The following is a 418,278-nucleotide window of genomic DNA, read 5'->3' as shown; positions in this document are numbered from 1 at the left end:
TGTACCCCGAAGGGCCTTACCGCTCGACTTGCATGTGTTAAGCACGCCGCCAGCGTTCGTCCTGAGCCAGGATCAAACTCTCCGTTGAAGACTCACAATCAACAGGGACCAAACCCTGCCAATCAGTCAAAGACAAAAAGAGTCAAATCACCAGCAAAAAAACTCAAACTAGCAAAAACTCTGCCGGCACGCCCCAGACGGAAGAAATGAGACGCACCCAGCACACCCACACCACCACCACACCCACCCCTACACAAGAGGCCGGCACGACAACGATGCGGGCACCAAAAAATTTGGCACTGACATTCATCGACACACTGTTGAGTTCTCAAAGAACACGCACACACCAGAACCACCAACACCACCGTCAGCAGCCCCGAGGCAACCGTTCCAGTCTACCTTCACCGCGACACAGGCGCAAACCGGGTCCCGGACAAGGAATTCCAGAGATTTGGAGTACCACCATACATACTGATGGACTCCGAACTACTGTCAGGCACTCCGTACAACCTCGTGCCATCCGCCCTCAGGCGGAAGTCGGCGTCCGTGTCGCTCTGACCCGAACAAAACTACGCTCACCCCACGCCCAAAACCAAATCGGCAGGTCACGGTTGGCGTTCGTTCGGATTCCCGTGGTCAGATCCGGTGAGCCGGAGGTGATCCCAGCCCTCGAGGTCACATCGTGGTTGTGATGCCGAACTCATCGATCATCAGCATGGCCTATCAGCAGAGTCGGTGCCTACCCTCTCGATCTGGGCACCGAGATTCTGGAGGATCTCGACGAAATACGGGTAGCCACGGTCGATGTGGAAGACGTCATGCACTTCCGTGACACCCTCGGCAACGAGACCGGCCAGCACGAGGCCCGCGCCGGCGCGGATGTCCGACGACCAGACTGGCGCACTCGACAACTGCGCGATCCCACGGATAACCGCGTGATGGCCATCCGTTCTGGCATCCGCGCCCAGCCGAATCATCTCCTCGACGAATCGGAACCGTGCCTCGAAGACGTTCTCTGTGATCATCGACGTCCCCTCAGCCACTGCAGCCAGCCCGATCGCCATCGGCTGCAGATCGGTCGGAAATCCGGGATACGGCAGCGTCGCGAAATTCACGGCCGTCGGCCGGGCTTTCTGAACCACGCGGAAACCATCGGACTCGACGGTGACCGTGGCTCCCGCCACCCGTAGCTTGTCTAGAACCAGGCCAAGATGATTCGGGCTGATTCCGCGGACGGTGATATCGCCACACGTCATCGATGCGGCAATCCCCCACGTCGCCGCGACGATGCGGTCACCGATGACACGGTGTGTGGTCGGCTGGAGCTTTGCGACACCCTGAATCGTCAGCGTCGACGACCCCGCCCCCTGGATCTTCGCTCCCATCTCGACGAGCATGTTGCACAGGTCGACGATTTCGGGCTCGCGAGCTGCGTTGTCGATCACCGTCTCACCGTTGGCCAGTACCGCAGCCATCAGGATGTTCTCGGTCGCGCCTACAGACGGAAAGGCCAGGCGGATGTTCGCTCCGTGCAGATCATCCGCCTGAGCCACCACACAACCGTGTTCGATCGTGCTGTGCGCACCGAGCAACCTGAGACCCGACTGGTGCATGTCGAGTGGCCTCGAACCGATGGCATCACCACCGGGCAGCGCAACGACAGCACGCCGGCAACGAGCAACGAGAGGGCCGAGGACGCACACGGACGCGCGGAACTGGCGGACTGCCGCGAAATCGGCATGATGTTTGGGCTCAGCGGGGGTGGTGATTCGGACGTTCGAGTCGTCGAGTTCCACCTCGCATCCGAGTCCACGCAGGACGTCGGCCATGAGTGGGACGTCGAGAATGTCCGGGCAGTTGGTGACAGTTGTGGTGCCCTCCGCCAGTAGCGCAGCCGCCATCAGCTTGAGAACGCTGTTCTTCGCGCCCCCGACAGACACTTCACCTTCGAGGCGGCTACCGCCAGTAACAAGGAAGCGTTCGCTCACGGAACATAGCCTAGAGCCACGAAAGCCGGCCCGGGTGGCCGGTACCGTAACGTTATGGCCGTACACCTCACCAAGATCTACACGCGGACGGGCGACGACGGAACCACTGGGCTCAGTGACTTCTCTCGCGTTTCGAAGAACGATCCGCGTCTGATCGCTTACGCCGACTGCGACGAGGCCAACGCATCGATCGGAGTAGCAATCGCGCTGGGCAACCCGCCGGAGGAGATTCGGTCGATCCTCCAGCAGATCCAGAATGACCTGTTCGACGCAGGGGCCGACCTTTCCACACCTGTGGTGGACGAGCCGAAACATCCGCCGCTCAGGATCACCGACGAATATGTCGACCGCCTCGAAGCCTGGTGCGATGAGCTGAACGAGCGCCTCGAGCCACTGCACTCGTTCATACTCCCGGGCGGCACCCCCTTGGGAGCCCTGCTGCACGTTGCGCGAACGGTCACGAGGCGGGCTGAACGATCCGCGTGGGCTGCCATCGACGCAAGCCCGGAGAATACGAGCGTTCTTCCGGCGAAATATCTCAACCGGCTGTCCGACTTGCTGTTCATCGTGAGCAGACTTGCCAATCCCGAAGGTGACGTGCTCTGGAAGCCCGGAGCAGGGCAATCCTGATCAGACCTGATCAGGCGCGCCGGCCGCGGACCCAACGGCCCGACGGACGTGACTCGACCCACGACAGGAACGCTGTGAGCGCGCCGACGTCCAATGCGATCTCGTATGCCCTTTCCCGGTCCCTGACCGAGAGGATGACGATTTCGTCGGACATGATGTCGAATTCGGAGCCTTCGGGGCTACGACGACCTTCGACTTCTACGCCCTGGCGCTCGATGCGCGAATCAGGGCCGGGACGCAAGCTCGACAACTTGAAGAAGACGAGGGAACTCTCGCCGTAGCGGATGACGCCGTGGCGCCACCCAATCCCCGCTGCGGCAGGTACCGCACGGAGGATGGCCGCGGTACCCCCGCGGCGCATGACTGCAAGCCGATACAGGAGAACCGCGACGAAGGCTGTGGCCAGCACAACCAGAATGATCAACACCGTCATTCCGATTGCCACTGGTCGCCAGCTCCGTCGCGGTCTCTCGCGTCTTCCTAGGCGCGCTCTACAGCACGGATTCGCCCCTTGGCGATGGCAATCGCCTCGAGATCGTCTCCACCCGCGTCGAGCGTGGCCCTGGCCGCAGCCACATCGATATCCTCGGCCAAGTCGGCGGACTCGGCAAGGATCGTGACAGTCTTCGCGGTCACGGACAGGAACCCCCCGTGCACAGCTGCGACGATACGTTCGCCGTCGGTCGTCGTGACCGAGACCACGCCGCCCTCGACCAACTCACCGAGAACCGGCTCATGCCCAGGCATGACACCAATCTCGCCCTCGGTTGTCTGCGCGCTGACGAGAGTCGCCGAACCAGACCACAACCGTCGCTCCACAGCGACGAGTTCCACGGTCATCTCAGCCATCGTCGACTACTTCCCAGTGATCTTCTTGGCTGCAGCCTCGACGTCGTCGAGACCACCGCAGCTGTTGAATGCCTGCTCGGGCAGGTGATCGAACTCACCCTTGCAGACGCGGTCGAACGCCTCGATGGTATCGCGGAGCGGCACCACGGAACCGGGCTGGCTGGTGAACTTCTCTGCGACGATGAAGTTCTGGCCGAGGAACTTCTGCAGACGACGGGCTCGGCCGACGAGGACCTTGTCCTCTTCCTGCAGCTCGTCCATACCGAGAATGGCAATGATGTCCTGCAGTTCCTTGTACTTCTGCAGAATCCGCTTGACCTCGTTGGCGACCCGGAAGTGCTCGGCACCGACGATGCCGGGCTCGAGGATGCGGGAGGTCGAACTCAGCGGATCCACAGCGGGGTAGATACCCATCTGCGAGATCGGGCGTGAGAGCTCGGTGGTCGCATCGAGGTGCGCGAACGTAGTGGCCGGCGCCGGGTCGGTGTAGTCGTCGGCGGGCACGTAGATCGCCTGCAGCGAGGTGATGGAGCGTCCGCGCGTCGAGGTGATGCGCTCCTGCAGCTCACCCATCTCGTCAGCCAGGGTCGGCTGGTACCCCACGGCGGATGGCATACGACCGAGAAGGGTCGACACCTCTGAACCCGCCTGGGTGAAACGGAAGATGTTGTCGATGAACAGCAGCACGTCCTGGCCCTGCACATCGCGGAAGTACTCCGCCATGGTCAGCGCGGACAGGGCGACACGCATACGCGTTCCCGGCGGCTCGTCCATCTGACCGAAGACGAGGGCGGTGTCCTGAAGGACGCCCATCTCTTCCATCTCGAGATGGAGGTCGGTGCCCTCACGGGTACGCTCACCGACGCCCGCGAACACCGAGGTTCCGGAGAACTCACGGGCGATACGGGTGATCATCTCCTGGATCAGAACGGTCTTGCCGACGCCGGCACCACCGAACAGACCGATCTTTCCACCCTTGACGTACGGGGTGAGGAGGTCGATGACCTTGATGCCGGTCTCGAGGATCTCGGTCTTACCCTCGAGCTGGTCGAAGGCCGGCGGCTTACGGTGGATGCCCCATTGCTCGCCGTCACGACCGGTGCCGGGAGCGTCGAGGCAATCGCCCAGGGCGTTGAACACGTGGCCCTTGACGACGTCACCGACAGGAACGGAGATCGGCTTGCCCGTGTCGGACACAGAGGTGCCGCGGACGAGACCATCCGTCGGCTGCATCGAGATGGTGCGCACCAGGTTGTCGCCGAGGTGCTGTGCGACCTCGAGGGTCAGCTTCTTCGCGACCGAGGGAAGCGTGACCTCGGCGTGCAAGGCGTTGAAGAGTTCAGGAATCGCACCACGCGGGAATTCAACGTCCACGACGGGACCGATGACCCGCACGACGCGGCCGGCGACGGACGAATCCGGGCCTACCCCGTTGTTTTCGGTTACTGCTGCGGTCATTGCTTAGTCACTTCCTGCGCTCGAGGCAAGCGCATTCGCGCCGCCGACGATCTCGCTGATTTCCTGGGTGATCTGGGCCTGGCGAGCCTGGTTTGCCTGACGGCTCAACGTGTTCACCAGCTCGTTTGCGTTGTCCGTCGCGGCCTTCATGGCGGTGCGGCGGGCAGCCGACTCCGACGCCGCGGCATCGAGCAGCGAGGAGTAGATGCGGGTACTGATGTACTTCGGCAGCAGGGTACCGAGCAACTTGTCAGGTTCCGGCTCGAAGTTGTATCCGGCGACCGGTTCCGATCCGCCATCTCCGTGACCATTGGTCAACATGTCGTCACCGAGTTCGACGTGCTCCTCGGCAACCATCACCTCGAGCGGAGCCATCCGGCGAACCTCGGGAGTCTGGGTCAGCATCGACACGAAACGGGTGTAGACGATGTGCAGTTCGTCGACGCCTTCGATCGTTCCTACACCGTTCGGCGCGGGAACCTCGGAACCCGATCCGGCCATGAACAGCTCGACGAGGTGCCTGCTGGCCTTGGCAGCGTCGGCGTAGGCCGGATCCTGTGAGAACCCGGTCCATGCACCTCCCAGACTGCGACCGCGGAACGTGTAGTACCCCAGCCCCTTGGACCCGAGCACGTAGACGACCGGATCCTTGCCCTCGCTGCGCAGCAGCTGCAACAACTCCTCAGCCTCCTTGAGGATGTTGGAGTTGTATCCGCCGCACATACCGCGGTCACTGGTGACTACCAGGACCGCGGCGCGCTTGGGATTGGGGCGCTCGTTGAGCAGCGGGTGGTCCAGCGAAGCCGACGCACTTGCCAGCTCGCTGAGAACCTTGGTGATCTCCTCTGCGTAGGGCTTCGACGCGGCAACCCTGGCCTGCGCCTTGGTGATCCGCGATGTCGCGATCAGCTCTTGCGCTTTGGTGATCTTCTTGGTCGAGTTGACCGACTTGATGCGCGATCGGAGCTCGAGAATGCTGGCCATCGATCGATCACTCTCCCTTCATGTTTCGCAGCGTCATCGGCCTTCCGCTCACTTGCTGACGGTGGTGCGCTTGACGGTGACCTGCTCCTGGCCCACCTCGGCCGCATCCAGAGCTTCAGCCTCGGCCTCGTTCACCACCCGGCTTCCGTCGGAGGCGATGAAGCCCTCCTTGAACTTGTCGGCCGCCTTCTTCAGCGTCGTGGCGTTCTCCTCGTCGAGAGCCTTACCGCCCGCGATGCTCTCGTAGACCGACGACGCGTTGCGGCGCAGGTCCTCGATCAGATCCGACTCGAAACGACGGATGTCTCCGACCGGGACGCTGTCGAAGGCTCCTTCGCCTGCGAGGTAGATCGACACGATCTGGTCTTCGACGGGGATCGGGCTGTACTGGTCCTGCTTGAGCAACTCGACGAGGCGGGCACCGCGCTCGAGCTGAGCCTTGGAGGCAGGATCGAGGTCCGAAGCGAAGGCCGAGAAGGCCTCGAGTTCACGGAACTGAGCAAGCTCGAGACGCAGCGAGCCGGACACCTTCTTCATGCCCTTCGTCTGCGCGGCACCACCGACTCGGGAGACCGAGATACCGACGTTGATCGCCGGACGGACGCCCTTGTTGAACAGGTCGGACTCGAGGAACACCTGACCGTCGGTGATGGAGATGACGTTGGTCGGGATGTATGCAGAGACGTCATTGGCCTTGGTCTCGATGATCGGCAGCGCGGTCAGCGAGCCACCACCGAGCGCGTCGGACAGCTTGGCCGAACGCTCGAGCAGGCGCGAGTGCAGGTAGAAGACGTCACCGGGGTATGCCTCGCGTCCCGGCGGGCGACGCAGCAGCAACGAGATCGCACGGTAGGCCTCGGCCTGCTTCGTGAGGTCGTCGAAGACCACGAGGACGTGGTTGCCCTGGTACATCCAGTGCTGGCCGATTGCAGAACCGGTGTATGGTGCGAGCCACTTGAAGCCGGCCGAGTCGGAGGCGGGAGCTGCAACGATGGTGGTGTACTCCATCGCGCCCTGCTCCTCGAGCGCAGCCTTGACGCCCGCAATGGTGGAACCCTTCTGACCGATCGCGACGTAGATGCAGCGCACCTGCTGCTTCTTGTCGCCGGTCTCCCAGTTCGCCTTCTGGTTCAGGATCGCGTCGATGCAGACGGCCGTCTTGCCGGTCTTACGGTCACCGATGACGAGCTGACGCTGGCCACGACCGATCGGGGTCATCGCGTCGATCGCCTTGATGCCGGTCTGAAGCGGCTCCTCGACGGGCTGACGCTCGAGCACCGAAGCAGCCTGGAGTTCGAGTGCGCGGGTCTCGTTGCTCTCGATGTCGCCCAGGCCGTCGATCGGCTGCCCGAGGGGGTTCACGACGCGGCCGAGGAAGCCGTCGCCCACGGGCACCGACAGGACGTCGCCGGTGCGCTTGACTTCCTGGCCTTCTTCGATGTTCTCGAAGTCACCCAGGATGACGGCACCGATGTCGGTGGCGTCCAGGTTCAGAGCGACGCCCAGAACCCCGCCGGGGAACTCCAGCAGTTCGTTGGCCATCGCCGAAGGCAGGCCACTGACGTGTGCGATGCCGTCGCTGGTGTCGGTCACAACGCCGACCTCTTCGCGGGAGGCCTCCGGGGAGTAGCTCGCGGTGTAGTTGTCGATCGCGCTACGGATCTCGTCGGAGGAGATCGTCAGCTCCGCCATGTTTTTCCTGCTCTCGGTGTCTGGTCTTCGAAAAGATCTGGGGATTTGTGAACGGACTGAGGACTACGTGAGGGACTTCCGCAGCGCCGCGAGGCGTCCCGCAGCACTGCCGTCGATCACCTCGTCGCCCACCCGGACGACCAAGCCGCTGAGGAGTTCGGGATCGACCTCCACGTGAACCGTCACCGGCTTCCCGTAGGTACGGGTCAAGGTGGCGGCCAGCCGATCCGACTGCTCTGCAGTCAGAGCGGAAGCACTCCGTACCTTGGCGACAACGGTTTCCCGCTGTGCCGCGGCAAGATTTGCCAATTCGTCGAAGGCATCCGCGGGAGCTGACTTCAATCGTCCCACGGCCTGGTTTGCCAGCGCCTCGGTGACAGCGGTGACCTTGCCGTACAACAACTTGGAGAGCAGGTCGCGCTTGCTCTTCGCGGGTACGGAACGATCGGACAGAGCCTGCTCGAGGTTCGCGTTTCCGGCGACGATGCGGCCGAGACGGAACAGCTCATCTTCGACCGCGTCGAGCTGGTTCTGGTCGGAAGCCGCCTTCAGGAGCGACTCCCTCCCTAGAAGCACCAGCGAGTTGAGCAGGTCGGAGGTGGACGACCAGTCCTGGCCCGCAGCCACCTTCAGCACGGCGAGGGTCGCGGAAGATACCTTGCCGTCGAATACCTGCTCGGCCAGACTCTCGCGAGCGGTTCCGGTCGTCGAGTTGTCTGACAGTGCGCTGCGGAGAGTGCGCTGATCGTCCAGGGTCTCGACAACCGAGAACAGCTCTGCTCCGGTCTGAGCCGCGGCCGCTAGGCCTGCTCCGGCAGAGACAGATCCCAAGGCCGTCGACAACGCAGCACGGGTCTGCGTCAAGGCCTCACGGCTCGCTGCGTACATGGTGCTCACTTCCCTGCTACGGAGTTTGCGCCGATGGTGTCGAGCTCGTTCAGGAATCGGTCGACCGTGGCGGCCCGCTTCACTTCATCAGCGAGAGACTCGCCGATGACCTTTTCAGCAAGGTCGACTGCGGTGCGGCCGAGGTCGCCACGCAGTTCAGTGACGATCTGCTGACGCTGGGCGACCAGTTGGCTGTGGCCGGCGGCCACGATGCGGTCGCTTTCTTCCTGAGCCTGCGCCTTCATCTCATCGATGATCTGCTGCCCCTGGGCGCGTGCGTCCTCACGGATCTGCGCGGCCTCGGTACGAGCTTCGGCGAGTTGGGCACGGTACTGCTCGAGCGCCGCCTTGGCTTCGGCCTGCGCCTCTTCAGCCCTCTTGATGCCGCCGTCGATCTGCTCAGTGCGCTCGGCAAGAACCTTCTGGAACATCGGAAGGACGTACTTCCAGAAGACCAAGCCGACCACGACCAAGGCGACGATCGACCAGGTGATGTCATACGTCGCGGGCAGGAGCGGATTCTGTTCCTCCCCGGCGGCTGCGAGCAATGCGATGGTGGTTGGCATGTTGTCTTCTTAGAAGATGAAGCCGGCGACGAGGCCGATCAGCGCGAGGGCTTCGGTGAAGGCGATACCGAGGAACATCGTGGTACGAACCTGTCCGGCCATCTCGGGCTGGCGGACCATACCCTCGATCGCCTTACCCACGACGATGCCCACGCCGATGCCGGGTCCGATCGCGGCGAGGCCGTAGCCGATGGCTCCGTAGCCGCTTGCCGTGGTGGTGGTCTCGATCGTTTCCTGTGCCAGGTACGCGAGGCTCATTGTGTTCCGTTCCCTTTCTGTTGACCTCTGCCGAATTCGGCTGGAGGCTCAAATCTTGGTGTAGCGGGTCGTGAAAGTTTCGTGGTTCTAGTGCGAATCCGCGTGCAATGCAAGGTCGATGTACACCGACGTGAGCAGCGCGAACACGTAGGCCTGTAGGAAGATCACCAGCAGCTCGAAGAAGGTGAACCCGATGCTGGCGGCAAGAGATGCCACACCGAACACTGACTGGAAGCCGCCCGTGGTGAAGAAGAAGAACTGCGTGGCACTGAAGAACAGCACAAGCAAGATGTGTCCGGCGAGCAAATTGGCCATGAGTCGGACCATGAGGGTGAACGGTCGGAGGATGAAGGTCGAGATGAACTCGATCGGTATCAGCAAGAAGTGCAGAGGCAACGGCACGCCGGGGACGACGATGCTGCTCTTCACGTACTTGAAGAATCCGAACTTCTTGATGCCCACGTAGTTGAACGTGATGTATGCAAGGGCCGCGAGCACGAGCGGCATACCGATTCGCCCGTTGGGCGAGATGTTCAGGAAAGGAATGATCCCTGCGAAGTTGCTTGCCAACACGAGGAAGAAGATCGTCGTGATGATCGGCAGGAAGCGCTTGCCCTGCTCCTTGCCGAGGATCTCTTCGGCGATGTGGATCCGAACGAAATCGAGCGCGTACTCGGCAACATTCTGGACACCAGTCGGAACGAGCTTCGGGCTCCGCATCGCGATGACGAAGAAGAGCGCGACCAGCCCCGACATCAGGAGACGGATCAGCACCAAGCGGTCGAGTTCGAAGGCGGTACCCTCGAACAACACTGCGGGCGGGTAGAAATCCACGAGTGACGGCGGTTGATATTCCTCCGCGGCCATGAAGGTGACGCTCAGCGTTCTCTCCCGTAGTCGGTCCGCAACCTGTTGGCTGCGGTTCGATCGGACATTGACGATCCAAACAAGTCGACAAGCGCGACTCGCTGATTCGTCAGCTGCTGCGGACTGAGTTAGCCCGGCGTCTGTCGGTGTCGGCGACTCTCGTCGACTCGGCGGCCGTACAACTGCGGCCACCTACGAGGTGCAATACCCACGAGTAACTTACTCGCGGCATAATTGTCCTCGCTTGGCCCAGACCTTATCAAGTCGCCTACGACATTGCGTAGACGGGGTCCGGGTCGATTCGAAATTACTACCTTTCGTAGTACTACTTGTTTCCACCTCCAGGCGGATCGGCGACTTCCTGTGCGCTCGGCTCGACGTAGGGAACCTTCGAATTCAACACTCCGTACGTTTCCGAACCCAGCACGATCACCAAAGAAAACACGATGACCAGCACCAATGCTATGTCGTTGTAGAAGTCGAGCGGCTTGAGGATCGCCAAGACCGTGATCGCGAGGATCATCTTCAGCAACCAAGTGCCGAGTAGCACCGCTCCGGCGGTGACCGCCGGCAGCTTCGCGGTGAACAGCACGCCCAGAGCCGTGCACAGAATGAACCCACCCCCGACCGCGGCGCCGAGCAGCGCACCGTAGAGACCGGGCGTACCCGCGACGAGCGCCGCTATGAGGGAACCGACAGCTGCCAACGCAAGCAGACCTAAAAACCCATACCGGACAGCCGCCCTCAACGCAGCGGTCTGATCAGGTGTGGAAGCGGGAGTGAAAGTCACGGTTGCCAAGGGTAGTGGATCGCCACATGGCTGCAACAAACCGCAGATCAGCCGTGATGATCCTGCTGCTGCCCGCGGATCGACGGCACAGCAGTGACGACGAGCGCGAAGACCAGGCCTCCCGCCAACAGAAGCACGACAACACGGCGGTCGAACAAGGCTGATCCAACTGCGCCGAAGGCCAGGACGCCGACCCACAAGTAGATCAACAGCACGACACGGCGGTGTGAATGCCCGATCTGAAGAAGCCGATGATGCAGGTGCATCTTGTCGGGGCTGAACGGGCTCACACCAGCACGGGTACGCCGGACGATCGCGAGCAGCAGATCGAGGATTGGAATGAACATCACAGCACCGACCAGCAGCAGAGGCGAGAGCAGACCCAGAAGATCACGGGTGCCGTATGCGGTGAGCGGGATGCGCCCCGAAGCGCTTGTGGAGATAGCCGCAAGCATGAGACCGATCAGCATCGAGCCGGAGTCGCCCATGAAGATCCTGGCCGGTTGAAAATTGTGGGGAAGGAACCCGAGGCATGCGCCCGCGAGCGCCGCAGCCATGAGCGCAGGCGGATACGCACTGACATCACCGCCCTGGTCGTAGAGAAGTCCGACCGAGAACATGCAGATCGCGAGTGAAGCAATCAGGCCGAGACCAGCGGCGAGCCCGTCGAGTCCGTCGACGAAGTTCATGGCGTTGATCATCACGACCGCAACGGCCACGGTGACCAGCCCTGCCTGGAGTTGGTCGAGGATGACGGTGACGTCCCCGAACGGCATGTAGATGATGAACCAGCTGACCCCCATCACGACGAGGATGCCCGCCGCGGTGACCTGGCCGACGAACTTGGTGAGCGCATCGAGACCCCACCGATCGTCGACTACCCCGACCAGCACGATCACCAGGCCCGAGACCAGCGCCGCGGGGATGTCGGAGGTGAACTCGAACCCCCTGGCAAGGGCGGGAAGTTGATGCGCGAACAGCAGGGCGACCAGTATGCCCAGATATATTCCGACACCCCCGAGGCGAGGCGTGGGCTGGACATGAACGTCCCGCTCACGCGGAATGGCGACCGCCCCGAACCGAATCGCGAACAATCGCACCGCTCCAGTGGCCAGATATGTCACCACTGCGGCAGTGAACAGAACGAGAAGGAGTTCGCGTAGTGGAACCCCTGCTCCCCCTCCTGCTTGAGCCAGCACCACACCGGCCGAATCGGCCGCGTTCACTGTGTGGACAAACTCTCCGCCGTCACTCCGAGCACGTCGGCGATATCGCCAGAGGACACAGCGCCCTCACGAAGGATCCGGGGAGCCTCGCCGGTCAGGTCGACGATCGTCGATGCCTGCGCATGCTGTGCCGGTCCGCCGTCCAGATACACGCTCACCGACCTGCGTAGTTGCTCACGAGCCTCGTCGACAGTGGTGGCGGGTGGTTGACCGGAGACGTTGGCGCTCGACACCGCCAGGGGCCCGACTTCTCGCAGCAATTCGAGCGCGACCGGGTGCAGTGGCATGCGCAACATCACCGAGCCTTGCGTATCACCGAGATCCCACGCAAGCGAAGGCGCTTGCTCCACAACAAGACTCAGGCCACCCGGCCAGAACGCCCTGATGAGATCGCGGGTCTGCGATCGAACGCTGTAGACAAGACCGTCGACGGTCTTCCACGAGCCCACGAGTACTGGGACCGGCATGTCGCGCCCACGCCCCTTGGCCTGCAACAAAGAGGCGACGGCCGCACCATCGAAGGCGTCGGCACCGATCCCGTACAGCGTGTCCGTAGGTAGAACGACGAGTCGTCCAGCCTTCAACGCACTCTTGGCCGCACTCATTCCAGCGGCACGGGTATCTGGGCTGCCACAGTCGTAGACGGTACTCACCCGCTCATTCTTTCACCCTCGGAGCGGAGCTCCGCACGCTGTGCCTCGATAGCTGTCGCGATACGGCGAGCAACCACGAACCGCGGCTTCCCGGCGAGGTCCGGATGTTCGGCGACATCGCCGAACACACGGCGAGATTCGAACAGGGCCGCCACGGCGGCGCCGTTGGAGTCGTCGTGCTCGATCCCGACCGCCCCACCTATGCGCAACCAACGTGCAACATTCGAGATCATCGGCTTGATCACGGACAGGCCGTCCGGGCCGGCGAACAGTGCGCTGTGGGGGTCGTGCTCGGCGACCTCAGGTTCGAGTTCGGCGCCCTCCGGTATGTACGGCGGGTTCGCAACGATCAGGTCCACGCAGCCCTCGAGCCCCGCCAGCAGTGTGCGATCGGTTACATCGCCCTGATACAACCGGATCGGCGTGTCGCCGGCTTGTTCCCGGGCGCCTGCGTTTCGCCGCGCCCAGCTGAGGGCATTCGGTTCGAGTTCGACGGCGTGCACAACGGCGTCCGGGCGCGCATTGGCGATCGCGAGCGCGAGCGCGCCGGATCCGGTGCAGAGATCCAGGACCACGGGCGGGCGCTGATCGCAACCCGCGAGCGATGCCAGCGCCCAACCCAACAGCAGTTCCGTCTCGGGTCGTGGCACGAAGACACCGGGCCCGACCTCCACATCGATGTCACCCATAGCGGCTGTACCAAGGATGTACTGCAAAGGTATCCGTTTGGCGCGCTGGTTCACCATCTTCTCGTAGGCGTCGATCATCGACTCGTCGACGAGCGGTACCAAGCCCAGTCGCGTGCGCTCCACACCCAGTAGGTGTGCCGCGAGCAGTTCGGCATCAGCGCGAGCGCTACGCACTCCGGCCTCTTCGAGGTGCCGGGTTGCGTCGATCAAAGCCAGACGAAGTGGAAGGCGACTCACAGGTACAGCCTGCCATGCACACATCAACCGGATGCGCCGGTCCCTGCTGTTCCGGGGGTTGAACCCGCCGCTGAGCCGCCCCACACGTTTCGATCCAGCGCAGATCTCTACTCGGCCGCAAGCCTCGCTTCGCGGTCCGACTTTCCGAGCGCGTCGAGCAGCGCGTCCAAGTCACCGTCCAGGACCGCGTCGAGATTGTGCGATTTGAACCCGATTCGGTGATCGGTGATGCGGTTCTCCGGGAAGTTGTAGGTGCGAATACGTTCGGAACGGTCGACGGTGCGCACCTGACTCTGTCGCCCAGCCGCGGCCTCGGCCTCCGCTGCCTCCTCTGCCGCGGCCTGCAATCGAGCGGCGAGCACATGCATGGCACGAGCCTTATTCTGCAGCTGTGACCGTTCGTTCTGGCAAGTCACCACGATGCCGGTCGGCAAGTGCGTGATCCGGACGGCGGAATCTGTGGTGTTGACCCCCTGACCGCCCTTGCCCGACGACCGGTAGACGTCGATGCGCAGATCCGCTTCATCGATCTGCACCTCAGCAGCCTCTTCCGGCTCTGGATAGATGAGGACGCCCGCAGCCGACGTATGGACACGTCCCTGCGACTCCGTAACGGGTACACGCTGTACGCGATGAACGCCGCCCTCGAACTTCAGGCGCGCCCAGACACCGTCCCTCACATCGCCCTTCGACTTGATCGAGAGTGTCGCCTCCTTGTATCCACCGAGATCGGAGATCGTCGCGTCGAGAATCTCGACGCGCCACCCGTGACGCTCGGCGTAGCGCAAGTACATTCGCGCGAGATCCGATGCGAACAGTGCGGATTCCTCACCGCCCTCACCCGACTTCACCTCGAGCACCACGTCGTCGCCATCGTGAGGGTCTCGCGGGGCGAGAAGGTCGGTGAGCGTCTTGTCCAATTCCTCGACCGTCGCCTCAAGTTCCGGCACCTCGCCTGCGAAGCTGGAATCATCTGCTGCCAACTCACGCGCGGCGTCGAGATCCTCCCGCGCCGACTCCAGCTTGGTAATCGTCGCCATGATGGGCGCCAACTCGGCGAATCGCTTGCCGACCTTGCGTGCCGTTGATGCGTCATCGTGCAGAGATGGGTCGGCCAGCTGCTGCTCCAGGCCTGCGTATTCAGCCAGGATGTCGTCGATGGCCGAAGGCTGGGTGGCCCCTGCCATTGTTCACTCCTCTCTGCGTTCTCTCGGGGTGGGCACAAAAAAGCCGACGCCCGACCTGCAATTATCGCAGGACAGGCGTCGGCGGAACAGCTAGGACTTCTTGGCTTCCTTGGCTGCGCCCTTGCCGGCTCGCTTTCCGTAGCGGGCCTCGAAGCGAGCGACGCGTCCACCGGTGTCCAGAATCTTCTGCTTGCCCGTGTAGAACGGGTGGCACTGCGAGCAGACCTCGACGTTGATACGTCCAGTCTCCTTGGTGCTGTAGGTCTCGAAAGTGTTTCCGCAACCACAGACCACGGTGGTGGCCACGTAATTGGGATGAATGCCTGACTTCATGGTGTCCCTTTCAAATGGTCGCCGGGTCGCCTTCGCCGCTCGAAGACGTGAACCGGAACCGGACTCGGCCGCCCAGTATGCCAGATTGCGAGCCTCTGACCCCAGTGGGCATGCGTCCTGCAGTGCGATCAACGCGGTCTTCTCGAACTTTGTTCCACAGTCGTTCTTCCTGGGGAAACAACGAAGCCCGGCGATGATCGTCGCCGGGCTTCGTTCGGGTTGATGTCAGTCGCCGATCGCACCCGGAGCAGTCTTCGATACCTGCATGAGGAATTCGAGGTTGCTCTTGCTCTGCTTGAGTCGGTCGATCAGTAGATCGATTGCCTGGTGCGAATCGAGGCCTGAGAGCACACGCCTGAGCTTGTGTATCACGGCAGCCTCATCCGGGCCGAGTAGCAACTCGTCCTTTCGTGTACCCGACGGGTTGACATCCACGGCCGGGAACACTCGGCGCTCCGCGATCTTGCGGTCAAGCTTGAGTTCGGCGTTGCCGGTGCCCTTGAACTCCTCGAAGATCACGGTATCGCCGGTTGATCCGGTCTCGACCATCGCTGTCGCGATGATAGTGAGCGAACCACCGTTCTCGATATTGCGCGCAGCGCCGAGGAATCGCTTCGGCGGGTAGAGCGCAGTCGAGTCGACACCACCGGAGAGGATTCGCCCCGATGCAGGCGAGGCATTGTTGTACGCACGGCCGAGTCGGGTGATCGAGTCCAGCAGGACTACGACGTCTCTGCCCGTTTCCACCAGACGCTTCGCACGCTCGATCGCCAACTCGGCAACCGAGGTGTGGTCGCCCGGCGGGCGGTCGAAGGTCGAGGAAATGACCTCGCCCTTCACCGAGCGCTGCATGTCGGTGACCTCTTCTGGGCGCTCGTCGACCAGCACGACCATGAGATAGCACTCTGGGTTGTTGGTCGAGATCGCATTGGCGATGGCCTGCAGCACGCTGGTCTTGCCTGCCTTCGGCGGGCTTACGATCAGCGCTCGCTGTCCCTTGCCGATCGGCATCACCAGGTCGATGACACGAGTCGTCAGGACGTTCGGCGTCGTTTCGAGACGCAATCGCTGGTTAGGGTAGAGCGGGGTGAGCTTGCCGAACTCGGGGCGATTCTTGGCCGCTTCGACGTCGCCGCCGTTGACTGTGTCGATCCGAACCAGCGGGTTGAACTTCTGCCGCTGATTACCCTGCTCGCCCTCACGCCCGATGCGAACGACGCCGGTGATCGCATCGCCTCGGCGAAGACCGTTCTTGCGGATCAGGTTCATCGACACGTAGACGTCGTTGGGCCCGGCCAAGTAGCCGGAGGTACGCACGAAGGCGTAGTTGTCGAGAACATCGAGGATGCCGGCGACGGGCTGAAGGACATCGTCCTCCCGGATCTCGGTCTCGCGGGCATCCCCGCCATCGCCGCGGTCGCGACCACGACGACGCTCACGGAATCGACGTCCGCGACGACTGCGGCCACCTTCCTCGTCGTCACCCGGACGGTTGTCGTTGCTACGCGGGCCGCCATTTCCCTGGCCACGGTCCCCGCGGTTGTCACCACGGTCGCCACGGTTGTCGCCGCGCTCGCGTCGGCCGCGTTCGCCGCGTTGCTCGCCGGAGCCGTCCTGCTTGCCGGACTTCTCGGCAGAATCCTGACGATCGTCGGCCTGCTTACCCTCGGTCTGCGGGGCCGCGGAAACGGTTTGCGGGGCAGCATCCTGGACGCTGCTTCCCTGATCCCCTTGGTCCGGTGCACCGGCGCGACGTGAAGACCCGCGACGCTGACGCCCACGGCGACCGCCCTCTGGGGCTTCGGTGACCGCGGTGTCGGTGACTGCGGTGTCAGCGGCCGCGGTGTCGACCACCGTCGACCCAGCCGCCTTCTGCGACACCACCCCGTCGGTGGGCGCAGTCGAGGTCGCAGCGTCCGGAGTCACCGCAATTTGGGTCTGCGTGGACTGTTCGCGCTTCGCGCGCGTCGCCCGGCCACGGGTTGTCGGCTCGGGTGAGGCAACAGAACCACCCTGCCGTTCTTTGATTGCGGCGATCAGGTCGCCCTTGCGCATCCCCGAGATGCCCTTGATACCCAGCTCGCCCGCAATGGCGCGAAGTTCGGTCAACACCATTCCGGACAGGCCCGAGCCTCGGCGGGTCTCGGCGCGCATTGTCGAGGCCGCGACTGCACCGGTTTCGTGTGCGGTCGACGGCGCCTGTGAAGTGTCCCCTGCCTGTGCGCCAACGGTATCCACCGAAGAGGCGTTCACAGGAGCGGCGATGAGGTCCGTATCGGTCACGGAGGTCCTTTCCTTCCCTCACTTGCACTGCGCAGAGTAGAGGGTTCGTCCCGCAATTCGGGTCATGTACCGAATTCGGATGTGCCGTACGTAGTTGCGTGCGAAGAACTGCCGGCTTGCCCGCCATCACACCACCTTGAAACAGGCATGTGCTCGAAATCCCTACACAACTGATAGTGCGGAAGATCATGCCAGAACTCGTCAACCCCGATTATCTGGAGTATTTGTCCTGGTAGAGCACCGGCGTCTGAAGCGCACGATGTACGGACAATGCCCAGAATAGCTGGCAACGACCGCAGGAGCAAGAGAGAGTCCGACGGCGTGTCAGGTGATCTCGACTCCGCCCGCGACGTCGAGTTCGAGAAGTTGCAACTCGTCGGCTTCGGCGAGCGCTCGAAGATCGACAGGGAATGGCTCGGTAGTCAGTGCAAGCACAGTCGGCCCCGCTCCCGACACAGCTGCGGCAATTCCCGCGTCTCTCAGAATCGAAATCCACTTGGTCGTCAGAGGAAGAGCCGGAGCGCGCTGCGGCTGATGCAGCCTGTCCTCGGTGGCCGCCACCAATAGGTCCGGACGCCCTGTGAGCGCAACCACAGCCAAAGCTCCACGGCTGATGTTGAATGCAGCATCACGGTGCGGAACCATCTCGGGCAACAGCCCTCGGGTGTGAGCGGTTGACGAACGCACCCCCGGTACCAGTGCGACCACGCGGATCGCTGGGTGCACTTTCAGTGGCACCGCTTGGTACACGCGGCGGGCTGCCTTCGGGGCGTCGCCGGCTGACCCCGCCTCTGGCTCACTGGTCCAAGACACGACGGCACCCCCGAGCACACTCGCCGAGGCGTTGTCCGGGTGCCCTTCGAACTCAGATGCCAGTTGCACCAGTTGATCGAGCGACAACCCGTTGTCGGGGTCAAGCTTCGCGGCTAGGCCGCTGGCCGCAGCCAATCCTCCGACGACGGCAGAAGCCGAAGAACCCAGGCCCCGAGAATGAGGGATCGTGTTGCGGCACAACACATCCAGACCTTCTGCCCAGACACCTGCCGATTCCAGGCCCCGCTCGATCGCGCGAACCACTAGGTGAGACGGGCCCGATGGAACATCGTCTGCACCTTCCCCCTCGACCCGAATGTTCAGTCCCGCACCCGTCGTAGTGACCGTGATCTCATCGTATAGCGACAGCGCGATACCGAGCGTGTCGAAGCCTGGGCCGAGGTTCGCACTCGACGCGGGAACGCGCGCGGTCACGGTGAGCCCTGCGGGGAGAGTCTGTGTCATGGCGGCCGTCTGATTCTGCGGTGCGGTCGCCACCACTACGCCAGCTCGAGGGCGGAGGCGACAGCGACGGGATCGACCGGAATCGGTTGCACCTCAGGCATCCCAGACAATGCAGTGTCCGGGTCCTTGAGGCCATTGCCGGTGACCGTGCACACGACGGTGAGCCCCGAATCCAACCAACCCTCCTTGCGAGCGGCGAGCAGACCCGCGACGCTCGCGGCCGAAGCGGGTTCGACGAATACACCTTCGGTCCTGGCAATCAGACGGTATGCCTCGAGGATCTCTTCGTCGGTCGCGGCGCGGAAGGCGCCGTGTGACTCTTCCTTCGCACTGATCGCGCCGTTCCAGGATGCGGGCGAACCGATCCGTATCGCAGTCGCGATCGTCTCCGGATCCCGCACCGGTGCGCCGTGGACCAGGGGCGCGGCGCCGGCGGCCTGTACGCCGAGCATGCGGGGCTTCACGCCGACAAGTCCATCCGCGTAATACTCGGAATACCCGCGCCAGTACGCGGTGATGTTGCCTGCGTTGCCGACCGGAAGCGCATGCACGTCGGGAGCTTTACCGAGCGCATCGCAGATCTCGAACGCTGCAGTCTTCTGGCCCTCGATACGAACCGGGTTGACCGAGTTCACGAGTCCGATCGTCGGGAACTCCGCAGTAGTCTTGCGCGCCAGTTCGAGGCAGTCGTCGAAGTTGCCCTGCACCTGGATGATCCGCGCGCCGTGTATAACGGCCTGCGCGAGCTTGCCCATCGCGATCTTGCCCTGCGGCACCAGGACGGCACAGGTCATCTTCGCCTTGGCAGCATATGCGGCAGCGGATGCAGACGTGTTGCCCGTGGACGCGCACAGCACGGCCTGCTGACCGCGGGCCAACGCGTCGGTGACGGCCATCGTCATGCCCCGGTCCTTGAACGAACCTGTGGGATTGAGCCCCTCAACCTTGAGGTAGACCTCACACCCGGTGACTTCCGAGAGATGCTCGGCCGGTAGTAGTGGGGTGCCGCCCTCGCGTAGAGTGACCGTCTTCCAGTTGGGTCCGATGGCGAGTCGGTCTCGGTAGGCCTCGATCAGTCCCGGCCAGGGGGCGTGAACGGGATTACAGGTGCCGGTCATTGTTCGGTGCCTTCCAGTCGCAGAACGCTGGTCACAGCGGTAACGAATTCTTTTTTACTCAGTGCCGCAACAGTTTCCGACAATGCGGAATCCTTGGCGAGATGCGTGACGACGACGAGGCGGGCACAGTCGCCCGCGCCTTCCTGCCGCACGGTGGAGATACTCACGCCGTGCTGAGAGAATTCGGCGGCTACGGCCGCCAGAACACCCGCCTTGTCGGTCACCTGCATGCTGACGAAGTAGCGCGTAGGGATGTCGCCGATTGGCGCGATCTTCAGCTTAGCGTACTTCGATTCGCGCGGTCCGCGACCGCCGTTCACCTTGTTGCGTGCCGCCATCACCAGATCGCCCATCACAGCCGACGCGGTGGGAGCGCCGCCTGCACCCTGTCCGTAGAACATCAAGCGTCCCGCGTTCTCGGCCTCGACGACGACAGCATTGAATGCGCCGTTCACAGACGCCAACGGATGACTCAGTGGCACAAGAGCCGGGTAGACCCGGGCGGAAATCCGCTCCTCGCCTTCATCTGTGGTGATCCGCTCGCAGACGGACAGCAGTTTGATCGTGCAACCCAGCGCCCGGGCCGATGTCAGGTCCTCCGCGGTGATCTTGGAGATCCCTTCCCGATATACGTCCGCAGCCGTTACCCGGGTGTGGAAGGCGATGGACGCGAGAATGGCGGCCTTGGACGCGGCGTCATAGCCCTCTACGTCGGCCGTCGGATCGGCCTCGGCGTAGCCCAGTCGTCCGGCCTCTTCGAGTGTCGCGGCGTAGTCCGCGCCGGTCTCGTCCATCGCCGACAGAATGAAATTGGTGGTTCCGTTGACGATTCCGGCGACCTGGTCCACCCGGTCGCCGGCAAGCGACTGAAAGAGCGGACGTATTACGGGGATTGCGCCCGCCACCGCAGCCTCGAAGTACAGATCGACGCTGTGCATCTCCGCGGCCTCGGCCAGTTCTCCGGTGTGCTCCGAGAGCAAAGCCTTGTTCGCGGTCACGACGGACTTGCCTGAGTTCAGCGCCGAAAGGATCAGCTTGCGTGGCAATTCCGTGCCACCGATCACCTCGACGACAATGTCTACATCATCGCGGGCCACGAGGGCTGCCGCGTCGGTGGTCTGCAGCTCCTCCGGGATTCCACGGTCGGCTCCGGGCCGGCGAACAGCTACACCGCGCAATTCCAGCGGCGCACCGACACGAGCCTCGAGGTCTCGGCTGTGCTCCTGCAGGATGCGCACCACCTCGCTCCCCACGTTGCCGAGGCCGAGGACGGCCACACCGATAGCGGAATGCGCCGATTCACTCGTCACTCCTGTACCTCCAAGCTCAGCAGGTCTTCCACGGTTTCCCTCCGGAGGATCACGCGCGAGCGTCCGTCGCGCACAGCCACCACGGCAGGGCGGGCGAGCATGTTGTATCTGCTCGACATCGAATAGCAGTATGCACCGGTGGCAGCTACGGCCAGAACATCTCCAGCGTCGATGTCCTCGGGCATCCAGGTGTCGCGGACCACGATGTCGCCCGACTCGCAGTGCTTCCCCACCACCCGGGACACCACAGGTTCGGCGTTGCTGATCCGGGAGACGAGTTTGGCCTCGTATTCCGCCTGGTACAGGGCAGTGCGGATATTGTCGCTCATGCCGCCGTCCACACTGATGTACCGGCGGGACAGGGAGCTACCGACCGTGACATCCTTGATCGTCCCGACCTCGTACAGCGTAACCGTTCCGGGTCCGGCGATCGCACGACCCGGTTCGACGGCCAGCGTCGGCTCGGGGAGACCCGCCAAGGCGGACTCGTTGCGAACGATGTCACCGAGCTTGTCGGCGAGTTGATCGATCGGCGGCGGGTCGTCGGTAGGAACGTAAGAGATTCCCAGGCCGCCGCCGAGGTCGACTATCGAGATCTGGGCTGTCTTGTCCACACCGAACTCCGCGACGATGTGTCCCAGCAGCCCGATGACGCGGTGCGCTGCCACCTCGAATCCGTCGACGTCGAATATCTGGGACCCGATGTGACTGTGCAGGCCCACCAATCTCAGGTTGTCGGCTGCAAACACTCGCCGAACCGCGTCGATCGCCGTTCCATCCGAAATCGAGAACCCGAACTTCTGGTCCTCGTGAGCCGTGGAGATGAACTCGTGGGTGTGCGCCTCCACACCTACCGTCACCCGGATCAGTACGTCTTGGACTACGCCGGCTTCTCCGGCCACCCTGTCGAGTCGGTCGATCTCCATCGCGGAGTCGAGCACGATGTGCCCGACACCGGCCGACACCGCAGCCGTCAGTTCGGCGACCGATTTATTGTTGCCGTGCATCGCAATTCGCTCAGACGGGAATCCTGCATGCAAGGCAACCGCCAATTCACCGCCTGAGGCGACGTCCAGCGACAAGCCCTCGTCCGCAACCCAACGGGCGATCTCACCGCACAGGAAAGCCTTGGACGCATAGTGCACTCTGGCCGTCGGCCCGAACGCGCGCGCCATGTCGCGGCAACGGGACCGAAAATCGTCTTCGTCCACCACGAACAGTGGGGTGCCGTACTTCTCGACGAGATCTGTCACCGGAACCCCGGCCAGACTCACGACACCGTCAGCGCCACGGTACGCGTTCCGAGGCCACACCTGTGGGGACAGCGCGGCGAATGCTTCCGGATCGGTGGGTCGCTCGGGCAGTCCGGGAGCATGTTGATGCTCGGCGTGCTTGGGGCCCGCTGGGTGCGCGTTCACATCTGTTCCGGTGCGTTGACGCCGAGCAGTGCGAGACCGTTGGCCAGAACCTGACGAGACGCCATGCACAGCGCCAGTCGTGCGGTGTGGATCGGCGCCGGGTCTTCGTCACCCTGAGGCAAGATGCGGCGGCCCGCACCGTAGAAGCGGTGGTACGCCCCTGCGAGTTCCTCGAGATACCTCGCAACGCGATGAGGCTCACGCAGATTCGCCGCACTGGACAGCACTCGGGTGTATTCACCGAGCGTGCGGATGAGGTCACCTTCCTGAGGCGAGACCAGAAGTGACAGGTCCGGGTTGTCTGCGGAGATCCCGAGGTCGGCTGCGTTGCGTGCGATCGAGGCGAGGCGGGCGTGCGCGTACTGGACGTAATAGACAGGATTTTCGTTACCGGTGCTCGTCCACAGTTCGAGGTCGATGTCGATGCTCGAATCCACCGACGACCGGATCAACGCGTAGCGCGCCGCGTCGACACCGATCGCCTCGACGAGGTCGTCGAGCGTGATGACGGTGCCTGCACGCTTGCTCATCTTCACGGGTACGCCGTCGCGGACCAGGTTCACCATCTGCCCGATCAAGACCTCGACGGTATCCGGGTCGTCACCGAACGCCGCGGCGGCAGCCTTGAGTCGGCCGATGTAGCCGTGATGGTCCGCACCGAGCATGTAGATGCACAGGTCGAATCCCCTGGAGCGCTTGTCCTGGAAGTAAGCGATGTCACCTGCGATGTACGCGGCATGGCCGTCCCGCTTGATGACGACCCGATCCTTGTCGTCGCCGAAGTCGCTGCTCCTGAGCCACCAAGCGCTGTCCTCCTGATAGAGGTTCCCGGAGGACTTCAGCTCCTCGACTGCCTTTTCGACAGCGCCGGACTCGAACAGTGAGTTCTCGTGGAAGTACACGTCGAAGTCGACACCGAACTCGTGCAAAGTGCGCTTGATGTGGGCGAACATCAGATCGACACCGATCGACCGGAATACCTCTTGCTGGTCGGTGGTGGGAAGTTCCAACGCATCGGGGCGTTGGCGCAGCACCTCGGAGGCTATGTCGGCGATGTACGCACCCGCGTATCCATCCGTTGGTACGGGTTCACCCTTGGCTGCCGCGATCAAGGACCGGGAGAACCGGTCGATCTGCGCACCGTGATCGTTGAAGTAGTACTCGCGCGTAACAGCTGCGCCCTGGGTGGTCAGAATCCGGCCGAGCGCATCGCCGACGGCCGCCCAACGCGTTCCACCGAGGTGGATGGGCCCGGTCGGGTTGGCGGAAACGAACTCGAGGTTGATCTTCTTCTCTGCGAGTGTGTCGCCCCGACCGAACTGTTCACCCTCCGTCAGGATCTTGGCGACGATCGCGCCCTGCGCGTCGGCGCCCAGTCGGATATTGAGAAACCCGGGGCCTGCGATTTCTGCGCTGTCGATGCCGTCGACTGCAGTCAGAGCCTCGGCGAGCCACGTCGCCAGCTCACGAGGATTCGCACCGACCTTCTTGGCCACCTGCATAGCGATGTTGGTGGCGTAATCGCCGTGCTCAGGGTTCCGCGGCCGCTCGACCGTGAGCTTTTGGGGAAGTACGGACGCGTCGAGTCCGCGATCGGCGAGCACGGCCGCGGCGGTTCCGCGGAGCAGTTCGGCAAGGTCGGCTGGAGTCACAGGTATCTATCCTATGGCTAACGCGTATCGAGCTGTGATCTGCCTTCCGGCAACTTCTGCAGTGAGCAACGCGACCATCCACAAGCGTGACCGAGCCACTGCCCCTGGTTACGCTCGGACAGGAAAAGTATAGTGGCGCCTCCACGAGAGTCGGTCCTAGGCTTCCGGCTACCGGGGGAAAGCACCGTAACCCACCACCGAAAGATCACAATCCATGCCAAGCGGTTCGGAAAGTCGCGGTCCCGACAAGAAGTCGGGGAAGAAGTCGGCCAAGGCCATCAAGGCCGCTCAGAAGAAGAGCAGCGGCACCAAGGCCTCGGGAGGCGGAGCGAATATCAAGGGTGCTCCCCGACACATTCCCTGGCTGACGATCGGCGCCGGAGGAGCTGTCGTCGCCCTCGTCGCCGTCCTCGCCGTAAACCTCGTGCCCAAGTATCAGGCCAATGTGGAGGCTTCCCGGTATGAGCCGAGCGCCGAGAATCCGGACCCCTCGGTCGATATCGACGGCGTGATCACGGTCGATTACCCGGCGGGCATCCACGTCCAGCCGACACAACGCGTCGCATACGATCAGTCGCCTCCGTTCGGTGGCCCGCACGATGGCGTCTGGGCCACGTGCACGGGAACGGTCTACCCGGATGCGATCCGCTCCGAGAACGCCGTGCACTCGCTCGAGCACGGCGCCGTATGGGTCACCTACAACCCGGACGATGTATCCGGCGATCAGGTGCGAACCCTCGAGGACAAGGTCGACGGTAGAACATTCACGATGCTGTCGCCGTACCCCGGCCTCGACAGCCCCGTTTCACTGCAGTCGTGGGGCCACCAACTCAAGTTGGACAGCGTCGACGACCCGCGCATCGACCAGTTCATCACGGCGCTGCGGATCAACCCGAACACCTACCCCGAGGTTGGTGCGACCTGCTCGTCAATTCCGGGCTCTGGTTTCGACCCCGACAACCCGCCTCCGTTCGATCCGAGCCCGCCCGGCCCGGACGCGGTGCCCATGAATGGCGGTGACATCACCCCGGACCAGTCCGAACTCGGCGGAATGCAGCTTCCGCCCGGATTCGAGCAGACCCCCGACGTCGAGCAGGCGCCCGGCTTGCAGCTTCCGCCTGAGCCGTTGCAGGCGCCGACCGAAGGCAGCAATGGCTGACTCCACCGACCCCGAACGCGCAACCGAAACCGAACCCGCGGACGACGACACCCCCTCCCGGCCCAGCCAACGCAAAGCGCTCATGGTCATCGGGGTGATCGGCGCCGTCGTCGTCGCCTTCGCCATCGGCTTCTTGGTACGCCCGTCGAGCGAGGGCGGCACAGCGGTTCCCCAAGCTGGGTCCGTCGACGTCGGGTTCGCTCAAGACATGAGCGAGCATCACAGCCAGGCCGTGGAGATGTCGGCGATCGCGCTGACGGACGCCACCGACCCAGCTGTCCGCAGCCTCGCGTACGACATTCTCACCACTCAGCAGAACCAACTCGGACAGATGCAGGGCTGGCTCGAGCTGTGGAACCAGCCGCTGCTGCCTTCCGGCGGGTACATGGGATGGATGCAGTCGCAGAACTCAGACGGTCACGGTATGGATTCCGGCGAAGGCGCACACACCGGTTCGATGGCGAGAATGCCGGGCATGGCGACGTCGGAGGATATGGCGGCCTTGCGTCAGGCCACCGGCCCCTCAGTGGACGTCCTGTTCCTCCAGCTGATGCTGCGCCACCATGAGGGTGGGCTACCGATGATGGAGTACGCGGCCGAGCACGCCTCGGAAGATGTGGTCAAGAGCCTCGCCCAGAAGATGGTCAATACTCAGGAGAGCGAGTCCAGGTTGATCACGAACATGATCACCGAGAAGGGATCGAGTCCCCTCCCGATGAACTGACCACCCGCCTCAAGACCACGTCCAGTCGCGCACCTCGGGCATGTCCTCGAGGTGCGCGACTGTGTATTCGCCGTGCCGCTCGAGTTGGTTGAGGCAGAAGTCGGCGAGTTCGACGGCGCCCGCCGGTTCTGTTCGCGCCCGCCGGATTGCTTCCAATGCCAAGTGGTAGCGGCTCATCCTGTTGAGCACGACCATGTCGAACGGCGTGGTGGTGGCGCCCTGCTCGCTGAAGCCGCGAACGTGGAACCGCTCCGGATCGGGACGTCCATGGATCAGTTCATGGACGGCACGCGAGTACCCGTGAAACGCGAAGACTACGTCGGTGCCTTCGGTGAACAGGTCGAGGAACTTCCGTTCGGTGAATCCGTGCGGATGCTCGGTGGGCGTGAGCAGCCCCATCAGATCCACGACGTTGACCACCCTCGTGACCAGATCCGGCGTGTATTCACGAAGCAACTGGGCAGCCGCAAGGATCTCCTGAGTCGGAACATCTCCCGCCGCGGCAAGCACGACATCCGGTCCGGTGTCGGCACCCGACTCGGTACCCGCCCATTCCCATACCGAGGCCCCGGCCGCGCAATGTGAATGCGCCTGGTCGAGCGTCAGGTACTGCAGATGCGGTTGCTTGTCGACGACGATGAGGTTGACATGGTCGGTACTGCGCAGGCAGTGGTCGGAAATCGAGAGCAACGTGTTCGAATCGGGTGGCAACCAAATCCGGACGACATCCGGCGCAAGCGGTATGACGGAGTCGATCATGCCCGGTCCCTGATGGCTGAAGCCGTTGTGGTCGTTGCGCCAGCACGTGCTGGTCAACAGAACGTTCAGCGACGCCACCGGTGACCGCCACGGTAGGTCGATCGCATGCTGGATCCACTTCGTGTGTTGGATGAGCATGGACACACTCACCATCGCGAAGGCTTCGTAGCTGGCGAAGATCCCGTGTCGCCCCGACAGCAGGTACCCCTCGAGCCATCCCTCGCACAGGTGCTCGCTGAGGACTTCCATCACCCGCCCTTCCGCCGACAGTCCGTCGTCGTATTCGGTAATGGGTAGCTGCCAGCAGCGCTCGGTCACCTCGAATACGGCGCCCAGTCGGTTGCTCGACGTCTCGTCGGGGCAGAACAGCCGGAAAAATCCCCCGCCGTCGGGTGTGGTGGTTTCGGTATAGAGGTCGCGGAGCAGTTCGCCGAGCACGCGAGTCGTCTCGTGCATCGTGGCGCCCGGTTTCTCGATCGGGAGCGAGTACTTCTCGAGCGGCGGTATGGGTAGGTCTTCTCTCAGGCGTCCTCCGTTTGCATATGGGGACGAACCCATCCGCTTGTCGCCCTGCGGCGCCAGATCCTCGAGGTCCGCGACGAGCGTGCCGTTCACGTCGAACGAATCTTCCGGAGCGTACGAACGCATCCACTGTTCGAGTTGGTGAAGGTGGGCCTCGTTCTCCCGGACTCCGGACAACGGAACCTGATGAGCGCGGTGCGTTCCCTCGATGAGCACGCCGTCGACAATGTGCGGACCGGTCCAGCCCTTCGGTGTCCGCAGCACGATCGCAGGCCACCTCGCGGCGCCGCGTTGGCCGGCGTGCGCATCACGCTGATGTCGTCTCGCCCGGGCCTCCTGCTGCATTTCGGTGATCGTTGTGTGCGCATCGCGCAGGGCCCGATAGAGTGCGCGGAAAACCGTGCGCGGGTCGTCGCCCGCCACGACGGTAGGCGCCCATCCCTGCCCACTGAGGAATCCCTCGATGTCGGCGTCGCTGCTGCGGCCGTAGACCGTGGGACCTGCGATCTTGGCACCGTTGACGTGCAAGATCGGCAATACCGCACCGTCGCGTTCGGGATTGAGGAACGCAGGTAGTTTCCACGAGGCACTGAGCGGTCCCGTCTCGGCCTCGCCATCACCGATGACGCACGCTACCAACAGATTCGGATGGTCGAATGCCGCTCCGGCGGCGTGCGCGAGGGCATAACCCAACTCACCTCCTTCGTGGATGCTGCCCGGTGTCTGCACGCTGACGTGACTCGGAATTCCGCCAGGCGTCGAGAACTGTCTGCACAGTCGGTGAATTCCGGCAGCGTCGCGGGACACCGCGGGATACACCTCCGAATAGGTTCCCTCCAGGTACGTGGCAGCAACGAGAGCGGGTCCGCCGTGACCGGGCCCGGTCACGAAGAGACAATCGGTGTCCGTCCGGCGGATCAGACGGTTGAGGAGCGAGTAGACCATCGACAGCCCCGGACTCGTCCCCCAGTGTCCGAGAAGCCGGGGTTTGATGTGTTCTGGGCGCAATGGCTCACGCAGAAGCGTGTTGTCCCGCAGGTAGATCTGCGCAACGGTGAGGTAGTTGGCCGCCGACCACCACCGCAGATCCAGATCAAGATCTCCATCGGCGTACTGCTCGCCCAGGCGATCCGAGCCGCCACTCAGTGAATCGACCATTCTCGACCCCTCCCGAGGGTTCCCGAGTGTCTCTGCTCCTACGACACTAGGCCCGCGCGCGGCCTCATGAGGATCGAGCCGACGTAACCCGGGACCGATTTGGTCCGTACCGCCACACATACGCTACGATTAGCCAGCCCAATCGGTACACCGGTTTCTCCGGTGCGCCCCCGTAGCTCAGGGGATAGAGCGTTCGCCTCCGGAGCGAAAGGCCGCAGGTTCGAATCCTGCCGGGGGCACCACGGAAACCGCGTCGCATTTCGCATCGCGGCCCTTCTTTCTGGTGTTGCCAGTTTCCCGACTGATCTCCTCTTGTCTCGCCCGAGATCTGCAGCAGTGTCGGCAGGCGCCGGCCAGATCGATTCTGACGCTGAACCCGGTCAGTCTCGGAGTCATCGCGCTCGAGCGACACAGACAGCGACGCCTGCCGATCCACCCCCTGCGCATCATTCCTTGACACGGCCAGAAGAACGGATGACACCCGTGTCCCCCGATCAGGGGACACCAGCGTCAACAAACCAAGGCCCCTGTCGCGTCGACGACACCGGAGAACGACATGCTCCACTGCCCGGCGACCTCACCGATACGCATGAGCAGATATCGGTGAGTTGATAGGGAGTGTTGCACTAGTCTTTAACAGCGAAGAGCCTGATCAGACCAGACACGAGGAGAGGGAATGGTCGAGATCGAGTGCTTGTGGGAGTGCAATGACGGACTTGGCGAAACTCCGATATGGGTTGCCGAGGAGTCGTCGCTTTATTGGGCCGACCACGTCGGACCACTAGTCGATCTCAACGGTCCACGAAAGCCCTCGATTCGCCGGCTGAACTTGACCACCGGCGAACGGACGGTGTGGCCGATGCCGGAACAGGTCGGTTCGTTCGGGTTCCGCGAACAAGGCGGCTTGATCGGGGGCTCGAATTCGGGATTCTGTGCGATCGACTTGGAGAGTGGCACCTTCGAGCGCATTTTCGACCCCGAACCAGACAGGCCGTTCAATCGTCTCAACGACGGCAAGATTGATCGCCGCGGGCGGTACTGGTGCGGAAGCATGGACGGCAAGCTCAGCGACGAGTCGTCGTACCTTTACCGCTTCGACGCTGATCACTCGTGCCGAAGGGTTGCCGAGGACTTCAGCTTCATCTGCAGCAACGGCATCGCATTCGATCCCGAGGACACGCGAATGTACTTCGGCGACACCAAGGGCGGCATGATCTACGTGTTCGACTTCGACATCGACGAGGGCCACATCCAGAATCGTCGGCCGTTCTTCTCTGTTGCAGACTACGCACCCGCACCTGCGATCGTGGACGGTGCCACGGTCGACGTCGAGGGCTATTACTGGTTCGCTCTCAACCTCGGCGGAAAGATCCTCCGAGTGGCCCCAGACGGACGCCTGGACCGAGAAATCGAGATGCCGGTCCGCACGCCCACATGCGTGGCGTTCGGCGGCGATGGCTTCGAAACACTCTTCGTCACCTCGCAGCAGTCCTTCGCAACCCCTGAGGAATTGAAGCAGCACCCGCAACCCGGCAGCGTATTCGCAGTTCACGGCCTGGGAGTGCGCGGTCTTCCCGAACCCAGATTCGCTGGCTAGAGGACCAATTCCCCAAGGTCAAGTCGAATTTCCCTGCGGCGCAGCCGACCACTGATTGATCGGGCCCTGGAACTGTTGGTCTCGTGCTGCCAATCGGACGCCAGTTGCGCGGTGTTGCGTCGACGGGGTGATAGACGTTTGTATAAAAGCCTTTCTCCCCTTGCGGTTTGACCGAATCCGACATCCAGCAGCTCCGGAGCACGGCAGCGCTCCGGAGCTGAGCTCGGAGCGTTCTTGGCTATCGGGCGCCCATCAAGTGTTCGAGTGCAAGCTGGTTCAACCTCACGAAACCGAAGCCTTTTCCGCCGAAGTACGACTGCGCGTCGAAGTCCTCGTATGCACTGCGGTCAGCGATGAGGTCGCTGTACGTTTCGCCTTCTCCCAAGGTGGGCGTCGACAGCTCGGCAACTCTCGCGGCTGACATGGCCTCGATGACCTCCGGGTCGGACCGAAAAGCTTCAGTCCGCTGTTTGAGTAACAGGTACATCCGCATATTGAAGGCGGCCGATTCCCAAACACCGGTCATGTCTTCGGTCCGGCTCGGCTTGTAGTCGAAATTCTTGACGCCCGTGTAGCACGGTCCGCCGAGCGGACCACCGTGTTCGAGAAGGTCGACCAAGGAGAAGGCATTCGCGATGTCCCCATGCCCGAAGACAAGATCCTGATCGAACTTGATGCCCCGCTGTCCATTCAGATCTACATGGAAGAGCTTGCCATGGTCGAGGGCCTGTGCGACCCCGTGCATGTAGTTCAACCCGGCCATCTGTTCGTGTCCGGTCTCCGGATTGACCCCGAACAAATCAGGCCGCTCGAGAGTGTCGATGAAGGCTAACGCGTGTCCGACCGTAGGGAGCAGAATGTCTCCCCGCGGCTCGTTGGGCTTGGGCTCGATCGCGAAGCGAAGCTGGTAGCCATTGTCGACGGCATAATCGGCCATCAGGTTGGCCGCTTCACGATACCGTTGGAGCGCCGCAAGAACGTCTTTCGCGGAGTCGTACTCGCTCCCCTCCCTACCGCCCCACATGACATACACCGGTGTCCCGAGTTCTGCCGCCAGATCGATGTTGCGGAACACCTTACGCAAGGCGAATCGGCGGACCGCGCGATCATTGCTGGTAAATCCCCCATCCTTGAACACAGGGTGGCTGAACAGGTTCGTCGTGAGCATCGATGCAACAACTCCCGTCGACGCCAAGGCTTCACGTAAACGCTCAACCGCACGGAGCCGTTCAGATTCAGCGCATCCGAAGGGGAACAGGTCCTCCTCATGGAAGCTCACTCCATATACACCGAGTTCGGCAAGCCGTTCGATTGCCTCAACCACGTCGACTGGAGACCGGGTGGGGGATCCGAACATGTCGCGCGCTGTCCAACCCACCGTCCACAACCCGATAGAGAATTTGTCCTCCCGCCGGGGGGTCAAGGCCCGCATTTCCTCTGTTGACGGCAATGTTGTCGCTATCGACACGGTGAACCTCCTTGAACATCGGGGCGATGTCGCCCTGCTTTGATCGCGATCCTGTCGATCAGGTCCCAATTCTCGGGTTTGATACCTGTTCTTCGGGGCTGGGACGCTCCGGCCCCAAGCGATCTTTACTCTGCCCGATGCGTCTCTGTGATCTCTGTCCCCCGATTGGCCCAAAAACAGAGGACACCGCTGTCCCCCGATTGGGGGACGCAACTCGATGGCGATTGGGGGACGCAACTCGATGGCAAATAGCTGAGATCACAGGCGAAGAGAAGAGCGGACGAGGCCTGCCGAGACCAGCGACGCGGGCAGGAGATATTGCTCGGATTCTCGAGCGGCGAAGAGCGTGTCGGGGAGCTCTGGCGAAGCTGTGTTATTCACAAGCCTCGGCTTCTCCACGCCGACATCGACTCGGTTTCTATCTCACTCCGAATCCGGCGTCGATCGGAAATTCGATTCCTGTGATGTAGCGCGCTCGGTCGGAGACCAGGAACTCGACGACGGCACTGACATCCTCGGGTTCGAGCCGCGATACGTCCATGAGGTTCAACAGGTCGTACTGACTTGGCACGCCTTGCTCAATGACCCTTTGGGCAGCGTCGTTGTTGAGCATCACGGTATCGACGCTGATGGGTTCGACAGCGTTGACACGGATACCCAATGGGCTGAGCTGCAGCGCGTAGCTGCGCATCAATCCGATGACGCCATGCTTGCTCGCAGCATAGGCGCGTGCCGCGGTCGAGAAGTCCAACATCTTGGCCGACCTGCTGTTATTCGATCCGGTGACCACGATGGACCCACCGTCACCGTGCGCCAGGATGTGAGGAACGGTGGCCTCGAAGGTATTCCACACACCCGTCAGGTTGACGGCAATCGTGTCGTCGAAGACCTGCCTGGGTGCGCAGTCGATGGGTTCCCACGAGATCACACCGGCATTTGCAACGACGATATCGAGTCGGCCCAGCTCGGCGACAGCGTCCCCGACCGCGGCAACCATCGCCGCACCGTCTCGGACGTCCGCGATCTTGGTGACACACCTACGCCCGGTCGCCTGCACCTCGCCGGCGGTGTCCTTCAAGTCCGCCTCACTGGCAAGCGGATAGGGCACGCTCGCGAGATCAGCGCAGATGTCGATGACGATCACGTCCGCGCCGGCCCTGGCGAGCGCAATTGCGTGGCTTCTGCCCTGCCCGCGAGCGCCACCTGTGATGAGTGCGACCTTGCCTTCGAGAGTGCTCATTTACTTGCTTCCTTTGTCCTAGAGTGTCGCCTGGATAAGCCCATCGGCAGGGCGACCCGGCTCCTACCTCACGCCGAATCCGGCGTCGACCGGAAATTCGATTCCTGTGATGTAGCGCGCTCGGTCGGAGACCAGGAACTCGACGACGGCACTGACATCCTCGGGTTCGAGCCGCCACACATCCATGAGGTTCAACAGGTCGTACTGACGCGGCGCCTCCCCCTCGAGGACTCTTTGCGCAGCCTCGTTGTTGACCATCAGTGTGTTGACACCCATGGGTTCGACAGCGTTGACACGGATACCCAATGGGCTGAGCTGCAGCGCGTAGCTGCGCATCAACCCGATGACGCCGTGCTTGCTCGCGGTATACGCGCGGGTCGCGGTCGACAAATCCATCATCTTGCCCGACGTACTGTTTATCGATCCGGTGACCACGATGGATCCACCGTCACCGTGCGCCAAGATGTGAGGAACCGTGGCCTCGAAGGTATTCCACACACCCGTCAGGTTGACGGCAATGATGTCGTCGAAGACCTGCCTGGGTGCGCAGTCGATGGGTTCCCACGACGTCACACCGGCATTTGCAACGACGATATCGAGTCGGCCCAGCTCGGCGACGGCGTCCCCGACCGCGGAGACCATCGCCGCACCGTCTCGGACGTCCGCGATCTTGGTGACACACCTACGCCCGGTCGCCTGCACCTCGTCGGCGGTGTCCTTCAAGTCCGCCTCACTGGCAAGCGGATAGTTCGCGATCGCCAGATTTGCGCAGATGTCGATGACGATCACGTCCGCGCCGGCCCTGGCGAGCGCAATGGCGTGGCTTCTGCCCTGCCCGCGAGCACCACCCGTGATGAGTGCGACTTTGCCTTCGAGCGTGCTCATCAACCTGCGTCCTTCGTCCTCGAGTGCCGCCTGGGTTACTCCAACTGCAGGTCGGTCGAGGTTTCGTCTCTCTGGCCTCGGTTGAGGTCGGGCCGGCGAGTGCAGTGCAGTGCAGTGCGACATCACTATTTCGTTGGCCTCACATGTGAGTGCTGTGGCATGGCTCACACGTAGCTGCCGAGTCTAACCAGGTTTCGACCGCCTGGCAGCCTCGGAGTTGGACCCAGCCACCTCTGACAGACCGGGCAGGCACTCCCGTTCCGCGCACCACGTGACCTCCGAACCCGCACACCGTCTGACATCTGGGTGTGGAGTTCTCCGGCGGCGAGTCTTCGGCGAGTTCGCCGATCCCCGTGGCGCTCCAGGCCTCCTTCGAGACACGAAAGAGCTGACCGCCACGGGTCGGATTCGACTGCACTAAAGCACGTTTCGAGTCAGGTACGGTCTCAACTGAACGAGTGTCTCGGCGTACAGGCGAAACTGCGGCCAGTCGTCGTGCCCTCTGGTATCCGTTACGCCACCGCCATCGATCTTCGCCGCGACAGCTGCGCGATTCGTGGCGTTGCTCAGCGTGTCCCCGAGATCCCGCCGTCCACTGGGATAACCGTGCCGGTGAGGTAGGCCCCCGCACGCGAGGAAAGGAAGATCGCGGTACCCGCCACGTCCTCCGGTGTGCCTACACGACCGAGCGGAACCGAACCCTCAACCGCTTTCCTGCTCTCCGGATCATCGAGGAAGTAGGACATCATCTTGCTCGGAAAAGGGCCGGGTGCAATGGCATTGACGGTGACACACTGCGGAGCCAGTGTCGCAGCCATCTTGCGGGTGAGCATGTGGACCGCTGCCTTACTTGCCCCGTAAGAGAAGTTGTCGGTGGCCGACACCACGATGCCCTCGACCGAACCGATGTTGATGACCCGGGCGGGGTCACCGTCGGTCGCCGCCGCGCGCAGTCGCGGCAGCAACTTCTGCGTCACCGAGAACACACCCTTGACGTTGATGTCGAAAATCTTGTCGAACCCCGAGTCGGGGAACTCGTCGATCGGAGCGCCCCACGTCGCGCCCGCATTGTTCACGAGCACGTTCAACTGCGGGGTCACCTCCTTCACCTGGGCAACGAGACTGTCTACTCCCTCCGCCGTCGAGAGATTCGCGGGATGGGCGAGGCACGTCCCCGGACCCACGGCAGTCAATTCCTCGGCTGCGACCGCGCAGGCATCCGCCTTGCGTGACGAGATGATCACGGTCGCGCCCGCCCGCACGAAACCTTCCGCGATCATCCGCCCGATGCCTCGAGAACCCCCGGTGACGACGACGGTCTTGCCAGTGACGTCGAACAACGGCCCAGAATTCACGGAGCCCGCCTCAGGGCTGGAACACGACGCGACCGACAGTGCTGCCGTCACCTAGACGGCCGAGTCCCTCGGCTACATCCGCAAGCGAGAGTCGCTCACTGATGAGCGGCTTGATCGCACCGGATTCTGCAAGCCGGGTCAGTTCCTCGTGACAGTCGGCGATCGCCTGTCGGTTGTATGCGTTGTACAGACCCCAGTGAAGCCCGATGATCGAATAGTTCTTGATCAACGCGTGGTTGAGCCCCGGCGTCGGAATAGTGCCGCCCGCGAAGCCGATGATCAGGATCCGTCCCTCGAAAGCGATGCATTTGGTGGACTTCGTGTAGGCATCGCCGCCGACCGGGTCGTAGACGACGTCAGCCCCGCGGCCGTCGGTGAACTCCTTGACCAGTGGTACGAAATCATCGGTGTGCCGGTCGATCACGAGGTCGGCCCCGAGCTTGCGACAATACTCGACCTTCTCGGGACCTCCGACGACGCCGATTACCTTGGCTCCTGCGGCCTTGCCCAGTTGCACTGCGGCGCTACCGACTCCACCCGCGGCAGCGTGCACGAGCAGCGTCTCGCCCGGCTTCAGCTGTGTTCGTCTGTGCAGAGCGAACCAACTCGTCTGGTACCCGATGGTGAGTGCGGACGCCTCGGCATCATCGAGCGCGGCTGGAGCTGCGAACGCGTTGGACTCGCTCATCACGGCCATCTCCGCGAAGCCGCCTGCAGGCAGATTCGGTCCCCCGACCACCCGGTCGCCGACTGCGAAGCGGGTCACGCCGTCACCGACGGCCAGAACCTGACCGCACAACTCGACTCCGGGTGTGAACGGCAGCGGAGGCTTGACCTGATACTCGCCCCGGCACATGAGGACGTCCGGGAAATTCGCAGGCACGGCAAGGACCTTCACCACAAGCTCGCCCGGACCGGGAGTTGGGTCCTGAATTTCCTCGAGCCGAAGCGCGGTGCGTGGTTGACCGAGTTCGTTGATGCGCCAGGCCTTCATCTTTTTCTCCTCGATGTAAGTGCTCGGGTTGAAGTATGTGCTCGGGGGCGTTGGTGCCGACGATCGATCATGCAGGCAGGTCGATCAGGGTGGCCAGATGCGCCCGGTGGCGGTAGGGGGTCCCGAACGCCAGCTGGTCGCTCTTCGCCCTCTTGAGGTACAGGTGCGCGGGATATTCCCATGTCATACCGATCCCCGCGTGCAGCTGGATGCACTCCTCGGCGGCGTGAACGGCGACATCGCTGCAGTATGCCTGTGCCAGCGCGGCTGCGATCTCTGCATCCGAGTCACCTCGGGCGTAGGCGTCCGCGGCGTATCTGGCCGCCGCCGTGGCCGAAGTCACCTCGAGCCAGATATCAGCGATACGGTGCTTGATGGCCTGGAACGAACCGACCGCGCGGCCGAACTGCTTGCGTTCCTTGACATAAGCGAGCGTCGTCTCGAAGCACCATTGCGCGAGTCCGAGTTGTTCGGACGCGAGAAGTGCTGCACCTGCGCCGAGAGCGGCACGCACCGCCTCGTCCGCCGTGCCGCCGTCGGCACCAGTGGACGCCGTGCCGCCGTCGACACGGGTGGACGCCGCGCCGTCGAACACCACATCCGACAGCGGTCGGGTCATGTCCAGCGAGAGGACCTGCGTCACGCTGACGCCGGCTGCGCCTGCGCTGACGGTATGGAGTTCGAGTCCTTCGGGTCCCTCGACAGGGACGACCAGGATGTCAGCCTCCGGTACGCCCGCGACGCTGGTGACGGTCCCGACCAACGTGTTCGCCTCCCGACGGACCCTGGGGGCGAATCGCCCCGGCGGGGTCGCGAGTCCGACCGCGAGGGCAGCCGTGGTGGCACCCTCGGCGAGCGCGCCGACCGTCTGCTCGTCTCCCGCCTCCAGCAGCGCAACGGTGGCAAGTACGGCGCTGGACAGGTACGGAACGGGCGCCACAGCGCGCCCGACTTCCTCCATCACCACGGCGGCCTCACGCGCACTGGCTCCTGCGCCTCCGAGCGACTCGGGTACGAGTAGACCAGCAAGTCCGAGGTCGACGGCTAGAGACTTCCATATCCCGGTGAAGTCAACCGATTCCTGGTCGTACGCTTCTGCTACCAGCTCTGGTGGACAGCGATCGGCGAGCAGTCGGCGGACGCTTTCGCGCAGCGCATCTTCGGTGTCTGAGTACAGCAGGTCTGCGGTGCTCATCGAGGCAAGTCCTTCCACGCGATGTTCTTGTCGACGCGGTGCTCCGGGGGAAGTCCGAGAACGCGTTCTGCAATGACGTTGCGCAGGATCTCCGACGTTCCGCCCTCGATCGAGTTGCCCTTCGCGCGCAGGTATCGGTATCCGGGTTCGCGTCCGGTGAAGTCGACCTTGTCGGGTCGGCGCATGGACCAGTCGTCGTACCGCAGTCCCGCCTCTCCGTTCAGTTCGATCTCGAAGCCCGAGATGGTCTGCGCCAGCCGGGCAAAAGCCAGCTTCATGGCAGATCCCTCCGGGCCTGGATGGCCGGCCTCCAGTTGTTGCCGCAGGCGTTCACCGGTCAATCGGGCGACCTCCGCCTCGACCCACAAATGGAGCAAGTCGTCGTGCATCGCATCATCACGCAGTTCCGGGCATTCCCGCCACGTTCGAGCGACCACTCCGATCATGCCGCTTTCGCGAGCAGCAGCGGCACCACCGATTGCCACCCGCTCGCTGTTGAGGGTTGCGGTAGCCACTTGCCACCCCTGCCCCTCGTCGCCGAGCCGATTCGCATCGGGAATGCGCACATCGGTCAGGAAGACTTCATTGAACTCGGCTTCACCGGTGATCTGGCGCAGCGGCCGAACATCGATGCCGGCATCGCTCATGTCGCATAAGAAGTAGGTGAGCCCGGCGTGCTTGGGCACAGATGGATCCGTCCGAGCCACCAGAATGGCCATCTGCGCGTTTTGCGCCCCCGACGTCCACACCTTCTGCCCGTTGACGATCCAGTCGTCACCGTCTCGAACCGCACGCGTCGCGACGGCAGCGAGATCGGAGCCCGCCCCCGGCTCGCTGAACAGTTGGCAGTAGATGTGCTCACCGGTGTATATGGGGCGCAGGTACTTCGTCCGCTGCTCCGCGGTCCCGAAGGCGGCAATGGTTGGCGCGGCCATGCCCAGCCCGATTCCGTTACGGTCCTTGGCAGGTCCGGGCGCACCCGCCGCCGCCAGTTCGGCGTCGACGCGCGCCTGGAAGCTTCGCGGAAGACCGAGACCTCCCAGGCCTGGCTGGAAGTGGACCCAGGCCAGACCGGCGTCGAATCGGGCGCCGAGGAACTGTGTGGCATCGGAGAGGTCGTTCTGCTCGAGAAGAGCAGCGACGCGCTCGCTCAGGTCTCGTGCAATTGTCTGTTCGTCCGTGGTCATGAGCGTTATCAGTCCTTTGGTCCACCGGCCACGTAGATGACTTGCCCGGACACGAACCCCGCACCCTCACTGGAAAGGAACGAAGCTGTGGCAGCAATGTCCTCTGGCTGCCCGACGCGATTGACCGGGATCTGCGCGGCGGCTGCTTTCTTGAAGTCCTCGAAGCCGACGCCCAATCGTTCGGCGGTGGCAACAGTCATCTCGGTCTCGATGAAACCCGGAGCGATGGCGTTGGCCGTCACACCGAACTTGCCCAACTCCAACGCCAACGTCTTGGTGAAACCCTGCATACCGGCCTTGGCAGCGGCGTAGTTGACCTGCCCGCGGTTGCCGAGCGCAGACGTGCTCGACAGGTTGACGATGCGACCGAACTTGGCTTCCACCATGTGCTGCTGCACGGCCCGCGACATCAGGAATGCGCCGCGCAGGTGCACGTTCATCACGGCGTCCCAGTCATCGACGGTCATCTTGAACAACAAGTTGTCGCGGGTGATTCCCGCGTTGTTGATCAAGATCGTCGGGGCTCCCAGTTCGTTCACGACGCGCTCGACGGCTGCCGTGACAGACGCCTCGTCGGCCACATTCGCACCAACCGCCAGCGCCCTGCCACCGGCGGACGTGATCGCGTCGACCGTTGCACCGCAAGCAGACTCGTCGAGGTCGAGCACGGCGACGGCGTTGCCGTCGGCGGCCAGTTTCTTCGCCACCGCGGCGCCGATTCCGCGGGCCGCTCCGGTGACGATTGCTGTTCTGGTCATGTGGCCCTCCTGGGCAGATTGTGTTGTCAGATTCCGGCTTGGGCGGCAACCTCGCACGCCTTGGCCACGATTTCGTCGATACGGTCGGCAGTCGGCGTTCCTGCCGCCGCCCGATTTTGCGGTTCGTCCCGCGCTCTACGCATGACGCCCTCGGCAATGACCGCGACCTTCCACAGTCCGAGGGCATACCAGAACCCTAGTGCCCTCGGGTCGCGCCCGGTGGCGTCGAGATACACCGCGGCGATCTCATCGCGACTGGGGAAGCCGTCGAGTGTGGACGCAGGGAAATCGCCGCCGGTCTTCTCGCCCGATGCGGGCCAGTATGCAAGTAGGCTGCCGACGTCGGCGAGTGGATCGCCCAGAGTGCACAGTTCCCAGTCCAGCGCCGCAGTCACCTCGCCCGTGTCGGTAGAGGTGATCACATTCCTCAGGTGGAAGTCGCCGTGCACCAGGGTGAGTTCCCGTTGCTCAGGCGCTGAGGCGCCGAGTCGCCGCGTCAGGTCGTCGAGCGCCGGCAGGTCGCGGGTCTTCGACTTCTCCCATTGTCCTGACCATCGCTTGAGCTGACGCTGGGCATACGATTTGTGGCTGGCCAGATCGACCAGTCCCGTCCGATCGAGATCGACGGCATGAATCTTCACCAGGGTGCGCGGCAGCGACAGGCCGATCGCCCTGCGACGCTCCGGTGTCAGCGACTCTGCGATGGACATTCGATCCACCACCTGACCGTCGACGAACTCCATCAGCAGGAGGGGGACGTCGGTCACCGCCGGATCATCGGTGAGTCCGAACACCCGTGGTGTCGGAACTGCCGTGTCCTCGAGCGCGGACAGGACCCGGGCCTCCCTTGCCACGTCATGCGCCGACGCAAGCAGGTGCCCGAGCGGCGGGCGCCTGAGCACCCACCTGTTGCCGGCCTGATCCTGCACGAGATAAGTGAGGTTGGACTGACCGAGGCCGATCCGGTCGAAGGTCAGCGTTCCCGTGTAGTCGACGCCGAGGGTGCCGATCCATCGGCTCACCGCGTCGGTGTCGAGGCCGACGATGTCGAGGCTAGACACCGAGCCCCGCTCCTTGCCTGAACGAGTGCACGTCGCCGAGCAGTTGACCACCGTCGATCGTCATCGTCTCACCGGTGACCCAACTCGCGGCGTCGGACACGAGGAACGCAACCGCGGCAGCGACGTCCTCGGGTTCCCCGATGCGTCCCAATGCGGTCGCTCCCGCCACGGCCTGCTCATGTTCGCGCCACAGTGCTTCGGCGAGCCTGGTCCGCACGACACCCGGTGCGACGGCATTGACACGCACCTTCGGCGAGAGTTCCATCGCCAGTTGCCTCGTCACATGGATGAGCGCGGCCTTGGATGCGTTGTACAGACCGATGTGCGCCTCATGGGCCATGCCGCCGATGGACGCGGTGTTGACCACTGCGCCGCCATGCTCGCCCATCCAGGCCCGGGTCGCCAACCCCGTCCACAGCACCGGGGCCCACAGGTTCACGTCGAAGACTTTGGCGAATCGCGCATGGTCCTGATCGATCAGAGGGCCGTACGCGGGGTTGGTTCCCGCGTTGTTGACCAGGATGTCCAGGCTGCCGAAGCGTTCGAGTGTGGTGTCGATGCACCGTCGGGCGGCGTCTTCGTCGACCGCGTGGGCGCCGACTCCGATCGCCGCACCCCCGACCTGACCTGCCGCGGCCTCGGCGGATTCCTGGGAACGGGAGGTGAGTACGACGTTGCCACCGGCTGCGGCGATCGCGTGCGCGACGGCCAGGCCGATACCCCGAGAGGCACCGGTGACGATCGCAGTACGACCGCTGAGGTCGAGTCCGGCCATGTCAGCGCACCGCAGCCTTGTGTCCGTTGGCCGATGCGCTGGCAGCTGTGTCACGATACTTCCGCAGCTCCTGCTTGGCGATGGCTCGCTTGTGGACCTCGTCGGGACCGTCCGCCAACCTCAGCGTCCGCATGTGCGCATAGGCCATTGCAAGCGGGAAGTCGTCGGTCACTCCCGCCCCGCCGTGCACCTGGATGGCACGATCGATAATCTTCAGCGCGATGTTCGGCGCCGCCACCTTGATGGCCGCGATCTCCGTGCGCGCCTCCTTGTTTCCCACCGTATCCATCAGATACGCCGCCTTCAGCGTCAGCAACCGGATCATCTCGATCTCGATCCGCGCCTCCGCGATCCAATCCTGGATGTTGGCGTTCTCGCTGATCGGCTTGCCGAACGTCACTCGTGACGTTGCGCGCCGGCACAGCAACTCCAATACCCGTTCGGCCATCCCGATCGCTCGCATGCAGTGGTGGATACGGCCGGGGCCCAACCGTGCCTGGGAGATTGCGAATCCCTCGCCCTCACCCTTCAACACGTCCTTCACAGGCACCCGCACATCAGCGAAGTCGATCTCGGCGTGGCCCTCGCGGTCCTGGTAACCGAATACCGGAAGGCCTCGCATCACCGTTACGCCCGGCGCATCGATTGGAACGACCATCATCGACTGCTGCCGATGCACAGGCGCCGACGGATCGGTCTTACCCATGACGATCATGACCTTGCAGTTCTTGTGCAACGCGTTGGACGCGAACCATTTCCGGCCGTTGAGCACGTACTCGTCACCGTCTCGGACCATGGACAGTTCCACGTTCGTGGCATCCGAACTCGCCACCGCAGGCTCGGTCATCGCGAACGCCGATGCCATCGTCCCTTCGAGCAGCGGCTTCAGATACTTCTCCTTGTGCTCCTCGGTGCCGAACAGTTCGAGTACCTCCATGTTGCCCGTGTCGGGGGCGTTGCAGTTGCAAGCCTCCGACGCGATGAAGCTGCGGCCCATGATCTCCGCCAGCGGTGCGTACTCGAGATTCGTAAGTCCTGGCCCGGAATCGGGATGCGGGTGGAAGAGATTCCACAAACCACGACGACGGGCCTCCGCCTTGAGATCCTCGATGATCGGCGGATGGAAGTGCGGATCACCCGACTCGCGCATCTGCTCCTCGTACACAGCCTCGGCTGGATACACGTGCTTGTCCATGAAGTCCAGCAGATCGGTCTGGTACTGCAGCGCGCGGTCCGAGATGTCGAACAGGGACATGGAAACTCCTGACTGGTAGGGGAAACTCTGGTGTGCGATCGTCGGGGTGGCTCTGTCCACCATCGGTGAAGTAGACACTGCGAAATGTCTGCAGCATCAGGCTTTCCGCTCGCTCCGAGGATGCGGCGCAAGTGGCCATGGAGATTGGCGAGCACTGGATCGAGCGATCCGCAATGATCAAGTCATCCGACTCGCCCGTCACACGTGTCCCAGCAGGGCACCCTGGTAGCGGCGCATCCCCCGAATCCATCGGTCGTAGTCGGCCCCCTTCTGCTGATACATCGCGAGGACGCTCTCGTGCGGAAGTATCAGGAAGGTTTCCCGGTCCACGGCATCGAGCACGACGTCGGCAACCTGTGCGGGTTGGAGCACCTCCCCAGCCGACGTGACCGCCTGCGTTGCTGCCACACCACGCGGGTCGCCCGAATCGCGACCCGCGTACAGCATCGCGGTGTCCACTCCCATGGGGCACAGGCAGCTCACGCCGACCCCCTGGTCGCCGTAAGTGACCGACAACCACTCCGCGAACCCGACGGCCGCGTGCTTTGTCACCGAGTACGTGGCGGAGCCGATCTGAGTGAGCAGACCCGCAGCGGACGCCGTGGCGACGAAGTAGCCCTCACCACGCTCGATCCACTTCGGCACCAACTGCTGCGCCGCCCGAATGTGGGCACGAAGATTGACGTCGAGAACATGATCCCAATCGGCGTCGCTCGCCTCCAGGCCGAGCGCACCACCGACACCCGCGTTGGCGAAGTACAGGGCGACCGGCCCGAACTCGGCCTCCGCGCGCTCGATGATGTGCCGAATGTGATCGGAATTCGCGACATCGGCACCTTCGGCGAGGGCGGACCCCGGGTGCCGCGCGTTGATTCCAGCAGCAACTGCTGCGGCAGCGTTTGCGTCGATATCAGCGACCATCACCTTGGCACCCTGTGCAGCGAGGCCTTCCGCGATAGCGCCACCGATACCACCGCCTCCCCCAGTCACGATTGCGACCTTTTGTGCAACTTTCACGGGGTTTCCTCTCCCTCACAGAGCATTGTGATCATCGTCTCCCATTTGTATAGTTGAATCCGTCGTCAAGTTCAAGTGCCCGGATCGTATGACCGGTAGCACAATTCAACGCCACACCCATGCCGCACACCACCGGAGCAAAGGGAGACAGATGATCGACACCACCGCACTGCCCGTCCGCCCGTCGAGTGCCGACGAATTGACCGAATTGATCGGCAAGGAGTTGGGACCCACCGAGTGGCACGATGTCACCCAAGAACGAATCAACGATTTTGCCGATGCCACCGGCGACCACCAATGGATCCACGTCGATCCCGAACGGGCGGCCGCCAGCCCCCTCGGCGGGACTATTGCGCACGGGTTGTACAGCCTGTCTCTCGGACCGGCCCTGTCTTCACGACTGCTGCGGTTCGACGGCTTCGCACAGGTTCTGAACTACGGCTACAACAAGGTGCGGTTCCCCGCTCCTGTGCCGGTCGGTTCCCGGATTCGGATGCGCGCAACCGTGCTGTCCGCCGAGCAGGTCAGCGGCGGAATCCAGGTGACGACGAAGCAGGTCGTCGAGCGCGAAGGATCCGACAAGCCGGTGGTCGTCTCCGAGTCCGTCGCACGTGTTGTCGAGGCAGGCCCCACATCCGCGAGTTGAGACCGACCCGCCAACGATTGACCCGCACGCGCGGATGATCCAAGATCACAGTCGACTCGGAGGTTGAAGCATGCCAAATGTGATCGACCCGGTGCGCCGTCACTCGGACACCACTCCCGACAACATTGCACTTCGGGGCTCGGACAGCGCCCTGACCTACCGACAGCTGCTCACCGCGGCCGTCCGCTACGCCGGCGCCCTCGCCGATGCTGGCCTCTGCGCCGGTGACCGGGTCCTCCTCGCCGCGCCTTCGGTTCCCGAGTTCGTAATCGCATACATGGGAATCCAGGCTGCGGGCTGCGTCGCGGTCCCGGTGAACACGATGTCCACCGGACCCGAGACGGAGTACGTCCTCACCGATGCCGGCGTCTCGCTTGCCATCGTCTGGCACGAACTCGGACCTGCGGTCGGTGATGCCGCCACAGCACTGGACATCCCTGTTTGGGCACTGACTCGGGACGCCCCGACCGCGGGCAATGCGCCGGGAGCTGTTTCCAACCGAGAACTTGGCGATACCGCCGCCATCCTCTACACGTCCGGTACGACCGGACGGCCGAAAGGTGCGGAGCTCACCGTAGGAAACCTGTTGTCGGGCGGCGAGATCGGGATCGAGTGCAGTCGCGGCTCTAACCAGGACCGAACCGGCACCGGACTTCCCCTCTTCCACGTGTTCGGCCAGGCTTCGGTCATGATGGCCACGTTCACCGGCGGCGGGTCGTTATCGCTGCTCGCCCGCTTCGATCCGACAGCGATGCTCGACATGCTGCGACGTGATCGTCTCACGATCATGGCCGGCGTGCCGACGATGTGGAATGCGATGCTGCATGCCGCGGACGGCGCGGACTCGCAGGACTTTGCGAGCCTGCGCATCGCAATCTCCGGGGGCGCGTCCTTGCCCGGCAAGGTGGCGCGCGAGTTCGAATCGCGATTCGGCTGCACGATCCTCGAGGGGTACGGGCTCACCGAAACCACCGCCTTCGGCACGTTCGACGACATCGACCACGGTGGCAAGATCGGCTACACGGGACGCGCTGTACCACGCACAGAGGTCGCCGTAATGGACCACGACGGTCTCATCTGCCCGCCCGGCACCGTCGGTGAGGTGTTCGTGAGGGGTGCGACCGTTATGAAGGGCTACTGGAACCGGCCGTCCGACACCGCCGAGGTCCTGTCGGCGGACGGTTGGTTGCGTACCGGGGACCTCGGTGAGACCGACGCGGACGGAAACCTGCGCATCGTCGACCGAGTGAAGGATCTCATCATCCGCGGCGGCTACAACGTGTACCCGAGCGAAGTCGAAGAAGTCCTCTACGCGCACCCCAAGATCGTCGAGGCCGCGGTGGTCGGCGTGCCGGACGACTACTACGGAGAAGAGGTAGCCGCCGTGGTGGCCACCGTCCCCGGCGCGGAATTCGACAGCGCCGAATTGGTCAGCTGGGCGCGGGAAAAGCTGTCCGCGTACAAGGTTCCCCGGATCGTGTCGATCGTCGACACCCTACCGAAGGGATCCACGGGCAAGATCCTCAAACGCTCGATCGACAGGGCGGCACTGCGCAGAGACACGCTGCCCACCGAAGTACCCGAGAGGTGAACACATTGGCATCCACAAACAGCCAGGTCCGACTGTCCAAGCGTCCGATTGGACGACCCGACGACTCCACCTGGGAAATCACGTCCGAACCGATACCCCAACCCTCGGCCGGCGAGTTCATCGTGCAAGTTGACTACGTGTCGCTCGACCCCGCGATGCGTGGATGGCTCAACGACGTGAAGTCGTATGTACGGCCGGTCCAGATCGGCGAGGTCATGCGCACACACGCCGTCGGCCGGGTGATCACGTCGGAGAACGCAGCATTCCCCGTCGGTACGCTCGTCACCGGACCCTTCGGGGTGCAGGAATTCGCTCTGTCCGACGGCCGCGACGTAGTCGTCGCGGACGATTCGCTGGCACCTGCACCAACATGGCTCGGCGCGCTTGGATTTCCGGGCATGACAGCGTATTTCGGTCTCACCGACGTGGGCAAGCTCGAGAAGGGCGACACCGTGCTCATCTCGGGTGCAGCGGGAGCGGTCGGGAGCATCGCCGGGCAGATCGCGAAGCTGAAGGGCGCTAGGGTCATCGGTATCGCCGGCGGCCGAGAGAAGTGCGCCTGGCTCACAAACGAACTGGGTTTCGACGCCGCGATCGACTACAAGTCCGAATCAGTCGTCAAGGCCCTACATGCCGCTGCACCGGACGGCATAGACCTCTACTTCGACAACGTCGGCGGCGAAATCCTCGACGCTGCTCTCGCTCACCTTCGCAAGAACGCGAGGGTCGCGCTGTGCGGTGCGATCTCTGGTTACAACGCCACCGACCCGCAACCCGGCCCATCGCGATATCTCTCACTGCTGGTCAACCGGGCTTCTATGACGGGGTTCATCGTCTTCGATTACCTCGACCGGTTCCCGGAGGGCATGGCTGCGATGTCGGACTGGATTCGAACCGGTGCGATCGTCACGCGGGAGCAGGTTGAGACCGGAGGAGTCGAGGCATTCGGCCGCACGCTCACGATGCTGTTCGACGGTGCCAACACCGGAAAGTTGGTGCTGAAGATCAGCGATCGATAACCATGAACAGTGAGAACTGGTGTGCCCTGCGGCAGTCAGTTGCGCGCGCGGTGTCGAAGGATAGGAGAACTCTTGTCTGTGAGCGCGTCAGAATTCCGGTCGCGCCGACGGAGGTTTTTCCCTGACGTCGCAATATTGGTAGTCACCCTGGTTGCCGCTGCTCTTCTCGTTGTGGCGTCGTGGAATCTGTGGCCCGCGGGCGAGAATGTCCCGATCGCAATCGGCGCCGCCGTAATGGTGCTGATCGGGGCCGGAGGGGCATGGCTGACGTTGTCCGTGCTGGCGAGTTCCTGGCACCGCCGATGGACGTGGTGGTTCATCGCCTACCCGACGGTGGTGGCCGTGGCAGTAATAGCCTCGCTGACCGGTCGTCCAACGTTCGAGCAGTCCAGATCGGGCTTCGAAGAGGTTGCTCAGTATCTACTCTCCGAACCCGGGCGGACGCACCTCACCGACCTGAGAATCGGTCGTCTCGACATCAAGTATGCCTACGCCACTCATGCCGGTGAGGTCTACTTCCACGATGCGCGAAATGGGCCGCTGGCACGATCGAACCCGGGGTGGGTCTACTCTCCCAACGGTTCGCCTCCCGGGTTCAGCAGGTTGGGAATGAAGAACATCGGCAGCAACTGGTATCGGTTCACGAATGTGACGGTCGACTGATGCATGCCCCGCCTACGCGGACAAGCGAAGGCGGGGCGGCATCCGGATCTGCCATCCATACGCGTCAGTGCAGGTGCGCGCCCGGAACTGCGGTGGGATCGTTGCGGACCTCGGCGGGGTTGGTCTCACGAAGCTTCCATGCGCTCAGGAGCGTGACGAGCCCCATCAGTGCGATGAAGATCGAAACGGGGACGGTGCTTCCCGTCTCGGCGATCAGCGCGGTCATGATGAACGGAGTACCACCGCTAACCGTGACCGCCGCGAGCTGGTACGACATCGACGCCCCCGAATACCGGACGTTTGGTGCGAACAGCTCGCCGATATACGCGGCAACCGGCCCGTATGTCATGGACTGGAAAATGCTACCGACGGTCACGGCGACAAAGAACAGCACGATATTGGTGGTATTGACCAACATGAAGTACGGGAACGCCCACAACACGATGGCGGCCGCGCCGATCAGGATCATGGGCCGGCGCCCGATCTTGTCGGAGATGTGCCCGGACCACAGCACCACCCCGATGGTGAGCCCGGCGCTGAGCAGGGAGACTGCGAGCATGTCGTTGCGACTCATGCCCAGTTCCTCTGTGCCGTAGGCGAGCACACCGGCGATGGAGATGTAGAACAGTGCGTTGGTGGCCGCCAGCAACCCGCATGCAAGCAGAATCGTGCGCCAGTGGTTCCTGATCGCCTGTGCCAGAGGCGCGTTGACAACGGCCTCCGCCTTCTTCTTCGCCTCTTCCTGGAGTTCACGGAACTCAGGGGTGTCCTCGACCTTGTTGTGGATGTAGAGCACGATCGGGAACAGGAGCGCGCTCGCCAAGAAGGGGACTCGCCAGCCCCAGCTGAGGAAGGCCTCGTTCGACAGTGCCCCGGTGGCACCGAGTAGCACCGCATTCCCGAGCACGACGCCGAACGGCACACCCATTTGCCCGAATGTCCCGGAGAACCCACGGCGCTTCGGACCTGACGACTCGGTAAGCAAGAGGACGATTCCGCCCCACTGGCCGCCGCAGGCGAGACCTTGAACGAACCGGAGGAGGACCAGGATGATCGGCGCAGCAACGCCGATCGTTGCCGCACCAGGAAGCAAGCCGATGAGGAACGTCGCGAGACCCATGGCCAGGAGGCTGACGACCACGGCCGGCTTGCGGCCGTACTTGTCGCCGTAATGCCCCGCCACGATTCCGCCGATCGGTCGGGCGACGAAGCCCGCCCAGAACGTGCTGAACGAGAGAAGGGTGGCCATGAGCGGCGATTGCTCGGGAAAGAAGACTTGGGGAAAGACGAGGGCAGCGGCGGTGCCGTAGAGGAAGAAGTCGTACCACTCGATCGAGCTACCGAAGAGTCCCGCTGCCAGGAGTTTTCGATGCCTGCGCTTGCGTTGCGCTTCCGCGTCGGTGCCCGGCTGCACCGCAGATGTAGTCATCCGATCACTCCTCGAGTAGGTCTACGTACGGACTTGCACGACGTTTTAGAACCTGACGCCAACTTCAACTCAGTGAATGTTCGACCAGTGTGTTCGAACGGCGATGTGATGTCAATAACAATGTCGGAATTCGGGAGTTTGAGACGAATCGTGAAATCTTCCCCGCGCCAACGAAACTCGCCTACTGACGAGTAATGCCCGTACGCTGGCGAAGTTCGCCGAACATACCGGGAGTTATGTACGCTCCCGACGTCTATCGGCCTCGGGCGCGGTCCGGAATCCGCAGTGCGTTGGTCCACATGCGTGCCAGACCGGCGGCCAGCTGATCCATCGTGACCGAATCCTGTTCGGTCACCGGTCCGATGAAGTAGCCGTAGGCCACCCTTCCGACCATCGCGGACAACGCTTTCGACGTCAGCATCGGGTCCAGAGACGCGTCTGCGAGACCACGGGCCTGTAGGTCGGCGATCGACCGCGCGTTACGACGGAAGAACTCCTCGTCCCGTTGGCGGGTCAGCTCACGGAAGTCAGGGTCGACGTGCGCAACCTGCTCCAGCACGGCCAGCAGTCGCGCGTTCCGGTGGCACGCATGCAGGTAGGCACGAATACTCGCCTCCACGACCGCGTGAACGTCACCCTCGTCCGCCACCCGCTCCATACCCGGGTGCAGAAGATCGTTCTGCGTCATCTCGGCGACGGCCGCAAATACTTCCTTCTTGTTGGGGAAGTATGTGTAGAACGAACCGGTAGAGAGTCCGGCCTCCTTACTGATGTCGACGAGGCGTGCATCGAGATAGCCCACGCGCTCGAAAACCACGCGGGCTGCCGCGACGAGTCGGTCACGGGTGCGCACACCCCGTGCTGTAGCCGGCGCCGGATGCGCGGTTCGCGGGCTCGCCATGTCAGTGAACGTCAACCTTCTCGAAGTATCTTCGAGGCGCCTCCACCAGCATTTCGGTGATCATCTTCTCGGTCACACCTCGCTCTCTGACGTAGGGAAGCACGTCGTTCTCGATGTGGAGGTAGTGCCACTGCGGCAGTGCCGCCATCACGTTGGGATCGATCCAGTCGATATAGCAGGAGGCGTCCTGAGACAACACCATCTGACCGGCGAATCCTCGACGGCACATCTCGATGAGCGTCTCGGCGCGCGCTTCGAACGTCGTGTCGAGGTTGATCCCGAACCTGTCCATCCCGAGGATGAAACCAGCCTCGGCCAGTTTGGTCAGATGCTCCACGTCGGTGCTGTCGCCGCTGTGCCCGAGCACGATCCGGTCAGGTCGCACCCCTTCTTCGTCGCACATCACACGCTTGACGTGCAGGCCTGTCTCACTGCCGGGATGGGTGTGAACGGTGATCGGTATCCCGGTACGCAAGTGTGCCGCCGCGATCGCCCGCATCACCCGCTCGACCCCCGGCGTCGCCCCTTTCTCGTCGATCGCGCACTTCAACAACCCCGCGCGAACACCCGTGTCGGCGATTCCCTCCTCGATGTCTTTCACGAACATGTCGACCATGGGGTCGGGAACCTTCGCGCCGACCACGGCGTCGAGCGCAGGACCTCGATAGTGAAAGAAGAAGGGCACATCGTCAAAGGTGTACAGCCCGGTTGCCGCAACGATATTCAATTCAGGTAGCTGTTCGGCGACCTTCTGAATGCGCGGAATGTAGCGGCCGAGACCGACCACGGTCGGGTCGATGATTGTTCGGACACCTTGCTCGGAGAGCGCCCGCAACTTCGCCACCGCGTCCGAGACCCGCTCCTCCTCGCTCCCCCACTCGTCCGGATAATTCTGTTGCACGTCCGGCGTCAGCACGAACACGTGCTCATGCATGTAGGTGCGTCCGAGTTCCGCACTGTCGATCGGACCGCGGACAGTGTTGATCTGGGTCATGAAGGCTTGCCCTCTCCGGGTGTGACTGTCGTCATAATCCTCGGGTAAGGGTAGGGCCAACTTGAAATTGACGTCAACATTTAGCCGGAGTGTCGTCAGGATTCCATCGAGCCTCGGACGCAGCGCCTCAGTTCGCTGCCTGTTGCCGCATCCACCTGTGGAACTTGATCGAACGCAGTGTCTCTCTGACTATTCCCCACCCATTACGGACCGGATCGGAGCCATGTCGAAGTAGTCGCGCCAATTCGTGATCTTCCCGTCGGTGATCTCGAATACGCCGACGACCGGCAGTTCGACGACCTTCTCACCCAGATTCAATACGTCTATCCGTTCATTCATCACCACACCGCTCGACTGCTCGGCGTCGGTACCCAACCCGCCGCCGGCGACCTGCCGCAGCACCCGAAAGTCGATACCGCCGAACGCCGAGATGAACCCTGTGATGAACTCACGGATCGCCTCACGACCTGCGACTGGATCCATCGGAATATTGTGATACACGGCATCTTCCGCGAAATACTCCGCGATCTTCGCCGGATCCGGCTCGGCCCACTCGGCACAGAATTGGGTGATCAGTTGATCCGGTGTCATCAGCTCTCCTTGTCGCTAGCGGCAGACGGTTCGATGATGGCCATGACAGACTCGATCTCCCCCGCCGGAATCATGAAATGCTCCGTGATCCGAACCGACGTGACGTCGCTCGGCGTCGACCCGAGATCGAGCAGGAATCGGGCCACCACGTTCTCGCCCCATTCATGGAACGAGAGTTCACGCACGGCCTGAATGGCCTGGTACTGCGGACCGTTCTCGAGTTCGTCCCGAATGAACTGCCCTGACTCACCAGTACGCCTGCCGTTCTCAACCCGCCACGCATTCTCGGCGAGACGCACCTTGGTTGCGTCGTGGCTCACGAGCGCATCGATGTATGCGCGGGCCATCGCGACGCGCCCCGTGTCGGCCGCGTCGCCGGCGTGCTCGGCAATAGCCTCGAGCAGGGGCTCCGCCAACTCGGGTCGGCAGATCAGAAGATCAGGGAGATAGGGGTGTGATTCGTTGTAGCTCATGGGACTTCCATCAATTCGCGAACAGTGGAGTCCAGCAGCCGTGGCAACACCCACCGGCGCCGCCGAGTCCCATTCCCACTGTCCACCGGAATGGACGTAGGCATCGACGTCGCCGCGCAGCACGGCCATCGCCTTCGCGCCTGCCGAACCCATGGTCGAGACCTCGGCCCCGACCGCGGTCGCGACGGCGCCGATGAAGTCGGGCGGTCTACTCTCGCTCACCACGATGCGCGGACGCGCAGGAATCGCCGCGGCATGCACGGCGTGAGAGTCGTCATCGCTGGCGTAGACGGCACCCAACGCGGGTTGCGCGACCGCAGCGGCGGTGATGCCGCGACCGCGTTCCCACAGCGCAATGTGTACCGCCCAGTCCGAGCGCCCCGGTATCGCGTATTCCCTCGAACCGTCGAGGGGGTCGATGATCCACACTCGCGAACTCTCCAGCCGTGCGCGGTCATCGGTGGACTCCTCGGAAAGGATCGCATCGTCGGGACGTTCCGCGAAAAGTTTGCCGAGAATGTATGCGTCGGCGGCGACGTCGCCACGCCTACCGAGCTCACGCGCATCGGATCCCAGCCCTGCGTCCCGGATATCCAGAAGCAGGGCTCCGGCACCGGACGCGATGTCGGCAGCGAGTCGTGCATCAGAAGTCACGTCTCAAACAATTCCATAATTTTCGCGGCCTGTTCGGTCGGCGTGCCGTCCTCAGGCCGAAGCACCAGTTCAGCGTTGTCAGGGGCCTCGTACGGGTCGTCCACCCCGGTGAACCCGGTGATCTCGCCCGCTCGGGCTTTTGCGTACATTCCTTTGGGATCCCGCGCCTCGCACTGCTCCAGTGGCGTGTCGACGAACACCTCGAGGAATTCGAGACCCGCGGCGCGATGCTCTTCCCGCACGCGATCCCGGTCCGCACGGTACGGGCTGATCAGCGACGCGATTGCGGTCACGCCGGAGTCTGCAAGTAGTTGCGCAACCGCGCCGACTCGTCGCACGTTCTCCGCGCGGTCCTCCGCGCCGAACCCCAGGTCCGAGTTGAGACCGTGCCTCAGATTGTCTCCATCGAGACGGTAGGCGGGTACACCGGATGCGACCAAGCGCCGCTCGAGTTCCACCGCGACCGTCGATTTTCCCGAGGCGGAAAGCCCGGTCAACCAGACCGTGCGCCCACGGGTGGCCCGCTCCTCCCGCGTTATCGCCGCGGTGTGCCACACCACCTTGGACTGAGAGAGCGTCGGTCCAGTAATCATGCCGGCAGCAACCGTATTGTGCGTCGACTCGTCGACGAGAATGAAACTGCCGGTCGCGTGATTGCGGCGGTACGGGTCGAACATCAACGGTTGAGACGTCTTCAGCTGGATTCGCCCGATCTCGTTGAGTGAGAGCGACCGCGCTGTCTCGTCGCGGTGCAGCGTGTTGACGTCGAGTCGGTAGTCCAGTCGGACCACGGACGCCTTGGTAGCGCGAGTGGTGTGCAGCAGCGTATAGCGGGCATCCGGCTTCAACGAGGACCGTTCACTGAACCAGCAGACCATCGCGTCGAGCTCCTGCCCGACAAGTGGACGGTTGTTGGGGCGGCACAGCATGTCCCCGCGACTGACGTCCACATGATCAGACAGTTGCACGGCCACCGCAGACGGTGCGAAAGCCTCGCTCAGGGCCGTGCCGCCAGGTCCCCAAATAGCGCTGATGGTGGAGGTGAATCCCGACGGCAACACCACCACCTCGTCGCCCGGCTTGAACACACCACTGGCGACTGTGCCTGCGTACCCGCGGAAGTCGTGCAGCGCGGGATCGCTCTGCTTCCCGGGACGGACCACATACTGAACAGGGATCCGGGCATCGATGAGATTGCGATCGGATGCCACATGCACCTGTTCGAGGTAGTGCAGCAGTGATGCACCCTCGTACCAGGGCATGTTGACCGTCCGCTGCGCTATGTTGTCGCCGCGTAGTGCCGATACCGGGATGAACGTCAGGTCGTGAACCTCCAGCTTGATCGCGAATTGCCTGAACTCCTCCTTGATCTCCTCGAACCGCTCCTCGGACCACCCGACGAGGTCCATCTTGTTGACACACAGCACGAGGTGGGGAATTCCGAGAAGGCTGGCGATGAAAGCGTGGCGCCGAGTCTGTTCGAGGATTCCCTTGCGGGCGTCGACGAGAATCAACGCCAAGTCCGCTGTCGAGGCGCCGGTCACCATGTTCCGCGTGTACTGCTCATGCCCTGGCGTGTCCGCGATGATGAACTTGCGATTCGGAGTTGCGAAGTAGCGGTGGGCAACGTCGATCGTGATGCCCTGTTCGCGCTCTGCACGCAGGCCGTCGGTGAGCAGAGCAAGGTCGGCGTGTTCGTCTCCACGTTCACGGCTCGTACGCTCCACGGCCGCGAGTTGGTCCTCGAAGATCGCCTTCGAGTCGTAGAGCAAGCGGCCGATGAGTGTGGACTTGCCGTCGTCGACGCTGCCCGCTGTCGCGACGCGCAGTAGCTGCGGCATCAGAAGTAGCCTTCCTTCTTGCGGTCTTCCATACCGGCCTCGGAGATCCGGTCGTCAGCGCGTGTGGCGCCGCGTTCGGTCAGCCTGCTAGCCGCTACCTCCGTTACTACGGCCTCTGCGCTCTCTGCTGACGATTCGACGCACCCCGTGCAGGTGGCATCGCCGACTGTCCGGAACCGTACGAGCGCTTCGTAGGGCTCATCCCCGGGAAGCAGCGTGAGAAACCGAGTGTGTGCCAACAGCATCCCGTCGCGCGGCACAACCTGCCGGCGGTGCGCGTAATACAACGAGGGCAATTCGATTCGCTCCTCGCTGATGTACTGCCAGACGTCGAGTTCGGTCCAGTTCGACAGTGGGAACACCCTGATGTGCTCACCCTTGCGATGCCGGCCGTTGTACAGGCTCCACAGTTCGGGTCGTTGGGCCCGCGGCTCCCACTGCCCGTCTGCATCTCGAAAGCTGAAGACCCTCTCCTTGGCCCTGGCCTTCTCCTCGTCACGTCGGGCGCCGCCGAAGACTGCGTCGAACTTGTTGTCCCTGATGCTCCGTAACAGCGCCGTGGTCTGAAGTCTGTTGCGACTGGCGTGCGGCCCCGTCTCTTCGCTTACTCGGCCTGCGTCGATGTCGTCTTGGACACTCGACACGATCAGCCGTAGGCCGAGGCGTTCAACTGTGCGGTCACGGAACTCGATGACCTCGTCGAAGTTGTGACCGGTATCGACGTGCATGACCGCGAACGGAAGCGGCGAGGGCCAGAACGCCTTTGCCGCGACGTGCAACATCACCACCGAGTCCTTGCCACCGGAGAACAGCAGTACCGGACGCTCGAACGTGGCGGCCACCTCACGGAAGATGTGAACGGCTTCAGCCTCGAGCGCGCCGAGGTGAGACAACTCGTACAGGGGCGGTGTAGTCGATGTACTCATAGGCGACTCCTCGGTGCGAGTGTCATACCGGCTAGTGGTCCATATTTGGACCCCTTCGGTCGAAAATGATTACGCTTCCGAGAATAGAACGTGTTTCAGATTTTGGTCAATGCCTATTTCGTCAACGAGGCCTGCGCCCACCCACCTCTGCCGTGATCGCATCTGCCGCCGCCGCGAGCGCCTTACCTCTGCGTGCGATTTCGGCGGAGCCGAGTTCAGCACCGACATACAAGGTCAGAACCATCGCCTGATGTCCGTCGGCGTCGTATGTCGGTGCGGCAATGAGACTGACCGGATGCGGCTCCGCCGAATCCGCATGTTCCGCATCCAGGTACACACGCTCCCCCAGACTGGAAACCATCTCACCGAGCAGTGCACGCAATTCCGGCGGCAGGTGATGCGCCGCCACCCCAGCCATGAGCGTGTGCAACTGCTGCCCGACTGGAGTGAGGGTTTCCACGAGGTATCCCCTGCGAGAGCATTGGTCCACGACTTTGCGCAAGCGCTCCCGGTCGAGGCGAACCGGCAGGGTCGGTTCCCTCCGCAGCCATGATTGCAGCGCATCGTCGCCGTCCCACAGCACATACATCAGCCCGACAGGCGGTGCAAACGGATACATCTCGCCGACCTTGACGGCGGTGCGCACGCCGGGTGGACTGGTCAGTTCGAGTACGGCGATTCGGTCGCCGACCACAGCCGACGCCGTGCACGTGGTTGTGAATTCGTCGGTCAGCGCAGCAAGATGCGCGTGCGCGACAGACCCGGCAGCGAAGCCCTGTTGAGCCGCGCGACCTGCCGCGATCAGCGCAGGTCCCAGCCCATAAGACTTCGTGGCCGGATCGCGGACGAGATAGCCTCCGCGTACGAGTTCGGTCAGGATTCCCAGACATGTCGGTTTGCTGATATCGAGATGCCGGGCCAGCTCCGACAATCCGAATCGGTCTTCCTTGCGCGCCACCAGAAAATCGAGCACCTGCACGACGCGTTCAGTGGGCGGCGAACGGCGCCCTCGAACCTTGTCCGCCCTCTCGTCGTCGTGCCCCATTGACCACTCCTTAGAACGCGTTCTATTGTCAGTTCCACTACCGTTTCTACCATGTAGGTACATATTTGTACCACCCATCGTGAGGAGCACGGCGTGCTGACCGACTCATTTGCCGACGCCATGGCCGAGGCCGAGAAACTGATCGAAAGCGCACCCCACATCCGCACCGAACAGGACCTACTCGAGGGCTACCAGTACCTCGCCGGTGGCGTACTCGCCACCACGCACGCGGCCTGGGCCACCGAACGGTCGCACCCTACGTTCATCTCGGGCACCGGACCGTACATGAAGATGGGCCTCGACAACCCCGACACTCTGTATTTCGGCGCGAGGATCAACGACGACATCGAGTACGTCGTGACTGGGGTTCGAGGCACTACCGCGGATCTGAGCTTTCAGGTCCTCAGCGGAAACTACACGGCCGCAGAAGTTCCCGGCAGCGTCTCGGCGTTCGATGACCGCGCGATCGACATCGCGCCCGACGGATCCTTCGAGGTCCGGTTCGGCCCCGACCAGAAACCGGGCCTTCGCAATTACTTCACGCTCGCGCCGGGTTCGTCACAGCTGGTGGTCCGCGAGGTGTACAGCGACTGGAGCCAGCGACGCGGCACTATCCGGATCGCTCGCGCCGACACCGCGGGTACGGCTCCCGACCCACTGACCCGCGAGTCGGTCGAGAAACGCTACACACGTGCGGGCAGGGCTCTCGTCTCGAGGGTGAAGACCTGGCTCAAGTTCCCGGAATGGTTCTACCTGAACCTTCCGGTGAATACTATGACCGAACCGCGACTGACACCCGGGGGGCTGGCCACACAATACTCGTCTGTCGGGCACTACGAACTCTCCGAAGACGAGGCCATCGTCATCACCGTTCCGAAAGCGGACGTGCCCTACCAGGGATTTCAGCTGGGCAGCATGTGGTACATCTCCCTCGACTACATCAACCACCAGACTTCGCTGAACGTTTCACAGTCACAGGTAGATCCCGACGGCAACATCCGACTCGTCGTCAGCGAGCGAAATCCGGGCATTGCCAACTGGATCGAAACGGTGGGCCACCTCCGCGGCTACCTTCAGTTCCGCTGGCAACGGACCTCCCGTGAACTGACTCCCGACGACGGTCCCCATATCGAGGTTGTGCCGTTCGACGAAATCCGCAGTAATTTGCCCTATTTCGATACCAACAAGATTTCATCGCAGGACTTCGCCGTACGTATCGCCGCACGTCAGGCCGCGATAGCAGACCGGATGCTGGGGTGACCACGATGACCGCATCGAATCTGTTGCAGGACAAAGTGGTCGTCATATCCGGTGTCGGGCCTGCCTTGGGGACTACGCTCGCCGTCCGCTGCGCCGGCGCCGGAGCCGACGTGGTGCTGGCTGCCCGCACCGCCCCACGGCTGGAGAAGGTAGCCAAGGATGTCGTCGCCCTGGGCCGACGGGCGGTGACGGTGCCGACCGATATCACCGACCGAACTTCGGCGGAGAACCTTGTGTCCGCAGCCGTCGACGCTTACGGCAAGGTAGATGTGTTGATCAACAACGCGTTCTCGGTGCCGTCGATGAAACCGCTGGCCCGGACCGATTTCGACCACATCCGTAGCAGTTTCGAACTGACAGTGCTCGGGGCGTTGCGCCTCACACAGTTGTTCACGCCAGTCCTCGCCGAGACGGCGGGCGCCGTGGTGAACATCAACTCGATGGTGTTGAGGCACTCCCAGGAACGGTACGGTAGCTACAAGATCGCCAAGTCGGCCCTCCTCGCCATGTCCCAGTCGCTCGCGACAGAGCTGGGACCGCAAGGGATCCGCGTCAATTCCGTTGCTCCCGGGTATATCTGGGGCGACACGCTGAAACAGTATTTCGCCCACCAGGCCGAGAAGTACGGCACCACCGTGGATCAGATCTACGAGTACACCGCCGCGAACACCGACCTGAAACGCCTACCCGAGACAGACGAGATCGCGGACGCGGTGATCTTCCTCGCCTCGCCGATGGCGACTGCGATCACCGGTCAGTGTCTCGATGTCAACTGCGGCGAATTCCACCACTAGCGATCGGAAAGCGTAAACCATGAGCGAACGCACCACCGTCGGCACCGTCGACGATCTCCACGCGTCGGCGACCCGACTGTCGGGACTGGACGACTTCGGCACCGATGACTACACCGAGGCTCTGGGCGTCTTGCTCGACTCCTATCGCCGCGACGAGCAATTGACACCGCTCGGCAGCAAAGTGTCCCGAGTCTTTCTCCGCGGTGCTCTGGTAGCACGCCTGCTCAGCGAAGCGGCGTGGAAGCGCAACCCCGAGTACGCAGACGTACAGGTCGAGCGGCCGATCTTCGTCACCGGACTTCCCCGCACCGGAACCACAGCTCTGCACCGACTGCTCACCGCAGACCCGTCGAATCAGGGTCTCGAGATGTGGTTGACCGAGATGCCCCAACCACGGCCACCGCGCGAGAGCTGGGCATCGAATCCCGTGTTCCAGAAGATCGAGGAGGGTTTCGGCCGGCACCACGTCGAGCGACCCGAGTTCATGGGTGTGCACTACATGTCGGCAAGTGAGGTAGAGGAATGCTGGCAGTTGCTGCGGCAGACATTCAAGTCGATCTCGTACGAATGCCTTGCCCATCTGCCCACATACTCGGCGTGGCTCGAGCGACAAGACTGGACCAATGCCTACCAGAGGCACAAGAAGAATCTCCAACTGATCGGGCTTCCCGATCAGGACCGTCGCTGGGTTCTCAAGAACCCCAGTCACCTGTTCGCGCTCGACGAACTGCTGGCGGTGTATCCGGATGCGCTGATCATCCAGACCCACCGTCCACCGCGCACCGTTGTCCCGTCCGTATGCAGCCTCGCGGAACAGGCGACAAGCGGCTGGTCGGAGAAGTTCCGGGGTAGCGTCATCGGCGAGAGCCAACTCGAACTGTGGGCCCGAGGACTCGACAAATTCACCGAGGCTCGCGCCCGCCACGACCCCGCCCAGTTCATCGACGTCGACTACCACGATTTCGTGGCCGATCCACTCGGCACCGTCGAAGGGGTCTACAAGCACTTCGGTCTCGATTTGAGTGCGCAGGCCCAGGCCAAGATGGAGGCGATGCACGCCGAAAGCCGCAGCGGTGACCGTCGGCCCTCACACAAATACACGCTCGAGGAGTTCGGACTGACTGCCGAGCAGGTGGACGAGAGGTTTGCAGGCTACGAGTTCAGCACGTCGATGTGACAGCAGCCGAAGGCCGAAGACACCTCGTAATTCGCATCAGGGCCGGTCGCGCAGGTGGTTGCCGACTAGTTCGTCGAGCCGCTCGGCCGCCTCGTCCGGAATCCAGTGGCTGACACCGCGGAACACTTCGTAGGTGTACGGAGCATCCACGAATCGCGACGTCAGTATGGGCCCCACCGGTCCGATGGCGACGTCACCGTCGCTCCACACGAACAGAGTCGGTACCCGCACTTTCTTGGAGACCGATCCGAATATGGCGAAAGGTAGTGCGCGGTACCAATTCAGCGCACCTCGCGCCCGAGCGTAGTCGCGCATCGGCTCCAGGTCGCGTTTCGCGGCGGCCGCCGAATGACCGCTTGCACGCAGTTTCCGGTATACGACACCGTCTTCCGCCATCAGCCGCTCCGGAATCCACGGTACTTGGAAGGCGAACATGTACCAGGATTTCACGATCTGACTGCTGGTCAGGAGCGCCCGCACGAATGCTCCCGGATGCGGCACCGAGAGCGCCGTCAGTGTACGTACCCGGTCGGGCGAGGCTGCCGCCACCTCCCACGCCACGACCGCACCCCAATCGTGCCCCACGAGATGCACAGGACCGAGCCCTGCCTGGTCGATGAGAGCCACGATGTCTTGCTGCAGCTCCGAGATGCGGTAGGCCCACCTGGGCCGTGGCCGCGCCCCCGGAGAGTAGCCCCGTTGGTCCGGAGCGAGCGTACGAAAGCCACGTCGGTGCAGCAAGGGCGCCAACGCGTTCCACGACCGCGAATCCTGTGGAAATCCGTGCAAGAGAACCACTGGGACTCCGTCGATCGGCCCGTCATCGCGAACATCGAAGGTCATTCCGTCTCGAGTGACCGTGCTGACCCGCTCATACCCTGCCACTGTCCCATGATTACATGGCCGAACGGTAAGGCGGGTGACGCCACTCGCACGTCCCACGTGGGATGATCGAGACATGCCACCACCGTCACCACTTCATCTCGACCCCATCGAAGAGGCCCATCGGCAGTGGACGAAACATGGCTGGGGTGACGTCGCGGACGGCATGGCCGCGGTGACCTCAGTGATGCGAGCGCAGCAGATCATGATGGCCCGCGTAGAAGAGGTGCTCAAGCCCTCGGGGCTGACGTTCGCGAGGTACGAGCTCCTGACGCTGCTCACCTTCACCCGCACCGGCGCCTTGCCGATGGCGAAGGCCAGCGCACGCCTTCAGGTCCACCCCACCAGCGTCACGAACGCCGTCGATCGTCTAGAGGCTGCGAATCTCGTTCGACGCATTCCACATCCGAGCGACCGTCGGGCCACCCTCATCGAAATCACCGATGAGGGAAGGAAACTTGCCCTCGAATCCACCGAGAGACTGAACGCTCAGGTGTTCTCACAGCCTGGAGTCTCCGGCGACAAGTTGGAGCAACTCGTCACCATCCTCGCCGAACTACGACGCGAAGCAGGAGATTTCGACACCGGGGACACACCCGGTAGGTGGTGAAGCACGGTCATCGCCCCGCACCTGAGAGCGGTGCGGGGCTATCGATGTAGTGGTCTAGCGGTGTTTGAACACCGGCGAACGCTTCTCGACGAACGCTGCCATGCCTTCCTTCTGGTCCTCTGTCGCGAAGGCCGAATGGAACACCCGCCGTTCGAACCGGACCCCCTCGGACAGGGTGGTCTCGAACGCCCGGTTGACGGCCTCCTTCGCCATCATGGCGACGGGAAGCGACATTTCGGCGACGGTCGTCGCGGTCTTCAGCGCCTCCTCGAGCAGATCCGCGGCAGGCACGATACGGGACACGAGCCCGGCTCGTTCAGCCTCCTCGGCGTCCATGTTCCGCCCGGTCAGACACAGTTCCATAGCCTTGGCCTTGCCCACCGCGCGTGTGAGACGCTGCGAACCGCCGATACCCGGGATGACACCGAGCTTGATCTCGGGCTGACCGAACTTGGCGGTGTCCGCAGCGAGGAGGATGTCGCACATCATTGCCAGCTCACATCCGCCACCGAGGGCATACCCTGCGACCGCGGCGATCGTCGGTTTGCGAGCGGCTGCCAGCCGGTCCCACGCCGCGAAGAAGTCTTCGAGATAGACGTCCATGTATGACTTCGGCTGCATCTCCTTGATGTCGGCGCCCGCTGCGAACGCGCGGTCGGAACCGGTGATGACGATGGCGCCGATCTCGGTGTCACCCTCTAGTTCGTCCACCGCTGCCACGACCTCGCGCATCAGCTCGGAGTTCAACGCATTCAGCGCTTTCGGGCGGTTGAGGGTGATCACACCCACGCGCCCCTTGCGCTCTAACAGGATGGTCTCGAAGTCGGTCACTGGTCTGCCTCGGTCTTTCGGCTGGAACGTTCGCGGACGTCTTTGATGATGGCCGAGAAGTCTTGCCCACCGCCACCGGCCGCGTTAAAGCTGCTGTAGAGCTCTGCAGCACGCAGCCCTAGATCCGCTTCGACACCGTTCGCACGCAGTGCATTCGCGGCGAGACCGAGATCCTTGTCCATCAAACTGGCCGCGAAACCCGGCTCGTAATCCCTGTTGGCCGGGCTCGTCGGAACGGGCCCAGGCACGGGGCAGTTGGCGACAAGGGCCCAGCACTGTCCCGATGCGTTGGACGCGACGTCGAACAGTGCCTGGTTACTCAGCCCAAGTTTCTCACCGAGGACGAATGCCTCGCTGACCGCGATCATCGAGACACCGAGAATCATGTTGTTGCAAATCTTCGCAGCCTGCCCGTTGCCAGGACTACCGCAGTGGACGACCTTCTTCCCCATCACGTCCAGAATCGGCTCGGCGGCGGTGAAGTCCTGCTCGGAACCTCCGACCATGAATGCGAGGGTTCCTGCCGTGGCGCCGACGACGCCACCCGAGACCGGTGCGTCCACCGCACGGTGGCCGGCCTCGACGGCCTGCTGGTGCGCTGTGCGAGCGTCAGCGACGTCGATAGTGGAGCAATCGATGAACAATGTGCCGGGCTTCGCGGCGGGCAGGATCTGCTCGTACAGGCTGAGAACGTGTTGCCCGCTCGGCAGCATCGTGATCACGACATCAGACCCACCGACCGCAGCTTCCGCTGACTCGACGACGGATACACCCGCTTTCCCGGCCTGTTCGAGCGCGGCAGGAACCGGATCGAAGCCGACGACGTTGTGACCCGCGTTCACGAGGTTGGACGCCATGGGGCCGCCCATGTGGCCGAGCCCCAGAAAACCGACAGAAATGCTCATAGAGGTCCCTCCTGGACGTTTGTGGCTGGTGATCAGTGCTGTGGCTGTGGTGCCGTGAGTCCGAGCTCGAGCGCGCCGAGGGGCTCGAAGAACGAATCGACCCGATCGCTGTCCACCTCTTCGATCGTGGCAGGCGACCATTGCGGATTGCGGTCTTTTTCGACCACCTGTGCCCGGATTCCCTCGACCAGGTCGTGGGATCGCAAGCACGCGACGGAGACGCGGAATTCCTCGTTCAGTACTTCCTCGATGCTGCCCGCGGCCCTGGCACGGCGTAACGAGCGCAACGCGACCGCACATGCGGTCGGCGACTTCGAAAGCACTTGCTCAGCTGCTTTCTTCGCTTCCGGAACACCGCTGCCACGCAACCGGGAGACGATGTCGGCGAGAGAGTCGGTCGAGTACGCGGCGTCGATCCAGCTCCGTTGCGCCAGCAGGTCCGAGACCGGAGCCGGTTCGGAGAAGATGGTGAGCGCCTCGTCCACCGACACCGTCGACAGCTTCTCGATGAAGTCGTCGATTTTCGCGGAGGGGACGAAATGGTCGGCGAATCCACATGCGATCGCGTCGCCCGCGCTGAGCCGTGCGGTCGTCAGCGCGATATGAGTACCCAGTTCGCCCGGCGTACGGGCGAGCAAGTACGTCCCCCCGACGTCTGGAACGAAGCCTATGCCGGTCTCGGGCATGCCGATCATAGAACGCTCAGTGACGACGCGGACGCTGCCGTGCGCGGAGACACCGACCCCGCCGCCCATCACGATGCCGTCCATGATCGCCACGTACGGCTTGCGGTAGCGCGCGATGGCGGCGTTGAGGATGTACTCGTCACGCCAGAATTCACGCGAGCCCGTGCCGCCTTCCTTGGCGTCGTGATAGATCGAGACGATATCGCCGCCCGCGCACAGCCCCCGCTCGCCTGCACCGGTGAGCACTACCACGCGTACGTCTTCGTCGTCTGACCACTCGGCCAGGGCCGCGGCGATCTGTCGCACCATGGCGTGGTTCAGCGCGTTGATGGCCTTGGGTCGATTGAGGATGATCCGGCCGAGTCCGCCTGTCTTTCGGATCAGAACATCAGGCGAACCCGTACCTGTGTCAGTCATGGCGCTCCTTGCTTTCCCTGTACCGCTCGCCCGACAACGCTCCGGGCGATGATCACCCGCATGATCTCGTTACTGCCCTCGAGAATCTGGTGGACGCGGAGGTCGCGGACGATCTTCTCGATTCCGTACTCCGCAAGATAGCCGTAACCGCCGTGCAGTTGCAGGGCCTTGTTCGCGACGTCGAATCCGGTATCCGTGGCGAATCGCTTGGCCATCGCACAGAGCTCGACGACATCGGGAGCTTCCTCGTCCAGTGCCGCCGCAGCCCGCCACAGCAAGGTGCGCGCCGCCTCCAACTCGGTGCGCATGTCAGCGATCTGGAACTGCAGTGCCTGCGAGTCGATCAGCGGCGCACCGAACGCGCTGCGATCTGCGAGGTAGGCGACCGCCTTGTCGAAGGCGGCCTGCGCGCCACCGACGGAGCATGCGGCGATGTTGAGCCGACCGCCGTTCAGGCCGGACATGGCAATCCGGAACCCGTCACCCTCGGAGCCCAGCAGATTCGCGACCGGAACTCGAACGTCCTCGAAGATCACCTGTCGGGTGGGCTGAGCATTCCAGCCCATCTTCGCCTCGTTGGCCCCGAACGACAGGCCCCGCGAGTCCTTGGGCACGATGAACGCCGAGATGCCCTTCGGGCCGCTGCCTCCGGAACGCGCCATCACCACATACACGTCGGACGTGCCCGCACCGGAGATGAACTGCTTGACCCCGTTGAGCACGAAAACGTCGCCGTCGCGCACCGCCCGGGTGCTCAGTGCCGCCGCGTCCGAGCCGGCACCTGGCTCGGTGAGGCAGTAGCTGCCGAGTTGGTCCATCGCGCACAGCCCAGGGACCCAGGTGCGTCTCTGTTCGTCGGTGCCGAACTTGTCGATCATCCAGGCGACCATGTTGTGGATGGAGATGTACGCGGCGATGGACGGGCAGCCCGAGGCGAGCTGCTCGAAGATCCGGGCGGCGTCGACCCGAGTCAGCCCCGACCCGCCCACGTCCTCACGGATGTAGATGCCGCCCATCCCGAGAGACGCCGCCTTGCGAAGGACGTCCACCGGGAAGTGCTTGGTCTGATCCCATTCCACGGCGTGGGGCGCTAGATGTTCGGCCGCGAAGTCACGGGCCGTGTCGCGAATCGCCCGCTCGTCGTCGGTCAAGGTGAACATATCGGTCCGCTCAGTTCATCGTGGGGATGACGAAGTGGTCGGCCTGCTCCTTCTTGCCGGAAGGCCAGCGCTGCGTCACGGTCTTCGTCTTCGTGTAGAAGCGGAAGGAGTCGGGGCCGTGCTGGTTGAGATCGCCGAATCCGGAGCGCTTCCAGCCGCCGAAAGTGTGGTACGCAATCGGCACCGGGATCGGGACGTTGACACCGACCATGCCCACGTTCACGCGGTTGGTGAAGTCCCGCGCGGTGTCGCCATCACTGGTGAAGATCGCGACACCGTTGCCGTACTCGTGCTCGGTCGGCAGACGCAGTGCCTCCTCGTAGTCCGCAGCGCGAGCCACCAGCAGCACCGGCCCGAAGATCTCTTCCTTGTAGATGCGCATGTCGGTGGTGACCTTGTCGAACAGCGTCGCGCCGACGAAGAATCCATTCTCGTGGCCTTCGAGACTGAAGCCGCGACCGTCTACGACTGCCTCTGCGCCCTCGTCGAGGCCGATCTGGATGTAGTTGTTCACCCGGTCGACACCGTCCTTACCGACAAGCGGACCGAAGTCGACTCCCTCTTCGTCACTACGTCCGATCCGCAGGTTGGCCACGCGCTCACGGAGCTTGGCGACGAGCGCGTCGGCGGTCTCCTCGCCGACCGGAACGGCGACGGAGATCGCCATGCAACGCTCTCCTGCGGAGCCGTAGCCGGCGCCGACGAGTGCGTCCGCAACCTCGTCGAGGTTGGCGTCGGGCATCACGATCGCGTGGTTCTTGGCGCCACCGAAGCACTGAGCCCGCTTGCCGTGGGCGGCCGCGGTCTCGTAGATGTACTGCGCGATCGGGGTCGACCCGACGAAGCCGACAGCCTTGATGCGGTCGTCGGTGAGTAGTACATCGACAACCTCTTTGTCGCCGTTGACCACGTTGAATACCCCAGCGGGCAGCCCGGCTTCGAGGAACAGTTCGGCAAGTCGCAACGGCACCGACGGGTCGCGCTCGGACGGCTTGAGAATGAACGCATTGCCGGCGGCGAGCGCGGGGCCCGCCTTCCAGAGTGGAATCATGGCAGGGAAATTGAACGGCGTGATGCCCGCTACGACGCCGAGTGGCTGACGCATGGAGTAAACGTCGATGCCGTCTCCGGCGGATTCGGTGTATTCGCCCTTCAGGAGGTGCGGGGCACCGAGCGCGAACTCGATGACCTCGAGGCCGCGCTGGACGTCGCCCTTGGCGTCGGGGATGGTCTTGCCGTGCTCGGAGGACAGCAGCCGCGCCAGCGACTCCATTTCCCCCTGCGCGAGCTGGAGGAACTTCATCAGCACGCGGGCGCGTTTCTGCGGGTTGAACGCAGCCCACTCCCGCTGAGCATCCACCGCGTTCGCGATAGCCGCCTCCGCCTCGGCCTTGTTCGCGAGAGGCACGCGCGCCTGCACCCCACCGGAGTTGGGGTCGTAGACGTCGCCGAACTTGTTCGAGACACCGGGGACACGCTTGCCGCCGACAAAGTGTGATAGCTCTTGAACCATTGTGCGGACCCGTTTCTTGCTCGATGAATCTGGGAGTACCCAATATGTCGACCATCCTATAGTTGGATGTCCATGCATGTCTAGGCTGATGACCGAGTCCCGCCGCCCAAACGCGATGGACGAAAATCTAGACTTCCAGCGCCCGGGCCGCCGCCCGGGCGAGCGCTTCGTCGATCGTGTCGTATCCGCCGGAACCGCCGCCCGGACCGCCGCTGTCGGCCACGTTGCGGCGGGCAGAGAGGTGTACGGCGTCCACGCCGGTGCCCGCGACGGCAGCGATGTCCTCGACGCGAATCCCGCCCCCGGCCATCACCTGGATTCGACCGCAGGCGTGAGCGACCATGCCGGACAGAGCTTGGACGCCATCGATGCACCGCGGTGCTCCACCCGAGGTCAGAACACGGGTGACGCCCAATCCGACGAGCGCATCGAGCGCCGCCGCCCGATAGTTGACGACATCCATCGCGCGATGGAACGTCACCTCGACGACAGATCGGTCCACGTTGTCGAGCAAGCGGGCCATGGTCTCGCTGTCTACGGACCCGAAGGAAGTGAGCGCGCCGAGCACAACGCCGGAGGCGCCCGCACCCACCGCAGCCCGGACGTCCCGGGCCATTACCGCGATCTCGTCGGCATCGTAGACGAATCCGCCAGGCCTACACCGCACCAGCGGGTGAACATCGATTCCTTGCTCGGCAACGGCTTCGATCATGCCAATGCTCGGGGTCAACCCACCGGTCGCGCCGAGTGCGGCGCACAACTCCACCCGCGCCGCGCCGGCGCGCCGGGCAATCCTGGCGCCCGCCGCATCCTGCACCGCCAACTCGAGTACGGGCATCGGTCAGAAAGCTTGCCAGGGAGGCTTGTTATCCAAGGCGTAGCGGTAGTAGTCGACGAGTTGCAACCTAGTCGCCGCGGCCTCGTCGATCACTACCGTCACGTGCTGGTGCAACTGGATCACCGAAGCCGGGCAGAATGCGCTCAGCGGCCCTTCAGCGGCTGCGGCAATCGCCTCTGCCTTGCCTTCACCGAACGCGATCATCACCAGGTGCCGAGCTTCCCCGATAGTGCCCAATCCCTGAGTGATCACGTGATGCGGGACATCGTCGACTGTGTCGAAGAAACGCGCATTGTCGAGCCTGGTCTGCTCGGTGAGCGTCTTGACGCGAGTGCGCGAATTCAGCGAGGAGCCTGGCTCGTTGAATCCGATGTGGCCGTCGGATCCGATACCGAGAAGCTGCACGTCGATACCGCCCGCCTCCCTGATCGCCGCGTCGAAACGCGCCCCTTCGGCCGCGATGTCCGCAGCCTCCCCGTCTGGACTCAGTACCCGTTCAGGATCGAGATTCACGTGGTCGACGAACTCTGATCGAATCACCGAAAAGTACGATTGGTCATGGCTTTTCGGAAGTCCGACGTATTCGTCGAGCAAGAACGCCCGCGCATTCGAAAAGTCCAGTCCGGACTCGCGGTGCCGACGTGCAAGTTCCCTGTAGCTACCGAGCGGGGAAGACCCTGTCGCAAGACCAAGCGTCGTCGGACCTCCGCACACATAGCCCTCGACGATGTCCGCGACAGTCGAACTGACGTCCGCCTGCGTCGGACGGATCACGAATTCCATGCGACTCCTTCCTCCCCCACAGGCATACCGTCGACGATTACGCCACAGGGCCGAAGTTGCTGATCAGTTACGACGATATCGGCACGCTGGTTTGGCATCAGGGTGCCACGCTCGAACTCCAGTCCGAGAAGCCTGGCCGGGATCCTGCTTGCAGAAGCGACGGCGACACCGAGGTCGACACCACTGTCGAGGACCGTCGAGCGGACGACGTCCAACAGCCGCGCTGTGCTGGCCGCGATGGCCCCTTCCGAACCGTCGACGGTCGTGAGCCTCGCCACCCCCTGCGAGACCACCACATCCAAGGGCCCGAGCTGATAGTCGCCGTCTTCCATCCCGGCGGCCACCATGGCGTCACTGACCAGGACGATCTGGTCCGGATCGACCGTGTCGAATACCATCGACACAGTCTCAGGTGCGAGATGTGTTCCATCGGCGATCAATTCGACGATGATGTCTCCGCGCCCGGCCGCCGCCAAGCACGCACCCGCCGCACCCGGGGCCCGGTGGTGCAGCGGCGGCATCCCGTTGAACAGATGCGTGGCTATCAGCGGATGGCCGGCCGCATCGGCGATCCGAGCGGACGTCGTGGCGGCATCGGCGTCAGTGTGACCGAGGCTCGGCATCACGCCACGGCGGCGCATCGCGGCCAGCAGTTCGCCGAAGTGCGCGGTCTCCGGCGCAAGCGTCATCGACCGGACCGTGCCTCGCGCCGCGTCGCAGACCCTTTCGAACAGGTCGGGATCGCCAGGCACGATCGCGTCGGGATCCTGCGCACCGCACCGGGCACGCGAGATGAACGGTCCTTCCAAGTGAATTCCCAGAAGTTCGCCGGATTCGACCAGTCCGGCGAGAACCTCCGCTTGACGGAGCAGTACCGGCTCTCTCGCCGAGACGAGGCTGCCGAGCAGTCCAGTAGTCCCCTGCTCACGATGGTGGTGAACAGCGCGCCGAGCTCCAGCAGCGTCGGAACTGGAAAATTCGGTACCGCCACCGCCGTGGCAGTGTAGGTCGATCAACCCCGGAAGCAGAACCGAGGAAGTCGGCTGCGGCAACGGACTATCCCCACGGTACTGATCGGCGGCGCCGACCCAGGCAATTCGATCACGCTTGGTGACGACTACTGCGTCGTCGATTGTTCCGTCCCCGACTACAGCCTTACCCCGCAGGATCATCGCTGCCCACCTGCCGAAATAGTTGCACTGGTCACTTCTCGGCCTGCTCGACGTCGAGATCAGTCGCCGAAGATTCGATTTCCGCTTCGTCCTCACGGCCGGGGGTGCGCAGGTTCCACTTCTTGATGACGAAGCTGAACAGCAGGAAGTAGATCGCCGCGTACCCGAGCCCGATCGGGATCAGCATCCAGGCGTTGGTGGCCTTACCGAAGTTCAGGAGGTAGTCGATCAAGCCGGCCGAGAACGTGAAACCGTCATGGATTCCCAATGCATTGACCAGCGCCATCGATGTGCCCGTGAGGAATGCGTGGATCAGGTACAGCGGCCAGGCCACGAACATGAACGCGAATTCGAGAGGCTCGGTGATGCCGGTGAGGAACGCGGTCAGCGCCGTGGAGAGCATGACGCCGCCCACCACCTTCTTCTGCGATGGCTTGGCGGACCGCCAGATCGCCAGGGCGGCAGCGGGAAGCGCGAACATCATGATCGGGAAGAATCCGGTCATGAAGACGCCTGCGCTCGGGTCGCCGGCGAAGAACCGGTTGAGGTCGCCGCGTACCAGGTCGCCGTTCGCGTTGTGATAGTCGCCGACGAGAAACCACACCGTGGAATTCAGAATGTGATGCAGTCCCGTCGAAAGGAGCAACCGGTTGACCATACCGTAGATGCCGCCACCGACTACCGAGTTCTCCGCGACGGTCTCACCCACCCATGTCAGTCCCGAATTGAACGCCGGATACAAGAACGCCATCAGGACGCCGACGGCGAGACCAGTGACGGCGGTGAGAATGGGAACCAGCCTGCGTCCGTTGAAGAATCCGAGATATTCGGGCAGTTTGGTGCGGTAGAAGCGTTGCCACAGAACCGCCGACAGCAGACCCATCACGATGCCACCGAGAACGCCGTAGTCGATCAACGCCTGATCGCCGTTCGGGTCGGTCTGGCCTGCGAGGACCACCGGCGACATCGCCTCGAACACGCCGTTGACGACCATGTACCCGACCACCGCGGCGAGGGCCGTCGAACCGTCGGCTTTCTTGGCCCACCCGATGGCGATTCCGACCGCAAAAATCAAGGGCAGCCAGGTGAACACTGACTGCCCCGCTGCTGAGATGATGGTCGCGGCAGTTTGCAGGGGAGCGAAACGGCCGAGAAGATCGTCTTGACCAAGTCTGAGCAGAATGCCCGCCGCGGGAAGCACGGCGATGGGCAGCATCAGGCTACGGCCCAGACGCTGGAACCCAGCGAACACAGTCGATTCTTTCTTCGGGCTCTTCTCCTCCGGCGCGACTTCCGTGACCGTCATATCGACCTTCTCTGTGCTTCGAATCGCCGAATCGGCGTCTTGACTATTCCTCTGTTCGGCCACGCATACCGTGGCCCCCGGAACACTGTTGTGCATCACCCCTTCAAGGGGTACTGTCCGGTCATAACCAGTTGTCAGTTTGACCAGGTGAACGCTGGATGTCAACAAGGAATTGTGACCTGGCTTACCACCTTGGCCGATTGATCCACAGTACGAACACGAACGACTACGGAGAACACATGTCCAAAGCGAGTGCAATCATCAGCGGCCTCGGGGGTCCCGACAACATCCGCGAGGTCGAGGCCTGCATAACCCGACTGCGAACCGAGGTCAAGGACGGTTCCAAGGTCGACGAGGCTGCGCTCAAAGCCGCCGGGGCCCACGGCGTACTCAAGACAGGCAGCGTAGTCCAGGTCGTCGTCGGTCCCGAGGCGGAAGCGATCGCCGACGACATCGAGGATGCTCTGTGAGGCTTTCCGTGCGCGCCCCACTGCCAGGGCGGGTGCTTGCACTTGCCGATGTGCCCGACCCTGTATTCGCCGGTCAGTTGGTGGGGGCAGGCGTCGCGATCGAGCCCGAACGTAACCGCGGTGCCCTCGAGGTGCGCGCGCCGATCTCGGGCAAGCTCCTCAAACTGCACCCGCACGCGTTCGTGATTCTGGGCGCCGCAGGGGGCGGAGTGCTGGTCCACCTGGGGATCGACACGGTGAAGTTGAAGGGCGAAGGCTTCACCCTGCTGGCACAAGAAGGAGACGAGGTCGATACAGGCGATCCTGTCGTGCGGTTCGACCCGAACGAGATCGACAACGCCGGGTACCCTGCCATCTCTCCCGTTGTCGTCATGGATTCCAAACCGAACTCGGTAGCCACCAACATGATTGACGCCGAGGTATCTACTGGGGACGGCCTGTTCGAGTGGCCCGCGTAGAAGCACGACAGAGCCAGCGGCTCAACCGCCGCGCGGATCTCGCTCCTGCGCCTGAACTTCCATCTGCACTTGATAGCGGTCGGACCGATACCAACTGCGAGTGTGCTCGACAGTGGTTGAGCCGCTGAAGGAGACCCGGTCGAAAAACAATACCGGGGCGCCCTTCTTGATACCGAGCAACGTCGCAATCTCCGAATTCGCGCCGTCGGCACTGACAGTTTGCTCCGCTCGGTCGATCGGCATCCCGTAACGCTCCGCGGTGGCACTATAGATCGACCCGGTCAGATCGAGGTCCACCAGTCCTGGAAATGCTGTGGCGTTGAACCATCCGTCGTCGACGCTCACCGGCTCACCGTCCGCCAGTCGCAGCCGCTTGATATGGTAGGCAACAGCTTTGGGTGCCAGACCCAACGCCTTCGCGGTGACCTCGGGCGCCACTCTCTCCTCCCTCAGGAGCACCACCGTCGTCGGTGTGTGGCCCTGCGCCCGCATCTCCTCGGTGAACGACGCGAGGTGGAGCTTCGACTGCACGCGGCGACGCGCAACGAAGGTGCCCTTGCCACGTACCCGGACAAGATATCCCTCGTTGACGAGTTGACCGATGGCTTCACGAACGGTGATCCGGCTGACGCCGTAGTCGTTCATCAATTTTCGCTCACTGGTCATCAGATCGCCGTGTTGTAACTCCTTGGTGCACTTGTGTAGCAAGATTGCCCGGAGTTGCTCGTGTTTCGGAACCACGCTGTCGCGTAGATGTACTGGCATCATTGCGCTGCTCCAGCTCTCTCGGCGGTGGACCCACAGAACCTCGATCAAAGATCCCGTCCGGTCCGATCCAGTTATGAGAATACTCTGGTGCGGAGTTCAGGCCCATCCGGGACGCCAAGAAGGGGCCCAAGTAAAGGGATTTCAAGCGCAGGGAAAAAGTGCGGCGGCGGTGGCGGCGACCGCCCACTGCTGGGTGAACCGCTCGTAGATCTCGTCGAGCGCGGGCCGCAGAGGCTCGATCTGGCGGGTCACGAGCGCATCGTCATCGATCGCAGCGACAGGGTGCCAATAGACCCCGTCTGCGGTGACGGTGACCTCCGGTACGAGTGTTTCGGTTGTGATGATCAGGCCTTTGGCCGCGGCGCCCCGGCGCGCTATGGGCCTGATCAGTTGGTCGTCACGGTCGACTCCGAGGTGATCGCAGAATTCGTGCAGTTCAGCGATCGTCCCGGGCCGGGGCGAGGCGATCGTGGCCGCGATACGGACGCGGAAACCCAGTTCTCTTGCCAATCGGATACCCGCGACCGCTTTGGCCCAGCTTCCGGCCCCGCGATGCGAGTCGTGGAGGTCGGGGGTGGCGGAATCGAGGCTGATCTGTAGGGCCAGACCCTGCCGGGGCATCGACTCCAGCGACCGCAGTCCTCGCCCTTTGAACACCATTGCGTTGGTCAATACCGTTGTCGGCAGTGTCTGCGTGCAGGTGCGGACGATCTCCCCGATGTCGGGAAGGAGGAACGGTTCGCCCCCGGTCAGGTAGATCTCCCCAACCCCCCAGTCGGCGGCTTCTGCGACCAGCCGCGCGATCCGATCCAAGCCCAGTTCGCGGCGCGGTGCCCGCGGAGACGAAGCGACACAGCAGTAGTCACACGCGAGGTTGCAGTGGAAGTTCGTATAGAGCCAGAGCCGTGCGCCCGGCATCCGGTCTGGACCCAATGCGTCACGCGGATCGGGTGCGTGTCCGCGCCGAACGACAAGCATCCCGATATCACGGGCGTCGACGTCCTCTCGAACGATGGTGTTTCCGCTGCGGGCACACCACCTTCTGGCCAATACGAGATCCTCGCCGGACCTGATTGCAACCTCTCCAGTTCCCCCGTCGGGGAGTCCCGTCATCAGTCGCATCAGGTCCAGGATCACCATCGCGAATCCACACCCTGTTTCTCGACGGCCGCGAACAGGCTCTTGTATCCGTCCAGGTGCGGCCTCACCCAGTGGTGCAGCCCCTCGAGTTCGAGAATCTTGCGATGCTCCGGGATATCCCAATCCATTTCGAGGAGCAGATCCACCCAGGGCGTATATCGCGCGGCGGGCAAGGTGTCCATGGCGGTGAACATGCAGTGGCAGTACTCGGGTGTACGCCAGACCACTTCGAGTGCATCGGGCATCAACTCTTCTCTGCCCATTGCGTTCCAGGTCGAGATTCCGATCGCCGCGACGTCCGCATCGCCGGCCAGAACTGCGCCAATCGCGTCGAGTTCACTGCGGCCGGTGTCGCCGTGTTTGCCGATGTCGCTGTCGAATCGCTTGACGGACAGCTCGTCGGTCGGGACTCCCGACTGAGCAAGATAGTGAAGAGGCAAGATCGCCGCATGGGCTGAATCTGCCGATCCCAAGGCCAAACGCCTCCCCGCGAAGTCCGGCGGTCCAGCGATGGCACTGCCGGGCGGAGCCACGAATACAGTGCTGAAGGTTGTGTCGGTATCACGTTGCGCGAGCGGTATGCAGCGGCCCCCGGTTTGCATGACCGTGCGCACATAAGCGAGGTTGGTGTTCCAGGCAATATCGATATGCCCGGCGATGAGTTCTTCGACCTGGCGACCGTAGTTGGAGTAGAGAACGAAGTCCATCTCGGCGTCGGAGCCACGGAAGTAGTCGCGGATTCCCTCCCAGATCGGCACCATGTTGGGGCTGTACGCGACGGCGCCGACAATCAATGGTCTGGTCATTACGCTCCCCCTCAAAATAGGGGCAGGCCGGATACGGCCTTGCCGTAGAAGTCGTAGAGCACATCTGCGGTGGGGGCCATCACCGATCCTGCTCGGGCGTCGCGGAATGCTCGCTCTATCGGCAAGTGTTTGGAGAATGCGGCACCTCCGCACACCCTCATGGCGGTATCGGTGATCTCCAGTGCCGCATCGTTGGCCGATGCCTTCACTGCGAGCACATTCAGCATCGTCGTCTCATCCGGGTCACTCACGCTGCGCGCCGCGTGCGCCAGGAAAGCTCGCTGCGCGGCGAGGCTGATACCCATGCGCGCAATTTGTGCCCGAATGGTGGGCAACGCCGAGAGTGCTTCGTCCTGATGCTCGAGCCTTGCGCTACTGACGTGAGAGATCGCGGCGGCGTTCGCGGCTGACGAAAGGCCTAGCGAGACGGCGGCATTGCCGAGGTTGAACCAAGGAAGCCCAGTATTCATCATCAGCTCGAACCCGGCGCCTTCATCTCCCAGTCTGTGGGCAACCGGGATCGACGAGTCGATCCTCATGGGTGACGACGCGTTGCCTCGCAACCCCAGCCCTTTCCACGGGCCTGCCACCGTCATTCCCGCCGCGCCTTTCGCCATCGCAAACAGGTCGACCTCCCCCGCTGTCTTGGAGGTCGAACCCATCGAGACCAAATAGACATCGGCAAAGCCGGCGGAGGTGACCCAACTCTTGTCAGCCTGCACCGAGACGGTGCCACCATTCATGGAAGCGGACGAGACCGGCGCCCAGAAATGCGAGCGGGAGCCCTTCTCACTGAACGCCACCGTGCCCAGCAAAGCCCCCTTCGCCATCCCGGCAAGTAGATCGGGCATCCCCGGAGGCGGCGCATCGGCGAAGGTGACTGCGGCGACGGTATGCATCAGGTAGACCATCGCAGTCGATCCGCAGACCGATGCCAGCTCACCTACGACTTCGGTGAACTCCGCCGGGCCGCAACCCAGGCCGCCGACTTCCTCCGGCAACACCAGCCCCAACAATCCGCTGCCACGAAGTGCCTCCACGGCCTCTGCCGGAAATACTCCCTCGATATCCACCCGCTCAGCATTCTGGCGAGCAATCGCGGTGACCTGACCAAGTGCTTCGTGTGGAATCATCCGGTCCTCGATTCGGGGTGTGATTCGGGTTGACTATCACCGGGCACAGCCTGCGTAGCTTCAGGCCCCTCCCGGGTGCATGATTTTCGAAGCAGCTCCGGCGACCCGGTGGGGTCGCCGGAGTAGCCGTCCCGTCGCAACACTGACCAACGCGGCGCACAGGAACACGGCGGCGGTGGTATTCGTGCCGCCCAGCCACACATCTGTGCGGCTGGACTGGAGGTAGATGCTTACAGCGGCGAGCACCGCCAGAGCGGCGCCGGCGTAGGCGAGTTCGCGGCTGCCCCTGATTGCTCCCGCGAGGGCGAACGCCGCAACCACGAGCACGGCGATCGCGCCTGCGAGGTTGTAGTTGCCGAGTCCCACTTGCAGATCTTCGGTTCCGACCAGCCCCCCGACTGATGCCCACCTACCGGTCTGGAAGGACGCGATCAAGGCGGCGACACCGAGGAGCGCAAGCACGATCCCCCAGGTCCGAAGCAAGGACGCTGCGGCGTGGGGCCCGTCCCCCCTTCGGGTCTGCGCTCGTACGGCATCCACCGCGAAATACCGAGTCGACCACGTACACAGCAGGACTATGTGGATACCGATCATCATGAAGTAGCTCCACGGCCACTCGCCCGGCGCTTCTGCGACAGAGAGGCCGATAGCCAGTGACTGCCCGATTCCGAGCAACGCGGCGATCCGGACGAATGTTCCGGTGAGCAGCAGGACGGCCAACACCGTCTCCAGCACCAGTGTCAGCCACCCGAATAGCAGGAAATTCGGCAGTACCAGATGCTCGACCACCCAACTGAACGGCGGGAATACCGGATGATCGACAGCTGCGCTCGTGAATTCGTACAAGCCGCTATTGCTGTTTCTGCCGAAATCGGGCGGATTTTTCCACACCACGTTGTACAACCACATCAACCCCGCCAGGACTCGTAGCATTGTCAGCGCTGCCCCGGACACCCGCGGTGAGGGTTCCCCCTCCGAGAGCAACAAGCCGAGTCGGGGGAGTCGTCGGTTGCTTCTCACATTTAGAAGTCTGCCCGCCCGCTGACTCCGGCGTCCACCGATCGTTCGACTCGTCGAGAATCTGCGTCTTACGGCGGATACCTTCAACACTCCGAATCCCCATTCTTGATGCGCGGATGGGGACTTACACCCGTAGAATTGGGCAAAACGGTCGCGTTGTCCGCCTGGAAGTGTCGGCTATTCGGCGGACCAGCTGCTCGAGCGCGACGAACCGCGGGAGGTGAGCATGCAGCCGTCCGAGCGGGTGCGCCCACTGTCCCGGCGGATGATTGCCTTGATCACGACGATCCTGGTCTTCGTCGCCCTGCTTCTGATCGGTCCTCGCCTGGTCGGGGTCTATACCGACTGGCTGTGGTTCGGTGAGGTCGGCTACCGCAGAGTGTGGGGAACCGTCCTCGTCACCCGGTTGGTCCTGTTCATCGTGGTGACCCTACTGGTCGGCGCCGTGATCTTCGGCGCGCTGACAGCGGCGTACCGCTCCCGCCCACTCTTTGCGTCGTCCGCCGCAGCAAGAGATCCGATCGAGCAGTACCGGACCCTGGTGATGAGCCGCCCGCGATTGTTCGGTATCGGCCTCCCGCTGCTGCTCGCCCTGCCCTTCGGCCTGAGCGCACAGGCGAACTGGGACACTGTGCAACTCTTTCTCCGTGGTGGCAGCTTCGGAACGGTGGACGCGGAGTTCGGTCACGACATCGGCTTCTATGTCTTCGATCTGCCGCTGTACCGCCTGATCCTGACCTGGCTGTTCGTCGCTGTCTTTCTGGCCTTCGTGATCAGCCTGTTGACGCACTACCTCTTCGGCGCGATACGACTGTCGCAACGGGCCAAGAGCAGCGGCATAGAGGTGACACGCTCGGCACGGATTCAGCTCGCCGTCCTCGCGGGTACGTTCATCGTGCTCAAGGCGGTCGCATATTGGTTGGATCGGTACGCGTTGCTGTGGAGCGCCAGAAAAGAGCCCACCTTCACCGGTGCCGGGTACACCGATATCAACGCCGTGCTGCCGTCCCGGCTGATTCTGTTTTCGATCGCCATTATCTGTGCGATAGCGTTCTTCGCGGCGACCGTCGTGCGAGATCTGCGGATCCCCGCTATGGCGGCTGCCTTGCTGGTTTTGTCCTCGATCCTCGTCGGAGGAATCTTCCCGGCCCTGATAGAGCAGTTCTCGGTGCGCCCGAACGCCGCCGACCGCGAGAGCCCCTACATCGAACGCAATATCGACGCGACCCGCCAGGCCTACGCGATCGGGCCTGATCGTGTCGAGTATCAGGCCTACCCAGGGGTGGGCACGACGCCGCCTCGAGATCTGCCAGCCGATATCACCACCATCGCGAACGCCCGGTTACTCGACCCGAACGTGCTTTCGCCCACCTTCACCCAACAGCAACAGCTGAAGAACTTCTATGGGTTCACCGAGACGCTGGACATAGACCGCTACACGATCAACGGAGAAGTCGGCGACTATATCGTCGCCGCTCGTGAGTTGTCCCCGAACAGTCTCAGTGGCAACCAGACTCAGTGGGTCAACCGACACACCGTCTACACACACGGCAACGGGTTCGTCGCGGCACCTGCGAACCGGGTCAATGCCGCCGTTCGCGACGAGGTCGGCGAGAGCGCCAGCAGCGACAGCGGATACCCCATCTACACCGTCAGCGACATCGCTTCCCAGGGCACCGACCGACAATTGATCCCGGTCGACCAGCCCCGCATCTACTTCGGCGAGGTGATCTCCCAGGCGAGCCCGGACTATGCCATCGTCGGAGCGAAGGAGGGTGAGGCGCCGCGCGAATACGACACCGACACAACCAAATACACCTACACCGGTGCTGGTGGGTCTCCCGTGGGAAGTTTGTTCAACCGACTTGCGTTCGCAGCCAAGTACACGGAGCGGAACATCCTCTTCTCCGGCGCTATCGGGCCCGATTCGAAGATCATCTTCAACCGCGACCCGAGAACCCGTGTCGAACTCGTCGCGCCCTGGCTGACAACCGATGCCGACCCCTATCCTGCGGTCGTCGACGGACGGATCATCTGGATCGTCGATGCATACACCACCCTCGATCACTACCCCTACTCTCAGCCCGGCACCCTGACCGAACCCGTCGTCACAGCCCCCGGCGTACCCCCTCAGATCGAGGAAGTCTCGTACGTCCGCAACTCGGTCAAGGCCACCGTCGACGCCTACGACGGCACCATCACCCTTTACCAGGTCGACGAGAACGATCCGGTACTGACGGCTTGGATGAAGATCTTCCCCGGGACGGTGCAGCCTCCGGAGTCGGTCTCCGACGAGCTTCGAGCGCACTTCCGCTACCCACAGGACCTCTTCCGGATCCAGCGTGAGCGCCTCGCGAAGTACCACGTCGACGACCCGCGGGAGTTCTTCACCAACAACGCGTTCTGGTCGGTGCCCAGCAACCCCACCGCCGACACCAATGGGCAACAACCGCCGTACTACGTCCTCGTGGGTGACCAGGAGACCGCCGAACCGTCGTTCCGGCTCGCCAGCGCGATGGTCGGGTTCAACCGCGAATTCCTGTCCGCATACATCTCGGCACGGTCGGACCCCGAAGGCTACGGGCAGATCGAGATCCTGCAATTGCCGACAGACACCCAAACCCAGGGCCCCCAGCAGACTCAGAACTCGATGATCTCCGATACCCGGGTAGCGTCCGAGCGAACCCTGCTCGAACGGTCGAACCGCATCCATTACGGCAACCTGCTGACCTTGCCGATCGCCGATGGTGGCGTTCTCTACGTCGAGCCCCTCTTCACCGAGCGCCTGACCAGTTCCGCTGCCGGATCGACGTTCCCGCAGCTGTCCCGCGTCCTGGTCAGCTACAGAGACCCGGGCACCGGCGGTGTCCTCGTCGGGTACGCGCCCACACTCGCGGAGGCGCTCGACCAAGTGTTCGGGATCGGAACCGGCGTCGCGGCGACTGCGCCAGGAGGCGACGCGGCCACTGCACCGCCATCCGAGACGCTGCCGGCGCCGCAGGAAATAACTCCTGCACCGCCGGGAGTACCGGTGCCCGAAGAGCTCACCGCTGCTGTACTCGAACTCAACGATGCTCTTGCCAACTTGCGCGAGGCTCAGCGCACCGGCGGGTTCACCTCCTACGGCACTGCACTCGACCGCCTGCAGCAGGCCATCGACGCATACCTCGACGCGGGCGGAAGTTTCAATTGACAACCCTGCCGAGCCATCAATGAGAAGGTGTCGTGAAGTACTCCACCGTGGATTTCCATTTCGACCCGATGTGCCCATTCGCGTACAACACGTCGCTGTGGATGCGCGAGGTCCGTAAGCAGCTTGGCGTGACCGTCAACTGGCGCTTCTTCAGCCTCGAGGAAATCAACCGTCAGGACGGCAAGAAACATCCTTGGGAGCGCGATTGGTCCTACGGATGGTCACTGATGCGGATCGGGGTACTGCTGCGTCGACAGGACATGGCCCTGCTGGATCGTTGGTACGCCGCAATCGGTCACGAACTACACACCAAGGGCGGAAAACCCCACGACCGCGAAGTCGCACGGCGGCTTCTGGGTGAGATCGGCGTCGGCGCCGAACTTCTCGACCGTGCGCTCGCCGACCCGAGCACGCACGACGAGATCGAGGCCGACCACCAGCGGGTCACAGCAGCCGGCGGCTACGGGGTCCCGACATTGTTCTTCGGCGATCAGTGCCTGTTCGGACCGGTTTTGGTGAACCCACCGACAGGCAAGGATGCGCTGACTTTGTGGGACGTAGTCACCGGGATGGCACAGTTGCCACACGTGTACGAGCTGCAAAGACCGAAGTCACCCGCAGACCTCGAGACGATCGGTACCCACCTGCGCCCCTATCTGAACGGACGCGATTGGGTCAGCATCAACCGTGGCGAAGTTGTCGATCTCGACAGACATCTTCGGGGACAGTCGAATTGACGTATTTGTGTGGTTCTCGGTTCCAGCCGAGGCCAGGGCGTCAAGCTTGCGCGCCCACAATCCGCGGGGCGGATGCTGCCGCAAAGCGGCGCCGCCGGCACGGTTGGCCATCGCAGCCCCGCCGAGATTCGCACCTGGAGCCATACGCGAAAGTCGTTAACCTACCGCCGAGTAGACGCTGGCGAGACCATGAGATCCCATCTGCTCGGCGCACCTCGAGAACCGCTCGATCCCCGCGCGCCACCGCTCGATCCCAGCACCAGATGAGCCCAGCACCAGATGAGCCAGGAACTTGCGCCGAGGGACTCGTCCAGCCGAATTGGTGAGCCCTTCGCGGTCCAAATGACGGTCATCGAACCGGAGCTGAGCAACGAATTGGGTGCCAGAAAGCCCGCTCAACCTGTGTAAACAACATTCGTCAACATGAATATGTGGAAACCGCCACATTTGCGTGTACCGTCGGATACCATCCGCAGCTCTAGTCCCACTGCGATCTGCGGACGGAAAGGGTGTAGGTGTCCACGCCGGGAATCCGGCAGGTTCACTGAACAACGAATTCGAAGATCGGAGTTACAGATGGAAGGCTTTGACCAGGGCGGCGACGGTTCAATTAACATGGGAGCCATCATTGGCGCGCTGATTGGGTTCCTCATCGGGGGTAGCATCGGCGGCTAGCTTCCAATAAGCCACCACATAGCTTGGTCGCGCGGTGACGCGCTGCGACCGAGCACCAGACTTCGAAGGTCTCCTGCTGTGGGTAACGGGGGTGCTCAGACACCCACTCACAGTCAGGAGATTTTCGCCGTCTGCTCCGATGCTCCGCCGCTGCGAATGCTCGCATCGGGAAATCCCAACCGAACGTCCAATCCTCGACTACGCTCCGCGGAAGAACCAAGAACAAGATGGCGGCTGTCTGCGCCGGAACTCACCGGCCCTGCTGCCATACATGATTTCGGCGATCGGAGGGAAGCAGATGATCGAGTTCTCGCCCGTTCTCTTGGAGATTCTCCAGGCACTCCCGTCGTTGTTGGGCAATTGGGAGACCGGCTCGTTGAATTCTTGAGCTGCAGGCACAGTGGGCTGCCCGGGCGCCCTCACGAGCCTTTACTGGCCGCACCGCCACGATCATCAGCATCGGTGACTCTATCGCCATGAGCGATGTCGTCGTCCGCTTTGTTCGTCGAACTACCGGTTTGGTTGTGGCGCAACGCCCGATCCACGGCTGGCACATGGATTCTCTGTGATAGATGCTGGAGAGTAAAGGAGCTGCGGCATCGAAGACTCGGGAGTCGGCCATGAGCATCCTGATCCAGGTTCTCGAACAGGGCTACTCGCTCACCACTCCGTGGGAGCAACGCAAGTACGCTTTTGTCGACGCAGCCCACATTGTGACCATCCGACTCGACGGCCAGTCCGGTGTATGGCTCGACGGCATGAAGCACGGTGAGTCGCATCGACTGGCGGTGAGTCCAGTGCCCAGCGAAGCAATATTCTTCCTTCTGCGCACCCTCGATGTGATCGCAGAATGTCGACAGAACGGCGGTTCCTGGCTGATCGGCCACGACGGCGCGCATCTGTCTTCCATCGCAGCAGTGCGCCTACCCTTCTCGTGACGTGTCGGTGGGCGTGTTCATACTCCTGCCGGAGGGGTGACGACTCGTCGATCGCGGGGGGCGAATGAGAAGACTGTGTGCGGCCGCGCCTGGGATGACCCTGGTTGGGATAACGGCTGGGATAGCACTGTCGATCACCGGCTGCGGTGTGTCGATTCTCGACCTGGCCGGCCCGGGACCGGCCCCGAACAGTCCCACTCGCGCGCAGGTCGAGGAGTTGCTCGGGCGCGTGCAGACGGTTGCGTCCCGTCCACATCCGGGCGGCTATCAGCGCGGGTGTTCGGGCAAGGAATTGTGTGTGTTCGGGCCGGCCTGGACCGACGACCAGGACGCGGCGGGTGGGCACGACGGCTGCGACACCCGAAACAACGTTCTCGCGATCGATCTGCGCTCGGTGACGTTTCGTGAAGGAACTCACGACTGTGTAGTGCTCAGTGGAATCCTGGCCGATCCGTACTCCGGCGAGATCGTCACGTTCGACCGCAGCGCCGCGAGAGAAGTCCAGATCGACCACGTGTACCCCTTGGCGGCGGCCTGGGACATGGGCGCGTCGATGTGGCCGCGAGAGCAGCGAGTCCGATTCGCCAACGACGTCGTCTTCAATCTGCTTGCTGTCAACGGGGCCGACAACCAGGACAAGGGAGATCAGACCCCGCAGGACTGGCTGCCGCCGAATCCGGCGTATCACTGCTTCTACGCGGGCAAATATCTCACCGTCGCGGTCGAATACCGACTTCCCGTGACGCAGGCGGATCGTGAAACTCTCGCAGAGGTGGCGCGGCGCTGCCCGTGAGCGGTTCAGGACACCGTGAGCGTGCGGGTATCCCACCCGGTGGCGCCATCGGGGACCGGCGAGGTAAGTTCCTCCACCTGCACGTTGCCGTCGAGGTCGGTGGCCCGCACCTGCAGGGTGTGCCTGCCGGGTGTCGCATCCCAGTCCCAGGTCCACTGCCGCCACGTGTCGATGCTGTACTCCGGTGCGAGCGTTGCCGTGTGCCAATCGCCGTTGTCGACGCGCACCTCGACCTTGCCGATCCCGCGGTGCTGCGCCCATGCGGTGCCCGCGACGAGGACACGTCCGGCTTCGGGTAACGCCGAGGGTGCCGGAACATCGATCCGTGAGGCGGTCTTGATCGGACCCTGCGCAGACCAGCCCCGTTGCGTCCAGTAGGCCTGGGCCTTGTCGAACCGCGTCAGCTCCCAATCGACTACCCACTTCGTGGCCGACACGTACCCGTACAGCCCCGGGACTACCTGCCGCACCGGATAGCCATGTTCGAAGGGCAATGGCCGCCCGTTCATCGCCACCGCCAGGATCGCGTCCCGCCCGTCCTGCAATACCTGCACCGGAGTGCCCGCGGTAAAGCCGTCGCTGCTCTTGGAGAGCAACATGTCGGCGTCTGGCTGCACACCGACCTCGGCGAGAAGGTCTGCAATCGGGTATCCGATCCACGTCGCATTGCCTGCGAGGTCACCACCGACCGGGTTCGATACGCAGGTCAGCGTGATCACCCGTTCGACAGGTGTCCGAGCGATCAGATCCTCAAACGTCAGGGTCAGCTCCCTATCCACCATGCCGTGGATTCGTAGCTGCCACTCGTCCGTTGTCAGGCGCGGAACCCGCAGCGCGGTGTCGATGCGGTAGAAGTCCTCGTTCGATGTGATGAAGGGCGTGGCACCCGGCACGGCGATGTCGGTGCCAGGCGCGATCGGTCTCGCCCTGTCTGTTACGGCGGGAATGACGAAGTCACGGCGATTCTCCACCGCCCCGGCGATCTGCCGCCCCAGGTACCGTCCAGTGGCCCCCGCCGCGGCCGCCACTGCCGCCGCGGCGGCTGCGAACAGAAGGAAACTCCGCCGCGGCATCCGCGAATCCGTTGCACCCGCATCTTCCGGCACCTGAGCGGTGGATATGAGGACGCGCAGGACGACGATCCCTGCAACGAGACCCACCAAGGTCGGTACCGCAAAACTCCAGGTGGCTTCCGGGCGCTGAATCGCGGAGTAGACGCCCACCCCACCGAGGACGGCGAGAATCGCACTGCCGTACGGCGCCCGCGGCTGCTCCACGATGCCCGCCACCGCCGCAATCAGCACGATCAGGATCGCCATACCGATGAACAGCGCAGGTTTGTCGTTGGTGCCGAAGGTGTCGATCGCAAATTCGCGCAACCACTCGGGACTGCGGTCCACGGTGGTCGATCCGACCGCGTAGAAGGGCGAAGAGTTCGGATCGACAAGCGCGGCGATCAGTTCGCCCACTCCGAGCACGACACCGGCCGCAACGACTCCAGCGAGAGCACGGTAAAACCAGTGCCCTCGTCTTCGATGCGCGTGGGGGGTCTCTTGCCGGTCACCGATCGTGGTGCTCACCGCAGCATTGCTCCTTTGCTGTCGACACTGTGTATTCGCAGCAGGGAGTGAGCGCGTATCGAAGCCCCCTACTAGCATTTGCCAGATGAACCAGCTGGACAAAGACACTACGCTCTGCATCTCACTGTCCGGTCGACCGAGCAATATCGGCACACGCTTTCACAACTATCTGTACGCGGAGCTGGGTCTGAATTTCGTCTACAAGGCCTTCACCACGAGCGACCTTCCAGCCGCGGTCGGGGGTATCCGCGCCCTCGGGATACGCGGCACCGGAGTCTCCATGCCGTTCAAGGAACAAATCATCGAGCTTGTGGACGTGATGCACGAATCGGCGTCGGTGATCGACTCGGTCAACACAGTTGTCAACGAGGACGGAGTATTGCACGCGTACAACACCGACTATCAGGCCGTAGCGAATCTGCTACGCGACAACAGGTTGCCGCACTCGCACTCCGTCGCAGTCGCCGGCAGCGGCGGCATGGCGAAGGCAGTGGTCGCCGCCGTGCGCGATTACGGTTTCACCGACGTCATCGTCGTCGCCCGCAACGAGAGCACGGGCCGCGCCCTGGCGAATCGATACGGATTCGAGTGGCAACCCGAACTCGGTTCGGCACGGCCGGGCCTGCTGATCAACGCCACGCCCATCGGCATGGCGGGCGGCCCGCAGGCCGAAGAGGTGGCCTTCCAGCCCGACGCGATCGATGCGGCGGAGGCCGTTTTCGACGTGGTCGCGGTCCCCGCGGCCACACCGCTGATCCGGGCTGCGGCCGAGCGCCGAAAAATCATCATCACAGGCGCCGAGGTCGTCGCCTTGCAGGCGGCGGAGCAGTTCGTCCTCTACACCGGCGTTCGCCCAACTCCCGAAGAGGTTCGAAGGGCCTCAGAGTATTCACGACGGTGAGATAGGCGCCGTCGCTTTCGGGGTTGCGGAGTTCAGTCGATCTCGACACGCAGCAAAGTCGCCATCCGTTCGTCGAATGCCACGAACAGGACGCGAGGAATCCCGGACTCCGCCTTGCGGACAGCACCGACCGCCTGACTGACGGCATCGTCTGCGGGCCAGCCGTACACCCCGGATGAGATGACCGGGAAGGCGACCGAGCGCGCGCCGAGGTCGGACGCCACCGCCAAGCTGCTGGTGTAGGCGCTGCGTAGAGTTGCCGACCGGTCCTCCGAAGCGGAATACCTCGGGCCGACCGTATGGATCACCCACCGGGCGGGTAGTCGGCCCGCCGTCGTCGCCACCGCCTGCCCCGCAGGCAGACCGTCCCGCAGTGTCGTGGCCCTCAGGCGCCTGCATTCTGCGAGGATTTCGGGTCCACCGACCCGATGTATGGCTCCGTCTACACCCCCACCGCCGAGCAGCCCGGAATTTGCGGCGTTGACAACCGCGTCGACCTCGACCTGAGTGATGTCCGCCTGCACTACCTCGATGGTGGTCATCTCCCGATTATCGCCGCAGTATCGCTCTCACGAACGGTAGCGAGCGCTCGTACTAGGGTCGAGGCGGTGAATGACGATGACGCTTCCGCTCTGCCGACCGCCGCAGACTTTCCTGTCCTCTGGCCGGTGCCGACTCGCTGGGAAGACAACGACCACTACGGCCACGTCAACAACGTCACCTATTACTCGTACTTCGACACCGCCGTCAACGCCTGGCTGATCGACAGCACAGGCACCGACATCCGGAATCTGCCCGCGATCGGGGTGGTCGCCGAGACGTCCTGCAAGTTCATCAGCGAGTTGACCTTCCCGGATCGATTGCGGGTGGGGTTGTCCATCGAAAAGCTCGGAACTCGGAGCATTGTCTACGCTCTCGCGATATTCCGGGAGAACGACGACGCACTCGAACTCGCCGCCCTGGGCCGTTTCGTTCACGTGTACGTCGACGCGAGGACCAGGAAAGCAGTGTCCATTCCCAGTGAGATACGAAGCGCTGCAACAAGACTGGCTTCGCGTGACACCCACTGACAATTCGGTACCACCCCGAAGTCAGCGCAGGCCCTCGGCCTCCGCGGTTGATACGGCGCGGCCGATGATCCCGTCAACCAACATGGTGGTGGGCACACCGCTTCCAGCCTTGTTCCGTGGATCGTCGATCACACGGCGCAACACACCTTCGGCTATGATCGCCAATTTCCACAGCGCTAGAACGTGCCAGTAGCCCACGTGCGTCACGTCGCGCTTGGTGTCGTGGACATACGCCTCTACCAGCTCCGCACGCGAGGGGAATCCTTCGAGAGTGGAGGTTGGGAACGGCCCTGCGAACTCGTCACCTGCTTCGGGCCAGTACGCCAGTAGGGCACCGACATCGGCAAGCGGATCCCCTAAGGTGCACAACTCCCAGTCGACCACCGCGACAATTTCGCCTTCTTCCGGAGAGGTGATCACATTGCTCAGATGGAAGTCACCATGCACCAACGACAATTCGGTCTGTTCAGGCATATTGCGCTCGAGAATGTTCGCCAGTTCCACGACCGCCGGAACGTCGCGCGTACGCGACTTCTCCCACTGATCGGCCCATCGCTTCAACTGCCGTGCTGCATAGGGCTTGTGACTGGCCAGGTCGACCAGACCCGCGTCGGCAAGATCGACCGCGTGGATCTTCGCGAGAGTTCTGGGCATCGAAAGACCCACAGCTCGCCTCTGCTCGGGTGTCAACGCCTCCGCTGCGCCGACACTGTCCAGCACCACCCCGTCGACGTAGCTCATCAGCACGAGCGGCGCATCGGTCACCTCCGGATCCTCGGTCAGGCCAAGAATCTTCGGAACCGGAACACCAGTGCCCTGTAGCGAGGACAGAATTCGATGTTCGCGAACTACGTCGTGTGCCGACGCGAGCAGATGTCCGAGCGGAGGCCGTCGCAGCACCCACCGTCCCCCACCCGAATCGCTGACCCCGTACGTGAGATTCGATTGACCGTTACCGATCCTCTCGAAACTCAGCGGCGCGATCGCTCCCACACCGAGTCCGGTAATCCACGCAGAAACGGCATCTTCATTCAGCCCCACAACATTCACGGCCTAGATGCTAGCCTCTCGCGACCCCGACGCTGAGTTGAATTGATCCGCCGCAACGGTTGTTCGGGTCCGGCAGCAGGCAGGGCGCGACGAGCCGGGAGGTGGGCAGTGGTTACTGCCTGGTCATCCTGTCGAGCAACGGCGCCATCCGCGGTCCGACGAGTTCGCGCATCACCAGCGCCATGTTGGTGCGTTCGACACCGGGAATCTTGAGGATCTGATCCGCGAGCCGATACAGGTCGTCGGCATCTCGGGCCACTACCCGCACAGACAGGTCGGCTTCGCCGGTGATACCCGATACCTCTACAACCTCGGGAATTCCGGCGAGCGCATCAACCACGTCGTCGAGTTGGTGCTGGTCCACACGGGTGGCCACGTAGGCGGCGAGCGGATAGCCGAGTGCCCTCGGGTCGATCAAGCGGTCGAACGAGCCGAGGGCACCTGCCGCTTCCCATCTCGACAACCTTGCCTGGACCGTGTTGCGGGACAGTCCGAGACGCTGCGCCAACTCCACGCCCGTCGCACGAGGATTCTCGGACAGCTGCAGTAACAACTTGGCATCGGTCGCGTCTAAATTGGTCATAAATCGCAGTATGACACCTTTCGGGGGGCCAATGTTGAGCATTCTGCTCGATTCCAAGTGCACCACTTGCGCATTTCGCGTTCTCGTGGATGCTGTGAAGTAGGACATACGCCGCATTTGTCCCGACCGCAGCGCACGTCTCTCCCGCGGACCCACAAGGTTCCCGGGCCCGGCAACGTGAGGTGAATCCGATGGTCGACAACATTGCCTATCCGGTCCAGCTCATCCAGCCTGACGGCCGGCGGGTTCTGATGCCCGATTACGCCGACCTGGTTCGCGACATAGGACCGCAGCAATTACGCGGCCTCTACGAGGATCTCGTGGTCACCCGCCGGATGGACGTCGAGGCAGTCGCTCTGCAGAGGCAGGGTGAAATGGGATTGTGGGCGCCCATGCTCGGTCAGGAAGCTGCGCAAGTCGGTTCGGCCCATGCACTCCGGCCCGACGACTACGCGTTCATCAGCTATCGCGAGCATGCGGTCGCCTACTGCCGGGGCGTCGATCCGGGCGTGATGGCCCTGATGTGGCGCGGGTGCGCCCATTCAGCCTGGGATCCACGCGATTTCAATCTCACCAATCCCGCGATCGTCGTGGGGTCCCAAGCCTTGCACGCCACGGGATACGCGATCGGCGCCCATCTCGACGGAGCGGAGATCGCGACCATCGCCTACTTCGGCGATGGTGCCACCAGCCAGGGCGACGTTGCCGAGGCCCTCGGATTCTCGATGAGCTACAACGCGCCAGTGGTGTTCTTCTGCCAGAACAATCAGTGGGCAATCAGCGTACCCGTGGGCCTCCAGAGCCCGGCGCCGATCGCGCAGCGCGCCGCCGGATACGGCATGCCTTCAATCCGGGTGGACGGCAACGACGTTCTCGCCGTCCTCGCAGTGACCCGCAAGGCCACCCAGCGTGCCCGGGACGGCGAGGGACCCACGTTCGTCGAGGCCATCACCTACCGCATGGGCCCCCACACCACGTCGGACGATCCCACACGCTACCGGTCCGCAGCGGAAACCGAGGCATGGAAAGCGCGCGACCCGATCGACCGGGTTCGACGGTTGCTCGACAGGGATGGACTACTCGACGAAGCGTTCGTCGCACATGTACAGGCCGCGTCTGACGACGTCGCCAAGCGGTTGCGCTCAGGAACGATCGGCGCGCCCGATCCAGCACCACTCGATCTGTTCGACAACGTCTACTCCGCCGATCACCCGCTCATAAATGAGGAGCGGGAGCAGTACGCTAAATATCTGGCAGGCTTTGCCGGCACGCAGGAGGCTGTGTCATGACCACCACCATGTCGTTGGGTGCAGCGCTCAACGCCGGACTCAGACGCGCTCTCGAGAACGACGGGAAGGTCGTGATCATGGGAGAGGACGTCGGGCGCCTCGGTGGGGTCTTTCGAGTCACCGACACGCTTCAGAAGGACTTCGGCGACAACCGCGTGATCGACACACCACTCGCCGAATCAGGGATCGTCGGCACGGCATTCGGCATGGCATTGCGCGGCTATCGGCCTGTCTGTGAGATTCAGTTCGACGGCTTCGTGTATCCCGCGTTCGACCAGATCGTGGCGCAGGTGGCCAAGATCCATTACCGCACCCAGGGACGAGTCACGGTGCCCCTCACGATCCGAATTCCCTACGGCGGCGGCATCGGGGCCGTCGAGCATCACTCCGAATCGCCGGAGGCGTACTTCGCGCACACCGCCGGACTGCGCGTCGTGAGCCCCAGCAACCCGGAAGATGCGTTCCATATGATCCAGCAGTCCGTCGCGGCGGACGACCCCGTTGTGTTCTTCGAACCCAAACGGTGCTACTGGGACAAGGCCGAGTTCGACCCGGACGCTCAACCGGAACTTCCCCTGCACCGGGCGCGGGTGGTCCACGAAGGAACCGAGGCCACCATCGTGGCGTACGGCTCCGTCGTATCGACAGCATTGTCGGCCGCGAAAATCTCAGCAGAAGAAGGACATTCGCTCGAGGTGATAGACCTGCGTTCGCTCTCTCCGATCGACTTCGACACGATCGAGGAATCGGTCCGCAAGACCGGCAGGCTCGTCGTAGCACACGAAGCACCCACATTTCTCGGTCTCGGCGCGGAGATCGCCGCCCGTGTCACCGAGCGGTGCTTCTATCAACTCGACGCACCGGTTCTGCGAGTCGGTGGTTTCTACGTCCCCTATCCCCCGGCCAGGCTGGAACTACACCACATTCCCGACGCCGACCGCCTTCTGGATGCCGTCGATCGCAGCTTGGCGGCCTGACCACGATCGTCCGACGAGAGGAAGCGCCCGTGGCACAGGAATTCCGCCTTCCGGATCTCGGCGAAGGACTGACGGAGGCGGAACTTGTCTCCTGGGCCGTCGAGGTCGGCCAGACAGTCGAACTCAACCAGATCCTCGGAGAGGTCGAGACGGCAAAAGCGTTGGTCGAGTTGCCGTCGCCATATTCAGGGGTCGTGGAGGAACTGCTCGTTCCGGTCGGCAGCACGGTGCCGGTGGGAACGCCGATCATCCGCATCGAGCCAGACCCGGGGGCAGAAGAACCTCCAGCAGACAAATCCGTCCTAGTGGGGTACGGGCCCGTGGCGCCGGCTGCGAGCAAGCGCGCCCGGCGCAGAGCAGTCCAGCCTCCCGAATCGGACACAGCGCCTTCGGACACAGCGCCGTCGGACGCAACCCCCTCGAAGACTCGTCCTGACGCATCCCCGGCAGCCCGTATCGCAGCGCGTGAACTCGGGGTCGATCTTTCCGCCGTCACCGGAACCGGGCCGTCCGGGGCGGTCACCAAGGACGATGTGCACACGTACGCCCAATCACCCAGGCGCGCACCGATGTCGTCGTCGGAACGCGAAACCCGAACCCCGATTCGCAGTGTTCGGAAGCAAACTGCCGCTGCGGTGGTCCGCAGCGCGTTCACCGCCCCTCACGTCACCGAATTCGTGACCGTCGACGTCACGAGATCGGTGAAACTGCTGAGACGCCTGCGGAAACTTCCCGAGTTCGAGGGGCTGTCCGTGACGGCGCTCAGCCTCGTTTCGAAGGCGATGATCGTGGCTCTGCGTGAGAACCCGAGCCTCAACGCCTCCTGGGACGAGGAGAACCAGGAAATCGTCACCAAGCACTACATCAATCTTGGGATCGCTGTCGCGACACCTCGCGGTCTCATGGTCCCCAATGTAAAGGACGCTCAATCACTGAGCCTGCTCGAGCTGTGCCGTGCAATCACCGACCTGACCGCAGCGGCGCGAAGCGGCAAGACCGAGCCCGCACACCTCACCGGAGGAACGGTGTCGATCACCAATGTCGGGGTGTTCGGCGTCGATACCGGCACCCCGATCCTCAATCCCGGTGAATCTGCGATCGTGTGCCTGGGAAGCATCACCAGACGACCGTGGGTCCACAGAGACGAACTGGCGATGCGATGGGTGACCACCCTGAGCGTGTCATTCGATCATCGGGTGGTCGACGGAGAGCAGGGGTCGAGGTTCCTGTCGTCCCTGGCCTCGATGCTGCGCAATCCTGCGGCGCTGCTCGCACACCTCTGACACTCGGTACGTTTGATCTGGTGAGTAATTCCCCAGCCAGAACAGTCACCAAGCGGGCAGATGTGAGCGAATCGCTTCGACGTGCCCGGGTGGCGACATTCACGCTCTTCGGGACCTGCGGGTTCCTGTTCGGCATGTGGGTGGTGCACATCCCGGCTATCGAAGCCCAGACCGGGATCGACCATGCGACCCTCGGCACCCTGCTCTTAGTGCTGGGTGTCGGCGCGATCGGTGGCATGCAACTGTCTGTTCCGCTCGCGGACCGAGTCGGCAGTGGGCGCACTGCGATAATCGCGGGACTGGCTCTGTCGATCACAACGATTGGACCGGGGCTTGCGACCGGGGCATGGCAACTCGGGTTCGCCCTCATCGTGTTCGGCTTCACCATGGGCGCGATGGACGTCTCGATGAACTCGCACGCAGTCGATGTCGAAAAGCGTTACGGGCGGCCCATCATGGCGGCGTTCCACGCCCTGTTCTCGGTAGGCGGCGCCGCGGGAGCGCTTCTCGGGGCATCGACACTGGCCGCAGGATGGGCGCCCGCGACGGCGCTTCTCGCTGCAGGCGTCATCGGTATCGTCACGGTCACCGCGATCTCACGATGGGTGTTGCGCGACCCTGTACGCCGACCTGACGAGTCCGCTACCGCCGAGAAGGCGCCACGACGACTGTCCATACGAGTCCTCGTACTCGGGGGCATCGCGTTTGCCCTCATGCTGTCCGAGGGTGTCGCGAACGACTGGAGCGCGCTGCAAGTCAAGGAGCATCTCGGGACACCGGATTCTGTCGCCGCCCTCGCGTTCGGCGCCTTCTCGGTGATGATGACGATCGGCCGGCTCACCGCAGACCGTGTGAGCGGCGCTTTCGGGCCCGTCGCCGTGATCCGCTACGGGATGCTGATTGCCGCCACGGGAATCCTGCTCGTTCTGATCTCAGGGCAACTCGCGCTCACGATCGTCGGCTGGGCCCTGTTCGGCTTGGGATTGTCGGGCAGCCTCCCACAGATCTTCACCGCAGCAGGCAACCTAGGCTCCAGCTCGGCGAGCGCCAACCTGTCCCGGGTGGTCACAATCGGATACATCGGATTTCTTTCGGGACCGGCCATAATGGGCTGGATCAGCCAAGTGATCCCCCTCACAGCTGCGATGACGGTCCCACTGGTGTGCGCCCTCGTCGTCGCTGCTTGTTCGGGTGCTGTGCGGCGCACGCCGATCACCGTTCACCGAACTCACAGCTCTCTCTCCTGATTCGTTCAGGACTGGTTGTCACACTGGGCTCCGTGATCGATTCCACCAATCCGCTCCGACGCAGCGTCTATCGCCTGGCCGTCGCCGCGGCAGGCGTGGTGGCGCTGCTTTCGCTCTACCTCGTCAACCCCGAACTGCCGACGCTGACGCTCCCGGAAATTTTCAGACCCGTCGCCGAACCGGTGGTCGAAGCCGTCAACGTGACCTCTGTGCTGGCGGCGACCACGATCGTCGCGATCGTCGCAGCGATGCGCAAACTTCCGTACGGAATGGCCGCGGCCTTGATGCTGTGCATCGGCTCGAATATCACGGGCGCAGGCATCAGGGAGTGGGCATCGGATACCTCCGCGACGTTGCTGCCGAACGGGCACGTGGTCGCAATCATCGCTCTCTGGGGCGCAGCGCTTCTCGTGACCGCGCCGCGATTCCAGCCGGTGCTCGTGGGTCTCGGATTCGTCGTGGTCGTCGCGGTCGCCGGCGCCGTGGCTCTCGTCGATCCGATCAGCGTCCCCGGGATCGTCGCAAGCCTTCTCGTAGGCGCAATCTGGTGGGCGCTGGCCTCAGCTGTGATGTTGTATTCGCCCGCCGCTGCCGAACGCGAAAGGCAACGGCCCGACACCGCGGCCATCGCCTTCTCGCGCTACAACGGCAATAACCGACCCTGATCGCCCGGCGGTGAACCAGTGCCGCCGCCGGCGACCAAGTCCGGGAACTACAGCGCTTTCAGTTCCTCGGTTACCTCAGTGACCATTTTCTTGGCGTCGCCGAAGAGCATCGAGGTGTCGTCGGCGAAGAACAGTGGGTTCTCGATCCCTGCGAAGCCGGAGTTCATCGACCGCTTGAGCACGATCACCGACTTCGACTGATCCACATTCAGGATCGGCATACCGTGAATCGGACTGGACGGATCATTTCGTGCTGCGGGGTTGGTGACGTCGTTCGCTCCGATCACCAGGGTGACGTCGGTGCGGGCGAACTCGTCGTTGATTTCGTCCATCTCCTTCATTGCGTCGTACTCGACGTCGGCCTCGGCGAGGAGCACGTTCATGTGTCCTGGCATCCGACCGGCGACCGGGTGGATGGCGTACTTGACCTCGACGCCCTTGGATTCGAGCAGCTTCGCCATGTCCTTCACCGCGTGCTGGGCCTGCGCAACGGCCAATCCATACCCTGGGACCACGATCACCTGATTCGCGTATGCCATCTGGATCGCCGCGTCCGCCGCCGATGTGGATTTCGCCGTCTTGGCGGTCCCGTCTCCGATTGCCGCGGCTGCGCCGCCGCCGAATCCACCGGCCACGATCGCCGGAATGGACCGGTTCATGGCCTTCGCCATCAGGTTCGTCAGGATCGAACCCGACGCACCTACGATCATTCCGGCCACGATCATCGCCTGGTTGTTCAAGGCCAGACCCGCCGCTGCGGCGGACAAGCCGGTGAGGGCGTTGAGCAGTGAGATGACGACTGGCATGTCGGCGCCACCGATCGGCAGAACCACCATCAACCCGAGCGTCGCCGCGAGGACCAGCACACCAACGATCCACCACTGACTCGTAGCTTGGGTGGGTTCGATGGCCTTGATTCCTATGACCACTGCCAACACCACCGCCCCGATCAACAGCACGGCATTCAGTGGTTGCTGGAACTTCCCTATACCGATCGGCCGACCGGGCAGAGTTTCCTGCAGTTTCAAGAACGCGATCACCGATCCCCAGAACGAGACCGACCCGACTATCGCCGCGAACAGGGAGGCGATCACGATGTGCACCGTCGGCATCTCCCCGTGCGAGAAGGCGGTGAACCCGTCCGAATCCAGGAACTCTGCATAAGCGATCAGGGCTACGGTGCCACCCCCGACCCCGTTGAACAGAGCGACCAACTGCGGCATCGCCGTCATCTTCGTCCGCAACGCGGGTGGCACGCCCAACACCACACCGATCACCAAGCCGGTCACGATCAGGACCCAGTTGGAAGTGTCTCGGATCGAGATCAGGGTGGCGACGACGGCGACGATCATGCCCGCCGCCGCAATCTGATTGCCCCGTACCGCGGTCTTCGGGCCAGTCAGACCCATCAAACCGTAGATGAACATCGCGAAAGCGATGATGTAGAGGATGTCGACCAGGTACCCCATTACTTCTCCCCCGTCTTGTCGACGGCATCAGCGCGTGCGGCGGGCTTGGACTTGAACATCCCCAACATCCGGTCGGTGACCACGAAGCCGCCGACCACGTTGACCGTTCCGAACACCAGCGCCACGAACAAGATCACCTGCAGACCCCATGAGGGGTTGTCGACCTTCCCAAGCACCACAAGGGCACCAAGCACGACGATGCCGTGGATGGCGTTCGTGCCCGACATCAACGGGGTGTGCAACGTGTTCGGGACCTTGGAGATCACCGCGAAACCAACGAACCCTGACAGCACCAGGATCGCGATATTGGCCAACAGTTCGGTATACATCAGGACACCGCCTCCTCACGGGTGACGCACGAGGCGGCAAGCACCTCGTCCGAGAAGTCTGGGGCCAACTGGCCTTCGACCAACATCAGCTCCAACAGGGCCGAGACGTTTCTGGCATACAGCTCCGACGAGTGCTCAGGCATCGTCGAAGGCAGGTTCAACGGTGAGCAGATCGTGACCCCGTGCTTCACCACCGTCTGGCCGGGCTCGGTCAACTCGCAGTTGCCGCCGGTCTCCCCGGCCAGGTCGACCACCACCGATCCCGGCTTCATACCTTCGACTGCCGCGGCCGTCACCAGTCGAGGCGCAGGACGACCCGGCACGAGTGCAGTCGTGATGACCACGTCGAACCTCTTGATCCCATCCTCGAGCGCTTCCTGCTGGCGCGCCCGTTCGTCCTCGGAGAGCTCACGGGCGTACCCACCCTCGCCGGCCGCATCGATCCCCAGATCGAGCCACTGGGCGCCCACTGACCTGACTTGATCGGCCACCTCTGGGCGCACGTCGTATCCGGTGGCCCTGGCGCCGAGCCGCTTGGCCGTCGCCAGAGCCTGCAACCCGGCCACACCGACTCCGAGCACCAGCACTGTGGCGGGTTTGACGGTGCCTGCGGCGGTAGTGAGCATCGGGAAGAAGCGGGTCGACTCGGACGCGGCCAGCAACACCGACTTGTACCCCGAAACGTTCGCCTGCGAAGACAGCGCATCCATGACCTGCGCGCGAGAGATACGTGGGATCGCCTCCACCGCGAATGCCTGTACACCCGCCGACTTCAACGCTGCCAGCTGGTTGTCCTTGCCGCGGGGGTCCAAGAATCCGATCAGCGTCTGCCCCCGTTGCAACCTTGCCACCTCGGCGTCCGACGGCGGCGCCACCTTCACGAGCACGTCCGCCGACCACGGATCGGCGATCTTGGCCCCCGCTGCGACGTAGAGGTCGTCGGGAATCAGGGCGCCGAGACCGGCTCCCGGCTCGACCACCACCTCCACACCCTTACCGATCAGGGCGGCCACGGTCTTCGGCACCAAGGCCACCCGACGCTCACCCTCGTTCGACTCGCGCGGGACGCCGACCGTCGGACGCGGCTGTGCCGTGCTCTGCGATGTATCCATTTATCGACTTCCTGCGGTAGATGGTCTGCGTGCCGCTTCGAGCGGCAACCAACCGATATTGAGCGGCATGTGTCCCTCACCACGATTGAATTTGAGCTGATGATAGCCAAACGGAAACTACGACCTGCGGACGCCATGAGCCTGCAGGCGAGCGTCCGAGTCGAGCGCGAACTGCGGCACCTGCCCGCAAATCTCTCCATTTGTGAGCACGGTCACAATATGATTCGTCGTAGTCTGGCGGTAGACACCCGCACCGGGAGCGGAGGTTGATCGTGAGCACGCCGAAAGAACAGAGCATGCCGGGCACAACCGAGACACCGTCTGTCGTTGTCGAGCGCGTCTACGACCACCCGACCGAAGGCGACGGGTTGCGCCTGTTCGTCGACCGCTTGTGGCCGCGTGGGCTGCGTAGGGATGCCTTTCATTTCGACGACTGGGCCAAGGATCTCGCGCCATCGACTGAACTGCGTCATTGGTATTCGCACGACGTTGCAGCCTTCAGCGAGTTCCGGGAGCGGTATGTACACGAGTTGGAGTCACCGACCGGCCGGAAGGCCGTCTCACGGGTACAGGAACTCGCCCGAGGACGGCCGATCGTTCTCCTGACCGCAACCAAGGACCTCAGACACAGCCATGCCGAAGTCCTGGGTGAGTACCTGCGGAATCAATCGTGAGCGAAGACCGCACTGTCCATTGGTGCACCAATTCTGTGTGCACCAACACTGATCGTCCCGATTGTCGATGATCAACCGGTGTTCGAATATCTCTCTCTCAATTGGTGCTTGACGAGCTTTCCGGTGGCCGTGCGCGGCAGGTCGTCGGAGAAGTCGATCGTGCGCGGTGCCTTGTAGTGGCTCACCCGATCGCGAACGTAGTCGAGCAGTTCTCGGGCCAACGCATCCGACGGCATGGCCCCGTCAACGAGTTGCACCACCGCCTTGACCTGTTCGCCCATCTCCTCATCGGGCACGCCGATCACAGCGACATCGAACACCTTGGGATGCATGATGAGCACGTTCTCGGATTCCTGCGGGTAGATGTTCACTCCACCCGAGATGATCATGAACGCCGCACGGTCGGTCAGAAACAGAAAGCGATCGGAGTCGAGGTAGCCGATGTCGCCGCTCGTGGTCCACGCCGGATGGCGGGGGTGCGTCGCGGCCTCGGTCTTCACCGGGTCGTTGTGATATTCGAACGACCGCTCCTCCTGCTCCCAGTAGATGGTTCCGATTTCACCGGCGGGCAGATCGTTTCCACTGTCGTCGCAAATGTGGACGACGCCCATGACTCCGTCGCGGCCCACCGATCCCGGCTTTGCGAGCGACTCGGCGCTGTCGATGAACGTGGCACCCGCTCCTTCGGTGGAGGCATAGTATTCGTAGATCACCGGACCCCACCACTCGATCATCAACCGTTTCACCTCGGGCGGGCACGGTGCCGCCGCATGAATTGCCACCCTCTGGCTCGACAGATCGAATTTTGCGCGAACAGCCTTCGGCAGCTTGAGCATCCGCACGAACATCGTCGGCACCCACTGGCTGTGAGTCACGCGGTATCGCTCGATCAACCGCAGCGATTCCTCGGCGTCGAATCGGTCCATCAAGATTATCGTTCCGCCGGTGGAGTTGATTACGCTGCAAAATCGCAGCGGCGCCGCGTGATACAGCGGCGCGGGGCACAGATAGATCGTGTCCGAGTCGAATCCGAAGATCGCGACGAACGCCGCGGCGGACTCATCCATCGCGGCATCCACTTCAACATCAGGCAGAGCGAGTTCGACGCCCTTGGGCCGTCCCGTAGTGCCCGAGGAGTACAACATGTCCTGACCGCGGGGTTGCGAATCGAGCGGTTCGTCAGACTGCCCGGCGAGAGCTTCTTCGTAACTGTCGAATTCGGGAAGTTCACCGCCATACGCGAGGCGATGCCGAACTCGGGGAATCCGGCTTGGATCGCGCGGAACGGCATGCTTGACGTCCGCCGAGACGATCAGAACCTGCGCTCCGCAGTCGTCCACGATGTACCCCGCCTCCTCGGGGGTGAGGTGCCAGTTGACCATCGTGACGTACAGCCCGGATCGCAGCGCTGCCCAATACACTTCGAAGACGCGGACGTCGTTGCTCGACACCAGCGCCAAGTGGTCTCCCACCTTCAGTCCGAGCGAGCGAAGGTACCGAGCGAGGCGGGTGGAACGTTGGTCCAATTCCCGGTAAGTGATCTGTTCCCCCGTCGAGGGGCGGATGACAGCCGGCTTGTCGGGGGTGGCCGCAACGAAGTTTCCCGGGAACATTCGCGCTCCTCTTGCCGAGGGAGATTCTCCCCATCGGTCTACCACACCGAGTCGGCATCCGGTGGTCACCACGCCCACCATCGCCACGACCCTCCGCCCATGGTGGAAAACTCACTTCGCTCCGGACACGGGGTCTTACAGTTGACTAAAAAATGAGAGGCACACACTGTGAACACCTTGCAGAAGGAACCGATCCTCGAAGCATTGTTCGAAGGATGGGAGGCGCTCGATCAAGTGCTGTCGCCGTTGACCGGCGACGCGTGGTTCACACCCACACCCCTGCCGGGATGGACCGTCCACGACGTCGTCGCACATCTCATCGGCACCGAATCTCTTCTCGAGGGGATTCCGGCGCCGCATACGAGCATCGACGTCCGTAGCCTCGGCCACGTCCGCAACGAGATGGGCGCCTTCAACGAACAGTGGGTCGAAGGACTGCGGGGCTGCGCGGGCTGGGAGATGCTCGAGAAGTTCCGTGAGATAACCGCCCGCAGACGGGTGGAGTTGGCCAGGATGACGGACGAGATGCTCGCTGCCGAAACCACCACACCGGTCGGTCCAGCGCCCTACCTCCGCTTCATGCGCATCCGCGTGTTCGACTGCTGGATGCATGAACTCGACATCCGCGACGCGCTGGGAGTACCTGGCGAAGAGGGCGATCGCCGGGCAAACATTGCGTTCATGGAGATCGGCGATGCCGTCGGGTATCTGGTCGGCAAACGCGGCAAGGCGCCAGACGGATCCAGGATCACACTGGAGCTGACGGGACCACTCGCACGAGACATTCACGTCGTCGTCGACGGCAGGGCGAGGGTGGTCGACGAGTTGCCTGCCGAGGCGACCACCACGATCACCCTTGATTCACGACTGTTCACACGGCTGGCAGGTGGCAGGACCACGGCGGTGGAGCACCCCGACGACATCAGGCTCACCGGCGACACAACCACCGGAAAGAGGATCGTCGACAACCTCGCCTTCACGATCTGACCGCTGTGCGCCTGTTCCTCTCGTCATACCGCTTCGGTGCCGACCCCGCACCCTTGATGTCGCTGGTCGGCAAGACCGGGCGCGTCGGTGTGATTGCCGCCGCCGCGGATGCCTGGCCACGTGTGGCAAGAGCATCTGCGGTCGTCAGCGACGTGATGCCGCTGACGCGCCTGGGCTTCACCGTTGAAGAGGCGGACCTGCGTGACTACATCGACAGCGACGGGCAACCGGATGTCAATGCCCTCGAGGAGCGACTGAGCGGGTTCGACATGCTGTGGGTGCGAGGCGGGAACACATTCGTATTGCGCGCACAGATGGCAAGGAGTGGTGCCGACCAGGTGATCCGGAATCTGTTGCGGAACGACTCGCTGGTGTACGCCGGGTACAGCGCGGGTGCGTGCGTCATGGCCCCGACGCTGCACGGCCTCGATTGCTGCGATGACCCAGCGGAAGTCGTCACGACCTGTGGCATGGACCCACTCTGGGACGGCCTGGGCGTGTTGAGCTTCTCGATCGTCCCCCACTATCCGCCGGCGGGGGGTCCGGGTGCCGAAGATTCCGTGCCGTTGGAGGACGCAGCGGAAGTTCGGCGCACAGTCGACGCATTGAGGCGCGCAGGCATCGAATACCGGACACTCACGGACGATCAGGCAATCATCGTGAACGGAGATCGAACTGAACTCGTGTGACGATGGCGAGTGCTGAGGCGGAGCTACCTTCAGCTGATACCCGTGCCGGCTGCCGACGGGGAGACCTCTTCGAGCGCGGCCCATATGACCTCGCATCGCCTGGCGGTCACTTCATCCGCATCGGCGAGCAGCGCGTCGAAGAGAGTCCTGGGATTCATGCGCCAGGTCTGGTGAATGGACCGAATTTCACTATTCGTGAACAACCCCGACCCGGCGAGTGCCGAAATCCACTCGTCGAACTCTCCTTGGTGGATCTGTTCGATGGAGCTGTAATCGACTCCATCATCCAAGAACTCGTATGAGAACATCGCGGAGATGAAACCGTTGGGATCTCGGTCGGCGGTATTCATTGGCACAGTCCTTCCAGGGCGGTACGGCGAAACCCGGGCCCACCTATGACTGACCAATAGATTTTGGTGGGAATCTCCGTTCGGGTGGGTATTCATAGCCGATGTCTGTCTGACGATCCAAGACGCTAACCCGCGAGAGTGGGTTCTCGTGTTGCCTCGTCGATACAATCCGGTAACAGAGTTTCAGATGTGACTTGTGTTACAACTGAAAGCTCACATCACGCTGTTTCAGCAGACGCCGCTGCCTGCACTTTTGCGTCGATCCCCCGAGCGCATTGCCCGTCGGCAATCGTCCTATGAAGCACCTTGCCGATCCCACATCATGAGATTTTCTAAGGTTAGTCGACCTCACGTTCACCGGTAGCTCGGCCTGTTCGGGGACGCACCCGATTGTGGGCTACCTTTTGGATACATCAGTATCGCCATCCAGGGGAGTCATGATGACCGTCACCGACGACACACTCGCGGCACTCGCCACCACCCTTCCTCAGGGTTGTCTGGTTACCGATCCGGATCTCCTGGTGTCGTACAGTCAGGACTGGGCACGAGACCCCGATGCGGTAACTCCCATTGCGGTCGCTCGCCCAACCACCACCGAAGAGGTCCAGGCGGTGATGCGGTGGGCCACCGAACATCGGGTTCCGGTCATTCCCCGTGGAGCGGGTTCCGGGCTCAGCGGCGGTGCGTCGGCCGTTGCGGGCAGCATCGTGATCAGCACCGAGCGCATGCGCCGGATAGAAGTTGACCCAGCCACTCGCATCGCTGTCGTCGAACCGGGCCTACTCAACGCGGAGGTCAAGGCTGCGGCGGCAGAGCACGGACTCTGGTATCCGCCGGATCCGTCCTCGTTCGAAATGTGCTCGATCGGCGGCAACGTCGCAACCAATGCCGGCGGGCTGTGTTGCGTCAAGTACGGCGTCACCACCGACTACGTACTCGCGCTGCGGGTCGTCCTCGCAGACGGAACGGCCGTGCGACTCGGTGGCCCGCGGCTCAAGGATGTAGCCGGCCTGTCGCTGACCAAACTGTTCATCGGCAGCGAAGGAACCCTCGGCATCGTCACCGAGGCGACGCTGAGGCTGATTCCCGCCCAGCCGCCGTCAAGCACTCTCGTTGCGTCGTTCTCCTCTGTCCAGTCCGCCGCAGATGCGGTTCTGGCGATTACGCGTACGCTGCGACCCTCGATGCTCGAGTTCATGGACCGCGCATCGATCGGCGCCGTCGAGGATGCCCTTCGGATGGGCCTCGACCGCAGTGTCGAGGCGATGATCATCGCACGATCGGATGCACCCGGAGCAATTGCGGCCGAAGAGATTTCCGTCATGGCCGAGGCATGTGAGACCAACGGGGCCTCCGAGGTCTTCACCACCGACGATCCCGATGAGGGCGAAGCCTTCGCTGCAGCAAGAAGATATGCGATCCCTGCTGTAGAGAAGCTGGGCAGCCTACTCCTCGAGGACGTCGGCGTCCCACTCCCGAAATTGCCCGATTTGGTTGAGGGAATCGCCGCCATCTCTCGCGAGCGTGACGTGATGGTCGCCGTGATTGCACACGCCGGCGACGGAAACACCCACCCGCTGATCGTCTTCGATCCCGACGATGCTCAGATGACCGAACGTGCCCATCTCGTATTCGCCGAGATCATGGACCTCGCGATCTCGCTCGGCGGCACGATCACGGGCGAGCACGGCGTCGGACGGCTGAAGAAGCCCTGGCTGCCCGATCAGGTTGGTCCGGACGTCATGGAATTGACACAGCGGGTCAAGAATGCGCTCGACCCGTTGGGGATCCTCAACCCCGGAGCGGTCCTGTAATAGTTACCAGAGCGATGACCAGAACGGGGAAATATCTCGGGGGCGGTACGTATGCGCACCTTCCCGAGGGTCGCTTAACAGTTCCCTCGTGGCGGCACCAGCAGGCCAACGCTCTTGCCACACTGCGGAATCAGCCCGTCACGAGGTGCTCGCTGAGATGCGCGAGATCTACACCGCCGAACAAGTTTAGAACGAAGGTCACCAATGGCCCCGGCGTACGACCCGCCGGCCCGGCATGGCCTACTCATCGCGAACCCGATGTCGGATCGAGCAAAACAAAGGTCGCCCAAGTCGGACACAGCTAGCATGCGGACAATGAGACGCCCCGTTGATCTCATTCTCCCGCCGATCGAAAACGGCCGAGTTCCCTACTACCGCCTGGTGTTGCGCGGGTGCTCGCAGCTTTGCTTCCAGACAAACGAGCTGACTGCGCTGTTCTTCTTGGCCGCAGTCCTGGTGGAATCGCCCCTTGCGGCCGCCTACCTGTTGATCGCCGCGATCATCGCTCCCGGTGGGCGCATGTTGCTGGGCGAAAGGGGTGACGCTCTCGCGGCCGGGTTCGCGGGCCTCAATCCTTGCCTGATCGCACTCGCGCTGCCCACATTCTTCCGAACCGACTGGACGAATCTCGGGATGTGGGTCGTGCTGCTCATTTGCATCGCGATCGCGGTCGTGATGGTGCACCTCTTCGTCAGGATCTTCCCGTTTCCAATCCTGGTATTGCCGTTCTTGATCATCCTGTGGACGCTCTCCGCCCTCACGCCGTATCTCGAGTTTCTCGAACCGGTCACTTTCGACGATTCCCAGTCGACGGTGTTCACTCCCGTCGTCGCGGTGTTGTCCAGCTTGGGCGAAGCAGTACTTTCCCCGAACATCTGGTCGGGTTTGCTGTTTCTCGTCGGCGTCCTGTTGAGCAACTGGCGGCACGCAGTGGTTGCCTTGGTCGGGGCAAGCATCGGCACCACGGTCTCGTACTACTACCGGGATGTCGACCCGACGAGCGTCGACCTCGGCCTTTATGGATTCAACGGGGTACTGGCGGCAGTTGGTGTGTATGTACTTTGTGGAAGTCAGCTCAGGTTGGCCATATTGGCTGCTCTCGTCGCCACGATCATCATGCCGGCGTTCACCAGCCTGAGTGTCCCGGCGGCGTCAGCCCCATTCGTGTTTGCGGTTTGGCTGGTGCTCGCCCTCGGCTGGATAGAGACGAGGTGGTTGACTCCCGCTGAAGGAGTTGCATCGGCCGCTGAGATCGCGAAAACGGGCGCCGACCCTGACGTCGATGGGCAGAATCAAGTAGGAGATCAAAACCCCTGAGCTGCTGACGAGCCGAACCCGGCTAGCCAAAGGACCATCTTCGCCGGCTACCGGAATGCGGCGTTCTAGATGGGTAAGGATGTCACCCGTAGACATACGAGGAGCGACCGTGAACTCTCAAGATTTTGTCAAGCCAAGCATTGATGAAATTCTCCAGAAGGTTCATGATCACCCGAAACGCAGGGAAGCCACGCACCAAGCCAATGCCGAGACCATCAAACGTATGAAGCAGGCCAATCCCACTCTGATCGGAATCGGTAAGGCCGAAGAGCACATACCGGGAATGCGCGACAACTTGATCCTCCATGCGGGACCTCCAATTACATGGAATAACGCATCTGGCCCGTTGAAGGGTGCGATTATCGGCGGTTTGCTGTTCGAAGGGATGGCAAAAAACAAAGAAGAAGCCGCCGAGATGATGAAGGACGGGGAAGTGGATTTGGAGCCCTGCCACGATCATGGCGCGGTAGGGCCGATGGCTGGAATCATTACGCATTCCATGTCGGTCTATATCGTTGAAGACCAATCGTCAGGGCGAAGAACGTATTCAAATATCAGCGATGATCTGGGTGATTATCTTGGAAGCTCGGTTCGATTCGGCGTCTTCGAGAAACCCGCTGTCGATCATCTTCACTGGATAGAGAACACGCTGGCTCCCGCGCTTGGCCAGGCTATCGAGGAAGTCGGACATATCGATCTCCTCCCCATCATCGGTAGAAGCTTGCTGATGGGAGACGATTGCCACGTCACCATGGATGCTGCAACTCCTCTTTTCTTGAGAGAGTTGATGCCTGGATTGATCAAGGCATGCGGAAATCAAGAAACGCTGACAAGTATTGTGAACTTGATCTACAACGATAGTTTGTTCGCCCTGAACCCCATTATGGCGACCTGTAAAGCGATCGCTACCGCGGGCAGCAGCGTCGAACACAGCAGCATCGTGACTACAATGGCACGCAACGGTACCGAGTTCGGCATCAAAGTTTCGGGCTTGGGAGATCAGTGGTTCACCGGGCTCGCAGAAGTTGGTCACGGCCAGTTGATGCCAGGGCTGTCGCCATCGGACGTCAATCGCGATATGGGTGACAGTGCTATTACCGAGACTCTGGGCCTTGGAGGTACCGTTAAATCGATATCTGGTTCAAGTCAGGATGCGAGAAACATCACGTTACAAATGTATGGCATCGCCCAAGCGGAAAGTGATGCTTTCAGAGTCCCTTCATTGGATGGGCGTGGCTCACCGATGGGTTTCGACATACTGAAGATCGTCGAAAAGAATATTCGGCCATCAATCAATTCCGGACTTGCCCACAAGCACATGAATCATCCGTCGGCTGGTGTTGGATCCCTCCACCCCCCGATGGAGGCGTTTGTCGATGCAGCAATTGCGTTCAGTGATCTGGAAATTTAGAAAACAGCCTTGCCTCGATAAATGATCGAAAGAGTGGTGAGACGTACTGCTGGTGGCTCCAACCTCGAGACAATGATCCCTTGTCGAGCAGACAGGTAATCTACGGGTGACGGCGTGCGGCGCGATACCGCATACAGGCAACGAAAGTAAGGAGCGGTCCGGTGGCGACGACGGTGGAGCATCACGTAGCGGAGTCTCGGTTCGAGATCTTCGTCGACGGCCAGCTGGCGGGCTACGCCGACTACGCCGAGCGTGGCCGCGTCCGCGACTTCAACCACACCGTCACGTACCCGCAGTTCCGTGGGCAAGGTCTTGCCGCCGAGGTTGTGAAGGCCGCCCTTGACGACACGAAAGCCCTCGGGTTCTCAGTGGTGCCCTCATGCTGGTATGTCGCCAAGTACATCTCCGAGAATCCGAGCTACGCGGAGCTCGTCTGATCCGGTAGCCAGGGCCTAACTTTGCGGTCGAGAGCATCGTTGCCGCACGTCCGCGCAGTGAGGGCTTTTTCCGCTTGCACCCTGCCCAGTGCTAGGGTCGGCTTGTTCTGACACGGGGTGCTCCGCACGGGCGGGGCTGAGAACACACCCGGAAACCTGCTCAGGTAATGCTGACGAAGGGATGTCAACATCGTGACCGACTCTGCCCATGTTGCCGCCGCTGGCGAGCACACCCGATTCACCGACCACTTGTGGGACCGGATCAAGGTGCTGCGCGATGCGATCGACGAACTCGAGTTTCTGCGCCGGCTCGGCGACGGAACCCTGCCGTTGGACGCATTTCGCACCTACATAGAACAGGACTTTCTATATCTCACGGGGTACGCGAAAGCTCTTTCGTTGGTGGCAGCCCACGCTCCGGACCCGGACACGGCCGGCTTCTGGGCCGGCTCCGCGGCCACGGCCGCAACCGTGGAAGCCTCGCTCCACAAGAACCTGCTGACCAGCGGTCAACTGCCCGAGTCCGACACTCAACCGCAGCATTCGCAGGCATGCCTCGGGTATGTCTCGTACCTGACCGCGGTCGCCGCCACCGAGCCGTATCCTGTGGCCGCCGCTGCAATGCTGCCGTGCTTCTGGATCTACGCCGACGTAGGACGACGGCTCGCAAGAAGTGCACGAGAAGTGCTGTCGGCTGATCCGTCTCATCCCTATGCACAGTGGGTGACCACTTACGACGCCGAGGAATTCCAGGCCGCCGTCGCTACCGCACGAGAGATGGTGGACGCCGCGGCGGCCACCGCAACCGGCCCTCAACGAGAAGCGATGGTGGATGCGTTCGTGATCGCCAGCCGGTACGAGCTCATGTTCTGGGATACCGTCGTGAACAAGCAGGAATGGCCCGCATCGTGACACTGTTTTCTGGCAAGAAGTTCTCCATGGGCACGGTGCTTTCGGCGCGCAAACGCACCGCGGCGGTAGCCGTCGTCCTCGTGTCTGCACTCGCGTTCCTCACCGGTTGCGCGAGTAACACGCAGTCGGGCAATACCATCCGGTTCGCGCTCGACTGGACGCCGAATACCAACCACACCGGCCTGTTCGTCGCCCTCCAAGAGGGCTATTTCCAGGACGCTGGACTCGACGTACAGGTTCTGCCGTACAACGACACCTCGCCGGACACCCTCGTCGACTCGGGGAACGCCGAGTTCGGGGTGAGTTTCCAGAGTTCGTTCACGTTCTCGCGGGCCTCGGGTGCACAGATAAAGTCGGTGCTCGCTCCACTACAGCACTGGGCAACCGGAATCGCGGTGAAGGCGGACCGCACCGACATCACCCGTCCCCGGGATCTGGACGGCAAGATCTACGCCGGTTTCGCAGATCCGGACGGCGAGGCGACGTTGCGGCAGATCATCCGTAACGACGGGGGCACTGGGGAATTCACTACCGTCACCCTCGGCACGTCCGCTTACGAGGCAGTCTATTCAGGTGACGCCGATTTCACCGTGTCCTTCTTCGCGTGGGAAGGCATCGAAGCCGAGCACCGGGGAACTCCGATGCAGTACTTCCATTACACGGACTACGGTTTCCCCGATGCCTACGCCCTCGTCATCGAGGGCAACGAACAATGGATGGCCGATCATCCCGATCAGGCCCGCCAGTTCGTTCAGGCTCTGCAGCGCGGGTACCAGTACGCCGCCGATCACCCGGCCCGTGCCGCACAGATGCTGATCGAAGCCAACCCGGGCGCCTTCACGGACGAGCCGCTGGTGGTGGAGAGTCAGGAAATGCTGTCCCGCGAGTACATGAAGGACAGTTCTGGGAGAGTCGGAACTCAGACGGCCGAGAAATGGTCGGGATACTCCGGCTTCCTGTTCCAGAACGGCCTGCTCACAGGTCCCGACGGGACGCCACTGACCACTGAACCCGACTGGTCGACGTACTTCACCAATGAGTACCTCGCTGAGCCCTGACAAGGGTCCACAGACTGGTTCTCGCGCGCGTCCCGAAAAGGGCCACGGCACGGCGACCCCAGGCACCCCCTCGCTTCTGCGCCGGGGGCTGCCTGCGGTCGTGGTCGTGGCCCTGTTCGTCGGCGCATGGCAGCTGTACGTCATGGTCAGCGGTATCCGACCTCAAGTACTGCCGTCACCTCTGCGCGTCGTACAGCAAGGCTGGCGGGCACGCGATGCGATTGCAACCCACGCCGCGTCGACGTTGCAGGTGACAATCATCGGCTTCGCGGTTTCCCTGCTGTGCGCTTGGGCGCTCGCTGTGCTCGTCGACTTCTCACCGTGGCTGCGGCGCGCGTTCGTGCCCCTCTTCGTGGTGTCCCAGACGCTGCCGATCATCGCGATCGCACCGCTGATGATCATCTGGTTCGGATTCGGTCTACTGCCGAAGATCCTCGTGATCGCCCTCGCGACGTTCTTCCCGATGACAATCGGTTTGATCGAGGGATTCGCCGCCGCGGACAGAGAAGCCAGTGCCCTGCTGCGCAGTATGGGGGCATCCCGTTGGCAAGAGTTCCGCTACGTGCGGCTGCCGTCGGCGATTCCGCGCTTCTTCACCGCGCTACGGATCGGGATCACCTATGCGGTCGTAGGCGCCGTATTCTCCGAATACGTCGGTGCCACGTCCGGTCTCGGCATCTACATGGCGACGCAGAAGAACTCGTTCCGAACCGATCTCGTGCTGGCCGCAGTTCTCGTTACCGCCGTCATCAGTGTCTGCCTCTACTTGCTCACCTTCGTTGTCGAGCGCGCCGTCGCACCCTGGATCAGCGAGGAACGGAGCCGTCACCAATGACGGATCAGAAGACGGAGAGGGTCGCTTTGACCGACGATGCCCGCGTCGAACTGGTCGGCCTCACCAAGGCCTTCCCCGTCCGCGGTGGAGCCAGACCTGTCCTCGACAACATCTGCCTCACAGTCGAACGTGGTGAGTTCGTGTCGGTGATCGGCCCCAGTGGGTGCGGGAAGAGCACGGCCTTCTCCATGCTCGCAGGTCTCGACCAACCGGATTCCGGCACCGTCACGATCGGCGGCGAAGTTGTGCGCCCTGCGGGCAGCGGTGCGGCAAAATGCGCGTATATGCCGCAGAAGGACCTGCTGTTCCCGTGGCGAACCGTCCTCGACAACACGACCCTCGGCCTCGAGGTTCAGGGTGTACCCCGAAACCGCGCGCGCGACAAGGCCCAGGAACTGTTCCCCGTGTTCGGTCTCAGCGGGTTCGAGGACGCCCGACCGAGGCAACTGTCCGGCGGGATGCGGCAGCGCGCCGCGATGCTGCGGACCGTGGTTCAGGAGCGCCCGGTGCTACTTCTCGACGAACCCTTCGGCGCCCTGGACTCATTGACGCGCACCGAGATGCAAACATGGCTGCAACAGGTGTGGCAGCGCTACAGGTGGACCGTCCTGATGATCACCCACGACATCCGCGAGGCCGTCTACCTGTCGGACCGAGTGGTCGTGCTCTCGGCGCGGCCCGCTACCGTCCGGCGCGAGGTAAAGATCGATCTGCCCCGTCCCCGCGAGCTGTCCGTGATGACCGCGCCCGAATTCGTGGACATCGAACACGACCTTCTGGAGGTCCTCCACGAGGAGTCGAGACGTGCCCTGGCAGAGCAGGAGTCGGGCAGGCCCTGAACTACGCTCCGACGGGTACGAGCAACGACTCCTCGAGCTCAGCCAATGCCACTTCGAGATGATGCAGGATTCTCTGAAGGCTCGGCACCGAGCGGCGGCACCCGACGATACCGAAGTCGAGGTTGTCACCGTTGCTGGTGAGAGTGATGTTCAGCGCCTGCCCATCGAGTACCACCGAGGCGGGATAGATGCCGTCCAGCCTGGAACCGTTCCAGTACATCGTCTTTCTCGGCCCAGGGACGTTGGAGATGATCACGTTGAACGGCGGTGGAGTGAACTGGACGAAACCTGGCACCGGAGACAAGGCTATCGCCGATACGTTGACTGCCGACCAGGCCATCGCCTGCAGCGGAGTAAGGCTGCCGAACAGTTCCTTTCCCTGGGCCATCGATGCGCAGATCGCAGATAGTCGTTCGGCCGGATCGTCGACGTCGGTTGCCAAATTGCACAACGTCGCACCGATTGCGTTGCCGCCGGCATCGGAATCGTGCTCCTCGTGCAACGACACCGGGACCATCCCGATCAGAGGTTCATCCGGCAGGGCATTCTGCTCGTCGAGGTAGCCCCGGAGTGCGCCCGCGCACATGGCCATCACCACATCATTGATGCTCGCCCCGGCAGCCCTCCGCACTGCGTCGATCCGCTCGAGTGGCCAGGATTGCGCAGCGAACCGGCGTGCTCCGCCGATCGGGACATTGAGGATGGTCCGCGGCGCCTCGTAAGGAAACCGCATGTCGTGCCGGCGCATCGCGGTGCGTGCGATTCGGACCGCGGCAGGTGCAAGACCGGCCACGTCACCAACCGTTCGACGGATCTCGTCCCACACCGACTGGGAGTCGGGAACGCCGCCGTTGCGCGACGAGACCGGCAGGTTCCACGGCGGCGGAGCATTGCGCACGCCCGGATCGTCCGAGAGCGTCCGCATCAGCAGTCGCAATCCGGATACCCCGTCCATCAGCGAGTGGTGGAACTTGGTGAAGACGGCGAACCGGCCGTCCTCGAGACCTTCGATCAGATGCATCTCCCACAGCGGGCGGTGCCGGTCGAGCAGGGTGCCATGAAGTCGCGATGCAAGGGTCAGCAACTCCCGAACCCGGTACGGGGACGGGAGCGCCGAATGCCGCACGTGGTACTCGAGGTCCACTTCCGACTCGGCCGCCCACCAGAGGTTTCCGAGACTCCCGACCGGGCTCGCCGGCATCTTCCGGAACATGGGGTCGACGTCTGTGTACGACAGCATCGTCTCGTACATCGTCTTCACATAGTCGGGGTCGGCATCCTCGGGCGGAGTGAACAATTCGAGCGATCCGACATGCATAGGATGCTCCCGCGATTCGCCGAGAAGAAATATCGAATCGGTAACCGGCATGAGTCCCACCTGGACGTTCACCCCCGCCTTCGTCATCAACCCTTTGCGACTTTTGTCGGGATGCTACATCGGGTGTAACGCCCGTGCGACTCAACTCCGATATTCATAGACAAGGCACCAAGAGATGAGTACCGGCGCTTTAGACGCCATGGGTGGCGAGGTCGGAAGGAGGGCACGAAATGTGCACTGCAACTCACGACTTCTGCCTGGCACCGGTTCCAGTGACCCGGCGGGAGTTCGCCGGAGCGAGCCCGCAGTCGCGGGCCCTCGCACACACACTCCGTCGCACGATCAGGCCGTTCCTCGACAAGTGGGCGCGTTACCCGGATTTGCCGTGGCCCACGGGAGTCGTCGACCTGTTCGGGTACTCACTCGGCCCGGTTCGCGGAACCCAGCGCAGGCCGATCCGGCTGCCGCACTGCCACGCCGAGTGGATCCGACCACCCGGAGAGGTGGCCGACCGGGCCATCCTCTACCTCCACGGCGGCGCGTTCCTATGCTGTGGAATCAACTCCCATCGGCAGATGGTGTCCCGCATCGCGGCGGCATCGCAAGCGTCGACGCTGAATGTTGCGTATCGCATGATCCCACAGAACCCGATCCGCGCAGCGGTCGAAGACGGTGTAGACGGCTACAAATGGCTGCTGTCGCAGGGGTACACCGCTGATCGCATCGTCATCGCCGGGGACTCGGCGGGCGGCTTCCTCACCTTCATGGTGACCCTCGAAGCCGTGCATCAGGGCCTGCCCCGTCCCGCCGCAAATGTCGCGCTGTCTCCATTGACCGATCTCGATCCTGCCCACAAACTGGCCCACCCCAACGCCGACCTGTGTGCCGTCTTCCCCCGGCGCGCTGTCGGAGCACTGACGACACTGATCGAACGGGCCGACACCAGAGGAGGGCACGGCCCTTCCTCCTCGCCTGTGGACGGCCTCCTCGCACCGATGCCGCCCGCGCTCATCCAGACCGGCTCTCAGGAAATGGTCTACGTCGACGCGGAACTGATGTCGGAGCGGCTTTCCCTTGCGGGCGTTCCGTGCGAGCTTCAGGTGTGGGAACGGCAGGTGCACGTCTTCCAGGCAGCTGCGGGATTACTTCCCGAAGGCACCCGCGCCATCCGCGAGATCTGCGAGTTCATCCGCAAGGCCACCGACACACCCGGAAGGCCGACTTCAGCTCACCCTCCCGTACTGGGCGGAGCGGGCTGACATCGAGGCCGGAGTTGTCGGTGAATCGGCCTCCGGCGGTGGCCGTGCTGGGTGTCTCCATGGTGGGAACGGCGTTGGCGCTGAGTGCGCAATGCCCGGAACTGGTTTCGAGTGCAAACAGGGCAAAGCTCCTCGACCGACGGCGAGCGAGCGCCCCCCGGGCCAACACACCGGGAAGAGACATACAGCACCCGAGTCCCGCGACCCTTATGGTTGATGCACTCAGGGGGCGAGCGACCACTCGCCACTCGACGGTTTCCACGGTGGAAGCCGGGGGATTCGTCGTCACGCCTTGCGGCGCAACTTCGGGGGAGGTCGAAGAGCATGTCTAGTACAAACGCAACGTCTGAGCACCCTTCCCTCCGCACGGCTACATCCAAGGGGTTCTCGGGCGGTATCCGATGAACGACAGGACCATAGCGATCGGAGCGCTCGCGGTTGCCACCTTCTCGACAGTGTTCGGGCTGACGATCGGCGTCGCGGGGGGTGCATTCGGCAGCCCCGGCCCGCCGGTCTTGCCACCACCGATCACCTCGAAGGGCCTTCAGTCCGCCGTCTCACACACCTCGGAAACAACCACATCGCAGGTGGTCATCCCACCGACCCCCACCTGGCGGATGGCGGACCTCGAAACCGAGCGGGCGATCCCGAGCACCAGGAAACCTGTCTCGAGCACCAACACTCCTCCGCACACACTCAGGTCGACACCCCCCGTCGCCACCGAGCTTCCGGTCACCACCGGAACCAGCACGCCCGCAATCACCACAACGCGTCCGGTGATCACCATTCCGCCTCTGACTACGCGGCCGACGAGCTGAATCGCCTCATTTGGCCCGTCTTCCAACCAACTGTGCGATCACGACTGCAACTATGAGCAACTCGACGAGTCCGGTGAATACGACGCCCGCGACTCGCAGGTCGGTGAAATCGGTCAGAACGCCGACGCCGATGGCGGGAACAGCCAGCATCACGTAGATCCCGGCGAACAGCGCAGACGACACGCCCCCACGCAGGTCCTGTTCGACCTGCTCGACGGTTGTCGCAACTGCTGCGTTGAAGCACAACCCGCCAGCGAGGCCGAGTACCACCGAAGAAGCCAGCATTGGCGCGAACGCCGTTTCCACCAGCGCGAGTGCGAGCAGAGCCGCGGAAATCATCAGTCCGATACACCCGACCAGAAGCGCGCTCGCGGCCGGAATCCGGCGCGCTACCAGCTGACCGATGGCCATGAAGAGAAACGCCAGGCCCACCAGCAGACCGGGCAGCGTGTGGCTCATCAATCCCAGGAACTCGGCCACGAACAGGGCCGATACGGCGGTGAGCACTCCTGACACCGAGAACGCGGCTCCGGCCGCGAGGACTGCCAAGACGAAGGCACCGCGAATCGCCGATGGAACCTGCAAACGAATCGGGCGGATCCGCCACGCCGGAGGGGTTTGAGGAGCGGGCACGAAAATCCACAACCCCACGAGAGCCAATAGCGCGAGCACGAGGTTCAACAGATAGGGAATCATCAACGGACTCGATGTCACGTCCGCGAGCACCCCCGCGGTCAACGTTCCCAGACCTAGGCCACCGGCATTGACTGCAACCGCCAGCATTCCGCCCACTGCCTTCTGCGCGGGTGGGAACAAGTCGATTATCGCGGCGGTCCCGGCACCGATCATGAGCCCCGCGGACAGACCGGAGATCACACGCGCCAGGACGAAGATCGGCAGCGTCGACAAGATCAGGAACAGTGCTGCGCTGAGCACCGCCAGCGCGACCGCGACCATCAGTACGGGCCGACGGCCAACGAAGTCGGACAGTCGGCCGAACATGACCAGCGCAACAACGACTCCGACCGCATACACGGCGAACAAGATCGTCACCGTCAGCGCGCTGAAAGACATCTCGTGCGCGTAGATCGAATAGAGCGGGGTCGGAAGCGTCGTTCCCATCATCGTGGCGAGGAACGCGAACGCCGCGGCAAAAATAGCGAGTGCAGGCGGTCGACTGGGGGATCCGCGCAGCGCCTCGGACGCTGCGGGCGAGAGCGAGGACACGGTAGCAAGCCTTCCGAAGACAGGGCTGGTTAGAAGAACTAGGGGCTGGTGAGAAACACGGGTCATGAGTCGCGGAGCAGGACAACTAGTCGACGCGAGCAGCGCCGTGCGCTCACCTGAGCGCGGCACCGGCGATGCCGATCCTCGTACAGACCGGCCTGCAACCTGTGACTCCGCTGGGTTCTAGGATTCAACCCGCGACCATGAGCGTCCGAGTACGGGGGGTTGGGGATGAACCGGGAGAACTTCCAATCGAGCGATTGGGACCATCGCGCGATCAAGAGCGCGGTCGACTCCTTGGCGCCTGCGGAATCCGAAACGGTAGCGGCGAGGTGGGACCACATCGGACACCGTTTCCAGGAATCGATCACTACCTTTCACGATGAGATCCGATCCGCGATCGACGACGGGTGGCGCGGAACGACCGCTGCTGCAGTGGGGTCTGCAATAGACGAGTACACCTCTCGAGCCCGGCAGGTCGGCGATCAGTTCTCCGATGTCGGGGGCGCTCTGCGCCATGCGATGTCCGGCGCCGAGGCGGTACGCGGTGCGGTTGTTCCACCGATCGACCACACCACGGACTGGACCCGGGTTCTGCCCTGGAACTGGACTGGTGAAGCCGATGCTGACGCCGCCGAGCAGAATGCGAAGGCCGCCATGGAAACGCTGTACACACCGGCGTACCAAGGGGCGAGCGAGCACCTACCAGTGTTGCAATCCACATTCCCCAATAATGCCGACCGCGGCCTCGACGCCGCCGCGACGAACGCCGCTGCGGCCCCTCAGCCAGTGGGTTTCGATGTCGGCCCGAACGGAACCTTCGGCGTTCCCGATGACCGACAATTGGCCGGGAACGAGGAGAGCCGGGAATCATCCAGTGAGCGCGGACACGACGACGGTCCTCGTCGTGAGAGCCCGGACGAGGGCATACGTTCCTCGGCGCCGGATTCGATTGCGAACGCTGCCCTTGCCGGAGCTGTTGGCGGCGGTATAGCGAAGTACGCGCAGCACGTCGTCGCATCCCACCGATCCCCACCTGCGAGTCCGCCCCCGCCGAAGGACCACGTTGATGGCGACGACGCCGAAGAAGAACCCCCGACCTTCCTCGAAGATATCGACGAGGGCAGCGAACTGGTCGGAAGACTCCCTCTGGTCGCGCCCTCGGTGATCGGCAAATAGATATGGGCCACTGGGGATTGACGGGGCCGCAGTTCTCGGCACTGTGGGCGCGGACCGGCCAAGACCGGATTCCGTATCCGTTTCGAGTCACCAGCACACTGCACACTGCCGCCGAATACGAAGCCGAGCAGCACCGCATCCGCGCCGACTTCTCCGGGCCTCGGCACGATCTTCTGGACTCGGCACTGCTGGTACTCGCCGTACCCGACGTACGTATCGAGATCTCTGGTTCACGAGGCACGGACGGCCAGGCTCCGATTCGCATGATGGGCGCCGTCGCCCGCGGTCACGGGGTCGCAGCAGTGCAGAACCCGGACTCGGCGGTCGTGATCCGGAGTTGCGAACCGTACGACGTCGCCAGACAGCTGATCGCGCAACTCCCCGACGTAGAAGCAGGCTCTGCCCAGGGCATCGTGTTCGCGCGTCATGAGGATGCGACCACCGGACACGCCCGACTGGCAACCCGAATCCTCAGCAGGCCGGCGACTGGTCAGGGCATTGTGACGGTGACCCGCGGTACCCGTCACCGCCCGAAACCTGTAGGCGGACTCGCGTGGCGTGATATCGAGGATGACGGCCGCTACCTCGTGTGGGGCGATACGAACGTGGCGGTGGAACCGGGCACGTCGTGGGATCTGCTGAGTGCGGTCAACCGGCTGACCGGACCGATTGCGGCCGGACACCCCGTCTGAACACGCGCCGTCCTCAGCCACGGTAACGGTGATCGCCGTTACCGTGTAGAGCGAACTAGGTGACTCGTTGCCGACCTGGACGGAGCAGACATGCAAGACTTCGACCTGGATTCGAGCGTGAACCGCGATTGGGCCGACTTCCAGAGGCGTCTCGCGGACTATCTGGCCGCAATGAAAGACGAGGACCTCCTGGTGCTCGAATCGGGTTTGGAAGAACTCGACGAATCCGAGGGGCGAAGGCCCTGCATCCAATTCCTCGTTTGGGACGGTGACACGGTTCGCTGTGAAGTTCCGGCGAACCACCAGCTGCATCCCACCCGTCGACTGTCCGATGCCGAGCAGACCTACCTGACAGAACTCGGCTGGAATCGGCCCACAGACGGCGCAGTCGAGGAATTCGACGACGGGTCGCCGGCGTTCTACGTCGACAAGAAACTCGCATGGTCCGATCAACTGGCAGCGATGGCGGTCGCGGCGTTCCGTGACATTTGGGGGGTGGCCCACCCGTCGTTCCTGAAAACCGAAGCAGCCCTGTCCGATCCTGCGCCCGCATTCGATCCGATCGCAGTGCGTCCGCCGCTCGTCGAGAATATCGACCCCACTTCAGCCGTCGTGCCGCGTGACGTCGAGCATCTTCAGGAATTGATCACCCTTGCGCTCGTGCCACTACTCGGTGTTCTTCCCGAACGCGACCCTGACGGTGACGTACCGATCCGGATGAGTAACACCATACTGTTCGTCGGACCGGTCGCCGACTCCGTCGACGTGCAACTGTTCGCGCCGTTGGTACACAACATCAGCGACCGAACTCGGGCCGCCGAGGTCACCGCCGACCTGAATCGGACGTGGTCACGGATCAAGTTCATTTTGGTTGACGATCGGTTGTCGGCGTTTGTCGAGGTGCCGGGCAACCCGTTCGTTCCGCAGCACCTGACCGACAACTGCAGTCTGTTCTCCGACTTTCTCGAGACCGTCGACGACGAGTTCTCCAAGCGATTCGGCGGGAAACTCTCGTTCTATCGAAGCAACACCGCTGACGAGCAACCCGCCGCCGACATCCTCGTGAGCGATGCGGATCTGCCCGAGGAACTTCTCATCCTGTTCCATCTCGACACAGGATCTGCAGGCGATCTCGATCCAACCGCCGTCGCCGACGTCTGCGGTCACGACCGCCATCGGATCCTCGCACTGCTCGACACCTGCACCGACCGAGTTGCTCGTCTTCGTGACACAGATGACCCGACCGCAAAGCACTGGGAACGGCTGGCGCACGTCCTGCGCAACGCCCTCCGTGGCATCGTATCGCCGCCTCGGACTTCCAGTCCTGAACCCAAACCGCGGCCCGAGCGGTCCGAGCAGTTGGGAATGTCCAGCAATCCCGAGGAGCGGACGCGATTCGACGACCCGTCCTAGCAACACACCTTTCAGTCGTTCGACCACTCGAACTCGAAGGCGATGCAGTTGGTGTCGGCGTAGCCGTAGTGGAGACCCTCGACCTCGATCTCGAACGATCCGACGCCACACTCTCCCTTCCTCAGGATGGGTCCTTCGGGCAACACGATCTGCACCTGGTGGTCCTCCCCGGTCACCGGATCCTTCAAGGAATCACCAGTCGCTCGACCAAATCCTTCGGCTGTCATCGTTGCCTTCACGCCGGTGCCCTCGAAGCTGATTGGCGCCCTTGCCCGGCCGATTACCTCATAAGTCCCGGCGAGAAAGGTCCACGGGGCACCGCCGAATGCGCCGGTGATGATCTGGTGCAGGGTATCGACCTGCTCCTCCGTGGCGTCTGGGTCGACAATCAACACCGTCTTGCCACCCCCCTCATGGATGGCGCGCGGGAAATCGAGAACCACGACGCTCTTCACGCCGGTGAGGTTGACGTCTCCACACGAACCCTGCCGTATGTCCAAGCAGAGCAAGTTCTGGCAGCTGCCATCTGCTGAGCTCGGGAACCCCGAGAAATAGCAGGTGCAACCTGGCACGCAATTACAGAACTCATAAGCGTGACCCTTCAGGGCCCACCTGGTGCGTTGTTCGGTTGTCGACATTTTCGAGCCTCTCTTTCACACAATGTTCCCGATGAGAGCCGGGTGCAGCAGCAGAGCAGCGCCGAGAACGAGGAGTCCGGCCGCAGCCGTCTTGGCCAGCACCTCTCCGAATGGAGCCGTCTTCTCGAGCAGGATCAGGACCGCAAGTGCGATCATCCACCCCAGCGACATGGTGCCCAAGGCAACCAACAGTGCCATCAACATCCAGCAGCACCCGAGGCAGTAGATCCCGTGTCTGCCACCGGCCAGCGCAGCCCCGGTGGGCCGGTTTAGGTTCCGGCCGTGGTGGAGAAAGAAGGACAGCGGCGAACGACAGTGACGCAGGCACAGCGACTTGAGCGGCGTCAGCTGATAGACCGCGGCACCGATCGCGACAGCGCCTGCGAACCGGGCCGCCCACGGACTCGCTTCAGCCAACGGCCCACTCAGGCGCCGCCACAGGAAGTACGCCGGAATGCCCACCGCACTCCACACCACCAAATAACCCCCGACGAAGACCGCAGCGGGTGCTGCGGCTCCCCGAGCAGCTGCCAGGGCGTACAAGCGGACCACCGGCAGGATGGCCGGCAGCATCATCGCCCCCATCATGGCGACCCACGCAATGAGAAAGGCTGCGAACGACATCGCGGCCATCGTGGAGGATCCCGTGCGCCCCGCACCGACGAAGGTCCACCACCATCCGAGTGCTGCGACGACCAGCAGCGAGTAGGGAAGCCACAGGCCCTGCGACAACCGGGCACCACCTTTGAATCCGCTCGGCTCGGACATCTGTCGCTGGGGCATTCCCTCAGTGTCCGCTGACATATCATGCGACGCCAGCCCGGTAGCCGCTGCTCGAGCGCGGTCGACCCTGGGGTGCCTGCAGAACTATCTGCCCTTGGTTCGCCGGTGCACGATGAAGAGAAGCCACAACGCAGGTGCGCCGACGACGGCGAGGATCGTCGCAACAACCCGCAAAGCGACGAAACCCTCGCCGAAGGGTGCCACTATCAGGACGATCGTGCACAGGACCGCGCCGAGCAATCGCCAATGCGCGCCGAGCAATGCCGTAGCCAGTGCTCCCATGCTTCGGGCCAGGACGCGCGCCGGCGACACCGGCTTCGACGGCAGGGCCACGGGTGGTGGTGCGTCCGAAGCAACGGCTGAATCCCTCACTGCGGAAACCAGTTCCGGTGCGTGGGCACCGACTGGACAGGTCTCGCCGTCCGGCTCGGTTCGAAACAGGGCCATCCCCACCTCGTCTGCGTACGCGACGGCCTCGTCGGTATATCCGGAACCTGAGAAATACAGTAGTTTCGTCCCGTGACTGGTTCCGCGGGCACCGTACAGACTCTGGAGGTTCGACCGCCCGGCGCTGTCCCCTCGCCATTTCACCTGAGCGTAGGCACTCGACGAATGAACGTCGATACCGCCCTCCGCCCCACCGAGAAGCACTGTCGCGTCACCGTATCCGAGCCTCTGCATCTGCTTGGCCGCGTTGGATTCCGCGTCAGCCGCCGTGCGAATGCGTGTCATGCCTTACTCCCCAGGAAATCGAACAAGTCCCTCACTCGAAGGTACCTACAGATCCTGAGTAGTCGACTTCCCAGACAGTGCACCCGAGCCCGCACGCCAGGCCGCGAGGAACCTGTGAAGTTCATTTCCGGCCATGATCTGCGCAGCAAGTGAGTCCGCGCTTACTCCCCTACGTCCGCAGACTGCGCGGGATCGAGCAACTGGGCAAGATGCATCGACAGCCTGGCGGGCTCGAGTTGCCGCACCTGCATCTGGCAGCTGAACCCGTCGGTCAACACGACCGCGTCGGCCGGACTCTCGCGCAACGCTGGGGCCAGCGCCTGCTCCGCGACCCGCATACTGATGTCGTAGTGGTCGGTCTCGAATCCGAAATTTCCTGCAACACCGCAGCATCCGGTCGCCTCACGCACTCGGTGCACTCCTATGGCCTGCAATACCCGCCGCTGGGTGGCCGCATCGAACACGGCGTACTCGTGGCAATGGGTCTGTAGCGTTACATCCCCCGGCAACCGCCCGCTCGGGGACCACCCTGCCTCCGCCTGTTCGAGCACCGCTACAGCGAAGCTCCGCACCCGTGAGGCGACGCGACGCGCGGAGTCGGTGTGCACGAGTTCGGGCAGATCCTTCCGGAATGCCGCAGCGCAACTCGGCTCGAGTACGACGATTGGGCGATCGCTACCGTCGTCTAGACGTTCGACCGCCCTGGTGAGTGTCTTGCGAGCCTGCTTCAGTTGACCGGTGGAGATCCACGTCAGTCCGCAGCAGACGTCGCTGCGGCACTGGGAACTGAGCCCCGCATCGGCGAGCACCCGCTTCGCCGCCCCGATCACCTCTGGCCGGAATCCGCGAGTGAACGTGTCCGCGAGTAACACGACGTCCGCGTTTCGGCTGATCGAATCCCCGATCTGCTGTCGGATTCGCCTGCGGGACGCAAACTCCGGCATCGATCGGTGCGAGGTCAGGCCCGCAAGCTTGGCCGCGACGGTCGCCGACCTGCCGACCGCCAGCCTGTTCACCACGGGAGCGCATCGCTGCGCGATCCGCAACCACACCGGCAACCAGCCGAGGGAGTAATGCGACAGTGGACGCATCCGGCCACGGTAGTGATGGTCGAGGAACTCGGACTTGTAGGTCGCCATGTCCACACCAACCGGGCAATCGGTGGAACACGCCTTGCATGACAGGCAGAGGTCCAGCGATTCCTTCACGTCCTCCGACCGCCATCCGTCGGCGACGGTCGGTGAGTTGCGGACCATTTCCTGCAGCGCACGTGCCCGGCCGCGGGTCGAGTCCTTCTCGTCGCCGGTCGCCCTGAAGCTGGGGCACATCACCCCACCCGTCGACGCTCGGCACCGGCCGACCCCGATACAGCCCTGCACGGCATGCACGAAGGGGGATACCGGCACGTCGGTAGCGAGGTTGAAGTCGAAGCTTGTCTGCCAGGACCGCGAATCGACTCCCTCGAGCGCGAGATTGCCCAACAGCGGTTCCGGATCGACCACGCTACCCGGGTTCAGGACGGCCGCCGGATCCCAAATCCGCTTGAACCGGGCGAACGCCGCCATCATCCTGGGGCTGTACATGATAGGCAGCAACGAGGACCGTGCGCGGCCGTCACCGTGCTCGCCCGACATCGAACCACCGAACCGTACGCACAGTTCGGCGGCCCGGTGGATGAATCGCGACATGATGTCGCGGCCATCTTCGGTGCGCTGATCGAAGTTGATTCGGATGTGCATGCACCCGGCGCCGAAGTGCCCGTACATCACGCCGTTGAGATCGAAGTCCTCGAGCAGCGCCTTGATTTCCACGAGGTAGTCGGCCATCTTGTCGGGCGCAACCGCAGAATCCTCCCAGCCTGTCCAGGATTCGCCGCCATCGACCAAGCGCGCGGACAACCCCGCACCGTCCTCGCGCACCCGCCACAACGACGCACGCTCGTCCGGGTCCGAGACCACACGCGCGTCGACGAGCCTGCCCGCGTCTTGCAGTTTCGACACCAGTTCGGCCCCGCGCAGCGCGACCTCCGTCGGATTCTCACCGTCGAGGTCGACGTACAGCCAGGCCTCGCCTTCGGGCAACCCCGTCACCGAGTCGACGCCGCGCCTGTGTCGCATGGTGTCGACGATCGTCGAGTCGATGCCCTCGATGGCCGCGGGCGAGTACCCCAGAATCATCACGTTGTCCCGCGCGGCGTCCACCAGGTCGCGGTATCCAAGGCACAGCAGCATCGCCGAAGGAGGCACAGGTACCAGCGCAACGGTGGCGGCCACGACCACCGCGCACGTTCCCTCACTTCCCACCAGAGACCGCGCCACATCGAAGCCGTTCTCGGGCAAGAGACTAGCGAGGTTGTATCCGGACACCTGTCGGGGGATACGGCCCAGTTCGAGCCGAAAGTCCCCGAGATGCTCGCGAGCCAGTTCATCGAGCTCGGCCGTTATCCGAGCGGCCTCCGCGAACGCCGGAGCGTCGTCCGGATCGGTGCCACGCAAGCCTTCGCGGGTCGCGGTCAGGCGGTGCCCGCCCGCAGTCACGAGATCGAGGGCGACAACGTGTCCGGACGTGCGACCGTAGCGCACCGAGTGGTTGCCGCAGGCGTCGTTGCCGATCGCGCCACCGACTGTTGCACGAGACTTGCTCGACGGGTCCGGTGCGAACGTGAAGGCGCCGTCCGTCGCCAGTTGCACGGCCCTCTGCAGCTCTGTCAGCACGATGCCCGGTTCGACGACGGCTGTGCGGGCGGACGCGTCTACGGAATACACCCGGTTCATATGGCGGGAAAAATCGAGCACCACTCCCCTGCCTATGGCGTTGCCGGCAAGAGATGTACCGCCACCGCGGCTGGTGACCGGAATACCCCGGTCTCTGCAGGCGCGAACGATATCGACTACTTCACCGGGTGTGCGGGGAAAGGCCACCGCCAGCGGTGGCACACGATAGTTGGACGCATCGAAGGCGTATTCCGCTCGCCGCCGTGAATCCGTGTCGAGATCGATACCCCGCGCAGAAAGTTCGGAGCTCAGCGGCGTGAACGAACTCGGCCCCGTCAATTCAGCCACCCGGTGCCGCTCACGTATCCGGCGACAGGTGCTTCGTGCATCAGGGCGGGTGCGGCCATGCCTCCATCGTCGAACCGGCAAAAGGGACTGTCAACATTCACCACGCCCGGTCATCGGGTATGCGAACTCGGCCGCTGGCAGCTTCCCGAAGGTGCGATCATGGATGGGGCACGTTTTGCACCGCGACCGACACCTTGGAGTAGTCGATGTCCACAGCACTCACGCATGCAGCCGCAGCCCAGCAGAGCGCGGAGAACGGGCACATTTCGATCGAACCCGGCCACAAACGCATCCGGGTCTTCTTCGGCGGTCAGGCCGTCGCGGACACGACCCGCGCCGTGTACCTGTTCGAGAAGAATCTCGTGCCGGTCTACTACATCCCACGCACCGACGTGAACTTCGACGTCCTTTATCCCGTCGACGCCACCACGACCTGCCCGTGGAAAGGGAAAGCGCGGTATTGGGACCTTCGGGTCGGCGACCGATCCGCCCCACAATCTGTCTGGGGGTACGACGAACCTCCCGCCAACTCCCTCGACCTCAGCTCATACGTCGCCTTTCAATGGAACAAGATGGATGCCTGGTATGAGGAGGATCAGCAGGTGTTCGTCCACGCGCGCGATCCGTACGTCCGCGTCGACGTCCTGGAATCCTCGCGACACGTGGAGGTATACATCGGCGACACCCTGGTGGCCGACACAGTTCGTCCACGCCTGCTGTTCGAAACCTCGTTGCCGGTGCGCTACTACATTCCCCGCATCGACGTCCGGTCCGAGTTCTTCACCAAGTCCGACACCAGGACTTCCTGCCCGTACAAGGGAAATGCGTCGCACCTGTCCTTCACGGGGCGAGGCGACGGCGAGCCTGTGAAGGACGCAGCGTGGTACTACCCCTTCACCACTGCGGAAGCCTCGGGCATCGACGACCACCTGTCGTTCTACCCCGATCGGGTGCGGATTGTCGTCGACGGCAAGGTGGTGGAGAATTGAATTCGGAAGAGTCACTACCTGGACTCCGCTCGAAGTTTCGAACAGCCCTGAACTGGGCATTTGATGACCATGAGTAGTACAGACGGCCCCGGCGACACGCTGAGTCCCAGCGAAAGTTTGGACTCCGACGACGTACGCAACAACGATGGCGACGACGTAGTCGACCCACCGGATGGGTGGATCGAAGCCGACAGGTTCGGCACCACCGCAAGGGAAGGGCGAGAAGGAGAGTCGCTCGACGCGAGGCTGTCCGAGGAGGAACCCGACGTTGCGTGCGAGGAACGATTGGATGTTCCAATCGCCAACCTGTCCGACGACGAACTCTCTACTGACGTAGATCGAGTCATCGACGGTGACGAGGTCGAGATTCCGGTGTTCGGTACGAAGCACGCTCATGTAGTGGAGGGCGTCATCGTCGAAGACTCACGCACCGACCGAGGCCAGATCGACGGGGCCGCGGAGGATGGCGATTCGTTCTTCACCGTCCTGGACTGAAGCTTCGACAACAGCAGGAGGCCATTGCCGGAGCGAGTCCACGACGGGACTCACCCCGATCGTGAGATCGTAGTTGAGATTCCAGTAATTCGACGGGGAGCCTGCCATGAGCATCGACCACATCGTTCCCGCACTGGACCCCGAGGCCGCGGCTGGGCTGCGCGCCGCCCTCGCCGGGTCCCCGGCCGTCACAGTCGATGGTGCGGAACTCCCCCCGCCTGCGAACAAGGCTGTTCTCGAACTGCTTGCACTTCTCGGTGAAGGCCAGAGCGTGGCGCTCGGCTCGGTCGCTGCATTGCTTACCACTTCACAGGCTGCGGAAATCCTCGGCGTCTCTGACACCTACGTACGTCGGCTGGCCAACTCGAAGGTGCTGCCCATACAGATGCGCGGCACACACCGCCGTTTCCGGCTCTCCGACGTGATGAACTACCGCGACCGGACGACGCCGTGACGCCGAGTTTCGACTGGTACCGCCAGATATCTCTGCTCGAGAATCCTTCGACGACAACTCAGTTTCGTGTGCGATGCGGGGCACGCTCCTCAGTACCGGAGGGCGGAATCATCGCCGCCAGATTGGCCTGGGCTTCGAATTGTGCGCGCTCGTCGTCGGCGCCTTCCGCACCAACCGCTTTCTGCCCAGCGGCGAGGAACGGACGAACCAGGTCGAGAGGCAACGGGAAGACGACGGTGGAATTGTTCTCCCCGCCCATTGCGCTGAGGGTCTGCAGGTAGCGCAATTGCAGGGTGGTCGGGTTGCGGCTGATGACTTCAGCAGCTTCCGCGAGCCTGGTCGAGGCCTGGAACTCGGCTTCCGCATTGATGATCTGGGCGCGCCGCTCGCGTTCGGCCTCTGCCTGCCGCGCTATCGCCCGTTGCATGTTGGCAGGGATCTCGACGTCCTTGATCTCGACAGTGGTGACCTTGACCCCCCACGGTTCGGTCTGCTGATCGATCACTTTTTGCAGGTCTTCATTGAGGCGTTCCCGCTCGGACAGCAGTGCGTCGAGATCCGCTTTACCGAGGATCGACCTCAATGTGGTCTGGGCAATCTGCGATGTCGCGGCACGGAAGTCTTGGACTTCGACAATCGCCCGATCTGCGTCTACCACCCTGAAGTAGGCGACAGCGGTGACCTTGACCGGCACGTTGTCGTTGGTGATCACTTCCTGAACGGGAATTCTCAAGGTGACTGTCCGCAGGCTGACCCGTTCCATCCGGTCGATCGCGGGGATCAACAGAACGAGCCCTGGACCCTTCAACTCGACGAGTCGGCCCAATCGGAACACGACGGCTCGTTCATACTCTCGAAGAACCCGAATTGCGCTGCCCGCCAACATGAAAAGGAGCGTGATTACGACAAGTGAGATAACGAGGATGGTAGTCATTGCGGTAGCTCCCAAGGCTCTCGTCGACGCACCGTGAGAGTCAGGCCACGGATCTGCTCGACGACGACGGCATCACCCACTGCAGGCGTCTCGTCATCGCCGAACTGCGTTTGGGCCTTCCACAGGCTTCCGGCGGCCTCGACCTGACCCTGTCGACCCGCCCAGTTGCGAACGGTAGCGTCGGACCCGATCAGAGATTGCAGTCCTGTGCGCACAGGGGCGTGCCGGGCGATCAATGCCTTTCTCCCGCTCACGGCCGCAAGACCCACACCGACCAGCGCAACTCCGGCGGCCGCTGGGATCGCAATCATCTGCGCCGTGTCGCTGGACGTGATGAGCAGCCATACGCCGGCGGCGACGAACAGCGCCCCGATCCCTGCGAGCAGACCCGCAGTCGGTACGTGTGCTTCGACGACAATCAACAGCACACCTAATACCAGGGCCAGCACGCCCAACTCGATCATCTCGCATCACCCACGATCCAGCTCCGCGAGGACTCGTGCAGCATCACATCGCCTCTTCACGATCGAGTCCTCAATTCAACGGTAAGCGAGTAGCCAGGCTCTCGCCACCAGCAATTCCCTGGTAAGCCGATGCTGTGTAATCCGAGTTGGACCCGGGTCGGACGCAGTGCGCGGCTGGTCCGGCTTCGCGAGTTCAGGCGTGGTCATTCGGGCATGACGAAGCTGGATCGCGGCGTTCTCGGTGACGCACCGACCATGCAGCCGTCGGCGATCTCTCGGCATAGTTCGTGACGTACGGTTTTCTTTGCGGTTCCACCGCATCGCACTCGTTGGAGCGATCGCGAATCCTCGACGCCGGCCGGTCGAGGTCTGGGCTCGCGTGTCACGCCATCTCGAGGAGCCGCGACGACGGGCGTGCGCTACTCGCTGCCCACAAGTACGGATCGACAAGCGTTACTCGGCAGCAACCGCGTTAACTTGAGAGGCCGGAAGGCGCGACAACATACCACCTAATCCACCCTTTACCCGCAGAAGGGTAGAACATTTGCCGAAGTCGGAAGCGGCAGCTGAACGTGCAAAATTTCACTCTGTCACCAAATATGCTCGAGTACTTACCCTTTCACGCCAGTAGAAGCAGTTCCTCTCATGCCGCCTGCGGCGCCCTTACCGGTTTGACCGCGCTTGAGTGATACGGTCTGTCAGCCCCAACCGTTCGCGAGAGCCGCCGTAGGGCCGACTTACCGGTCGCACAGGGCCGATCACATGAGGATTCTGATGGAAAACGAAAGCAATGGCCGCCAGGCCGGATCGATTACGAGCGATCTCGTCCATGGCGAGCCATCTCCGCCCAAGGGCTCGTCAGACAAACCCAAACGCTCGTCAGACAAATCTGGGCCACCGGTTTCGGTGAACTGGCCGGTCTTCATCGGCTCCAGCGTCGGCATCGTCGGCATCATTCTGTGGGCGTGGATCAATCAGGACAACGCGGAATCCGTAATCGGCTCGGCGGTGTCCTGGGTTGCCGGCAACCTGGGCTGGTTCTACATCCTGCTAGTCACTGTGGTGCTTGGATTCGTCGCCTGGGCGGCTATGTCGAGCGTGGGCAAAGTCAAGCTCGGACCCGACCACTCCAAACCTGTTTTCGGCCTGTTCTCCTGGACAGCAATGCTCTTTGCCGCCGGAATCGGCATCGACCTGATGTTCTTCTCGGTTGCCGAACCGGTCACGCAGTACCTCGAGCCGCCCACCGGAGACGGCGGGACCAACGAGGCGGCACGGCAGGCCCTGGTGTGGACGCTGTTCCACTACGGCATCATCGGATGGGGCCTGTACGCCCTGATGGGGCTGGCTCTGGGCTACTTCGCCTACCGCCACAACCTCCCGTTGAGCATCCGTTCGGCCCTCTACCCGATCTTCGGTAAGCGGATCAACGGCGCGCTGGGCAACTTCGTGGACATCGCCGCACTGCTCGGTGCCATCTTCGGGCTCGCCACCAGCCTCGGGATCGGCGTTGCTCAGCTCAACGTCGGACTGAACGGTTTGATCGGGCTGCCTGAGGGGACACCTGCACAAGCGGGACTGATCGCGGTTGCGGTGATCATTGCAACTCTGTCGGCCGTGTCCGGCGTGAATCGCGGTGTGCGGCGGCTCTCGGAGATCAGTGTGATCGTGGCCATCGGCCTGCTGGTGTACGTTCTCGTGGCCGGATCCACATCGTTCCTGTTCGACGGCATGGTGCAGAACATGGGCGACTTCGCGAGCCGCTTCCCCGGCATGACGCTCGATACGTTCGCCTACGACTCGCAAGAGGCCTGGCTCTCGGCGTGGACGCTGTTCTTCTGGGCTTGGTGGATTGCCTGGGCACCCTTCGTCGGTCTGTTCCTCGCCCGCATCTCCCGTGGCCGAACCATCCGTCAGTTCGTGGTCGGCACACTGACCATCCCGTTCCTGTTCATCCTGGTCTACATCTCGATCTTCGGAAACAGTGCCATCGACATCGTTCGCGGTGGCGACAGCGAGTTCGGGGCGACCGCCATGGCATCCCCCGAGCGGGCGTTCTACTCGCTGCTCGAGCAGTACCCGGGAGCCCCGATCCTCGCGGCGATCGCCACGTTCACCGGTCTCCTGTTCTATGTCACCAGCGCCGACTCGGGCGCACTGGTAATGGCTCGATTCAGCTCCCGAAACCAGGACAACGAATCCGATGGCCCCGCATGGGTGCGAATCTTCTGGGCCTGCGCCACCGGCGTGTTGACCCTGGTGGCACTCATGATCGGCGGTATCACCACCCTGCAGAACGCCACGATCATCATGGGCCTGCCGTTCGCGGTCGTTATCATGTTCATCATGCTCGGCCTGTTCAAAGCGCTTCAGGTGGAAAAGAACTGGGCAGAGTCTCTGCGGAAGTCGCTGCCGAACGCGCTGTCCAGCCGTAGCGCAGGCGGCACCACTCTGCACTGGCGCCAGCGCGTCGAGCGGTCTATGCGCTTCCCCGGCGCCGACGCCACGGAGCGCTACGCAACGACAGTCGTCGGACCAGCCCTTGCCGAGGTCGCGGCCGAACTCCGAAGTCAGGGAGCTGACGCTTCGGTGGGCGAGCAAGTGGTCGAATCTTGCGGAATCCACTCCTACCACCTCAATGTCCTGTTCGAGGGTGAGCGTTCGTTCCACTACCAGGTCTATCCCACCGAACACCAGACACCCAGCTACGGTCAGGGCGCACAGAAACTGGACAAGTACTTCCGCCTCGAGGTGTTCTCGGCTGACGGCAGTAATGGGTTCGACGTGTTCGGGTTCACCAAGGAACAGCTCATCAGCAACGTTCTCGACCACTACGAGCGGCAACTCGAGTTCCTGCACCGCAGCCATGGCACAGACTCCACGGCTGTCGACAACGATCCGGTCATCGACTGGTCGCACGACTTCGAGGCCCTCGATATCGGTGACCTCACCAATGGAGAACGGGGCGCCGACGAGGCGCGGTTCGAATTGGAGCCCAAGTGACCGCTCGCACCCTGTTCATCAACGGCACCTGGCAAGCTGCGACGGACGGAGGCGTCCGGGACATCGAGTGCCCCGCCACGCGTGAGCTTGTCGGGACGGTCAGCGAGGCCACCCGCGTCGACACCGAGAAGGCCATCGCTGCGGCGCGCACCGCGTTCGACGACGGCCGGTGGTCGAGCGTGCCCGCGGCCGAACGCGGTGCCTTCCTGCTTCGGGTCGCACAGCGGTTGCGCGAACGCAAGGCGGAGTTCGCGCGCGCCGAATCCCTCGACACTGGGAAGCGGCTCGTCGAGTCCGAGATCGACATGGACGACATCACGGCATGCTTCGAGTACTTCGGCCGTGTGGCGGCACAGGATGCGGGGCGACTCGTCGACGCAGGCAGCGACACCGTCGTCAGCCGCATCCAGTACGAACCGGTCGGCGTATGCGGGATGATCACCCCCTGGAACTATCCGCTGCTCCAGGCTGCGTGGAAGATCGGGCCCGCTCTGGCCGCGGGCTGCACGTTCGTGCTCAAACCGGCCGAGCTCACCCCGCACACCTCGATCCTCATGATGGAGGTGCTCGACGAGCTCGGTCTGCCCGCGGGCGTCGCCAACCTCGTCACCGGCACCGGCCCCGATGCAGGTACTCCGCTGAGCGAGCACCCGGACGTCGACCTGGTCTCGTTCACCGGTGGACTCGTGACCGGCAAGGTCGTGGCCGCCGCCGCGGCTGCGACCGTGAAGAAGGTGGCGCTCGAACTCGGTGGCAAGAACCCGAACGTGATCTTCGCCGACGCCGACTTCGACGCCGCTGTCGACAACGCCCTCAACGGCGCGTTCGTGCACTCGGGGCAAGTGTGCTCCGCGGGTGCCCGGATCGTTGTGCAGGAGTCGATCGCAGAGAAGTTCACCGATGCGCTCGTCGCTCGTGCGCAGCAAATCCGGATCGGTGGTCCGTTCGATGATCGGGCCGAAACCGGCCCGCTCATCTCGGCGGCGCACCGCGACAAGGTCGACGCGTACGTGAAGGCCGGTGTCGCCGAGGGTGCGCGGGTTCGCTGCGGCGGCGCATTTGCCACCGGTATCTCCGGAGACACCGATCTCGATGCCGGCTACTACTACCTGCCGACCGTGCTCGATCAGGTACGCAGCGGGATGTCCGTCGTCGTCGACGAAGCCTTCGGACCCGTCGTCACGATCGAGACGTTCACGGACGAGGACGATGCCGTGCGGATCGGCAACGACACTCACTACGGCCTGGCTGGGGCGGTGTGGACTCAGGATGCCGGGCGAGCGCAGCGGGTGGCCAACCGGCTACGCCACGGCACCATCTGGATCAACGACTTCCACCCCTACCTGCCGCAAGCCGAGTGGGGCGGGTTCGGCCAGTCCGGTGTGGGCCGCGAACTCGGTCCCACCGGCCTCGACGAGTACCGTGAGGCCAAGCACATCTACCAGAACATCGCGCCCGCCGTCACGGGCTGGTTCGAGAACGCATCTCAGCAGGAGAACCGATGAACGAATCGGCCGCCGGCAGTACCTTCGACTATGTCGTGATCGGCGGCGGATCTGCGGGTTCCGCCGTTGCGGCGCGACTGTCGGAGGATCCCGCCGTCAAGGTCGCACTGATCGAGGCAGGCCCGGACGATCGGAACATCCCCGAGGTGCTGCAACTCGACCGGTGGATGGAATTGCTCGAATCCGGTTACGACTGGGACTATCCGGTGGAGCCGCAGGAGAACGGCAACTCCTTCCTGCGTCACGCTCGTGCCAAGGTGATGGGCGGATGCTCCTCGCACAATTCGTGCATCGCCTTCTGGCCTCCCGCCGAAGACCTGAACGAGTGGGAGTCGGAGCACGGCGCCACGGGTTGGAACAAGGAGGCGATGTGGCCGATTCTGAAGCGCCTCGAGACCAACGAGGATGCAGGTCCGGACGCGCCACATCACGGCGACAGCGGACCCGTGCATCTGATGAACGTCCCGCCCGCCGATCCTTGCGGAGTGGCATTGCTCGAGGCATGCGAGCAGGACGGCATCCCCACCGAGCGGTTCAACACCGGCAAAACCGTCGTCAACGGGGCCAACTTCCTGCAGATCAACCGGCGCGCCGACGGCACCCGTGCGTCGTCTTCGGTCTCCTACATCCACCCGATCACCGAGCGGGACAACTTCACCCTGCTGACGGGTCTACGTGCCACCCGACTCGTGTTCGACGGCACCCGATGCGTCGGAGTCGAGGTGGTGGACAACCAGTTCGGTAGGGCCAAGCTCATCCGGGCGACAGGCGAGGTGGTGCTGTCAGCCGGCGCCATCGACTCACCGAAGCTGCTGATGCTCTCCGGCATCGGTCCCACCGTGCATCTACGCGAGAACGGCATCGACGTCCTCGTGGACTCCCCAGGTGTGGGTGCCAATCTGCAAGATCACCCTGAGGGAGTCATCTCGTGGGAGGCCTTGCAGCCCATGGTCGAATCCTCCACTCAATGGTGGGAGATCGGTGTTTTCACCGCCGTGGACGAGGGCCTGGACCGGCCCGACCTGATGATGCACTACGGGTCGGTGCCGTTCGACATGCACACGGTGCGGCAGGGCTACCCCACAGCCGAGAACGTCTTCTGCCTTACCCCCAACATCACGCACGCGCGTTCTCGTGGCACGGTGCGCCTGCGGTCGCGGGACTTCAGGGACAAGCCGCGCGTCGACCCCCGGTATTTCACCGACCCGGAGGGCTACGACATGCGGATCATGATTGCTGGGATCCGGCGTGCCCGTGAGATCGTCGCCAAGCCGGCGATGAGCGCGTGGGCGGGCAAGGAGCTGTTCCCCGGAAAGGATGTGCAGTCCGACGAGGAACTCGCCGACTACATCCGCCACACTCACAACACCGTCTATCACCCCGTCGGCACCGTCAGGATGGGCCCTGCCGATGACAACATGTCGCCCCTCGACCCGCAACTGCGCGTCAAGGGTGTACAGGGATTGCGCGTTGCCGACGCCTCGGTGTTTCCCGAACACACCACCGTGAACCCGAACATCACCGTAATGATGATCGGCGAGCGGTGCGCGGACCTGATCAAAGCCGACCGAGGCTGAGCGTTCCCGCCGTTGCGGGTCGGGCGAGGTAGGCGACGGTCGAGACCACTTCTCGGCCAGTCCCCGCCCCGCCCGCTACTGCCCGACGACTGCCACACTTGTGCAGTCGTCGGGCTTTTCGGTATTCAGGGTCGGATTGTCTTTCACCGCACTTGGCGGGACGCGTATACCGACTACCGTGGCTCCCTGCCCTGTGCAACGGTGCAGGGAGCCACGGGTAGAGCGACCACAATGAGCCGCCCCTTCGCACCGAGATGATGGTCCGGGCAGGCCCGGACCATCATGCTCGTGCGGCGACGGTTTCAGGAAGTGATGTTGATCGGTCCTGGCGTCCACAGCCCGGACCGGGTCACGGTACTGGTGTGGATCTGTGCCGGTTCGGCCGTGCGGTCGATTGGGACGAACTGTTCGATCGACCCCCAGTCCCGATCCCAGTCATAGGCCAGGTATGAGGGGATGGTCCTCGCGCCGAGCAGCAACTGAGTCCAGCCGAGCGGCCCTCCACCGTAGTGGTCCTGCCAGAGGCCTGTTACGACTGCGAGCGGGCGGTCCGGAGAGATCCGGTATTCGGGAACCTCGGACACCCCGTTGGCGTGAAGCATCTGGTCCTGGCACGGGAAGTTCAGTCCCACCGCCCAATCGAGCAGCACCGGGGTGTCGTGACCCAGCACGTCCTGAAGCGTTTGGGTTTGTGGAACGCGCGGAGCCGTGAATGCCAGCCACTGTTCGGGGCGAACATCGTTGTCGGCAGCAACGATACGGACCACATCCGCCTCGGCCGGCAACTGTTCGAGTGGAACTCGCAGGTTCCGCCACGAGGGGGTCGGTCCGATGTCGATCGGCACCGCCGAACCCAGCACGGTCACTGTGCCGTCGGAGTTCGAGATTCCGTATTCGAGAATCAGACTCTGTCCGTAAGTTTCGATGCCGTCGGGGTTCACGGAACGAATCCGCCCGGCCGCCGAGATCGAGACGATGTCTCCGCGTGAACCGACCGAATCGGGATCGGGAAGCCGGTACCAGTCCGTGGTTACCGTCGCGATCCCGTCTGCGCCGAGACTACCCAGTACCGGAGTGGTTCCTGGATCGAGCCCGAACGGCAGGGCCACTGTACTGCCGTTGATTCCCTCGCCGCCGAATCCCCCGCCGGTTCCAGCGGTGCCACCGGAGGTGTTCTGGTCCGCGTTGGTGCGATCGACGGTGTTCGCGGTTCCAGAGGCGACGTCCTCGGTGTCCGGCGTGAGGTCCTGGGCGACACCGTTCGGGTGGAACCCGACGACTCCACCCGCGGCAAGGGCCGCGCCGATGTCTCCGGAGAGCGGCTGCAGCATGGAGGCATTGGGGTCGGTCTCGAGGAGAACATCATTGGCCAGGCCGCAGGGTGCCCCTGCGAGTGCGTCGATGTTGGACCTGGCCACGGAGTACGCCGGGTACTGCGAGACAGCCCCCTTGGCGAGCGACAGCACCTCGAACGCAACCATCAGCGCCGCGGCGAGTGTCAACGGCGGAATGGACCACAATCGTGAGGGAGTGTCGGTGCGTGTCGAGGCGTTCGGATGGATGTGGAACCAGGCCGCAACGCCCAGGAGCAGCACCGCAACAGCGAGAAGCGCAACCGCGAAGCCGTTGCCACCAATCGACGGCGGCTTGTCGAACCAGGGCACGCCGTAGCTCGAGACATACCACCAGCCGTTGCGGCCCGCGAAGGAGATCGCGAGCACGGACATCACGGCTGCCGCGAACAACGCGCGGTTTCGCCGGGACCGCAACACCGCCGGGGCCACAGCGACCGATGCCGCGATCGCGACTGCCGCTGCCAGACCGGCGTAGATACCGAAGTGGTGGGTCCACTTCGTTGGCGCGAACATCATCAGCACCATCGCGCCGATGGTGACACCGACAATCCTGCGGGTCGGCCCCACCGATGCGCCCGGAATCCGACCCCGTCGAAGCAATGCCACGATCACCGTCAGCAGACACAGCACCATCGTGAACACCGCGAACCGGCGTGCGAGAGAGCCGTCGGTGCTGTCCTGGAACAGCCACTGATAGCGCATGTACTCGTCGAACCAAGCAACGTTGGGTCCAATCGCGTGCACGCGCTGCATCTCCTGCACCGCTGCAAACGTCTGATCCGCGAACACCGCCACGAGCACGACAAGACCGGCCGACACCAACGGCAGCAGCAGCGCCGCGTATCCGACGGAGCGGGCACGGTCGGCGACGATCCGCGCGATCGGGCGGGCGCCGGAGATCAGCGCAGCAAAGCAGATGATGCCCGACGGTCCCGCTGTGACCGTGAAGGCTGCGATCACGATCGCTGCAGCCGCAGGCAGCAATCGCCGTGTCGCGATGGCACGTTCGACCGAGCACCACGTCAGCAGCACGCCCGCCGCGACGACCGGTTCCGGCCGCAACCCGTTGTTGAACGGCAGCCAGAACGCCAGAAACACGAGGGCACCGGTCCACAACGGTAGTGACGAGCGCCGGGCCGCCACCCCGAGCCTCGGGGCGACCTCTCGACTCAGAAGCCACCACGTGAGGATTCCGGCGAGAAGTGCAGGCACACGCACCCATACGCTCGCCGTCGACAGTTGTGTCATCCACGCGAGGACGTCGTAGAACGGCGTTCCGAAGGGTGCCTCGGGGACGCCGAACCAACGGAAGTAGTTCGCCATGTAGCCCGACTCGCCTGCGGCTCGCGCCATACCGAGCTGGTAGCCGTCGTCGGCGGTGTTCGCGCCGATGATGTGCCACACACCGAGGACGCCGATCACCACGGCGTCGATACGTGTGAACGACCACCAGGACGAGGGAAGAAGCCTGCGCGAGCGCCGGCCATCAGTGGCATCGAAGCGGTGCAGCGACCACAATGCGAGGGTGGTGGCCAGTACCGCGAGCACCATTGCTGCCAACTTCACCGCCGTCGGCGACGTCGTGAACCGCGTATCGAGTGTTGCGTCGACCCGCAGACCATCTGGCGCAACGCCGTCGAGGTCCGAGAAGACCCCGACCATCTGCGGGCGCAGATCACCGTCGAAGACCTGCTCCGTGTCGCCACCGCTGCTGCCTGTGACTGCGACAACAGTTCGGGCCGGAGTCGAAGAAATCGACACCGCACAGTCCGGACCAGACAGAGACTCGACGGGCGCAGACAGCAGAATCGTGTTCCGGGCAACCACCTCGAGCCGATCGTCGCCGTCACCCCCGATCACCCGGGCGGACAACGCCCATCGGTCCGGATCCGCCGCACCGATGGGGACAGTCGACACCATCACCCCGCCGCCCGCTGCTGCCAGTTCCCCGACGGCCGCGCATGGAATGCTGATGTCGAGATCGGTCGGCGTGTACGACACCAATGGCGCCGTGACATCCGTGACCAAACCGTTCTCAGGCCACGAAACCCTGGCCTCGGTCTGCTGCACCGGCAGGAACGGGATCGCGATCGCAGCCAGGATCCCGACAACCGCGCTGACCACCGCGACCAGACGCCCTCTCGTGAAGTGAGTCCCTCCTCGGAGGGATTTCCTCCCGGCTCGTTCACCATTAGGAGTTGGCATCGGCAGACCTGCCGACGTTCTCATGTCTGTCACGGCACGAGAGCATATCTGTACTCGCACCGATCCCTGGAAGTCCTGACTCGGCAAATAGTGATAGTGATAGCTCACGATCCGTCTCGATGATCAATGGGTGCCTGCAAGCCGGCCCTGGGGGGTCGAGATCGAGGATCGGCTGTGCTTCGGTGGGTGTGATTCGATACCGCTGGCCACAACGGACTGCGGTGCTGGTCAGCGCGTGCTGAAGCGATGGCGCGAGAGGACTGGGTGGTGCGGTCGATACCGGCACAGGCCTCCGAGATTCGGTGACCTCCAACACATCGTGACCGAGCACCGGCGCATGTAAGCAGGTTCACAAAGTTGAGGAAGTGAAACAGCCAACACGAGGCCTGACTGGCCGTGGCAAAGCGGGGTCCAAATCCGCCCTTACCTCGGGGCCGCTGTGCCGCTCAGTCCAAAGGGGTGCGGTCGTCGACCCACGTGATGCGATCGAATCCGTAGGCTCGGCAAGCCTGCTGAACAGAGCCGTCGATCGGACACATTTCGGCACGCAGTACGAACTCGCCGCGCACGTTGTACAGAGACATCACGACACCGATGCTCCCCGAGGGCATCCGGTCCAGCGGAATTTCGATCCGCGCATTCGCAAAGGTCGTCACGACCAGCGTGCCGCCCCAGGGAACCTCGTTGCCCGCATCCGAGTACCCATAGATCACGAGCCGATCCAACTCTCGACACTGCCGCAGATCGACGGCGAACTTTCCTCGACCGTCGTTCAGTCCGGCTATCACCGGCGCCAAGGAGTTCAGGGGTGCCGCCATCCTGCCGGAGGTGGGCGCGAGAGTGGACGAAACACCTGACCTGAGCGTATAGGCGCACCCGAACTGCAGGTCTCCCACAGCGTCTGTGCACGCTGCCTCGACAGTGAGCGAGCCCACGCCGCTCTGCAACCGTGTCAGTGTGACGGTCGGCGCGTCCGGGGTCAGGATGGTCCGGTCTGCAGAGTTGGCCCGCCGGGCGGGGCGAATCGAGGACGGAACGTCGTCGGCAACAGCTGGAGTCGCCGCGCTGTCGATGGATAGGTCGAGTTCCGCATCCCCGGGGGTCGACAGATCCAATAGGTTGCTCGAGCCTGTGGACGGCTCGACCGTGGAACGGGCGTCGGCCGGCGAACTGTCGTTGACGGGGCGCGGAAGGTCGACGGATGGTTCGGCTTTCGGCCGCGCACGTCGCCGGAGGAACACCAGGTCGGGACGACCGGGTGCGTTGGTCGGATCGGCGAAGCTCATACGTCGCCCCTCACAGAGGGATTCCGTAGTCTTGTGCGATTCCTAGGATTCCATTGTCGTAGCCCTGGCCGATTACCTTGAACTTCCAACCGTTCTTGTATCGATACACTTCGCCCAGCGCCATTGCCGTTTCGTTCGAGAGCAACGGAGCGAAATCTTCCGAACGCACGAGTTCAGCGTTTCCGGCTAGGTTGAGAACTCGCAACTCGCACTTCCGTAGCTGACCGAGGGCGCGGCGCCGGGCCGTGCCTTCATTGAGGTAGAGCACGACTACGAGCCGTACCACGCTGTCAGGAACTGCTGACAAATCGATTTCAACCTGCTCCTGATCACCCCCGAGGGCTTGCTCGAGCTGCACGGCAGACAACTCCGGGGAGCTCAGTTGGTTGAAGAAGACGAAGTGATCTCCGGACAGCGCCTTCCCGTCTGCGCCGCACAGAATCGTCGCCATCACGAGATTGTCGTCGAGAGGTGACTCGCCTCCCGCATCCCAACCGACACCCAGAACCAACCCTTTCAGATCTGGTATCTCCCTGGTGAGCTCGACATTCGCTCCCCTACGCATGACGCTCGTCATAGATCAAGGTCCGATCTGGTGAACTTTGTACGGAGGAAGTTGCCCTGCGTCGTCAGGGCGTCAACATCGTGAGATCTGGTTGCGGCAAGGATGTCCGTGGCAGCGCCCCACAGCGACTCGACCTGCTCGAGTAGGAGTTGCTGAGGGGTGTGCCCGGACCGTCCGACGCTAACCGCAGTCTGGTCGTCGAGCGCGAGGTAACTACGAAGAGTCGTAGGCAGGTAATCGGTCGTCATCGCTCGGACCGAAATGGCGGCGTGAATGTCCAAGGGACGGGCTTCGGAGGTAGCGATGATCTCCCGAAGTGTGTCGGTTACACAGCGTGCCGCGACAACCGCCTCGTTCGGGAGCCGTCCAGCGTTCAGGTTGATGAACGAGACGAGTTCATACAGGCCCCGAAACAATGCTTCGGGACTGTCCTCGTCTTCTACGAGTGCACCGAGAGGGGGTGAACCATCCGGCTCACCCTGATTCCTCCGAAACCACGACAGCATTCGTCAGTAGCCGATCTGTCCTGCCGCGTCCGCCGTACCACGCTGCATCCGCTCGAGGTAGGGCTTTGCCCGCTCTATCTGACCTTCGAGCGCAGTCACGGTCTCTGCCATGGAATCGACGGCCTGGGCACGGAAGGTGTCGACCGCATCCATGGTCTGGAAAACGTTGTCGAACGCCGCCTGGAGTTTCTGGACGTCGATCATGCTGCTGGCTGCCTGCTGGTTGATCTCCGCTCCCTGCATCCGCAGCTGATTCGAGGTCGACTCGATCAAATTGGACGTAGTGGTGTTGAGCGCGCTGATCTGATCGAGCACCAGTTTCTGGCGGGACAGTGCCTGAGCGACGATGATCGCAGTACGAAGTGCGGTGATCGTGGTCGTCTGTGCGCGATCCACACCCTTGATCAGCTCGAGGTTGTTGCGCCGCACAAGGTCCAAAGCCATGTAGCCCTGCACGTTGACAGTCATTTGCGTCATGAGATCTTGACGACGCTGACGGATCGCGAACAATGCGTCGGAACGCAGCGTGTTCGCATTCTCGGTACTTCCCGATGCCTCGAGCTCGGCGACCTTCTGTTCGACAGCGTTCTCCAGAGCCTCGGCAAGCTGGTTGTACTCGGTCAGTTTGGCCATCATGTTCCACATGTTGGCCTTCTCCGTCTCGATGCTGGCGTTGTCCTTGCGCAGCTCGTCCTGGCCGGAGTCCAGGGCCTTGATAATCGAGTTCAGGTGCGACTGCGAGGACTGATACCGGGCAAAGTACCGGTCTATCTTGTTGCCGCCGGGAAGGAACTTGAGAAGCTTCTTTGCGCCACTGAGCTCCGCGCGCCCCGGGTCGAGTTCGGTGACTGTGTTGCGCAAATCGAGAAGAGTATTGCTCACGCGGGTCTGGGCATCATCACCCGTTCGGCCCTTCGCGGCTCGCACACCCGCCGCTGGACGTTCGAGAATGCGGTTCGCCACACCTGCGGAAGCGCGCATCTCGTTGTTGCCCATCGTGGTGATCGAGTCGATCTTCTTGGCGAAGTCCGGGGATCGCATGTCCATCGCGACGAGCTCATTGGCGAATGCGGTTGCCTTGGTTCGCAACTCGACCTGCTTGCCGTCGTCGAGTGCGATCGCGCCCGCAGCCTCTTCCTGCTTGACGACCACGACTGGGGCGGGAGGTGTCAGAACGAGAGCGTTGCCGGCCGAAGCAGCCGGAGCTGCAGGCGCCGAGGTGGAACCGAGGTCGAGGTCGGACATTGATTGACTCCTTGCAGGTGATTTCGTGCGATCAAAGGCGCGGGAACGGCAGTCGGCGACGAGGGGCAGTCGATCGCGCAGAACCGCCCACCGAGGCTACAAGAGGGCCACGATTGCCGGTACCAGTTCTTTGAAGGTACGTCCGCTAGCGGGAGCACCGATAGCCGTCATCGACCAACCCTCGCCATCCCGAGACACCTTCGCCATGATCTGCGCGTTGTGGCGGCCTGATCCGGTCAACGTGTACCGCGCGATCTCCGTCTCCGATGACTCGTCGATCAACCGGCAGAAGGCGTTCTCGATCTGCGAGAAGTCCTGACCTGTAAAGGAATTGACGGTGAACACAATCGTCGAGATCGTGGGGTGGACGCGCTGCAGGTCAACTCTGATCGACTCGTCGTCGCCCTCACCTGCGCCGGTGAGATTGTCTCCTGTGTGCAGGACGGATTTGTCGTGGCTCTTCAGTTGCCGGAACCACACCTGATCAACGAGATTGCCTGCGGCATCGAACAGCAACGCAGAAGCATCCAAGTCGATCGACTGGTTCTTCATACCGCCGAAGAGACCCTTCTTCTTAACGGCATCCCAGCCGAGACCCATCCGCACCTGAGTCAGAGTGGAACCGCTGGGCTTGGTCAAGGAAACCCGCTGCCCCTTGCTCAAATTCACGCTCACGTGATCAATTCTCCTTAGTGTTGATTCGAATACGTGCGCTTACGAAGGCGGCTTCTCCAGGTCGAAAAAGGTGCCTACTCAAGCAACGTTGACGCCGAAGTCACGGGCAAGTCCGGCGAGCCCGGTCTCGTACCCTTGGCCGACAGCCCTGAACTTCCAGTCACCTCCGTGCCGGTAGAGCTCACCGAACAACATCGCGGTCTCCGTCGATGCGTCCTCGGAGAGGTCGAACCTCGTGATCTCGGCATTGTCAGCCTGGTTCACCACGCGAATGTAGGCGTTGCTGACCTGACCGAAGGACTGGTGCCGCTCGCGAGCTTCGTAGATCGAGACGGTGATAACGATCCTCTCCACATCAACCGGCACCGACACCAGGTCGACCTTGATGGACTCGTCGTCGCCGTCACCGTCGCCGGTGAGGTTGTCCCCCGTGTGCTCGACGGTGCCGTCTGGGCTCACCAGGTTGCCGTAGAAGACGAAGTGCTGATCGGAGAGTACCTTCCCCGACTTGTTCAGAAGCAGCGCGCTCGCATCCAGGTCGAAGTCAGCCCCACTCGTGGTGCGAGCATCCCAACCGAGGCCGACGAGCACCGCCTTCAGCCCCGGGGCTTCTTTGGTCAAAGAGACATTTCCGCCCTTTGCCAGGGTGACTCCCATGCTCTTCCTCCAGTTCGTTGTGGCAAACGCGCTTTGTCAGGAAAATTTCTGCGGTCTCTGCAAGTGCGGTAAGGAACAATAGCTTGCCTGCAGTCGGAAAGTAGTGTGGTGATCTCGAAGACACGACACCGTCACTTCACGCAGAATCACAGCCGCTGTCGACCTCAGTGCAGCCTCACTTCCCCCGATACCTCGAACGATGCCGCCCAAAATACACCCAAGCCCGGACACGAACACTCTGGCCCTGGTGCCGGCCCGCTTTCGAAGACTTCGATCAAACCAATCAGGCCATGGGCCCTGCTGTTCCGGCGACTCGGGCCCGGGGTATCGAATTCCGCAACGAACAGACAGTATGAAGTAGAAAGGGACAATACGGAGAAAACCGAAACGATTTGTTCATCCACGCTACGAGGTAGGCACATGAACGATGCGGCGCCCATCGGCGACGGGATCTTCCAGATTCCGGTCCCGATCACGAACAACCCCCTCGGTCACACGCTCGTGTACGCGATGGAATCGCCCGGCGGTTTGATACTCGTCGACGCCGGCTGGGACGACGACAACGCATGGAGGGGTCTGACCTCCGGACTCGAAGCCATAGGGCACTCGGTGAAGGATGTAGAAGGCGTGGTGCTCACCCACTTCCACCCCGACCACACGGGTCTGTGCGGCCGCGTGCGGGAGGCGTCGGGTGCGTGGATCGCAATGCACGAGTCCGATCACGAGTTGTTCGCGCAGATATCGACCAGCTATGGAGCCGAGTGGATGGACTCTCACAAGGCCAACATGATGCGCGCAGGCGCAGGGCCCACAGACCTCGGAACATTCGACACCATCGCAGGCATGAGCCCGCCCGTCGGTCCGGACTCCGCACCCGATCGTGTCTTGGTCGACAACGAGCTCATCGCTCTCACGGGCCGCAACCTGCGAGCTGTCTATACGCCCGGGCACACTCCCGGCCACGTCTGCTTCTACCTGGAAGATGCGGATGTCATGTTCACCGGCGATCACATCCTGCAGAAGACGACACCCCACGTCGGCAACTTCGTCTACCCACTCGAGGAGCGTGACGCCCTCGCCGAATTCATCGACTCACTCCGTCGCGTTCAGACCATGACTATCACGCGAGGACTGGGCGCCCACGGTATTCCCATCGACGACGTCGCGAGCCGGGCCGATGAATTGATCGAACATCACGAAGAACGCCTCGAACACTTACACGGGGTTTTCGGCGACGATCAGCTCACGGTGTGGCAGGTTGCCGAGCGCATGAAGTGGTACAAGCCGTGGGCCGACATCTCTCCGGTGGGTAAGGGCCTGGCACTCTCCGAGGCGGCAGCCCACCTCAGGCACCTTGTTGCGCGGGACCTCGTCGCGCAGGTGCCGAACTCCGAACCAGCAGCCTTCGCCCGCCGCTGACCGACGACGGCACCGGTTTCGCCACGCGCCGTCACTCATGTGGGCGGCGTCATCTCCAACCGGGCGCCGTCACTCATGCGGGCGGTGTCATCTCCAACCGCACACCGAGGAGTCGCACTTCTCGCCCGTGATCGAGCCGATCGACCAAGGCGGCCGCACTGTCGGCGATCACGTCAGCGTCGAATGTCGGCTCTGGTATCGGCATACTCGTCGTGTGCGTATCGAACGGGGCATAGCGCACTTTCACCGATACTCGCACTGCCGGACGGTTCTCGGCGACGATGTCCTCCCGGACACGAGCTGCCAGGCGGCGGATCTGCGCAGTGATCGACGTCCAATCCACAAGATTTCGTTGAAATGTGGTCTCACGACTGTGCGACCTGGCGACCCAGGGGTCGGCCGATACCGGTGAATGATCTATGCCACGGCCGATTCTGGCGTACCACGGGCCCATGTTCGGTCCGAGCACCGCGGCTAACTCCCCGTCCGAAGCGTCTGCCAGCTGTTGGACGGTGAAAATTCCAAGAGCAGCAAGTTTTTTCGAGGTCTTTTTTCCGATTCCCCACAGCGCGTCAGTGCTACGCTCCCCCATGACGGCGAACCAGTTCTCTTCAGTGAGCCGATAGACACCCTGGGGCTTGCCGAAATCGGTCGCAATCTTGGCGCGTAACTTGTTGTCACCTACTCCCACCGAGCAGTGGAGCCCGGTCGCGTCCAAGACCGCGTTCTGGACGCGACCGGCGAACGCTTCCGGGTCAGCGGTCTCGACGTCGAGAAATGCTTCGTCCCAGCCAATTACCTCGACCACTACGTCCAACGTCCGCAGGGCATCCATCACAACCCCGGACACCTCACTGTAGGTTTCGGCGTCGACGGGGAGGAAAACGGCGTCCGGGATCCGGCGGGCTGCGGTTCGCAGCGGCATCCCCGAACCGACACCGAACTCGCGAGCCTCGTACGACGCCGTCGAAACCACACCCCGCTCGGTTGGGTCTCCACGACCGCCCACCACAACGGGGCGTCCCTTCAGGTCAGGGTTGCGCAGGACCTCGACTGCGGCAATGAACTGATCGAGATCGACATGCAGCACCCACCGACGACGAGCCTGAGCGCTCATGATCTCAGTATGCGCAATCCGCAGAAGGCATATGCCCAATCAAGGAATCAACCCGCTAGTAGGGATTGACCACCCCTCCGCCGTCATCACTCTCCGGTGACTCATCCTGATTCACTGGCGGTGGAAAGTCAGTGTTGGGACTGTCGCAATCTTCCAGCTGACTGAATGGATTGACACCGAATCCAGGCACGTAGTCCCCCCAGAGATCGTCACATTCTTCCCGGTCGGCGCCTGGCGAATCGTGGGGCTCCTGAGTCAGGTAGACCTGCCCACTCACTGGCATGGCGGTGTCGAGAGTATCGCCCCAGGCAACACCTGACGCCCCCAATCCGAGCCCGGTGACACATGCCGCCACTGCAGCCAATCTCCTGCCCGTTCTCATGACAGCCTCCCTCGATTCCTCGCCTATAGATGCGGTACCCAAATCCACGGCAATCAATCCTCGCGGAGGCTGATTTCTCCAGACGTCAACGACCCGTCGACGTGGGCGTTGCGAAGGCTCGGTCGCGACCCCGTCGAAGATGTTGCCCCGAGAAGGAAACGGATGCGGCTGCCGATGCCGGTGGCAGTTACGGCACTACGACCTCCGGAATCTGATCAGCAGGTCCACGCATACCGGAACTGTTGTGCCACTTCGTCTACCGGCTTGTCACTGTATTCGGCGTATTCGTAACCCTTGACCGCGAGGAGAGCCTCCATGATCAGAGGACCGAACAGTTCGTGCGCGAGGACTGACGATCGAATCGCCGCGAGCACGTCCGACGGTGAGGTCGGGAGCAGTTCGACCGCTGCCTCCCCGGCCAGATCGGACGGGTTGACCGACACCTCGCTCGGGAGAGGTAGTTGGTCAACGATTCCCGCGTGGGCCGCGCCGAGGATGGCGGCACTGCTCAGATACGGGTTTGCGGACGGATCGATCGGCTTGACCTCGAGGCTTGCGCCGTGAGGGTTCCCGGCGGTGTCCGCACACAACCGCACGGCCGCTTCGCGATTCTCCAGGCCCCAACAGCGAAACGCGCCCGCCCACATTCCGGGCCCCAATCGCAGGTGCGACAATGCCGATCCAGCCATGACCGCAACGAACTCCGGCAAAGCACTCACGATCCCGGCGATGGCGGATTCGCCCGAAGGCGTCAACCCGTGCGGACCCGATCCGCCCGACAGGATCGGCATACCCTGCCGCACGAAGGACACGTGTTGATGGGCGCCGTTGCCGAAACCGCCTGCGATCGGCATGGGTGAGAAGGATGCTCGCAGCCCGTTGGCTCGGGCAGCGCGGCTGATCAACGCACGTGCGAGAACCACGTTATCGGCAGCACCGACGGGATCAGCGGGCGCGAAGGACACCTCGAACTGATTGAGTCCGCCCTCGCCGTGGATCTGTTCGATCGGCAGTTCAGCGGTGGAAGCTGCGGTGAGCAGACATTCGATGAACTCTTCCTGCGCGAGAACGGCATTCAATCCATAGGCCGACCATTCCTCCCTGGTTGCCGCGTCGAAGAGCATGAACTCGACCTCATGTCCGACCAGCGCTTTCAGACCCACCGCGGACAATCGTGCAGTCGCCCTCTTCAGCGCACCGCGGGTGCACGCGAGCGACGGTGTCCCGTCCTGCGCGGTCATGCACGCCGGCGCCCAGTACGTTCCGCCACCCAGATTCCTCACGTCCTCACGGTCGATCCGCAGGCGCAGATCGCTGATCACCGAGAAGGTCGGGGTGATCGCAATATGGTTGTCGGGGCAGAACACACTCCAACTCGGTGATGCACCGGCACCGGCTTCGACGAAGGTTGTCATCCTCGACATCGGGAACATTTTTGCCCGGGATACTCCACCGAAATCGACGATCGAGCCGACGATGCGATCCGTAGGACCGAAGCCGCCACCTTCGCTCTGCATAACGGACTCGTCACGGTCGGGACCCTCGAGAGAACCACCCATTGCACTGCCTTACTTGTTCGGCGCACTCCGGCTGACGCAGGTTGACACAACGAGCGTAGCCGTGAGCCGGACGCGGCGTTCGATTTAGCGGTGCTTCATCAGTCGATATGCCGACATCGACTCCGCGTTTCTATGGCATCGCAGCCTGCGGCGGACGAGAATCAGTGTTGAACACCACAAGAGTTCAGTCCTCGATGGCGTCGCAGTCCGTCTACTCGAAGCGAGCGGAGTTATCCACAGTGAACACTTCAGAATCGAGCACTCCAGAGCCCGGGGCCACCTCCCCCACGCCAGATGCAGTCTCGCCGCACCCGGATATCGATGCAGCCCTCGCCGACCTCCGGAGAGGTGAAAAGGCCTGGGCAGCTCTTTCGCTGGCAGACCGCGTGCAACTGCTCGACAAGGTGCGCGAGCTCGCCGTGCAATACGCCACCGACTGGGTGGATGCCGCAGTCGCGATCAAAGGCCTGGACCCGAAGTCTCCACTGGTCGGAGAGGAATGGATGTCCGGCCCCTATCCCGTTGCCGCTGCCTCGGCGGTGTTGTCGGCGAGCCTGGCGAAACTCGACGCCGGAACAAGTCCGCTCGACGGTGCCACATTCGGCACCGCACCCGGCGGCCGCACCAAAGTGAAGATCTTGCCGATGGACATCTTCGACCGGTTGCTCCTGAGCGGATTCAGTGCAGAAGTCTGGCTGCAGAAGGGAATCGATCGTGCGACCGTGCAGCGCGACGCGGGACTTGCCCAACGTGACCCCTCACGAACGCAGGGTGTCGGTGTGGTCTTGGGCGCCGGAAACATCACCTCGATAGCCCCGCTCGACACCCTGTACGAATTGATTGCGCACAATCGTGTCGTCGCGCTCAAACTCAATCCGATCACCGACCCGCTCCTGCCCGTTCTGCAACGCGTCCTGGAACCGCTGATTTCGATCGACGCCGTCCGGATATTGACTGGCGGTGCAGACGTCGGGACGTATCTTGTAAACCACGGGCTCGTCGACCACGTGCACATGACCGGCAGCGCGCTCACCCACGACGCGATCGTGTTCGGCACCGGCGATGAAGGTGCACGCCGCAAGGCGGCGAACGAACCGATTCTCGGCAAGCCCATCTCCAGCGAACTCGGCGGTGTGTCTCCCACCATCGTGCTGCCGGGAAAATGGAGCAGCGCCGACATCAAGTTCCAGGCCGAGCACGTTGCCACTCAGCGTTTGCACAATGGCGGCTACAACTGCGTCGCGTCACAGGCCGTGGTCGTCTCGTCCGAATGGCAGCAGCGCGACGAGTTCGTGTCAGCTCTGCGCGACGCTCTCGACCGAGCCCCTGACCGCTCCCCGTACTACCCCGGCAGCGATTCCCGTGTAGCCGACGCCTCCGAGAAGTTCCCCTCGGCGGCGCACCTGGGCAAGAACGGCGGACGGGTACTGGTAACGGACTTGAAACTCGACGAGTACACACCACTGCTACAGATGGAGTACTTCGCCCCGGTGCTGGGCGTGATCGACCTTCCGTACGAGGGCATCGAGTTCGCGACCCGCGCCGCGACGCTGGTGAACGACGACTTCGCCGGCACCCTCGGAGTCAACATCATCGCGGCGCCGCACACCATCAAATCGATGGGGTCGGAGTTCGATTCGGTGCTCGAAAGCCTGCAGTACGGGACCATCGCGGTCAACGCTTGGACCGGCGTCGGGTACCTCACCCCAAGCGCGACCTGGGGAGCCTTCCCTGGGCACACTCTGAACGACGTCCAGAGCGGGATCGGAGTGGTGCACAACGCACTGCTCATCGACCGCCCCGAACGCACCATCGTGCACGGTCCCTTCCGGCCATCGCCTCGCTCGATTCTCAGTGGCGAGATGTCCATCTCCCCGAAGCCGCCATGGTTCGTCGACAACCGTTCCGCCGCCACGACCGGACGCCTGCTTACAGGATTTGCCGGTGCCCCCTCGTGGACGCGGCTACCGGCAATCTTCGCATCCGCCCTACGCGGATGATCGTGTCCGCACTTCCCTCTCTCACCCCAGCGAACCGGAGACAAGACATGAACCAAGAACTGCCCGTAGCCGACTATGTGATCGTGGGGTCGGGTTCGGCGGGAGCCGTACTGGCCGATCGCCTCAGCGCCGACTCCGGCAGCTCGGTCGTGGTCCTCGAAGCCGGCCCGGAAGACAAGAACAAGTTCGCGCACATACCCGCAGCATTCGCGAAACTCTTTCGCAGCGAATTGGATTGGGACTATCTGACGGAACCGCAACCTGGATTGGGTGGGCGTGAGATCTACTGGCCGCGCGGCAAGATGCTCGGTGGCTCGTCATCGATGAACGCGATGATGTGGGTACGCGGGTTCGCGGCCGACTACGACGAATGGGCCGAACTCACCGACCAATCGTGGTCGTTCAAGGAGGTTGTCAAGTACTTCCGCCGTATCGAGAACGTGCAGGACGCATCCGATCCGGACAGCGGAACCGCCGGGCCGATCTTGGTCTCACACCAACGGAGTCCCCGCGCGCTCACCAAGGATTTCCTGGAAGCTGCCCGGGAGGCCGGCCACACGGTCGAGAGCCCGAACAGAAGCAGGCCCGAGGGCTTCTCACAGACAATGGTCACCCAGAAGCGTGGTGCCCGCTGGAGCACCGCCGATGCCTACCTCAGACCGGCACTCACGCGCAAGAACCTCACCGTATTGACCGGCGCGCAAGCCACCCGGGTCCTCCTCGAAGGTACAGCGGCCATCGGCGTCGAATACGAGAAAGACGGCATTCGACAGTCTGTGCGAGCCGCGAGGGAAGTGATACTCGCGGGCGGGGCGATCAACACGCCGCAATTGCTCATGCTCTCCGGAATCGGAGACGAGAAGCAACTGCGCAAGCATGGCATCGCAGCGCGATGCCACGCGCCCGGAGTCGGAAAGAACCTTCTCGATCACCTGGTGTCGTTCCTGGGATACAGCGTCGAGTCGGATTCGCTGTTCGCGGCGGAGAAGCTCCCACAACTGGTCAACTACCTCACCCGCCGCCGCGGCATGCTCACCTCGAATGTGGGTGAGGCGTATGGCTTCGTGAACAGCCGGGACGGTCTGGCCCTACCGGACCTGGAGATGATATTCGGTCCAGCACCGTTCTTCGACCAAGCACTCATTCCTGCTACGTGCCACGGCGTGGTGATCGGGGCCATCCTCCTGAAGCCCCACAGCCACGGCGAGATCTCTCTGCGGTCCGCCGATCCCCTCGACAAGCCGATCATCGATCCCCGCTACCTCAGCGACAACGACGGCATCGACCGCAGGGCCATGCTCTCCGGCCTCCAGCAGTGCGACGAGTTGGCATCGGCACCCGCACTCAAGTCGAAGCTGGGCAGAATAATTCGTCCAGCGGTGTCGCCCGGGACACCGCCCGAAGAGGTGCTCGCTCGGGCGCTCGAGGAGAACGCCCACACGCTCTACCATCCAGCAGGCACCTGCCGGATGGGCAACGACACCGCCAGCGTAGTCACACCGGAACTCAGGGTGCGGGGCGTCGACAAGCTACGAATTGCGGACGCGTCGATCATGCCCACCCTCATCCGCGGACACACGCACGCGCCGTCAGTGCTCATAGGCGAGCGGGCGTCAGATCTCATCCGAAACTCGTAGAGCGCTGCTGATACCGACGCGCCGCGTAGTGCCGCGTCGAATCTATCGGTGCCTCCTTCACGGGCTGTCCCGTCTTCGAAGCGTAGAAACCGTTCCGTTTGCTTCGACGAGTTCCACGTCTCCGGCGCTAGCGCCTGGTTCTACTCCTGCATAACAGGCTGATAACGACTGTGACACGCGACGGTCACCTTGCCCACTGGGATGCCCATCCCTAGGCTATAGGGAACGTCTCCGCTCAGGACGTGAACTGACTGGTCAGACCACAAAATAGTAAAAGTAGGTATACCTTTAGGTAATTCGGCCGTTACCGATGGCTTACATTTCACGGAAGCTCTGTTATGTGTCTGTGATCCAAGAGATAGAACCCGAGATCTTCGAGAATGCTCACATCGAGGAGGTGCCTGCCCTCAGCGTCGCTGGGCAAGGTCAACCCGTCGTCTTCCTGCATGGATGGGGAGTCACCCCTCGGGTATACAACCGAAGCCTCTCACTGCTCGCGCGGCAGGGGCATCGCATCATCACGCCGACGCTCCCCGGCTTCGGTGGGACGCCGGATCACCCCCCGGAGGCGCGCTCACTCGCGGGGTACGCTGCCTGGCTCGGACGATACCTCGACGAGGAAGGCATCGACGAGCCAGTGACACTGGTCGGCCACTCGTTCGGCGGCGGCATCGCCATTCAGGCCGCACACGACCTCGGGGACCGGGTCGCTCGGCTCGTTCTCGTCAACTCCGTCGGCGGCGGACAGTGGTCTCCAGACGGCTGGGGAGTCCATCCCATCGACGACAGGCCCCTATGGGACTGGGGCGCTTCGGCGCTCGGCGAGGCGCTCCCGCTCCGGATGATCGCCCATACAACAGCATCGCTCGTCAATGGGTTCATACCGAACGTGCTGCGCGACCCTGGTGCGACATGGCGCACGGCGCACCTCGCCAGACGCGCAGACTTGCGCCGCGAACTCCGCGAACTTTCGGATCGAGGACTACCAGTGACCCTGCTGTGGGGTCGCGGAGACCGCGTGATTCCCGCCGCCAGCTTCCATTCGATCAGGAGAGCTCTCCGTAATCCTCGAGTGCTGATGGTGAAGGGTGGACACGGATGGCTGATACACGATTCGGCAACCTTCGCAGACTCCATGAGCAAGGCACTCGGCACCGATTCAGCGGTTGCCACACGCAAGCACTGGTCAACCGCGACGACACCGACTTTGTCTACCGCTGGATAGATTTGATCTCGAGGAACTCCTCGACTCCGAGCACCCCCGCCTCACGGCCGACACCGGACTGCTTGTATCCGCCGAATGGCGCGTTGATGTTGAAAGCTCCTCCGTTCACCTCGACCTGTCCAGCCCGCAACTGTCGCGCCACGCGGTCAGCACGCTCCTGGTCACCAGACCAGACTCCGGCGGCGAGACCGTATACGGTTCCGTTCGCGATCCTGACGGCATCGTCCTCGTCCTGGTACCCCATGATCGACAGGACAGGGCCGAAGATCTCCTCCTTGGCGATCGTCATGTCCTCGGTGACTCCGGCGAATACGGTGGGCCCGACGAAGTAGCCGGAGTCTTGACCCGTCTCACGACCGTCGAGCACTGCGCGTGCGCCGTCGGCAATGCCCTGCTCGATGTAGTTTCGGACCTTCTTGAACTGATTCGAGTTCACCAGAGGTCCGAGCATCGAAGAGGCGGATGTCGGATCGCCAACGGAATAGTTCCCCGCCACCTCGGCTGCGATTGCGGCAGCTTCCTGGACCTTGTCGGAAGGGACGAGCATCCTGGTCAGCGCCGAACACGTCTGACCGGAGTTCATGAAGCACTTGGCCACTCCGTCGGTGACGGCCTTCGTCAGGTCTGCGTCGTCGAGAATGACGTTCGCCGACTTGCCGCCCAGTTCGAGCGCTACCTTCTTGATCGTCTCAGCGGCCACCACCGCGACTCGCTTGCCTGCGCGGGTGGAACCGGTGAAAGAAACCATGTCGATGTCCGGATGCCCTGCGATGGCCTCGCCCACGACGGGTCCGTACCCACTGATGAGGTTGAACACGCCCGCAGGCAAACCGATTTCGTCGAAGACGTCCGCGAGCGCGTAAGTGATGAGTGGTGCCACCTCTGTCGGTTTGAGCACCACTGTGCAACCCGCTGCAAGCGCTCCTCCCACCTTGAGCACCACCTGGTGGAGCGGAAAATTCCATGGTGTGATCGCACCGACTACGCCTATCGGCTCACGCACGATCTGCGAGTTGCCCAGTTCGTGAGCGTCGAAGTCGTAGGTGGCAGCGATTTCGGCAAACGAAGCCAGATTCGCAGCCGGCATCCCGATCTGGATCTGCTTCGCGAAGCCGAGGGGCATACCCATATCTCGTGAAACCAGCGCGGTGAGGTCCTCGACGCGGCCGTTTATGGTGGTCGCCGCCTTGGCGAGGTACTCGCCGCGCTCCTTGCCACTGAGCGTCGACCATGAGGGGAAGGCGGCCCGCGCAGCCGCGGCAGCCCGATCGACATCCTCGGGGGTTCCCTCTGCGACTCGAGCGATCACCTCCTCGGTGGCCGGATTCAGCACGTCGATACGGCCAGTCCCCTGCGAATCGATCCACGACCCGCCGACGTAGATTTTGGTCCGGTCCAATACTCCGCTCATCGGTCAGCCTCCATGAGAGCATCGATCATCCCCACCCGACGTGAGCCTATACCCGAATCAGGCGGAGGAAGCCGACATGCACAAGCGAACACCTGCACATGCCCTTGTCTCGGTATTCGGAATCATCGCTCTACTAACAGTATCCGCGTGTGGGTCGCCGGAGGACACCACAACTTCCGAGACCTCGCCGAGCAACGCAACCGCGACGACATCGCCGGGGGCAGGCACAGCTCTACCGGCGCCGGAAACCCAGCCTCCGTCGCCGGGAACGCCGGCTACGCAGACCGACCGCTGCTTCGTCGACGAATTGGAGGTGACGGTCGGCCAGGTCGAAGGGGCTGCCGGATCGCAGGAGATTCCAATCGTATTCACCAACACGGGTGACCGCACGTGCGTGCTCGACGGGTATCCCGGAGTCTCCTATGTGGCAACACCTAACGGTGAGCAGGTGGGTGCCGCCGCCATCCGCGGTGGTGAATCGGGCAGTCCAGTGACGGTATCGCCGAGTACAGCCGTAACAGCCCTCGTGCGCGCCACTGTAGTTCAGAACTATCCGGCCGAGATATGTGAGCCCACCCCCGTAGCCGGATTCCGGGTGTACCCGCCGAACGACACCGGATCGGTGTTCGTCCCCTACCCCACCACCGGCTGCTCTCAGACAGGCAATGACATCGACCAGCTCGCCGTGCAACCTGTGACGGGGTGACACTTGCGGCGGATCCGGGAGTTACGAAGACGTCTGGGTGGGTATTCCCATGCAATCGGGTACCCAACCAGGGTCGGATGCCGGAGGGCCGGGGCATGTTCGAGATCGTCCGTGAAGCACATCGCGAGGTTCGACACCGCCGCGGACCGCGGCGCCGCCATCGAACTCCGACCCGCGCTGAACGCCGGTTCCGGATCCTGATGCACTTCATATGAGCACACTTCACGCAAGAGCGTGCATCGGGCCACGCCCCCAACGCGGTTGCACTACCGATCGCCGAAGAAGGACGCGGCGAAATTCGTGACAGGACTTCCGCCCGTCAAGTGTGAAGTCGGGACTGCACGCTTCGCGCCCAGTCCCGACTGAGCGCGAGGTAACGGTCCCGCGCCGAAGCGAACAGGCGGACACTGTCGGATCCCGGCCAGTCGTCAGGGAGCATTCCAGCGGGTAAGCCAGGATCGATATACGGGATGATGCGCCACTCATCGAGCAGTGGGACGAAGCGGACGAAGGCATCGCGCGGCGAGACGTTCTCCACGGCGCGAAGTCTCCCTTCATGGTTTTCGAGGAATTCTCGGTGACGAGCAGCGAGCCCCTCGAGATCCCACCATCGTGCCGCCGCGCCAGCCATCGAGTCGGGCACGAACACGGACGTGGATACGAACGTCGTCACGAAATCCGACAGTCCCAGGGCGTCGACGATGTCCCCTACCTCGCGCGCCAGGTACTCAGGGGCGATCCATAGTCCCGGCGATACGGTTCCACACCCAATCCAGCCGAGCCTCCTGCGTAGCTGGTGCCTGGCAGCCCGTTGCGACTCCGGGATGGTAAACGAAATCAGCCGCCACGGATCGCCCTCACTCATCTGACGGAAGGCGAAGATCCGCGGATCTCCGCGGGCGAACATACTCTCGGCCTGTTCCGTCACCTCGTACACGCCTCGCCCATCATGCACACGCGGACTGAGCACGCCCTTCTTCTTCAGACGTGCCACGGCGATGCGCGTCGATTCGGGAGGGATACCGACAGCCTGCATCAGTTCGACGAAGTCGGCGATTGCCACCGACCCGCCGAAGTCGCGCACGTATGCGCCGAGGACGGTTCGAATCAACGACGTCGCGCTGCCGGGTCGAGAATCGAAATCGTCGAGTATCGCGCCCGCGCGTTCAGTTGGTGAGTTCGTCACGGATCACACCAATCCCGACACACACCTCGCGAAAGCTCGTACTCAGCGGGCTGAGACCGAGACGCAACCCCTGAGGTGCCCGAAAGTCTGGAATGACACCCTTGTCCCGCAGCCTCTCGACCATCGATTCGAACCGAGGGTGATCGATGATGATGTGGCCGCCCCGCTCGGCAGAATCTTGCGGCGATCCGATCTCGACACCGAGTGGTACCAGCAACTCTCGTACGAGTTCGAGCGCATACTCGGTCAGCGCGATGGACTTGGCCCGAACTGCCGCCATCCCGACCTCTGCGATGAGCGCCAGGGTGTCCTGCAGAGCGATCATGCCGAGAATCGACGGCGTCCCGCTGATGACACGGCGCATGCCCTGCGCCGGCTCGTAGCCCTGCGCCATGCCGAACGGATCGTCGCTCCCCATCCAGCCCCAGATCGGCTGCACGAAGTCGCGCTGATGCTCGGCACGCACATAGGCGAACGCTGGGGATCCGGGGCCACCGTTCAAGTACTTGTAGGTGCACCCGACTGCCAGGTCGATACCCCACGAGTCGAGTTCGAGTGGAACCGAACCCACGGAGTGGCACAGGTCGAGCAGTAGTAGCGCACCTGCCTCATGCGTCTCGCGAGCCACAGAGGCCGCATCCAGCAGGTAACCGGAGCGGTAGGAGACGTGACTGAGAACGACGAGCGCAGTCCGGTCGGAGACCACAGCCAGCAGATCGTCCACACTGACGCCGCTGCGGCGATCGGACTCGATCCACCGAAGTGCAAACCCGAGCTCAGCGGCAATTGACTCGAGTACATACCGGTCCGTCGGAAAGTTGTCCCGGTCCACGACGATCTCGGACCGGCCCGGCCTCAGAGCAAGAGCGCCTCGCGCGAGCTTGTAGAGCAAGACCGTCGTCGAATCACCGATGGTGGTCTGCCCGGCCGCAGCACCGAGCGTCGTGGCCGCAAGGGTGTCACCGATCGTGATCGGCAGTTCGAACCACCCCTCGTCCCATCCTCGAATGAGCCGACCCCCCCACTCTCGGGTAACGAAGGAGTTGATCCGCTCGGCGCTCGCCTTGGTGGGGCGTCCGAGCGAGTTTCCGTCGAGATAGGCCAAGACCGACGGATCGTCCGCACCGATGAACAGATCCCGATAGGCGTGGAGTGGATCGGAAGCGTCGAGAGCGTCGGCCCTGGTCAGCAGGGTGCTTGAATTCGTCATCATCGTCCGATTTCGGTACGAACTGCCAGCAGCTCGGGGAAGAACGTGAGCTCGAGGGCCTTCTGCAGGAATCTCACTCCGCTCGATCCACCCGTCCCGGACTTCATGCCGATAGTGCGTAGCACCGTGCGCATGTGACGGAAGCGCCAGAGTTGAAAGTTCTCCTCGAGGTCGACGAACTCTTCGAAGGTCTCGTAGACCTTCCAATGCTCGCGATTGTTTTCATAGATATCGGTGATGAGTGGCAACAGGTCCTCGTTGATCGTGTACGCGACGCTCACGTCGCGATCGAGCACGGACCTCGGTACGTCGTATCCCATCCGCGCCAGGCACCGCCAGAGCGCGTCGTACAAGGTCGGTTCCTCCAGCAGCCGGGAAAGCAGATCATGTGGAGCGCGATCGGATTCGAAGACCGTCAGCATTTCCGCGTTCTTGTTGCCGAGCACAAACTCCACGGCCCGATACTGATACGACTGGAATCCGGACGAATTGCCCAGGAAATGACGAAACTCCGAGTACTCGGTCGGTGTCAACGTGGCCAGCACCGACCACTGCTCGGTGAGCGTCTTCTGAATATGCTTCACTCTTGCCACACACTTGAGTGCCCTGCCGATGTCGTCGTCGTCGAAAGCAGTTCTGGCGGCAAGTGTTTCGTGCAGAACCAACTTCAGCCAGAGTTCGGTGGTCTGGTGCTGGACGATGAACAACAACTCGTCGTGATGTTCCGGCCGACTCACCGGTTTCTGCGCGCTCAACAGCGTGTCCAGGTCAAGGTACGAGGCATAGCTCATCCGGGACTGGAAATCGGTGACTATGTCTTTCTCGAAGGCTCTGGTGTTGGCATGAACGCTCATGATGATCCTCGTTGCCGGTGTTCGGGTGCCCCGCCTCGAGCTAGATATTACATTCTACTGGCGGTCGCTACGAATACGTTATCAATGACGAAGTACCGTGCAGGTATGAACGAACCGTCCCGCTCCCTCGACGTCGTCTTCGCGCCCGGGTCCGTTGCACACCCTGGAACCGCGACGGAACTGCTGAACAGAGCACTCGATCGGCGCGGATTGACTGCAGAGTTGACGTTTGCCGCGAACACGACCGAGTTCGACACCGCCGTTGCGACGGCAGCGGAGCGGGGCGAGTTCATCGTCAGCCCAGGAATCGAAAACACCTTTGCCGCTCCCGCGTGCGGAGTGATCCGCGTCGATTTCGGAGACCGCGCAGCTGACCGTTCCGATCACACCCGAGTGCATATTCGCGGCCGGGGACTCGCCGGTCTTCGCTTCGCGATCGACAGTTGGTATCACCATCGCTTTCATCCCGGGAAAATCGTCCAATACGGACGCCACTGGGATCAGCGTGCCGAACTACGGGTACCCGACGGCGAAGGCCCCTTTCCAGTGGCCTTGCTGATCCACGGGGGTTACTGGCGACCGCTTTGGGAATTCGACCTAATGGACGCGCTGGCGGTCGATCTGACGACTCGCGGCTACCTCACATGGAACGTCGAGTATCGCCGAGGCGGCGACAATGCTTGGGCTGCAATGACATCCGACGTTTCCGATGCCTTGCAGTCCCTGGCGTCCGTACCGGAGGCGGACACCGGGCGTATCGCCGTCCTCGGACACTCCGCGGGCGGACAACTCGGCCTCCGCGCCGCGGCGGACGCCGTCGCCGACACGCATCCCGCAACGGTTCGACCAGCCCTCGCCGTAAGTCTCGCTGGAGTACTGAACCTTCGACTCGCGGACGAACGCCGGCTCGGGCGAGGCGCCGTGTCGAACGCACTCGGTTGCCATTGGGCCGACGACCGCACCACGTACGAGCGGTCCTCACCGATCGACCGACTGCCGCTCGGCATCCCGCAGCTCGTGGCATGCGGCACCGAGGACGAGCCGGACCTGCTGGAGATCAGCAGGGAATTCGCCACCGCCTCCGCGCGAACCACCGATCACGTCCGATTGATCGACAAACCCGGTGATCACTACTCAGTCATCGATCCGACCAGCGAGATCTGGCGAACTATCGTCGATGCAATCGATGCGAGCCTCGAGTAGACCGCCCGCACGCGAACTGGAAACGAAATCGCTTCGCAATAACGATCGTCCAGCCTCAGCAATATCCCAGACACTTCGCGAGGAGACCCAGATCACACAACGCTGCTACCATCGTCTACAGGCAGGATTGAGGCCACAAGGCGATACCGCGAGTGGTATGCACTGTTCTGCCCCACCCCCAAAGTGAGGTAGCAAATGAAGACCCGACGGTTAGTTCTCAGCGTCATCGGAGGCGCCGCGATCTCGATGGTCGCAGTGCCGGTGGCGCAGGCGGACACGAACTTCGATTTCCTTCCCCCTGAAATTGCCAACATTCTTCCGGCCGAGTGGACGGATGCCCTGAACATGACACCGCCGCCTGCCGGGCCTGAAGTCGCCCCCGGCGTGGAGCACCAGGTTCAGGAATTCAACCCGGGTCCCATCGGGCCTCAGGACTATCGGCCAGGTCCCACCGCGCCTGAAAGCCATGTCCCACCGGAACCCGGACCCCATCAGATGGGCCCAGGATTCCTGGCACCCGAAATCGGGCCTCAGGGATTCTTCGGTGGACCCTTCGGTGAGTTCGGACCCTTCGGTGAGTTCGGTGGACCCTTCGGTGAGTTCGGTGGGCCCTTCGGTGTCGGACCCTTCGGTTTCGGATTCTTCTGACCGTTGCTTCGTGTCTGCAGGGCAGGTCTGACGCCAGGACTGCCCAGGCGCTCGGGTGCTTTACCGATCAAAGCGCCCGGGCGCTTTAGCAATCAAAGTAGCTAGTTGCTTCAGCAATCAAAGTAGGTGCCCGGGGTCTGATCCCGGCACCCTCGGCGTATGTGACGCTTCCATTCCTCGTGCTCCCTCGAGTGGGTAACGAGTGGGGTGCGTTCGGAGTCGAAAAGCAGCCCCACTCTGTGCCATTCGAATCCATTTGGATTTCGCTGTTTACATTCGAGCTCAACGCGGTTCGGATGCAACGTGATTCGGACTCAACTCGCGGTGAATAGCTACATCACGAGAGGGAACTACGTCGAAGTTGCCTGATACCATCGCGTGTACGCAGAACCGAAGTCGCAAAGTGATGCCGTGAGTGGCATTTTCGAGGTTCTGCAGAGTCCAGAACGAGGTAAAGATGAAGGCTCGACGGCTAGTTCTCAGCGTCCTCGGATGTACCGCGATTTCAGTGGTCGCAATGCCGGCGGCGCAAGCTTCCACCAACTTCAATGCACTTCCACGAGTCGGCGACCCTGTCTCGACCGGGTCTGCAGATCCCCTGATCCCGTTTCTTCCCCCCGGTCCCGAAGGATACTTCCCCGGACCCGGCCCCGAGTACGGACCCCAAGGTTTCTTCCCCGGCCCTGGCCCTGGCCCTGGTCCCGAGTTCGGACCCCAAGGATTCTTCCCTGGTCCTGGTCCCGAGTTCGGACCCCCAGAGTTCTTCCCCGGCCCCCACCTCGGGCCCGGGCCCGAACAGTTCCATCCCGGACCCCAATTCGGACCTGGGCCTCAGGAGTTCCATCCCGGTCCGCACCTCGGACCCCAGGAGTTCCATCCCGGTCCGCACGTCGGACCCCAAGGGGTACGTCCCGGACCAGCGCCCGGGCAACAAGGATTCCACCTCGGGCCGCGCCATGCTCCGGCCCCCCATGTCGGTTTCTAGATTGATCGACAGCTGGTCGGTTTGTGCCGAAGGGGCGAGCTCGAAGGTCGAAGTATTCCTTGATTCCCTTGCCGCGCAACATTATCGACTAGGTCACTCTTCAGGACTTGTCCAGCACGAGCAGAGTCGGGTCGGGCAGGTACAAAAACTGCTTGCGGGATGACACAAGCAGCGCCTACACGCAAGGTCAACGACCAGGACGCGCCTGGGTGAGATGCGGAGCCCAGCCGTGCGTGGGCCACTTGCTCAGTCCGACCTGCGCCGAAGCAATCCGCTTGTTCACGAACTGGGCTTCCAATTCGGGGTCGGACTCGCCGGCGAAGCGCCACAGCACGGCTTCCCCCGGCTGCGAAACCGAGAACCAGGAATTGGCCCGATACGCGGCGCGAATGATGTTGTCCGCGAACACGATCACCGGGATATCTTCGGTATTGCGAACCGCGGTGCCTGCGGCCCACGGACCACGAGAGAGCTCGTATACCTCCTCCGATGTCACTCCGCGGCGAGATGTCGCCGGCACCTCGAGCACCACACAGGGCGTCGGCAGATTCGGAGCTGGCTCGGCTTCGTACTGCAATATCAGGTCGTCTATGGGAACCACCCGATACTCTCCGGTAGCGTCGGAAACGTTGGTGAGCGCCTGGCCCTCCAGGAGTCCCAGCACCCCGACCAGTCCGTGTTTCGCCGCGTCCGCCGCACCGTCCGATTCGGTGATCCGGTGCGCGACAACGTAGTGCTCCACCTCATGGCCTGAGTCGTAAATCTGCCGGATGCGGTCGATAGTCGCCGCCCTCACCTCGGCGCTGTCGAGTTCAGGGTCCACGAGCGTCTGCCGGTGCTCGTTCTCCGCCAGCGCCTCCCACACGTACCCGTATATCCGGTTGCCCTGCCCAATGCCGACATAGAACACAGACCTGTTGCGTGGATCGACGAGAGCGTACACATAGGTGCCGAGTTCCTTCCCGACTCTGCTCGAAAAGGGCAGCGGTGCGTGGCGGGTCTGATACACCTCCCGAAGTATCAACCGCAAAGCGGCAAGTTTCAGAGCAACGGGGACACCGCCCTCGATGTCGTCGAACAGAGCCGTCGCTGCGCCCTGGACCGAAGAGAAGGTGTGACCGATGTGTTTCTCCAGCGATTTCGTGACCGCTGCGAACTGCGCGATCCGAACCAGTGGATCCGGTGAGGCATTGTCCAGGTCGTTGGACGCGAGAAAGGTCTGGACCTCGGCATTGTCTAGCCAGCGGGATGTGATGTCGATCGGAATCGTCCAGACGGTAGCCATGTCACTACAGTAGGGGAACGGTGGGCCGACATGGTCCCATCGATCCGCGTCGGCTGTGTCCGGATCGCATCTACACGCGAGGTGCGATCTACGCTCGAAGTCCGCGGATTGACGATGTCTCAGAATCCCGAGAAACGAAGAGGTAAAAGATTTGACTACCCGCAAGACGACGGTAGCCGCGGTGGCGATTGCCGCAGCTCTGACGCTGGCCGCATGTGGTTCCAACGAGTCGCCCGAGGCGAGTCCGACCACGACCACCACCACGACGACCGAGACCGCGGCCGCGATCGCACTGCCTACCGCCGCCGAACTCAACGCCCTGTTGGAGAAGGGTCTCGATCCCGCAACTCCGCTCGACGAGAAGATTGCCATGGTGCAGGGCTCGGAGCAGGACCCCAACCTCTTCGATCAGGTCGCCGCTGCCGCACAGCAGGCGGGGGCCACGGTGCAGGTGCTCGATCCCGTGATCGACAACGGCAACGGCGAAGCGACCGCACAGCTGCAGCTGACGATCAACGACCAAACGATAGATTCGCAAGCCGTATTCGTGCCCGGACCCAACGGGACGTGGCAGCTGTCGACACAGACGGCGTGCCAAATTGTGGACGTTGCGCAGCTGACCTCACCTGCCTGCCCGCCGGCTTCCTGATTCGACGTCAAGAGCAGGCCCCTGATCGCGGCCAACTCACCTGAATCCGGTCCCGGGGAGTGCTCGACTCCCCGTGTCGGCCGGCAGTTCGACGGTGTGGTTGGTCGCGGCAGAGCCTGAACCGAAGGGACGCGACGCCTAGCGCGCGTGCAAGTGCGCGGATGGCGCATGCCCGATACCGTCCTCAAGGTTCGCCGTTTGATCGCGATATGAGTTCGGAGATGTCCCCGTACAGAACGGACTGATAGGTGAGCATCAACTCTTCGGCCCCGTCGAACTGATCCCCCACGTGATGGGTGTTCTGTGCGGACAGTTCGCGTGAACCGGAGCGTGCGATCAGGTCGTCTATGCGGCCGTCGAGGCTCGACGCCTTGTTGGCCGCCAGCAAGGATCGCAGTTGCACCTCGGCGTGCGAGAGCAGGTCACCGATCCGCGCCAGCGCAGCAACCCGCTCGACCAACTGGTCCCACACCGGTGTCAGCGCGCTCTGCCGCGCGCGGATCTGTTTGCGTCCACCATCGGAGTGGGTGGCGCGCAGTGCCTCGTCGAGTTCGAGCCTGATCCCGCGTAGGGCTACCGTGTCGAGGGCGATCTGTGTCAGCTCTTCGGCAAGATCGAGTTGGTTTCGCTGCACCTCGAAGTGATCCGAGTGCCACAAGTGCGAAGAATCGATCCTGTCGAACAGCATCCCGGCCAGGTATAGCAACGTGTCGTAGCCATCGGCGAACTTGTCATCGCCCGGTGCGACGCCACGCCCCACGGCATCGGCCGCCCGGCGTCCTACCGCTGCCATCGGCGTGTGCTCCGCGGCTTGGCTCAACCGTCTCGCGGCGGCCCCGCGCGCGAGGTCCCCCACACGCTCGAGAACGGCCTCGCTGATCGGAGCCGGTGTCCTTTGCAGCGCCGCGAACAGTGCCTCGCGTTGTTCCAGATCGAGGTGAACGCCCAGCCGCCGATCCCGGCGCATCGCCCAAACACCGTTCCCGTAGTGCGCCGTCGAAGTCACCACCGCAGATCGATAAGACTGCAGTTTCCGGCCCAGTTCGTTGGCCCGGTACTTGTACAGCAACTGCGCAGGCCGAAACCTCTGAGTTCCGATACGTTCGACGGCTTGGCTGTATTCGTCGGTGAGCAGACGTAATGCTCCGAATCCCCCGATCGACGGGATGCTCCGGCCTGCCCGGCGCCGGTTGGTGAGCACCTGTCGGGTGGGAGAATCGAGGTGTCCCGCGGCAATGAGGACGGCTGCCTTGTCCGACAGGGGCGCATGGGTACCTGTGATCGTGGCGCGTTCGCACCAGTGACGGACCTCCACCGAAATACGGGCGCGATGCTCCTCGTACCGGGCGCTCTCCGACATCGAACCTCCTGGCAGTTCGCTGATAACTACTGTCCCAGAATTCCACCTACGGCGCAGGCCTCACCAATTCATGGGGTTGCGCCGCCTCGCTCGCATCCCTGGAAGCCGACTGTCATCGGGGCTCCGCCCCTACCCTTGATGACATGCGCATAGGAGTACACGTCCGTCAGGACGAGGATCCGATCGGATACGGCGAGAGCCTCGGCGCCGATGTCGTCCAGATGTTTCTCACCGACCCGCAACAGTGGAACAAGCCGCAGGCGCATCCTCGTAGCGAGGAGATACGCAACAGCCCCATCGACGTCGTCGTGCACTCGTCGTACGTGATCAACGTCGCGAGCCTCAACAATCGGCTCAGGATTCCCTCGCGCAACGCCGTGGCTCAACAAGCGCGGGCCGCCGCCGACATCGGCGCATTCGGGCTGGTCGTCCACGGCGGACATGTCCGCGATGGCGAGGACGTGAACGAGGGAATCAACAACTGGCGCAAACTCTTCGATCGCCAGGCCGACCAAGGCGGATTCCCCGTCCCGATCTTCGTCGAGAACACCGCCGGCGGCGATTTCGCGATGACACGACGCTTCGACTCCGTCGATCGACTCTGGCAGCAGATCGGCGATCTCGGCGCTGGATTCTGCCTCGACACCTGCCATGCTTGGGCGGGCGGAGAGGATTTGGTGGGGGTTGTCGAACGCATCAAGGCCATCACCGGCCGCATCGACCTGGTGCACCTGAACAACTCCCGAGACGACTTCGGCTCGGCGCGCGACCGGCACGCGAACCTCACCAGCGGGACCATCGACCCCGAACTGCTCGTGGAGGTCGCGCGAACCGCCGATGCGCCCGTAATCCTCGAGACCCCGGAAGAAGGTCTCACCGAAGACCTCGCGTACCTGCGCGACTCCATCGGCAGATGACAACGCGATCGGAAGCTCCCTCGAATTCGGCCACACTCTTACTGCCAGGGCCACTGGGTACGGTGGGTTGACAGGCCCAATGAGGAGAAGACTGGTGCAACGCACACTTCCAGCCGCAGCAATCGCCGTCATGACCGCGCTGTCGTTGGTCGCGTGTAGCAACTCCGATTCGGGTCCTGCCATCGACCAGGTACGCGCATCTGGGGTGCTGCGAGTCGGTACCGAAGGCACCTACACTCCGTTCAGCTACCAGGGCGCAGATGGTCAACTGACTGGCTATGACGTCGACGTAGTGCGTGCGATCGGAGACAAGCTCGGCGTCTCCGTCGAGTTCACACAGAGTCCCTGGGACTCGCTCTTCGCGGGTCTGGAGGCGGGACGATTCGACCTCGTGGCCAATCAGGTGGCAGTCAGCGACGAACGTATCCAGCGTTACGACCTGTCGACGCCGTACACATTCTCCGAGGGAGTCATCATCACCCGCGCTGACGACACCTCGATCACGTCCGTTGCCGATCTCGACGGCAAGACCGCAGCACAGGCGCCGGCGTGCAATTGGGCTCAGGTCGCGAGAGACGCGGGAGCCAACGTCGAAACCGTCTCCGGCTTCGTGCAGGCGATCATGCTGCTCAAGAACGGCAGAGTGGACGCCACCGTCAACGACAATCTCGCGATCGACGAATACGAGAATCGGACCGGAGACGCGAGCTTGAGGATGGCCGCTTACACAGGGGACACGAGCGAGCAGGCCTTCGCCGCCAGCAAGGGCAGCGGGTTGGTTCCGGACATCGACCAGGCGCTCGACGAACTGCGGGCCGACGGAATACTCGCCCAGATTTCGGAGAAGTACTTCGGCTCCGACGTCTCGTCACCAACTGACTGAGGTCGATCACCAGCTCCGGCCGATCTCGCCACGCCGCGGCACGCGAGTGCGGGTGCATCGAGAGATCGATTTCCCGCGCGACCTCCCGGACTCCTGTCGCTACAACCGTCGAGTACGGTGGGCTGATCTGCCTAATGAGGAGGAGACAGGTGCAACGCACACTTCCAGCCGCAGCAATCGCCGTCATGACCGCGCTGTCGTTGGTCGCGTGTAGCAACTCCGATTCGGGTCCTGCCATCGACCAGGTACGCGCATCTGGGGTGCTGCGAGTCGGCACCGAAGGCACCTACACTCCGTTCAGCTACCAGGGCGCAGATGGTCAACTGACTGGCTATGACGTCGACGTCGCCCGTGCGGTCGGAGACAAACTCGGCGTCTCCGTCGAGTTCACACAGAGTCCCTGGGACTCGCTCTTCGCGGGCCTGGAGGCGGGACGATACGACCTGGTGGCCAACCAGGTGACTGTCAACCCCGAACGTGCCGAGAGGTACGACCTGTCGACGCCGTACACAGTTTCCGAGGGAGTCATCGTCACCCGAGCGGACGACACCTCCATATCGTCCATTGCCGATCTCGACGGCAAGACCACAGCGCAATCGGCGACGAGCAACTGGGCCCAGGTCGCGAGAAACGCGGGAGCCAATGTCGAATCCGTGGAAGGTTTCGTGCAGGCCATCACGCTCCTGAAGGACGGCCGAGTGGATGCCACTGTCAACGACAACCTCGCTGTCGGCGAGTACGAAAAGCAGACCGGAGACACAGGTGTGAGGGTGGTCGCGGACACCGGCGACACGAGCGAGCAGGCTTTCGCCGCCAGCAAGGGCAGCGGGTTGATTCCTGACGTCGACCAGGCACTCGAAGAACTGCGGGCCGACGGAACACTCGCCCAGATTTCGGAGAAGTACTTCGGCACCGACGTCTCGTCGCCCCGTACAGGCAACTGAGCCGGTTCGCGCGTGAACGACGCAACCGTCCAGTTGATCCTGGACAACCTGTGGCCGATGCTGAAGGCCGCGGTCACGATGACGATCCCGCTGACGATCATCAGCTTCGTTTTCGGACTCGCCATCGCGCTGCTGGTGGCGCTGGCGCGAATTTCGTCGATCAGGCCGTTGTCTGTGCTGGCCCGCTTCTACATCTCGATAATCCGTGGCACCCCGTTGCTGGTGCAGTTGTTCATCGTGTTCTACGCACTGCCTCAGTTCGGCGTGACACTCGACCCCTTCCCCGCGGCGGTGATCGCCTTCAGCCTCAACGTGGGCGGGTACGCGGCCGAGGTGATCCGGTCGGCGATTCTCTCGATCCCCAAAGGGCAGTGGGAAGCGGCACAGACCATCGGCATGGGCTACGCCACCACACTGCAGCGGATCGTGTTGCCGCAGGCGGCGCGGGTCGCCGTCCCACCGCTGTCCAACACACTGATCTCGCTGTTGAAGGACACCTCGCTGGCATCGACGATCCTGGTCACCGAACTCCTTCGCGTCGCCCAACTCGCGGCAGCACCGACATTCGACTTCTTCGCCCTTTACGGCGTCGCCGCACTGTATTACTGGGTGATATGCATCTTCTTGTCGGCTGTCCAAGGCCGGCTCGAAGCCCGACTCGACAGGTACGTCGCACGATGACTGACACTGCTCCCCTACTCCAAGTCTCAGGCGTCGAAAAGTCTTTCGGCGACCATCGCATCCTCCGTGACATCAACTTCGACGTCGCGCAGGGAACAGTTTTGGCTGTCATCGGGCCTTCCGGGTCCGGCAAGACCACGCTGCTGCGGACCCTGAACGCGCTCGATACGGCGGACAGCGGCGTGATCTCCATCGGCGACGAGTCGGTCGACTTCGGCGCCCCGGTAAACAGGTCGGCGCTCACACGGTTCCGTGCGCAGAGCGGGATGGTATTTCAGGCTCACAACCTGTTTCCGCACAAGACGGCGATCCAGAACGTCATGGAAGGGCCTGTCGTCGTCCAGAAGCGGCCCAAGGACGAGGCTCGTGCCGACGCGATGAAGTTGCTGACGCACGTCGGCCTGGAGAAGAAGGCGGACCTGTATCCGTATCAACTGTCGGGTGGGCAGCAACAAAGGGTCGGGATCGCCCGAGCGCTCGCCCTGAGACCGAAACTGATGTTGTTCGACGAACCCACGTCCGCGCTCGACCCCGAACTGGTCGGTGAGGTGCTGGGCGCAATCAGAGACCTCGCGAACGAGGGCTGGACGATGGTGATCGTCACACACGAAATCCGGTTCGCACAGCAGGTGGCCGATGAGGTCCTGTTCATAGACCACGGTGTGATACTCGAACGAGGCGCGCCGAAAGACATCCTGGCCAATCCGACAGAACCACGCTTGCGGCAGTTCCTGCACCGGATCCTCGACCCACTCTGACGCTCCTCGGGTGGCCGAGGCCCGAAAGCGCTGTCGTCAGCGGACGACCTTTTCCATCAACAGGACGCTCGGCCAGTCCACCTCGAAGTCCCGGCGACCTACCCGGAAGAATCCCTGCTGCTCGTAGTAGTCACGCAGCCGTACATTGGTCTCCACACACTCGAGCCGAACGACGGACGCATTCTCGGCGCGGGCCTGATCATCGACCAGCCGAAGCAGCTGTGCACCGAGTCCGGCACTGGCATGCTTGCGGTCTGTCATTATTCGAGCCACGTACGTGGCCGGGACCCCGTCCTCGATCCAGACCTCAGGATCGGATCGCAGCACCCGCAGCGCACCCACCACGATTCCCGCGAACAGCGCGACCTGCCATTGTCCGAGTTCGATCTGCTCGCGCACGTCGGCGAGTGACACATCGCCCCTGGCAGGCGGATCAATTTCCCTCGCCCGGAGCCAATCTTCTGCATCCCAGTGCATCTGAACGATGTCTTCAGCCTGATCGAGCACTGCGCGTTCCACGGTCACCGCCATGCAGCCACAGTAGCCATCGCTCGACGGAAACAAACCCCCGACCGCTGCTCATATCGCCATTGAGGGTTCGGCCGAGATTACAATTTGCAGGACGAAGCGATTGCATCAGCACGTTGGATCGGCGGTATTCGATGAAGCTGTTTCATGCGGTAGTCCTGACGACAGTCTTCACGTTCACCGCGCTCTTCTCCGTACACCCGCCTGTTTCTGCCGCCCAGCCGCTCGGACCCGATTCCATTCTGCCGTCCCCCATTTCGGGGGACGACTTCTTTTCTTGGCCGCCGAACGTAGCGGACTACGAGGCAGGCGAGATCATTCGCCGGCGGGAGGTGACAACCCGCGCGTTCCCGGACACGCTGGTGGGGCACCGGGCCTACCAGATCATGGTCAGATCCAACGATTCCAAGGACAGGCCAGTCCCGGTGACTGCGACCTTGCTCGTCCCGACCGAAGCGTGGACGGGGCCGGGACCTCGCCCAGTGGTCGACTACAACATGGCAATCGATTCCCTGGGTGCAACCTGCACCCCGTCTTACAGATTGGTACACGACTACCAGACTCTCGACCTCGATACACCGCCTATGCTGCCGTTGTTCCTGGCGAAGAATTACGCGGTACTGGTCCCCGACCACCAGGGCCCGAGGATGGCCTACAGCGCGGGGCGCATGGCCGGGCATGCCGTACTCGACAGCATTCGCGGCATGAAGAATCTGCCCGAACTGGGCCTGTCGGAGAGCCCTGTCGTCGCCACCGGCTACAGCGGCGGTGCGATCGCCACAGGGTGGGCAGCACAGCTTCAACCGTCGTATGCCCCCGACGTCGAGCTGGCCGGGGTCGCAGCGGGCGGGGTGCCTGCCGATTTCGCGTTGTTGCGGAAGACCATGAACGGTCAGCTCGGTTCAGGGCTGTATCTGGCTGCGATACTCGGGCTCGCCCGCGAGTATCCCGAAATGCTGACGCTGGCGAATCCGTTGGGTGTGCTCCTTGCGACGTCGCCACTCAAGGACCAGTGCAACCTCGCACTCGACTTCGCCGGCCTCGCCATGCTCCCCGTCGAACTGCTCGCGTCCCAGCCCGACCCGTTCGACACCCCGACGGGCCGTGCGGTCGTCGCCGAAAACAGGATGGGTGCATTGACCCCGGAGGCCCCGGTACTGCTCTACCAGGGATCTGCCAAGGTGTTCTTGGGTGACGAGTTCATTCCCGAGGAAGGGGTGATCACCCTGCAGCGGGAGTGGTGTGCCGGTGGAGCCGATGTCACCTATGCCCCCCAGATCGGCGAACACTTGACCGCGGGGTGGTTTGCATTGCCCCAGGTGACACAGTGGATCGACGACCGCCTCGCTGGTGTTCCCGTAACCCCTGGATGTCGCTGACCGCCGCCGGGCCCCATGAGGCAGCGTCGTCAACCATGTACATGTGGTAGCAACAGAATGGCCTGGCCTGTACCGACGCGTTCCTCGTCGAGCCACTCCGCGGTCTGCTCTCGAGCCCGGTTGATCATTTCGTCGGCGCTTCCGAAGTCGGCGGGACTCGTGTCCAGCGGGCACAGCGGCGGTACGACCCGGATGTCAGCGACCTTCTCGTACCGTTCGACATCGAGTGCAAGGCGCTGATTGACCGCAAGAGTCACGCCCAGCAACCCCATACCCAGTGCACTACTCGGAACCTCCGATAACGTGCAGGCATACCCGGTGGGTAGGACCCACACCGTGGTGGCGCCCAGTTCGATTGCGTGCGAGATGGGGGTGTTGTTGACGACACCGCCATCCATCAGCGTCCGACCGGCGATTACCACGGGTGGGAGAATTCCCGGAAGCGCCGCGCTAGCGGTGACGGCATCGACCGCAGGTCCCGCCGAAAGGCGGACGTCCCTGCCTGTCAGCACGTCGGTCGCAACGACGTGGAGTGGGATGGGCGCGTCCTCCATCCGTTCGAAGCGCAGATGCTTCTCCAGCAAGCGCCGGATGGCATGATTGGACACCAGATGGTTTCCGATGCCGACGAAGCCGGTGAAACCGGTGAACAACGTGGTCGGGAACACCGAACTGCGCTTCAAGCCGCGCCACAGATCTGCCAGTTCGGAAATGTCCGCCTCGGTCGATCCCCCTGCAAGCCAAGCGCCGTTGAGCGCGCCGACCGAGGTCCCGACAATGATGTCGGGCCGAATTCCGCGTTCGATCAGGGTCTGCAACATGCCGACCTCGATAGCGCCGAGGCTCGCTCCGCCAGACAGAACGAAAGCTGTGGTCATGTCGCCACGGTAACCCGTCAGCCCAGGCGGTAGAGGCTCTCGATGTCATCGGCGAACCGTTCGGCCACCACATCACGCTTGATCTTCAGCGTCGCGGTCAGGTCTCCGTCTGCCTCGGTGAGGTCCCGGTCGAGGATCGCAAATCGCCTGATCGATATGGCCTGAGAAGCGTTCGCATCGTCGACGACTTCCTGCAGATCCGCGCGTAGGTCCTCATCATCGCGCAGGTCCGTCACCGGAACAGTTGACGGTTTGCCGCGTACCGACTTCCAATCCTCGAATGCCTGTGGGTCGACGGTCAGCAGGGCCCCGACGAACGGCCTGCCGTCCCCGACCACCACCGCCTGTGAAATCAGCGGATGAGATCGTAACCGGTCTTCGACAGGTCCGGGCGAAACACTCTCGCCACCTGCGGTGACCAAGAGATCCTTCTTGCGGCCCGTGACGGTGAGGTACCCCTCGTTGTCCAAACTGCCGAGATCACCGGTACGAAACCAACCGTCGTCGAATGCTTCCTCGGTGGCCTTGTCGTTGCGCCAGTACCCGCGGAAGACGACGCCTCCGCGCAGTTCGATCTCCCCGTCCTCAGCGATCCGCACACTATTGCCGCCGAGAGGCTTGCCGACGGTCCCGACCTTCTGCGCACCCGGGACATTCACGCAATGCAGGCCGGTGGATTCGGTGAGCCCGTAGCCCTCGTAGACAGGAAGCGCGATACCGCGAAAGAAGTGAGCGAGACTGGGCACGAGTGCACCGCCGCCGGAAAGCCCCCACCAGGGGTCGCCACCGAAGGATGCGCGAAGTTTCGAGTAGACGAGCACGTCTGCAAGCGCACGTTCGAACCGGAGGCGCGGCGACGGACCCTCGTCGTCCGTGGCTTCGCTGTATGCAATCGCTGTGTGCTCGGCAAATGAGTAGATCCGCTTCCGCAGGCGTCCACCCGACGTCGCTTTGCGCAGGTTACCTTCACGTACCTTCTCGAACACGTGGGGAACACCGGGGATCATGTGGGGCCGGAACCGTTCGAACTCGCCGTTGATCATGTCGAAGTCGCGCAGATGTACTTGTGTCGCACCGGACTCGAACAACGCGAGCGACACGGCACGCACAAGGCTGTGTGCGAGCGGAAGGAACATCAGCACGCGGTTTCCGGGCCTGGCAGCGTTACCGATCGGAGAAGCGAGGAGAGCCCGTACCTCCGAAAGGAAGTTGCGGTGGGTGAGGACGCAACCCTTCGGCCGTCCGGTCGTCCCCGATGTGTACACCAGCGATGCCAGATTGTCTGCGGTCATCGCCAGCACGCGGTCGTACACCTCGGAGTCGTCGATCGACCTGCCGTCCTTGATGAGCGTGCCCACCGCGTCGGCATCGATGGCAAGGATCCGCTTCACTGTGTAAGGAACGCCGTTGCTCTCGAAACTCGACACATGGTCAGCGGTCTCCATCAGTGCAGTCATGGCACCCGAATCCTCTACTATCCAACGGATCTGGTCGCGTGATGAGGACTCGTGAATCGGAACGGACACCGCGCCCGCCGCCCAGATCGAATAGTCGAGCAACGACCACTCGAACCGCGTCGATGACAAGAGAGCTACCCGGTCACCAGGACGGACACCATTGGCAATCAGGCCCTTTGCAACTCCGGTGACGAGCGCTGCGAAATCCTCCGCTCTTACATCGACCCAGCCCGCAGACTCGTTGCGGCAGTACATCACCCGATCCGGAGTTCTCTCGGCGTGCGCAAACACCTCCAGCACCGCATTCTCGTGGTCCACGACAGTGAACGTCGCCGCATTGGTGTACTCACGCACGGCCATCGCCTCCGATGCCGTCGCCTCCCATGCTGTCATCGCCGAGGGCGGTTGCGCCCAGTCGGAACTCACGGAGCTGACGAGCGAAGGCATCGATGTCGCTGTCCGACCACGAGTTCAGCCGAGTGCGCACTTCTTCTATTCGGTGTGCTTCGGCACTTGCCAACACCGCGACTCCCCATTCGGTAAGGGTCAGCGGATGCCCACTGCGCAGCGGGCCCTTCTCGGCGTGTACCCACCCTTCGTCCAAACAGCCCCGAAGCTGGCGCGACACGGTGGAGCGGTGCACGCCGAAGGCGTCGGAAATCTGTGTGGCCCTGCACCCCGGATTGCGGGCGACGAAGGACAGCAGCGAATGTTGAGCGAAGGTCGGCGATCCTGCGGTCCGGGAATCATTGGTAACGAGTTCCCTTATGAGGCGCACGAGTTCGTCATGAACGGCCACCACCCCAGATGCAAAGACATCCACCGCCTCCACCTCTGTGTGTTCAGAATCGCACTCGACCAACCTGACCTCGACCACCTGTATCCCCCCTCCTACGTGGTCACATTCTGGTCGTCACGTTCCCGTCGTCACATTCACCAAGCCCCGCCTATCCTGCTACCACTACCCACGCAGCACCCCTCATCCACGAAAACCACACGGTCACAATTGGAGAACAGTTTCACTTGACTCGGCTGACAGCGTGGATAGGGCTCGGATAGACCTTTCGGTATGCCGCTTCTCGCCTACGATTGGTGACCTCGAAACCACTGGTAGTTTAAGCTGGAAGAAGCCGTAAAAGAGCGAGAACCGAGGTAACAGCGATGGCGAACGCCGCCGATACCGCCCGTGCGAACGAACTGGTAGACGATGTCAGCACGACCATTGTGCGCCGAATCCTCGCAGGTTGCGATGCGGAGTTCGCTGATTGGATTCAGACCGGTCTCGGACTCGCCAGGTTGTTCCCTGGATTCCTCGGTGGTGGATGGCTGAAGGAAAGCAGCGCGTCCGATGTATGTGTGATCCTACTCAAATTCGAAACTCAAGCTGCGCTGGACAACTGGCTGACATCTTCGCTTCGGGCCGGGTGGCTGAGGACCGGCCGAAATATCGCTGTTGACGCACCGGCCGAGCAAGTGTCGAATATCAAGCGCGTATTCGGACGACTCGACTCCGACTTCCGCACCGACGATCAGCCCAAGTCTCCTGGGATCGACGCACCGGACGGCATTCCCTCCCCGAGATAGGTCTCATAGAAGGGTCGCCATGCCGGCGACTTTTCACCGCTGTGCCCAAAGGCGGCAGATCCGTCGAGGTGCCGGTCCAGGTTGGTAAGACACACACTCCATCCCGCGGCGTTGCGAGCTGCGGTGTTGCGAACCTCGAGCACATTGACGAGAGTGAGCGCGCAACCCTCCGCGGTTGGTTCGACCTCGAAGTGGATCTCGTCGCCGCTCCATGTGAACGCGAGGGTGCGCGGAGCGCTGTACACCAGGACGATTCCCGTCTCAGGATCCGCATCCGAGTCAGGGAAGAACTCGATGTCTCCACCCACGTACGGGTCGATCCGAACGGCCGATGGGAACCAACGCACCAGCTCGTCCGGCTCGGACACTGCCTTCCACAACCTCTGCTTGGAGTATGGATACGCACACCGAAACCGCACGGCTGGACGACCCTTGAACTCGAAGTACCTTCCACGGATCATCGGCCCTCCTCGAGGTGGTTCGTCACGTCAGCTTGACACGAGAGACCCCCACATTCAGGGATGTTCGCGGAGATTCGGTGCGCCATACCGGAGTTGTGAGGTACGACCAGCGGTTCACGTCAGGGAGACCTCACCTTCAGGAGGGAACCTGGTCGTTCAGGTTGCCCTGGGCCGTCAACGACGGGTTCTGACAGGCGTCCGCGTCAACATCTTTGGGATTGCCGACCGTTCAAGGAGAACCCTGAGCTGAGACGTCACGGCTCAGCCGACGGCCACACGTTGCGGTTCCGCTACCGTCATCGGGCGGTCACGGTGCAGTTCCGGATGTGCGTCGGCACGGATCCTGAGCAGGACGAGGCCGGATACCGACGCGACGATCAACGAAGCGACGGTCCAATGGACGTGCAGCTCAGAGATTCCCACTCCCGCACCGATGAGCCCGACGATGAGCAGGCTCCACACGATCGCTTTGACTGGATTGGACCTCATAGCAGTGCTCCTCCACCGAAATGACGCACATTCCTCGTGAGTTCGAAGACAGTATTGCGCGCCGAACGTTAGCTGCGTCACGTCCGAGCTCCCGACACGACACGTCGAAACCGCTCTATCCGATACCAATCCGAGATCAACAGCCCTCGGGTGCTTCTCGCCCTTCCTCTGTCGAGAGGCACCCGGCAGCTTCTTCGATGCCTGGTCTCTAGTTGATTCTCACCGTCCCCTGCGACACCTCCGACGCAAGCATCCTCAAGTGGTCGTCGGAACCCCCCAGAGTGTGCTCGATAGCGGTCAACCTGCTCAGATAGTGCCCGACGGGATACTCGGCAGTCATGCCAATCCCTCCATGCATCTGGATCGCCTCTTGCCCGATCGCGCGTCCGGAACGACCGATCTGCAGCTTTGCGCGGGATGCGATCGCCGGGTCCACGGTCCCGTCGGCCAGCGACATCGTCGCGTAAAGGCTCATGCTGCGGGCCAACTCCAGCAGCACGTACATGTCGGCGGCTCGATGAGTGAGGGCCTGGAACTTTGCGATGGGGACTCCGAACTGCTTGCGAGTCTCGAGGTACTCGGTCGTCAGTCGTAGTGCCTCCTCCATGGCGCCGACTGCCTCTGCGCACAGAGCGGCTTGCGCTCGCACATTGGAGGCCTCGATCACAGTCGACGCATCGCCTCCCTCACCGAGTTGCTCGGCGGGGGTGTTCGAGAGTTCGATCTGCGCGGCACGCAGCCCGTCATGGGTTGCATACGCGGTTCGGGTGAGCCCGGATGCATCACCATCGACGAGGAACAGACCGACACCACCCGTGGGCAGAGCCGCCGATACGACCAGGGCGTTCGCGCTGCCGCCCTGCGGCACGGGGTTCTTGATTCCCGTCAGCGTCCAGGAGTTGTCCTGCCAGGTTGCCTTCGTGGCCACTCGGGTAGACGGCCAGCGCACACCGGGATCCCGGTCGGCGAAAGCGAGCAGGAAGCTGCCATTCGACACATTGGGGAGAATTCGGCGCCGCTGATTCTCGTTGCCCGCAGCAGCGATCAAACCACCCGGCACGAAAACCGCGTCGAGGACGGGTTCGGGCGCGAGGCGGCGACCGATCTCTGTCATCACCGTTGCGACCTCGACGGGTCCGGCACCCATTCCGCCGTCTTCTTCGGCAAAGCTGAGCCCCAGCAAGCCCACCTCAGCGAGCTGCTTCCACACCTGCGGGCTCCAGCCCTGCTCGGTGGCCGTTACAGCATTCCGCTTCTCTGTGTCGTAATTGCGCCCCAGCAGTTCGCGGGTCGTGTCGCGCAGCATCGCTTGTTCATCGGTCAGTTCGAAGTCCATGTCACGCCTCACAGTCCGAGGATCGAGGATGCGATGATGCTGCGCTGCACTTCGCTCGATCCGCTGTAGATGGAAACCTTGCGGTAGTTCAAGTACGTAGGTGCGGTCCGCTGAGCCCACAGCGGTGAGGAGATCGCATCACCAGCTCCGACAGGTAGGGAGTCCGGTCCCGCCACGTCGGCGAGCAATTCGAGTGTGGCCTGCTGCAGTTCCGACCCACGCAGCTTCAACAACGACGACGCCGGGTTCGGCTTGCCGTCGGCCGAACTCGCGACGACGCGCAACTGGGTGAGCTCGAGCGCAATGATCTCGTTCTCGAGTTCAGCAATCCGCGCAGCAAACAGCGGGTCATCGAGGAGGGTGCCGCCTCCGACCGAGATCTCTGCGGCTCGGTCTTTCGCCTGCGCGAGTCGAACTTTGGAGAATCCGAGGCGCGTGACGCCGGTGCGTTCGTTGCCGAGTAGAAACTTGGCGTAGCTCCAACCCTGATTCTCCTCGCCGACAAGGTTCTCTGCGGGCACACGCACGTCCTCGAAGAAGACCTCGTTGACCTCGTAACCACCGTCGATCAGCTTGATTGGACGCACCGTGACGCCAGGCGTCTTCAGATCCACCAGGATGAAGGAGATACCAGCCTGCCGCTTGGGTGCGTCTGGGTTGGTACGGACGAGGCAGAAGATCCAGTCCGCGTGCTGCGCCAGGGTAGTCCAGGTCTTCTGGCCGTTGATCACGTAGTCGTCACCATCGCGGACGGCGCGGGTCTTCAACGAGGCGAGGTCGGAACCAGCCTCCGGCTCGGAAAAGCCTTGACACCACCAGATGTCGAGATTGGCCGTCGGTGGAAGAAACTTCTCTTTCTGCTCCTGCGAACCGAATTCGGCGATGACGGGTCCGACCATACCCACATTGAATGCGAGTGGTTCGGGGACCGACGCGAGCTGCAACTCGTCGAGCCAAATATGCTGCTGCACCGGCGTCCAGTCCCTGCCACCCCATTCCACCGGCCAGTGCGGCGTCGCCAGCCCATGCGCATTGAGGATGCGCTGGGTCTCGGTGAAGCTCTCCTTACCGACTTGTTCGCCGCGTGCGTAGCGCTCTCGGATGTCCTTCGGGATCTGCGTGGTGAAGAACTCTCGCATCTCGGCGCGGAACGCCAGCTCCTCGTCGGTCAAGGCCAGATTCATCGGAATCCCTTCGCACTCGAGGTCAGATTCATGTTCTGATCCAGACCGTACCCCGACCACCGCCGATTCACCACGGTATCCCCGGCAGCGGTTGCTTCGGTGAACGGCCAGCCTCCCGAAGGGTGGCCACGGTCGCCGACACAGACGACATGTGCTGCCATGGTCAGCCCTGCTCAGGCCAGTTCGGACAAGCAGTGAAGGGTGCCCGGGAAACGCACAGACCGTCCGCCATCATTAGTGTGGAACACACGGCAGGCAACTCGAAGGGGATCGACGATGACCAGCGATTCAGGCGCACGCAGCCGTGTGCAGTTCGGTGCCGGAACACCCGGACTCATCGGTTCCGAAGGCCGGACCATCATCGCGGACGCCGTGGTCGCCAAGATCGCGGGAATCGCGACACGTGAGATCAATGGCGTCTACGACGTAGGGGGTGGTACCGCTCGTGCCGTCGGCGCCCTGCGTGATCGGATCCCAGGCGCCCGCGTCAATCACGCCCAAGGCGTGGCAGTCGAGGTCGGTGAGAAGCAGGCCGCCATCGACATCGGCATCGTCGCCGAGTACGGCGTCGCTCTTCACGAGTTGGCGGTCGGTATCCGCCGCAACGTGATTACCGCTGTCGAGCGTATGACCGGGCTCGAGGTAACCGAAGTGAACATCACCGTCTTCGACGTCGTGCTGTTCGAAGAATCCGATTCCGCGTCCGAACTCGATACCAGACCGAGGGTGCAATGACCGGTGCACTGTCGCCGCAAATCGACGGCGAAGACATCTCCGAACGCATCGCGGCCGCCGTTCTCGCCACTCACGGAGTTGCGGCGATGCACGGGGGTACGTTCGGCGACATAGCCACCTATCTGCCGGGTCGGCGCGTCACCGGTGTCGTCATCGGCCCTACCTCCTGCGCGGTCCACCTTGCGGCGCGCTACCCGGCGAACGTCGTCGATACTGCCGAGAGAGTGCGAGCCGCAGTGGAACCGCTGGTAACCGTCCCCGTCGACGTCACCATCGAAGATCTCTTGACAGAGACAGGACAAGCCCTATGAACAGCACAACCACCGGTCTGATCGTCGGACTGCTCCTGGCAATCGCGGGGATACTCGGCGGATTCAGCGGCTTCGTTTTCGCGGTCCTCCTCGGCGCTGTGGGTATGGCCGTTGGCGCACATCGCGACGGCCATTTCGACCTCGGTGCAATCCTGCGGAGCCGCGGCCGTGGATGAGCCCTCCACCGCCGGTCCCGTCGCCCAACCACACGACAACACGGCTATCGACGAGACCGATTCGCGCGGCAAAGTGGTCATCAAGGAACGCGCCGTGATCAAGATTGCCACCGCCGCAGCGCTCCAGGTACCTGGGATCGTCAAGCAATCGGGGGGACTGTCCCGATTCACCGGACGAGACCTTCCCCGAGTCGACGTCTCGACGAGCGCGGACGCCGTTGCCATAAACCTCTACGTCGCGGTGAGATGGCCGTGCCGTCTCGATGTCCTCAATCGCCGATTGCGCACAGAGGTGAGCCAACAGGTCGAGCAGATGACCGGGATGCCGGTATGCGAACTCAACATCGTGGTCGCTGGAACAGAAACTGCTGCAGCCGAGGAACTTTCACCCGAGGCCCTCTACCCGGAGCAAGTCGATTCGGCATCGGCACCCACCCGGGCGGTACCTCTCCGGCCACGCACCCCGCGCGCCGCGCCCGCCGCAGTGCCCGCCGCCGTCATCGTGGCCGTGACCGCCCTCGGCCTCGCCATCGTCGCGGGGCGTGAACTTCTCATCATGCGCGGCACTCTGGGCAACGCACCCTGGGTTCGCAACACTGCCGAGTGGCTGGGACGCCTGCACTGGTCCACCTGGATACTCCCCGTAGCAATTTGCTCGGTCGTCGTGGGGATCGTGTTCATCGCCGTGGCCCTCAAACCCCGGCCTCGGACCCACCTGCCACTGAAAATCGGAGAGGCTCCGACCGTGTGGCTGCGGCCCACGGACCTGGCTCGCAATTCGAGCAGCCACGCCAACGACGTTCCCGGCGTGGTGTCGGCGCACACGACGGTTGACCGCAAGCACGTCACTGTGCGTGTGGTGCACAACGAGGCAGCATCCGCCGAAGATGTCACCACAGCTGTTCGCGAGTCCGTCGAGCCGACGTTGTCCCTGCTCGGTGTTTCGCCCGAACTGCGAGTGCAGGTGAAGAAATGACGCATCGCGCCGCAGCCGTCAATCGAATTATCGTCCTCGCCGTCGGACTCGCACTAGTCGGATTCGGCGTCTATGCAATCGCGTGGGACGTGAGAGTGCCGATCGTGCGCGAATGGGTGTCGCGATACGACCGCGAGCTGATTACGGCACTGCCCCAACAGGATTGGTGGGGGTGGGCACTTGCTGCCACGGTGATCGTAGGACTGGTGTTCGGGGGGTTCCTGCTTGCCGTGGACCTGACTCGGCGACGCACCTCCCCCGTAGCGGTGCCGGATCCGGAGTCGGGCACGTACGTGACCGTCGACCTCGATTCCATCGCCAACGGAGTGTCCAGCGAACTCGCCGAGTATCCCGGCGTCCGGCAAACGCGGGCGCGAGCCGTCATCGAACGTGGGCTCCCGACCTTGCTCATAGTCGTGACCGCCGACCCGACCATCGATATCGCCGACTTCACCCGCACATCGGAAGACATCGCGTCGTGGGTGGAATCGACCATCGGCGGCGAGCAGGTCGCCACCCAGGTTCTGCTTCACCTCGACCGTGCTGAGAATCCGGCAACGCACGACGAACCCTGAACTCGAACCTTCACTCTCGTGCAAATACCGATGGCGCCCAACCCCGCGGGGTTGGGCGCCATCGGTATTTCGTGCTGACGATCACATAGGCGGTGCCTACTTGATGATCTTCGTGACCTTGCCGGCGCCGACCGTGCGGCCACCTTCGCGGATCGCGAACCGTAGACCCTCGTCCATGGCGACCGGCTGGATCAGCTTGACGGACATCTCGGTGTTGTCACCGGGCATGACCATCTCGGTACCCTCGGGCAGCGACACAACGCCCGTCACGTCCGTGGTGCGGAAGTAGAACTGCGGACGGTAGTTGTTGAAGAACGGCGTGTGGCGGCCACCCTCGTCCTTGGACAGGATGTACGCCTGGCCCTCGAACTCGGTGTGCGGGGTGGTGGTGCCGGGCTTGACGACAACCTGGCCACGCTCGACGTCCTCGCGCTTGATACCACGAACGAGCAGACCGACGTTGTCACCAGCCTGACCCGAGTCGAGGAGCTTGCGGAACATCTCGATACCCGTGACAGTGGTCTTCGTCTTGTCCTCACGGATACCGACGATCTCCACCTCCTCGTTCACGTTGATGACACCGCGCTCGATACGACCGGTGACGACCGTGCCACGGCCGGTGATCGTGAAGACGTCCTCGACGGGCATGAGGAACGGCTTCTCGGTCTCGCGGACCGGGTCCGGGATCGACTCGTCGACGGCGGCCATGAGCTCGAGGATGCTCTTGCTCCACTCCGGGTCGCCCTCGAGTGCCTTCAGGCCCGAGACGCGGACGATCGGGGCTTCCTCGTCGAATTCCTGACCGGCGAGGAGTTCACGGACCTCCATCTCGACGAGTTCGAGGATTTCCTCGTCGTCGACCATGTCAGCCTTGTTCAGCGCCACGAGGATGTACGGGACACCGACCTGGCGAGCGAGCAGCACGTGCTCGCGCGTCTGCGGCATCGGGCCGTCGGTGGCGGCGACCACGAGGATGGCGCCGTCCATCTGCGCCGCACCGGTGATCATGTTCTTGATGTAGTCGGCGTGACCGGGAGCGTCGACGTGAGCGTAGTGACGCTTCTCGGTCTGGTACTCAACATGCGAGATGTTGATCGTGATACCGCGAGCCTTCTCCTCAGGAGCCTTGTCGATCTCGTCGAAGGCCGAGGCCTCGTTGAGATCGGGGTATGCCTCATGCAGAACCTTGGTGATGGCCGCGGTCAGCGTGGTCTTGCCGTGGTCGACGTGACCGATGGTGCCGATGTTCACGTGCGGCTTCGTCCGCTCGAACTTCGCCTTCGCCACTTTTGTCCTCCTGGACTGATTGATGCTTGCGGTATGCAGCAGTGCGGTTGTAGTTACTTCGATCGTGCTTCGGCCGGCTGGAACCGAGGTTACTCGCCGGTCGCCTTGGCGATGATTTCCTTCGAGACGTTCGAGGGAACCTCTGCGTAGGAATCGAACACCATGGAGAAGTTCGCCCGGCCCTGGGTCTTCGACCGCAGATCACCGATGTAACCGAACATCTCCGAGAGCGGAACCAGCGCCTTCACGACACGGGCACCACTGCGTTCCTCCATGGCCTGAATCTGGCCACGGCGGGAGTTCAGGTCGCCGATCACGTCACCCATGTACTCCTCGGGTGTAATGACCTCGACAGCCATCATCGGCTCGAGGATGACCGGGCCTGCCTTGCGGGCGGCCTCCTTGAGCGCCTGAGAGCCGGCAACCTTGAAGGCCATTTCTGACGAGTCGACGTCGTGGTATGCACCGTCGAGCAGCGTCAACTTCATGTTCACCAGCGGGTAGCCGGCGAGAACGCCGTACTGCATGGCGTCCTGCGCGCCTGCATCCACGGATGGGATGTACTCACGCGGAATGCGGCCACCGGTGACCTTGTTCTCGAACTCGTAGGTGGCGCCGTCCTCGCCCACGAAGGGCTCGAGAGCGATGATCACCTTGGCGAACTGGCCCGAACCACCGGTCTGCTTCTTGTGGGTGAACTCGTGCTTATCGACCGTCTTGGTGATGGTCTCACGGTACGCGACCTGCGGCTTACCGACGTTGGCCTCGACCTTGAACTCACGGCGCATGCGGTCGACGAGGATGTCGAGGTGGAGCTCACCCATGCCGCCGATGACCGTTTGGCCGGTCTCGTCGTCGAGTTCGACCGAGAAGGTCGGGTCCTCTTCGGCGAGCTTCTGGATCGCAGTTCCCAGCTTCTCCTGGTCAGACTTCGTCTTGGGCTCGATCGACACCTGGATGACCGGGTCCGGGAAGCTCATGGACTCGAGAACGATCGGGTTGTTCTGATCGCACAGGGTGTCACCGGTCGTGGTGTCCTTCAGGCCGATCATCGCGTAGATGTGGCCGGCCACGGCTTCGTCGACCGGGTTCTCCTTGTTGGCGTGCATCTGGAAGAGCTTTCCGATGCGCTCCTTCTTCCCCTTGGTCGCATTCATGACCTGGGCGCCGGGCTCGATCCGGCCCGAGTACACGCGGACGAAGGTCAGCTTGCCGAAGAACGGGTGCGCAGCGATCTTGAACGCCAGTGCCGAGAACGGCTCGTCCTTGCTCGGCGTGCGCGTGAGGACTTCGTCCTCCTTGTTGAGTGCGTGACCCTCGACGTTGCCGATGTCCAGTGGGTTCGGCAGGTAGTCGATGACCGCGTCGAGCATCGGCTGAACGCCCTTGTTCTTGAACGCGGAACCGCAGAGAACCGGGTAGAGCTCGGAGGCGACCGTCATCTTGCGGATGGCGCCCTTGATCTCCTCGACGGTGAGTTCCTCACCGGCGAAGTACTTCTCCATGAGCTTCTCGTCGGACTCGGCGACCGTCTCGAGCAGCTTCTCCCGGTACTCGGCAGCCCTGTCCGCAAGATCGGCCGGAATCTCCTCGATGGTGGGCTCGGCACCGATCGCGACCGTGCCGCGCCAGGTGATGGCCTTCATCTCGACCAGGTCGACCACGCCGTCGAAGTCGTCCTCGGCGCCGATCGGCAACTGCAGGACGAGCGGTTTCGCGCCGAGACGATCGATGATCGTCTGAACCGTGAAGTAGAAGTCCGCGCCCATCTTGTCCATCTTGTTGACGAAACAGATGCGCGGAACGTCGTACTTGGCGGCCTGACGCCACACCTGTTCCGACTGGGGCTCAACGCCCTCTTTGCCGTCGAACACGGCAACAGCGCCGTCGAGAACACGGAGCGAACGCTCCACCTCGACGGTGAAGTCGACGTGCCCAGGGGTGTCGATGATGTTGATCTGGTTGTTGTTCCAGAAGCAGGTCACCGCGGCAGAGGTGATCGTGATGCCGCGTTCCTTCTCCTGTTCCATCCAGTCCGTCGTCGACGCGCCGTCGTGCGTCTCACCGATCTTGTAGTTGACACCGGTGTAGTACAGGATCCGCTCGGTGGTCGTCGTCTTGCCGGCGTCGATGTGCGCCATGATGCCGATGTTGCGGACCTTGTTCAGGTCGGTCAGCACTTCCTGTGCCACAGGATTCTTCCCCGCTCGTAGCTCGTGTATCGGGTGTCGGCCTCCCCGGAGTTCACCAGCGGGGCCATTGTCTCGAGTTGTATAGATCAGCCGGCTTCCCCAGTAGGGGCCCGGCGCAACGACAACGTCGGAGCAGCCGTCAAGGGCGACTGCTCCGACGTGAAGTCACCAGCGGTAGTGGGCGAATGCCCTGTTGGCCTCTGCCATCTTGTGAGTGTCCTCGCGGCGCTTCACAGCGGCACCGAGGCCGTTGCTCGCGTCGAGGAGCTCGTTGGCGAGACGCTCGACCATCGTCTTCTCACGACGTGCGCGCGAGAAGGTGACCAGCCAGCGCAAGGCCAGTGTGGTGGAGCGACCGGGGCGAACCTCGACCGGCACCTGGTAGGTGGCGCCACCGACACGACGGCTACGCACCTCGAGAGCGGGCTTGACGTTGTCCAGCGCGCGCTTGAGCGTGACGACCGGGTCGGTGCCCGTCTTCTCGCGTGCCATCTCGAGGGCTTGGTACACGATTCGCTCAGCGGTGGACTTCTTGCCATCCAGCAAGATCTTGTTGACCAGCTGGGTCACCAAGGGTGAACCGTAAACCGGGTCGTTGATGAGGGGGCGCTTCGGAGCGGGGCCCTTACGTGGCATCAGCTCTTCTCCTTCTTGGCGCCGTAGCGGCTGCGTGCCTGCTTGCGGCCCTTGACACCCTGGGTGTCGAGCGAGCCGCGGATGATCTTGTACCGAACACCGGGGAGGTCCTTCACACGACCACCTCGGACGAGCACCATCGAGTGCTCCTGCAGGTTGTGGCCCTCACCAGGGATGTAGGCGGTGACCTCTACGGAGCTCGTCAGACGCACACGCGCGACCTTACGAAGCGCGGAGTTCGGCTTCTTCGGGGTGGTGGTGTACACACGGGTACACACGCCACGACGCTGTGGACTGCCCTTCAGGGCTGCCGTCTTGACCTTGGCGGTCTTGTCGCGGCGGCCCTTTCGGACCAGCTGATTGATGGTTGGCATTTACCGGCTTTCCTCGTATTGAATTGAACAGACTGCTCTGGACGAGCAACCTTGGCTGTTCTGAAATTAGGGATCTAGCAGTTGGGACAAGAGAGCTGCTGCCCCTCACCCGTACCCCGTGTACCCGAGGTCGGGTGTGTCGCATACCCCCACACAGGCAGCCAAATGCCCGTTCTATACAGAGGATCTGTACGAACGCGCGCTCGGCAATACCATGCTAGGCACACAGATCGGCCCGGGCAGGCCGGACACGACCCCCAACAATACCTGTCGGCGCGCTGGAAGGTCAAAGTGACCCGAGGGTTGCTGCGTGGCGAACTGCGAGCCCCTGATCATGGCGAACATCTGCATACGAGACTCCAGGCATACCGGGACCTGATGTTCCAAATGCACCCGGCCCAGTGCCCGTTTCGTCGTTCACGTAGTGGCCCACCACGAGTTCGGACTTAGCCGGAGGCGGGAGCCAAGTTCTATGGTTGCTGCTATGCCCTCCCCTGTCCCGCGGAGAGGGGAGGAAGCGTGACCGACCATCGGTAGTGGAGCCGCATATCGCGATTCACTCGGCCCTCTGCCACAGGCGACGTCCCGGTCCGTGCCCGAGCAGCAAGAAAGAAGGCCCACGATGACCTCTACACCCGAAGACCCTGCGGAGACTCGGGACGAACGGTTCGCCCGGGGATTGAAAATCGTCGCTTCCCTCCACGGCGAACGTGGCCAGAAAAACCTCGAATCACTCGCCGAAGCCTCACCCGAACTCAGCCACCAGATAACGGCATGGGCATACGGCGACATCTACGGTCGGCCCGGACTATCACTCCGGGATCGACAACTATTGACCGTCGGTATGCTGACCGCCCTCGGCGGCTGCGAATCGCTACTGACCGTCCACATCAACGCGGCGCTCAACATCGGACTGAAACCTGAAGAAATCCTCGAAGCACTCCTGCACTCGGCCGTCTACTGCGGAATGCCGAAGGCAATGAACGCCACCTTCGTCGCCAAGGACGTCTTCACGGATCGCGGAATCCTTCCGATGGAGCAATAGTCCCCCTTCCGGCACACCCTGGGATGGCCGGGAGGAGAGCTTCTTGTTCGGCAGCTCGGGAAATTCGGGGCATCGTGATGATCGGTTTTACTGGTTCGACTCAATCATCCGCGCGCGAACAATGAAACCGACTTGAGCCACAAAGAGAATCCCTGGGAATACGTACAACCACGGTTGTGCTCCTGCCATGAAAAGTAGAAATACACACGCTGCCAACAGCCAAAATTCCGACAAGTAGCCAAGTGGTCCAGTCTTGGTCTTACGCATGACCTCCCCCTTCTGTTCTCTCGAGCACGCTACCCACGATCTCAGCGACAAGAACCGCCACTTCGTGCGCGAAGTCAGGACCGGCCACTTCGACATAGTCGCGGTCAGCCATCGTCGCCCCACAATCCCTAGCTGACTTGCCGATCTGTTCGGTCAGCCGAATCGCGCAGTGCGGCGACGCCCTTTCAGGTGAGCACGATCGGTGCGATCGAAGGCACTAGATGCTCCGGTTGACCGTCATGTTTGCGAGAGTCGACGCCGCATCACACGGATCCATCGCCCCGTTCTTGAACTGCACCCACCAACCCACGACCCCACCGGATGGTGATCCGACGGTCACACCACATGAGCCGGGGTCCTCCGGGGGCCGCATCACCACAGACCTGCGCCCCTGGACGGTCGACGACTCGACCGCATAGCCCAACTTCTCGCCCGTCGACTGCTCGGTATCCAGCGACCCCGTCTCGAACCAGTTGAACGTCACCTTCCCCGGTCCGTCCGCGCCGATCGTGTCCCACCGACAAATCGCGCCGAAAAAGCCACGTGAAATTGCCAGGGCGCCGACGGTTTGCGCGATCTGATCTTCCGAGACCGCATTGCATTCCTCGAGCAGTGCGGTGAACTCCCCGTTGTCACCGGACGAGAATGCTCCCTCGGCGCGGGGGGTGCCCTCGATGGTCGAACTGCACCCGGCAATCAACCCGGCTGCGGCCGTCGCGCTGACTATCTGCGCGGCACGCCGCATCCGGCGACTGGTCACATTCATGCTCATACCGCCCTCGAGACACTGAGTTCCGCAAGATCACGAGCCACCGTGCAGGGGTCGGCAGTCGGCTGCGCGTTCGCATACATCACCGACCAGTGGATGAAGTCCCCACCGAACTCGACTCCGAGTTCACACAGGATCCCTTCCGACGATGCCATGAATCCGGGGTGGCCCTGCACGTCGATTTCTGTGGCAGGTCTGCCGATCAACTCGGATCCGGCGCGTTCTCGGCCGATAGGACTGCCGCGGTACCACGAGAACGTCACGCTCGGCCCACCCGGTCCCGTCACGTCCCATTCGCAGCCGACCGAATTGCGCGTCACATCGACGAAGGATGGCATCCCGAATGCCGCCGCCACCTCCTCGTCAGTGACGGAGCCGCACAGTCCGAAGAACGGCCCCGGATCGGTCACCTGCCGTGGCGCGGCGGTGGCGACAGTACTCGAATCGTCTCCCTCATTCGCACAGCCGACCAGGACCGCCGAGACGGCGACCAGGACGAGCGCTCCCCATTTTCGGCCCATAGTCGGTGACTCTACCGATCGCCTTGCTCGGCGCCCGACACGTCATGCGTGGTCCGGTCGCTCTACCGACTCACCGGACCGCGGCTCTGCCTCATCACCGCCCCGCGGCTCTGCCTCATCACCGCACCGCGGTGGTGCCGACTCACCGCACCGCGGTGGTGCCTCATCACCGCGGTGCGCCAGGGCGGCGTCCAACTGCGCCGACCAGTTGCGTACGACCTCGGCCCGCCGCTTGGAATCGTCCGTGAGTACGTCCGCGAGACCCAGTCCGCGAGCGAGATCGAGGGTTGCCTGCATCAGGCGGTGCGCAACCGGATCCGAGTCGTCGAAACCCAGGTGTTCGACGGCGGTGCGATGTGCGATCCTGCCGAACCGTTCCTCGAGGGGCACGATTCGTGCCCGAAGTTCTGGGTCCGCGGCGGCTGCCGTCCACACCTGCAAGGCGGCCTTGAACAGGGTTCCCGTGTAGTAGTCGACAAGCCTCGAGACCACTGCCTCCGTCCGGCCCGGTCCGGTCGGAAGGTCAGTGGCCTCGCGTCGCGCCTGTTCCATCCGAGCTTCGAACATGACCTCGAGGGCGGCCGTGAAGAGGTCTTCACGGGTTGGGAAGTGGTGCTGTGCCGCGCCGCGGGACACACCGGCTCGCTGCGCCACGAGACTCACGGTCGTGGCGCCCCAACCCAGTTCGGCGAGGCAATCGATGGTTTCCTCGAGCAAGTGTCGACGCGTGACCCGGCTGCGGTCCTGCTTCGGTTCGCTGGTCATCGTTCACCTTCCCGCTGGTCGCGACTCACCGGCTTGCGTGGGTCGAGTCCGGGGACTTTTCAACCATGTGCTGCACCGGGTGCCCATCGCGGCGGCCGCTTCTGCAGAAATGCCGTCATGCCTTCCCCTGCCTCCTCGGACTCGAAGAGCCTCGCCGACTGTGCAATCAACGCCTCGGTGTACCGGTCGAAATCGGCGAGCGTGGCGCGGGTGGTCAACGTCTTCGACTCGGCCAGCCCCTGCGGCGACGCTTGCCTGAACTGATCGAGCAACTCCTCGACCGTGACATTCGGATCCTGGGCGGCAGCAGTGATCAGTCCGATGGCCTCCGCTTCGTCGGCACCGAACTTCTCCCCCGTTAGGAAGTACCGACTCGCGGCTCGAGAATCGATTCGTGGCAGGACGGTGAGCGAGATGATCGACGCCGCGAGTCCGAGTCGCACCTCGGTGAGGGCGAAGGTGCTTCGCGGCCCGGCGACAGCAAGGTCACACGCTCCGACAAGCCCCATACCGCCGGCCCGGACGTGTCCGTCGATCTTCCCGATCACCGGCTTCGGCAACTCGACGATGGCGCGCAACAACTCCGCCATCTCCTTGGTCCGCGAGCCGACGTCTCCCGAGGTCTCGCTGAGGTCAGCCCCGGCGCAGAACGTACCCCCGGTATGGCTCAGAACGACGGCACGGACGTCCGGGTCCGCGGCCGCAGCACGCAGACCCTCGTGGAGCTCGCTGACCAGCCGGCCCGAAATGGCGTTCCGGTTGTGCGGAGAGTCGAGTGTGAGAGTCGCGAATCCGCGCTCCACCTCGTACCTTACGTAGCGGTCCGAGGTCACATTCGTGTCCGCTCCGGTGTCGGTCATGGATTCCTCCCTGCTCGTTTCGACTTGCTCAGTACGACTTCGGCAAGCCCAGCGAATGCTGGGAAACGAAGTTCAGGACCATCTCGCGGCTCACCGGAGCGACGCGGCCGATTCGTGCAGCCCCGAGCATGGCAGCGAGCCCATACTCCTTGGTGAGACCGGCACCACCGTGCGTCTGGATCGCCTGGTCGAGTGCCTTGATGCTGGCCTCCGCGGCCGCATACTTGGCCATGTTCGCAGCCTCGGCGGCACCGAAGTCGTCGCCGCTGTCATAGAGCACGGCGGCCTTCTGCATCATCAGCTTGGCGAGTTCCAGTTCGATCTTGGCCTGTGCCAGAGGGTGGGAGATCCCTTGGTGGGCGCCGATGGGGTCCTTCCAGACCGTACGTTGCTTGGCGAAGTCGACCGCGGCGTCGAGGGCATAGCGACCGACGCCGATTGCCATCGCCGTGGCAAGGATGCGCTCGGGGTTGAGCCCGGAGAACAGCTGCATCAGCGCCGCGTCCGCCTCTCCCACCAATGCGTCCGCGGGGAGCCGGACGTTGTCGAGAAACAGCATGAACTGGTGGTCGGGTTCGACGATGTCCATCTCCACCGGCGTCTTCACGAAGTTCTCGGCGTCGGTGGGGACGATGAACAGCGCCGGCTTCAGCTTCCCGGTCTTCGAGTCCTCGGTCCGGGCGACGATCAGCACGGCGTCGGCCTGGTCGACACCCGAGATGAAGACCTTGTTCCCTGTCAGCAGCCAGTCCTCGCCATCACGTCGCGCAGTGGTCGTGATCTGGTGCGAGTTGGAGCCGGCATCGGCCTCGGTGATGCCGAAGGCCATGATCTTCGAACCGTCGGCGAGACCGGTCAGCCACTTCTGCTTCTGGTCTTCGGTGCCGTACTTGCCGATGATGGTGCCGCAGATGGCAGGAGACACGACCACCAGCAGCAGGCCCGCACCGTGGGCGGCGAGCTCCTCCTGGACCAGGGCGAGTTCGTAGATGCCCGCACCACCTCCGCCGTACTCCTCGGGCAGGTTGACCCCGAGGAACCCGAGCTTGCCTGCCTCGTTCCACAGTTCGGTCAACGGCTCTCCGCGTCGCGCCTTCGGTAGAACGTAGTCGATGTAGTTGAAGCGCTCCCCGAGCCGGGACACCGAGGCCCGGAGTTCCTTTTGCTCTTCGGTCTCGATGAAACTCATGACTCTCCCTCATATTCTGCTGCGTCGACGGTGGACGCTTCTACTACAGCCAATACCGTTCCCAGGTCGACCTGCTGGCCTGCGACGACCGCCAGTTCGCTGACGATGCCTGCGGTCGGCGCCTTGATCGTGTGTTCCATCTTCATTGCCTCGAGCCAGACGATCGGCTGCCCCGCAATGACAGAGTCGCCGACCGCCGCGCCCAGCCGAATCACCGAGCCCGGCATCGGCGCCAGCAGCGATCCTTCGGCCACTACTTCGCTGGGGTCGGTGAACCGCGGCGCCGCATGCAGGCTCACCGGCCCGAGCGCGGAGTCCACGAATACGTCGTCCCCGTACCGGGCCACCTCGAACGAGCGCCGCAGGCCGCCGGCCTCGAGCACGACGTGCCGTGACGTGGCCGACTCGAGTGTGACGTTCTCGAACCCGTCGGCGCTCAGCCCGGATCGGGTGAGCAGGTATCGGATCTCGATGTCTCCGCTGCTTCCGTTGAAGCTCTTGGTCTGCGGAGCGGACGCCAAATTCCGCCACCCGCCGGGCACCGATCTGTTGACCGCGGCGGCGTCTCGGTTGTGCGCGGCGTCGGCAAGTGCGGCGGCAAGCGCCGAGAGTCGTTCCGTCTCGGATGACGCCAGAGGTCGCGACAGCACTTCCAGCGAGTGGGTGTCGAAGAAGGCCGTGTCGGTGTCACCGGCGAGGAAAGCCGGATGACGGAGCACGTTTACCAGCAGGTCCCGGTTGGTGCGCAAACCGTGAATCTTGGCGCGACTCAACGCTGCGGCGAGCCGGGTGGCCGCCTGCGTGCGGGTGGGTGCAAACGAGATGACCTTGGCGAGCATCGGGTCATAGTGCACACCGACCGTCGAACCGTCGACCACTCCGGAATCGAGCCGGATTCCCGCCGTGCGCAGGACGTCGAACTCGGCGTAGTCGCCGGGAAGTTCGATGCGGTGAACAGGCCCGCTCTGCGGCTGCCAGTTCTGTGCCGGATCCTCGGCATACAACCGGACTTCGATGGAGTGACCCGACACGGCAGTCGATTCGGCGGCGAGAGCCTGTCCCGACGCCACCTGCAGTTGCAGGTCCACGAGGTCTAGTCCCGTGGTGCATTCGGTGACCGGATGCTCGACCTGCAACCGTGTGTTCATTTCGAGGAAGTAGAAGTCGCCTGCCTCGTCCGCCAGGAACTCGACCGTACCGGCACCTTCGTAGTCGATGGCCTTTGCTGCGAGCCTGGCAGCTTCGAAGAGCCTGTCCCGCATGCCCGGACGAGCCTCGACCAACGGTGACGGCGCTTCTTCGACCACCTTCTGGTGACGACGCTGAATCGAGCACTCCCGCTCCCCCACCGCCCAGACCGCTCCGTGCCGGTCCGCCATGATCTGGACCTCGATGTGCCTACCCGTTTCGAGGAATCGCTCACAGAAGACGGTCGGATCACCGAAAGCCGACTGGGCTTCGCGACGTGCTGCTTCCAGCTGCTCCGGCAAGTCCGCGAGTGCACGAACCACGCGCATACCGCGACCGCCGCCCCCCGCGGACGCCTTCACGAGAACCGGCAGATCGGCCTCGGTAACCGATGCGGGGTCGAGCTCAGCCAGTACCGGAACACCGGCAACGGACATCAGCTTCTTCGACTCCACCTTGGAGCCCATCGTCTCGATGGCGGCAGGCGGCGGACCGATCCACGTCAGTCCTGCCTCGATTACCGCACTTGCGAACTCCGCATTCTCCGAGAGAAACCCGTAGCCGGGGTGGATGGCATCCGCGCCGGCGCGCAACGCCGCCTCGATGACGAGGTCGCCGCGAAGATACGTGTCGGCGGGGCTGCTGCCTTTCAGTCGGACCGAGACATCCGCTTCCGAGACGTGCGGGCTCTGTGCGTCGGGGTCCGAGTACACGGCGACGGTACCGATACCTACACGTCGGCAGGTGGCGAAGATGCGACGCGCAATCTCGCCGCGGTTGGCGACCAGCACGGAATGGATCGTGCTCGGGGCGAGTGGAGTGGTTGGGGTAGTCAACACAGTCCTCACATCCGGAAGACGCCGAAGTTCTCGGCGCCCTTGATCGGGGCGTTGGCAATAGCCGACAGGCACATTCCCACCACCGTTCGGGTATCTCGCGGATCGATCACGCCGTCGTCGTATAGCCTGCCGGACAGGAACATCGGCACCGACTCGGCTTCGATTTGGTTCTCGATCATCGCCCGCATGCCTGCGTCGGCCTCCTCGTCGAAGGCCTGCCCACGAGCCTCGGCCGCGGCACGACTGACGATGGAGATCACCCCGGCAAGCTGCGCGCCACCCATCACCGCGGACTTGGAACTGGGCCAGGCGAACAGGAACCGCGGGTCGAATGCGCGCCCACACATGCCGTAGTGCCCGGCCCCATACGAAGCGCCGAGCAGGATCGAGATGTGTGGGACCTTCGAGTTGGACACAGCATTGATCATCATCGATCCGTGTTTGATCATGCCGCGCTCCTCGTACTCCTTGCCCACCATGTATCCGGTGGTGTTGTGCAGGAACAGAAGTGGCGTGTTCGACCGGTTCGCGAGCTGGATGAACTGGGTGGCCTTCTGAGACTCCTCACTGAACAGCACACCGCGGGCATTGGCAAGAATGCCAACCGGGTAGCCGTGCAGCTCGGCCCAACCCGTCACCAGTGAGGAACCGTACATTTGCTTGAACTCGTCGAAATCGGAGCCGTCGACGATGCGGGCGATCACCTCGCGCGGATCGAACGGGATCTTCAGGTCGGCAGGAACGATGCCGAGCAACTCCTCCGGGTTCTCGAGCGGTTCGATCACCTCGGCGCGAGGGGCCGGACCCTGCTTCTTCCAGCCCAGCCTCTTGACGATGTTGCGCCCGATTCGGATTGCGTCCTGCTCGTCGACGGCCAGGTAGTCGGCGAGACCGGACTTGCGCGCATGCATCTCGGCACCACCGAGGGTCTCGTCGTCGGACTCCTCACCGGTGGCCATCTTCACCAAAGGCGGCCCGGCTAGAAAGACTTTGGACCGTTCCTTGACCATGACGACGTGATCGGACATCCCGGGGATGTAGGCGCCGCCGGCCGTAGAATTGCCGAACACCAGCGCGATCGTGGGGATGCCTTCCGCTGACAGCTGGGTGAGGTCGCGGAACATACGGCCCCCTGGGATGAACACCTCCTTCTGCGTCGGAAGGTCGGCGCCCCCCGACTCCACGAGGGAGATGACAGGCAGCCGATTCTGCCGGGCGATATCGTTGGCGCGGAATCCCTTCCGCAGTGTCCACGGGTTGCTGGTTCCGCCGCGGACAGTGGGATCGTTGGCGACGATCAGACACTCGACGCCCTCCACCACACCGATTCCGACGACGGTACTGCCGCCCACGGGGAAGTCGCTCCCCCATGCCGCGAGCGGGCACAGTTCCAGAAACGGCGAGTCGGGGTCGAGCAGCAGCTCTATCCGCTCCCGCGCGAGAAGTTTCCCACGCTTCTTGTGCCGCTCCGTGTACTTCTCCCCGCCTCCTGCGAGCACCTTGACGTGCTCGGCCTCGATCTCGGCAAGCTTGCCGATCATGGCCTCCGCAGCCTCTGCATACTCCGCAGAATTCGTGTCGAGCGCTGACTTCAGCGTCGTCATGACTGATACCCCAATCTCTTGGCTGCGAGCCCGGTGAGGATCTCGGTGGTCCCGCCCCCGATACCCAGGATCCGCATGTCGCGGTACTGGCGTTCTACTTCGCTCTCGGACATGTAACCCAGCCCGCCGTGCAACTGGACCGCCTGGTTGGCGACCCACTCTCCCGCCTCCACCGCGGTGTTCTTCGCGAAGCACACCTCAGCGATGAAGTCCTCGTTCGACGTCAACGACCGCTCCACGAGCGCGCGCGTGTACACCCGTGCAACGTCGACCTTGCGCGCCATCTCCGTGACGGTGTTCTGTACCGATTGCCTGCTGATCAGCGGACGGCCGAAGGTCTCCCGGTCCCGAACCCACCGCAGGGTGAGGTCGAGGCACCGCTGCGCGCTCGAATACGCCTGAGCGGCGAGCGCGATCCGCTCGGTGAGGAACGCCTGAGCGATCTGCGCGAAACCGCTGTTCTCGGCACCGACCAGGTTCGCGACCGGGACCCGCGCGTCCGCGAAGGACAACTCGGCGGTGTCGGAGGCGCGCCACCCCATCTTGTCGAGTTTGCGGGCCACCTCGAATCCCGGCGTTCCCTTCTCGATCACGAGCAGGGAGACTCCCGACGCCCCCGGCCCGCCCGTTCGCACGGCAGCGACCACGAAATCAGCCCGGACGGCAGAAGTGATGAAAGTCTTCGAACCGTTCACGATGAAGTGGTCGCCATCGCGCACCGCGGTGGTCCGGAGGTGGCCGACATCGGAACCGCCGCCCGGTTCGGTGATGGCCAGCGACCCGATGAGTTCCCCACGGAGGGTGGGACGCACCCACTTCTCGATCTGGTCCGGATCCCCAGCGGCCACTAGATGTGGCAGCGCGATGCCAGCCGTGAAGAGCGATGCGAACGCACCACCGGATGCCCCGGCCTGATGGAACTCCTCGCAGATCAGGATGGTATCGACCAGGTCACCGCCCCCGCCGCCGACGGACTCCGGAAATCCTGCACCCAGCAGTCCGAGTTCGGCGGCCTCACGGTGCAGCGATCGGGGTAGTTCACCGCTGCGCTCCCACTCGTCGAGGTGCGGCAGTATTTTCCGTTCGACGAAGGCGCGCACAGTCTTGCGCAGCTGGTGTCGCTCCGGCGTATCCCACACGCTCACAGGACTTTCCCTTCGACAAGCCTGTCCGGGATGTCGAGATGGCGCGATCGAAGCCACTCGCCGAGCCCCTTGGCCTGCGGGTCGAACCGCGCCTGGGACGCCACACCCTCGCCCAGGATTCCCTCGATGACGAAGTTGACGGCGCGCAACTTCGGCAGCACGTACCGCGTGACAGCAAGGTCGGCGGCTTCCGGGAGGAGCCGCTTCAACTCGTCGACGGTCAGCGCGTGCACGAGCCAGCGCCACTCCTCGTCAGTACGCACCCACACCCCAACGTTTGCGTTGCCGCCCTTGTCGCCGCTGCGGGCGCCGACGACCGTCCCCAGCGGTACGCGGGTCGTCGGTCCCGTATCCAGCGGCGTCGGCAGGTCGGGTTCGGCGACCTCCTCCAGGTCGCGGACCCGAGCTGTCGGCTCGACGTTCACGCGCGTACCGTCCGGCAGCACCGCGACGTGCGGAACCTGCTTGGCATCAACGTAACCCGGAGTGAAGACCCCGTATGGCACACCCTCGCCGGGTGGCGCTGTCAGAGTGAATCCAGGATAGCTCGCAAGAGCGAGTTCTACCGCGACCGCAGAGAATCCTCGCCCCACCAACTTCGGGTCGGGATCTCGAACGGTGCAGCGTAGCAACGCGCTCGCCGCCTCTTCGGTGGCGGCGTCCGGGTGGTCGGTGCGTGCGAGTGACCAGTCGAGTTCGGCCGGTCGGGCACGAAGCCCGCCCTCGAACTGACGCTGCACCAGTGCCGCCTTGTCCTCGATGTCAAGCCCGGTGAGCACGAACACCGCCTCGTTCCGGAACCCGGCCAGGCTGTTCAACGACACCTTGACTTGCGGGGGCGGCGCCTCGCCGGCAACGCCGCTGATACGCACCCGGTCGGAGCCCACCTGCGTCAATTCGGCGGTGTCGATTCGGGCGGTCACGTCCGGCCCGGCGTAACGACCGCCGGCCACTTCGTACAGCAACTGCGCGGTGACCGTGCCGACGGTGACCGCTCCGCCGGTGTCCGCATGCTTGGTGATCACCGAGGACCCATCGGCCTCGATCTCCGCGATCGGGAAACCGGGCCGGTAGAGATCGGCGATCTCGGTGAAGAACGCGTAGTTGCCACCTGTGGCCTGGGTTCCGCACTCGATGACGTGGCCTGCAACCACCGCCCCGGCGAGCTTGTTGAAATCGTCTCGCTGCCAGCCGAAGTGGGCAGCTGCCGGACCGACGATCACCGAGGCGTCGGTGACCCGTCCAGTCACCACGACATCGGCTCCCGCGTTCAGGCACTCGACGATGCCCCATGCTCCGAGGTACGCGTTTGCCGTCAGCGGTTTACCGAGTTCGAGCTCGGCTGCACGGGCGACCAGGTCGTCCCCCTCGACGTGGGCGATCTTCGCCGACAGCCCGAGTCTGTCGTTCACCGTCCGCAGGGCCTCTGCCAGTCCGGCGGGGTTGAGTCCCCCGGCGTTGGCGACGATGCGGACACCCTTGTCCAGCGCAAGCCCCAGGCAGTCCTCTGCCTGACGGAGAAACGTCTTGGCGTATCCGAGGCCGGGATCCTTCATCCGGTCGCGGCCGAGTATCAACATGGTCAGTTCGGCGAGGTAGTCGCCCGTCAGATAATCGAGTTCGCCGCCCTCGAGCATCTCACGCATAGCTGACAGCCGGTCACCGTAGAAACCGGAGCAGTTGCCGATCCGTACCGTCATCGCGTTCCCGCTTCTCGGCCGGAGCCGGACGGGCCTGCGAAGGCTTGCGCGATGCCGAGCCAGGTATCAGCGTCCGCTCCGGTGGCGATCAGGTCGAGGTCCTGACGATGGGCGCGCTGGGTGACGAGCAGGCAGAAGTGCTCCGCCGATCCGGTCACCGTCTGCGCAGCATCTTCCGGACCCCAGACCCACGACGACACCCCGTCATTGGCGGTGAGCTCGACCCGGAATTCCTCGGTGGGCGTTGTCAGACCGTTCACCACGAAGGAAAAGTCGCGGGTGCGCACGCCGAGATGTGCGATGTTCCTCAACCGCTCCGTCGGTTTCCGCGACACCGACAAGGCGTCGGCGATGTCCTGACCGTGGGCCCATGTCTCCATCAATCGGGCGGTTGCCATCGATGCCGCCTTCATCGGTGGGCCGTACCAGAGAATCTTCTGCCCGGGAGACACGGTGATGAGGGCGTCGGCAAGACGCGCCCTGGTCGTACGCCAATCCGCCAGCAGTTCCGCGGGTGGCCGCTGGGCGTGCTCTTCGGCGCCGGCGTCGACGAAGCCCTCCGGGTTCGCTGCAGCAACCGTCAATTGTTCGGTAAAACCGTCGGGGTTCGTGATCGCGAGCAGCGCGGCTTCATCCGTCCACAGCAAGTGCCCGATCTGGTGGGCGATGGTCCAGCCCTCGGCTGGTGTCGGCTGGGCCCAGAGAGAATCGGGGATGTCTGCTACCAGCGCATCCAGCGACTCACCCTCGGCACGCATGTCATCAATGAACCTCTGCAGTTCGACCATGAGACAAGCATCACGCCCCTGAGACAAAAAAGCAAGCACGATTGATTGTTATTTGATGCATTTCCGGCAAAGAGCTGTCAGTCTGTTTCGCATGATCCGACAGTTTCTGACCCAGGCCGCGCTCAACCCACTGCCATCCCCGCTGGCCCTGGCCTCCCGACTCCTACCCGAAACCGGCCACACCATTGCCGGGAAGAGGATTCTCGTGACCGGTGGATCCTCAGGCGTCGGTGAAGCTGCCGCGCGCCGTCTCGCATCACTCGGCGCGGAAGTGATCCTCGTCGCACGCGGCGCAGAAGGCCTCGAGTCGGTTCGCGACGACATTCTCGAATCCGGTGGCAACGCGCACGCTGTCCCGTGCGACCTCACTGACCCCGAATCTGTCGATGCCCTGGTGTCGAAGGTGCTCGGCGAAATCGGTCCCGTGGACGTTCTCGTCAACAACGCGGGTCGCTCCATCCGGCGTACGGTCGAGGACTCTCTGGACCGCTTCCATGACTTCGAACGAACGATGTCCATCAACTACTTCGGCTCGACACGACTGACACTTGCATTTCTACCGTCGATGATCGACCGAGGCGAGGGACACATCATCAACGTCGCGACGTGGGGCGTGCCAGCAGGCGTCATGCCCAAGTTCGCCGCCTATCACGCGTCGAAGGCTGCGGTCGGCGCGTTCGGGCGGAGCCTCGGCTCGGAGCTGCAGCAGCACGGAATCGCGGTCACTACCCTCGACTTCCCACTGGTACGGACTCCGATGATCGCGCCCACTGCCGACTACGACGCCATGCCCGCGCTGACTCCCGAACAGGCGGCGGAGTGGTTCGTCACGGCCGTCCGGACCCGACCGACCGAGCTCCTTCCCACCTATGCGGAGGTACTCCGCGTTCTCGGTATGTTCGCACCGTCCACCACCGACGCATTGGTACGGCGCAGTGGCATCTGAGAAGTGACAGACTGGGACGGTCTCGAACTCGCGCCCCAGGGAGCCGTCCATGTCCGACGCCGTGCTCATCGTCGGCCGCGATGACGACGCCATCGCCTGGACGGTCGACCGGTCGGAGACAAGCCGATGACTACGGCAAGCCGCGCACCGGAGGCCGCGCAATCGCGCAGTCAGATCGTTCCGGTCGTCTCGGTCCTCGGATCGGTACTGTCCGTACAGTTCGGCGCAGCCTTTGCCAGCACTCTGTTCAGTGCGGTCGGCGCGGGAGGCGCGGTGTTTCTGCGCCTCACCGTTGCCGCACTCATCCTCGGCCTACTGGTACGACCTCGGTGGTGGCGGTGGTGGCGTTCGCATCGACAGGGAATACTCGCGCTCGGTGTGGCCCTCGCCGTGATGAACTCGGCGTTCTACGAGGCCGTTGCGCGGCTGCCGCTTGGAACCGCCGTCACGATCGAATTCATGGGCCCACTCACTCTTGCCGCCCTGCTTTCGCGGAGACTGCGGGACGGTGTGTGGGTGCTGGCGGCGCTTGCCGGCGTGGTTCTGCTTGGCCTACGCGAGAATTCGAGCGCCGAATCCCTCGACCTCGTCGGTGTGGCGTTCGCGCTGACAGCCGGGGCCGCGTGGGCCGGATACATCATCGCCGGCTCCAATCTCGCCAGACGGGTTCCCAGCGCGGATGGCCTCACGGGAGCGAGCATCGTCGCGGCAGTCCTGATGATTCCGCTGGGCGTGGTGTCGGGCGGCTCCGAACTCTTCGATCCCCGAGTCCTGGCCGTCGGGGCGGGAGTGGCCCTGCTTTCGTCGGTAATCCCCTACTCACTCGAGTTGCGAGCGTTGAAGGTGATGAGCAAGAAGGTGTTCTCGGTTCTCATTGCCCTGGAACCAGCGGCTGCGACACTGGCCGGTGTGATCGTGCTCGGGCAAGTACTCGGCCTGCAATCGCTGGCCGCGATCGCACTCGTCGTCGTGGCGGGAGTCGGATCGGTGCTGAGTAGTAGGTAGCGACGGCGATGAACAACCGAACCTCGCGGCCTAGTGCCCCAGGCTCAAGAGGCAACTCGCGAATCGGAAGGGACCTGCGACGGTCGAGGGTGTTGCTTGTGATTCCTGCGGCCGTTCAGCATCCACCCAGCATCGAGTTCCCTGGTGCCGCGGCGATGCCGCCGAATCGTGAACGAGGTGATCGGCAACTGCTCGACTGCACGGGCATCGGCACGTAGGTCACCGGCGATCCCCTGTTCGAGCACCGAATACGCGGTGCGGTTGATCGAGTACACCGCCAGCCTGAGGGCGTCGAGTGCCGTAGGTCTCGGACCGAACTCGGCAAGAGTGTGACCGCCGTCCACGGCGGTTTCGACCACCGCGTAGAAGTGCCAGTCTTCGCCCGAATCGCCAGTCATGATTAGCCTCACTCGAGGTTCTTCTGTGAGATGTGACACAAACAGTAGCGTGAGGTGACGACAGGTCTCGGGCGGCGCGCCGCTCGATCGACAACTTCGTTTCGGAATGACCTACTCCCAGATGGCCACCACGGCCCGGACGTCCGCACTTGGCCGGACCGGACCAAAGCCGGCGAATGTCGGTGCTCAGTCTTGAATCTGAGAGTGAATCCAGGCGACTTGATTGTCGATGCGTGCGGCGGTGTCGAACTGGTCGTGCGGGCACGGCGGGCCCCCGCTTTCCACGCCGACCAAGACGCCCTCGGAAAGACTCGTCGGAACGAAGTAGGGGGCGCCGGAGTCGAACAGACACGCGCTCGTGGTCCGCAGCGGCAACAGGCCGGTCACACTGATGGTCGTATCCGTAACTTCGCCGATGCGGAATCCGCCGAGTCGCACATTTGGCGCCGGCATCGGATCGACCGAAGTGTGCGCACCCCACCCGTCAATGGCAACCACGTCCCCGACCACGGGAGGACCAGCTGGAAGTGAAATCGGCGCTACGTCGAAGACCGGCTCCGACAGCTTCGCCAAGGCGACATCGTTAACCGACGACTGACGGACGTCGACGACGTCGAGAGTGTGACCGTTGCCGAACAATTGGGAGGATCCGGTGTCGTGCAGTCGGGTCTTCCCGACATGAGCAACCACCTCGTACCGTGGCGGCCCGTCGACCGGGATGCCTGTCCCGTCGTGAAAGCAGTGTCCCGCAGAGATGATCCATTCAGGGGCTACGAGAGCGCCCGAGCATGCACTGTCGCGAGTTCCGCCATCAGGTGTCGGGATTCCGGTGGCTGTGAGCTGGGTATTGAATCCGAATGTGCCAGGGGGTGCATCGATACCGTTCGCAACCGCTCCGGCGGGGCCTGCCACGCTGATCGGCAACCCGAGAAGAAGTGCGGAAAATACCACCGCCGCGAGCCGGTGCACGCCAAAGGACGGTACCGAACGGATCGACCCCGGGCAATGGTCGAATCTGCGAATCATCCGTCGCGGCAAACCGCGGACCGAAGCGTCTCGGCGAAACCGTCGTGTATCCCCGTCGGCCACTCGAAGGCCGGCCTGTTACCTCACGCGACAGCTCGCCGTCCGATCTCGAACAGCTCTTGCGGATCGTCGATCCCCTTGAGCCGATGACTTCCCATGGACTCGCCCCAGAACTTGTCCAGGTCGAGTTCGTCGTAGAAATCTCCGGTCACGATGACCTCGCGCGCCCGTGCTACCGCGACGATCCGGCTGGCCATGTTGACAGGCCTGCCGAACCAGTCGCCCGCGCTCGGCACCGCAGTTCCCCACGCGATCCCCGCGCGTAGCGGCGGTGGCCCCTCCTTGCGGGCCTCGTCGACCAGATCCAACGCCGCATATGCGAGTGCTGACGCATCCGACGACACCATCATCACGGCATCCCCGATTGTCTTGACCAGGCGCACAGGCGAACTGACCACATCGGTGGCGAGCCTGTCGAGCCGCTCGGCAACCCTGCCGAGGTCGGCGGGTGGCACCTGCTCACCGAGCACCGTGAAGCCCACGAGGTCGGCAAAGCACACGCCCACTTCCTGGGCCCCGTGCATATGAAGATCGGAGTCGCGAGCGATCCCGACAGCATCGGACCGCAGCTGTTGCCGCAGGCTGGTCGCAAGGATGCGCGCAAGAATCTGCGACTCGAAGTCGGCGAATCTGCGCACCTCCATTGCGAAGCGCAGCGCAACCTCGGGATGGTCCCGCGCCTCCTCGAGGCGATCCTGCAGCAACGCGTCCGCAGCATCGGCGACCGACCAGATGTTGCGGCCCAGCACCCGGGCCGCCGCGAACAGCCCGCTCTCGTCGAGACCCAATTCTCGGTACTGCTCGAGACCGCGTGCGAGCTCGAGGTCGTTATCGCTGTAGTAGGCATCGTCTTTGGAGACTCCGCGCCCGATCGCCCGGAACCATTGCCGGACATCCTCGACACTCACACCGGTCTTCTGCGATACCTCCTCGAGGCTGTAGCTGCCCTTGGGCGCCAACGCGTGTTCGAGGAGGTGGTGCGCAAGGCGATTGTCCTTGGTAGCCACTTGCAACTGGTCGATCGACATGCCTTCTGCGACCAGAGCATCGAGAACACCGGCCCGGGCCGACCGGTCCGAGCCGCTGAGCCCGTCGAGCAGGCCTGCCCCTTCGAAGACCTGGAAGCTGTCGGGCCTCGGGCCCGGGCGTCGGAGCGAGCGTGGCGACGGCGACACGAGTCGACCCGGTCGTGGAGTTACCCAGGTTCTCGATCGCGGACGGTGCACGAACTCATCATCTCAGGATCGCCGAGGCCGCTCCAGGCTATCGCGAGAACTCCTTGCTGCCACGACAACGACAGAACTATATTCTGTACATGCCGATTCAGAGTCTGTTACTCGACGCTGCGGAGGACCACTTCGCGAAGCGCGGCGTGCTGGAGACCCGACTTGCCGACATCCGCGAGGAGGTCGGCGTGAGCGTCGGCGGTGTCTACCACCATTTCCCCGGCAAGAAAGAGTTGTATGCCCAGGTGTGGTTGCGTGCCATCGGCGATTACCACGACATGTTCCTGGCGGTTCTCGCCGAATGCCCGGGTGCCAGGGAAGGTGTCGAGGGCGTAGTCACCTCGCATCTGGAATGGGTGTCACACAACCGCGATCGAGCGACCATCCTCGCATCGCCCCGACCGCCCGGCATCGACGAGCGGGCTGCTGAAGGCAACGCCGTCTTCTTCCGCACCGTCATGTCGTGGTGGCGGACGCACGAACACTACGGGGCGGTCCGGTGCCTCGACTTCGACGTGCTCAACGCGCTGTGGCTGGGTCCGGCGCAGGAGTACTCGCGACACTGGCTGGCCGGATCCACAACCACCGACCCCACTTCCGTCGCACCCGAACTTTCTCGGGCGGCCTGGAACTCCCTACGCACCCAGGAGTGAACCTATGACAGTCGACGACGCCGCATTGACCGCCGACGGTGCACGGGCCGTGCTGGCCGCCCAGCCGTTCAGCATGCTCGTCGGTGTGCGCATGACCCAGTTCGGAGATGGCCGCGCGAGTCTGGAGATACCTGTGCGAGACGAACTGCGACAGCAGAACGGGTTCGTACACGGCGGCGTCCTCTCCTACGCCGCGGACAACGCACTCACTTTCGCAGCCGGGACCATGCTCGGCTCGAACATCATGACGGCCGGCTTCACGATCACGTATCTGCGCCCCGCGGACGGGGTTGTGTTGAGGGCCGATGCGCGGGCCGACGGCGCCACCCGACGACAGGCGCTGTGCCGCTGCGACATCTACGCCGTACAGGAGAACGGCCAGGAGGTGCTGTGTGCCGCCGCGCAGGGCACCGCAACGGCACGGCGGTGATGACAAGCGTTGGGCGGCTGTCAGCCGCCCAACGCCTTGGAGAGCACGGAACCATCAGTGCATCACGGCTGTCGGTGCGCCCTCGGCCTCTAGGTTCGGGTTCACCGACTTCTTCCGTGGCAACAGCATGGCGGGGATGAGCGTCAGCAAAATCAGGACCGTCGCCACGACGAACGTGTTGCCAAAGGAGTCAGCCAACTCCGCGAATCCGTTCGCCAACACATCCGGCGGCGTCTGCGATGCGATCTGCGCCGCTTCCGGTGAATCCCCACGCGACGCAGCCGCCAGTCCAGCCGATTCGTGACTCAGGATCTGATTCGTCAGAACAACCGACATCACCGCGGTACCGATCGAGCCCGAGGTCTGCTGCACGATGTTCATCAGCGACGAACCGCGCGCCACCTGTTCATGGGAAAGCGTCACGATCGCGGCGGTCATCAGGGGCATCATCGTGCAGCCCATGCCCATACCCATCACGAACAGTGCACCCATCAGCAACCACGTCGGGGAATCCGCAGCCACCTGAGTAAAGACACTCAGTCCGACGAAGATCAACGGCAACCCGGTCAGCACGATCTTGCCCGCACCCATCCTGTCGACGAGCCGCCCGGCGATCGGCATGGTCAGCATCGCGCCGATACCCTGCGGCGCCATCACAAGACCAGCGGCAAGAGTCGTGTGACCACCCACTTGGATGAAGTAACTCGGGAACAATAGTCCGGCACCCATGAACGCGACGACGAACATCGAAGTGGTGACAACCGCGACCGTCAGCTGTCGATTCTTGAACAGGTGCAGGTCGATCAGCGGATGATTCTTGTTCAGCGCGTGGAACACGAACGCGACGATCAGCGCGAGTCCGATCGCACCTGGCACCAGCACCCGCGCGGACGCGACGGTCCCGACCTCGGGGATGGACGACACACCGAAGAGGAACAGAGCCAGACCGGGCGAGAGCAACAGCATTCCGAGGAAGTCGAACGACTCCGAAGGCGATGGCCGGTCGGACGGCAGAATCACGAAAGCGGCAGCCAGGGCGACAACACCGATGGGCAGATTGATCAGGAAGATCCAGTGCCAGCTGGCTGCTTCGATCAACCAGCCGCCGAGGATGGGGCCACCGATTGGACCGAGCAGCATCGGAATGCCGAGCACCGCCATGACCCGACCCACCCGGTCTGGGCCCGCAGCTCTCGTCATGATCGTCATACCGAGGGGCATCAGCATGCCGCCGCCGAATCCCTGAAGCACCCGGAAGCCGATCAGAGAGGTGATGTCCCACGCCATGCTGCACGCCACGGAACCGACGACGAACAGCACCAACGCCACCATGTAGAGACGCTTGGTCCCGAAACGGTCGGCCGCCCACCCGGTCACCGGGATGACAGTGGCGAGCGCAAGGGTGTACCCGGTCATCGTCCACGCGACGGTGGCGTAGGTGCTGTCGAAGTCTTGCGCAAACGTCGTGAGGGCGACACTGACCACTGTCACGTCGAGGATCGACATGATGGCGCCGAGCACCACCACAGACGCGATCTTGAGGACCGTGCCATCCAGTTTGTCGGACGCCGCAGGCGCGGCCTTCGGCAATGTCATCCGCAATTCTCCTGGTTGAGTTCTCGCAGGGCATCCTCGGCGAGGATCGGTTGTAGTGCTTCTCTCAGTAGAGACCGGTCGGTTTCCGTAGTCGGAAACGCGAACTTCCCCAACTGATCACGCTTGCATTCGACGCGCCGAGTGGCGCGCCGCAGCCACCGAGAGTCGCAACATTTCCGCGACCTCGTTGATCGGAATTCGAAGAACAGATCAGCAGTCTTGTCAGGCACCCACAAGTACTAGCGCTCACGCAACTATCGTCTAGGGGCAACTATGCCGCAACCGAATTCGCGGTGATCCAGGACACCCGGCCCCGGGTCACCGCGAACAACTCGTGCCACCCTGCGGCAGTTGCTGCCGCTGCACAAGGCACCGCGACGTCAGCCACCGACTTCAGCGTGGTGTTCGAGCAATGATGAATCGCGTTGGGCGGTCTCCTGGCCGCCCAACGCATTGGTGAGCACGGAAAAATCAGTGCACCATGACGGGCCGAGCGCCTTCAGCCTCGACGTCCGGGTTCTCTGATTTCTTGCGCGGTAGCAGGAACGCAGGGATGAAGGTCAGCAGTACCAAGACCGCCGCGAGAACGAATGTGTTACCGAAGGCGTCGGCGAGTTGCGAGAACGCATTGGCCAGCACCGGCGGCGGCGTCTGCGCGACGATCTGCGCAGCCTCGGGCGTACCGGCGCGCGACGCGACTGCGAGTCCAGCGGTTCCTTGACTCGTGATCTGATTCGTCAGCACAACCGACATCACGGCGGCCCCGATCGAGGTCCCGGTCTGCTGCACGATGTTCATCAGCGTCGAACCGCGCGCCACCTTCTCATGGGAGAGCGTCACGAGTGCCGCCGTCATCAGCGGCATCAGCGTGCATCCCATTCCCAATCCCATCACGAACAGCGCACCCATGAGCAACCACGTCGACGTATCAGCTGCCACCTGAGTGAATACACCCAGTCCGATGAGGGTCAACGGCAACCCGGTCAGCACGATCTTGCCCGGACCGATCTTGTCGACGAGCCACCCGGCGACCGGCATGGTCAGCATCGCTCCGATACCCTGCGGCGCCATCAATAGGCCGGCGCCTAGTGTGTTGTGCCCACCCACTTGGATGAAGTAACTCGGGAACAACAGTCCGGCACCCATGTACGCGACGACGAACATCATCGTGGTGATCACTGCGATGGTCAGCCGCCGATCCTTGAACAGGTACAGGTCGATCAGCGGATGGTCCTTGTTCAGCGCGTGGACTACGAACGCGACAATCAGCGTGAGCCCGATCGCACCTGATACCAGCACCCGGGCCGAGGCCACGGTTCCGACATCCGGGATCGACGACACGCCGAACAGGAATGTCGCCAAACCTGGTGAGAGCAGCAGCATTCCGAGGAAGTCGAACGATTCCGAAGGCGATGGCTCGTCGGGCTTCAGAATGAAGTAGGCGGCGGCCATGGCGACAAGGCCAATGGGCGGGTTGATCAGGAAGATCCAGTGCCAGCTCGCGACCTCGATCAACCAGCCGCCGAGGATGGGGCCACAGACGGGACCGAGCAGCAGTGGGACGCCGAGCACTGCCATGACCCGACCCACCCGCTCGGGGCCCGCAGCCCTGGTCAGGATCGTCATACCGAGGGGCATCAGCATTCCGCCGCCAAGCCCCTGAAGAACGCGGAAGCCGATCAGTGAGGTGATGTCCCACGCCATGCTGCACGCCAGGGACCCGAGGACGAACAGCGCCAACGCCGTCATGTAGAGGCGCTTGGTTCCGAAGCGGTCGGCCGCCCACCCGGTCACCGGAATGACGGCCCCGAGCGCGAGCGTATACGCGGTCATCGTCCACGCGACGGTGGCATATGTACTGTTGAATTCTTGCGTGAACGTCGTGAGCGCGACACTGACCACAGTCACGTCGAGGATCGACATTGTCGCACCGAGTACCACGACGGACGCGATCTTGAGGACCGTGCCGTCCAGTTTGTCAGGCGCTCCAGGCGCCCCCTTCGGCGATGTCATAGCCCTTCTCCTGGTTTAGTTCTCGCAGAGCATTGGCGGCGAGGACAGGTTTCAGCGCCTCTATCAGTCGAGATCGGTCGCTCTCCGGAATCAGCGACGCGAAACGACGCAACTGTTCACGCCTGTATTCGATGTGCCGGGTGGCTGCCGCGTGACCTGCAGCGGATAACGACACCCGCTTGACGCGCCGGTCATGCTCATCCTCCCGGCGGACAACCAGGCCGAGCTTGACGAGTTGATCGATGTTTCGACCCGCTGCAGCCACCGACAGCCCCAGGTTTTCCGCAACCTCGTTGATAGGAAGCGGTTCGCCGCGATGAGCCAACGCGAAGAGGATCCGCACCTGCGAAAAGGTGAGATCCAGTTCGAAGAGGTTGTCCATCAACTCCCCCTCGTTCATCACCTGAGTGAAGAAGTCGTTGAACAATTCGAAGAGAAGATCAGCAGTGGTGTCAGACACACTTCAAATGCTAGCGCTCTCGCAACTATTCGCCAAGTGCAACCATTGACAAAGCGCAACTATTGTGCAAGCAAATTATCCACGTCCGAGCCACAACACCCGATGAAACGGGACTGACCTGGCGAGGTCAGCGAGCGAAGAAGTGCCTACGTTTGCGCGCGATGGACACCATCTCGGATCGGTTCGTGACCTTGATCCTCGGCCGTCCGGAGCCTGCCGCGCGCGCCCTCTCCGAGGCGTCGATCGCGCGCCAGCCCGCGAAACCGATCCGCTCTGGTTGTCGCCGCTCGATCAGTTTCCTCACGTCCTTGCGCGCGCCAACCGTTTGCGGGAACCTCCCGGCCGCGAAATCGGCAAGCAGAGTCGACACAGTCTCCTTTGCGCACGCCTTGTTCGTCCCGATGACACCACTGGGACCACGCTTGATCCACCCGGCCACGTACACCCGGTCGCAGACACGGCCCCGCTCGTTGGGGATCACGCCATGCTGCTCGTCGAACGCGACCCCGTCGACCGGATTGCCCCGGCACCCGATAGAACGGAACACGAGGGAGGTATCGAGTGCCCCCTCGCCGCCCATCGGTTTCGCCGATGACAGTTTCGCGGACACCAGACCCGACTCGTCAGTCGCTAGTTCGTTGCGTCCGTACTGCAAGGCCTCGGCCTTGGTGGAACCCACGACCGCGAGCGGCGATGTCAGGTAGCGGAACACTATGCGCTTGCGGCCGGGGCGCGGTTCACACCCCGCGAACTCCTGAACGAGCCGGATCTTCATCGCGGTCGCCGGATCGGCTGACCAGGCCTGATCGCGACCGCGGAGTCCGAGGTCGCCGCTATCGATCACAACGTCCACGTTCGCGAGATAACCGAGTGCCAGGAATTCCGGGCTCGAGTATGCGGCCTGCGCGCAACCGCGGCGACCTAGGATCACGACCTCCTCGATGTTGCTGTGCCGCAGCGCAGCGAGAGCGTGATCAGCGATGTCAGTCCGCTCCAGATCCTCGATCTTCATCGTCAGGATGCGGGCCACATCGAGCGCCACGTTGCCGTTGCCGACGATGACCGCACGGTTCCCGGAAAGGTCGAACGAGTGCCGCACGTAGTCGGGATGGCCGTTGTACCAGGCAACGAAATCCGTCGCAGAGTGGACGCCGGGTAGGTCTTCACCAGGAATTCCCAAGCGGCGGTCACCGGACGCGCCAACGGCGTATATGACGGCGTGATAGTTCTCCAGCAACTCATCGTGAGTGATGTGCTTGCCGACCTCGACGTTGAGGTGAAATTCGAAGTTGGGCCTGTCGAGCCTCCACTCGAACATCCGCGCCACTTCTCTGGTTTCGGGATGGTCGGGGGCAACGCCCGCACGTACCAGTCCGAACGGTGTGGGCAGCTTCTCGAACATCTCGACCTCTACGTCCGACCGCTCCAGCAGTTCCGCGGCCGCGTAGCAGGCGGCTGGACCCGCGCCGACCACGGCCACGCGCAACGTACCCAGATCGCGGCGCGGAGGAGCCTCCGGTGTCAGTGGGATCCAGCCGTCGGGCATCGGATTCGTCTTGTAGTAGTCGGCATTGATGTCCTTGTAGCGGGTCAGGGAACCGAACAGCTCGTCCTCGGGGAAGATCGCCCCCACCGGGCAGACATCGACGCAAGCGCCACAGTCGATGCAGGTCTCTGGGTCTATGTACAACAGCTCGGTCCGTGCGAACTCCCGCTCGCCCGGTGTCGGGTGGATGCAGTTCACGGGACATGCGGAGACACAACTCGCGTCGTTACAACAGGCCTGGGTAATGACGTATGCCATTGCGTTCCCTCACGCGATCCAAAGCACAGGACTAATTTATGTTACATCTCGTAACACGTATAAACGTTACCGAGAACTGCTCACACGAACAAGCATCGTTGCATGATGGGAGAATCTGGACTACGTCCCGAGCAGAAGGAACAACATCTTGGCACTCGACCGACCACTCGCAGTTCCACCTTCACGCGGTAGATTCTTCGACGCGTCCTGGCCCGTCCGAACAGGCGATATCGACGCTGCAAAGCGGCTGCGCCTCGACGGGATCGCGCGCTATCTACAAGATGTCGGGCTGGACAACCTCGAGGCGGCACAAGCCGCCGACAGCCACCCGCTGTGGATCGTCCGGCGCACAGTCATCGATATCGTTCGGCCGGCCATATGGCCCGAGCGGGTGCACCTCCGGCGCTGGTGCTCGGCGTTGTCGACGCGCTGGACGAACATGCGGGTGCAGATCAAGGGCGAATCGGGCGCCCTGATCGAGACCGAGGGCTTCTGGATCCACATCAGCGCGGACACCGGAATGCCCACAAGGATCGACGACAAATTCATCGAAAGCCTCGGTGAATCCGCCGACGAACACAGACTCAAGTGGAAGCGCTGGCTCGTCGAGAACGCGCCGGCCACCGACGAGCAAGATGTCGAAGAATGCGAATTCGTGTTGCGCCGCACCGACATCGACCCATTCGACCATGTCAACAACGCGGTCTATTGGCAGGCCGTCGAGGAGTTACTCGCAGACCACGAGCATCCCGGTGGCGGCCGACTTGTCGACAACCCCCATCGCGCGGTACTCGAGTACCTTGCTCCCATCGTCTCGACCGACAAGATCATCCTGCGTTTCCGCCGGGATGACACATCGCTGACCGTTTGGTTCCTCGTCGACGATGCCCTGCGTGCATTGGCCCACGTCGGACCACTGAGCACGCCACCAACAGCATCTCCAAGCTCGGCGAAGCCGACGAGCTGAGCTCGAACCGAGACGAGAGAGGTCACGCGAGATTGCGTCGACCCGCCTCTATCGTTCTCTTACACCCGCTTCACCGCCGAGCCCTGAGGGATCGGAGGAGTCGTGCGGGTGCACGTCGCGTGATCTGCACCGCGCCAGTTGTGCGACGAGGCCTGGCGCACAGCTCTCCTCCGCAGTTCGGGCACAGGTTGTCCATCTCGGCTGTGCAGGCACTGCAGAACGTGCATTCGTAGCTGCAGATCGACGCGTCGGAATCGTTTTGCAGAGGCGCCCCGCACGCCTCACACTTCGTTTTCATGGTCAACATTTGAGCCCCCTGGAAGGAGTCGGTCAGAACTTCTCAGGAACACTAGTCGCTGTCTGGATCGAGGAGATCGCATTCCCTGGCTTCTCGAGCCATTGAACGTGTCCACCGTCCCCCGGGACACAGACGACACTTCCACGCGCGCGCGGGAGTTTCGCTATGAGCGCCTCCGCTGTAGAAGCAGGCGCCAGTGAATCATCGTCGAAAACGATTGCCACGAATGGCCGGTCGAACTTGTTGAAATCGGTTGATTCGCCCTGGACACCCCGGAGTCTCTCAAAATTGCCCGTCCAGGCGAGGCGAGCCCAGTCTCGAGTGAGGTGCTTCGACTGTCGGCCGCCTATCCCGATCCGGTCACCAGGCCAGTAACCAACAGCAGCCGATACCAGTACCGGCCCGGTGGTTCCAAGTAGGGGACGCCATGCATCGAGTAGTGGGTAGCTGCGAAAGTACGGTGTTCCTCCTGCTACGGATACAATTCCTTCGGCGTCGACGAGGCCGTTCGTTGCGGCCGAAAGCGTAGTCAGTTGGGCACCAAGGCTATGGCCACCAACCCATGTCGGCACTCCTGGTTGCGCGGCCGCCGCGAGCGCAGCGGGAATATCTATAGTGGCTATCTCCGAATAGCCGAATCGGCTGCTGCGATCGATGTTCGAGCTGCCGTCTTGACCGCGGTATTCGACTGTGATGCAGGTGATCCCGACGTCGGCCAGACCGGCCGCAAGCCTGCGGTAGTGCCGGATCTTGACACCCATCGCCGGAAAGAAGACCAGACGAGTGTGTTCGTTCTCTGCACGAAACCATTCCGAGGACAGTTTCCCATCCGGAGTCTCTATGAATTGTTGCTGACCATTTTGGTCCATCAGCGTGCCACCGTTTCTTCTGCAATCGTGGGTACGGAAGTCATCCGAGCATGATGTCCTGTCACGAAACGATGAATTCCATTATGCTGCAATACTTTACCGTCATCGAGCCTCCGATCACGATGGACGGTCGGATCATTGTCGCACAGCGCCCAACCGTTCGGTCAGTTTCTCGGCATTTGGTTGCGGCGATCGTTGATCGGGTGACGACAAGACTTGTCCGCTCAACTGAGGGTGCGCTACTCGAGATTGTCGAGACCTCATCGAGTCTGCCGACGACGAACTCCGAAATACTCTTCAGTGCAGAGTATTTGGAAATATCTGCCGACTATGGTGGGCTGGTGCCGCATTCGAGGGTCTGGCCTGGGTCCACCAGACAGGGCGGCGGGGCGGAATCCGCGTCGACTCGCGAGCACGAGACAATTGATCTAGCGTCAACCCATGCCCGAGAACGCCCCGGCACCTGACCGCACCCTGATCCTCATGCGCCACGGCAAGTCGGGATATCCGACAGGGGCTGCGGATCACGAGCGCCCACTGACTTCGCGTGGGTGGAGGGAGGCTGGATTGGCCGGCGAATGGCTACGGTCGACTCACCCACCGATCGACACGGTGTTGTGTTCAACCGCTCGCCGCACTCGCGAAACACTGGAGGCAACGAGGATCGACGCCCCTACCCGATTCGCCGATGAACTGTACGGCGCCGACCCGGAGCGGGTTCTGGAGCAGATCGTGCAGATCGAGCCTGCGGTACGTACTCTGCTGGTCGTTGGCCACGCTCCGGGTATGCCATTGGCTGCATTGGATCTGACCGATGACTTCGACGGCGAGGCGGCTCGTCTGATACGCGAGAAGTTCCCGACCTCGGCACTCGCCGTGCTTGCGGTACCGTGCGGCTGGGACGAACTCACCTCGCGTGCGGCATCACTGACGACATTTCACGTTCCGAGGTAGCGCCTCAGAACAACTTTCGCCCGGCCACCGCGACGACCGCGAGCACTACCGCCAGCGAAAGTGCCCACCCGAACCCGAGCAGCCACCACACCACGCCGAACACGACCAGCGCCGGTGCCGCCGTGATGAGTGCGATCGTGGGACTCTCCCGCACCACCTCGAGCGCCGACTCAGCCTTGACTCGATCGATCTTCTTCTTGTCCGACATCCTCGTCTCCGTTCTGCAAATCAGGCATACCGGTCAGATGTAGTCGAGACTAGTCGCGATTGACCACTTGGGGCCGAACCTCGATTGCATATCGCGAGAGCCGACACCTCTCGGACGAGTGTCCGGACAACTGTGCAGCAAGAATATTGGCCCCACCCCCGAAGAGAATGGGGTGGGGCCAATATTTCGTCGTGCGCGCGGCTGGCGAGCCTCGAATCTCGTCAACCGAGCGCAGAGCGCTTACCGGTAATCGTTGCTGAACCCGTAGTCGTCCAGCGGCACTGCGGCACCGGTGCCCTGGCCGAAGCCGTCCGGGCTGTAGTACTGATCTTCGTAGGAGGGAACCGCGTAAGCGGCGGCACGGGCCTCCTCGGTCGGCTGAACCTGAATGTTGCGGTAGCGGTTGATGCCGGTACCAGCAGGGATCAGCTTTCCGATGATCACGTTCTCCTTGAGACCGATCAGCTTGTCGGAGCGGCAGTTGATAGCCGCATCGGTCAGCACACGAGTGGTCTCCTGGAAGGAGGCCGCGGACAGCCACGAGTCTGTCGCCAGCGATGCCTTGGTGATACCCATCAACACCGGACGTCCGGCTGCGGGCTCGCCGCCCTCGGCAACGACACGACGGTTGGCAGCTTCGAAGTCCGCGCGCTCGGTCAGCGAACCGGGCAGGAACTCCGTGGCACCGGAGTCGATGATCGTCACGCGACGCAACATCTGACGCACGATGACCTCGATGTGCTTGTCGTGGATCGACACACCCTGGCTCCGGTACACCTCCTGAACCTCGTTGACCAGGTGAATCTGTACCTGGCGGGGGCCCATGACACGCAGCACCTCATGCGGATCGGCAGCACCTTCCATGAGCTGCTGACCGACCTCCACGTGGTCACCGTCGGCCAGCAGGCGCTCGGTGCCGTCTTCGTGCTTGAAGACACGCAGACGCTGACGCTTCGAGAGCTTGTCGTAGACAACCTCCTCGCCACCGTCGTCCGGGACGATGGTGATCTTGTAGAAGCGATCGCCGTCCTCGAGTTGCACGCGACCGGTGACATCTGCGATCGGGGCCTTGCCCTTGGGTACGCGAGCCTCGAACAGTTCCTGGACACGCGGCAGACCACCTGTGATGTCGTCTCCGGCGACACCACCCTGGTGGAACGTACGCATGGTCAGCTGGGTACCGGGCTCACCGATGGACTGCGCGGCCACGATACCAACGGCCTCACCGATGTCGACGAGCTTGCCGGTGGCCATCGAACGGCCGTAGCAGGTGGCACAGACGCCGGTGCCGGTGGTGCAAGTGAGCACCGAGCGGACCTTGACCTGCGTGATGCCCGCTTCGAGCAGCGCGTCGATAGCCGGGTCACCCAGGTCGTGTCCGCGCTCGACGATGACGTTGCCGTCGGCGTCGACCGCTTCGGCCGCAAGGGTGCGGGCGTACGTGCTCGTCTCCACGTGGGGATCGCGGATCATCGAGCCATCGGCCTGCTTCTCGGCGATCGTGGTGACGATGCCGCGCTCGGTTCCACAATCCACCTCGCGGACGATGACGTCCTGTGAGACGTCCACCAGACGACGGGTCAGGTAACCGGAGTCGGCGGTGCGCAGCGCGGTATCGGCCAGACCCTTACGTGCACCGTGCGTATTGATGAAGTACTCGAGAACGGTCAGGCCTTCCTTGAAGGAGGACTTGATCGGACGCGGGATGAACTCACCCTTCGGGTTGGTCACCAAGCCCTTCATGCCGGCGAGTGAACGAACCTGAGTCATGTTGCCGGCGGCGCCGGACTTCACGATCATCGGGATCGGGTTCTCTTCGGGGAAGTGTGCCTCCATCACCCTGCCGACCTCGTCGGTGGCTTCGGACCAGATCTTGACCAAAGCACTGTTGCGCTCCGCCTTGTTCAAAGCACCACGCTGGTACTTCTTCTCGATCTGGTCGGCCTGCTGCTCGAACGACTCCATGATGTCGGCCTTCTCCGGCGGCACAAGCACGTCGGAGATCGAGACCGTGACACCCGAACGCGTCGCCCAGTAGAAACCGGCGTCCTTCAGCTTGTCGACCGTCTGTGCGACCACGATCATGGGGTAGCGCTCGGCGAGATCGTTGATGATCGTAGCCTGCCGCTTCTTGGGCATCTGCTCGTTGACGAACGGGTAGTCGACCGGGAGCAGCTCATTGAAGAGCACGCGGCCCAGCGTCGTCTCCGCCGTCCAACCGTCGCCGTGGTTCCAGCCCTCGGGGAAGAGCTCAGCCTCGAGGTCACGGGGCGGGCGCTGCCTCGTCAGACGCACCTTGATCCTCGCCTGCACGGCCAGCTTGCCGAGATCGACGGCCATCTGGGCCTCGGCCGGCGAAGAGTACACACCCTGCTCGGCCTCGTCTTTGGTCGATGCCGAGAGTTCGCCGACGGCGCCTTCGTCCAACCGAGTCAGGTGGTACAGACCGGTCACCATGTCCAGACGGGGCATGGCCAGCGGTCGACCCGAGGCGGGCGAGAGGATGTTGTTCGACGACAGCATCAGGATGCGGGCCTCAGCCTGCGCCTCCGCGGACAGCGGAAGGTGTACGGCCATCTGGTCACCGTCGAAGTCGGCGTTGAACGCCTCACACACCAGCGGGTGCAGCTGGATGGCCTTGCCCTCGACCAGCTGCGGCTCGAACGCCTGGATACCCAGTCGGTGCAGCGTCGGTGCGCGGTTCAGCAGCACGGGGTGCTCACCGATGACCTCTTCGAGGACGTCCCACACCTGTGCGCGCTGACGTTCCACCATGCGCTTGGCCGACTTGATGTTCTGTGCGTGGTTCAGGTCCACCAAGCGCTTCATCACGAAGGGCTTGAACAGTTCGAGCGCCATCAGCTTCGGCAGACCGCACTGGTGAAGCTTCAATTGCGGACCGACGACGATGACGGAACGTCCCGAGTAGTCGACGCGCTTGCCGAGCAGGTTCTGACGGAATCGACCCTGCTTGCCCTTGAGCAGGTCGCTCAGGGACTTCAGCGGACGGTTACCGGGACCGGTGACCGGGCGACCACGCCGGCCGTTGTCGAACAGCGCGTCTACCGACTCCTGCAGCATCCGCTTCTCGTTGTTGACGATGATCTCGGGGGCACCGAGGTCGATCAGTCTCTTGAGTCGGTTGTTGCGGTTGATCACTCGGCGGTACAGGTCGTTCAGGTCGGAAGTGGCAAAGCGGCCACCGTCGAGCTGAACCATCGGACGCAGCTCCGGCGGGATCACCGGCACCGCGTTCAGAACCATGCCCATCGGCGAGTTCTGGTTGGCCTGGAAAGCCGCGACCACCTTGAGCCGCTTCAGCGCGCGGAGCTTCTTCTGGCCCTTGCCGTTGCGGATGGTCTCGCGCAGGCTTTCGGCCTCGGCATCGATGTCGAAGTTCTCGATGAGCTTCTGGATCGACTCGGCGCCCATGGCACCGGTGAAGTACTCGCCGTAGCGGTCGACCAGCTCGCGGTAGAGCTGTTCGTCGACGATGAGCTGCTTGACGCTCAGCTTGGTGAACGTATTCCAGATCTCCTCGAGACGATCCAGCTCGCGCTGAGCACGGTCCCGGATCTGACGCATCTCACGCTCGCCGCCGTCCTTGACCTTGCGGCGGACATCGGACTTGGCTCCTTCGGCCTCCAGCTCGGCGACGTCGGCTTCGAGCTTCTGCGCGCGCGCCTCGAGGTCGGCGTCTCGCTGATCGGTGATGGTCTTCTTCTCTACCTCCATCTCGGCCTCGAGCGTGGAGAGCTCGTTGTGACGCAGTTCCTCGTCGACGCCGACGATGACGTACGAGGCGAAGTAGATGATCTTCTCGAGATCCTTCGGCGCCAGGTCGAGGAGGTAGCCGAGACGGCTGGGCACACCCTTGAAGTACCAGATGTGCGTCACAGGGGCAGCCAGTTCGATGTGGCCCATACGCTCACGTCGAACCTTCGCGCGGGTCACCTCGACACCGCAGCGTTCACAGATGATGCCCTTGAAGCGGACGCGCTTGTACTTTCCGCAGTAGCACTCCCAGTCCCGGGTGGGACCGAAGATCTTCTCGCAGAAAAGGCCGTCCTTCTCGGGCTTGAGCGTGCGGTAGTTGATGGTCTCTGGCTTCTTGACCTCACCGTAGGACCAGTTGCGGATGTCCTCTGCGCTGGCCAGGCCAATGCGAAGCTCATCGAAGAAGTTGACGTCGAGCACGTAACTTCCTTTCCCCAGAGGGATTGTGGATCAGCGGTGGCCGCCGATTCCTGACTGCCAATTCCAAATGTGGACTACGCCCCCGGGCCGTGATCTCCACGGCCCGGGGACCGAAAACTAGTTCGCGAGGTCGTCGACCGTCGCCGCTTCGTTCCTGGACAAGTTGATGCCCAGGTTCGCTGCCGCCCGTTCCAGGTCCTCATCGTCGGCGTCGGCCATCGCGATGGCGGCGCCGTCCGAGGACAGCACCTCCACGTTGAGGCAAAGCGACTGAAGCTCCTTCAGGAGCACCTTGAACGACTCGGGAATGCCCGGCTCGGGGATGTTCTCGCCCTTGACGATGGCTTCGTACACCTTGACTCGACCCACCACGTCGTCCGACTTGATGGTGAGCAACTCCTGCAGCGTGTAAGCCGCGCCGTAGGCCTGCATCGCCCAGCACTCCATCTCACCGAAGCGCTGACCACCGAACTGGGCCTTACCACCGAGTGGTTGCTGGGTGATCATCGAGTACGGGCCGGTCGAGCGAGCGTGGATCTTGTCGTCGACCAAGTGATGCAGCTTGATGATGTACATGTAGCCGATCGACACCGGGTACGGGAACGGCTCGCCGGAACGGCCGTCGAACAACGTGGCCTTTCCGTCGGGCGCCACCATGACCTCGCCGTCGCGGTTGGGCAGCGTCGAACCAAGGAGGCCGATGAGTTCGTCTTCCTTGGCACCGTCGAACACCGGGGTGGCGATGTTGGAACCGGCGGGAGCCGCCAGCATCTCCTCCGGCAGGCTTTCGGCCCAATCGGGGCGTGAACCGTCAGTTGCGACCGATACATTCCAGCCGGACTTGCCGATCCACCCCAGGTGAGTCTCGAGAACCTGACCGATGTTCATACGACGCGGCACACCGTGGGTGTTCAGAATGATGTCGACCGGGGTGCCGTCGGGAAGGAACGGCATGTCCTCCTGGGGAAGGATCTTGCCGATGACACCCTTGTTGCCGTGACGGCCGGCGAGCTTGTCGCCGTCCTGGATCTTCCTCTTCTGTGCCACGTAGACGCGGACCAGCTCGTTGACTCCGGGGGGCAGATCGTCATCGTCCTCGCGCGAAAACACGCGAATACCGATGACCTTGCCGGTCTCACCGTGTGGAACCTTCAGCGACGTGTCGCGAACTTCGCGAGCCTTCTCACCGAAGATGGCGCGCAGCAGTCGCTCCTCCGGGGTCAGCTCGGTCTCGCCCTTCGGTGTGACCTTTCCGACCAGCACATCGCCGTCACGAACTTCCGCACCGATACGGATGATGCCGCGCTCGTCGAGATCGGCGAGAACTTCGTCCGAGACGTTCGGGATGTCGCGAGTGATCTCTTCGGCGCCGAGTTTGGTGTCGCGAGCATCGATCTCGTGCTCCTCGATGTGAATCGAGGTCAAGACATCCTCTTCCACGAGGCGCTGCGACAAGATGATCGCGTCCTCGTAGTTGTGGCCTTCCCACGGCATGATCGCGACGAGAAGGTTCTTGCCGAGTGCCATCTCACCGTTGTCGGTGCAGGGGCCGTCCGCGAGAACCTGTCCGACCTCGACGCGCTGGCCCTCGTCCACGATCGGACGCTGGTTGGCGCAGGTCCCCTGGTTGGAACGTGCGAACTTGCGCATCCGGTAGGTCCTGCGGCTTCCGTCGTCGGCCATGACCGTGACGTAGTCGGCGGAGACCTCCTCCACGACACCGGTCTTGTCGTTGACGACGACGTCGCCCGCGTCGACGGCCGCACGCAGCTCCATACCGGTACCGACCAAAGGTGCCTCACTGCGAACGAGCGGCACCGCCTGACGCTGCATGTTCGCGCCCATCAATGCGCGGTTGGCGTCGTCATGCTCGAGGAACGGGATCATCGCGGTCGCGACGGACACCATCTGGCGAGGAGAGACATCCATGTAGTCGATGTCCGCGGACGAGACGTACTCGACCTCACCACCCTTACGACGGACGAGGATCTTCTCATCGGTGAAGTGACCGGCGGCATCGATCACGGAGTTGGCCTGCGCGACGACGTGCCGGTCCTCCTCATCCGCAGTCAGGTAGTCGACCTGATCGGTGACCTGGCCGTCGACGACCTTGCGGTATGGGGTCTCGATGAAACCGAACGGGTTGACCCGCGCGTACACCGACAGTGAACCGATCAGACCGATGTTCGGACCCTCTGGGGTCTCGATCGGGCACATCCGACCGTAGTGCGAGGGGTGCACGTCGCGGACCTCGAGACCGGCGCGCTCACGGGACAGACCACCCGGACCGAGGGCGGACAAACGACGCTTGTGCGTCAGCCCCGACAGCGGGTTGTTCTGGTCCATGAACTGCGACAGCTGGGAGGTTCCGAAGAACTCCTTGATCGCGGCTACTACGGGCCGAATGTTGATCAGCGTCTGCGGGGTGATTGCCTCGACATCCTGAGTGGTCATGCGCTCACGTACCACTCGCTCCATACGGGACAGGCCGACCCGGATCTGGTTCTGGATGAGCTCACCCACCGTGCGCAGACGACGGTTTCCGAAGTGGTCGATGTCGTCGACCTCGACGGGTACGGTGACGCCGCCAGGAGCGGTCATCTCGCTGTCACCGGCGTGCAAACGCACCAGGTACTCGATGGTGGCGACGATGTCTTCCTCGGTGAGGGTCGACGCGACGATCGGCTGCCCGGTGTTGAGGCCGAGCTTCTTGTTGATCTTGTAGCGGCCGACGCGAGCCAGATCGTAGCGCTTGTCCTTGAAGAACAGGTTCTCCAGGAGCGTCTGCGCGCTCTCCTTTGTCGGCGGCTCGCCCGGACGCAGCTTGCGGTAGATGTCGAGCAGAGCCTCGTCGGTCCCTGACGCGTTGTCCTTCTCGAGGGTGGCCATGAGGATCTCCGAGAAACCGAAACGCTCGGTGATCTGCTCGGTGGTCCAACCCAGAGCCTTCAACAGCACGGTAACCGGCTGACGACGCTTGCGATCGATGCGGACACCAACGGTATCGCGCTTGTCGACGTCGAACTCGAGCCACGCACCGCGGCCCGGGATGACCTTGACGCTGTGCAGGGTCTTTTCAGTGCCTTTGTCGATCGTCTCGTCGAAGTAGACACCAGGGGAACGCACCAGCTGCGAGACCACGACACGCTCGGTGCCGTTGATGATGAACGTGCCCTTGTCGGTCATCATCGGGAAATCTCCCATGAAGACCGTCTGGCTCTTGATTTCACCAGTGTTGTTGTTGATGAACTCGGCGGTGACGAACAACGGGGCCGCGTAGGTCATGTCCTTGTCTTTGCACTCGTCCACCGAGGCCTTGACCTCGTCGAAGCGCGGGTCCGAGAAGGACAGGGACATAGAGCCGGAGAAATCCTCGATCGGAGAAAGTTCCGCGAGAATGTCCTCCAGGCCACCTGTGACGGTGTTGTCGCCGCGTGCCTCGGCGCGTTCGCGCCAGCTCTGCGCACCGATCAACCACTCGAAAGAATCAGTTTGTACATCGAGGAGCCCGGGGACTTCGAGGGGTTCACGAATCTTCGCAAAGGAAACCCTCTTCGGGGCTCCGGGGATTCCGGAAACTGCCTTGGTCTGGCTAGAGACTGCCAAGATGCGTCCTTCCAGCACCTCACGCGGGCCGCTCTTGCTGTTGCGACCGCCGCTGTATCTGCTTCGAATTTCGCCGCTTACAACCCGAACGAAACTCGCCACAGTTGCTGAAGAGTGATTCCTTTGCAGCGTTGCGGACGAGAGGTGGACAGGAGGCAGCCAGCGCAACGTCCAAAAGTACACCCAAACTCAACAAATGTCGAGTCGGGTCCCCAAACAGCACCCAGTGGGGTGCGCGGCCACATCAATGCACGTGGGCACGCAATAGAGTGACGGGTGATCAACGCGGCGTCAAGCGTTAGGGCGCATGTCGTGTGTTTTCACTGTGATCACGCACCTTCCCGGTCCCCTGTCACAGCCGCTGGCTTCGGCGAGCGACCTGCACACCCGATCGCCTCCCCCACCCAGGCCTGCCCGTCACCGACATACCTATGTTCCTGCACGCTCGCGCCCACGACGGCTCCGACTAGTCAATTCCATTGCAAGAGTGTGCAAATCACGACTCATCCGCCCTCTGTCGGGCGTGCGCCGATACCCGTCATCCACGCGTTGGACGTCCCCTGGCGTCCAGCGGCCGCGCAGCCTTCAGCCTGCGCGTCAGCCGACTAGCCCTCGCTGTCGGAAATATAGGACAGCAACCACTTGCCGTCGATCTTCTCCATCTTGATCGAGAGCGGGGTGGCCGCACTGCCGATTGCCACCGAGTCTCCAGTCGCGCTTACGTTCATGTGGGCGAGAAGTTCGGCCCGGTCGCCGTCGAGCACCGTGACGCCTATGTCTGTGACCATCGCCTCAGTGGCCGTCTTCGTCTGGATTGCAGCTTCTTTCGTGATGTCAGCAGTCGAGTCGAACTCCTCGCGTCTGGCGTCGTCAAGATACTGTCGAGCGTTGTCGAAGTCTTGGTCGATGGTCTCGTAGTTGTAGGTGTACAGCGCCTCGATCGCCTCGGTGCCCGCTCTGGTCACCTCCGCGGTCGCGCCTTGGTCAACCCACGCGGTGTTAGCGATGTTCGCCCCCGGCCTGAACGCCGCCACCACAGCGAACACGCCCAACACAACCGCAGCAGCGCCGAGAATCCCTACGACCGTCCATGCGATCTTGTTGTTCCCGCTCGACTCCCCGACCTCGATGGTGGGTGGAGGCTGGTTCGTACCGATCTCCGGCTGAGTGTTCGTGGCCTCGATCTCGCCTGGCGACGCCGTCTCGGTCGACACCGGCTTCTCGGGCGACGCCGGCTTCTCGGTCGAGACCGGCTTCTCGGTCGAGACCGTTTTCGCTTCAGCAGCCTTTTCCGCCGGATCCGGCTCGTTTGTGCTATCCGGCTCCTTTGCCGGATCAGCCGGCTTTGCAGACGCCGCCGAACCCCCCGTGTTCGGCGTTGCCCTACGTGTTCCCGCAACGCGGGGACGCCGGCCCCTCGCAGCGCTGCCCGGCACGTTCTTACGGGGCTTGGGAGGCATAATTCACCGCTTTCTCACTACATGACTCGCCGACGGGTCACCGGAGCACATCAGGTCTACTGGCCGCCGGTATCGCTATCGGGTGCCGGTGTCAGATCGGTGGGGGCGGGAGCCACTGGGATCCGACCCTCCTCTAGCGGAATCCGTCCACCAACCGGCTCGACCGATGACGCCTTCCAAACCCCGTCAACGTCCTCGACACCCAGTCGCATCGTCACCTTGGCCCTGGTGAACCGGTCCGGCCACGTTGTCGTGACCGCCACAACGACCAGCGCTTTCGCCGTGCGATCGTCTGTGTTCAGTTCGGTCAAGGTGCCCTGAATCAATTCGGCCCTGCTCGACGCCCCCGACTGACGCATCTGGTCCGTGAGCCCGTCGATCGTTGCCTGAAGATCCTGGTTCATCTTCTCGCCTGTGATCGAGGACTTCATGTTGTCGAAGGACCCCAAGATGTCCGCAGAATCCACCGTATTGAGGTTGATTGCTGCCTGTTGGGCACCGGTCAAGGCCGAGTCCCGCGCGTCCGCGATCGGTTTGTCCACGAACAGCGCGCGTGCCCACCCGTAGCCGAACCATCCGGCTGCGACGACAGCGATCACCACCAGCGCAGTCACCACGCCGAACATTGCATTGAGAGTTGTGTTCTTCCCCGGAGCAGATTGTGCTGACTCCGGGTCGGTGGCAGTTCGCGTCACGCCAATACCCTACTTATCGTTTTCTTCTACTCACGCCCGGTGGAGACCGATGCTACTTGGGGGTAACGCCGAGGAGCGGTGCGAGTTGCGTAGCGATGGGGTTCAGGTTGAGGGTGTCGGGCATGGCCTTCGGCTTGTAGTCCCATGGCTGAATCGTTTCCGGATCGGCGAACACGATTCGGTCTGCACTACGCACGCCAGTCACACTGCCCTGGGGCACATCGCAACTTGCCTCGGTGTTGAAGGGGAAGTCCTGCTGGGTGTCGTCGAAGTCCGGGTCCTGCCGCTTCATCTCGGCCAGGATCTCGTAGGTCCCTTCGTAGCCGATGGTGCACGAAGGTGGATTGTTGGTTTCCAAGACGATGCCTTGGTGCACCGTTCCATCCCCCGGTGCCACGGTTCCCGCGGACGCGGCGATGGCCGGCAGGAATATCAGGATGGGACGGAGAGCGATTGCCCGTGGACCCAGTTCTTCTGCCAGTGCGGCAAGGTTCGTCAAGTCGGTGGTGAGGTTCGGACCGGTCTCATCCACCAGCCTTCCAAGCTCGTCGCTCGCCGGAATTCCCTGGTCGATGATCGAGCGGATGTCGGGGTCACTGGTCCGGAGCTGTGCTGCAACGGCGTCCAGGTCCGAGCTGAACTGCACGATCGCCGACGACTGATCGGTCTGCGTCGCTAGCACCGTCTCACTATCTCTGATCAGGGACAACGTCTGCGGGAGTACGTCGAGCCCATCCTGCGACAAGGCCGAGAGCGAGTCCGCCAACGTCTGCAGATCGTCACCCCTTCCGTCGAAAGCCGCTCCCAGTTCGGTGACGACTGTGCGCAGCGGATCGATCGGCACTGACTTGACCAGGGTGTCGGTAGCCAACAGCAGCTCCTCCACGGCAACAGGTGTAGTGGTGTCGTCCTGGTCGATCACCGAGCCATTGCGGAGGAAGGGGCCTTCATCGCTGTCAGGCTGGAGGTCTACGTACTGCTCTCCGATCGCGGACCGGTTGGCGACCACCGCCTTGGCCGACGCCGGAATCTCCGACCAACTGTTGGAGATCTTCAGCTGAACGTTGACACCGGTCGAGGTGAGCGATAGCTCGCCCACGCGACCGACCGGAACACCGCGATACGTGACCTCGGCGTTGGTGAAGATTCCGCCCGAGTCCTTGAACTGCGCGTTCACGTCGTACTCACCGAACCCGAGCAAGTTGTCGAGTCGGACATACTTGGCTCCGACGTAGACCAACCCGAGCACCGCCACGACGGCGAACGCGACGAGCTGGATCCTGACCACTCGCGACCTCATTGCCCACCTCCGATTCCGAACTGTTCGAGCAGTCCTGTGAGCGGATTCTGCGGAGACTCCGACTCGCCTGCTGGGATGTCATCCTCGCCGTCCGCGGGTGCCGCTTCGGGAAGATTCGGGTCCGACACAGGCGTCGGGGCGGGAATCGTCGGCAGAATCGGAAGTAGCGACACGGTTGGCCAACCTGGTTTCGGGCCATTGCCGTTGTAGTACGGGTTCGACGGGTCGACGATCGGCTTCGGTTCGCCGAACTTCGGTGGAACGTACACCGGGTCGCCCTGACCGACTCCGAGGGCGCTCAGCGCGTTGCCGATCTGAAGATCGATCGACAGGAACAGGTTCACCGATCCGCCGAGCGCGAGCTTCTCGATACCGTCCGGGAATGGGAGCGTCGGTATGAATGCGAGTGAATTCGGCAGGTCGTCGCCCGATTCGGCGAGTGCCCTCAACGTCGGACGGAGGGCAAGGAGGTCGGCGATCAGATCATCCTTCGACCGATTGATCACGTCGGTCCCGACTGCGCCGAGCTGGTCCAACTGCACGAGCAGCTGGGTGAGCTGCGGACGCTGTTCGTTGAGTACGTCGGCCGCAATCGGAAGCTCGTCGAGGATGAGCCCGATCTTCTCGTTCTGTTCATCGACTCGCGTGGTCAGCGTCCCGAGACCGTCGAGGGCGCGCGTGATGTCGTCGCGCTGCTGGTTCAGACCGTCTATGAGGGTGTTCGCCTGTTCGAGCAATCCCCGCACTCGATCCTCACGCCCGTCGAGGGCGGCGCTGAGTTCGTGCACGATCGGCTGCAGCTGGCCCACACCGCCACCGTTGAGAAGCAACGACAGCGCACCGAATACCTGCTCGATCTCGGTGGCCTGCCGGGTTCGGTCCAGATCGATCCTGTCGCCGTCCTCCAGTCGCTCGGGATCCTTGTCACCTGGTGGTTCGGACAGCTGCACGAACTTCTCGCCGAGCAGGCTGGTCTGATCTATTGCAGCGATCGTATTGGCCGCAAGATCGACCGAAGAGTCGATAACGACCTCGACGTCGGCCGTCCACCCATCTGGTGCCACCTTGATCGATTCGACCCGGCCCACAGGAACCCCATCGACCTTTACAGCCGACTGCGGCACGAGGTCCAGAACATCTTCGAACTGGATCGTCAGATGCATGGGATTGCTGCCGATTTCAGGCCCTCCCGGCAGAGGAATTCCGTAGATCCCCTCGGACGAGCAGGAACTCACTGCGACAGCCAATGCACAAGCACCGGCTCCAAAAATTATCGGCCGCTTCACTGGCCCTCACCACCCAGCACACCTTCTAGTCGCGGCGACACGACACCTGGCACCGTGCCGGGCGTGACCATCCGCTGGATGTTCTCCCCACTCATGATTCCGAACGGAAGCACAAGCGACGGAGACGATGTCGCTCCCTTGATATCCGAGGCGATAGTCATGCAGTTGTCGATCAGAGGCTGCATCTGCCGTCCGAGTTGCTCGAACTGCGGATCGCCGGGCTTGAGCTGGCCTAGGTCGATCAGCTTGCACAAGAGGGCGGCAGGATTCTCCAGATCCGGCAATGCCACACGCGAGGCCAGGGTTCCTGACTCCGCATCGTACGAGTTGGCCAGGTTACTGATGGCCAGCGGAAGCATGGTCAGCGAGTTGACCAGAGCCGTTCGGTTGTCTGCGAGCGTTTGCGTCACCGGAACCAAGTCGTCCACATTCTTCGCAACTATCTCCCTGTTGTCCGCCACGAACCTCGCCACGTCACCGAGCGCAATCGCCAGTTGGTGGAGGGCAACACCGAGGTTCTCCCGCTCCCCCGCCAAGAAACCCGTGAGATCCGAGAGCTGCGAATTGAATTCGCGAACTTGCTGGTCGTTGGCCGCCAGCGCACCCACGAACACCTCGAGGTTCTTGACGGTGTCGAACAGGTCGCCGCGACCCTCGTTCAGCGTACGGGCTGCGTCTGAAAGGTTGCTTATGCTCTCTCCCAGCGCCTCTCCGTTTCCGTCGAGGTTTGCGGCGCCGGTCTCGATGAACTGCGACAGCGCCCCGTCCTTGTTCGCGCCGTTCGGGCCCAGAGCGTTCGAGAGCTGATCGATGCTCTCGTACAGCTGGTCCACCTCGACGGGAGTAGCCGTGTTCCCACGCTCGATGATCGTGCCGCTCTCCATCTTCGCCCCTCCCGTGTAGACGGGCGTGAGCTGAATGTAGCGGTCGGACACCACGGATGGAGTGATCTGGGCAGCCTTCGCGTCTGCGGGAATGTCCACTCCGCGATCGACCCGCATCTCGACCTTCACCTGTTCGCCCTGCGGTTCGACGCTGTCGACAGACCCGACCTTCACGCCCAAGACACGAACATCGGAGCCCTGATAGATGCCCACCGACTTGTCGAAGTAAGCGGTGATCTTCGTGGTGCCTGCTCGGGCGAACAGCCACCACACTCCGCCCGTGATCACCAGCGCTGCGACAACGATGCCGGCGATGAGCGCGATCAAGCGGCGGCGTCCACCGCGAGCTGCTGCGTTCAGGACGTCTATCATCAGTTACCTTCCAACCGACGGCTGGGTTCACGCGTGCCGGAAAAATCAGGTATCGACGGCGGCAAGACATTCACAACGGCCTGATCGAACCAGCGGCCGTTGCCGACCACGTTGGTGTAAAGGCGAATGAACGGCTCGTACAGTTGGGTTGCCCGGGCCAGGTTCTCGTCGTTTTCCTTGAGGATCTCGACAACGCCATTGAGCTGTTCGAGCGCGGGGCCGAAGGCCTCCTCATTCTCACGAACCAGTTCGGTCAATTGCACTGACAGCCTTTGCGTTCCGGTCAACAATTGCGAAATCGCCTGCTGGCGGTAGTTCAGCTCGGCCAGCAGCGGTCCGGCGTCACCGATCAATCGGTTGAACTCGGCATTGCGGTCCGCGAGGATCGTCGTGGTCTGGCTGGTCGCTTCGAACAACTTCCGCAGTTCCTGGTCGCGACTCGCGATCGTCTGTGACAGCCTGCTCACGCCGTCCAGCGATGCCCGGAACTCAGCAGGTGTCCCCTCGAAGGCCTGAGACAGCGTCGTCAAGCTCTCCGCGAGCTGATCGGAGTCGATGTCGCCAACTGTCTCAGCGGTCGCCGAGAAAGCCTCGATCACGTCGTACGGAGAAGTGGTGCGCTCCAAGGGGATCACATCGCGTGGATTCAACGTCTTCGAACCACGCGGCTCGAGGGCTAGATATTTCTGGCCGAGAACCGTTTTGATCTGAATCGAGGCCGACGTCTCGTTGCCGACCCACGCATCCGACACCTTGAATGCCACATCGACGCGGTCACCGTCGAGTTCTACCGAAGTGACCTTTCCGACCTTGACACCAGCGATCCGGACCTCATTGTTGGGCTTGAGACCCGCTGCCTCTTTGAACTGGGCATGGTACGTCGATCCGGCGCCGACGATCGGCAACGAGTCGAGGAAGAAGGCCGAGACCGTGACCAACAGCACTACGAGAATGCCGAGGGCTCCAGCCACCGCCGGGCTGCGACGTCTGCTCATCGTGATTGCAACTCCTGTAGCCCTTCTTGAGTGCACCGTTTCGCCGAGTTCGTGTAAATCGGCTCATTGATGGTGGGCAGGCCGGTGGGCAAGTTCAACTGGGGCGCGGTACCTGGCCCTGCGACGATGTCGATCCCACAGAGGTAGAACTGGAACCAGGATCCGTAACTCGCTACCCGACCCAGCTTTTCGAGCTTGACCGGGAGCGTCCCGAGGACACCGTTGAGCGTTTCAGAGTTGCGATTCAGCGTGGTGGCCAACGTGTTCAGCGACGAGATGGATTCGGTGATCGAGGGCCTGGTCGGTTCGAGTAGATCGGCCGTCGCGTCGGTAAGTCCCGCGAGAGAGGTCACCGCCGATCCGACCGTATCCCGCTCGGCTGCCAACCCCGTGACGAGTTGCTGAGTGTTGACGATCAGCGAATCGAGTTCATCGTCACGTTGATTCACCGTGGCCAGCACGTTGTTGAGGTTGTCGATCACCGTACCGATCACCTGATCTCTGTCGGCGATCGTATTGGTGAGGCTTGCCGTGTTCCTGACGAGATCCTCTATCGTTCCCGCCTCACCTTGGAACACCTGGATGATCTGGTAGGACAGCTTGTTCACGTCGTCTGCGCTGAGGGTCTGGAACAGGGGCCGGAATCCATCGAACAATGTGGTGAGGTTGACGGCCGGATTCGTCCGCTCGATCGGAATGGTGTCGCCACCAGTCAATCGCACATCCTGCGGGCCCTCGCCTTGTTCGAGTGCGATGTAGCGCTGCCCCACGAGATTCCGGAACCGGATGGTTGCGGTGGTGCCGGCCGGAAGCCAGTCTCGTTCCGCCACCGTGAACTCGACCTTCGCTTCACGCTCGTTGTGGATCGCGATGTTCTCTACCTGACCCACTCGCACACCGGCGATTCGGACCTCATCTCCCTCGTTCAGCGAGGTGACATCCGAGAAGATCGCGTTGAACTTGGTACCGCCCCCACCGCCTAGGTTGGCAATGGTGGCCGCGAGCAGACCTGTCGCCAAGATGGTGACCACAGCGAAGACGATCAGCTTGGTCAGTGGCGCTGCCAGGCTCTTCACTTGAAGCTCACCTCGGTCCCCCTCATGGCCGGCGCACCGACGAGCGTCGTCCAACTCGGCACGTCCTCAGGCGCGATACCGCCGGCCTCGCCGTAGACAACGTCCAACGTGTCCTGTTCCATCTTCGAACCTGCGTAACTGGCCGGCGTGACCTCGGCTCCGTACCCCGGGACCTGGTCGGGGACACCGGCGGGCGGAGGCAAGAACTCTATGCTCGACGGGCCCGGATTACGGGAAGGAACCTGGTAGGCGCCGTCGTTGTACGAAGACCCGCCTGGATACTGCGGGAAGTGTCCGCCGGGTGCTGTCACATCGTCATAGCAGGCGGGTCCACGGTCGTCGAGCAGCCGTGGCTCATCCTGGTTGGGCAGGTATCGACCCTTCGGGTTGACGAACTGAATGGTGGCCCGTGCGCCCGGATACGGATCGTCGAGACGCAGCAATTCGAGAGCGGTTGGTGCAGTCTTCGCGAATCCTGCGAAAGCACAACCGAAGGTCGGTGAGTAGCGACCGAGAAGTTGCAGTGCCTCGCGTGAATCTGCAGCGAAACCGACGATCGAATCCGCGTTGGTCCGCAGGAGATCCGCGGTGCTCGTCGAGGTACCGGTCAGCGAAGCGAGCAGTGTGGAGACCTCGTTCTGCTTCTCCACGACGGTATTTCCGGTAATTCGCAGGTTGTCGAGCGCGTCGACCAGATCGGGCGCAGCCTCGGAGTACGTCTGCGAGAAGTCCGCCAGGCCGCGCAGATCCGCTTGGATTGCCGGAAGTTCGGTGTTCAGTCCACTGAAGATCTCTTCGAGACGGTCGATCGACAAACCGAGTTCGGTGCCGCGCCCGCTCAGGCCCTGGGCGAGGGCGCCCAGTGTATTCGCCAAATCGTCCGGCGGAATCGCCTGGAGTAGCGGAAGCAGATTGTCGAGAACTTCGCCGATCTCGATAGCGTTCCCGCTCTTGTCCTGATGCAGCGTGTCACCGGATTGGATCGAGGGAGCGCCGATCTCCTCCGGAAGGATGAGCGACACGTAGCGCTCACCGAACAATGTCTTGGGCAGCAGGCGCGCCGTCGAACCGACCGGGATCAACTCCGCCTTGTCCGGCTGTATGGCCAGAGACAGGGTGACCGCACCTTCGCTGGCTGACGTCGATCGGACCTCACCGACGATCAGACCGCGGACCTTGACGTCTGCGTTGGAGGGAAGGGAATTTCCGGCGGAGTCGGTGAGGAGATCGACCTCGACGACCTTGGTGAACGACTTGTTGTATATACCGATGGTGACGGTCAGGAACAGCGCGAGAACCAGAAAGAACACCAGTCCCAGCACTCTTTTGCGCACAACTGACACGGTGTTGCTCATCCGGCCACCCTCACTGTGGTAGTCGTGCCCCAGAGGGCGAGACTCACGAAGAAGTCGAGAAGGGCGATGGTGATGATCGCCGTACGGACCGCCCTACCGACGGCCACACCCACTCCAGCGGGACCGCCGGACGCGTGGTAGCCGTAGTAGCAGTGGACCAGGATCAACACGAAGGCGAAGATCAGCACCTTCACGAAGGAGTAGAGGACGTCTTGCGGTGGTAGGAACAGGTTGAAGTAGTGGTCGTACGACCCTGTCGACTGACCGTTGAACACCGTGGCGATGGTGCGGGATGCGAGATAGGCAGCCAGCAGGCCCACGATGTAGAGCGGGATGACGGCGACAAACCCCGCAATCATGCGAGTAGTGACGAGGAACGGCACGCTCGGCACCGCCATGACCTCCAGGGCGTCGATCTCTTCCGAGATCCGCATGGCACCGAGCTGAGCGGTGAACCCACAGCCGACAGTTGCCGAGAGCGCCAGCGCCGCAACGACCGGAGCGAGCTCACGAGTGTTGACGTACGCGGACAGGAAGCCGGTGAGGACCGAACTGCCCAACTGTTCGAGCGCCGCGAAGCCCTGCAGTCCGACAACGACGCCCGTGAAGCCGGACATCATCGCGACGACTCCGATGGTGCCACCGATGACGGCGAGGGCGCCCGTGCCGAACGTGACTTCCGCGAGCAGTCGGAGCACTTCCTTGCGGAAGTGCACGAGTGTGTGGGGAAGCCAGGCGATTGCCCTGGCGTAGAAGGACATCTGGTCGCCGGCCTGATCGAGCGCATTCAGCGGTGCACGACCGACTCGTCGTGCGGTCATCAGAGTCCGGTCACCGCGGCCCTTTGCGACTGTCATCGGGTCACGATCCCTTCGCCGGAACGATCTGGAGGTACACCATGGTCAGAATCAGGTTCGCGAAGAACAGCAACAAGAAGGTGATGACCACCGACTGGTTGACCGCTTCGCCGACGCCTTTCGGCCCGCCCTTCGGGTGGAGTCCCTTGTACGCAGCAATCACGCCCGCAATGAGACCGAAGACAGCGGCCTTCAACTCACCGACCCAGAGGTCGGGAAGTTGCGCGAACGCCGAGAAGGAGGCGAGGTACGCACCGGGGTTACCGCCCTGGAGGACGACGTTGAAGAAGTAGCCGCCGACGATACCGACCACGGACACAAGGCCGTTGAGTAGAACCGCGACGAGAACCATGGCCAGCACCCGAGGGACGACGAGTCGCTGAATCGGGTTGATACCGAGAACTTCCATGGCGTCGATCTCTTCGCGGATCGTCCGCGCACCGAGATCCGCGGTGACCGCTGAACCGGCCGCACCCGCCACGAGCAGTGCAGTCACCATCGGTGCGCCCTGCTGGATGACGGCGAGCACGCTGGCCGCTCCCGTAAATGATTCTGCACCAAGCTGTTTGATCAGCGATCCGGTCTGCAGTGACACCACTGCACCGAAGGGAACTGCGACCAGCGCTGTCGGCAGAATCGTGACACTCGCGATGAACCAGGCCTGTTCGATGAACTCACGGAACTGGAACGGCCGCTTGAACGCGTTGCGCACGACCTCGATGAAAAGTTCGACTATGTTGCCGGCCTGCGTCAGCGCGCCGTCGACCGGCCGCAAGACCGAGTTGCGGGTAAGAGCCATCCTTTGTGCCTAACCTTGCCCGCTAGTGGTGTTTTCGTACCCTTCGCCCTGATATACAGGGATGACCTGCGTCTCGTCCTGGCTGTAGGCATAGTCGTCGACGCTGGGAGTCTCGTCGAGGCTTTCCTGGATAGCGATCTGTGCACTCTCGGGCAATGTGTGCATGATGTGCCGCACTCGTTCCTGCCTGCGGGCGACAGCCTGACGGAACGGCATCCCGGGGGTCGCCCTCATCTGCGGGACGATTCCCTCGATGTCGTCCACGCCACCAGCGTGATGCCCGGCGTCGACCAGCGCCTGCTCGTGCGCCATCTGCGCCTCGTCCTTCTCCTCCGACATTCCGATCGGCCCGATCATCGTGCCGTTGAGGAACTGCTTGACCACCGGCTCCTCACTGGTGAGCAGCACCTCTCGCGGCCCGAACATCACCAGCTGCCGGCGAAAAAGCATGCCGATGTTGTCCGGCACCGTGCGCGCCAGGTTGATGTTGTGTGAAACGATCAGGATCGTCGCGTCGATCTCGGCGTTGATGTCGATCAGCGTCTGGCTGATGTAGGTGGTGCGCACCGGGTCCAGGCCGGAGTCCGGCTCGTCGACGAGAATGATCTGCGGATCAAGGACCAGCGCACGGGCAAGGCCTGCACGCTTGCGCATTCCACCGGAGATCTCGCCGGGCAGTTTCTCCTCCGCCCCGAGAAGGCCGACGAGTTCCATCTTCTCCATGACGATCTTGCGGATCTCGGACTCGGACTTCTTCGTGTGCTCCCGCAACGGGAATGCCACGTTGTCGAACAGGTTCATCGATCCGAACAGGGCACCGTCTTGGAACAGCACACCGAACAGCTTCCGGATTTCGTACAGTTCCTTGGTCGAGCACTCCAGGATGTTGGTGCCATCGATCACGATCGATCCCTGCTCCGGACGAAGCAGACCGATCAGCGACTTCAAAAATACCGACTTGCCCGTGCCCGACGGACCCAGCAATGCACTTACCTCGCCTGCGGGGAGAGTCAACGTGACGTCTTGCCAGATCCTCTGCGAGCCGAAGGACTTGGTCAGTCCCTCTACGGCTACTTCGACTCCCACCGATACCTCCGCGACGTCCGACGAACACACTCCATATGGGCCGGGTCACCCTATCGCATCGAAGTGCCATCTGTAACGGGGCATACTACTCATGGGTAAGGAAGGATGCCAATCTCCCGCTCGTCCCCCTAGCCCACGTATAAGCTGTTCTGTTGCTGTGGATCTGCCGCCCGTGCGCACCCCGGCTCGGAGTGCGTTGACGAAGCAGGTTCGAGAGCACAGACGACAACGGGGCCACCCCCCACGAATGGGGAATGGCCCTCGTCGTCTGCGCTCAGGGCGACGCGGAAGCGCTCGTCTTACTTGACGGAGATCTTCGCGCCTGCGGCCTCGAGCTTTTCCTTGGCGGCATCGGCAGCGGCCTTGTCGACCTTCTCCAGGATGGGCTTCGGAGCACCCTCGACGAGGTCCTTGGCTTCCTTCAGGCCGAGGCCGGAAACGACCTCACGGACGACCTTGATGACCTGGATCTTCTTGTCACCGGCCGACTCGATGATGACGTCGAACTCGTCCTGCTCGTCAGCAGCTTCGGCTCCGGCTGCAGCCGGAGCGCCACCCGCAGCCGCAACCGCAACCGGGGCGGCAGCGGTGACCTCGAAGGTCTCCTCGAATGCCTTCACGAACTCCGAGAGCTCGAGGAGGGTGAGCTCCTTGAACTGGTCCAACAACTCTTCGGTGCTGAGCTTCGCCATTGTGGCGGTCCTTCCTGTAAGTCCCATGTCGCTGATCCGCGACCGGGTGGGGGTTTAGCAGTGATGCGCGGGTGCGGATCAGCTTTCGGCTGCGGCCTCGCCAGAAGCGTCTGCAGCCTTCTTTTCCTGCAACGCAGCGGCCAGGCGGGCCACCTGCGACGCGGGAGCGTTGAACAGGCCTGCGGCCTTTGCCAAGTTGCCCTTCATCGCGCCGGCAAGCTTGGCCAACAGAACCTCGCGGGACTCGAGGTCCGCGATCTTGTTGACCTCGTCCACGGACAGCGCAGCGCCATCCATGTACCCGCCCTTGATGATGAGAGACTTGTTGTCCTTGGCGAAGTTCTTCAAGGCCTTCGCAGCATCGACGGGCTCGCCCTTGATGAATGCAATGGCGGTCGGACCGACGAAAAGGTCATCAAGGCCCTCGACGCCCGCCTCTGCGGCGGCACGCTTGACCAGGGTGTTCTTGGCGACGGAGTAGGTGGCACCTTCTCCGAGAGCGCGTCGCAGCGTCGTGATGTTGCCCACCGTCAGACCACGGTATTCCGTGATCACGGCAGCGGTCGAACCCTTGAACTGCTCGGTGATTTCCGCGACCGCGGAAACCTTCTCAGGCTTTGCCATACTTCGCCTCCTCTCATGACTGTCGTTGTTCCACCTCGGAACCGCCGCGCACTTCCGGGAGATTCCGGAGCGCCCGAGCCACGACATACGAAACGCCCCGGTGCAGGCACACGGGGCGTGAGGAAGCGATACGATCGCGGCGCGAAACCACAACCGAAGAGCATCCCCCTACCTCGTCCTCCTGCGTGGGCCGCCGAGCATTCCCGGACTTTCAATCGCACCCTTGCCAGGTGCAATCACCAACGGTCTTCGGTAGAACATGATTTGGGGTGGAGTTCACAATCTGCATTGGACTCCGCAGTGCAGCCTACGGCATTGCGGGTGCCGCCGCCAACTGGACCCCCGTCACCCACGGATCCGACCTCGTGCCGACCACCGCACAAGCGTCATCTGGTCCCACCGAGCGCTGACTTGCAGGCGCTCAAAAAAATTCGGCCGGTACGAGATTCTCGTACCGGCCGAATTCTGCGAACTCCTGTGGAAGCCCTTAAGCTTCAGCGTCCTCGAGAAGGTTGCGCGTACGGTTCGGGTCCACCGGGATGCCCGGTCCGGTGGTCGTCGATACCGTGACCTTCTTGACGTAGCGGCCCTTCGCGGAGGACGGCTTCGCACGCAGGATCTCATCCAACGCGGCGCCGTAGTTCTCCACCAACTTGGTGTCGTCGAACGAGGCCTTGCCGATCACGAAGTGCAGGTTGGCCTGCTTGTCGACGCGGAAGTTGATCTTGCCGCCCTTGATGTCGGCGACAGCCTTCGAGACATCCGCCGTCACCGTGCCGGTCTTCGGGTTCGGCATCAGGCCACGCGGTCCGAGAACACGGGCGATGCGACCGACCTTGGCCATCTGATCCGGCGTTGCGATCGCAGCGTCGAACTCGACCCATCCACCCTGGATTCGCTCGATGAGTTCCTCGGCACCGACTGCGTCGGCTCCAGCTGCCTCCGCCTCGGCAGCCTTCTCGCCGACGGCGAACACGATGACGCGGGCGGTCTTACCGGTGCCATGCGGCAGGTTGACGGTGCCACGGACCATCTGGTCCGCCTTGCGGGGGTCGACGCCCAGGCGGACGGCAACCTCCACGGTCGCATCCATCTTGCTCGACGACGTCTCCTTCGCCAGCTTCGCAGCCTGCAGTGGGCTGTAGAGCTTGGTGGCGTCAACCTTCTCAGCGGCGGCCAGATACGCCTTGCTGCGCTTTGCCATTATCTTCTGTCCTAACTTCTCACCACGATGTGTCTTCTACCGCGGTGGTGAATGGTTCAGTAGTGGTCCGGGCCTGGCAGACCCTCCCACGCTTTCTTCGACTACCGTGCCGACGTCAGGTCGGACGACTCAGCCGTCGACCGTGATGCCCATCGAGCGCGCGGTGCCTGCGATGATCTTGGCGGCCTGCTCGATGTCGTTGGCGTTGAGGTCTTCCTGCTTGGTCTTCGCGATTTCGCGTACCTGGTCCATCGTCACCGATGCAACCTTGGTCTTGTGCGGCTCACCGGAACCCTTCTGCACGCCTGCAGCCTTGAGTAGCAGCTTGGCAGCGGGAGGGGTCTTCAGCTTGAAATCGAAGGTCCGGTCTTCATAGACCGAGATCTCGACCGGCACCACATTGCCGCGCTGAGACTCGGTCGCCGCGTTGTAGGCCTTGCAGAACTCCATGATGTTCACGCCATGCTGACCAAGCGCAGGACCCACGGGCGGCGCAGGATTTGCCTGACCGGCCTGGATTTGAAGCTTGATGAGCCCGGCGAGCTTCTTCTTCTTGGGGGGCATCTCGGTTTCCTAATTCTTGCTGGGTGTGTTCTTGCTACTGCAATGCAAGTGTGTAAGTGCTAGATCTTCGCGACCTGCGTGAAAGACAACTCGACCGGGGTCTCGCGGCCGAAGATCGAAACGAGGACCTTGAGCTTCTGCTGTTCGGCATTGACCTCGCTGATACTGGCGGGAAGCGTCGCGAACGGGCCATCCATGACGGTGACCGACTCGCCGACTTCGAACTCGACCTCGATGAGTGGCTTCGCGGCAGTCTCTGCACCGGGCTCTGCCGCCGCAGCTGCCGGGGCGGTGACCGGCTTCTTCTGCTCCTGCTGCGGGAGCAGGAATTTCACCACCTCATCGAGCGACAGCGGAGACGGGCGCGAAGTGGCGCCGACGAATCCGGTGACACCGGGTGTGTTGCGCACAGCTCCCCAGGACTCGTCGTTCAGCTCCATACGGACGAGGATGTAGCCCGGCAGAACCTTCCGGTTGACCTGCTTGCGCTGTCCACCCTTGATCTCGGTGACCTCTTCGGTGGGAACTTCCACCTGGAAGATGTAGTCACCCACGTCGAGGTTCTGAACACGGGTCTCGAGGTTGGTCTTGACTTTGTTCTCGTAGCCGGCATAGGAGTGGATGACGTACCAGTCGCCCTCGGCCCTGCGCAGCGCGGCCTTGAACTCGGCAACCGGATCCTCTTCGGCTGCGGTATCCGCGGCGTCGATGCCCTCCTCGGCAGCCTCCACATCCACGTCGGCTGCCGCCTCGGCAGAAACACGCTCTTCGGCCGAGGCCTCATTCGTGTCGTACTCGGGGGTGCTCACTGGGGCACTCGCTTCCTCTCGTCACTCACCATACTTCTGCTCCGCCGAAGCGGATTCCGTCAACCGAACAACCAGGTGACGCCCCTGATGACCGCGATATCCAGCACTCCGATCAACGTCACCATGAACACCAGGAATACCAGAACGACGCTGGTGTAGGTGATCATCTGCTTGCGATTGGGCCAGATGACCTTGCGGAGTTCCGCAATGACCTCGCGGAAGAACCGGCGTAGGCGCTTGAAGATATTGTCCCTGCGCGGCTTGTCGGCGCGGTCCTTCCTCGCGGGCTTGACCTTGGTATCCGGTTTCGGGCGTTCCGGAGACTTCACGGAACCCGCAGCGACCTCGACACCTGCCGACGAACGACGCCCCTGACGCTTCCCAGTGGGCTTGCCCGAGGGAGTGTCGGAACGCGTGGTAGCGCTGGCCTCGGTGCTTTCGGCACCATCTTGGCGCGTCGACCCTGATGTGTCGCCGTCGCGCGTGGTGCGCTCCTTGCTCACGTCGTTCCTCTCAGTCGCTGACATCCGGGAGCAGGGGCGACAGGACTTGAACCTGCAACCTGCGGTTTTGGAGACCGCTGCTCTGCCAGTTGAGCTACGCCCCTTTGGTCGGGTGACCTGATTACCGTCTAACGGTGAACCAGCTCCGTACCGACCTCTCTGCGATCACATAACACGCGCGCTACCCATGCCGGCCAAACATCACCGTAGGGCAGCGCGCAGCGCTCAGTAATCCCAGAAATCTCAGTGTACTTCAAAGCCCCGGAACTAACCCAATCCGCCCGGGCTGTCAGGCCAGACGGACCGTTGCGGTAGCACGACCGAAGATCTTCTTTCCCTCGGAGCGCGCCACGATCGCGACTACTGCTGTCTTGCTTTCCTCGTCGAGTGATTTCACCTTGCCGGTGAACTCCACTGCGGCGGCCTTGTGAGCCTCCACGAACACTGGGCTCGTGAATCGAACGTTGTACTCGGCCACTGCACCGGGATCGCCCAGCCAGGACGAGACGAATCCGCCTCCCAAGCCCATGGTGAGCATCCCGTGCGCGACGACATTGGGCAGGCCGGCCAGCTTGGCGACCTCGTCACTCCAATGAATCGGATTCGGATCACCGGACACGCCGGCGTAGTGAACCAAGTTCCCTCGCGTCAGGGTAACCACCCGTTCGGGAAGCTCGTCACCCACATTGACCTCTGCGAACTTACGAAGCGACATGCATCATCACATCCTTGACAGCGTGGGCGATGTTCTCGTCGACCTCACCGCCGGTTCGACCGACCAGCGTGGTCCACGAGGTCAGGACGAGATCATCGTTCTGATCCGTGATGACGTTCTTGGTGACGATGATGTCGCTGCCCGCGACCTGCCGGAACGAGTCGAGGTAGACGTCACAGAAGAGTCGGTCGCCTGCCGTGATCGGCTTGTGGAACACGAACCGCTGGTCGGTCTGCATGATCTGGCTCAGGTCGTACCCGGTAACGATCTCCTCGAAGAGGCGACGCTGCGCGATGGCACCCACGATCGAGACGAAGGTGAGCGGTGCGACGAGGCCGTCGTACCCGAGGCCCCTCGCTGCGTCCTCGTCGTAGTGCGCGGGGTGGGTGTCCTGCACCGCACGCGCGTATTCACGGACCTTCTCGCGACCCACCTCGTAGAAGTCCTCTACGCGGTAGTGATGGCCAACCATCGCCGACGCGTGCGCGGCCGGATCCAAGGGCTCGTCGGCCTCCGACACTGTCCACGCCGGCTCGGTCGTCACATCGATATCGGTCACGCGATACAGTCCCTTCCAACCTGGAACGCCCGTCCGCTCAGGGAGCCTCTAGAACTCCTTCACGAACGCTGTCCTGCCTTGATCTCGTTACTTCGACTCTCGGTGCGACTGGTGAGTTCCGCAGTTCGGGCAGAACTTCTTGATCTCCAGGCGATCGGGGTCGTTGCGCCGGTTCTTCTTTGTGATGTAGTTACGATGCTTGCATACCTCGCAGGCCAAAGTGATCTTTGGCCGAACATCGGTCGAGGAGGCCACGGGATGCCTTCTTTCGGGTGTATCTGATTACGATCAATCAGGTTGGGTCGTGCCTATTGTGTAGCGGTGACCGGACTTGAACCGGCGACGCAACGATTATGAGTCGTTTGCTCTACCAACTGAGCTACACCGCCTCGGTGTCGAGTGTCGCGCACAACGCGTCCCACTTCAATCCAGCGAGCCCCCTAACGGAATCGAACCGTTGACCTTTTCCTTACCATGGAAACGCTCTGCCGACTGAGCTAAGGGGGCGTGCTTCGCTCGCACATCATTGCGCGTTCGAAGACTTGAAGAGATTACACAGAAGACGCTTCCAGAACCAAATTGCCTGTTCAGTGACTTCCAGCATCGTCTGGCCCAGTTTCGTCACAACCCTCGGTCGGGACGATCGCGGCCCAGACAACCGAGCCCCGGGGAGCTTTCGCTCCCCGGGGCTCGGTTGGTGGCAGGTGTAGGATTCGAACCTACGTAGGCTTACGCCGACGGATTTACAGTCCGCTCCCATTGGCCGCTCGGGCAACCTGCCTGGTTACAGTTCGGAGCAAAACCCGCTCCTGGCTGCGGATGGAAGAATACAACGAACCGCCCCCACTTTTGCAAACCGGGTGGATACAGACGGTTACAACCCGATACCGTCGAAGCGGCTGAGCGAGATTTACGGAAAAGCCCTGCCGGACTCTCGGTGGGGAAACACGAGACGAACACCTGGAGTGTGAAGTGGCTGATTCTTCCTTCGACGTGGTGAGCAAGGTTGACCGTCAAGAGGTCGACAATGCGCTGCATCAGGCCGGCAAGGAACTGTCGACTCGATACGACTTCCGCAACACGGGAGCATCGATCGAATGGTCTGGCGAGGAAACCATCACTCTGACAGCTGACAGCGAGGAGCGACTGGTCGCCGCGCTCGAGGTCTTCAAGGAAAAGTTGATTCGGCGCGACATCTCGCTCAAGGCATTCGACGCCGGCGAGCCGGCACAGTCCGGAAAGATCTACAAACTGTCCGGCAGCCTCGTCCAAGGCATCACGACAGAGAACGCCAAGAAGATCTCCAAGAAGATCCGCGACGAAGGCCCCAAAGGGGTGAAGGCACAGATCCAGGGTGACGAGCTGCGTGTGAGCAGCAAGAAACGCGACGACCTGCAGGCTGTCATTTCGCTGTTGAAAGGTGAGGACTTCGGGATCGCCCTGCAGTTCGTAAACTACCGCTGATGTGCGATTCGTTGGTCAGCGCACGTTTGCTGACCAACGAAGTCGACTTTCCTGCGTGAACGCGCCGGCCCGTCGACCGTTCGCTAGGGCTGCACAGCTGTCTACATTCCCGCCATCCGTTCGAGACGCTGAATCCGCTCGGCCATCGGCGGGTGGGTGGAGAACATCCGGCTCATCCTCTCGCCCGTACGGAACGGGTTCGCAATCATCAGATGCGACTGCGCGGCGAGCTGAGGCTCGGGAGGCAAGGGAGCGGCCTGGGTGCCCTGTTCGAGTTTCCGGAGGGCGGAGGCAAGCGCCAGGGGGTCACCCGTGAGCTCGGCGCCCGACTGGTCGGCCTGAAACTCGCGCGACCTCGACACCGCAAGTTTCACGATCGTCGCGGCGATCGGACCCAGCAGCGACACCAGCAGCAGCACTAGCGGATTTGCGCCCTGCCCCCCGCCTCGTCCACCGAAGATGTTCGCGAAGATCGCGAAGTTCGCAAGACCGGAGACGACAGCGGCCATCGCACCGGCCACCGAGGAAATGAGGATGTCGCGGTTGTAGACGTGGGACAGCTCGTGCCCGAGCACAGCTCTCAGCTCTCGCTCGTTGAGGATCTGCAGGATGCCGCTGGTGCAACAGACTGCGGCATGGCGCGGATTGCGACCTGTCGCGAACGCGTTGGGCGCACTCGTCGGACTGATGTAGAGCCTCGGCATGGGTTGGTGTGCCGTAGTGGCCAACTCCCGGACGATCCGGTACATGGCGGGCGCCTGCACCTCGGTGACCGGCTGAGCACGCATGGCCTTGAGCGCAAGCTTGTCGCTGTTGAAGTACACGTACGCGTTCATCCCCACCGCGAACACGATCGCGAACAGCAGGATGGTCGGGTTGTTGAACAAGGAGCCGATGAACACGATCAGCGCCGACATGCCGACCAGCAGAACCAGAGTCTTCATCCCGTTTGCGTAGTGCACGTCTCACCTTCCTATCGCCGTCACCCGATCTCGATCGTTCCATATTTCGGGATCATGATGATTTAACGAAGCAAGGTGGTCGCACGGTTCCCGCACTGACCACGAACCCGGGCTATGACATGTCCAGCCCGACCGTACGGCTCAGCCGACGCGCTCGATCGTGTAGTCGACGAGCTTGGACAGTGCGTCGTTGGCAGGCCCCTCGGGAAGTGCGGCGAGCTGCGCACGTGCCGAGGCCCCGAACTCCCTCAGCTTCGCCTTCGCGGCAGACATCCCAGGTGAGCGCTGAAGCAGTGCCAACGCCTCCGCGACGTCCTCGTCATCGGCGATGGGACCGTCGAGAAGTACCCTCAGTCGATCCGCGTCGGGGCCCTCTTCACGCAGTGCGTAAAGAACGGGAAGCGTATGGACGCCCTCCCTCAGATCGGTTCCGGGTGTCTTACCGGACTGTGCCGACACCGACGAGATGTCGATGATGTCATCGGAGATCTGGAACGCCGTGCCGACTGCATCGCCCAGTCGTTCGAGCCGCTGGACATGCTCCGCGTCCGCACCGGAGAACGTGCCACCGAATCGTCCACAAGCCGCGATCAGCGACCCCGTTTTCTCCCAGACGGTCTTCAGGTAGTGGTCGACCGGGTCCTGGTCGTCACGAAGCCCGATCGTCTCGCGCATCTGGCCAGTAACGAGCTCGGCGAACGTCTCGGCGATGATCTGAACCGCAGCGGGTCCCAGCGTCGAGACCAGCCTTGAGGCGTGTGCGAACAGGTAGTCGCCCGCGAGTATCGCGACGCTGTTGCCCCATCTCGAGTTCGCGCTGACCACACCACGCCGCATCGAAGCTTCGTCCATGACATCGTCGTGGTAGAGAGTTGCCAGATGGACCAACTCCACGACGGTGGCTGCCGTGACGACCGAGGGGTCGGAGCCGTTGGGTCCAAGTTGCGCTGTGAGCACCGTGAACAGTGGGCGGAATCGCTTGCCTCCGGCCCTCGCTAGATGCAATGCGGCTTCCGTCAGGAAATCCTCTCCGTCTGAAAGCTCACTGACCAGCAGTTCCTCAACTTGCTCCAGCCTTCCGCGGACGGTGGCGGCAAGCTGCGGGTCGCCGAGATCGATCCCGGCGACCGTAGTCTCTACTACAGCGTCGGCAGCAGTATGTGCTGCGCCCTCGGTGCTCACGTTCTCAGTACTCATTCCTGTCGTCAGGGACGGCTCGACCCGGCGCCATCGTTGACGGCTCGGGTACCACGCTAGTGAACTTAGCGGTAGCACCTCTCGCCGGGATCGCCAAGGTACAGATGCTTGGCTCACCGCGGTGTGGAGGACGGTCCGAAGTGGTCGCCCAGCGAGGCCTGAGAAGATGTGGACGTGCTAGCAGAAAAGCAATCGCCTGCCGGTCCCCCGCCCCCCGCCGCCACCGATGTCCTCGTCATCGGAGCCGGCCCGGCGGGTTCTTCAGCGGCGTCCTGGATCGCTCGCACAGGCCGCGACGTAGTCCTCGTCGACGCCGCTGTGTTCCCACGGGACAAGACGTGCGGCGACGGACTCACACCGCGTGCGGTCGCGGAACTCGATCTTCTCGGTCTCGGCGACTGGGTGCGGTCGAAAGGAACCAACCGGGGACTTCGGCTCAGCGGCTTCGGCCACGAACTCGAACTCGAGTGGCCAGGCAAGTCCTTCCCCTCAGTCGGCAGCGCGGTGCCACGCACCGAACTCGACGACAAGCTCCGAGCTAATGCGGTCACCAGCGGCGCCGTGATGGTGCAAGGTGCCAAAGCGGTCGGAGTCGAATGGGCAGGCGACCGCGTGTCGGCTGTCACCCTCGAGACCACCCACGGCACCTCCGAGATCTCGTGCCGAACCCTGGTCATCGCGGACGGCGTCCGATCCACTCTCGGCAAGCAACTGGGTCGTCAGTGGCATCGGAGTACCGCCTACGGCGTCGCCGCCCGTGCCTACATCGCGACCGACCGCAGCGCGGACCCGTGGATCACTTCACACCTCGAACTTCGTGACAGCGCAGGCACACTGCAGTCTGGGTACGGCTGGGTCTTCCCTCTGGGAACCGGCGAGGTCAACATCGGCGTCGGCACTCTGGCCACCGCCAAACGGCCCGCTGGGACCGCACTGCGGCCGCTGCTCGATCTCTACACTGCGCAACGGCGCGACGAGTGGAATTGGAACGGCGAACTGAGGGCCGTAGCGTCCGCCCTACTACCGATGGGCGGAGCGGTTTCACGTATCGCGGGCCCGAACTGGGCGATCATCGGCGACGCCGCCGCCTGCGTGAATCCGTTGAACGGAGAGGGCATCGACTACGGACTCGAGGGTGGTCGTCTTGTGGCTGAGGTCGTGGATGCTGACGATCTGACGCAAATATGGCCCGCAATTCTCCGCGAGCACTACGGCCGCGCGTTCTCCGTGGCCCGGCGACTCGCTGGACTGCTGACCACTCCACGGATTCTGCCTGCCTCTGGTCCGGCGGCAATGCGGTCACGTGCGCTGATGACCGTCGCGGTTCGAGTCATGGGCAACCTTGTCACCGAGGAGGACAGCGACCTCACCGCCCGCGCATGGCGGGCGTCGGGCCTGGTTTCGCAAAGATTTGATTCGCGACCGCTCTTCGGCTGAAGTTCAACGAGTGGCACGGTGAAGAGCCACGATGCCGCCAGTGAGGTTGCGCCACTGCACGTTCCGCCATCCTGCCGCCTCGATGCGTTTGGCGAGTTCCGGCTGAGTCGGCCAGGCGCGGATGGACTCTGCGAGATACACGTAGGCGTCGGGATTACTGCTGACGGCGCGGGCGACCTTCGGCAGTGCTTTCATCAGGTACTCCATGTAAACCGTTCGGAACGGGCCGAGTACCGGCGTCGAGAATTCACTCACGACGAGACGACCACCTGGCTTGGTGACCCGGGCGATCTCACGGAGTCCGGCGTCGAAGTCGGAGACATTGCGCAGCCCGAAGGAAATCGTTGCGGCATCGAAGACTGCGTCGGTGTAGGGCAGATGCATCGCGTCACCCGCGACCATCGGGACCCGACGATGGATTCCCTGCTGCAGCATCCCCTTGGAGAAGTCGGTGGCCACACACCACGCACCCGACCTTCCGAGTTCAACGGTCGACACCCCGGTACCCGCCGCGAGGTCGAGGACCCGTTCCCCGGGCTTCAACTGCAGAGCGGACCGTGTCGCCCTGCGCCAGCTACGATCCTGCCCGAACGACAGAATCGTGTTGGTGAGGTCATATCGCTTCGCGACGGCGTCGAACATCGATGCGACCTGATGTGGATCCTTCTCGAGCGACGCCCGCGAACCGTGTGTAGTTGCCACAGCCGAAACGCTACCAACCGCGTCTGCTACCGGTATCGGCACCGCGAGCCATGTGCGAACTACGAAGACTCACAGCGAGGTAGGCGTTGAAGGCGCTGCCGAATTCTCGCGCCGCCTGAGATACCAAATCACCGGACCGGCTATCAGCCACGTCACGACGATCACCGACCCTGCCGGGACGATGGCCACTCTCGCGTCGCGCCCCGCCACCCGGACCAGGTCGGGGTCACTGCGCGCATACTCGACCTCGATCCGCTGGCCCACGGTCAGGTTGGTCGGGTAGAGCACGCCGAGCTGAGGATTGTGCGTCACACCGTCGGGCGTCACGAAAATGATCGCCGAGCGCAAAGATCCCGCCGACAGCACCTCGGCTGTAGCCACACCCTTGTCGGAGTCGATCGTGTGGTCGTTTCGCCATGCGGCCAGCACTAGGAGAACCGCCAGGATAGATATTCCGGTCGCGGTTACCAGCACGCCCAACCGGACGCGGGCGACCATCTGTGCGTTCACAAGCGCGCCCGCACCGAGGCATGCAACTCGCGCAGCCCTGAGCGGTCGGTTCTCACCTCGAGCACTCGGATTCCATTACCGGGAACTTCCGCCACGCTCAGCCGATCGGAGAGTTCACCGACGTCGACCAGGTGGTGTTCCACGCGGTAGGAGGCACACAGCGCTGCAAGGTCCATGCCGTGGGGGGTGCCGAAGACCCGATCGAAGACACTCGAATATTGGGGATCACCCTGTTCGAGCAGCCCGAAGATACCGCCGCCGTCGTCGTTGGCCACCACGATTGTCAGGTCCGAGGGTCGTGGTTCGTCCGGCCCGATGAGCAATCCAGAGGCGTCGTGCAGGAACGTGAGGTCTCCGAGCAGTGCCACGGTGCGCCCATCCCGGTACGCGAGCGCAGCACCGACGGCCGCCGACACCGAGCCGTCGATGCCGGCCACCCCCCGATTGGACAGAACCCGGATCCGTGGCGCCGGGTAGCTGACGAGCGCAGCATCGCGCACCGGATTGGACGCCCCGAGTAGAAGCTGGTCACCATCGGAAAGGGCGTCCATCACCGCGGCCGCCACGTGCAACCCGGTCGCATTCCGGTGAGTGGCCAGCTGCTCGCGCACTGCCTTGTCGGTGTGCTCGGTGAGCGTGCGGCACCGGTTGATCCAAGCGATGTCGGGTTCGCCGGTCACCACAGCGCGGGTACCGGTGGCCAGGACGTTGCCGGACACATCCGGCCAGCGCGGACCTGTGGTGAGCGCGTAGACGTCAACTCTCGGATCGGCGAGGACCTTCGATACGGAACGGTGCAGTGTGGGGCGTCCGGTGACGATGGCCTGGCGCGGGTTGAGCTGCGGCAATGCCATCGGGTGCACCCCGAAGCCGTGAAGCGGCGCCGTCGGTTCCGCGACGGTAGGGAGTCCGGCGAGTTCAGGTCGCAGGGCGGACCCGTGCCCTGAGATCACAATGGTGTCAGCACTGATGTCGATATCCAGTGGAACGTCGAGCGTGGCGTTTTGGGTAGTGGTCCAAGCGGCGCCTCCCGGTCGACCCTCCGGGATCGGTCCCTGCTCATGGAGGTCGGGGACGAGTGGTTCCCGCAGCGGGATGTCGAACTGAACTGGACCGGCGTTGCCCGACCGCGTGCCCCGAGCCGCAGCGAGAACCCTGCACACCGCCGATCGCCACTGACTGTTCTGGCCGAGGTCGCTTTCGGCTAACCCCAAGCTGATCGCGGCGCGTACCTGACCGCCGAACAATCCGAACTGCTCTATGGTCTGGTTGGCGCCCGTTCCCAGCATCTCGTAGGGACGATTCGCACTGATCACCACCAGCGGCACGCGCGCGTAATTGGCCTCGAAGACCGCAGGACCGAGGTTGGCCACCGCAGTGCCCGACGTCATGACGATCGGGACAGGCCTGCCACTCGAAACGGACAGGCCCACGGCAAGGAATCCGGCGGTGCGCTCGTCGATGCGCACGTGTAGCCGCAACCGGCCGTCGGCATCGGCTGCTTGAAGCGCGAATCCGAGCGGAGCATTCCGCGAACCCGGACAGAGGACGGCGTCCCGCACTCCCCCACGGACCAGTTCATCGACGACTGTGGTGGCTTGTGCGGTGGAAGGGTTCACAACCACGAGTTTGCCAGATCCACAAAACCTGCCCGCCTCCCGGAAAGGCTCGTACGGTGACCCGACCCAATGGGTTCGCAGCCGCGCCGCGAACGCTGCACCATGAATCCATGCGTACCGTCTTCGACCCCGCCGAACTCACACCACCTCGTATGCACCAGGTCCTGACCGCCTCGGTGGTGCCGCGGCCGATTGCCTGGGTCTCCACGGTCTCGGAGAGCGGCGTGGCAAATCTGGCGCCCTACAGCTTCTTCTCGGTCTCCAGCGTCACCCCACCCGTGGTCCAATTCACATCGGTCACCCGCAAGGACAGTCTCCGAAACATCGAGGCCACTCGGGAATTCGTCATCAACCTCGCTAGCGAACCACTGATGCCGGTGATCAACTCCAGTTCCGCCAACTACGACGGCGACGTCGACGAGTTCGCCGAACTGGGCATCGAGACCGAACCCAGCGAGCACGTACGGCCCTCCCGAGTCGCCGGATCGCCGGTCGCGATCGAATGCAAGCTGAGGAAGGTGTTACCGGTCGGCGACTCGTTCGTCGTAATGGGCAATGTGATTATCGTCGCTGTAGCAGCCGAGGCGGTCGCCGACGACGGACTGCCGGACTTCGCAAAATTAGCCCCGCTCAGCAGGCTCGGCCGCAACGAGTGGGGGCTGCCCCCACGCGTTGTCACGGTGGACAGACCCGATTGACGAGACAATTGGTTAGGCTTGCCTGATAAACGGCACCCAACGGGGGATAACCAACGTCATGGCTCAGCGCGGCAAGTTCGTCAAACCTCAGCACCGCCGGATCTCGTCCGCGCAAGTCGTTGCAGGCAAGAAGATCAGCCCCAACTTCGTCCGGGTCACCATCGCGGGAGATGAACTCAGCTCTGTGAGCCCCATGGGTTTCGACCAATGGTTCCGGATGTTCGTCCCCCAGCAGGGTCAGAAGAAACTGCGGCTACCGACCAACGCAAGTGGATTCTGGTACGCCAAGTACAAGCTGATGCCCAAGGACGTCCGGCCCGTCGTGCGCAATTACACGATCCGCGAATTTCGCGCGGCCGGATCAGGACTGTTCGGTGGTACCACCGAGATCGATATCGACTTCACCTCGCACGGTGATCTCGGACCTGCATCCGCTTGGGCAAGTTCGGCGACCGCCGGGGACGAAGTGGCGATCCTCGACGAGGGGCTGATCTACAACCCCACACCCGGCGCCGAATGGCAGCTGCTCGTCGGCGACGAGAGTGCGCTCCCCGCGATCGTCGGGATCTTGAATTCGGCTCCTCCCGACCTGCGCGCCGAGGTATTCGTCGAGATTGCCGATGCAGATGATGCACAGCACGTACCGGTGGGCGACAAGGTGAACATCCACTGGCTCGTCCGCGAGGACACAACTGCCCGCCCGGGAGCACTTGCTCTGCGCACGGTCATGGAGGCCGAGTTGCCGGCAGGCCCGTCATACGCGTTCGTCGCCGGAGAGAGCCAACTGGCCACCTCGCTGCGACGCCATCTCGTCGGCGACCGCGGTTTACCCAAGTCCGACATTGCGTTCACGGGCTATTGGCGCCACGGTCACGCCTCCTATTGAAAACCCGAGCTACACCGTTACATCCGTGAGCTGGCGGATACCCGTTGGCCGGCGAGTGCGCCACCGCGCACTCGCCCGCTCACAGCAAACCTCAGCCGACGTGCTTCTGAACGAGGACTCCCAGACGCGGAAGTGCCTCGATCACATTCTTCTTCGCAGACGGACGCAGCGTGGAGTACACCTTCTTGATCGCCGTGCGCTCGCTGTTCTCGATGCGCTCGTCGGTGACGCCGAGCAAGGAGTCTGCGACCTCGTCGCCACGCGCGACCAGGTACTCGGAGAATGCACTCTCACCACTGGCTGCGAACGCCTGCCAGTACGGCTCGAGCTTGGTAACGAATTCCGGCAGAAGGCCCTCGATTGCGGCTGGCACGATGGTCGGTCCCAACTTCTTGACCGTGGCGTACCCGCCCTTCAGTGCCAACCCCGAGGCGCCCGACTTGTCCGAGACCTCTTCGTCGATCAGAGTCTGCACGTCCGCGATCACCGCGGGGATGCGCGACTCGTCGAGCAGGGTTTCGTTCAGAGCTGCAACCACTTTCAATGCCTCCGTGTTATCTGAGCGATAAGGTTCGGCCAGACACTATACGTAAAACAGACCGTCGCGATTATCGAGCAGGCCGTGACACCGACGCGCACGTTCCATCCACCAGCGCGAAGTCTCTGTCGAGGTGGTGAGCGCCTCGATGCGTGCTGTGTCGGGTATCACCGCGCGGACGGCGAGCTCGCCGTTGACAGGTTCACGCGGCAGAGCCACATCCGACTCGAACAGCCCCCCTGTGCCCAGCCCGCAGGCGAACTGCAGGTCGGGAAGAGCCGCGGCCGCCGCCACACCCGCAGCAATACCCACAGCAGTGTCCAGAGCACTCGATACGACCACCGGGACCCCGTACGTGGACAACTGTTCCGCCAATGACAGCAGCCTCCTCATGCCACCGAGAGGGGCGACCTTGACGACCGCTATGTCGGCTCCTCCTGCGCGAACGACCTTCAGAGGATCGTCCGCCCGGCGAATGCTCTCGTCAGCAGCCACGCGCACTCCGGGCACCCTCCTGCGCACCTCCACCAATTCGGGGACGCTCACGCATGGTTGCTCCGCATATTCGAGCGGGCCGTCCGCTGAGAGGACGCGCAACGCCGTCTCCGCCTCGTCCACCGACCACCCCCCGTTGGCGTCGATGCGCACGTTCGGGATCAGCTCCCGGACAGCAGCCACCCGAGCGAGATCGTCATCCAGGGTCTGCCCACGTTCGGCTACTTTCACTTTCGCCGTGCGCGCGCCGGGAAACTGCTCGAGAACTCCGGGCACCGCCGCGGCCTCGACCGCGGGAACGGTTGCGTTGATCGGCACCCGAGCCCGGACCGCAGGCGGCGGTCCGAGCCAGGCGTCCTCTATCGCGGACTGCAACCAGTGCGCGGCTTCCTCGTCCGTGTACTCGGGGAAGGGCGAGAACTCGCCCCAACCGGCGGGCCCGCGGAGCAGCAATGCCTCTCGGGTCGTGATCCCCCGAAACCGCACGCGCATGGGCAGACTCACCACGACGGCGTCGGCCAGGACTTCTTCCACCGCAGGCAGTGACATCACGACGTCAGGGCTGTCCCGGCAGCAGCTCGAGCATCAGGGCCTCGCAGTCTGCGAGCAGGGTGTCGCCGTCTGTCAGCCGCGCGGTGATGTACGTCTTTCGTCCCTCGACATGATCCACGCTGCCCTCCACGGTCAGCTGCTTGTCGAGCGGGGTGATCGCACGGTAGTTCACATGCAGGTAGGCGGTCCGGCTGATCGGTCGGCCGTACGCATGGAGGATCATTCCCATCAGGTCATCGAACAGCAGGGGCAGCGTGCCGCCGTGCGCCGCACCGTTGCCGCCGAGGTGGAAGCGCCGGAAAACACCCGTGCTACGGACGCCGTCCGGACCGAACTTCTCCACCGTCCACGGGAGCATGAGCAGGCTGCCGCGCCCGGGGAGCTCGATCGACCGCCCTGCAGGCGATACGCCCTCGGGCGCGACGTGGCGCCCGAGGAGTTCACCGAGTGCTTCGACCTGGTCGACCGCTTGCGCCAGCACATCTCCGGGTGCATTGATCGACACCGCGAGATCCTGCAGGGTGCGCATTCCCTCGACGAATCGCGCCCAAGTGGGATCAGGCGTTGCGGCCTCGAACTTGGGGAATCCGCCGTGATGTTCGTAGTCGTCGTCGCGCTGTGGCGCGGAATTCACCCGGTTCGCCGCGTCGGCGGTCTGTTCGCTCATACCTGCACGGTAAACGGGGACTGAACATAAGCGCGCGTGGGCACCCGCTGACACCAACCGATAATCTCGACGCCGTGACCTTCAACCCGCAGCACTGGCGACCGGTTCCCGGCTTCGAGAACCTGACCGACATCACCTACCATCGGCACGTTGACCAGGGCATCGTCCGTGTGGCGTTCGACCGTCCCGATGTGCGCAACGCCTTCCGCCCGCACACCGTCGACGAGCTGTACCGCGCGCTCGACCACGCCCGCATGACATCCGATGTGGGCGCCGTGCTTCTCACCGGAAACGGCCCGAGCTCAAAGGATGGCGGCTGGGCCTTCTGCTCCGGCGGCGACCAGCGCATCCGTGGCCGTAGCGGATATCAATACACCGAACACGATGCGACCACCGGCCGCGCCGGCGAGACCTCGGACACGATCGACAAAGCACGCGCCGGGCGGCTCCACATCCTCGAGGTTCAACGACTGATCCGGTTCATGCCGAAGGTCGTCATCTGCCTCGTCAACGGCTGGGCCGCAGGCGGTGGTCACAGCCTGCACGTTGTGTGCGATCTCACGCTCGCCAGCCGCGAACACGCCCGTTTCAAGCAGACCGACGCCGACGTCGGCAGCTTCGACGGCGGCTACGGCAGTGCATACCTCGCAAAAATGGTGGGGCAGAAGTTCGCCCGCGAAATCTTCTTCCTCGGCGAGACCTACACCGCCGAAGAGATGCACCAGATGGGCGCGGTCAACAAGGTCGTCGACCACTCCGAACTCGAAGACGTCGCGATCGAATGGGCCACCAAGATCAACGGCAAGTCCCCCCAGGCACAACGCATGCTCAAATACGCCTTCAACCTGCAGGACGACGGACTCGTCGGCCAGCAACTGTTCGCGGGCGAAGCAACACGCATGGCCTACATGACCGACGAAGCCGTCGAAGGCCGCGACTCCTTCCTGGAAAAGCGCGCCCCGGACTGGACTCCCTACCCCTGGTACTTTTGACCTCTCTCCGCTCGGGCATCCCTTCGTCGGCATCCCTCCAAAGGCGTTCGAGCCTCGCGGCGCTGCCGCCGCAGCCGGTTGGCGGCAGTCACGCGCCCTCCCCCAGCGTCCCGAAAGTCAATGCCACGTCCCACGGCGTCACCCCCCAAGTGCTGATCGCCGACGCAACGAAGGCCCCCACCACCGACAGCGACGAGGCGTCGGCGGGTGACGACACCGTCGCCCCTGGCTGATCACGTGGTGCTTCGGGCCAGATACTTGTGCCACGCGGGACCGGAGCCGCCTCGAGCAGGGACACCGGGCCAGCACCCTGATCGAGGACAGCGAACAGACAGTACGGCTCGCTCGGCGCGTTCCAGCCGCCCAACTCCGCCACATAGAACTCGCCTCGCTCGGCGGCTGAGACCGCCGCCGCTGTGAGGAATTGTTCAAGGTCTGTCCACGGGTTCGTTTCAGGCCTGACCGGCTCACCGAGCTGCACGATGTTCGCCTGCACTTGCGCCGACTCCCCCGACCCCGATACGAAGCGGCCCTGTACCAGCAGCGTGCCGGTGTCCCGGTTCAGCAACAAGGCCTCGCGAAAGCGGTTGTCTGGCATCGGGGTACGACCGACAAGTCCACGGCCGAGTACTCCACCGAGCCGGTCGGGGTCCTCGACACTCCACAGCATGCTCTCGGTCTCGGTCCAGGTACGGACCAGCCCACCCGACACCGGACTGATCATTGCCGGCACCATCGTCGACTCCGGCCCCACGCCGCGCAGGTACTCGTCGGTCGTCATTCCTCGTCCTCCCGCTCACCGCGCCGAAACCCACCGGCGGTTCCCGCGATGCGGGTAACAGATCAACCTATCGCAACCGACTACACACCCGCCCCAACGGCACCACTACCCCCACCAACTGCTCACGCCCCTCGGCCGATAGCGCCGAACCAGGCCGCCCGATCGACAACCTCCAGAGCTATTGCGATGCCCCGCAGTCATGTAGCCGACGCTGCGACACTCGTGTGGCCTCAGTCACTGCGGGCATAATTGCGCAAGTGCCCCCCTCCGGCCGCCACGCTGCTTCGAAAGGCCCGTCGGCGATATTCGTTCCGCCGGCGGGCTCCCCGGGCAAGCAGGTGACCGGTTCCGTCTCCGCCCCGCCCGAACAGGGATTCCGGCCCGACATAGAGGGGCTGCGGGCCGTCGCGGTGCTCGCCGTCGTCCTATTCCACGCGGGTGTACCCGGCACCGGCGGCGGATTCGTCGGTGTCGACGTCTTCTTCGTCGTCTCGGGATTCCTCATCACCGGGCTGCTCTGGCGGGACGTGAAGACCACCGGCACCGTCCGCGTGGCCCGCTTCTACGGCGCGCGGGCCCGCCGATTGCTGCCTGCCGGGACCCTCGTGCTGGTCGTCACCGCGATCGGTTCGGCGCTGCTGCTGCCACCGTTGCAGGCGCGCGAAGCGATCGGCGACGGCATCGCGAGCGCGCTGTACGTCGGGAACTACCGGTTCGCGCTGCACGGCACCGACTACCTGGCGGCAGATGCACCGCCGTCGCCGTTCCAGCACTACTGGTCACTCGGCGTGGAGGAGCAGTTCTACCTGCTGTGGCCTGCACTGATCGTGGGCACGGCCTGGCTGATCCGTCGCCGGCGTGCGCCCGACGACGTCGGGGCACCACAGCCCGTCATGCCTTACGTGCTGGTCTTGACGTTGGTTGCGGTGGGGTCGTTCGCAGTGTCGCTGTCGTGGACTCACACGCTGCCGCCGTGGGCGTTCTTCACGCTGCCGTCGCGGGCGTGGGAGTTGGCCGCCGGTGGACTGATTGCGCTCACTGTTCCCCTCTGGCGCAGACTGCCGGTGCTTCCTGCCGTCGTCGCGGGCTGGACGGGGCTGGCCCTGATCGTCGTAGCTTGCTTGCGACTCGGTGAGGCGACGCCCTATCCCGGCACGGCGGCCTTGCTACCTGTGGTGGGTACCATGCTGGTGATCGTCGCCGGGTGCGCGGCCCCGCAACTCGGCGTCAGCCGCGGGCTATCCCAGTCCACGATGGGCGCAGTCGGGCGCCTGTCCTACTCCTGGTACCTGTGGCACTGGCCGCTGCTGATCCTGACGCCGGCACTCGTCGGTCGCGACCTCGGACTACCCGGTCGCCTGACCGCTGTCGCGGTGGCTGCAGTGCTCGCCGCGCTCACGCTGCACCTGGTGGAGAACCCCGTCCGGTTCACCCCTGTGCTGCGCAACTTCGCGACCCGCAGTCTCGCTGTCGGCGGCGCCGCCACCGCTCTCGCCGTGTGCGCCTGCCTTGTTCTACTCACGGTGCGACCGGTCCCGGTCGGCCAAGGGCAGGCAGCTACGGCGCTGAGGGTCACCGCCCCTACACAACCCGCCGCGCCCACCGTCGATCCATACGAGGCCGCAGTGCAGGAACTGACCGCGCAGGTGCAGACCGCGGTCGCGGCCTCGGTCGGGCTGCGTGCCGTTCCATCGAATCTCTCCCCGCCACTGGCTGACGCATCCTCGAGTACGCCCAACGTGTTCGTCAACGGATGTGTGCGCTCGTGGCTCGAGGTCGGGCAAGGCGAATGCGCGTCGGGTGACACTGCCTCGCCAACCACGGTGGCCCTGGTCGGCGACTCGCACGCGGCGATGTGGAACCCGGCATTCGAGCAGATCGCCGAACAGCGGCACTGGCGGCTCGAGACCCTGGGCAAGGTCACCTGCCCGCTGCTGGACCTGCCGCTGACCAGCCCCTACCTCGGCCGCGAATACACCGAGTGCGAGCAGTGGCGCGGCGAGGTCGTCGCCCGGTTGCAGGCCGAACGGCCCAAAATGATCGTGCTGAGCATGTCGCGCCGCTACGGCGGCGACTTCGGCTTCACCATGTACGGTCCCGAATGGCTCGAAAGCCTGACCCGCATGGTGGCGCAGCTACGCGCTACTGGGGCGGACGTGCTGGTCCTCGGTCCGGTGCCGGATCCGCACTCCACTGTGCCGACGTGTCTGTCCACGCACCTCGACGACGCCATGGCGTGTTCGCCGGAGCGTACAGAGGCGATGAACGCCTCGGGCATTGCCGCCGAGGCGGCGGCCACCGCGGCCGGAGGCGGACGTTACGCCGATCTCACCGACCTGTTCTGCACGGCAGACCGTTGCCCGGTGATCATTGGCAGCGACCTTGTGTTCCGTGACGACAATCACCTCACTATCCAATACGCGAGAGCGCTCTCCCCCGTCATGGCCGCGTTGGTCGACCGCGCCCTCGACGACGGGTGAGCAGCGGGGACCTCGAGAGTCGACCCGGACGCCACTGACCACCATCACCAACCCCGACGGACCCGACTCATGTCGGTGCAAGCCCGTGCAAGCTCGACGCAAGGCCGATGCGAGTCCGATGCAAGCGGCCCCCTTCATCGTGAGGTCATGAACCTCAACACCTCACCCCCGGCAATCGAAGCCGTCGGGCTCGTCAAGACCTTCGGTGGGCAGCGCGCGGTGGACGGCGTGAGCCTCACTGTGCCGACCGGATCGGTGTACGGCGTGCTCGGCCCCAACGGCGCCGGCAAGACCACGACCGTGCGCATGCTCGCAACATTGCTGCGTCCCGATGGCGGCGAGGCCCGCATCTTCGGCCGAGACGTCGTCCGCGAGGCGGCAGCCGTCCGGTCCCTTGTCGGCCTCGCCGGACAGTACGCATCAGTCGACGAGGAACTCACCGCCACGGAAAATCTGGTCATCTTCTCGCGTCTTCTGGGCCTGGGTCGCGGCGCCGCCAAAGCTAAAGCCACCGAGCTCCTCGAGGAGTTCGGACTGACAGAGGCTGCGTCCAAGCCGCTCAAGGACTTCTCCGGCGGCATGCGCCGGCGTCTCGACCTCGCGGCCAGCCTCATCGCCCGTCCGCCGCTGCTGTTCCTCGACGAGCCGACCACCGGGCTCGATCCGAGGACACGCGCACAGATGTGGGACACCATCCGACAACTCGTCGCGGAAGGCTCGACCGTGCTGCTCACGACGCAGTACCTCGACGAGGCCGATCAGCTCGCCGACCGAATCGCCGTCATAGACCGCGGTCGGGTGATCGCGGACGGTACCGCCGACGAGTTGAAGGCTTCGGTGGGAGCATCGGCGCTACAACTGACCCTGGCGGACCGTGACCTGATCGAGCAGGCCCGGACCGTCATCTCCAGCGCTCTGGGCCTCGAAGCCGCCGTCACCCCCGAATCGGGCCGAATCACCGCACCACTGTCGGATCCGTCGATCGCGGCGGATCTACTTCTACAACTGCGGGATCGGTCGATCGCCGTCGACGAGATCACCGTCTCCAGGCCGAGCCTCGACGAAGTCTTCCTCACCATCACCGGGCACGACACCGCAGAGTCCGAACGGAGCATCGCATGACCACCACACTCACCTCGCCAGCCAGAACGACTGCAACGCCGACCATCGAGGCCGTCGACCGAATCAGCCTCCAGGCCGCGATCGCCCACAGTTTCACGATGGCCTACCGCGGCATCCTCAAGATCAAACACAATCCCCAGCAGTTGTTCGATGTAGTGCTCTCGCCGATCATCTTCACCGCCATGTTCACGTACATCTTCGGTGGTGCGATCTCCGGAGACGTGCAGTCGTATTTGCCGATCATCATCCCGGGCATTCTGGTGCAGACGGTGATCACGGCATCGATCGTGACCGGCACGCAGTTGCGCGACGACATGGACAAGGGGGTGTTCGACCGGTTCAAGTCACTGCCGATCGCCCGAATCGCCCCGCTGTCAGGAGCATTGATCGCCGACGTCGTCCGCTATCTGATCGCGACGACAATCACCATCATCATCGGTCTTGCCATGGGCTACCGTCCAGGCGGCGGGGTCGTCGGCGTGGTGTCCGCAGCACTGCTGATCATGGTGTGCGCGTTCGCGATCAGCTGGATCTTCGCTTTCTTGGGTGTGATTATGAACAAAGCCACTGCCGTGCAGGGCCTCTCGATGTTGACCCTCTTTCCGCTGGTGTTCATGTCCAACGCGTTCGTCCCGGCGGACACGATGCCAGGATGGGTGCAGGCCTTCGTCAACATCAATCCCGTGTCGCAGTTGGTCACCGCCGTCCGCGAACTCGCGAACGACGGGCACTTCGGCATCAACACAGTGTGGGCCCTGCTGGGCGCGGCCGTGATCGTCGGGATCATGGCGCCGTTGACCGTGCGGACCTTCATGCGCAAGGCCTGACGGTTCACGAGCCCAGTGCGGCTAGGATGTCGAGGATCTCGTAGTACGCGGCAGCGCGGGGCGTCCCCTCCACGGACGCCAGCGCTGTCGCGACGTCCGCGTCACCGAGGACCGTCCGCGCCCGAGTCAGGTGCCGGTCCAGGCGCATCGACGGACAGTCCTGCCGGGCAGCCACTCTCGTGGCAAGTGCGAGCAGGCGCAGTCCCCGGTCAGGATCACGACCGGCGATGTCGACCGTGCCGACGGCGCACGCCACTGCACCCACCAGTGTGAGATCGGGAAAGCCTCCCGGTCCGAGGCGTGCAACGGCAACGGACGGCAGGCGGTCCGCCAGATCTGCGATCGACTCGATCCGTCCGGCGAGGGCATGCGCGTCGACAGCCGCTACCGCCACCATGATCTCGTAGAGGTCGACGCCCAGTGATACCTCCAGATTGCCGGCACACGCTGCGGCACGCCGGTACTCGGCCAGGCCCTGGTCCACGAGCCCGGCTGCGAGATCCGCCTCCGCGGTTCCCATCGCGAGCGACGCCTGGTTATGTGGATCGTCGGCACGCGCAAGCCCGCCGCGATGCGCCGGGCGGAGCCGCTCGAGTTCCGAACGCGCCTGGTCCATCTGCCCATCGCCGACCATCGCAGCCACCAAGAATCCCCGCACTTGCAGGTTCTCGTCGTAGAGATGCAGCTTCCACAGCCCCTCGGCGGAGCGCCGGTAGTAGGCGATGGCCTCCGCGTACCGCCCAGACTGAGCGCAAACGCTGCCCAGATGTTGGCTCAGCAGCGCGTGATCCCACGAGTCGGGTTCCTCCGTAAGCGCGAGCGCACGCTTCGCGTCCGATTCGGAGCCGTACAGGTCGCCGTTATTCTGCCGGAGACTGGCTCTTGCTATCAGCGCCAGGATGCGCGCGTCCGGATCGTCCGAGCGGACTGCGGTCGCGAGCAATCGCGACACTCCCCGGCCCGTCGCCGGGGTGAGCACCAGCGACGCCGCGATCCGCAGTCGTTCGGAAATGTCTTGTCGCGCAGCGAGAAGGCGTCGCAGTCGGGTCCGTGCGATGGCTACCGGGCGGACGTTTCCGTCCGTGGTCACATGCACGGCGGCCAGCACGTAGCTGATGGCGAGGTGGTCGCCCGGGACCTCGTCGGGTGAGAGGGCCGATCCGTCGAGGTCCAGCAGCCTCGGCGCCCAAGTAGACACCTCGGAGTGGGCGCCGCAGGCGGCCCACACGCCACCGAGCACCGGGAATACCGTCAACGCGGTCCGGACCTGCTTCTCGGCCAGCGCATGTCGGAGAACGGCACGGAGATTCTCGTGCTCGGCCCGGACACAGTGGGCGACCGAGGTCTGTTTGCCTGCAAGGAAATCACGCACAACCTTCTGGGAAAGCTGTTCGGCCCACCGCGCCGTCCTGCGCCGAACTTCTTCGGCCTCCGACGCGTTCGTACCGGCGAGCAACTGCTCTTCACCGAACTCGCGAACGGTCTCGAGCATGTGGTACCGCAGGCCGAACGAGTCGGTCCCGGAGGCCGGTTCGACAACCGACAGCATCGAGTGGTTCGCCAGCCCCTCGAGTGCGTCGGCCGCGTCCTCGACGCCGCCCCACTGCGCGACCGTGGTGGCGGCGTCCAGGGTGAACCCGGAGGGGAAGCGGCACAGTCGGCGCAGCGCGGCGCGTTCCGACTCCTCCAGCAGGTTCCAACTCCACTCGATGACGGCGTGCAAGTTGCGGTGCCGTGCCGGAGACGTGCGGTCACCCGAACGCAGCAGCGCGAAGCGGTCCACGAGGCGGGCGTTGATCTCCTCGACGCTCATCGTGCGAACCCGCGCGGCGGCCAACTCGATCGCAAGCGGCAGCCCGTCCAGCGTCCGGCACAGCTGCGTCACCTCCGACGGATCGAGCCGCGCCGACGGCCGGACCGCGAGCGCACGTGACCGGAACAACTCGGCCGCCGGGGACTTCTCGTCACCGATCGCCAACGGTGGCAACGGATACACCGCCTCGGCGGTGATCGACATCGGGGAGCGACTGGTGGCGAGCACGGTGAGTTGGTCGCTCGCCCCGATCAGGTCGGACACGACCTCGGCGACATCGTCGACAAGGTGCTCGCAGTTGTCGAGCACCAACAGCGACGGCCCGGTCGACAGTGCGTCGCGCAGCCGTTGCCGAGCGTCATGGATGTGCGCGCGTGTCAATGCGCCTGGCCTGAGGTCGCTCTCGCTGAGGCCGAGAGTGCCGCTGATGGCGGCAACCAGGTCCTCGCCGCTGCGTACCGAAGCCAGTTCGACGAGTGCGACCGGCATCTGCTCGGCCACATGGGCACCGAGCGCATGGGCCACCCGGGTCTTGCCGGTACCACCCGGCCCCAACACCGTGACAACGCGCGAACGCTCGAGCAGACTCTCGAGCGCCTCCAGATCTTCCGTGCGGCCGAGCAGTCGGTTCGGCGCAGCACGCAGTCCGATCACGTTCGGCAAGGTTGCACGCTCGGATACGCGTATTGCACTCACGTCATCCACGTCATCGCGGACGGCGCGGATTGCAGGCTCGACGCCACCGCGCAGGATCGCCGCGTTGAGGTCGACGAGCCGCGCCGACGGGTCGGCCCCGAGTCGATCGGCCAGCCGGTCCCGAAGACCCGCGAACACCTCCAGCGCCTCGTTTGATCGACCACTACCGTGCAGGCACTCCATCAGTACGGCGTGCGAGCCCTCGTCCAACCGCGCAGCCTCCGCGGCGGCGCGGGCCTTCGGTAGGGCTCGCTCGAACTCCCCCAGGGCCAGCAGGGCGGTGAGTTCCGTTGCAGCGAGCGCGTCGCGGTACGAAGCGGCCTCCCGAGCCAGATCGCGCGCAAGGTCACCGTCGGGCAGGTCCGCCCCCGGTTCGCCGCGCCACAGCGCGCCTGCCAGTTGCACGGTCTCGACGGCGCCGAGATGGTCGCCGTCCGCATGTTGCTCGCCCGCCTCCCGGGCGAGTTGTCGTGCCCGCGCTAGATCGACCTGTTCGGCTGAAAGGGTGAGTCGGTAGCCCGCGGGCCCGGCGTCGAGGACGCCGTCCGGCAGCACCGTACGCAACCGTGAGACCTGGGTGTGCAGGGCATTCGCCGGCGACTTGGGCGGAGCGTCGCCCCACACGTCCTCGACGAGGGCCGCGACACTACGCCTGCGTCCCGGTTGTCGCGCCAGCGCGACCAGGAGACTCCGGGCCCGGGCTCCGGCCAGTGGCACCAGTGCGCCGTCCCTGCGGGTGGCGACATCGCCCAGCACTGCCACCTCGACAGGCAACCGTGCCTGCCCAGGGATGTCGTGGATTCTCGTCACGGGCTGCACAGGCGGCCAGCCTATTGGACGATCCGAACACGCGGCCAAGGAATGTCGGTATGAGTCACAAGATCGAGGCATCACCTCTGTGTCACAGTGGATCGAGACTGCCCGACCGCACACCCTCCGGAGTGGTGGAAAGCTCTTCTCGCACTGCCCCTGTCGGCCCGACAACTCATCGCAAGCGAAGCAACTGCATGGCGTAACCGACCGCCGAATCGAAAGGCCGCAACTGCTTGTTCGAGAGGCACGAGCCCGACTCGAAGCCATCTACTGACGCTATCTGCGAACAAGCCGGAACCGGCGAGTCAACCACCCTCACCTGGACCGACGGCATGACTCGGGCGTGATCGAGATGCGCCCTTGCTTCACGACACTAACGGATCTACCTTGGTCAAGTGGCTCCGATTGTGGTGCGAGTCACACTCCGAGATTGCTCCGCAAGGAGTCCCTGTTCCAGCCAGGTTCGGCAAGAGGTACACGATGTCAACTACCTCAGATGGAAACCCCGATGGGCGCAAAGTCGATGACCCCAGCTTGAAGCTGGTCGAACGGTCGGAATTCGCTCCGCCGACCGAGATGCCCAAACCCAGGGTGATCGTCGCGTTCGGGTTCGCGCAGTTCGCGCTCTTCGTTGCCCTGCTCGGGCCGCCGACCGTCAGTATCGCGATCAAACTGACCGCTGTTGTCGGGTCCGACAACGCACCACAGGCAGCCGGGTTGGTCCTCGGCGTCGGTGCGATTGCGGCATTGGTCGCCGGTCCCATTTTCGGCTATCTGTCCGACCGAACAACCGGACCTTGGGGACGCCGTCGGCCGTGGATGGTAGGCGGCAGCGTCGGACTCGCACTGTGCCTGCTCGTCATGGCGATCAGCGACAGCGTTCCGGTCCTGATTGCCAGCTGGTTCGTGGCACAGCTCGTCGCAAACGCGGCGTTGTCGGCCTACTTGGCCACCATCGCTGATCAGATCCCTACCCACCGTCACGCAAGCATGTCCGCGTTGGTGAACGTCACCCAGCAGGCAGGGATCCTCGTGGCCGTCTACGCCGTCAGTTTCCTATCTGGGAACATGCTTGCAATCTTCATGGTTCCAGCCGTCATCGGCGTCATCGGCATGGTCCTGTACTCGCTCGTACTGCCGGACAAACCACTGCTGGTAAGGCCCCCTTCGCGGGGCGCTCGCGAGTGGCTCTCGCTGATTTGGGTTAATCCGCGTGAACACCCGGACTTCGCCTGGGCGTTCCTCTCACGATTCCTGTTCTTCATCGGCCTGTTCCTGTTCACCTCGTTCCGGCTGTTCTGGATGCAAGACCGCATCGGCCTCGACACTGATTCCGCCGCCGCGGTCGTAGCCACCGGGGTACTCATCTACACCGTGATCCTGATGATCACGGGGCAGATTGCCGGGATGGTCTCCGATCGGATCAAGCGGCGCAAGCCCCTGGTCTTCATCTCGGTCGCGATGTCCGCGATCGGCTTCGGGCTGCTTGCCACCGTCGACTCCGTAGCCGGCTTCTACTGGGTCGAGGCACTCCTCGGGATCGGGTACGGGATCTACTTCGGCGCCGACCTCGCCCTGGTCATCGAGGTACTGCCTGATCCCGAAAATATCGCAAAAGACCTCGGGATCTTCAACATCGCCAACGCCGCTCCCCAATCACTTGCGCCGTTGTTCGGGGCAATATTGCTCACCATCGGAGCAGGGGGACAGAACTACACGCTGCTCTACATCGCCAGCGCTGTCGTAGCACTGCTCGGAGCCATCGCCATTCTCCCGGTGAAGAAAGTGCGGTAGAGCTTCGAGACACGAAGTACGGACTCGCCCGACCACCCACCCGAACGCGATCGCACCAGTCTTTGCGATCCGATGCAGCCGTGTCGTCACTCGACTCGATGGCATGCTGGAAAGCTCTTCTGGCACTACTCCAGTCGGCCGACAACTCGTCGCAAGCAAAGCAACAGCATGGCGTAACCGAACGCCCCTTATCTGGGCCCACGGTAGGACTCGATCCGGGTCGAAATGCGCTCTTGCTTCCCCACACTAACGGATCTACCTTGGGTCAAGTGATGCCGATCGCGGCGCGAGTCACGTTCAGGCATGTTCGTTACGAATTGGTGGTCTGACCGAATTCGGCAAGAGGAACTGTCAATGGCAACTACGTCTGACAGCACCCCCGACAGGGGCGACGGCCCGAATGTGAAGTTGGAGAAACACTCGGACCTCGATCTGCCGACCAAGATGCCCAAGCCCTGGGTAATCGTCGCGTTCGCATTCGCGCAGTTCGCGCTCTTCGTGGCCCTACTCGGACCGCCGACCGTGAGCATCGCGATCAAACTGACTGCTGTGGTCGGGTCCGACAACGCACCACAGGCAGCGGGTTTGGTCCTCGGCGTCGGTGCGATTGCGGCACTGGTCGCGGCTCCGGTTTTCGGCTACCTGTCCGACCGCACCACCGGTCCCTGGGGACGCCGTAGACCATGGATGGTTGGCGGCAGCGTCGGACTCGCCCTGTGTCTGCTCGTCATAGCGGTCAGCGACAGCATTCCGGTCCTGCTCGCCGGCTGGTTCGCAGCACAAATCTGCGCGAATGCAGCCTACGCGGCCTACTTGGCCACCATCGCCGATCAGATTCCTACCCATCGCCACGCCAGCATCGCCGCCTTGGTGAACGTCATGCAGCAGGCGGGCATCCTGGCCGCGGTCTACGCCGTGAGTTTCCTCTCGGAGAGCATGTTTGCAATCTTCATGGTTCCAGCGGTCATCGGCGTCATCGGCATGGTCGTGTACGCGCTCGTACTGCCGGACAAGCCGCTGCTCGTCAAGCCCCCTTCACGGCGCGGTCGCGAGTGGCTTTCCATGATGTGGGTGAGCCCGCGCGAGCACCCGGACTTTGCGTGGGTGTTCCTCTCACGCCTCCTGTTCTTCATCGGCATGTTCATGTTCATCTCGTTCCGGCTGTTCTGGATGCAGGACCGCATCGGCCTCGACACCGACTCCGCCGCCGCGGCCGTGGCCACCGGGGTGCTCATCTACACCGTGATCCTGATGATCATCGGGCAGATTGCCGGGGTGGTCTCCGATCGAATCAAACGGCGCAAGCCCCTGATCTTGATCTCGGTCGTAATTTCCGCCGTCAGCTTCCTGTTGCTTGCCGGCGTCGACTCCGTATCCGGCTTCTACGTGACGCAAGCGATCCTCGGGATCGGCTACGGGGTCTACTTCGGCGCCGACCTCGCTCTAGCGATCGAGGTGCTTCCTGATCCCGACAATCCCGCAAAGGATCTCGGGATCTTCAACATCGCCAACGCCGCTCCCCAATCGCTTGCGCCGTTGTTCGGGGCAATGCTGCTCGCCGTCGGAGCAGGGGGACAGAACTACACGCTGCTCTACATCGTCAGCGCTGCCGTAGCAGTGCTCGGAGCTTTGGCAATCCTGCCGGTGAAGAAGGTGAGATAAGACCCTATCCATCCACGGGGGACTGCGCTGAATTGGCAACGCGGAGAGGAGTTCTGATGTCAACAGATTCTGGTGACATCCCGCGAGGAATCACAGAGGAGAAACCCCCACCAGGGGGTCCGGTGCTCGCTCCCCCGACGGAGATGCCCTCGGTTCCGGTGCTGGCGGCCTTCGGGTTCGCACAGTTCGCGCTGTTCTTGGCGCTGCTCGGACCGGTGATGGTGAGCATGGGCATCAAGCTGATCGACCTGGTCGGCGAAGACGACGCACCGCAGGCTACGGGATTGGTGCTCGGTGTCGGAGCCATCGCCGCGATTGTCGCCAATCCCGTTTTCGGATACATCTCGGACCGCACCCCTGGGCCGTGGGGACGACGCCGACCATGGATGGTAATAGGAATCGTAGGCCTGGCCATAGCTCTGCTCGCCATCGCACTCGCCAACAGCGTCTTCGTTCTCGTGATCGGCTGGTTCGTGGCGCAGATTTTCGCGAACGCATCCTTTTCGGCTTACCTGGCGACCATCGCCGATCAGATCCCATCCCGCCGCCACGCCAGTATCTCCGGATACACGAACATCACGCAGAACCTGGGAATCCTCGCCTCGACCTACGTCGCCAGCCTGCTGGAAACGAACATGCTGGCGTTGTTCATGGTGCCGGCCGTCATCGGTGTGGTCGGAATGGGTACCTACGCGATCCTGCTCCCGGACAAGCCGCTGCTGGTCAAGCCACCGCGGGTGGGCGCTCGCGCGCTGATCCATATGTTCTGGGTGAACCCGCGCAAGCACCCGGACTTCGCGTGGGTGTTGCTCTCGCGCCTGCTATTCCTCATCGGCCTCTACATGTTCACCACATTCAGGCTGTTCTGGATGCAAGACCGCGTCGGCCTCGACCTGAGCGCCGCCACCAGCGCCGTGGCGACCGGAGTCACCATCTACACGGTCTGCCTCCTGGGGACAACCCTGTTCGCAGGCATGATCGCCGACAAATTGAATCGTCGTAAGGCGCCGGTGTTCATCTCGACCGTGATCTCCGGCTTCGGCACCCTCTTCTTGATCGGTATCACCTCCGTTGGGGGCTTCTACATAGTCGAAGCGATCCTCGGCGTCGGCTACGGGATCTACTACTCCAGTGATTTCGCCCTCGTGCTTGCCGTACTACCCGACCCGGACAACCCCGCGAAGGATCTCGGGGTATTCAACATCGCAAACGCAGTTCCGCAATCACTCGCGCCGCTGATCGGCGCGATAATGCTCGATATCGGGAGCAGCGGACAGAACTACGCCATGCTGCTCGGCGTCGCCGCGGTGATGGTGTTCTTGGGTGCGATGGCAATCGTTCCCATCAAATCGGTGCGCTGAACAACCTCCGAATCATCGGGGCGACGAAGGAGAAAACCGTGAACAGTCCCAGTTCCCACCCGAGGGTCACCGACTCGGAAATATCTCGGCACGCAAAGATGATCGCGTCCCTCGATCTTCGGTCGAAAGTCCGGCTACTCACCGGTGCAACGACATTCACCGCCGCCGCAGAGGACTCGATCGGACTCGGCGAGCTTCGCCTGTCCGACGGCCCGACGGGTGTTCGAGGGCTCGACTCCAGCGGGGTACGTCAGGTGACGCTCCTTCCGAACGCAACGGTACTGGCCTCGAGCTGGGACACCGAAGTGTTGTACGACACCGGTCGGCTTCTCGCCGAAGAGGCGCTCGCCCAACGGATTCACGTGGTGCTAGGGCCGACGATCAACCTCCACCGCTCCCCCCTGGGGGGCCGCCTCTTCGAGGCGTTTTCGGAAGATCCACTGCTAACTGGCAATCTCGCGACAGCCTACGTCCGTGGAATGCAGGACTCCGGTGTCGGCGCATGCCTCAAGCACCTGATAGCCAACGAGTCCGAGACCGAACGCTATTCCATGAACAGCGTCGTCGACGAGGCCACGCTCCGCGAGTTGTACCTGACCCCATTCGAGATCGCGGTCGCAGAAGCCGGTCCCTGGTCGATCATGGCTGCCTACAACAACGTCAACGGCGTTGCCGCCACCGAACAAGTGCACGTCAACATCGAAATCGTCAAGGATGAATGGAATTTCAACGGCCTGATCATGTCCGATTGGTTTGCCACCAAGACGGCCGCGCCCGCCGCAAACGGGGGTCTGGATCTGGTCATGCCCGGCCCCGACGGCCCTTGGGGAGAAGCTCTGGTCGCCGCTGTGGAGGCGGGAGAGGTTCCGACGTCGGTGATCGACGATCACATCAATCGCCTCTTGGTGCTGGCCGAACGTGTCGGTGCGCTCGGCGAGCAGCGACAGTACCCCACAGATCTGCCGACACCGACGTCACTCGTGCGCAAGGAGCAAATGATTCGACTCGCCACCGCAGGCATGACTGTCCTGAGCAATCGCGACCGCATCCTTCCGCTGCAACAAACTCAGTCCGTTGCGCTGATCGGCAGGCACGCCGTCGACACAATATGTATGGGGGGCGGTTCCTCGGAGGTCAACCCGCCTCACCAAGTCAGTATCGCCGAGGGAATGGCTGCATTGCCCGGCGCCTCAGTCACCGTCGTCGACGGCGTCGCAGTGCGCACCCGTCCTGCCCCGCTGCGGCGGGGTGTTCTGCTCGACCCGGATACCCGTGAACCAGGGGTTCATTTCGTATTGCGGTCCGCAGATGGTGCGGTGATCGAGGAACGTCGCTCCGCCTCCGCGGTCACCACCGTCGGCTGGGACGACGACCTCGATGCTGAAGTTGCCGCGATCGAGTTCCGGGGTGTGACTACCCTGGATGGGCCAGTCGATGTAGGCGGAGTCGGTGTCGGTGACTGGACGGTCAACGTTGGTGACGACACATTCGAATACACTGTGGGCCAGCCATCGTCCGGCGCCGAGACCAACAGGCCGGGTCCGTCGATGGACGAGATTCTCGGTGGAGCCTTGCAGCAACCACTGTTCTGGCGCGACACCAAGGTGGTCACCCCGGGTACCGAGATCAACGGTGTCGTCCGAAGGCCCATGAGCCCGGGCAGGTTCGCCGTGACAATGGCTCCCGCACAACGCAACAGCGATGAAGCCATCGCCGAGGCGGTGTCGGCGGCGACCGAAGCCGACACCGCAGTGGTCGTGGTCGGCACCACGGATGAAGTGGAGACCGAGGCTTTCGACAAGTCGACGCTGCACCTATCGGGTGATCAGGACGCGATGGTCCGAGCGGTTGCCTCCGCCGCCCGGAGGACGGTTGTGGTGGTCAATGGGGCGACGCCGGTAATCATGCCCTGGCGTGACGAGGTGGACGCCATCCTGTGGGTCGGGTTGCCAGGTCAGGAAGCCGGCCACGCGGTCGCGGCGGCCCTGTACGGCACCATCGAGCCGACCGGTCGACTGGTCACCACGTTTCCTGCCGAAGACGGGCAGTGTCCAGCCTGGTCGGTGACGCCGACCAACGGCGACCTGCAGTACACCGAAGGGGTCTTCATCGGGTATCGCGGGCATCATGCCGGTCGTGCCCCGGAGCCGAGTTTCTGGTTCGGCCACGGCCTGGGCTACTCCTCCTGGGAATACCGGGATGCTCGCTTGACCGGGGAATCGAGTGTGCACGTGAACATTGCCAACGTCGGAGAACGGGAAAGCCGAGAGGTTGTCCAGTTGTACTTCGACCCCGTCGAAACGGATCAACCGGTGCGACTCGTCGGCTGGCACGGCGTGACAGTTCAGCCCGGATCCACCGCGGATGTGGAGGTGTCAGCCGATCCGCGGATGCTTCGGCGGTGGGATACGTCCTCGTCATGTTGGGCGTCCCTGTCAGGTCGCGGCCAGTTCATCCTCGCCCGCGGTCTCGGAGATGTCCGTGCCACGCTCGACGCCGTGCCGGCACACGCCTGAGTCCTTTCGCGGTCGAGCGCCTCACCCACGGCCATTCTCGGCTTGAATGGCCGACAGCGCCGACAATGCCTCCTCGGCGTCGAATCCCGCGGCCACGACGGCGGTGAGGTAGTCCCTGGCTAGCCGCTCCAGCAAATCGGGTGATGGTGGTGAGGCAGCCTTTGGTCGCGTTCTGGCGACCCGAGTCCCTTTGCCGCGTCGCGACTCCACCCACCCTTCTTGCTCCAGGTCACGATACGCGCGTGCGACAGTGCCAATCGCAACGTCGAGGTCTTTCGCAAGTTGCCTCAACGAAGGAAGTTTGTCCCCCGGCGAGACCTTGCCGGACGTGATGAGCGCGGCAATCTGCCGACGTATCTGCTCGTACGGGGGCAGCAGATCGTCGGAACGTACGACGACTCGTGGACTATTCATCGCGACACAATTGGCTGTGGCACAACAAAACGGACGATGGCCCACAGGCCGAGAACACCGCCGTAGATAGCCATTCCCATCGCCAGGATCCCGGCCATCTTCCAGCCCCAGTTCGAGTCACCAACACTCGAAACCGCATTTGCTGCTTTGTGTAGAGACATCCCTGCAACGAAGGCCCCAAATGCCGAAATCGCTGCAGCACATGCTACTCCGCGAGTCGCGATTCGGCGCCGAAGCGCCATGTCGTAGACCCCGGTATCGACTGCACCCCATCGCTGGGCTCCTTTTACACATGCCAGAGCGAGGATCAGAACCAAAGCGATCGCAAACATCAAAGGGACGGAGTAGAAGGATCCGGGATAGGGCGAGAACGTGCGGCCAGTGTCTCCATGTGAGATCGAGAACGCGCGCATCTGGTCGCTGGAGGGGTCCACCGACGCCGTGAGCGTCGTCATGATCAGCCCGCCGACGGCAAGTAGCAACCCAGCCATGACGGCAACGGCGAAGCGCGGTGGCACCACAGTCCTCAGCGATCGAGATACAAGACTTGCCTCGCGAACGGACGAATCGCGGTTGACTCGATCAATACTCATGGCGCCTAGAGCCAGCCCGATCGCCAGACATGTGATCACACCGGGCACCAGCGTCACGAGCCCACGCCCAAAGTCGCTCCATCGCAGCAGAGCAAATCCGACGGGGAACGCAAGGATGACACCCGCCAGAAGCAACAGCACACTGCGGCGACGCGCGTTCCTCGCGGAGGCCGGCATGTGTGAGCGCCGCGCGGCCACTACGTCACTGAACCCCGCCTGAATCAGCACAAGTGCCGCAACAACCGAGAACAAGACGAACAGCGGAGACACCGCCATGCATTCCTCCAAGTACTACTGTGTCAGATACTTGATACGGTAGTACATGCGCCCAATGCCCTTGGGAGCCACTTTTCGGGCGTGCACCGAACCAGCGTTCGGTCGATGGTTTTGCTGCACACGAGCTGCACACCCACGGACACGTCCCCCTGTCCAGACGAGTTCGTCATCTCGGCAAGTGATCGGCACGGGGTCCCCGATTCGGGCAGACTGACCCACATGAGTACCGACCGCGAGGTCCCCGCCCCACAGCATCGTCGCCCTCGAGGAGTGAGCGATGACACCGTCGCCGCGCTCGGCAAGGTTTCCGAAGCCCTCGAAACCGTCGAACGTGCCCGCGGGCACCTCTACTCCTTCCACCAATTGATCGGCCACGCCGATCGACAACTCGGTGAAGCCGCCGACGCCTTGCACGAGGCGGGTCACGCGCACCTTGCCTACCGACTGCGCACAGAAATGGTGGGTCGCAACGTCCTGAGCGGCCGGTGGACCTTCCAGATCGTGGAGGAATTCGACGACAACTACTGGTCGCCGCTGCGGGAACACGAGCAAACGATCCGCGGCGAACTGGCAGAAGGGCGGCGACACCTATTCGAGGCGCAGATGAAAGAAGAGCGACGCACACACGGCCGGGCGGGACACGAGGCTCGCCCGAGTGAGGGAGAGTGACGGGTGGAGATCCTCAGCAGCAGGACGCTTCTTCGACCCCGGGACTACGCGACGACGCTGGGCTTCTATCGTGACGTCCTCGGCCTCGCCACCGCCCGTGAATACCCCGGGGGAACAGTGTTTTTCGCGGGTCAGGGCCTCATCGAAATCACAGCGCACGGAGGTACCGGTGCGTCGTCGTCATTCGACGGGGCTCTGTGGCTACAGGTTCGCGATCTCACAGCCGCGCAGACCGAACTGGTTCTGGCCGGTGTCAAGATCGACCGCGAAGCCCGCCAGGAACCGTGGGGGCTGCACGAGATGTGGATCAGGGACCCGGACGGAATCCCGATCGTACTGGTGCAGATTCCCGAAGATCACCCCCTTCGCCGCGACTTGCGGCCGACGAGTGAAGGCTGACCCGAAGCAGTTGGGATCATTGGGATACTTCTGCTGATGACGAATCAACTCACCACCCTCCCGGTACCGTCCGGGCCCGAGGTCGTCGGTCTCTTGCCGCAGCTGGCTTCGATCCTCGAGGGGGCCGAACCGGCTGTACTCCCGGTGCCCGCTGCAGACAAGCGCGAGACCCTACGCCTCACGAGCGCATTGCGCCCAGGTGACCCGATCGACGACGACGTCGCTCTCGTGGTCTCGACATCCGGCACGACCGGCGTGCCGAAGGGGGCCATGCTCACCGCGGCCGCGCTCCGCGCCAGCGGTGAGGCCACCCACACGAGGCTGGGTGGACCCGGATCCTGGCTGCTGACCCTCCCGGCCCACCACATCGCCGGGATGCAGGTGCTGATGCGCAGCGTCCTCGCGGGATCCGAACCGGTGGTGATCGACGTAGCCGGGGGCTTCGATCCCTGTGAAGTTCCGGAGGCCGTCGACTCGATGAGCGGCCGACGGCGATATACCTCGCTGGTCCCCACACAGCTGATCAAAGCACTCGACCACCCCGACGCGGTGACGGCGCTGGCTTCCCTCGATGCCGTACTCCTCGGTGGGGCGGCCACCCCGGCCCTGGTACTGCAACGGGCCGTCGACGCAGGCATCCGCATCGTCCGCACCTACGGGATGAGTGAGACGTGCGGCGGGTGCGTGTACGACGGCGTACCACTCGAGGGCATCCGGGTACGAATCGACCTGGACAGCCGCGTGCTTCTGGGCGGACCCATGCTCGCGTCCGGCTACCGCGGCCTCCCCGACCACCCGGCATTCGCCGAACCAGGATGGTTCCGCACCGACGACGCCGGAGTCGTCACAGACGGTGTGCTCACCATCTGCGGCAGACTGGACGAGGCCATCTCCACCGGTGGTCTCACTGTCGTCCCGCAGGTGGTCGAAGCTGCTCTGGTCGCGCACCCCGCTGTGCGCGAGTGCGCAGTGATCGGGCTGCCCGACGATCGATTGGGCCGACGCGTCACCGCGATCGTCGTTGCCGAGCCTGGCACCGAGCCGACCCTCAACGATCTCCGCTCGTTCGTCGAACGCACCCTCGACCCCACCGCCGCACCACGCGAGCTACACCTTGTCGATTCCTTTCCTCTCCGCGGCCCGGGCAAGGTGAACCGGCGCGCTCTGGAGGCCAGATTCGGCTGACCGATCCAAGGCCGACCATTTGAACGCCGACGAGTCCGGTGTGGATGGGTGCTGGTTTCCGCGCAATGCAAAGATCGGTGCATGGCCACAGTTGCTCAATGGATCGAAGGCGCTCGTCCGCGCACCCTCCCGAACGCGATCGCCCCTGTGCTCGTCGGTACCGGCGCCGCGGCGGCGCTCGGCGGCGCGGTGTGGTGGAAGGCAGTACTGGCACTGGTGGTCTCCCTCGCGTTGATCGTTGGCGTCAATTTCGCCAATGACTACTCGGACGGAATCCGCGGCACCGACGACGACCGGGTGGGACCGTTACGACTCGTCGGGTCGAAGCTGGCCGAGCCTTCTGCCGTGAAGTTCGCGGCCGGTGCCTGCTTCTCGATCGCCGCGGTGGCAGGTCTCGTACTCGCAGTCACCACCGCCTGGTGGCTCGTTCTCATCGGAGCGCTGTGCATCGCGGGCGCATGGTTCTACACGGGCGGACCCAAACCCTACGGATACAGTGGCTTCGGTGAAGTCGCCGTTTTCGTGTTCTTCGGCCTCGTCGCCGTGCTTGGTACCCAGTACGTGCAGGCCGAGACGGTGGACTGGGCCGGCCTCGTCGCTGCAATCGGGATCGGGTCGTTTTCCAGCGCAGTTCTGGTCGCCAACAATCTGCGAGACATTCCCAGCGACACGGAGTCGGGTAAGCACACACTCGCCGTCCGACTGGGCGACTCTCGTACGCGAATACTTCATCTCGCCGCGCTGACGGTCCCGTTCGTCGCCACCCTCGCGCTCGTCCCGCGCACGCCGTGGGCGTTGATCGGACTACTCGCTCTTCCTCTCGCAGCGCGAGCCAACGCCCCGGTTCGCTCCGGCGAACATGGCCTCGCACTGATTCCGGCACTTAGGGATTCAGGACTGGCGATGCTCATCTGGGGTGCAGCGACCGCGGTAGCGCTGTCGGTCGCCTGACAGGATCATTTGCGATCCGGCACGACAACGCCGAGCACAAAGTTGACGATCGAGATGATCAGACTTCCCCAAAGGGCGGTCCAGAAGCCGTCGACGGTCAATCCATAGGCGGTCAGCGAACTCAGCCAAGCGGTGAGCATCAACATCAGCGCATTGATCACCAGCGTGAACAGCCCGAGGGTCAGGATCAGCAGTGGCAACGACAACAGCTTGACCAGCGGCCTGACGAAGATGTTCACGACCGTGAACACGAGTGCGATTCCGAGCAGGACCATGATGTCCCCACCAGTCCCACTACCGGAACTGGAAATGCCTATTCCGACTACCAATTCCGCCGCAAGCCAGATCGCAAATGCATTGATGACAAGGCGCACCAAGAAGGTCATACGTGCATGCTGGCACACCGGCCGGGCCGGAGGAGAACCGGATCGATCAGTACGCGGCAACCGCTCCGTCGACAGCGCTTTGAAGATCCTTCTGCACGACGCGCGCGATGTCCATCGGTCTGGAGGGCAGGTCGGGAAATGGCTGGCCGATATACACACTCGCCGACTTCACGTTCTCGGTGTCGGGGCCTTGGGCGTCGGGGCCGTAGCTGATTCCGACAGACAGAAGCACCGGTGAAACTCCACGGTCGACTGCACGCTTCGCGATATGACCGATGCCGCTGTTGATCAACTGCAGCTGGGTCGGATCCTCCTCGTTGCAGGTTCCCTCGGGAAAGATGGCCAGGCTGTCACCGCGCCTCAACCGTTCGGCGGAAATGTCCATCATGAGTTTGCCTGCGGCAGCGACTGCCCGGAGGCCATGATTCTTGCTGCGGAACACCGGGATGCTGCCCATCATGTCGAGCTTCTTGCGCAGGCCGGGATCGACGAACAGGTCGTCCTTGGCGAGTACCCGGGTGCGTCCGATCACCCGGCGCAGTGGTGAATTCCAGGCTGTGGCGGCAAGCGTGTACTGATCACTGTGTGTCACGTGATTTGCGGCGACGATAAGGACAGCGCCTGACTTCAGCAGAGCCTCCAAGTGCGCCTTGGCCCCCTCCGCGTACCGGATCCGTGGCCGATATATCACGTACAACGACGCGTAAGCCAACTTGGCCAGCAAACGATTCTGCTGATGGTCGCGGTAGAACTCGTACACCTCACCGAAGTTCTCTAGAGATACCTCGGGCCTGCCCATGCCTACCCACCCATCTACGTCGTTGTAAGGCCAGGTTACCAACCTACGGTTGCGTATGTTCCGGTGGCGAAGGTCATCGAAATGTGCGAACAAACTGTGCGGGCAACAGGACCTCAGGTAGAAAAGACCTGTGATCCGCCCGGCTGTTCGCACAGACCTGCCCGCTCTGCAAGACATCGAAATCGCCGCGGGCGCGCCGTTTCGTGAGATCGGAATGGACGCCGTCGCCGACGATCCCCCGTTCACTCTCGAAGAGTTGACCGAATACCTCGAGACCGGATGCGTCTGGGTGGCTGTCGACGCATACGACACCCCGGTCGCCTACGCTCTCGTCGCCCTCGTCGACGGGGGCGCGCACATCGAGCAAGTCTCCGTGCATCCCGGACATGCCCGCCAGAGACTCGGTGCGCTCCTGCTCGACGAGATCTCGATCTGGGCAGCTGCGCGTGGACTGAGCGCCCTGACTCTGACGACGTTTGCCCACGTACCCTGGAATGCCCCTTACTACGAGCGACTCGGATTTCGTCCACTCCGGGAAACAGACATGACCCCCGGCCTGTTCCGGATCCGTGAAGCCGAGGCGCAGCACGGCCTTGCCGCGTGGCCGCGGGTCACGATGGCACGCCCCGTCCCCGCACCACTGGGAAGTGTGGCGCCCGCGCATCAGCCCGGCTGACCCTCCCACACGCCGGTCGTCATGAAGGCGTCCAACACCGCAGTCGGTCCGGCGAGGTCGATCCCCTCATCGGCCACCCACCGGTCGTCGAAGTAGGTGTCGGCGTAACGCTCTCCGCCGTCGCACAGGATCGTCACGACACTGCCGGTGCGGCCTGCGGCCCGCATCTGGGCCACTACCGTGAACGCACCCCACAGATTCGTGCCGGTGGAACCGCCCACTCGGCGCCCGAGCACCGAACTTGCGTGCCGCGCCGCGGCGATGGATGCGGCGTCGGGTACTCGCATCATTCTGTCGATGACCTGCCCTACGAACGACGGTTCCACCCGAGGCCGTCCGATGCCTTCGATGCGCGAGGGCATGCCCGTCACGTATTCGCACGAGTTGGTCTCGTAGCCGCCGAGGAATGCCGAGTTCTCCGGATCCACAACGAGCAGGCGCGTAGCATGCCTGCGATAACGGATGTAGCGGCCGAGCGTGGCGCTCGTGCCACCTGTACCCGCACCCATCACGATCCACTCCGGAACGGGATGCTCTTCACGACTCATCTGGCGATAGATCGATTCGGCTATGTTGTTGTTGCCCCGCCAGTCCGTGGCCCGTTCCGCATGTGTGAACTGGTCCATGAAGTGACCATTCGTCTCTGCTGCGAGCCGCCTGGCCTCGCTGTAGATATCCGAGGGACGATCGATGAAGTGGCAGCGGCCGCCGTGGGCTTCGATGAGGTCGATCTTCGCGTGACTCGTGCTTCGCGGCATGACCGCGACGAAGGCGAGGCCGAGCATTTTCGCGAAGTACGCCTCGCTGACGGCGGTCGACCCAGAAGACGCCTCGATGACAGTGGTCCCCTCGGTGATCCATCCGTTGCAGATTGCATACAGGAACAGCGAGCGAGCCAAGCGGTGCTTGAGGCTGCCGGTGATATGGGTTGATTCGTCTTTCAGATACAAATGCACACCCCACCGCGCCGGTAGCGGGTAGCGCAGAAGGTGGGTATCCGCGCTGCGCTGCGCGTCGGCGTCGATGAGGCGGACGGCATTGTCCACCCATTCGCGGGAAACACTCCGGTCGATGACGACGCCGTCGCCGTAGGTCACCTCGAGGTGTCCTCGCCACGAAGCTTGGCACGAAGATCGGCTTGGTCGGCACGCCGCTGCGCGTCGATCGCGGCGATACCCTCATTGACCCGGCGGCGGAGCTTCGAAAACATGACTAGCGACAGCGGGAGCGCGATCAGAACGGCGAAGATCGCTGTCACGAGCAGAGGGACGGTCACGCCTACGAGTTCGCCGCCTCCGGCGATGATCACACCGATCACAACGACGAGGAGCAGTCGGGCGATCGAGTACATCAAGACGTCGCGGGCCAACTGCCCTTTCGTCACCCTCCCGCCATCTGTCGCCGGGTCGTTCGCCCTTGCAGACGAGGAAAGCTCGCCCTGATCTTCTGGCTTCTCGGATCGATCACTCACGCTCCTAGATTACCCACCGGAGCGACCGGTCCCGACACGCCTGACTTATCCGATTTGTCTATTGCCTCCCCTTTACCAACCTTAGACAGTTCGAACAACCAGGGGTTGTGATGCCACCATGGCGTTGGACCGGGTTGCTGATGCGACCGGCCAAGTACTGATAAGTCGAAAGCAGCGGAGACCGTCCATGAGCGCACCCCCCGACAACGGATCCGGACTCAGGGCCACCACTGACACCCTCATGACTCCGGGCCAGGTGGCTGTCCTGTTTCACGTCGATCCCAAGACAGTGACCCGATGGGCACACGCCGGCAGGCTCGGATCGCTTCGCACCCCCGGCGGACACCGCCGCTTCCGCGAAGCGGAGGTAATGCAGTTGCTCCGTTCGCTGACAACTGAGGCCGGTCCCACCATGACGTCAGCTTCGGGTCCCACCATGACCTCGGCAGCGGGTCCCACCATGACCTCGGCAGCGGGTCCCACCATGACCTCGGCAGCGGGTCCCACCATGACCTCGGCAGCGGGCCACACCTGACACGACGGCGCGCCGTTCGCTGGCACCGAATGCCAATGTGGCGACACGGCCGCCCCCCGGGCCCTGAGGGGTGCCCTCTGCCACCGGCCCGGCTACGCTCAGAAGATACCGACTATCCTCGGTGGTGTAAGGAGGTGCGCGGTGCTCTATCTGTTGGCATTCATCGGACTCGTGACCGTTGCGGTTCTGCTGTGGAAAGCGTTCGGCCCGACGGCGAACCCGATGCTCAGCAAGCGGGTTGTAGGGCCGGACGATGATCCGGAATTCCTGTGGAAGATGAATCGGGAGGCCCAGCGGAGGAAGCCCGAAGAACCCGGTACCGGTTCATCCGACCCCATCGGCTGATCTCACCGGGAATGGGGGGTGCCGCCCTGCGGGTCGGCACCACCACCCTTACTGCGTCAGTGATGATCCTGCAGCGCGAAGCTCGAGGCGGGGAAACCTGATGTGACGGCGGCAGCCAGTTCGAGCAGGGCGTTGCGCGTCTTCGGATGCAGGCGTTCCAGTTCGATCTCCGCGCCCTCTTCGAGATGCGGATCGAATGGAACCAGGCGCACCGAACGACACCTCTGTTCGAAATGTTCGACGACCTTCGGCAGGTCCACCTTGCCCGATCCTGGGCGCACAGCGTTGACAACGGCCACCGACTTGGACACCAGATCCCGGTAGCCATGAGCGTCGAGCCAATCGAGAGTCGCTGACGCGCTGCGGACGCCGTCGACGGATCCCGAGCTGACCACCACGAGTGCATCTGCCTCTTCGAGGATCGTCTGCATGGCCGAGTGCATCAGACCGGTACCGCAATCGGTCAGAACGATGCTGTAGAACTTCTCCAGCATCTTTACGGTTCGCGCGTAATCGTCTCCACTGAAAGCCTCCGACACGGCGGGGTCGCTATCCGATGCGAGCACCTCCAGTCGATGGCGATTCTGTGATGTGTAGCTGCGGACGTCGCTGTACTTCTCGATACTCTGCTCGTCTCGCAGGAGGTTGCGCACCGTGGCCGGCGTTTCCAGAGGAATCTTCTGACTGAGTGTTCCCCGGTCAGGGTTGGCGTCCACGGCGATCACGCGGTCACCCCGCAATGATGCGAAAGTAGAACCGAGGGTCGCAGTGATGGTGGTCTTGCCCACACCGCCCTTCAAACTCAGTAGCGCGATCTTGTAGCAGCCCTGAAGCGGTTGGTTGACCTGCTTGGTCAGGTCGATGCGGCGCTGTTCCTTGGCACTGTTTCCGACATTGATGTTGCGACCGGACACCTGATACAGCATCTTCCGCCATCCCGTAGTCGGGGCAGCTTTGGCTTGCTTGAGGAGCAGGGAGGTGGACAGGTCACGGGCCGTCACCTCGTATTGCTGCTCGTGAGCGATTTCGCGCGGGCTGGGAGCGTGCTGCTGAGCGGGCGTCGATGCGGAGGTCTGGTGCTCCGGGTGGAGTTGCGCCGGCTGCTCCTGCGCGGGCATGTGCTGGGGACGAGTGAAGGCTTCCGCCCCCGCGGAAGGCTGCGGAACTTGCCGGTGTTGCGGAGCGGGGGCGGGCGCAGCGGTCGGGGCCTGCGTCTGCCGACCCGTGGGCGGGGCCGCCGGAGCCTGTGTGTGCCTGCCGGTGGGCGGGGCCGCCGGAGCCTGGGCAAAGGGGTTTCGGCCCTGAGGTTGAACGTACGGGGCCTGCCGCGCGCCAACGCGACTCGCCGGTCCGGCGACATTCTCGTCAGACGCGTCCTGATCGCCCACCGACGGGTTCGATGCAGGCCGCACCGGCTCCCACGCGCCGGAATTGCTTTCAGACATCGCTGAACATCCCCTCGTTATGTCTTTATCGTCTGTACCAAGCCACACAGATCGAGACGCCGCGGCGGAACGATACCAGTCAGTGGAAGCCGGTCAGTTCAGACCCGCGTAAGAATGAAGCCCTGATACAACGATGTTGATGACGAACAGATTGAACAGCATGGCAACGAAGCCTGCGACGTTGATCCAGGCCGCCTTAGTCTCGCGCCATCCGGACGTCGCGCGTGCATGGAGGTAGGCGGCGTAGATCACCCAGGCGATGAACGACACCGTCTCCTTGGGATCCCAGCCCCAGAACCGACCCCACGCGGCCTCGGCCCAGATGGCACCGAGGATGACGCCTGCGCCGAAGAGCGGGAACCCGATGATCGTGGTCTTGTACGCCAACCGGTCCAGCATCTGGGCGTCGGGTAACCGCTCCGCGACCTTCGCAATGATGCCGGTCCTCTCCTCGGCGCGCGGATAGCGCATGCGAAGCAGGAACAGCAGGCTTGCCACGCCCGATACCAAGAACACGCCGGAACCGACGCTCACGATGGTGACGTGGATGGGCAACCAGTACGACTGCAACGCGGGCACCACAGGCGCGGAATCCGCATACAGGACCGTGCCTGCGAGAAACATCAGGATCAGCACGGGGACGAGCAGGAACACCCACATCGGCCTATGTGCGGGCTTCGACAGGAGGACGAGACCGACGACGAGCGCGGCGGCGCAGGCCATGGCAACGAACTCGTACATGTTGCCGAGCGGGAACCGGCGGGCGGAGAACCCTCGAAGCACGATCGCAGCGATGATCAGGACGGTGCCGACGACGAGAACGGCCGCGCCCATGCCGCCGAAGCGCTCGGACATCGGCTTCTTCGGCTGCTGAGCCACTCGCCCTGGAACACCGGTCTCCGCCGAGCGTGCACCGACACCGGCGGAGACGAGTTCCTTCTCCTGCACGGCGTGCGCCCGTGTGGACGCGTACTGCACGATGAGCAGGATGAGCGCCAGTAACAGCACTGCAAAAGATGATTGGAAGGCCCAGTCGCTGTACTGCGCCAGTGTCTCGTTGATCGTCACCGTTGGTTCTCCTGCGAATCAGGCTTCGTATCGTCCGTGAGTAGATGACTGCAGAGTCGGTCGAACTCGTCACCCCAACCGGCCTGATCGGTCCGGGCGAGCCCGCCAAGCTCTACTACGGTACGTCGTTGGTCGAGATCCCCAGCATCCGCAGGGTAGATGCGGGCCCAGATGCGCCTTCGCTTGACCAGCAGCGAGACGAGCAGTCCCGCCATCATCGTCAACGACGACACCAGCACCCATTGCTGTGCCGGGTCGTGGGACACCTGAAGGTTGACGAAATCGACGGCACCGTCGAAGCGCACCTGCGTGCCATCGGCTAGCGTCGCGCTCTCACCCGGCCACAAGTTCACGCGCTCCTGCTTCACCAGCCGACCCTGATTGATCAGCTCGGTGTTGAGTGAAAATATCGATTGTGGGTTACCGGTATCGAGCCCGGTATCACCCTTGTATATGTCGATCGCGACAGCCGGGTCGTTCATCTCGGGAAAACTCGAAGACAACAGGTCTCCGTTGAAGAACGCTGTCGGGGCGAAGAGGCCCTCGATCGCGATCTGGTTCTTCCGCCGCTCGTCCGGGTCGGGATACATACCGCCGGGCGGGTCGAACCGCATGGCGCCGCTGCTGAGGAACGTGACGGCATCGTCGGGTTGCCACTGCAATGTTTCCGTCCGCGTCTGCCCGTTCGGGAAGGTGACGGTAAACGTCGGCGCGTACCCGTGGCCCTGCAGGTAGACGCGGTCCCCTTCGACACGAAGCGGGTGGTTGACCTGCAATTGGTCCTCGCGCCAGGTGTTCGTTTCGAGGTCGCTGCCGGCCTGGTACGCAATGTTGGACGTGAACATCTCCGCCTGACCGTTGTCGAGATAGTCGGCAGTGAAGTCCTTCACCCGGATACACAGCGGCGTCATGCCGGTGCCGTCCTGAGTGTTTCCGGCCCTGAAGGAGTCGAAGACCGCGGGAGATGTGGTGCAGAAGCCGGGCCCGTCGTTTGCGACCACGATGACGTTGCCTTCGTAGCTCAACAGCTTTCCTGCCGCGACTGCGACCAGTAACCCCACGAGGGACAAATGGAAGGCAAGGTTGCCGAACTCGCGCAGGTATCCCTTCTCTGCGGAGAGGGTGATTTCGCCATCTCTGACCCCACGGTGCCCGCTGTCGCGGGTCTCGACTCGCCACCCCCTGAGCTGACTACGCAGGCGACCCGCTACTTCCTCAGGCGTCTCGTCGACCCGGTCCTCGTGGTGGTGTGGAAGCCGCGCAAGATTGCGCGGCGCGGGCACCGGACGGGTCCGTAGTGCCTTCGCGTGCTCGACGCACCGCGGCAAGATGCAGCCGACCAGGGAGACGAACAGCAGGACGTAGATGGCAGTGAACCAGAAGCTGCCGAACACATCGAACAGTTCGAGCTTGTCCATCCACGGCCCAAGCGTGGGCCGATTCGCGATGTACTCGTTGACCTTGCTCTCGTTGAGACTGCGCTGCGGTAGCAGGGCGCCCGGGATTGCGGCGATCGCCAACAGGAACAGCAGCACAAGCGCCGTCCGCATGGAGGTCAGACCGCGCCAGGTGTTGCGGACCTCAGCCATCGCCCGGCCTGGCAGAGATTGGCGGGGAACCGGGGCCTGCTCGACCCTCACGGGGGTCTCGGTGTCACTCATATGGGCAGAACCGTATCCGTGATGAAGGCGTCACGGACCCAGCTGACGAACAGGTCCCAAGCGCCGGTAACCAAGGCGATGCCGACCGCCACGAGCATGATTCCGCCGAAGACTTGAATGGTCCGAGCGTTGCGACGCAGCCATCCGACGCCGCGCAACGCGCGCGACGATCCGAAGGCCAAGATCACGAATGGCAGCCCGAGTCCGAGGCAGTACGCGACGATCAGAGTGACACCGCGAGCCGCGGTGGCCCCCTCGGTGCCTGCGGTTATCGAGATGACGCCAGCCAATGTGGGGCCGAGACACGGGGTCCAACCCAGCGCGAACACACCGCCGAGCAAAGGCGCCCCAGCCAAGCTGGAGAGGCGTTTCGGCTCGAGCCGAGTGTCTTTCTGCAGAGCGGGCACCAGTCCGATGAACACCAGACCCATCGCGATGGTGACGACACCGCCGACTCGCATCAAGATGTCGCGGTTGATCGCGAGAGCTGAGATGACACCGAACACGGACGCCGTGGCCAGCACGAACACGACGGTGAAACCGGCTACGAACAGGGCGGCGGCACCCGCAACCCTGAGTCTGCCGTCGGTGAGCGTTTTCGTGCGGACGGCCGCCTCCTGCGGGGTGGCGGCCGGAGCGTCGGCCCCGACCACACCAGCGAGGTAGGACAGATATCCGGGTACGAGCGGGACGACGCAAGGTGACGCGAACGACACGAGACCGGCAAGGACGCACGCGCCGAACGCGAGCACCAATGGCCCGGACACGGCCGCGGACCCGAATGCTTCGCCGATGCCTTGGGCGAGAACGGTGCTGGTGCTCACGATTCCTGCGCCACCCGTTCGACTACCGGTTTCAGGTCTTCGGCCAGCAGCTCTCTCAGGTACACGGCGGCGACACGGTGTTCACGGTCGAGTACCATCGTGGTCGGGACGACGCTCGTCGGGTAGTTCTTCCCGAGTGCGATCAATGTCCTCATGGCCGGGTCGTAGATCGACGGATACGACACGTTGTTGTCGATCATGAAGTCCTGCGCCTTGTCCTGCTGGTTGTCCCGCACGTTTATCCCGAGGAACGCGACGCCCTGGTCCTTGGTTTCCTCGTAGACCTCCTCGAGTTGGCTGGCCTCCCTCCGGCACGGGGCGCACCACTGCCCCCACACGTTGACGACCACGACTTGGCCCGTGAAGTCGTCGAGCGAGATTGTCTTTCCCTCTTCCATCAGGTCGGGTCCGGAGAGTGCACCAATGGCCCCGCGGTCGGCCGGCGGATCATAGAAGATCTCGGTCTTGCCACCCGGAGACACGAAGTCGAACGTGCCGCCCTGGGCCACTGCGTCGCCCCCGGACGCGCACGCCGACACCAACACGGCAACGGCGGACACAGCTGCAGCCAACCCCGCTAGACGTCCTCGTCTCATGCCCCGGTCACCCTCGGATCCGATGCGCCCGCGGGCTCTGAGTACACGATGTCGATGAGGGTGTCGCCCTCGTAGACGAGAGATGTCAGCGAGGCGAGACCGCACTGACGGTGGCGCGGATCGTGCCACAGCCGGTCGCCTTGCAGAAATCGCCGTAGGGTCCAGACCGGCAACTGATGACTGACGACGACTGCCTCGTGTCCGACCGCGCTGACGCGCGCGCTGTTCACCGCGGCCAGCATGCGGTGCGCGATCTGCAGGTATGGCTCGCCCCACGACGGGGTGAACGGGTTGCGCAGCTTCCACCAGTGCCGCGGGCGGGAAAGTGCACCGTCGCCGACCGAAACCTTCAGACCCTCGAAATCGTTTCCGGCCTCGATGAGGTTCTCGTCGGTCACGATCTCGACCCCGAGGGCGGCGGCAATCGGGGCTGCGGTCTCCTGCGCCCGCTGCAGCGGGGACGCTGCAATGTGCGTGATGTCGTGCTTGGCCAGGACCGACGCGACCGCGCGGGCCTGGCCCTCCCCCGTCACCGACAGCTTGAACCCGGGAAGCCTGCCGTAGAGGATTCCACGCGGGTTGTGCACCTCGCCGTGCCGAAGCACATGCACGATGGTGCGGGTCTGTGTGTGGTCGGGATGATCGACATCTGTCACGTTTGAAGTTCCTCGGGTCGGTGCGGGCGTCAGTTGATCGATGGGGCCGTCGGTGGCCACCTGCTGCGGACGCATCAGGGCCGAGTGGCCGCTGCGGCGGCCTTCGCTGCGTGCGGCAGGGCGTCGGCGATGATCGAAAAGGCGTCGTCGTCCATGGCGGCGGAGACGAACCACGCCTCGAACGCGCTCGGCGGCGGATACACCCCACGGGAGAGCAAGCCGTGGAAGAACGCCGGGAAGCGCCACGTCTGGGCAGCCTTCGCCTCGGCGTAATTGGTGACCGGGTCCTCACTGAAGAAGACGCTGAGCATCGTTCCGGCCATCTGCACCCGGTGCGGCACGCCCTCGGCAGTCAGCGCGTCGGACAGCAAACCGCGCAGCATCTCACTGTTGCGTTCGAGCGCGTCGTACACACTCCGGTCCGCGGCGCGGAGACTGGCCAACCCGGCGGCGACGGCGACGGGGTTTCCGGACAGGGTGCCTGCCTGGTAGACGGGTCCGGCTGGAGCAAGGGCGGCCATGACGTCGGCGCGACCCCCGAACGCGGCGGCAGGCAAACCACCGCTCATCACCTTGCCGAAGGTGTAGAGATCGCCGGCGACACCGTCGAGCCCGTACCAACCTGCGGCACTGACACGGAATCCGGTCATCACCTCGTCCATGATGAGCAGGGCACCGTTGTCACGGGTGAGCCTTCGCAGACCCTCGTTGAAGCCTGGCAAGGGGGGCACGGCACCCATGTTTCCGGGTGCAGCTTCGGTGATCACACACGCGACCTCGCCCTCGTTGGCAGCGAATGCCTGCGCGACGGCTTCGAGATCGTTGTAGGGAACGACGATGGTGTCTTCGGCCTGGGCACCGGTCACCCCCGGCGACGTCGGGAGACCGAAGGTCGCGAGACCCGAACCTGCGTCCGCCAGCAGAGCGTCGACGTGACCGTGGTAGCAACCGGAGAACTTGAGGACCTTGGTACGGCCCGTGAACCCGCGGGCCAAACGGACCGCGCTCATCGTGGCCTCGGTTCCCGAGTTGACCAAGCGCACCTTCTCGACCGGGCCGACACGGGCAACGATCTCCTCGGCCAGTTCGATCTCGCCTTCAGTGGGGGCACCGAACGACAGACCGGTGGTAGCCGCCGCCCGCACAGCCTCGACTACGGCGGGGTGCGCGTGCCCGAGGATCATCGGCCCCCAGGAACAGACCAGGTCAACGTAGTTGTTGCCGTCGACATCGGTGAGCGTGCAGCCGGATGCCTGTTTGATGAACCGCGGAGTACCGCCGACCGAATGAAAAGCCCGCACCGGAGAATTTACGCCGCCCGGAATGACCAGATCTGCCTTCTCGAACAGGTACGCGGAGCGGGAGGCATCTGCCTCTCGGTCGCCGGAGGGATAAGTCACGATCCCTAGTGTCCCAGTTCTGTCGAATTTGCCAACGACAGGGTGTAGTTGGTGACACGAATCACCCGTCTCGAGGTTCCGGAACCAGCGAATCGAACAGGGCCCGCATATCGTCCGACAGCTTCATCAGTTCCACGTAGCCACCGAGGGGCCCGCCGTCGATATAGGCGAACTCCATCCCTACCCCCTCGAAGCGCCCCTGCGCCACGACGGGCAAACCTCGGCGACCTGCTTCGGCGAGGGTGGACTCGAAGTCGTCGGGAACCCAGGCCATGTGATGCACTCCAGGCCCGCTTCTGTCGAGGTGTTCCGTGTAGAGATTGCGCCCTGACACAGGCTGGATGAGTTCGAGTTGCTGTCCGCCTGCGTACCCCAGTGACACGTGGACCACATAGTCCGCGGGGCGCCCCCGGTATGTGCAATGGTCCGGGCCGAAATGCACGTCCGGCACGCGCAACCATCGTGCGACGCCGAAGTGCTCCGTGAAGTGGTGCTCCGCCGCTGCGATGTCGTCGACTACCCAGCAGATCTGGAAGATCGGGCCGTTGACAAGACTCATGCCGTCTTCGCTCATGCCATCTTCCCGCTGTCCACCGCATACACGGCGCCGTGAACCGCCGCGGCGTCGTCGGATGCGACAAACGCCACCATCTTCGCGACATCCTCGGGTTCCATCAGGCCGCGCGGTCCAGCCGATTTCATGACGAGCTCGAAATCGACGCCCTCCGGGAACACGAAATTCGCGACCTGCGGGGTCATCATCCCGCCGGGACAAATGGCGTTGATCCGCAGCGGAGTGCCGACGAACTCGAGCGCCATGGCTCGAGTGAGACCCACCAGCCCATGTTTGGCGGCACAGTAGCCGGCCGAGTATGCCTGCCCCTCCAGTCCGGCGACGGACGCGACGTTGACGATGTTGCCTCCCCGCTCGAGCAGATGAGGTAACGCAGCCCGTGACAGGTAGAACGGTCCGTTCAGATTCACGGCCAGATCGTGCGCCCAGTCCTCGTCCGTGACGTCAGGGGTGTGCCGGAGAGTATGCGCACCGGCTACGTTGACCAACACATCGAGACCACCGAGCGCTGAGACACAGGAGGCCACGGCTGCGGCACACGCCTCGGACGAGGCGACGTCCGTTTCCGCGTACCGCCTCTCGCCATCCGAACCGGCGACTTCGATCATGGCCTCGCGCAAAGCATCCCCGCCACGCGCGACACCGAAGACGTGTGCTCCTCTGTCCGAGAGCACTCGCGCCACTGCCAGCCCGAGCCCCGAAGACACGCCCGTAACGAGTGCAACCTTGCCCGCGAAAGATTTTCCGTCTGTGTCATCCATTCAACGATGATGCACTGAGTGCCGACCGGGCGTTCACAGATTGCCGCGGGCCGCCTGCTCACGTTCGATGGCCTCGAACAGTGCCTGGAAGTTACCGACCCCGAAGCCTAGGGAGCCGTGCCGTTCGATGAGTTCGAAGAAGATGGTCGGCCGGTCGCCGAGCGGTTTCGTGAAGATCTGCAGCAGGTAGCCGTCCTCGTCCCTGTCGACGAGGATGCCGCGCTTCTGCAACTCCTCGACCGGCACCCGCACCTTCCCTATCCGCTGACGCAACTCCGGATCCTCGTAGTACGTGTCGGGCGTCTCGAGAAACTCGACGCCCTCGGTCCGCAAAGCGTCCACAGTCGCGAGGATGTCGCCGGTTGCAAGAGCCAAGTGTTGACATCCCGGTTCACCATAGAACTCCAGGTACTCGTCGATCTGCGACTTCTTCTTCCCTACCGCAGGCTCGTTGAGCGGGAACTTCACGCGGTGATTGCCGTTCGCCACCACTTTCGACATCAGCGCCGAGTACTCGGTAGCGATGTCGTCACCGACGAATTCGGCCATGTTGGTGAATCCCATGACCCGGTTGTAGAAGTTGACCCAGTGATCCATCCGTCCCATCTCGACGTTGCCGACCGCGTGGTCGATCGCTTGGAACAACCGAGCAGGCTTTTCCGGCCTCGCCGAGAAACTGCTCGAGCGCGCAACGAACCCGGGCAGATACGGACCGTCATACCTGCTGCGGTCGACGATCGTGTGTCGTGTGCTGCCGTACGTGGCAATCGCCGCGACCCGGACGGTGCCGAACTCGTCTGTGACGTCGTGCGGTTCCTCGAGGATGGTGGCCCCCTGAGACCGGGCGTGTTCGATACACCGGTCGACGTCGAGAACCTCCATCGCCAGATCGACAACGCCGTCGCCGTGAACGCGGTGGTGGTCTGCGAGCGGACTCTTGGGATCGACCACGCCGTGCAGAACGAACCGTGCCGACCCGGATTCGAGCACATAAGACTTGTGTGCCCGCTGACCTGTCTCGGGCCCGGCGTAAGCGACGAGGTTCATTCCCCAAGTGGAAACGAAGTACTGCATGCTCTGGGTTGCGTTGCCACAGACGAACACCACTGCGTCGATGGCGACCACCGGAAAGGGATCTGCAGCATCGTCGTGCTCGACGAGCCCGACCAGTTCCCGCAGTTGATCGGCCCCCAGGTGTGCGGCGACCTCACGCGGTGTCAGACGGATATCGGAAGTAGTCATGCAACTACTGTGATCCGCCCCACCATACTGCGCAACCCTGCTTGTGAAGGCTATTCAATCTGTACATAATGCAGAAGAAGAAGCGCACTAAACCATACATACTGACCAGGACCAGACCATGCCTATTGATCAGCTCGATGCGAAGCTACTCGACCTTCTCCATGCCGAACCGAAGGTCGGAGTCCTCGAGGCGTCCAGGCGTCTGGGAGTTGCGCGGGGCACGGTCCAGGCGAGACTCGACCGTCTCGAACGCTCCGGCGTGATCGTCAGTTCGGCCCCGACGCTCGATCCTGAAGCCCTGGGATTCCCGGTAATTGGATTCGTCACACTCGAGATCGCTCAGGGCAAGGGGCACGTCGCCGTTGTCGAGCACCTCGCCGCCATCCCCGAAGTGCTGGAGGCTCACACGACTACGGGCGCCGGAGATCTCCTGGTGCGCATGGTGGCGCGCAACCATGCGGATCTGCAGCGGGTGATCAACTCGATGGTCGACGGCCAGAATGTGTTGCGCTCCTCGACGGTCATCGCGACACAGACCCAGATAAGGCTGCGCCATCACCAACTCGTGCAAGTTGCGACCGATACCACCAGTGCGAGTTGAACCTCGGTCTGCGGCGGAGCATCCGAGGATGCGTACCCACGGACCCCGACGGGAGGCGCGGCGTGCAGTTCCCGAAGCTCTACTCGGCGACCCGATGATCGTCGGTCCCGGGCCCGACACCTTCGGCAAGACCCGGATCTTTCTGTGAGTGCGGCTCTTCCGGTAGCGGCAACGCCCCCGTGTGTTCGCCTGCAAGGTCGGGCCGAAGTCGGCGAACGGAGTCGATCACCAGCAGGCCCGCCACCGTGACGAGTCCGGCGGCGAGCGCGATCCACCCACCTGAGTATTCCGTTCCCTCGTATGAGGGCTCACCGGGCGCCATCGGACCGAACTCGGAGGTGATCTGGGCGAGGTTCCAGCACCACACAGCCACGACGAGTGCGGCAACCGCCCCGATCCACTCGAACGCCACCACCGCTACTCGTCGACTCATTCCATCGACCCTCTCGCCGATTTCGCTATCAGAGGCTCGAGTTGTGCGCGCAGGCCCTTGTCGTCCTTCGCCCACGCCTGAACCAGCGCTCCGCTGGTCAGGCGCAATCCGATCCCCGAGCGTCGGCGCGGCACCGCCGACAACTCGCCCAGCGTCCGAGCCGTCTCCCACGGTTGCATTTCGCGCGCCTCGGGGTCGGCCGGAGGCATGATCTTCACGATCTCGACGATCGGTAAGTCCTCGGTGCCCTGGCGCAGCGACGAGGACGTGAGTTCGACACTTGCGTGCCTGCGTGCCGCCACCACCTGTACTGAGATGAATCCGCTCAGCAACGCCGCGAACAGTGGTAGCGCGAACCAGTGGACCACCGGCCCGGTCAGCAGTTCGATTACCAACGCGATCAGGCAGAACACGGGGCCGAACGCCACCATCCGCCAGCGGGCGCCGGGCTCGCTGAACAACACCTCCTCAGGCACGGGTGAACCAACCTTCAACACGCTCGACGTGGGCCATGACAGGACTACTCGCCGGAGGGGGGCAGCCGTAGGAAGTATGCCGTGGAATCCTTGCGGTGCATAAGCACCACTGCGCCGACCGTCGCCACCGCCTGAAGGATCTGCACTCCGCCGAGGAGAAGTGAGACGCTGCCGCCGCCGTCCGATCCGATCCCGAACAACGCCGGAACGGTAAGTACCACGATCGTCCCGCACGCAACAGTCAGCAGCATTCTGGCCCAGTTGCGGCCCTTACGCATGAAACGCACGAACAGCAGGAAGAGGCCAGTCAACGCCAGGATGACGACCCCGGTGAATCCGATACCGACGTAGAACAACGTCTCAACGGTGGAGCGACTCAGTTCGCCCTCACTCGACGCGATAGCGGGGTTGTTCATCAGTTGGTCGACGAACGTCGACTTCTCCCCCACCACCGCGATCATCGCGACCAGCGCCTGAATCAGACCCAGGCCCGCCACGACCCACAGCAACTGGGCGGCGGTCCCCACATCTACAGGGACTGGCCGTTCAGGTTCCGGGTCGCGCGCAGGTGGGTACTGGCGATCGTGCGGAAACGGGCCCTGCTGGTGCGGCGGAGTCGGTGGCCACTGCTCGGTCATGGCAACTACCGTATCCGGCACCGGGCCGACGCCCTACCGACGGCGGTGATCACAACCAACCCGCCGCTTCGGTGGCCCAGTAGGTCAGCACGATGTCGGCGCCCGCGCGACGGATGCTCGTGAGCGATTCGAAAATCGCCGCATCCCGGTCGATCCAGCCGTTCTGCGCGGCCGCGGTGATCATCGAGTACTCACCCGAGATCTGATACGCCGCCACGGGTACCGGCGAGCGGTCGGCCGTCTCGCGCACGATGTCCAAGTACGACATCGCCGGTTTCACCAACACGATGTCGGCGCCCTCCGCGAGATCGAGATCTACCTCCCGCAGCGATTCGCGCCGATTGGCCGGATCCTGTTGGTACGTTCTGCGGTCCCCTTGCAGCGAGGATCCGACCGCCTCGCGGAAAGGACCGTAGAAAGCCGAGGCGTACTTCGCCGAGTAGGCCAGTTGACCGACATCGGTGTGACCCGCACCGTCCAAAGCCTTCCGGATGACTGCCACCTGACCATCCATCATTCCGCTCGGGCCCAGCAGGTGTGCACCCGAATCGGCCTGTGCCACAGCCATGTCCACGTAGCGCTGCAACGTGAGGTCATTGTCTACCTCACCATCGGCGCCGAGGACACCGCAGTGCCCGTGGTCAGTGAACTCGTCCAGGCAGGTATCGGCCATGATTACCGTCGCGTCGCCGACTTCGTCTGCAATCCAACGCAATCCCCGGTTCAAAATGCCTCCCGGATCGGATGCGCCCGAACCGTCGGCGTCCTTGTCTTCGGGGCGAGGCACACCGAAGAGCATGATTCCACCGACGCCCGCCTCTACCGCCTCGGTCGCCGCGCGCCGCAGCGAGTCCGGGGTGTGCTGGAACACGCCGGGCATCGACGAGATCTCCCGCGGGGCTTCGATGCCGTCCGCAACGAACATCGGCAGCACAAGATGGCGTGGCTCGAGCGAAGACTCGGCCACGAGCCTGCGCATGGCCGGCGTCTGGCGAAGGCGTCGCGGCCTATGAGACGGAAACACGGACCTGCCCTCCTCCCTCGGGTCTGTGGATGGTTGACGAACCTCGGCGCTCGCAACCATCCACGCCTCGTGTGGCACCTACCGCCGAGCGCGGGACTTCTTGCGCGGCGGGGGAAGTGCACCCTCGGCACGTAGCCGCGCGGCGTGCGCGGCCAGAGCCTCGACCAACGGACCGACCTGAGCGGTCTCCGGTCGCACATCCACGCGCAAACCGAATTCGATAGCCGTCTCGGCAGTCTTGGGGCCAATGCAGGCGACGATGGTGCGCGCATGCGGCTTACCAGCGATACCGACGAGGTTCCGTACCGTCGAGGACGAAGTGAAACAGACGGCGTCGAATCCACCGGTCTTGATCATCTCGCGGGTCTCGGCCGGCGGCGGGGCAGCCCGGACCGTGCGATATGCGGTGACGTCGTCGATTTCCCAACCACGTTCACGCAAGCCCTCGGCCAGCGTCTCGGTGGCGATGTCGGCGCGCGGCAACAGGATCCGATTGACTGGGTCGAACACGTCGTCGTACGGGGCGAACTCTGCGAGCAGACCTTCGCTCGACTGCTCACCGGTCGGCACGAGTTCAGGGTTGATCCCGAACGAGCGCACCTTCGCCGCAGTTGCCTCCCCGATGCAGGCGATCTTGACGCCGGAGAACGCGCGGGCGTCGAGCCCGAACTCCTCGAACTTTTCCCACACCGCTCGCACAGCGTTGGTAGAGGTGAAAACAACCCACTGGTATCGACCATCGACGAGGCCCTTCACCGAACGCTCCATCTGCGCCGGGCTGCGTGGCGGTTCGACTGCGATGGTCGGGACCTCCATCGGGATGGCGCCGTGCGTTACGAGACGGTCGCTCATCTCAGCGGCCTGGTCCTTGGTGCGCGGCACGAGAACCTTCCAGCCGTACAGTGCTCGGGACTCCCACCACGACATCTTGTTGCGCTGGGCAACAACCTTGCCGACCGTGACGACGAGCGGACCGACCAGTTCGGAACCGGCCTCGTTCAGTGTGGCAAGGGTGGCCTCTACCGTGCGCTGCTGTCGCGTGGTACCACGAACCGTGATGGCGGCCGGTGTCTGCGGGGCCAGTCCATGCTCGACGAGGGCACTCGCAGTCTCGGCGAGGTGCCCCGACGTGGCATGCAGTACGAGGGGTCCCGGTGCAGCCGCGAGGGCGGTCCAGTCGACCTCACCGCGAACGTCGGCCACCGTATGCCCCGAACCCATCGCCATACCGGCGTAAGAAGGCACCGCGGACGCGGGCGGCAGGCCGGGCAGTACCTCGAACTGCACCTGGGTCCGGGCGACAGCTGTGACCTCGGCGATCACGGAATCTGTGGTCAGCGGGTCACCGGACACGAGGCGCACGACGTCGTGTCCGTTCTTGGCCTCGTTGACGAGGGTCTTCACGACTTCTGCGGGCTCGCCCAGCGCGGGTCGGACCTCGGCGTGCGGCTCACCGGTCTCGGCGTCGACGCCCAGATCAGCACCCACCAGAACCGTGACGCCCTTGTCGACGTCGGGGTCGACGAACGCCAGCGACGCCGCGGCGAGAACATCCCGCGCGCGGACGGTGAGCAGCGCCGGATCACCCGGTCCCGATCCCACGAACAGGATTCGCCCCGGGGTGTTCTTGCGGACTCGGCTCATCGGTAACTCTCCAGTGCGATCATATGTCGAGATAGGAACGGGAAGTGGGTCGGCCGATCGGTCGGCCTTCGCACATCAAACATCAGCATCACCGGCCTCGGTGACATTCATCAGATCCCGCGCGCCGAGTTCGAGAAGCTCTCTCGCGACGGACCGGCCGAGTTCTTCGGCGTCGCCCGGGGATCCCACGGTGCCCGTGCGAATGACATCGGAACCGTCGATGGCTGCCGCGCATCCACGGACAGACAGTTCATCGAAGCTGTTGCCTGCGTCGTCAAGTGATTCGACGACCTCGGCAATCGCCCCCACCGGCGCGGTGCACCCGGCCTCGAGTTCGGCGAGCAATGCGCGCTCCGCGGTGACGGCAGCGCGACTGCGAGGGTCGTCGAGTTCCGCAAGAATCGCCACCAGTGCCAGATCCTCCGCCAGACACTCGACAGCCAGCGCGCCCTGCGCGGGCGCGGGCAGCATCTGAACGGGCTCGATGGACTCGGTAATCAGGTCGAGGCGCCCGATCCTCGCCAACCCCGCCCGCGCCAACACGACGGCATCGAATTCACCGGACTCGACCTTGCCGAGCCTGCGCTGCAGGTTGCCACGCAGCGGACGGATGTCCAGGCCGAGCCCGAGAGCGCGAAGTTGCGAGGTCCGCCGTGGGGCAGAAGTACCGATCTTGGAACCGGCGGGAAGTTCACCGAGGACCAATCCGTCACGCGCCACGAGCGCATCGCGCGGGTCCTCCCTGGGCGGAACGGCAGCGATGGTGAACCGCTCGTCGACGGCCGTCGGTAGATCCTTGTAGGAGTGCACTGCCACGTCGACCCGGCCGTCTACCAGCGCTTCGCGCAATTCTGTAGTGAAGACGCCGACCCCGATCTTCTCCACCGATTCCATGGACTGATCACCCTTCGTAGCGATGATCACGAGTTCGGCGTCGTACCCACCCGAAATCAGTGCGTCACGGACGCTTCCCGCTTGGGTGGTGGCAAGTTCGCTCCCTCTGGTTCCGATCCGCAGGGTGCGGGTGCCGACGGCGTTCATGCCTGCGATTCCTTCCCGTGGTCGTCGTCTGCGACGAAGTGTCGCAGGCGAGGGTCCTGGCCGTCGATGAAACCGTCGACAATTCCGAAAGCTGCAAGGTCGGCAGCGCCGAGGTCGGTGGGCTTTGCGACAGCCTCGACCGTTCCTGGGCTGAGTTCGAAGAGCTCCCGCAATGCGGCGGCATAGGAGTCCCCACCGGGCGCAGAGACGAGTTGCTTGATTCGAACCGTGGGTGCATGGAGCAGCTTGTCGACCACTCGCCGGACGGTGCGGGCCACCTCGTCGCGTTGTGGGTCGTCGAGCCCGGGAAGACGTGAGTCCAGCCGCATGAGCTCGGCCTCGACCACCTCGGCGGCACGCTGGCGCAACGCGGTGACCGTCGGTGTGACCTTGGCCAGACGCTGCCCGGCGAGGTAGTTGGCGAGTTCGTTCGTCACGATTTTCTGGGCGGCGTCGGCATCGGATGCCGCCGCGCCCGCCGCCGGATCGCGCTGCAGAGATTCCATGTCGAGCACCGCGACTCCGGGCAGACCCGAGACTGCGGGCTCCACGTCTCGTGGCAGTCCGAGATCGCAAATGACCAGTGTGCGTTCGGCGTCACGGCCGGGCTGTGCAAGTGCGCGGTGTGTGTCCGCGAGCGTGACGACGGCCCCGACCGCTCCGGTACAGGTCACCAGAACGTCCGCTTGTGCCATCGCTTCGGGGAGCTCGCTCAGTTCGAGAGCGGTGGAGTCGACCCCGTGCGACCGCGCGGTGTCGGCCAAGTGCTCCGCACGCTCCCTGGTTCGGTTGACGATGGTGATGTGATCGATGCCTGCGCGCGTGAGGTGCGCGACCGCAAGGCCTCCCATCGACCCGGCACCAACCACAACTGCGTTGCGCCCTGCCAATCCCCCGCTTCCGGCGATTCCGGCTGCACGGTCCAGTGCCACCGAGACGACAGACGCACCGGCGGAGTCGATGCCAGTCTCCGAATGCACCCGCTTGCCAACGCGCAAAGCCTGCTGGGCGAGTTCGTGGAGCGTGCGTCCAGCTGCTTGTTGCGCATCGGACGCCGCGTACGCGGCCCTGATCTGCCCCAGGATCTGCTGCTCACCGATCACCATCGAATCGAGACCGCTGGCAACTGCGAACAGGTGCTCGGCCGCGGCCTCGCTGTAACGCACGTAAGCGTGCTTGTGCAGATCGGCAAGATCCAGACCGGAGTGGTCCGCGAGCAGTTCGCCGACCTCGGTCAGCGCACCGTGAAACGCGTCGACGACGGCATAGATCTCCACTCGGTTGCAGGTCGACACGACCATTGCCTCCGAGATGTGCGACGACGCCAACAGCTTGTCGATCAACTTCGGCCGATCGGTGTCGGTCACAGCGACCTTCTCGAGAACCGGCACCGGGGCCGTCCTGTGCGAGATCCCGACAAGCAGAACACTCACGGCGCGATCACTGATCCGTTCCTTGGTGAAGTGGAAGAGGGCGAATTGGAAGAGGACGAAGCCGAAGAGGACGGCCCATTCTCGATGTTGCGTGCGCCATTGAATGAGAGAACCTGCATTTCAACGGCAAGGTCGACCTGGCGTGTCTCCACGTTGTCAGGAACGTCGAGCAACGTCGGGGAGAAGCTGAGAATACAGCGCAATCCAGCTCGGACAAGGCGATCTGCCACTTCCTGGACAGCTTCGTCCGGGGTCGATATGACACCGAGAGTGGCTTCGAGTTCGAGGCAGGCCTGCTCGAGTTCATCGACGTGCCGCACGACGAGGTCGCCAACCGACACACCGATCCTCTCCGGGTCGCTGTCGAAAAGGCCGACCAACGAGAACCCGCGCCGGGCGAAACCCGGGTAGCGGGCGAGCGCCTGGCCAAGGTTGCCGACACCGACGAGGACTACGTTGTGAACTCGATCCAAGCCCAGCGCGCCCGCAATCCGGGCATGCAATCGAGCCACTTCATAACCGACACCGCGGACCCCGTTCGGGCCCAGAAAGGAAAGATCCTTACGTAGCTTGGCCGATCCGACGCCCGAGGCCGCGGCGAGCTCCTCGCTCGACACGGTGGTCGTGTCACGATCTGCGAGCACTCCGAGCACCCGCAGGTACGTCGCGAGACGCGTCACAGTAGCCTGGGGGATATCCCGCAATTCGGAGAGCGAAGCCTGGTCGGTGGCAGAAGGGGCGGAAGAAGGATCGACCACGCCCGTCACGTCAAGGGCCGCGGGCCCATGCGTCTGGTGCGTTTCGGTCACGTCGTTGGCTCCTCGTCCGACCGGCGTATCGACGCCGTTCTTCACGATGCTCCGGGGAAATTGTTCACACCACGGTAACTGCTTGTGAACCCCTGCACAAAGTCGCTGCGACTGCGTCACATGCGGTTCTACCTGCACAACATCACAGGATGTCTCACTTAGGCTGGACTTACTTGCGTAAGTCCGTTCGGAGGCGCTCTTCGTCGACCTCCCAGTAACTGTGCTCACGTCCGTCGAGCAGAACCACCGGCAATCGGTCGCCGAACTCGGCGCGAAGTTCGGGATTTTCCGGTGCCGCTTCATCGACGTCTATGCACGTCAGTTCCAGCCCGAACTCTTTGCACAGAACCAGCAGTCGCTCACGAGCCGGCTCGCACGCGCCGCATCCAGCGCGAGTGAGGAGCGTCACCTCGTGTGTTCCATCGTTCATGCTCTGTTACTCCCTTTCGGCCCATTCGGTAGGGCCACTGTGCCGCTCGAGGGGCATTCGACGCCAGAAGTCCCGGAGATGAACATCACACATGTACGCAGCACGCCGCCATCCAACCGCCGAGGTGCCGAATCGCGGGATAGGCTTCTCCCCATAAGCTTCTGCGATACGGGAGGTACGAGTGCCTGCGCGATCACTTCCGAACGGCATCGGATTCGGCACTGGTCTGGCGGGAATCATCCTCCCAGGCCGTCGCCAATTCAGGAACCCGCTGGGTCCCAGCGAGGCCGAGGTACGCGCAAACGTCGCAGGCGAGGCGAGCGCGGATGCCGCCCTTGCCCACGTGGTATCTGGCAGCGACGTCGAGGTCGAGGAACCTGATATTCCGCTCGACCTTACTGCTGCTGCCTTTTTCGACGTGGACAACACGATGGTCCAGGGCGCGTCGATCATCCATTTCGCCCGCGGACTTGCGGCCCGCAAGTACCTCAAGACGTCAGACCTGGTGGACTTTGCGTGGAAGCAGGTCAAGTTCCGGGTGACCGGCAAGGAAAGCAGCGATGACGTCGCCTCCGGACGCGAGAAGGCCCTCTCTTTCGTGGCCGGACGCTCGACTGCCGAATTGGTCAGGCTCGGCGAGGAGATTTACGACGAAGTGGTCGCCGACAAGATCTGGCCCGGCACCCGCGCACTCGCTCAGATGCATCTCGACGCCGGCCAGCAAGTGTGGCTCGTAACCGCAACCCCGGTAGAGCTTGCTCAGGTCATCGCACAACGACTTGGCCTGACGGGCGCTCTAGGCACGGTGGCCGAGAGCGAAGACGGGCGATTCACCGGACGTCTGGTCGGCGACATCCTCCACGGCCTCGGCAAGGCTCATGCTGTTCGCGCACTGGCCGTCCGCGAGGGCCTCGATCTCAGGCGTTGCACGGCATACTCGGACAGTCACAACGACGTGCCCATGCTGTCACTGGTCGGCACCGCCGTTGCGATCAACCCGGACGCCGATCTGCGTGAGCTTGCCAAGAATCGAGGCTGGGAGATCCGTGACTTCCGGACTGGACGCAAAGCGGCGAAGATCGGTGTACCGACCGCATTGGTACTCGGTGCCGCCGGCGGTGCGCTCGCGGCGGTCGTCGCACGACGCCGCGAGCACGCGGCCTGAGGCCACGGGGCCCGCGGCCTCAGGCGCGTGAAGCTAGATCAGCCCAGGAACACATTCCGCCGTTTCGCCAGAAGCCGGTACAGCGTTTGCTGAATTGTCTCGCGGACGTGGTCGGTGACCTCGAACAATTCCATCGGATCGTCCGCGGCCGACGCGTCGTAACTGTCCGTGTAAATGGGCTTGCCGAACTCGATGTACCACTTCGACGGCATCGGGACCAGCCCGAGCAGTCCGAAGTGCGGAAACAGTGGGGTCACCGGAAAATAGGGCAGATTCAGAAGCCGTGCGAGCGTCCCGAGCTCGCCGATTTTCGGATAGATCTCCTCAGAACCGACGATCGAACACGGAATGATGGGCGCCCCGGTCCGCATGGCGGCCGACACGAAGCCACCGCGGCCGAACCTCTGCAGCTTGTAGCGCTCGCTGAACGGTTTGCCGATGCCCTTGAATCCTTCCGGAAACACGGCCACGGCCTCGCCTTCACCGAGAAGTCGAACTGCATCCGGGTTGCAGGCGAGAGTGTGCCCAGCCTTGCGGACGAGATCACCGACCACCGGCATCTCGAACGCCATGTCGGCGACCAGCATTCGCAACGGTCGATGCGCGGGGTGATGATCATGGACTGCAACGGAAGTCATCAGCCCGTCGATGGGAAAGACTCCGGCATGGTTCGCGACCACCAGCGCACCACCGGTCGACGGAATGTTCTCGAGTCCGCTGACCTCGACCCGGAACCACTTTTCGAACAGCAGCCTGAGCACAGGGAGCCACACGTTCTCGGTGAAATGCGGGTCGTACCCGAATTCGTCGACTTGATAATCGCCCGACAGGCGACGCCGAACGAACTCGGCCGTCTTTATGATCTGCTCCGACAATGCATTCCGAGCGGCCTCCACCGCCGAGGACTCGGGGGCGAACTCGGGTGGGGTGACCACGGTGGAAGCGGGCATTCCGGACGAAAGCCGACTCTCACCCTGCTCATGTCCCGAACGTTTTGCACCTGCCCCACGTGCACCTGCCACTCCGTGTATCGGAATGACTTTTGCCACTTCGTTCACCTCTCCCCTTTCGCCGTACCGGTAAGAGCGAGTAGTGCGTTTTCAGCCGAGTCGATCCATTCCTTCTTGATAATTGCCTCGACGCCAGTCGCGCGGGCGAAATCGTCGAGTGCCTGCAACGAGGTCCACCGTGGCTCGAAAGACAAGTCGGTTCTCATGCGAGTGGTGTCGAGTCCGCAGCCGAAGTGGAAGTACTCGAGTTGCTCGTTGGTGAACGACCGCATCACCGGCCCCATGACCGCACGTCCCACGTTGCGAAACAGCGCGAAGGGCATCGGAACCTGAACACGTCCGGCACGCCGGATCGCCTGCGACAACATGACGACACCGTCCCCTGCGACGTTGAAAGTTCCCGCCGGACCCGACACGGTTGCCCTCTCCATCGCGGCAAGAGCGTCTTCCTCGTGCAGCACCTGCAGTCGCGCGTCACGCCCGAGGATCGTCGGCACCACTGGTGCGGTGAGGAACTGCGCAACCGTCGCATTGAGGCGTGGACCGACCAGGGGTGCAAGACGGAGAATCGACACGGAGATGTCGTGCCGCCTGCGCCCCATGCCGCGAACGTAGCCTTCGATCTCGATACAGTCCCGAGCGTAGGCACCGGCGGGACGCTGCTTGGCGCTCATCTCCTCGGTGAACTTGACCGGGTCCTTGGCGCTGCAGCCGTAGACCGCGGAGGCTGAACGCAGAACGACTTTCTTGACGGACGGAGCCTTCTGGCAGACAGCGAACAGCTGCATCGCACCGATGACGTTCACGTCTTTCATGGCCGCGCGACTGCCTGATTTCGGCGGTCGCGCAAGCGTCGAGGCGTGCACGACCGTGTCGACCTCAGCGTTGCGAATGACCTTGCCGATCAATGGGTTCCGAATATCGGCGCGCACGAACTCGGCGCGGCCCATTCGACGGAGCATGTCTTTGCTCGGCGATACGGCGTCGACCGCAATGACGCGCTCGATACCCGGATTCTGGGCAAGCCTGGTCACCAGATAGCCTCCCAGGAACCTGCTTGCCCCTGTGACCAGCACAACGCGAGGCGCCGCCGCCTGCGCAGGGCTGTCTTCGCCACTCACAACCACTCGAACCCCCGATCATGTAGTGAGTGAGCTCAACCATACGGACAGTTGGGAGATGACGCAGCCCGTCGACAGCTGGCAGCTGCGCACCCCGACGATCAGTCGCTACGAGTAGTCGACCCACACCCGAGGCGACTAATGCCCGCCACCTGAGAGGTGACGGGCATTCGTACGCGAATCCTTACTTACCGAGTTTCCTGCGCTGAACTCGGGTGCGACGAAGTAGCTTGCGGTGCTTCTTCTTCGACATGCGCTTGCGTCGCTTCTTGATCACTGAACCCATAGCGGGTGTCCCTCACGTTCTTCTCTAGCGTTCGTGCGCACGCCGGTTACGTACGCCTGCGCCTTCCTGGCGCTTGGCCTCGATTTCACTAGCTCAGCGCCTTACGACACCAGCTGGCTGGTACGACAGTCGCTAATCGTACCGGTGCGGGTAGCCCGGGATAAACCAGGTCACCCTCTTCGTGCCGATCGGTCAACCGGCGTCGAAGTACGAGGTTTCGAGGTAGTCGTGCACTGCTTTCGCATGCACTCTGAACGAGCGACCTACGCGGACTGCTGGCAGTTCGCCACTGTGCACCAACCGATACACAGTCATCTTGGACACTCTCATCAGCGTCGCTACCTCGGCGACGGTGAGAAATTGCGTTCCGGCCAGGTCCGGTTGTCCGTCAGGGGACACGCCCTTGGAAGGCTTCTCTTCAGTCATCACAACCACTTACCTCCGGCACGTGTCGCGCCGCCGGCTTCCCCCCGGCGGAACAGACACGCACGTGCTGCATTCGAGCTTAGCGGGACGGATGGTGTTAGTGCGACGGGTGTGGGGATTCGAATGTTCATTCGGATCTCGCACCCAGTTCGGTTGAACGAAGTTTCGATGCCTCGATGGCATCGAAAAAAGCCGTTCGTAGACCGTTTCCCTCCAGTTGACGGACCGCAGCCGCCGTGGTTCCACCTGGCGATGTCACGGCAGCCCGTAGTTCGGTGGCGCTCTCCCCCGACTGGTCGAGCATCGCCGCCGCGCCAACCATGGTCTGGACTACGAGTTCGGACGCGGTAGCCCTGGTAAGCCCGAATGCGACGCCCGCATCGATGATCGCCTCGGCAACGAGAAAGAAGTAGGCCGGTCCCGAGCCCGAGACTGCGGTGACCGTATCGATCTGCGATTCTGGGACCACCACCACCCTGCCCACCGACGACAGCACACCTTTGACCAGTTCGAGGTGCTCCTTCTTCACGTGCCGTCCCGCGGCCAGCGCGCTGACCCCTTCACCGACCAGCATGGGGGTGTTGGGCATGACTCGAACCACGGGGAATCCCGCGGGCAGCCTCACCTCGTAGAAAGTGGTGGGGACGCCGGCGGCGAGCGATATGATCAACTGCTCGCGCTCCCCGTCGAGATCCACCGAGGACACCTCGGTGAGAGCCTCTTCGACATCGTCCGGTTTGACGGCGATGACGATGACATCGGCCCCTTCGGCGGCATCCGCGGTGGTCGTGACTCGCACCGAGTATGCGGACGCCAGCTCTTCAGCCCGTGGCGAGTGTGACTCGGCCACCACGAGATCTCTGACGGCATGACCCGCCTGCAGAAGCCCCGAGATGAGAGCCTCACCGATCTTGCCGCCTCCGATTACCGCAATTCTCGTCATGCCGAACAGCCTGCCACGACGCTCTGTCGGATCCTTCTAGCGGGGGATCATCGCCAATTGCCGACTCTGCACGACGATCGCCCCGGTCGAGTCCAGGACGGTGTGGTCCTCCTCGAACCACGTGCCACCGAGTACCGTGCTGTTGGCCATCACCCGCAGCCAACCAGGCGCCGGTTGCCGACGTAGGTAGGTTGTCAGCTGCACGGTCGGCGCCCAACCGAACAGGCCGCGATTCATCGTCACCGGCGAACTGATGTCGCCGGTCATGATCGCGAAGAGGGCTGCGGTGTCGGGATCGCTCTCGTCGCCGGCGCGGGGGCGGACCCACATGCGGACCTCGGGTTCGCCCTTGCTGCCGGTCAGAAAGTGCGCCGAGGTTCCGTCCACGCGCAGGTCGCACCCCTTCGCGACGTGCATGACCTGCCCCATCGGATGGTCGGGGGAAACCGACACCGCATCGGCGGGCGGTTCAACCGGGATCTGGGCGAGAGGGTGGTCCCCGCTGTACAGCGGTTCCCCCACATCCGGGACGCCCAGGGTGACCGAGGCACGCACCGCAACACGTTCACCTTGCTTCAGTTCCACATCGACCAACGAAACTTGTTTGCCCTGTTTGCGCACGGCCGTCGACAGCGTGATCTCTCCGGGATCGGGAGCCGCAAGATAGTTGGCCCCGACGGCCAACGGCTGCAATCCCGACAGGTCGGCGTGCCCGGTGTCGTCGAGAAATCTCCTTCGCGCCGCCGCCGCGCACAACGACATCATCGAGCCGCCGTGCACTTTGTTCCCGACCGTCCAAATGGGATCGATCGACGCTGCGTACGTTTCCGCATCGACGGCGGTGAGGAGGTTGAGGTCGTGAAAGGGTGATGAGGTCACGGCTTGTCCTGTTCTTCAGAGTCTTGGAGACGTTTCTGCGCAATGTCCTGATGTGCGAGCCGGCGCATCGCGGCGATCACCGGCTCGTAGATCACGGTTCCGAGTACGGCGTAGCGGATCGCGTCGGCCGTCGAGCCTGTCGGCATCTGGCCGATCTCGATCTCGGCGATCCCCCTTATGTGCTTCCCATACGCCTCGAGGTTCTCGTCTGTCATCCGAACCCCCGCCTCCTCGAGCGCCTCCAGGGCTCGGTCGAGCTGCCTGACCGCCGTATGTCGTGGGTCGTACACCTGTCCGAGCTTCTCGATGGCCGCCCTCGCGCGTGGGAACGGCTCTTCGTCGGCTGCTGGCTCGACGGGGTCGAAGTACGGGGGCAGCTGGCCGATGGCCTGACCGAGCGCCTCGAACATCGAGTCGCCAGGGTGATCGATCAGGCGCAGCACCTCACGGATCCGTGGGATGGGCAGGCCCGCACTGGCAAGAGCTTTGACGAGACCGAGCCTGCGCACATGTTCCTCGCCGTACCTCGCCTGTGTGGCGCCGGTGGATTCGCCCGGCATCAGGAGCCCTTCCCGTAGGTAGTACTTCACGGTGGGCAGAGGAATGCCGGATCGCGCAACCAGTTCCGATACCCGCACGCGTCCTCCTCTCGAGATCACTTGACATTGGATAGTATCGCTATCCAATATATTGGATAGTACTGCTATCCAATCGTTGATCAATATACCGCAGGAGGCTCGAGGCATGAATGCCGTACTCGCTCTCATCGCAGGCATGACGTTGCTCACCGTGATCGGAATCGCTTTCGGAGGCACCTTCATGCTTCGCGTCGTTTCGGGCGCTCAGGGCGCGAACGAGCTGCAGAAGACGTACTTCCGTGCCGGACATGCACACGCAGGAGTGCTGGTGACCCTCGGACTGGTCGTCGCGCTGCTCACCGACGCTGCAGGCGCACACTCCGCGTGGTCTCTCGCGGGAGCGATCGGCGTCCTTTCCGCCGCGATCTTCATCCCCGCCGGCTTCTTCCTCTCCGTTCTGGGCGAAGATCCGAAGCGGCCGAACCGCATGGCCGTGTCACTGTGGATCGGGGCCACGACTCTGGTGATCGGTTTGTCGATCTCAGGAGTCGTCGTGATCGCTGCCGGACTGTCCGCGATCTGAGCGGGACACGGCCCGGCCCTGTTCCAGGTGTTCGCGCGCGAAAGCCAGCGACTGGGCAAGCATGGATGAGCGTTCCCTGCGGGTTCGCGCATTCTGGGTGTTGATCTCGACCACCGCCTGCCCATCGAATCCGGTGTCGACGAGATGGCGGCACAGCTGGACACAGGGTTGGGTACCGTGACCTGGAATCAGATGTTCGTCCATCGACGCACCCCGGCCGTCGGCGAGGTGCAGATGCGCCAGCCCCGCCCCCATCCGTTGCGCCAGTTTCATCGCGTCCGTTCCAGCGGTAGCGGTGTGCGACAGATCGAGGGTGTAGTGGGCGTGATCCGAATCAGTGGGGTCATAGGACGGACTGAACGCCGACACGGCCGCACCCGGCCCGCCCCGGCGGCGGAGCCTCTCCGCCGAACGTTCCTTTCCACCGAAGAAGCCGTCCGCGCGCATAGGGAACATGTTCTCCACTGCGACGATCACGTCTCCGCGCTGCTCGAGGTCTGCAACCTGATCCGCGAACCCTTCCGCATAGCGGCGCTGCCAACGGAACGGCGGGTGAACCACGACACTCGACGCACCGAGCGCCTCTGCGGTACGAACGGAACGCTCCAGTTTCGCAACGGGATCTGAACCCCACACCCGCTGTGAGATCAACAAGCACGGTGCGTGGACTGCCTGAACAGGGATCGCGTACTTGCGCACGAGCGCGGTTACGGCACCGACGTCCTGACTGACCGATTCGGCCCACACCATCAGCTCGACGCCGTCGTATCCCAGATCGGCGGCGTACCGGAACGCCGCCTCGGTGTTCTCGGGATACACGGAGGCGGTCGACAATCCGATCAGGATCTTGCGCCCTCGCGGCGGCAGTCGAGCGCCGCGCTCAGTGTCGTCGCCCATGATCGGCTCACCCCGACGTAAGCATGAGGACGAGTGGCCCGAGCGTGACGATCATCCCGACCACCACAGCGATCACGAAACTTGTGATGTCGTCGGTACGACGCACTATCCGGACCATCGCGACGAGTCCCACGATCATGAGGAGCGCGAGAACCAGCGCGACCCAGGGGAGCGTGACCCACAGCTTCTCGAAACCCTTGAAGAGCAGGGCCCCCGCAATCACCGCGACGACACCTTGCCCTATGAGGACGAGCCACTCGCGAGTGGAGTCTTCAACGGCATCGACCTTCTTGCGAGGTTTCTTCGCCTTCTCTGCCCTCGCCTGCTTGCGAGACCGGCGTAGGATCTTGGATTTTCCGGCGTCACCATCCTGGTCTTGATCGAGTGCCGCACTGTCAGCAGCCTCGATGATGTCCGTTTCGTCACCGGCGCCCACCACCGAGTCCTGGGAGTGGCGCATGAGATCGCCTGCCAGCGTCGACCCGGACAACAGTTGGGGTTCCGGATTCCACCCGGCGGAGTCCTCGTCCCTCGACTCGGCGAAGAATTCGGAACCGCTCGGGACGGGGTCAGGATTCTCCACCGGCAAAGCCGCGGCGGGCTCGTCGACAGGCACGACGATCCCGGTATCGGGGCCTTCCTGCTGCAGGAATCTGCTGACCCATGCGCCTTGGTGATCGCGTGACGTACCTGCGGATGCCGCACCATTGACGCGGCCGGCGGGTCGACTGGCAATGGGCTCGTCGACATCGTCGACATCGTCGACCTCATCGACGTCACCGCCGAACCGGGTGGCAAGGGAAGCGGTGCGTTCAGGAACAGGGGCCGGGTTCGGCTCGGGAACATAGACCGGCTCGGAAACTGGGGCCGGGTTCGGCTCGGGAACGTAGACCCGCTCGGAAACTGGGGCCAGGTTCGGCTCGGGGGCAGGGGCACGGTTCGGCGCGGGGGCCGGTTCCGAAATCAGCGCTCGAGACTCGGGACGACCGTGGACAGAGGGGATCTCGCCGGTCAGCTCGGCAACCGAAATTCCACCCTTCGCGCCACGGCGACGCCGTCCGCCGCTCGACTCCACCTGCTGCCCATTGCGTTTGAGCAGTTCGGACACAGAAATCTGTTGATTGTCCTCGGTCATTGAGCACTCACCATCAATTCACTACCCATATCCGTGTCGAGCTTCCGGAGGATCAACCCCTCACGCAGAGCCCATGGGCAAATTTCCAGTTCCTCCACACCTAGTGCTCTCATGCTGGCCTCCGCGACGAGTGCTCCGGCCACGATCTGCTGCGATCGATCGGAACTCACCCCTTCCAATTCTGCACGGTCAGAGGACGTCATCCGTGAAATGAAAGCTATAAGTTGCCTGAGACCGCTGGAAGTGAGCGTCCGCCTGACTCGGGGGCCCGCACTAGAGGGTGCTGCGCCCGTAAGCCTGGCCAGCGACCGGAACGTCTTGGATGTACCGACGGCACGATCCCACTCCCCCGCAGCGCGCAACTGACTGGCCGGTGTCACGAGTTCGGCGTCGAGCCAGTCCCGGAGCACCGCCACACGACGCTTGCCCGGCGGGTCGGCCTCGAGCCAGTCCCGAGTGAGCCGCCCTGCCCCGAGTGGCAGCGACAGCGCCACGTCGGGGTCTTCGTCGCCACCGGTCGTGAGTTCCAGCGACCCGCCTCCGATGTCGAGATGCAGAATGCGCCCGGCACTCCACCCGAACCAGCGGCGCACAGCGAGGAACGTCAGCCGGGCCTCCTCGGTACCCGATAGCACCTCCAACGTCACCCCCGTCTCGGCGCGGACCCTGGCGAGCACGTCATCCGAGTTGTTGGCGTCACGCACAGCGGACGTTGCGAAGGCCATCAGCTCGCCACACCCAGAGGTCTTTGCGATACCGGCGAAATCCGCCACCGTCGATACCAGGCGATCTGCACCCCGAGATGTGATATGACCATGGCTGTCGGTGTTTTCCGCTAGCCGAAGAGCCGACTTGGTCGAACTCATGGGCGTCGGGTGGCCACCCCTGTGGGCGTCCACTACCAGCAAATGGACTGTATTGCTTCCTACGTCGAGCACCCCTAGTCGCACAGTGACACGGTACTGGGTCTACCGTCGGTCCTTGTGACAGCAGGCAGTAGGGGGCGCTCGCACAAGATGACGCCCCACCCGGAAGTGCCCCTCGACTTCGCTCGCGAGTGGGTCGAATTTCCCGACCCCGACAATACCGAGCACATCATTGCCGCGGATATGACGTGGTTGCTCTCGCATTGGACCTGCGTATTTGGTACCCCCGCCTGCCAGGGAATCATAGGTGACCGACCCGACGACGGATGCTGCTCGCACGGCGCGTTCCTCTCCGACGAAGAGGACCTCGAGAAGCTGAACGCAGCAGTGAAACTGCTCACACCGAACGACTGGCAATTCATCGACAAGGGTCTCGGCAAGAAGGGCTACCTGGAGGAAGACGACCTGGAGGACGAGCCGACGCTGCGTACCCGCCGATACAAAGGTGCCTGCATCTTCCTCAACCGCCCCGGCTTCGAAGGCGGCATCGGCTGTGCACTGCACTCGATGGCGCTGCGACGTGGAGTCGAACCGCTCGAGGTCAAGCCCGACGTGTGCTGGCAGCTTCCGATCCGTCGCACCCAGGAGTGGGTCGAACGTCCTGATGGCACTCAGATCCTGAAGACCACCATCACCGAATACGACCGGCGCGGCTGGGGTGAAGGTGGCGAAGACCTCGACTGGTACTGCTCTGGCTCCCCGGATGCCCACGTGGGCACCCAGGCCGTCTGGCAGTCCTACGCTCCTGAATTGACCGAACTGCTCGGCAAGGCCGCCTACGGCGAGTTGGCGAAACTGTGCAAGCGGCGTGCAGGACTCGGGTTGATAGCCGTCCATCCGGCCACCCGGGTCGCCGCGAAAAAGGGCAAAGAAGACGGTGAAGCGCGCCCGCAGAAACAAGGGGCAGGCACGTAGCGCCCGCCGTCGGCGCGGTGAATCAGCCGCGCAGTCGACAAACCGTCCGGGGCAAGGATCTGATCAAGTCTCCAGCTTGTACCCGAGCCCTCGAACCGTTATCAGGCGTTCCGGCTTGCCGGAGTCGTTCTCGATCTTCGAGCGCAGACGCTTGACATGGACGTCGAGTGTCTTGGTGTCGCCGACGTAGTCGGCACCCCACACTCGATCGATCAACTGCCCGCGTGTGAGGACCCTCCCGGAATTGCGCAGCAGGTACTCGAGAAGTTCGAACTCTTTCAAAGGCATGGTGACGGTCTCCCCGTTCACCCGGACCACGTGTCGCTCCACGTCCATCCGAACGGGACCGGCCTCTAGCACTGCGGACCCCTGCGCGGTATCGAGTTCGCTGTCTGTGCCGCGCCGGAGCACCGCACGAATGCGGGCGATCAGCTCCCGTGCGGAGTACGGCTTGGTCACGTAGTCGTCGGCACCGAGTTCGAGCCCGACGACCTTGTCGATCTCACTGTCTCGCGCTGTGACCATGATGACGGGAACACCTGACCTGCTGCGGAGTTGCCTGCACACGTCTGTTCCGCTCATACCGGGCAGCATGAGGTCGAGGAGGACGATGTCCGCACCCGTGCGATCGAACTCCGCAAGGGCAGAAGGCCCGTCGCCGACAACTGTCGTTTCGAACCCCTCCTTGCGTAGCAGGAAGGCCAGCGGCTCCGCCAGGGACTCCTCGTCTTCCACGATCAGCACACTTGTCATCGCTTGGCCTCCAAATCGATTTCTCTCTTCCCGACTTCTGCGCCCTCGACGTCCGCAGTCTCGTTGTGTGCAGGAATCTGCAAGGTGAACGTTGAACCTGTACCCGGCCTACTCCACAGGTCGATCGAGCCGTTGTGGTTGGCTGCCACGTGCTTGACGATCGAGAGGCCGAGCCCTGTTCCGCCGGTCGCCCGGGACCGCGCCTTGTCGACCCGGAAGAACCGCTCGAACACGCGCTCCTGGTCGTCCTTCGCAATACCTTCGCCGCGATCAGTGACCGCGATCGCCACATTGTCCCCACGGATCGACCGGCTGATCGAGACAGGGGTGCCGTTCGTCGAGTAGGCGATGGCGTTCTGAATCAGATTTGACAATGCGGTGACCAGCAGGTCACGGTCACCGAGCACCTCCAAGCCGCCGTTTTGGTCCGTGGTTACGGCTATACCCGCCGCTTCAGCCGATATCTTGCAACGCGCCAGCGCCTCATCCACGATCTGGTCTACCGAAATGACCTCGAGGTTGGGCAGTTTCTCCGCACCCTGCAACCGCGACAGCGCGATCAGTTCGGTGACCATCTTTCCGAGTCGCTCGGATTCGCTGAGCACGCGCTCGCCGAAGTGCCGAACCGCTTCGGGATCGTCCGCAGATTCGAGAAGCGCCTCGGCTAGAAGGCCCATAGCACTCACAGGCGTCTTGAGTTCATGACTGACGTTGGCAACGAAGTCGCGGCGCGTCGCTTCCATCCGAACCTGCTCGGAATCGTCGTCTGCGAACAGGACCACGAAGTTGCGGTCTTCCTGGCTCAGGAGTCTGGCGGTACCGCGCACCGCGATACGGTCGCGCCCACGCTGCGGATTCTTGGCAGTCAGGTCGAGCTCGACCGAAGCTCCGGTCTCATATACCCGCTGCACCGCCACCCAGGCACGGTCGTGAAGGAGGCGGTTTCGGACCAGGCCCAGTTCTTCGGCGCGGGGATTGAACAAGACAACGTCGTGAAATTTGTCGACGACGGCAATGCCGCTCTCCGATGTCAGGACGATCAGGTCGAGCACCTGCGACACGGTGAGGCCGGAGCTGCGCTCGGCCCGCCGTGCTCGTCTTGCGCCAAGTACGGGTACCAGTACACCGCCGATCAGGTACCCGACGAAGCCGCCCATGATGGCGAACGGAACGGCTTGCGTAACACTCACGCCTGAATCGTACGTTCGCGCGACGGGGAGGCTGCGAAGGGTCCTGGCTCTTCGACCGACATAGACCCCGACTTCGGCCGGAGATCCGAGGAATGAACCTCCGGCCTGGTACACGTGTTACCGGCCGCCCTGGTTGGCTACAGCGGCGGCGCCGGCCGCAGCGGCAGCCGGGTCGAGGTAGGTCCCGCCCGGGTTGAGGGGAAGCAGGTTTTCGTCCAGGTCGTACCGCAATGGGATGCCCGTCGGGATATTGAGACCTGCGATGTCCTCGTCAGAGATTCCGTCGAGGTGTTTGACCAAGGCACGCAGCGAATTGCCATGCGCGGTGATCAGCACGGTCTTGCCAGCCCTCAAGTCGGCGGAGATCGTCTCCTCCCAATATGGAATGAGGCGCTTCACGACGTCGAGCAGGCATTCGGTGAGCGGCACTTCACCGAGGTGCGCGTAGCGGTCGTCCCCATCCTGACTGTATTCGCTACCGGCCTCGATCGGTGGCGGGGGCGTATCGTAACTGCGCCGCCACAACATGAACTGCTCGTCGCCGTATTTGTCCTTGACCTGCGCCTTGTTGCGCCCTTGAAGGGCGCCGTAGTGGCGCTCGTTGAGACGCCAGTCGCGAACGACCGGAATCCAGTGGCGATCCGCGACGTCGAGCGCGATGTTCGCGGTGCTGATGGCACGGCGCAGCAACGATGTGTAGAGAACGTCGGGGAGCACATCATGCTCGACAAGCAATTCGCCGGCGCGCTTGCCTTCAGCGATGCCCTTATCGGTCAGGTGGACGTCCACCCAGCCGGTGAACAAATTGAGTGCATTCCATTCACTCTCGCCGTGGCGGAGCAGCACTAGGGTTCCGGTACTCATGCCGTTCATCCTGGCACGAATCCCGGAACCCCCACACTGTGAGCACCCGAGCGCCAAATCCTGCGCTTCAGCCCTGGCGCTTTGGATCCTGCCGTCAGCTCCTCACTTCTCTCGACCGGAGGTCCTTGCGCAGGATCTTGCCCGCCGCCGACTTCGGCACTATGTCGATGAATTCCACCCTGCGAACCTTCTTGTGTGGCGCAACCCGCTCGGCAACGAACTCGAGGACAGCGGACTCGTCGAGTTCAGCGTCCGGCTGCCTGACCACGAACGCCTTGGGCACCTCCTCACCGTCGTCGTCGAGAACACCGATGACGGCAGTATCGGCTATCTGCGGGTGGGTGAGAAGCAGGGCTTCGAGTTCAGCAGGCGGAACTTGGTAACCCTTGTATTTGATCAGCTCTTTCAGTCGGTCCACGATCGTCACGACTCCTTGGGCATCGACGGTGGCGATGTCGCCGGTGTGCAGGTAGCCGTCGGCGTCGAGCGTTTCTGCGGTGGCCTCGTCGTTGCCGAGATAACCCAGCATGATGTTGGGGCCCTTGCACCACAATTCGCCGGGCTCGCTGACCCCCTGGGCCGGAAACACGATCTCTTCACCGGTGGCCGGGTCGATGAGCTTGCACTCCATGTTGGCAATCGTGGAACCGACGGAGTCGAGCGCGACGTCGTCGCGATCGAACGGGATGAAGTGGCTGACGGGGCTCATCTCCGACATCCCGTAGCCCTGGCGGACGCGGCAGCCGAGCCGGTTGGCGACCGCCTTGCCCAGTTCCTGATCGAGCGGGGCTGCGCCGGAGAAAACGGTGTGAACAGACGACAGGTCGTACTGGTCGACAGCCGGATGTTTGGCCAATGCCACCGCGACCGGCGGGGCGATGAACACGTACGTGCACCTCTGCTCGGAGACGATCCGCAAGAACTCGACGAGGTCGAACTTCGGCATCGTCACCAGGCTCGCCCGGTTGAACAGTGCGGCGTTGAGCAGCACCGTCATACCGTAGATGTGGAAGAACGGCAGCACCGCCAGCACCTTGTCTTCAGCCTCGATGCCCATCTGCGGGTTGATCTGGGACACGTTCGCCACCAGGTTGCGGTGGGTGAGCATGACGCCCTTCGGGCGACCGGTGGTGCCCGACGAATACGGCAGGACCGCAAGTTGCGTAGCAGGATCGAACGACACCGTCGGTGGGGGTGCCCCCTGGTCCAGCAGGTCCCTCAGGGCCGGGTGCCCCTCGGCGCCGTCGAGGACGATCAGGTTGGAGTCCGGAATCCCAGCCCTCGCAGCCGCCTCCTTTGCCTGCGGCAACAGCGGGGAAACGGTGAAGAGGAACTTCGCCTTCGAGTCGGTGAGTTGCTTGGCGATGTCTTCCGCCGTGTATAGGGCGTTGATCGTAGTGGCGATGCCTCCGCCGCGGAGTATGCCGTGGAACACCGACGCGAATGCCGGGGAGTTCGGCGAATGCAGACCCACCACGTCACCGACCGCCATACCCCGCGCGGCGAGCGCGCCGGCTACAGCGTTGATCTGGGCGACGAGGGACTCGTACGTGGTGACCGCACCGGAAGCACCGTCGATCAGCGCGGGCCTGCCCAGATCCGCCTGGTCGATATGGCCGAAGAGGAAATCGTAGACACTGTGGTTCGGAATCTCGACGTCCGGAAACGGGCTCTTGAAGCTCACTGGACCTCTCCCTCAAAGCGTTGCAGCAACATTTGGTCGGTGCAGGTTTCAAAGAGCGCCGATTCATGCACCGGAACTGTGATTACAGTCACAGACTCGGCCACACTCTACCCGCGCGATTTCGCCGACCGTGGAAGAGGGGGAGGTGCTATTCCAGCGAATCTTCTATCAGGTGTTCGAACGGTTTCAGGTTCGCCAACGATTCCCCGCGCGATACTCGCCACTCCCACTCCCGTTTGATCGAGCGTGCGAATCCGAGCTCGAGGATGGTGTTGAAGTCGCCGTCGGCTGCCTCGAGCACCTGCCCGAGTATCCGGTCCAGTTCGTCAGCGGTCACCGCGTGCTCCGCGACTCGCCCGACCAGATAGATGTCACCTATCTTGTCGATCGTGTATGCCACCGAATACAGCCGCCGGTTGCGGCGCAGCAGGTATCGATAAACTCCCTCGAAGTTTTCGTCCGGCTTACGGCAAACGAACGCCTCGACGCGCAGGCCGTGCTTGCCGACTGTCAACAGCGTCGGCGTCGCGAGTTTGCGCTCACCCGGCAATTCCACGACGAAATGCGTCGAATCTTTCCGCGTGAAGTCCAGCCCACGTTCGGTCAATGCGGATTCGATGACTTCGTTCAGGTCGCTCATGCGCGCACTCCCCCGACCCGGCGCAACTTCCTCAACCCGCGTCCGCGCCGCGGCGAGAACTCACCCGAGTCATTTCCGGCGTTGTAGTTGTAGTTGGCAGTCGCCTTTCGATAACTGGCGAGCAGCCCATCGGCGGTGTGATCCCACGAGAAATTCTCCGCATGACGCGGAGCCTCCGCGCCCTGTGCGGCGAGACGGCGGGGATTGGAGATCAACGACTGCAACGCGGCAGCCCAGTCCTCGGTGCGATGCCCGTCCACCAGCAGTCCTGTTTCACTGTCGCGCACGGCTACGCCGAGGCCGCCGACGTTCGCCGCGATCACCGGCGTCCCGCATGCCTGAGCCTCGATCGCCACCAGCCCGAAGGACTCCGAATAGCTCGGTACAGCAACGAGATCCGACGCCCGGTACACGTCGGCGAGCCGCTCGGGTTCCTGAGGCGGGAGGAATGTGACCCGAGGTGCAATTCCCAGCGAAGATGCGAGTTGGATCAACCCGTCGGGGCGAGCAAGTCCCGACCCGGACGGCCCCCCGACGACGAGCACCCGCAGGGTCGAGTCAGGATCGCGGGCAATCAATTCGGCGGCGGCCCGGAGCAGGACGTCGGGCGCTTTGAGGGGTTGAATGCGCCCGACGAAGGTCACGATGGTCTCGCGGGGGTCGAGGCCCAGTTTCGCCCTGGCCGCCACCTGGTCGCCCGGCCGATACAAAGTCAGGTCGGCGCCGGGCGCCACCACGTCGATGCGGTTCGGGTCGGCACCGTAGTGGCGGACCAGTTGATCGGATTCCTCCCTGGTGTTGGCCACGAGCCGGTCGGCCTCCGCTACCACCTGCTGCTCGCCGATCTGACGAGCGGCCGGTTCGGGGGTATCCCCCTCGGCCAACGACGCATTCTTGACCGCCGCGAGAGTGTGCGCGGTGTGCACCAACGGAACACCCCAGCGGTCGCGGGCCAACCAACCTACGTGCCCCGACAACCAGTAGTGCGAATGCACGAGGTGGTAGTAGCCGGGTTCGTGCCGGGCTTCCTCGCGGAGCACTCCGGCCACGAAGGCGCACAACTGGGTGGGCAGATCTTGTTTGTCCAAACCCTCGAATGGCCCCGCCACGACACTGCGGACGAGCACCCCCGGTGCCGCCTCCCGGACAGGAACATCGGCCGAAGACGTGGCCCGGGTGAAGATCTCCACTTCGAGACCACGCCGCGCCATCTGTATCGCGGACTGCAGCACGTAGACATTCATGCCACCCGCATCGCCGATGCCAGGTTGCGCCAGTGGGGAGGTGTGGACGGAGAGGACTGCCACCCTGCGGGGAGGCGCGTTGTGCATGGGTGTCACCACTCCATACTGCCCCCTCGTGTGACAGCGCCTCTAATCGAGGTTCTCGACGAATTGGCCGACTTCCTTGACGAACCGTTCTCGGTCCTCGACGAAGGGAGCGTGTTCGCACCCCTCCCAGAAGGAGGCCTGCGCTTTCGGTATGAGTTCGACCACATGCCTGCCCGTCGCGACATCGACGACCGAGTCCGCTGTTCCGTGCAACACGAGCGCCGGAATATCGAGCGACCGCAGCAGGTCGTCGTAACTCGCCGCACGATCGAGCAGAGCCGACCGGACTCGGGGCGGGGTACTGAGGCTGGCACCCAACAGCGCCTGCGAATGCGAGCCCTTGCCCTCCGGTGGACCCGTCAGGGAGGTTCCGAAATCACTGAAAGCACGGATCGCGTCTCGTGGACTATCGGACATCGCATCGGGCAGCGCAGCACGCATCGTCGGTCCGATCTGATGGCCCTTCTCCCCGCGACCCATGCTCGTAATCGCCGAGACGAAGACGACCGCGTCAATCGCGCCGGTTCCTTGCACCGCCAGGTAATCACAGATCACGAGACCGCCGTAGGACCAACCGACCAGAACCGCCCCAGATGTGACACCCTCCGCTGCCAGTACCGCATCGACATCCCCCGCCCAGACCGTGGAATCGCCGTATCCGGTGTCGGGCGCTCCCGAGTATCCGTGCCCGCGCAGGTCCACTGCGATGACCCGATAACTGGACGCGAGATCGGCGAGCACCCCGGTCCCCCAGCACCTGGAGGACTGCGCCCAACCGTGCAGGAGAACGAGGGGCCTTGCTTCGGGGGCACCGGTCACGGAGTAGACGAGCGGCGTTCCGTCGATGCCGACAGCTTCACGAGTGGCCATGAAGCCACCATAGAGACATTCCCTGCATCCGTCTCCACCACAATGAACCGGGTCCGAGTCACCGTTTACTTCCGCCGACTTCGGGCGCGTGCAAGTATGACCCCATGAGTGTCCTGGTGTGCTTCCACGCCCATCCCGATGACGAAGTGTTCACCACCGGTGGGGTGATGCGTCAGGCCGCCGATGCCGGCCATCGCGTCGTGGTGGTGACTGCCACGGACGGAGCTCTCGGCGAGGCCCCCGAAGGCATTCTGTCCGAGGGCGAGTCGCTGGCTGAGCGGCGGCGCCGCGAACTCGAGAACTCGACACGCCTGCTCGGCGCCACGCGTGTGGTGCCGCTGCACTACGCAGACTCCGGGATGGCCGGATCGCCCGAGAACGGCAACCCAGCGGCGTTCTGCAACATCGATGTCGAGGAGGCAGCCGCCCGACTCGCCGCGGTTCTCGTCGAAGAGGCCGCCGACGTACTCACGATCTACGACCCCAACGGCGGTTACGGCCATCCCGACCACGTCCAGGTTCATCACGTGGGCGTCCGGGCGGCCGAGATGGCTGGTGTCCCACACGTTTACGAGGCAGCCGTGAGCCGCGACCACCTCCAACGGCTGATGGCCCTGAACCCTGAGTGGTCCGAGGAGACCCAACCCCCGGACCTCGACGCGTTCGGCCTGCCGGAATCGGAGATCACCACGGTCGTGGACGTCAGCGGTGTCATGGACGCGAAACGTGCCGCCATGCACGCGCACGCCACCCAGATCGGTGACTTCGGCCCGTTCCTACACATGCCCGATGACCAGTTGCGTGAGGTGTTCGGTCTGGAGTGGTTTCGGCGGCGCGATGCACCCACCGGACTCTCGGAGTCGTCACTTCCCCTCTGATCGACCTGCCCGCGCGAGGCGGCAATGATGGCTCGTCGAGCCCAGCGTGCCCCTGCGCGATTTCAGTTGCGCGCATAGCATCCATAGGTATGGATCAAGCTGATCGACAGCCGGAAAGCTGACCGATGTCGCGCCTCCTCCACGCATACCGGGCGACAGGCGCGGATCTACCGTTCGGGAACGTGCTCCCAGCACACGATGTCGCGATGGAAGGCTACTTCTGGCGGTTCACTCAGCCGGCCACCGGCGAGGTCGTGATCGCCCTGGCCGGGATCAACCGAGCCTCGGACGGCCACTGGTCCACCCTCGGCCTCGCCGGCCACCCCGCTCCCTTCGTCCGAACGGCCGCGCATCCCGAGGGCTGCGCGAACGCAGCCGGGCTTGGTGCGTTCGCGGGCGAAGCATTCCGCGGGTCGATCGACCGCCTCCAGGTCGACCTCGGGCCGGACGCCCACCTCGACGTCCGGATCGGCGCAGCCGTCCGGTGGCCACAGCGCAGACTGGGCGGATCGGGCGTCTTCCATTCGGTGCCCGCCTTGAACCAGTACTGGCACCCGTGGTTGCTGGGCGGAAGTGTTGAAGGGAAGGCCGTCCTGGGCGAGACGGAAATCAACCTCGACGGTTCCCAGGTCTACGGCGAGAAGAACTGGGGAAAGGGCGGTTTCCCCGACTCCTGGTGGTGGGGACAAGCCCAGGGGTTCGCCGACCGGCAGGCCTGCGTGGCATTCGCCGGTGGAGAGGTCGTGGCAGGCCCACTGCGCACCGAGGTCACATCTGTGGTCGTCGCACTGCCCGGCGGCACGGTGGTCCGTCTCTGTAACCCGGTCACCTCCCCCGTCCGCGCCTATGTCACCGACGAACGGTGGTCGCTGAGGGGCCGTAGCCGCATGTGGAGCGTCGAGATCGAGGGAAGTTCGCCGCTCGCCGAGGCTCACGTGTTGCCGGTGCCACTCCCGGCGGAGCGTCGCAACATCCCCGGCGCGCTCGAGCACCTCGGCGGATCGATGAGCGTCGCGGTCCGCCGCCGCGGTGAACTCGTGTGGGCGGACGAATCCTCGCTGGCGGCACTAGAGCACGGGGGAATCGACCGAGCCCGTGCAGAGCTTCGGAAACGCGGCTGGGCACCGGAGACGACGTGCGCCCCTCCGGTCAGCTGATCACCCGGCCCCACAGCACTGACGTCGTCGCCCAGGGGCGGCATACATCCGAAATCGTCGGCGGACCTTAGCATGTTGTCCATGACCATTTCGCCGAACTCCCGCATCGCTGTCGTCACCGGAGCCAGTTCCGGCATCGGAGAAGCCACCGCTCGCACGCTGGCCGGCCAGGGTTTCCATGTGGTGATCGGAGCCCGGCGGGTGGATCGGCTGGAAAAGATCGCCGAAGAAATCGAAGGCACCGCCCTCGAACTCGATGTGACAGATCAAGACTCCGTGGACGCCTTTGCAGCTGTCCTGCCCCGCGTCGATGTGCTGGTGAACAACGCCGGCGGCGCCAAGGGCCTGGCCCCGGTCATCGACACCGACCTCGAAGACTGGCAGTGGATGTGGGATACCAACGTCATTGGCACGCTTCGGGTCACCAAAGCGCTGCTGCCGAAGTTGATCGACTCGAACGACGGCTTGATCGTCACAGTCACCTCCACCGCTGCCATTACGATCTACGACAACGGCGCTGCATACACCTCCGCCAAACACGCTCAAGCCGCCCTGCATCGCACGCTGCGCGGCGAGTTGCTCGGCAAGCCTGTCCGACTGACCGAGATCCTGCCAGGCGCAGTGGAAACGGAGTTCTCGCTGGTGCGCTTCTACGGCGACCACGAGCGTGCCGAGAAAGTCTACGAGGGCATCACCCCGCTGTTGGCCGAGGACATCGCAGAAATCATCGGGTTCGTCGCCTCCCGCCCTCCACATGTGAATCTCGACCAGATCGTTGTCAGGCCTCGGGATCAGGCAGATTCCACCCGGTTCAGCCGAAGGACGTAGCTCGAGCAACCTCGCGGGCTTCCCCAACAGCCCTGGCGTACTTACTTGGCCAGCGCGGACATGGACTGCCAGGTGGGCCAGTCGAAGGCCCAGTCGTAGATGTCGCCGTCGGCGGAGGAGAGTTCGATGGAAGTTCCGGTCACTTCGACCGGGTCTCCGTACATGGCGGTATCGAAATACTGTTGCGCGTCCGCGAGCGACAGGTTGATACAACCGTTGGTGACGTTGGACGAACCCTGCACACCGCTCGTCGCCGGATTCGCGTGAATGAATTCGCCGTTGTTGGAGATACGGACCGCCCAGCGCTCGCGCACGTTCTCGTAATAGGGCGGGTTCGACATCACGAAGTCCTCGTGCTTCTCGGTAACCACGTGAATTCCGCTGCGCGTGACATTGCGGGCCTCGTTGCCCTCGCCGTAGCTCACCGGGATGTCCATGATGGTTTCGCCGTTGCGCACCACCTGCATGCGATGGCTGGGCGCGTCCGCCTTCACGATCTGACTGCGCCCGATCGTGAAGTCGAGCGTCATATCGGCGGCTCCGTACGCTCCGGCGCCGAGGTCGAGGCCGTACAACTTGGCGTCCAAGTGCACCGTCGTACCGGGTGCCCAATAGTTCTCCGGGCGCCAGTGAACGCGCGAGCCGTTGTCGTCGGGTAGCCACGCCCATGAACCCGTGGTGGGCGGGTTGGTGGTGACCGTCAGCGCCTTCTCCGCGGCGTCCTTGTCCTCGACCGTGCCGTGGAACTGCATGATGATCGGCGCCGCGATCCCTACCTCTTGGCCGTCGCCGATATTGAGGCCGGCGGAGATGGTCTCCTGAGGTTCGAGGGTGGTGAAACTACCGGCGACGGCCACCGACTTTCCGTCTGTGCCGACCGCTGTCCCTTTCCACGTGTACGTCACCCCGTAGCCGAGCGGTTCGCCGACCGTGAACGTGGTCCGGTCAGGTGACAACGCACCCGCAACGACGCGGCCTTGGGCATTGACCAGCGAAATGTCGGTGAACGTGCCCCGGGACGCGGTAGCAGAGATCGGAGCCACCGGGTTGACGTCCGTGGTACCCGACGCTGGATTCTGCGTCACCTCGACCACAGGCCCGGGAGGCGCGGTGGCCGTTCCCGACGTCGAACCGACTGTGCATCCGGTCAAAAGTACGACGAGCGCGACCAGCGCCGTCACGACCAACGCGATTCGTGGCCGACCTCCCCGGAGCGCTTGTGCATACACAGCGACGAGGCTACCGCTGCTGCGGACGATTTCAGAGAGTGCAGCCGACAGTAACGGGTTCCGGTGCGAGGCGGACCCCGAAAGCCGCGTGGACGCCGTCACGCACATCACGGGCCAGTGCCAGGAGGTCTCCACTCGTTGCGGCGCCTCGGTTGGTCAGGGCGAGCGCATGCTTGGTCGACAATCGCGCCGCAGCATCCTCACCGGGATACCCCTTCTCGAAACCGGCCTTCTCGATCAACCATCCCGCTGACAACTTGGTTCCGCCGTCCGCCGAGTACTGCGGGACGGCGACATCGCCGAGTCGCGCGGCGATCGCACTGAGGACACCCGCCAACTCGGCATCGGTCACCACCGGGTTCGTAAAGAACGAGCCCGCACTCCAGGTGTCGTGATCGACGGGGTCGAGCACCATGCCCTTGCCTCGGCGCAGGTCCAGCACGGCATCGCGAACCTGTTCCGAGGGCAGTCGGCGGCCTTCGGGCGCGCCGAGCGCCGCCGCCAGTTCCCGGTAGCGCAGCGGCTCACTGAGACCGTCGGGGTTCACCTTCAGCTCCACCGCCAGCACCAGCGCGTCGTCCGAATGCTTGAGAACGCTCGTACGGTAGCCGAGACCGAGTGCGCGCGGCTCGACCCAGTGGGTCTCGCCGCTCCTCCGGTCGAGCAGGTGTACCCGCTCGAGCATCGACCCCACCTCGACCCCGTATGCACCGACGTTCTGTACCGGCGTGGCGCCGGTCGAACCCGGAATTCCCGACAGGCACTCGAGTCCGCCCAACCCTGCGGCGACCGTCCGGGCAACCACGCGGTCCCATTCGGCACCGGCTTCCGCCGTGACCAGATTCTCTTCGAGTCCTACGGCGCCGTTGGACACCCGAACCACCACACCGTCGAACCCGTCGTCACCGATCACGAGGTTGGAACCGCCCGCGAGGATCAGGTTCGGGACGCGTGAGGAGTCGAGGAGACGTACGACGTCGACGAGAACCTGCTTCGTGTCGCACTCCGCCACGATTCGTGCCGGCCCGCCGACACGCAACGTGGTCAGCCCCGACAGTTCGAGATTCTCGGACACGAAGGCGCCCGAATCGACGAGTTGACCGACAATGCTCACATCCCACACAAGGGCAAACGGTAGCCTGCGGGTCGTGAGCCGCCACATCGAGCATTCGTCGTCGTATTCATTTCCCGCTGGCCGGGTACATGCGGGCCTGATCACACAGCAGTATTGGCGCGATCGACTCGAACGGGTCGGCGGGCCTGGCGCCACCGTCGATCAGGTCACGACCGGCCCGGGCACCATTTCGGTGGCGATGTCACAGATGATTCCCGCGAAGCACCTGCCCGGCATCGTTACCAAGCTCCGGCCTGGTGACCTCGTGATCAAACGCACCGAGAAATGGGACACGCTCGAGGGTGATCGTGCCGCAGGCACGTTCACGGCCGAGGTGGAGGGCGCTCCCGCCACCATTTCCGGAACCCAGACCTTGACTGGTCACGACGCCGGGTCGAAAGTGCAGTTCGAAGCCGACGTCGAAGTCAAGATCCCGCTTATCGGCGGGAAGATCGAAGAGATCATCGCAAACCAGATCATGCATCTGATCGAGAGAGAGCAGGGGTTCACGGAGCAGTGGCTCGGCGGGTGACGTGGCGCACATATCCGAAACCTACGGTCAAAGCCGGTAGCCTTGGCCTTCATGGCTCGCCGAATCGACTATTCAGCCCGCTACAAGTACACCCCCGAAGAGGTGTACGGCGCGTTCACCAACCGCGCCTACTGGGATGCTCGCATCGAGGAGATGCGGAAGTATTCCGAGAACCACATCGAGCACTTCGAGGTTACCGACGACGGGATCTCCGTCGTCCTGCATCACGTACTGCCACGCTCGGGGCTGCCCGAGATCGCACAGACCGTGATCAAGAAGGACATGGTCATCACCCGCAAGGAGTTCTACACCCCTTTCGGTGAGCCGACAATGGGCACTTACGAGGCGTCGATACCAGCGGGCCCGGGCAGCCTCACCGGAGAGATGAAGTTGTTCACCACCGACACCGGGTGCACATTCCGCACCTCGTCCGAGGCCAAGGTGTATCTGCCCTTCATCGGAGGGAAGCTGGAGCAATTGATGCTCGTCAATCTCGTCGACCTCTTCCGCACGGAGGCAGAGGTCACCGAAGAATGGTTGTCACAGCGCTGACATCCAACCCACAAATTTCCCATGAGTTCCGCAACTCTCGGGCGGCCTCACGGTGTCATCACTCGTGGCACCACCGGCATCAACCGATTGCGACGCAGTGACCGATGGCTGGTTCACAATCCGCTGGTAAGACGAGCACTGAACGACACGGTCGACCCGCTCGTGGTCGATCTCGGGTACGGCGCCCGCCCGCACACCACGTTCGAACTCGCGGATCGACTCACCGCCGTACGTCGGGACCGCCGTGTCGTAGGCCTCGAAATCGATCCGGCACGAGTGGCCGAGACCAGGCACGGAGTGAGTTTCGCCCGCGGCGGGTTCGAACTGTCCGGACTACGCCCCGTGCTCGTCCGAGCTTTCAATGTGTTGCGGCAATACCCTGAGGAATCGGTCGGGCCTGCTTGGGCACGGATGCAGGCTGGGCTCGCACCGGGCGGTCTGATCCTCGACGGCACGTGCGATGAGCTCGGTCGGCGTTGTGCCTGGGTGCTGCTCGACGCCAAGGGGCCGCTGTCACTGACGCTCGCGTGGGATCCCTTCGACGTCGACAAACCCTCCGACCTTGCCGAGCGCCTACCCAAGGCCCTGATCCACCGAAACGTGCCCGGCGAACCGGTTCACGCCCTTCTCACCGCTGCCGACCGCGCCTGGGCCACCGCGGCGCCGTACGGTTCGTTCGGACCTAGAGCTCGATGGCGGGCATCCCTCGACATCCTTCGCGCGCAGGGTCTTCCGGTGCAGCACCAGCGGCATCGGCGGCGCGACAACATCCTCACCGTCGGCTGGTCCGCGGTCGCCCCCCGTGTGACGAATTAATTCGCGCGACACCGGGCGACGCTCCCCGTAGAGTCTGTTCGCGAAACATGTTGTGCCGGTGCGTAGGCGGGGGCTACTTCGATCTGTCAATCGAGTGGTCGCCGGTTCGAATCCGGCCGGGGACAACTGTTCCCGTAGCTCAGTGGTAGAGGGCCTTCGTTCCTCCGCCGATCCTGAACTCGGCACGACAGAAGGTGCGCGTCACCCGGTGCGCAGACGACGGATACTTCTTCGGCGAAGTGCGCAGGCACGCGGTTCGATTCCGCATCCCGTCGTCGCCTCGCCCTCGGGTGGCGCGCACCTTCGACAAGAGCACCCGCACCTCTCGGAGGGAGGCACGACTCATGAGCAAGTTCAACCTGAAAATGCTTCGCCACAAGGATGTTCCGAACACCGTCGTATCGGAGCAACGACCCTCGGGGCGGACGTTCGAGGGCGGTGACGGCTACGCCCGCGATGCCAAGAGTGAGTTGTTCCTTCTCGCCGTCACCAATATGGTGGGTGAGGCTACCTTCTACGAATCGGTACACGATCGCGACGAGCGGTTCGTCGAACTCGTCCACGAGGTCACCCTGTCCGACCCCGAGTGGACGGCCCGGATGATCGGCTGGCTTCGCCGGGACGCGCATCTTCGTTCGGCAGCGATCGTTGCGGCGGCGGAGTTCGTCCGCGCCCGTTTGGGCGCCGGCTTGCACGGCAACAACCGAGCGGTGATCTCCTCCGCACTTCGACGTGCGGATGAACCCGGTGAGCTCCTCGCGTACTGGATCAACCGCCATGGTCGTTCGATCCCGAAGCCGGTCAAGCGCGGTGTCGCGGATGCAGCGGTTCGCCTCTACTCGGAACGCTCCCTGTTGAAATGGGATTCCGACCGGAGGGACGTCCGATTCGGCGACGTCATCGAGCTCACCCACCCTTCGCCGACGGGTGCGTGGCAGGGCGAGCTGTTCCGGCACGCAATCGATCGGAGGCAGGGGCGCGACAGTGCTCTACCCGCCTGCCTGAAGATGTTGTCCGAACGGGCAGTGCTGGCAGCACTTCCACCGGAGAAGCGGCGTGCAGTCCTCGGCACACCCGAGCGGCTGGCCTCCGCTGGGATGACCTGGGAGTCGCTCGCGGGCTGGCTACAGGGACCGATGGATGCCATGGCATGGCAGGCAATGATCCCGTCCATGGGATACGCTGCGCTGCTGCGCAATCTGCGGAACTTCGATGAGTCCGGGGTCGCCGATCACATCGCCGAGCAAGTAGCCGCCCGGATTGCGGATCCGTATGAGGTGTCGAGGTCACGGCAGCTGCCGATGCGGTTGCTCGCGGCATACCGGAACGCGCCGAGTCCGCGGTGGGGCCATGCGCTCGAGCGTGCTCTCGGGGCGTCACTCTCCTCGGTGCCGTCGCTGCCGGGGCGCACCCTGGTCCTCGTCGATCGGTCGGCTTCGATGTTCTACAGCCATATCTCGGCGCGGTCGGAACTGACGCGCGCGGACGCAGCCGCGATGTTCGGCACAACGGTGGCGGCACGCGCCGAGCGGGCGAACCTGGTCGAGTTCGGAACGCGGAGCCGGTACGTGCCGTTCAAGCACCTGCCGGTGCTGAGGGTGGTCGACAGCTTCGGCAATCTCGGTGGCACGGACACCCAGTCAGCGGTTCGGAGGCACTACCGCGGCCACGATCGCGTCGTCATCGTGACCGACGAACAGTCGATTGGTGCCGATCCGACGAGACACGTTCCGGTCGATGTACCTGTGTACACATGGAATGTTGCAGGGTACCGCCACGGCCACGGACCCACGGGCGCCTCGAACCGTCACACGTTCGGGGGTCTATCCGACGCGGGATTCTCGATGATCCCACTCCTGGAGAAGACTCGGACCTGCGAGTGGCCGTTCTGATCACAGCGGCGTGATTCTTCAGGTGCAGGCGGCCAGAGCGTGTTCGATCCTCTGCGCCACCTGCACCGGTAGCGATCCACATTCGCCGTAGAGTGCATTCGCGTTCAGCCGATCGATGGCAACCCCATCGGCCACCACCTCGTCGAGCAACTCCTGCGAAATTCCGCCTGCCGCGAGGTCGAGCGCGGTGCGCTTGGGAGTGGTGATGCGGAGCGGACCCACCTGCTCACAATCCTCGGACGACAGCGAATGCCGATGCAGTGCGAGCTGCTGCGTCGGCGACGGCGGTGACAAGACTGTGGAGAGGTGGATGAATCGTGGGTAAAGGTGCCCTAGACCGTGAAGTTCGGCGGCACTCTGGTGGGAGACCGCAGCCGCAGAACCGAACCAGGTACACCACTTCGCGAACTCTTCGAAGTCCGAGCGCGGATGGTCCTTCAAGCGATACAGGTCTCGCTCGACCTTGACCCACGCCCCATCTGCGACCTGGTCGCTGATGTCCGCGACCGAGAAACCGAGGCGCAGCGCCTGCCCCGTGGTGAAATACCCGGCCTGAGATCTCGCGGCACGGGTGATTTCCTCACCGACACTTTCCCGCTCCGAGTCATCGGGACGGGGAGCCAACCATCCGGACATCACCCCAGATTACTGGGCGACTATGTCGTACATCACACTTTCCGTTATCTCGGCGACTCGTCACCGGTCCTTTCACAGAATTCGTTCAGAGTTATCGGGAAGAATCCCTGCAATGACAGCTACCCGAACGAACTCCGCACCCCGAAGCAACCGGGTGCTCGTCATCTCCCTGGTCGTCATCGCCCTGCTGGCGGGGGTCCTCGTCGGTGGTGAACTCTTCGTGCGCCACAACGTGAAGACGTGCATGGCGGACCAGTTCGAGAGTCAGCTCGGCTCACAGGTCGACATCGGTCTGAGTTGGAAGCCCGTCCTTTTGCAATCGATCGACGGGAACATCCCCCACCTCAGCATCAGCAGCGACGATACGAAGTTCGGGCCTGCAGAGGGAATGCAGGTGCACGCCCAGATCAACGACATTCGGGTCGAGAACACTCCCGAAAGCAGCGGCACCATCGGCAGTTCCGAGGCCACTGTCAATTGGTCGACCGAAGGCATTCTGGAAACTCTGCAACAGCAGACGTTCGGTTCACTGATCACTGGGGTGACCGCTGATTCCAACGCGGGCACACTGAGATTCGACGTCGGTCCAGCTGGACTGGTCAACCTCACGGTCAAGCCCACAGTCACGAACGGAACCGTCGACGTGGAAACCGTCGGCGCCGAGATCCTCGGACTCGGGCTTCCCACCGATCTCGTGAATGGCGTCGTCGAGACCCTTACATCGAGTCTGCAAACCTACCCCCTCGGTATGCAGCCGACCTCGTTGCAGGTCACCGACGACGCCATCCACATGACGCTAGAGGGCGGCGCTTATACGATGCCACCCGCAGACACCGCTCAACAGCAGCAACAGCAGAGCAGTTGCGGAATCCTGATCTGATCGACCAGCGAAGTCACTCGGGCAACCCGTCCAGGACGGCACGGGTTCCCGAGAGACCGAGCCGCGTCGCTCCGGCCGCGATCATGTCGAGGGCGGCCTCAGCGGTACGAATTCCGCCGCTGGCCTTGACCCCAATCCGTCCTCCCACGGTCTGAGCCATCAACCGGACGGCCTCCACCGATGCCCCACCGGCTGGGTGAAATCCGGTAGATGTCTTCACGAAGTTCGCGCCCGCGCGTTCGGCGGCTCGGCACGACTCGACAATCGCCTCGTCGGGTAGCGCAGCGGTCTCGAGGATCGCCTTGAGGACTATCCCGTCGCCGATGGCCTCCCTGACCGTGAGGACGTCGGCAAGCACGGCGTTGAAGTCGCCAGCAACCGCAGCACCGATATCGATCACCATGTCTATCTCCTGTGCACCCTGGTCGACCGCCAGCTTGGCCTCGGCGCCCTTGATCAACGAGTGGTGCTTCCCCGAGGGGAATCCGACCACAGTGGCTGTCACCAGATCGGGCGCCTGGACCGGCAGCATCGACGGCGACACGCAGACAGCGAGTACCCCGAGAGAGCGAGCTTCCTCGATCAGGGCTCTGACATCGTCAACGGTCGCCTGGGGCGCGAGAAGCGTGTGGTCGACGAGATCGGCCACCTGAGAACGGGTAAGTGCAGCATCGGGCATACTGCGAGCTTCGCACAACGCCCTCCCCTTCACGCGGCACGACCCCTGACATCACGGGCGGCACGCCCCTGACATACAGGCGACCCGCCCCTGACATCACGGGCGGCACGCCCCTAACATCACGGTATGGAGGATGTGGGATCGATATTCGACGCGGCACAGCGGGAGTTCCACCGGCTGACGACAGCGGTGTGGGCGCCTGCCGGTCAGTCTCTCGTCTTCCAGCTCGGTCTGCGCCCTGGCGATGCTGTTCTCGATGTGTGCTGTGGCGCAGGATCTTCAGCGATCCCGGCGGCTGCCGCAGTGGGTTCGTCGGGACTCGTCCACGCTGTCGACCTTGCCGATGAACTACTCGAACAGGGACGACTGGAAGCCTCCGAGCGTGGGCTGCAGAACATCGAATTCGTCTGCGCGGATGCTACCGAGTGGGAACCCCCCAGCACCGTCCCCGAAATCGGCTACGACGCCCTCGCGTGTTCTTACGGGGTGTTCTTCCTGCCACACATGGACGCGGCGTTCACTCGGCTGGCCGGCCTGGTTCGACCAGGCGGAAAGGTTGGAATCACCGTGTGGAGGCATGGGGCGCTGCGCGAGTTCGCAGACTCCTTCTTCGACGCGGTCGCGCGACACGGCGTACCCAGGCAAGAACTGGCCAAGATCCCGTTCGACATCCTCGAGCGCATGGACACTCCAGATGGTCTGCACCAGTGGCTGGGTGAGCTCGGCACACACTCGACCGAGGTCAGGGAACTGTCCAATGTCCTTCCCGCGACCCCCGAGTTCGTGTGGGACCTCGTTATGGGTGGGCCCATGCGCGGGGCGCTGACCCCCTTCGACGCACAAACCGTCGAGGTAATCCGTCGCGACTTCCTCGAGTTGCTTACCGAACGCGTGATTCACGACATCGACGCGGGGACTCTCGTCGGAACCGCCGTCGTGAAGGGCCTTCATTCAACGTGAAAGATTTGTTGCCATGAACACTGCTTCGACCGGGGATCACCGGTACGTATTGTCTCTGGGATGCCCCGACCGCACCGGCATCGTCGCTCGCATCTCGACGTTTCTCGCCGGGGTGGGCGGTTGGATCGTCGAAGCGGCCTACCACGCCGACGCCGACACCGGTTGGTTCTTCACACGCCAGGCTGTGCGGGCCTCCTCGGTCGACATGTCCATCGAGGAGCTTCGGGAACGCTTCGCCTCCGTCGCCGCCGAACTCGGCCCCGAAACGGAATGGACAGTGTCCGACACCAGTGAACGCAAGCGCGTAGTGCTGCTGGTGAGCAAAGAAGCACACTGCCTCCACGACCTGCTCGGACGCGCTGCCGGTGGCGAGTTACCCGCAGAGGTCTGCGCTGTGATCGGCAACCACCGCGAACTCGAGGCCATCACCCATCAGCACGGCATCGATTTCCACCACGTTCCCTTCCCGAAGGATCCCGCGGAGCGTGGAGAGGCGTTCGAACAAGTGCGTGAACTGGTCGACGCCCACGACCCCCACGCCATCGTGCTGGCACGTTTCATGCAAGTGCTCCCGCCTGCGCTGTGCGAGCACTGGACTGGCCGTGCCATGAACATCCATCACAGCTTTCTGCCGTCGTTCGTCGGAGCGCGCCCGTATCACCAGGCGTTCGCCCGAGGGGTGAAGCTCATCGGCGCCACTTGCCACTACGTGACGCCCGAACTCGACGCAGGACCCATCATCGAGCAGGACGTGATCCGCGTCGACCACGCCGACGAGGTGTCCGACATGGTGCGGCAGGGCCGCGACATCGAAAAACTCGTTCTCTCCCGCAGCCTTCGTTGGCATCTGGAGGATCGCGTCCTCGTGCACGGCCGTAAGACCGTGGTCTTCAACTAGGGGCGTCGGCAACCGTCCCTAAAGGTTGCGCAGGTGCATGATCTCCCGGTTGAACTCGTCGACGTTCTCGACGGAACTCATGTGCCCGACGTCGGAGAGGACGACAAGATGTTCGAGGTTTCCGGCATCGCTGAGCATGCGAGCGAGCCTGCGCGAGTGGACCGGTGGAGTCAACCGGTCCACTGATCCGACGAGCACAGTCGTCGGGACATCGAGATTCTCCAGTGCCTCGTGAATGTCCAGACCGCTCAGCGCCGCACCCCAACCGCCGCGGATCCGTGGATCGCAGTCCCGAACGATGCTCTCGCAGAATTGGACCTCGGCGGGCGTAGCGTTCTGCGACATCGCGGCGTACTGGAGCGCACGTGTCGTCACTGGGGATGGGACGAGCGGAACCGAAGCGCTCATCACCGCCCGGCCGACCGGGACCGGCACTCGCGGGAAGCCGTTCGGGAGAGGGATGACGGTGGTGTCGGCGACGAGTCGGTCACACGCCGTACTGGCGAGCAGCGCGGCCGAGGCATATCTGTTCACTTGTTCGGGGTATCGACCCGCCCAGGCCATGATGCTCATGCCGCCCATACTGTGACCGACGACTACAGCCTTCTTGTCCTCACGCACGGTCGCTTTCAGCACTTCGGACAGATCGTCAGCCAAGACGTCCGGACCGAAAGCGGCGGAGCCGACCGTACTGCGGCCATGTCCGCGCTGATCGTAGGTGATGACGCGGTACTCCCCCGCGAGGGCGTTCACCTGCGGATACCAGTACTCATGGGAACAGGCCCAGCCATGGCTGAGCACAATGGGTTCGCCGTCCTGAGGTCCGTAGGCTCGGACATGCAGCGTGGCCCCGTCATCGGTCCGAATCTCCGTCACGTCAGCTTGCAGGCTCGGAGTGCACAGCAACTCGTTCCGGAACGTTCCGGGCGACGATGTCGACCCTCGGATCGCCTGAATGCGACGGGTCGCCGCTACTGCGGCGACGGCTGCAACGGCTACTCCAGCAGCCCCTACAAGTGCCTGACGGCCGGTGATACGCGAACAGCCGAACATTCCCACCCCTGACTCTTCTTCCTACCCGTTGGGTCGGTTGTGTTTGTGCTCTCCCGCCGCAGGCCCTGAAGGTCCTACTTGCGTGGGCCACGCTGAATGTCGTCAACGCGCGGACGCACATCCACGAGATAGACGCACACGGCAATCACTGCGATGATCCCCAGCAAATTCACGGGGGAGAACAGCAACAGGACGAGGAACGCGGCCGCGAGGATGCCCAGCCAGATCGGTTTGGTCAACTTGTCGACGGCCGTGAACGCGTCTTGGCGCTGGCGGGCCGCGTGAAACAGCGCGAAACCAGCACCACCGAGCGCGATGACTTGCAGCACGAGAAAGATCAGCGAAATGATGCCGTTTACTTGAATCACACCCTCATACTACGAGGTCGATACGCAACAGCCCCCGCGCTCAACACGCGGGGGCCGTAAGGCATCGTGGATCAAGCCTTCTTTGCAGGAGCCTTCTTGGCCGTAGTACCCGAGGCCTTGGTCGAAGTACCCGCAGCCTTGGGGGAAGCAGCCTTCTTGGCGGCGGGAGCCTTGGCAGGAGCAGCCTTCTTGGCGGCGGGCGCCTTGGCCGTACCGGCCTTGTCCGTGCGGGCCTGAACATCGTCAGCAACAGTGGTGACACGCTCAGCCGCGTCCTTCGACGCGTCCTCGACCTGCTCACCGAGATCGAGAACCTTCAGCGCAGCCCCGTCGCCGGCGTCGGCGATGACCTCGCCGAGGCCCTCGGCGGTGTCGGAGATACGGCCCGAGGCGAGGCCCGCGAGCTTTGCGGCCTGCTCGCCCACAGCGCGGGTCTGACGTGCCACGGTGCCGAGGGCTTCCTCAGTCAGCTCGACGACGTCACCGAAAGCGGTCTCGGCCCTTTCGATACCTTCCTCGACTGCCGGCTGCTTGCGGATGCGCTCGACGGTTTCCTCACCACGCTCCGCCAGAGACGCGTACAGGTCGGATACGACCTTGAGGTACGCCTCGACGGCCTTGTGCAGTTCCTCGGGGGTGAACTTCTCGCGCAGCTCGGCAAATTCTTCGGGCAGCTCGGAGGGCAGTCCCGCGAGACGATCCCGGAGGTTCTCGACGCTCTCGGTGACGTCTTCCTGCATGCCGACGAAGCGCTCGCGCGCACCGCCGACGCGCTCCTCTACATCACCCTGAGTGATCTCGGCACGCGAACGAACCTGCGTGACGACGTCGGCCACTGCCTGCAACACGACATCTCCGGCACCTACCGCTGCATACAACGAAGTCTTGACGCTGTCGATGGTCTTCGTGTCAGTCATCGGCATTCTCCTCTTCAACGATGTGTGATTCTGGTTCCGGCTTCCGGGAATCAGGATGCCGGTGTTCTTCTGTTCGGGGCTCGGACGTCTGGTCTTCTGCTCGAAGCCCGGATGTCTGGGAGCTTGCTGCTTCCGTCGAGCCGTTCTCACGGCAGAACGACTCGTAGATTTCGAGCAGTACCTGCTTTTGCCGCTCGGTGATTGCTGTATCGGCGAGCAGAGCATCACGGGTGGGGCTGTGTGGTCTCTGCTCGAGATATCCGGCCTGGATGTACAGGACCTCCGATGACAATCGAAGACCCTTCGCTATCTGTCCGAGCACCTCCGCCGAAGGCTTGCGCAAACCCCGCTCTATCTGACTCAAATACGGATTACTGACGCCGGCAAGCTCCGCCAATTGACGCATCGACACGTGGGCTGCTTCGCGCTGCGCACGAATGAAACCGCCGATGTCGTGGGCGGCGTTGCTGACTACCCGAGCCGCCAGATCTCCAGCCCCGCCTGCTTCGCGATCCTCGTCGCTTGCCATCGGTCCTCCGTATTGCTGTGCATAAGAAGCGTAAACCAGACTGCTAGCAATTGCAAGCACCCTGCAAGCACCTCTTGGTCAGCTCGGAAGTATCAGCCGAACAACAGCGTCGACAGCGTGTAGATGGCGAGTCCGGCGAGCGCACCGACAACGGTGCCGTTTATTCGAATGAACTGAAGATCGCGCCCCACCTGGAGTTCGATCTTCGCCGACGCTTCCTCTGCGTCCCAGCGCTCGACAGTGTCGGTGATGATCCCCGTGATCTCCTCCGTGTAGTGGTCGACGATGTACCGGGTGCCCGCCAGCACCCAACCGTCGATCTTGGCCCTGAGGTCGTCCTCGTCGCGCAACCTCTCGCCGAACCCCACGACGTTCTCCGCGACCTTGGTGCGCAACGTGCTGTTCGGATCGTCGACGGATTCCATGATCAAGCGTTTCGCAGCCTTCCAGGTTGCTGCGGCCAGTCCGGTCACCTCTTCACGACCCATGATCTCGGCCTTGATCTTCTCGGCCTTTTCGATGGTCGCAGGATCGTTCTGCAGGTCGTCTGCGAAGTCGACGAGGAAGCGGTTGGCCGCCTGCCGCACCTCGTGCTCCGGATTCGAACGCACCTTCCAGGTGAATTCGACCAGCTCTCTGTGGATCTTCTCGCCGAGCATCGCGTCCACGAACTTTGGAGACCACGCCGGCGAATCGCGGCTGATCACCCGATCGATGGTCTCCTGACTTCCCAGCGCCCACTGGTGTGCGCGCTCGGCAAGCAGATCCAGAATCGGGAGTTGCCGATTCTCGCGGAGAAGCTCGCCTAGAACGCGCCCGATCGGTGGCCCCCACCTCGGTTCGGCCAGCCTGCGCACGAGGGTCCCGTCGATGATCTGCTGAACGTCCTCGTCGCGCAGGACTTCGACGACCCCGCGCAGAATCGTGGCCGTCTCGGCCGCGACTCGTTCGGCGTGTTTCGGCTCGGCCATCCAGGTACCGAGTCGCAACGGAATCTCGGCGGCCTTCACCTTGGTGGAGACGACGTCGGCAGACAGGAAGTTCTTGCCGACGAAATTGCTCAAACTCGCACCGAGCTGATCCTTCTTCCGCTTGATGATCGCGGTGTGCGGAATCGGCAACCCGAGCGGATGCTTGAAGAGCGCTGTGACCGCGAACCAGTCAGCCAGCGCACCGACCATGCCCGCCTCTGATGCAGCGCGCACATAGCCGACCCATTCCCCGGCCCCACGGGATTCTTGCCACCGGCAAATCAAGTACACGACGGTCGCGAAGACGAGGAACCCCGTCGCCACAACCTTCATCTTGCGAAGGTCACGCCGCTTCACGCCCTCGTCAAAGGCGCCGAGGCTCAATTGGTCCACAGACGCCATTGTGCCCAAGGGTGGCATCGGGAGGACAGGACACACCCGCAGGGGTGCATTCTGCCACGCGCGAACTCCCGCGCACTAGGCTTATAGAAGATGAAATACGAAACGGATGTGACGAGGCACCGGATGTCACGGGGCACCGGATGTGACGGAACTCAGTGGCGAACGACTATACGAAAGATCCCCAACAGGTGACCGAGTCTATGACGAAGCTGGACAAAGCGACAAAGCCCGACGGACGCAAGCGCCGCTGGCGCGAGCACAAGATCGCGCGACGTGAAGAACTCGTCGACGGGACTATCGCTGCTGTCCGCCTGCGTGGACGAGATATCGGCATGGACGAGATCGCGTCGGAGATCGGTATCTCCAAGACCGTGCTCTATCGCTACTTCGCAGACAAGAACGACCTGACGAACGCGACCATGGCTCGCTACATGGAAACCACGCTCGCGCCGAGGGTCTATGAGGCCATTGGCGAAGACCTCGACCACTTCGAGTTGACCCGCGCCACCATCACCGCCTACGTCGAAACGGTGGCCTCTGATCCCGATGTGTACCTGTACATCATGGCAAACGACTCGGGATCCGGGCGCAACGCGGTGGCCGATTCGGAGCAAATGATCGCTGATGTCCTGGCCACAGTCCTGAGCGAGCGACTGCGCGAAATGGACATGGACTCCGGCGGAGTCGTCCCGTGGGCCTACGCGATCGTCGGGGGCGTTCAACTAGCTACACATTGGTGGATCTCCAACCGGTCGATGTCGGTCGAGGCCATGATCGACTACCTCACGATGATGATCTGGGGCGGCCTCACAGGGATCGCGGAGGTCAGCGGATCGCCGGCGCGGTTCAATTCGATCCCACACCCTCTGCTCCCGAATGAGAGCGATTAGTGGCCGGACATTGTGACCGAGTGAAGTCGGGGCCGAATTCGAAGTCTTTCGGATCGACCGCCCTCGTGGCACGCCAGTAACGCACGGTGGAACCCGGCCATATCGTCCGGTTCACTCCACTCGAGTCGAGATACCAACTAACGCAACCACCTCTGGACCAGACTCCCCTCTCGAGCCTCCGTTGAATCTCAGTGTTGAATTCGCGCTGAACACTCGGTCGAACCACGGCCGAGACCGCACCACGCCGGTCGATTTCGTCCATCAATTCGAGCACGTAATGGATCTGCGATTCGATCATGAATACCACCGAGTTGTGACCGAGACCAGTATTCGGTCCAAGGAGGAAGAACGCGTTGGGGTAACCCGCCACAGTGATACCGAGGTAGGTCCGAATCCCGTACTTCTTCCATTCGCCGGCCAGGTACTGCCCGTTCACCCCGGCGAAGTCGACACTCTCGAAACCGTCGGTGACATGAAATCCGGTGGCATAGATGATCGCGTCTACCTCACGTTCGATCCCGTCTCCCGCGACGATGCCGTGGGGCAGGATCTCGGCTATTCCGTCCGTGATCACCTGAACCTTCTTCGAGTTCAGCGCCGGATAGTAGTCATTCGAGCCCAGGATGCGTTTGCAGCCGATGCTGTATTCCGGCGTGAGTTCGCGGCGTAGATCAGGATCGGTGATCGCCTTCTCGAGATTCCACTTCGCAAGTCTCTCAATCGGTCGCATGAGACGTGGATGTCCGTTGAAACCGAGCACCAGCGACTCTTGCAACCAGTACACGACAGCACGGAACATACTGAGTATCAAAGGGATCCGTCCGAACAGTCGTCGGGCGCCAGCCGGAACGTCGAAGTTCGTACGGGGTATCACCCACGCCGGCGTCCGCTGATAAAGCTGCAATTCGGCGACCTCGCCCAAGATCTCGGGGACGAACTGAATGGCGCTGGCGCCTGTGCCGATCACTGCGACCCGTTTGCCGCTGAGATCGTAGTCGTGGTCCCACTGTGCGGAGTGGAACGCTACACCCTCGAACGTGTCTCTGCCCGGTAGGTCAGGGACGTTCGGAATATGGAGAGCGCCTATCCCCGAGACGACGAACTGGGATACGTATTCGTCCCCCGATTCCGTACGGATATGCCACCGTTGCTCGTCGCGATCCCAGTAACCGCCGGTTGTCGTCCGGCCGAAATGAATGTTGGGCCGCAGGTCGTACTTGCCTGCGAGACCGATCAGGTAATCGAGGATCTCCTCTTGACCCGACCACATCTGTGTCCATGCGGGATTCGGCTCGAACGAGAACGAGTAAAGGTGAGAGGGAACGTCGCATGCACAACCTGGGTATGTGTTCTCACGCCAGGTGCCACCGACCTCGTGTGCTTTCTCCAGCAAGATGAAATCGTCGCGACCCCGCTTGCGCAGTTGTATGGCGATACCCAGACCCGAAAAACCCGTCCCGATCACCAGGACACGACACCTGTGCACAACGCCGGCCACTCCCCCATATAACGCTCCTGTGGCACTGTTTGTACATGGCAGACGCGAATCGTGACTTCTGGCAGGTACCCGCCGTAGAAATCCTGCGTAGCCGCCCGGGACAGCCGATCGAAGAGCTCGACAAACGAGGTACCCCCGGCTTCACCGGCAGCAAGTCCGACGGTGTGCGCCTTCTCGACGAGAGAGGGACGGACTTGTCCGTGCTGCAGGAGAAGTTGTACGCCAATGGAAGGTCCGGCGACAAGCGTTCGATCCTTCTGATACTGCAGGGCATGGACACCGCGGGTAAGGGCGGAATGGTCCGGCACGTCATCGGACAAGTCGACCCTGGGGGCGTGGACCACGCGTCGTTCGGCGTCCCCACACCGGAGGAGAAGCGCCACCACTACCTGTGGCGAATCAACAAGGCACTTCCCCGCGCCGGGCAACTAGGAGTGTTCGATCGATCGCACTATGAGGACGTCCTCGTAGTGCGCGTCCACAATCTAGTGCCCGAGGACGTATGGAGCGCGCGCTACGACGAGATCAACCGGTTCGAAAAGGAACTCGTCGACAACGGTACGACCCTGGTCAAGGTGACCATGTTGGTGTCGCTGGACGAGCAACGACGGCGACTGCGGGAACGGCTAGACCGACCGGACAAGCACTGGAAGTACAACCCGTCGGACGTGACCGAGCGCAAGCTGTGGCCCGCGTACCAAGCGGCATATCAAGCGATGCTGGACAAGACGTCCACCGACTACGCACCGTGGTACGTGATTCCTTCCGACCGTAAGTGGTACAGCAGGATCGCGGTCACCGAATTATTGATCGACGCCTTCGAGAGGCTCGACCTACAGTGGCCGCCCGCCAACTTCGACGTCGAAACCGAAAAGCGGCGGCTCGCAGAGTCCTGAGGAGTGGGAGAATCCGTAGTCAGAAGATGTGTGGCGTCTCCTGATGGAGCCTGTGGTCATGGCGCACTGTCCCGCCGTACAACGCCATCGCCGCGGCTACTCCGACGACGCACACCGATCCGGCGATCACGGCCCAACCGCCAAAACCTGAGCCCGCAGCAACGAGGAACAATCCGAGCGCTGCCACCGACATCAGGACCAGGGCGAAACTGACCCATGCGGCGAAGAGATTGAGTTTCATGCCGTCCACCTCACCTTCGAGGAACCTGGTCCCGAGGCTACGCCGGACCTGCATCGTCGACAAGAAAATCCGTCCGACCACCCATCTTTCGACAGGATACGAGTCGGTCGGTTTACAACTCGCGAGTTCGGGAATCCCTTTGAGATGACCACTATTCATCGCGAACCGAGGCCTCCCGTCTGCGGCAAGCAGCCGATGAGAGCGGCCAACACCGGAACCTCACGCCGACTGAGGATTTCGATGGTTTCGGCCAACGCCAGTCCGCTCGACGTCTCGGACGCCGATGACATCAGGGGCCAGAACATCCACCTCGCGGAACTGTCAGCGGCCCTTACACGCGCCGGCCATACCGTCACTGTCTACACTCGGAAGACAAGCGAGGATGCTCCGTTGCGTGTCACCGCACCGGGGGGGTACACCGTTGTCCACATACCTGCCGGTCCACCGCGGAATATGCCCGAGGAGGAAGCCCTCCAGTTGATGGGGGAGTTCGGCGGTTTCCTGAAGTCCGAGTGGGAGGCCGAGCGGCCCGATATCGTTCACGCCCACTATTGGATGTCGGGTATCGCGACGCAGTTGGCCGCCCGCACCCTCGGCATTCCCGCAGTCCAGACCTTTCACGCACTCGGTGTGGTCGAGCAGCGATTCGAAGATACCGAAATCTCGGCCGCCAAGAACCGAATCCGGTTGGAACAGTTGATTGCGCGCGGTTCTACGCGCGTAGTGGCGACGTGCACTGATGAGGTCTTGGAACTGTCTCATCTGGGTCTTCCGCGCTCACGCACGTCGGTGGTCCCGTCAGGAGTAGATGTCTCCGCATTCACACCGGAGGGGCACGCCGACGAGAAGGGCAAGCGTCATCGCCTCGTCATGGCCGGCCGATTGGCACCGAGTAAAGGGTTCGATACCGCGATCGAGGCACTCGCTCACTTCCCCGACACCGAACTCGTCATTGCAGGAGGTCCTCCCGCTGACGATGTCGCCGACGACTCCGAAGCGACCAGACTGCTCAAGGTAGCCCGTAATGCGAAGGTACGCAATCGAGTACGGATAATCGGACGGGTCCCGAGAGAAGATATGCCCTCGCTGCTGCGTTCTGCGGATGCCGTCGTTTGCACACCCTGGTACGAACCGTTCGGCATGGTGCCCCTCGAGGCGATGGCGTGCGGAACGCCGGTGGTGGCCTCCGCCGTCGGTGGAATGCGAGATACGGTGGTCGACGGAATCACGGGGCGTTTGATTTCACCCCGCAACCCGGTACGCCTGGCAGAAGCCCTGCGACAAATCTTCGACGACGACGCACTGCGGACGGGATACGGTATGGCAGGCTGTGACCGCGCCCGAACACGGTACTCATGGGACCGCGTAGCCGCCGACACTCTCCGCGCCTACGGCCGCTGTGTGTCCGCGCCACCGCGCCCGAATCGACCGAGCAACCACTGAACGCGGACCCTTCACTCTGTCCCCGGGCAAACACACACCTGCGCCCCGCCGGTTCGAGCCGTCGGGGCGCAGCCGAAATCTGATGATGCGTGGTCTACCTGACCAACTCGTGCGATCAGGCGGATCTGTCGTGCCAGGCCCCGAGGGCACTGTCCACGGAGGTGAAACAAGGGTAGATCGCTTCCTGACCTGCCGCACGAAGAAGGCGGTACACCGGGCGACCACAAATGATGGCCCAGGTCCTACCGTCCCTGATGTTCGCCTCGTGAACGGCGTCAAGCACCGCGAGTCCCGCGGTTCCGATGAAGTCCACCCTCGACATGTCGAGAATGAATTGCCCCTCGGGAACAATGTGAGTGCACAGGTAGTCACGAAACTCTGGCGCATTGAACAAGTCGATCTCGCCTCGTACCCCCACCAACATCACTCCGGACCCAACTCGCTCGACACTGAATTCTGCGCTCGTACGGCGTGTCGAAGCGAAACCGACCATCGAGGACGTTAATGTCGATGAATAATCGGCACCCGACTCCATTTTCAAATCCATCAGTTCAGTTGCTGGGAGTCCTGGAACAACAGACATGGCCCACCCCATCTCGAACATTGAGTGAGAAAGCAAAGCACTCACAGACGAACTTGAACTCGGATACCTCGACACCGTCTGCTGCGGCAGCGCTTTCCGACATCGGCTGTGTGTTCAACCTCGGTTCGACACTACCCCCGGCTGTGATTTGTCACAAGGAAATAACAGATTTCACACATTTCTTGCCCAGGTGAACGATTACAAACCGTTACGCACGGGTACGAACTTTTGCCGCGGTACCAACTTCGGCGCAGCGGCTACCACTCGTTCTGCTACTTCATGCACCTTGACGTTCTCGCGCTGGGAATGCTCCACGAGAACATCGAATGCTGTCGCAGCGTCGAGACCACGCAGCGCCATTACTATGCCCTTTGCCTGGTCAATGGCAGCACGCGAGCGCATCGCGATCCCCAGTTGCGTGATCAGCCTCCTCGCCTCCCTCTGGCGCCGCGCTTTCCTCACCTCGACACCAGCCACCACCAGAAACGGTTCGAGAACGGACTCGTCGATCTGCTGTAAGGCTCGCGGCAACGCACCGTACAGGGTCAACGCACCGGATTGCTCCCCATCGGACGGCAAGGGCACAGACAGATGGCTGTGAACACCTGCCCGCTCAGCACTCAGCGAATACGCCGGCCACCGCTCGCGCAAAGCAGTGCTGTCAGCCCGCACGACTGCGCCTGAATGTGTCGCATGGGGTGATGGCCCCTCGCCGAAGCGATACTGCAACGCCTCGAGCTCAATGACCTGGTCCGACGATCCGACCGTTGCCGGGCCCGATTCCCGTGGAACTGTGATGCCCGCCGCTGTCACCATTGGGAATACAAGGACGATCTGCCTGCACAGCGCCTCGAGGAGAACCTTCATCTCGTCGTCGGTCTCGAGGAGGTCGAGCAAGATGCCGAATGACACTGTGACGGGGTCGCGGTTCGCCGGCCCGCCGTCGGTTTTCAGCTCGGGCGGATGACTGTCATCGGGCATCGCATTCGTCTCCCCTGAACGTCCGTCCCCTGCCGGGGACCCGAGGAACGCTGATCGTGGCCCCACAATACTCGGGAAAATGCACCAATTCGGGGTAATTCTGCTGATCGGACTGGTTTGATCGATCCTGTTCTGCGGTATTCCACCTGCAGTGTCGCCGGATCGCTACCCTAACTTCTCAGGATCGCGGCCGACGCACCGCGAGCCGACCCATAGCCAGCCCGGTTTGCCCCTACCCGGAGGTCTCATGGCCATCGCCAAAACAATCGAACCCGACCAGGATCACATCCATCCGGTCGTCGAATTGCGCGTGCGAGCAACGTCCGACCAACTCTCCGTACTGCGCGCCCTCGCAACAACCGTTGCCATCCACGAGGATTTCGATCTCGACTCCATCGCTGACATCAAACTGGCGATGGACGAAGTCTGTACCCAGTTGATCGTCCGGGCGACGCCGGACGCGGTTCTCGTTTGCCGCCTGCAGTATCTCGACGGCACTCTACGGGTCGCCGTTTCGAGCACTACCACCACGCTCGACTCGATCGGTGAACGTTCGTTCGCCTGGCATGTGCTCACCGCGTTGACCGATTCGGTCGATCTGAAACAGAAACCTGACCCCGCTACGTCGGACTTCATCACCACACTCGAATTCACCAAGGTGAAGAACGGCTCGATTCTGTGACGTCCCCTCAAAGTGGGGAACATTCAGGTCGTTGGCCGGACGAGTATCACGATGTAGCAGCAATGTTCGTACAACTTGCCGGCATGAACGAGGGCGATGCCGGGTACACGAAGCTGCGCGATGCCATCGTGACCCGCTGCCTTCCACTGGCCGAACACATAGCACGACGCTTCGACGGTCGCGGAGAGGCGCACGATGATCTGGTGCAGGTCGCGCGCCTCGGCCTGGTCAACTCGGTGAAGCGTTTCGATGTCGAGCGCGGATCCGACTTCGTGTCGTTCGCGGTACCCACCATCATGGGTGAAATTCGACGGCACTTCCGCGACACCGGTTGGGCCGTCAGGGTGCCGCGGCGTATGAAGGAACTCCATTTGGCGCTCAGCCAGGCGGTGGCCGAGTTGTCCCAGACCCTCGGCCACGCCCCCACCGTCAGTGAACTGGCTGAGCACCTGGACCTCGAGCAGGAGGAGGTGGCGCAGGGGCTCCTCGCAGGCAATGCGTATCAGACCGTCTCGGTCGACAACCCGTCTGCCGACCGGTCCGGCGAACTGGCGATGGTGGAAACGCTCGGCGACTACGACGCCGCGATGGATGACGTCGAGAACCACGAAACCCTGCGCCCCCTCCTCCAATCGCTACCCGAGCGCGAGCGGACCGTCCTCATGCTCCGGTTCTTCGGCAACATGACCCAGACCCAGATCGCCGACCGGGTCGGTATCTCCCAGATGCACGTGTCCCGACTACTTGCGAAGACACTCGCGTCGCTACGCGATCAACTCAGCGACGATTGAGTCAGAACGATTGAGTCAGATCGTCGCGACGTCGATCACGAATCGGTACCGCACGTCGCCGGCGATCACTCGGCGGTAGGCTTCGTCGATCTCGTTCGCCGATATCACCTCGATCTCGGCGGCGATACCTTGCTCCGCGCAGAAATTCAACATCTCCTGCGTCTGCGCGACTCCCCCGACCAGCGAACCCGCCAGGATTCGTCGGTTGCGAACGAGACTGAACGCGTCCACCTCGATCGGCTCCTCCGGCAGTCCCAGTTCGACCAGGGTGCCGCCAATCGCGAGCATCGACATGTACGCGTCGAAGTCGAGTTTTGCCGAGACCGTGTTGGCGATCAGATCGAACTCTCCGCGCAACTGCGTGAATGTTGCCGGGTCGGAGGTGGCGTAGTAGTGGTCGGCTCCGAACTTCAACCCGTCATCCTTCTTGGCGAGGGACTTGCTGAGAACCGTCACCTCTGCACCCATCGCGTGCGCAATCTTCACACCGATGTGACCAATGCCGCCCATTCCCGCGATTGCCACCTTCTTCCCCGGCCCGGCACCCCAGTGAGCGAGAGGTGAGTACAGCGTCACCCCGGCACAGAGCAGAGGAGCCGCGGTATCGAGTTCCAGGCCGTCCGGCATGGACAGGACGAAGTGTTCGGTCACGACGATGTGCGTGGAATACCCCCCCTGCGTCCACTCCCCGTCCCGGCCCTTCGAGTTGTAGGTTGTGGTTGCCCCGTTGAGGCAGAACGGCTCCTCGCCACCCCGGCATGCGTCGCATTCGCCGCAGGAATCGACGAACACTCCCACCCCGACACGGTCGCCCACCTGATGCCGGGTGACGTCGGGACCGACCGCGACGACCACGCCCGTGATCTCATGGCCGGGGACGAACGGATAGTGGGTGCCCGCCCATTCGTCGTGGGCGGTGTGAATGTCCGAGTGGCAGATGCCGACGAACTTGATTTCGATCAGCACGTCCAGAGGCCCGAGTTCCCGACGTTCGATGGTGGTCTTCTCGAACGGACTCGTGCTGGACGTGACTGCATATGCGGCTGCGGTAACCATTCATCTATACGTACCGGTTCGCATGTCCGGACGCCAGATCAGCCGGTCACCACTGATGCGGTGACCGGCTGACAATTCCCGTTCTCAGTCCCTCACTTCGGCACGACGCCGGAGACGTCTCGCGGCCGCGACCAAATTTCGCAGGGACGGCTCGAGTTGCCAATAGTGACGAGTCTTCAGGCCGCCGTCGGGGTTGGCCCAGAGCCGCTCGAGCGATACCGATTTGCTGGCCTCGGTAAGCAACTCGTCGAGTTCGTCGATATCCGGAATCCGCGCCGAACGGCTCTCGTACACACCGGGCCCCACACCGTGGGTGAGAACTCGATCCTTGATCGCGTCCAGCACCCAGCCGATCGAACGGGTCGCCACGATCGCTGTCACGTCCGCATCCAGACGTTCGATGGCGTCCACCACCGAAGCGCGGCTCGTATACGTCAGATGGGTATGAATCTGGGTCTCCGGCTTGGCTCCACCTGTCGCCAGCCGGAACGCATCGACCGCCCACTCGAGATACGCTTCGCGACCGTCCTGCCGAGGCGGCAGCAGTTCGCGAATCGCCGGTTCGTCGACCTGAATGATCGCGATGCCCGCAGCCTCCAAGTCTGCGATCTCGTCGCGAATCACGAGTGCCAACTGGTCAGCTGTCTCGTGCAGCGGCTGGTCCTGACGGACGAACGAACGCGCAATCATCGTCACGGGGCCCGTGAGCATGCCCTTGACCGGCTTGTCCGTCAGTGACTGCGCGTAGGCAATCCACTCGACGGTCATCGGCTTCGGGCGCGACACGTCCCCATAGAGGATCGGTGGGCGAGTACACCGCGAGCCGTAAGCCTGCACCCAACCGTTGTGGGTGAAGGCATACCCCTCGAGAAGCTCGGCAAAGTACTGCACCATGTCATTGCGTTCGTGCTCGCCGTGCACGAGTACATCCAGGCCGATGTCCTCCTGCAATCGGATCGTGCTCTCGATCTCGGCCTGAATCCGCTTGTAGTACTCCTCCCATTCCAGACGCCCCATACCGAGCTCGTACCGGGCCTGCCGAATCGCGCCCGTCTGTGGGAACGAGCCGAGTGTGGTCGCGGGAACCAGCGGCAGTTCCAGTCGGTCCTGCTGGACGACCCGCCTCTGCTCATAAGGAACCCGGACACGATCTGCGGGCTTGATCGCATTCACCCGCGCGCGCACCGCATGCTTGAGCTTGAAGTGCACCGAAGTGGGCCGCTTACGCCACTTGTCCGACGGCCCCTCGCTCAGCGCCTTCGCCAGCGAGACCACCTCGCCGACTTTCTGCTTGGCGAATGCCAACCGGTCCGCGACATCACCCGGAATTTCGTACTCGGAGAGTACGTCGTACGGCACGTGCAGCAGCGACGTCGATGTCGAGACCACGAGGTCCGGCACAACGTCCTTCAGCTCGTTCAGGTAGGTCAGCGTGTTGAATCGGTCGACACGCCACACGTTGCGACCGTCGACGACACCTGCATAGATGCGCTTGCGCTTGATTCCGGGGATCTTCGCGAGTTCATCCGCACTCGTCCGGTGGCCGGCAAGGTCCAGACCCAACGCCTCGACCTTCGTTGCCGCGAGAATCGACAGCGCCTCACCGAGTTGTCCGTACGGACCCGTGACGAGGATGCGTGGACGCAGCGGCGCGTGGGAGAGCTGCTCGTAGGCGCGGGCCAGCGCGGCCAATTCTTCGGGGAGGCGATCCTCGGTGAACGACGGCTCGTCGAGTTGGACACACGTCGCGCCGGCTTTGGCAAGTTTCTCGAACAGTCGCTCGTACTCCGGTAGGAGTTTGTCCAACAAGTCGAGCGTGGAGAAGCCGTCGACCTCCGAGGTCGGACCGACCTTCGACAGCAACAGCAGCGACACGGGCCCCAACACGACAGGACGTAGCTCGATCCCTCGCGCCTTCGCCCGCTCGAACTCGTCCATCAAGGTCTCGGCGCGCAACGAAAACTCGGTGTTCTCGTCCAGCTCCGGCTGACGGTAGTGGTAGTTGGTGCCGAAGAATCGCACCAACTCCAACGGCGGGAAATCCGGCCGACCCCGCGCCAGTGTGAAGTAGAAGTCCAGCGGATCGAGTTCGTTTTCGAGCGGGGCGAACCGCTCGGGCACGGCACCGAAGAGCAGAGCGTTGTCAAGCACGTGGTCGTAGTAGGAGAACGTATTACCGGGAACCTGCGTCAGACCAGTCGCCGCAAGTTCGCTCCACGTCTCCTCCTGAAGTTCCCTGCCCACGGCGACGAGTTCTTCCTTGGTACCCGTGCCGTGCCAGTAGGACTCGAGGGCACGTTTGAGCTCGCGGCGAGGTCCGATGCGGGGATATCCCAGGATGCTGGATCCGTATGCTGCGGTGCTGCTGGACATGCGGTCGACCTTTCTGGGCTCAGTCCTAGATTGACGGACAGTGCTGGGCTCAATGCACCTGTGCGCCTCTCACAACCGGCACTGGTCGTGAAAGGCGCACAAGTTCAAACGCCTACTAGCTTGCCTTCTTCCCGGAACGGCCGTTGTCGCCGTATTCGTAGAAGCCGGCGCCTGCCTTCTTGCCGACCAGACCAGCCTCGACCATGCGCAGCAGGAGTGGCGGCGCCGAGTACAACGGCTCCTTGAACTCCTCGTACATCGAGTCGGCGATGGACTTGACGGTGTCCAGGCCCACCAGATCGGTCAGCGCCAGCGGACCCATCGGATGCGCGAGACCGAGAACCGTGGCCTTGTCGATGTCTTCCTTCGTGGCGAAACCGGACTCCACCATGCGAATGGCCGAGAGCAGGTAAGGCACGAGGAGGGCGTTGACGACGAACCCGGAGCGATCGGCGGAACGGACGACCTGCTTGCCCAGCACATCGCTCGCGAATGCTTCTGCCCGCTCCGACACCGACTTGCTCGTCTTGAGAGTGGTCACCAACTCGACGAGCGGAAGCACCGGCACAGGGTTGAAGAAGTGCATGCCGATGACCCGTTCCGGGGAATTGGTGGCAATGCCAAGCTTCATGATCGGGATCGACGACGTGTTCGATGCCAGCACAGCATTCGGATCCGTCACGACCTGATCGAGCTCGGTGAAGATCTCACTCTTCACCTGTTCGTCCTCGATGACGGCCTCCACCACGAACTGCCGATCAGCGAAGTCACCGAGGTCGGATGTGAACCGAAGCCGCCAAGCTGCTTGTTCACGCTCCCGTTCTGTGATCTTGCCGCTGCTCACACCGCGATCGAGCGACCGCAGGATACGCGAACGCCCTGCCGCTGCGAGTTCGCGAGTCTGCTCGAACACCAGAACGTCGACGTGTGCTCTCGCGCACACCTCTGCGATTCCGGCACCCATGATCCCGGCGCCGATAACGCCGACGCGCTGAATCTTTTCGCTGGTCACGTCAGCTCCTTTTCATCAAGTGGAGTCGTCCCCCGGGGAGGCACCCTGTGAAGGGCCCCTCCCTGGGGTCTGACTGATCAGGTGAAACCTGGATCCGTCGGTGCTTCGAAGGACAAACCTCAGTGGAACTGGCCCTCTTCGGTCGAGCCCTTGAGAGCTGCCGTCGAGGTGTTCGGGTCAACGGTGGTGGCGATGCTGTCGAAGTAGCCTGCGCCGACCTCACGCTGGTGCTTGATGGCGGTGAAGCCGCGCTCCTCGGCCGCCTTGAACTCGCGCTCCTGCAGGTCGACGAAGGCGGTCATGCCCTCGCGGGCGTAGCCGTGGGCCAGGTCGAACATGCCGTAGTTGAGCGAGTGGAAGCCGGCCAGGGTGATGAACTGGAACTTGAAGCCCATCGCGCCGAGTTCCTTCTGGAACTTCGCGATGGTCGAGTCGTCCAGGTGCGCCTTCCAGTTGAAGGAGGGGGAGCAGTTGTACGCCAGCAGCTGGTCCGGGAACTCGCTGCGGACGGCCTCGGCGAACTGCTTGGCGACCTCGAGGTCCGGCACACCGGTCTCCATCCAGATCAGGTCGGAGTACGGCGCGTAGGCCTTGGCGCGGGCGATGCAGGGCTCGATGCCGTTCTTGACACCGAAGAAACCCTCGGAGGTGCGGGTGCCGTCGAGGAACTCACGGTCGCGCTCGTCCACGTCGGAGGTGATGAGGGTCGCGGCCTCGGCGTCGGTGCGCGCGATGACGACCGTCGGAACGCCCGCGACGTCAGCTGCGAGCCGGGCCGAGGTCAGCGTGCGGATGTGCTGCTGCGTGGGGATGAGCACCTTGCCACCGAGGTGGCCGCACTTCTTCTCCGAGGCGAGCTGGTCCTCCCAGTGCGAACCCGCGACACCAGCCGCGATCATGGCCTTCTGCAGCTCGTAGACGTTGAGCGCGCCACCGAAGCCGGCCTCACCGTCCGCGACGATCGGGGCGAGCCAGTTGTCGACGGAGGTGTCGCCCTCGACCTTGGCGATCTCGTCGGCGCGCAGCAGCGCGTTGTTGATTCGGCGGACCACCTGCGGAACCGAGTTCGCCGGGTACAGCGACTGGTCCGGGTAGGTGTGGCCGGACAGGTTCGCATCGCCGGCGACCTGCCAACCGGACAGGTAAATCGCCTTCAGGCCCGCACGGACCTGCTGGACAGCCTGGTTACCGGTGAGGGCACCAAGCGAGTTGATGTAGTCCTCGTTGTTGACGAGGTCCCAGAGGATCTCGGAACCACGGCGCGCGAGGGTGGCCTCTTCGACGACTGAGCCCTGGAGCTTGACGACCTGCTCGGCCGTGTAGTTGCGGGTAATTCCCTTCCAGCGCGGGTTGGTGTCCCAATCCTGCTGGATTTCAGCTGCGGTCTTTGGGGTGCCGGTGGTCGACATCAAGACTCCATCTCTTCGATCTCTTCGTCCGGTATGGATGTACTGCTTCGCATCCTTGCCAGGTCCTTCGTATGTACTTAAAGAGAATGACACAGCCGAAAAGTGCCGTCTACCTGTAGCTAATGCCAACGTTGGCTAGCTTTTCACACCAGTTTGCCAATCTTGTTAAGAACTGGAAGCGACAAAGCGGCCCGATCGCGGAAGGGGCAATACCCGTCGGTAGCAAGAACGCGCAGGTGATGAACCCGAAGCGCCGGAGCCGCCGCGGAAGGTGAGCACTCACTCTTCGGCAGGCTCACTTCCCGCCGCAGCGGCTCGAGCCGACTCCGACTGGTGCGATTCTTGTGACTGCAATCACGAGCGAAGCGCCACCCGAGAGCAGGCAGATGTACCTTCGGGCGCACTGGAAACGCCGTAAGGTACATCCGCCCGGGCCACCTACTCCGAACCGGTGCCGCGGGCGTCGGCCCGATCCTTCGCTGAGAACCCGGGAACCGGGGCTCCAGGCGCTACGCCGCGCTTGCGGTTGATGAGCTTCGACTGGGCAGAGAAGACCGCGCCCACCTCATCTGGCGATGCCGAGTACCTGATCGACTTCTCGGTAACGAAGCCCATCGACTGCCCGACTGAGATTGCGTCCATGTTCGCTCCGAGGAAATAGTAATCCCACGAATACACTTCCTCCTGACGCCGAATCACCTCATGGACTGCCTCGAGACTCCATTCATGACTGGAGTTCTCGTGACCGTCCGTGATCACGACGATCTGAACCCGACCTGGCCGCTCCTCCTCCGGCAAAGCCGCGAGTTCTTCACCTATCTCGGTGGTCAAACGACCGATGCCGTCGAGCAGTGCCGTTGAACCGCGCGGCACGAGTTCGAGGGCCGGGACGTCGGCAACGGGAACACTCGAATAAATGCGTTCGTACCTGTTGTCGAATTGCGCGAGGGTCACGACCGCCTCTCCCGGCTGGGTGCGCTGTTCGGCGATGAACGCGTCGAAACCGCCCTCCGTGTCGGACTTGATCGACTGCATAGATCCCGAACGGTCGAGTAGGACGGCGATCAGCGTGAGATCCGGGTTGGTCATGCGTACTCCTGATGCTCGATACGGGTTCGCGGAACGAACGCCGACCAGTTGGCCAGCCCTACAGACTGGCAGTACCCACCGACATCTTCTGGCGGACACGACCGCTCATTTCCCGTCGTGGCCGCAAGTGAATATTGGATATGTTCCACTCACACCATCTTGACCTGCACCTGCACCCTCAACCTAGGTCGAATTTTGTTGAGCAGAATCTGGGCCAAACAAGCTCGATCGAAGATCGAAGGGTATTTGTCGCTGGCAAGAAAGCGCAGTTGATGGACCCGAAATAGGTAGCCCACTGCGGACACCGAGCTCCCCCTCTTCGGCAGGCTCGCTTCCCGCCGTAGCGGCTCGAGTCGACTCCGGCTGGTGCGCTTGTTGTGACTGCAATCACGAGCTGAATGCGGGGCCGACGTACCTTCCGGAGCACTGAAGGCACCGAAAGGTACATCTCGCCCGGCCGTCTACTCCGACGTGGGGCGCGGGCGTCAGCGGCACCGTCGGTGGCGCCCGGTTCGACAGCTTGCCGCTGTCGAGATTGGTGTCGACCAGGAGATTGGAACTTCAGTCGACACGGGTGGCGTGCAATGCCCAGACCGGCATGTGCACGAGGTGGTCTTCCAGCAGCGGCGCTATGACTTGCAATTTCTGCAGCATCGGCGCCAGCAGTGACTCGAATTCTGGAAATTCTTGCCCGGCGAACTCGGACATCTTGGCGAATTGCTCGGGATCGAAGCGGGCTCGGTAGGTGGTGGTCCCCAGATAGTCGATGTGCCAACCCGACGCCGAAAGCACTCGCTCCAGAACTTCTGCCGACAGACCTGGGAACTGTAGGCCGTTGACGTTGTGGCGACCGAATTCGAACATATAAAGCCGCGCTCCCGGCTTGGTGGCTCGATGCAGGGTCTGCGCATACAGTTTCTGGGTGTCCTCGTCGTCCAGGAAGGTGTGATAGCACGCAGCGTCGACAACGGTGTCGAATCGATTCTCATACCCGTCGAGCTTGGTGACGTCGCCGATCTGGAAGTCCACTTCGACCCCGGCATTTTGCGCGTTGTGCTTGGCCCGTTGAATAGCTGTGGGCGAAGCGTCGATCCCCGTCGTCGAGTAGCCTTTCGACGCATAGTGGATCGCATGGTGACCTGGACCGGTCCCCGGGTCCAGCACCTCACCGCGCAAAGCACCATAGGCCACCAACTCTTGGATCACCGGCTGCGGGCCGCCAATGTCCCATGGCGTCAATGCAGGCAATGCATCGAGTGACTGCTCCTCGCCGTAGAGCTCTTCGAAAACCGGTTTGATGGATTGATCAGACATCATTCACCCCACTTCTTTGGTGGCGATCCCCAAATCAAGGCTATGCCCTCGTCCAGATGTCTGCAAGCAATAACTCGCATTAAAATCAAGGCCTCTGCCTTACGCGATGGCCCTCGAGAAAAGACTCGACAAGGGCGCTGGGCACGAACTCGGAGACGAACATTTCAGCCCCGCTGCGCGCCAGCAGACCGAACGTCATCAGAGGTGATAGGAGGATCACCAGCTTCTGCACTGGGTCACCTGGTGTGAGCTGTCCCCGATCCTGGTGTGTTGCGATCACATGCACCGCGTTGAGCAGTTGCGGCATGAACGCGGCCGTGACGGCACGTAGCTCGGGGTGCCGCGGCATCTCGACCAGCAGCGTCCCGACAGCGCCTCCGTACTTGCGGTTCGTGTCTACGAAGGCCTCAGCTAGTGCGACGAGATCTGTGACAACGTCGTCGGTTGTGCCCAATTGGGCGAACGGCGCTTTGGCCAGAGCCTGCGTCAGAGCCGTGTTGATCAAGGTGGCCTTGTCGCCGTAACGGCGAAACAGCGTCGCCTCGTTGACGCCGGCTCGGCTGGCGATCTCCTGGGTTGTGGTGGCCCGGTATCCGCGTTCGGCGAAAACCGCGACTGCCGTGTCGAACAGTCCATCAACGTCGATATACCTGGGCATGTGCCTCCGAACGTCGTACCGGAATCAGCCGGAAATCGAATATCCAGCCTAGTGCAAGTATATACTTGCACTAGGCTGATTCCCCGGCAGGAGGTCGGCGATGACCGAGCAAGAACAGCTACCGCGCGACCACGACACTTACCCGACCGCGAGATCGCGGCGTTCGAGGTTGTGGCGGTTGAAGGTACGGCTGCAGTTCACGGGTTGGCTCCAGTACCTCATCGCCGTCAACGTCGCGATCGTATTCTTCGTCGTCTCGGCTGTCGGATGGCTGATCGGAGCCTGGCAGCCGCTGCTGTTCTGGTTGCCCCTGGCGATCGGCCTGCTGTTACTCGCTTCCGCGATCTTCGATGTCATTACCGTGAAATGGGGAGTACGCCCCACCGAGCGCCTGCCACAGCGCGCAGATGACCTCGACACCTTCGACTTGATCCGCTCTAGACGCTCTTGCCACTCCTTTCAGAGCCGCGATCTCACGGCAGTCGACCGGGCCGGGCTGATGCGAGCAGTCGACGAATACAGTCGACGCGACCGCCTGATCGGCACCGGCCCGATTCGACTCGAATACGTCGCAGCTCCACTGACCATCTGGCCGGGGGAAGGTGCGCACGAGTTCCTTGTCGCGATCGCTCCATACAGCTATGACCGGCTGGTGCTTGTCGATGTCGGCCGCAGTCTGCAGAAGGTGGTGTTGCAGGCCACTCGCATGGGAGTGAGCACCTGCTGGATCGGCCCGGGTGCCGACCAGAGCAGCGTCGTCGAACACCTGGGTAGCCGTTTCGATCCGGAGAAGGATCACGTGGTCTGCGTCTGCGCGGTCGGATACCGATCACACTTCAAGCCCTTCTTCGTCCGCGTGATGGAATGGATATCTCATCGCCGCCTGCCGCTGGAGTCGCTGTTCTTCTCCGATCCGCACTGCGAGGTGCCGCTGGCAGTCGACAAACCACCCTTCTCGTCGTTCGGCCGCTGCTACGAGGTGTGTCAGTGGTCGCCGTCGTCCTTCAACGCGCAGACCACCCGATGCGCAGCGGTGACAGAACTGATAGAGCGCGAACAGAAAGTAGCGCGCTTCGACTTCTACGCCACCACCGCATCTCGGTTCTATGCGCCTGTGGCGGTGGGAATCTGGTGTGCGAACTGGGAAACTGGCTGCGACGCGCTTGGCATCCCGGGCCATTTCGCGGTCCTGTCTCCGGATGCCCGTGGCACAGGCGACGTCCGCGAACTGCCCCGTTACGACGTGAGCTGGATCGCCGACCCAGAGAAGTGATATCCATCTGGGGGCTCCCCAGACAAGCGTTGGCAAATCTTGCAAATGTTTCTTTCACACAAGCTGACCTGCACCGGTACCCTTACCCTATGTCGAAGACCTTCGTCGGCGTCCGCTTACGTCAGCTCCGGACCGAGCGAGGTCTGAGTCAGGCGGCACTCGCGAAGACCCTGGAGATCTCCGCGAGCTATCTCAACCAGATCGAGCACGACGTCCGGCCTCTGACGGTGCCGGTACTGCTGCGGATCAGCGAGGTTTTCGGTGTCGACACCACGTTCTTCTCTTCGCAGGATGACACGCGCTTGATCGCGGAGATGCGCGAGGTGGCCCTCGATCAGGAGATGGGGATCGACGCCGACGCGCAGGAAATCGCCGATATGGTCGCATCACACCCAGGACTGGCGAAGGCGATGGTCAACATGCACCGCCGGTTCCGCAACACCACCGCGCAATTGGCCCAGGCCACCGAAGATCGTTACAGCGACGGCAGCGGCAGCGGTTCGATCACGATGCCGCACGAAGAGGTTCGCGACTACTTCTATCAGCACCAGAACTATCTCCACGAGCTCGACACCGCTGCAGAGGATTTGACCGCCCGGATGCGCTTCCATCGGGGGGACGTCGGTGGCGAGATCGCTCGCAGGCTGCAGACAGTTCACGACGTGCAGATCGTCAAGCGAATCGACCTCGGTGAAAACGTGCTCCACCGGTACGACCCGGAGTCCCGGGTCCTGGAGATCTCACCCCACCTATCGGGTGGGCAACAGGTGTTCAAGTTCGCAACCGAATTGGCGTACCTCGAATACGGCGACCTACTGGACAAATTGGTCGCAGAGGGTGGATTCACCAGTGACGAGTCGCTCGCGCTCGCCCGCCTCGGTCTTGCCAACTATTTCGCAGCGGCGACGGTCCTTCCCTATGGTCAGTTCCACGACGTGGCCGAGGACTTCCGGTACGACATCGAGCGGTTGTCGGCTTTCTATTCGGTGAGCTATGAGACCGTCTGCCACCGACTCTCGACGCTGCAACGCCCGAAGCTACGGGGCGTACCGTTCATGTTCGTCCGCGTCGACCGGGCAGGCAACATGTCGAAACGGCAGTCCGCGACCGGTTTCCACTTTTCGACCAGTGGTGGCACATGCCCGCTGTGGAACGTCTACGAGACATTCGCGTACCCGGGCAAGATCATGACCCAGATCGCGCAGATGCCCGACGGACGTCGGTACCTCTGGGTCGCCAGGACAGTCGAACGTCGCGCTGCCCGCTATGGTCAGGCCGCCAAGATCTTTGCGATCGGACTCGGCTGCGAGATCCGGCACGCCCATCGCCTCGTCTACAGCGACGGTCTCGACCTGGACGACTCCAACCCCGGCACTCCTATCGGTTCGGGCTGCCGGGTTTGCGAACGAATGAACTGCCCTCAACGTGCGTTCCCTCCCCTGGGAAAGCAACTCGAGATAAGCGAGCACCAGAGTTCGGTCTCCCCGTATCTGATCCGCTGACGGGTGCCCTGGCGGCTCGAGAGCCGGCTGAGCAGGCACTTCCCTCGCGCGTACAGCTCGGGCTGCACACGAGCGAGATTATTGCTCCAACTGGGACTGGGATAATTCCCTCGCCTGAGGCCGGCAAGTGCTAGCGTCTGGCTACTGTTCAGTAATACCGGTTGGGATCTTGTCTCATGTCACGCACCCTCGAAGAGAATCTGATCGGGCGCCGCGTCCTGATCACCGGCGCGGCCAGGGGTATCGGCGCCGGACTCGCCAGACGCCTTCACGAGCGGGGAGCACTCGTCGGGCTGCTCGGCATCGAACCCGAACTCCTGGAGCAGACGGCAACCGCTTGCGGACGCGCTCCGTGGCAGTATTGCGACATCCGTGACCGTCAGGCTGTCGAGGATTCGATCGACCGCCTCGCCGATCAGCTCGGTGGCCTCGATACGGTGGTCGCGAACGCGGGTGTCATGCCTCCGCTCGAAATCGTCGGCGGTGATCCCGAAGCGATGCGGCACGCCGTCGACGTAAACGTGATGGGCACGTACCACACGCTGCGAGCCGGAGGGCGCCACATCGGACACCGCGATGGGTACGCGCTCGTCGTGGCTTCATCAACAGCTTTCAGTCCGTTGCGCGGCGTGCACGGTGCCGTTCGAGGCGGCGCTCAGGAACTCGGCGAGGCTCTGAGGGGGGAGTTGAAACCACTCGGCGCCAAGGTAGGCATAGCCCGACTCGGTGAAATCGACACGGACAGAACGCTGATCGAATTCGACGGCACCGCCTCCCCCACCACCCGTCACAGCGCGCAGGCCCGGACGTCCTCAATCACAGCCGCGGTCGATGCGCTCGAACGCGGAATCGCCGGACGCAGAAATCGAATCAACGCGCAGTCCCGAGTGCCCGGCACCGGTTCGGTGCGTATGCTCGCACTTCGGGCCACAGGAATGACCCGGACGATCGGACAACGGTCCCACGCATCTGTTCACGTGAGTGGGCGGAGAGAAAGGGAGCAGTTCGCATGACCGCACGAATTCCGCCGGGACGTCTGAAGGAACTCGGTCCCGTCAACTGGCTGCTGTGGCGAATCATCTCGCTCGGCGTCGGCGCTCCAGACGCTCATCTGTTCAGCACGATGGGTCGCAGCGGCGGCCTGTTTCGCGCATGGCTGCGCTATTCGAGCAAGCTCATGCCGGGCGGGAAAATACCTCGGCGCGAAACCGAACTGATCATTCTTCGCGTAGCCCACCTGCGGGAATGCCAGTACGAAATGGATCACCACGTACGCATCGGACGACGCGCCGGCGTCACGCCCACACAGCTCGAGCAGGTACTCGAAGGCCCCGAGGCCGTGGGATGGGATGCGCGTACGTGCGCGATCCTCACCGCAGTCGATCAACTCGTCACCGACAAGAACCTCGACGATTCAACCTGGTCCGCACTGACGGCATACTTCGACGATCGCCAGATGATCGAATTCTGTGTGCTGGTCACTCAGTACGACGCTCTGGCCACCACCATCGGAACGCTGCGAATCGATCGCGACTTCACCGACCGGGTCTGATCTCGTCGACCAGTGACCGGCTGGCCCAGGCCCGCCGCGTTTTCGCGATTCCTCTGCCCGACTCGTGCGACCCCCCGACTGGCACGGGAGCCTTCCAGTGGCTCGCTGGCAGCAAACTGCCAAGGTACGCACAGCTGGGATACAGCTGAGGCATTCACACTCGAATTCGGTCAAGACAATCCGCGATGGCCAATCCATCTCTGACTGAAGGAGGAACTGTGAAATCACTGCTGTTGAAGACGGTCGCCGTAGGCGGTATCGGGCTAGCGGCCGGAGGTATCAGCGCGGGGGTCGCAACCGCAGCCCCGGCCTACCCGTCTGTACCCAATGTTCACCCTGGGCCCCAGGACCGCGGATTCGAGCAGCTTTACTCGCGGTTCCCACAATTCGAAGGGCCCCTGCGCGACTTCCACCGCCACTTCCCGCAAGTCTCGGTGCCGGAGTCCACATTCGGGTCGTCGTAACGATTCGCCAGATCGTGGTGAGCACCTTGCCGGGCGACCGGCAAGGTGCTCTGCCGACAATCAGAAGTTGATCATGTGCCCGGCGAGACCGTGGATGGCCTCCTGCAGGGCCTCACTGAGCGTCGGGTGCGTATGCACGTTGCGCGCCAGTTCGTTGACGGTGAGGTCCCACTTCTGCGCAAGGGTCAGTTCAGGCAGAAGCTCCGAGACGTCGGGTCCGATGAGGTGCCCGCCGAGGAGTTCACCGTACTTCTTGTCGGCAATCAGCTTGACGAAACCGGTCGGGTCGCCAAGACCGTGCGCCTTTCCGTTGGCCGTGAACGGGAATGAAGCGACCTTCACGTCGTATCCCTCGTCTCGGGCCTGCTGCTCGGTAAGACCGAAGCTGGCCACCTGCGGTTGACAGAATGTGGCCCGCGGCATCATCCGGTAGTCGTCGATCGGCAGCGTCTCCGCACCGGCGATCGTCTCGGCAGCGACGACGCCCTGCGCCTCGGCCACGTGAGCCAACTGCAGTTTCGAGGTCACGTCGCCGATCGCGTAGATGTGCGGCACCGAAGTCTGCATTGTGCTGGTGATGCCGATCGCGCCTATATCGGTGATCTCGACGCCGGTGTTCTCGAGACCGTAACCCTCGACGCGTGGGGCGAACCCGACCGACTGCATCACCTTGTCGACTACGACGGTCTCGATGTTGCCGGACTTGTTGTCCTTGATCGAGACGGTGACCTTGGAGCCGTCGTCGTCGATCGTCTGCACGGCGGCACCGGTCTTGATTGTCACGCCGAGCTTCTTGTACTGCTTCGCGATCTCCTTGGATACGTCCTCGTCCTCGTTGGGCAGCGCACGGTCGAGGAACTCGACGATCGTGACGTCAACGCCGTAGTTCTTCAGGACGTAGCCGAACTCCATTCCGATCGCGCCGGCGCCGACGATGAGGATCGACTCCGGCAAATCACGGGTAAGAATCTGCTCCTCGTAGGTGACCACATTCTCGCTCAATGAGGTCCCCGGAAGGAGCTTCGTGGTGGACCCGGTGGCGATGATCGCGTTGGCGAACGTCACCGTCTCCGTCCCGCCCTTGGACAGCTCGATCGAGATGGTGTTGGCGTCGACGAATGACCCCTCGCCCTCGTACTCGGTGATCTTGTTCTTCTTCATCAAGAAGTGAACGCCCTTGACGCGCCCATCCGCGACTTTGCGGCTGCGATCGTAGGCTGCACCGTAATCGAAGGAGACCTCTCCCGAGATACCGAAAGTCTTGGACTCTTTGGCAAAGAGATGTGCAAGCTCGGCATTGCGGAGAAGTGCCTTGGAAGGGATGCAGCCGACGTTCAGGCACACACCACCCCAATACTTCTGCTCGATGATGGCGGTGCTCAATCCCAGCTGTGCCGCGCGGATAGCAGCGACGTACCCACCCGGGCCGGCTCCGAGGACAACGACGTCATAGTGTGAGGTCACGGTAGTTCAGGGTAGTCCGTTCAGAAACGCCATTTCACTGCGGTCACGCTACCCGCCAGTAGCCCAAACGGCTGCCGCAACGCCGGCGTAGTCGGACCATCGTCGGTGTTTCGTGGAACGTCCGGTTCGGAGCAACGACTCTTACACCGCAAAAACCCTTCGAGGAGTTCCCTGCAAGAATGGCTCCATGACAGATCCATACCTCTGGCTGGAGGATGTTTCCGCGGAACGGTCGCTCGACTGGGTGCGAGAGCGCAACGCCCGCACCCTCGGCGAGTACACCGAGAATGCGGAGTTCTCCGCGCTCGAGAGCCGGATCCGGGACATCCTCGATACCGACAACCGCATTCCGTACGTCGTGATCCGCGGAGAGTACCTCTACAACTTCTGGCGGGACGGCAGGAACAAGCGCGGCATCTGGCGGCGCACGTTGCTCGAGCAGTACCGCACCGACGACCCCGAGTGGGATGTGCTGCTCGACGTCGATGCACTCGCCGAACTAGAGGGCGAGAACTGGGTCTGGGCCGGGGCAACCGTGTTGCGCCCCGCACGGTCGCGCGCACTGCTCTCGTTCTCCCGTGGCGGCGCCGACGCGACTGTGGTGCGTGAGTTCGACTTGGAGAGCCGTGAATTCGTGGTCGGCGATCAAGCATTCAGCCTTCCCGAGGCCAAGACCGACATCAGCTGGATCGACGAGGACACGGTCTATGTAGGGACTGATTTCGGTGAAGGCTCGATGACCGACTCGGGGTACCCGAGGGTCGTCAAACGCTGGCGTCGCGGCACTCCGCTCGCGGAGGCGATCACCGTGTTCGAAGGTTCGCCCACCGATGTGGCGGTCAGCGCAGCATACGATGACACCCCTGAGTACACAAGGCATTTCGTGGTACGTTCGCTCGATTTCTACAACTCGGAGCAGTACCAACTTCTTTCGGACGGCTCATTGCTACGGATCGAGACTCCGAACGACGCCGAAACGTCCGTCTACCGCAACTGGTTGACCATCCGTCCCCGCACAGACTGGGAAGTGGACGGCGTGATTCACCCTGCCGGTTCGCTGCTGGTCACAAACTACCCCGGATTCCTCGCCGGTTCCCGCGAGATCACCCCGCTGTTCACGCCGGACGAGCACACTGCTCTCGAGGGAGGAAGGTGGACCCAGAATCACCTTCTCCTCGTTCAACTCTCGGACGTGCAGACCAAGTTGTCGGTACTCACCCCGAACGACACCGGTTGGGAGGAGAAGCCACTCGACGGGGTACCAGAACTGACAGCAAGTTCGATCATCAGCACCGATCATCGCAATGGTGACAACTTCTTCATCAACTCGAGTGGCTTCACGACGCCGGCAACACTGCTCTACGGCACGGTAGGCGGACCACTCGAACCCGTAAAGCAGGCGCCGTCCTTCTTCGAGGCGGAGGGGATGTTGGTATCGCAGCATTTCGCCGTGTCCGACGACGGGACCGAGGTTCCCTATTTCCTCGTGCGCCGCACAGAAGCGGAGGGGCCGTGCCCCACGATCCTTTACGGCTACGGCGGCTTCGAGAACTCGATGGTGCCCGGGTACAACGGGTCGATGGGATCCTCGTGGCTCGAACGCGGTGGCGCCTACGTAGTGGCCAACATCCGCGGCGGCGGCGAGTACGGCCCGTCGTGGCACACCCAGGCCGTGCGGGAGGGGCGCCACAAGGCATTCGAGGACTTTGCCGCCGTCGCCCGTGACCTCGTCTCCCGTGAAGTCACCACCGTAAAGCAACTCGGTATCCAGGGCGGTAGCAACGGCGGACTCTTGATGGGCGTCATGCTCACCCGGTATCCCACCCTGTTCGGCGCGATCGTGTGCCAGGTGCCGCTTCTCGACATGAAGCGATATCACTTGCTGCTGGCCGGGGCGTCGTGGATGGCCGAATACGGTGACCCGGACGACCCCGAGGACTGGAAATTCATCAGCGAATACTCCCCGTATCAGAACTCGGCCACGTCAGCCGACTACCCACCGATTCTCATCACCACCTCCACCCGAGATGATCGCGTCCACCCCGGTCACGCCCGCAAGATGGCCGCGTTGCTCGAGGAGCAGGGGCACGAAGTCTGGTACTACGAGAACATCGAGGGGGGACACGGCGGCGCTTCGGACAACGCTCAGGCCGCATTCAAGTCGGCCCTCACCTTCAGCTTTCTTTGGAACCAGCTCAACCGCTAGGGTTCGGCAACCCGGTCACGTGCAGTCGTGCACCCAGTCGACGACACGGTCCACCGTGCTCGCGGCGTCCCGGATCCACGCATTGTGTCCGTGTGGCCGGGATTGGTGCCAGAGCGTGACATCGGCGTTCGGGAGTTTGGCGACAAGATTCTTCGCAGAGGATTTCGGCGCGAGATCGTCACCCTCGATGGTCACCGACAGCACCGGCAGTTTCAGCCTGCCGATTCGTTCCTCGTAGTCGATGTCGGCGCTGGTGGGTTCGATTCTGCCCGTGCGGGCAAACCGGGACCAGTCGGAAATCAGAACCCTCGACTGCCTGCCGAACCCGCCGATGTCGAGCCTGTCGCCTGGCCAGAACCCCGCAAGGTTGGCCGTCACCGACATCGCTGCGGCGCTCATCAGAACCCCTGGGGAATGCAATCCGGGAAACCCGCGATGATAGGGCGATCCGGACGCGACGAGGACGAGGCCACCGAGACGTCCGCGTATTCTCGCCGCGTACATCACGCCCAACTGACCACCCATACTGTGGCCCAACAGGAACGGTGTTGCGGCCGGAAACCGTTCCCGCACAACTTCGAAGATCGCGGGGAAGTCGACGGACACCAGCTCGTGATAGCCGTAAGTACTCGCACTGCTCGGCCGCGGGCGACTGTCACCTTGGCCGCGCAGTTCGCCGATCGCCGCATTGAAACCGCGGGACACGAGTTCCTCGGCGAACGGTTCGTAATATCCGGCGGGAATTCCCAGTCCTGGAAACACAACGATGACGGGAGCGTCCTCGGCACTGGGAAACAGGCGTACCGGCGTGGTGGTTCCGTCGGGCATCTGGATCGGTACTGTCTCCACCTGGCCAGACTAGACGCCTCGACCCCTGCGAATCACTGATCCACAGGGGTCGAGGTGACTGGAGCCGGGTGGTTACAGGCCGATTGACTCCGCAATCATCGGCCATGACTTGTGGAGGTCCTTCTCCCAGTACGACCACGAGTGCGTGCCGGTGAGACGGAAGTCGAATGTCGCCGGAATATCCAGCTTCTTCAACTTCCTCTCCAGTGCATGAGTGCACGAGTTGGTCGCGGCCTCGATGACACCGCCGACGATCATCTGGTTGGCCAGGACAGTCGTGTTGCCATTGATGGCCGGGTTGTCGAGGCGATCACCAGCACCGGGCAGACCCGTCCCGGTGCTGACGTAGATGTCGAGTCCGCGCAACTTCTCGGCATTCACATACGGGTCGTTGGCCTCCCATCCCCCTTCGCCGACCGGTCCCCACATGTTCTCGGTGTCGCCGCCTCCACGGCTCTCGACAACAAGGTTGACGTAGGCGCGGCCCGGCCCATTGCTGGTCCTCGCGCAGCCGCTGTATGCCGCGACGCTCTCGTAGAGGTGGGGCGCCGCCTGCGCCAAGCTCAGCACCGACGTACCGGCCATCGAGATGCCTGCAATCGCGTTGACGCCGTTCCCTCCGAACTCGGAATCCACGACCGGGGGAAGCTCCTCGGTCAGGAACGTCGTCCACTTGTGGATACCCAACTCTCCGGAGTTGGTCTTCCACTTGCCGCCATTCAACTCCGGATCGGGCTTTTCCCAGTCCGTGTAGTAGCTGAACGCGCCTTCCATGGGCGAGACCACATTGACGTTCTTGTCCTCGAAGAAGCCGGCCAGATCCGTGTTGACCTGCCACGAGGCCCTGTCCTCGCCGCCGCCCGCACCGTTGAGCAGGTACAGCGTCGGCCTCGGCTCGCTCGTGTCCGCCGGTCTGATCAAATTCAGTTTGATGTCGCGGTCCATCGACGGTGAATACACCCAGATCGTCGACTCACGCCCCTTGACGTTGCTCTCCTTCACCAGATACGAGCCAAGGTCGGGCGTCGCGGTGGCATCATCGGCGGACGCCGTGTCACCGCTGGATGTCACGGTGTCACCAACGGAGGCCGTCGCGTCATCGACCGGTTCGGCGAATGCGGAAGCCTGGACGCCGAAACCGGGCAACATCGCGGCCACGGCAGCAGCAACCGCCAATCGGACCCCGTACCTACCCGCTACAGTGCGGTTGACCATCCTTCACCTTTCATATGTAACTCGTAACCCCCCAGAACGCCGAATCTGGGGTGCACAGTGTCGCATGTGAACCCCAGATTCGGCGAAGCGTAGGCTCTCGGTCTCGCTAGGACCCGGCAAACCACTTGATTATGGCTGTGACGAGTTCCACAACATCCGCGAAGTCCTGCGACGACATATAGATTCCATCTCCCGATTGTCGTGTGGGTTTCGGCCCACGCCCCTCAAATAGCGTTCTCTTTGTACACGAGCATTCGTGATGAAGGGCAAGAATCGGGAAAGTAGTGATTAGAGTCCCATCGACGCCGCGAGCATTGGCCACGACTTGTGCAGGTCTTCCTCCCAGTACGACCACGAGTGTGTGCCGGTGGGACGGAAGTCGAACGTCGCGGGGATCCCCAACTCGTGCAACCTGCCGGCCAGCGCATGAGTGCACTGGTTGGTCGCGGCCTCGATGACGCCGCCGACGATGATCTGGCCCGCCAATGTGCCTATGTTGCCGTCGATTCCAGGTGAGTCGAGACGATCACCGGGGCCCGGCAGACCCGTCCCGCTGCTGACGTAGATGTCGAGTCCGCGCAGCTTCTCCGCGTTCACATACGGGTCATTGGCCGCCCAGCCCGGACCGTCATAGGGTCCCCACATGTTCGTGGGGTCTGCACCGCCGGCGGCCTCGACCACCATCCGCACGTATGCCTTGCCGGGATCGGTGCTCGTCAACGCGCAGCCACTGTAGGCTCCGACGCCCCTGTAGAGATCGGGTGCCGACTGCGCCAGGCTCAGCACCGAGGTACCCGCCATCGAGATGCCGGCAATCGCGTTGATTCCGTTCGTCCCGAGCTGGGCATCGACGATCGGGGGAAGCTCCTTCGTCAGGAACGTCGTCCACATGTTCGTCCCCAACTGCGGATCGGACTGTTCCCAATCCGTGTAGTAACTGAACTTGCCCTTCAAGGGCGAAACCAAATTGACGTTCTTGTCGGCGAAGAAGGTGGGCAGATCCGTGTTGGCCTGCCACGAAGCCGAATCCTCGCCACCGCCGGCGCCACTGAGCAGATACAGCGTGGGCCTCGGCTCACTCGTGTCCGCCGGTTTGATCACCTGCAGAGGAATGACCTGATCCATCGACGCCGAATACACGCGCATCTTCCACTCGCGGTCTTTGACATTCGTCATACTCACCAGATACGAGCCGCTATCAGCGGTTGCGGTGCTTTTGACCGGGTCCGCCGAAGCGAACGTCGAGATGCCGACACTGGGAATCGCCGCCGTCAGCGCGGCCACAAGCGCGAGCCGAACCCCGTACCTACCCGCTACAGTGCGGTTGACCATCCTCCACCTTCCATCTAGGAGCAATTCGTACCGTTCCGGAAAACAAAACTGAGGCCCACAGTCTTGCATGTGAACCTCAGTTTCGCTGTACACGGATCTAGTTCACGGCGTCTACTTCTAGGGACGCTCGCCAGAACCGGCGTCAATGGTGATCAAGGTAAGTTCGAACCACCCTCCGGTTCCCAAAGACCCCAAAGACCCAAAATCCAAATCCGAGCTGTTCATCCGTGCTCCTGACTTTCACTCTCGTGGATGTATCGCGCCCTTGCCGGCGCCTCCCCTTTCTTACCCGACGGGCTGCCGACGTGAGCGCGAATCGAGAACTTTCCGACGGGTTTTCGTGGCTACAGGCCCATCGACGCCGCGAGCATCGGCCACGACTTGTGGAGGTCTTCCACCCAGTACGACCACGAGTGCGTGCCGGTGGGACGGAAGTCGAACGTCGCGGGGATCCCCAACTCGTGCAACCTACCGGCCAGCGCATGGGTGCACTGATTGGTCGCGGCCTCGATGACGCCGCCGACGATGATACGACCCGCCAATGCGCCTATGTCGCCGTCGATTCCAGGTGAGTCGAGACGATCACCGGGGCCCGGCAGACCCGTCCCGCTACTGACGTAGATGCCGAGCCCGCGCAACTTCTCCGCATTCACATACGGGTCATTCGCAACCCAACCCGGACCGTCATAGGGTCCCCACATGTTCGTGGCGTCAGCGCCTCCACGGGACTCGACAACCGTTCGGACATACGTCTGACCGGGTTCGCTGCTCGTCATCGCGCAGCCACTGTATGCCCCGACTCCCCTGTAGAGATCGGGCGCCGCCTGCGCCAGGCTCAACACCGACGTACCCGCCATCGAGATGCCGGCAATCGAGTTGATTCCGTTCGTCCCGAGTTGGGCATCGACGATCGGGGGAAGCTCCTTCGTCAGGAACGTCGTCCACATGTTCGTCCCCAACTTCGGATCGGACTGTTCCCAATCCGTGTAGTAACTGAACTTGCCCTTCAGGGGCGAAACCAAATTGACGTTCTTGTCGGCGAAGAAGCCGGGTACATCCATGTTGGCCTGCCACGAAGCCGAATCCTCGCCGCCGCCCGCCCCACTGAGCAGATACAGCGTGGGCCTCGGCACACTCGCGTCCGCCGGTGTGATCACCTGCAGAGGAATGACCTGATCCATCGATGCCGAATACACGCGCATCATCCACTCGCGGTCTTTCACATTCGTCATACTCACCAGATACGAGCCACTATCAGCGGGCGCGGTGCTTTTGACCGGGTCCGCCGAAGCGAACGTCGAGATGCCGACACTGGGAATCGCCGCCATCAACGCGGCCACAAGCGCCAGCCGAACCCCGTACCTACCCGCTACAGTGCGGTTGACCATCCTCCACCTCCATGTGGGAGCAACTCGTACCGACTCGGAAAACAGAAACTGAGGCCCACATTTCGCATGTGGACCCCAGTTTCGCTGTAACACGGTCTAATTCACCATGGCTGGGTCGTGGGCCGCGCCGGATCCGGCGTCAATGGTGATGATGGCTGGTTCGAACCAGCCGCCGGATTCCAAAGACCCCAAATCCATACCCGTGCTCCTGACTTACGTGGATGCATCGCGCCCTTGCCAGTGCCTCCCCCTTCTTACCTGACCGGCTACGGATGTGACCGTGAATCGAGCACTTTGCGACAAGTTTTCGTGGCTACAGGCCCATCGACGCCGCAAGCATCGGCCACGACTTGTGGAGGTCTTCCTCCCAATACGACCACGAGTGGGTGCCGGTGGGACGAAGATCGAACGTCGCAGGGATCCCCAGTTCGTGCAATCTGCCCGCCAGCGCCTGAGTGCAGTAGTTGGTCGCAGCCTCGATGACACCACCTAGAACGATCTGACCTGCAAGTGTGGATATGTCGCCGTCGATCCCGGGTCCGTCGAGATGGTCGCTCTGACCGGGCAGACCCGTCCCGCTGCTCACGTAGATGTCGAGTCCGCGCAACTTCTCCGCATTCACATACGGGTCGTTGGCTGCCCAACCCGGACCGTCATAAGGTCCCCACATGTTCGTGGCGTCACCGCCTCCACGGGACTCGACAACCGTTCGCACGAATGCTTGGCCGGGAACGGTGCTCGTCAACGCGCAACCACTGTAAGCCCCGACGCTCTCGTAGAGGTCAGGTGCCGACTGCGCCAGGCTCAACACCGACGTACCCGCCATCGAGATGCCGGCAATCGAGTTGACCCCGTTCGTCCCGAGCGCGGAATCGACGATCGGGGGAAGCTCCTGCGTCAGGAACGTCGTCCACTTGTTGACACCCAACTTCGGATCGGGCTGCTCCCAGTCCGTGTAGTAGCTGTATGCGCCTTCCATGGGCGTGACGATATTGACGTTCTTGTCGGCGAAGAACTCGACAGTATCCGTGCTCTCCTGCCACGAAGCCTCGTCCTCGCCGCCGCCCACCCCGTTGAGCAGGTACAGCGTCGGCCTCGGCTCACTCGTATCGGCAGGCGTCATCACCCTCAACGGAATGTCTCGATCCATGGATGCCGAATGCACGGTCATGGTGGACTGCCGATCGTCGATCCTCTCGGTACCCACCAGGTAGGAGCCACCCTCGTCAGCCGGATGTGCGAATGCGGACGCCTGGAGGCCTAAACCGGGCAGCGTCACCGCCACAGCAGCCGCGACCGCCAGTCGAACTCCGTACCTACCCGCTGCAGTGCGGTTTACCATCCTTCACCTTCCCTATGGGCGCAACTCACAAGTCTTCGAGCCAACGTCCCCAGAGCGCCGAAACTGGGGCCCACAGTGTTGCATGTGGACCCCAGTTTCGGTGAAGTTCCGGAATGCTTTGGGACGTCAGGTGTCTACGGACGATTCGAAAGCTGCAATGATGAAGGCCCAGATATCAGCGGCAAACTCACCGGAGCCGGAAAACAAATCAGTGGACATTTGCACTCCTCGTGGTCGTGTGGGTTTGGACCAGCGCCCTCCGTGACGCCCTATTCTTTGTACCCGACCTGCCATGATCTCTTGTGCGCGACGTGCCGTGAAAGTTGACGAGAATCAAAAATATTCCGAATTGTTACATGACATTAGCCATTTGATTGGCTGGTTACTCTCCAATTGCCGCGAACCCGGCTTCACTACCAGGGGATTTACGAGTCCCGTACACCCGACCGATCGGACATGGTCGAACAGCGACAAAAATTACTTCAGGACGATAATTCACGATTTTTCCAAGTCGGCCTCTCGAAAAGGTCCAGTCCGTACGACTAGGAAACCAACTTCATAGGGATCTCAGGTACATCCAGCCCGCCATTGCGCGGTTGGCCTTCCCTCCCGAATCGACTCCCCCACATCGTGTCTGAACGCAGAAACTGGGGTGCCTCTCCTGCGAGGGGACCCCAGTTTCCCAAAACAGTGCGTGACTACTCAGTCCCACCAGCCGCGCCCGATCCTGCTTCGAGCTTGATCAGGATGAGTTTGATAAAGGCACCGGCCGCCCCAGACCCCTCAAACGACTCAAGCGACTCAAGCGACATCTTGAACTCCTGACTCTCGTCGGTTGCTGATAAGCGCCCTCCGTAGCGCCGTTCTCTTTGTACCTGACTTCTCGTCGACGAGAATGCAAATCGGAAAAATATTTCGAGAAGTTACCTTGATACTCGACCATTTGATTAGCTCGTGATCCCCCCCAGGGATACCCCCCTGACCCGACTACCTGCGAATCCACGCATTCCAGCACATGTCACATCAGTCCTCGCGATCAGGAAGCAGAAAGGCATACTCCACGCCATTGATCGGCAGACATTTCTAGTAAAAGAACTAGATACTGTGAAGTAATAAAAGACGCACGCGTTCGCCTACGCTGCCATTTCGGCGTGCCCCGGGACCCTGTGGCGGTCACCACATTCGCGTAGACGCACCGACAGTGGATCGACACCGGACCGGTCAACTGTATGGGGCGATGACGTTGGTGACACCAGCCCGAAGGATGCTCGTGGGCGGGCAGTCTCAAGCAGTAGGCAGTCCGGGTTCGGCGGTAGTCGGGGAGCACATGTCCCCCGCCTGGTAGTGCGAGAGGCATCGACTGCCAGCTGTCGAGCAGACCGGCCTCACCGATTCCGCGGTATCGGTGAGGCCGGCTTCTGGTCGGTTGTCGGAGGGTATCGATCGACGATCAGGAAGAGTTCACACCACTGCTCGGGCGAGAGATCCCGTGGAAGCGGAATGCCACGAAATCGCTGGGCAGCGAGCCACTTCTCGACCGCCGTCTTCGCAGGCGTGGCAACCACTCGGGGCAAGATCTGATGCAAACCGCGGCCCTTGCCGGTGAAAACGGCGCGAACGAATGCGTTGTACCGGCGACGTCCCGCAGGCTCGATGAGAGGAACCTTCCGCCGTGTGATCGTCATGAGCCCCGCATCGACTCCGGGCCGTGGCGTGAACGCCGAGGAGGGCACCCGACCGACCAGGGCGAAGTCGTACCACGGCCACCACTGAGCGGTCATCATCGTCGCGCCACCGACAGCCGCGCGGCGTCGCGCGACTTCCCACTGGACCAGCAGAACCGCCTCTATCCAGTGTTCGGTATGCAGTATCCGCCGTAGCATTGCGGTCGTCTGGTGGAACGGGAGGTTACCCACGATTGTGTGCGGTTTTCGGGGCAGTCGGTAATGCAGGAAGTCGCCGAGCACAATCTTCGTACCCGGGCCGACGCGGCGTTGCAGCGCTTGCGAATGCCGTGAGTCGATCTCGATCGCAGTGATCGGCCGGCGCAAAGTCTGGAGCGGCAAGGTCAACGCGCCATCGCCGGGCCCGATCTCGATGATGGGACCGTCTGTCTTGGACACGAGGCCGACGATCGTGTCGACAGTCTTGCGGTCGGTGAGGAAGTTCTGGCCGAACTCATGGCGGCCGGCATGGTAGGTAGGCATGGAATACAAACTCCGGGCAATGATGGGGTGGCCCGGGCAGCACAAAGACGCCGCCCAGCAACTGACGTGCTGAAAGCGACGGAGCGTATCGAAAGGTCCGCTGTCCGCCGCTAAAGGCGGCGAACCCTGTCCACTGCGATATTCGTATTGCCCACGACCGCACCCTACAACACGGCCGCAACGATGCAGACAACGTCATGGTGACACTCGGCGTCAAATATCGGGGTCAGGATCAGGGATCAGACCGATGCGCACAAGCGCCGAACTGGACAAAGTGCATGCATGACATTCGACAGCAACACTCCCCGCCAGTTCGCTCGGTCCGGCAACCAGAAGATGCTCGGCGGCGTTGCGGAGCACTTCGGCTTGGACGTCAACGTCGTTTGGTCGATCGCCATCATCGCCGCAGTGGTCACGGGTGGCACGGCGGCACTTGTCTACTTGGCAGCGTGGATGTTGATGCCATTCAACCACTGAAGAATTGAGGCAAAGGCGCTGAGACCCACTGTCCCCGCATATAAGCCAAATCTTCGATCGCTTGAACAGGCAGACTGTCGGCGACACGCGGGATGAACAAATACGACTGTGGCCGTGGAGCGAATCCACGGCCACAGTTGAACTCGTACCCTACCTGCTGGTCATACTCACAGGGAACTTGTGAAGATCCCTTGCAGCAGTTGCAGCATGACACTCAACATGGTCGGGTCCACGCTGCCTGGTTCCACGCTATCCATAGTTCCTCCGTTGTCTTGGACGCACTGTGCCTGTCTGTAGATCTGTCCTGGTCGGGCCGAAAGGTCCTTCGATCAGCTGAAGAACTCTGTGAATTCCCCCAAGCTCCCGAAGATGTAAGCGATATCGTCGGCATCCAAGCTTCCCATGTGTACTCCTGTTGATTGATCTTCAGCAACGGAATTCATGCATCCATTGCTTGCGTTCGAACCTTGTGTGTTGTGCATCAGCTGACTCCAGCGCCTCCAGCGATGCTGGCATAACACTGAGGCAACCGAAACGATCAACTCTGCTGTGCCCCTAGGAGAAATCCACCACCACAGCCGAGTCGAGGCCTATCGGCTCGTCAGCCTTCCAGCGACCCACCGATAATCGTCGGCATCAAAGCGAAGATTCCCTGTAGAAGTGCTGAAATCGCACTGATACCGCCGCTCAAGCTTCCCATTGTTTCCTCCATCATCTGGACGCACGTGCGTCAGTTCGTCGGATTTTGCATGCCGGCAACGCCGGGGATTGGTTCGATCAGCTGAATTGGTCCACCGAACCAATGAGCTGCCCGAAGATGAAGTTGATGACCTCGGTGATCGTGGTGCTTCCCATAACGCCTCCTGGTAGTCGTTGCGCAGCAACGTATTTCAAGTTCCCCGTTACCGCCGATCACATTAAATCATCGATCCGGAGAATCCGTAGGAAAATTGGAAACTATTTTGCTGCAACATTTTCCAAGACATTTGTCCAAGAGCGGCTCGTCACTATCACGACCGGCCCAACATGCACAAGGATGAAAATTGGCAGCAGAGCTACTGCTGCAGAGAAGGATTGGAGAAGTCGAGGATCTGGAGCTTTCTCACGGCCGAATCTCGTCAGGCGGGCAAGGCAGGTGATGATTCGTACCTTGGCCACTAGCTCCCCCTTGCCGTCCAGCCTCGCCGGCTCACCTCCGATTCAACCGGACCCAAGGGGCCGTACGAACCAGGAAGCTCCGAAACGAGCAAGATGAACATGCCTTTGCAGGAAACGCCCGCAACGTTCTTCGTTCGAGTTCACGACATGCGCAGAACCATCCGGTTCACCCATCCGGTTCGGCAAATGAGTGTGCCACCAACGCCATTGCGCGCTCGAAACGTCGCACGTGCATGTACAGCAATTCGTTTCCCTGTTCTGTCGTACCGACGCAGCAACCATCCAGCGAAGTCATCTGGGAGGCTGCCGGATATTTATACCGCTGTTTCTCACCACATGAGACCAGAACGAGAGAATCAGTTGCATGGCTGGTCAGCGCGAGTAGAACTCGAGGTCGGACACAAGAAAGGGCCCGGAACACCGTGAGGTGTCCCGGGCCCTTTCTGTGGCACTTCGGGCCTGCTTGTGGTAGCTGAGTCCGTGGGACTCCTCAGTCACTCGCAGGAGGCGTAGCCGCCTTTAGAAGTCCATACCACCCATGCCGCCGGTGGGATCGGCGACCGGTGCCGCGGCCTTCTCCGGCTTGTCAGCGACGACGGCCTCGGTGGTGAGGAACAGAGCCGCAATGGACGCTGCGTTCTGCAGGGCCGAGCGGGTGACCTTGACCGGGTCGTTGATGCCGGCTTCGAGCAGGTCGCCGTACTCGTTGGTCGAAGCGTTGAGTCCGTGACTTGCGGGCAAGTTGCGAACCTTCTCGGCAACGACGCCGGGCTCGAGGCCCGCGTTGAGCGCGATCTGCTTCAGCGGTGATTCGAGGGCGACGCGAACGATGTTCGCACCGGTGGCCTCGTCACCTTCGAGCTTCAGGTCGTCCAGAGCCGGAGCAGACTGCAGCAGGGCCACGCCGCCACCGGCGACGATGCCCTCTTCGACAGCAGCCTTGGCGTTACGCACGGCATCCTCGATGCGGTGCTTGCGCTCCTTCAGCTCGACCTCGGTAGCGGCACCTGCCTTGATGACAGCGACGCCACCGGCCAGCTTGGCCAAGCGCTCCTGCAGCTTCTCGCGGTCGTAGTCGGAGTCGCTGTTGTCGATCTCGGCGCGGATCTGGCTGACGCGACCGGCGATGGCGTCGGAGTCGCCCGCGCCCTCGACGATGGTGGTCTCGTCCTTGGTGACGACGACCTTGCGAGCCTGGCCGAGAAGCTCGAGCCCAGCCGTCTCGAGGGAGAGGCCGACCTCTTCGCTGATGACCTCGCCACCGGTGAGGATGGCAATGTCAGCGAGCTGAGCCTTGCGGCGGTCACCGAAGCCGGGCGCCTTGACGGCGACGGACTTGAAGGTGCCGCGAATCTTGTTGACCACGAGGGTGGAAAGCGCCTCGCCCTCGACGTCCTCGGCGATGATCAGCAGCGGCTTGCCGGACTGGATTACCTTCTCCAGCAGCGGCAGCAGGTCCTTGACGGTTGAGATCTTGGAGCTCACGAGCAGGATGTAAGCGTCCTCGAGGACGGCTTCCTGTCGCTCGGCGTCGGTGGCGAAGTATGCCGAGATGTAGCCCTTGTCGAAGCGCATACCCTCGGTGAGTTCGAGCTGCAGGCCGAAGGTATTGGACTCCTCGACCGTGATGACGCCTTCCTTACCGACCTTGTCCATAGCCTCGGCGATGAGCTCACCGATGGACGGGTCGCCTGCGGAGATACCCGCGGTAGCAGCGATCTGCTCCTTGGTGTCGATCTCTTTGGCGGTGTCGAGCAGCGTGGCGGTAACAGCCTCGACAGCCTTCTCGATGCCACGCTTGAGACCGAGCGGGTTGGCGCCGGCAGCAACGTTGCGCAGACCCTCGCGAACGAGAGCCTGGGCGAGAACGGTCGCGGTGGTGGTTCCGTCGCCGGCGACGTCGTCAGTCTTCTTGGCGACCTCCTTGACCAGCTCGGCACCGATCTTCTCGTAGGGGTCCTCGAGCTCGATCTCCTTGGCGATGGACACGCCATCGTTGGTGATCGTGGGAGCGCCCCACTTCTTCTCGAGCACGACGTTGCGACCCTTGGGTCCCAACGTCACCTTGACTGCGTCGGCGAGGGAGTTGAGTCCTCGCTCGAGGCCGCGGCGAGCCTCTTCGTCGAACGCGATGATCTTGGCCATTGCGAAGTGATCCTCCGGATTCGGGGTGACACACAGGACGACCGCTGGGCGGGTCGACCCATTTGCACTGCGGCCGGGGTCAGTGCCCGCGACGGACGACCAGGGGTGTCTGTGGTACCCGGCCTCACCGTCCCGACCTGGCACTCACGTGTCGCGAGTGCCAACTGCATTCTTAGCACTCGAGAGAGGCGAGTGCAACGTCGACACGGAACCGCCAGGCGGGGCGGTTAGCGCATCGCGCAGAACTGACCGGTGCTGAGGTCGAATGCGAGAGACAGCGCGCCGACACAGTCGACGCCGGTGGGATCGACCGTCGCACCTGACCCCCAACCGGCGATCGCGACCGTAGTGGCGCCGTCGACCGCAGCGGAACGAGCGATGCCTCCTCCGAGTGAAATCGCGTATGCCTGACCCGAACGCGTCGAGGTACCGAGCGAGGTTCCGTAGCCGTTCGCGAAGGTGGTCGTGGACGAACCCTCACCGTTGGAGACACTCACCGCCGTGCCACTGTCCATTGCCGATGCGCGGGCGAAACCGGCGTCTGTCGCCTTGGCTCCGCAACTCGCGGTGTCCGATACCTGGATGTCGTTGTCGGACGGCGGCGAGACGCACATGACGGGAGCGGCTGCGGCAACCCCTCCACCGGCGACCGAGATTCCCGCCGCAATACTCACGCCCAGCGCCGTCGCTGCTCCCACACGCACAAGCCGTCGGCCGAGCAGAGAAGAGACGCGAGCAAGAGTGGCCGATACGGCGGACGAGGAGACAGCGAGCATGGAAGCTCCTTCTGGGAGAGTCGAATTAGAGGAAGTCTCGCGAGACTACCCCTTCACGTCCTGCTGGTTCTACACATCCGGCTGGTTCTTCAACGGCGGTCAGGCAAATTCGTCGAGGAGCTCCGGGAGTTGCGCAATGGAGTCGATGACATGATCCGGTCGCTGCTGCGACAGATCCAAAATCGACTGTCGAAACTTGCCCGTCCGCACCAGCGCACCTATGAGTCCGACCCTTTGAGCGGCCAGGACGTCACCCGTCAGATCGTCGCCGACCATCATCGTCAGATCGGGTTCTGTGCCCATCAGTTCGGTGGCCGTGAGAAATGCTGCGAGCGACGGCTTACCCACCGAGACAACGTTGGTGCCGGCAACCTCCTCCATCCCCGGAAGGTAGGTACCGACATCGATGAGTAGCCCGTCACGGGTGGCCCAGGTAGTGCCGCGGTGCATCGCGACGACGGGGACACCGTCGAGCATCAACTCCACCACGCGACTGAGCGCACGGTGAGTGAATTCCGGGCCTGCACCACCAAGGATCACCACCTGCGGGTCGTCCTCGTCCAACTCGATACCTGACAGGTCAGCCGCGACATCGCCGCTGTTGAGGAGCCAGGCCCTTTGCCCCGGATACGTCGCCGATACGTACTCTGCGGTGAGCCGGGCCGCAGTTACGATCTCGCCGGATTCGGCCTCGATGCCTGCGGCTCGCAGTGAATCCGCGATTGCGTCGCAGGTACGCGAGGTCGTATTGGTGAGGTAGGCGCAGGCGAGGCCGCGTTCGTGAACCTCTCGCACAGCCGCGGCAGCGCCGTCGATCGGGTGCCACGACGTGACCAGCACCCCGTCGATGTCGAGCAGAACGCCCTTGACGCCAGCCATGCACCGAGCCTATCCGCGCCAGAGCTGGGGCGGGCGGGGAAAGCGAACCCTCCGACGAGATCGAGCGTCGTCAATATGACGGTGTCCATGCTGGACATCACGTCGCCCGTGAATCTGTTCCTCTCTACATCTCGAGAACCGCTGCACCACTGAACTTTCCGTCGGACAAGTCGCGCAAGGCACGATCTGCCCGGTCGAATCGATACGAGTGGATATCGATCGTCAACCGACGTTCCGCCGCGATGCGCAGGAACTCGACAGCGTCCGCGCGTGTATTGGCGGTGACACTCCGGATCTGTCGCTCCCGGAACAGGTGCTTCTGGTAGTCGAGCTCTGGGATGTTGGTCAGATGGATTCCCGCAATCGCCAGAGTGCCACCATCGGCGAGCGCTTCCATTGCGGTGGGCACCAGATCTCCGACCGGAGCGAAGAGAATCGCCGCGTCCAGTGGTTCGGGTGGCACGTCGCGTACCGCCTGCACGGACGCCGCTCCGAGACGCTTCGCCAGCGCGCGCGCCTCGACCCCCCGTGTCATCACGTGGACCCGCGCTCCCCTTGCCAGCGCTACCTGGGCGGTCAGGTGGGCGCTGCCTCCGAATCCGTAGATCCCGAGCGCACCACCCTCCGGCACGGCGGCGCGTTCGAGCGCGCGGTAGCCGATGATTCCGGCGCACAGCAGAGGCGCAAGTTCGCTCTCGCCATAGCCGCCAGGCAGAGCCAGCGCATAGTCAGCGGGCACGGTGGCGAACTCCGCGTATCCGCCATCGGCGTCCCATCCCGTGTACTGCGACTGTCTGCACAGATTCTCGGCGCCCCGGCGGCACGCCGCGCAGCGCCCGCAGGTGAAGCGAAGCCATGCGATACCTACCCGATCCCCGGGAGAGAAATCACCCGACACCGAATCACCCAGTGCGGCAATTTCACCGACTACCTCATGACCTGGAATCACCCGAGGGCGATGGACCGGGAGATCCCCCTCGGTCACATGGAGATCGGTTCGGCACACACCGCACGCCAACACTCTGACCAGCAATTCGCCTGGACGCGGCTCCGGAATCGCCTCACTCACCCATTCCAATGGGTGACCCGAAACGGGGCCTGGATCGATAACGCGCCACGCGGACATCGACCCTGATCTGCCCAGCACCGTTGCCATGTCTATAACAATGCTCCGATCCGAAAGCGCTCGCCAGCGCAATCAGGTAATTCGGACCGTGCATTATCTTCGTCTTCTCGAGGCTAGGCTCCTGGTCATGGACCTACGCGGTGAGGACCTGTTCGCAGTGGCGGAGTCACTGGCCGAACTCATCGGCGCCCCAGTCACGATCGAAGACGAGAACTCGACCGTTCTCGCCTACTCGACTGGTGAGCAGTCGGTGGACGAAGCCCGCGTCGACACAATCCTGAGACGCCAGGTGCCAGACCGGCTGCGGCAGCTACTCACCGAGGCCGGGGTGTTCGAGCGGTTGTACCACGACACCGATGTCCTCTATGTCGACCTGCACCTACCTGAGGTATTGCCACGCGCGGCGATCGCGGTGCGAGATGGCGACCGGCCGATCGGGTCCATCTGGGCAGCGATGAAATCAGCTCCCACCGCCATGCAGGAATCGATCCTGCGATCCGCGGTCCCCGTCGTCGCCGAACACATCGCGGCGGAGCGGGATCGAGGGGACCTGACGCGCCGGCTACAGGCCGATCGTGTCCGTGCACTGATCAACGGGGGTGAGCCCGCTTCGAGAGCCGCCGGAGCGCTTGGAGTGGAGGGACGGCTGACGGTAGCTGCCGCCGCACCCCTTGTCGTAGGACGATCGTTGCCGTCCGGAGTGCTTTCCGCCCTCACCCTGTACCTCGAGGCGCTGGCTGTCGATTCGGTCGCCGCCCAGTTCGACGACGTCATCTACGTGGTGATCGGTGCATCCGAGTCGGATGTCCGGCGCCTCGCCGAGGACTTCCTCGGGCGGGCCCGAAGTGGGTCCGAATTCGTGGTTGCGGTCGGGCGTGAAGTGAACACGGCCAGTCAGGCACACCTATCGAAAGGTGACGCGGACTGGGTGCTCACCGCCCTGCAGCACGCACGGGCAGGCGGCGTTGTCGGGACCATGAAAGAGAACCTCGCCTCGGTACTGGCCTTACGCGCGGCCGACATCTTCGACGGGCTCGGCGTTCTCACTCCGCTTGCCGCACTTGCCCGACACGACGAGCAGCACGGCACAGATCTGGTGGCCACAGCCCGCGCCTTCCTGTCCCGAGGCGGCGACGTCTCCGCCTCCGCGGCCGCGTTGCACGTGCACCCGAACACCCTGCGGAACCGGCTCCGGCGTTGCACCGACTCATGCGGAGTCGACCTCACCGATGCGGACACCAGGCTCATCTTGATGTTGCACCTGAAACTGGTCGGATTGCGGGACCACTGACCCCTGTGCGATCGCACAGGGGGCCTTGTCCGGCACTGGCCGAACGGCCAATCCCTGACCGCCGTTACCGACCGATTATTGACTTATGAGCGCAGACAAACACCCGGGCCATGTCGCGATCGTCGGTGCCGGAATCGTCGGATTGTCGACGGCATGGTTTCTTCAAGAGCGCGACGTCCGCGTCACCATTGTCGATCGGAAGGGCGTCGCAGGCGACTCGTCGTGGGGCAACGCCGGATGGCTGGCACCCGCACTGACGTTGCCGCTCCCCGAGCCTGCGGTCCTGAAGTACGGGCTGCGGGCAATGCTGAATCCATCCTCCCCCGTGTATGTCCCGCTCCCCCCCGACGCCCACCTCCTCCGCTTCCTCGCCGGCTTCGCCCGGCACTGCACCACCTCCCGCTGGGAGTCCGCCATGAAGGTGTACGCCCAAGTGAACCGGATGTCGCTGGGCGCGTACGACGAACTCGCGGATGGCGGCGTGCGGGAACAGACGCACCTGGCCGACCCGTTTCTCGTCGGGTTCAAGTCGAACGAAGAACGAGAACCGCTCATCAATGAGTTCCAGCACCTCGAAGCCGCGGGTGGGGAGGTCGAGTACGACCGCCTCGACGGGGAGGAGATTCGATCTCTCGAACCGTGCCTCGACGAGAGCATCCGATCCGGTCTCCGCCTGCGCAACCAACGCTTCATCGATCCTCCTCGCTTCGTGCACTCCCTGGCCGATGCCGTGCTGGCCCGAGGCGGCGAGATCGTATCCGGCTTCGATGTCGCGGCAATCCGCGACGGGGAACACGGAGGCGTCCGACTGTTTTCACGCACAGCCGATTCTGTTTCCGCCGATTCCGTCGTCCTCTCCAGCGGTGCAAGGCTGAACGCGCTCGCCCGCTCATTCGGTGTTCGCGCACTCGTTCAAGCCGGCCGCGGCTACAGTTTCAGCGTCCAACCCGCTCAGATGCCTAAGAACCCGGTCTACTTTCCTGTTCAGCGGGTAGCGTGCACTCCATTGCACGATCGCTTCCGCGTCGCCGGAATGATGGAATTCCGCAGTCCCGATGCTCCACTCGACTCACGCCGCGTCCGGGTCATTGTCGAATCCGCGAAATCCATGCTCACCGGTATCGACTGGGAATCCCGCCAGGAAGAATGGGTCGGGTCCAGGCCCTGCACTACTGACGGACTTCCACTCATCGGTGCCACACGCTCGCCCCGAGTCCACGTGGCAGGCGGGCATGGAATGTGGGGCATCGCCCTGGGGCCGCTCACTGGTCGCATGATGGCCGAATCCCTGACCGGCGACCAGGTTCCCGACGTCATGCGGAATTTCGACCCTCTGCGGTAAAGGCCGGAATCAGGCCCTGGCGAACCTGACCGCAGGCCTGCACGAGTCGGTCTACCGTTTGCGGCGAATCTCCTCGATCTCATTGGGAGTCAGGAGGCGTTCGAGTTTTTCACTCGGCCACGAGGACGGACGGCCTTGCATACGGGCTGACTCGAGCAGAGGGACAGACCTACGATTCCGTCGAAGGATCGAATACACCTTCACGACAAATCACTTCCGAAACCAACTCGACAATTTCCTTATGCAAACTTTCGTCTACATTGGGCTCATCGTCAACCCTCCCTTTTGGTTACACCAATTTTCGACAATCCGAGCAGTGGGGCCGCCATCGCCCAACGTGGTCTGCCCGCACACGTACCCGCCGGCGGCGCCTACGATGGCGCGAAGGTAGTCGTAACCGTCCGTATCACCTTTATCCGACTGGAGACAGCCGATGGCCAACCCCCTCGAAGCCAAGATCGATATCGCCGCGACCCCACAGGAAGTGTGGGCGATCGTGTCCGATCTGAAGAGGATGAGCGAGTGGAGCCCTCAGTGCCGCCAGATGCGTGTCATCGGCGGCACCATTCGAAAAGGCACGAGAACCTTCAACATCAACCGCAAGGGCTTCATCGTCTGGCCGACGACGTCCAAGGTCGTGAGGTTCGAGCCCAGCAAGGAGATCGCGTTCCGCATCCCCGAGAACGGCGCCGTGTGGTCGTACGAACTCGAGCCCATCGCCGGCGGAACCACGGTCATCGAGCGCCGCGAGGTACCGACCGACGTGTCCAAGCTGTCGCAGTTCATGGTCAAGACCTTCTTCGGCAGCAATGACGACTTCGAGGCCGATCTCATCAATGGCATGAACACGACGCTCGCCCGCATCAAGTCGGAAGCCGAGAGCAAGTAACGCGGCGACGGTCGCCGGGTCGAGGTGCAACCCTCCCCGTTTGGTTGCACCAATTCTCGATAACCCACCCGATCGCGCGGAAACAACCCCACGTGGCCTGACGCACACGTACCGGTACGCGGCACCTACGATGACGCGGAAGTAACCGTAACCGTCCGTATCGCCTTTATCCGACTGGAGACGGCCGATGGCCAACCCCCTCGAAGCCAAAATCGACATTGCCGCGACCCCTCAGGAAGTGTGGACGGTCGTGTCCGATCTGAAGAGGATGGGCGAGTGGAGCCCTCAGTGCCGCCAAATGCATGTCTTCGGCGGCGTCGTTCGAAAAGGCACCAGAACCTTCAACGTCAACCGCAAGGGGTTCATCGTCTGGCCGACGACGTCCGAGGTCGTGAGGTTCGAGCCCAACAAGGAGATCGCGTTCCGCATCCTCGAGCATGGCGCCATGTGGTCGTACGAACTCGAGCCCATCGCCGGCGGAACCACGGTCATGGAACGACGCGAGATGCCGACCGACGTGTCCACGCTGTCGCGGTTGGTCAAGACCGTCTTCGGCGGCGTCAAGACCTTGTTCGGCGACAATGACGACTCCGAGGTCGACCGCATCGATGACATGAATACGACGCTCGAACGCATCAAGGCGGAGGTCGAGCGCAAGTAGCACAGCTCAACCGTCGCCGGGCAAGCCAACTCTCCGCGGCGGTCCTTTGGCACGTCAGGCTCGCCGCGTGCCGTACTCTCTCCTGATGCCGCTCTGCCGGTAAGGCTCACGTAATCTGTGAGGGCTACCGGCAACGCGCAGGCAGCACGTCCGTTCGACACAGTAAGAGGAGCCCGTGGCACGCAAGCCCACACCACCCGGAACCCCGCCAACCACCGGACCAGGGCACATCGCCGACCTTGTTCGCGGAGCCGTACCACCCCTCCATCCAGCTGGACTGCCCTTCGTGCTCGCCCCCCTGGGTGTCGCGGTCCTCGGGCGCAAGCGCACGTGGGTCCGCCGCGGGGCACTCGCTACCGCAGCGGCATGCGCTACGTTCTTCCGGCATCCACACCGCGTGCCGCCCAACCGCGTCGGTGTAGTGGTCGCGCCCGCCGACGGGGAGGTCGCGCTCGTCGACTCGGCGGTTCCACCGAGCGAACTCGAGATGGGCACCGAACCGCTGCCCCGTGTCAGCATTTTCCTGTCAGTTCTGGATGTGCATGTGCAGCGCAGCCCAGTCGGCGGCGTCGTGCAGAAGGTTGTCCACCGAGCCGGGCAATTCCTTTCAGCCGACCTCGCCGATGCCAGCGAGGTCAACGAGCGCAACAGCATGCTGCTGCACACACCCGCAGGCCACGACATTGCCGTCGTGCAGATCGCGGGACTGCTCGCTCGCAGGATCATCTGCGACGCCAAGGTGGGTGACACGCTTCCGATCGGCGACACATACGGCCTGATCCGCTTCGGCTCCCGCGTCGACACCTACTTCCCCGCAGGAACCAAACTGCTCGCTGAGCGTGGACAGCGGACGATCGGCGGCGAGACCGTCATCGCTCAACTGCCGTGATTGCCAGCGCAAGACAACAACGGCGGGGCAGACCTTTACAGGCGGTTCGGCTTCTGCCGAGTGTGGTCACGATCCTGGCCCTCTGCGCCGGCCTGTCCGGCGTCAAATTCGCGCTCGACGGTGATCTCGGCAGAGCACTCGCGATGATAGGTGCGGCTGCTGTGCTGGACTCCCTCGACGGGCGGATCGCGCGACTTCTCGACGCCACCAGCAAGATGGGCGCCGAACTGGATTCGCTGGCTGATTCCATCTCGTTCGGCGTCGCCCCCGCCCTCATTCTCTACGTAACACTGTTGGACGGTCAGAGTTTCGGGTGGATCATCGCGCTGATCTACGCGGTCAGCATCGTGCTGCGACTGGCGCGGTTCAACACGTTGCTCGACGTAGACGACACACCAGGTTACGAAAATGAGTACTTCACCGGTGTCCCCTCGCCGGCAGGCGCACTGGTCGCGCTGACCCCGCTGGCTGCCACAGCTCAGTGGGGTGAGGGGTGGTGGTCGTCGTATCCGGTCGTCGTGACTTGGACTGTGCTCACCGCCGCACTGATCGTCAGCAGAATCCCGACGTTGGCGCTCAAGACCATATCCGTGCCCCCACGGATGGCTGCAGGACTCCTCGTACTGGTGGCACTTGCGGCGGCAGCCCTGGTGACCTACCCATACATCTTGCTGATCGCCCTGATCGCGGCTTACCTCCTTCACATTCCGTTCGCGGTCCGTTCCAAGCGCTGGGTGGCCGCCCGACCGGAGACTTGGGACATCAAGCCGTCCGAGCGGCGCGCCATTCGCCGCCAGCCCGCCGCACGCGGGCGAAGGTCGGCGGCCCGGCTCGGGTTGCGTCGCCCCCGTGCTTGACAGGGCGCCCCGCACCCGCGCCAGATAGGGCCCCCGCTCCCGTGCCAGATAGGCGCCCCGCACCCGTGCCAGATAAGGCGCCCCGCGCCTGTGCCCGGCGGGGCGCCCCGCACGTAGGCTCAACGAGTGACCTCACCGGAACTCACCCTCACAGTCCGATTGAACACTTCGGCCGCCGACACTCGACGTGGCGTGGTGCGACTGCATCCGGAAGCCCTGGCGGCCCTCGGTATCCGCGAGTGGGACGCAATTTCACTGATCGGTGCCCGCCGGACCGCGGCCGTCGCCGGTCATGCACCAGCCGGGATCCCCACCGGGACCGCGCTCCTCGACGACGTGACGATGTCCAACACGGGACTGTCGGAGAACAGCACCGTCGTCGTCGCGCCGACGACGGTTTACGGCGGAAAGACCGTTACGGTCAGCGGTTCGAACATGGCTGTCAACTCCGTTTCCGACATCACTCTGCGTCATGCCCTGCTAGGTAAGGTCCTCACCGTCGGCGACACCGTTTCCTTGCTCCCCCGCGATCTCGGCCCGGGAACCAGCACCCTTCCTGCTACGCAAGCACTCTCGCGGACGTTCGGCATCTCCTGGACCACAGAGTTGCTCACTGTGACCGGGGTCGATCCGGCCGGAGGTCCGGTAAGCGTGCAACCGAATACGGCCGTCTATTGGGCGGAGGGTTTGCGCGCCACGGAGACACGATCCGTCCCTTCCGCGCCGCCCGCGGAAACCGCTGAGGTACCTGCGGTTCCGGTCGAGGACTTGATCGGCGCCGAGGCACAGGCGGCAAAGCTGACCGAATGGCTGGAGCTGGCGCTCGACGAACCTGAACTGCTCCGGAAACTAGGTGCCTCACCTCATCTGGGTGTGCTGGTGACCGGTCCAGCGGGAGTTGGAAAGGCAACTTTCGCCCGTTCGACGCTTTCTTCGCACCGGGTCGTGGAACTCGACGGACCGAGCGTAGGCGCGCTGGAGGCTGATTCACGGGTGCAGAGGGTCACAGCCGCCGCCGAGTCGATCCGTTCCGGAGGCGTCCTGTTGATCACCGACATCGATGCCCTCCTTCCCGCCACTCCCGAACCGGCGTCAGCACTGATCGTCGATCAACTCCGCCGTGCGGTCGAGACTGTAGGGGTAGCGTTCGTTGCCACGACGGCGCATCCCGAATCCGTCGACAACCGACTACGTGGGCAAGACCTCTGTGATCGCGAGCTTGCCCTCACCCTGCCCAGCGCCGCCACACGAAAGGCTCTGCTGGAACTGCTTCTGCGGAGAGTCCCTACCGACACGTTGGCCCTCGACGCGATTGTTGCCCGCACACCGGGGTTCGTTGTCGCCGACCTCGCCGCGCTGTGTCGGGAAGCGGCCCTGCGCGCCGCATCGCGCGCCGTCAAGAACCCGGCCGACCCAGTACTTGCCCAGGAAGATCTACTCGGCGCCCTCGAGGTGATCCGCCCACTGTCTCGATCGGGCAGCGAGGAACTCGCGGTCGGCAGTCTCACACTCGATGACGTCGGGGACATGGCAGAGACGAAACGGGAGCTGACAGAGGCGGTTCTGTGGCCGCTGCAGCACCCGGATTCTTTCGCGCGACTAGGTGTGGATCCCCCGCGAGGGGTCCTGCTCTATGGGCCGCCCGGCTGCGGCAAGACGTATCTCGTCAGGGCGCTGGCAAGTTCGGGTCACCTGAGTGTGCACGCCGTCAAGGGCGCCGAACTGATGGACAAGTGGGTGGGTGCGTCCGAGAAGGCTGTGCGCGAACTGTTCCAGCGAGCGCGCGATTCGGCGCCGTCGCTGATTTTCCTGGATGAACTGGATGCCCTGGCTCCACGACGCGGCCAAAGTTCCGACTCAGGGGTGTCCGACCGGGTGGTGGCTGCGCTCCTGACCGAACTCGACGGCGTCGAACCGCTGCGCGACGTGGTGGTCCTCGGAGCTACCAACCGGCCCGACCTCATCGACCCTGCACTGCTACGTCCGGGCAGGCTCGAACGACTTGTGTTCGTACCACCACCGGACAGCGACGCCCGGCGCGCGATCCTGCAGGCATCGGCAAAGTCCGTTCCCCTAGCCGACGATGTCGACTTGGACTTCCTCGCGGATGACCTCGACCGATACTCTGCGGCTGACTGCTCGGCACTGCTGCGCGAAGCCGCGCTGGCCGCGATGCGCCGCGACATCGATGCGGCCGACGTCACCGCGGCCGATGTGGCCGATGCACGCGAAAAGGTCCGGCCCTCGCTCGATCCCGACCAAGTTGCGCATCTGAAGGACTATGCCGAGTCGCGCAGGCAGATTCGCGACTAGGTCGAACGCAGGACGTGTTCGGGGTCGACGCCGGGTTTGCGCTGTCGATGCCCAATCGCTCGAGTACGGTAAAAAAATGGACATCCGGGCACCCATCTCGGCTGCGGCTGCCGCCGCTTCGGCAGGGCTGGCCGGTTTCGTCCTCACCAATCCCCGTAACCGAGCGTGGGCAATCAACGCGTCGGATCGCGAGATCGACCGATGGCTCAGCAGCCAGCCGACTGGTGCCGTGGTGGCCCTGGTCCTGGCCGTTGCCACCGTCGCCGGACTACAGCGAGCCGGCTCGCGGCGAGCATCGTGGCTGTTGGCTGCCGTCTGCACACTCGTTCTGATAGGCGTGCGCTGGGCAGTGCCCTACGTGAGCGGAATCGACGCCTTGATCGCCCTGCAATACACCAAGACCGCCGCGGCGGGGATCCTGATGGGTTCGACCGTCGCTGCAGTGTGGGGTCGTTGGGCTCAGCAAGTGGCGCTGACCTTCGGCGCCGCGACAGCGTTCGTCCTGGCAAGTGTGCATCGATTGCCCCGCGCGGGCGCCGACTACCTGGAACCGGCGATCCGAAGCACGTCCACCATCGGCGAACCGCCGCTCTGGCTGTTACTCGGTGCTCTCGTTCTTGCGCTCCTGGCGGCTATCGCGGCTCAGTCCAAATATCGGGTGCAAACACCCGAGCACACCATCGTTTTGACCGCTTTGGTCGGGGCACTGACCCTTGCGGTTCTCAACCGAGTGCTCGCGGCGTGGATCGACGACCAGGAATTCGGCCAGCCCATGACGATTTGGCTGATCGTCGCGTTGTCCCTTGCACTGATACTGGTCGGTACTGCAGTGATCGCGCACAGATTCACCTATGTCGACGGACGCTTCCTGCTGGCCGCGACCGGTGTGACCGCTGCCGCCGTGCCCGTCCTGGACGACCTTAGGGCGCAACCAGTGGCGACACCCGCATCGACCGTGTTCGTGGTCGGCCTCGTCGCACTGGTGGTGGGAATGGGCGTCGCGGTCCTGGTCCCGCCGAACCGCCGCAGACCCGAGTGGGGGCTCTACCTCGCCGCCCTGGTGCCGCTGGTGTCTGCCATCTGGCCCGCATTCGGTGAGGGCAGTGTCACACTCCTGCTCGAACTGTTCGTCCTGAACGTCGGGTTGGGCTTCGCGCTCGTGGCCGCCCTCCCCGTTTCCGCGACCGTCGCCGCGCTCGGATTGGTTCTGCCATTCGCGTCGCTCGTGTTCGTGTCCGCGATCACCATTCCACGCAGCAGGGTCGTCTACCAGGTTGAATACGATTCGCTGGGCCAGATGATGGTAACCACCGGCCTCAACGTCCGGTTGCCGTCATCGCCTGCCTCCGCGGAATCGTCCGACCACCTCACGGGGGTGGCAATGCTGCTCGTGGTCGGCTTCTGTATCTATTGGGTGCGCAAGAACCACAGTGCATGGAGCAACACCGAGCCACGGGGTTAGTCGAGCAGCCCGAGAGACTGCAACCGCCGGAACACCAACATCGAACCCGGGGCCACCTCGGGCATAGCCGCGTACTCGTCAACGGTGAAGTACCGCAATTCGGCGATCTCACTCGTCGGCCGGGGTTCTTCGTTGAGCTGGGCGAGGAAGCAAGTCATATGCAGGTCGGTACCCACAGGATGCCCGTAGGCCGGAGCTTCGAAGACGCCCAATGGCTCCAGGGTGCCTGCCACTATTGTCGCGTCGAGTTCCTCGAGGATCTCCCGATGCAGCGCTTGTTCGGCATCCTCGCCCGGGTCGATTTTTCCGCCCGCCATGTAGAACGCGGACTTCCCCACTGACCTGGTCTGGAGGAGTCTCCGGTTGCAGATGTGGGCGAGCGCGGCGGTTCGGATTTCTGCAGGCATCCGCTCAAGATAGAGCAGTCCCTGACGCGGTTCGCAACATGCTTCGCCGAGTTTCGCGTTCATGGTTGCAACCAGACGAACCAGTACGATGAATGTGACACCCGACTCACCGACCGTTCGGATGCTTTACACGAAGTTTGTGCCGACACCCCGCTGACCCCCGACGGAGTGCCTTTGCTTGCTGTTCTGATAGCCCATGCCGTAGCCGCGGTGCTGTCTCCGCTCATGGTGCGCAGGTTCGGCCGAAACGCATTCTTCCTTCTGTCCCTCGTTCCACTTGCATCACTCGGATGGGTGATCTCGAACTGGGGTACGGAACAGAACCTGGCTATCGAGTGGATTCCGGGTTTGTCGATGAACTTCGACTTCTGGTTCGATCCACTGGCCGCGATCTTGTCCGTGCTCGTACTGGGCGTCGGCACCCTCATCCTGGCCTACTGCGCCCGATACTTCACCGACGACGAGCCGCGACTGGGAATCTTCGCCGCCGAGATGGTGGCGTTCGCAGGAGCCATGTTCGGGCTCGTGGCCAGCAACAACATGCTGCTGCTCTACACCTTCTGGGAACTTACGACGGTTCTGTCGTTCCTGCTGGTCGGTCACTACGCCGAACGCGCGTCGAGTCGCCGAGCCGCGACTCAGGCGCTCCTCGTCACTACCGCCGGCGGATTGGCGATGCTGGTCGGCGTCATCATCCTCGGCCAGGTCGCAGGCACCTACAATCTGTCCGAGTTGATCGAGATCGCACCGCGCGGATGGCTGCCCGGAGTCGCGATCGTCCTGATTCTCGTCGGAGCGCTGGCGAAATCCGCCATAGTCCCGCTGCACTTCTGGCTCCCTGGGGCGATGGCCGCCCCGACGCCTGTCAGCGGCTATCTGCACGCCGCGGCCATGGTGAAAGCCGGTATCTACCTGGTGGCAAGGCTGGCCCCCGGCTTCGCGGACGCGGCCCCCTGGCGCGGCACAATCATCACCCTCGGCGTGATGACGATGGTCATCGGCGGGTGGAGAGCGATGAGATCGTTCGATCTGAAACTCCTCCTCGCGTTCGGCACCGTCAGTCAACTCGGTTTCATGATGGTTCTCGTCGGCCTGGGGACACGGAACGCTGCGCTGGCCGGTATGACGATGATCGTCGCCCACGCAATGTTCAAGGCGGCCCTGTTCATGGTGGTCGGCATCATCGATCACTCCGCAGGCACCCGCGACATCCGCAAACTTGCGCACCTCGGCCGGCGCGCACCGGCACTGACGGTCTTCGCCGCGCTGGCCGCGGCGAGCATGGCTGGCCTCCCCCCACTCCTCGGATTCGTGGGCAAGGAGGCCGCCTACGACTCACTGCTGAACACATCCGTCCTGGCGGACCCGGCGCGGCTCGTCACGGTCGGTATGGTGACGCTCGGTTCAATCCTCACGGTCGCCTACAGCGCAAGATTCATGTGGGGGGCATTCGGCAGCAAGGGACATATCTCTCCGAGTGCGGCAGTAGAGAGACTGCATGCCCCTGGAACCGGTTTTCTCGCCGCTCCGGCGGTTCTATCCGTTCTGGGGCTGGTCGCCGGACTGATGTCACCTCAGCTCGAGCAGCTACTGACGCCCTACTCCAGCACTCTGCCGGCCGTCGGCGCCTCCGACTACCACCTTTCGTTGTGGCACGGCTTCAACATCGTTCTGCTGCTCACACTGGTGGTCATCATTGCCGGAACCGCCGTGTTCGCCGCGCAGCGCCAGCCCAGGAGACGACGGTTCGAGCACCACCCGCTGGGTAATGCGGATCGGATCTACGACGCAACGTTGCGCAGCATGGACGCGATGTCGATGCGACTGACCGGTGCCACGCAGCGCGGCTCGCTCCCCCTCACACAGACGACCATTCTCGGAACCCTCGTCGTGGTTCCGCTGGTACTGCTGATCATCAGCACCAGGACCAGCGCCGACGTCCGACTGTGGGAGTCACCGATACAGTTCGCGATCGGCCTGATGATGGCATCGGCCGCCATTGCCACGACCGTGATGCGCAACCGTCTGGCCAGCGCGCTCCTGGTCGGCCTCACTGGCTACGGCCTCGGTGTCCTCTTCGCCCTGCACGGGGCACCCGACCTCGCGCTCACCATGTTCCTGGTGGAGACTCTGACGCTCGTCATCTTCGTGCTCGTCTTCCGGAAGATGCCCGCAGAAATCGATGAGAAGAAGTCGATTGGATTGAAGACTCCGAGGGCGCTACTTGCGGTGGCGGTAGGTGCCACCATCACCACCATCGGGGCCTACGCCATGAACGCCCGCAACACCACCCCAATCTACGAGAGGCTCCCCGACGCCGCTTACTATCTCGGCGACGGTAAGAACGTGGTGAACGTCCTGCTCGTCGACATTCGCGCATGGGACACGCTCGGCGAAATCTCGGTGCTACTCGTTGCCGCCACTGGCGTGGCGAGCTTGGTATTCCGCAACCGACGGTTCGGCACAGCACCGCGTGTATCTGACGCGACAGGAGTCGAAGCAGTCTCGACGCCGTCGCAGTCGGAGACTACGTGGCTACTCGGCGGGGAATTGATCGACCCGAAGTACCGATCGCTGGTCGTCGAGGTGACGACGCGACTGATCTTCCCCGCCATCATGGTGATGTCGCTGTACTTCTTCTTTGCCGGCCACAACGCTCCCGGTGGTGGCTTCGCCGGCGGGCTGACGGCGGGACTCGCCTTGGTTCTGCGCTACCTCGCAGGTGGACGGTATGAACTCGGCGAAACGGTGCCGGTCGATGCGGGCAAGATCCTCGGCTTGGGCCTTACACTGGCCGCGGGTACCGCGTTGGTGTCGCTGTTCCTCGGCGCCCCGGCCCTGTCCTCCGCGGTCTTCGAGGTGACGCTGCCACTGCTCGGCGACGTGAAGATGGTCACATCGCTGTTCTTCGACCTGGGCGTGTATCTCATCGTGGTCGGTCTCGTGCTCGACATCCTCCGCAGCCTTGGAGCCCGCCTAGATGCAAAGATCGAGGTGAACCAGCGATGAGCGCCGACATCGGATTTCTGATCATCATCGGTGCGCTGCTGTCGGCAGGCACCTACCTGCTCATAGAGCGCAGCATCACCCGGATGCTGCTGGGACTGCTCCTGTTCGGCAACGGAATCAATCTGCTGATCCTGACGGCGGCCGGTCCAGAGGGCAACCCGCCGATCGTCGGCCGTGAGTCGATTCACGAGTCGATAGCCGATCCGCTCGCTCAAGCGGTGATTCTGACCGCGATAGTCATCACGATGGGTATCGCCGGATTCGTCCTCGCGCTCGCGTACCGCTCGTTCACGATCACGACCGAGGATGCGCTCGAGAACGACCTCGAGGACACCAAGGTCCTGCGGCGCCGTTCGCCCGCCGAGTCCCCTGGTCGCGACCGCTCGGACGACCCAGTCACCGGTGAGCCCAGCTTCAGCGGCGACGCATTCGACAAGGACGGCAACCCCATTCCCCTTTATGAACTGGAGAATCTCGAGGACCTCGAATCCTATGAGGGCCTTCACGAGGGCGACTTCGACGATGACGACTACCGAGACAGCGACAAGACCAAGTCCGGGGAGAGAACATGACCATCTCCTCGAATATCGTCACCGCCCTGGCGCCGCTGCCGGTCCTCGTCCCGATGCTTGCGGCCGCGGCCACGTTGGTTCTCGGTCGGCGTACTCGCGCCCAGCAAATCATCACGCTCCTCGCGCTGATCACGGTGCTCGCCGTGTCCGGGCTTCTCCTCTACCTCGCCGACCGCGACGGGACGACGGCGATTCAGGTAGGCGGATGGAGTTCCCCGATCGGAATCACCCTGGTGGTGGACCGCCTGTCTGCGCTGATGCTGGTGGTCTCGTCGATCGTGCTTCTCGCCGTCATGGTGTACGCCGTCGGTCAGGGTATCCGCGACGGTAGCAACGACCAGCCAGTCTCCATCTTCCTGCCCACGTATCTGGCGATGACAGCAGGCATCTCCAACGCATTTCTCGCCGGCGACCTTTTCAACCTCTTCGTCGGGTTCGAGGTGCTGCTCGCCGCGAGCTTCGTACTCCTGACACTCGGGGCGAGCGCCGACCGCGTCCGCGCGGGCGTGTCGTACGTGATGGTGTCGATGCTGTCCTCGCTGATCTTCCTGGCGGGCATCGCTTTCGCCTACGCAGCCACCGGAACGCTGAATCTCGCCGACATGGCCACCCGACTCGACGGCATCCCCTCGGGCACGCGCGCCGCAATCTTCGGCGTACTGCTCGTCGCGTTCGGTATCAAGGCCGCGGTGTTCCCGTTGTCGGCGTGGCTGCCCGACTCCTATCCCACCGCACCCGCGCCGGTCACGGCCGTGTTCGCCGGACTGCTGACCAAGGTCGGCGTGTACGCGATCATTCGCACCCATTCACTACTCTTCCCTCAAGGCGAACTCGACAACGTCCTGATGATTTGCGGGTTGTTGACGATGCTCGTCGGCATCCTCGGAGCAATCGCGCAGACCGACATCAAGCGGCTACTGTCGTTCACCCTGGTCAGTCACATCGGCTATATGGTGTTCGGCGTTGCGGTGTCCACGCAGGAGGGGCTCTCGGGCGCCATCTACTACGTGGCCCACCACATCCTCGTGCAGACCACCCTGTTCCTCGTGGTCGGTCTGATAGAACGGCAGGCCGGGTCCTCGTCGCTGCGACGCCTCGGAGGGCTAGCCGCAGCCAGCCCGGTCCTCGCCATAATATTTCTGGTGCCTGCACTCAATCTCGGTGGCATACCCCCCTTCTCGGGATTCATCGGCAAGGTCGCACTGCTACAGGCCGGTGCAGCGTCAGGCAGTGCGCTGGCCTGGCTTCTGGTCGCAGGTGGCACCATCACCAGCCTGCTGACGCTCTACGTCGTCGCGCGAGTGTGGACCAAGGCCTTCTGGCGGGCCCGGGCAGATGCCCCGGAAGGTGACCTCGCGGACGTCAGCCCGTCCGCACTGCTCGACGAGTCCGAGGCGGACATCGCCTTCGACGAACGCGTCGACGTGGGACGTATGCCTGCAATGATGTTGATACCGACCATCGCGCTGGTCGCGGTGGGGGTGGGGATGACGGTCTTCGCTGGGCAGATAATCCATGTCAGCGATCGTGCGGCGAGTGATCTGCAGGACCGCTCCATCTACATCGAGGCAGTCCTCGGCGATCACGACAACGGCGGCCAAGTGCAAGGCGAAGCACAGGAGGCACCTCGATGAAGCGTGATTGGCTCCTCCACATCGGCTCGCTGTTGTGGCTGATGGCGGTGTGGATCCTGCTGTGGGGCAATGTGAGTGTGGCAAACGTCATCGGCGGACTGGCCGTAGGCGTCCTGATCACCAAGCTGATGCCCCTACCGAAGGTCCCCGTAGAGGGTCGGGTGCACATCCTTCCCTTGCTGAAACTTGCAGTGATGTTCGCGTACTACGCAATCCAGTCGAGCCTCCAGGTGGCGTGGCTCGCGCTCCGGCCCGGGCCCCTGCCTGCCACCGGCGTTCGCCGCTACCAGTTGGGCATCAAGTCGGACCTGGTGCTGACACTGTGCATCGATGTTCTCAACCACATTCCGGGCACAATGGTTCTCGAGATCGACCAGGTCAGGCGGATCGTCTACGTCCATGTCCTGGACATGGGTTCCGAGAAGGCGATCCGACAGTTCTATCGCACGGTCGAACAATTGGAACGGCTGTTCATCGCAGCCTTCGAGCGGGACTCGGACTGGAAGCCGAGCCCGTGGCGCAACAGTGACTTGGAGTACGACTATCCTTCACAGAAGGGCAACCCATGACAGTCGTCACGACCATTTGCGGGATCATCCTTCTCGTCGCCGCAGTGCTGGTGACGTATCGACTGCTCGATGGCCCCAACTCGTTGGATCGGCTCGTCGCGCTCGACACTTTGATCGCACTCTCCATGTGTGGACTCGCAGTGTGGGCTGCCTACACAGGAGATTCCACGTTCGTGCCCGCCATCGTCGCGCTGTCACTGATGGGATTCATCGGCTCGATTTCGGTGCCGCGCTTCCGGGTGCGTGACAAATGAACACCACGATGCACGTAATCGCTGCCACGCTGATGCTGTGCGGTTCCCTGTTCTCGCTGACAGCCGCAATCGCGATCGTTCGTTTCCCGGACACTTTGCGGCGCATGCACGCGGCTACCAAGCCTCAGGTGGTCGGTCTCATCATGGTCCTCGTCGGAACCGTCATCCAACTCCGTGGCAACGTCGATATCTGGATGCTGATCCTGGCCTGCATCTTCATCCTTGTCACCGCTCCGGTCATCGCACACAGGGTCGGCCGGGTGGCGTACCAGGAGCAACAGGGCAGGAAGGGAGTGGCGAGCCCGTCGAGTCCAGGCAAACCCTCGACGAACTGAACACACTCCATGCTCTGGAAGGCTTTTCACTCCGCAAGCTCATTCACGAGAGCGTCGACCACTGCCGACAAGTCACCTCCCGTCTCTGCAGCGACACGCCGTTGCCGCTGATAGGAGGCGCCCCGTCGCGGAATCTCTGCGACAGTGGCCAGCTCGTCTTCGCAGCCGAGACGGGCGGCTGTCGGTGCCAGCTTCTCGAGCAGGTCGTTCAGGTCGTCGGTAACGAGGCGCTCGTTGCTGTCCTCGTCGAGGATGATTTCGGCCTCGAGCCCGTATCGTGCTGCTCGCCACTTGTTTTCCTTGACGTGCCACGGCTGTAGATTGGGCAACCTCTCGCCGGCCTCGAAGCGGCGGTCGAGATCGACGATCAGACAGTGCACGAGGGCGACGAGGGAACTGAGTTCAGCGCGCGTCGAGATTCCGTCGAAGACACGGACCTCGATAGTGCCCCAGCGTGGCGCGGGCCTGATGTCCCAATGCATCCCACCGATCTTGGTGATCACACCGGTTTTCATCTGGTCGTGGATGAAGTCTTCGTACTGAGCCCAATTCGCGAACTGGTAGGGAAGGCCTGCCGTCGGTAGTTGTTGGAACATCAGCGCACGGTTGCTGGCATATCCGGTGTCGACTCCCCCCCACATCGGGGAGGATGCGGACAACGCCAGCAGATGTGGATACCGCTGCAAGAGGGCGTTGAGGATCGGGAACACCTTCAGCGGCGACGAAACACCGACGTGCACGTGCACGCCCCAGATCAGCATCTGACGGCCCCACCATTGGGTACGTTCGATCAGCTCATCGTAGTCCGGTGTGCGCGTGACCAATTGGCTCGACCACCTCGCGAACGGATGCGTTCCCGCACAGATGAGATCGACCCCGTGTGGGTCGGCCGCGCGGCGCAACAGATCCAGTGACTCGCCAAGATCGTCCATCGCTTCAGCGACGGTCGAGTGAACACCGGTAACGAGTTCGACCGTGTTTCGCAACAGTTCCTTGTTGATACGTGGACCCTCCGGCCCCGCAAGATCCGCCATTGCAGCGAATACTTCCGCAGCAGTGTTGGAGAGATCTCGCGTGACCCGGTCGACCAACGCGATCTCCCACTCGACACCCAGTGTCGGCCGGGGTGATCCAGGGAAGGGAACTACCACGATATCGATCCAACCACAGGCCAGGCGGCAGCGTGGCCGCACACCGACATCCCGGCGTCTACCCGGATGTCACACCACTTCAGCCCACGTCGATGACACCGCAGGCCACCCGGGCTCCTGCGTCTCCGGTAGCCAGAGTTTCCGGATCCGGAGCGGGAGCGTACCGGGCGGGAATGTTGCCGAAGTTGTCAGGACCCGAGTGGATCATGATCGCGGTACCGAGATCGCCGTTCTGCAGGTCTTCGACCGTGAAAGCGTCTGTAGTGGTGACCAATTCAGCCGTACCATCGGACATCACGTGAAGCGACGTGAGGTCACCGCTCGCAGGGTGACCGGTGTAGCCCTCGACCTGGAAGTGCCCGCCGGCTGAAAGGAAGTCACCGGCTGGGCCACCAGTCGGTGCAACCGAGTTCGGCTCACACTTTCCTACCGAGTGGACATGGAAGCCGTGAAATCCGGGTGTCTGATCCTCGACCGTTGCTGTGACCACGACGTGACTGCCGTCCTGCCGGAACGTGGCCATACCCACATCGGTACCGTCGGCGTCCCTCAGCGTCGCAGTGGCTACGTCGTGGCCATCGGATCCATACGAACCGCCGGGCGCATCGCCAGGAACGCCCGCAGCGTTCGGATCGGCTGCACCGGTCCAGACCGGAGGGGTGGTGCCTGGAACGTCAGACGGCTCCTCGCTGTTGCTGCACGCGGCCAGCCCAAGTGCAGCGACGGCCACCATCGGGGTGACAATGCGCCAGGACATCCGCCGGGAAGAACTCGAGGTCATCAAACCGCTCCTTTGAGGTGGCAAAGAACTGCGCCTGATCATAACTACAGCAGCTGTACGCGCAGTCGTCCGGTCTACTGCGGGGCGGTGACGATGACGATGACACCTGCAGGAAAGTCCTCGATTCCTGGGAAACGTGGCGCGGCCGAAACTCCGAGTTCTGCGGCGATCGCTGTGGCCGCCTCCTGTTCGTTGGCGGAAGTTCCGTAGTACGCCGTCGTTTCGGAGATCGTGGTGTCGCTGTAGTTGCCCGTTTCCGACACGGTCCAGCCCAAGTTCGTCAGTTCGGCAGCAGTCTCTCCCGCGAGACCGGTGACGTCACTGTTGTTGAACACCTGCACTGGGACCGACATCACATCGGCAGACACGGACGTGGTCGCGGCTGCGGAAGTGGTTTCGGGAGCCGGTGCCGTGCCTGCGGCTCCCGCGGGTGCGGTGGTACTGGTACTGGCTGTGGTCGTTGCCGAGGGCGCCGAGACCTGCTGCGAATCCGAGCCGGAGAGAGAGGCGAACCCGAGACCTGCGAACAGAATCGCGAGGGCGATAAGCACCATCGCGAGGGCACGCAAGGGCGGGCCTGAAGATTCGAGCTTCGGATTACTCACGATGTCGACCTTAGCGGCCACGTGTTACGTGACATCGAATCCTAGGCGACGCGCCGCACGCGCCTTCTGCCTGCTCGCGCGTAGTCTGCGCAGCCGCTTTACGAGCATGGGATCCGCGACGAGCGACTCGTGCCGGTCTACCAGGGCGTTGAGGACTTGGTAGTACCTGGTAGCGGACATACCGAACAGTTCTTTGATTGCGTCTTCCTTGGCGCCGGCGTACTTCCACCATTGACGCTCGAAGGACAGGATGTCGCGCTCTCGACGGGTGAGACCGTCTTCGCCGATCTCTTCAGACCCCGCAAAGCTGTTCTCGTTGGTGCGCTCAGACTGTTTCTGATTATGTGCCGTTGCGCCGTCCATTTCACTCCTCGACTAGCTCTCGCTCGACCTCAGCGAACCACGCTCCCCCGACTCCTCGATCGCGTGGCCAACCGAGGAACGAATTACAACCCTGTAGTTCAGTGACTATTCAACCACGTCGAAGGCCGCAGGCAGTGCCATCGGCTCGGGCGCGCCGCGCTATCCTTGGCAAACATGGCCATTCTCCCCATCCGGATCGTAGGCGACCCGGTACTGCACGAACCCACTCGAGAGATATCCCAGTCACCTGCGGAACTCGCTGAAATCATCGCCGACATGTACGAAACGATGGACGCCGCCAACGGTGTCGGTCTCGCCGCGAACCAGGTCGGACTTCCACTGCGTCTGTTCGTGTACGACTGCCCGGACGAACGGGGGAACGACCGGGGCAACCGCCGGGGGTGCGTCGTCAATCCCGTCCTCGAAACCTCGGAGCGCCCCGAGACGATGCCGGACCCAGAAGACGACCTGGAGGGCTGCCTCTCCGTGCCGGGCGAGCAGTTCCCCACCGGACGAGCCGACTGGGCGAAAGTCACAGGCACGGACGCCGACGGAGCTCCCATCGAGATCGAGGGCCACGGTCTCTTTGCCCGCATGCTTCAGCACGAGGTGGGCCACTTGGACGGGCTCCTTTACCTCGACATGTTGATCGGCCGCAACGCGCGTTCGGCGAAGAAGACCATCAAGCGTGCCGGCTGGGGCGTTCCCGGTAACAGTTGGACTCCAGGAACGGTCGAAGATCCGTTCGGGCATGCCCTCTGAACTTCCGATCGGTAGCCGGGTGGTGATGCGATACGCGTTGCCACCTGGCCACAGCCATCCGATGACCGATGTCATCGGCATCTTGGAAGGTTTGGAGCCGTTCGTGGTCGTTCGCTCAGCCAGTGGTGCCGTTGTCGAGGTAGAACCCGAACGGGTACATGCGCTCAAGGCGATCCCAGCGCGGACGGCGCGGAAGAGCGAGATCCGTTCCCTGGAACTCGCTTCTGCCGACGGTTGGCCTGGTGTCGAGCACGAGTGGATCGACGGGTGGCTTGCTCGCTACGGCCACGGCTTCACCGGTCGCGCCAATTCGGCAACTCCACTCGGCCACCCGGGAACGATCGGGAGTCTCGACGACCCTTCGAGTGGAAGCACACTCGCACGCCTTCGCGCCTGGTATGGGGAACGCGGTCTTCCACTCCGGTCGCTGATCCCGGATCGGCTTGCTGACGTTCCACCCGGATGGAATGTCAGCGACGATGTGATCGTCATGGCGGCCGACATCGAGACTCTGGCGATACCGGAGGGTCTGCTGTCCACCACCGTGGCCGATCATCCTGACCCCTACTGGCTGAACTTGTACCGATACCGTGGATCGGCCCTGCCCGGGCGCGCGGTGGATGTGCTGGAGTCGGTCCGCGGCGGCAGTCTCGGCTTCGGCCGGATCGACGCAGCCGATTCGACGCTCCTCGCGGTTGCGCGCGGTTCCGTGACCTTCGCACCAGACGGCCGGACGTGGGTTGGTCTCACCGCAGTCGAAGTGGCCAAGGCCCACCGTCGACGCGGGATCGGCACCTCGATCTGCAGCGACATGATCAGCTGGGGACGCGAACACGGCGCGACCCACGCATGCCTGCAAGTCGCAACGGGGAACGAGGGCGCACTTGCGATGTACCGCGGGATTGGATTCCGCGCGCACCACCGCTACCGCTACGCGACCGCACCCGTGGACAAATGAGCGTCGGGGCTGAGCGCTAGTCTGGCTGGTGTGCGCATCGCAACCTGGAACGTGAACTCTGTTCGTGCCCGTACCGACCGGATCATGGACTGGCTGGCGCGGACCGACACCGACGTGTTGGCGATACAGGAAACCAAATGTAAGGACGAGCAATTCCCGTACGAGCGCTTCCGCGAAGCGGGATACGACGTCACTCACGTCGGTCTCAGTCAGTGGAACGGGGTTGCGATCGCGTCTCGTGTCGGGCTCGACGACGTGCAGATCGGCTTCGAGGATCAACCCGGTTTCGACAAAGATCCGGAGGTAGCATCCGCCCCAGAGGCGAGAGCGATCGGCGCAACCTGCAACGGTGTCCGGGTGTGGAGCCTCTATGTGCCGAACGGCCGCGGCTTGACCGACCCGCACTACACCTACAAGCTCGACTGGTTGGCGGAACTACACTCCAACGCGGCCGGATGGCTGAAGGAGAACCCGGAAGCGCAGATCACACTGATGGGCGACTGGAACATTGCCCCCACCGACGAGGACGTCTGGGATCCAGCGTTTTTCGAGACCAGGACCCACACGTCCGCTCCTGAACGTCAGGCGTTCCAGGCGTTCATCGAATCGGGGTTCTCAGATGTGGTCCGGCCCCATACTCCCGGTCCCGGTGTCTATACCTACTGGGACTACACGCAATTGCGATTCCCCAAGAGACAGGGCATGCGGATCGACTTCGTGCTGGGATCACCTGCAGTTTCCGCCCGTGTGGACAAGGCCGAGATCGATCGGAATGAACGCAAAGGCAAGGGCGCCAGCGATCATGCGCCGGTCATCGTGGACCTCAGCGACTGAGCTGCACACATATTTCGCCAGAGACAGCCTCGTTGCAACGGCTGGGGCACACTTCGCGCTTCACGACTAGTCGGCTACCAGCACGTCCAAGCGTTCCTGGTTCACTGACAGATAGTGCTGTACATACGTGCAGATGGGACGTACTTTCCATCCACGTTCAGAAGCCGAGTCCAATGCCGCGCGCACAAGAATCGCAGCAAGTCCGCGACCACCGAATTCTTCCTTGACGACTGTGTGCATGAAAGCGATCACATCGTCCGACCGGGCGGTGGATCCAGGGAGTTCACCCTCGTCTCGGTAACCGAGGATCCCGACTAGCTCGTCCCCGAGCCACAGATCGAATCGTTCATGGGAAGGGTTGTCGAGCACGCGAGCATCTCCGATAGCCACACTCCCCGGGGGCTCCGATTTGTCCGAACTGTGATTCATGCCACTATAAAAGCAGCAACGCTGCATTCTGGCTAGTGCAAATTCGGTTTGGTTTCCCGAATGCACTTCGGACGAGCCGGAATCCGGTCAGCGCTCGGCCGGAGCGATGAGATCGCGATACTCGGGATGCGCAGAGACGAATCGCTGTACGTGCTTGCACACTGGCCGAACCTGCCATCCGTACCGCCTGGCGAGATCCAGCGAGCCCCCCACCATGACACCCGCGAGTCCGCGGTGACCGAAGTCCTCCACGATCAACGTGTGCATGAAGGAAATGACCGGCCGCCGGTTCCGACCCATGACCGACCCGGCAGGCGCCACGCCCATTCCGCTGCCCGCGGGCGCCTCCGCTTGGTCGAAATATCCGAGAATCCCGACCAGATCACCACTCAGACGCAGTTCGAAGCGATTCTGATCGGAGTTGTCGACCACGTCCACAACCTGCTGGTCCATCAGCATTTTGACCTCCTAGAATATGCGTCCGTAACCAACTTGTGACGCGACTCACTCTTTATACCGATGCCGCCGATCACTGTCCAAGGTTTCTCCGAGATGAGCTGTCACAGAGATATCCGATGCGTCTGTTGAACGATTACATCCAGCGACGGTATGGAAGCCGCCACAGCCTCACCGGTGGCTGAGCCGCCACAGTGGGGAGACGGGACCATGCCCGCCGCCCAGGTCGTAGGATGCCTCCAAGCACTTGGTGACCCATTCCTTGGCGAACGCCACCGCGTCAGGTATCGACAGTCCGTGCGCCAGGGCACTCGCGATCGCTGCGGCGAAAGTGTCGCCTGCGCCGTGATCGTTGCCTGTGGCAAAGCGTGGGCTGTTGAACTCGAGGAAGCTGTCGCCGTCGAACAATAGGTCGGTGCTCGAGGACGAGGTGCGCAGATGACCGCCCTTGACGATCGTCCACTGTGCGCCGAGTGCGTGGAACGCCTCGGCCGCCCGGCGCGCGGTTGCGTCGTCGACGACGTCGATACCGGTGATCAAACGGATCTCGTCGAGGTTCGGCGTCACTACCGTCGCGATCGGAATGAGTGTATTTCGCACGGCGTCGAGCGCCTCCGCGTGCAGCAGCGAATCTCCATGCATCGACGCGCACACTGGGTCGACGACGAGTGGGATCGGTTGATCGCGGCCGATCCCGACCTCGGCGCAGACGGCGGCGACGGCTTCGATGATGGCGGTCGAAGCCAACATGCCCGTCTTCGCCGCCGAGACCCCGATGTCCTCGACGACACAGCGCACCTGCGCAGCCACCGTCTCCGGCGGAATCTCGTGGAATCCACTGACGCCCAACGAGTTCTGTACAGTCACAGCAGCGACCGCTACACACGCATGGACGCCGCACAGCGCCATCGTCCGCGAGTCCGCCTGGATCCCCGCACCACCACCGGAATCGGTACCGGCGATCGTGAGGACACGGGCAGGAGTTTGGCCATCGGGGGGCAAGGGCAGAAGTTTCACTCGAGGAACCTTACCGACCCCGTGGTGCCACATTCGCTGCGATCACCCACATCGAACCCTTGCGAAGTCAGGCATCACAGCCCGGCTCGCGCTTTCACCCGATCCTCTCCGGTAGGAACACCGTTCGGCCCTGCAAGCGACTCTGCGTACACCCCAACTGCGTAGGCAGCGGCAGTAGCATTCTTGGTGAAGGCAGCCTGGTCGACGTTCTCGATGGTGTCATTCGGGCCGTGGTAATTCTCGTCGAACGGCACGCCCACTATGCCACCCCATTTCTGGGCCTGTTCGTCTGTTTTTCTCCGTTCGGCGCCAGCGAACACCCCGCCTGCCGGAATACCGTGATCGAGGAACGGGGCGTAGTCGGATCGTCCGTCGAAATCTGTGCCTTCCGCATGCACGCCACCGCCCTGCAAGAATTCGATGAACGTACGCTCGATGCCCGCGGAGCCCTCGGGGCCGGGACCACCCCCGATCTGGTCGGAGTCGTCTCCGTCGTAGACCAGGTACGCGGCATTCTCGGAACCGAGCATGTCGAAGTTCATATAGAGCGCGATGTCGTGTCGCTCAGCATCAGTGAGACTGTTCACATAGGCCTTCGAGCCGATCAGACCCAGTTCCTCTGCACCCCAGAACGCGAACCGCACTGCATTCTTGATGTCCGGTGAGCCGCCCAACTGGACGGCCGTTTCGAGGATCGCGGCCACGCCGGTTCCGTTGTCGTTGATGCCGGGGCCATCCGGGACGCTGTCCAGGTGGGCGCCGGCCATCACGACATCGTCGGTCGAACCCGTCCTCGTCTGGGCGATTATGTTCCTAGACGTTTCCGACTCGGTGCTGGTGTCGAGTGTCAGCGTCACGCCTCCGTCGGACTGTCCCAGTACAGCCCCGTCTGCCGTGCTCACGCCGCCGGTGGGGATCCTCCCGACCTCCGGGTCACCGAGGGTGGCGTCGCTGAGCGGCCCTTCCTCGTTGTTGACAACTATGACGGCAGAGGCGCCGCGATCGGCGGCGATCTCCTGCTTCTGCGCAAACGGGCACACACCACGGTCCACCAAGACGATCGCCCCGGCGAGGTCGAGGCCGTCATAATCCGTGGCCTCACACCCGGGACTCTCGTCCTGCGGCGCGGAAACGATCGGCCCGGTGATTCCTTCGGGGCCAGTCGAGGGCGAGTAGGCCAGAGCGTCCACGTGGAAATCGAGGTCCCCCGACGTCAAAGTCGCAGCGTTCACGTTGAACTTCTGGAACTCGAATTCCGGCGTCTGCACATCGAAGCCCTTGTCTCGCAGAATCTGGGCCACATAGTCGACGCTGGCGTCATAACCGGAGGTTCCAGCTGCACGGTTGCCGTCGTTGTCGTCGGCGATCATCTGCAGTTGCTCGAGGTGGTCCATCAGGTTTGCCTCGGTGACCGAACCGGCGAGTGCGCTCGCATCGACGGGTGGGGCTCCGGACTCGGTCTCCGTCGTACACCCTGCCAATACCAGCGCACCGGCAACTCCGACTATGAAAACTGCCTTAAGCCGCATGTAGGGAGCCTAGCGGAGAAATTGCCCGCTGGCTGGGGCAAGTGGTTTCGCCCCAGCCGTCAGGCTGCGTTGCGACTGTCGATCACGGCACGATTTGCCCGTGATCGCGTGACCAAGTAAGCGAAGAACCGACAGACTCTCCACCGAAAAACCGAAGCGGCTCACCGTTGGATTTCAAGCATCGCGCTTGTTCACGACCACCAAGCTGGCGCCGAAGACCACCAGGACCACTGCAGCGAAGTAAACGAGACTTCCCCACGGCCCCCAGTGGAAGTCGATACCCTGCGATGACCCCAAGAAGTTGTTGGCGTTGTGGAACGGCAGGAAGGGCGTGACCTTCTGCCCGAAATCGCCGAACAGCAGGAACAAGCTCTCGATCAGCAGCGGCCAAAGCAGCAGCAGGGTGATCGCGCCCGCCGTCTGACGCAGCAGTGCACCGACACCAACAGCGAGGACGACACACAGGAATGCGTACATCGGCACCCCGTAGATCGACCGCCACGCGGCGGCGTTCGACAGCGAGAGAGCAGCACCTGCCTCTTCCCCTGCAGTCGCCTTCGCGATGGCATACGCGCCAAATGTCAGCACAAGAGTCAGCATGGCACCGAACAGTCCGATCAGGCCGGCCTTCGCGATCAGCACGGACGCCCTGTGTGGGATGGCCTGGAATGTGGTGCGGATGACCCCGAACCTGTACTCGCTGGTCACCGTGAGGGTAGCCAAGATCATGAGGACGAGCACACCGAACCCGGAGACACCGCCGACCGCCTCGGACATCTGCGGAAGGTAGGGTTCGAGGCCAGTTCTATCACCCGCCGCAACCTGGTTGTTGAAGGAATTGATGCTGGACCTTGCGGTCAACCCGATGATTGCCGCGAGGCCGAGACCCAGCACGATGATGATTGCCGTACACCACCACGGCGAGCGTGTCGATGTGATCTTGATTCGTTCCGCATTGAGAACAGCCATTACGACACACCTTTCGTGGAATCTTCAACGCTCTCGGCGTGGTACTGCACTTCGTCACCCGTCAGCTTCATGAATGCCTCCTCGAGCGATCCACGCTGAGATGCCAACTCGTGCAGGACGATGCCCTCCGAACCGGCAACAGCTCCGACCACCTCGGTGGACGAATCCACGACGAGAAGAGCCTGCTGTCCGCCTGATCCGTCCTCGCGGACGGTGAGACCCTTGGATGTCAGGGCACTCCGCAACGCATCCAATTGCGGACTCCGCACCCGGACAGTCGACTCCGAGGACTTGCTGACGAACTCCGACACAGTTGTGTCGGCAATCAGACGTCCGCGTCCGATCACCACCAGATGTTCTGCCGTCAAAGCCATCTCGGACAGCAGGTGACTGGATACCAGAACTGTTCGCCCCTCGGCCGCGAGGCGCTGCATGAAGTTGCGGATCCAGTGAATGCCCTCGGGGTCGAGACCGTTGACCGGTTCGTCGAACAGCAGCACCTTGGGATCGCCGAGTAAGGTGGCCGCCAAGCCGAGGCGCTGGGACATACCGAGCGAGAATCCGCCGGCCTTCTTCCCTGCCACATCGCTGAGCCCGACAAGGTGCAGCACCTCGTCGACCCGGCTCTTGGGGAGCGAGTTGGACGCGGCCATCCACCGCAGGTGAGCGCGGGCACTGCGATTGGGGTGCACCCATTTCGCATCGAGCAGCGCCCCTACCGTCCGAAGCGGCTGCACCAGTTCACTGTACGGCTTGCCATCGATCAACGCGGTACCCGCGGTCGGCCGGTCCAGACCGAGGATCATGCGCATCGTCGTAGATTTTCCCGCCCCGTTCGGGCCGAGGAAGCCGGTGACCATACCCGGCTTCACTGTGAACGTGAGATTGTCCACCGCCTTCGTCGCACCGAAGGTCTTCGTCAGTCCCTTCACTTCAATCATGATGAGAGCATGCCGTAAACACGGCCCTATTCGAATCGGCCACAGGTCTACTACTTCCTCATTCCCCGGTACCGCTTCTACCCTGAGTCGAACCCCGATCTCACCCCGAAATCTATGACGAGGCCTGCGCCCAGAACCGTTTGGGGATGCGACCGGCATGACGTGCCTGGTAGCCCGCCACAACCGCCCCACGCATTGCCGACGCCATCAGTACCGGGTCCTTCGCTCTGGTCACCGAAGTAGCCAGCAGAACGGCGTCGCACCCCAGTTCCATGGCCCGGGTGGCGTCGCTGGCCGTTCCGATGCCGGCATCGAGAATGACTGGCACACCCGCCCCCTCGACTATCATCTCGATGTTGTGCGGGTTCGCGATGCCCAACCCGGTACCGATCGGCGAGCCCAGCGGCATCACCGCTGCACACCCAACTTCCTCCAGCCTGCGGGCCAATACCGGGTCGTCGGTGGTATACGGCAGGACGACAAAGCCGTCGTCGACCAATTGTTCTGCAGCGCTGACCAACTCGATGGAATCAGGCATCAGCGTACGTTCGTCCGCGATGACCTCGAGCTTCACCCAGTTGGTCTCGAGCGCCTCGCGGGCGAGCTGTGCCGTGAGCACCGCCTCAGCTGCACCTCGGCAGCCCGCTGTGTTGGGAAGCGGTGCGATGCCGAGGCGGTTCAGAAGGTCCAGCACACCAGTGCCGCCCGATGCATCGACGCGGCGAATCGCAACGGTGGTCAACTCCGTGCCGGACGCGACGAGCGCGTCCTCGAGAACTGTGAGGTTCGCTGCGCCGCCAGTGCCCATGATCAACCGTGAATCGAACGTGCGGTCCGCGATCTCGAGCCCGTCGGGCGCAGCGAGTGCCCCGTCAGCCACCCTGTACCGCCGTGAGGATCTCGATCTCCCAGCCCCGCATCACCGACTCGTCCCACCGGGCACGTGGAAACACTTCACCGTTGACCGCAACTGCGATGCCCTTACTGGGCAGGGACATCGTCTCTAGCAGTTCGGCGATGGTCAACGGTGTCGTCAACTCGCGGTCCTCGCCGTTGACACTGATCCCGATGGGCACCATCACTTGTTGCTCCCGCATCTCTACCTCGCTAACTTCTCGAAACGTCGAACGTCGGCCGCTTTCGCCTCCGCGAGCGCGGAACCCTCCAAGAGTGCCAACGTCGCTTCAGCGGTGACCGGTGCCAGGAGGATTCCTCCTCGGCCGTGCCCGGTTGCCACGACGATACGATCGGACACCCGGCCGATCAGCGGCAAATTGTCTGGAGTCATCGGGCGCAGACCTGCAGAAACCTCGTGCAGTTCGTACTCGCCGATGGTCGGCATCAACGCTTCGGCATCCGCGATCAGGTCTCGCACCCCCGCGAGCGTGACCTGGGTGTCGTTACCCGACTCGTACTGAGTGGCACCCACGACGATGCCGTCGGCGCGTGGCACCAGGTATACGGGACGACCGTGCACGCTGCCGCGAACCGTGCGTCCAGGCGCGGGTGCCACCCCAGGTCTCGAGCGCAGCCGCAGTATCTCGCCCTTCACCGGACGAACCGGAAGTCCGGGCCACACCGACGGCGAGGCAACGCCCGCGGTGACGACGATCTGGTCCGTTTCGAGCCCCTCGAGGCTCTGCACGGCCCGCGCAATGCACTCGACCCCCGCATCCACCACGCACTGCCGAAGCGCGTGCAGCAACAGCCGGTTGTCCACGGCCAGTTCACCGATGGCCAACAGCCCCAACCGGACTCCACGGCCCAACATCGGCTCCAGTTCACGAACCTCGGTGCGGCTGAGGATCTGCATATCCCGTCCCTGGCCGCCCACCCATTCGGCAATCGTTCGCAAATCCTCCGCGTCGGCGCCATCCAACGCGACGGTGAGCGAACTTTCCGACGTGAACAGATCGACACCGGCGCCAACTTCGAGCTCCTTGCCGAACTCAGGCCATCGGTCGAGTGATGCACTGCCCAGTTCGAGAGCGCTCTCCTCGCCCGGCCACCCCTCCGACAGCGGGGCAATCATTCCGCCCGCCGCCCATGATGCGCCGGATCCGATCGAAGGGTCGTAGAGGCGGACGGACCAGCCACTCCTGGCAGCACGCCATGCAATCGACAGACCGATCACGCCGCCACCGACGACGGACACCGATCTCGGCATGAATCCCACCTCCACTTCCTGCGCCGGCATGATCCGGGTCAGGTATGACGGTCGGGTTCGGCGTGACCCCCTCTCAGCCCCACGTTCCTCGGGACTCCCGTGATGCACTCTCAGCGTAGAGGCTACCGTCATGCGGTGACCACCATGCCGCACGCCACTCACGCAGACCGCCGCCGCCGCCTCGAAACAGCGCGCTTGTACCTCTGCACAGACGCGCGCCGCGACAAGGGCGACTTGGCGCAGTTCGTCGAGGCTGCGCTGTCCGGCGGCGTCGACATCATCCAACTCCGTGACAAGGGGTCGTCCGGGGAAAAGAAGTTCGGTCCTTTGGATGCTCGGGACGAACTGAATGCACTGTCGGTGGTCGCGGCCGCGGCAAGGCGGCACGGTGCGCTATTCGCGGTCAACGACCGCGCCGACATCGCGCTGACAGCGGGGGCAGACGTGCTCCATCTGGGCCAGACCGATCTGCCCGTCCCCCAGGCGCGGACGGTGGTGGGCTCCGATGTCCTGATCGGTCGATCCACTCACAACCGAGCGCAGGCAAGCCTCGCGGCGATCGAGGAGGGCGTCGACTACTTCTGCACGGGCCCGGTGTGGGCCACCCCAACCAAGCCCGGGCGCAGCGCGGCGGGAATCGAATTGATCCGCTCTACTGCCGATTCCCAGCCGAACCGTCCCTGGTTCGCGATCGGTGGCATCGACGAACCCCGAGTACCGGAGATCCTCGCGGCGGGCGCCACCCGCATCGTCGTAGTCCGGGCCATCACCGAGGCGGCCGATCCGCAGGCGGCGGCACGCTCACTCTCAACTCTGCTGCGGCAGAACGTATAGATTACGGCCGGCTCAGCCAGCTCAGCACAGTTGACGGCGGAAGGACCATGATCGTGGACGGCAATCGATCGACCACGTCGGGATCGGTGCTCACGATCGCGGTCACCGTTCTCACAGCGGTGCCATGGCCGGTCAACTCGGCGAGTCGACCTGTCAACTGCGGCGCTTCGAGGACCTCGACGCGTTGCAGCCACCCACACGTGCTGTCGGGCAGGTGAACCGTGCGGGGCAATTCCGCCGACAGTGAAGTCACGCCTGCGTGTTCCGCCGGCACGGCACGACGATCGAGCAGCAACGACACCTCGACGGTCTGCAACCGCGGCCATCCCGCTTCGAACCCGGGGTGTAGCGGCAGACTGGCGACATCGGCCTCCCGAACCCAGCGCAGCTCCACGCTTTCCCGGTTTGCGACCGTGGGGATCAGCCGCTCTGTATCGGCGATCACCGTGGTGTAACTCCAACCGCTCGCTGCTTTGGCCGTGAGGATCTCGGCGCGGACCCGTATGGCCTCGATATTGATGCCGGCTTCTTCGTGAGCTTCGCGTACAGCGGCGTGGGTGGTGGTTTCGTGACTGTCCCGGGCTCCGCCGGGCAACGCCCACGTTCCGCCCTGGTGGCTCCACAATGCGCGGTGTTGCAACAACACCGCGGGTGTTCGATCAGCCATAGGCGCGCGCAGCAACAACCCAGCCGCGCCATGTTTTCCCCAATGACGACTGCCGTCCGGCCCCGTCATCCAGCCGTCACCATCACCACGCATCGATTACCCCTGTCCGATGGGTCACCTTCGGTTCCCTCACACTAGCCGTTCGCCTCGGAGCCAATCGCAGGCAATCCGCGACCGACTGCACGGTCCGGATAACGCCGGACCGTGGCTTTCCCTTATATGCTCGCCACAAGGAGAGAACGTTCCTGGGAGGTGATGGACGTGGTTCTGCGTAGCGCTCCGTCGATCGAACCCCACGGAAGCCGCCCATCGGCTGCCGTCGCGAAGGACGATGTCGAACACGTGGCGACACCCCGGAAAGAACTGCGCGCCTTTCTCGCCTCGACCCCCGGGAAACTCACCGTACTCGGCACCATCTTGGCCGTTCTCACCCTGACCGCGGGCGTGGTCGCCGCATCGATCGTGAACGCCAGCGAGGACACCCTCCACACCATGCTGGCCGAGACCGAACCCCTCGCGTACTCGACCCGAAGCCTCTACACCTCTCTATCGGCAGCAGACACCGCGGCAACGACGGCGTTCATCTCCGGAGGTCTCGAATCGCCGGAACTCCAGGACAGGTACGCGCAGGCGATGTCAACAGCATCCTCCGATCTCGTATACGCCTCGTCGGGCGGGCCGACAGTGCGTGACGAGAACAGCAGAAGACTTCTGTCGTCGATCTCCACCGACCTCAGTACCTATGCCGGCCTCGTCGCAACCGCACGGACCAACAATCGGTCCGGTCACCCGGTTGGTGCTTCCTATCTCAGCGAAGCCTCCACAGTGATGCAGAACCGCTTGCTGCCGATGGCCAGTCAGTTGCTCGCCGAGCAGGAGACCCGCATCGCGGACATTCAGCGGAACTACTCGCGGCCGCCCTGGCTGGCACTGACCTTCATCGTCGTGGCTCTCGTGGCTCTGGTGTTCGCTCAAGTCGCCATCGCCAGAGTCAGCAGACGCAAGTTCAATCTCGGGCTGATCCTGGCGTCGACGTGCACCGTAATCCTCCTCGTCTGGATGCTGGTGGCTGGGGTGATCTCGTCCCTCGACACCCGGCGTGCACTGACCGAGGGCGCGCGCCCCTTACACGAACTGACCGCCGGGAGCATCTTGGCCCAGCAGGCTCGCACTCAGGAGATGCTCAAACTGGCCCGCCGGGATACAGGCGGCGACTACGACTTGATTTTCGACGACAAATCAAAGCAATTGGGCGATCTGTTGTCCAATTACCCCGACGGTAGCAACCTGCGGGTCGGTCAGGACGAGGTTGCGAATGCTCAGCAAGCCCAGACTCGCTGGCTGTCGGCGCACGAGCGGATGAACACCGTCCTCGGCGTCGGCGATTTCGAATCGGCGGCAGCGGTTGCCATCGGACCGGCGCCGAACGATTCCGCCGCCCAATTCACCGCTCTCGACAACGCTCTCGACGACGGAATCGAAATTGCCCGTGACCATCTGCGTTCGAACGTCGCGTCGGCGACCACGGTGCTGACCGCGCTCGGTCCCGGCGCACTGGTTCTCACGCTGGTCGGGCTCGGTGGAATTATCATTGGGTTGTGGCCCCGATTGAGGGAATACCAGTGAGGCGGCCCCGGATCGCGCTGACACTGATGGCGCTGACGCTGCTGGTCGGCGCTTGCGCAGAGCCGACTGTGGACAATGCCGGGTCACCGAACCCCACGCACGTCCAGCCGCCACTTCCGGCCGGCGCAACCGAGATCCCCGGAAGGGCCGAAGCCCCACCGCCGCCTCCGGAGCCGAACTGCGGCGACCCCACCGCCAGCCTCCGACCCCTTCCCGCTTCCGACCGAGCCCACCCGACGCCCACCGTAGATGCGATTCGCGCACGGGGACGTCTGATCGTCGGCCTCGACACCGGCCGCAACCTGTTGAGTTTTCTCAATCCCACCACCGGCGCGATCGAGGGCTTCGACGTCGATATCGCTCGTGAGATCTCTCGAGACCTTTTCGGCGACCCCGACCGCATCGAACTCCGCATCGTCATGACCGAGAACCGTGAAGAGGCACTCGAGGAGTCGATGGTCGATGTCGTGGTGAACACGATGACGATCACCTGCGAGCGCCGCGAGCAAGTGGAATTCTCCACCGAGTACCTCCAGGCGAACCAGCGCATTCTCACCGAAATAGGTTCACCGATCCGCGGTCTCGCCGACCTGGAAGACAAGCGCGTGTGCGTCGTTCCCGGCACCACGTCGATGACGCGCCTGCAGCAGCTCGCCCCCTCAGCGGACATACTTTCGGTCCCCATGTGGTCGGATTGCCTCGTGGTGCTTCAGCAGCGCCAGGTCGACGCCATCAGCACAGACGACGCAATCCTGGCGGGTCTTACCTCCCAAGACCCATATCTGGAGATCGTCGGAGCAAGCATGGGCGTCGAACCGTACGGGGTGGGTATAAAAAAGGAGAACGAGGACCTCGTACGGTTCGTCAACGGCACACTCGAGCGCATCCGCCGTGACGGAACTTGGGCACAAATCCACTCCCGCTGGCTGCCCATGCTCGGCCCGCCCACTCCACCGCCTGCCGTGTATCGAGACTGAGGGGATTCGTGCCGCAGCATTCGAAGGAACCGAAGCCCCCGGACCCGGGGATCACCCCCCCTGAGGTGGTCCGGGGGGTTGACGACGGTTTGGCCACCCAGGCCTCAGACGCAGAGATGACCCGGCCTTCCCAGCGGGCAGGAAGCGGCCGTTCGATGCGTTCAGTGCGCAGCCGTTCCGGTGTGCGTATGCACCTCGGCGGTGGCCTCGTCGAGATTCCGATGGTGACGACACCCGACCCGGCCTCGGCGGTGATGGCTGATCCGAAGGTTCCCGAGAACAAGCGCTTCTGCTGGAAGTGCAACAACCCGGTCGGCCGCAGCAGCACACTGCTCGCGGGATCGGAATTCGGCGAGTGCCCTTCGTGTGGTACATCTTTCGACTTCAGGCCGCTACTGCGCCAGGGCGACCTGGTGGGTGGCCAATACGAGGTACAGGGCTGCATAGCACACGGCGGTCTCGGGTGGATCTATCTCGCGATCGACCGCAACGTGAGCGACCGGTGGGTGGTCCTCAAGGGCCTGCTGCACTTCGGCGACGCCGAGGCTCAGGCCGTGGCTGTAGCGGAACGCCAGTTCCTTGCCGAAGTGAGTGATCCCAGCATCGTGAAGATTTTCAACTTCGTCGAGCACCCTGGCCTGGGCGGCAGTCCAACCGGCTACATCGTCATGGAGTACGTCGGAGGTCATTCACTACGCAACGTTCTGTCCACGCATCGTCGCCCAGAGCGTATCCCGATCGAGCAAGCGATCGCGTACGTGCTCGAAATCCTTCCCGCACTGGAATACCTACATTCCACCGGCCTCGCGTACAACGATCTCAAGCCCGAGAACGTGATGGTGACTGAGGATTCGATCAAGCTGATCGATCTCGGTGCAGTCTCGGGTCTCGACGCCTACGGACACATCTACGGCACTCCGGGATACCAGGCCCCGGAGATTCTGAGGACCGGTCCGACCATCGCGTCCGACATCTACACGGTCGGGCGTACGCTCGCGGTGTTGACCCTTGACATGCCCTCGGAAAAGGGCCGGTTTCTCGACGGGATCCCATCTCCCGAACAGGCACCGCTCCTCGCCGAGTACGAGTCCTTCCACCGCCTGCTGTTGCGTGCCACCAACCCCGATTGGAATCAGCGTTTCGCGTCGGCCGACGAAATGGCAGGCCAGCTCACCGGTGTGTTGCGAGAAACGCTTGCCCTGCAGACCGGGGAGGAACATCCCGGAATATCCCGCATGTTCAGCAGAGTGAGAACAGGTTACGGCACCACCGAGGCAGTCGAACAGACCGACGTGTATCTGGACGGAGTCGCGCGAGACAGCAATCTGGACCGGAAGTCGGTGGCCCACGCACTGCCGGTGCCGCTGATCGACCCGACGGATCCGAATGCTCAACTTCTCGCCACCACCGTGCACAGCGAACCGCAGTTGACGCTGGATTCCATTCAGAGCGCGCGGGAGGGAGGGGGCGGCGGCGACATGAACGAAGCCTTCTCCCGCGAGCTCACTCTTGCCGAGATCAAGGCGAACCTCGACCTCTACGACGCCGCGGCCGCGATCGAACTTCTCGGCACCTTAAAGGAAGATATCGGCAGCAACTGGCGCGTCGACTGGTACGCCGGGCTCACGTACCTCGCTGACGGCGCGTTGGAGGCCGCATTCGGCCAATTCGAGTCCGTACTGCAGGCGTTCCCTGGTGAAATTGCACCTAAACTCGCCCTCGCCGCCACTGCCGAACTGATCCTGCAAGAGGAAGACACTTCCGCCCAATCGAAGTGGCGGGCGTACGCGGTGAAGTACTACCAGGCCGTTTGTCGCACCGACCACAGCGTTGTCAGTGCCGCGTTCGGGTTGGCACGGCAACTCGCCGAGAGAGGAGATATTGCGGGTGCTCTTGCAGCCCTCGACCAGGTTCCCCTCACGTCCCGGCGGTTCAACATGTCCCTGATGACGAGTGCTCTGATGCTGCTGTCCAGCAGGCCGATCGACGAGATGGACGAGGCCTCGATTCGAGAGGCCGCAGCCCGTATCGAAATGCTTCCGCCCGAGGTCGGCAGGGGACTGCAAATGCGAACCCTCGTACTCGGAACCGCGCTGGACTGGATACGAGCAGGTCACGCCCCGGAGATGGAGCACGAACCGATCCTCGGCGTGGAGTTCACCGAACGGGGGCTACGAAGGGGCGCAGAGGCTGGGCTGAGGGCCTTGGCGCGCAAAGCCACCGTGCGCACTCACCGATACACGCTGGTCGACACGGCCAACGCAGTCCGACCGAAGAGCCTGCTGTGACTACCCCCGCTCCACGACAAACAGAACCCCCTGCGACCCGGCTGGACTACCGAGCGGCAAGGGGTTCGTGTTCAGATCCAAAACAGTTCCGGTGGTGCTTCCATTTCGATGCCCCGACGTTCCAGTTCCGCCAACACCCCCCTATCCCAAACCTCATGTGCACGCTGTGATTTGCGAACACTGATGACATCCTGTTCGAGTTCGTCAACGCGCTTCCTGACCCGTTCCACCTGCCGGAAGGCAGTATCCGACAACACAGCCACACCGTCGATCCGCATCCGCTTGCGGGTCACCAGAGCCTTCACTGCGACACTCCCGACACTGCCGGTGGCCATCAGCAACACGGCCGACAAAATCACTTCCCAGTTCATTTGGGTCCCTCCTAGCCGCAAGGGCTCATGAGGCCGGCGTCACCCGCGCCCGTGTCAGCTCGCCCGCTCCGACACCGAGCAACACGGTAGCTATGGTCAGCATCGCCTCGGACATGTCCGCATCGAGTTTCCCGGCGGCCACACGACCACCCAGCAGAATCCCCAGCAGTGCCACCACGGCAACCCGGACCGGTTCCTTGGCAATGATGTTCTCGAAGAAGTTACGGAGGATCTTCATTTTCAGTTCCCTTCTCTCGGACCCAGCGGTGTTGCCGGATCGATCCATTCAATCTCCACGTAGGTATCCGTCACCGCACCAATAGATCTCATCGCCTGCTGCGACACGTCCACCACGCGAAACTTCGGGCCCCCAGGGACAGCCCATGCGCCCGGACCCCAGTCGGCCGGACGAACCACCACAGAACGCCCATTCGCCGGATTGGTCACCTGCAGGCGGCGATGGGGCAGATACGCCTTCAGTTCGAGATCCGAGGTGCCGGCAACCGGTTTCACCCACGACCCGTTGGCAGGATCGGGCTGAACCCGGCAGTAGTTGAACCGCATGGCGCAGTACCACGGATCAGTCGGGTAGTCGGCCGACTCGCCGGAGATTCCCATCTTCCTACCTCGGGTGCTCCGATCGTCCGGACCACCGAAATAGCTTATTCCGCCCTGCATCCCGTGAACGGGTGTCAGTCTCCGTTCCTGTGCTGTCGGGATGTACTTCTGCACTCGCTCACTCAACGGAACATCGTCACCGTCAACGGACAGAACGGCAATCGTTTCATCCGGTGCCCAGTAGATGCGCCCGTTCTCGAACTGCTGATAAGCACCTGAGTCGAACGGGATTTCGTTGGATGTCGGCCAACCCAACGGCCCGTTCTCGAATCCCGCACGTCGCCACCGTTCGCCGATCAAGCCTGTGACGTAGAAGCCTGGTTGGCCGGCCTTCCGGTACAGCGTTCCCCGCTCGAATGCCTGCACCAGTCCCTCGGTCAGCACGGTGTGGTCACCCACCGGGTACCCGAGGGGACCCGTTTCCCAACCCAATTTGGCATACGCATCGAACAGTTCCAACGGGATCGCGTGTGCACCGTACTCGGGTGTCCAATAGATGTATCCGTGTTCATACTCGACGTAGCGCCCACGACCATCCGGTGTGGAGAGCTCGATCGCCTCGGTAATCTTGTCGCCCAGCCATTCGGAGACGGCCCGCTTCGCCGCGATGGCGTTGGGGACCGGCACGTTCACCGGATCTGAGTCGTCTCGATACTGCGCTATCCAAGCAGCGAACACATCCCACGGAAAGTGTGGACCGACGTCGGTATGGGTTCCGATTCCCAGACCCATTGTGATCCCGTAATGATCCGTGGCACCGGACATGCCACGCGAAATCTGGTTCCAGTCGACGGTGTACAGGTTGTCGAAAGCGTACTTGCGGCCGTCTTGCACAAAGATCCGCGCCGCCTCCTGAATGGCGTTGCCGAACTTGGTGAGCCATTCGTCGCGGCCCATTCTCGCGAATGAACCCGCAAAACAGAAATTCACCGTGTACGGATTGGCGTCCAGCACGGACCAGGAAGCGCGGTCGGTGTCCACCACATCGACGTTCGTGAAGTTGTCGCACGAATAGTGGTAGGACACCCTGCTGCGCGACTGCTGCAAGTACCTTGCCAGGCTGTAGGCATCTCCCCTGCCCTCTTGGGTGTGCAGCACGTACAACCGAATCCGTGCGCCGTGCCGGCTGCTGTGGTTCGGTGAGATACCTGTCTGATCCACTTCGATCATCGGTCCGCCTCCCTCGAGTCCTGACAGATTCCCACCGATCCTCGTCTGACCGAATCTGCTGCGCTCGCGAACACCTTCTTCCAATCCCGGAAGTACCAGATCGGTATGTTGAACGTCCGGTACGACAGCTCACACGGCCCGTACCCGCAGGATCGTTCCCCGGGACACCACTTGTGAACGTGGTCGAAACATCGCTGGTAGACACCGGAACTACCCTGATCCCGCCAGACCGCGTAGCGTCCGAGCCGATCGTGGATTTTCCCGCAAGTGCAGAAGGTGACGTCATTGGTGATATGGCTGCCGTCGAATGTCATGGAGCTCCCCCTCTGTTGTCGGCCCTGCCTGAATATCTCCCCGTGCACGCAGGCGCGATCGCCGTGTGTTCCGAGGTGGTCGGCTCGAGTTGAGCCCAATCGTGAACTGGGGCTGTAATGCCGCATCGCGGGTACATCCACCAGATGTTCGCCTATTCGAATGCCTGAGATACCAAATTCATTCAGAGTTTCCGCTGCTGGGTTCCCGCTGCGCAATCCCAGTCAGCGGATCCGATGAGCGCTGCAATGCCTTCGGAACAGACTGGCGCATATGTCCAATCAGATTGTTCTTCGGATCATGAATGGATCTTGACGACTCTGTGTTCGCTTCTCCTCTCTCGCGGTGGTGCATTCCTTCGCAACGTTCCGCTCTCACCGATCCGCGCCGAAGCTCCGGCTACTTGTCGGGCGGATACGACTCCTGTTCGTAGCAGCCTGAGCGCGTCGATCAGGTTCTGAATCTGGCCTGCGAGCCGTACAGCATCTACTTCGTACAGCCTCACGTCAGTCACAGCACCGGCAAGTTTCTCGATGCCCTTCGTGGTCCGGTACACGTCGCCGAGAACTGCGTGAAACGGATTGGCCGGTACTGGCACATGCGCAACTTCTTCGGATTTCTCGCTACACCGCGTACCCGCATTCCCCTCCCCTGCAGGGTGATCCGAGTTCGACTTGGTGGCGGACTTGACACCGCTGTCGTAGTACTTCTGCCAATCCGCCTCCTCCTCGTCGGGCAGCGACACTTCCTCGCCGGCCAGAATCCCGCCACTGACCAGTCCGTCCACACGCGCCGCCTCCCATGCATGCCAGTACTGCGACACGGTTTGGCGCCTGCGAAGTCCGAAGATTCGGAGAGCTGCAAACTCCGAGAAAGTCAGTCGCGGTGCCTGTCCGTTAACGGACAGGCGAGTCGACATGTGCTGGTTACGACCCGGGGCGCACCATGCGTAGACCATCGCAGCCCGCGACCACTCGCTCTTTTCGACGGCGCGTCCGATCTGGTTGCCCTGAGACACGAGTTCGTTCTTTGTGGTCGGCACTTTGAATGTCGCTGAAGTGTTCATCGTTCCATCCCTTGTTTCCGCGGCCGCTCGTGTGGCTTCCTTGCGTGTCCCGTGCAAGCACTCAGTGTTGCCCCTGTGACCCATGTTGCGTATGTGGCCAAAATCACTTCGTCTACATACTGTGCACCGCCCGAATCTTGCGGTAAAGAGCTGCCGGATTACGGGATCATCACAACCGTCTTGGGCTGCGAATTACCTGGTCAGGCCCTAGAAGGCGAGACTGCCGAGTGCCTCTGGTCGTGTCTTTCAAAAACAAACCCGAGGGGCAAAATGGTGTGGGCGAAACAGACCCCGACCATCGGGCGCAGTGCCGCTTCCGCACCCCTCGAGTTGGGCAGAGCGCAGGGTGCCACATCCGATCGGCGACGGGCCTAGTTCGGGCATGGACCGACCGACCCACTGACCCACCGACCCTTAGTCACCATGCGTTGACATACGGGCAGGCAGTGTGCCAGCATTGTCAACAGTTGATGACTCATTGTGTGATCCCTGGAGGTCCGCCATGACCGTCAAGGTGCTGCAGATCGGCCTCGACCCAGACCTGATCGACTACACCTCAACTGATTTCGCGCAGTTCAAAGGATTGACCCGAGACGCGCTACGCAAGGCCAACGACGACAACGTCGCGGCCCTGCGGGCCGCTGGATTCGACGTCGACAACATCCTCATCGATTTCGGTGAGACGGCCATCGACGTGATCCGCGATGCGATCACCACCACCCGATATGATGCCGTACTCATCGGCGCAGGCGTACGGATGGTAGCGAGCAACACATTGCTGTTCGAGTCATTGATCAACCTTGTCCACACCGAACTGCCCTCGGCGCGTGTCATTTTCAATTGCCGACCCCAACCCACACCCGATGACATCTACCGCTGGTTCAGCTCTTCTCGAGCCACCGAACCCAAGAAGTGATCACACCTGCGGAGCTGCACTCCCCTTGACCAGCTTGGCCGCGGCACGGGCGATTGCCAGTTCCTCGTTCGTAGGCACAACCAGAACCTGCACATCGGAGCCATCCGACGAAATACGCCTGGCTGCACTCGAATTCGAGTTGTTTCGATCGTTGTCCACGACAATCCCCAGCCGACCCAGCCCGGCCAGGCTGTCGCGTCTTACATCCGGGTTGTTCTCGCCGACCCCCGCGGTGAACGTGATCACGTCGACGCCGCCGAGTTCGACGAGGTATGCACCCACATATTTGCGCAAGCGGTGAATGTAGACGTCGTAGGCCAACTTCGCCGACTCGTCTCCCTCGCCGACGAGAGTCAACAGTGTTCGAAAGTCGTTGACTCCAGCCAAACCCTTCACCCCGGAGTGTCGGTTCAGGAGGTCGTCGATCTGCCCGACCCCCAGGGATGCATTCTGGTGGAGGTACAGCACTACCCCGGGGTCGATGTCACCGCACCTGGTGCCCATGACCAGTCCCTCCAGCGGTGTCAGGCCCATGCTGGTATCGATCGCCCGGCCTCCGGAGATCGCGGATGCCGAGGCACCGTTGCCAAGGTGCAGCACGATCTGGTTCAGTTCCGCGATGTCTTTTCCGAGGAACTCGGCCGCCTGCGCCGACACGTATTGATGCGAGGTGCCGTGAAAGCCGTACCGCCGGATCCCGTGTTTCTCAGCCACATCCCGATCGATGGCATAGGTAGCAGCCTCGGGGGGAAGTGTATGAAAGAACGCGGTGTCGAACACGCCCACGTGCGGGATGTCCGGCAGCGCTGCGCGTGCAACCTCGATTCCGATCACATTGGCCGGGTTATGGAGCGGAGCCAAAGAGGACAATATTGAAATAGATTGCACCACTGCATTATCGATGAATACGGGTTCGTAGAATATGTCGCCACCATGAACGAGGCGGTGTCCGACCGCGACGATACCCGCTTCACGCAAATCCAGCCCGGTCTCGGCAATGATGTTCGCGGCCATCGTCAGACCTGCACGGTGGTCGGGAATGAGGCAATTCCGTTCCTCTGCACCATCGCCATGGTGGTACACGATGCGGCCGCTCGGTTCGCCGATTCGCTCGATGAGGCCCGATGCCAAAGACTCACCTGTGTCCGGATGGATCAATTGGAACTTGATCGACGACGAACCAGAGTTGAGGACCAGTACCGAACCTGCGGTGCTTTCGCTCACTTCTCCACCCCCTGTGCCTGAATTGCCGTGATCGCCACGGTGTTGACAATGTCCTCGACCAACGCACCCCGTGACAGGTCGTTGACCGGTTTGCCGAGCCCCTGTAACACAGGTCCTACCGCGATAGCGCCTGCGCTTCGCTGCACCGCCTTGTACGTGCTGTTGCCGGTGTTCAGGTCGGGGAAGATGAAAACGGTCGCCTTCCCCGCGACTTTCGAACCAGGCATCTTCTTATCTGCGACACTCTGCTCGATAGCGGCGTCGTACTGAATGGGACCATCTACCAACAAATCCGGGCGACGTTGGTGAACCAGCGCGGTCGCCGACCGCACCTTGTCCACATCAGCACCGATGCCCGAGTCACCAGTGGAATACGACAGCATCGCGATGCGGGGTTCGATGCCGAACTGTGCTGACGTGTGGGCCGAGGAGATCGCGATGTCGGCCAACTGCTCGGCAGTTGGGTCGGGCACTACCGCGCAGTCACCGTAGGCGAGGACCCGATCGGACAGGCACATCAGAAACACGCTCGACACAGTGGACACGCCCGGTGCCGTCTTGATGATCTCGAGCGACGGCCGGATGGTATGCGCCGTCGTGTGCGCGGCACCCGACACCATGCCGTCCGCGATTCCCAAGTGCACCATCATGGTTCCGAAATACGAAATGTCTGTCATCAGTTCCCGGGCGCGTTCGACTGTCATGCCCTTGTGCGCACGCAGCCGCGCATATTCCTCGGCGAACTGTGTTGCGAGTTCCGAGGTCAGGGGATCGAGCACCTGTGCGTCGCCGAGGTCGACGCCGAGCTCCGCAGCACGGAGTCGCACCTGGACTTCATCACCGAGGAGTGTGAGCTGCGCCACATTCCGCTGCAAGAGCCTGCCGGCGGCCCGAAGGATTCGGTCGTCGTCCCCTTCGGGCAGGACGATGCGCTTTTGCTGTCCCCGCGCCCTGTCGATCAGTTGATACTCGAACATCTGCGGTGTCACTACCGACGGGATCGGCAGTTTCAACCGGCCGAGGAGGGTCGACCCATCCACCCGTTGTTCCATCAGGCTGAGGGCGGTGTCGACTTTCCGTTGCGCGTCGACTGCCATCCGGCCACGCGTTCGCGCGGCGATGCTCGCCACGTCGAAGGTGTCGAGCGCAGTTTTTAGGATCGGCAACCGCGGTTCCAGGCCCGCCAACAGTGCGGCGATGGTCGGGTGCGGCGACAAACCACCGCTCATGATGATGCCGGCGAGCGACGGAAACCCCTCGGCCTCATGCGCGTTGACCATCGCGAGGAGCACGTCGGAGCGGTCGGCCGGAGCGACGACCACCGCCCCCTCGGTCAGCCTCTCGAGGATGTGCTCGGCTGTCATTCCACCGACCAGCACTCCCAGCGCCTCGCGACGGAGCAATTCGGGGTCGCCGCTGAAGAGCGTGCCGCCCAGCACCTCGAGGAGCTCTGCCATCGTCGGTGCGACCAGCAGCGGGATCTCTGGCAGGCTCCATGCCGGTACGCCGGTGGAGGACAGCGCGGCGGTGACGGCGTCGAGGTCGTCGGGGTCGCACCTATTGGCGACCACAGCCAACAGGTGTGCATGGTTGGCGGCCAACTCGCCGATGCAGAGCTTCGCTACTTGGGCCACCTCATCGGGACTACGTCGCGCCCCTCGCAGCGCGAGCAGGACCGGCGCGCCCAAGTTGACGGCGATCCTCGCGTTGTAGCCGAGTTCGCTCGGGCTCGTCACGTCGCTGTAGTCGCTACCGACTACCACGACGGCATCGCAATGGTCTGCAACCTGGTGATATCGGGCGACGATCTCACTGAGTGCCCGCGTGGGGTCGGCGTGAACGTCCTCGTAGGTAACTCCCAGGGATTGCTCGTAGCTGATGTCGGCAGTGGTGTGCTCGAGCAGCAGTTCGAGGATGTGGTCGGTCTCCTTGGCAGATCGGGCGATGGGGCGGAAGACCCCTACCCGAGCCGCCGACGCGCAGAGGAAGTGCAGGATGCCCAGGGCCATGGTGGACTTGCCGGTGTCCCCCTCGGGTGAGGCGATGTAGATACTCGTTGGCTGGGGACGCGGCTGCGGATTCACTGGCGAAGATGACGCGTGCGAGGCCATGGCCACAGCGTATCCGCCAATAGACAGGACACGATTGACACCGCCCCAGCCGGGGGGTGTGATGAGGCATGGCCGACTCACCCTTCCCCGACGTCCGATGGGGTAGCGAGAACAACTTCCTCCGAGAACCCATGACGGCATTCGCTTCCACTCGCGTCGGCTCATGGGTCATCAAGACACTCACCCCGCTGGACCGGCGTCTACTCGAGCGCACCAACGGCCGTTTCACGATTCTCGGCCCTATCGCCGCTCCCGTCGTACTGCTCACGACGACGGGACGGAAGTCAGGCGTTCCGCGGACCACGCCATTGCTGTACTACCGCGAGGGCGAGCAGATCTTCGTGGCAGGCAGCAATTTCGGTCAGGATCACCATCCCGCGTGGACAGGGAACCTCCTCGCCGACCCACACGGCGTCGTCAGCATCGGCGGAACCAAGATCCCGGTCACCGCGACCCTCCTCGCGGAACCCGAACGGACCCGCATCTACCGAGAGCTCGAGAACATAGTGCGGGTGTACGGCGTCTATCTTCATCGAACCGACCGCCAGATGCGGGTCTTCGCGCTCACCGCAGACTGATGATGTCGGCCCCCGATGGGTGTCGATCAGCGCGATGCTCACCGACCTTGCCGAGAGCCTCGAGACCGGAGCGGAGTTCGACGACGGGTGGATACTAGTCGTGTTGGACGACCGGCTCGAATGGCAATCCGCGCGCCGACCGAAATCCGCTTCGGCACAACGAGTGCCGCTCTACCTCCGCAACCGAGGTGCGAGGTCGCGCTCGAACAACTCCAAGAACCGCTTCTGATCATGGCCGGGCGCGTGGAAGACGAGGTGGTTGAGTCCGGCATCGACGTATTGCTTGATCTGTGCAACCGCTTCGTCCGGATCCGACGCCACGATCCACCGCTTCGCCACCTGCTCGATCGGCAACGCATCTGCGGCCTTCTCCATCTCGATCGGATCATCGATCGAATGTTTCTGCTCGGCGGTCAACGACAATGGCGCCCAGAACCGAGTGTTCTCCAAAGCCAAGTCCGGGTCGGTGTCGTACGAGATCTTGATCTCGATCATCTTGTCGATCTCGGCGACATCGCGCTCGGCCTTCGCCGCGCCCTCGGAAACCGCAGGCATCAACTTCTCCGTGTACAGGTCCATACCCTTGCCGGACGTGCAGATGAACCCGTCACCGCTGCGACCGGCATACCGGGCCACCACGGGCCCACCCGCGGCGATGTACACCGGAATCCCGTCCTCGGGCACGTCGTAGATCGATGCCCCCTTGGTCGAGTAGTACTCCCCCTCGAAGTCGACGCGGTCTCCGAGCCACAATTCGCGCATCAACCGCACCGACTCCCGCAGCCGCGCGAACCGCTCCTTGAACTCGGGCCACTGTCCGGAAAAGCCCGTCGCGATCTCGTTGAGTGCTTCACCGGTGCCGACGCCGAGCATGACCCGTCCCGGATACAGGCACCCCATCGTCGCGAAAGCCTGCGCCACCACCGCCGGGTTGTATCGGAACGTCGGTGTCATCACCGATGTCCCCAGCTGGATACGGCTGGTGCGCTCACCAACCGCCGTCATCCACGCGATAGAGAACGGTGCATGACCACCCTCGTGCCGCCAGGGCTGAAAATGATCCGATACCGTCGCCGAATCCATCCCGTGTGATTCGGCGAGAACACCCAACTCCACCAACTCCCGCGGACCGAACTGCTCCGCAGACGCCTTGTATCCGAGTTTGAGTTCGTGGGTCACTGCGCACTCCTTCTTCCGTCACGTTCGGTTCGCGAGAAGCAAACCTCTAATGCAGGTTAGAACGCGGCAACCAGGGTGGCGACCGCCGCTCCGATCGCCACACCTGTAAGTGTCGCCGCAAACATCCACAGTTCGCGCGGTGGGGGCATAGGAGAATCCTCCCTGAGCGCCTTCTCCACCTGGGCCCACCGTCGCATTCCCACCAGCGCCGCGGCCGCTGCGAGTCCTATCAAGATCAGGCCGATGGTGGTCCGCACCCAGGCCGTACTGAATCCGGGAACCAGCGCTTCGATCGCAATACCCCCGGCGAGGAGGGCGAGTGAGCTACGCATCCATGCGAGGAACGTCCGTTCGCTCGCGAGAGTGAATCGTTCGTCGGGCCGGTCCTTGTCGGTCACCAAGTCATCTTTACACCGCTTCCTCCGATCTGCACCGAGCAGGTACTGCGCCGATCTAGATTGGAAGAGCAGGCCAAAGATAGGGGGGCGACATGCTACCGTTCAATGTTCTGCGCTCAGCGATCCTCCCACGCATTGCGACGGCGGCGCTGCTCGCGCTGCCTGCATGGGTAGGTCTGGGGCCACCGTCCGCGTCCGCAGAGGTCATCACCACGCGGGTGGACGTGTATTCGCCGTCGATGGGCCGGTGGGTGCCCAACGACGTCATCTCCCCCGCTTCGGGCGAAGCTGCCCCCACCTTCTACCTGCTCAGCGGAATCGGGGGCGGGGCGGACGGCATCTCCTGGTTCAACAACACCGGTGTTCGGGAATTCTTCGCGGACAAGAATGTCAATGTGGTCATGCCGATCGGCGGTCAATACAGCATGTATACCGACTGGATCGCCGACGATCCTGTTCTCGGCCGCAACAAGTGGCAGACATACCTTACGAGCGAACTTCCCGCGGCGATCGACAGCCGTTTCAACACCACCGGGTTGAACGCGATCGGCGGGGTATCGATGGCGGGCAGCGCAGTACTCGACCTCGCAATGCAGGTTCCAGGCTTCTACCGTGCGGTCGGCTCGTACAGCGGCTGCCCCATAACGAGCGGCACGCTCGGGCAGGCGATGGTGCGGTCCATGGTCGAACTGCGAGGCGGCGGAAATACCGCCAATATGTGGGGCGGTTCGTCGGACCCGAGATGGGCCCTACACGACCCGATGCGCAACGCCGAACGTCTGCGCGGCACGGAGTTGTTCATTTCCAGCGGCAACGGCATGCCTAACCCGATCGACGATCACGACCCTGTACTGGCGATACCGCAGACGATCGGCGGCGGTGTACTCGAAATGGTGACCAATGCGTGTGCCGCCGCGTTCCAAGAGGAGCTGCAGTCGCTGGGTATTCCGGCTACCTTCCGCTTCCTCCCGTACGGCACTCACTCCTGGGGGCTGTTCGAGACCGAATTACGCGAGTCCTGGCCCCTGATCTCACGGGCGATCGGGGCTTGACGCCAGAAATCTCTCCAGAATCGGCCCGATGACCGAGAGGGCTTCGGGCGCGGTCATGTGAAGGTGATCGCAGGGAACCTTGTGTTCGACGATCGCGCCGGCGATTGCCGGTTGCCACACGCTCGGCGGCGGCCGCTCGCCCTGCTCGCCTTCAACGGACGGTGTCGCACTGAAGAACAACAGGTCTCCGTCGAACACCCGGGGTACGTATCCGGTGGAGATCTGCTTGGAGTTCTCCAATCCGGTGCTGATGCGCTCGAGAAGCGTCGAGGCGAAAACGGTGTCGTGACCGAACGATTTGCCGAGCATATCGACCAATTGCTCGCGGTACGACGCTTCTGTGTCGACGTTTCCTTCGACCTCGACGCCCAGTCCGCGGAGCCACCTCTCGGCGTCCACCTCCAGTTCACCGACGTCGTCCCCTTGCGCACCATAACTGTCCATCATCGCGAGAGTGCCCACCTCGGCCCCCGACTCACGCAGTTCCACGGCAACCGCGTGCGCAATCACGCCCCCGAGTGACCAACCCAGCAGGTGATACGGCCCTTCCGGCTGTACGGCCCGCATCTCCACTGCATATCGATGCGCCAGTTCCGCCATCGAGTCGACTGTCGTTCCGCCACCGAGCACGGGAAGCTGAAGGCCGTACGCTGGGCGGTCGGGCGCCAGATGTTTGATCAGCCCTGCGTATCCCAACGCGAGCCCGCCCGCGGGGTGCACGCAGAACAAGGCGGGACGTGCACCGATGCGGCGGAAGGGAACGACAACCGCCAGCAGTTCGTCGTCGGGCACGGCTTCGGACGCCGACAGATCAGCGATTCGACTGGCCAGACCCTCCGGGGTCGGATCACGGAATATCCACGGCAGCAGGACATCCGTGGCCAGCCTGGACCGCAGCGCGGGCACCACCAGGGCTGCCGACAGTGAGTTCCCACCCAGTTCGAAGAAGTCGTCGTCGGCACCGACGCGGTCGACCCCGAGCACCTCGGCGAAAACCTCCGCCACCGCCTCCTCGGTCGCATTGGCAGGTGGCCGGAACTGCCGCGGTGCGATCGACGGTGCGGGAAGCGATCGCCGGTCCAGTTTTCCGGTGCGGCCGACGGGCAGATCGTCGAGCACCACCAATTGGGCAGGCACCATGTACCGTGCGAGATGGGATCTGGCGTAACGGAGCATCTCGGCGGGGTCGATGCTCGCACCCACTTCAGGGGTGACGTACCCCACCAGCCGATCTCCGACGTCGCTGTGAACGACGACTGCAGCGGCACGGACGCGGTCGCAGCTCGCAAGTACCGACTCGATCTCGCCGAGCTCGACTCGCTGTCCGCGTATCTTCACTTGAAAGTCGTTTCGTCCCACATACTCCAGCCGCCCGATAGCAGCCCAGCGAACTAGATCCCCGGTTCGGTAGAGACGGGACCCGGGCTCGCCGAATGGATTTGCGACGAACGACGCCGCTGTCAATCCCGGACGACGGTGGTAGCCACGCGCCAACCCTGGCCCCGCCACGTACAGTTCACCCACCGCACCGACCGGGACGGGCCTCAACCAGGTGTTCAGCACGACCAGGTCGACGCCGCGGGCCGGCCCGCCGATATCCACCGGTGCCGAGGGAGAGAGCTCCGCGCTCAGCGTCGCCTGGACCGTTGCCTCGGTCGGGCCGTACCCGTTGAATACGGATCGGCTCGGGCTCCAACGCGACGCAACCTCGGGAGGGAACCGTTCGCCCACCACTACGAGAACCCGCAAGGATGCGATGCCGCCACCCACCGAATCGGCGCCCATGGAATCGAGGATCGTGGGTGTGAGGAAGGCATGCGTGACGCGCTCGGCGTCGAGGAATCGAGCCAGATCCGTTCCCCCGACAACGTCGGTTGGCGCGATCACCAAAGTCGCACCGGAGCCGAAAGCCAGCAGTAGTTCGGACACCGATGCGTCGAAGCTCGGCGACGCCAAGTGCGATACCCGATCGCCGGTCGTCGCCAGGAACCGCTCCCGTCCGTCCGCGACGAGATTGGCGAGGCCTGCGTGTGTAACCAACACACCTTTGGGTGTTCCTGTCGATCCGGAGGTGTAGAGCAGGAATGCGGCGTGCTGGATTTGCAGGGGACGTAGGCGCTCGGCATCGCTCACAGGGCGACCGGAATATCCACTCGCCACGTCGCGGCCGTCCAGGAGCAACCACTGAACCGCGCTGGGTAGCATGTCACGCTGCCCGGAGACCGTCAGCCCGAGTACTGCACCCGAATTCTCGAGCATTCGAGCAATGCGAGCGGAAGGCAGCGCGGGATCGACCGGGACGTAGGCCGCCCCCGACTTCGCGACCGCCCACACAGCCAGCACCCATTCGATCGACCGCGACACCCCGATCGCAACGAACGCATCCGGGCCGACGCCTCGGTCGATCAGTGCTCTGGCCAAACGGTTGGACCGCTCGTCGAGCTCTCGGTATGACATGGCCACGCCGTTGCCAGACACCGCGGTCGCTGCCGGGGCGAATGCGGCTGCCGTGGAAAGCACGTCGGATAGGGTCCGCCCTTCTACCGACAGGAGACCCCGCATCGGCACCAGCTCGCCCCGTTCGAGCGGGTCGAGAATTTCGAGGTCACCAACTCGGATCGACGGGTCCGCGACAGCGGAGTCGAGGAGACGGACGAACCCGTTTGCCAGCCTGGCAACGGTCGCGGCGTCGAAAAGATCTGTGGAGTAGGTGAAGCCGGCGTTGATACCCCTCGGCGAGCCGTCTTCGCCGTACTCTTCGGCCAAGGTCAGTTGGAGGTCGAACCGTGCGATCCTCGCACCGAGGTCGATGCCACTCACCCGCACTTCCGGCAGCGCGAGATCGGGTTGCCGCACGTTCTGGAACTCGAGCAGCACCTGGAACAGCGGCGTGTGCGCTGTCGACCGCGGCGGGTCGAGCGCCTCCACCACCTTTTCGAACGGCACCTCAGCGTGAGTGAAGGCGCCGAGATCGACGTCCCGTGCCTGTTCGAGCAGTTCGCTGAAAGAGAGCGAGTCGTGGACGACCGTGCGCAGGACCACCGTGTTGACGAACATTCCGACCACTTCGTCGAGGGATGCCTCACCTCGGCCTGCAACCGGAGTCCCGATGGCGATGTCGTCGGACCCGGTCGTCTTGGCCAAGAACGCAGCCAAGACGGCATGGGCCACCATGAAAACCGTCGAGTGGTGTGCAGAGGCCAGCTCCGCCAGTCGGCCGTGCAGGCGGGCATCGATCTCGAAGTCGACACGCCCCCCGTCGGGTGAGCGTTGCATCGGGCGAGGACGATCGGACACCAAGTCCAGGGCAGGGGGAAGACCGGCCAGCGTGGCACGCCAGTAGTTCAGCTGCCGCGACATCGACGACTGCGGATCATCCTCGGAGCCGAGAACTTGTCGCTGCCAGATGGCGAAGTCGGCGTACTGGACCGTCGGCGGTCGCCACTGCGGGGCATGCCCTGCCATCCGCGCTGTGTAGGCCACCACCGCATCATGCGCAAGCGGGACCATCGACACACCGTCCGCGACGATGTGGTGCACGACCACCAGTAGCGCACGATCACTCTCGGAAAGCTCGAACACAGCTGCCCGCAACGGAACTTGCTCCGTGACATCGAATCCCAGCGATGCCGCCACCGCAAGCTGCCGATGCAATTCCTCCTCGTCCGACACTCTCGTGACGACAAGGTCGGGTACCGCCTCCGACGCAGGGAGGATCATCTGTGCCGGTTGGTCACCGACCATGGGGAAACGGGTTCGGAGCGACTCGTGCCGTCCCACCACATCCGCCAGCGCCCACCGCAACGCGTCGACGTCGAGTGTTCCGGTGAGCCGGAACGCCATCACGATGTTGTGCGCCGGGGAAGATGTGTCGAATTGGTTGAGGAACCACATTCGAGTTTGCGCGAGAGACAAAGGAATTTGCTCGGGGCGGGCGGTGGGCTGCAATACGAATCGGTCTTCGCGCTCCCCGGCAGAGGCGACACGTTCCGCAAACGCCGCAACGGTCGGGGCCTCGAACAAGGAATGCAGAGCGGCATCGACCCGGGCGACCACCCTCGTGGCGGTCAGTGAGTCTCCGCCCAATCGGAAGAAGTTGTCATCGGCACCGACACGATCGACGCCCAGTACATCCCCGAACACCTCGGCGACGACAGCCTCGATCGGGGTGGCCGGTGCTCGGAACCGGTCTGCAGTGATGTCGGGTGCGGGGAGGGCACCACGATCCAACTTCCCATTCACCGTCACCGGGAACTCGTCCAACACCACCACCACCGACGGCACCGAATACCCCGGCAACACCGACCCCGCAAACCCCACCACCGAATCCGGATCCACCACCACACCCGCCTCCGGCACCACATACCCCACCAAGCCAGACCCCCGCACCACCACCACCGCCTGCGAAACACCCAGACATCCACCGAGTACCGCCTCCACCTCCCCCAACTCCACCCGCTGCCCCCGCACCTTCACCTGAAAATCACCACGCCCCCGAAACTCCAACACCCCCTCCGCCGACCACCGCACCAAATCCCCCGTCCGATACAACCGCGAACCCGACACCGAAAACGGATTCGCCACAAAACTCGCCGCCGTCAACCCCACCCGA

Annotated in this window: 393 protein-coding genes, 5 tRNA genes, 1 rRNA gene, 2 pseudogenes and 2 riboswitches; of the genes and pseudogenes, 144 read left to right on the top strand and 257 right to left on the bottom strand. The window is 63.1% G+C overall.

Going from position 1 to position 418,278, the window contains the following annotated elements; all coding sequences use genetic code 11:
• Together AB0I57_RS16900 and murA are read right to left on the bottom strand one after the other, a co-directional pair.
• Positions 1-88: ribosomal RNA gene (locus AB0I57_RS16900) — 16S ribosomal RNA — on the bottom strand; the annotation flags it as partial.
• A gap of 622 nt (positions 89-710) precedes the next feature.
• Positions 711-1,988: a UDP-N-acetylglucosamine 1-carboxyvinyltransferase gene (gene murA / locus AB0I57_RS16895; protein ID WP_358337492.1), complete on the bottom strand. Its 1,278-nt coding sequence runs from the start codon at positions 1,986-1,988 to the stop codon at positions 711-713.
• Between the two features lie 54 nt (positions 1,989-2,042).
• Between murA and AB0I57_RS16890 the strand changes: the two genes are divergently transcribed.
• Positions 2,043-2,618: a cob(I)yrinic acid a,c-diamide adenosyltransferase gene (locus tag AB0I57_RS16890; RefSeq protein ID WP_358337489.1), complete on the top strand. Its 576-nt coding sequence runs from the start codon at positions 2,043-2,045 to the stop codon at positions 2,616-2,618.
• A gap of 10 nt (positions 2,619-2,628) precedes the next feature.
• Here the strand turns inward: AB0I57_RS16890 and AB0I57_RS16885 are convergent, their stop codons facing one another.
• The 21 genes from AB0I57_RS16885 to argS all read right to left on the bottom strand — a co-directional run bounded on the left by AB0I57_RS16885 (position 2,629) and on the right by argS (position 24,354).
• Positions 2,629-3,051: a DUF2550 domain-containing protein gene (locus AB0I57_RS16885; RefSeq protein ID WP_358337577.1), complete on the bottom strand. Its 423-nt coding sequence runs from the start codon at positions 3,049-3,051 to the stop codon at positions 2,629-2,631.
• Between the two features lie 47 nt (positions 3,052-3,098).
• Positions 3,099-3,467 (bottom strand): F0F1 ATP synthase subunit epsilon, encoded by a 369-nt coding sequence (locus AB0I57_RS16880; RefSeq protein WP_358337486.1) that lies wholly within the window; start codon positions 3,465-3,467, stop codon positions 3,099-3,101.
• A 6-nt stretch (positions 3,468-3,473) separates the two neighbouring features.
• A complete protein-coding gene (atpD, locus tag AB0I57_RS16875; RefSeq protein ID WP_358337483.1) occupies positions 3,474-4,925 on the bottom strand; it encodes a F0F1 ATP synthase subunit beta in 1,452 nt (483 codons plus the stop codon).
• A 3-nt stretch (positions 4,926-4,928) separates the two neighbouring features.
• A complete protein-coding gene (locus AB0I57_RS16870; RefSeq protein WP_358337480.1) occupies positions 4,929-5,909 on the bottom strand; it encodes a F0F1 ATP synthase subunit gamma in 981 nt (326 codons plus the stop codon).
• Between the two features lie 48 nt (positions 5,910-5,957).
• Positions 5,958-7,601, bottom strand: a complete 1,644-nt coding sequence (atpA, locus tag AB0I57_RS16865; RefSeq protein ID WP_358337478.1) for a F0F1 ATP synthase subunit alpha — start codon at positions 7,599-7,601, stop codon at positions 5,958-5,960.
• 63 nt (positions 7,602-7,664) lie between these two features.
• Positions 7,665-8,489, bottom strand: a complete 825-nt coding sequence (locus tag AB0I57_RS16860; RefSeq protein WP_358337575.1) for a F0F1 ATP synthase subunit delta — start codon at positions 8,487-8,489, stop codon at positions 7,665-7,667.
• Between the two features lie 5 nt (positions 8,490-8,494).
• Positions 8,495-9,055 (bottom strand): F0F1 ATP synthase subunit B, encoded by a 561-nt coding sequence (locus tag AB0I57_RS16855; protein ID WP_358337475.1) that lies wholly within the window; start codon positions 9,053-9,055, stop codon positions 8,495-8,497.
• A gap of 9 nt (positions 9,056-9,064) precedes the next feature.
• Positions 9,065-9,313, bottom strand: coding sequence for an ATP synthase F0 subunit C (locus AB0I57_RS16850; protein ID WP_358337472.1), 249 nt, complete (start codon positions 9,311-9,313; stop codon positions 9,065-9,067).
• Between the two features lie 87 nt (positions 9,314-9,400).
• Positions 9,401-10,180 carry a F0F1 ATP synthase subunit A gene (atpB, locus tag AB0I57_RS16845; protein ID WP_358337469.1) on the bottom strand — a complete coding sequence of 260 codons (780 nt, stop codon included), beginning with the start codon at positions 10,178-10,180 and terminating at the stop codon, positions 9,401-9,403.
• Positions 10,181-10,505: 325 nt separating this feature from the next.
• The gene (locus AB0I57_RS16840; protein WP_358337466.1) at positions 10,506-10,979 is read right to left on the bottom strand and encodes a hypothetical protein; all 474 of its coding nucleotides are present in this window, start codon (positions 10,977-10,979) and stop codon (positions 10,506-10,508) included.
• A gap of 38 nt (positions 10,980-11,017) precedes the next feature.
• The gene (locus AB0I57_RS16835; protein WP_358337463.1) at positions 11,018-12,196 is read right to left on the bottom strand and encodes an MraY family glycosyltransferase; all 1,179 of its coding nucleotides are present in this window, start codon (positions 12,194-12,196) and stop codon (positions 11,018-11,020) included.
• Positions 12,193-12,849 carry an L-threonylcarbamoyladenylate synthase gene (locus AB0I57_RS16830; RefSeq protein ID WP_358337461.1) on the bottom strand — a complete coding sequence of 219 codons (657 nt, stop codon included), beginning with the start codon at positions 12,847-12,849 and terminating at the stop codon, positions 12,193-12,195. The genes AB0I57_RS16835 and AB0I57_RS16830 overlap by 4 nt, the downstream gene beginning before the upstream one ends.
• Positions 12,846-13,775, bottom strand: coding sequence for a peptide chain release factor N(5)-glutamine methyltransferase (prmC, locus tag AB0I57_RS16825; protein ID WP_358337458.1), 930 nt, complete (start codon positions 13,773-13,775; stop codon positions 12,846-12,848). Before prmC ends, AB0I57_RS16830 begins: the two co-directional genes overlap by 4 nt.
• A gap of 107 nt (positions 13,776-13,882) precedes the next feature.
• Complete coding sequence (prfA, locus tag AB0I57_RS16820) at positions 13,883-14,962, bottom strand: peptide chain release factor 1 (RefSeq protein WP_358337455.1); 1,080 nt, start codon at positions 14,960-14,962, stop codon at positions 13,883-13,885.
• Between the two features lie 90 nt (positions 14,963-15,052).
• On the bottom strand, positions 15,053-15,295 hold the full coding sequence (rpmE, locus tag AB0I57_RS16815; protein ID WP_358337452.1) for a 50S ribosomal protein L31: 243 nt from the start codon (positions 15,293-15,295) through the stop codon (positions 15,053-15,055).
• 225 nt (positions 15,296-15,520) lie between these two features.
• On the bottom strand, positions 15,521-17,578 hold the full coding sequence (gene rho / locus AB0I57_RS16810; RefSeq protein ID WP_358337449.1) for a transcription termination factor Rho: 2,058 nt from the start codon (positions 17,576-17,578) through the stop codon (positions 15,521-15,523).
• A gap of 324 nt (positions 17,579-17,902) precedes the next feature.
• Positions 17,903-18,856, bottom strand: coding sequence for a homoserine kinase (gene thrB, locus AB0I57_RS16805; protein WP_358337446.1), 954 nt, complete (start codon positions 18,854-18,856; stop codon positions 17,903-17,905).
• Between the two features lie 35 nt (positions 18,857-18,891).
• Positions 18,892-19,974, bottom strand: coding sequence for a threonine synthase (gene thrC, locus AB0I57_RS16800; protein ID WP_358337443.1), 1,083 nt, complete (start codon positions 19,972-19,974; stop codon positions 18,892-18,894).
• A complete protein-coding gene (locus AB0I57_RS16795) occupies positions 19,971-21,284 on the bottom strand; it encodes a homoserine dehydrogenase (protein ID WP_358337440.1) in 1,314 nt (437 codons plus the stop codon). Before AB0I57_RS16795 ends, thrC begins: the two co-directional genes overlap by 4 nt.
• The gene (lysA, locus tag AB0I57_RS16790; protein WP_358337437.1) at positions 21,281-22,702 is read right to left on the bottom strand and encodes a diaminopimelate decarboxylase; all 1,422 of its coding nucleotides are present in this window, start codon (positions 22,700-22,702) and stop codon (positions 21,281-21,283) included. Before lysA ends, AB0I57_RS16795 begins: the two co-directional genes overlap by 4 nt.
• A complete protein-coding gene (gene argS, locus AB0I57_RS16785; RefSeq protein WP_358337434.1) occupies positions 22,699-24,354 on the bottom strand; it encodes an arginine--tRNA ligase in 1,656 nt (551 codons plus the stop codon). Before argS ends, lysA begins: the two co-directional genes overlap by 4 nt.
• A 214-nt stretch (positions 24,355-24,568) precedes the next feature.
• On the opposite strand from argS, the gene AB0I57_RS16780 reads away from it, so the two are divergent.
• Positions 24,569-25,513 carry a DUF3105 domain-containing protein gene (locus AB0I57_RS16780; RefSeq protein WP_358337431.1) on the top strand — a complete coding sequence of 315 codons (945 nt, stop codon included), beginning with the start codon at positions 24,569-24,571 and terminating at the stop codon, positions 25,511-25,513.
• Complete coding sequence (locus AB0I57_RS16775; RefSeq protein WP_358337428.1) at positions 25,506-26,237, top strand: DUF305 domain-containing protein; 732 nt, start codon at positions 25,506-25,508, stop codon at positions 26,235-26,237. Before AB0I57_RS16780 ends, AB0I57_RS16775 begins: the two co-directional genes overlap by 8 nt.
• Before the next feature lie 9 nt (positions 26,238-26,246).
• Here the strand turns inward: AB0I57_RS16775 and AB0I57_RS16770 are convergent, their stop codons facing one another.
• Positions 26,247-28,676, bottom strand: coding sequence for a phosphoketolase family protein (locus tag AB0I57_RS16770; RefSeq protein ID WP_358337425.1), 2,430 nt, complete (start codon positions 28,674-28,676; stop codon positions 26,247-26,249).
• A 166-nt stretch (positions 28,677-28,842) separates the two neighbouring features.
• On the opposite strand from AB0I57_RS16770, the gene AB0I57_RS16765 reads away from it, so the two are divergent.
• Both AB0I57_RS16765 and AB0I57_RS16760 read left to right on the top strand, forming a co-directional pair.
• Positions 28,843-28,918, top strand: a tRNA-Arg gene (locus tag AB0I57_RS16765).
• 434 nt (positions 28,919-29,352) lie between these two features.
• Positions 29,353-30,273, top strand: a complete 921-nt coding sequence (locus AB0I57_RS16760) for an SMP-30/gluconolactonase/LRE family protein (protein WP_358337422.1) — start codon at positions 29,353-29,355, stop codon at positions 30,271-30,273.
• A 238-nt stretch (positions 30,274-30,511) separates the two neighbouring features.
• Here AB0I57_RS16760 and xylA read toward each other — a convergent pair whose 3' ends face one another.
• The 12 genes from xylA to AB0I57_RS16700 form a co-directional block, all read right to left on the bottom strand.
• The gene (xylA, locus tag AB0I57_RS16755) at positions 30,512-31,705 is read right to left on the bottom strand and encodes a xylose isomerase (RefSeq protein WP_358337572.1); all 1,194 of its coding nucleotides are present in this window, start codon (positions 31,703-31,705) and stop codon (positions 30,512-30,514) included.
• Between the two features lie 454 nt (positions 31,706-32,159).
• On the bottom strand, positions 32,160-32,981 hold the full coding sequence (locus tag AB0I57_RS16750) for a mycofactocin-coupled SDR family oxidoreductase (protein WP_358337420.1): 822 nt from the start codon (positions 32,979-32,981) through the stop codon (positions 32,160-32,162).
• 63 nt (positions 32,982-33,044) lie between these two features.
• Positions 33,045-33,866: a mycofactocin-coupled SDR family oxidoreductase gene (locus AB0I57_RS16745; protein ID WP_358337418.1), complete on the bottom strand. Its 822-nt coding sequence runs from the start codon at positions 33,864-33,866 to the stop codon at positions 33,045-33,047.
• 566 nt (positions 33,867-34,432) lie between these two features.
• Positions 34,433-35,221, bottom strand: coding sequence for an SDR family oxidoreductase (locus AB0I57_RS16740; RefSeq protein WP_358337415.1), 789 nt, complete (start codon positions 35,219-35,221; stop codon positions 34,433-34,435).
• 10 nt (positions 35,222-35,231) lie between these two features.
• Positions 35,232-36,215 carry an NADPH:quinone oxidoreductase family protein gene (locus tag AB0I57_RS16735; protein ID WP_358337412.1) on the bottom strand — a complete coding sequence of 328 codons (984 nt, stop codon included), beginning with the start codon at positions 36,213-36,215 and terminating at the stop codon, positions 35,232-35,234.
• A 67-nt stretch (positions 36,216-36,282) separates the two neighbouring features.
• The gene (locus AB0I57_RS16730) at positions 36,283-37,410 is read right to left on the bottom strand and encodes an acyl-CoA dehydrogenase family protein (protein WP_358337409.1); all 1,128 of its coding nucleotides are present in this window, start codon (positions 37,408-37,410) and stop codon (positions 36,283-36,285) included.
• Positions 37,407-38,597, bottom strand: coding sequence for an acyl-CoA dehydrogenase family protein (locus AB0I57_RS16725; RefSeq protein ID WP_358337406.1), 1,191 nt, complete (start codon positions 38,595-38,597; stop codon positions 37,407-37,409). The genes AB0I57_RS16730 and AB0I57_RS16725 overlap by 4 nt, the downstream gene beginning before the upstream one ends.
• A gap of 8 nt (positions 38,598-38,605) precedes the next feature.
• Positions 38,606-39,355, bottom strand: a complete 750-nt coding sequence (gene fabG, locus AB0I57_RS16720) for a 3-oxoacyl-ACP reductase FabG (RefSeq protein WP_358337403.1) — start codon at positions 39,353-39,355, stop codon at positions 38,606-38,608.
• Positions 39,356-39,381: 26 nt separating this feature from the next.
• Positions 39,382-40,416 carry a phosphotransferase family protein gene (locus AB0I57_RS16715; protein ID WP_358337401.1) on the bottom strand — a complete coding sequence of 345 codons (1,035 nt, stop codon included), beginning with the start codon at positions 40,414-40,416 and terminating at the stop codon, positions 39,382-39,384.
• Entirely contained in the window at positions 40,409-41,191 is a 783-nt protein-coding gene (locus AB0I57_RS16710; protein WP_358337398.1) for an SDR family oxidoreductase, read from the bottom strand. The genes AB0I57_RS16715 and AB0I57_RS16710 overlap by 8 nt, the downstream gene beginning before the upstream one ends.
• A 1-nt stretch (position 41,192) precedes the next feature.
• On the bottom strand, positions 41,193-42,446 hold the full coding sequence (locus AB0I57_RS16705) for an acyl-CoA dehydrogenase family protein (RefSeq protein WP_358337395.1): 1,254 nt from the start codon (positions 42,444-42,446) through the stop codon (positions 41,193-41,195).
• A gap of 198 nt (positions 42,447-42,644) precedes the next feature.
• Complete coding sequence (locus tag AB0I57_RS16700; protein WP_358337392.1) at positions 42,645-43,463, bottom strand: SDR family oxidoreductase; 819 nt, start codon at positions 43,461-43,463, stop codon at positions 42,645-42,647.
• 151 nt (positions 43,464-43,614) lie between these two features.
• On the opposite strand from AB0I57_RS16700, the gene AB0I57_RS16695 reads away from it, so the two are divergent.
• From AB0I57_RS16695 to AB0I57_RS16680, 4 genes are all read left to right on the top strand, one after another.
• Positions 43,615-44,109, top strand: coding sequence for a MaoC family dehydratase (locus AB0I57_RS16695; RefSeq protein ID WP_358337389.1), 495 nt, complete (start codon positions 43,615-43,617; stop codon positions 44,107-44,109).
• Positions 44,110-44,179: 70 nt separating this feature from the next.
• On the top strand, positions 44,180-45,700 hold the full coding sequence (locus AB0I57_RS16690) for an AMP-binding protein (RefSeq protein WP_358337386.1): 1,521 nt from the start codon (positions 44,180-44,182) through the stop codon (positions 45,698-45,700).
• A gap of 5 nt (positions 45,701-45,705) precedes the next feature.
• Positions 45,706-46,719 (top strand): NADP-dependent oxidoreductase, encoded by a 1,014-nt coding sequence (locus AB0I57_RS16685; protein ID WP_358337383.1) that lies wholly within the window; start codon positions 45,706-45,708, stop codon positions 46,717-46,719.
• Between the two features lie 78 nt (positions 46,720-46,797).
• Positions 46,798-47,382, top strand: a complete 585-nt coding sequence (locus tag AB0I57_RS16680) for a hypothetical protein (protein ID WP_358337380.1) — start codon at positions 46,798-46,800, stop codon at positions 47,380-47,382.
• A gap of 64 nt (positions 47,383-47,446) precedes the next feature.
• On the opposite strand, the gene AB0I57_RS16675 is transcribed toward AB0I57_RS16680, so the two are convergent.
• The 8 genes from AB0I57_RS16675 to AB0I57_RS16640 form a co-directional block, all read right to left on the bottom strand.
• Entirely contained in the window at positions 47,447-48,811 is a 1,365-nt protein-coding gene (locus AB0I57_RS16675; protein ID WP_358337377.1) for an MFS transporter, read from the bottom strand.
• Between the two features lie 253 nt (positions 48,812-49,064).
• A complete protein-coding gene (locus AB0I57_RS16670; protein WP_358337374.1) occupies positions 49,065-49,712 on the bottom strand; it encodes a TetR/AcrR family transcriptional regulator in 648 nt (215 codons plus the stop codon).
• Between the two features lies 1 nt (position 49,713).
• On the bottom strand, positions 49,714-50,706 hold the full coding sequence (locus AB0I57_RS16665) for a phosphotriesterase-related protein (RefSeq protein WP_358337371.1): 993 nt from the start codon (positions 50,704-50,706) through the stop codon (positions 49,714-49,716).
• Positions 50,707-50,895: 189 nt separating this feature from the next.
• The gene (locus AB0I57_RS16660) at positions 50,896-51,297 is read right to left on the bottom strand and encodes a limonene-1,2-epoxide hydrolase family protein (RefSeq protein WP_358337368.1); all 402 of its coding nucleotides are present in this window, start codon (positions 51,295-51,297) and stop codon (positions 50,896-50,898) included.
• Positions 51,297-52,424 carry a 3'(2'),5'-bisphosphate nucleotidase CysQ gene (locus tag AB0I57_RS16655; protein ID WP_358337365.1) on the bottom strand — a complete coding sequence of 376 codons (1,128 nt, stop codon included), beginning with the start codon at positions 52,422-52,424 and terminating at the stop codon, positions 51,297-51,299. Before AB0I57_RS16655 ends, AB0I57_RS16660 begins: the two co-directional genes overlap by 1 nt.
• A complete protein-coding gene (cysC, locus tag AB0I57_RS16650; RefSeq protein ID WP_358337361.1) occupies positions 52,421-54,265 on the bottom strand; it encodes an adenylyl-sulfate kinase in 1,845 nt (614 codons plus the stop codon). The genes AB0I57_RS16655 and cysC overlap by 4 nt, the downstream gene beginning before the upstream one ends.
• Entirely contained in the window at positions 54,265-55,191 is a 927-nt protein-coding gene (gene cysD / locus AB0I57_RS16645) for a sulfate adenylyltransferase subunit CysD (RefSeq protein WP_358337358.1), read from the bottom strand. Before cysD ends, cysC begins: the two co-directional genes overlap by 1 nt.
• 121 nt (positions 55,192-55,312) lie before the next feature.
• Positions 55,313-56,236: a helix-turn-helix domain-containing protein gene (locus tag AB0I57_RS16640; protein ID WP_358337355.1), complete on the bottom strand. Its 924-nt coding sequence runs from the start codon at positions 56,234-56,236 to the stop codon at positions 55,313-55,315.
• A gap of 93 nt (positions 56,237-56,329) precedes the next feature.
• Here AB0I57_RS16640 and AB0I57_RS16635 point away from each other — a divergent pair, with 93 nt between their 5' ends.
• Genes AB0I57_RS16635 through AB0I57_RS16625 form a run of 3 tightly spaced genes read left to right on the top strand, consistent with a single transcriptional unit; the run spans position 56,330 to position 59,467 of the window.
• Complete coding sequence (locus AB0I57_RS16635; RefSeq protein WP_358337352.1) at positions 56,330-57,496, top strand: hypothetical protein; 1,167 nt, start codon at positions 56,330-56,332, stop codon at positions 57,494-57,496.
• A gap of 5 nt (positions 57,497-57,501) precedes the next feature.
• Positions 57,502-58,290, top strand: a complete 789-nt coding sequence (locus AB0I57_RS16630) for an SDR family oxidoreductase (RefSeq protein WP_358337350.1) — start codon at positions 57,502-57,504, stop codon at positions 58,288-58,290.
• Between the two features lie 19 nt (positions 58,291-58,309).
• Positions 58,310-59,467, top strand: a complete 1,158-nt coding sequence (locus AB0I57_RS16625) for a sulfotransferase (protein WP_358337347.1) — start codon at positions 58,310-58,312, stop codon at positions 59,465-59,467.
• A gap of 36 nt (positions 59,468-59,503) precedes the next feature.
• On the opposite strand, the gene AB0I57_RS16620 is transcribed toward AB0I57_RS16625, so the two are convergent.
• Positions 59,504-60,352, bottom strand: coding sequence for an alpha/beta fold hydrolase (locus AB0I57_RS16620; RefSeq protein WP_358337345.1), 849 nt, complete (start codon positions 60,350-60,352; stop codon positions 59,504-59,506).
• Positions 60,353-60,425: 73 nt separating this feature from the next.
• Between AB0I57_RS16620 and AB0I57_RS16615 the strand changes: the two genes are divergently transcribed.
• Positions 60,426-60,959: a MarR family transcriptional regulator gene (locus AB0I57_RS16615; protein ID WP_358337342.1), complete on the top strand. Its 534-nt coding sequence runs from the start codon at positions 60,426-60,428 to the stop codon at positions 60,957-60,959.
• A gap of 54 nt (positions 60,960-61,013) precedes the next feature.
• On the opposite strand, the gene AB0I57_RS16610 is transcribed toward AB0I57_RS16615, so the two are convergent.
• The 9 genes from AB0I57_RS16610 to AB0I57_RS16570 form a co-directional block, all read right to left on the bottom strand.
• The gene (locus AB0I57_RS16610) at positions 61,014-61,790 is read right to left on the bottom strand and encodes an enoyl-CoA hydratase (RefSeq protein WP_358337339.1); all 777 of its coding nucleotides are present in this window, start codon (positions 61,788-61,790) and stop codon (positions 61,014-61,016) included.
• Positions 61,787-62,728: a 3-hydroxyisobutyrate dehydrogenase gene (gene mmsB, locus AB0I57_RS16605; RefSeq protein ID WP_358337569.1), complete on the bottom strand. Its 942-nt coding sequence runs from the start codon at positions 62,726-62,728 to the stop codon at positions 61,787-61,789. Before mmsB ends, AB0I57_RS16610 begins: the two co-directional genes overlap by 4 nt.
• On the bottom strand, positions 62,728-63,798 hold the full coding sequence (locus tag AB0I57_RS16600; RefSeq protein ID WP_358337336.1) for an enoyl-CoA hydratase/isomerase family protein: 1,071 nt from the start codon (positions 63,796-63,798) through the stop codon (positions 62,728-62,730). The genes mmsB and AB0I57_RS16600 overlap by 1 nt, the downstream gene beginning before the upstream one ends.
• Positions 63,795-64,958, bottom strand: a complete 1,164-nt coding sequence (locus AB0I57_RS16595; protein WP_358337333.1) for an isobutyryl-CoA dehydrogenase — start codon at positions 64,956-64,958, stop codon at positions 63,795-63,797. Before AB0I57_RS16595 ends, AB0I57_RS16600 begins: the two co-directional genes overlap by 4 nt.
• A 10-nt stretch (positions 64,959-64,968) precedes the next feature.
• Positions 64,969-66,471 (bottom strand): CoA-acylating methylmalonate-semialdehyde dehydrogenase, encoded by a 1,503-nt coding sequence (locus AB0I57_RS16590; RefSeq protein WP_358337330.1) that lies wholly within the window; start codon positions 66,469-66,471, stop codon positions 64,969-64,971.
• Positions 66,472-66,598: 127 nt separating this feature from the next.
• A complete protein-coding gene (locus AB0I57_RS16585; protein WP_358337327.1) occupies positions 66,599-67,309 on the bottom strand; it encodes a copper homeostasis protein CutC in 711 nt (236 codons plus the stop codon).
• A gap of 3 nt (positions 67,310-67,312) precedes the next feature.
• Positions 67,313-68,092: a glucosamine-6-phosphate deaminase gene (gene nagB, locus AB0I57_RS16580; RefSeq protein ID WP_358337324.1), complete on the bottom strand. Its 780-nt coding sequence runs from the start codon at positions 68,090-68,092 to the stop codon at positions 67,313-67,315.
• The gene (locus AB0I57_RS16575) at positions 68,080-69,264 is read right to left on the bottom strand and encodes an amidohydrolase family protein (RefSeq protein WP_358337321.1); all 1,185 of its coding nucleotides are present in this window, start codon (positions 69,262-69,264) and stop codon (positions 68,080-68,082) included. The genes nagB and AB0I57_RS16575 overlap by 13 nt, the downstream gene beginning before the upstream one ends.
• Before the next feature lie 31 nt (positions 69,265-69,295).
• Positions 69,296-70,570: a PTS transporter subunit EIIC gene (locus AB0I57_RS16570; protein ID WP_358337318.1), complete on the bottom strand. Its 1,275-nt coding sequence runs from the start codon at positions 70,568-70,570 to the stop codon at positions 69,296-69,298.
• A 239-nt stretch (positions 70,571-70,809) separates the two neighbouring features.
• On the opposite strand from AB0I57_RS16570, the gene AB0I57_RS16565 reads away from it, so the two are divergent.
• Both AB0I57_RS16565 and AB0I57_RS16560 read left to right on the top strand, forming a co-directional pair.
• Complete coding sequence (locus AB0I57_RS16565) at positions 70,810-71,040, top strand: PTS glucose/sucrose transporter subunit IIB (RefSeq protein ID WP_358337315.1); 231 nt, start codon at positions 70,810-70,812, stop codon at positions 71,038-71,040.
• The gene (locus AB0I57_RS16560; protein WP_358337312.1) at positions 71,037-71,498 is read left to right on the top strand and encodes a PTS glucose transporter subunit IIA; all 462 of its coding nucleotides are present in this window, start codon (positions 71,037-71,039) and stop codon (positions 71,496-71,498) included. The genes AB0I57_RS16565 and AB0I57_RS16560 overlap by 4 nt, the downstream gene beginning before the upstream one ends.
• A 21-nt stretch (positions 71,499-71,519) precedes the next feature.
• Here AB0I57_RS16560 and AB0I57_RS16555 read toward each other — a convergent pair whose 3' ends face one another.
• From AB0I57_RS16555 to AB0I57_RS16535, 5 genes are all read right to left on the bottom strand, one after another.
• Positions 71,520-72,266 (bottom strand): GntR family transcriptional regulator, encoded by a 747-nt coding sequence (locus AB0I57_RS16555; RefSeq protein ID WP_358337310.1) that lies wholly within the window; start codon positions 72,264-72,266, stop codon positions 71,520-71,522.
• Between the two features lie 141 nt (positions 72,267-72,407).
• Positions 72,408-73,406 carry a radical SAM protein gene (locus AB0I57_RS16550; RefSeq protein WP_358337308.1) on the bottom strand — a complete coding sequence of 333 codons (999 nt, stop codon included), beginning with the start codon at positions 73,404-73,406 and terminating at the stop codon, positions 72,408-72,410.
• A complete protein-coding gene (locus tag AB0I57_RS16545; RefSeq protein WP_358337306.1) occupies positions 73,400-74,212 on the bottom strand; it encodes a PhnD/SsuA/transferrin family substrate-binding protein in 813 nt (270 codons plus the stop codon). The genes AB0I57_RS16550 and AB0I57_RS16545 overlap by 7 nt, the downstream gene beginning before the upstream one ends.
• Positions 74,213-74,223: 11 nt before the next feature.
• Positions 74,224-75,345, bottom strand: coding sequence for an acyl-CoA dehydrogenase family protein (locus AB0I57_RS16540; RefSeq protein ID WP_358337304.1), 1,122 nt, complete (start codon positions 75,343-75,345; stop codon positions 74,224-74,226).
• Positions 75,346-75,405: 60 nt separating this feature from the next.
• A complete protein-coding gene (locus tag AB0I57_RS16535) occupies positions 75,406-76,278 on the bottom strand; it encodes a hypothetical protein (protein ID WP_358337566.1) in 873 nt (290 codons plus the stop codon).
• A 313-nt stretch (positions 76,279-76,591) separates the two neighbouring features.
• Here AB0I57_RS16535 and AB0I57_RS16530 point away from each other — a divergent pair, with 313 nt between their 5' ends.
• The 4 genes from AB0I57_RS16530 (at position 76,592) to AB0I57_RS16515 (ending at position 82,701) form a co-directional block, all read left to right on the top strand.
• The gene (locus AB0I57_RS16530) at positions 76,592-79,558 is read left to right on the top strand and encodes a UPF0182 family protein (RefSeq protein WP_358337301.1); all 2,967 of its coding nucleotides are present in this window, start codon (positions 76,592-76,594) and stop codon (positions 79,556-79,558) included.
• 32 nt (positions 79,559-79,590) lie between these two features.
• Positions 79,591-80,295 carry a DsbA family protein gene (locus AB0I57_RS16525; protein ID WP_358337298.1) on the top strand — a complete coding sequence of 235 codons (705 nt, stop codon included), beginning with the start codon at positions 79,591-79,593 and terminating at the stop codon, positions 80,293-80,295.
• Between the two features lie 1,295 nt (positions 80,296-81,590).
• On the top strand, positions 81,591-81,908 hold the full coding sequence (locus AB0I57_RS16520) for a hypothetical protein (protein ID WP_358337295.1): 318 nt from the start codon (positions 81,591-81,593) through the stop codon (positions 81,906-81,908).
• 94 nt (positions 81,909-82,002) lie between these two features.
• The gene (locus tag AB0I57_RS16515) at positions 82,003-82,701 is read left to right on the top strand and encodes an HNH endonuclease family protein (RefSeq protein ID WP_358337563.1); all 699 of its coding nucleotides are present in this window, start codon (positions 82,003-82,005) and stop codon (positions 82,699-82,701) included.
• Between the two features lie 5 nt (positions 82,702-82,706).
• On the opposite strand, the gene AB0I57_RS16510 is transcribed toward AB0I57_RS16515, so the two are convergent.
• Positions 82,707-84,281 carry a molybdopterin-dependent oxidoreductase gene (locus tag AB0I57_RS16510; RefSeq protein ID WP_358337293.1) on the bottom strand — a complete coding sequence of 525 codons (1,575 nt, stop codon included), beginning with the start codon at positions 84,279-84,281 and terminating at the stop codon, positions 82,707-82,709.
• 85 nt (positions 84,282-84,366) lie between these two features.
• Between AB0I57_RS16510 and AB0I57_RS16505 the strand changes: the two genes are divergently transcribed.
• Entirely contained in the window at positions 84,367-85,182 is an 816-nt protein-coding gene (locus tag AB0I57_RS16505; RefSeq protein ID WP_358337290.1) for a shikimate 5-dehydrogenase, read from the top strand.
• A 32-nt stretch (positions 85,183-85,214) separates the two neighbouring features.
• On the opposite strand, the gene AB0I57_RS16500 is transcribed toward AB0I57_RS16505, so the two are convergent.
• Positions 85,215-85,724, bottom strand: coding sequence for an O-acetyl-ADP-ribose deacetylase (locus AB0I57_RS16500; RefSeq protein ID WP_358337287.1), 510 nt, complete (start codon positions 85,722-85,724; stop codon positions 85,215-85,217).
• Positions 85,725-85,790: 66 nt separating this feature from the next.
• On the opposite strand from AB0I57_RS16500, the gene AB0I57_RS16495 reads away from it, so the two are divergent.
• Positions 85,791-86,252, top strand: a complete 462-nt coding sequence (locus AB0I57_RS16495) for a thioesterase family protein (protein ID WP_358337284.1) — start codon at positions 85,791-85,793, stop codon at positions 86,250-86,252.
• Positions 86,253-86,273: 21 nt separating this feature from the next.
• Here AB0I57_RS16495 and AB0I57_RS16490 read toward each other — a convergent pair whose 3' ends face one another.
• Both AB0I57_RS16490 and AB0I57_RS16485 read right to left on the bottom strand, forming a co-directional pair.
• Positions 86,274-87,302 (bottom strand): phosphotransferase family protein, encoded by a 1,029-nt coding sequence (locus tag AB0I57_RS16490; RefSeq protein ID WP_358337281.1) that lies wholly within the window; start codon positions 87,300-87,302, stop codon positions 86,274-86,276.
• A 112-nt stretch (positions 87,303-87,414) separates the two neighbouring features.
• Complete coding sequence (locus tag AB0I57_RS16485) at positions 87,415-87,885, bottom strand: Lrp/AsnC family transcriptional regulator (protein WP_358337278.1); 471 nt, start codon at positions 87,883-87,885, stop codon at positions 87,415-87,417.
• Positions 87,886-88,076: 191 nt separating this feature from the next.
• Between AB0I57_RS16485 and pdhA the strand changes: the two genes are divergently transcribed.
• From pdhA to AB0I57_RS16460, 5 genes are all read left to right on the top strand, one after another.
• A complete protein-coding gene (gene pdhA / locus AB0I57_RS16480) occupies positions 88,077-89,174 on the top strand; it encodes a pyruvate dehydrogenase (acetyl-transferring) E1 component subunit alpha (protein WP_358337276.1) in 1,098 nt (365 codons plus the stop codon).
• On the top strand, positions 89,171-90,151 hold the full coding sequence (locus tag AB0I57_RS16475; RefSeq protein ID WP_358337273.1) for an alpha-ketoacid dehydrogenase subunit beta: 981 nt from the start codon (positions 89,171-89,173) through the stop codon (positions 90,149-90,151). The genes pdhA and AB0I57_RS16475 overlap by 4 nt, the downstream gene beginning before the upstream one ends.
• A 29-nt stretch (positions 90,152-90,180) precedes the next feature.
• Complete coding sequence (locus AB0I57_RS16470; RefSeq protein ID WP_358337270.1) at positions 90,181-91,434, top strand: dihydrolipoamide acetyltransferase family protein; 1,254 nt, start codon at positions 90,181-90,183, stop codon at positions 91,432-91,434.
• Positions 91,435-91,496: 62 nt separating this feature from the next.
• On the top strand, positions 91,497-92,681 hold the full coding sequence (locus tag AB0I57_RS16465) for an MFS transporter (RefSeq protein WP_358337560.1): 1,185 nt from the start codon (positions 91,497-91,499) through the stop codon (positions 92,679-92,681).
• 32 nt (positions 92,682-92,713) lie between these two features.
• Positions 92,714-93,346 carry a hypothetical protein gene (locus tag AB0I57_RS16460; protein WP_358337267.1) on the top strand — a complete coding sequence of 211 codons (633 nt, stop codon included), beginning with the start codon at positions 92,714-92,716 and terminating at the stop codon, positions 93,344-93,346.
• Positions 93,347-93,393: 47 nt separating this feature from the next.
• Here AB0I57_RS16460 and AB0I57_RS16455 read toward each other — a convergent pair whose 3' ends face one another.
• The 3 genes from AB0I57_RS16455 to AB0I57_RS16445 are packed head-to-tail and all read right to left on the bottom strand — an operon-like array spanning position 93,394 to position 96,256.
• A complete protein-coding gene (locus tag AB0I57_RS16455; protein WP_358337264.1) occupies positions 93,394-94,815 on the bottom strand; it encodes an NAD(P)(+) transhydrogenase (Re/Si-specific) subunit beta in 1,422 nt (473 codons plus the stop codon).
• Positions 94,815-95,144, bottom strand: a complete 330-nt coding sequence (locus AB0I57_RS16450; protein ID WP_358337261.1) for an NAD(P) transhydrogenase subunit alpha — start codon at positions 95,142-95,144, stop codon at positions 94,815-94,817. Before AB0I57_RS16450 ends, AB0I57_RS16455 begins: the two co-directional genes overlap by 1 nt.
• Positions 95,144-96,256: a Re/Si-specific NAD(P)(+) transhydrogenase subunit alpha gene (locus AB0I57_RS16445; protein WP_358337258.1), complete on the bottom strand. Its 1,113-nt coding sequence runs from the start codon at positions 96,254-96,256 to the stop codon at positions 95,144-95,146. Before AB0I57_RS16445 ends, AB0I57_RS16450 begins: the two co-directional genes overlap by 1 nt.
• A 296-nt stretch (positions 96,257-96,552) precedes the next feature.
• On the opposite strand from AB0I57_RS16445, the gene AB0I57_RS16440 reads away from it, so the two are divergent.
• The gene (locus AB0I57_RS16440; protein ID WP_358337557.1) at positions 96,553-96,930 is read left to right on the top strand and encodes a DUF488 family protein; all 378 of its coding nucleotides are present in this window, start codon (positions 96,553-96,555) and stop codon (positions 96,928-96,930) included.
• A 71-nt stretch (positions 96,931-97,001) separates the two neighbouring features.
• Here the strand turns inward: AB0I57_RS16440 and AB0I57_RS16435 are convergent, their stop codons facing one another.
• The gene (locus AB0I57_RS16435) at positions 97,002-98,543 is read right to left on the bottom strand and encodes an AMP-binding protein (protein WP_358337255.1); all 1,542 of its coding nucleotides are present in this window, start codon (positions 98,541-98,543) and stop codon (positions 97,002-97,004) included.
• Positions 98,544-98,711: 168 nt separating this feature from the next.
• Between AB0I57_RS16435 and AB0I57_RS16430 the strand changes: the two genes are divergently transcribed.
• Positions 98,712-99,530 carry a maleylpyruvate isomerase family mycothiol-dependent enzyme gene (locus AB0I57_RS16430; RefSeq protein WP_358337252.1) on the top strand — a complete coding sequence of 273 codons (819 nt, stop codon included), beginning with the start codon at positions 98,712-98,714 and terminating at the stop codon, positions 99,528-99,530.
• A 5-nt stretch (positions 99,531-99,535) separates the two neighbouring features.
• A complete protein-coding gene (locus AB0I57_RS16425) occupies positions 99,536-100,219 on the top strand; it encodes a Type 1 glutamine amidotransferase-like domain-containing protein (RefSeq protein WP_358337249.1) in 684 nt (227 codons plus the stop codon).
• A 29-nt stretch (positions 100,220-100,248) separates the two neighbouring features.
• Here AB0I57_RS16425 and AB0I57_RS16420 read toward each other — a convergent pair whose 3' ends face one another.
• Positions 100,249-100,569, bottom strand: coding sequence for a hypothetical protein (locus AB0I57_RS16420; RefSeq protein WP_358337246.1), 321 nt, complete (start codon positions 100,567-100,569; stop codon positions 100,249-100,251).
• A gap of 440 nt (positions 100,570-101,009) precedes the next feature.
• On the opposite strand from AB0I57_RS16420, the gene AB0I57_RS16415 reads away from it, so the two are divergent.
• From AB0I57_RS16415 to AB0I57_RS16380, 8 genes are all read left to right on the top strand, one after another.
• Complete coding sequence (locus AB0I57_RS16415; RefSeq protein ID WP_358337243.1) at positions 101,010-102,383, top strand: FAD-linked oxidase C-terminal domain-containing protein; 1,374 nt, start codon at positions 101,010-101,012, stop codon at positions 102,381-102,383.
• Positions 102,384-102,698: 315 nt separating this feature from the next.
• A complete protein-coding gene (locus tag AB0I57_RS16410) occupies positions 102,699-103,700 on the top strand; it encodes an urea transporter (protein WP_358337240.1) in 1,002 nt (333 codons plus the stop codon).
• Positions 103,701-103,809: 109 nt separating this feature from the next.
• A complete protein-coding gene (locus AB0I57_RS16405) occupies positions 103,810-105,111 on the top strand; it encodes a DUF1116 domain-containing protein (protein ID WP_358337237.1) in 1,302 nt (433 codons plus the stop codon).
• 161 nt (positions 105,112-105,272) lie between these two features.
• Positions 105,273-105,548, top strand: a complete 276-nt coding sequence (locus tag AB0I57_RS16400) for a GNAT family N-acetyltransferase (RefSeq protein WP_358337234.1) — start codon at positions 105,273-105,275, stop codon at positions 105,546-105,548.
• A 103-nt stretch (positions 105,549-105,651) separates the two neighbouring features.
• Positions 105,652-105,747: riboswitch (TPP riboswitch) on the top strand.
• Complete coding sequence (locus AB0I57_RS16395) at positions 105,741-106,460, top strand: TenA family protein (protein WP_358337231.1); 720 nt, start codon at positions 105,741-105,743, stop codon at positions 106,458-106,460. Its footprint overlaps the riboswitch before it by 7 nt.
• Positions 106,461-106,486: 26 nt before the next feature.
• On the top strand, positions 106,487-107,518 hold the full coding sequence (locus AB0I57_RS16390) for an ABC transporter substrate-binding protein (RefSeq protein ID WP_358337554.1): 1,032 nt from the start codon (positions 106,487-106,489) through the stop codon (positions 107,516-107,518).
• On the top strand, positions 107,496-108,353 hold the full coding sequence (locus tag AB0I57_RS16385; protein ID WP_358337228.1) for an ABC transporter permease: 858 nt from the start codon (positions 107,496-107,498) through the stop codon (positions 108,351-108,353). Before AB0I57_RS16390 ends, AB0I57_RS16385 begins: the two co-directional genes overlap by 23 nt.
• Positions 108,354-108,379: 26 nt before the next feature.
• A complete protein-coding gene (locus AB0I57_RS16380; protein ID WP_358337551.1) occupies positions 108,380-109,192 on the top strand; it encodes an ABC transporter ATP-binding protein in 813 nt (270 codons plus the stop codon).
• Between the two features lies 1 nt (position 109,193).
• Here the strand turns inward: AB0I57_RS16380 and AB0I57_RS16375 are convergent, their stop codons facing one another.
• Complete coding sequence (locus AB0I57_RS16375) at positions 109,194-110,561, bottom strand: wax ester/triacylglycerol synthase family O-acyltransferase (protein ID WP_358337548.1); 1,368 nt, start codon at positions 110,559-110,561, stop codon at positions 109,194-109,196.
• 179 nt (positions 110,562-110,740) lie between these two features.
• Between AB0I57_RS16375 and AB0I57_RS16370 the strand changes: the two genes are divergently transcribed.
• On the top strand, positions 110,741-111,769 hold the full coding sequence (locus AB0I57_RS16370; RefSeq protein ID WP_358337225.1) for an alpha/beta hydrolase: 1,029 nt from the start codon (positions 110,741-110,743) through the stop codon (positions 111,767-111,769).
• 401 nt (positions 111,770-112,170) lie between these two features.
• Positions 112,171-112,587 carry a hypothetical protein gene (locus AB0I57_RS16365; RefSeq protein ID WP_358337222.1) on the top strand — a complete coding sequence of 139 codons (417 nt, stop codon included), beginning with the start codon at positions 112,171-112,173 and terminating at the stop codon, positions 112,585-112,587.
• Positions 112,588-112,593: 6 nt separating this feature from the next.
• Here AB0I57_RS16365 and AB0I57_RS16360 read toward each other — a convergent pair whose 3' ends face one another.
• Positions 112,594-113,814 carry an MFS transporter gene (locus AB0I57_RS16360; protein WP_358337219.1) on the bottom strand — a complete coding sequence of 407 codons (1,221 nt, stop codon included), beginning with the start codon at positions 113,812-113,814 and terminating at the stop codon, positions 112,594-112,596.
• Positions 113,815-114,045: 231 nt separating this feature from the next.
• Between AB0I57_RS16360 and AB0I57_RS16355 the strand changes: the two genes are divergently transcribed.
• The 3 genes from AB0I57_RS16355 (at position 114,046) to AB0I57_RS16345 (ending at position 117,098) form a co-directional block, all read left to right on the top strand.
• Entirely contained in the window at positions 114,046-114,993 is a 948-nt protein-coding gene (locus tag AB0I57_RS16355; RefSeq protein WP_358337216.1) for a hypothetical protein, read from the top strand.
• A 2-nt stretch (positions 114,994-114,995) separates the two neighbouring features.
• Entirely contained in the window at positions 114,996-115,685 is a 690-nt protein-coding gene (locus AB0I57_RS16350) for an ESX secretion-associated protein EspG (protein WP_358337213.1), read from the top strand.
• A gap of 90 nt (positions 115,686-115,775) precedes the next feature.
• Positions 115,776-117,098 carry a hypothetical protein gene (locus tag AB0I57_RS16345; protein ID WP_358337210.1) on the top strand — a complete coding sequence of 441 codons (1,323 nt, stop codon included), beginning with the start codon at positions 115,776-115,778 and terminating at the stop codon, positions 117,096-117,098.
• Between the two features lie 11 nt (positions 117,099-117,109).
• Here the strand turns inward: AB0I57_RS16345 and AB0I57_RS16340 are convergent, their stop codons facing one another.
• The 4 genes from AB0I57_RS16340 to AB0I57_RS16325 all read right to left on the bottom strand — a co-directional run bounded on the left by AB0I57_RS16340 (position 117,110) and on the right by AB0I57_RS16325 (position 122,313).
• Entirely contained in the window at positions 117,110-117,736 is a 627-nt protein-coding gene (locus AB0I57_RS16340; RefSeq protein ID WP_358337207.1) for a DUF1326 domain-containing protein, read from the bottom strand.
• Between the two features lie 15 nt (positions 117,737-117,751).
• Positions 117,752-118,519: a DUF2182 domain-containing protein gene (locus AB0I57_RS16335; RefSeq protein ID WP_358337204.1), complete on the bottom strand. Its 768-nt coding sequence runs from the start codon at positions 118,517-118,519 to the stop codon at positions 117,752-117,754.
• An 84-nt stretch (positions 118,520-118,603) separates the two neighbouring features.
• A complete protein-coding gene (locus tag AB0I57_RS16330; protein ID WP_358337201.1) occupies positions 118,604-119,251 on the bottom strand; it encodes a restriction endonuclease in 648 nt (215 codons plus the stop codon).
• A gap of 161 nt (positions 119,252-119,412) precedes the next feature.
• A complete protein-coding gene (locus AB0I57_RS16325) occupies positions 119,413-122,313 on the bottom strand; it encodes an FAD-binding and (Fe-S)-binding domain-containing protein (protein WP_358337199.1) in 2,901 nt (966 codons plus the stop codon).
• Positions 122,314-122,519: 206 nt separating this feature from the next.
• Here AB0I57_RS16325 and AB0I57_RS16320 point away from each other — a divergent pair, with 206 nt between their 5' ends.
• From AB0I57_RS16320 to AB0I57_RS16310, 3 genes are all read left to right on the top strand, one after another.
• Positions 122,520-123,302: a DUF427 domain-containing protein gene (locus tag AB0I57_RS16320; protein ID WP_358337197.1), complete on the top strand. Its 783-nt coding sequence runs from the start codon at positions 122,520-122,522 to the stop codon at positions 123,300-123,302.
• A gap of 63 nt (positions 123,303-123,365) precedes the next feature.
• Positions 123,366-123,797, top strand: coding sequence for a hypothetical protein (locus AB0I57_RS16315; protein WP_358337195.1), 432 nt, complete (start codon positions 123,366-123,368; stop codon positions 123,795-123,797).
• A gap of 106 nt (positions 123,798-123,903) precedes the next feature.
• Positions 123,904-124,251, top strand: coding sequence for a helix-turn-helix domain-containing protein (locus AB0I57_RS16310; RefSeq protein ID WP_358337192.1), 348 nt, complete (start codon positions 123,904-123,906; stop codon positions 124,249-124,251).
• A gap of 58 nt (positions 124,252-124,309) precedes the next feature.
• Here AB0I57_RS16310 and AB0I57_RS16305 read toward each other — a convergent pair whose 3' ends face one another.
• Together AB0I57_RS16305 and AB0I57_RS16300 are read right to left on the bottom strand one after the other, a co-directional pair.
• Positions 124,310-125,185 carry a slipin family protein gene (locus AB0I57_RS16305; protein ID WP_358337189.1) on the bottom strand — a complete coding sequence of 292 codons (876 nt, stop codon included), beginning with the start codon at positions 125,183-125,185 and terminating at the stop codon, positions 124,310-124,312.
• Positions 125,182-125,649, bottom strand: coding sequence for an NfeD family protein (locus AB0I57_RS16300; protein ID WP_358337186.1), 468 nt, complete (start codon positions 125,647-125,649; stop codon positions 125,182-125,184). The genes AB0I57_RS16305 and AB0I57_RS16300 overlap by 4 nt, the downstream gene beginning before the upstream one ends.
• 774 nt (positions 125,650-126,423) lie before the next feature.
• Here AB0I57_RS16300 and betT point away from each other — a divergent pair.
• From betT to AB0I57_RS16285, 3 genes are read left to right on the top strand one after another with little or no spacing between them, the layout of a single operon-like run.
• The gene (betT, locus tag AB0I57_RS16295) at positions 126,424-128,652 is read left to right on the top strand and encodes a choline BCCT transporter BetT (RefSeq protein WP_358337183.1); all 2,229 of its coding nucleotides are present in this window, start codon (positions 126,424-126,426) and stop codon (positions 128,650-128,652) included.
• Entirely contained in the window at positions 128,649-130,157 is a 1,509-nt protein-coding gene (locus AB0I57_RS16290) for an aldehyde dehydrogenase family protein (RefSeq protein WP_358337180.1), read from the top strand. The genes betT and AB0I57_RS16290 overlap by 4 nt, the downstream gene beginning before the upstream one ends.
• Entirely contained in the window at positions 130,154-131,734 is a 1,581-nt protein-coding gene (locus tag AB0I57_RS16285) for a GMC oxidoreductase (RefSeq protein ID WP_358337177.1), read from the top strand. The genes AB0I57_RS16290 and AB0I57_RS16285 overlap by 4 nt, the downstream gene beginning before the upstream one ends.
• A 302-nt stretch (positions 131,735-132,036) precedes the next feature.
• Here the strand turns inward: AB0I57_RS16285 and AB0I57_RS16280 are convergent, their stop codons facing one another.
• From AB0I57_RS16280 to AB0I57_RS16250, 7 genes are all read right to left on the bottom strand, one after another.
• The gene (locus tag AB0I57_RS16280; protein WP_358337545.1) at positions 132,037-135,318 is read right to left on the bottom strand and encodes an arabinosyltransferase domain-containing protein; all 3,282 of its coding nucleotides are present in this window, start codon (positions 135,316-135,318) and stop codon (positions 132,037-132,039) included.
• A 422-nt stretch (positions 135,319-135,740) separates the two neighbouring features.
• Positions 135,741-136,580, bottom strand: a complete 840-nt coding sequence (locus AB0I57_RS16275; RefSeq protein ID WP_358337174.1) for a hypothetical protein — start codon at positions 136,578-136,580, stop codon at positions 135,741-135,743.
• A 10-nt stretch (positions 136,581-136,590) separates the two neighbouring features.
• Entirely contained in the window at positions 136,591-137,145 is a 555-nt protein-coding gene (locus tag AB0I57_RS16270; RefSeq protein ID WP_358337171.1) for a TerD family protein, read from the bottom strand.
• Positions 137,146-137,153: 8 nt separating this feature from the next.
• On the bottom strand, positions 137,154-137,651 hold the full coding sequence (locus AB0I57_RS16265; RefSeq protein ID WP_358337169.1) for a hypothetical protein: 498 nt from the start codon (positions 137,649-137,651) through the stop codon (positions 137,154-137,156).
• A 3-nt stretch (positions 137,652-137,654) separates the two neighbouring features.
• Positions 137,655-138,896: a toxic anion resistance protein gene (locus AB0I57_RS16260; protein ID WP_358337166.1), complete on the bottom strand. Its 1,242-nt coding sequence runs from the start codon at positions 138,894-138,896 to the stop codon at positions 137,655-137,657.
• A gap of 96 nt (positions 138,897-138,992) precedes the next feature.
• Positions 138,993-139,571 (bottom strand): TerD family protein, encoded by a 579-nt coding sequence (locus tag AB0I57_RS16255; protein ID WP_358337163.1) that lies wholly within the window; start codon positions 139,569-139,571, stop codon positions 138,993-138,995.
• Between the two features lie 78 nt (positions 139,572-139,649).
• The gene (locus AB0I57_RS16250) at positions 139,650-140,228 is read right to left on the bottom strand and encodes a TerD family protein (protein WP_358337160.1); all 579 of its coding nucleotides are present in this window, start codon (positions 140,226-140,228) and stop codon (positions 139,650-139,652) included.
• Positions 140,229-140,648: 420 nt separating this feature from the next.
• On the opposite strand from AB0I57_RS16250, the gene AB0I57_RS16245 reads away from it, so the two are divergent.
• Positions 140,649-141,647 carry an MBL fold metallo-hydrolase gene (locus AB0I57_RS16245; RefSeq protein ID WP_358337157.1) on the top strand — a complete coding sequence of 333 codons (999 nt, stop codon included), beginning with the start codon at positions 140,649-140,651 and terminating at the stop codon, positions 141,645-141,647.
• A gap of 73 nt (positions 141,648-141,720) precedes the next feature.
• On the opposite strand, the gene AB0I57_RS16240 is transcribed toward AB0I57_RS16245, so the two are convergent.
• From AB0I57_RS16240 to AB0I57_RS16230, 3 genes are all read right to left on the bottom strand, one after another.
• Positions 141,721-142,764 (bottom strand): DNA polymerase IV, encoded by a 1,044-nt coding sequence (locus tag AB0I57_RS16240; protein WP_358337154.1) that lies wholly within the window; start codon positions 142,762-142,764, stop codon positions 141,721-141,723.
• A 55-nt stretch (positions 142,765-142,819) separates the two neighbouring features.
• Entirely contained in the window at positions 142,820-143,146 is a 327-nt protein-coding gene (locus tag AB0I57_RS16235) for a hypothetical protein (protein ID WP_358337151.1), read from the bottom strand.
• A 215-nt stretch (positions 143,147-143,361) separates the two neighbouring features.
• On the bottom strand, positions 143,362-144,663 hold the full coding sequence (locus AB0I57_RS16230; RefSeq protein ID WP_358337542.1) for a glutamine synthetase family protein: 1,302 nt from the start codon (positions 144,661-144,663) through the stop codon (positions 143,362-143,364).
• Positions 144,664-144,899: 236 nt separating this feature from the next.
• Here AB0I57_RS16230 and AB0I57_RS16225 point away from each other — a divergent pair, with 236 nt between their 5' ends.
• The 3 genes from AB0I57_RS16225 to AB0I57_RS16215 all read left to right on the top strand — a co-directional run bounded on the left by AB0I57_RS16225 (position 144,900) and on the right by AB0I57_RS16215 (position 149,567).
• On the top strand, positions 144,900-146,705 hold the full coding sequence (locus tag AB0I57_RS16225; protein WP_358337149.1) for an aldehyde dehydrogenase family protein: 1,806 nt from the start codon (positions 144,900-144,902) through the stop codon (positions 146,703-146,705).
• A gap of 47 nt (positions 146,706-146,752) precedes the next feature.
• Positions 146,753-148,342, top strand: coding sequence for a GMC family oxidoreductase N-terminal domain-containing protein (locus AB0I57_RS16220; RefSeq protein WP_358337146.1), 1,590 nt, complete (start codon positions 146,753-146,755; stop codon positions 148,340-148,342).
• A 340-nt stretch (positions 148,343-148,682) separates the two neighbouring features.
• Positions 148,683-149,567 carry an alpha/beta fold hydrolase gene (locus tag AB0I57_RS16215; protein ID WP_358337143.1) on the top strand — a complete coding sequence of 295 codons (885 nt, stop codon included), beginning with the start codon at positions 148,683-148,685 and terminating at the stop codon, positions 149,565-149,567.
• Here the strand turns inward: AB0I57_RS16215 and AB0I57_RS16210 are convergent.
• Positions 149,554-150,978 (bottom strand): aldehyde dehydrogenase family protein, encoded by a 1,425-nt coding sequence (locus AB0I57_RS16210; RefSeq protein WP_358337140.1) that lies wholly within the window; start codon positions 150,976-150,978, stop codon positions 149,554-149,556. The genes AB0I57_RS16215 and AB0I57_RS16210 overlap by 14 nt on opposite strands.
• Before the next feature lie 76 nt (positions 150,979-151,054).
• Between AB0I57_RS16210 and AB0I57_RS16205 the strand changes: the two genes are divergently transcribed.
• A complete protein-coding gene (locus tag AB0I57_RS16205) occupies positions 151,055-151,684 on the top strand; it encodes a DUF4232 domain-containing protein (protein WP_358337138.1) in 630 nt (209 codons plus the stop codon).
• Positions 151,685-152,003: 319 nt separating this feature from the next.
• On the opposite strand, the gene AB0I57_RS16200 is transcribed toward AB0I57_RS16205, so the two are convergent.
• Genes AB0I57_RS16200 through AB0I57_RS16190 form a run of 3 tightly spaced genes read right to left on the bottom strand, consistent with a single transcriptional unit; the run spans position 152,004 to position 154,934 of the window.
• A complete protein-coding gene (locus tag AB0I57_RS16200) occupies positions 152,004-152,870 on the bottom strand; it encodes a PaaX family transcriptional regulator C-terminal domain-containing protein (protein WP_358337135.1) in 867 nt (288 codons plus the stop codon).
• Positions 152,851-154,083, bottom strand: coding sequence for an aminotransferase class V-fold PLP-dependent enzyme (locus AB0I57_RS16195; RefSeq protein WP_358337133.1), 1,233 nt, complete (start codon positions 154,081-154,083; stop codon positions 152,851-152,853). Before AB0I57_RS16195 ends, AB0I57_RS16200 begins: the two co-directional genes overlap by 20 nt.
• Positions 154,080-154,934 carry a tryptophan 2,3-dioxygenase family protein gene (locus AB0I57_RS16190; RefSeq protein ID WP_358337130.1) on the bottom strand — a complete coding sequence of 285 codons (855 nt, stop codon included), beginning with the start codon at positions 154,932-154,934 and terminating at the stop codon, positions 154,080-154,082. The genes AB0I57_RS16195 and AB0I57_RS16190 overlap by 4 nt, the downstream gene beginning before the upstream one ends.
• Positions 154,935-155,039: 105 nt before the next feature.
• Between AB0I57_RS16190 and AB0I57_RS16185 the strand changes: the two genes are divergently transcribed.
• Positions 155,040-156,137 (top strand): alpha/beta fold hydrolase, encoded by a 1,098-nt coding sequence (locus tag AB0I57_RS16185; protein WP_358337127.1) that lies wholly within the window; start codon positions 155,040-155,042, stop codon positions 156,135-156,137.
• A 195-nt stretch (positions 156,138-156,332) separates the two neighbouring features.
• Positions 156,333-156,785, top strand: a complete 453-nt coding sequence (locus AB0I57_RS16180; protein ID WP_358337124.1) for a hypothetical protein — start codon at positions 156,333-156,335, stop codon at positions 156,783-156,785.
• Positions 156,786-157,957: 1,172 nt separating this feature from the next.
• Here AB0I57_RS16180 and AB0I57_RS16175 read toward each other — a convergent pair.
• Positions 157,958-159,055: a GIY-YIG nuclease family protein gene (locus AB0I57_RS16175; protein WP_358337121.1), complete on the bottom strand. Its 1,098-nt coding sequence runs from the start codon at positions 159,053-159,055 to the stop codon at positions 157,958-157,960.
• Positions 159,056-159,206: 151 nt separating this feature from the next.
• Between AB0I57_RS16175 and AB0I57_RS16170 the strand changes: the two genes are divergently transcribed.
• On the top strand, positions 159,207-159,704 hold the full coding sequence (locus AB0I57_RS16170) for a hypothetical protein (RefSeq protein WP_358337118.1): 498 nt from the start codon (positions 159,207-159,209) through the stop codon (positions 159,702-159,704).
• A 184-nt stretch (positions 159,705-159,888) separates the two neighbouring features.
• Here the strand turns inward: AB0I57_RS16170 and AB0I57_RS16165 are convergent, their stop codons facing one another.
• Complete coding sequence (locus AB0I57_RS16165) at positions 159,889-161,064, bottom strand: hypothetical protein (RefSeq protein WP_358337115.1); 1,176 nt, start codon at positions 161,062-161,064, stop codon at positions 159,889-159,891.
• 143 nt (positions 161,065-161,207) lie between these two features.
• On the opposite strand from AB0I57_RS16165, the gene AB0I57_RS16160 reads away from it, so the two are divergent.
• The 5 genes from AB0I57_RS16160 to AB0I57_RS16140 all read left to right on the top strand — a co-directional run bounded on the left by AB0I57_RS16160 (position 161,208) and on the right by AB0I57_RS16140 (position 165,247).
• Positions 161,208-161,981, top strand: coding sequence for a deoxyribonuclease IV (locus AB0I57_RS16160; protein ID WP_358337112.1), 774 nt, complete (start codon positions 161,208-161,210; stop codon positions 161,979-161,981).
• A 94-nt stretch (positions 161,982-162,075) separates the two neighbouring features.
• Positions 162,076-162,864, top strand: coding sequence for an amino acid ABC transporter substrate-binding protein (locus AB0I57_RS16155; protein WP_358337109.1), 789 nt, complete (start codon positions 162,076-162,078; stop codon positions 162,862-162,864).
• Positions 162,865-163,013: 149 nt separating this feature from the next.
• A complete protein-coding gene (locus tag AB0I57_RS16150) occupies positions 163,014-163,808 on the top strand; it encodes an amino acid ABC transporter substrate-binding protein (protein ID WP_358337106.1) in 795 nt (264 codons plus the stop codon).
• Between the two features lie 12 nt (positions 163,809-163,820).
• Positions 163,821-164,489, top strand: coding sequence for an ABC transporter permease subunit (locus AB0I57_RS16145; RefSeq protein WP_358337103.1), 669 nt, complete (start codon positions 163,821-163,823; stop codon positions 164,487-164,489).
• Positions 164,486-165,247 (top strand): amino acid ABC transporter ATP-binding protein, encoded by a 762-nt coding sequence (locus tag AB0I57_RS16140; protein WP_358337100.1) that lies wholly within the window; start codon positions 164,486-164,488, stop codon positions 165,245-165,247. Before AB0I57_RS16145 ends, AB0I57_RS16140 begins: the two co-directional genes overlap by 4 nt.
• A gap of 36 nt (positions 165,248-165,283) precedes the next feature.
• Here the strand turns inward: AB0I57_RS16140 and AB0I57_RS16135 are convergent, their stop codons facing one another.
• On the bottom strand, positions 165,284-165,778 hold the full coding sequence (locus AB0I57_RS16135; RefSeq protein ID WP_358337097.1) for a GNAT family N-acetyltransferase: 495 nt from the start codon (positions 165,776-165,778) through the stop codon (positions 165,284-165,286).
• Between the two features lie 131 nt (positions 165,779-165,909).
• Between AB0I57_RS16135 and AB0I57_RS16130 the strand changes: the two genes are divergently transcribed.
• Positions 165,910-167,154 carry a lipase family protein gene (locus tag AB0I57_RS16130; protein WP_358337094.1) on the top strand — a complete coding sequence of 415 codons (1,245 nt, stop codon included), beginning with the start codon at positions 165,910-165,912 and terminating at the stop codon, positions 167,152-167,154.
• 29 nt (positions 167,155-167,183) lie between these two features.
• Here AB0I57_RS16130 and AB0I57_RS16125 read toward each other — a convergent pair whose 3' ends face one another.
• Genes AB0I57_RS16125 through AB0I57_RS16115 form a run of 3 tightly spaced genes read right to left on the bottom strand, consistent with a single transcriptional unit; the run spans position 167,184 to position 170,372 of the window.
• The gene (locus AB0I57_RS16125; protein WP_358337091.1) at positions 167,184-168,032 is read right to left on the bottom strand and encodes a patatin-like phospholipase family protein; all 849 of its coding nucleotides are present in this window, start codon (positions 168,030-168,032) and stop codon (positions 167,184-167,186) included.
• Between the two features lie 17 nt (positions 168,033-168,049).
• Positions 168,050-169,843: a long-chain fatty acid--CoA ligase gene (locus AB0I57_RS16120; RefSeq protein WP_358337088.1), complete on the bottom strand. Its 1,794-nt coding sequence runs from the start codon at positions 169,841-169,843 to the stop codon at positions 168,050-168,052.
• Positions 169,836-170,372: a MarR family transcriptional regulator gene (locus AB0I57_RS16115; protein ID WP_358337539.1), complete on the bottom strand. Its 537-nt coding sequence runs from the start codon at positions 170,370-170,372 to the stop codon at positions 169,836-169,838. The genes AB0I57_RS16120 and AB0I57_RS16115 overlap by 8 nt, the downstream gene beginning before the upstream one ends.
• Positions 170,373-170,650: 278 nt before the next feature.
• Between AB0I57_RS16115 and AB0I57_RS16110 the strand changes: the two genes are divergently transcribed.
• Positions 170,651-171,073 carry a hypothetical protein gene (locus AB0I57_RS16110; protein ID WP_358337085.1) on the top strand — a complete coding sequence of 141 codons (423 nt, stop codon included), beginning with the start codon at positions 170,651-170,653 and terminating at the stop codon, positions 171,071-171,073.
• Here the strand turns inward: AB0I57_RS16110 and AB0I57_RS16105 are convergent.
• The 4 genes from AB0I57_RS16105 to AB0I57_RS16090 form a co-directional block, all read right to left on the bottom strand.
• Positions 171,019-171,534, bottom strand: coding sequence for an SRPBCC family protein (locus AB0I57_RS16105; protein WP_358337082.1), 516 nt, complete (start codon positions 171,532-171,534; stop codon positions 171,019-171,021). The genes AB0I57_RS16110 and AB0I57_RS16105 overlap by 55 nt on opposite strands.
• 261 nt (positions 171,535-171,795) lie before the next feature.
• The gene (locus AB0I57_RS16100) at positions 171,796-172,023 is read right to left on the bottom strand and encodes a hypothetical protein (protein ID WP_358337079.1); all 228 of its coding nucleotides are present in this window, start codon (positions 172,021-172,023) and stop codon (positions 171,796-171,798) included.
• Between the two features lie 208 nt (positions 172,024-172,231).
• Positions 172,232-173,359 carry an acyl-CoA dehydrogenase family protein gene (locus AB0I57_RS16095; RefSeq protein ID WP_358337076.1) on the bottom strand — a complete coding sequence of 376 codons (1,128 nt, stop codon included), beginning with the start codon at positions 173,357-173,359 and terminating at the stop codon, positions 172,232-172,234.
• Between the two features lie 8 nt (positions 173,360-173,367).
• Positions 173,368-174,543: an acyl-CoA dehydrogenase family protein gene (locus AB0I57_RS16090; protein ID WP_358337073.1), complete on the bottom strand. Its 1,176-nt coding sequence runs from the start codon at positions 174,541-174,543 to the stop codon at positions 173,368-173,370.
• A 276-nt stretch (positions 174,544-174,819) separates the two neighbouring features.
• On the opposite strand from AB0I57_RS16090, the gene AB0I57_RS16085 reads away from it, so the two are divergent.
• Genes AB0I57_RS16085 through AB0I57_RS16065 form a run of 5 tightly spaced genes read left to right on the top strand, consistent with a single transcriptional unit; the run spans position 174,820 to position 177,316 of the window.
• Complete coding sequence (locus AB0I57_RS16085; RefSeq protein ID WP_358337070.1) at positions 174,820-175,278, top strand: Asp23/Gls24 family envelope stress response protein; 459 nt, start codon at positions 174,820-174,822, stop codon at positions 175,276-175,278.
• Positions 175,275-175,589 carry a hypothetical protein gene (locus tag AB0I57_RS16080; protein ID WP_358337067.1) on the top strand — a complete coding sequence of 105 codons (315 nt, stop codon included), beginning with the start codon at positions 175,275-175,277 and terminating at the stop codon, positions 175,587-175,589. Before AB0I57_RS16085 ends, AB0I57_RS16080 begins: the two co-directional genes overlap by 4 nt.
• On the top strand, positions 175,586-175,765 hold the full coding sequence (locus tag AB0I57_RS16075; RefSeq protein WP_358337064.1) for a DUF2273 domain-containing protein: 180 nt from the start codon (positions 175,586-175,588) through the stop codon (positions 175,763-175,765). The genes AB0I57_RS16080 and AB0I57_RS16075 overlap by 4 nt, the downstream gene beginning before the upstream one ends.
• Positions 175,758-176,741, top strand: coding sequence for a DUF6286 domain-containing Asp23/Gls24 family envelope stress response protein (locus tag AB0I57_RS16070; protein ID WP_358337062.1), 984 nt, complete (start codon positions 175,758-175,760; stop codon positions 176,739-176,741). The genes AB0I57_RS16075 and AB0I57_RS16070 overlap by 8 nt, the downstream gene beginning before the upstream one ends.
• Positions 176,738-177,316 (top strand): hypothetical protein, encoded by a 579-nt coding sequence (locus tag AB0I57_RS16065; RefSeq protein WP_358337059.1) that lies wholly within the window; start codon positions 176,738-176,740, stop codon positions 177,314-177,316. Before AB0I57_RS16070 ends, AB0I57_RS16065 begins: the two co-directional genes overlap by 4 nt.
• 96 nt (positions 177,317-177,412) lie before the next feature.
• On the opposite strand, the gene tuf is transcribed toward AB0I57_RS16065, so the two are convergent.
• From tuf to rpsL, 4 genes are all read right to left on the bottom strand, one after another.
• The gene (gene tuf / locus AB0I57_RS16060; protein ID WP_358337057.1) at positions 177,413-178,603 is read right to left on the bottom strand and encodes an elongation factor Tu; all 1,191 of its coding nucleotides are present in this window, start codon (positions 178,601-178,603) and stop codon (positions 177,413-177,415) included.
• Between the two features lie 89 nt (positions 178,604-178,692).
• Entirely contained in the window at positions 178,693-180,795 is a 2,103-nt protein-coding gene (gene fusA, locus AB0I57_RS16055) for an elongation factor G (RefSeq protein WP_358337054.1), read from the bottom strand.
• 165 nt (positions 180,796-180,960) lie between these two features.
• Positions 180,961-181,431: a 30S ribosomal protein S7 gene (gene rpsG / locus AB0I57_RS16050; protein ID WP_358337051.1), complete on the bottom strand. Its 471-nt coding sequence runs from the start codon at positions 181,429-181,431 to the stop codon at positions 180,961-180,963.
• A complete protein-coding gene (rpsL, locus tag AB0I57_RS16045) occupies positions 181,431-181,805 on the bottom strand; it encodes a 30S ribosomal protein S12 (RefSeq protein WP_005252198.1) in 375 nt (124 codons plus the stop codon). The genes rpsG and rpsL overlap by 1 nt, the downstream gene beginning before the upstream one ends.
• Positions 181,806-182,427: 622 nt before the next feature.
• Here rpsL and AB0I57_RS16040 point away from each other — a divergent pair.
• Positions 182,428-182,850 carry a carboxymuconolactone decarboxylase family protein gene (locus tag AB0I57_RS16040; protein WP_358337048.1) on the top strand — a complete coding sequence of 141 codons (423 nt, stop codon included), beginning with the start codon at positions 182,428-182,430 and terminating at the stop codon, positions 182,848-182,850.
• A 484-nt stretch (positions 182,851-183,334) separates the two neighbouring features.
• On the opposite strand, the gene AB0I57_RS16035 is transcribed toward AB0I57_RS16040, so the two are convergent.
• Genes AB0I57_RS16035 through AB0I57_RS15990 form a run of 10 tightly spaced genes read right to left on the bottom strand, consistent with a single transcriptional unit; the run spans position 183,335 to position 194,485 of the window.
• Entirely contained in the window at positions 183,335-183,883 is a 549-nt protein-coding gene (locus tag AB0I57_RS16035) for a DUF3558 domain-containing protein (protein ID WP_358337045.1), read from the bottom strand.
• 2 nt (positions 183,884-183,885) lie between these two features.
• Positions 183,886-184,407, bottom strand: a complete 522-nt coding sequence (locus tag AB0I57_RS16030; RefSeq protein WP_358337042.1) for a DUF3558 domain-containing protein — start codon at positions 184,405-184,407, stop codon at positions 183,886-183,888.
• 42 nt (positions 184,408-184,449) lie between these two features.
• Positions 184,450-185,172 (bottom strand): TetR/AcrR family transcriptional regulator, encoded by a 723-nt coding sequence (locus AB0I57_RS16025; RefSeq protein ID WP_358337039.1) that lies wholly within the window; start codon positions 185,170-185,172, stop codon positions 184,450-184,452.
• 59 nt (positions 185,173-185,231) lie between these two features.
• Positions 185,232-186,032: an enoyl-CoA hydratase family protein gene (locus AB0I57_RS16020; protein ID WP_358337036.1), complete on the bottom strand. Its 801-nt coding sequence runs from the start codon at positions 186,030-186,032 to the stop codon at positions 185,232-185,234.
• A 28-nt stretch (positions 186,033-186,060) separates the two neighbouring features.
• Positions 186,061-187,221 (bottom strand): acyl-CoA dehydrogenase family protein, encoded by a 1,161-nt coding sequence (locus tag AB0I57_RS16015; protein WP_358337033.1) that lies wholly within the window; start codon positions 187,219-187,221, stop codon positions 186,061-186,063.
• Complete coding sequence (locus tag AB0I57_RS16010; protein WP_358337030.1) at positions 187,218-189,245, bottom strand: biotin carboxylase N-terminal domain-containing protein; 2,028 nt, start codon at positions 189,243-189,245, stop codon at positions 187,218-187,220. Before AB0I57_RS16010 ends, AB0I57_RS16015 begins: the two co-directional genes overlap by 4 nt.
• An 8-nt stretch (positions 189,246-189,253) precedes the next feature.
• Positions 189,254-190,852, bottom strand: a complete 1,599-nt coding sequence (locus AB0I57_RS16005; protein ID WP_358337028.1) for a carboxyl transferase domain-containing protein — start codon at positions 190,850-190,852, stop codon at positions 189,254-189,256.
• On the bottom strand, positions 190,849-191,997 hold the full coding sequence (locus AB0I57_RS16000; protein WP_358337025.1) for an acyl-CoA dehydrogenase family protein: 1,149 nt from the start codon (positions 191,995-191,997) through the stop codon (positions 190,849-190,851). Before AB0I57_RS16000 ends, AB0I57_RS16005 begins: the two co-directional genes overlap by 4 nt.
• A complete protein-coding gene (locus tag AB0I57_RS15995) occupies positions 191,994-193,697 on the bottom strand; it encodes an acyclic terpene utilization AtuA family protein (protein ID WP_358337022.1) in 1,704 nt (567 codons plus the stop codon). The genes AB0I57_RS16000 and AB0I57_RS15995 overlap by 4 nt, the downstream gene beginning before the upstream one ends.
• Positions 193,694-194,485 (bottom strand): TIGR03084 family metal-binding protein, encoded by a 792-nt coding sequence (locus AB0I57_RS15990; protein WP_358337019.1) that lies wholly within the window; start codon positions 194,483-194,485, stop codon positions 193,694-193,696. The genes AB0I57_RS15995 and AB0I57_RS15990 overlap by 4 nt, the downstream gene beginning before the upstream one ends.
• Positions 194,486-194,576: 91 nt before the next feature.
• Between AB0I57_RS15990 and AB0I57_RS15985 the strand changes: the two genes are divergently transcribed.
• Together AB0I57_RS15985 and AB0I57_RS15980 are read left to right on the top strand one after the other, a co-directional pair.
• Positions 194,577-195,431, top strand: coding sequence for an SDR family oxidoreductase (locus AB0I57_RS15985; RefSeq protein ID WP_358337016.1), 855 nt, complete (start codon positions 194,577-194,579; stop codon positions 195,429-195,431).
• A gap of 126 nt (positions 195,432-195,557) precedes the next feature.
• The gene (locus AB0I57_RS15980) at positions 195,558-196,436 is read left to right on the top strand and encodes an EamA family transporter (protein WP_358337013.1); all 879 of its coding nucleotides are present in this window, start codon (positions 195,558-195,560) and stop codon (positions 196,434-196,436) included.
• A 44-nt stretch (positions 196,437-196,480) separates the two neighbouring features.
• On the opposite strand, the gene AB0I57_RS15975 is transcribed toward AB0I57_RS15980, so the two are convergent.
• From AB0I57_RS15975 to AB0I57_RS15965, 3 genes are all read right to left on the bottom strand, one after another.
• On the bottom strand, positions 196,481-196,834 hold the full coding sequence (locus AB0I57_RS15975) for a hypothetical protein (protein WP_358337010.1): 354 nt from the start codon (positions 196,832-196,834) through the stop codon (positions 196,481-196,483).
• 186 nt (positions 196,835-197,020) lie between these two features.
• The gene (locus tag AB0I57_RS15970) at positions 197,021-197,803 is read right to left on the bottom strand and encodes a trypsin-like serine protease (protein WP_358337008.1); all 783 of its coding nucleotides are present in this window, start codon (positions 197,801-197,803) and stop codon (positions 197,021-197,023) included.
• Positions 197,804-197,943: 140 nt separating this feature from the next.
• Positions 197,944-199,095, bottom strand: coding sequence for an adenylate cyclase regulatory domain-containing protein (locus AB0I57_RS15965; RefSeq protein ID WP_358337005.1), 1,152 nt, complete (start codon positions 199,093-199,095; stop codon positions 197,944-197,946).
• Positions 199,096-199,235: 140 nt separating this feature from the next.
• On the opposite strand from AB0I57_RS15965, the gene AB0I57_RS15960 reads away from it, so the two are divergent.
• Both AB0I57_RS15960 and AB0I57_RS15955 read left to right on the top strand, forming a co-directional pair.
• A complete protein-coding gene (locus tag AB0I57_RS15960; protein ID WP_358337002.1) occupies positions 199,236-199,799 on the top strand; it encodes a TetR/AcrR family transcriptional regulator in 564 nt (187 codons plus the stop codon).
• Between the two features lie 4 nt (positions 199,800-199,803).
• A complete protein-coding gene (locus AB0I57_RS15955) occupies positions 199,804-200,229 on the top strand; it encodes a PaaI family thioesterase (protein WP_358337000.1) in 426 nt (141 codons plus the stop codon).
• A gap of 54 nt (positions 200,230-200,283) precedes the next feature.
• On the opposite strand, the gene AB0I57_RS15950 is transcribed toward AB0I57_RS15955, so the two are convergent.
• The 4 genes from AB0I57_RS15950 to AB0I57_RS15935 all read right to left on the bottom strand — a co-directional run bounded on the left by AB0I57_RS15950 (position 200,284) and on the right by AB0I57_RS15935 (position 206,102).
• On the bottom strand, positions 200,284-201,825 hold the full coding sequence (locus AB0I57_RS15950) for a DHA2 family efflux MFS transporter permease subunit (protein ID WP_358336998.1): 1,542 nt from the start codon (positions 201,823-201,825) through the stop codon (positions 200,284-200,286).
• 471 nt (positions 201,826-202,296) lie between these two features.
• Positions 202,297-203,838, bottom strand: a complete 1,542-nt coding sequence (locus tag AB0I57_RS15945) for a DHA2 family efflux MFS transporter permease subunit (protein WP_358336995.1) — start codon at positions 203,836-203,838, stop codon at positions 202,297-202,299.
• Positions 203,804-204,298 carry a MarR family transcriptional regulator gene (locus AB0I57_RS15940; RefSeq protein WP_358336992.1) on the bottom strand — a complete coding sequence of 165 codons (495 nt, stop codon included), beginning with the start codon at positions 204,296-204,298 and terminating at the stop codon, positions 203,804-203,806. The genes AB0I57_RS15945 and AB0I57_RS15940 overlap by 35 nt, the downstream gene beginning before the upstream one ends.
• Before the next feature lie 127 nt (positions 204,299-204,425).
• The gene (locus tag AB0I57_RS15935; RefSeq protein WP_358336989.1) at positions 204,426-206,102 is read right to left on the bottom strand and encodes an FAD-dependent oxidoreductase; all 1,677 of its coding nucleotides are present in this window, start codon (positions 206,100-206,102) and stop codon (positions 204,426-204,428) included.
• 148 nt (positions 206,103-206,250) lie between these two features.
• On the opposite strand from AB0I57_RS15935, the gene AB0I57_RS15930 reads away from it, so the two are divergent.
• Positions 206,251-207,069: an acyl-ACP thioesterase domain-containing protein gene (locus AB0I57_RS15930; protein ID WP_358336986.1), complete on the top strand. Its 819-nt coding sequence runs from the start codon at positions 206,251-206,253 to the stop codon at positions 207,067-207,069.
• 70 nt (positions 207,070-207,139) lie between these two features.
• Here AB0I57_RS15930 and AB0I57_RS15925 read toward each other — a convergent pair whose 3' ends face one another.
• Together AB0I57_RS15925 and AB0I57_RS15920 are read right to left on the bottom strand one after the other, a co-directional pair.
• Complete coding sequence (locus AB0I57_RS15925; RefSeq protein ID WP_358336983.1) at positions 207,140-207,367, bottom strand: DUF1272 domain-containing protein; 228 nt, start codon at positions 207,365-207,367, stop codon at positions 207,140-207,142.
• Positions 207,368-207,399: 32 nt separating this feature from the next.
• Positions 207,400-208,236 (bottom strand): alpha/beta fold hydrolase, encoded by an 837-nt coding sequence (locus tag AB0I57_RS15920; protein WP_358336980.1) that lies wholly within the window; start codon positions 208,234-208,236, stop codon positions 207,400-207,402.
• A 441-nt stretch (positions 208,237-208,677) separates the two neighbouring features.
• Here AB0I57_RS15920 and AB0I57_RS15915 point away from each other — a divergent pair, with 441 nt between their 5' ends.
• Positions 208,678-209,190 carry a histidine phosphatase family protein gene (locus AB0I57_RS15915; RefSeq protein ID WP_358336977.1) on the top strand — a complete coding sequence of 171 codons (513 nt, stop codon included), beginning with the start codon at positions 208,678-208,680 and terminating at the stop codon, positions 209,188-209,190.
• 4 nt (positions 209,191-209,194) lie between these two features.
• Here AB0I57_RS15915 and AB0I57_RS15910 read toward each other — a convergent pair whose 3' ends face one another.
• The 27 genes from AB0I57_RS15910 to AB0I57_RS15780 form a co-directional block, all read right to left on the bottom strand.
• Complete coding sequence (locus AB0I57_RS15910) at positions 209,195-209,398, bottom strand: hypothetical protein (protein WP_358336974.1); 204 nt, start codon at positions 209,396-209,398, stop codon at positions 209,195-209,197.
• Between the two features lie 240 nt (positions 209,399-209,638).
• On the bottom strand, positions 209,639-213,595 hold the full coding sequence (locus tag AB0I57_RS15905) for a DNA-directed RNA polymerase subunit beta' (protein ID WP_358336971.1): 3,957 nt from the start codon (positions 213,593-213,595) through the stop codon (positions 209,639-209,641).
• Positions 213,596-213,712: 117 nt separating this feature from the next.
• Entirely contained in the window at positions 213,713-217,219 is a 3,507-nt protein-coding gene (locus tag AB0I57_RS15900; protein ID WP_358337536.1) for a DNA-directed RNA polymerase subunit beta, read from the bottom strand.
• A gap of 587 nt (positions 217,220-217,806) precedes the next feature.
• Entirely contained in the window at positions 217,807-218,661 is an 855-nt protein-coding gene (locus AB0I57_RS15895; RefSeq protein ID WP_358336968.1) for a hypothetical protein, read from the bottom strand.
• 56 nt (positions 218,662-218,717) lie between these two features.
• Complete coding sequence (locus AB0I57_RS15890; protein ID WP_358337533.1) at positions 218,718-219,275, bottom strand: hypothetical protein; 558 nt, start codon at positions 219,273-219,275, stop codon at positions 218,718-218,720.
• 133 nt (positions 219,276-219,408) lie between these two features.
• Entirely contained in the window at positions 219,409-220,656 is a 1,248-nt protein-coding gene (locus AB0I57_RS15885; RefSeq protein WP_358336966.1) for an MlaD family protein, read from the bottom strand.
• Positions 220,653-221,942 carry an MCE family protein gene (locus AB0I57_RS15880; protein ID WP_358336963.1) on the bottom strand — a complete coding sequence of 430 codons (1,290 nt, stop codon included), beginning with the start codon at positions 221,940-221,942 and terminating at the stop codon, positions 220,653-220,655. Before AB0I57_RS15880 ends, AB0I57_RS15885 begins: the two co-directional genes overlap by 4 nt.
• Positions 221,939-223,198 carry an MCE family protein gene (locus tag AB0I57_RS15875; protein ID WP_358336960.1) on the bottom strand — a complete coding sequence of 420 codons (1,260 nt, stop codon included), beginning with the start codon at positions 223,196-223,198 and terminating at the stop codon, positions 221,939-221,941. The genes AB0I57_RS15880 and AB0I57_RS15875 overlap by 4 nt, the downstream gene beginning before the upstream one ends.
• Positions 223,198-224,193: an MCE family protein gene (locus AB0I57_RS15870; protein ID WP_358336957.1), complete on the bottom strand. Its 996-nt coding sequence runs from the start codon at positions 224,191-224,193 to the stop codon at positions 223,198-223,200. The genes AB0I57_RS15875 and AB0I57_RS15870 overlap by 1 nt, the downstream gene beginning before the upstream one ends.
• The gene (locus tag AB0I57_RS15865; protein WP_358336954.1) at positions 224,190-225,269 is read right to left on the bottom strand and encodes an MCE family protein; all 1,080 of its coding nucleotides are present in this window, start codon (positions 225,267-225,269) and stop codon (positions 224,190-224,192) included. The genes AB0I57_RS15870 and AB0I57_RS15865 overlap by 4 nt, the downstream gene beginning before the upstream one ends.
• On the bottom strand, positions 225,266-226,624 hold the full coding sequence (locus AB0I57_RS15860; protein ID WP_358336952.1) for an MCE family protein: 1,359 nt from the start codon (positions 226,622-226,624) through the stop codon (positions 225,266-225,268). Before AB0I57_RS15860 ends, AB0I57_RS15865 begins: the two co-directional genes overlap by 4 nt.
• Complete coding sequence (locus AB0I57_RS15855; RefSeq protein ID WP_358336949.1) at positions 226,621-227,481, bottom strand: ABC transporter permease; 861 nt, start codon at positions 227,479-227,481, stop codon at positions 226,621-226,623. Before AB0I57_RS15855 ends, AB0I57_RS15860 begins: the two co-directional genes overlap by 4 nt.
• Before the next feature lie 4 nt (positions 227,482-227,485).
• Complete coding sequence (locus AB0I57_RS15850) at positions 227,486-228,280, bottom strand: ABC transporter permease (RefSeq protein WP_358336946.1); 795 nt, start codon at positions 228,278-228,280, stop codon at positions 227,486-227,488.
• Between the two features lie 9 nt (positions 228,281-228,289).
• Positions 228,290-229,366: an ABC transporter ATP-binding protein gene (locus AB0I57_RS15845; protein ID WP_358336943.1), complete on the bottom strand. Its 1,077-nt coding sequence runs from the start codon at positions 229,364-229,366 to the stop codon at positions 228,290-228,292.
• Between the two features lie 299 nt (positions 229,367-229,665).
• On the bottom strand, positions 229,666-230,058 hold the full coding sequence (rplL, locus tag AB0I57_RS15840; RefSeq protein WP_358336940.1) for a 50S ribosomal protein L7/L12: 393 nt from the start codon (positions 230,056-230,058) through the stop codon (positions 229,666-229,668).
• A gap of 78 nt (positions 230,059-230,136) precedes the next feature.
• Positions 230,137-230,682 carry a 50S ribosomal protein L10 gene (rplJ, locus tag AB0I57_RS15835; RefSeq protein WP_358336937.1) on the bottom strand — a complete coding sequence of 182 codons (546 nt, stop codon included), beginning with the start codon at positions 230,680-230,682 and terminating at the stop codon, positions 230,137-230,139.
• A 487-nt stretch (positions 230,683-231,169) separates the two neighbouring features.
• Positions 231,170-231,886: a 50S ribosomal protein L1 gene (rplA, locus tag AB0I57_RS15830; RefSeq protein ID WP_358336934.1), complete on the bottom strand. Its 717-nt coding sequence runs from the start codon at positions 231,884-231,886 to the stop codon at positions 231,170-231,172.
• A gap of 129 nt (positions 231,887-232,015) precedes the next feature.
• Positions 232,016-232,450: a 50S ribosomal protein L11 gene (gene rplK, locus AB0I57_RS15825; RefSeq protein WP_005252095.1), complete on the bottom strand. Its 435-nt coding sequence runs from the start codon at positions 232,448-232,450 to the stop codon at positions 232,016-232,018.
• Between the two features lie 59 nt (positions 232,451-232,509).
• Positions 232,510-233,259, bottom strand: a complete 750-nt coding sequence (gene nusG, locus AB0I57_RS15820; protein ID WP_358336931.1) for a transcription termination/antitermination protein NusG — start codon at positions 233,257-233,259, stop codon at positions 232,510-232,512.
• Between the two features lie 59 nt (positions 233,260-233,318).
• The gene (secE, locus tag AB0I57_RS15815; protein WP_358336928.1) at positions 233,319-233,762 is read right to left on the bottom strand and encodes a preprotein translocase subunit SecE; all 444 of its coding nucleotides are present in this window, start codon (positions 233,760-233,762) and stop codon (positions 233,319-233,321) included.
• 31 nt (positions 233,763-233,793) lie between these two features.
• A tRNA-Trp gene (locus AB0I57_RS15810) sits at positions 233,794-233,866 on the bottom strand.
• A gap of 185 nt (positions 233,867-234,051) precedes the next feature.
• Positions 234,052-234,477 carry a (3R)-hydroxyacyl-ACP dehydratase subunit HadB gene (gene hadB, locus AB0I57_RS15805; RefSeq protein ID WP_358336925.1) on the bottom strand — a complete coding sequence of 142 codons (426 nt, stop codon included), beginning with the start codon at positions 234,475-234,477 and terminating at the stop codon, positions 234,052-234,054.
• Entirely contained in the window at positions 234,464-234,949 is a 486-nt protein-coding gene (gene hadA, locus AB0I57_RS15800) for a (3R)-hydroxyacyl-ACP dehydratase subunit HadA (RefSeq protein WP_358337530.1), read from the bottom strand. Before hadA ends, hadB begins: the two co-directional genes overlap by 14 nt.
• A gap of 174 nt (positions 234,950-235,123) precedes the next feature.
• Positions 235,124-235,291 (bottom strand): 50S ribosomal protein L33, encoded by a 168-nt coding sequence (gene rpmG / locus AB0I57_RS15795; protein ID WP_005252089.1) that lies wholly within the window; start codon positions 235,289-235,291, stop codon positions 235,124-235,126.
• 61 nt (positions 235,292-235,352) lie between these two features.
• Positions 235,353-235,425, bottom strand: a tRNA-Met gene (locus AB0I57_RS15790).
• A 45-nt stretch (positions 235,426-235,470) separates the two neighbouring features.
• Positions 235,471-235,543, bottom strand: a tRNA-Thr gene (locus AB0I57_RS15785).
• A gap of 188 nt (positions 235,544-235,731) precedes the next feature.
• Positions 235,732-235,817: transfer RNA gene (locus AB0I57_RS15780), tRNA-Tyr, on the bottom strand.
• A gap of 191 nt (positions 235,818-236,008) precedes the next feature.
• On the opposite strand from AB0I57_RS15780, the gene AB0I57_RS15775 reads away from it, so the two are divergent.
• Positions 236,009-236,500: a YajQ family cyclic di-GMP-binding protein gene (locus AB0I57_RS15775; protein ID WP_358336923.1), complete on the top strand. Its 492-nt coding sequence runs from the start codon at positions 236,009-236,011 to the stop codon at positions 236,498-236,500.
• A 101-nt stretch (positions 236,501-236,601) separates the two neighbouring features.
• Here AB0I57_RS15775 and htpX read toward each other — a convergent pair whose 3' ends face one another.
• Together htpX and AB0I57_RS15765 are read right to left on the bottom strand one after the other, a co-directional pair.
• Positions 236,602-237,462, bottom strand: coding sequence for a zinc metalloprotease HtpX (gene htpX, locus AB0I57_RS15770; protein WP_358336920.1), 861 nt, complete (start codon positions 237,460-237,462; stop codon positions 236,602-236,604).
• Between the two features lie 141 nt (positions 237,463-237,603).
• Positions 237,604-238,659, bottom strand: a complete 1,056-nt coding sequence (locus AB0I57_RS15765; protein WP_358336917.1) for a polyprenyl synthetase family protein — start codon at positions 238,657-238,659, stop codon at positions 237,604-237,606.
• 174 nt (positions 238,660-238,833) lie between these two features.
• Between AB0I57_RS15765 and AB0I57_RS15760 the strand changes: the two genes are divergently transcribed.
• Positions 238,834-240,096 (top strand): geranylgeranyl reductase family protein, encoded by a 1,263-nt coding sequence (locus tag AB0I57_RS15760; protein WP_358336914.1) that lies wholly within the window; start codon positions 238,834-238,836, stop codon positions 240,094-240,096.
• Positions 240,097-240,099: 3 nt separating this feature from the next.
• Here the strand turns inward: AB0I57_RS15760 and AB0I57_RS15755 are convergent, their stop codons facing one another.
• The 3 genes from AB0I57_RS15755 to menD all read right to left on the bottom strand — a co-directional run bounded on the left by AB0I57_RS15755 (position 240,100) and on the right by menD (position 242,927).
• Positions 240,100-240,798: a demethylmenaquinone methyltransferase gene (locus tag AB0I57_RS15755; protein ID WP_358336911.1), complete on the bottom strand. Its 699-nt coding sequence runs from the start codon at positions 240,796-240,798 to the stop codon at positions 240,100-240,102.
• A gap of 69 nt (positions 240,799-240,867) precedes the next feature.
• Complete coding sequence (locus tag AB0I57_RS15750) at positions 240,868-241,308, bottom strand: DUF3592 domain-containing protein (RefSeq protein ID WP_358336908.1); 441 nt, start codon at positions 241,306-241,308, stop codon at positions 240,868-240,870.
• Positions 241,305-242,927 (bottom strand): 2-succinyl-5-enolpyruvyl-6-hydroxy-3-cyclohexene-1-carboxylic-acid synthase, encoded by a 1,623-nt coding sequence (menD, locus tag AB0I57_RS15745; RefSeq protein WP_358336905.1) that lies wholly within the window; start codon positions 242,925-242,927, stop codon positions 241,305-241,307. Before menD ends, AB0I57_RS15750 begins: the two co-directional genes overlap by 4 nt.
• A 110-nt stretch (positions 242,928-243,037) precedes the next feature.
• Here menD and AB0I57_RS15740 point away from each other — a divergent pair, with 110 nt between their 5' ends.
• Both AB0I57_RS15740 and AB0I57_RS15735 read left to right on the top strand, forming a co-directional pair.
• A complete protein-coding gene (locus AB0I57_RS15740) occupies positions 243,038-243,625 on the top strand; it encodes a flavin reductase family protein (protein ID WP_358336902.1) in 588 nt (195 codons plus the stop codon).
• Positions 243,626-243,683: 58 nt separating this feature from the next.
• Positions 243,684-244,511, top strand: coding sequence for a siderophore-interacting protein (locus AB0I57_RS15735; RefSeq protein ID WP_358336899.1), 828 nt, complete (start codon positions 243,684-243,686; stop codon positions 244,509-244,511).
• A 91-nt stretch (positions 244,512-244,602) separates the two neighbouring features.
• Here the strand turns inward: AB0I57_RS15735 and AB0I57_RS15730 are convergent, their stop codons facing one another.
• From AB0I57_RS15730 to AB0I57_RS15720, 3 genes are read right to left on the bottom strand one after another with little or no spacing between them, the layout of a single operon-like run.
• Positions 244,603-245,049 (bottom strand): hypothetical protein, encoded by a 447-nt coding sequence (locus AB0I57_RS15730; RefSeq protein WP_358336896.1) that lies wholly within the window; start codon positions 245,047-245,049, stop codon positions 244,603-244,605.
• A 45-nt stretch (positions 245,050-245,094) separates the two neighbouring features.
• On the bottom strand, positions 245,095-246,093 hold the full coding sequence (locus AB0I57_RS15725; RefSeq protein ID WP_358337527.1) for an o-succinylbenzoate synthase: 999 nt from the start codon (positions 246,091-246,093) through the stop codon (positions 245,095-245,097).
• A gap of 7 nt (positions 246,094-246,100) precedes the next feature.
• Positions 246,101-246,763, bottom strand: coding sequence for a PaaI family thioesterase (locus tag AB0I57_RS15720; RefSeq protein ID WP_358336893.1), 663 nt, complete (start codon positions 246,761-246,763; stop codon positions 246,101-246,103).
• A gap of 74 nt (positions 246,764-246,837) precedes the next feature.
• Between AB0I57_RS15720 and AB0I57_RS15715 the strand changes: the two genes are divergently transcribed.
• Positions 246,838-247,755, top strand: a complete 918-nt coding sequence (locus tag AB0I57_RS15715) for a 1,4-dihydroxy-2-naphthoyl-CoA synthase (protein WP_358336890.1) — start codon at positions 246,838-246,840, stop codon at positions 247,753-247,755.
• A gap of 88 nt (positions 247,756-247,843) precedes the next feature.
• Here the strand turns inward: AB0I57_RS15715 and AB0I57_RS15710 are convergent, their stop codons facing one another.
• On the bottom strand, positions 247,844-248,536 hold the full coding sequence (locus tag AB0I57_RS15710) for a hypothetical protein (protein ID WP_358336887.1): 693 nt from the start codon (positions 248,534-248,536) through the stop codon (positions 247,844-247,846).
• Between the two features lie 338 nt (positions 248,537-248,874).
• Between AB0I57_RS15710 and AB0I57_RS15705 the strand changes: the two genes are divergently transcribed.
• The 3 genes from AB0I57_RS15705 to AB0I57_RS15695 all read left to right on the top strand — a co-directional run bounded on the left by AB0I57_RS15705 (position 248,875) and on the right by AB0I57_RS15695 (position 252,965).
• A complete protein-coding gene (locus AB0I57_RS15705) occupies positions 248,875-251,016 on the top strand; it encodes an acyltransferase family protein (RefSeq protein WP_358337524.1) in 2,142 nt (713 codons plus the stop codon).
• 147 nt (positions 251,017-251,163) lie between these two features.
• Positions 251,164-252,138 carry an ATP-binding cassette domain-containing protein gene (locus AB0I57_RS15700; RefSeq protein ID WP_358336885.1) on the top strand — a complete coding sequence of 325 codons (975 nt, stop codon included), beginning with the start codon at positions 251,164-251,166 and terminating at the stop codon, positions 252,136-252,138.
• Positions 252,135-252,965 (top strand): ABC transporter permease, encoded by an 831-nt coding sequence (locus AB0I57_RS15695; RefSeq protein ID WP_358336883.1) that lies wholly within the window; start codon positions 252,135-252,137, stop codon positions 252,963-252,965. Before AB0I57_RS15700 ends, AB0I57_RS15695 begins: the two co-directional genes overlap by 4 nt.
• Before the next feature lie 4 nt (positions 252,966-252,969).
• Here the strand turns inward: AB0I57_RS15695 and AB0I57_RS15690 are convergent, their stop codons facing one another.
• Positions 252,970-256,293, bottom strand: coding sequence for a BTAD domain-containing putative transcriptional regulator (locus AB0I57_RS15690; RefSeq protein ID WP_358336880.1), 3,324 nt, complete (start codon positions 256,291-256,293; stop codon positions 252,970-252,972).
• 474 nt (positions 256,294-256,767) lie between these two features.
• Between AB0I57_RS15690 and AB0I57_RS15685 the strand changes: the two genes are divergently transcribed.
• The 4 genes from AB0I57_RS15685 to AB0I57_RS15670 all read left to right on the top strand — a co-directional run bounded on the left by AB0I57_RS15685 (position 256,768) and on the right by AB0I57_RS15670 (position 263,620).
• Positions 256,768-258,081: an MFS transporter gene (locus AB0I57_RS15685; protein ID WP_358336877.1), complete on the top strand. Its 1,314-nt coding sequence runs from the start codon at positions 256,768-256,770 to the stop codon at positions 258,079-258,081.
• Between the two features lie 354 nt (positions 258,082-258,435).
• Entirely contained in the window at positions 258,436-259,743 is a 1,308-nt protein-coding gene (locus AB0I57_RS15680) for an MFS transporter (RefSeq protein ID WP_358336874.1), read from the top strand.
• A 56-nt stretch (positions 259,744-259,799) separates the two neighbouring features.
• A complete protein-coding gene (locus AB0I57_RS15675) occupies positions 259,800-261,104 on the top strand; it encodes an MFS transporter (RefSeq protein ID WP_358336871.1) in 1,305 nt (434 codons plus the stop codon).
• Between the two features lie 38 nt (positions 261,105-261,142).
• Positions 261,143-263,620: a glycoside hydrolase family 3 C-terminal domain-containing protein gene (locus tag AB0I57_RS15670; protein ID WP_358336868.1), complete on the top strand. Its 2,478-nt coding sequence runs from the start codon at positions 261,143-261,145 to the stop codon at positions 263,618-263,620.
• Between the two features lie 21 nt (positions 263,621-263,641).
• On the opposite strand, the gene AB0I57_RS15665 is transcribed toward AB0I57_RS15670, so the two are convergent.
• Together AB0I57_RS15665 and AB0I57_RS15660 are read right to left on the bottom strand one after the other, a co-directional pair.
• A complete protein-coding gene (locus AB0I57_RS15665) occupies positions 263,642-264,034 on the bottom strand; it encodes a GntR family transcriptional regulator (RefSeq protein ID WP_358336865.1) in 393 nt (130 codons plus the stop codon).
• Positions 264,031-264,903 carry a hypothetical protein gene (locus AB0I57_RS15660; protein ID WP_358336863.1) on the bottom strand — a complete coding sequence of 291 codons (873 nt, stop codon included), beginning with the start codon at positions 264,901-264,903 and terminating at the stop codon, positions 264,031-264,033. Before AB0I57_RS15660 ends, AB0I57_RS15665 begins: the two co-directional genes overlap by 4 nt.
• Before the next feature lie 219 nt (positions 264,904-265,122).
• Here AB0I57_RS15660 and AB0I57_RS15655 point away from each other — a divergent pair, with 219 nt between their 5' ends.
• The 4 genes from AB0I57_RS15655 (at position 265,123) to AB0I57_RS15640 (ending at position 268,107) form a co-directional block, all read left to right on the top strand.
• Entirely contained in the window at positions 265,123-265,572 is a 450-nt protein-coding gene (locus AB0I57_RS15655) for a hypothetical protein (RefSeq protein ID WP_358336860.1), read from the top strand.
• Positions 265,573-265,575: 3 nt separating this feature from the next.
• The gene (locus tag AB0I57_RS15650) at positions 265,576-265,971 is read left to right on the top strand and encodes a VOC family protein (protein WP_358336858.1); all 396 of its coding nucleotides are present in this window, start codon (positions 265,576-265,578) and stop codon (positions 265,969-265,971) included.
• Positions 265,972-266,007: 36 nt separating this feature from the next.
• Positions 266,008-267,156: an o-succinylbenzoate--CoA ligase gene (gene menE, locus AB0I57_RS15645; protein ID WP_358336855.1), complete on the top strand. Its 1,149-nt coding sequence runs from the start codon at positions 266,008-266,010 to the stop codon at positions 267,154-267,156.
• An 81-nt stretch (positions 267,157-267,237) separates the two neighbouring features.
• The gene (locus AB0I57_RS15640; RefSeq protein ID WP_358336853.1) at positions 267,238-268,107 is read left to right on the top strand and encodes a 1,4-dihydroxy-2-naphthoate polyprenyltransferase; all 870 of its coding nucleotides are present in this window, start codon (positions 267,238-267,240) and stop codon (positions 268,105-268,107) included.
• A 5-nt stretch (positions 268,108-268,112) separates the two neighbouring features.
• On the opposite strand, the gene AB0I57_RS15635 is transcribed toward AB0I57_RS15640, so the two are convergent.
• Both AB0I57_RS15635 and AB0I57_RS15630 read right to left on the bottom strand, forming a co-directional pair.
• Positions 268,113-268,493 carry a phage holin family protein gene (locus tag AB0I57_RS15635; protein ID WP_358336850.1) on the bottom strand — a complete coding sequence of 127 codons (381 nt, stop codon included), beginning with the start codon at positions 268,491-268,493 and terminating at the stop codon, positions 268,113-268,115.
• Between the two features lie 46 nt (positions 268,494-268,539).
• Positions 268,540-269,292, bottom strand: a complete 753-nt coding sequence (locus AB0I57_RS15630; protein ID WP_358337521.1) for a lysophospholipid acyltransferase family protein — start codon at positions 269,290-269,292, stop codon at positions 268,540-268,542.
• 130 nt (positions 269,293-269,422) lie between these two features.
• On the opposite strand from AB0I57_RS15630, the gene AB0I57_RS15625 reads away from it, so the two are divergent.
• Positions 269,423-269,968, top strand: a complete 546-nt coding sequence (locus AB0I57_RS15625; RefSeq protein WP_358336847.1) for a GNAT family N-acetyltransferase — start codon at positions 269,423-269,425, stop codon at positions 269,966-269,968.
• Here the strand turns inward: AB0I57_RS15625 and AB0I57_RS15620 are convergent.
• Together AB0I57_RS15620 and AB0I57_RS15615 are read right to left on the bottom strand one after the other, a co-directional pair.
• Positions 269,956-271,065 (bottom strand): PLP-dependent cysteine synthase family protein, encoded by a 1,110-nt coding sequence (locus AB0I57_RS15620; RefSeq protein ID WP_358336844.1) that lies wholly within the window; start codon positions 271,063-271,065, stop codon positions 269,956-269,958. The genes AB0I57_RS15625 and AB0I57_RS15620 overlap by 13 nt on opposite strands.
• Positions 271,062-271,439, bottom strand: coding sequence for a DUF4229 domain-containing protein (locus tag AB0I57_RS15615; protein ID WP_358336841.1), 378 nt, complete (start codon positions 271,437-271,439; stop codon positions 271,062-271,064). The genes AB0I57_RS15620 and AB0I57_RS15615 overlap by 4 nt, the downstream gene beginning before the upstream one ends.
• A gap of 187 nt (positions 271,440-271,626) precedes the next feature.
• On the opposite strand from AB0I57_RS15615, the pseudogene AB0I57_RS15610 reads away from it, so the two are divergent.
• Both AB0I57_RS15610 and AB0I57_RS15605 read left to right on the top strand, forming a co-directional pair.
• Positions 271,627-271,842: pseudogene (locus AB0I57_RS15610) on the top strand (BldC family transcriptional regulator); the annotation flags it as partial.
• Positions 271,843-272,115: 273 nt separating this feature from the next.
• A complete protein-coding gene (locus tag AB0I57_RS15605) occupies positions 272,116-272,319 on the top strand; it encodes a hypothetical protein (protein ID WP_358336839.1) in 204 nt (67 codons plus the stop codon).
• A 56-nt stretch (positions 272,320-272,375) separates the two neighbouring features.
• Here AB0I57_RS15605 and AB0I57_RS15600 read toward each other — a convergent pair whose 3' ends face one another.
• The 10 genes from AB0I57_RS15600 to hppD form a co-directional block, all read right to left on the bottom strand.
• Positions 272,376-273,764, bottom strand: coding sequence for a MinD/ParA family protein (locus tag AB0I57_RS15600; RefSeq protein ID WP_358336836.1), 1,389 nt, complete (start codon positions 273,762-273,764; stop codon positions 272,376-272,378).
• A gap of 93 nt (positions 273,765-273,857) precedes the next feature.
• Entirely contained in the window at positions 273,858-274,832 is a 975-nt protein-coding gene (gene ccsB, locus AB0I57_RS15595) for a c-type cytochrome biogenesis protein CcsB (RefSeq protein ID WP_358336833.1), read from the bottom strand.
• Positions 274,829-276,493: a cytochrome c biogenesis protein ResB gene (locus AB0I57_RS15590; protein ID WP_358336830.1), complete on the bottom strand. Its 1,665-nt coding sequence runs from the start codon at positions 276,491-276,493 to the stop codon at positions 274,829-274,831. Before AB0I57_RS15590 ends, ccsB begins: the two co-directional genes overlap by 4 nt.
• Entirely contained in the window at positions 276,490-277,317 is an 828-nt protein-coding gene (locus AB0I57_RS15585; protein ID WP_358336828.1) for a cytochrome c biogenesis CcdA family protein, read from the bottom strand. The genes AB0I57_RS15590 and AB0I57_RS15585 overlap by 4 nt, the downstream gene beginning before the upstream one ends.
• Positions 277,314-277,913, bottom strand: coding sequence for a TlpA disulfide reductase family protein (locus AB0I57_RS15580; protein WP_358336825.1), 600 nt, complete (start codon positions 277,911-277,913; stop codon positions 277,314-277,316). The genes AB0I57_RS15585 and AB0I57_RS15580 overlap by 4 nt, the downstream gene beginning before the upstream one ends.
• Positions 277,910-278,569, bottom strand: a complete 660-nt coding sequence (locus AB0I57_RS15575; RefSeq protein WP_358336822.1) for a histidine phosphatase family protein — start codon at positions 278,567-278,569, stop codon at positions 277,910-277,912. Before AB0I57_RS15575 ends, AB0I57_RS15580 begins: the two co-directional genes overlap by 4 nt.
• A 74-nt stretch (positions 278,570-278,643) precedes the next feature.
• Positions 278,644-279,969: a glutamate-1-semialdehyde 2,1-aminomutase gene (hemL, locus tag AB0I57_RS15570; protein ID WP_358336819.1), complete on the bottom strand. Its 1,326-nt coding sequence runs from the start codon at positions 279,967-279,969 to the stop codon at positions 278,644-278,646.
• 61 nt (positions 279,970-280,030) lie between these two features.
• Positions 280,031-280,528 carry a VOC family protein gene (locus tag AB0I57_RS15565; RefSeq protein ID WP_358337518.1) on the bottom strand — a complete coding sequence of 166 codons (498 nt, stop codon included), beginning with the start codon at positions 280,526-280,528 and terminating at the stop codon, positions 280,031-280,033.
• Between the two features lie 11 nt (positions 280,529-280,539).
• Positions 280,540-281,304 (bottom strand): SDR family oxidoreductase, encoded by a 765-nt coding sequence (locus tag AB0I57_RS15560; RefSeq protein ID WP_358336816.1) that lies wholly within the window; start codon positions 281,302-281,304, stop codon positions 280,540-280,542.
• A gap of 33 nt (positions 281,305-281,337) precedes the next feature.
• The gene (hppD, locus tag AB0I57_RS15555) at positions 281,338-282,546 is read right to left on the bottom strand and encodes a 4-hydroxyphenylpyruvate dioxygenase (protein ID WP_358336813.1); all 1,209 of its coding nucleotides are present in this window, start codon (positions 282,544-282,546) and stop codon (positions 281,338-281,340) included.
• 118 nt (positions 282,547-282,664) lie between these two features.
• Here hppD and AB0I57_RS15550 point away from each other — a divergent pair, with 118 nt between their 5' ends.
• On the top strand, positions 282,665-283,147 hold the full coding sequence (locus AB0I57_RS15550) for an Lrp/AsnC family transcriptional regulator (protein WP_358336811.1): 483 nt from the start codon (positions 282,665-282,667) through the stop codon (positions 283,145-283,147).
• A gap of 79 nt (positions 283,148-283,226) precedes the next feature.
• On the opposite strand, the gene AB0I57_RS15545 is transcribed toward AB0I57_RS15550, so the two are convergent.
• From AB0I57_RS15545 to AB0I57_RS15505, 9 genes are all read right to left on the bottom strand, one after another.
• Positions 283,227-283,580, bottom strand: coding sequence for a hypothetical protein (locus AB0I57_RS15545; RefSeq protein WP_358336808.1), 354 nt, complete (start codon positions 283,578-283,580; stop codon positions 283,227-283,229).
• Positions 283,577-284,011 (bottom strand): hypothetical protein, encoded by a 435-nt coding sequence (locus AB0I57_RS15540; RefSeq protein WP_358337515.1) that lies wholly within the window; start codon positions 284,009-284,011, stop codon positions 283,577-283,579. The genes AB0I57_RS15545 and AB0I57_RS15540 overlap by 4 nt, the downstream gene beginning before the upstream one ends.
• Positions 284,012-284,100: 89 nt before the next feature.
• Positions 284,101-284,694 carry a hypothetical protein gene (locus tag AB0I57_RS15535; protein ID WP_358336805.1) on the bottom strand — a complete coding sequence of 198 codons (594 nt, stop codon included), beginning with the start codon at positions 284,692-284,694 and terminating at the stop codon, positions 284,101-284,103.
• 49 nt (positions 284,695-284,743) lie between these two features.
• Positions 284,744-285,718, bottom strand: a complete 975-nt coding sequence (gene hemB, locus AB0I57_RS15530) for a porphobilinogen synthase (RefSeq protein ID WP_358336802.1) — start codon at positions 285,716-285,718, stop codon at positions 284,744-284,746.
• 78 nt (positions 285,719-285,796) lie between these two features.
• On the bottom strand, positions 285,797-287,362 hold the full coding sequence (locus tag AB0I57_RS15525; protein ID WP_358336799.1) for a bifunctional uroporphyrinogen-III C-methyltransferase/uroporphyrinogen-III synthase: 1,566 nt from the start codon (positions 287,360-287,362) through the stop codon (positions 285,797-285,799).
• A 75-nt stretch (positions 287,363-287,437) separates the two neighbouring features.
• Positions 287,438-288,403 carry a hydroxymethylbilane synthase gene (gene hemC / locus AB0I57_RS15520; RefSeq protein WP_358336797.1) on the bottom strand — a complete coding sequence of 322 codons (966 nt, stop codon included), beginning with the start codon at positions 288,401-288,403 and terminating at the stop codon, positions 287,438-287,440.
• Positions 288,400-289,836: a glutamyl-tRNA reductase gene (locus tag AB0I57_RS15515; protein ID WP_358336795.1), complete on the bottom strand. Its 1,437-nt coding sequence runs from the start codon at positions 289,834-289,836 to the stop codon at positions 288,400-288,402. The genes hemC and AB0I57_RS15515 overlap by 4 nt, the downstream gene beginning before the upstream one ends.
• Positions 289,833-290,645: a redox-sensing transcriptional repressor Rex gene (locus AB0I57_RS15510; protein ID WP_358336792.1), complete on the bottom strand. Its 813-nt coding sequence runs from the start codon at positions 290,643-290,645 to the stop codon at positions 289,833-289,835. Before AB0I57_RS15510 ends, AB0I57_RS15515 begins: the two co-directional genes overlap by 4 nt.
• 169 nt (positions 290,646-290,814) lie before the next feature.
• The gene (locus tag AB0I57_RS15505; RefSeq protein ID WP_358336789.1) at positions 290,815-291,075 is read right to left on the bottom strand and encodes a glutaredoxin family protein; all 261 of its coding nucleotides are present in this window, start codon (positions 291,073-291,075) and stop codon (positions 290,815-290,817) included.
• Positions 291,076-291,256: 181 nt separating this feature from the next.
• On the opposite strand from AB0I57_RS15505, the gene AB0I57_RS15500 reads away from it, so the two are divergent.
• The gene (locus AB0I57_RS15500; RefSeq protein WP_358336786.1) at positions 291,257-292,240 is read left to right on the top strand and encodes an HAD-IB family hydrolase; all 984 of its coding nucleotides are present in this window, start codon (positions 291,257-291,259) and stop codon (positions 292,238-292,240) included.
• Positions 292,241-292,278: 38 nt separating this feature from the next.
• Here AB0I57_RS15500 and AB0I57_RS15495 read toward each other — a convergent pair whose 3' ends face one another.
• The 7 genes and pseudogenes from AB0I57_RS15495 to AB0I57_RS15465 form a co-directional block, all read right to left on the bottom strand.
• On the bottom strand, positions 292,279-293,298 hold the full coding sequence (locus AB0I57_RS15495; protein ID WP_358336783.1) for a lysophospholipid acyltransferase family protein: 1,020 nt from the start codon (positions 293,296-293,298) through the stop codon (positions 292,279-292,281).
• Positions 293,295-294,371: an NAD-dependent epimerase/dehydratase family protein gene (locus tag AB0I57_RS15490; protein ID WP_358336780.1), complete on the bottom strand. Its 1,077-nt coding sequence runs from the start codon at positions 294,369-294,371 to the stop codon at positions 293,295-293,297. The genes AB0I57_RS15495 and AB0I57_RS15490 overlap by 4 nt, the downstream gene beginning before the upstream one ends.
• 184 nt (positions 294,372-294,555) lie before the next feature.
• Positions 294,556-294,657 carry an AURKAIP1/COX24 domain-containing protein gene (locus AB0I57_RS15485; RefSeq protein WP_003402602.1) on the bottom strand — a complete coding sequence of 34 codons (102 nt, stop codon included), beginning with the start codon at positions 294,655-294,657 and terminating at the stop codon, positions 294,556-294,558.
• A 192-nt stretch (positions 294,658-294,849) separates the two neighbouring features.
• Complete coding sequence (locus tag AB0I57_RS15480) at positions 294,850-295,083, bottom strand: helix-turn-helix domain-containing protein (protein ID WP_358336777.1); 234 nt, start codon at positions 295,081-295,083, stop codon at positions 294,850-294,852.
• A 127-nt stretch (positions 295,084-295,210) separates the two neighbouring features.
• A pseudogene (gene proC, locus AB0I57_RS15475) lies at positions 295,211-296,044 on the bottom strand (pyrroline-5-carboxylate reductase); the annotation flags it as partial.
• Positions 296,045-296,062: 18 nt separating this feature from the next.
• Entirely contained in the window at positions 296,063-296,905 is an 843-nt protein-coding gene (locus tag AB0I57_RS15470) for a thioesterase family protein (protein WP_358336774.1), read from the bottom strand.
• Positions 296,902-297,543, bottom strand: a complete 642-nt coding sequence (locus AB0I57_RS15465; protein ID WP_358336771.1) for a MerR family transcriptional regulator — start codon at positions 297,541-297,543, stop codon at positions 296,902-296,904. Before AB0I57_RS15465 ends, AB0I57_RS15470 begins: the two co-directional genes overlap by 4 nt.
• A gap of 106 nt (positions 297,544-297,649) precedes the next feature.
• Here AB0I57_RS15465 and AB0I57_RS15460 point away from each other — a divergent pair, with 106 nt between their 5' ends.
• Positions 297,650-298,066: a hypothetical protein gene (locus AB0I57_RS15460; protein ID WP_358336768.1), complete on the top strand. Its 417-nt coding sequence runs from the start codon at positions 297,650-297,652 to the stop codon at positions 298,064-298,066.
• Here AB0I57_RS15460 and AB0I57_RS15455 read toward each other — a convergent pair.
• Genes AB0I57_RS15455 through AB0I57_RS15445 form a run of 3 tightly spaced genes read right to left on the bottom strand, consistent with a single transcriptional unit; the run spans position 298,025 to position 301,048 of the window.
• Positions 298,025-298,963 (bottom strand): sugar phosphate isomerase/epimerase, encoded by a 939-nt coding sequence (locus AB0I57_RS15455; RefSeq protein ID WP_358336766.1) that lies wholly within the window; start codon positions 298,961-298,963, stop codon positions 298,025-298,027. The genes AB0I57_RS15460 and AB0I57_RS15455 overlap by 42 nt on opposite strands.
• A gap of 7 nt (positions 298,964-298,970) precedes the next feature.
• Positions 298,971-300,098: a hypothetical protein gene (locus AB0I57_RS15450; protein WP_358336763.1), complete on the bottom strand. Its 1,128-nt coding sequence runs from the start codon at positions 300,096-300,098 to the stop codon at positions 298,971-298,973.
• The gene (locus tag AB0I57_RS15445) at positions 300,095-301,048 is read right to left on the bottom strand and encodes a Ppx/GppA phosphatase family protein (protein WP_358336760.1); all 954 of its coding nucleotides are present in this window, start codon (positions 301,046-301,048) and stop codon (positions 300,095-300,097) included. Before AB0I57_RS15445 ends, AB0I57_RS15450 begins: the two co-directional genes overlap by 4 nt.
• A gap of 66 nt (positions 301,049-301,114) precedes the next feature.
• Here AB0I57_RS15445 and AB0I57_RS15440 point away from each other — a divergent pair, with 66 nt between their 5' ends.
• Complete coding sequence (locus AB0I57_RS15440; RefSeq protein ID WP_358337512.1) at positions 301,115-301,939, top strand: hypothetical protein; 825 nt, start codon at positions 301,115-301,117, stop codon at positions 301,937-301,939.
• Between the two features lie 63 nt (positions 301,940-302,002).
• On the opposite strand, the gene AB0I57_RS15435 is transcribed toward AB0I57_RS15440, so the two are convergent.
• From AB0I57_RS15435 to AB0I57_RS15405, 7 genes are all read right to left on the bottom strand, one after another.
• Positions 302,003-302,692, bottom strand: a complete 690-nt coding sequence (locus AB0I57_RS15435) for a response regulator transcription factor (protein WP_358336757.1) — start codon at positions 302,690-302,692, stop codon at positions 302,003-302,005.
• Positions 302,689-303,882, bottom strand: a complete 1,194-nt coding sequence (locus tag AB0I57_RS15430; RefSeq protein ID WP_358336755.1) for an ATP-binding protein — start codon at positions 303,880-303,882, stop codon at positions 302,689-302,691. The genes AB0I57_RS15435 and AB0I57_RS15430 overlap by 4 nt, the downstream gene beginning before the upstream one ends.
• A 117-nt stretch (positions 303,883-303,999) precedes the next feature.
• Positions 304,000-304,755: a phosphoglyceromutase gene (locus AB0I57_RS15425; RefSeq protein ID WP_358336752.1), complete on the bottom strand. Its 756-nt coding sequence runs from the start codon at positions 304,753-304,755 to the stop codon at positions 304,000-304,002.
• A gap of 85 nt (positions 304,756-304,840) precedes the next feature.
• Positions 304,841-306,430: an AMP-binding protein gene (locus AB0I57_RS15420; RefSeq protein WP_358336749.1), complete on the bottom strand. Its 1,590-nt coding sequence runs from the start codon at positions 306,428-306,430 to the stop codon at positions 304,841-304,843.
• 148 nt (positions 306,431-306,578) lie between these two features.
• Entirely contained in the window at positions 306,579-307,070 is a 492-nt protein-coding gene (locus AB0I57_RS15415) for a YbjN domain-containing protein (protein ID WP_358336746.1), read from the bottom strand.
• Complete coding sequence (mshA, locus tag AB0I57_RS15410; RefSeq protein ID WP_358337509.1) at positions 307,067-308,401, bottom strand: D-inositol-3-phosphate glycosyltransferase; 1,335 nt, start codon at positions 308,399-308,401, stop codon at positions 307,067-307,069. Before mshA ends, AB0I57_RS15415 begins: the two co-directional genes overlap by 4 nt.
• 42 nt (positions 308,402-308,443) lie before the next feature.
• Positions 308,444-309,271, bottom strand: a complete 828-nt coding sequence (locus AB0I57_RS15405) for an alpha/beta hydrolase (protein ID WP_358336743.1) — start codon at positions 309,269-309,271, stop codon at positions 308,444-308,446.
• Positions 309,272-309,375: 104 nt separating this feature from the next.
• Between AB0I57_RS15405 and AB0I57_RS15400 the strand changes: the two genes are divergently transcribed.
• From AB0I57_RS15400 to AB0I57_RS15390, 3 genes are all read left to right on the top strand, one after another.
• Positions 309,376-310,149 (top strand): PIG-L family deacetylase, encoded by a 774-nt coding sequence (locus tag AB0I57_RS15400; RefSeq protein WP_358336740.1) that lies wholly within the window; start codon positions 309,376-309,378, stop codon positions 310,147-310,149.
• Between the two features lie 125 nt (positions 310,150-310,274).
• Entirely contained in the window at positions 310,275-311,306 is a 1,032-nt protein-coding gene (locus AB0I57_RS15395; protein ID WP_358336737.1) for a tocopherol cyclase family protein, read from the top strand.
• Between the two features lie 81 nt (positions 311,307-311,387).
• Entirely contained in the window at positions 311,388-312,134 is a 747-nt protein-coding gene (locus AB0I57_RS15390; RefSeq protein WP_358336734.1) for an SDR family oxidoreductase, read from the top strand.
• A 41-nt stretch (positions 312,135-312,175) separates the two neighbouring features.
• Here AB0I57_RS15390 and AB0I57_RS15385 read toward each other — a convergent pair whose 3' ends face one another.
• Together AB0I57_RS15385 and AB0I57_RS15380 are read right to left on the bottom strand one after the other, a co-directional pair.
• Positions 312,176-313,363, bottom strand: a complete 1,188-nt coding sequence (locus tag AB0I57_RS15385) for an Ig-like domain-containing protein (protein ID WP_358336731.1) — start codon at positions 313,361-313,363, stop codon at positions 312,176-312,178.
• 31 nt (positions 313,364-313,394) lie between these two features.
• Positions 313,395-314,486 (bottom strand): UDP-N-acetylmuramate dehydrogenase, encoded by a 1,092-nt coding sequence (locus AB0I57_RS15380; protein ID WP_358336728.1) that lies wholly within the window; start codon positions 314,484-314,486, stop codon positions 313,395-313,397.
• A gap of 25 nt (positions 314,487-314,511) precedes the next feature.
• Between AB0I57_RS15380 and AB0I57_RS15375 the strand changes: the two genes are divergently transcribed.
• From AB0I57_RS15375 to AB0I57_RS15360, 4 genes are all read left to right on the top strand, one after another.
• Positions 314,512-315,009 (top strand): DUF2505 domain-containing protein, encoded by a 498-nt coding sequence (locus AB0I57_RS15375; RefSeq protein ID WP_358336725.1) that lies wholly within the window; start codon positions 314,512-314,514, stop codon positions 315,007-315,009.
• A gap of 51 nt (positions 315,010-315,060) precedes the next feature.
• Positions 315,061-315,561, top strand: a complete 501-nt coding sequence (locus tag AB0I57_RS15370; protein WP_358336722.1) for a DUF2505 domain-containing protein — start codon at positions 315,061-315,063, stop codon at positions 315,559-315,561.
• Between the two features lie 21 nt (positions 315,562-315,582).
• Complete coding sequence (locus AB0I57_RS15365; RefSeq protein ID WP_358336720.1) at positions 315,583-316,377, top strand: class I SAM-dependent methyltransferase; 795 nt, start codon at positions 315,583-315,585, stop codon at positions 316,375-316,377.
• Between the two features lie 344 nt (positions 316,378-316,721).
• A complete protein-coding gene (locus tag AB0I57_RS15360; protein ID WP_358336718.1) occupies positions 316,722-318,269 on the top strand; it encodes a TROVE domain-containing protein in 1,548 nt (515 codons plus the stop codon).
• A gap of 18 nt (positions 318,270-318,287) precedes the next feature.
• On the opposite strand, the gene AB0I57_RS15355 is transcribed toward AB0I57_RS15360, so the two are convergent.
• Positions 318,288-318,905: a type IV toxin-antitoxin system AbiEi family antitoxin domain-containing protein gene (locus AB0I57_RS15355; RefSeq protein ID WP_358336715.1), complete on the bottom strand. Its 618-nt coding sequence runs from the start codon at positions 318,903-318,905 to the stop codon at positions 318,288-318,290.
• A gap of 112 nt (positions 318,906-319,017) precedes the next feature.
• On the opposite strand from AB0I57_RS15355, the gene AB0I57_RS15350 reads away from it, so the two are divergent.
• Positions 319,018-319,785 (top strand): DUF2993 domain-containing protein, encoded by a 768-nt coding sequence (locus tag AB0I57_RS15350; RefSeq protein WP_358336712.1) that lies wholly within the window; start codon positions 319,018-319,020, stop codon positions 319,783-319,785.
• 13 nt (positions 319,786-319,798) lie between these two features.
• Here AB0I57_RS15350 and deoC read toward each other — a convergent pair whose 3' ends face one another.
• A complete protein-coding gene (deoC, locus tag AB0I57_RS15345; protein WP_358336710.1) occupies positions 319,799-320,464 on the bottom strand; it encodes a deoxyribose-phosphate aldolase in 666 nt (221 codons plus the stop codon).
• Between the two features lie 126 nt (positions 320,465-320,590).
• On the opposite strand from deoC, the gene AB0I57_RS15340 reads away from it, so the two are divergent.
• Entirely contained in the window at positions 320,591-321,424 is an 834-nt protein-coding gene (locus tag AB0I57_RS15340) for a methyltransferase domain-containing protein (protein ID WP_358336707.1), read from the top strand.
• A 13-nt stretch (positions 321,425-321,437) separates the two neighbouring features.
• Entirely contained in the window at positions 321,438-322,322 is an 885-nt protein-coding gene (gene purU, locus AB0I57_RS15335; protein WP_358336705.1) for a formyltetrahydrofolate deformylase, read from the top strand.
• Positions 322,323-322,340: 18 nt separating this feature from the next.
• Here purU and AB0I57_RS15330 read toward each other — a convergent pair whose 3' ends face one another.
• The 5 genes from AB0I57_RS15330 to AB0I57_RS15310 all read right to left on the bottom strand — a co-directional run bounded on the left by AB0I57_RS15330 (position 322,341) and on the right by AB0I57_RS15310 (position 326,553).
• Positions 322,341-323,375 (bottom strand): alpha/beta hydrolase, encoded by a 1,035-nt coding sequence (locus AB0I57_RS15330; protein WP_358336703.1) that lies wholly within the window; start codon positions 323,373-323,375, stop codon positions 322,341-322,343.
• 74 nt (positions 323,376-323,449) lie between these two features.
• Positions 323,450-323,743, bottom strand: a complete 294-nt coding sequence (locus AB0I57_RS15325; RefSeq protein ID WP_358336700.1) for a DUF2516 family protein — start codon at positions 323,741-323,743, stop codon at positions 323,450-323,452.
• Between the two features lie 71 nt (positions 323,744-323,814).
• Positions 323,815-324,660: a heparin-binding hemagglutinin gene (locus AB0I57_RS15320; RefSeq protein ID WP_358336697.1), complete on the bottom strand. Its 846-nt coding sequence runs from the start codon at positions 324,658-324,660 to the stop codon at positions 323,815-323,817.
• Positions 324,653-325,189: a helix-turn-helix transcriptional regulator gene (locus AB0I57_RS15315; RefSeq protein ID WP_358336695.1), complete on the bottom strand. Its 537-nt coding sequence runs from the start codon at positions 325,187-325,189 to the stop codon at positions 324,653-324,655. Before AB0I57_RS15315 ends, AB0I57_RS15320 begins: the two co-directional genes overlap by 8 nt.
• Before the next feature lie 92 nt (positions 325,190-325,281).
• A complete protein-coding gene (locus AB0I57_RS15310; protein WP_358337506.1) occupies positions 325,282-326,553 on the bottom strand; it encodes a DUF445 domain-containing protein in 1,272 nt (423 codons plus the stop codon).
• A gap of 209 nt (positions 326,554-326,762) precedes the next feature.
• On the opposite strand from AB0I57_RS15310, the gene AB0I57_RS15305 reads away from it, so the two are divergent.
• Complete coding sequence (locus tag AB0I57_RS15305; RefSeq protein ID WP_358336692.1) at positions 326,763-327,452, top strand: TetR family transcriptional regulator; 690 nt, start codon at positions 326,763-326,765, stop codon at positions 327,450-327,452.
• Here the strand turns inward: AB0I57_RS15305 and AB0I57_RS15300 are convergent.
• Positions 327,409-328,950 carry an NAD(P)/FAD-dependent oxidoreductase gene (locus AB0I57_RS15300; RefSeq protein ID WP_358336689.1) on the bottom strand — a complete coding sequence of 514 codons (1,542 nt, stop codon included), beginning with the start codon at positions 328,948-328,950 and terminating at the stop codon, positions 327,409-327,411. The two genes, AB0I57_RS15305 and AB0I57_RS15300, sit on opposite strands and share 44 nt — an antisense overlap.
• Positions 328,951-328,985: 35 nt before the next feature.
• Here AB0I57_RS15300 and AB0I57_RS15295 point away from each other — a divergent pair, with 35 nt between their 5' ends.
• On the top strand, positions 328,986-329,846 hold the full coding sequence (locus tag AB0I57_RS15295; RefSeq protein WP_358336686.1) for a PPK2 family polyphosphate kinase: 861 nt from the start codon (positions 328,986-328,988) through the stop codon (positions 329,844-329,846).
• 19 nt (positions 329,847-329,865) lie between these two features.
• Here AB0I57_RS15295 and AB0I57_RS15290 read toward each other — a convergent pair whose 3' ends face one another.
• Positions 329,866-330,087: a hypothetical protein gene (locus tag AB0I57_RS15290; protein WP_358336683.1), complete on the bottom strand. Its 222-nt coding sequence runs from the start codon at positions 330,085-330,087 to the stop codon at positions 329,866-329,868.
• Positions 330,088-330,327: 240 nt separating this feature from the next.
• On the opposite strand from AB0I57_RS15290, the gene AB0I57_RS15285 reads away from it, so the two are divergent.
• Positions 330,328-331,530 (top strand): glycosyltransferase, encoded by a 1,203-nt coding sequence (locus tag AB0I57_RS15285; protein ID WP_358337503.1) that lies wholly within the window; start codon positions 330,328-330,330, stop codon positions 331,528-331,530.
• Positions 331,531-331,645: 115 nt separating this feature from the next.
• Here the strand turns inward: AB0I57_RS15285 and AB0I57_RS15280 are convergent, their stop codons facing one another.
• Positions 331,646-332,023 carry an STAS domain-containing protein gene (locus AB0I57_RS15280; protein ID WP_358336680.1) on the bottom strand — a complete coding sequence of 126 codons (378 nt, stop codon included), beginning with the start codon at positions 332,021-332,023 and terminating at the stop codon, positions 331,646-331,648.
• Between the two features lie 288 nt (positions 332,024-332,311).
• The gene (locus AB0I57_RS15275) at positions 332,312-333,094 is read right to left on the bottom strand and encodes a GAF and ANTAR domain-containing protein (RefSeq protein ID WP_358336677.1); all 783 of its coding nucleotides are present in this window, start codon (positions 333,092-333,094) and stop codon (positions 332,312-332,314) included.
• 247 nt (positions 333,095-333,341) lie between these two features.
• On the opposite strand from AB0I57_RS15275, the gene AB0I57_RS15270 reads away from it, so the two are divergent.
• Together AB0I57_RS15270 and AB0I57_RS15265 are read left to right on the top strand one after the other, a co-directional pair.
• A complete protein-coding gene (locus AB0I57_RS15270) occupies positions 333,342-333,776 on the top strand; it encodes an ATP-binding protein (protein ID WP_358336674.1) in 435 nt (144 codons plus the stop codon).
• On the top strand, positions 333,773-334,567 hold the full coding sequence (locus AB0I57_RS15265; RefSeq protein ID WP_358336671.1) for an RNA polymerase sigma factor SigF: 795 nt from the start codon (positions 333,773-333,775) through the stop codon (positions 334,565-334,567). Before AB0I57_RS15270 ends, AB0I57_RS15265 begins: the two co-directional genes overlap by 4 nt.
• Positions 334,568-334,582: 15 nt before the next feature.
• Here the strand turns inward: AB0I57_RS15265 and AB0I57_RS15260 are convergent, their stop codons facing one another.
• From AB0I57_RS15260 to AB0I57_RS15230, 7 genes are all read right to left on the bottom strand, one after another.
• Complete coding sequence (locus tag AB0I57_RS15260) at positions 334,583-335,623, bottom strand: NAD(P)-dependent alcohol dehydrogenase (RefSeq protein WP_358336668.1); 1,041 nt, start codon at positions 335,621-335,623, stop codon at positions 334,583-334,585.
• Positions 335,624-335,707: 84 nt separating this feature from the next.
• Positions 335,708-337,996, bottom strand: coding sequence for a 5-methyltetrahydropteroyltriglutamate--homocysteine S-methyltransferase (metE, locus tag AB0I57_RS15255; RefSeq protein ID WP_358336665.1), 2,289 nt, complete (start codon positions 337,994-337,996; stop codon positions 335,708-335,710).
• Positions 337,997-338,111: 115 nt separating this feature from the next.
• Positions 338,112-339,008, bottom strand: coding sequence for a 3-hydroxybutyryl-CoA dehydrogenase (locus AB0I57_RS15250; protein WP_358336663.1), 897 nt, complete (start codon positions 339,006-339,008; stop codon positions 338,112-338,114).
• A gap of 119 nt (positions 339,009-339,127) precedes the next feature.
• Positions 339,128-340,417 carry an isocitrate lyase gene (aceA, locus tag AB0I57_RS15245; protein ID WP_358336661.1) on the bottom strand — a complete coding sequence of 430 codons (1,290 nt, stop codon included), beginning with the start codon at positions 340,415-340,417 and terminating at the stop codon, positions 339,128-339,130.
• 438 nt (positions 340,418-340,855) lie between these two features.
• A complete protein-coding gene (locus tag AB0I57_RS15240) occupies positions 340,856-341,506 on the bottom strand; it encodes a vWA domain-containing protein (protein WP_358336658.1) in 651 nt (216 codons plus the stop codon).
• Positions 341,507-342,067: 561 nt separating this feature from the next.
• A complete protein-coding gene (locus AB0I57_RS15235; RefSeq protein WP_358336655.1) occupies positions 342,068-342,820 on the bottom strand; it encodes a class I SAM-dependent methyltransferase in 753 nt (250 codons plus the stop codon).
• Positions 342,821-342,905: 85 nt separating this feature from the next.
• On the bottom strand, positions 342,906-343,478 hold the full coding sequence (locus AB0I57_RS15230; RefSeq protein ID WP_358336652.1) for a TetR/AcrR family transcriptional regulator: 573 nt from the start codon (positions 343,476-343,478) through the stop codon (positions 342,906-342,908).
• Positions 343,479-343,578: 100 nt separating this feature from the next.
• Here AB0I57_RS15230 and AB0I57_RS15225 point away from each other — a divergent pair, with 100 nt between their 5' ends.
• From AB0I57_RS15225 to AB0I57_RS15205, 5 genes are all read left to right on the top strand, one after another.
• On the top strand, positions 343,579-344,751 hold the full coding sequence (locus AB0I57_RS15225) for a nitroreductase family protein (protein ID WP_358336649.1): 1,173 nt from the start codon (positions 343,579-343,581) through the stop codon (positions 344,749-344,751).
• A gap of 89 nt (positions 344,752-344,840) precedes the next feature.
• Positions 344,841-346,253 (top strand): acetate metabolism transcriptional regulator RamB, encoded by a 1,413-nt coding sequence (gene ramB / locus AB0I57_RS15220; protein ID WP_358336646.1) that lies wholly within the window; start codon positions 344,841-344,843, stop codon positions 346,251-346,253.
• A 176-nt stretch (positions 346,254-346,429) separates the two neighbouring features.
• Entirely contained in the window at positions 346,430-347,266 is an 837-nt protein-coding gene (locus AB0I57_RS15215) for an SDR family NAD(P)-dependent oxidoreductase (protein WP_358336643.1), read from the top strand.
• Complete coding sequence (locus AB0I57_RS15210) at positions 347,263-347,805, top strand: carboxymuconolactone decarboxylase family protein (RefSeq protein WP_358336641.1); 543 nt, start codon at positions 347,263-347,265, stop codon at positions 347,803-347,805. Before AB0I57_RS15215 ends, AB0I57_RS15210 begins: the two co-directional genes overlap by 4 nt.
• A 218-nt stretch (positions 347,806-348,023) precedes the next feature.
• Positions 348,024-348,269 (top strand): hypothetical protein, encoded by a 246-nt coding sequence (locus AB0I57_RS15205; protein WP_358336638.1) that lies wholly within the window; start codon positions 348,024-348,026, stop codon positions 348,267-348,269.
• A 60-nt stretch (positions 348,270-348,329) separates the two neighbouring features.
• Here the strand turns inward: AB0I57_RS15205 and lpdA are convergent, their stop codons facing one another.
• Complete coding sequence (gene lpdA / locus AB0I57_RS15200; RefSeq protein ID WP_358336635.1) at positions 348,330-349,733, bottom strand: dihydrolipoyl dehydrogenase; 1,404 nt, start codon at positions 349,731-349,733, stop codon at positions 348,330-348,332.
• Positions 349,734-349,920: 187 nt separating this feature from the next.
• Between lpdA and AB0I57_RS15195 the strand changes: the two genes are divergently transcribed.
• A complete protein-coding gene (locus AB0I57_RS15195) occupies positions 349,921-351,939 on the top strand; it encodes a prolyl oligopeptidase family serine peptidase (RefSeq protein WP_358336632.1) in 2,019 nt (672 codons plus the stop codon).
• Positions 351,940-351,954: 15 nt separating this feature from the next.
• Here AB0I57_RS15195 and AB0I57_RS15190 read toward each other — a convergent pair whose 3' ends face one another.
• From AB0I57_RS15190 to erm, 6 genes are all read right to left on the bottom strand, one after another.
• On the bottom strand, positions 351,955-352,788 hold the full coding sequence (locus AB0I57_RS15190) for an alpha/beta fold hydrolase (RefSeq protein ID WP_358336630.1): 834 nt from the start codon (positions 352,786-352,788) through the stop codon (positions 351,955-351,957).
• 72 nt (positions 352,789-352,860) lie between these two features.
• On the bottom strand, positions 352,861-354,003 hold the full coding sequence (locus tag AB0I57_RS15185; RefSeq protein WP_358336627.1) for an alpha/beta hydrolase family protein: 1,143 nt from the start codon (positions 354,001-354,003) through the stop codon (positions 352,861-352,863).
• Between the two features lie 288 nt (positions 354,004-354,291).
• The gene (locus AB0I57_RS15180) at positions 354,292-355,335 is read right to left on the bottom strand and encodes an alpha/beta hydrolase family protein (protein ID WP_358336624.1); all 1,044 of its coding nucleotides are present in this window, start codon (positions 355,333-355,335) and stop codon (positions 354,292-354,294) included.
• 344 nt (positions 355,336-355,679) lie between these two features.
• Positions 355,680-356,723, bottom strand: coding sequence for an alpha/beta hydrolase family protein (locus AB0I57_RS15175; protein WP_358336621.1), 1,044 nt, complete (start codon positions 356,721-356,723; stop codon positions 355,680-355,682).
• Positions 356,724-357,036: 313 nt separating this feature from the next.
• Entirely contained in the window at positions 357,037-358,065 is a 1,029-nt protein-coding gene (locus tag AB0I57_RS15170) for an alpha/beta hydrolase family protein (protein ID WP_358336618.1), read from the bottom strand.
• 1,385 nt (positions 358,066-359,450) lie between these two features.
• Entirely contained in the window at positions 359,451-360,272 is an 822-nt protein-coding gene (erm, locus tag AB0I57_RS15165) for a 23S ribosomal RNA methyltransferase Erm (protein ID WP_358336615.1), read from the bottom strand.
• Between the two features lie 282 nt (positions 360,273-360,554).
• On the opposite strand from erm, the gene AB0I57_RS15160 reads away from it, so the two are divergent.
• Positions 360,555-360,749 (top strand): PspC domain-containing protein, encoded by a 195-nt coding sequence (locus AB0I57_RS15160; RefSeq protein WP_358336612.1) that lies wholly within the window; start codon positions 360,555-360,557, stop codon positions 360,747-360,749.
• A 1,677-nt stretch (positions 360,750-362,426) separates the two neighbouring features.
• On the opposite strand, the gene groL is transcribed toward AB0I57_RS15160, so the two are convergent.
• The 4 genes from groL to AB0I57_RS15140 form a co-directional block, all read right to left on the bottom strand.
• Positions 362,427-364,052: a chaperonin GroEL gene (gene groL, locus AB0I57_RS15155; protein WP_358336609.1), complete on the bottom strand. Its 1,626-nt coding sequence runs from the start codon at positions 364,050-364,052 to the stop codon at positions 362,427-362,429.
• Between the two features lie 227 nt (positions 364,053-364,279).
• Positions 364,280-364,828: a DUF6764 family protein gene (locus tag AB0I57_RS15150; RefSeq protein ID WP_358336606.1), complete on the bottom strand. Its 549-nt coding sequence runs from the start codon at positions 364,826-364,828 to the stop codon at positions 364,280-364,282.
• 99 nt (positions 364,829-364,927) lie between these two features.
• Positions 364,928-365,707 carry an HAD-IIA family hydrolase gene (locus tag AB0I57_RS15145; RefSeq protein WP_358336603.1) on the bottom strand — a complete coding sequence of 260 codons (780 nt, stop codon included), beginning with the start codon at positions 365,705-365,707 and terminating at the stop codon, positions 364,928-364,930.
• Between the two features lie 124 nt (positions 365,708-365,831).
• Entirely contained in the window at positions 365,832-366,833 is a 1,002-nt protein-coding gene (locus AB0I57_RS15140) for a zinc-binding alcohol dehydrogenase family protein (protein ID WP_358337500.1), read from the bottom strand.
• Positions 366,834-366,960: 127 nt separating this feature from the next.
• Between AB0I57_RS15140 and AB0I57_RS15135 the strand changes: the two genes are divergently transcribed.
• From AB0I57_RS15135 to AB0I57_RS15100, 8 genes are all read left to right on the top strand, one after another.
• On the top strand, positions 366,961-368,124 hold the full coding sequence (locus AB0I57_RS15135; protein WP_358336600.1) for a helix-turn-helix domain-containing protein: 1,164 nt from the start codon (positions 366,961-366,963) through the stop codon (positions 368,122-368,124).
• A gap of 85 nt (positions 368,125-368,209) precedes the next feature.
• A complete protein-coding gene (locus tag AB0I57_RS15130; protein WP_358336597.1) occupies positions 368,210-369,466 on the top strand; it encodes an FAD-dependent oxidoreductase in 1,257 nt (418 codons plus the stop codon).
• A gap of 433 nt (positions 369,467-369,899) precedes the next feature.
• Positions 369,900-370,355, top strand: a complete 456-nt coding sequence (locus AB0I57_RS15125) for an SRPBCC family protein (RefSeq protein ID WP_358336594.1) — start codon at positions 369,900-369,902, stop codon at positions 370,353-370,355.
• 187 nt (positions 370,356-370,542) lie between these two features.
• On the top strand, positions 370,543-371,016 hold the full coding sequence (locus tag AB0I57_RS15120; protein ID WP_358336591.1) for an SRPBCC family protein: 474 nt from the start codon (positions 370,543-370,545) through the stop codon (positions 371,014-371,016).
• A 175-nt stretch (positions 371,017-371,191) separates the two neighbouring features.
• Positions 371,192-371,905, top strand: coding sequence for a phosphatidylserine decarboxylase (locus AB0I57_RS15115; protein WP_358336589.1), 714 nt, complete (start codon positions 371,192-371,194; stop codon positions 371,903-371,905).
• Complete coding sequence (pssA, locus tag AB0I57_RS15110; RefSeq protein ID WP_358336586.1) at positions 371,902-372,762, top strand: CDP-diacylglycerol--serine O-phosphatidyltransferase; 861 nt, start codon at positions 371,902-371,904, stop codon at positions 372,760-372,762. The genes AB0I57_RS15115 and pssA overlap by 4 nt, the downstream gene beginning before the upstream one ends.
• Positions 372,763-372,888: 126 nt before the next feature.
• Positions 372,889-375,075: an AAA family ATPase gene (locus AB0I57_RS15105; protein WP_358336583.1), complete on the top strand. Its 2,187-nt coding sequence runs from the start codon at positions 372,889-372,891 to the stop codon at positions 375,073-375,075.
• A 76-nt stretch (positions 375,076-375,151) separates the two neighbouring features.
• On the top strand, positions 375,152-376,537 hold the full coding sequence (locus tag AB0I57_RS15100) for a hypothetical protein (protein WP_358336580.1): 1,386 nt from the start codon (positions 375,152-375,154) through the stop codon (positions 376,535-376,537).
• On the opposite strand, the gene AB0I57_RS15095 is transcribed toward AB0I57_RS15100, so the two are convergent.
• Positions 376,534-376,944 (bottom strand): NUDIX domain-containing protein, encoded by a 411-nt coding sequence (locus tag AB0I57_RS15095; protein ID WP_358336577.1) that lies wholly within the window; start codon positions 376,942-376,944, stop codon positions 376,534-376,536. The genes AB0I57_RS15100 and AB0I57_RS15095 overlap by 4 nt on opposite strands.
• A 174-nt stretch (positions 376,945-377,118) precedes the next feature.
• Here AB0I57_RS15095 and AB0I57_RS15090 point away from each other — a divergent pair, with 174 nt between their 5' ends.
• The 6 genes from AB0I57_RS15090 to mnhG are packed head-to-tail and all read left to right on the top strand — an operon-like array spanning position 377,119 to position 383,317.
• A complete protein-coding gene (locus tag AB0I57_RS15090) occupies positions 377,119-379,953 on the top strand; it encodes a Na+/H+ antiporter subunit A (protein WP_358336574.1) in 2,835 nt (944 codons plus the stop codon).
• Positions 379,950-380,525, top strand: coding sequence for a Na(+)/H(+) antiporter subunit C (locus AB0I57_RS15085; RefSeq protein ID WP_358336571.1), 576 nt, complete (start codon positions 379,950-379,952; stop codon positions 380,523-380,525). The genes AB0I57_RS15090 and AB0I57_RS15085 overlap by 4 nt, the downstream gene beginning before the upstream one ends.
• Positions 380,522-382,159, top strand: coding sequence for a Na+/H+ antiporter subunit D (locus AB0I57_RS15080; protein WP_358336568.1), 1,638 nt, complete (start codon positions 380,522-380,524; stop codon positions 382,157-382,159). The genes AB0I57_RS15085 and AB0I57_RS15080 overlap by 4 nt, the downstream gene beginning before the upstream one ends.
• Positions 382,156-382,728, top strand: coding sequence for a Na+/H+ antiporter subunit E (locus AB0I57_RS15075; RefSeq protein WP_358336565.1), 573 nt, complete (start codon positions 382,156-382,158; stop codon positions 382,726-382,728). Before AB0I57_RS15080 ends, AB0I57_RS15075 begins: the two co-directional genes overlap by 4 nt.
• Complete coding sequence (locus AB0I57_RS15070; protein WP_358336562.1) at positions 382,725-382,982, top strand: monovalent cation/H+ antiporter complex subunit F; 258 nt, start codon at positions 382,725-382,727, stop codon at positions 382,980-382,982. Before AB0I57_RS15075 ends, AB0I57_RS15070 begins: the two co-directional genes overlap by 4 nt.
• Positions 382,979-383,317 carry a monovalent cation/H(+) antiporter subunit G gene (gene mnhG / locus AB0I57_RS15065; RefSeq protein ID WP_358336559.1) on the top strand — a complete coding sequence of 113 codons (339 nt, stop codon included), beginning with the start codon at positions 382,979-382,981 and terminating at the stop codon, positions 383,315-383,317. The genes AB0I57_RS15070 and mnhG overlap by 4 nt, the downstream gene beginning before the upstream one ends.
• Before the next feature lie 26 nt (positions 383,318-383,343).
• On the opposite strand, the gene AB0I57_RS15060 is transcribed toward mnhG, so the two are convergent.
• The 4 genes from AB0I57_RS15060 to AB0I57_RS15045 all read right to left on the bottom strand — a co-directional run bounded on the left by AB0I57_RS15060 (position 383,344) and on the right by AB0I57_RS15045 (position 386,217).
• The gene (locus AB0I57_RS15060; RefSeq protein ID WP_358336556.1) at positions 383,344-384,468 is read right to left on the bottom strand and encodes a glutamate--cysteine ligase; all 1,125 of its coding nucleotides are present in this window, start codon (positions 384,466-384,468) and stop codon (positions 383,344-383,346) included.
• 79 nt (positions 384,469-384,547) lie between these two features.
• Entirely contained in the window at positions 384,548-385,249 is a 702-nt protein-coding gene (locus AB0I57_RS15055; RefSeq protein WP_358336553.1) for a superoxide dismutase family protein, read from the bottom strand.
• Positions 385,250-385,323: 74 nt separating this feature from the next.
• Complete coding sequence (locus tag AB0I57_RS15050; protein WP_358336550.1) at positions 385,324-385,854, bottom strand: LytR C-terminal domain-containing protein; 531 nt, start codon at positions 385,852-385,854, stop codon at positions 385,324-385,326.
• Between the two features lie 24 nt (positions 385,855-385,878).
• Entirely contained in the window at positions 385,879-386,217 is a 339-nt protein-coding gene (locus tag AB0I57_RS15045; protein ID WP_358336548.1) for a DUF3263 domain-containing protein, read from the bottom strand.
• Between the two features lie 174 nt (positions 386,218-386,391).
• Between AB0I57_RS15045 and AB0I57_RS15040 the strand changes: the two genes are divergently transcribed.
• From AB0I57_RS15040 to AB0I57_RS15030, 3 genes are read left to right on the top strand one after another with little or no spacing between them, the layout of a single operon-like run.
• Positions 386,392-386,979, top strand: coding sequence for a peptide deformylase (locus AB0I57_RS15040; protein WP_358336545.1), 588 nt, complete (start codon positions 386,392-386,394; stop codon positions 386,977-386,979).
• A complete protein-coding gene (locus AB0I57_RS15035) occupies positions 386,969-387,937 on the top strand; it encodes a GNAT family N-acetyltransferase (protein ID WP_358336542.1) in 969 nt (322 codons plus the stop codon). The genes AB0I57_RS15040 and AB0I57_RS15035 overlap by 11 nt, the downstream gene beginning before the upstream one ends.
• Positions 387,938-387,967: 30 nt before the next feature.
• On the top strand, positions 387,968-388,771 hold the full coding sequence (locus AB0I57_RS15030; protein WP_358336539.1) for an exodeoxyribonuclease III: 804 nt from the start codon (positions 387,968-387,970) through the stop codon (positions 388,769-388,771).
• Positions 388,772-388,837: 66 nt separating this feature from the next.
• On the opposite strand, the gene AB0I57_RS15025 is transcribed toward AB0I57_RS15030, so the two are convergent.
• From AB0I57_RS15025 to thiO, 9 genes are all read right to left on the bottom strand, one after another.
• The gene (locus tag AB0I57_RS15025) at positions 388,838-389,200 is read right to left on the bottom strand and encodes a GNAT family N-acetyltransferase (protein WP_358336536.1); all 363 of its coding nucleotides are present in this window, start codon (positions 389,198-389,200) and stop codon (positions 388,838-388,840) included.
• A gap of 87 nt (positions 389,201-389,287) precedes the next feature.
• Positions 389,288-389,659: an N-acetyltransferase gene (locus tag AB0I57_RS15020; RefSeq protein ID WP_358336533.1), complete on the bottom strand. Its 372-nt coding sequence runs from the start codon at positions 389,657-389,659 to the stop codon at positions 389,288-389,290.
• Between the two features lie 168 nt (positions 389,660-389,827).
• Positions 389,828-390,673, bottom strand: coding sequence for a bifunctional hydroxymethylpyrimidine kinase/phosphomethylpyrimidine kinase (gene thiD / locus AB0I57_RS15015; protein WP_358336530.1), 846 nt, complete (start codon positions 390,671-390,673; stop codon positions 389,828-389,830).
• A gap of 74 nt (positions 390,674-390,747) precedes the next feature.
• Positions 390,748-392,202, bottom strand: coding sequence for a M20/M25/M40 family metallo-hydrolase (locus tag AB0I57_RS15010; protein ID WP_358336527.1), 1,455 nt, complete (start codon positions 392,200-392,202; stop codon positions 390,748-390,750).
• A 174-nt stretch (positions 392,203-392,376) separates the two neighbouring features.
• Positions 392,377-393,171, bottom strand: a complete 795-nt coding sequence (locus tag AB0I57_RS15005; protein WP_358336525.1) for an ABC transporter permease — start codon at positions 393,169-393,171, stop codon at positions 392,377-392,379.
• Positions 393,171-394,112: an ABC transporter ATP-binding protein gene (locus AB0I57_RS15000; RefSeq protein WP_358336522.1), complete on the bottom strand. Its 942-nt coding sequence runs from the start codon at positions 394,110-394,112 to the stop codon at positions 393,171-393,173. Before AB0I57_RS15000 ends, AB0I57_RS15005 begins: the two co-directional genes overlap by 1 nt.
• Before the next feature lie 112 nt (positions 394,113-394,224).
• Positions 394,225-394,992, bottom strand: a complete 768-nt coding sequence (locus AB0I57_RS14995; protein ID WP_358336519.1) for a thiazole synthase — start codon at positions 394,990-394,992, stop codon at positions 394,225-394,227.
• Complete coding sequence (gene thiS, locus AB0I57_RS14990) at positions 394,985-395,209, bottom strand: sulfur carrier protein ThiS (protein ID WP_358336515.1); 225 nt, start codon at positions 395,207-395,209, stop codon at positions 394,985-394,987. Before thiS ends, AB0I57_RS14995 begins: the two co-directional genes overlap by 8 nt.
• Before the next feature lie 2 nt (positions 395,210-395,211).
• Positions 395,212-396,279 (bottom strand): glycine oxidase ThiO, encoded by a 1,068-nt coding sequence (gene thiO, locus AB0I57_RS14985; RefSeq protein ID WP_358336513.1) that lies wholly within the window; start codon positions 396,277-396,279, stop codon positions 395,212-395,214.
• Positions 396,278-396,390: riboswitch (TPP riboswitch) on the bottom strand. (Overlaps the previous gene by 2 nt.)
• Positions 396,391-396,423: 33 nt before the next feature.
• Between thiO and thiE the strand changes: the two genes are divergently transcribed.
• A complete protein-coding gene (thiE, locus tag AB0I57_RS14980; RefSeq protein WP_358337497.1) occupies positions 396,424-397,113 on the top strand; it encodes a thiamine phosphate synthase in 690 nt (229 codons plus the stop codon).
• A 1-nt stretch (position 397,114) separates the two neighbouring features.
• Here thiE and AB0I57_RS14975 read toward each other — a convergent pair whose 3' ends face one another.
• A complete protein-coding gene (locus AB0I57_RS14975; RefSeq protein ID WP_358336510.1) occupies positions 397,115-397,873 on the bottom strand; it encodes an NUDIX hydrolase in 759 nt (252 codons plus the stop codon).
• A 162-nt stretch (positions 397,874-398,035) separates the two neighbouring features.
• On the opposite strand from AB0I57_RS14975, the gene AB0I57_RS14970 reads away from it, so the two are divergent.
• The 3 genes from AB0I57_RS14970 to AB0I57_RS14960 are packed head-to-tail and all read left to right on the top strand — an operon-like array spanning position 398,036 to position 402,671.
• Complete coding sequence (locus tag AB0I57_RS14970) at positions 398,036-399,406, top strand: hypothetical protein (protein WP_358337495.1); 1,371 nt, start codon at positions 398,036-398,038, stop codon at positions 399,404-399,406.
• On the top strand, positions 399,403-400,383 hold the full coding sequence (locus tag AB0I57_RS14965; RefSeq protein WP_358336507.1) for a glutamate ABC transporter substrate-binding protein: 981 nt from the start codon (positions 399,403-399,405) through the stop codon (positions 400,381-400,383). The genes AB0I57_RS14970 and AB0I57_RS14965 overlap by 4 nt, the downstream gene beginning before the upstream one ends.
• Positions 400,384-400,391: 8 nt before the next feature.
• Positions 400,392-402,671, top strand: coding sequence for a tetratricopeptide repeat protein (locus AB0I57_RS14960; RefSeq protein WP_358336504.1), 2,280 nt, complete (start codon positions 400,392-400,394; stop codon positions 402,669-402,671).
• A gap of 71 nt (positions 402,672-402,742) precedes the next feature.
• Here the strand turns inward: AB0I57_RS14960 and AB0I57_RS14955 are convergent, their stop codons facing one another.
• The 4 genes from AB0I57_RS14955 to AB0I57_RS14940 all read right to left on the bottom strand — a co-directional run bounded on the left by AB0I57_RS14955 (position 402,743) and on the right by AB0I57_RS14940 (position 406,208).
• Positions 402,743-403,042, bottom strand: coding sequence for a hypothetical protein (locus AB0I57_RS14955; RefSeq protein ID WP_358336501.1), 300 nt, complete (start codon positions 403,040-403,042; stop codon positions 402,743-402,745).
• A gap of 25 nt (positions 403,043-403,067) precedes the next feature.
• Complete coding sequence (locus tag AB0I57_RS14950) at positions 403,068-403,280, bottom strand: hypothetical protein (RefSeq protein WP_358336498.1); 213 nt, start codon at positions 403,278-403,280, stop codon at positions 403,068-403,070.
• 2 nt (positions 403,281-403,282) lie between these two features.
• Positions 403,283-404,830, bottom strand: coding sequence for a hypothetical protein (locus AB0I57_RS14945; RefSeq protein ID WP_358336496.1), 1,548 nt, complete (start codon positions 404,828-404,830; stop codon positions 403,283-403,285).
• A 610-nt stretch (positions 404,831-405,440) separates the two neighbouring features.
• Positions 405,441-406,208 (bottom strand): hypothetical protein, encoded by a 768-nt coding sequence (locus AB0I57_RS14940; protein WP_358336493.1) that lies wholly within the window; start codon positions 406,206-406,208, stop codon positions 405,441-405,443.
• 502 nt (positions 406,209-406,710) lie between these two features.
• Here AB0I57_RS14940 and AB0I57_RS14935 point away from each other — a divergent pair.
• Complete coding sequence (locus tag AB0I57_RS14935; protein WP_358336490.1) at positions 406,711-407,124, top strand: hypothetical protein; 414 nt, start codon at positions 406,711-406,713, stop codon at positions 407,122-407,124.
• Here the strand turns inward: AB0I57_RS14935 and AB0I57_RS14930 are convergent, their stop codons facing one another.
• Together AB0I57_RS14930 and pta are read right to left on the bottom strand one after the other, a co-directional pair.
• Entirely contained in the window at positions 407,125-408,348 is a 1,224-nt protein-coding gene (locus tag AB0I57_RS14930) for an acetate kinase (RefSeq protein WP_358336487.1), read from the bottom strand.
• Complete coding sequence (pta, locus tag AB0I57_RS14925; protein ID WP_358336484.1) at positions 408,345-410,459, bottom strand: phosphate acetyltransferase; 2,115 nt, start codon at positions 410,457-410,459, stop codon at positions 408,345-408,347. Before pta ends, AB0I57_RS14930 begins: the two co-directional genes overlap by 4 nt.
• A 68-nt stretch (positions 410,460-410,527) precedes the next feature.
• On the opposite strand from pta, the gene AB0I57_RS14920 reads away from it, so the two are divergent.
• Entirely contained in the window at positions 410,528-411,037 is a 510-nt protein-coding gene (locus AB0I57_RS14920) for a nitroreductase/quinone reductase family protein (protein ID WP_358336481.1), read from the top strand.
• Between the two features lie 171 nt (positions 411,038-411,208).
• Here the strand turns inward: AB0I57_RS14920 and fgd are convergent, their stop codons facing one another.
• Complete coding sequence (gene fgd, locus AB0I57_RS14915) at positions 411,209-412,216, bottom strand: glucose-6-phosphate dehydrogenase (coenzyme-F420) (protein WP_358336478.1); 1,008 nt, start codon at positions 412,214-412,216, stop codon at positions 411,209-411,211.
• A 56-nt stretch (positions 412,217-412,272) separates the two neighbouring features.
• Positions 412,273-412,614 (bottom strand): DUF202 domain-containing protein, encoded by a 342-nt coding sequence (locus AB0I57_RS14910; RefSeq protein ID WP_358336475.1) that lies wholly within the window; start codon positions 412,612-412,614, stop codon positions 412,273-412,275.
• A gap of 92 nt (positions 412,615-412,706) precedes the next feature.
• Between AB0I57_RS14910 and AB0I57_RS14905 the strand changes: the two genes are divergently transcribed.
• Positions 412,707-413,666 (top strand): alpha/beta hydrolase family protein, encoded by a 960-nt coding sequence (locus AB0I57_RS14905; protein ID WP_358336473.1) that lies wholly within the window; start codon positions 412,707-412,709, stop codon positions 413,664-413,666.
• Here the strand turns inward: AB0I57_RS14905 and AB0I57_RS14900 are convergent.
• The gene (locus tag AB0I57_RS14900) at positions 413,646-418,142 is read right to left on the bottom strand and encodes an amino acid adenylation domain-containing protein (protein WP_358336470.1); all 4,497 of its coding nucleotides are present in this window, start codon (positions 418,140-418,142) and stop codon (positions 413,646-413,648) included. The genes AB0I57_RS14905 and AB0I57_RS14900 overlap by 21 nt on opposite strands.
• Positions 418,143-418,278 lie beyond the last annotated feature (136 nt).

It is taken from the genome of Rhodococcus sp. NPDC049939 (genome assembly GCF_040656415.1).
GTDB lineage: Bacteria > Actinomycetota > Actinomycetes > Mycobacteriales > Mycobacteriaceae > Rhodococcus_F.
Note: the sequence above shows the minus strand (reverse complement) of the source record. Positions and strands in the feature narration are given on the sequence as shown.

What these genes read in the sequence shown, in the direction of transcription:
- AB0I57_RS16890 (WP_358337489.1), top strand. Translation starts at nt 2,043, where the DNA reads ATGGCCGTACACCTCACCAAGATCTACACGCGGACGGGCGACGACGGA.
- AB0I57_RS16885 (WP_358337577.1), bottom strand. Translation starts at nt 3,051, where the DNA reads ATGACGGTGTTGATCATTCTGGTTGTGCTGGCCACAGCCTTCGTCGCG.
- AB0I57_RS16880 (WP_358337486.1), bottom strand. Translation starts at nt 3,467, where the DNA reads ATGGCTGAGATGACCGTGGAACTCGTCGCTGTGGAGCGACGGTTGTGG.
- atpD (WP_358337483.1), bottom strand. Translation starts at nt 4,925, where the DNA reads ATGACCGCAGCAGTAACCGAAAACAACGGGGTAGGCCCGGATTCGTCC.
- AB0I57_RS16870 (WP_358337480.1), bottom strand. Translation starts at nt 5,909, where the DNA reads ATGGCCAGCATTCTCGAGCTCCGATCGCGCATCAAGTCGGTCAACTCG.
- atpA (WP_358337478.1), bottom strand. Translation starts at nt 7,601, where the DNA reads ATGGCGGAGCTGACGATCTCCTCCGACGAGATCCGTAGCGCGATCGAC.
- AB0I57_RS16860 (WP_358337575.1), bottom strand. Translation starts at nt 8,489, where the DNA reads ATGTACGCAGCGAGCCGTGAGGCCTTGACGCAGACCCGTGCTGCGTTG.
- AB0I57_RS16855 (WP_358337475.1), bottom strand. Translation starts at nt 9,055, where the DNA reads ATGCCAACCACCATCGCATTGCTCGCAGCCGCCGGGGAGGAACAGAAT.
- AB0I57_RS16850 (WP_358337472.1), bottom strand. Translation starts at nt 9,313, where the DNA reads ATGAGCCTCGCGTACCTGGCACAGGAAACGATCGAGACCACCACCACG.
- atpB (WP_358337469.1), bottom strand. Translation starts at nt 10,180, where the DNA reads ATGGCCGCGGAGGAATATCAACCGCCGTCACTCGTGGATTTCTACCCG.
- prfA (WP_358337455.1), bottom strand. Translation starts at nt 14,962, where the DNA reads ATGGCAGGGGCCACCCAGCCTTCGGCCATCGACGACATCCTGGCTGAA.
- rpmE (WP_358337452.1), bottom strand. Translation starts at nt 15,295, where the DNA reads ATGAAGTCAGGCATTCATCCCAATTACGTGGCCACCACCGTGGTCTGT.
- thrB (WP_358337446.1), bottom strand. Translation starts at nt 18,856, where the DNA reads ATGACACAGACTCTCCCCGCAGGGCTCACCGTGACCGCGCGCGTTCCC.
- thrC (WP_358337443.1), bottom strand. Translation starts at nt 19,974, where the DNA reads ATGACCGGCACCTGTAATCCCGTTCACGCCCCCTGGCCGGGACTGATC.
- AB0I57_RS16780 (WP_358337431.1), top strand. Translation starts at nt 24,569, where the DNA reads ATGCCAAGCGGTTCGGAAAGTCGCGGTCCCGACAAGAAGTCGGGGAAG.
- AB0I57_RS16775 (WP_358337428.1), top strand. Translation starts at nt 25,506, where the DNA reads ATGGCTGACTCCACCGACCCCGAACGCGCAACCGAAACCGAACCCGCG.
- AB0I57_RS16770 (WP_358337425.1), bottom strand. Translation starts at nt 28,676, where the DNA reads ATGGTCGATTCACTGAGTGGCGGCTCGGATCGCCTGGGCGAGCAGTAC.
- AB0I57_RS16760 (WP_358337422.1), top strand. Translation starts at nt 29,353, where the DNA reads ATGGTCGAGATCGAGTGCTTGTGGGAGTGCAATGACGGACTTGGCGAA.
- xylA (WP_358337572.1), bottom strand. Translation starts at nt 31,705, where the DNA reads ATGCGGGCCTTGACCCCCCGGCGGGAGGACAAATTCTCTATCGGGTTG.
- AB0I57_RS16750 (WP_358337420.1), bottom strand. Translation starts at nt 32,981, where the DNA reads ATGAGCACTCTCGAAGGCAAGGTCGCACTCATCACAGGTGGCGCTCGC.
- AB0I57_RS16745 (WP_358337418.1), bottom strand. Translation starts at nt 33,866, where the DNA reads ATGAGCACGCTCGAAGGCAAAGTCGCACTCATCACGGGTGGTGCTCGC.
- AB0I57_RS16735 (WP_358337412.1), bottom strand. Translation starts at nt 36,215, where the DNA reads ATGAAGGCCTGGCGCATCAACGAACTCGGTCAACCACGCACCGCGCTT.
- AB0I57_RS16730 (WP_358337409.1), bottom strand. Translation starts at nt 37,410, where the DNA reads ATGAGCACCGCAGACCTGCTGTACTCAGACACCGAAGATGCGCTGCGC.
- AB0I57_RS16725 (WP_358337406.1), bottom strand. Translation starts at nt 38,597, where the DNA reads ATGACCACGGACGAACAGACAATTGCACGAGACCTGAGCGAGCGCGTC.
- fabG (WP_358337403.1), bottom strand. Translation starts at nt 39,355, where the DNA reads ATGACCAGAACAGCAATCGTCACCGGAGCGGCCCGCGGAATCGGCGCC.
- AB0I57_RS16710 (WP_358337398.1), bottom strand. Translation starts at nt 41,191, where the DNA reads ATGGCCGGACTCGACCTCAGCGGTCGTACTGCGATCGTCACCGGTGCC.
- AB0I57_RS16705 (WP_358337395.1), bottom strand. Translation starts at nt 42,446, where the DNA reads ATGTCCCTGTTCGACATCTCGGACCGCGCGCTGCAGTACCAGACCGAT.
- AB0I57_RS16695 (WP_358337389.1), top strand. Translation starts at nt 43,615, where the DNA reads ATGATCGACACCACCGCACTGCCCGTCCGCCCGTCGAGTGCCGACGAA.
- AB0I57_RS16690 (WP_358337386.1), top strand. Translation starts at nt 44,180, where the DNA reads ATGCCAAATGTGATCGACCCGGTGCGCCGTCACTCGGACACCACTCCC.
- AB0I57_RS16675 (WP_358337377.1), bottom strand. Translation starts at nt 48,811, where the DNA reads ATGACTACATCTGCGGTGCAGCCGGGCACCGACGCGGAAGCGCAACGC.
- AB0I57_RS16670 (WP_358337374.1), bottom strand. Translation starts at nt 49,712, where the DNA reads ATGGCGAGCCCGCGAACCGCGCATCCGGCGCCGGCTACAGCACGGGGT.
- AB0I57_RS16665 (WP_358337371.1), bottom strand. Translation starts at nt 50,706, where the DNA reads ATGACCCAGATCAACACTGTCCGCGGTCCGATCGACAGTGCGGAACTC.
- AB0I57_RS16660 (WP_358337368.1), bottom strand. Translation starts at nt 51,297, where the DNA reads ATGACACCGGATCAACTGATCACCCAATTCTGTGCCGAGTGGGCCGAG.
- cysC (WP_358337361.1), bottom strand. Translation starts at nt 54,265, where the DNA reads ATGCCGCAGCTACTGCGCGTCGCGACAGCGGGCAGCGTCGACGACGGC.
- cysD (WP_358337358.1), bottom strand. Translation starts at nt 55,191, where the DNA reads ATGAGTACATCGACTACACCGCCCCTGTACGAGTTGTCTCACCTCGGC.
- AB0I57_RS16640 (WP_358337355.1), bottom strand. Translation starts at nt 56,236, where the DNA reads ATGGGGCACGACGACGAGAGGGCGGACAAGGTTCGAGGGCGCCGTTCG.
- AB0I57_RS16630 (WP_358337350.1), top strand. Translation starts at nt 57,502, where the DNA reads ATGACCGCATCGAATCTGTTGCAGGACAAAGTGGTCGTCATATCCGGT.
- AB0I57_RS16625 (WP_358337347.1), top strand. Translation starts at nt 58,310, where the DNA reads ATGAGCGAACGCACCACCGTCGGCACCGTCGACGATCTCCACGCGTCG.
- AB0I57_RS16615 (WP_358337342.1), top strand. Translation starts at nt 60,426, where the DNA reads ATGCCACCACCGTCACCACTTCATCTCGACCCCATCGAAGAGGCCCAT.
- AB0I57_RS16600 (WP_358337336.1), bottom strand. Translation starts at nt 63,798, where the DNA reads ATGACTGACACAGGTACGGGTTCGCCTGATGTTCTGATCCGAAAGACA.
- AB0I57_RS16595 (WP_358337333.1), bottom strand. Translation starts at nt 64,958, where the DNA reads ATGTTCACCTTGACCGACGACGAGCGGGCGATTCGCGACACGGCCCGT.
- AB0I57_RS16590 (WP_358337330.1), bottom strand. Translation starts at nt 66,471, where the DNA reads ATGGTTCAAGAGCTATCACACTTTGTCGGCGGCAAGCGTGTCCCCGGT.
- AB0I57_RS16585 (WP_358337327.1), bottom strand. Translation starts at nt 67,309, where the DNA reads ATGCCCGTACTCGAGTTGGCGGTGCAGGATGCGGCGGGCGCCAGGATT.
- nagB (WP_358337324.1), bottom strand. Translation starts at nt 68,092, where the DNA reads ATGGAATTCGTGATCCGTCCGACGCAGGCGGACGTCAGTTCGACTGTC.
- AB0I57_RS16575 (WP_358337321.1), bottom strand. Translation starts at nt 69,264, where the DNA reads ATGATCCTGCGGGGTAAGGCTGTAGTCGGGGACGGAACAATCGACGAC.
- AB0I57_RS16570 (WP_358337318.1), bottom strand. Translation starts at nt 70,570, where the DNA reads ATGACGGTCACGGAAGTCGCGCCGGAGGAGAAGAGCCCGAAGAAAGAA.
- AB0I57_RS16565 (WP_358337315.1), top strand. Translation starts at nt 70,810, where the DNA reads ATGTCCAAAGCGAGTGCAATCATCAGCGGCCTCGGGGGTCCCGACAAC.
- AB0I57_RS16555 (WP_358337310.1), bottom strand. Translation starts at nt 72,266, where the DNA reads ATGATGCCAGTACATCTACGCGACAGCGTGGTTCCGAAACACGAGCAA.
- AB0I57_RS16550 (WP_358337308.1), bottom strand. Translation starts at nt 73,406, where the DNA reads ATGGTGATCCTGGACCTGATGCGACTGATGACGGGACTCCCCGACGGG.
- AB0I57_RS16545 (WP_358337306.1), bottom strand. Translation starts at nt 74,212, where the DNA reads ATGACCAGACCATTGATTGTCGGCGCCGTCGCGTACAGCCCCAACATG.
- AB0I57_RS16540 (WP_358337304.1), bottom strand. Translation starts at nt 75,345, where the DNA reads ATGATTCCACACGAAGCACTTGGTCAGGTCACCGCGATTGCTCGCCAG.
- AB0I57_RS16535 (WP_358337566.1), bottom strand. Translation starts at nt 76,278, where the DNA reads ATGCTACGAGTCCTGGCGGGGTTGATGTGGTTGTACAACGTGGTGTGG.
- AB0I57_RS16530 (WP_358337301.1), top strand. Translation starts at nt 76,592, where the DNA reads ATGCAGCCGTCCGAGCGGGTGCGCCCACTGTCCCGGCGGATGATTGCC.
- AB0I57_RS16520 (WP_358337295.1), top strand. Translation starts at nt 81,591, where the DNA reads ATGAGCATCCTGATCCAGGTTCTCGAACAGGGCTACTCGCTCACCACT.
- AB0I57_RS16515 (WP_358337563.1), top strand. Translation starts at nt 82,003, where the DNA reads ATGACCCTGGTTGGGATAACGGCTGGGATAGCACTGTCGATCACCGGC.
- AB0I57_RS16505 (WP_358337290.1), top strand. Translation starts at nt 84,367, where the DNA reads ATGAACCAGCTGGACAAAGACACTACGCTCTGCATCTCACTGTCCGGT.
- AB0I57_RS16500 (WP_358337287.1), bottom strand. Translation starts at nt 85,724, where the DNA reads ATGACCACCATCGAGGTAGTGCAGGCGGACATCACTCAGGTCGAGGTC.
- AB0I57_RS16485 (WP_358337278.1), bottom strand. Translation starts at nt 87,885, where the DNA reads ATGACCAATTTAGACGCGACCGATGCCAAGTTGTTACTGCAGCTGTCC.
- pdhA (WP_358337276.1), top strand. Translation starts at nt 88,077, where the DNA reads ATGGTCGACAACATTGCCTATCCGGTCCAGCTCATCCAGCCTGACGGC.
- AB0I57_RS16475 (WP_358337273.1), top strand. Translation starts at nt 89,171, where the DNA reads ATGACCACCACCATGTCGTTGGGTGCAGCGCTCAACGCCGGACTCAGA.
- AB0I57_RS16455 (WP_358337264.1), bottom strand. Translation starts at nt 94,815, where the DNA reads ATGGGGTACCTGGTCGACATCCTCTACATCATCGCTTTCGCGATGTTC.
- AB0I57_RS16450 (WP_358337261.1), bottom strand. Translation starts at nt 95,144, where the DNA reads ATGTATACCGAACTGTTGGCCAATATCGCGATCCTGGTGCTGTCAGGG.
- AB0I57_RS16445 (WP_358337258.1), bottom strand. Translation starts at nt 96,256, where the DNA reads ATGGATACATCGCAGAGCACGGCACAGCCGCGTCCGACGGTCGGCGTC.
- AB0I57_RS16440 (WP_358337557.1), top strand. Translation starts at nt 96,553, where the DNA reads ATGCCGGGCACAACCGAGACACCGTCTGTCGTTGTCGAGCGCGTCTAC.
- AB0I57_RS16435 (WP_358337255.1), bottom strand. Translation starts at nt 98,543, where the DNA reads ATGTTCCCGGGAAACTTCGTTGCGGCCACCCCCGACAAGCCGGCTGTC.
- AB0I57_RS16420 (WP_358337246.1), bottom strand. Translation starts at nt 100,569, where the DNA reads ATGAATACCGCCGACCGAGATCCCAACGGTTTCATCTCCGCGATGTTC.
- AB0I57_RS16415 (WP_358337243.1), top strand. Translation starts at nt 101,010, where the DNA reads ATGACCGTCACCGACGACACACTCGCGGCACTCGCCACCACCCTTCCT.
- AB0I57_RS16410 (WP_358337240.1), top strand. Translation starts at nt 102,699, where the DNA reads ATGAGACGCCCCGTTGATCTCATTCTCCCGCCGATCGAAAACGGCCGA.
- AB0I57_RS16390 (WP_358337554.1), top strand. Translation starts at nt 106,487, where the DNA reads ATGGGCACGGTGCTTTCGGCGCGCAAACGCACCGCGGCGGTAGCCGTC.
- AB0I57_RS16385 (WP_358337228.1), top strand. Translation starts at nt 107,496, where the DNA reads ATGAGTACCTCGCTGAGCCCTGACAAGGGTCCACAGACTGGTTCTCGC.
- AB0I57_RS16375 (WP_358337548.1), bottom strand. Translation starts at nt 110,561, where the DNA reads ATGCCGGTTACCGATTCGATATTTCTTCTCGGCGAATCGCGGGAGCAT.
- AB0I57_RS16370 (WP_358337225.1), top strand. Translation starts at nt 110,741, where the DNA reads ATGTGCACTGCAACTCACGACTTCTGCCTGGCACCGGTTCCAGTGACC.
- AB0I57_RS16365 (WP_358337222.1), top strand. Translation starts at nt 112,171, where the DNA reads ATGAACGACAGGACCATAGCGATCGGAGCGCTCGCGGTTGCCACCTTC.
- AB0I57_RS16355 (WP_358337216.1), top strand. Translation starts at nt 114,046, where the DNA reads ATGAACCGGGAGAACTTCCAATCGAGCGATTGGGACCATCGCGCGATC.
- AB0I57_RS16350 (WP_358337213.1), top strand. Translation starts at nt 114,996, where the DNA reads ATGGGCCACTGGGGATTGACGGGGCCGCAGTTCTCGGCACTGTGGGCG.
- AB0I57_RS16345 (WP_358337210.1), top strand. Translation starts at nt 115,776, where the DNA reads ATGCAAGACTTCGACCTGGATTCGAGCGTGAACCGCGATTGGGCCGAC.
- AB0I57_RS16340 (WP_358337207.1), bottom strand. Translation starts at nt 117,736, where the DNA reads ATGTCGACAACCGAACAACGCACCAGGTGGGCCCTGAAGGGTCACGCT.
- AB0I57_RS16335 (WP_358337204.1), bottom strand. Translation starts at nt 118,519, where the DNA reads ATGCCCCAGCGACAGATGTCCGAGCCGAGCGGATTCAAAGGTGGTGCC.
- AB0I57_RS16330 (WP_358337201.1), bottom strand. Translation starts at nt 119,251, where the DNA reads ATGACACGCATTCGCACGGCGGCTGACGCGGAATCCAACGCGGCCAAG.
- AB0I57_RS16320 (WP_358337197.1), top strand. Translation starts at nt 122,520, where the DNA reads ATGTCCACAGCACTCACGCATGCAGCCGCAGCCCAGCAGAGCGCGGAG.
- AB0I57_RS16315 (WP_358337195.1), top strand. Translation starts at nt 123,366, where the DNA reads ATGACCATGAGTAGTACAGACGGCCCCGGCGACACGCTGAGTCCCAGC.
- AB0I57_RS16310 (WP_358337192.1), top strand. Translation starts at nt 123,904, where the DNA reads ATGAGCATCGACCACATCGTTCCCGCACTGGACCCCGAGGCCGCGGCT.
- AB0I57_RS16305 (WP_358337189.1), bottom strand. Translation starts at nt 125,185, where the DNA reads ATGACTACCATCCTCGTTATCTCACTTGTCGTAATCACGCTCCTTTTC.
- AB0I57_RS16300 (WP_358337186.1), bottom strand. Translation starts at nt 125,649, where the DNA reads ATGATCGAGTTGGGCGTGCTGGCCCTGGTATTAGGTGTGCTGTTGATT.
- betT (WP_358337183.1), top strand. Translation starts at nt 126,424, where the DNA reads ATGGAAAACGAAAGCAATGGCCGCCAGGCCGGATCGATTACGAGCGAT.
- AB0I57_RS16285 (WP_358337177.1), top strand. Translation starts at nt 130,154, where the DNA reads ATGAACGAATCGGCCGCCGGCAGTACCTTCGACTATGTCGTGATCGGC.
- AB0I57_RS16280 (WP_358337545.1), bottom strand. Translation starts at nt 135,318, where the DNA reads ATGAGAACGTCGGCAGGTCTGCCGATGCCAACTCCTAATGGTGAACGA.
- AB0I57_RS16275 (WP_358337174.1), bottom strand. Translation starts at nt 136,580, where the DNA reads ATGAGCTTCGCCGATCCGACCAACGCACCCGGTCGTCCCGACCTGGTG.
- AB0I57_RS16270 (WP_358337171.1), bottom strand. Translation starts at nt 137,145, where the DNA reads ATGCGTAGGGGAGCGAATGTCGAGCTCACCAGGGAGATACCAGATCTG.
- AB0I57_RS16265 (WP_358337169.1), bottom strand. Translation starts at nt 137,651, where the DNA reads ATGCTGTCGTGGTTTCGGAGGAATCAGGGTGAGCCGGATGGTTCACCC.
- AB0I57_RS16260 (WP_358337166.1), bottom strand. Translation starts at nt 138,896, where the DNA reads ATGTCCGACCTCGACCTCGGTTCCACCTCGGCGCCTGCAGCTCCGGCT.
- AB0I57_RS16250 (WP_358337160.1), bottom strand. Translation starts at nt 140,228, where the DNA reads ATGGGAGTCACCCTGGCAAAGGGCGGAAATGTCTCTTTGACCAAAGAA.
- AB0I57_RS16245 (WP_358337157.1), top strand. Translation starts at nt 140,649, where the DNA reads ATGAACGATGCGGCGCCCATCGGCGACGGGATCTTCCAGATTCCGGTC.
- AB0I57_RS16240 (WP_358337154.1), bottom strand. Translation starts at nt 142,764, where the DNA reads ATGAGCGCTCAGGCTCGTCGTCGGTGGGTGCTGCATGTCGATCTCGAT.
- AB0I57_RS16235 (WP_358337151.1), bottom strand. Translation starts at nt 143,146, where the DNA reads ATGAGAACGGGCAGGAGATTGGCTGCAGTGGCGGCATGTGTCACCGGG.
- AB0I57_RS16230 (WP_358337542.1), bottom strand. Translation starts at nt 144,663, where the DNA reads ATGCAGAGCGAAGGTGGCGGCTTCGGTCCTACGGATCGCATCGTCGGC.
- AB0I57_RS16225 (WP_358337149.1), top strand. Translation starts at nt 144,900, where the DNA reads ATGGCGTCGCAGTCCGTCTACTCGAAGCGAGCGGAGTTATCCACAGTG.
- AB0I57_RS16220 (WP_358337146.1), top strand. Translation starts at nt 146,753, where the DNA reads ATGAACCAAGAACTGCCCGTAGCCGACTATGTGATCGTGGGGTCGGGT.
- AB0I57_RS16210 (WP_358337140.1), bottom strand. Translation starts at nt 150,978, where the DNA reads ATGAGCGGAGTATTGGACCGGACCAAAATCTACGTCGGCGGGTCGTGG.
- AB0I57_RS16205 (WP_358337138.1), top strand. Translation starts at nt 151,055, where the DNA reads ATGCACAAGCGAACACCTGCACATGCCCTTGTCTCGGTATTCGGAATC.
- AB0I57_RS16195 (WP_358337133.1), bottom strand. Translation starts at nt 154,083, where the DNA reads ATGATGACGAATTCAAGCACCCTGCTGACCAGGGCCGACGCTCTCGAC.
- AB0I57_RS16190 (WP_358337130.1), bottom strand. Translation starts at nt 154,934, where the DNA reads ATGAGCGTTCATGCCAACACCAGAGCCTTCGAGAAAGACATAGTCACC.
- AB0I57_RS16185 (WP_358337127.1), top strand. Translation starts at nt 155,040, where the DNA reads ATGAACGAACCGTCCCGCTCCCTCGACGTCGTCTTCGCGCCCGGGTCC.
- AB0I57_RS16180 (WP_358337124.1), top strand. Translation starts at nt 156,333, where the DNA reads ATGAAGACCCGACGGTTAGTTCTCAGCGTCATCGGAGGCGCCGCGATC.
- AB0I57_RS16175 (WP_358337121.1), bottom strand. Translation starts at nt 159,055, where the DNA reads ATGGCTACCGTCTGGACGATTCCGATCGACATCACATCCCGCTGGCTA.
- AB0I57_RS16165 (WP_358337115.1), bottom strand. Translation starts at nt 161,064, where the DNA reads ATGTCGGAGAGCGCCCGGTACGAGGAGCATCGCGCCCGTATTTCGGTG.
- AB0I57_RS16160 (WP_358337112.1), top strand. Translation starts at nt 161,208, where the DNA reads ATGCGCATAGGAGTACACGTCCGTCAGGACGAGGATCCGATCGGATAC.
- AB0I57_RS16140 (WP_358337100.1), top strand. Translation starts at nt 164,486, where the DNA reads ATGACTGACACTGCTCCCCTACTCCAAGTCTCAGGCGTCGAAAAGTCT.
- AB0I57_RS16135 (WP_358337097.1), bottom strand. Translation starts at nt 165,778, where the DNA reads ATGGCGGTGACCGTGGAACGCGCAGTGCTCGATCAGGCTGAAGACATC.
- AB0I57_RS16130 (WP_358337094.1), top strand. Translation starts at nt 165,910, where the DNA reads ATGAAGCTGTTTCATGCGGTAGTCCTGACGACAGTCTTCACGTTCACC.
- AB0I57_RS16125 (WP_358337091.1), bottom strand. Translation starts at nt 168,032, where the DNA reads ATGACCACAGCTTTCGTTCTGTCTGGCGGAGCGAGCCTCGGCGCTATC.
- AB0I57_RS16110 (WP_358337085.1), top strand. Translation starts at nt 170,651, where the DNA reads ATGGCGAACGCCGCCGATACCGCCCGTGCGAACGAACTGGTAGACGAT.
- AB0I57_RS16105 (WP_358337082.1), bottom strand. Translation starts at nt 171,534, where the DNA reads ATGATCCGTGGAAGGTACTTCGAGTTCAAGGGTCGTCCAGCCGTGCGG.
- AB0I57_RS16100 (WP_358337079.1), bottom strand. Translation starts at nt 172,023, where the DNA reads ATGAGGTCCAATCCAGTCAAAGCGATCGTGTGGAGCCTGCTCATCGTC.
- AB0I57_RS16095 (WP_358337076.1), bottom strand. Translation starts at nt 173,359, where the DNA reads ATGGACTTCGAACTGACCGATGAACAAGCGATGCTGCGCGACACGACC.
- AB0I57_RS16090 (WP_358337073.1), bottom strand. Translation starts at nt 174,543, where the DNA reads ATGAATCTGGCCTTGACCGACGAGGAGCTGGCGTTCCGCGCCGAGATG.
- AB0I57_RS16085 (WP_358337070.1), top strand. Translation starts at nt 174,820, where the DNA reads ATGACCAGCGATTCAGGCGCACGCAGCCGTGTGCAGTTCGGTGCCGGA.
- AB0I57_RS16080 (WP_358337067.1), top strand. Translation starts at nt 175,275, where the DNA reads ATGACCGGTGCACTGTCGCCGCAAATCGACGGCGAAGACATCTCCGAA.
- AB0I57_RS16075 (WP_358337064.1), top strand. Translation starts at nt 175,586, where the DNA reads ATGAACAGCACAACCACCGGTCTGATCGTCGGACTGCTCCTGGCAATC.
- AB0I57_RS16065 (WP_358337059.1), top strand. Translation starts at nt 176,738, where the DNA reads ATGACGCATCGCGCCGCAGCCGTCAATCGAATTATCGTCCTCGCCGTC.
- rpsG (WP_358337051.1), bottom strand. Translation starts at nt 181,431, where the DNA reads ATGCCACGTAAGGGCCCCGCTCCGAAGCGCCCCCTCATCAACGACCCG.
- rpsL (WP_005252198.1), bottom strand. Translation starts at nt 181,805, where the DNA reads ATGCCAACCATCAATCAGCTGGTCCGAAAGGGCCGCCGCGACAAGACC.
- AB0I57_RS16040 (WP_358337048.1), top strand. Translation starts at nt 182,428, where the DNA reads ATGACCTCTACACCCGAAGACCCTGCGGAGACTCGGGACGAACGGTTC.
- AB0I57_RS16035 (WP_358337045.1), bottom strand. Translation starts at nt 183,883, where the DNA reads ATGAATGTGACCAGTCGCCGGATGCGGCGTGCCGCGCAGATAGTCAGC.
- AB0I57_RS16030 (WP_358337042.1), bottom strand. Translation starts at nt 184,407, where the DNA reads ATGGGCCGAAAATGGGGAGCGCTCGTCCTGGTCGCCGTCTCGGCGGTC.
- AB0I57_RS16025 (WP_358337039.1), bottom strand. Translation starts at nt 185,172, where the DNA reads ATGACCAGCGAACCGAAGCAGGACCGCAGCCGGGTCACGCGTCGACAC.
- AB0I57_RS16020 (WP_358337036.1), bottom strand. Translation starts at nt 186,032, where the DNA reads ATGACCGACACCGGAGCGGACACGAATGTGACCTCGGACCGCTACGTA.
- AB0I57_RS16015 (WP_358337033.1), bottom strand. Translation starts at nt 187,221, where the DNA reads ATGAGTTTCATCGAGACCGAAGAGCAAAAGGAACTCCGGGCCTCGGTG.
- AB0I57_RS16005 (WP_358337028.1), bottom strand. Translation starts at nt 190,852, where the DNA reads ATGACGACGCTGAAGTCAGCGCTCGACACGAATTCTGCGGAGTATGCA.
- AB0I57_RS15995 (WP_358337022.1), bottom strand. Translation starts at nt 193,697, where the DNA reads ATGACGGTACGGATCGGCAACTGCTCCGGTTTCTACGGTGACCGGCTG.
- AB0I57_RS15990 (WP_358337019.1), bottom strand. Translation starts at nt 194,485, where the DNA reads ATGGTCGAACTGCAGAGGTTCATTGATGACATGCGTGCCGAGGGTGAG.
- AB0I57_RS15985 (WP_358337016.1), top strand. Translation starts at nt 194,577, where the DNA reads ATGATCCGACAGTTTCTGACCCAGGCCGCGCTCAACCCACTGCCATCC.
- AB0I57_RS15980 (WP_358337013.1), top strand. Translation starts at nt 195,558, where the DNA reads ATGACTACGGCAAGCCGCGCACCGGAGGCCGCGCAATCGCGCAGTCAG.
- AB0I57_RS15975 (WP_358337010.1), bottom strand. Translation starts at nt 196,834, where the DNA reads ATGACTGGCGATTCGGGCGAAGACTGGCACTTCTACGCGGTGGTCGAA.
- AB0I57_RS15960 (WP_358337002.1), top strand. Translation starts at nt 199,236, where the DNA reads ATGCCGATTCAGAGTCTGTTACTCGACGCTGCGGAGGACCACTTCGCG.
- AB0I57_RS15955 (WP_358337000.1), top strand. Translation starts at nt 199,804, where the DNA reads ATGACAGTCGACGACGCCGCATTGACCGCCGACGGTGCACGGGCCGTG.
- AB0I57_RS15950 (WP_358336998.1), bottom strand. Translation starts at nt 201,825, where the DNA reads ATGACATTGCCGAAGGCCGCGCCTGCGGCGTCCGACAAACTGGATGGC.
- AB0I57_RS15945 (WP_358336995.1), bottom strand. Translation starts at nt 203,838, where the DNA reads ATGACATCGCCGAAGGGGGCGCCTGGAGCGCCTGACAAACTGGACGGC.
- AB0I57_RS15935 (WP_358336989.1), bottom strand. Translation starts at nt 206,102, where the DNA reads ATGGCATACGTCATTACCCAGGCCTGTTGTAACGACGCGAGTTGTGTC.
- AB0I57_RS15925 (WP_358336983.1), bottom strand. Translation starts at nt 207,367, where the DNA reads ATGAAAACGAAGTGTGAGGCGTGCGGGGCGCCTCTGCAAAACGATTCC.
- AB0I57_RS15920 (WP_358336980.1), bottom strand. Translation starts at nt 208,236, where the DNA reads ATGGACCAAAATGGTCAGCAACAATTCATAGAGACTCCGGATGGGAAA.
- AB0I57_RS15915 (WP_358336977.1), top strand. Translation starts at nt 208,678, where the DNA reads ATGCCCGAGAACGCCCCGGCACCTGACCGCACCCTGATCCTCATGCGC.
- AB0I57_RS15910 (WP_358336974.1), bottom strand. Translation starts at nt 209,398, where the DNA reads ATGTCGGACAAGAAGAAGATCGATCGAGTCAAGGCTGAGTCGGCGCTC.
- AB0I57_RS15895 (WP_358336968.1), bottom strand. Translation starts at nt 218,661, where the DNA reads ATGCCTCCCAAGCCCCGTAAGAACGTGCCGGGCAGCGCTGCGAGGGGC.
- AB0I57_RS15885 (WP_358336966.1), bottom strand. Translation starts at nt 220,656, where the DNA reads ATGAGGTCGCGAGTGGTCAGGATCCAGCTCGTCGCGTTCGCCGTCGTG.
- AB0I57_RS15875 (WP_358336960.1), bottom strand. Translation starts at nt 223,198, where the DNA reads ATGATAGACGTCCTGAACGCAGCAGCTCGCGGTGGACGCCGCCGCTTG.
- AB0I57_RS15870 (WP_358336957.1), bottom strand. Translation starts at nt 224,193, where the DNA reads ATGAGCAGACGTCGCAGCCCGGCGGTGGCTGGAGCCCTCGGCATTCTC.
- AB0I57_RS15860 (WP_358336952.1), bottom strand. Translation starts at nt 226,624, where the DNA reads ATGAGCAACACCGTGTCAGTTGTGCGCAAAAGAGTGCTGGGACTGGTG.
- AB0I57_RS15855 (WP_358336949.1), bottom strand. Translation starts at nt 227,481, where the DNA reads ATGACAGTCGCAAAGGGCCGCGGTGACCGGACTCTGATGACCGCACGA.
- AB0I57_RS15850 (WP_358336946.1), bottom strand. Translation starts at nt 228,280, where the DNA reads ATGGCTCTTACCCGCAACTCGGTCTTGCGGCCGGTCGACGGCGCGCTG.
- rplL (WP_358336940.1), bottom strand. Translation starts at nt 230,058, where the DNA reads ATGGCGAAGCTCAGCACCGAAGAGTTGTTGGACCAGTTCAAGGAGCTC.
- rplJ (WP_358336937.1), bottom strand. Translation starts at nt 230,682, where the DNA reads ATGGCAAAGCCTGAGAAGGTTTCCGCGGTCGCGGAAATCACCGAGCAG.
- rplA (WP_358336934.1), bottom strand. Translation starts at nt 231,886, where the DNA reads ATGGCAAAGCGCAGCAAGGCGTATCTGGCCGCCGCTGAGAAGGTTGAC.
- rplK (WP_005252095.1), bottom strand. Translation starts at nt 232,450, where the DNA reads ATGCCCCCCAAGAAGAAGAAGCTCGCCGGGCTCATCAAGCTTCAAATC.
- hadB (WP_358336925.1), bottom strand. Translation starts at nt 234,477, where the DNA reads ATGTCGCTTCGTAAGTTCGCAGAGGTCAATGTGGGTGACGAGCTTCCC.
- hadA (WP_358337530.1), bottom strand. Translation starts at nt 234,949, where the DNA reads ATGGTTGGCCATCACTACCGCGTAGAGGACTTCTACGAGGTGGGTCGC.
- AB0I57_RS15765 (WP_358336917.1), bottom strand. Translation starts at nt 238,659, where the DNA reads ATGAGTACTGAGAACGTGAGCACCGAGGGCGCAGCACATACTGCTGCC.
- AB0I57_RS15740 (WP_358336902.1), top strand. Translation starts at nt 243,038, where the DNA reads ATGCGTACCGTCTTCGACCCCGCCGAACTCACACCACCTCGTATGCAC.
- AB0I57_RS15735 (WP_358336899.1), top strand. Translation starts at nt 243,684, where the DNA reads ATGGCTCAGCGCGGCAAGTTCGTCAAACCTCAGCACCGCCGGATCTCG.
- AB0I57_RS15725 (WP_358337527.1), bottom strand. Translation starts at nt 246,093, where the DNA reads ATGTCACTGCCTGCGGTGGAAGAAGTCCTGGCCGACGCCGTCGTGGTG.
- AB0I57_RS15720 (WP_358336893.1), bottom strand. Translation starts at nt 246,763, where the DNA reads ATGAGCGAACAGACCGCCGACGCGGCGAACCGGGTGAATTCCGCGCCA.
- AB0I57_RS15710 (WP_358336887.1), bottom strand. Translation starts at nt 248,536, where the DNA reads ATGACGACCGACGAGTACCTGCGCGGCGTGGGGCCGGAGTCGACGATG.
- AB0I57_RS15700 (WP_358336885.1), top strand. Translation starts at nt 251,164, where the DNA reads ATGAACCTCAACACCTCACCCCCGGCAATCGAAGCCGTCGGGCTCGTC.
- AB0I57_RS15695 (WP_358336883.1), top strand. Translation starts at nt 252,135, where the DNA reads ATGACCACCACACTCACCTCGCCAGCCAGAACGACTGCAACGCCGACC.
- AB0I57_RS15685 (WP_358336877.1), top strand. Translation starts at nt 256,768, where the DNA reads ATGTCAACTACCTCAGATGGAAACCCCGATGGGCGCAAAGTCGATGAC.
- AB0I57_RS15680 (WP_358336874.1), top strand. Translation starts at nt 258,436, where the DNA reads ATGGCAACTACGTCTGACAGCACCCCCGACAGGGGCGACGGCCCGAAT.
- AB0I57_RS15675 (WP_358336871.1), top strand. Translation starts at nt 259,800, where the DNA reads ATGTCAACAGATTCTGGTGACATCCCGCGAGGAATCACAGAGGAGAAA.
- AB0I57_RS15665 (WP_358336865.1), bottom strand. Translation starts at nt 264,034, where the DNA reads ATGAATAGTCCACGAGTCGTCGTACGTTCCGACGATCTGCTGCCCCCG.
- AB0I57_RS15660 (WP_358336863.1), bottom strand. Translation starts at nt 264,903, where the DNA reads ATGGCGGTGTCTCCGCTGTTCGTCTTGTTCTCGGTTGTTGCGGCACTT.
- AB0I57_RS15655 (WP_358336860.1), top strand. Translation starts at nt 265,123, where the DNA reads ATGAGTACCGACCGCGAGGTCCCCGCCCCACAGCATCGTCGCCCTCGA.
- menE (WP_358336855.1), top strand. Translation starts at nt 266,008, where the DNA reads ATGACGAATCAACTCACCACCCTCCCGGTACCGTCCGGGCCCGAGGTC.
- AB0I57_RS15640 (WP_358336853.1), top strand. Translation starts at nt 267,238, where the DNA reads ATGGCCACAGTTGCTCAATGGATCGAAGGCGCTCGTCCGCGCACCCTC.
- AB0I57_RS15635 (WP_358336850.1), bottom strand. Translation starts at nt 268,493, where the DNA reads ATGACCTTCTTGGTGCGCCTTGTCATCAATGCATTTGCGATCTGGCTT.
- AB0I57_RS15630 (WP_358337521.1), bottom strand. Translation starts at nt 269,292, where the DNA reads ATGGGCAGGCCCGAGGTATCTCTAGAGAACTTCGGTGAGGTGTACGAG.
- AB0I57_RS15600 (WP_358336836.1), bottom strand. Translation starts at nt 273,764, where the DNA reads ATGTCTGAAAGCAATTCCGGCGCGTGGGAGCCGGTGCGGCCTGCATCG.
- AB0I57_RS15590 (WP_358336830.1), bottom strand. Translation starts at nt 276,493, where the DNA reads ATGAGTGACACCGAGACCCCCGTGAGGGTCGAGCAGGCCCCGGTTCCC.
- AB0I57_RS15580 (WP_358336825.1), bottom strand. Translation starts at nt 277,913, where the DNA reads ATGAGACGAGGACGTCTAGCGGGGTTGGCTGCAGCTGTGTCCGCCGTT.
- AB0I57_RS15565 (WP_358337518.1), bottom strand. Translation starts at nt 280,528, where the DNA reads ATGAGTCTTGTCAACGGCCCGATCTTCCAGATCTGCTGGGTAGTCGAC.
- AB0I57_RS15560 (WP_358336816.1), bottom strand. Translation starts at nt 281,304, where the DNA reads ATGGATGACACAGACGGAAAATCTTTCGCGGGCAAGGTTGCACTCGTT.
- hppD (WP_358336813.1), bottom strand. Translation starts at nt 282,546, where the DNA reads ATGACTACTTCCGATATCCGTCTGACACCGCGTGAGGTCGCCGCACAC.
- AB0I57_RS15550 (WP_358336811.1), top strand. Translation starts at nt 282,665, where the DNA reads ATGCCTATTGATCAGCTCGATGCGAAGCTACTCGACCTTCTCCATGCC.
- AB0I57_RS15545 (WP_358336808.1), bottom strand. Translation starts at nt 283,580, where the DNA reads ATGAGTCGACGAGTAGCGGTGGTGGCGTTCGAGTGGATCGGGGCGGTT.
- AB0I57_RS15540 (WP_358337515.1), bottom strand. Translation starts at nt 284,011, where the DNA reads ATGGTGGCGTTCGGCCCCGTGTTCTGCCTGATCGCGTTGGTAATCGAA.
- AB0I57_RS15535 (WP_358336805.1), bottom strand. Translation starts at nt 284,694, where the DNA reads ATGACCGAGCAGTGGCCACCGACTCCGCCGCACCAGCAGGGCCCGTTT.
- AB0I57_RS15525 (WP_358336799.1), bottom strand. Translation starts at nt 287,362, where the DNA reads ATGAGCCGAGTCCGCAAGAACACCCCGGGGCGAATCCTGTTCGTGGGA.
- hemC (WP_358336797.1), bottom strand. Translation starts at nt 288,403, where the DNA reads ATGAACGCCGTCGGCACCCGCACCCTGCGGATCGGAACCAGAGGGAGC.
- AB0I57_RS15505 (WP_358336789.1), bottom strand. Translation starts at nt 291,075, where the DNA reads ATGAACGATGGAACACACGAGGTGACGCTCCTCACTCGCGCTGGATGC.
- AB0I57_RS15485 (WP_003402602.1), bottom strand. Translation starts at nt 294,657, where the DNA reads ATGGGTTCAGTGATCAAGAAGCGACGCAAGCGCATGTCGAAGAAGAAG.
- AB0I57_RS15480 (WP_358336777.1), bottom strand. Translation starts at nt 295,083, where the DNA reads ATGACTGAAGAGAAGCCTTCCAAGGGCGTGTCCCCTGACGGACAACCG.
- AB0I57_RS15460 (WP_358336768.1), top strand. Translation starts at nt 297,650, where the DNA reads ATGAATGCCGTACTCGCTCTCATCGCAGGCATGACGTTGCTCACCGTG.
- AB0I57_RS15455 (WP_358336766.1), bottom strand. Translation starts at nt 298,963, where the DNA reads ATGGGCGACGACACTGAGCGCGGCGCTCGACTGCCGCCGCGAGGGCGC.
- AB0I57_RS15450 (WP_358336763.1), bottom strand. Translation starts at nt 300,098, where the DNA reads ATGACCGAGGACAATCAACAGATTTCTGTGTCCGAACTGCTCAAACGC.
- AB0I57_RS15440 (WP_358337512.1), top strand. Translation starts at nt 301,115, where the DNA reads ATGACGCCCCACCCGGAAGTGCCCCTCGACTTCGCTCGCGAGTGGGTC.
- AB0I57_RS15435 (WP_358336757.1), bottom strand. Translation starts at nt 302,692, where the DNA reads ATGACAAGTGTGCTGATCGTGGAAGACGAGGAGTCCCTGGCGGAGCCG.
- AB0I57_RS15425 (WP_358336752.1), bottom strand. Translation starts at nt 304,755, where the DNA reads ATGAACGGCATGAGTACCGGAACCCTAGTGCTGCTCCGCCACGGCGAG.
- AB0I57_RS15415 (WP_358336746.1), bottom strand. Translation starts at nt 307,070, where the DNA reads ATGAGCGACCTGAACGAAGTCATCGAATCCGCATTGACCGAACGTGGG.
- mshA (WP_358337509.1), bottom strand. Translation starts at nt 308,401, where the DNA reads ATGCACAACGCGCCTCCCCGCAGGGTGGCAGTCCTCTCCGTCCACACC.
- AB0I57_RS15405 (WP_358336743.1), bottom strand. Translation starts at nt 309,271, where the DNA reads ATGGCCACTCGTGAAGCTGTCGGCATCGACGGAACGCCGCTCGTCTAC.
- AB0I57_RS15400 (WP_358336740.1), top strand. Translation starts at nt 309,376, where the DNA reads ATGAGTGTCCTGGTGTGCTTCCACGCCCATCCCGATGACGAAGTGTTC.
- AB0I57_RS15395 (WP_358336737.1), top strand. Translation starts at nt 310,275, where the DNA reads ATGTCGCGCCTCCTCCACGCATACCGGGCGACAGGCGCGGATCTACCG.
- AB0I57_RS15390 (WP_358336734.1), top strand. Translation starts at nt 311,388, where the DNA reads ATGACCATTTCGCCGAACTCCCGCATCGCTGTCGTCACCGGAGCCAGT.
- AB0I57_RS15370 (WP_358336722.1), top strand. Translation starts at nt 315,061, where the DNA reads ATGGCTCGCCGAATCGACTATTCAGCCCGCTACAAGTACACCCCCGAA.
- AB0I57_RS15365 (WP_358336720.1), top strand. Translation starts at nt 315,583, where the DNA reads ATGAGTTCCGCAACTCTCGGGCGGCCTCACGGTGTCATCACTCGTGGC.
- AB0I57_RS15360 (WP_358336718.1), top strand. Translation starts at nt 316,722, where the DNA reads ATGAGCAAGTTCAACCTGAAAATGCTTCGCCACAAGGATGTTCCGAAC.
- AB0I57_RS15355 (WP_358336715.1), bottom strand. Translation starts at nt 318,905, where the DNA reads ATGTCCGGATGGTTGGCTCCCCGTCCCGATGACTCGGAGCGGGAAAGT.
- AB0I57_RS15350 (WP_358336712.1), top strand. Translation starts at nt 319,018, where the DNA reads ATGACAGCTACCCGAACGAACTCCGCACCCCGAAGCAACCGGGTGCTC.
- deoC (WP_358336710.1), bottom strand. Translation starts at nt 320,464, where the DNA reads ATGCCCGATGCTGCACTTACCCGTTCTCAGGTGGCCGATCTCGTCGAC.
- AB0I57_RS15340 (WP_358336707.1), top strand. Translation starts at nt 320,591, where the DNA reads ATGGAGGATGTGGGATCGATATTCGACGCGGCACAGCGGGAGTTCCAC.
- purU (WP_358336705.1), top strand. Translation starts at nt 321,438, where the DNA reads ATGAACACTGCTTCGACCGGGGATCACCGGTACGTATTGTCTCTGGGA.
- AB0I57_RS15330 (WP_358336703.1), bottom strand. Translation starts at nt 323,375, where the DNA reads ATGTTCGGCTGTTCGCGTATCACCGGCCGTCAGGCACTTGTAGGGGCT.
- AB0I57_RS15320 (WP_358336697.1), bottom strand. Translation starts at nt 324,660, where the DNA reads ATGACTGACACGAAGACCATCGACAGCGTCAAGACTTCGTTGTATGCA.
- AB0I57_RS15315 (WP_358336695.1), bottom strand. Translation starts at nt 325,189, where the DNA reads ATGGCAAGCGACGAGGATCGCGAAGCAGGCGGGGCTGGAGATCTGGCG.
- AB0I57_RS15305 (WP_358336692.1), top strand. Translation starts at nt 326,763, where the DNA reads ATGACGAAGCTGGACAAAGCGACAAAGCCCGACGGACGCAAGCGCCGC.
- AB0I57_RS15295 (WP_358336686.1), top strand. Translation starts at nt 328,986, where the DNA reads ATGGCAGACGCGAATCGTGACTTCTGGCAGGTACCCGCCGTAGAAATC.
- AB0I57_RS15290 (WP_358336683.1), bottom strand. Translation starts at nt 330,087, where the DNA reads ATGAAACTCAATCTCTTCGCCGCATGGGTCAGTTTCGCCCTGGTCCTG.
- AB0I57_RS15285 (WP_358337503.1), top strand. Translation starts at nt 330,328, where the DNA reads ATGGTTTCGGCCAACGCCAGTCCGCTCGACGTCTCGGACGCCGATGAC.
- AB0I57_RS15280 (WP_358336680.1), bottom strand. Translation starts at nt 332,023, where the DNA reads ATGGTCGGTTTCGCTTCGACACGCCGTACGAGCGCAGAATTCAGTGTC.
- AB0I57_RS15275 (WP_358336677.1), bottom strand. Translation starts at nt 333,094, where the DNA reads ATGCCCGATGACAGTCATCCGCCCGAGCTGAAAACCGACGGCGGGCCG.
- AB0I57_RS15270 (WP_358336674.1), top strand. Translation starts at nt 333,342, where the DNA reads ATGGCCATCGCCAAAACAATCGAACCCGACCAGGATCACATCCATCCG.
- AB0I57_RS15260 (WP_358336668.1), bottom strand. Translation starts at nt 335,623, where the DNA reads ATGGTTACCGCAGCCGCATATGCAGTCACGTCCAGCACGAGTCCGTTC.
- metE (WP_358336665.1), bottom strand. Translation starts at nt 337,996, where the DNA reads ATGTCCAGCAGCACCGCAGCATACGGATCCAGCATCCTGGGATATCCC.
- aceA (WP_358336661.1), bottom strand. Translation starts at nt 340,417, where the DNA reads ATGTCGACCACCGGCACCCCAAAGACCGCAGCTGAAATCCAGCAGGAT.
- AB0I57_RS15240 (WP_358336658.1), bottom strand. Translation starts at nt 341,506, where the DNA reads ATGACCAACCCGGATCTCACGCTGATCGCCGTCCTACTCGACCGTTCG.
- AB0I57_RS15235 (WP_358336655.1), bottom strand. Translation starts at nt 342,820, where the DNA reads ATGTCTGATCAATCCATCAAACCGGTTTTCGAAGAGCTCTACGGCGAG.
- AB0I57_RS15230 (WP_358336652.1), bottom strand. Translation starts at nt 343,478, where the DNA reads ATGCCCAGGTATATCGACGTTGATGGACTGTTCGACACGGCAGTCGCG.
- AB0I57_RS15225 (WP_358336649.1), top strand. Translation starts at nt 343,579, where the DNA reads ATGACCGAGCAAGAACAGCTACCGCGCGACCACGACACTTACCCGACC.
- ramB (WP_358336646.1), top strand. Translation starts at nt 344,841, where the DNA reads ATGTCGAAGACCTTCGTCGGCGTCCGCTTACGTCAGCTCCGGACCGAG.
- AB0I57_RS15215 (WP_358336643.1), top strand. Translation starts at nt 346,430, where the DNA reads ATGTCACGCACCCTCGAAGAGAATCTGATCGGGCGCCGCGTCCTGATC.
- AB0I57_RS15210 (WP_358336641.1), top strand. Translation starts at nt 347,263, where the DNA reads ATGACCGCACGAATTCCGCCGGGACGTCTGAAGGAACTCGGTCCCGTC.
- AB0I57_RS15195 (WP_358336632.1), top strand. Translation starts at nt 349,921, where the DNA reads ATGACAGATCCATACCTCTGGCTGGAGGATGTTTCCGCGGAACGGTCG.
- AB0I57_RS15185 (WP_358336627.1), bottom strand. Translation starts at nt 354,003, where the DNA reads ATGGTCAACCGCACTGTAGCGGGTAGGTACGGGGTCCGATTGGCGGTT.
- AB0I57_RS15180 (WP_358336624.1), bottom strand. Translation starts at nt 355,335, where the DNA reads ATGGTCAACCGCACTGTAGCGGGTAGGTACGGGGTTCGGCTCGCGCTT.
- AB0I57_RS15175 (WP_358336621.1), bottom strand. Translation starts at nt 356,723, where the DNA reads ATGGTCAACCGCACTGTAGCGGGTAGGTACGGGGTTCGGCTGGCGCTT.
- AB0I57_RS15170 (WP_358336618.1), bottom strand. Translation starts at nt 358,065, where the DNA reads ATGGTAAACCGCACTGCAGCGGGTAGGTACGGAGTTCGACTGGCGGTC.
- erm (WP_358336615.1), bottom strand. Translation starts at nt 360,272, where the DNA reads ATGCCTACCTACCATGCCGGCCGCCATGAGTTCGGCCAGAACTTCCTC.
- AB0I57_RS15160 (WP_358336612.1), top strand. Translation starts at nt 360,555, where the DNA reads ATGACATTCGACAGCAACACTCCCCGCCAGTTCGCTCGGTCCGGCAAC.
- groL (WP_358336609.1), bottom strand. Translation starts at nt 364,052, where the DNA reads ATGGCCAAGATCATCGCGTTCGACGAAGAGGCTCGCCGCGGCCTCGAG.
- AB0I57_RS15150 (WP_358336606.1), bottom strand. Translation starts at nt 364,828, where the DNA reads ATGCTCGCTGTCTCCTCGTCCGCCGTATCGGCCACTCTTGCTCGCGTC.
- AB0I57_RS15145 (WP_358336603.1), bottom strand. Translation starts at nt 365,707, where the DNA reads ATGGCTGGCGTCAAGGGCGTTCTGCTCGACATCGACGGGGTGCTGGTC.
- AB0I57_RS15140 (WP_358337500.1), bottom strand. Translation starts at nt 366,833, where the DNA reads ATGTCCGCGTGGCGCGTTATCGATCCAGGCCCCGTTTCGGGTCACCCA.
- AB0I57_RS15135 (WP_358336600.1), top strand. Translation starts at nt 366,961, where the DNA reads ATGGACCTACGCGGTGAGGACCTGTTCGCAGTGGCGGAGTCACTGGCC.
- AB0I57_RS15130 (WP_358336597.1), top strand. Translation starts at nt 368,210, where the DNA reads ATGAGCGCAGACAAACACCCGGGCCATGTCGCGATCGTCGGTGCCGGA.
- AB0I57_RS15125 (WP_358336594.1), top strand. Translation starts at nt 369,900, where the DNA reads ATGGCCAACCCCCTCGAAGCCAAGATCGATATCGCCGCGACCCCACAG.
- AB0I57_RS15120 (WP_358336591.1), top strand. Translation starts at nt 370,543, where the DNA reads ATGGCCAACCCCCTCGAAGCCAAAATCGACATTGCCGCGACCCCTCAG.
- AB0I57_RS15100 (WP_358336580.1), top strand. Translation starts at nt 375,152, where the DNA reads ATGGACATCCGGGCACCCATCTCGGCTGCGGCTGCCGCCGCTTCGGCA.
- AB0I57_RS15095 (WP_358336577.1), bottom strand. Translation starts at nt 376,944, where the DNA reads ATGCCTGCAGAAATCCGAACCGCCGCGCTCGCCCACATCTGCAACCGG.
- AB0I57_RS15085 (WP_358336571.1), top strand. Translation starts at nt 379,950, where the DNA reads ATGAGCGCCGACATCGGATTTCTGATCATCATCGGTGCGCTGCTGTCG.
- AB0I57_RS15080 (WP_358336568.1), top strand. Translation starts at nt 380,522, where the DNA reads ATGACCATCTCCTCGAATATCGTCACCGCCCTGGCGCCGCTGCCGGTC.
- AB0I57_RS15075 (WP_358336565.1), top strand. Translation starts at nt 382,156, where the DNA reads ATGAAGCGTGATTGGCTCCTCCACATCGGCTCGCTGTTGTGGCTGATG.
- AB0I57_RS15070 (WP_358336562.1), top strand. Translation starts at nt 382,725, where the DNA reads ATGACAGTCGTCACGACCATTTGCGGGATCATCCTTCTCGTCGCCGCA.
- mnhG (WP_358336559.1), top strand. Translation starts at nt 382,979, where the DNA reads ATGAACACCACGATGCACGTAATCGCTGCCACGCTGATGCTGTGCGGT.
- AB0I57_RS15055 (WP_358336553.1), bottom strand. Translation starts at nt 385,249, where the DNA reads ATGACCTCGAGTTCTTCCCGGCGGATGTCCTGGCGCATTGTCACCCCG.
- AB0I57_RS15045 (WP_358336548.1), bottom strand. Translation starts at nt 386,217, where the DNA reads ATGGACGGCGCAACGGCACATAATCAGAAACAGTCTGAGCGCACCAAC.
- AB0I57_RS15040 (WP_358336545.1), top strand. Translation starts at nt 386,392, where the DNA reads ATGGCCATTCTCCCCATCCGGATCGTAGGCGACCCGGTACTGCACGAA.
- AB0I57_RS15035 (WP_358336542.1), top strand. Translation starts at nt 386,969, where the DNA reads ATGCCCTCTGAACTTCCGATCGGTAGCCGGGTGGTGATGCGATACGCG.
- AB0I57_RS15025 (WP_358336536.1), bottom strand. Translation starts at nt 389,200, where the DNA reads ATGAATCACAGTTCGGACAAATCGGAGCCCCCGGGGAGTGTGGCTATC.
- AB0I57_RS15020 (WP_358336533.1), bottom strand. Translation starts at nt 389,659, where the DNA reads ATGCTGATGGACCAGCAGGTTGTGGACGTGGTCGACAACTCCGATCAG.
- AB0I57_RS15010 (WP_358336527.1), bottom strand. Translation starts at nt 392,202, where the DNA reads ATGCGGCTTAAGGCAGTTTTCATAGTCGGAGTTGCCGGTGCGCTGGTA.
- AB0I57_RS15005 (WP_358336525.1), bottom strand. Translation starts at nt 393,171, where the DNA reads ATGGCTGTTCTCAATGCGGAACGAATCAAGATCACATCGACACGCTCG.
- AB0I57_RS15000 (WP_358336522.1), bottom strand. Translation starts at nt 394,112, where the DNA reads ATGATTGAAGTGAAGGGACTGACGAAGACCTTCGGTGCGACGAAGGCG.
- thiS (WP_358336515.1), bottom strand. Translation starts at nt 395,209, where the DNA reads ATGCGGGAGCAACAAGTGATGGTGCCCATCGGGATCAGTGTCAACGGC.
- thiO (WP_358336513.1), bottom strand. Translation starts at nt 396,279, where the DNA reads ATGCCGAGATCGGTGTCCGTCGTCGGTGGCGGCGTGATCGGTCTGTCG.
- thiE (WP_358337497.1), top strand. Translation starts at nt 396,424, where the DNA reads ATGCCGCACGCCACTCACGCAGACCGCCGCCGCCGCCTCGAAACAGCG.
- AB0I57_RS14975 (WP_358336510.1), bottom strand. Translation starts at nt 397,873, where the DNA reads ATGCGTGGTGATGGTGACGGCTGGATGACGGGGCCGGACGGCAGTCGT.
- AB0I57_RS14970 (WP_358337495.1), top strand. Translation starts at nt 398,036, where the DNA reads ATGGACGTGGTTCTGCGTAGCGCTCCGTCGATCGAACCCCACGGAAGC.
- AB0I57_RS14955 (WP_358336501.1), bottom strand. Translation starts at nt 403,042, where the DNA reads ATGAACTGGGAAGTGATTTTGTCGGCCGTGTTGCTGATGGCCACCGGC.
- AB0I57_RS14950 (WP_358336498.1), bottom strand. Translation starts at nt 403,280, where the DNA reads ATGAAGATCCTCCGTAACTTCTTCGAGAACATCATTGCCAAGGAACCG.
- AB0I57_RS14945 (WP_358336496.1), bottom strand. Translation starts at nt 404,830, where the DNA reads ATGATCGAAGTGGATCAGACAGGTATCTCACCGAACCACAGCAGCCGG.
- AB0I57_RS14940 (WP_358336493.1), bottom strand. Translation starts at nt 406,208, where the DNA reads ATGAACACTTCAGCGACATTCAAAGTGCCGACCACAAAGAACGAACTC.
- AB0I57_RS14935 (WP_358336490.1), top strand. Translation starts at nt 406,711, where the DNA reads ATGACCGTCAAGGTGCTGCAGATCGGCCTCGACCCAGACCTGATCGAC.
- pta (WP_358336484.1), bottom strand. Translation starts at nt 410,459, where the DNA reads ATGGCCTCGCACGCGTCATCTTCGCCAGTGAATCCGCAGCCGCGTCCC.
- AB0I57_RS14920 (WP_358336481.1), top strand. Translation starts at nt 410,528, where the DNA reads ATGGCCGACTCACCCTTCCCCGACGTCCGATGGGGTAGCGAGAACAAC.
- AB0I57_RS14905 (WP_358336473.1), top strand. Translation starts at nt 412,707, where the DNA reads ATGCTACCGTTCAATGTTCTGCGCTCAGCGATCCTCCCACGCATTGCG.